Source organism: Paenibacillus oenotherae (genome assembly GCF_019443105.1).
GTDB lineage: Bacteria > Bacillota > Bacilli > Paenibacillales > Paenibacillaceae > Paenibacillus_Z > Paenibacillus_Z oenotherae.
Map to the genome: position 1 here is coordinate 632,723 of NZ_JAHZIJ010000001.1, position 368,759 is coordinate 1,001,481.

General features: G+C 51.4%; 242 protein-coding genes, 6 pseudogenes, 2 CRISPR repeat arrays and 1 other annotated feature (1 of these 251 cut by a window edge). Of the genes and pseudogenes, 55 read left to right on the plus strand and 193 right to left on the minus strand.

Features of this window, described 5'->3' with window-relative positions; translation table 11 throughout:
• A protein-coding gene (locus K0T92_RS03045) for an AraC family transcriptional regulator (RefSeq protein WP_219870926.1) crosses the window boundary here: on the plus strand, positions 1–773 show its 3' portion. The gene continues 106 nt to the left of window position 1, outside the view; only the last 773 of its 879 coding nucleotides appear in the window; the start codon falls outside the window, past its left edge; the stop codon is at positions 771–773.
• A 792-nt stretch (positions 774–1,565) separates the two neighbouring features.
• Here K0T92_RS03045 and K0T92_RS03050 read toward each other — a convergent pair.
• The 6 genes from K0T92_RS03050 to K0T92_RS03075 form a co-directional block, all read right to left on the minus strand.
• Entirely contained in the window at positions 1,566–2,183 is a 618-nt protein-coding gene (locus tag K0T92_RS03050; RefSeq protein WP_219870927.1) for a hypothetical protein, read from the minus strand.
• Between the two features lie 113 nt (positions 2,184–2,296).
• On the minus strand, positions 2,297–5,758 hold the full coding sequence (locus tag K0T92_RS03055) for an AAA family ATPase (protein ID WP_219870928.1): 3,462 nt from the start codon (positions 5,756–5,758) through the stop codon (positions 2,297–2,299).
• Positions 5,755–6,975 (minus strand): exonuclease SbcCD subunit D, encoded by a 1,221-nt coding sequence (locus K0T92_RS03060; protein ID WP_219870929.1) that lies wholly within the window; start codon positions 6,973–6,975, stop codon positions 5,755–5,757. The genes K0T92_RS03055 and K0T92_RS03060 overlap by 4 nt, the downstream gene beginning before the upstream one ends.
• 28 nt (positions 6,976–7,003) lie before the next feature.
• On the minus strand, positions 7,004–11,098 hold the full coding sequence (addA, locus tag K0T92_RS03065; protein WP_246627802.1) for a helicase-exonuclease AddAB subunit AddA: 4,095 nt from the start codon (positions 11,096–11,098) through the stop codon (positions 7,004–7,006).
• Complete coding sequence (gene addB, locus K0T92_RS03070; protein ID WP_219870930.1) at positions 11,091–14,669, minus strand: helicase-exonuclease AddAB subunit AddB; 3,579 nt, start codon at positions 14,667–14,669, stop codon at positions 11,091–11,093. The genes addA and addB overlap by 8 nt, the downstream gene beginning before the upstream one ends.
• A 355-nt stretch (positions 14,670–15,024) precedes the next feature.
• Positions 15,025–16,476: a class I SAM-dependent rRNA methyltransferase gene (locus tag K0T92_RS03075; protein WP_219870931.1), complete on the minus strand. Its 1,452-nt coding sequence runs from the start codon at positions 16,474–16,476 to the stop codon at positions 15,025–15,027.
• A gap of 510 nt (positions 16,477–16,986) precedes the next feature.
• On the opposite strand from K0T92_RS03075, the gene K0T92_RS03080 reads away from it, so the two are divergent.
• Positions 16,987–17,982, plus strand: coding sequence for a Na/Pi cotransporter family protein (locus K0T92_RS03080; protein ID WP_219870932.1), 996 nt, complete (start codon positions 16,987–16,989; stop codon positions 17,980–17,982).
• Here K0T92_RS03080 and deoC read toward each other — a convergent pair.
• The 13 genes from deoC to K0T92_RS03145 form a co-directional block, all read right to left on the minus strand.
• Positions 17,909–18,640, minus strand: a complete 732-nt coding sequence (gene deoC, locus K0T92_RS03085) for a deoxyribose-phosphate aldolase (RefSeq protein ID WP_219870933.1) — start codon at positions 18,638–18,640, stop codon at positions 17,909–17,911. The two genes, K0T92_RS03080 and deoC, sit on opposite strands and share 74 nt — an antisense overlap.
• A 1-nt stretch (position 18,641) precedes the next feature.
• Positions 18,642–19,070: an NUDIX hydrolase gene (locus K0T92_RS03090; protein ID WP_219870934.1), complete on the minus strand. Its 429-nt coding sequence runs from the start codon at positions 19,068–19,070 to the stop codon at positions 18,642–18,644.
• Between the two features lie 101 nt (positions 19,071–19,171).
• The gene (gene mtaB, locus K0T92_RS03095) at positions 19,172–20,563 is read right to left on the minus strand and encodes a tRNA (N(6)-L-threonylcarbamoyladenosine(37)-C(2))-methylthiotransferase MtaB (protein ID WP_219870935.1); all 1,392 of its coding nucleotides are present in this window, start codon (positions 20,561–20,563) and stop codon (positions 19,172–19,174) included.
• Positions 20,564–20,568: 5 nt separating this feature from the next.
• On the minus strand, positions 20,569–21,345 hold the full coding sequence (locus K0T92_RS03100; RefSeq protein ID WP_219870936.1) for an RsmE family RNA methyltransferase: 777 nt from the start codon (positions 21,343–21,345) through the stop codon (positions 20,569–20,571).
• Between the two features lie 129 nt (positions 21,346–21,474).
• Complete coding sequence (locus K0T92_RS03105; RefSeq protein WP_219870937.1) at positions 21,475–22,185, minus strand: site-2 protease family protein; 711 nt, start codon at positions 22,183–22,185, stop codon at positions 21,475–21,477.
• Positions 22,186–22,262: 77 nt separating this feature from the next.
• Positions 22,263–23,246 carry a 50S ribosomal protein L11 methyltransferase gene (gene prmA, locus K0T92_RS03110; protein WP_219870938.1) on the minus strand — a complete coding sequence of 328 codons (984 nt, stop codon included), beginning with the start codon at positions 23,244–23,246 and terminating at the stop codon, positions 22,263–22,265.
• 254 nt (positions 23,247–23,500) lie between these two features.
• Positions 23,501–23,695 carry a hypothetical protein gene (locus K0T92_RS03115; protein WP_219870939.1) on the minus strand — a complete coding sequence of 65 codons (195 nt, stop codon included), beginning with the start codon at positions 23,693–23,695 and terminating at the stop codon, positions 23,501–23,503.
• Between the two features lie 11 nt (positions 23,696–23,706).
• On the minus strand, positions 23,707–23,877 hold the full coding sequence (locus K0T92_RS03120) for a YfhD family protein (RefSeq protein WP_219870940.1): 171 nt from the start codon (positions 23,875–23,877) through the stop codon (positions 23,707–23,709).
• Positions 23,878–23,973: 96 nt separating this feature from the next.
• Complete coding sequence (dnaJ, locus tag K0T92_RS03125) at positions 23,974–25,092, minus strand: molecular chaperone DnaJ (RefSeq protein ID WP_219871187.1); 1,119 nt, start codon at positions 25,090–25,092, stop codon at positions 23,974–23,976.
• Positions 25,093–25,193: 101 nt separating this feature from the next.
• Complete coding sequence (dnaK, locus tag K0T92_RS03130; protein WP_219870941.1) at positions 25,194–27,026, minus strand: molecular chaperone DnaK; 1,833 nt, start codon at positions 27,024–27,026, stop codon at positions 25,194–25,196.
• 54 nt (positions 27,027–27,080) lie between these two features.
• On the minus strand, positions 27,081–27,659 hold the full coding sequence (gene grpE / locus K0T92_RS03135; RefSeq protein WP_219870942.1) for a nucleotide exchange factor GrpE: 579 nt from the start codon (positions 27,657–27,659) through the stop codon (positions 27,081–27,083).
• Positions 27,660–27,686: 27 nt separating this feature from the next.
• Positions 27,687–28,712, minus strand: a complete 1,026-nt coding sequence (gene hrcA, locus K0T92_RS03140; RefSeq protein ID WP_219870943.1) for a heat-inducible transcriptional repressor HrcA — start codon at positions 28,710–28,712, stop codon at positions 27,687–27,689.
• Positions 28,713–29,042: 330 nt separating this feature from the next.
• Complete coding sequence (locus K0T92_RS03145; RefSeq protein WP_219870944.1) at positions 29,043–29,504, minus strand: N-acetyltransferase; 462 nt, start codon at positions 29,502–29,504, stop codon at positions 29,043–29,045.
• 234 nt (positions 29,505–29,738) lie between these two features.
• Here K0T92_RS03145 and K0T92_RS03150 point away from each other — a divergent pair, with 234 nt between their 5' ends.
• A complete protein-coding gene (locus K0T92_RS03150) occupies positions 29,739–30,308 on the plus strand; it encodes a DUF1572 family protein (protein ID WP_219870945.1) in 570 nt (189 codons plus the stop codon).
• A gap of 33 nt (positions 30,309–30,341) precedes the next feature.
• Here the strand turns inward: K0T92_RS03150 and hemW are convergent, their stop codons facing one another.
• The 5 genes from hemW to gpr all read right to left on the minus strand — a co-directional run bounded on the left by hemW (position 30,342) and on the right by gpr (position 36,496).
• Positions 30,342–31,505, minus strand: coding sequence for a radical SAM family heme chaperone HemW (gene hemW, locus K0T92_RS03155; RefSeq protein ID WP_219870946.1), 1,164 nt, complete (start codon positions 31,503–31,505; stop codon positions 30,342–30,344).
• Between the two features lie 118 nt (positions 31,506–31,623).
• Positions 31,624–33,441: a translation elongation factor 4 gene (gene lepA, locus K0T92_RS03160; protein WP_219870947.1), complete on the minus strand. Its 1,818-nt coding sequence runs from the start codon at positions 33,439–33,441 to the stop codon at positions 31,624–31,626.
• 75 nt (positions 33,442–33,516) lie between these two features.
• A complete protein-coding gene (locus tag K0T92_RS03165; RefSeq protein ID WP_219870948.1) occupies positions 33,517–33,993 on the minus strand; it encodes a hypothetical protein in 477 nt (158 codons plus the stop codon).
• A gap of 24 nt (positions 33,994–34,017) precedes the next feature.
• Entirely contained in the window at positions 34,018–35,328 is a 1,311-nt protein-coding gene (gene spoIIP / locus K0T92_RS03170; RefSeq protein ID WP_219870949.1) for a stage II sporulation protein P, read from the minus strand.
• Positions 35,329–35,491: 163 nt separating this feature from the next.
• Positions 35,492–36,496 carry a GPR endopeptidase gene (gpr, locus tag K0T92_RS03175; RefSeq protein WP_219870950.1) on the minus strand — a complete coding sequence of 335 codons (1,005 nt, stop codon included), beginning with the start codon at positions 36,494–36,496 and terminating at the stop codon, positions 35,492–35,494.
• 189 nt (positions 36,497–36,685) lie between these two features.
• Here gpr and rpsT point away from each other — a divergent pair, with 189 nt between their 5' ends.
• A complete protein-coding gene (gene rpsT / locus K0T92_RS03180; protein ID WP_219870951.1) occupies positions 36,686–36,958 on the plus strand; it encodes a 30S ribosomal protein S20 in 273 nt (90 codons plus the stop codon).
• A 60-nt stretch (positions 36,959–37,018) separates the two neighbouring features.
• On the opposite strand, the gene holA is transcribed toward rpsT, so the two are convergent.
• From holA to K0T92_RS03205, 5 genes are all read right to left on the minus strand, one after another.
• Positions 37,019–38,044: a DNA polymerase III subunit delta gene (gene holA, locus K0T92_RS03185; RefSeq protein WP_219870952.1), complete on the minus strand. Its 1,026-nt coding sequence runs from the start codon at positions 38,042–38,044 to the stop codon at positions 37,019–37,021.
• A gap of 261 nt (positions 38,045–38,305) precedes the next feature.
• Entirely contained in the window at positions 38,306–39,478 is a 1,173-nt protein-coding gene (locus K0T92_RS03190; protein WP_219870953.1) for an anti-sigma factor family protein, read from the minus strand.
• On the minus strand, positions 39,475–40,023 hold the full coding sequence (locus K0T92_RS03195; protein WP_219870954.1) for an RNA polymerase sigma factor: 549 nt from the start codon (positions 40,021–40,023) through the stop codon (positions 39,475–39,477). Before K0T92_RS03195 ends, K0T92_RS03190 begins: the two co-directional genes overlap by 4 nt.
• Positions 40,024–40,047: 24 nt before the next feature.
• The gene (locus K0T92_RS03200; protein ID WP_219870955.1) at positions 40,048–40,266 is read right to left on the minus strand and encodes a hypothetical protein; all 219 of its coding nucleotides are present in this window, start codon (positions 40,264–40,266) and stop codon (positions 40,048–40,050) included.
• A 43-nt stretch (positions 40,267–40,309) separates the two neighbouring features.
• Entirely contained in the window at positions 40,310–41,263 is a 954-nt protein-coding gene (locus K0T92_RS03205) for a D-2-hydroxyacid dehydrogenase (RefSeq protein ID WP_219870956.1), read from the minus strand.
• 272 nt (positions 41,264–41,535) lie between these two features.
• On the opposite strand from K0T92_RS03205, the gene K0T92_RS03210 reads away from it, so the two are divergent.
• Positions 41,536–41,871: a hypothetical protein gene (locus K0T92_RS03210; RefSeq protein ID WP_219870957.1), complete on the plus strand. Its 336-nt coding sequence runs from the start codon at positions 41,536–41,538 to the stop codon at positions 41,869–41,871.
• A 130-nt stretch (positions 41,872–42,001) separates the two neighbouring features.
• On the opposite strand, the gene K0T92_RS03220 is transcribed toward K0T92_RS03210, so the two are convergent.
• From K0T92_RS03220 to K0T92_RS03240, 5 genes are all read right to left on the minus strand, one after another.
• Entirely contained in the window at positions 42,002–42,214 is a 213-nt protein-coding gene (locus tag K0T92_RS03220) for a hypothetical protein (RefSeq protein WP_219871189.1), read from the minus strand.
• Positions 42,215–42,430: 216 nt separating this feature from the next.
• Positions 42,431–45,235, minus strand: a complete 2,805-nt coding sequence (locus K0T92_RS03225) for a ComEC/Rec2 family competence protein (protein WP_219870958.1) — start codon at positions 45,233–45,235, stop codon at positions 42,431–42,433.
• A gap of 158 nt (positions 45,236–45,393) precedes the next feature.
• Positions 45,394–45,924: a deoxycytidylate deaminase gene (locus K0T92_RS03230; protein WP_219870959.1), complete on the minus strand. Its 531-nt coding sequence runs from the start codon at positions 45,922–45,924 to the stop codon at positions 45,394–45,396.
• Positions 45,925–45,957: 33 nt separating this feature from the next.
• On the minus strand, positions 45,958–47,250 hold the full coding sequence (locus K0T92_RS03235; protein WP_219870960.1) for a homocysteine synthase: 1,293 nt from the start codon (positions 47,248–47,250) through the stop codon (positions 45,958–45,960).
• A gap of 69 nt (positions 47,251–47,319) precedes the next feature.
• Positions 47,320–47,826 carry a ComEA family DNA-binding protein gene (locus K0T92_RS03240; protein ID WP_219870961.1) on the minus strand — a complete coding sequence of 169 codons (507 nt, stop codon included), beginning with the start codon at positions 47,824–47,826 and terminating at the stop codon, positions 47,320–47,322.
• A gap of 212 nt (positions 47,827–48,038) precedes the next feature.
• Here K0T92_RS03240 and comER point away from each other — a divergent pair, with 212 nt between their 5' ends.
• Positions 48,039–48,878 carry a late competence protein ComER gene (comER, locus tag K0T92_RS03245; protein ID WP_219870962.1) on the plus strand — a complete coding sequence of 280 codons (840 nt, stop codon included), beginning with the start codon at positions 48,039–48,041 and terminating at the stop codon, positions 48,876–48,878.
• 45 nt (positions 48,879–48,923) lie between these two features.
• Here comER and leuS read toward each other — a convergent pair whose 3' ends face one another.
• From leuS to spoVAC, 16 genes are all read right to left on the minus strand, one after another.
• Positions 48,924–51,365, minus strand: a complete 2,442-nt coding sequence (gene leuS / locus K0T92_RS03250) for a leucine--tRNA ligase (protein ID WP_219870963.1) — start codon at positions 51,363–51,365, stop codon at positions 48,924–48,926.
• 98 nt (positions 51,366–51,463) lie between these two features.
• Positions 51,464–51,721 (minus strand) — a binding site (T-box leader).
• An 87-nt stretch (positions 51,722–51,808) separates the two neighbouring features.
• The gene (locus tag K0T92_RS03255; protein WP_219870964.1) at positions 51,809–52,582 is read right to left on the minus strand and encodes a class I SAM-dependent DNA methyltransferase; all 774 of its coding nucleotides are present in this window, start codon (positions 52,580–52,582) and stop codon (positions 51,809–51,811) included.
• Positions 52,583–52,708: 126 nt separating this feature from the next.
• Positions 52,709–53,641: a CvfB family protein gene (locus K0T92_RS03260; protein ID WP_219870965.1), complete on the minus strand. Its 933-nt coding sequence runs from the start codon at positions 53,639–53,641 to the stop codon at positions 52,709–52,711.
• Complete coding sequence (rsfS, locus tag K0T92_RS03265) at positions 53,638–53,985, minus strand: ribosome silencing factor (RefSeq protein ID WP_219870966.1); 348 nt, start codon at positions 53,983–53,985, stop codon at positions 53,638–53,640. The genes K0T92_RS03260 and rsfS overlap by 4 nt, the downstream gene beginning before the upstream one ends.
• Positions 53,982–54,560 (minus strand): bis(5'-nucleosyl)-tetraphosphatase (symmetrical) YqeK, encoded by a 579-nt coding sequence (yqeK, locus tag K0T92_RS03270; RefSeq protein WP_425517610.1) that lies wholly within the window; start codon positions 54,558–54,560, stop codon positions 53,982–53,984. Before yqeK ends, rsfS begins: the two co-directional genes overlap by 4 nt.
• Positions 54,544–55,137, minus strand: a complete 594-nt coding sequence (locus tag K0T92_RS03275; protein WP_219871190.1) for a nicotinate-nucleotide adenylyltransferase — start codon at positions 55,135–55,137, stop codon at positions 54,544–54,546. The genes yqeK and K0T92_RS03275 overlap by 17 nt, the downstream gene beginning before the upstream one ends.
• Before the next feature lie 48 nt (positions 55,138–55,185).
• Positions 55,186–55,488, minus strand: a complete 303-nt coding sequence (gene yhbY, locus K0T92_RS03280; protein WP_219870968.1) for a ribosome assembly RNA-binding protein YhbY — start codon at positions 55,486–55,488, stop codon at positions 55,186–55,188.
• Between the two features lie 31 nt (positions 55,489–55,519).
• The gene (locus K0T92_RS03285; protein WP_343223622.1) at positions 55,520–56,410 is read right to left on the minus strand and encodes a shikimate dehydrogenase; all 891 of its coding nucleotides are present in this window, start codon (positions 56,408–56,410) and stop codon (positions 55,520–55,522) included.
• A gap of 82 nt (positions 56,411–56,492) precedes the next feature.
• Positions 56,493–57,614 carry a ribosome biogenesis GTPase YqeH gene (gene yqeH, locus K0T92_RS03290; protein ID WP_219870970.1) on the minus strand — a complete coding sequence of 374 codons (1,122 nt, stop codon included), beginning with the start codon at positions 57,612–57,614 and terminating at the stop codon, positions 56,493–56,495.
• Positions 57,611–58,192, minus strand: coding sequence for a YqeG family HAD IIIA-type phosphatase (locus tag K0T92_RS03295; RefSeq protein ID WP_425517617.1), 582 nt, complete (start codon positions 58,190–58,192; stop codon positions 57,611–57,613). The genes yqeH and K0T92_RS03295 overlap by 4 nt, the downstream gene beginning before the upstream one ends.
• Before the next feature lie 73 nt (positions 58,193–58,265).
• A complete protein-coding gene (locus K0T92_RS03300) occupies positions 58,266–60,488 on the minus strand; it encodes a transglutaminase-like domain-containing protein (protein ID WP_219870972.1) in 2,223 nt (740 codons plus the stop codon).
• Positions 60,485–61,744, minus strand: coding sequence for a DUF58 domain-containing protein (locus K0T92_RS03305; RefSeq protein WP_219870973.1), 1,260 nt, complete (start codon positions 61,742–61,744; stop codon positions 60,485–60,487). Before K0T92_RS03305 ends, K0T92_RS03300 begins: the two co-directional genes overlap by 4 nt.
• A 5-nt stretch (positions 61,745–61,749) precedes the next feature.
• Complete coding sequence (locus K0T92_RS03310) at positions 61,750–62,706, minus strand: AAA family ATPase (protein WP_219870974.1); 957 nt, start codon at positions 62,704–62,706, stop codon at positions 61,750–61,752.
• Between the two features lie 1,220 nt (positions 62,707–63,926).
• Positions 63,927–64,277: a stage V sporulation protein AE gene (gene spoVAE / locus K0T92_RS03315; protein ID WP_219870975.1), complete on the minus strand. Its 351-nt coding sequence runs from the start codon at positions 64,275–64,277 to the stop codon at positions 63,927–63,929.
• A gap of 20 nt (positions 64,278–64,297) precedes the next feature.
• Positions 64,298–65,311, minus strand: a complete 1,014-nt coding sequence (gene spoVAD / locus K0T92_RS03320; RefSeq protein WP_219870976.1) for a stage V sporulation protein AD — start codon at positions 65,309–65,311, stop codon at positions 64,298–64,300.
• Positions 65,312–65,317: 6 nt separating this feature from the next.
• Positions 65,318–65,809 (minus strand): stage V sporulation protein AC, encoded by a 492-nt coding sequence (gene spoVAC / locus K0T92_RS03325; protein WP_219870977.1) that lies wholly within the window; start codon positions 65,807–65,809, stop codon positions 65,318–65,320.
• 1,069 nt (positions 65,810–66,878) lie between these two features.
• On the opposite strand from spoVAC, the gene K0T92_RS03330 reads away from it, so the two are divergent.
• The 4 genes from K0T92_RS03330 to K0T92_RS03345 all read left to right on the plus strand — a co-directional run bounded on the left by K0T92_RS03330 (position 66,879) and on the right by K0T92_RS03345 (position 70,532).
• On the plus strand, positions 66,879–68,387 hold the full coding sequence (locus K0T92_RS03330) for a DHA2 family efflux MFS transporter permease subunit (RefSeq protein ID WP_219870978.1): 1,509 nt from the start codon (positions 66,879–66,881) through the stop codon (positions 68,385–68,387).
• Positions 68,388–68,517: 130 nt separating this feature from the next.
• A complete protein-coding gene (locus K0T92_RS03335) occupies positions 68,518–69,018 on the plus strand; it encodes a hypothetical protein (protein WP_219870979.1) in 501 nt (166 codons plus the stop codon).
• 3 nt (positions 69,019–69,021) lie between these two features.
• Complete coding sequence (locus K0T92_RS03340) at positions 69,022–69,711, plus strand: AIM24 family protein (RefSeq protein ID WP_219870980.1); 690 nt, start codon at positions 69,022–69,024, stop codon at positions 69,709–69,711.
• A gap of 23 nt (positions 69,712–69,734) precedes the next feature.
• Positions 69,735–70,532 carry a 3'-5' exonuclease gene (locus tag K0T92_RS03345; RefSeq protein WP_219870981.1) on the plus strand — a complete coding sequence of 266 codons (798 nt, stop codon included), beginning with the start codon at positions 69,735–69,737 and terminating at the stop codon, positions 70,530–70,532.
• 408 nt (positions 70,533–70,940) lie between these two features.
• Here the strand turns inward: K0T92_RS03345 and K0T92_RS03350 are convergent, their stop codons facing one another.
• The 3 genes from K0T92_RS03350 to K0T92_RS03365 form a co-directional block, all read right to left on the minus strand.
• Positions 70,941–71,585: an aminotransferase class IV gene (locus K0T92_RS03350; protein WP_219870982.1), complete on the minus strand. Its 645-nt coding sequence runs from the start codon at positions 71,583–71,585 to the stop codon at positions 70,941–70,943.
• A 7-nt stretch (positions 71,586–71,592) separates the two neighbouring features.
• On the minus strand, positions 71,593–73,830 hold the full coding sequence (pabB, locus tag K0T92_RS03355) for an aminodeoxychorismate synthase component I (protein WP_343223617.1): 2,238 nt from the start codon (positions 73,828–73,830) through the stop codon (positions 71,593–71,595).
• A gap of 677 nt (positions 73,831–74,507) precedes the next feature.
• On the minus strand, positions 74,508–75,224 hold the full coding sequence (locus K0T92_RS03365) for a hypothetical protein (protein ID WP_219870983.1): 717 nt from the start codon (positions 75,222–75,224) through the stop codon (positions 74,508–74,510).
• A 345-nt stretch (positions 75,225–75,569) separates the two neighbouring features.
• On the opposite strand from K0T92_RS03365, the gene K0T92_RS03370 reads away from it, so the two are divergent.
• Complete coding sequence (locus K0T92_RS03370) at positions 75,570–76,109, plus strand: DUF4352 domain-containing protein (protein WP_219870984.1); 540 nt, start codon at positions 75,570–75,572, stop codon at positions 76,107–76,109.
• Between the two features lie 181 nt (positions 76,110–76,290).
• Here the strand turns inward: K0T92_RS03370 and fsa are convergent, their stop codons facing one another.
• Positions 76,291–76,959, minus strand: a complete 669-nt coding sequence (fsa, locus tag K0T92_RS03375; protein WP_219870985.1) for a fructose-6-phosphate aldolase — start codon at positions 76,957–76,959, stop codon at positions 76,291–76,293.
• Positions 76,960–77,030: 71 nt separating this feature from the next.
• The gene (tkt, locus tag K0T92_RS03380) at positions 77,031–79,034 is read right to left on the minus strand and encodes a transketolase (protein WP_219871192.1); all 2,004 of its coding nucleotides are present in this window, start codon (positions 79,032–79,034) and stop codon (positions 77,031–77,033) included.
• Positions 79,035–79,160: 126 nt separating this feature from the next.
• Between tkt and K0T92_RS03385 the strand changes: the two genes are divergently transcribed.
• Positions 79,161–80,039 carry a LysR family transcriptional regulator gene (locus K0T92_RS03385; RefSeq protein ID WP_219870986.1) on the plus strand — a complete coding sequence of 293 codons (879 nt, stop codon included), beginning with the start codon at positions 79,161–79,163 and terminating at the stop codon, positions 80,037–80,039.
• A gap of 537 nt (positions 80,040–80,576) precedes the next feature.
• Here K0T92_RS03385 and K0T92_RS03390 read toward each other — a convergent pair.
• From K0T92_RS03390 to K0T92_RS03410, 5 genes are all read right to left on the minus strand, one after another.
• A complete protein-coding gene (locus K0T92_RS03390) occupies positions 80,577–81,536 on the minus strand; it encodes an acetylxylan esterase (RefSeq protein ID WP_219870987.1) in 960 nt (319 codons plus the stop codon).
• Between the two features lie 88 nt (positions 81,537–81,624).
• Positions 81,625–82,647: a glycoside hydrolase family 130 protein gene (locus tag K0T92_RS03395; protein ID WP_219870988.1), complete on the minus strand. Its 1,023-nt coding sequence runs from the start codon at positions 82,645–82,647 to the stop codon at positions 81,625–81,627.
• 31 nt (positions 82,648–82,678) lie between these two features.
• Positions 82,679–83,512: a carbohydrate ABC transporter permease gene (locus tag K0T92_RS03400; protein ID WP_219870989.1), complete on the minus strand. Its 834-nt coding sequence runs from the start codon at positions 83,510–83,512 to the stop codon at positions 82,679–82,681.
• A 3-nt stretch (positions 83,513–83,515) separates the two neighbouring features.
• Positions 83,516–84,391: a carbohydrate ABC transporter permease gene (locus K0T92_RS03405; RefSeq protein WP_219870990.1), complete on the minus strand. Its 876-nt coding sequence runs from the start codon at positions 84,389–84,391 to the stop codon at positions 83,516–83,518.
• 122 nt (positions 84,392–84,513) lie between these two features.
• Positions 84,514–85,845: an ABC transporter substrate-binding protein gene (locus K0T92_RS03410; protein WP_219870991.1), complete on the minus strand. Its 1,332-nt coding sequence runs from the start codon at positions 85,843–85,845 to the stop codon at positions 84,514–84,516.
• A 238-nt stretch (positions 85,846–86,083) separates the two neighbouring features.
• On the opposite strand from K0T92_RS03410, the gene K0T92_RS03415 reads away from it, so the two are divergent.
• From K0T92_RS03415 to K0T92_RS03430, 4 genes are all read left to right on the plus strand, one after another.
• Complete coding sequence (locus tag K0T92_RS03415; RefSeq protein WP_219870992.1) at positions 86,084–87,100, plus strand: substrate-binding domain-containing protein; 1,017 nt, start codon at positions 86,084–86,086, stop codon at positions 87,098–87,100.
• Between the two features lie 208 nt (positions 87,101–87,308).
• On the plus strand, positions 87,309–88,253 hold the full coding sequence (locus tag K0T92_RS03420) for a glycoside hydrolase family 113 (RefSeq protein ID WP_219870993.1): 945 nt from the start codon (positions 87,309–87,311) through the stop codon (positions 88,251–88,253).
• Positions 88,254–88,266: 13 nt separating this feature from the next.
• Entirely contained in the window at positions 88,267–89,475 is a 1,209-nt protein-coding gene (locus tag K0T92_RS03425) for an AGE family epimerase/isomerase (RefSeq protein ID WP_343223618.1), read from the plus strand.
• 20 nt (positions 89,476–89,495) lie between these two features.
• Complete coding sequence (locus K0T92_RS03430) at positions 89,496–90,668, plus strand: glycoside hydrolase family 130 protein (RefSeq protein WP_219870994.1); 1,173 nt, start codon at positions 89,496–89,498, stop codon at positions 90,666–90,668.
• A gap of 422 nt (positions 90,669–91,090) precedes the next feature.
• On the opposite strand, the gene K0T92_RS03435 is transcribed toward K0T92_RS03430, so the two are convergent.
• The 22 genes from K0T92_RS03435 to K0T92_RS03540 all read right to left on the minus strand — a co-directional run bounded on the left by K0T92_RS03435 (position 91,091) and on the right by K0T92_RS03540 (position 161,795).
• Positions 91,091–92,164 (minus strand): LacI family DNA-binding transcriptional regulator, encoded by a 1,074-nt coding sequence (locus K0T92_RS03435; RefSeq protein ID WP_246627805.1) that lies wholly within the window; start codon positions 92,162–92,164, stop codon positions 91,091–91,093.
• A 133-nt stretch (positions 92,165–92,297) separates the two neighbouring features.
• On the minus strand, positions 92,298–92,750 hold the full coding sequence (locus K0T92_RS03440; protein ID WP_246627806.1) for an aminoacyl-tRNA deacylase: 453 nt from the start codon (positions 92,748–92,750) through the stop codon (positions 92,298–92,300).
• 639 nt (positions 92,751–93,389) lie between these two features.
• The gene (gene sigK, locus K0T92_RS03445) at positions 93,390–94,091 is read right to left on the minus strand and encodes an RNA polymerase sporulation sigma factor SigK (protein WP_219870995.1); all 702 of its coding nucleotides are present in this window, start codon (positions 94,089–94,091) and stop codon (positions 93,390–93,392) included.
• Between the two features lie 126 nt (positions 94,092–94,217).
• Entirely contained in the window at positions 94,218–95,339 is a 1,122-nt protein-coding gene (locus tag K0T92_RS03450; protein WP_219870996.1) for a Fic family protein, read from the minus strand.
• Positions 95,340–95,514: 175 nt separating this feature from the next.
• Positions 95,515–95,892 carry a hypothetical protein gene (locus K0T92_RS03455; protein WP_246627807.1) on the minus strand — a complete coding sequence of 126 codons (378 nt, stop codon included), beginning with the start codon at positions 95,890–95,892 and terminating at the stop codon, positions 95,515–95,517.
• A 226-nt stretch (positions 95,893–96,118) separates the two neighbouring features.
• The gene (locus K0T92_RS03460; protein ID WP_219870997.1) at positions 96,119–97,549 is read right to left on the minus strand and encodes a glycoside hydrolase family 55 protein; all 1,431 of its coding nucleotides are present in this window, start codon (positions 97,547–97,549) and stop codon (positions 96,119–96,121) included.
• Between the two features lie 348 nt (positions 97,550–97,897).
• The gene (locus K0T92_RS03465) at positions 97,898–99,001 is read right to left on the minus strand and encodes a hypothetical protein (protein ID WP_219870998.1); all 1,104 of its coding nucleotides are present in this window, start codon (positions 98,999–99,001) and stop codon (positions 97,898–97,900) included.
• 271 nt (positions 99,002–99,272) lie between these two features.
• Positions 99,273–100,556, minus strand: a complete 1,284-nt coding sequence (ectB, locus tag K0T92_RS03470; protein WP_219871196.1) for a diaminobutyrate--2-oxoglutarate transaminase — start codon at positions 100,554–100,556, stop codon at positions 99,273–99,275.
• 36 nt (positions 100,557–100,592) lie between these two features.
• The gene (locus K0T92_RS03475; RefSeq protein ID WP_219870999.1) at positions 100,593–102,374 is read right to left on the minus strand and encodes an ABC transporter ATP-binding protein; all 1,782 of its coding nucleotides are present in this window, start codon (positions 102,372–102,374) and stop codon (positions 100,593–100,595) included.
• Positions 102,334–104,214: an ABC transporter ATP-binding protein gene (locus K0T92_RS03480; RefSeq protein WP_219871197.1), complete on the minus strand. Its 1,881-nt coding sequence runs from the start codon at positions 104,212–104,214 to the stop codon at positions 102,334–102,336. Before K0T92_RS03480 ends, K0T92_RS03475 begins: the two co-directional genes overlap by 41 nt.
• Positions 104,215–104,254: 40 nt before the next feature.
• The gene (locus K0T92_RS03485) at positions 104,255–117,010 is read right to left on the minus strand and encodes a non-ribosomal peptide synthetase (protein ID WP_219871000.1); all 12,756 of its coding nucleotides are present in this window, start codon (positions 117,008–117,010) and stop codon (positions 104,255–104,257) included.
• Between the two features lie 20 nt (positions 117,011–117,030).
• On the minus strand, positions 117,031–124,704 hold the full coding sequence (locus K0T92_RS03490) for a non-ribosomal peptide synthetase (protein WP_219871001.1): 7,674 nt from the start codon (positions 124,702–124,704) through the stop codon (positions 117,031–117,033).
• A gap of 37 nt (positions 124,705–124,741) precedes the next feature.
• Complete coding sequence (locus K0T92_RS03495; protein ID WP_219871002.1) at positions 124,742–132,460, minus strand: non-ribosomal peptide synthetase; 7,719 nt, start codon at positions 132,458–132,460, stop codon at positions 124,742–124,744.
• A gap of 139 nt (positions 132,461–132,599) precedes the next feature.
• The gene (locus K0T92_RS03500; protein ID WP_219871003.1) at positions 132,600–153,005 is read right to left on the minus strand and encodes a non-ribosomal peptide synthase/polyketide synthase; all 20,406 of its coding nucleotides are present in this window, start codon (positions 153,003–153,005) and stop codon (positions 132,600–132,602) included.
• A 61-nt stretch (positions 153,006–153,066) separates the two neighbouring features.
• A complete protein-coding gene (sbnB, locus tag K0T92_RS03505; RefSeq protein ID WP_219871004.1) occupies positions 153,067–154,038 on the minus strand; it encodes a 2,3-diaminopropionate biosynthesis protein SbnB in 972 nt (323 codons plus the stop codon).
• A 12-nt stretch (positions 154,039–154,050) separates the two neighbouring features.
• A complete protein-coding gene (gene sbnA, locus K0T92_RS03510; protein WP_219871005.1) occupies positions 154,051–155,022 on the minus strand; it encodes a 2,3-diaminopropionate biosynthesis protein SbnA in 972 nt (323 codons plus the stop codon).
• A gap of 80 nt (positions 155,023–155,102) precedes the next feature.
• Positions 155,103–157,277, minus strand: coding sequence for a non-ribosomal peptide synthetase (locus K0T92_RS03515; RefSeq protein ID WP_219871006.1), 2,175 nt, complete (start codon positions 157,275–157,277; stop codon positions 155,103–155,105).
• Positions 157,278–157,357: 80 nt separating this feature from the next.
• The gene (locus K0T92_RS03520; protein WP_219871007.1) at positions 157,358–158,128 is read right to left on the minus strand and encodes a thioesterase II family protein; all 771 of its coding nucleotides are present in this window, start codon (positions 158,126–158,128) and stop codon (positions 157,358–157,360) included.
• A gap of 107 nt (positions 158,129–158,235) precedes the next feature.
• Positions 158,236–158,814, minus strand: a complete 579-nt coding sequence (locus tag K0T92_RS03525; RefSeq protein WP_219871008.1) for an RNA polymerase sigma factor — start codon at positions 158,812–158,814, stop codon at positions 158,236–158,238.
• A 49-nt stretch (positions 158,815–158,863) separates the two neighbouring features.
• A complete protein-coding gene (locus K0T92_RS03530) occupies positions 158,864–160,057 on the minus strand; it encodes an ABC transporter permease (protein ID WP_219871009.1) in 1,194 nt (397 codons plus the stop codon).
• Complete coding sequence (locus K0T92_RS03535) at positions 160,054–160,743, minus strand: ABC transporter ATP-binding protein (protein ID WP_219871010.1); 690 nt, start codon at positions 160,741–160,743, stop codon at positions 160,054–160,056. Before K0T92_RS03535 ends, K0T92_RS03530 begins: the two co-directional genes overlap by 4 nt.
• A complete protein-coding gene (locus K0T92_RS03540; protein ID WP_219871011.1) occupies positions 160,740–161,795 on the minus strand; it encodes an efflux RND transporter periplasmic adaptor subunit in 1,056 nt (351 codons plus the stop codon). The genes K0T92_RS03535 and K0T92_RS03540 overlap by 4 nt, the downstream gene beginning before the upstream one ends.
• An 875-nt stretch (positions 161,796–162,670) precedes the next feature.
• Between K0T92_RS03540 and K0T92_RS03545 the strand changes: the two genes are divergently transcribed.
• Entirely contained in the window at positions 162,671–163,018 is a 348-nt protein-coding gene (locus K0T92_RS03545) for a LytTR family transcriptional regulator DNA-binding domain-containing protein (protein ID WP_219871012.1), read from the plus strand.
• Between the two features lie 999 nt (positions 163,019–164,017).
• Here the strand turns inward: K0T92_RS03545 and K0T92_RS03550 are convergent.
• The 8 genes and pseudogenes from K0T92_RS03550 to K0T92_RS03585 form a co-directional block, all read right to left on the minus strand.
• Positions 164,018–165,616, minus strand: coding sequence for an MDR family MFS transporter (locus K0T92_RS03550; RefSeq protein ID WP_219871013.1), 1,599 nt, complete (start codon positions 165,614–165,616; stop codon positions 164,018–164,020).
• Between the two features lie 3 nt (positions 165,617–165,619).
• Entirely contained in the window at positions 165,620–166,072 is a 453-nt protein-coding gene (locus tag K0T92_RS03555) for a MarR family winged helix-turn-helix transcriptional regulator (RefSeq protein ID WP_219871014.1), read from the minus strand.
• A 135-nt stretch (positions 166,073–166,207) separates the two neighbouring features.
• Positions 166,208–167,089: an urease accessory protein UreD gene (locus K0T92_RS03560; RefSeq protein WP_246627808.1), complete on the minus strand. Its 882-nt coding sequence runs from the start codon at positions 167,087–167,089 to the stop codon at positions 166,208–166,210.
• Between the two features lie 226 nt (positions 167,090–167,315).
• Positions 167,316–167,978: pseudogene (gene ureG / locus K0T92_RS03565) on the minus strand (urease accessory protein UreG); the annotation flags it as partial.
• A gap of 30 nt (positions 167,979–168,008) precedes the next feature.
• A complete protein-coding gene (locus tag K0T92_RS03570; protein WP_246627809.1) occupies positions 168,009–168,782 on the minus strand; it encodes an urease accessory protein UreF in 774 nt (257 codons plus the stop codon).
• 24 nt (positions 168,783–168,806) lie between these two features.
• On the minus strand, positions 168,807–170,522 hold the full coding sequence (gene ureC / locus K0T92_RS03575) for an urease subunit alpha (protein ID WP_219871016.1): 1,716 nt from the start codon (positions 170,520–170,522) through the stop codon (positions 168,807–168,809).
• Positions 170,519–170,887 carry an urease subunit beta gene (gene ureB / locus K0T92_RS03580; RefSeq protein WP_219871017.1) on the minus strand — a complete coding sequence of 123 codons (369 nt, stop codon included), beginning with the start codon at positions 170,885–170,887 and terminating at the stop codon, positions 170,519–170,521. The genes ureC and ureB overlap by 4 nt, the downstream gene beginning before the upstream one ends.
• 775 nt (positions 170,888–171,662) lie before the next feature.
• Positions 171,663–171,968 (minus strand): urease subunit gamma, encoded by a 306-nt coding sequence (locus K0T92_RS03585; protein WP_219871018.1) that lies wholly within the window; start codon positions 171,966–171,968, stop codon positions 171,663–171,665.
• A 259-nt stretch (positions 171,969–172,227) separates the two neighbouring features.
• Here K0T92_RS03585 and ilvD point away from each other — a divergent pair, with 259 nt between their 5' ends.
• Positions 172,228–173,913 (plus strand): dihydroxy-acid dehydratase, encoded by a 1,686-nt coding sequence (gene ilvD, locus K0T92_RS03590; RefSeq protein WP_219871019.1) that lies wholly within the window; start codon positions 172,228–172,230, stop codon positions 173,911–173,913.
• Between the two features lie 111 nt (positions 173,914–174,024).
• Here the strand turns inward: ilvD and K0T92_RS03595 are convergent, their stop codons facing one another.
• The 7 genes from K0T92_RS03595 to K0T92_RS03625 all read right to left on the minus strand — a co-directional run bounded on the left by K0T92_RS03595 (position 174,025) and on the right by K0T92_RS03625 (position 181,679).
• A complete protein-coding gene (locus K0T92_RS03595; protein WP_219871020.1) occupies positions 174,025–174,978 on the minus strand; it encodes a TauD/TfdA dioxygenase family protein in 954 nt (317 codons plus the stop codon).
• Between the two features lie 67 nt (positions 174,979–175,045).
• Entirely contained in the window at positions 175,046–175,849 is an 804-nt protein-coding gene (locus K0T92_RS03600) for an SDR family oxidoreductase (RefSeq protein ID WP_219871021.1), read from the minus strand.
• A 42-nt stretch (positions 175,850–175,891) separates the two neighbouring features.
• Entirely contained in the window at positions 175,892–177,460 is a 1,569-nt protein-coding gene (locus tag K0T92_RS03605; RefSeq protein WP_246627810.1) for an LLM class flavin-dependent oxidoreductase, read from the minus strand.
• 44 nt (positions 177,461–177,504) lie between these two features.
• Positions 177,505–178,860 (minus strand): LLM class flavin-dependent oxidoreductase, encoded by a 1,356-nt coding sequence (locus K0T92_RS03610; RefSeq protein ID WP_219871022.1) that lies wholly within the window; start codon positions 178,858–178,860, stop codon positions 177,505–177,507.
• 31 nt (positions 178,861–178,891) lie between these two features.
• Positions 178,892–179,737, minus strand: coding sequence for an ABC transporter permease (locus tag K0T92_RS03615; RefSeq protein WP_219871023.1), 846 nt, complete (start codon positions 179,735–179,737; stop codon positions 178,892–178,894).
• Positions 179,730–180,605 carry an ABC transporter ATP-binding protein gene (locus K0T92_RS03620; protein ID WP_219871024.1) on the minus strand — a complete coding sequence of 292 codons (876 nt, stop codon included), beginning with the start codon at positions 180,603–180,605 and terminating at the stop codon, positions 179,730–179,732. The genes K0T92_RS03615 and K0T92_RS03620 overlap by 8 nt, the downstream gene beginning before the upstream one ends.
• Before the next feature lie 30 nt (positions 180,606–180,635).
• A complete protein-coding gene (locus tag K0T92_RS03625) occupies positions 180,636–181,679 on the minus strand; it encodes an ABC transporter substrate-binding protein (RefSeq protein ID WP_219871025.1) in 1,044 nt (347 codons plus the stop codon).
• A gap of 389 nt (positions 181,680–182,068) precedes the next feature.
• On the opposite strand from K0T92_RS03625, the gene K0T92_RS03630 reads away from it, so the two are divergent.
• From K0T92_RS03630 to K0T92_RS03645, 4 genes are all read left to right on the plus strand, one after another.
• Positions 182,069–183,616: a DHA2 family efflux MFS transporter permease subunit gene (locus K0T92_RS03630; protein ID WP_246627811.1), complete on the plus strand. Its 1,548-nt coding sequence runs from the start codon at positions 182,069–182,071 to the stop codon at positions 183,614–183,616.
• Positions 183,617–184,329: 713 nt separating this feature from the next.
• Complete coding sequence (locus K0T92_RS03635; RefSeq protein WP_219871026.1) at positions 184,330–185,733, plus strand: NAD-dependent malic enzyme; 1,404 nt, start codon at positions 184,330–184,332, stop codon at positions 185,731–185,733.
• A 390-nt stretch (positions 185,734–186,123) separates the two neighbouring features.
• Positions 186,124–186,525 carry a type IV pilus modification PilV family protein gene (locus K0T92_RS03640; RefSeq protein WP_219871027.1) on the plus strand — a complete coding sequence of 134 codons (402 nt, stop codon included), beginning with the start codon at positions 186,124–186,126 and terminating at the stop codon, positions 186,523–186,525.
• A gap of 4 nt (positions 186,526–186,529) precedes the next feature.
• Entirely contained in the window at positions 186,530–187,156 is a 627-nt protein-coding gene (locus K0T92_RS03645) for a PilW family protein (RefSeq protein WP_219871028.1), read from the plus strand.
• A gap of 44 nt (positions 187,157–187,200) precedes the next feature.
• Here the strand turns inward: K0T92_RS03645 and K0T92_RS03650 are convergent, their stop codons facing one another.
• The 8 genes from K0T92_RS03650 to K0T92_RS03685 all read right to left on the minus strand — a co-directional run bounded on the left by K0T92_RS03650 (position 187,201) and on the right by K0T92_RS03685 (position 195,520).
• Positions 187,201–188,619, minus strand: a complete 1,419-nt coding sequence (locus tag K0T92_RS03650; RefSeq protein ID WP_219871029.1) for a hypothetical protein — start codon at positions 188,617–188,619, stop codon at positions 187,201–187,203.
• A gap of 101 nt (positions 188,620–188,720) precedes the next feature.
• On the minus strand, positions 188,721–189,410 hold the full coding sequence (locus K0T92_RS03655; protein ID WP_219871030.1) for a hypothetical protein: 690 nt from the start codon (positions 189,408–189,410) through the stop codon (positions 188,721–188,723).
• Between the two features lie 9 nt (positions 189,411–189,419).
• Positions 189,420–189,995, minus strand: a complete 576-nt coding sequence (locus tag K0T92_RS03660) for a hypothetical protein (RefSeq protein WP_219871031.1) — start codon at positions 189,993–189,995, stop codon at positions 189,420–189,422.
• Positions 189,992–191,119 carry a type IV pilus biogenesis protein PilM gene (gene pilM / locus K0T92_RS03665; protein WP_219871032.1) on the minus strand — a complete coding sequence of 376 codons (1,128 nt, stop codon included), beginning with the start codon at positions 191,117–191,119 and terminating at the stop codon, positions 189,992–189,994. Before pilM ends, K0T92_RS03660 begins: the two co-directional genes overlap by 4 nt.
• Before the next feature lie 30 nt (positions 191,120–191,149).
• A complete protein-coding gene (locus K0T92_RS03670) occupies positions 191,150–191,917 on the minus strand; it encodes a prepilin peptidase (protein ID WP_219871033.1) in 768 nt (255 codons plus the stop codon).
• Between the two features lie 82 nt (positions 191,918–191,999).
• On the minus strand, positions 192,000–192,401 hold the full coding sequence (locus K0T92_RS25240; RefSeq protein WP_219871034.1) for a prepilin-type N-terminal cleavage/methylation domain-containing protein: 402 nt from the start codon (positions 192,399–192,401) through the stop codon (positions 192,000–192,002).
• Positions 192,402–192,504: 103 nt separating this feature from the next.
• Positions 192,505–193,593, minus strand: a complete 1,089-nt coding sequence (locus K0T92_RS03680) for a type II secretion system F family protein (RefSeq protein WP_246627812.1) — start codon at positions 193,591–193,593, stop codon at positions 192,505–192,507.
• 268 nt (positions 193,594–193,861) lie between these two features.
• Complete coding sequence (locus tag K0T92_RS03685; protein WP_219871035.1) at positions 193,862–195,520, minus strand: GspE/PulE family protein; 1,659 nt, start codon at positions 195,518–195,520, stop codon at positions 193,862–193,864.
• Positions 195,521–196,579: 1,059 nt separating this feature from the next.
• Here K0T92_RS03685 and K0T92_RS03690 point away from each other — a divergent pair.
• A complete protein-coding gene (locus tag K0T92_RS03690; RefSeq protein ID WP_219871036.1) occupies positions 196,580–198,367 on the plus strand; it encodes an ABC transporter ATP-binding protein in 1,788 nt (595 codons plus the stop codon).
• Positions 198,351–200,015 carry an ABC transporter ATP-binding protein gene (locus tag K0T92_RS03695; RefSeq protein ID WP_219871037.1) on the plus strand — a complete coding sequence of 555 codons (1,665 nt, stop codon included), beginning with the start codon at positions 198,351–198,353 and terminating at the stop codon, positions 200,013–200,015. The genes K0T92_RS03690 and K0T92_RS03695 overlap by 17 nt, the downstream gene beginning before the upstream one ends.
• On the opposite strand, the gene K0T92_RS03700 is transcribed toward K0T92_RS03695, so the two are convergent.
• Positions 200,012–200,806 (minus strand): ABC transporter ATP-binding protein, encoded by a 795-nt coding sequence (locus tag K0T92_RS03700; protein WP_219871202.1) that lies wholly within the window; start codon positions 200,804–200,806, stop codon positions 200,012–200,014. The two genes, K0T92_RS03695 and K0T92_RS03700, sit on opposite strands and share 4 nt — an antisense overlap.
• An 89-nt stretch (positions 200,807–200,895) precedes the next feature.
• Positions 200,896–201,564, minus strand: a complete 669-nt coding sequence (locus tag K0T92_RS03705) for a L,D-transpeptidase family protein (protein WP_246627813.1) — start codon at positions 201,562–201,564, stop codon at positions 200,896–200,898.
• Between the two features lie 787 nt (positions 201,565–202,351).
• On the opposite strand from K0T92_RS03705, the gene K0T92_RS03710 reads away from it, so the two are divergent.
• The 5 genes from K0T92_RS03710 (at position 202,352) to K0T92_RS03730 (ending at position 209,114) form a co-directional block, all read left to right on the plus strand.
• The gene (locus K0T92_RS03710) at positions 202,352–203,659 is read left to right on the plus strand and encodes an ABC transporter substrate-binding protein (protein WP_219871038.1); all 1,308 of its coding nucleotides are present in this window, start codon (positions 202,352–202,354) and stop codon (positions 203,657–203,659) included.
• Between the two features lie 276 nt (positions 203,660–203,935).
• Positions 203,936–204,817, plus strand: a complete 882-nt coding sequence (locus K0T92_RS03715) for a carbohydrate ABC transporter permease (protein WP_219871039.1) — start codon at positions 203,936–203,938, stop codon at positions 204,815–204,817.
• Complete coding sequence (locus tag K0T92_RS03720; protein WP_219871040.1) at positions 204,814–205,629, plus strand: carbohydrate ABC transporter permease; 816 nt, start codon at positions 204,814–204,816, stop codon at positions 205,627–205,629. The genes K0T92_RS03715 and K0T92_RS03720 overlap by 4 nt, the downstream gene beginning before the upstream one ends.
• A 21-nt stretch (positions 205,630–205,650) precedes the next feature.
• Entirely contained in the window at positions 205,651–207,402 is a 1,752-nt protein-coding gene (locus K0T92_RS03725; protein WP_219871041.1) for a sensor histidine kinase, read from the plus strand.
• Positions 207,402–209,114: a response regulator transcription factor gene (locus tag K0T92_RS03730; protein ID WP_219871042.1), complete on the plus strand. Its 1,713-nt coding sequence runs from the start codon at positions 207,402–207,404 to the stop codon at positions 209,112–209,114. Before K0T92_RS03725 ends, K0T92_RS03730 begins: the two co-directional genes overlap by 1 nt.
• An 88-nt stretch (positions 209,115–209,202) precedes the next feature.
• Here K0T92_RS03730 and K0T92_RS03735 read toward each other — a convergent pair whose 3' ends face one another.
• From K0T92_RS03735 to K0T92_RS03745, 3 genes are all read right to left on the minus strand, one after another.
• Positions 209,203–209,646 (minus strand): OsmC family protein, encoded by a 444-nt coding sequence (locus K0T92_RS03735; protein WP_219871043.1) that lies wholly within the window; start codon positions 209,644–209,646, stop codon positions 209,203–209,205.
• Positions 209,647–210,343: 697 nt separating this feature from the next.
• Positions 210,344–211,348, minus strand: coding sequence for a hypothetical protein (locus K0T92_RS03740; protein WP_219871044.1), 1,005 nt, complete (start codon positions 211,346–211,348; stop codon positions 210,344–210,346).
• Entirely contained in the window at positions 211,335–213,302 is a 1,968-nt protein-coding gene (locus K0T92_RS03745) for an AAA family ATPase (RefSeq protein ID WP_219871045.1), read from the minus strand. Before K0T92_RS03745 ends, K0T92_RS03740 begins: the two co-directional genes overlap by 14 nt.
• Positions 213,303–213,639: 337 nt before the next feature.
• Between K0T92_RS03745 and K0T92_RS03750 the strand changes: the two genes are divergently transcribed.
• Entirely contained in the window at positions 213,640–213,807 is a 168-nt protein-coding gene (locus K0T92_RS03750; protein ID WP_219871046.1) for a hypothetical protein, read from the plus strand.
• Between the two features lie 342 nt (positions 213,808–214,149).
• Here K0T92_RS03750 and K0T92_RS25245 read toward each other — a convergent pair whose 3' ends face one another.
• The 7 genes from K0T92_RS25245 to K0T92_RS03795 form a co-directional block, all read right to left on the minus strand.
• Complete coding sequence (locus tag K0T92_RS25245) at positions 214,150–219,306, minus strand: carbohydrate binding domain-containing protein (RefSeq protein ID WP_281423091.1); 5,157 nt, start codon at positions 219,304–219,306, stop codon at positions 214,150–214,152.
• Positions 219,307–219,674: 368 nt separating this feature from the next.
• Entirely contained in the window at positions 219,675–219,989 is a 315-nt protein-coding gene (locus K0T92_RS03770) for a protease inhibitor I42 family protein (RefSeq protein WP_219871047.1), read from the minus strand.
• A gap of 18 nt (positions 219,990–220,007) precedes the next feature.
• Positions 220,008–220,886, minus strand: a complete 879-nt coding sequence (locus K0T92_RS03775) for a C1 family peptidase (RefSeq protein ID WP_219871048.1) — start codon at positions 220,884–220,886, stop codon at positions 220,008–220,010.
• Between the two features lie 254 nt (positions 220,887–221,140).
• Entirely contained in the window at positions 221,141–222,415 is a 1,275-nt protein-coding gene (locus K0T92_RS03780) for a stalk domain-containing protein (RefSeq protein ID WP_219871049.1), read from the minus strand.
• Positions 222,416–222,686: 271 nt separating this feature from the next.
• The gene (locus K0T92_RS03785; protein WP_219871050.1) at positions 222,687–223,100 is read right to left on the minus strand and encodes a VOC family protein; all 414 of its coding nucleotides are present in this window, start codon (positions 223,098–223,100) and stop codon (positions 222,687–222,689) included.
• Positions 223,101–223,311: 211 nt separating this feature from the next.
• Positions 223,312–225,003: a glycerol-3-phosphate dehydrogenase/oxidase gene (locus K0T92_RS03790; protein WP_219871051.1), complete on the minus strand. Its 1,692-nt coding sequence runs from the start codon at positions 225,001–225,003 to the stop codon at positions 223,312–223,314.
• Between the two features lie 148 nt (positions 225,004–225,151).
• Positions 225,152–226,402, minus strand: a complete 1,251-nt coding sequence (locus K0T92_RS03795; protein WP_219871052.1) for an adenylate/guanylate cyclase domain-containing protein — start codon at positions 226,400–226,402, stop codon at positions 225,152–225,154.
• Between the two features lie 261 nt (positions 226,403–226,663).
• Between K0T92_RS03795 and K0T92_RS03800 the strand changes: the two genes are divergently transcribed.
• On the plus strand, positions 226,664–227,587 hold the full coding sequence (locus K0T92_RS03800; RefSeq protein WP_219871053.1) for an ABC transporter ATP-binding protein: 924 nt from the start codon (positions 226,664–226,666) through the stop codon (positions 227,585–227,587).
• Positions 227,580–228,536, plus strand: coding sequence for an ABC transporter permease (locus tag K0T92_RS03805; protein WP_219871054.1), 957 nt, complete (start codon positions 227,580–227,582; stop codon positions 228,534–228,536). Before K0T92_RS03800 ends, K0T92_RS03805 begins: the two co-directional genes overlap by 8 nt.
• A 236-nt stretch (positions 228,537–228,772) precedes the next feature.
• On the opposite strand, the gene K0T92_RS03810 is transcribed toward K0T92_RS03805, so the two are convergent.
• From K0T92_RS03810 to K0T92_RS24835, 17 genes and pseudogenes are all read right to left on the minus strand, one after another.
• Positions 228,773–229,153 (minus strand): hypothetical protein, encoded by a 381-nt coding sequence (locus K0T92_RS03810; RefSeq protein ID WP_219871055.1) that lies wholly within the window; start codon positions 229,151–229,153, stop codon positions 228,773–228,775.
• 394 nt (positions 229,154–229,547) lie between these two features.
• Positions 229,548–229,922, minus strand: coding sequence for a hypothetical protein (locus K0T92_RS03815; RefSeq protein WP_219871056.1), 375 nt, complete (start codon positions 229,920–229,922; stop codon positions 229,548–229,550).
• A 13-nt stretch (positions 229,923–229,935) separates the two neighbouring features.
• Complete coding sequence (locus K0T92_RS03820) at positions 229,936–230,598, minus strand: hypothetical protein (protein ID WP_246627814.1); 663 nt, start codon at positions 230,596–230,598, stop codon at positions 229,936–229,938.
• 129 nt (positions 230,599–230,727) lie between these two features.
• Positions 230,728–230,814: pseudogene (locus tag K0T92_RS24815) on the minus strand (hypothetical protein); the annotation flags it as partial.
• A 222-nt stretch (positions 230,815–231,036) separates the two neighbouring features.
• Positions 231,037–231,399: a hypothetical protein gene (locus K0T92_RS03825; protein WP_219871057.1), complete on the minus strand. Its 363-nt coding sequence runs from the start codon at positions 231,397–231,399 to the stop codon at positions 231,037–231,039.
• A 21-nt stretch (positions 231,400–231,420) separates the two neighbouring features.
• On the minus strand, positions 231,421–237,294 hold the full coding sequence (locus K0T92_RS03830) for an RHS repeat domain-containing protein (RefSeq protein WP_219871058.1): 5,874 nt from the start codon (positions 237,292–237,294) through the stop codon (positions 231,421–231,423).
• A gap of 94 nt (positions 237,295–237,388) precedes the next feature.
• Complete coding sequence (locus K0T92_RS24825; protein WP_246627816.1) at positions 237,389–244,048, minus strand: RCC1 domain-containing protein; 6,660 nt, start codon at positions 244,046–244,048, stop codon at positions 237,389–237,391.
• A gap of 548 nt (positions 244,049–244,596) precedes the next feature.
• Positions 244,597–245,049, minus strand: coding sequence for a hypothetical protein (locus K0T92_RS03875; RefSeq protein WP_219871059.1), 453 nt, complete (start codon positions 245,047–245,049; stop codon positions 244,597–244,599).
• Between the two features lie 162 nt (positions 245,050–245,211).
• The gene (locus K0T92_RS03880) at positions 245,212–245,580 is read right to left on the minus strand and encodes a hypothetical protein (RefSeq protein ID WP_219871060.1); all 369 of its coding nucleotides are present in this window, start codon (positions 245,578–245,580) and stop codon (positions 245,212–245,214) included.
• A 783-nt stretch (positions 245,581–246,363) separates the two neighbouring features.
• Positions 246,364–246,693, minus strand: coding sequence for a hypothetical protein (locus K0T92_RS03885; RefSeq protein WP_219871061.1), 330 nt, complete (start codon positions 246,691–246,693; stop codon positions 246,364–246,366).
• A 10-nt stretch (positions 246,694–246,703) separates the two neighbouring features.
• On the minus strand, positions 246,704–252,820 hold the full coding sequence (locus K0T92_RS03890; RefSeq protein ID WP_219871062.1) for a polymorphic toxin-type HINT domain-containing protein: 6,117 nt from the start codon (positions 252,818–252,820) through the stop codon (positions 246,704–246,706).
• Positions 252,821–252,965: 145 nt separating this feature from the next.
• The gene (locus K0T92_RS03895; protein ID WP_219871063.1) at positions 252,966–259,505 is read right to left on the minus strand and encodes an RCC1 domain-containing protein; all 6,540 of its coding nucleotides are present in this window, start codon (positions 259,503–259,505) and stop codon (positions 252,966–252,968) included.
• Between the two features lie 345 nt (positions 259,506–259,850).
• The gene (locus K0T92_RS03900) at positions 259,851–260,552 is read right to left on the minus strand and encodes a CPCC family cysteine-rich protein (protein ID WP_219871064.1); all 702 of its coding nucleotides are present in this window, start codon (positions 260,550–260,552) and stop codon (positions 259,851–259,853) included.
• A gap of 1 nt (position 260,553) precedes the next feature.
• On the minus strand, positions 260,554–261,270 hold the full coding sequence (locus K0T92_RS03905; RefSeq protein WP_246627817.1) for a hypothetical protein: 717 nt from the start codon (positions 261,268–261,270) through the stop codon (positions 260,554–260,556).
• Positions 261,271–261,412: 142 nt separating this feature from the next.
• Complete coding sequence (locus tag K0T92_RS03910) at positions 261,413–261,811, minus strand: DoxX family protein (RefSeq protein WP_219871065.1); 399 nt, start codon at positions 261,809–261,811, stop codon at positions 261,413–261,415.
• Positions 261,812–261,893: 82 nt separating this feature from the next.
• The gene (locus K0T92_RS24830) at positions 261,894–262,508 is read right to left on the minus strand and encodes a vWA domain-containing protein (RefSeq protein WP_246627885.1); all 615 of its coding nucleotides are present in this window, start codon (positions 262,506–262,508) and stop codon (positions 261,894–261,896) included.
• A 129-nt stretch (positions 262,509–262,637) separates the two neighbouring features.
• Positions 262,638–263,153 (minus strand): annotated as a pseudogene (locus tag K0T92_RS24835) (TerD family protein); the annotation flags it as partial.
• A 178-nt stretch (positions 263,154–263,331) separates the two neighbouring features.
• Here K0T92_RS24835 and K0T92_RS03920 point away from each other — a divergent pair.
• The 7 genes from K0T92_RS03920 to K0T92_RS03950 all read left to right on the plus strand — a co-directional run bounded on the left by K0T92_RS03920 (position 263,332) and on the right by K0T92_RS03950 (position 270,585).
• A complete protein-coding gene (locus tag K0T92_RS03920; RefSeq protein WP_219871067.1) occupies positions 263,332–264,147 on the plus strand; it encodes a hypothetical protein in 816 nt (271 codons plus the stop codon).
• A gap of 252 nt (positions 264,148–264,399) precedes the next feature.
• Positions 264,400–265,104: a MerR family transcriptional regulator gene (locus tag K0T92_RS03925; RefSeq protein WP_219871068.1), complete on the plus strand. Its 705-nt coding sequence runs from the start codon at positions 264,400–264,402 to the stop codon at positions 265,102–265,104.
• 596 nt (positions 265,105–265,700) lie between these two features.
• The gene (locus tag K0T92_RS03930; protein WP_219871069.1) at positions 265,701–267,098 is read left to right on the plus strand and encodes a spore germination protein; all 1,398 of its coding nucleotides are present in this window, start codon (positions 265,701–265,703) and stop codon (positions 267,096–267,098) included.
• A gap of 30 nt (positions 267,099–267,128) precedes the next feature.
• Positions 267,129–268,295, plus strand: coding sequence for a Ger(x)C family spore germination protein (locus tag K0T92_RS03935; protein ID WP_219871070.1), 1,167 nt, complete (start codon positions 267,129–267,131; stop codon positions 268,293–268,295).
• A gap of 21 nt (positions 268,296–268,316) precedes the next feature.
• Positions 268,317–268,538, plus strand: a complete 222-nt coding sequence (locus K0T92_RS03940) for a hypothetical protein (RefSeq protein ID WP_219871071.1) — start codon at positions 268,317–268,319, stop codon at positions 268,536–268,538.
• A gap of 20 nt (positions 268,539–268,558) precedes the next feature.
• Entirely contained in the window at positions 268,559–269,659 is a 1,101-nt protein-coding gene (locus tag K0T92_RS03945; protein WP_219871072.1) for a GerAB/ArcD/ProY family transporter, read from the plus strand.
• A gap of 86 nt (positions 269,660–269,745) precedes the next feature.
• Positions 269,746–270,585, plus strand: a complete 840-nt coding sequence (locus K0T92_RS03950; RefSeq protein WP_219871073.1) for a DUF2935 domain-containing protein — start codon at positions 269,746–269,748, stop codon at positions 270,583–270,585.
• 73 nt (positions 270,586–270,658) lie between these two features.
• On the opposite strand, the gene K0T92_RS03955 is transcribed toward K0T92_RS03950, so the two are convergent.
• From K0T92_RS03955 to K0T92_RS03965, 3 genes are all read right to left on the minus strand, one after another.
• Positions 270,659–271,552 (minus strand): AraC family transcriptional regulator, encoded by an 894-nt coding sequence (locus K0T92_RS03955; RefSeq protein WP_219871074.1) that lies wholly within the window; start codon positions 271,550–271,552, stop codon positions 270,659–270,661.
• A 1,044-nt stretch (positions 271,553–272,596) separates the two neighbouring features.
• Entirely contained in the window at positions 272,597–273,043 is a 447-nt protein-coding gene (locus tag K0T92_RS03960) for a DUF1801 domain-containing protein (protein WP_343223619.1), read from the minus strand.
• A gap of 76 nt (positions 273,044–273,119) precedes the next feature.
• A complete protein-coding gene (locus K0T92_RS03965; protein WP_219871075.1) occupies positions 273,120–273,383 on the minus strand; it encodes a DUF2164 domain-containing protein in 264 nt (87 codons plus the stop codon).
• Between the two features lie 264 nt (positions 273,384–273,647).
• On the opposite strand from K0T92_RS03965, the gene K0T92_RS03970 reads away from it, so the two are divergent.
• A complete protein-coding gene (locus tag K0T92_RS03970; protein WP_219871208.1) occupies positions 273,648–274,316 on the plus strand; it encodes a DUF559 domain-containing protein in 669 nt (222 codons plus the stop codon).
• Between the two features lie 560 nt (positions 274,317–274,876).
• Here K0T92_RS03970 and K0T92_RS03975 read toward each other — a convergent pair.
• Positions 274,877–275,581 carry a glycosyltransferase family 2 protein gene (locus K0T92_RS03975; RefSeq protein ID WP_219871076.1) on the minus strand — a complete coding sequence of 235 codons (705 nt, stop codon included), beginning with the start codon at positions 275,579–275,581 and terminating at the stop codon, positions 274,877–274,879.
• Positions 275,582–275,643: 62 nt separating this feature from the next.
• Positions 275,644–276,105 (minus strand): MarR family winged helix-turn-helix transcriptional regulator, encoded by a 462-nt coding sequence (locus K0T92_RS03980; RefSeq protein WP_219871077.1) that lies wholly within the window; start codon positions 276,103–276,105, stop codon positions 275,644–275,646.
• Between the two features lie 322 nt (positions 276,106–276,427).
• Here K0T92_RS03980 and K0T92_RS03985 point away from each other — a divergent pair, with 322 nt between their 5' ends.
• Entirely contained in the window at positions 276,428–276,889 is a 462-nt protein-coding gene (locus K0T92_RS03985) for a CBS domain-containing protein (RefSeq protein ID WP_219871078.1), read from the plus strand.
• Positions 276,890–277,364: 475 nt separating this feature from the next.
• On the opposite strand, the gene K0T92_RS03990 is transcribed toward K0T92_RS03985, so the two are convergent.
• Both K0T92_RS03990 and K0T92_RS03995 read right to left on the minus strand, forming a co-directional pair.
• Positions 277,365–278,114, minus strand: coding sequence for a MerR family transcriptional regulator (locus K0T92_RS03990; RefSeq protein ID WP_219871079.1), 750 nt, complete (start codon positions 278,112–278,114; stop codon positions 277,365–277,367).
• Between the two features lie 162 nt (positions 278,115–278,276).
• Positions 278,277–278,732, minus strand: a complete 456-nt coding sequence (locus K0T92_RS03995; RefSeq protein WP_219871080.1) for an SRPBCC domain-containing protein — start codon at positions 278,730–278,732, stop codon at positions 278,277–278,279.
• Positions 278,733–279,068: 336 nt separating this feature from the next.
• Here K0T92_RS03995 and K0T92_RS04000 point away from each other — a divergent pair, with 336 nt between their 5' ends.
• A complete protein-coding gene (locus K0T92_RS04000; protein WP_219871081.1) occupies positions 279,069–279,722 on the plus strand; it encodes a transmembrane-type terpene cyclase in 654 nt (217 codons plus the stop codon).
• Between the two features lie 344 nt (positions 279,723–280,066).
• Here K0T92_RS04000 and K0T92_RS24840 read toward each other — a convergent pair whose 3' ends face one another.
• The 14 genes and pseudogenes from K0T92_RS24840 to K0T92_RS04070 form a co-directional block, all read right to left on the minus strand.
• Entirely contained in the window at positions 280,067–285,715 is a 5,649-nt protein-coding gene (locus tag K0T92_RS24840; RefSeq protein WP_246627818.1) for an S-layer homology domain-containing protein, read from the minus strand.
• 951 nt (positions 285,716–286,666) lie between these two features.
• Positions 286,667–287,038: pseudogene (locus K0T92_RS04010) on the minus strand (IS66 family transposase); the annotation flags it as partial.
• Positions 287,039–287,578: 540 nt separating this feature from the next.
• Complete coding sequence (locus K0T92_RS04015) at positions 287,579–288,517, minus strand: DMT family transporter (RefSeq protein WP_246627819.1); 939 nt, start codon at positions 288,515–288,517, stop codon at positions 287,579–287,581.
• 47 nt (positions 288,518–288,564) lie between these two features.
• Positions 288,565–288,705: a 2OG-Fe dioxygenase family protein gene (locus K0T92_RS24845; RefSeq protein WP_246627820.1), complete on the minus strand. Its 141-nt coding sequence runs from the start codon at positions 288,703–288,705 to the stop codon at positions 288,565–288,567.
• Between the two features lie 47 nt (positions 288,706–288,752).
• A pseudogene (locus tag K0T92_RS04025) lies at positions 288,753–289,181 on the minus strand (IS66 family transposase); the annotation flags it as partial.
• Positions 289,182–289,258: 77 nt separating this feature from the next.
• A complete protein-coding gene (gene tnpB / locus K0T92_RS04030; protein WP_219871083.1) occupies positions 289,259–289,612 on the minus strand; it encodes an IS66 family insertion sequence element accessory protein TnpB in 354 nt (117 codons plus the stop codon).
• A complete protein-coding gene (gene tnpA / locus K0T92_RS04035) occupies positions 289,606–289,938 on the minus strand; it encodes an IS66 family insertion sequence element accessory protein TnpA (protein WP_219871084.1) in 333 nt (110 codons plus the stop codon). Before tnpA ends, tnpB begins: the two co-directional genes overlap by 7 nt.
• A gap of 112 nt (positions 289,939–290,050) precedes the next feature.
• Positions 290,051–290,418: a CRISPR direct-repeat array (repeat unit 32 nt; unit sequence ATTTCAATCCACACTCCCGCGCAGGGAGTGAC).
• Between the two features lie 451 nt (positions 290,419–290,869).
• The gene (locus tag K0T92_RS04040; protein ID WP_219871085.1) at positions 290,870–291,868 is read right to left on the minus strand and encodes a LacI family DNA-binding transcriptional regulator; all 999 of its coding nucleotides are present in this window, start codon (positions 291,866–291,868) and stop codon (positions 290,870–290,872) included.
• Between the two features lie 3 nt (positions 291,869–291,871).
• Complete coding sequence (locus K0T92_RS04045) at positions 291,872–292,720, minus strand: sugar ABC transporter permease (RefSeq protein ID WP_219871086.1); 849 nt, start codon at positions 292,718–292,720, stop codon at positions 291,872–291,874.
• On the minus strand, positions 292,717–294,030 hold the full coding sequence (locus K0T92_RS04050) for a carbohydrate ABC transporter permease (RefSeq protein WP_219871087.1): 1,314 nt from the start codon (positions 294,028–294,030) through the stop codon (positions 292,717–292,719). The genes K0T92_RS04045 and K0T92_RS04050 overlap by 4 nt, the downstream gene beginning before the upstream one ends.
• Before the next feature lie 91 nt (positions 294,031–294,121).
• Positions 294,122–295,405: a sugar ABC transporter substrate-binding protein gene (locus K0T92_RS04055; RefSeq protein WP_219871088.1), complete on the minus strand. Its 1,284-nt coding sequence runs from the start codon at positions 295,403–295,405 to the stop codon at positions 294,122–294,124.
• A gap of 43 nt (positions 295,406–295,448) precedes the next feature.
• The gene (locus K0T92_RS04060) at positions 295,449–296,645 is read right to left on the minus strand and encodes an MFS transporter (protein WP_219871089.1); all 1,197 of its coding nucleotides are present in this window, start codon (positions 296,643–296,645) and stop codon (positions 295,449–295,451) included.
• On the minus strand, positions 296,642–298,006 hold the full coding sequence (locus tag K0T92_RS04065) for an alpha/beta hydrolase-fold protein (RefSeq protein WP_219871090.1): 1,365 nt from the start codon (positions 298,004–298,006) through the stop codon (positions 296,642–296,644). The genes K0T92_RS04060 and K0T92_RS04065 overlap by 4 nt, the downstream gene beginning before the upstream one ends.
• Positions 297,978–299,324 (minus strand): alpha/beta hydrolase, encoded by a 1,347-nt coding sequence (locus K0T92_RS04070; protein ID WP_219871091.1) that lies wholly within the window; start codon positions 299,322–299,324, stop codon positions 297,978–297,980. Before K0T92_RS04070 ends, K0T92_RS04065 begins: the two co-directional genes overlap by 29 nt.
• 354 nt (positions 299,325–299,678) lie before the next feature.
• Here K0T92_RS04070 and K0T92_RS04075 point away from each other — a divergent pair, with 354 nt between their 5' ends.
• Entirely contained in the window at positions 299,679–306,137 is a 6,459-nt protein-coding gene (locus K0T92_RS04075) for a bacterial Ig-like domain-containing protein (RefSeq protein WP_219871092.1), read from the plus strand.
• A gap of 976 nt (positions 306,138–307,113) precedes the next feature.
• Here K0T92_RS04075 and K0T92_RS04080 read toward each other — a convergent pair.
• The 3 genes from K0T92_RS04080 to K0T92_RS04090 all read right to left on the minus strand — a co-directional run bounded on the left by K0T92_RS04080 (position 307,114) and on the right by K0T92_RS04090 (position 309,657).
• Positions 307,114–307,521, minus strand: coding sequence for a hypothetical protein (locus tag K0T92_RS04080; RefSeq protein ID WP_219871093.1), 408 nt, complete (start codon positions 307,519–307,521; stop codon positions 307,114–307,116).
• A 297-nt stretch (positions 307,522–307,818) separates the two neighbouring features.
• Entirely contained in the window at positions 307,819–308,934 is a 1,116-nt protein-coding gene (locus K0T92_RS04085) for an NADH:flavin oxidoreductase (protein ID WP_219871094.1), read from the minus strand.
• 309 nt (positions 308,935–309,243) lie between these two features.
• On the minus strand, positions 309,244–309,657 hold the full coding sequence (locus tag K0T92_RS04090; protein WP_219871095.1) for an Lrp/AsnC family transcriptional regulator: 414 nt from the start codon (positions 309,655–309,657) through the stop codon (positions 309,244–309,246).
• 848 nt (positions 309,658–310,505) lie between these two features.
• On the opposite strand from K0T92_RS04090, the gene K0T92_RS25790 reads away from it, so the two are divergent.
• Positions 310,506–310,835, plus strand: coding sequence for a transmembrane-type terpene cyclase (locus K0T92_RS25790; RefSeq protein WP_485020572.1), 330 nt, complete (start codon positions 310,506–310,508; stop codon positions 310,833–310,835).
• Between the two features lie 39 nt (positions 310,836–310,874).
• Here K0T92_RS25790 and K0T92_RS04100 read toward each other — a convergent pair whose 3' ends face one another.
• From K0T92_RS04100 to K0T92_RS04115, 4 genes are read right to left on the minus strand one after another with little or no spacing between them, the layout of a single operon-like run.
• The gene (locus K0T92_RS04100) at positions 310,875–312,296 is read right to left on the minus strand and encodes an ABC transporter substrate-binding protein (protein ID WP_219871097.1); all 1,422 of its coding nucleotides are present in this window, start codon (positions 312,294–312,296) and stop codon (positions 310,875–310,877) included.
• A 31-nt stretch (positions 312,297–312,327) separates the two neighbouring features.
• On the minus strand, positions 312,328–313,422 hold the full coding sequence (locus K0T92_RS04105) for an efflux RND transporter periplasmic adaptor subunit (protein ID WP_219871098.1): 1,095 nt from the start codon (positions 313,420–313,422) through the stop codon (positions 312,328–312,330).
• Between the two features lie 28 nt (positions 313,423–313,450).
• Entirely contained in the window at positions 313,451–314,323 is an 873-nt protein-coding gene (locus K0T92_RS04110) for a carbohydrate ABC transporter permease (RefSeq protein ID WP_219871099.1), read from the minus strand.
• Positions 314,323–315,198, minus strand: a complete 876-nt coding sequence (locus K0T92_RS04115) for a carbohydrate ABC transporter permease (RefSeq protein ID WP_246627821.1) — start codon at positions 315,196–315,198, stop codon at positions 314,323–314,325. The genes K0T92_RS04110 and K0T92_RS04115 overlap by 1 nt, the downstream gene beginning before the upstream one ends.
• 167 nt (positions 315,199–315,365) lie before the next feature.
• Between K0T92_RS04115 and K0T92_RS04120 the strand changes: the two genes are divergently transcribed.
• Both K0T92_RS04120 and K0T92_RS04125 read left to right on the plus strand, forming a co-directional pair.
• Entirely contained in the window at positions 315,366–316,094 is a 729-nt protein-coding gene (locus K0T92_RS04120) for a response regulator transcription factor (RefSeq protein WP_219871100.1), read from the plus strand.
• Positions 316,091–317,674, plus strand: a complete 1,584-nt coding sequence (locus K0T92_RS04125) for a sensor histidine kinase (protein ID WP_219871101.1) — start codon at positions 316,091–316,093, stop codon at positions 317,672–317,674. Before K0T92_RS04120 ends, K0T92_RS04125 begins: the two co-directional genes overlap by 4 nt.
• A 751-nt stretch (positions 317,675–318,425) precedes the next feature.
• On the opposite strand, the gene K0T92_RS04130 is transcribed toward K0T92_RS04125, so the two are convergent.
• The 16 genes from K0T92_RS04130 to K0T92_RS04205 all read right to left on the minus strand — a co-directional run bounded on the left by K0T92_RS04130 (position 318,426) and on the right by K0T92_RS04205 (position 337,996).
• Positions 318,426–319,085: a response regulator transcription factor gene (locus K0T92_RS04130; protein WP_219871102.1), complete on the minus strand. Its 660-nt coding sequence runs from the start codon at positions 319,083–319,085 to the stop codon at positions 318,426–318,428.
• Positions 319,078–320,244 carry a sensor histidine kinase gene (locus K0T92_RS04135; RefSeq protein ID WP_219871103.1) on the minus strand — a complete coding sequence of 389 codons (1,167 nt, stop codon included), beginning with the start codon at positions 320,242–320,244 and terminating at the stop codon, positions 319,078–319,080. Before K0T92_RS04135 ends, K0T92_RS04130 begins: the two co-directional genes overlap by 8 nt.
• A 31-nt stretch (positions 320,245–320,275) precedes the next feature.
• On the minus strand, positions 320,276–321,052 hold the full coding sequence (locus tag K0T92_RS04140; protein WP_219871104.1) for a CPBP family intramembrane glutamic endopeptidase: 777 nt from the start codon (positions 321,050–321,052) through the stop codon (positions 320,276–320,278).
• Between the two features lie 299 nt (positions 321,053–321,351).
• The gene (locus tag K0T92_RS04145) at positions 321,352–321,726 is read right to left on the minus strand and encodes a VOC family protein (RefSeq protein ID WP_219871105.1); all 375 of its coding nucleotides are present in this window, start codon (positions 321,724–321,726) and stop codon (positions 321,352–321,354) included.
• Positions 321,727–321,955: 229 nt separating this feature from the next.
• A CRISPR array of direct repeats spans positions 321,956–322,976; the repeat unit is 32 nt; unit sequence ATTTCAATCCACACTCCCGCGTAGGGAGTGAC.
• Between the two features lie 457 nt (positions 322,977–323,433).
• A complete protein-coding gene (locus K0T92_RS04150) occupies positions 323,434–324,393 on the minus strand; it encodes a hypothetical protein (protein WP_219871106.1) in 960 nt (319 codons plus the stop codon).
• A gap of 396 nt (positions 324,394–324,789) precedes the next feature.
• Positions 324,790–325,161 carry a YmaF family protein gene (locus tag K0T92_RS04155; RefSeq protein ID WP_246627822.1) on the minus strand — a complete coding sequence of 124 codons (372 nt, stop codon included), beginning with the start codon at positions 325,159–325,161 and terminating at the stop codon, positions 324,790–324,792.
• Between the two features lie 206 nt (positions 325,162–325,367).
• Positions 325,368–326,363, minus strand: coding sequence for an NAD(P)-dependent alcohol dehydrogenase (locus K0T92_RS04160; RefSeq protein ID WP_219871107.1), 996 nt, complete (start codon positions 326,361–326,363; stop codon positions 325,368–325,370).
• Positions 326,364–326,399: 36 nt separating this feature from the next.
• Positions 326,400–326,648 carry a hypothetical protein gene (locus K0T92_RS04165; RefSeq protein ID WP_219871108.1) on the minus strand — a complete coding sequence of 83 codons (249 nt, stop codon included), beginning with the start codon at positions 326,646–326,648 and terminating at the stop codon, positions 326,400–326,402.
• Between the two features lie 141 nt (positions 326,649–326,789).
• Positions 326,790–329,432 carry a winged helix-turn-helix domain-containing protein gene (locus K0T92_RS04170; protein ID WP_485020571.1) on the minus strand — a complete coding sequence of 881 codons (2,643 nt, stop codon included), beginning with the start codon at positions 329,430–329,432 and terminating at the stop codon, positions 326,790–326,792.
• Positions 329,433–330,576: 1,144 nt separating this feature from the next.
• Positions 330,577–331,203, minus strand: a complete 627-nt coding sequence (locus K0T92_RS04175) for a hypothetical protein (protein WP_219871110.1) — start codon at positions 331,201–331,203, stop codon at positions 330,577–330,579.
• 206 nt (positions 331,204–331,409) lie between these two features.
• Positions 331,410–332,507 (minus strand): sensor histidine kinase, encoded by a 1,098-nt coding sequence (locus K0T92_RS04180; RefSeq protein WP_219871111.1) that lies wholly within the window; start codon positions 332,505–332,507, stop codon positions 331,410–331,412.
• Positions 332,504–333,178, minus strand: a complete 675-nt coding sequence (locus K0T92_RS04185) for a response regulator transcription factor (protein WP_219871112.1) — start codon at positions 333,176–333,178, stop codon at positions 332,504–332,506. The genes K0T92_RS04180 and K0T92_RS04185 overlap by 4 nt, the downstream gene beginning before the upstream one ends.
• 129 nt (positions 333,179–333,307) lie before the next feature.
• Positions 333,308–334,123 (minus strand): ABC transporter permease, encoded by an 816-nt coding sequence (locus tag K0T92_RS04190; RefSeq protein WP_219871113.1) that lies wholly within the window; start codon positions 334,121–334,123, stop codon positions 333,308–333,310.
• A 2-nt stretch (positions 334,124–334,125) separates the two neighbouring features.
• Complete coding sequence (locus K0T92_RS04195) at positions 334,126–335,148, minus strand: ATP-binding cassette domain-containing protein (protein ID WP_219871114.1); 1,023 nt, start codon at positions 335,146–335,148, stop codon at positions 334,126–334,128.
• A gap of 138 nt (positions 335,149–335,286) precedes the next feature.
• Complete coding sequence (locus K0T92_RS04200; RefSeq protein WP_246627823.1) at positions 335,287–335,904, minus strand: SRPBCC family protein; 618 nt, start codon at positions 335,902–335,904, stop codon at positions 335,287–335,289.
• Positions 335,905–336,703: 799 nt separating this feature from the next.
• Positions 336,704–337,996, minus strand: coding sequence for a phytoene desaturase family protein (locus tag K0T92_RS04205; protein WP_219871115.1), 1,293 nt, complete (start codon positions 337,994–337,996; stop codon positions 336,704–336,706).
• A 213-nt stretch (positions 337,997–338,209) separates the two neighbouring features.
• Between K0T92_RS04205 and K0T92_RS04210 the strand changes: the two genes are divergently transcribed.
• From K0T92_RS04210 to K0T92_RS04225, 4 genes are read left to right on the plus strand one after another with little or no spacing between them, the layout of a single operon-like run.
• A complete protein-coding gene (locus K0T92_RS04210) occupies positions 338,210–339,775 on the plus strand; it encodes a spore germination protein (protein WP_343223620.1) in 1,566 nt (521 codons plus the stop codon).
• Positions 339,772–340,935 carry a Ger(x)C family spore germination protein gene (locus K0T92_RS04215; protein ID WP_219871116.1) on the plus strand — a complete coding sequence of 388 codons (1,164 nt, stop codon included), beginning with the start codon at positions 339,772–339,774 and terminating at the stop codon, positions 340,933–340,935. Before K0T92_RS04210 ends, K0T92_RS04215 begins: the two co-directional genes overlap by 4 nt.
• A gap of 2 nt (positions 340,936–340,937) precedes the next feature.
• Positions 340,938–341,186 (plus strand): hypothetical protein, encoded by a 249-nt coding sequence (locus K0T92_RS04220; RefSeq protein ID WP_219871117.1) that lies wholly within the window; start codon positions 340,938–340,940, stop codon positions 341,184–341,186.
• 17 nt (positions 341,187–341,203) lie between these two features.
• Positions 341,204–342,301 carry a GerAB/ArcD/ProY family transporter gene (locus tag K0T92_RS04225; RefSeq protein WP_219871118.1) on the plus strand — a complete coding sequence of 366 codons (1,098 nt, stop codon included), beginning with the start codon at positions 341,204–341,206 and terminating at the stop codon, positions 342,299–342,301.
• Positions 342,302–342,311: 10 nt separating this feature from the next.
• Here K0T92_RS04225 and K0T92_RS04230 read toward each other — a convergent pair whose 3' ends face one another.
• The 3 genes from K0T92_RS04230 to K0T92_RS04240 form a co-directional block, all read right to left on the minus strand.
• Positions 342,312–343,022, minus strand: coding sequence for an SDR family oxidoreductase (locus K0T92_RS04230; protein WP_219871119.1), 711 nt, complete (start codon positions 343,020–343,022; stop codon positions 342,312–342,314).
• Between the two features lie 66 nt (positions 343,023–343,088).
• On the minus strand, positions 343,089–343,670 hold the full coding sequence (locus tag K0T92_RS04235) for a TetR/AcrR family transcriptional regulator (protein ID WP_219871120.1): 582 nt from the start codon (positions 343,668–343,670) through the stop codon (positions 343,089–343,091).
• Between the two features lie 97 nt (positions 343,671–343,767).
• Entirely contained in the window at positions 343,768–344,355 is a 588-nt protein-coding gene (locus K0T92_RS04240) for a TetR/AcrR family transcriptional regulator (protein WP_219871121.1), read from the minus strand.
• A gap of 251 nt (positions 344,356–344,606) precedes the next feature.
• On the opposite strand from K0T92_RS04240, the gene K0T92_RS04245 reads away from it, so the two are divergent.
• Both K0T92_RS04245 and K0T92_RS04250 read left to right on the plus strand, forming a co-directional pair.
• Complete coding sequence (locus K0T92_RS04245; RefSeq protein WP_246627890.1) at positions 344,607–345,785, plus strand: MFS transporter; 1,179 nt, start codon at positions 344,607–344,609, stop codon at positions 345,783–345,785.
• Positions 345,786–346,152: 367 nt separating this feature from the next.
• On the plus strand, positions 346,153–349,590 hold the full coding sequence (locus tag K0T92_RS04250) for an nSTAND3 domain-containing NTPase (protein WP_219871123.1): 3,438 nt from the start codon (positions 346,153–346,155) through the stop codon (positions 349,588–349,590).
• A gap of 240 nt (positions 349,591–349,830) precedes the next feature.
• On the opposite strand, the gene K0T92_RS04255 is transcribed toward K0T92_RS04250, so the two are convergent.
• From K0T92_RS04255 to K0T92_RS04285, 7 genes are all read right to left on the minus strand, one after another.
• Entirely contained in the window at positions 349,831–352,083 is a 2,253-nt protein-coding gene (locus K0T92_RS04255) for an FAD-dependent oxidoreductase (RefSeq protein WP_219871124.1), read from the minus strand.
• Between the two features lie 5 nt (positions 352,084–352,088).
• Positions 352,089–352,934 (minus strand): carbohydrate ABC transporter permease, encoded by an 846-nt coding sequence (locus tag K0T92_RS04260; RefSeq protein ID WP_219871125.1) that lies wholly within the window; start codon positions 352,932–352,934, stop codon positions 352,089–352,091.
• Positions 352,935–352,958: 24 nt separating this feature from the next.
• Positions 352,959–353,840, minus strand: a complete 882-nt coding sequence (locus K0T92_RS04265) for a carbohydrate ABC transporter permease (RefSeq protein ID WP_219871126.1) — start codon at positions 353,838–353,840, stop codon at positions 352,959–352,961.
• A 151-nt stretch (positions 353,841–353,991) separates the two neighbouring features.
• Positions 353,992–355,026 carry a GDSL-type esterase/lipase family protein gene (locus K0T92_RS04270; RefSeq protein WP_219871127.1) on the minus strand — a complete coding sequence of 345 codons (1,035 nt, stop codon included), beginning with the start codon at positions 355,024–355,026 and terminating at the stop codon, positions 353,992–353,994.
• 77 nt (positions 355,027–355,103) lie between these two features.
• Positions 355,104–356,432 (minus strand): ABC transporter substrate-binding protein, encoded by a 1,329-nt coding sequence (locus K0T92_RS04275; protein WP_219871128.1) that lies wholly within the window; start codon positions 356,430–356,432, stop codon positions 355,104–355,106.
• A 153-nt stretch (positions 356,433–356,585) separates the two neighbouring features.
• Positions 356,586–357,335 (minus strand): response regulator, encoded by a 750-nt coding sequence (locus K0T92_RS04280; RefSeq protein WP_219871129.1) that lies wholly within the window; start codon positions 357,333–357,335, stop codon positions 356,586–356,588.
• A 29-nt stretch (positions 357,336–357,364) separates the two neighbouring features.
• The gene (locus K0T92_RS04285) at positions 357,365–359,146 is read right to left on the minus strand and encodes a sensor histidine kinase (RefSeq protein ID WP_219871130.1); all 1,782 of its coding nucleotides are present in this window, start codon (positions 359,144–359,146) and stop codon (positions 357,365–357,367) included.
• A 381-nt stretch (positions 359,147–359,527) separates the two neighbouring features.
• On the opposite strand from K0T92_RS04285, the gene K0T92_RS04290 reads away from it, so the two are divergent.
• On the plus strand, positions 359,528–360,067 hold the full coding sequence (locus K0T92_RS04290; RefSeq protein ID WP_219871131.1) for a hypothetical protein: 540 nt from the start codon (positions 359,528–359,530) through the stop codon (positions 360,065–360,067).
• Positions 360,068–360,633: 566 nt separating this feature from the next.
• Here K0T92_RS04290 and K0T92_RS04295 read toward each other — a convergent pair.
• From K0T92_RS04295 to K0T92_RS04305, 3 genes are read right to left on the minus strand one after another with little or no spacing between them, the layout of a single operon-like run.
• Positions 360,634–362,700, minus strand: a complete 2,067-nt coding sequence (locus K0T92_RS04295) for a LuxR family transcriptional regulator (protein ID WP_219871132.1) — start codon at positions 362,698–362,700, stop codon at positions 360,634–360,636.
• Between the two features lie 56 nt (positions 362,701–362,756).
• Positions 362,757–364,094, minus strand: coding sequence for a sensor histidine kinase (locus K0T92_RS04300; protein ID WP_219871133.1), 1,338 nt, complete (start codon positions 364,092–364,094; stop codon positions 362,757–362,759).
• Between the two features lies 1 nt (position 364,095).
• Complete coding sequence (locus K0T92_RS04305) at positions 364,096–364,782, minus strand: response regulator transcription factor (protein ID WP_219871134.1); 687 nt, start codon at positions 364,780–364,782, stop codon at positions 364,096–364,098.
• A 255-nt stretch (positions 364,783–365,037) separates the two neighbouring features.
• Here K0T92_RS04305 and K0T92_RS04310 point away from each other — a divergent pair, with 255 nt between their 5' ends.
• Together K0T92_RS04310 and K0T92_RS04315 are read left to right on the plus strand one after the other, a co-directional pair.
• On the plus strand, positions 365,038–365,673 hold the full coding sequence (locus K0T92_RS04310; RefSeq protein WP_219871214.1) for a DUF2306 domain-containing protein: 636 nt from the start codon (positions 365,038–365,040) through the stop codon (positions 365,671–365,673).
• 104 nt (positions 365,674–365,777) lie between these two features.
• Positions 365,778–366,636: pseudogene (locus K0T92_RS04315) on the plus strand (Rpn family recombination-promoting nuclease/putative transposase).
• Positions 366,637–366,740: 104 nt separating this feature from the next.
• Here the strand turns inward: K0T92_RS04315 and K0T92_RS04320 are convergent.
• Positions 366,741–367,211 carry a hypothetical protein gene (locus K0T92_RS04320; RefSeq protein WP_219871135.1) on the minus strand — a complete coding sequence of 157 codons (471 nt, stop codon included), beginning with the start codon at positions 367,209–367,211 and terminating at the stop codon, positions 366,741–366,743.
• Positions 367,208–368,389 (minus strand): ArnT family glycosyltransferase, encoded by a 1,182-nt coding sequence (locus K0T92_RS04325; RefSeq protein ID WP_219871136.1) that lies wholly within the window; start codon positions 368,387–368,389, stop codon positions 367,208–367,210. The genes K0T92_RS04320 and K0T92_RS04325 overlap by 4 nt, the downstream gene beginning before the upstream one ends.
• Between the last annotated feature and the right edge of the window lie 370 nt (positions 368,390–368,759).

Genomic DNA, 368,759 nt, shown 5'->3' on the forward strand with positions numbered 1-368,759 from the left:
ACTGGCATGAGGAGCTGGAATTTCTGATGGTGACGGAAGGTAGAGCAGTATTCCGTGTTGATATGGCGGACTATGAGGTTCAGGCAGGCGAAGCCATCTTCGTTAATACAGGCGAGCTGCATTCCGGCTATATTGCCGGAGATCAGCCTTGCTCCTTCAAAGCGATTGTCTTTCATCCCGATTTGATCATTAGCGGCAGCTACGATGTGACGCAAGAGAAATATGTTGCCCCGCTAATCCAAAAAAGATTAAGCGTCCCCTCTCATCTGACAACCGGATCAGACATAGAGAACGAGCTGCTTGGCGATCTGAGGCGGATTATCGAGCTCAACGAGAGCAAGGAGCCTGCCTTCGAGCTGGCTACTAAGGGATTGCTCCTTATGGCGATCGCCAAGCTGACCGTATTGGGCGAGCCCCGGATGGGAGCATCATCTTCCCCGGCCGAATACCACCGGATCGCCCGGCTCAAAACGGTGCTGAATTATGTACAGGCGCACTACAGCGACCCTATTCGCCTGAAGGAGCTGGCCGCGCTTGTCTCGATGAGCGAGGCTCATTTCTGCCGGCTGTTCAAAGAAATAACAACCAAGACGCCCATTGCATACATCAATCAATATCGTGTTCAACAAGCAGCTCTCCTATTAACGACAACCGATAAAAAAATGATGGAAATCGCGCTTGACGTCGGCTTTAGCAACTCCAGCTATTTTATCGGCATCTTCAAACAATATTACGGCTGTACGCCCAGCTTCTACCGCAGCCGCGAAAGGTGATTGCTTGTCTCACGTCTCGCTATCTATTCGCCTGGTGCGCAATCGGACGGAAATAGGAAAGAGGCTATGCGAAAAGTCCAATATCGAATGAGTCAGTCCCCAATGATGTAAAAAGATGCTTCCAAACCACTGCAAGGTGGAACTGGAAGCATCTTTTTCACTGTATATGGTGGCTTAGCGGGACTCTGAAATCATGAAACCTCTTTCTGGACAAACTCTTCTCCAACTGGTTTGAAGCCAGCAGTGACGGAGTAAGAAGGCTGCAAATGTGCATGAATTTCGGTTACAAGACGCCATAATGGTAGAATGCCTGCGATGAAGCATGAATGTGAGCAAAAATCGGCCGTATAGGCGAAATGAAGGTGAAATACCTGCACTCTGGCAGGCATTTCACCTTCATAGGGCCTGAAATGAGAAAATCAATGCCGTTTCGCATGTTTCGCCTAGCTCGCAGCTCGTATCTCGCATCTCGCTTGTCCCGATGTTTGAATGACGGATCGTCTTCTGGCGAGGATTCGAATTCAGGATGGACGCTTAATTGTAAGCGGGTTTTTCCGCCTTTCAGCTAAGTTGCAGCTTTTTCGGGTGCTGTAAGCGGGTTTTTCCGTTTTAAGTCATGTTTGCGAGGAGGAGATTGAGATTTCTTGAAGCTGTAGCACGAAATTTCCTGCCTACAACTGGCTGCTGCTTGCCATTCCCGTGCTATAAAACGGAATTTCCCGCTTACAAGCCGGGATACCACCTCATGAAATGGCAAGGAGCCCTGGGAAGATGAAAATCAGATTGTCGCGCTTATGGCTGCTTGAACAGAACATTGTCCGGCTCGTTCATAATTTCCAGCAGCTTCTTGCCGATATCGACCCATCTGCCTCCTGCTTGGGCAGTGAGCGCCGTGCCTCTGGAAATGGTGCTTATGCTAAATTCCGCTATAGTACCCTGCATGCTTGCATATTGCTGTTCAATGGCGCTCAAATAAGCGCGTTCCGCATCAGTCAATGGCCCCTCATGATTCCCGAGCTCGATTAAAGATTGCTCGACTTGCGACAGATAGGCGTCTGCCTTCCTCTCGGCAAATGCGAAGGGCTCCTTGCTCGACACTTCCGCTTCCTCTATGAATCTTACAAGATCCTGCTCCTGCTTGAATGCAAGAGCGGCTGATCCTTTGGCCAACAGACGGGTTGCCATATCGTCATTGCCGAGCAACAATCTCACATTGTTCAATACCGAATCAATATGCTGCTTGGCCTGATTGCCTGACTCAATAATGTCAAATCCGCGCTGAACCCGCACGTCCTGCTTGCTGTGAAGAATCTGGCTGTACAAAAATACGTTGCCCATCAAGCTGAACGTGAGTAGCACGAGAACGATCGGGGCGAACCATGACCGTCTTGGCTGCTTCTGCTCCAACATAATCCCTCCATACCAATGAGCCTCTTCCATTGCAGACGCTCATCTCAAGTTACCTTATTATAACGCGCTCCCGCAAGTCAGTTTGTGACCGTTTCTTGTCCATTGGCGAAAAATTACATCGTCTCCAGCGCAACCTGGCTCCCTCTTCCCGCAGGCTGGGCTGCCGTCACAATTAGCCGGCGCGGCAATCTTGCCCGCAGCTCCGGCACGTGGCTGATGACGCCGACAGACAGTGTATCGCTCTGCAGCTTCTCCAGCGCTGATATTACGGTATCAAGAAGCTCGGGATCGAGCGTGCCGAAGCCTTCGTCGAGGAAAAAGAATTGCAGCGGATATTTGCCCCTGAGCTGAATTTGTCCGGACAGCGCCAAAGCGAGTGCAAGCGAAGCCAGGAAGGTCTCTCCCCCCGACAGAGATGAGACCGGGCGGCGAATGCCGCCGTTGGCGTCATCCCGTATGACGAACCCGCCGCCGGAATCAACCTCCAGCGCGTAGCGCCTCTTGGTCAGAAACCCGAGACGTTCCGAGGCTGTCCGGCACACTTGAACAAGCTGCTCCTCGGCCACATATTCAACAAAAGCATTGCCGCGAAAGACGGATTGGAGCGACTTGAGCCGGACACAGAGCTGCTCTGTCGCTAGACGCGCAGTCTCAAGCTGCTGCCATCGATCCTGCTTGGCTGCCAGCTCCTCCAGATCACGTTCTGCCTTCGCGGAAGCTTGCAGCGCCGACTCGTTGGATATGCGGGCCTGCTTCAGCTCGCCTACACATTGTTCCCAATCCTCATCGGTTACGGCCCTGCCTTGCAGCTGCTCGCGCAGGAGGGCGATTTGAGCCGAAAGCTGGCTCTCCGTTTCGCGGTAACCGTCGATTTCTCCCGCAATGTCAGCCTGTTTGGACAGCATAGGCTGCAGAGCCCTCACCTCATCCGCGGATTGAAAGGGCGATGGCGCAAGCGCGGCCTGCCATTGCCCGGCCGTCTCCAATTGGCGGCTCTCTGCGTTGCGAGCCGATTCCACAGCGGCGCTGCGCTGCTCCGCCGCTTCTTGCAGTGCCGCTTGAGCGGTCTCATGCACATCTTTGAGCCGGGTTAATTGGGAACGAATCCCGGCCAGCTCACGCTCGGCTTCGGCAAGCAATGCAGCTGACGGCTTGCCATTCGTCCATTCCTTCAGCCGCGCCTCTTTATCTAGCAGCTGCTGACGCTGATGCTCCAGTCTTGCTGTGAGCTCTACTGCTTCAAGCTGTGCAGCCTGGGCCAGCTTCTCATTGTCCCCTGCTTGCTGTTCAACCTCTTCAATGAAGGTGACGCTCCTCTCCAGCCGATTGTTCAGCTCATGAGCGGCATTCTCGCGCTGCTCGTACTGTACCAGCAATTGCCGAGCCTCCTCAGGATGAAGCTCCGGACCGAACTGCTCGCTCCATTCCTTTAATTCCCCATCCATTGCTGCGGCGAGCTCACTATATTTGGCAGCATATTCTGAATCCTGCAAGGCCTGGGAGCGAAGCTCGCTGGCGGCAAGCTCGCAGCTGCGCACAGCTTCGGCGCTGCGGGTATGGCTTGCGCGAAACTTTGCAGCAGCGGATGAGAGCCACTGCTCATGCGCAGCAGATGCATCCGACACAGCGGATAGCAGTGCCTGTATCGCATGCAGCGTCTCCTCGTCCGGCAAGTCCTGATTGGCTGCTGTTATATGGGATAATGCTGCGGCAGCTTCGTTCTCCCAAGCGAGTTCTGGAGACTCTGTATTGTCAGCGCGAAGCTTATCATCCTCGGCGGGCAATGCCTCGCGGAGCCGCTCATGCGCACTCTCCGCCTTGGAGTGAAGCGGCGTTATTCGGAGGAGCAGCGCGCTTGCTCCCTGTTGTGCCCTTTCCCATTGGGAGATGAGATGGGCGGAAGGGGCAGCATCCCCTTGCGTGCCCGGCTGTGGATGAGCGCATGAGCCGCAGACCGGACACGGCTCCCCTTGTCGAAGCTCTGCCGCTAATTGCGCGGCCAGCTGCGCGTGCTGCTGCTCACGCTGATTGTCGCGCATTCGCTCAAGCCATTGCGGCAGCGTCTCGCTCAGCTGCTGCAGCCGCTTCTCCAGCTGCATCAGCTCCGATTGGACCGGCTGCAATGCCGATAAATGCCCGTCAAGCTCCGCTGCAGTTGCATCGCGCTCCGCTTCTGCTGCTGCAGTGGCCTGGCGCAGCACGGCAAGCTTCTGCGCTTGCAATTCGCATTCGCGTCTCGCATTGTCCATCTGCACGCTCAGCGCTTCAACCTGCCGCAGCCGCTTGGCAACGATGCTGCGCTGCCCGCGCTCCTCGGTAGTAAGCTGAGCTGTCTTCAGCTCAGCCTTCAGCTCGTTCTGCTTCGCGAGGGCACGGCCGAGCGTCTCCTGCGCTTTGGCGGCCGCATCGCCGAAGCTGCGCTGCCGCATGGCGGCGTCGGCGCAGCGGCGCTCGTCGCCGGCGGCGGCTGCCGCAAGCGCAGCGGCTTCGCCTTCGAGCCGCTGCGCTTGCGCGAGCTGGTCGAGCCGCAGCGCCAGGCGCGGCTCGGCAGCGGCCGCTTCCGCGGACGCCGCGGACCACGCGGCGGCGGCGGCGGCGGCGGCCTCCAGCCGGGCGGCATGCGCCAGCCCGGCGGCTTCGCGGCGCGAAGCGGCGGCGGTGAGCGCCGCTTCGGCCGCTTCGGCAGCGGCGAGCGCGGGCGTCAGCCGCTCCGCCGCCGCGAGGCGCTGCAGCTCGCGCTCAAGCGCCGCAATGCGCGGCGCGTCCGCGTGCAGCTTCGCCTGCAGCGCTTCCTTCGCGCGCTGCGCCTCCTGCCGCTCGCGCACATGCAGCCGCTCCGCGTGCAGCCGCTCCGCGTCGGCCAGCGCCGCCCGCGCAATCGCTGCCGCGGCTGCCGCTTCGCGGTGCAAGGCCGCCGCCGCATCGACCGCGGCGGCGGAGGCATCGCCGAGCCCCTGCTGCTCGGCTGCCGCTTCGTTAAGCGCGGACTCCGCCGCTTTCATGCGCTGGCTAAGCTTCAGCGCCAGCCCATCGCCAAACCGCTCCAGCCGAAAGAGCCGCTGGAGCATTTGGCGGCGATCCTTGCCCGTCAGCGATAGAAACTCCGCGAATTTACCCTGCGGCAGCACAACCGCCCGTGTGAAGTCCTGCATATTGAGGCCAATCCGTTCCTCGACGCAGCGGGTTACATCGCCTGTTTTGTCAGCAAGCACAACATCGCCAGCCTCCGTTACCTCGATGAAGCGGCTCAGCGCGCTTGCAATCGCAACTTCGCCGCCGCGCTTGAATTGCCGCTCAACGCGATAACGGCGACGCCCGTCGCCACCTCCCATATCGAAGGTGAAAGAGACCGCGAGCTGCTTCTCCGCCTGATTCATAATTCCTTGTGTCCCGTTGGCGGCACGCTCCACTCTGCCGTACAAGGCCAAGGTCATCGCATCCAATATGCTGGATTTCCCGCTGCCCGTAGAACCGAAAATGCCAAAGACGCCCGCTTCGCACAAGCGCTCAAAATCTACCTCTTGCGCTTCGCGATAGCTTTGCAATCCGCTTAACCTCAGTAATATTGGCTTCATGCTCCTTCGACCTCTTCTCTTTGCCCATCCATGCTTGCTTGCTCAGACGCTGTATCATCCTCTTCCGCGATCAACTCCAGGAACAGCGACACTGTGTCACTGTCCGGCTCCGCGCCTCCGGTCTGCCGGGTGAAGAACCGTCTGAACAATTCCTCGGCAGGCAGCTGCTCGCGCGAGCGGCCGTCCGCCTCCATCGTCTCCGCTGTTTCCGGATAGACCGGGCGAATATGTACAAGCCCGTTATGCATTTTGCGCAGTCCTTGAATATGCTGAAGCGTCATCGCCTCTGTCATCCATACGTCCAGATCGATCCATGCCCGGGCATCCCGCCCCTCGTCAAGCCAGCTGTATACCTCAGCCAAGCCGCCCTTCGCCTTCCACTGAATGAGCGGGCGGCCGCAGCTGAGTAAAATTTCCCGCGGCTCTACCGCTGTCCCCGGCTCCGCCTCGAATACGATGACCGATTTGGACTGGCCTGATTCCGAGAAGCTATAGGCAAGAGGCGTACCGCTGTAGCGCATCCGTTCATCGCCATCCACCCGCTGCGGACGATGCAGATGGCCGAGCGCCACATATTGTGCGCCGATGCGCAGCGCGGACGGATCTACCGTGTACGCCCCGCCGATCTGAATCGGCCGCTCCGAATCCGTCTCCAGGCCGCCCAGAACATAAATATGGCTCATCGCCAGATTGACCGTATCCGGACGAAACGCCGAGCCGAGCCCCTTCATCAGCCGGCCGACACGCTCGGAATACGCCGTTCTGAGCATCGCTTCATCCGTCTCCTCGCGAAGCAGCTCGCGCAGCCTCGATTCCGATGGGTAGGGCAGCGCTGCTATAATGGCCTGCTCCCCTGTTCGCGCCACATCGATCATAAGCGGTTCCGCTGACGGCATTCCCAAGAGATGAATGCCGCTTCGCCTCGCCAGCGGAGCTGATGCCGCTATCCGTTCCGGATGATCATGATTGCCGGCGATAACCGCCACCGTTCGCTGCCCGCCGTCGGCAAGCCGGGAGAGCGCCTCATAGAACAGCTGCTCTGCTGCTGCCGGAGGATTGACCGAGTCATAAATATCGCCTGCCAGCATAACGAGATCGATCGACTCATCCTTTACGATATCGACCAGCTCGTCCACGAAAGCTTCCTGCTCTTCCATCCGGCTGCGTCCCTCAAGTGTGCGTCCGAAATGCCAATCCGCTGTGTGCAATATGCGCATCGCAGTTCACCTCCATTCCTTTATTTGATCAGAACAACCTTACTGCCTGGCCTCCGTCAAAGAAAAACAGGTAGCAAGCGTCCACCGGCCTCCCCAGAGTACGCTGAATCGCTTCCGCGTATAGCGTGAGCTGGAACCGGTGCCGTTCAGCCGCCGCCTCCCATTGCTTGCCCTGAATCCGATCTGTCTTGTAATCGAGCAGCACGAGCCCATCCCCGTCCTGGAACAGACAATCAATAACCCCTTGAATAAGGATCGGCTCCTCACCGATTCCTTGCCAGCTGCCAGCGCCTCTGTCGCTGCCTGCAACGTCAGCCTTTCCAGCGTAGACTCTGTCCGCAGGGAATGTGCAGCTGAATGGCGTTTCCCTTCTGACCCAATCCGATTGCAGCAGCCTTTGTCCAACCTCAGTGGCAAAAAAGGCCGCAACTGAGGAAATGTCCACCACCCCCGCCTGTCCTGCGGTAAGCATGCTGCGCTCCTGCAGTCCTTGAATCGTCTCGCGGACGACCTCGGCATCAACAGGCCCTTCAAGCGGAATATGCTGCATGACCAAGTGACTGACTGTACCGCGTTCAGCGGCAGTCAGGGAACGCTCCTCCATAAATTTAGGACGGCGGAGCCGGAAGGTATAGTCTCCACCCTGGGCTGCCGGGCCGCCGAATAGAACAGCCTGGCCATTCCCTTCTGCATGGATACCCTCCCGTTCGCCTGCCGCTGCCGAAATTTCATCCACAGCGCTGTCAAACACAGCGAGCACTGCCGCTTCTTCATCTGCCAGCAGCTCCGCATGCAGCCGCTTCATCTCCGTGACAGATGTTTTGGCTGCAATTGTAGTAGCCGCAAGATACGGATAGGACCACGACAAGCGGTCTTCGATTGCTGCTGCAGCATCTGCTGATGCCGGAATCGGGACAAGCGCTTGAACCGCCTGCAGCCGCTCCGCAAAAGCAGCCTCAGCCGCTTCATCCACAGCTGCAGCAGCAGCCGCTTGGAGGCCGAATATAGAGGCGGGAATGACGCCGGTTTTCCAATCCTGCTTGGAATGCTGCCGCTTCTGCTCCGTGATCACAGGTTCCTGCATCAAAGCCCCGGCGCTTGCGTTTGCATCCTCTGCCGCTTCCGTGTCCGCCCCTTGTCCCGTCTCAACAGCTTCTATTGTCAACTGTATGCCATCTCGCATTGCAAGCGGGCCGATCCAATCCAGAAACCGTTTCGCCTGCGCCAATCGAAAATCCGGTATTTCACCATTCCTGTCAAAAGCTTCGCTCCAACGCTGAAGCTGCTTCTTGGCATCGCCTACGGTTCCGACAAGGAACATTTTTTCCTTCGGTCTTGTGAGAGCAACATAAAGAATGCGCATCTCCTCGGCGAGCGTCTCCATCCGCATCTTGTGACGAACCGCCAAGTAAGGGAGCGTCGGATAACTGACTCTAAGCTCCTTATCAAGGAAGCGGGGACCGAAGCCAAGCTGCTTATGCATAAGAAAGGAGCCGTTCAAATCCTGCCGGTTGAACGCCTTCCCCAGTCCGGCGACGAAGACGACCGGAAACTCAAGTCCCTTGCTCTTATGAATGGACATGATGCGAACGACATCCTCCTGCTCCCCAAGCGCCCTTGCAGTTCCAAGATCGCCGCCGCTCTCCCGCATCCGGTCGATGAACCGCAAGAAGCGGAACAGCCCGCGGAATGAGGTAGCCTCATACTGCCGTGTGCGATCATGAAGAGCTCGCAGATTCGCCTGCCGCTGCATCCCGCCCGGCATGCCGCCGACCATATCGTAATAGCCCGTCTCCCGGTACATGTCCCACAGCAGATCAGCCAGCGAGCCTCTTCTTGCCTGCTCCCGCCACTGCTCCAGCAGCAGCAGAAAATGGGCAAGCTTCTCCCTCGTCTCCTCTGGCAGCGCTGAATCTTCCCCCGCAGACAGAACAGCATCGTAATAAGCCGTTCTGCCGCCGCGAATTCGTATCCACGCCAGCTCCTCCGCAGTTACGCCAAAGATCGGCGAGCGCAGCGCTCCCGCCAGGGGGATATCCTGATACGGATTATCAATCACGCGCAGCAGGGACAATACCGTCTCCACTTCCGTCGCTTCAAAATAACCGCTGCTCAGCTCGGCATAAGCCGGAATCCCTTGGGCCTGAAGCTCTTCAATAATGACAGGAGCCCACTGCTTGTCCGCCCGCAGCAGGATAACGATATCCCGCCAAGCCAGCGGGCGCCCCCGCCCCCGTTTGCCGTCATATACCTCGAATTGGCCGGAGCTGTCGCCCTCCGCCTCATCCAAACCCTTCATACGCCTGATTTGCGATGCGATATATCTTGCTTCAAGCTGCACGGTTTGCAGATCGGCCCCGGCTATTTCTGCTCGCGCCCCCGCGCTCTCTGTCCCCAATGCTTCGCCATCGCTTCCGTCTTCCTCCGAAGAGCTGGCCTCCTCATCATCCCGGCCTGTTCCCTTATCGATCAGTGCAAACTCAATCGAATACCGCGCAGCCGCACCGCCTTCATCAGCAGGCGGATAGGAGGCCCCACACACGAGCTCTGCCCGTTTATCGTAATCCATCTCTGCCGCTTTCTCCCGCATAATGGCCCGAAACACATGATTGACCCCGTCGACAACCTCTGTCCGGCTGCGGAAATTACGCGCCAGGTCGATGCGGATACCGGACTCTCCCTCATCCTTGGCTTCCTTCTCATCAGAATCGCGCCCTTCAACATCGCTTACATTCCGATAAGCCTTGTACTTGCGCAGAAACAAATTCGGCTCCGCCAGACGAAACCGGTATATGCTCTGCTTCACATCACCGACCATGAACCGATTGCCGCTGCCGGAACGGGCAAGCAGTGCTACAATCGCTTCCTGAACCATATTCGTATCCTGATACTCGTCGAGCAGAATCTCATCGAATTGACGCTGATATTCAAGCGCGGCAGCGGAAGGAATGGACTGCTCCGGCGTCGAGGCCGGATCACGCAAGATGCGAAGACAGTAATGCTCCATATCGCCAAAATCAAGCAGCCCCTTCTCCCGCTTGGCAGCCTCGAATCGGGCCCCAAAGGCAATAACCAGCTCCGCGAGCGTGCTCATAATCGGCGCTAATTCCCGGAGCTCCTTGGCGAAGTCATCCGCTGAACGGGTGAACAGCTCGTCGGTCATATCGGCAATGATCGATTTGGCCATATCTCTGAGCTCCTTGGCCTGCTCCTGAAGCGCCTTGTCCGCATCGCCGCCGCGCTGGCTTTTCAGCTTGCCGAAGCTTATTCCAGCGAACGCGTCACACCACGACTCCCACGGTTCATTCTCAATACGGCCTTCGAGCAAGCGAACGAGCGCCAAATCATCATCCAGTGTATCCGCATAATGCGCAGGTCCCGCCGGGAGTCTGGTTAGCTCAAGCGCCTGCTCCAATAAATTTCTCGCCCCCTGAAATCCTAATGCAACCGTCCCGACGAGACTCTCTACCCACTCCGAACGGCCAAGCGCAGCAGCATCCTCCACCTGAAAGGCCGCTGCCGTTTCCCTGAGCCACACCTCCGGCCACGGATGACTCTGTGCAAAGGCATACAGCTGCAGCACCAGCGAATAGAGCGGCCCATCGCCCCGCTCACCGCCGAAGCGCTCGATCAGCTCAATGAATCCGCTCTCCCCCTCCGCTTCAGAGTAGTACTCCTCGAACAAATCATCCAGTACATCCATCCTCAGCAGCTCTGTCTCCGTTCCATTGGCGATCCGAAATCCGGGATCAAGCCCAATAAGCGGATAATAGCGGCGAATCGCATCCAGACAAAAAGAATGCAGCGTTGTAATCGATGCCCGGCCCATTAACGCCAGTTGGCGGCGCAGATGCTCCGATTCCGGATTGCGTTCAAGCTCCTTCTCCAGCGCAATCCGGATTCTTTCCTTCATCTCAGCCGCCGCCGCTTTCGTGAAGGTAGCTACCAGAAGCCGATCCACATCGGTATCGCCTGAAATTTTGCGAATAATCCGTTCAACGAGCACCGCCGTCTTGCCTGATCCGGCTGCTGCCGCAACGAGAATATTGCTGCCGCCCGTGACGATGGCGTTCCATTGATCATCCGTCCATATGCTGTCCTCGGGCTTTATCGCACTAATCATCGCCGCCATCATCCTCCCGTCTCATCCTCATTCCGAATCTGCCTGCACCGTTCCGATCCCCGGGCACTATGCCCTCGTCTTCCTGCACCTGATCTGCAGCAAGCAGATTCCAGACCTCATCCTTGCCCGGCTTGCTAAGCTTGGTATAGGCATTGCCTTCAACGAGTGGATCAAACTGGCATACCGGCTTGTAGACGCAAAACTGGCAGGGCGACTTCACTCCCAGACGATAAGGAGCAATCGACACATCGCCGCCCGCGATCCGGTCGCCTATTCCTCGAAGCGTTCCGCGCACCGAGCGGCGGAGCGTATCCCACTGCTCGTCAGACGCTACTGAAGAGCTGCTGTAGAAGCCGCCGTCCCGCTTAAGCGCAAGCGGCAGCAGCTCTGAATAACCCGTCTCCAGGGAATGGTCCATCATTCGGGCTGTTTTCTCATCAGCGAGCACTAATCCCTTCAGCTTGAACCGTTTCAGCATTTCTGTTCTTGCCTTATCCCGCGACAGTGCATTGGAGGCGGACAGCAGCGGGTTATGCACATGAAAATAAAGGACCCCCGCAGGCCGCGCTTCTTGACCTAGCCACGTCGGAGCCGCGTTAAGCAGCACATCCAGATACGTAAGCATTTGCAGGGCGAGACCGTAGGCCACTTCCTCCAGCCTGAGCTGCGTTGCGCTGGATTTGAAATCGATCACCCGCAGCAGCAATCCTTCCTCTGTCTCCGCAGCGTCCACACGGTCGATCCTTCCGGACATTTCCATCGTCCGTCCATTCGCTAGCGGAATACGTACAGGGGGCAGCGGCCCTTCCGGTCCGAAGCCGATCTCGACTCCGACCGGCTGGAAATCGGCTCGCCTTGCATGCTCGCCGAGTATAACCGCCGCTTGGCCGACAATATCCTGCAGCTTGCGGGCCACATAACGATTGCGGCTGCTGCTGAACAGAATTTGCGATTGCAGCCGCTCCGCCAGCTCTTCGACGACGATCGCCGCTTCCTTGCGAATACCATCGGCATCCATCTCCCCCCATCGCTCGCCAAGCGTCTGGGCCAGCCTGCTAAGTGCCGCATGGAACAATTGCCCAATATCCGGAGCCGCAAGCTTGAATTGCGCGCGCTCCCGAAGCCGCAGGCCATGGATGGCAAAATGCTGGAACGGGCAGGAGACGAAGCGCTCCATCCGCGACACGCTTCCCCTAAGCATCGTGCCGTACAGCAAGTCAGCAGCAGCAGCGGACAGCTTCGACGCCTCGTTGGAATATTGGAGCGAGCCAACCAGCCGCTGCAGCTTGTCCTGCCACTGCGGACGGACGGCAAACCAATTGAAAGCCTCCCACCATAATGGAGCGATGACTCCCCCGTGACGCCACGTACGGAGTTGGCTAATTAAATAAGAGAGCGTCCGCTCGGGATGCGCAATAAAGGAAAGCTGCTCCCCTTCCTTCATCCCCGCCGCAGGCTCAGCGGCAATCATCCGCTCCGGAATTCCCGGGAACATTCCCTTCACATGACGAATAACCTCGGATGCGTGCAGACTTTTCCCCTCTTCATCCGCCATAACCCAGCTGATCCAGAGATGGCGGCTGGGCATCGTGAGCGCATTGTAAATCAGAAATCGTTCGTCCAGCAGCCTTCTGCGGACACTCGGCGCCATGGCAAGCCCGCCATTGCCCAGACTTTCGCGCTCCTGCTCTGTCAGCACGCCATCCTCCTGGAACCGCTGCGGCATCACCCCGTCGTTGACTCCAAGCAGATAACAGACCGATACATGGCCCGGCCTGGTACGATCAATGCTCCCAATGAGCACTTCATCGATTGAAGGCGGGACTGCCGCAAGCTTCATGCTTTCCAGGCCCGTTTCCACCATGCCTGCGAACAGCGGCAGCGATACCGGCTCCTCGCCCGTCATCTCCGTTAATTGATCCAGCAAATTCATGACGCCGTCCCACAGCTGCTTATGCTCTCTGGCTCGCTGCGTTTGTCCTCCCGCAATTGCGCTGCGGCTCCAGCTCTCCAATCTGTCCGGAGCCCCGATGCCAATAAGCAGCAGATAGAGCGCTTCACACATTTCCCTTACATTGGCAGACTTCTTGAGCGCCCGATTGAAGCTGTGCAGCGGCGGAACAACTGCTTCCCTTGCCCTCATGACGACTTCGAACACACGTTTTTCCCGCTCCCCTGCCTCAAGGGCTTCCCCTTCCAGCGTATCGCGTGTGAAAGGCTTCCACTGGCTGGCAGAGATCCACCTGTTGCCGTCAATACCGGCAGCTAGCGCATAATTTTCGAGCAGGTCAAAGTATTCTCTTGTCACACTGCCGTCCTCTGGAAGCAGCAGCTCCGTCTTGATGCAGCGGAATACCGCTTCATAACGCCAGCCATGCTGGGCGATCTCAAGTGCGGAACGTATAAATTCAACCAGCGGATGATGCAGTGCCGCGTTCTTCTGATCCAGAAAACAAGGAATATCGTAATCGGCAAAGACCGCCGTTATGTAATCATTGTAATCCGGCGCGTTTCGCACCATAACAGCCAGCTCGCGGTAGCGCAATCCGTCATCCTTCACTCTTCGCACAATATCGCGGGCAACCGCCTCAACCTCCGCTCTTCGGCTTGCTGCCGAATAGAGCGATACACTGCCATTCTCCAATTGCTCCGGCGCCAGCGTCATCGCAGCACGGTCGCGGAAATGGCGCTCGATATGGGCCAGCATCGGACGGTCACGGAAACGGTAGGGCGTCCCTCCTAATACGAGAGATTCCTCCACCGACACACCGCCTTGAACCGCCAGATCCCGCAGCGCAATGAACGTTTCAGCTGTCGGATGGAACAATTCAAGCTCATGCGGCAATTCTCCTTGGGCATAAGGCCGATCCAGACACAAGGTTACGGTCACATCATCCGCATGCTGAAGCAGAGCGGAGAGAGCTTCAAATTCCTTAGGGGTAAAACCATGAAAGCCATCGACCCAGATGCGGGCTCCCCGCATGGACGAGGCCAAGCCGAAACCTTTGGTCATCCAGCTCAAATAATCTTCCGAATCTATATATAAACCAGCAAGCTCATGATCCAGTTCCGAATGAATGAGCTGCAGATCATGAAGCTTGCGGTTAAGCAACGAATGGGTGGAGCCTTGCTGGCTCTCGGTGAACTGCTCTACGGCCTCTGCCGTGATGCCGTACCGCTTCCACTCCGTCAGCAGCTCGCCTAACCGTTCGATGAAACCATGCTGTGATTCACTGCCCTGGAATAGCTGCAGCCGGTCAGACAATCGATTGACAATTTTGTACAGCATCATGTTCTTGCCGTCCTCGTTAATGGGAACAAGCGCAGTTCCGCCCGTCTCCTGCATTACACGAAAAGCAAGCCTTCTGAAGCTGAGCGCTTGCGCTCTGATCGTCCCGTCCAGCTCAGAATCACGAAGCAGAGCATACTCAGTTTGAAAAGTCGCTTGCTCCGGCACCAGCATAATGAGCGGCGGGCCGTCAGGCTGCCGGAGCACCTCGTTGCGTATATGATCAAGGCAATAACGGGTTTTGCCTGAACCCGGCCGGCCAATTACAAAACGGAGCGCCATGCACCCACCTCTTCTCGTTTGCGATTCTATTATTCTACCATACCATAGTTCGTTCTTTCACCTCAAAACACGAACATGCATTCCATTTCCAAGCAGGGAAATAGTGTGTACAGAGCCAACTTCTCGATTTCTCTCCACAACTGCCCGTCAGATGCAAAAAAGACATGCATCACTTTATCAGTGAAAACATGTCCTTGGTTAACGCTTTTATGCAGCTTTTATGCAGCTTTTACGCAGCCTGTATACCGCCGTGCTGCTGCCCTGTATACCGCCCCGTGCTACTTCCTGTATACAGCCGTGCTACTGCGTATACCGCCGTGCTACTGCCTGTATACTCCTGTATGCTGTCGTCTTCTCAGCGATTGCGAACCTCGAAAATTCCGAATTTCAAATAATGTCCCTCGCTCACTCCAAGAATCTGCGGGTGATCCTTACCTGCGGCGCGCCATTCGATTAGGCGGAGCGTCTTGCCAGCATCGACTGCGGCTGCTTGTATCGTTTCCAGAAACAAATCCGGACGCATGTGATAGGAGCAGCTGGCCGTTACGAGATAGCCTCCTTCGTTGACCAGCTTCATGCCATGAAGATTAATATCCTTATAGCCTCTGACGGCACTCGGAACGGCCCCCTTAGACTTCGCGAATGCAGGAGGATCGAGAATGACGACATCCCAGGTGCGGCCTGTACCGCTAAGCGGCTTGGACGTATCTATCTTGCCGCTACCGGATTTTCCGCGTTCAGCCCGTTCATCCAGCCCCTTCGCCTGAGTACGCAAATAGTCAAAGGCATCGGCCACTACAAATTCAACACGGTCTTCGAACCCGTTGCGGGCCACATTGCGCCGTGCGGTCTCAATCGCATGTTCGGACACATCCAGACAGGTGACCTTCTTTGCCCCGTATTGACAGGCATGCAGAGTGAAGCTTCCTGTATGAGCAAAGCATTCCAGCACATTTGCTCCGTCCCAGTAGGGAAAAGTCACGATTTTGCCGTTAGCGTTAACCGGTACCCGAACCGTACTCTTCAACGCTTCAAGCGCTCCCGTATCATCTCCGGCATAAAGATCCGATTCCGTAGTGCCGCCCTTGCCTGCTTCCTCAGACATCTCGGCAGCAGAACGCTCCACCAATGAAATTCCGCTTCTGAAGCCCCAGCCGGTCATAAGCGGTGCGATTGATGCCCGGTTCTCGCGCTGGTCGTAGAAATAACCCGTCTTCTGCCCCTCTGCTATATCGACTTCCATCAGCAGTCCGTTCTCACGAATATCTACAATGGCCGGACATTCGCCGAACAGGACACCAGTGCGCTCCTCTAATCCTTCCAGCTCGCGCACGGACACATCGCTTCGCTCGTAAATTCCTGTCGGTGCGAACACATGGATCAATGCATTCACAATTGATTCACGATGGATATCCATTCCAAGCGTCAGCAGTTGCACGACAAGCACGCCGCCGAACCGGTCTACGATCAATCCAGGAAGAAAATCAGCCTCGCCATAAACAAGCCGGCAGTCATTCCCGGCTACAAAACGCTCGCGGTGCAGCTTGCATTGCTGGAATCGTTCGCGGAAATATGCTTCATCCATCGCTTGCAGCGGTTTATATGACACGATGCGCACAGTGAGCTGCGATTTCGGGTTCCAATATCCTGTTGCCAAATATCTCCCTTGATGATTCACTACATCTACCAGATCTCCGGGTGAGGACTCCCCATCCATTCTCGCAATCTCACTGGCATACACCCACGGATGTCCTTGCTCCAGCCTCTTTTTTCGTTCCTTTTGCAATACCGCTTTTGCCCGTTCCATCCTGCTTTCCATCCCTTCAAATTCCTTAACAGCCTGCATCGTGCTGTTTTCGTTAATATGCTTTTACCCGCTTACAGCGATAAAGAAGTGAGGCCCTATTCGTTGTAAGCCGGTTTTTCCGGTTTATGTCTCTGTCAGCGGCCTGCTTTCCTTCTCGCTCGGCGGCTATTGCACGTTTTTTCCCGCTTACAGCACCGAAAAAGCGGGGCTCCATTCGCTGTAAGCCGGCTTATCCGGCGTATCCGACCTATGCGGTTTATCCAGCTTATCCGGTTCTTCCGCTTATGCGGTTCAGCCCGCTTGCCAGCTTAGCTCGCTCAGCCGCTGAACACTAATTTCATCCGCATATGTTTGGCCGTTTGGCCAGCATATACTGCAACCTGTACGATCCGTCCTTGCTGCCAACCGTGCGTTTGTCATGCTTGTCTGCTCAAATTCATATACATGAGAAGAAAGGTTTCTCGAACTAGTCCGCTCGCAGCATTCAGCCTTCAGCAAAGGAGCAATCATATGCAATCGATTATTCACGTTCTCACAGGTTTCGCGGTCTTTCTGGCCGGTATGAAAATAATGGAGCTGGCGCTGCATCGGTCTGTCGGACAGCATCTGCACGGCATCCTGCACAAATCGACCGCAACGCCCTTACACGGTCTCGTTGTCGGAACAGCAACAACGGCCGTTCTGCAGAGCAGCACGGCCGTTACGGTCATGACAATCGGCCTCGTCAATGCCGGATTGCTCACTTTTCCCCGCACGCTCGGCATTATTCTCGGCACCAATATCGGAACTTGCTTAACGACCGAATTAATTGGTCTCAATCTGAATGGGCTCGCCTGGCCGCTCCTCCAAGTATCACTCGGCTTATGGCTGCTAACCGCGCTGCTCGGTGAGATCGGACTTATGCAGGGCGGCAGCAGCAAATGGCAGCATAGCGGAGCAGCAAGCGGCAAAAGCTGGCTTCAGCCCCTTCGCAATAGCTCCGTCATCGCAGGAGGCTTCTCCCTGCTGTTAATCGGGATCGGACTTATGCAATCGGTAGCCGCCGACGTTCAAGCCAGCGGCATCTTCCATACATTCCTTCACCGGGCAGAGAACAGTGTGCTATGGGGGCTCGCTGCCGGAGTCATACTGACAGCTGCCGTTCACAGCAGCGCTGCTGTCATTGGCATCGTCATGGGGCTTGCGTCTGTTGGTGCGATGCCCATTGAAGTTGGCATTGCCGTCGTGCTTGGCTCCAATGTAGGAACCTGCATCACTGCCATGCTCGCATCCATCGGCGGAACCAAGTCCGGCCGGTTCGTCGCCTGGTCGCATGTGCTGCTGAATATATGCGGCGCAGCACTCTTTGCCCCATTTGTCTCAGAGCTTCATACTGTTGCAGGCTGGATATCCTCATCCCCGGCTGCCCAGATCGCTCATGCCCAGACGATCTTTAATATGCTGAGCTCTCTTCTGGCCCTGCCCCTGTGCTACCTTCCCCGGATTCAGCGCCTATCGCCGAATTGACAATAATGACGCCAGAGCTTGTTCCTAATCGGTTCGCTCCCGCCCTCAGCATCTGGATGGCTGTCGCCGCATCACGAATACCGCCCGAGGCTTTAACGCCAATGCCAGCTGATACCGAAGCTCGCATCAGCCTAATGTCTGCCTCCGTGGCACCGCCTGGGCCGAAGCCGGTCGAGGTCTTCACATAATGCGCACCCGCCGCTTCCGCTACACGGCAAGCCTCTGACTTATGCTCGTCATCCAGCAGGCCGGTCTCAAGAATAACCTTAACAATTGCTTTGCCTTCCACCGCACGGACAATAGCCGATATATCATGGGCAACCGTACCGAAACGCTCTTCCATTACGGCTCCGACCGGAAGCACCATATCAATTTCCTTCGCCCCGTCTTCCACAGCATTGACAGCTTCGAACACTTTGGCTTTCGTTGCCATAGCACCCAGCGGAAAACCGCAAACAACACTAATATGGACACCAGAGCCAGCAAGCTGCTCGCGGCACAGGGGAACCCATGAACCATTGACGCACACGCTATAAAATCCATGCTGGACAGCTTCCTCACAAAGCCTGATGATGTCCCGCTCCGTCGCAGCCGGCTTCAATAGCGTATGATCGATAAAACGGGCGATTGGCTTGCCGGGCTCCCAGATCTCCACCATTTCACTGCACCTCCAAACCAAGCAGTTTGAGCGCTCCAGCCAAAATTCTATCGTTATTGTTATAACCGGATTGCCGTTGGCGTCGCCAAGCCTCAGACGGCTCGAACCATTCTACGCCGCGGATTTCTTCCACCTGTGCTTGCAGTTTGCCGCCCACAGCTTCCACTAGATAATAATGAACCTCTTTGTCCACACTGCCTTTGGACTCGTGGTTGTATTTATATTTAATCTGATCGATGGGTGCGATAATAACGCCTTCCATGCCCGTTTCCTCGACAATTTCGCGGAGTGCGGTCTGTTCAACCGTCTCGCCCGGCTCCATTTTGCCTTTGGGCAAGGAAATTTTCCCGTATCGATCCTGTATCAATTGAATTTGCGTTTGTCCATCAATCCGGCGGAATACAACACCGCCTGCTGATATCTCTTTCATGCTCGCTCCCCCTCTGCACACAGCCTATGTAGAGCAAGGATTCTTAGACGCAACCCGGCTTGGGTGGGCAAGAATCCTCGCTATAAGATTGCCTATACGCGTCAAGCCTGCATTGCCTGCGGCAGATCCGCCGATGTCACTGCAGTACCGGCCCGTGCTCCCGCTGCTTCATTATCCAGTACACGAACCAGTTGACCACGGCATTCGTTGACGCCTGCCTCAGTAATTTTGACCCGGCACAACTCTCCGACAAGCGATTCCGAGCCCTCAAATACGACCTGCAGATAGTTGCCGGAATAACCCATGATCAGGCCGCTGCCCGGAGCTCCTTTATACTCTCGTTCCGGAATAACATCGACCACTTCGCCAACATACTTCCTGGCATATTCAACCTGCAGACGCTCCGATAAATCGATAAGCTTATGAACGCGCTCGTTCTTCACTTCATCATCAACCTGATCTTCCATGCGCGCAGCAGGAGTGCCGGTCCGTTTGGAATAAGGGAACACATGCATCTCGGCAAACTTCAGCTCTTCCATATATCGGTACCCGGTCTCGAACATCTCCTCCGTCTCGCCAGGGAAGCCGACAATGACATCGGTCGTAATCGCAACACCCGGCATTGCGATGTGCAGCAGCCGGATTTTCTCAGCGAACTGCTCGATCGTATATTTGCGGCGCATGCGGGACAATACCGTATTGTCTCCCGCCTGCAGCGGAATGTGCAGATGGCGGCACATCTTGGGAGAGCGGTTCAGCACATCGATCATCGCATCATCAATCTGACTGGCCTCGATGGAGCTGATCCGGATCCGTTCCAATCCATCAACACCGTCCAGATCCCATAGAAGATCGGACAGACGGTAATTATCCAGATCATCGCCATAACCGCCTGTATGAATGCCTGTCAGGACGATTTCCTTATAACCTGACGCAACCAGCTGACGCGCCTGATTCAGAATGCTCTCCCGATCTCGGCTGCGCGAAAGCCCCCGGGACCACGGAATAATACAGAAGGTGCAGAAATTGTTGCAGCCTTCCTGGATCTTCAGAAACGCCCGTGTCCGATCGGCAAAATCCGGCACATCCAATTCCTCGAACTCACGGGTCTTCATAATATTGCGAACCGCGTTGACAGGCTTGCGGTCGTTTTGAATTTGCCCGATATAGTCCATCAGCTTGTCCCGATCCTGTGTGCCGATGACCAGATCAACACCTTCAATAGCCAAAATCTCCGCAGGTGAGGTCTGTGCATAGCACCCTGTCACCGCGATAACCGCATCAGGATTGCGGCGAATGGCTCTGCGGATGATCTGGCGGCTCTTCTTGTCTCCGGTATTCGTTACCGTACAAGTATTAATAAGATAGACATCAGCAGTCGTCGTCTCAAAATCAACCTGCTCATAGCCTTCCTTCTTGAACAGCTGCCAGACCGCTTCCGTATCGTAGAAGTTAACTTTACAACCTAATGTATAAAAAGCAACCGACGGCATAGTCGTTAAACGCCTCCCATTTCTCCGGATTCGTACATGAGGCAGGCAAGTCCCACCATTGCCGCCGTCTCGGTGCGCAGTATGCGCTTGCCAAGCCCGACAACAACCGCGCCCGCCTGCTCTGCCTCAGCCGCTTCGCGTTCCGTGAACCCGCCTTCAGGGCCAACAATGAGCAGAAGCCGAAGCTCCTCCGCTTTGTTGCCTTCCCGGGAACGATAACCGCGAACAGCGTCGCGCAAGCCAGCGCCGCCTGATCCGCCTTCCTTCTCGTAACAAAACATAACCAAATCATACTCTGCTATGACAGCAATCAGCTGACGCCATGTCTTCACAGGCTCCACCGCCGGTATTCGGCTGCGGTGCGCTTGCTCCGCAGCCTCCTTGGCGATCTTGCTCCAGCGCTCCAGACGCTTCGCTTCCTTCTTATTATCATACTGCACAATCATCCGTTCGGATTGGAAAGGAAGAAATGCTGCCGCTCCGATCTCCGTCCCCTTCTGAATGACCAGCTCCATCTTATCGCCCTTAGGCAGGCTCTGCGCTACTGTCACCGACCACCTTGGCTCGCCGTCCATCGGCAGCCATGCCGCGATGTCCGCTTCCACTCTGTCTGATGCTGCAGAACGTATAATTGCTTTAGCCGCCCGCGACCTGCCGTCGCTGACAATAATTTCATCCCCCGGCTCCATTCGCATGACTCTGACTGCATGATGAGCATCATCACCAGCCAGCACAACCCCATCATCGCGAAGCTGCGGAGGCGCTACAAAATATCGCTGCATGTCATTTGACCCTTCACAATTGAATATTTAAAAAAGCAAAGAAAGAGCTTAGAAAGCTCCAACTTTCATCTTACACGTTTTATTCCCGATGCGCTATAGATTTAAACATTTTCCACCGCAATCATGGAATCACTTCATCTTCAGGACATCGGCCCAAAGGTCGCCCCAGAATACCCTGTCGAACACGGTCTCGAACATCCCTGCGAAAAAGTTGAAAATAACCGACCAGAACGAAAACAACGGGGTTAGCGTTACTTCTCGAAGCTGCGGAATAAACACAATAAGCAGGAAGATAAAGATGCCCCAGTGCGCATTCTGATCCATCTTATGCCTTACGTGAAGCGGAACAATATCCTGTATAATTCTGTAGCCATCCAGCGGAGGGATTGGAAGCAGGTTGAACAAGAACAAAAGGATATTAAGGGTGATTAGATAATATGAGAAATGTGCGATTGCCTGATAAACGCCAGTTGAAGCCGATTCCAGTACGCCAAAGTGATTCAGCACATAGACAGCCAGCATACCGAGCGCAGCGACCAGCAGATTGCTCAACGGGCCAACTACAGACACAACAATCCCCATCAAGCGCGGATTCTTGAATCTCCCCCGATTAACCGGCACTGGCTTTGCCCAGCCGAAGCCGGCGATAAGAATAAGAATCGTCCCGAACACGTCAAGATGAACGCGCGGATTGAGCGTCACACGCCCCGCATCATAAGCGGTACGGTCTCCAAATTTATAAGCGCTGTAAGCATGCGCAAACTCATGTACAGTGAACGCGATGACAAGTGTTAGAAATATAAATGGCAAATCCTCAAACGGATACCAAAGAAAATTCACAGACCGGCCTCCTGATCTGCCCCTTGAACCGATATATTCAAATACGGCGAGCAGTTATTAAGTTGTAGGATGAATGACTACGCTGGCTTTACGGCTACGAATGCAATCCAGTCCTGATCCCGCTGACGGTCGACAATCGTGAAGCCCGATGCCTGGAGCCCTGCCTCCACATCCTCTTCCTTGTTCTTGTAAATCCCGGACGCAATATAGGTTCCACCCGGCTTCAAAGCCGCGAATACATCATCGACGAATAACAGAATAATCTCGGCGAGAATATTGGCAACAATGAGATCGACCGGCACAGACACATGGATTGGCAGCCCTGACGCCCCCTGGTCTTCGCTGCTCTGCAGAACGCCCAGCAGATCGCTAAGCCCAACCTGGATCTCTGCGTCCAGCCCGTTAAGACGGACATTCTCCGTTGCCGAAGATACCGCTACTGGATCGAGGTCAAGGGCCAGAACCCGGCGTGCGCCAAGACGAACAGCACCAATCGCCAGAATGCCGGAGCCTGTCCCCACATCGATAACCTCTTCATCGCCGCGAATAACAGACTCCAGTGTCCGCAGACAAAGCGCAGTTGTCGGATGAGTTCCCGTTCCGAAGGCCATGCCGGGATCAAGCTCGATAATTTGCTCCTGCGGCGAAGGCTCGTAATCCTCCCATGTCGGCTTGATCGTCAATCTTTCTGACACCCGAATCGGCTTGAAGTACTGTTTCCATGCGTTAGCCCAATCCTCTTCATCTACAACGATGCACGAGATGGCATAATCACCCGTATCAATATCGAATTCGCTAAGCTCGTCAATACGCGGACGCAGCTCTTGCTCCACAGCCGCAATATCCGTCTCCTCCGAGAAATAGCCTTTAATAATAGCTTGGCCCTCTGGAATATCGTTCAATGGCACCTCATACCATTGTCCCAGCGAGGTATCGCGCTGCTTGTTCAACGTTCCCGATTCTTCGATGGATACGCCCCCAGCGCCCAATTCATGCAAAAAGTTGGAGATCATCTCGATCGATTCTTCTGTTGTCGAGATTGTAAGCTCATGCCATTTCACTATCGTACAGCCTCCCAAAAATTTCTGCGTATTCTTCCCGCTCACATCTGCATAAGCAGAAAACTTCATCGCAGGGATACGCTCGATTTACTTATCGGATCTATTTTACACCAGATAAGGCCTGCGTACAAAAAAAGAGGGCATTCAACAGCCGCAATAACTGTTGAAGCCCTCTTGATTTCTTCTTGGAGCAGCAGTCAACAGAGGAGCCCCATGCCCCGTCCAGCAAAGACGAGAGCATGGGGCTCCTCTATCTACATATCCGCCGTTCCTCCGGTATCCCGGATTAGATGAAGTGCGCGATCGACCATCTCATCCCCTACTGTAGCAGTAAAGGAGATGCCATCGCCATTCTCCTCCAGCTCCAGGACTCTGAGCGCCTGAAGCTTGATACCCGCTTCCCGGGCACCGCTGCCATCGGGAAAGGTTGCATGGATACGAGCTGTCATCGGCGTACCCTCTATTCCTGCTCTTGCTGATTCTGATCCGCCTGAGCAGCACGCTTCTGCGCTTGTTGATCATCAGCGTCGGCAAGTGCTTCGGAGAACTCGACATCTTCATTTTGCCCTGCTGGCAAATTAGCGAAATTCTGATTCTGCAAGTTTTGTTTCTCCAGGTTTTGTTCGGTCATGTCTATTCCTCCTTCCCATTGGCAACTAAAGTGCGCTTGTCACAATGGATAGGATAAACCAACTTTGCCAGAACTATACACAAGAGAACAAATTCATTAATCGCCGCGGAATGCTTTTTTCATCCGGTCAAAGATAGATTCGTGATGCTCCTCTTGGGTTGAGACGCTGTCGCCGCCCGAGAATTGACGCAGCAGCTCCCGCTGTTCGTCCGTCAGCTTCGTTGGTGTAACAACGGTCACTTTAACATGCTGGTCGCCCTGTCCGTAGCCCCGCAAGCGTGGAACGCCCTTGCCCTTCAAGCGGAAGTAAGTACCTGTTTGTGTGCCTCCGGGAATCTTCAGTTTCACTTTCTCGGACAACGTCGGAATCTCAATCTCATCGCCCAGCGCCGCTTGAGCGAACGTCAGCGGAACCTCGCAGTAGATGTCATCGCCTTCCCGCTCGAAGAAATCATGCGCCTTGACACGAATTACGATATACAGATCGCCAGCCGGTCCGCCGCGCAATCCGCCTTCACCTTCGCCAGTAAGTCGGATTTGAGCGCCTTCATCGACGCCAGCCGGAATTTTGACGTTCAGCTTGCGCTGACGCTTCACTTTGCCTGCCCCATGACAAGTACCGCACTTCTCCTTAATAATGCGGCCATTGCCGCCGCAGTTCGTACATGCACGTCTGTTGACCATTCGGCCAAACGGTGTATTCTGCACCACTTCTTGCTGCCCTGTTCCACGGCAGACGGAGCAGGACTCCGGCTTCGTACCCGGCTTCGCTCCGGAGCCGACGCAAGTATCACAGGTCTCGGTGCGTGGAATGGTCACTTCCGTTTCCTTCCCGAACACCGCTTCCTTGAACTCGACCGTCATCGTATACTGCAGGTCATTGCCGCGCTGAGGCGCGTTAGGATCACGCCGGCCTCCACCGCCGCCGAAGAACATATCGAAGATATCGCCGAAGCCGCCGCCGCCAAAATCACCGCCGCCGCCGAACCCTTGATTAGGATCGACATGTCCGTGACGGTCATACGTATCCCGCTTGCCGTCATCGCTCAGAACATCGTACGCTTCCTTCATCTCTTTGAATTTATCTTCCGCATCCGCCGCTTTGTTCACATCCGGATGGTATTCACGCGCAAGCTTACGGTAAGCCTTCTTAATCTCATCCGCGGAGGCGTCTTTCCCAACGCCCAGCACCTCGTAATAGTCCCGCTTTGCCAAATCCGTCACCCCGTCTCCTTATTGCCAATCCTGTACCCAGACACACGAAAAACGGCTGCGCCGTCCAGCCCTCGGACGGCGCACCGTTTGGCGTTTCAAGCTTATTTCTTCTCGTCTACGACTTCATAATCCGCATCGACGACATTGTCTTTGCCTTTTGCTTCGCCTGCTTCTGCGCCTTCTGCTCCTGGCGCATCCTGAGCCGCCTGCTCATAGAGCTTCACAGACAGCTGCTGCACGATTTGCGTCAGCTCTTCCGTCGCTGCAGTGATCTCTTCAAGATTGTCGCCCTCAAGCGCCTTTTTCACTTTTTCTTTCGCTTCATTAGCTTTCTCGATCTCGCCCGGATCTACCTTCTCGCCAAGATCCTTGATCGTTTTATCAACGGAGTATACGAGCTGGTCCGCATTGTTCTTCGCTTCTACAAGCTCACGGCGTTTGCGGTCTTCCTCCGCATTCAGCTCCGCATCCTTCATCATACGCTCGATTTCCTCTTCGGACAAGCCGCTTGAAGAAGTGATCGTAATTTTCTGGCTCTTGCCTGTTCCTTTATCCAGTGCCGATACGTTAACAATACCGTTCGCATCGATATCGAAGGTAACTTCGATTTGCGGTACGCCGCGTGGTGCCGGCGGAATATCGTTCAGATTGAAGCGGCCCAAAGTTTTGTTGCCGGCAGCCATCTGGCGCTCGCCTTGAAGCACGTGAATCTCTACACCTGGCTGATTGTCCGCATAAGTAGAGAACACTTGCGATTTGCTGGTAGGGATCGTCGTATTGCGGTCGATCATCTTCGTGAATACGCCGCCTGCTGTCTCGATACCAAGAGACAATGGTGTTACATCAAGAAGAACAACGTCCTTCACATCACCAGTAAGAACACCCGCTTGGACGGCTGCACCAAGAGCTACAACCTCATCCGGGTTAACGCCTTTGTGGGATTCCTTGCCGATCAGCTTCTTGATCGCTTCCTGTACGGCAGGAATACGAGTCGAACCGCCGACAAGCACTACTTTATCGATATCGCCGGAGCTCATGCCAGCATCTTGCAGCGCTTGGCGGGTTGGCTTGAGCGTACGCTCAACAAGCTCAGCCGACAGCTCTTCGAATTTCGCGCGCGACAGGCTCATTTCAAGATGCTGAGGAACTCCATCAGCCATTGTAATGAACGGCAGGGAAATCGTTGTCGTCAGAACGCCGGAAAGCTCTTTTTTCGCCTTCTCAGCTGCATCTTTCAAACGTTGTACAGCCGCCTTGTCCTTGGACAAGTCAACGCCTTGCTCTTTCTTAAATTCGGACACAAGGTGATCGATAATGACTTGGTCGAAATCGTCGCCCCCAAGGTTGTTGTCACCGCTTGTTGCTTTAACTTCGAAGAAGCCATCACCCAGCTCAAGGATAGAAACATCAAACGTACCGCCGCCAAGGTCATAGACGAGGATCGTTTGATCTTCGGATTTCTCAAGGCCGTATGCAAGCGCCCCTGCGGTCGGCTCGTTAATAATACGCAGAACTTCAAGGCCGGCAATTTTACCAGCATCCTTCGTCGCTTGACGCTGGCTGTCGTTGAAATAAGCCGGAACCGTAATAACCGCTTGCGTAACCGTTTGACCGAGATACGCTTCAGCATCAGACTTCAGCTTCTGAAGAATAATCGCCGAAATTTCTTGCGGAGAATACTCTTTGCCATCGATCGTTTCTTTGTGGTTCGTTCCCATATGGCGTTTGATCGAGCTGATCGTACGATCCGGGTTCGTGATCGCTTGACGCTTCGCTGCCTCGCCAACGATACGCTCGCCATCCTTCTTGAAGCCGACAACAGACGGCGTAGTACGGTTGCCCTCCGGATTCGGGATAACGACAGCTTCGCCGCCCTCCATTACAGCCACACATGAATTTGTTGTTCCAAGATCAATACCAATTACTTTACTCATAACTAGAAATCCTCCTCATTATTAATCAAGTTAGTTGTATTCAGAACCCGGGATTTACCCGCTTACTTTAACCATCGCAGGACGCAAAATTTTATCCTTCAGCATATAGCCCTTCTGGACTTCTTCAACGACGACGCCTTCTTCATGCTCTTCAGATTCCACCTGCATAATCGCCTGATGATAATCCGGATTGAACGGCTGGCCTACCGTCTCCATCTGCTTGAGGCCCTCTTGCTCCAATACGCCCACCAGCTGGCGGAAAATCATATCGATGCCCTTGGAGAAGGAATCGCTCTCGCCGCCGCTGCTCTTCGCCGCTTCAATCGCACGGTCAAAGTTATCGACAACCGGCAGCAGCTGCCCAATCAGCTTCATGGAAGCATACTGGCCAAGCTCTTCCTTTTCCTTCATCGTACGGCGGCGGAAGTTGTCAAAGTCCGCTTGAGCACGCAAGTAGCGCTGTTGATTCTCCTCTGCCAGCTGAGCCAGCTGCGCGTAACGCGAATCATCGGAGCCCTCCATAACTTCCACTTCCTCGGCGCTCCCTGCTTCGGTTTCCTGCTCCTGCTCATTCGAAGCGTCAACTGCTTTATCTTTATATTCTTCGGCTGTTTGTTGTTCGTTAACACTCACGGAACGCTTCACCTCCTAGTTATATTCTCATTTGAACCGGCCGCTCAGCAAAGCTGCCATATCCGAGGATAACACCTCAAGCAAGCCGATAACCTTGCCGTAATCCATTCTTGTTGGACCAAGTATTCCTATTGTGCCAAACGATTGTCCTTCGACCGAGAAAGAAGCGGTAATCAAACTGCAGTTGTTGATGGCGACATGAGCGTTCTCTGTTCCGATGCGAACTCCGATGCCGCTTGGCAGTGCAGAGAATATCCGCATAAGCGCAGGCGTCTCATCGAACAAGTCAAGCAGAGTCTTGACCTTATCCACATCCTTGAATTCGGGCTGCATCAGCATATTCGTCGTCCCGCTCAGGAACATGCGGTTCTCATCCTCGCTCGTGAGCGCTTCATCCAGCACTCCGAGGAGCAGCTCGCATTTGTCAACATAGCGCCCCAGCTCTTCCCCAACCTCCGAGTACAGCTTTGATTTCAAGCGCACAAGCGGAACGCCGATCAGTCTCGTATTCAGAATGTTGACAGCTTGTTCAATATCCTGCATGCTCATATCGGCTGGTATCGAAACCGTTTTGTTCTCCACATGTCCGGTATTTGTTACCACAATCGCAACAGCCGTATCGGAGCTAATCGGTATTAGCTGAAAATGCTTGAGCGAATTCGAGAATGTTTCCGGGCCCAGCACAATCGAGGTGTAATTGGTCAGATTGGAAAGGATCATCGCAGCATGCTGGATGATTTGTTCGGTCTGATTCATTTTGTCTGCGAAGAAGGTCCGGATCGTTGATAAATCCTGTTCATTCACTTCGCCATGCCTCACCAGATGATCCACGTAGTAACGATAGCCTTTAATGGATGGAATTCGACCTGCCGAGGTATGAGGCTGCTCCAGAAAGCCCAGATCTTCAAGATCGGCCATCTCATTACGGATCGTCGCCGGACTGTAGCCGACGTCTCCACGCTTGGATATGCTTCGCGAGCCGACGGGCTCAGCGGAACGGATGTAGTCATCGATGATTGCATTCAAAATCATGCGCTGCCTTTCTGTTAACATCACAGCTCCTCCTCTTCATTCATCCTCTGGGTACTGCCGTTACCGTGTTCTATACTGCTCGTTAGCACTCATTGTCGTCGAGTGCTAATCATTACTACAAAAATACCAAACTGACTTGCCTATTGTCAAGTCAGTTCAGCGTTTTGGGCACAGCTTTTAATTACATTCAGGTCGGAATGAAATGAATCGCTTCATTTCATTCCATATCCGCCTAGGATAGGTCGGCGTTTGACGCCACCCCGGCCTATCCACGCAAAAAACCACTATACCATTAGTCACATTATGCCCTAATGTTATAGTGGCCCTGCTCATAATAATGCTGCACAACCATTAATTCAATGTTCGCAGAACAGCGATTTCATCGCAAGCATGCTGCTTGGGACAATTCACGCAATCCGTCCATACTTTCTCAGGGAAAATCTCTTTATCTACCACGGCAAAGCCGTTCTTTTCGAAGAAACGCACTTCATAAGTAAGAGCCATCACTTTCGGAATGTGCTGCTCCTTGGCTTCTTCCAGCAGAAAATCGATCAGCTTGCTGCCGATGCCAAGCCCCTTATAACCCTCCGAGATTCCTAGTGATCGAACCTCGACAAGCTCCGTTCCCAGCCTGCATAACGAACCGCAGCCAACTACTGTTCCCTCAACCTCAGCCACGACGAATGTATCAATCTGACGCTGAAGCACATCTCGCGAGCGCGGCAGCATGATGCCTTTGGCGGCATAGCCAGCTATTAATTCTACCAATGTTTCGACGTCATCCGCTGTAGCTTTTCTGCATACCGCTTCCACGTTATTCCCCCCGCTCAACTGCTCCCAATATAAATCGATACGAATAAATATACAACAGGCTGCATGAATTTACAATAGTATTTTATGAGGAACCTATTTATCACACCTATAAAAATGTTCATCTGCCAGAAGTTCGTCCCTGCAGTACAATGAAAACAGGAAAGATCGGTTCCGCCATCTCTCTCCGGCAGAGCCGATCCTGATTTCAAATTCCAGTTCAGGAGTGTGATTCCAATGACTGAGCTTGTTCAGCAACAATCCGATGCCAAGGACAATCAATTGGCAAAGCAAGTGCTCTTCCTGTCGATCCGCGACTTCCAGGGGTTAAAATCGCTTGGCGACAGGGCAATCTCCCAGCTCTCGGCCGATGAACTGCATTGGTCGCCTATGCCGGATTCCAACAGCATCGCGATTATTATCAATCATCTGTCCGGCAATATGATTTCCCGGTGGACGGATTTTCTCACCACTGACGGGGAGAAGGAGAACCGGAATCGGGACACGGAATTCGAGAACGATGATGCGAGCCAAGCCGAGCTGCTTCGGCGCTGGGAGCTTGGATGGCATACTCTGCTGTCCACGCTGCAAGATCTGCAGCCTGAAGATTTGCTTGCAACCGTCTATATCCGTGGTGAAGCTCACTCTGTCCTTCAGGCCATTCACCGCCAAATTGCCCACTATGGCTATCATGTCGGGCAAATTGTTTATATTGCCAAAGCGTGCCGTTCTGAACATTGGGAGACACTCAGCATCAAGAAAGGCGAATCGGCTGATTTCAATGCCCGGATGCGGACATCAACATAGAACCAGCCACTCTAAGTTCTACGTCAGGAGAGCTCATTCATCTCCGATAAAAGCGCCAAACACTTCATTCCCGAGCGGTACGCCTTTCTCCGACAGTCGATAACCGCCTCCCGGAAGGGTGTCAGTCTCTTCCAGCAATCCATTTGCCAGCATCCGGTTAAGCGGTGTTCCGAATATGTCCTTTATTGTGCGTCCGTTGAACTGTGTGCCGAAATCAGCTTCGCTCACCCCTCCGAGCAGGCGCAGTCCGACCATCATGAAATCCTCCATCGCCTCCTGCTCGGATACAGGGCTGGATTCAAGACGCGGCAGACGGCCCAGCGTAGCGTCTATATACGGCTGAACGCCCTTTATATTGACATGCCGCTCCCCTCGGGCATAGCCATGCGCTCCCGCTCCCAGTCCGTAATAGGGCTCATTCCGCCAATAGGTTATATTATGGCGGCTCTCGTAACCCGGCTTGGCGAAATTGCTAATCTCATAGTGTTCATAGCCCGCTGCCTTCAATTGCTGGATCAGCAGCATATACATCGACAGCTCGTCCTCCTCAGGAGGCAGCGGCAGTTCATTGCGCTCGTAAAGCGCATGGAACAGCGTATTCTCTTCGACTTTCAACCCATATAGAGAATAATGGGTAAGGCCAAGGTCAAGCGCACGGCTGACACTATCCGCCAGCAGCTCTACCGTCTGTCCCGGCAGTCCGAACATGAGGTCGATCGATAAATTGTGAAATCCGGCACCTCTGGCATTCTCAATGCTGCGGTATACATCATCCACATTGTGAATCCGTCCAATCCGCTCCAGCAGAACGTTATCAAATGATTGAACGCCGAAGCTGATCCGGTTCACGCCACCAGCCCGCATAGCGGCAAGCTTCTCCGGATCAGTCGTTCCGGGATTCGCCTCCATCGTAAACTCAGCCTCAGGATGAATCGGGAAATACCGCTTCACTGAAGCCAGAAACCGCTCCATCTGAGGCGGTGTCAGCACAGTTGGCGTTCCGCCGCCCACGAATACTGTCCGGATCTCATCCGGAGGCAATATGGCTACCGTTCTCTCCATCTCGCGTTCAAGGGCATCCAGATACTCGTCAACCGGCTGCCCCTTCAGCACATAAGAGGTAAAATCGCAATAATGGCATTTGTTCGTGCAGAACGGGATATGAATGTACAGTGCGCGAGGCGCGTGTTGAAGCATGGGTTAATCAGCTCCTTAAATGACTGAGGCCTATCCAATTGAAGAAAGGGAGCACGCGGCTCCCTTCGTCGCCGGCTGATTGCTGTACGGTTGAAATACCGCACCGCCAATCCGCCGTTTAATCTTCGTTTATTTTGAGCACCGCCATGAATGCCTCTTGCGGCACCTCGACGCTGCCGACCTGCTTCATCCGCTTCTTGCCTTCCTTCTGCTTGTCAAGCAGCTTCCGCTTACGGCTAATATCGCCTCCGTAACACTTGGCCAATACGTTCTTCCGCATTGCCTTAACCGTCTCACGGGCAATAACCTTCGTACCGATGGAAGCCTGTACAGGCACCTCGAACATTTGGCGCGGAATGAGTTCCTTCAGCTTCTCGCATATGCCGCGGCCGCGCTGGTAAGCGCGGTCACGGTGAACGATAACGGACAAGGCATCCACCTGCTCATTGTTCAGCATAATATCCATCTTCACGAGATTCGACTTGCGGTAGCCAGAAACCTCATAGTCAAAGGAAGCATAGCCCTTCGTGCTTGATTTCAGCTGGTCGAAGAAATCGTATACGATCTCGGACAACGGAATCTCATAGGTAATCGTTACACGGTTCGTATCCAGATATTCCATATTGATGAACTCGCCGCGCTTGTTCTGGCACAGCTCCATGATGGCTCCGACAAAATCGTTAGGAACGATAATTCCGGCCTTTACATAGGGCTCTTCCACGTAATCAATCTTGCCGGCCTCCGGGTAGTTGGACGGATTGTCGATGGACAGTACTTCGCCATTGGTCTGCGTAACCTGATAGATAACGCTTGGCGCGGTTGTAATCAATGGAATGTTGAATTCCCGTTCAATGCGCTCCTGGATAATCTCCATGTGCAGCAGTCCAAGGAAGCCGCAGCGGAATCCAAACCCAAGCGCCGATGACGACTCCGGCTCGTAACGAAGCGAAGCGTCGTTAAGCTCCAGCTTCTCCAGTGCATCCCGCAGATCGTTATAATCCTGCGTCTCGATCGGGTACAGCCCGCAGAATACCATCGGATTGATCTTGCGGTAGCCCGGCAGCGGCTCAGGAGCTTGATTCTTCGCCTCCGTCACCGTATCGCCGACACGCGTATCCTTCACGTTCTTGATGCCAGCTACGATAAAGCCGACATCACCGATCGACAGCTCGCCGACTATGCCCATGCGCGGCATGAACGCGCCGACTTCAATGACTTCGAACTCAGCGCCTGTCGCCATGAACCTGATCTTCTTGCCTGCCCGAATGCTGCCGTCAACGACCCGGACATAAACGATAACACCTTTGTAGGGATCGTAATGCGAGTCGAAAATAAGCGCTTTAAGCGGGCTGTCGGGATCTCCCGTAGGCGCGGGCACTTTAGCCACGACCTGCTCAAGAATCTCCTTGATGCCGATGCCGGCTTTCGCGGATGCGAGCACCGCATCGCTCGTGTCCAGGCCGATGACATCCTCGATCTCCTGCTTAACCCGCTCCGGCTCCGCGCTCGGAAGGTCGATCTTGTTGATGACCGGCACAATCTCCAGATTGTTGTCCAGCGCCAGGTAGACGTTCGCAAGCGTCTGCGCTTCAATTCCCTGCGCAGCGTCAACAACGAGCAGCGCACCCTCGCAAGCGGCAAGACTGCGTGATACCTCATACGTAAAATCTACGTGTCCCGGCGTATCAATCAGATTAAGAATATATTCCTCGCCATCGTCAGCCTTATACCCGAGACGCACAGCCTGCAGCTTGATGGTAATACCACGCTCACGCTCCAGATCCATCTGATCCAGCACCTGCTCCTGCATTTCACGCGAGGAGAGCGCTCCGGTAAACTCCAGAATGCGGTCTGCCAATGTCGATTTGCCATGATCGATATGAGCAATAATGGAAAAATTTCGTATTTTCTTTTGTCGGTCACGTACGTCCGCCATGCCTAACCCCCACTGAATCACAAATTACGTTATCGCTAACCATTCCACTTATTATATCAGTTCGGGGGAAGCCCTTCAATCAGTTACTGAATCAAAGAACGAAACAACGAAACGGATGCCCTGGCTGGACAGTGACTGCAATATTCCAGCCGTACTGTCTGCAAGCTTGTTGACCGTCGATTGCTCGCCTAATTCAGGCATCCCGGGCAGCCGTTCATTCGCAGCCTGCCCTTTCCCTGACGCCTCCTCCGCCTTGAGCCGGTCAATGACCTGCTGAGCCTCGCGAATCAGCCGCTCCCTCTCATTGTCATCCCTGCCTTCCGTCAGCATGGATCCGCTGCCGTTGCCCTGCATGGAAGACAAGGAGCCGGCCTCCCCGCTTCCCGCCATCCGCCCATCCTCCAGGGAAGACGGGTTAACAGATAGGACACCTTGGCCATTGATAGGGCCGTTAATCCGTTCAATCCCGCTTGTCGCCATATCGATGCCGAACAGCACCACGATCGCGATTGCTCCGCCGACGAGGGCCATCTTGAATGATTTGCGGCGCATCAGCAACTCCTCCTTATGATCAGCCTAGCTCTCTTTCGGAAGATCAACTTTCTTCGCATCCCAGTACAGCTCTGCGATCACCTTGGCCAGCGCATCAACTGTCCGGTAGGACTCTTCCAGCGTATTGTCGACGCCGCCGATCTCGATCAGCACACTGCCCGGCGACAGCGACTGGTTGTACTCCCCATTGCCGTTGGCCGTTGTCTTTCCCCATATTCCGTGGGAGATGCCGGGATACTGCTTCTCCAGCTTGTCCTGAATTTTGTTGGCGAACGCCTCGTTCTTGCGCCAATTGGCATTCTCCTGGCCGATGATGAACATGACCTGGGCATATGCCTTGCCGTTGATCGTAATCGTAGTCTGCTTCTTGCGCAGCGAATTCCGGTGGATATCGAAGAAAAAGGTCAAGTCTTTGTTGGAGGCCATAGCATCCTTTACCGTTTTTTTCGAATACTTATAGGATAGCGCCCAATTGTATTTTTTAATCGCGGTCACGTAATCGGTCGCAGATTGCAGGGCGCCGATTCCTTCCTTTTCAAGCTTTTGCTGCAGCCGTTTGCCGAGCAGCGTCACATTTTTGCTGGGCGACTCTGCATATTTGCTGTCGCCGAGCAGCGGAAACCACGACTCTCTATTATGGGAATGATAGATGAATACAACATCGCGCCCGGCAGTCGTAGGTTTCGATGGATTCGACGGATCAGGCTTGTCCGGATTGCTGCCACTCTGATCGGTATTCCGAACAGGCGGCACCTCCGAAGTGCCATTCCCGCCACCGTTGTCTCCGGCATCACCCGATCTGTCCTCGTCTGGCCCCGGATCCGGGCGTCCGGAACCATCAATCGTGCTCTCCCCTTCTAGAGTACCTGTATCCCCTGTCCCTGGCAGCGGATCATGATCCTCCGGCTCTATAGACATATCAGCGCTCGTGCCTGCCCGCAGCAGATAAGCTTCATTGCCGCCCATAACCGGATATTCTCTCGTTAATAGGCTTTTGGGATCCGACGGATTAATATCCGTCATTAACCGGACTAAAAAGGAGCCGATTTCCTTGCCGGACAACGGGATAGTGGCATCACCTTGCTCCCCCGCCCCCGGCATCTCCATCTCCAGCATATCCGTGAACAAGCCGCTTGAGACTGCCGCTGCGAACCCTTTCATAGACGACATAGGCGTCGTAGAGGCACTCTGATGCACGATGGAGCCAATTCCAATAACAATAACCATGATCATGGAGCCCAAAGACAGGAAGGCAAATGTCCTGCCTGTAACAAGCAGCTGGCGAAAGCGCTGGCTTTCTCTTCCCAGGTTCCAAGTAATCGCAACATGTTTCATCGTTTCGTCCCCCTAGCGATAGACTACTATCAACTTATGAGAGACCTGCTTTTAATAGAACTGAAAGTTTGCTAGTTTCACCATATGCGAACATTCTAAATACTCACGAAGCACATAAGGCTCCGTGAGTACAGGATGCGCCTTGCCCAGCTTGCAGGCAGACTCAGTGCGTATATGCGGCAACGTTGGAGGTGTCTACCGCTTCATGCAGAGCAGCGTTGAGACCGCTCGCTACTATATTGGCGATATCCTCGATAAACTGGTCGATTTCCTTAGGCGTGACAAGAAGATCATGGCCAAGCGGGCCAAGCGCTTCGCGCACTAGCTGAAGCCTTTCCTGCTCGTTGATGGAGTCCAGCAAGCCGAGAACTCCATCAGTCGTAGAGCCATGACGCTTGAGATGTTGTTTAACAAGTTCGATGCTGTTGCTGACAATTGTAGAGGCGTACACGACCGTCGGAACTCCGATAGCTATAACGGGAATACCCAATATCTCCTTGGTCAATCCCCTGCGCTTGTTGCCAATGCCGGAACCGGGATGAATGCCTGTATCAGCGATCTGTATCGTCGTATTCACCCGCTCCAATGCCTTGGAGGCCAGCGCGTCAATAGCAATAATAAGATCCGGCTTTGTCCGGTCTACAATTCCCTGCACAATCTCACTGGATTCAATGCCGGTTACGCCAAGCACGCCCGGGGCAACAGCGCTGATGCAGCGATACCCCGGCGCAACCTCATTTGGCATCAGCTCAAAGAAATGGCGCGTCACCATCACATTCTCCACAACGAGCGGCCCCAGCGCATCGGGTGTAACATTCCAGTTGCCGAGCCCGACAATAAGCACATTGGATTGCTTGCCCACTCCGATCCGCTGCAAGAATGATTCGAATTCCTGAGCCAGCTTCGTCGCTACCTTGTCCTGCAATCCTGTATCCTGCTTGCGCAGGTCGGGAACCTCGAAGGTCACATAATGCCCAATCATTTTGCCCAGCGCCTTAGAGCCTTCCTCGTTCGTAATTTGCAGGCGCGTAATGGTGATGCCATCATCCTCAGATACGTCCGAGACTACCCCTTGAATCGGGCCTTGGCCGCCGGATTCTGCAAATTCCTTCGCTTCAACCGCCAAATCTATGCCGACAGCAAATTGCTGCAAATCGAGATTATCCATATAAGCAGGGTGCTCCTTCCATACCGTTTGACGTTAGTTTGCGAATTTGGCGTTTAATTTATTCGGCGGGCCAGCCTTCAAACGAGAGTAAGTATAGCTAGCACTATTGCTTTTTAATCAGGCACATGATAGAATGTTTCAAGTTGTGTTGTTACAATGGGGTTTTTCCTTTTACAGGAGGTGAATGCAATGCCAAACATTAAATCCGCTGTTAAACGTGTTAAAACAAACGAGAAGCGCCGCGCTTTGAACGCTTCGCAAAAATCAGCACTTCGCACGGCCGTTAAAACTGCTGACCAAGCTGTCGTCGCTACTGATGTCGATGCTGCTAAAGCAGCTCTGATCGTCGCTACGAAGAAGCTGGACAAAGCTGTTACGAAAGGCCTGATTCATAAAAATGCGGCTTCCCGCAAAAAATCACGCCTTGCCAAAAAGCTTAACGCTCTTTCGGCTAAAGCCTAATTCAAACGAATAAAGTCCTGCTCACCGCATTAGCGGTGGCAGGACTTTTTTATTGTTATTTTATGCCGCAAGCGACAAGAGGAACAGCTCCAGTCCAAGCGTCTTATCAACCTTGCCTGTCTTCATTTTGTAATCAAGCTCGGCTAACTGGTTCAAATATCGGCCCAAATCAGTGACCGAGAATTTCTTTGCCTTCTCAGCGGCAAGCTTCACCGCATAGGGATGCAGACCGATATGTCCGGCCATCTGTTGAGGAGAATAGCGTTGTCCCTCAAGCTCCTTCACCTGCAGCATAATTCGAAACTGCCGGGCTATCAAGGCGGCAATCTTGATGGGCTCCTCACGCCGCAGCAGCAGCTCCCCGTACAGCTTGAGCGCCTTATCCACCTTCAGCGAAGCCATCGCATCAATTAAAGCAAACACATCCTCTTCAACCGTGGAGGCAATCAGCGCTTCGACAACATCGGCGGTTATCGCGCCTGACTCGCCGGCATGCAGGCAGAGCTTGTCCACCTCATGTGCCAGCTGCTGCATATTCGTGCCTGTGCGGGCAAGCAGCAGTTCGGCAGCTTCACCGTTCATCCGCCTGCCCTGCTCCTCCGCGCGTCTGATCGTCCATTGAACTAGCTCAGCCTCCTGCAGCTCCTGAAAGGAGAGAAGGGCATCCTGCTCCTTGAGCAGCTTGACTACCTTGCGGCGCTCATCCAGCTTCTCTGCAAGCACATGGAAGACGACAACACTGCTCTCGCAAGGATTGGACAGATAAGCCAGCAGCTTATCTGTCCCATGCTCGATCTTGCCGCCTTCCTTGCCTCCTGAAGCAGCCAGAACGGACTGATCGCGAATAATGACGACTTTGCGCGAAGCAAAGAAAGGCAGCGTCTCCGCCTCCAACACCGCCTCTTCAATCGCCGTCTCCGAAGTATCGAACCTGACAACACCCAGCTCACGCTCTTCCTTGGTCAGCAGCAGCTCGATCAGCGTGTTTGAGCATTCCCGCATGCGATAGCGATCCTTGCCGTACAACACATAAACAGGGCGGAACTTGCCTGCCTTCCATTCCTTTATTGCATTTCTGATGTCCATCTTCTATATGCCCCCTTGCACGCGCTGCATGCTATCATTCCCTTGCATTCATCCTGTTCTATGTAACCGCAACAAAGGGATGAAGCCCTCTGTGACTTCATCCCTTTGTCCCTGAACATCTATATAAACATCCGCGTGAAGACGGGCCATGGTACCGTCTGCGGATGGTCATACGACGTCAAGGTACCGTCCTATGACGTTTCCGTTCACTACACAGTATACGCAGATACCCTGCTATGTGTGCGGAATACGCTGCAATTATTATGGCTGCAACTGTTCCGTCCCGTTCTTGGGATCGATGACGAATTTGGCCAGCTTCCCGTCATCCGCCAACGTCTCATAGACCAGCTGCCTGCTGTCATCCGACCATTGCAGCCCGCCAAAGCCGCTTGCCCGCTTCACGCTCTCGAAGAGGAGCGTGCTGTCGGCAATCAGATACACCTTAAGCTGACTATCGAGAATAACCGCTCTGTAGATCCCGTCAGGTGATACCATCCGGTCAACCGAAAGATTCTCAGCAGCTATTGGAGCGCCGACTCCCTCATTGGCTTCGCTGTCTTTCGTTTCGCCACCGCCAGCAAATGAGTTGCCTGTAACCGGATTGTCAGGGATGCTGTTGTCCGCAATTGCATTCCCGCCATCGCTGCCATAGCTATTGGTATTGGCCGAGCTCTCATTATCCCGACTGTTGTCAGATTGAGCGGCGCCTAATTGATCATTCACTATGGTTGTCTCATAATTCGGCGACTGCACCTTGCCAATACGCTCCTGGGAAGAAGTCTCCTCTGCAGGCGCGAAGTTCCTGGCAGCATCCGAGCCGCTCTCAGCCTTGGACTTGTCACTCCGTTCGGCATCAGACTTCAGAGCGATATCTGAGGAAGGTGCAGATTCAATCTCCACATTCTTTTGGAGCTGCAAGGCAGAATCCGTTGCCTCTTCCGATAGCGACTTATCTGCAGCGCTATTGGCGCCCGCAGACATGCTGGATTCTGCAACCAGCTTCTGCCCAGCACTGTCGCTCAGATTATCCATCGCGCCAGGTCTGTAAGTAACGAGGAACAACCCGACTACAACTCCTGCAGCTATGACACCCCCAAGCGTCCGCATGGACAATGAATTCTTCCAGCGGCCGAATCGCCCTGTGCGCTCTGCTCGTCTGACAAGCGGAAGCGGCTCATCCGCTTCTGGCCTGCCAGGATCTGCAGCTTCTGGGTGAAGCTCCATCAAGCGAGGCATAATGGCATCAACCAGGCTGTAGCTGGGCGTTACCTTAGGCAGATTCTCCAGGCCGGCAGAAAGCAGCTCCAGACGATCGAGCATAGTGGCGCAGTCCTGGCATTGCCGCGTATGAGCCATCAAGATGTCGGCTTCCTGTTCGTCCAGATCGCCATCCAGCTGTCTCTGCATATATTCCATCACCTCTTGACAATTCATCCTCGGACACCACCTTTCTGATAATCATGGAGGTACGTTTGCAGCTGTTGCCTTGCCCGGAATAAATAAGATTTGACCGTGTTTAGAGGCAGATCAAGAGAATCAGCGATTTCATTGTATGAAAAATCCTGCAAATACCTCAGCACAACAACTGCTCGGTGATGCTCAGGCAGCTTGTCAATCGCCTTCCGAATATCCTGCACTGCATAAGAGGAAAGCACTTCCTCCTCCACAGATTGCGAATCTCGAAAATCCATCTCATGCTCGTCAATCGACACCGTTGGCTTGTTCCGTCTAAACTTGTCGATGCAAATATTCGTAACAATACGTTGAACCCATGTTTTGAACTGAGCTTTTTCTTCGTATGAGCCTATCTTCGTATAGATGCGGATCAATGCCTCTTGAGCGGCGTCCAGCGCATCCTGTTCATTGTTTAGTATATAATAAGCTGTCCGGTAAACATGGTTTTCAATCGTTCGCAATAGAGAAATCAGAGCATCGCCATCACCCGCTTGAGCGGCTTTAATCAGGCCGGGCTCTACCACGGAAGATCCCCCTCTCTTGCAACCTTACAGACGAAATGCCCTGTAATTATGTTGCACCCCATCATTCAAATTCTTTAATGAATTTTTAGGAAATAATAAAATAAGCACAGATACACCAACTTCAAGAATATCAGAAAAATAATGAACCGTATAGCCTCCTATCAGATGGAAAAAACGGCTGCTCAGACCCGCCAGCGAAGCCTGGACGCCCGCAGCAAAATAGAGCAGCAAACCTTGGGTCAATACGCCGCATGGTTCGCTGCTCTATCATTTTCGCTTGCTTGACTTAATATTCGCTGCGGGGATCGACAACATTAAGAACCGGCCCCTTGCCTTGAACGTAGCTTCCAAGGTTATCCAGAAATATATCGACGACCCGTTCCTCGTAGGCCGTCGTATCTCCTGCAATATGCGGCGTAATCAAGACGTTGTCCATCGACCAGAGCGGATGCTCAGGCGGCAGCGGCTCATTCTCGAACACATCAAGCCCGGCGCCGCTGATGGCACCGGTGCGCAGCGCCTCCAGAAGCGCATCGGTATCCGTTGTCTTGCCTCTTCCAATATTAATATAGTAGGCAGTCGGCTTCATCGCCTGAAACTGCTCCCTCCCGATAAGATGCTCTGTCTCCCGCGTATGAGGCAAGCAGTTAATAATATAATCACTTTTTTGCAGCACCTCTTGAAGACCGTCCAGTCCATACATCTCATCCACCTCTGGCTCCGGCTCTCCTGATCTGCGGACACCAAGCACTCGCATCTTGAATGCCTTGGCCAGCCTCGCCGTCTCCAATCCGGCAGCACCAACGCCCAATATGCCGATTGTACGTTCATGCGCCTCTCCAAGCGTGCCCGTTCCTTCCCAAACCCGCTTCGACTGATTGCGCAGTGACAAATGAAGATGGCGCGTAAAAGCAAGCAGCATGGCAAAGATCGTTTCGGAGATGGGATACGGATGAACGCCGCTGGCATTCGTTAGCGTAATACCAAGCTGATGAAGCTTCTGCAGCGGCAAACGATCGACACCGGCCCCCCAATACTGCAGCCAGCGCAGTGTGGACGAGCCGTTCACAATGGCCTCTCTAACAATTCTGTTCCAGCCAAAAACAACGTCCGCATCATGCAGATGCTCCTGCAGTACAGACTTATCACTTCCATCGACAACCATCCATCCCGGCGCAGTCTCCTTGATCCGCAATAGATGGCGTTCTTCCAGCTTATGTACAACTACGATTTTCCCCATATCGTCGTCTCTCCTGATTCAATTAAATTTCATTAAGCGGGACATCATAAAAAAAAAGACCAAGGCATCTCTTCGCACCGGGTCCCGTTCAGCCTTCTAAAACATATGCCATAAATAGTAATGGAATCGTATCACCCGCCGCTCAAACTGTCAAACCTGTCCGATAAGCAGGCATAAACTGATTTTTCAAAAAAAACCATTTCAGTACTTGCAATTCTGATAATTCCGAGTATAATACTTGGTAAATAGAGATAGAGAGAGGCGATCATACGATGATCTTAGATACGAAAGAAATTTCTAGACGTTGGGTTGACGATCATTTGGATCTCTACAATTTTGCCGGACAAATCGGAGATCGGGAATGGCAGCAGCAAATTGTTGAGACGATGCAGGGGCTCAATAAATATGTGAACGAGGAAGTTCGATATACGATTACACAGCAATTGTGGCAGCGGTTCGATTCCATTAACAATAGAATGCTGAATTTATTCTCACAGATGAAACAAAGCACGAATTCGGAGGAAGAGTCATCAATAAGGGAGTTAATTTGGAAGTTGAAGCTTCAGAGGATTGATTTGGCAAGGAAGATCAAGGCTTATTGCGGGTAATGGTAAGAGGATAAAAAATGTTGGCATACGGTTGACCGTTCTGCCGCTGTATATTGATAAAGGCATCAGAGGACTGGTCGCCTAATCAAACGCTGATGGTTGGCAATGAATTGTAGGGATTCATTGGCCATTACATTGTAGCTTGTTTCATTTCGCTCATCATGGACATCATCATCGTCATCATTTCATCACATTGTTGCATATTGGACATCATCATGTCAACATTCATGTCCATCATGTTCATGTCTTTCATGTTTTCCATCATCATTTTCATACATTTCATCTTGCACATCATGTCTTCCATACACATGTTCATCATCATTTGCATGCACATTTTCTCCATTTCTATCACTCCTTCCTCCTTCTATTTTCTTCCTTTTTCAAGATACTATATTCCCGGGACAATTACAATACTTTTTTATTGATTTTTTGAATTAATCCGTGTTATTATTAAATATTTAATCCTTAGTAAATTGATGAGATTTATCGTTAAACTCCCCTTATAGAGGCTGCTCCCGAGATCATTCAAGGGAGGCAGCCTTTTCGCGAGCTCGCCCCTTTATCTCTCCCGTTGCAGCTCTCCATCCGGGTTGATCTTGGTTCTGGCATGCAGCATCCCACTGGAACTTATACGAAACTGAACCTCTCCCCCCTGGTCTGTGCGCAGAATCTCAACCTGCTCCTGCTGAAGTCTGCGAAGCACATCCGGATAGGGATGGCCATACATATTGCTCCGTCCAACCGAAATAACAGCGGCCGCTGGCTGCCAGTAATCCAGCCATTGCCCTGTGGTCGAGGTTTTGCTGCCGTGATGCGCGACCTTCAGTACATCAACCGATTTTCTGTCAACTATGGATATCGGCCGCCCGATCAGCGTTCTCTCTTGAGCCGCATCAGCATCTCCTGTAAACAGGAAGGTCCGGTTATAGAGATAGAGGAGCATCACGATGCTCTGTCCGTTCTGTTCCGGAACAAGCGGAAGCGCCGATGGCCCCGCAGGCATCCCCTCGGCAAGCAGCTCTCCCGCCGGGCGGTAAGGCGATGCATCCCTCTCAGCTCTATCAGCCGCAGTGAAACCCTTACTGCCCCGCCGCGCGCCGGGATCTGCATGCGGTGCAGAAAGAACGGCTCGCTCCGATGAGCCTACAATTTCAATTCTGCTGTCCTTGTCAACTGTCCAGCTCTGCCTTGCAAATGCTCCATATACAGGAATACCGCGATCGATTGCTGCACGGAACAGCACTACAGCGTCGTCCGAAGGCTTCATTGTGCCGTTCCATAGTATACGCTTCACCGGAATGTCTCTGAGAACGGCTTGCAGCCCCTTGATATGGTCACTGTCCAGATGGGAAATGACAACCAGATCAAGGACATGAACCCCCCGCTTGCGCAGCAGCGGCACGACAACATGGCGGCCGACCTCAAACGGATCACGGCGATCCCGCCATTCCTCTCCCGGCTTCCGGAACATGACCATCCCCCCGCCGTCAATCAGGATATGCTTGCCAGACGGCGAGCGGATCAGAATGGAATCCCCCTGTCCGACATCGATAACACTGACGATGGCATTCGTATTCTGCCAATCTGGCTCGTATGCCCATAGTAACGGAAGAATGAGCGCAGCAGTCATCATTGCGGGCAGCCATCGTTTCCACATGTGAGATCCGCTCCTGGCAGAGCTCCCTCTGTGAGGAGCGAATCGCGTATTGGAAGGGACTCCTTGCCCCAGCGGCTCTGTCAGCTGCTCGGCTGCAAACAGTGAACGGCTGGCTTCGGGACATCCATAGTCCCAGGCATCATGTGCCGCTGCATCTTTCATTTCTCCGCTGCGGCCTCTTCCAAAGAGAATTGCCAGCATGGCATACATATAGACCGGCCACCACGCCGGAGGTGTCGCCCATATGAACTGCATGGACTGGAATTCACTGAGCTTCGTTACTAGTCCGAAAGTCAGCTCATTGAAGGCAGAGGTCACCCGCGCAAGCAGTCCCGCTGCCGGGAACCAGATGCCAGCCAGTATAAGCGATGCGCCGCCCAGCGGCATGACAATAAAGCTGATGAACGGCACAAGAATGAAATTGGCCGGCAGCGATAATGGATTAAACCCGTTGAAATAGGTGATGGTCAATGGGAATGAGACAGCTTGCGCCACCACCGTTACTGCGATCAAATCAAACAGCGGCTTCCACCGCCGCGACTGCGGCAGCCAGCTGCGAACTGGCGGCACACCGATGATGAGCCCCGCCGTAACGATAAATGACAGCTGGAAGCTGACATTGCCGAGCATATAAGGATCCCATGCAAGCATAATTAGCGCAGCGGCCGCCAGCAGATGCAGGCCGTCCTTGAGCTTGTTCATCCGTGCGGCGGCGAGGCCGAGCATCGCCATCATGCCTGCACGAATTATGGACGGCGAGCCGCCAGCAAGCAGGACATACAGCGGCACTGCCGCCAGCATGACCAGCAGCATGCGCTCGCGCGTCATGCTGACGAGCCGCAGCGCGCCGCCCAGCACATAGAGGAAGACGGCGACATGCAGTCCCGAGACCGCCAGTATATGCGTAAGCCCCAGCTGCGAGAATTGGCGGTAGCGCTCCGGGTCGAGGTCATCGCTCATGCCGAGGACGAGCCCCCTCATGTACCCGGATTGCCCGGCCGGGTACAGCTTGTCCAGCCGCGAGCCCAGCGAGGCGCGGATGGAATCGATGCGGCCCAGCAGCGATTCCATGCTCCAGCGCGGACCGGCGCTTGCCTCTACGGCGGCCGCGCCCTTGACCTTGAGCAGCCAGTGGATCCGCTGGCTGCGCAGGTGGCGGCGGTAATCGAAGCCGCCGAAGTTCGTCGCTTGGGCCGGGAGCTCCAGCGCCCCGGCCATGCGAACCCGGTCGCCGCGCTGCCATGCCGCGGCGACTGCCAGGTCCGGCTGCGCTGCGAGCCGGACCTGCACAATGATGCGTTCGCCGCCGAGACTTCGCGGCGAACGCTCGCCCTTGACGGTGACGCTGTGCGCCGTCACCTTGAACTGCACGCGGTCGCCGTCGATCTCGACCGCGGACGCAATGACCCCCGAGGCGTCCACCGCATACCCGGTGGACGCCTCGGGGGCAGCTGCCGCAGCGGCGAGCAGCTCCGGGAGCGCAGTGGCATTGTGGGCATCCGCCCACATGCGCTCCCCCGCGGCGACGCCGAAAGCGGCAATGCATGCTGCGGCAAGCGGCCACGATGCCCGCCGCAGCGCAGCCATTGCAAGCATGGCGGCAGCAAGCGCGCCGCCTGCCAACAAAATGCCGCTGCCCGCCAGCCCGGCAGCAGCTGCGCTGCCAAGCACCCAACAGACCGTAAAAATAACGAGCGGTCTTCTCAACTTACTCACTACCCCCTTCAACAACGAATCGGCAACGGCAAAAAACCTCCGCAGCGCCAAATACAATGGCGCAGACGGAGGTTCTTCCTCACGTGATGCTGTTTAATGACTGAAGCTATTGCTGTTCTTTCTCTCGTTCCACATATATACGGAAATCTCTAGGAGATAACGCTCATTCCTGCCTGAGCAGGCGGCTCATAATTGGTTAAACAGCGAAACAGGATGCCTCTCTGCTTCATGAGAGAGATAACCTTCTCGCTATCCTTGGGGTAACCGCGATGATAGACGATTTCCTTGACTCCGCTGTTGGCCAGCATATTGGCGCATGTCCAGCAGGGCTGATCGGTTACATAGACGGTTGATCCTTCGCGGTCAGTCCGATCTGTGAAAAGCAGCAAATTCTGCTCCGCATGTATCGTCCGGATACAGCGCTGCTTCTTGATCATCTGCTCCTCATCGCCAACGATATTAACCTCAAGCTCTTCAACAACCATGCAGCCAGCCTCCGAGCAATCCGCTACCCCCATCGGAGCGCCGTTATATGCGGTTCCGAGCAGCTTCTTGCCTTGGACAAGCACAGAGCCCACATGCCGCCTTGGGCAGCGGGAGCGCGTCGACACCATGTAGGCAATATCCATGAAGTAAGTGTCCCAATCCTTACGCTCATTATCTTGTAATATCGTTACCATCGTTCCTTCAATCTTCCTTTCGTCCTTGCCTTGCTAGTTCTGGCTTGCGTCCAGCGCTTGTGATAAATCATGCAAAATATCATCAATGCCTTCTGTTCCAATCGACAGGCGAATCATGCCCGGCGTTACGCCGGCTGCCGCCTGCTCCGCTTCACCCAACTGCTTATGCGTCGTGCTTGCCGGATGGATAATAAGCGACTTCGAATCTCCGACATTCGCGAGATGCGAGAATAGCTTGACGGCATCAATAACCTTTTTGCCTTCTTCTATGCCGCCCTTAATGCCGAATGTGATAATAGCTCCTTGACCTTTAGGCAAATATTTTTGTCCAAGCGCATAGGAGGTATGGCTCGGAAGTCCAGCGTAGTTGACCCATTCTACCGCATCATGGCTCTCCAGGAACTGCGCGACAGCAAGTGCATTGGAGCTGTGGCGTTCCATGCGCAGATGCAAAGTCTCAAGCCCCTGCAGCAGCAGGAATGAATTGAATGGCGATATAGCGGCTCCCATGTCGCGAAGAAGCTGTATGCGCATTTTAACAATATAAGCAATAGCCCCGATGGCTTCGGAATAAACAAGGCCATGATAGGTTGGATCCGGCTCTGTCAAGCCAGGGAACTTGCCGCTTGCCTTCCAATCGAACTTGCCGCTGTCTACAATGACACCGCCAATAGACGTACCGTGGCCGCCAATAAATTTGGTCGCGGAATGAACGACAATATCAGCGCCATGCTCGATCGGACGGCACAGATAAGGGCTTGGGAACGTATTATCCACTATGAATGGAATGCCGTGCTTGTGGGCAATTGCCGCAACCGCTTCAAGATCGACAACATCCCCGCGCGGATTGCCAATGGTTTCAGCATAAACAGCTTTGGTCTTATCTGTGATCGCTGCCTCAAAGTTCGCAGGATCTGAGGGATCAACAAACTTGACAGTAATGCCGAGTTTGGCAAACGTTGCGGAGAAAAGATTGTACGTCCCGCCGTACACGCTGGCTGCCGAGACGATCTCATCACCCGCTCCGGCAATGTTCAATATGGAATAGGTGATCGCCGCTTGCCCGGAAGCGACCATCAATGCTGCAGGCGCGCCTTCGAGTGCGGCAATCCGCTTCTCAAGAACATCGCTTGTAGGATTCATAATACGGGTATAAATATTACCGAATTCTTTAAGTTCAAATAAGTTCGCCGCGTGCTCGGTATCGCGGAATCCATAAGAAGTCGTTTGATAAATCGGAACCGCACGAGACATTGTTGTCGGATCAATATCCTGGCCTCCGTGGACGGATAGCGTTTCGAGTGAAAGCTCTCTTTCTTCAGACATGCAGTAATTCCTCCTCGCCAGAATTGGATAAAGACAATATTTGCCTTTATTATTTTCATTGTCGCATAATCAAGGCTTTACGACAATGGATGACTTTATTTTTTCAAGCATTTTCGGTCCTATCCCCTTCACTCTGAGCAAATCCTCCACTGTACGGAACCTGCCATTCTTCTCCCGTTCCTTTACAATCGCTGCTGCTTTAGCCGCTCCTATCCCCGGCAGTGCGTCCAGTTCCTCTGCGCTAGCCCGGTTAATATCTATTAACCCGGAATTCCCCGCCCCTTCCTGTTCCGAGCCCTGTGCTTGCCGCTGCTCCTGCCCTTTCGCTTGCCCGCTCTCCTGCTTCTGCGCTTGCCCGCTCTCCTGCTTCTGCGCTTGCTCAAGCTCCTTCTTTGCTCTCTCCTGTTCCAAAGGCACTATCGTTTGTTCTACTTGCTTACTGATCTCGATCCATCCCTCCGGCTCTATTTCCTTGGGCTGCCACAATGCAGCTGCAAGCAGAATCAGCCCCAGAAGCAGCAAGGCTGCAGCTGCCGCCTTCTCGCGACGCATGACCCTCATGCTGATTGGTTTCATCCATGAACCACTCCGTTCTTCATCAAATTTTCATTCAGGCACAATTTCCCGTCATCTTGGCCGAGCAACGTTGCATACGGTAGTAAGAGCAATGATGGCAAAAGGGCTCGGAGCTTTGCTAATGCCGGCAGCAGCCTAAGGCAGCAGATGCTAAGCCATTGCACAGGATACTCTGCGCTTTACGCTAGTAAAGTGCTTCAGGAGGGGTCAAGATGAATGTCGGGTTTATCGGGATCGGTAGTATGGGTAGCTTGCTGATTGATTCGTTCATCGACTCAGGCGCGCTTCAGCCGTCTCAAATTACAGCCAGCAACCGAACGATCGTCAAAGCTGAAATTATTGCCGAGCGGCATCCCGGCCTGTGCGTCGCCCCCAGCAACCGCGATGCCGCATTCGGAAGCGACATCGTCTTTCTCTGTGTCAAGCCGCTTGAATATAAGAGAGTCATTGAGGAGCTGCGCGGTACGATACAGCCGCATCAAATTGTCGTTTCCATCACCAGTCCCGTTATGCTCTCACAGCTCGAAGATTGGCTCCCTTGCAAGGTAGCAAAGGTAATTCCAAGTATTACAAATTATGTATTACGCGGGGCAACGCTGACCATGTTCGGCAAACGGATGACAGATGAGGACAAATATATCCTTAACAGTCTGCTGTCGCATATCAGCACACCGCTGGCCATTGAAGAGCAGCACACCCGCATCGTCTCCGACTTGTCCAGCTGCGGTCCCGCCTTTATGGCCTTCCTGCTGCAAAAGTTTATTGATGCCGCCGTCGAAGAAACCGGCATTCCCCGCGAAGAAGCGCTCGTCGTAGCAAGCGCCATGCTAAGCGGCACAGGCCAGCTGCTGACAGAAGGCGGCATGACGCCGGAGCAGCTTCAATCGCGCGTAGCCGTTCCAGGCGGTATAACCGCTCAAGCCCTCGCGCTGCTCAATCGCGAGCTGGACGGCGTATTTAATGCGGTCATCCGCACTACGCATGCGAAATACCACGAAGATCTGGAGCATGTTGCCGTCTCCTTATACGGCAAAGAGGTGAACGGCTCCTAGCGCATGCTTTGCGCTTGGAGGCCATCCACCTCTTTTTTCTATTCTCTAATTTGCAACGATGTTAACCAGCTTGCCTTTGACAGCAATCACTTTGCGAATGGTCTTGCCAGCGATCGCTTGAGCCACCTGCTCCGAATTTTTCGCGAGCTCCTCCATCTCTGCTTGCTCCGTATCAGCAGCAATCAGAATGCGGTCGAGAATCTTGCCATTGACCTGCACAACGATCTCAACCTCTTGATCAACTGTAAGAGCTTCATCATATGAAGGCCACTGCGCATAGGTTACAGACTCGTTATGTCCAAGCTTCAACCACAGCTCCTCCGCAATATGCGGGGAAAGCGGCGAGAGCATCTGGACAAAATGCTCCATTGCCTCTCTTGGCAGCGACTCCGCCTTGTAAGCCTCATTGACGAAGATCATCAGCTGGCTGATCGCTGTGTTGAACCGCAGGTTCTCATAATCTTCCGTAATCTTCTTGATCGTCCGGTGCCATGTCCGTTTGAACGCTTCCGACGCCTCTTTGCTGCTGATCTTCTCATTCAGCTCGCCGTTGTCCCCAACGAAGAGTCTCCATACGCGGCTGAGGAAACGATGCATCCCTTCCACACCGTTCGTATTCCATGGCTTGGTCGCTTCCAGCGGCCCCATAAACATCTCATACATACGCAGCGTGTCTGCGCCGTACTCATTGACAATATCGTCCGGATTAATAACATTGCCGCGTGACTTACTCATTTTCTCATTGTTGGTTCCAAGGATCATCCCTTGGTTGACCAGCTTATGGAATGGCTCCTTCGTCGCGACGACGCCCAGATCATAGAGCACTTTATGCCAGAATCTGGCGTACAGCAAGTGAAGCACCGCATGCTCGGCACCGCCGATATACAGATCGACCGGCAGCCACTCCGCCTGCTTCTCCCTGGAGCAAATCTCCTTGTCATTATGCGGATCGATAAACCGCAAGTAATACCAGCAGCTGCCAGCCCATTGCGGCATCGTATTCGTCTCCCGGCGCGCAGGCTTCCCGGTCTCCGGATCAACCGTATTCACCCAATCCGCCACATTCGCAAGCGGGGATTCACCCGTACCCGATGGCTTGATTTGGTCAACATCCGGCAGCAGCAGCGGCAGCTGATCATCCGGCACCGGCTTCATCGTGCCATCCTCCAGATGCAGAATCGGAATCGGCTCGCCCCAATAACGCTGACGGCTGAACAGCCAGTCGCGCAGACGGTACGTTATTTTGCCTTTGCCCGTGCCATCCTTCTCCAAGCGCTCAATCATTGCGGCTATCGCATCCGCATTATTCAGGCCGTTCAAGAAGTCAGAGTTTACATGCGGTCCGTCTCCGGCGTACGCTTCCTTGGAAACATCGCCGCCCTGCACCACTTCAACAATGTTCAGGCCAAACTGCTTCGCAAACTCCCAATCCCGCTCATCATGGCCCGGCACCGCCATAATTGCGCCAGTTCCGTAGCCAGCAAGCACGTAATCAGCAATCCAGATCGGAACCTTGACACCGCTGACCGGATTGATTGCATAAGCACCGGTAAATACGCCGGACTTGTCTTTGTTCAAATCTGTACGTTCCAGGTCCGACTTGTGCGCCGCCATCGCTTGATAGCCCTCTACCGCCGCTTTCTGCTCTGCCGTTGTAATCCGGGCAACAAGCTCATGCTCCGGCGCCAGTACGCAATAGGTTGCGCCGAACAAAGTATCCGGCCGCGTCGTGAATACAACCAATGATTGATCATGTCCATCGATCGGGAACGTAACTTCCGCGCCCTTCGACTTGCCGATCCAGTTGCGCTGCATATCCTTGATGCTCTCAGACCAGTCCAGCTCTTCAAGATCCTCCAGCAGGCGATCCGCATACTCCGTAATTTTGAGCACCCATTGACGCATTGGCTTGCGGACAACAGGATGGTTGCCGCGCTCGCTCAAACCATTGATAACCTCTTCATTCGCAAGGACTGTTCCAAGCGCAGGACACCAGTTAACCGGAATTTCATCCACATAGGCAAGCCCTTTATTGAAGAGCTGAATGAAAATCCACTGCGTCCATTTATAGTAATCGGGGTCAGTTGTGCTGAATTCACGATCCCAGTCGTAAGAGAAGCCAAGCGACTTAATCTGACGGCGGAAATTGTTAATGTTCATGACGGTAAACCCGCGCGGATGCTCGCCCGTATTGATGGCATGCTGCTCCGCCGGCAGACCGAATGCGTCCCAGCCCATCGGGTGAAGGACATTATAACCGCGCATCCGCTTGTAGCGGGATACGATATCGGTTGCCGTGTAGCCCTCAGGATGTCCTACGTGAAGACCTGCTCCAGAAGGATACGGGAACATATCGAGCGCATAAAATTTCGGTTTGCCCGGCTCCTCAGTCGTCTTGAAGGTTTTGTTCTCATCCCAAAAGGCCTGCCATTTCGGTTCAATGACTAACGGATTGTAGCCTTGCTGCTCTTGTCGATCCTGTGCCATGCTTTCTTTGCCTCCCTATTCATCTCGCACGAGGGGGATCCTATCCGGAGCCCCACTGCGCTCTGTCCATAAAAAAACCTCCCATCCCTAGCGCAAACGCTAGGGACGAGAGGATTAATTCCCGTGGTACCACCCTAGTTAGCAGGGGTATGCTTTACCCTTGCTCACTCCATTCCCTTAACGCGGGCGAGACGGCGCGCTTCCTACGAAGTGAACGGACATGAACACTGTTCTGCTTCGGGTTGGCACGCGGCTCCAAGGCGAGTTCGCTTCCACGCTGGTCCGGCTTGCACCACTTCTCCGGCTCTCTGATTCCTAGCGCTGCGGAAACTACTGCTCCTTATCGACGCCTAATGATGATGACATCTTATAAAAATAGTTAGTTCGATTATAAATAAGCAGCTCAACTGTGTCAAGCGGCCTGATTCGACATGTTCACCATGTTACTTAATCGCTGCAAAAAACAACCGCTCGGAGTCAGCTCCTGGTTCCTCCAGCTTGAAATCCGCGAACGACTCGATTCTGCTGAAGCCAGCGCGGGCAAGCGCTCCGCGAATCCATGCAGGGTCATAAGCCCGCTGCACATGAACCTCCTCGATCCGGCTGAAGCGCGCATCCCGCTCCTCGCCTTGACGGGCAAAGATCGTAAGGCGATGCTCGATTTCGCAACGTTCACGGTCGAGATCGCTCGTCCAAATATACGCGATGTCGCGCTCGTCCAGCACGAAAGGCTGTTCTTCCGCATATCGCTCCAGCTGGCCGGGGGCATGGACATCAAAGAGAAAGACACCTCCGGGCTTCAAGCCATTGCAGGTGGCCTTGAACGCTGCCTCCACATCGCCCTCTTCAGTCAAGTAGTTCACACAATCACAAAAGGAAATGACCGTATCAACCTCTTCCGGCAGCTCCCAAGCGCTCATGTCCTGCTGCAGCCAACGAATGGAGCCTTTGCTTGAGCGGATCGCCTGCTGCGGTGCGTCATCCCATTTGCTGCGCGCGATTGTCAGCATATCAGCTGACAAATCAATAGCGAATACGTGGAAGCCTGAGCGTGCCAATGGAATTGAAATGCTGCCTGTCCCACAGCCCAAATCTACTATCGTCTGAGGAATGCCGTACCGCTCCCAGCACTCGCGCGCGAATCGCATCCACTCGGAGTACGGCATATCTTCCATCAGCCGATCATAAACAGAAGCAAATTGCCGGTATGCCCGCATCTTATCGCATCCTTATTTTTTCTGTGCCTGCCATACTTGCATTAGCTACGGCTTCTCAACACTCTCAGCCTCAAAACTCAATTGGTCTGTGCTGTAAGCGGGTTTCATCGTGCTAACTGTCACTCTCTACTCGCCAGCTTCGGAATTGGAAGTGGAAGCTGAATCGGAGGCGGCAGCTTCGCCCTCCACCAGCTTGGTCCAACTGCCCTGCTGCGTAACCAGGCCTTCGCGCATCAGCTTGCCGATCGCGCGCTTGAACGCGGATTTGCTGATGCCGAATCTCTGCTTGATAATATCCGCTGAAGTCTCATCAGAGTATGGCATAGCTCCGCCCGGACGCTCCCGCAGGAAGGCGAGCAGCTTCTCGGAATCTTCCAGCCGGCCAACCTCCTTGCGCAGCGTCATCGACAAATTCACTCTGCCGTCCTCCCGCACATAGGTTACACGGGCGCTCACCCGTTCGCCTAGGCGAAGCTGGCGGGTACGGTCATCGGCAGGGATCAGTCCCATCACGCCAAAGCCGACTACACCGCCATCAATCAGGACGAACGAGCCCATTTTAAGCGGCTTCGTCACCCAGCCCTCTACCCACGTATTTCGCCATGATTCCGGAGCCCTGAACGCAAGCTCCGCGAGATCTTCCTCGAATGCGATCTTCGCCACAAGGCGTCCGATCTTATCATGAGCAAGCTTGACGAACACCTCATCACCCGGTATCGGCCGCAGCTCCTTCATCTCCGGCTGCTCCGACATAGGCAGCAGCAGCTGACGGCCAAGTCCCATCTCAAGAAACGCGCCGATGCGCGGATGAACGTCAGCAACTACAAGACGCGCGACCTCTCCCAGAGTGATCAGCGGCTTCTTCATCGTTGCCGCGATGCGATCCTCTGTGTCGTAGAACAGGAAAACCTCGATATCGTCCCCTGGCTGCGGGCGCTCGCCTACGATTTCCGTATAATGGAGCAGCACATCCGATTCGCCGTCATTCAAGAAATAACCATAGGGCGACACTTCGCGTGCCACCCTCACATTGACGTATGTTCCAGCAACGAGACTCATGCGAACTCCACAACTTTCGCATCAGACCACAGCCGCTCAATATTGTAATACTCCCGCTCATCGCGGTGGAATACATGGACCACGACATCGCCGATATCAATCAGCACCCATCTGCCCGAATCCATACCTTCAATCCCTTTGATGCGCGCCCCGCTCATTTCCGCCTGCTTGCGGATTTCAGTCGTAATCGCCTGCACCTGTGTATCTGAATTACCGTGACAGATAACAAAATAATCGGTAACAAGCGATATTCCCTGCAAATTAAGCGCTACTATTCCATGGGCTTTCTTTTCCTCTGCCGCAGCTACTACGAGCTGCATTAATTCATTCGCCTCTACTGTCATCGCCCAGACTCCCTTACGAATAAGATCAAATCATTGCGAGCCATCACCGTCAATGGATAGACTCTCCGGCCCTGCTCCAGCAAATACGCTATCGTCGAATCAAATCCGGCGATAAGAGCGTTCTCCACACTATACTCAGCTATTTCCCGAATTTTATTCACCGCTGGAAAATCTCGTCCCGGCTCCATGTAATCAGCAAGGCAGACGATCTTGTCCATCAGCGTCATGCCCTCCCGCCCAGAGGTATGATACCGGATTGCATCCAGAACTTCCGGGTCCGTAACACCATAATCACGCTCTGCTACAAAAGCGCCAACCGGTGCATGCCACAGCTCTTTATCATACTGCAGCAGATCGGCGGGCAGACCTTCCTCACGGATGATCGTCTCCATTCTGGATGTCGGCCAATACTTCGCCACATCATGCAGAATCGCCGCCCGCTCCGCCTTGACAGGATCAGCCCCGAACCGTTCGGCCAGCACGACTGCCGTCTCCATTACACCTACCGTATGCGTCCAGCGGCGCTCCGGCATTTCAGCGCGTACCGCTTCAATCATTTCATTCCGGCTTTTCATAGAGCGCATTCCTTTTTATAAAAGAGTAGACCTTCTCCGGTACCATGAAACGGATCGAGCGCTTATCCGCCTGCCGCTGCCTGATCTCCGTTGAGGAAATGTCAATAAGAGGCATTCCAATGATCGTCAACCGATCCTGAATATACACTGGCAGCGAGGAGACATCTATGGACTCCCCCGGACGCTCGACACCAATGAAGGCAACGATTCGCGCCAATTCTTCGATGCGGTGCCATTGCGGCAGATCGTTGACGCGGTCGGAGCCAATGATATAGCTGAACGTACGCCCCGGATAGTTCTCCTGAAGCGACTTCACCGTATCAATGGAATAGCTTGTTCCGCCCCGCTCCAGCTCGATATCCATCGCACGAAAGTGCGGCTGGAAGTCAATCGCGCGATAGACCATCTCAAGGCGGGCATTGGTATCTGCATTCGGTTCATTATCCTTCAGCGGCGGTTGAAAAGAAGGAATGAACCATACTTCATCAAGCCCGCACGCCTCTCTTGCCCTCTCCGCTGCAAGCAGATGACCGTAATGAATCGGGTCGAACGTTCCCCCCATTATGCCAACTTTAATCATATGATCACTCCTCATGTAGAACAGCGTTTATGTTTGAATTCAGAATCAGTTTTTTCCTTTTGGCAGCTCTATCGTTTTGTGATCCTTGGACTCCTTGTACAGCACAATGGTCTTGCCGATTACCTGCACAAGCTCCGCTCCTGCTTCTTCGGCGATCCATTGTCCAATTTCCCTGGGGTCGTCGAGGCAATTGTTCAGCACGGATACCTTTATGAGCTCCCTTGTCTCTATCGCTTCCACGACATGGCGGACGATGTGGTCGTTGGTTCCGCCTTTGCCAACCTGGAATATCGGTGTCAAATGATGCGCCAATGCGCGCAAATGTCTTTTCTGTTTGCCTGTCAGCATAATTCCTGTTCCTTCTCTCGTTAGATTAACGTTAATGTTCGTATCCCAGCGCTTCCAGCACGGCTGCGCGCATCGCTTGCACCGGAGCCGGAACGCCTGTCCAATATTCAAAGGCATAGGCCCCCTGGTAGACAAACATGCCGAGTCCCCCGTGAATACGGCAGCCGCGGCTCTTCGCTTCCTCCAGGAAACGTGTGGTCAACGGGTTATAAATAAGATCACTTGCGATACTCTCCGGCCGCAGCCAGGAGGTGTCGATCGGCGTCCCTTCAACATGCGGATACATGCCCAAGGAGGTTGTATTAATAATGATGTCGGCTTCCTTGCATGCATCCTTCAGCTTCTCGCTGCCCACAACACGGATATCCGTCTGCAAGCGAAAAGCGTCGACGAGCACCTGCGCCCGCTCGACTGTCCGGTTCGAGATGACAATGCTCCCGACACCTTCCTTCGCCAAGGCATAAATAATTCCTCTTGTCGCGCCGCCAGCGCCAATAATCAGAACCCGCTTGCCGCCAAGCTCCGGCTCCGCTTCCTCCCTGAGGGAACGGACATAACCAAGGCCATCGGTATTGTATCCGATCAGATTGCCATCCTCATTGACAATTGTATTCACTGCTCCGATTGCTTGGGCGCTCTCGTCAATCTCATCCAGCAGCGGTATAATATCCAGCTTATGAGGGATCGTTACATTGACGCCGCGGATGCCCATGGCACGCACGCCAGCAACAAAATCCGCCAAGCGTTCGCTTTTAATATGAAAAGCCGTATAAATGCCGTTAATGCCGCTCTCCCTGAAGGCGCGATTCATCATTGCAGGCGATTTGGACTGGCGGATCGGATCGCCTATGACGCTGTAAAGCAGAGTTCCGCTGTCTACTTTATTGCCAATAAGGGAAAGCCCAGCCGTTGAATTGTCAATTCCGCTCACTGCCCATTCACTCTCCTGATTACCAGTACGTTGTTCCCCTGGAATGTCTTGTGTTGCCATCCTGCCAGCTAGGCTAGATCAGCGCATCGCGCAGCAGTACCCGGATTCCTTTGGGTACATGGATGTCTATGAGCGCTCCGGCGCCGCTGTTGACATGAATCCAGCCCAGTCCGGAAATATAGATATCTGTATCCGCACCGCGCCGGATCGTCAGGCGATGGCGCGTCCATGCCGGAATATCATCCAATTGCTCTCTCTTCGGCGGTGCCAGCATAACGCCCTTGTGATCGGCATACAGCTCATCCGCGCGTTCCAGCTTCGTCCGGTGTACAGGCAGCGCATTGGACATGTAGAGCGAGAACGACTGGCGATCCCCTTCTATGAAATCAAATCGTGCCAGCGCGCCGATAAAAAGGGTCTGCTGCTCATTCAACTGATAGACCAGCTGCTTGATCGGCTTGTCCGGCAGAAGAGCCTGAAGCACATCCCGCGGAACGATCTCCGTCATCCGATGCGCGTAAACAATGCCCGGCGTGTCGATAATATCGTGACCGTCATCAAGCGGGATATGAACCGCATCCAGTGTTGTGCCCGGATAACGGGACGTCGTCAGCTCGCGTTCCAGATCGCTGAAATCGTGGATAAGCCGGTTGATCAGCGTGGACTTGCCAACATTGGTAGCGCCAACGACATACACATCGCGTTTGCCGCGATGCTTGCCAAGCGCTTCAATAACATGTTCGAAGCCTATATTGCGTTTCGCGCTGCACAGCACGACATCCAGAACACGGAGCCCCTGTGCCTTCGCCTGCTTCTGCACCCAGTTGCGCAGCCGGTTCAGATTGATCCCTTTCGGCAGAAGATCGATCTTATTAACGACCAGCAGCACCGGATTGTTGCCCACAAATCGCTGCAGACCCGAAATCAGGCTGCCCTCAAAATCAAAAATATCAACGATATGCACAACAAGGCTCTCCGTATTCGCTATACCGCCGAGCAGCTTGATGAAATCGTCCTGATCAATTGTGACCGTTGTTGCATCATTATAATTTTTAATACGGAAGCATCTCTGACAGATTACCGGCTCCCGCTGAAGCGCTGTCTCCGGAATATATCCGGGTTTGCTCGCTTCTGCCGTCTGCAGCTTCACACCGCAGCCTGCGCAGCCGCCCTGTTCCAATTGCTGTTTCGTCACTTCTTGCGTTCCTCCTCGGGCCAGAGCCCTTTTTTGCGTAGATTGGAGAGGGCAATTCTCTCGATCCTTCGGTTGATGCGTGTCATAACGCCTTCATCATTCGGCGCAATAGGACTGACGAGAATCGTGAATAGCCCCATCCGTCTTCCGCCAAGTACGTCTGTCAGCATCTGGTCGCCAATGACTGCTGTTTGCTCCACCGGCAGACTCAGCTCCTTAAGCGCTTTAAGAAACGCTTTGTTCGCGGGCTTGCGGGCCGCATGAACGAAAGGAATGTTAAGCGGACTTGAGAAGTTGGACACGCGTGTCTGATTATTATTGGAAACGATGACAACCTTAAAGCCAAGACTACGCACGTTATCCAGCCATTCTACCAGCTCTGGCGTGGCAAGCGGTACCTTGGCGCCGACAAGTGTATTGTCGAGATCCGTAATTATGCCTCTAATGCCTTGTTTCTTCAAAGCATTCAAATCAATATTGTAAATGGTATTGACGCGCATGTGCGGCAACAGCCGTTCAAACATAGTTTCGACTCCCCTGCTATCGCTATCATCGAAACTATACCATACAAAGGGAATTTGTTGCAAAGGCCGTATTGGGCATAAAAAACCGGCCGGGACGATGCAGCGCATCATTCCGGCCGGTCTCCACTTAGCTTATGCGCTCGCGAATAGACTTCATTGTTGTATCGAACACCTCAGCTTCTTCCTTGCTGATTGTATCCTTACTGTACATGGCCTTCTCGAATATCGTAATGATGAATGACAGCTCTTCCAGCAGCAGAGGCCTTCGCTCTGCCCAATGAGTCATAGTTTCACGTACCGTCTCATTCGCACTGGATGTCAGGCCTTTCCTCCGGCCATAGCGTATTAGCCGGTCCGTATCTTTGACAATACGCTCATTAACTGTGATCGCATTCATTCGATAACGCTGCCACAGCCCTATGATTTGGCGGCGCTGCCATACGATCAGCGCTGCAAGGAGCAGACCTGCGACAACAGCAAAGCCCCATGCCGGAACCTTGAATTCTGTCGAGCTTGCCCCATCCTTCTCGGTAGTTGCAGCATTATCCGTATCCATAGATTCCAGGCTTTGATTTTGCGCCATCGCATAAGGGAAAGAAAAACCCGCCGTTGGCTCGAATGGAAACCATCCATAGCCTTCGAAATATACCTCAACCCAGGAATGCGCATCCGCATTGCGTACGGTATACGTGCCTTTCCCCTCCGGATTGACATCGACACCTGTGCCTTCAAGGCGCAGCGTTTCCGGATCGATCGGCATACTTCCTGGCGCATAGCCTTTTACCCATCGGGCTGGAATACCGATCGAACGGGTCAATACAGCCATTGCAGTAGAATAGTAGTCGCAGTAGCCTTCTTTCATCTCGAATAAGAAAGCATCCACGAAATCTTTGCTTTCCTTCTTCGACAAGTCAGGCTCGTTCGTATACTTGAAATTCGATTGCAAATAGCTCTCAATTGCCCTGACTTTATCATACGGAGTAGCCCCATCCCTGGATATTTCCAAAGCCAGGTCACTCACCCGTGAAGGCAGTCCTGAGGGGAGCTGCAAATACATGTCGGAAACAGACGAGCTATCCCCTGATTCCGCCACGCTGCGCAGCTTCTTCTCATCCAGCACAGGCACATGTGAAATGATGGAGTACTTGTCAGGATAGGCGGACTTTCCGGCTGGCAGCCTTAATTCCCATGATTGCGGCAGCCATTCCAGGCTTGGCAGGTAGCTGTCAATTTCATTGACCGAAACAACCTCGGATACAGGGCTGGCACCGAACAATACGGGGTACTTGTCCTTGCCCAGCATATTGACTGACTGGTCGACTTGAATCGTCTCAACATCATCTCCAATGCTGCCAGCATCAAGAGACTGTCCGGGAGCGAGTGCTCTGACCGCTTGCTCGCCCTTCTCCTCCGGCGCTTCCTCCCAGCCGCTGCCTGTATACAGCGCCCTGGTCTCGCCCCGCCAGTAGCTCTTCCTCGTTGTCGTAATATCCATTATCGGTGAATAATCAAATTTGAAGCCATTGCCCAGATTCTCATCATTGCGGCTGTAGCCTGAGCTGGTATCACCCTCCCCCTTGCCGCCGTTCTCACCTTCACCCTTGTCCCCGATAAAAGTCGGAACTTCCTCCCCCCTAGCTTCTTTCCAGGCGGTATAGGGGTCAGTCAGAATCGGTTTGATGGATGGGACGAACAATCCTGCCCCCATAACAAGTGTGATAATTAGCAGCACCGGCAGAAACAGGCTCAGCGGATACTCAAGCAGGTGCTCCCAGCTCTCCGGGTGCTTCTGTTTGAAGTTCAGGAAGTGGTTGGCAACAAGCCAGCCAAGCCCGATAAATACCATCAAGGCAATTTCGCCCCACAGATAGACCGGTGTGAACAATGAATCCGCAACCGCCAGTGAAAGCAGACTAAAGCTGATGATGCCGATAATGCCCAAGCGGTGCTTGCTGCAAATCAGTATTGCCTGCAAGGCCGCCCATATGACAAGGCTTATCCAGAGAAAGGGCATAAGCTGCTCCACCTGGGCCCATAGCCAGCTTGTCCAATCCCCAATCTTGCCCTTTTGTCCTTCGAACGGGCCCCACTCGAATCCGGTCAGTGCCACATTGACGATGAAGAGCGCAATGAGCTGTATGACCGTTGAGAACCATTTTGAAGGAATGAGCATCACGGCGACCAGTGACGTCAGCAGCATGCAGTGCACGATTGTGTAGGTTTCCGCCCACCAATAGCCTTCAAAGCTGCGAATCCATGCAAAGACAACCAGTACGGAGAAAATAGCGGATAATTGGGCGTACCAGTTCAAGGAAAACCACTTGCTGAATGATTGGGTTTGAGATGTCATGAAGCGCTCCCTCCTTCCAGCGCAGCAGGCAGCTCATGAAGCGCATTGATCGAATGCACGATAAAACCGTTTCGCTGCAGCATTTGCAGACATTCCTTGCTCTTCCCGCCAGTACCTTCTCCGATTCGGAACTTATCATCCCCGATTTCCTTCAAATGGATCAGGACCGGAACGACGCCTTTGCGTTTCAGCCATTCCATGGCAAGGACGATATCCTCACCTGTCTGTGGGCTGACAATAACAGCAAACGATCCGGCAGGAATAAGGGAGGTTGACTGCCTTAGCGCCTTGTAGAGCGGAGTCTTGCCATCCGGCTGGACACGAACGAGATGGTTCATGATCGATTGCCGCTGGTTAAGAGTCGCATTAGGCGGGAACCCTTCACTTGTTTCTCCGACTGATATGAGACCGGTAGCCGTTGAACGCCGGGAGCCAAAGTCCAATATAGAGGCGACGACTGACACCGCCAATTCGAATTGATCCTGCCGTACATATGCGCCCGCATAACGATCCAGAACGAATACCGTCCGCGGCAATGACTCGCGCTCGAATTCTTTTGACTTCCACTCGCCTGTTCTGGCTGTCGCATTCCAATGGATTCGCGACAATCTGTCTCCGTAGATATATTCGCGCACACCGTTAATTTGTGTGGTCTCCTTGGCCGACAATCGCGAGGCGGAAGTCGAATACGGACCCTTGGCGCCGCGCTTCAGCTGCTGCCAGCTTCTTATATTGATCGTGCGCGGATAGACACTGACCGGCTCTGAGGAATCGAAAGTGCCGGAATGCTCGAACAATCCAAAAATATCGCAGGTCGAACATTCCGTCTGAGCGAACCGGTATACCCCTCTCTCCAAGGGCGGAGTCGTATAGGTTACATCTCCTTGCCTGCGGTAGCTCGGCACAAATGAAGCCTCGAACGGAATTGTACCGCCGTTCTGCCGGATCAAGACATCACGAACGAGCACATAAGGAATCGGCCACACACCGGGAATTTGCACGGAAACATTGACGTCCAGCTTGCTTCCGGCCATCAGATGATGCTCCGACCCGGAGCTGTTCGACAGCTTCCGGACACCCGCTACCTTGCCGATGCCGCTCCAACGTCCCAGCAGCAAGTAAAGCAGCAGCACATTCAAGATACAAAACAGCATGAAGGATGCTTTTCCGCCCTGAAACAGCAAATAAAGCAGAGAGCCAGCATATACGATGCCGATAATTTGCCATCTCATCTTCGTTGCTTTTGCCGTAAGCATGAGAATTATCGCTCCATTCGGACAGGGACATTCGTGCTATGAAGGACAGCCTGAATAACATCCTCGGCTGTCAAGCCGTTCATTCTTGATTCTGTATGCAGCAGAATCCGATGAGCCAGCACGGATGGAGCAAGCGATTTGATATCATCGGGGATCATGTAATCACGTTCATTCAGGAATGCCTTGGCTTTGGCAGCTGCAAGCAGCGATATCGCCGCACGCGGGCTGGCTCCCAGCTGGACGCCGTTGTGCTCCCGGGTTCCCCTCACAACGCGGATCAAATAATCGCCAACCGCTTCATCGACATGAACTTTCTTCACCTGCTCCATCAGGGCCGCAACATGCTCAATATCCGCGACCGGTGCAAGCTGATCCGCAGGTGCCGTAGAGAACGGCGACATGACCATCTGACGTTCGGTCGCAGCATCCGGATAGCCTAAGGTAAGCTTCATCATAAACCGGTCAAGCTGGGCCTCCGGCAGTGTATAGGTTCCTTCAAATTCAATCGGGTTTTGCGTGGCGATCAGGACAAAAGGATTAGGCAGCTGATACGTTTCGCCATCCACTGTGACGTTGCGCTCCTCCATCGCTTCCAGCAATGCCGATTGCGTCTTGGTCGTTGCGCGGTTAATCTCATCGACAAGCAGCAGATTCGCCATGACAGGGCCAGGCCTGAAGATGAATGCTTCGTCTTTCGGATGATATATAGCAACACCAGTAATATCCGTTGGCAGCAGATCCGGATTGCATTGGATTCTGCGGAAATGCCCGCCTATCGTTCTGGCAAGCGCTTTCACAAGCTGCGTCTTGCCAGTGCCCGGCACGTCTTCAAGCAAAATATGGCCGCCAGCGAGCAGTGCGATCATTAATTGTTCAATTTCATTGCTCTTCCCCAGGATACAGTTTTCTAAATTACGACGAATTAGTGCGCATAATGAATAATCTGTCTTACGGTTCTCCATGTCTTTGGACCCTCCCGGATGAAATAAAAAATGAAAAATGCCATCATTCTATTATTTTACAAAAAATACAACAAACCGTACAGTTATATATCCACCAAAAAAAATTGGAGATTCCCACAGGAGGAAAATTCCAATTCAACGAAGGAAGGGGGAGCTGCCTGGGGCTCAGTCTGCGCCAAGATCCGTTATTCGACGAATCAATGTTGTCTTGGCTGCCTTTCGCAGCGAGTGCCAGAAGCTGCGCGTGGTGTTTCGCCTCGTGACGGCAATCGGTCGAGCATCTGTAAGCGGGTTTTTCCGGCCTACAGCACACGAGTCGCTCGTTTAGTGTGCGGTAGGCGGATTTTGCCGTCTTAAAGTCGCGTTTCGCGCGGATGGGAATGGTTTCAGAACGCTGTAGCACGGCATTTCCTGCTTACAACACATAACATGTTGTCATTCTATGCTGTAGCACGGTATTTCCCACTTACAAGCGGAAACTCACGACTGAAGCACGGAGCCGGTGTGCGATTCCAGTACGGTACGAGCCAGTAAGGAGCCCAGTGCAGGTCAAATGCAGGTCAAATGCAGGTCAAATGCGAATCCAGCAGCTTCAATACGGAAGCTTGGAGTGAGGAGCGACGTAGCCGATTCACAGCTATTCTGAACATTCTGAACATCAAGACGGGGCTGTCCAGAAAGTCCTTTTTGGGAGTCTCCTCTTACTTAAGAAACTGCACGATGTGGAATGACTGCGATCATGGGACTGCCCACGTACTTCTCGCTAGAGCACGATTCGTCATTCAAACGCCGAGACATGCGAGCTGCGAGCGAGGCGAAACATGCGAAACGGCATTTATTTGCTCGTTTCTGGCCCCATGAAGGTGAAATGCCTGCCAGCGTGCAGGCATTTCACCTTCGTTCCCCCTTAACAGCCGATTTTTTCTCAAATTCATGCCTGATTGCAGGAATGTTATCATTTATGACGTCTTGTAACCGAAATTCATGCACATTCGCAGGCTTCTTACTCCGTCACTCTGCCTTCTAACCACACTTGCAGAAGCGGTGTCCAGAAAGTTATTTGATGATTTCAGACAGAGTCCCCACGAAGTGCCCCCATATAATGAAAAAGATGCTTCCAGCTCCACTTTTTAGTGGTTTGGAGGCATCTTTTCACATCATACGGGACTGACTCATTGGATATTTTCGGCCAGCCAGCCCCGTCTTATGCGGAGATCCGGCTATCCTTTGGGCTTAACGACAAGGGCCGCCAGGAAAGAGAAGATGATCGCGGCGGAAATGCCTGCGCTCGTTAGCTTGAAGATGCCTGTTATGACACCAACCCATCCGTCATTCTGCAGCTCCGTCAAGGCGCCATGAACAAGCGCATTGCCAAAGCTGGTGATCGGAACCGTTACCCCGGCCCCAGCGAATTCCATCATCGGCTCATACCAGCCTATACCGTCCACGATTGCTCCGGCCACGACCAGTATCGCCATCGTATGTGCAGGTGTCAGCTTGGCCACATCGAACATCAGCTGTCCCACGATACATATAGCGCCTCCAACTACAAATGCCCACAAATAAATCATTCTGCAGCTCTCTCCTTCCGTTATAGTTGCCGTGCAATCGAGACGGCATGCGCAATGCATGGAATGCTCTCGCCCTGCTGATAAGACAGCGGAGAGAGCAGAGCTCCTGTCGCAACAACGAGAATACGCTTGAGATCGCCATCCTTCTGCAACCGCTTCAGCAGATGGCCGTAGGTCACGACCGCCGAGCAGCCGCAGCCGCTTCCTCCCGCCTGAACCTTCTGCTTTTGCACATCGTAAATCATCAGACCACAATCCATAAATTCCGTCTGCTCCATCGGCACCCCGTCTCTTGCCAGCAAATCCTTGGCGATGGGATGACCGACACCTGCCAAGTCTCCTGTAACGATAAGATCGTAATCCTTGGGCTCCCGGCCCGTATCATTAAAATGGGCTTGTATTGTATCCACCGCGGCAGGTGCCATTGCTGCCCCCATATTGAAAGGATCTTTAATGCCCAGATCGACGATCTTCCCGATTGTTGCACACTCCACAACAGGACCTGTGCCGTCCGCGCCGATTACGGCTGCTCCGGAGCCCGTGACGGTATACTGTGCTGTCGGCGGTTTTTGCGAGCCGTATTCGGTAGGATAACGGAACTGCTTCTCAGCTGTACAGTTATGGCTGCAAGTGCCGGCCATCACATATTGCCCCGAACCGGAATTGATGATAAGTGAAGCAATCGCCAGAGACTCCATTGAGGTGGAACATGCCCCGAAGACGCCAATATAAGGAACGCCAAGCGTGCGTGCCGCAAAGCTGTTGCTTATAATTTGGTTCATCAGATCTCCGCCGACAAAATACTGCAGCTGCTGCTTATTCACCTTCGCATTTTTGAGCGCAAGATCGGTGGCCTGCTCAAGCAGCAGCCGCTCCGCCTTTTCCCAGCTTTTTTGCTGCATTTCCAGCTCTGGATGGATCAGATCAAAATCAGCCGCAAGCGGTCCCTCGCCCTCATCCGGCCCGACCACAGTCGCCGCTCCGATAATGACAGGACGCTTCTCGAACCACCATGTTTGTTTGCCTTTGAGCATATTATGTCAATGCCCCCTAATGCCGAAGATCATATAGATGATTCCGACGAAAAAAGCCGCTACTGTACCGAATACAATAACTCCGCCCGCCAGCTTGAACATATTAGCGCCAACGCCGAGCACCAATCCCTCGCTCCGGTGTTCTATAGCTGCGGAGCACATGGAATTGGCGAATCCGGTTACAGGAACGGCACTGCCGGCACCTGCCCATTGCGCGATCTTGTCATACACACCCATGCTCGTCAGTACGACAGAGATGAAAATAAGTACAGCAACCGTTGGATTGCTTGCATCCGTCTTGGACATGCCGAATACATGAACGAACATATCCTGTATCCCTTGTCCCAGCAGACAGATGCCTCCCCCTACAATAAAAGCCCGAATACAATTAGCGCCAACCGAACGGTTGGGCTCGCGTGTTTTGGCGAATGTCTGGTATTCCTGCGGCGACATCGTCATTTTTTTATACTTGCTTTTTCCTGCGCTCTTTGTGGCCATTTCTTGCGCCCCCTAAAAGTTTTTGCGTGCTATGCCCGACTGGTCGAGCAAAAACTGCTACGTAAGCATAAGCTTCGTTTTTGCGTGCTATGCCCGACTGGTCGAGCAAAAACTGCTCCGTAAGCATAAGCTTCGTTTTTGCGTGCCTACATAAAGTGTGAACAAAATCTTAATCAAGTATTTGTAATAATGGGCTCTGTTATGCTGACATGCCGCATCTATTTGCAATCAGCTCCAATAATGAAAAGGAGATTTCCAAAAAGTCCTTTTTGGAAATTTCAACTCTCCCTTTTAAGAAGCGGTACGATGTGGAATGCCTGCGATCATGCGACTCGACTGTTCACCTACTCCTCTCCAGGGGACCGTCCGTCGTTCAAACAGCCGAGACATGCGAGATGCAAGATACGAGCTAGGTAAAGCATGCGAAACGGCATGTATTTCCCCATTTTTGGCCCCATAAAGGTGAAATGCCTGCCAGCGTGCAGGTATTTCACCTTCATTTCCCCTTAACGGCCGACTTTTCCTCAAATTCATGCTTCATCGCAGGAATTGCACCAAATATGGCGCCTTGTAACCGAAATTCATGCACATTCGCAGGCTTCTTGCTCTGTCACGCTGCCTTCAAACCACTTGAAGAAGGAGGTGTCCTCTATAACAACGAAAAAGATGCTTCCAGTCCCACCTTTTAGTGGTTTGGAAGCATCCCTTCACATCATTTGGGACTAACGCATTGGATATTGGACTTTTTCGGCCAGCCAGCCCCATAGCAATATTTTCGATGTACAGTCTCGTCCCGCCCAGCAATCGCCCTAAATCAAAGCTATTATTAGAAGCATGACAAGCAGTACGTACAGCGCAAGTGCCAGCACAATGATGTTTCGCCTCATGCACGAGCAGCTCCTCTCAAGAGGTATTAGCCTTTGCTACAGTTTATGCGGGCAGGAGCGGATGCGGATGTTGTCCCAGAACTTCCTCTTATTAATCACAAGCCCCTTCTTTTGACAATTTGTAGAAAATTAATTAGGATATCTAATGAAGTGTATTTTGTAAGATGAATGAGAGGTGCGCAATGACAAAGATTGACCAGGCAGCTCGCCCTGCCGCCGAGTTTCGTATCAGCAGTATTATAGTCCCGCTTATTGCAATTATCGCCGGAGTTTTCATGGTCATTCTCGATTCTACTGCAATGAATGTGGCGCTTACCCATCTGTCCAAAGACTTCAACTCAACAATCAATACACTGCAGTGGACAATATCTGGCTACCTGCTGGCACAAGCAGCCGTCATTCCGCTCGCTGGCTGGCTGTCAGACCGTTACGGAGCCAAAAATATTTTCCTTCTGTCTGTTGCCCTCTTTACAATCGGCTCCGTCCTGTGCGCCCTGCCGAACACTGCAGAATGGCTCACTGTATTCCGCATCCTGCAAGGTCTTGGAGGAGGGGCTGTCCTGCCCGTCTCGATGGCTTACGTTTACCGGCTAAGTCCGCCTCATAAGGTGGGGACTGTCATGGGAATGATGGGCCTGCCGATCCTGTTCGCTCCTGCGATTGGCCCTACTCTCTCGGGCTGGCTGGTGGAATTTCATTCGTGGAGATGGATTTTCCTCATCAATTTGCCGATCGGTATTCTATGCGTGCTGCTGGGTGTCAAATATCTGCCTAAAATTGACCGGAATGCGGTAGCTGGCATGGACTGGCTTGGCATGATTCTGGGCCCGCTTGCGTTCGCCGCTTTATCCTATGGTGTCAGTGAAGGCGCCCATAGCTGGACCTCCGACAAAACGCTGGCCGGACTTATTATCGGCGGCCTGGCGCTGATCGCCTTTATTATTGTGGAGCTCAAAGTACGGACACCACTGCTGGAGCTTCGCGTATTCCGCTCTGTCGATTTCTCCCTCGCTATCGTGGTGCAATGGGTAGGACAGTTTGCCCTTTACGGCGCCATATTTCTATTGCCTCAATTCCTTCAGCAGGGGCGGGGCTTTGGCGCTTTCGATACGGGACTGATTCTGATGCCGCAGGCCATTGCCTCCGGATTGATGATGCCCGTAGGCGGCTTGCTTTATGACAGGATCGGCATTCGCTGGCTCGTCGTCGCAGGTCTCAGTCTCATCTCCGGCGCGATCTATCAATACTCGATGGTTGATGCGACAACGACAGGCAGTGATCTGCTGCTGCCGCTCATTATGGCCGGTGCGGGGATGGGGCTTATGATGATGCCTCTCAATACGCATCTGATGGGCAAAGCGCCGCGTGAGCTTGTTAGCCGCGTAACCTCGATTACTAACGGTTTGCAGACAGTGGTCAACTCGCTCGCTGTGGCCTCCATCGTTACGATACTCACTGCTAATATTACGAGCAGGCAAGCCGAGATGGCAGCAACCGCCAAGCAAGGCGAAGCCGCTGCGGAGCCAGCTCAAGCTGCTCTGCATGCAGCTATTCTGGGCTTTGACGATACATTCAGTGTCATGATACTGATTGCAGCATTCGGCGCGCTGATGGGCCTCGCACTGCGTCGCAATAAGAAGCTGCAAGATGATGCGGGCAACAATAAGCAGATCGAATTTATGCACGGGTAACGTATCCCGTCTTATTACGAACGACCCTGAGCCGCTTCCACAGGTTGTCTTGTGCGGGGCGGTTCATTTTTGTCCAAATAAGAGATACAATGTAGGCATATGCAGATGTTTCGGAAGGAGGCGTCCTCTTATGCCTAAATATTCATTTACTATTCTCCTGCGAGTCGGGCTTGTTCTTGTATTTGCTTTAGCCGCTCTACCCATTCAACATGCTGACGCCAGCTTTATTGACCGGATTACAGATATTTATAATGCTCCGGAGAAAGTCGAAGAGCTGACGGAGTCTTTCAAGCTGCAGCAGGAGAAGCTCGAACGCGAGCTTAATGAGCAGCAGGAACGGCTTCTTGAGGCCCAGCAAACTGCACAGCAGTATGCAGCGCAGCAGGAAGAGCTCATGAAGCAGAACGAACAGTATCGTCTCCAGAATGAGCAATTGTCCAAGCAGAACAACAGCCTGCTCCAAAGGATGGAAACGATGGAAGCTGACAAATCCAAGCGCAGCCAGTTCTATCGCAAGATCGTCACTTCTGTGCTTGTCATTGCCGGAATGGGACTGCTCTATTTGTTATCCATACGCATATGGCGCTATAATGTTTGGCGTAAACATAAGCATTCCGGCGGAGGTGTGTAGCATTTGGAAGTCAAGGCGCCCACACCGATTGGGCATGTTCGCGTCGCTCTCGCCGGAGAGGACTTGCTTCACGTTCTGCATCCCAAATCTATTCTTGCTTATCAGGGCGCACCGCAATCGCGGGAAGACCGGTTCATGGATCTCGCTGGCGCCTACCGGAAGAGAAAGTGGATCCGCTCGAAGCTGCAGGGGCCGAGTGAGTTTATTCTTGGCCTTCCTCCGGGCTGCCAGCTGGAAACGGTCGATATTGGGCCCAAGAGCGACTTGATGTTCGATTTTCGCCACGTTATGTTCTATACAGACGGACTTCATATGAAAAGCAAGGTACAAAAAATTAAAACCGCCTGGATCACGCAGGAATGGATCAGAATGAAATTTACCGGACCAGGCACGCTTGGCATTATTACGACTGGTGATTTGGTTGCGATGCAGCTTCACCCTTCTACTCCGCTGTTTGTGGAAGCCGGCTCTCTAATTGCTTATCCGGATGGCGCCAAGATCAAGCTCGCTGTATACGGCAATCAGTTGGCCAGCCAGCATATGAATGTCCAATGGGAGCTGACAGGCTCAGGCCCTGTCCTTATTCAATCCGGCTCACGGGATGCACAGCTGATCGAACAGCTTCAAGGAGGCGGCATTATTAAACGGATTCTTAGAGAGCTGCTTCCTTTCGGAAGTGTTTATATCAAATAGATATCGTACAATCGGAGGCAGTCATGTCGGACTATATTATTCTGGATATTGAGTTTAACGGCCGCAAGTTTGCCAGTGATAAACCGATGGAGGTCATTGAGATCGGGGCAGTCAGACTCGACTCGTCACTACAGCCCATCGATGAATTTGCCGCCTTTATTAAACCGATCTATTTCTCGAAGCTTAATGGCTTTATTAAGAAAAAGACGGGGATTCCTCAGGAGGAGATTGACCGCGCTCCCCGATTCCCCGCCGTCATTGCCGCTTTCATCCAATGGCTGAACCGCAGCGGGAATTTCACCTTGATCACCTGGGGCGGCGAGGATCTCAAGCGTATCGTGTTCGATACCCGGATGCACAAGCTGGATGACAGCTTCTGGCTGTCTGTCGATTATTTCGATCTGCTGAAAGGCTTCCTGAGGGCCAAAAATTTAACGAATGACGTCAGTGTTGAGGGAGCTCTGCTCGAGCTTGGAATTCCGATGACGGGCTCCGCACACCGGGCTTTGGATGATGCGCGAATGACAGCCGATGTGTTCAGGAATGTGATAGACGGACTGGATTTCAGCCACATCCAGCAGTTCAAGGATGTCTATTCCAATGCCAAAGAACGAAGAATGGTTAAGGTTGCCGTACGGAATATATATGCGCAGAAGAAAATCCCTGTTTGGGAAGCGGTGGTCGAGCATTATTTGAAGGATAAAATATCACTGGATGATCCAAGGAAGATCGCCGAGCTGCAGCATTACTTTGCCGATGAAGTGAATAGCCGGCATCAACAGCTTCAAGCGGAGAGGGATAATAATCCCGCCAGCAGCTAGTCAGTGGCTTCACCGTGTGAAGAGCATGAGGAAACAAACAAAGGGGCTGACCGAGAAGCAGTCCCAAATGATGTGAAGAGATGCCTCCTGACCACTAAAAAGTGGAACTGGAAGCATCTTTTTCATTGTACAGGGGACAACTCCTTCTCCAAGTGGCCTGAAGGCAGCGTGACGGAGTAATAAGCCTGCGAATGTGCATGAATTTCGGGTTCAAGACGCCATAATGATAACATTCCTGCAATCAGGCATGAATTTGGGAAAAAATCGGCCGTTAAGGGGAAATGAAGGTGAAATACCTGCACGCTGGCAGGCATTTCACCTTCATGGGGCCAGAAACGGGAAAATAACTGCCGTTTCGCATGTTTCGCCTGGCTCGTAGCTCCGTACAACCTTCAAACCCTCGCGGTTTCAGTCCCCACCACTCAAATAAACCGGAATCCAGCCTCTCAGGCTATTGATCAACCAGAGAGATTCTGCAGCTCTGATCTCATCCCGTCGTATCGTGCGCTCTTCGATCACTCCGCTGGCGAGCAGGCTGGCCCGCATTGTTCCAGGCAGCATTCCGCAATGAAGCGGCGGCGTTACCATACATCCGCCAATCTTTGCTACAAGGTTGCCTATCGTGAACTCGGTAATCTCATCGTCCTCATTCCACAACAGAACATCGAATACATCGCCCGCTCCTTGCTTGCAGTCTTCGTAAATGTGGCGGTTCGTCGTTTTATGGCGGAGAAACACATCCTCCTTGGAGATCGGGCGCTGGGCCAGAGCAACTGGAAATTCATTTCCTTCCAGCGGTATATAGGGCTGTGATTCAACCTGCACCCTGCCGTCCGCATCCAGCAGCAGACGCACTCTTCTCGGTTCAGAATAGGCCGCCGCATGGGCTGCCAATTCCCGCCGTATCTGTTCCTCATCCCCGTGGAACCCAAAGTAAGCAGCGGAGTCCATGAGCCGCAATATATGGTGCTCCAGCAAGCTGTATTCCCCATTCTCCAGCAACAGCGTTTCCAGCAATTGAAAAGCACTCTTGTATGAATGATTGGCCTGCATCCTCAATTCAACCTCCAACGCTCACCGAATGAACAGAACGGTCGCCCTGCAGACGGTAATAAGAGCGGTTATATTCGCTAAACTTCATCTCCGTAATCGTTCGAAGCAGCACATCCGCCTTCAGCAGAATCTCATCATATTCCGCCTCTGCTTCGGAGAGCATCACAACTGCGCCGCCTGCGCCAATCGATATCCGTCCTTCGCTGCAGACGATTGTCCGAATGACGATATTCAGATCCGCAGAGCCATTAGCAGCCAGGAAACCGATCGCCCCCGAATAAATCCCTCGTGGACGAGCCTCTAATTGGTCAATGATCGCCATGCTGCGGAGTTTGGGGGCTCCCGTCATAGATCCGCCGGGAAAAGCAGCCCGGATACAGGCCACAGCGGTTAAATCCTTGCGCAGTTTGCCGCGTACGGTGGATACCATCTGATGAACGGTCTCATACGATTCAATCGCCATCAGCTTAGGAACGTGGACGCTGCCTACCTCGCAGACAGCGCCAAGATCGTTGCGGAGCAAATCGACAATCATCAGATTCTCCGAACGGTCCTTCTCGCTCGCCAGCAGGCTGTTCCTGAGTTTCTCATCCTCTTCCTCTTGCCCTGCAGCTCCTCTGCGAATGGTTCCTTTGATCGGCTTCGCTTCTATACAGCCATCCTTGTCGATCTTGACGAATCGCTCGGGCGATGAACTTAGAATCTGATAATCCCCGAACTGCATGTAGGCCGAATAAGGCGCAGGATTGTTCTTGCGAATATTCAGGTACAGGGCAAATGGATCCTCGCTATATTCGCAGCTGATTTCGTTAGTCAGGTTAATCTCATAGGTTTCGCCTTCACGAAGAAATTGCTTCGTGCTGGCAATAGACCCCATGTACTCCGCATGTGATTGATGCAGCTTGAATACAAGCGGCATAGGCTGTCCCGCAGAAGTATTCATTGCCGCTGCATCTGAATCGGGACGATTATACGCCGGCTCTTCGTTCACAGCATCTGTCGCGGATTCGGCCTCCATAGCAAGCAAAAGCTCCTCTATCTCCGCAAACCATTGATAGGCAAGCTCCTCCTCTGCTGCAGGTGTCAGACTAAGCAGATACATCTGACGCTCCAAGTGATCGAAGACGATGATGCGATCCGCCAGTATGAATGCCGCATCCGGCAAATGGGACTTATGAGCGTGGTCGCCACCGCTCTCTGCCTTCATTTCGTAACCGAAATATCCGGCAAAGCCCGTATTGTAATCGAATGGCACATCCGAGTCGCAGCTAATATTGTGCAGCGTTCGCTCTATGTAATCGTAGATGCTCTCTTTGACCGTCGTTCTAATCCCCTGACCGGTTGCAATTGCAATGATGCCGCTCTGCACCTCGTAGGTCATCCGCTGGCTATAGGGACCTCCAAAGGCACCCATATACGAAAATCTCGCCAAGCCCTGGTCGGTCCTGCTGCTATCCAGCCAAAAGGAATACGGCTGATTCACATACATTCTAGCAAATACCTGCTCAGGCTGCATCAGCCCATTGAACTGCTTCACTGTCACGGTATAGCAATCTTCCGTATCGGCTATGCGCTTCCCTGCTCCCTTGGCATCAGGGACAGCATTCTTATGGTTCATCTTATCCAGCGGTACCCGCCCTGACCGGTCGAGCTGGGATTGACTCCAGTATGCCTCTGTCAATGCCTTGAAATTACGCAGCAGGCTGAGCCCGCATTTCGTCGCAATCGATTCAGGGTGGAACTGCACCCCCCAGACCGGACGCTGTCTATGCCTGAGCCCCATAATGACACCATCCCCGGTCCATGCAGTGGCCTCCAGATCATCGGAGAGAGGCGCTTCCACCACAAGAGAGTGGTAGCGCACAACCTGGCTTCCTTGTGGAATTCCCGCGAACAGCTCCGTGTCATTATGATACAGGCTGCTCAATCGTCCATGCATCGCTTCCGGCGCCTGGACGATCCGAGAACCGTACAGATGGCCAATCCCCTGATGCCCCAGGCAAACACCAAGCACGGGTACATCAGCATGCTGGATCGCTTGCGCACTAATTCCGAAGTCCTTCTCATTCCCGGGATTGCCGGGACCTGGGGAGATGACGATATTATCGAAGCGGCAGCCCGCTATCTCATGCCATTGCAAAGCGTCATTCCGGATGACAAATGGCTCCTCTCCGTTTATCTCTGCCAGCAGCTGGAATAAATTAAACGTATAGGAGTCATAATTATCGATCAGCAGCGTCTTCACGGATGCACCTCACTTGCAAATGATTTCTATTATTTATAAACCGCCGATGTGCGACCGAGCGCCGCGTGCCTCGATGGCACGAGGGTGGGCACAATAAGACCAGGCTGAGCGGTCATGCTGCACCGCAGCCAGCATCCCATTATTATAGCGTTCGTTTCTCAATGGCGAAAGATTAATTCGATCGACTCAAAAAAAGCCCCCTAACAGGGAGCGTTGGCTGTTGCAATGGCTGTACTGCACCGCGCGCAGCTCCCAGCGCGCGGTGGGACGGTACGGGTGTCACCTTGCAATAACCTTGCCGAGGGAAAAGGCTCCACGATCGGCGAACATTCCTGCTGGAAAGCAGGTTTACACTCGTTCCAGCCTGTTTGAGGATGAAATGCCTGCCAGACGGCAGGTATTTCGCTCTGTTCGCCCGAAATCGGCCCAGTCCGCCATATATTCCTGCACTATCGCAGGCATTCTGCCCTCAGAGCTTCTTTTACTCGAAATTGCTGCGCTTACGCAGGCATTCCTCTCCCCACCAACCGGATGTGTTGTAGCCAGTCACTTGTACATCTTTGGAGCACGCGCAGCTGCAAGCGCGGCGGAGGCGGTTCGGACGGCACCAGCGAGTTGGCGGAAAGCCCGCCGGACTTTCACAGGCAGTCTGAGTTCCCGAACAGAGAGCATGTTTGTCATTTGGGCTGTTCGACCATTTGTTCCGCCTGCTGGAGCTTCTCGAGTCCAGCATTCATTCCCGCTACAAACAACCGGTTATCTTTGAAGTCGGCCAAGTCGCTAATCTCTAAACTATCAAAATATTCCAACAGGGAGTTTAAGGCAGTTACTTGCATCGCGATCCCATCCATCATATTCCCTTTACTCTCTATAAGCAGCTTCCTGACATCCTCGCTTAAATCCTTCGGAATCTGCTGCTGTCCCAGGAAATCTCTGTAAGAAAGAATAACTTCCTTATAGCTTTCTACATACTGATACCCTTCCACAGTAGGCTGCGGATTACTCAAGAAATCCGTCTCGAACGTCACAAATAATGCGCTGCTCTCCAATGCCTTCTTGGAAAAATCCAGCATTTTCTTCTCGTAAGCTTTATACAATACCGCATCATTCTTTCTCTTTTCCGCTTGCTTTTTCAGCTCCTCTTTCTTCTTCTGCTCCTCTTTCTTCTTCTGCTCCTCTTTCTTCTTCTGCTCCTCTTTCTTCTTCTGCTCCTCTTTCTTCTTCTGCTCCTCTTTCTTCTTCTGCTCCTCTTTCTTCTTCTGCTCCTCGTCCTTGCTCTTGTCCGCAGCAGTTTCCGCCACAGTCGGCGCATCGTTGTCAGAACCCAACTGGTTGCTGCCGACGATTATCATCGCTGTAAAACATACGACGGCAAGAACAAAGCTGATATGCATGCCCCTTCTTCTCGCACGCCTCTCGTTCCTGTTTGCTGTGAGAAACAATAAAATTAAAAAGAAAATACATGTTATCGAGAAAAATATCCATGCGAAACCTAAAGCATAGAACATAAAAAGCCTCCCCGGCTGAAATGATATGTATATTTTACCAAACTTTTTCTGAAAGTAATATTAGTATTTTCAAAGAGGCACTCTCTTCTCAAAGCCACTTTAGCAGTTCTTTAGAATTATACATTCTTCCATATATCGCTAAAATGAGCCTTTTGAATTATAATATTAATAGGCTATAAGAACTAGTTACTCCTCCATCAAATGGAGAGAAACAATTAAAGGGGTATGAGAATGAGAAGAACTCCTCTATTGTCATTAGCATTAGTTGCCACTTTATTATTGTCTGCATGTTCGGAAGCTAAGATTAAAAAGGTTGAGCCGACTGCTGCCGATTCAACTGGCACGAATCAAAATGGCGGGGACACGGACGAAGAGACGAATCCGCCAGCAACATTCAAAATCGGAGACTCGGTTATTTTTGATGATTTGATCATTACCGTAAATTCGTTAAGCGGACATACTGGCGGAGATTATGAAAAACCGGAGGAAGGCAAAGTATTCATCGTGGTAGATGCAACCATAGAGAACACAGCTGAAGATACTGCCAATGTCTCTACGCTGCTGATGATGAAACTGGCTGATGCTGAGGGTTACTACTATAATCCAACTATCGCTACGTTTGTAGAAGGCCAATTAGATGGACAAATACCATCCGGACGCAAAAAAAGAGGACAAGTTGCCTTCCAGGTCCCGAAAGATGCTGCCGGCTTTGAATTTATTTTCGAGACCCCCCTTTCTTCAAGCGGTCAAGCAATCTGGAGCACGCAGTAATTGTGAATGCAACGTGATTCTTGATTCAATTACATAAGGAATGGACCAGCCTCTATTTAATAGCAGCTGGTCCATTCTGTTAAGGCATCCGGATCACGATTCACACTGATCACTCATGCACCTATTCTAAGCATTTATGCTGACGGGATTTCAAACGCAACGCGGCCTGCATCAGCTTGCTTTAAATCTGGGCCGTTTTTTTCCAATCGGCGGCGAATTTCTCCATTCCTTGATCTGTAAGAGGATGCTTGGAGATTTGCTCGATAACTGCAAACGGAATCGTTGCGATATGCGCGCCAGCCATCGCTACGCGGGTAACATGATCCGGATGGCGGACAGATGCGGCGATAATTTGAGCGCTCAGGTTATGCGTGCGGAACAATTCAGCGACCTTTACGATCAATTGAACACCGTCCTCCGAGATGTCATCCAAGCGGCCCAGGAACGGAGAGACATAGGTTGCGCCTGCACGCGCGGCTAAGAGCGCCTGATTGACGGTGAAGATCAGCGTTACGTTCGTTTTCACGCCTTTGTCAGCCAGATAACGGCAAGCCTCCAGTCCGGCCAGTGTCATCGGGAGCTTGATTGTAATGTTTTTATCGCCGCCATTGATTGTGATCAATTCATTCGCTTGTGCAATCATCTCTTCGGCTGTCAGCGCATCTGGGGTCACTTCCGCCGAAACGGATTCAACCCCCGGCACTGCCTGTAAAATCTCCGCGATCCGGTCTTCGAATTTCACGCCTTCCTTGGCTACAAGAGAAGGATTCGTCGTTACACCGGATAAGACGCCGATTTTATTCGCTTTTTTGATTTCCTCTACATTTGCGGTATCGATAAAAAATTTCATTTTTACTAACCTCCATTTTTTATTAGGTTCTATTATGGAATCAGTGCGGGGAGCCCGAACCTGCAGCGCCCTTAATCGCTGATTGTGGTTTTCAACAACTCTTGCGCCAGTTTTACTACATTCTGCGCAGAGAAACCAAAGTACTCCATAACCTCGCCACCTGGCCCGGAAACGCCGAATGTGTCGATCGACACTATACGACCGTCTTTCCCCGTGTAACGTTCCCAACCTAGCGAAATGCCAGCTTCAATGGCTATCCGATTCGTGACGGAATCAGGAAGAACGCTCTGCTTGTAAGCTTCGGGCGCACGATCGAACAATTCCCTGCTCGGCATGGCCACCACGCGAACGGAGATGTTGTCCCGCTCCAGCTCCTCCTTGGCGCTCACGGCAAGAGATACCTCGGATCCCGTCCCGATCAAGATGACATCCGGCTGAGCGTCGGTTTCCGTCAGAATATATGCGCCTCTTGCTACCGCATCGACATTGGACTTGGTCGCTTCATAGACCGGAAGGTTCTGTCTGCTCAGCACCAAGGCTACCGGACCATCGTTCTGCCCCAGGGCATACGCCCATGCGCTTGCCGTTTCGTTCGCATCCGTCGGCCTGATGACGGTAAGTCCCGGAATGGTGCGCAATGCGGCAAGATGCTCAACAGGCTCATGCGTTGGCCCATCTTCCCCGACGGCAATGGAGTCATGCGTAAAGACATAGATTAACGGCAGCTTCTGCAGGGCAGCCAGCCGGATCGCCGGACGCAAATAATCGCTGAATACGAAGAAGGTGCTCACGAACGGTTTGACGCCTCCATGCAGCGCCATGCCGTTCCCTGCTGCGCCCATCGCGTGCTCACGAACGCCAAAATAGATGTTGCGGCCCGAATAGCTATCGATGGCGAACATTTGCTCACCCTTCATATCCGTCATCGTCGAATGTGACAAATCCGCACTGCCGCCGAACAGGGCAGGAACGGTTTTCACATAATGATTGATGGCTTCACCGCTCGCCACACGGGTAGAAATCGTCTTGGAAGCGTCGAAGGCAAGAATATCTTCGGCGCCGAGCAGCACTGAACCGCCGATGGCTTGCTTGAGCTCCTTGCCAAGCTCAGGATATTGCGCAGCATAGGAGGCAAGCAGGTCGTTCCACTGTTCCTCTTTCGCCGCCCCCTCCCCCTTAAGCTGCTCGAAATGCGCTTTGACTTCTTCGGGGACAACAAACTCTTCTTCGTGCTGCCAGCCGTAAGCGGCCTTGGTCGCGATTGCCTCTTCTTTGCCAAGCGGATTGCCATGTGCTTTATTAGTGCCCGCTACCTTGCTGCCGTATCCGATAATCGTTCTGATTTCGATAAGCGTCGGTTGCGATTCATTGCGTTTCGCCGCTCCGATCGCTTCGGCAATCCCCGCCACATCATTGCCGTCCTCTACACGTATATATTCCCAATTCGCCGATTCCGCTCTTTTTTGCATATTTTCACCGAAGGAAAGATTGAGCGCTCCATCCAATGAAATGTCGTTGGAATCATACAAAACGATTAATTTGCCAAGCTTCATATGCCCGGCCATGGACATCGCTTCGTAAGAGATCCCTTCCATCAAGCAGCCGTCACCGACAAGCGCATACGTGTAATGATCAACAACAGGGAAGCCGTCCTGATTGAATTTCGAGGCCAGATGGGCTTCGGCCATCGCCATACCGACTGCCATCGCAATTCCTTGTCCCAAAGGTCCTGTTGTTGCATCTACGCCATCCGTATGACCGAATTCGGGATGCCCCGGTGTCCTGCTGTTCAGCTTGCGGAACTGCTTCAAATCATCCAGCGACACCCCATAGCCGGACAAATGCAGGAGGCTGTACAATAAAGCAGACCCGTGGCCCGCAGACAGAATGAAGCGGTCGCGGTTAAACCATTTTGCATGGCCGGGATTGTGTTGAAGCAGCTTCGCCCAGAGGGCGTACGCCATCGGCGCGGCTCCCATTGGCAGTCCCGGATGGCCGGAATTGGCGCGGTTAATCGCATCGATGGACAACGTTCGAATCGTATCGATAGCTAACTGGTCAATTGTCTTTGTCATTGGCATCTTGTTCATTTACTCCCTTTCTCTTCATGGCTGCTTTTTTCTCATTCCTAAATCCACTATAATACGAATAACATCCATATAAGTAATTGATAGATTTCAGAGGAGCTATAGACCATATCTATGAATAATAATTATGAATTGTACAAAGTATTTTATTGGGCTGCGAAGACAGGCAGCTTGACGAAGGCGGCCAATAATCTGTATCTGACCCAGCCAAGTGTCAGCCATGCGATCAAGCAGCTGGAGGAACGCTTCGGCATCGCCTTATTTTATCGCAATTCCAAGGGCGTTACACTGACGCAGGAGGGCGCCATGCTGTACTCCTATATTGAGCAATCCCAAATCTTAATAACGCTCGCTGAAGAAAAGATGGCCGCACTCAAAAACCTGGATAGCGGCGAGCTTCGGATCGGCGGTAGCGATTCGCTGTTCAAGCATTATTTGCTCCCTTATTTGGAGGACTTCCATCATAACCATCCGGGCATCCGGCTTCACCTGAACCACGGGACGACCCCGGAGATCATTACATTCTTGAAGGAAGGCCGCATCGATCTGGGCGTCGTGCGCATGCCTATCCATGATTCACAGCTTCAAGTGAGGGAAAGCATAAAGCTGCAGGATTGTTTCGTAACGGGGGCACGTTATGCCGAGCTTAAAGGTGCAATTCTTTCGCTGGATAAGCTGCTGCAGTATCCCGTCATCTTGTTCTCGCGCAACAGCCGGGCACGGATGGCGATAACGGAACTATTCCAAAACTATGGTTATACGCTCAAGCCTGAAATCGAGGTCGGAAGCGTGGAGCTGCTCATCGAGTTCGCGCGGAAAGGACTGGGCATATCATATGTAACAAGAGAATTTGTTGCGAAGGAACTGGAAGAAGGCTCGCTCTTCGAGATCCAGTTAGACGTTCAGCTGCCGCCTACACATGTGGGGATCATGACGATGCGGAACATGCCCCTCTCCCGCGCAGCCAGCAGCTTTATTGAACTCGTTCGATAGAAACGTTCTGCACTGAGGAAGAGTCCAGCGCCACATTGGAAAATCAATAGTTAAAGCCGCTTAACAAAAAATAAGGGCCGTCCCGAAAGTCCTATCTGGAAATTTCAGCTCCCACTTAGGGTTAAAAAAACCTTCAGCTCCACTTTTATAGTGGCTATGAAGGTTCATTTGTGCATCTTATGGATTGACTAACAGTGGTTTACTCTTATGGGTTAGCCCCTCTCGTCAAACGCCGAGACATGCGAGTTGCGAAATACGAGGTGTCAGCGGCAAAACATGCGAAACCGCAGGTTTTTTCTTGTTTATGACCCCATGAATGCGAAAGACCTGCCAGCGTGCAGGCATTTCACCTTCATTTTCCCTTATCGGCCGATTCTTTCTCAAATTCATGCATGATTGCAGGAATGTTGCCATTATGGCGTCTTGTAACCGAAATTCATGCACATTCGCAGGCTTTTTACTTCGCCACGCTGCCTTCTAACCAACCACACTTAGAGGAAAGGCAACGCCGAAGAAGAACTCCCCATCCGATGTGACTTATGACAGATTCAACAACTCCTGCAGCACGCGATCGCTCAAGAAAGGCAGGTATTCATGACCGTATTCATGATACACAACAAGCTCCTTGTCGGACGTAATCTTGTTGTACGTCGCAAATTGCGTATACGGCGGACAGACCGGGTCGGCTAGACCCGTTACAAAAATAACCTTTGCTTCTATCCGCTCAGCCAGATTCTGAATGTCGATATAGCCGAGCTTATGGAACAGCTCATCCTGCCGTGTATGCAGCGGATCCAAAAAGCGGAAGAAGTAAGCAATTTCTTCATAAGCCGAAGAGGTAGCATCCATCTCCCAAGCCTTCTTGTAATCGGTCAAGAACGGATACACTGGAATCGCCAGCTTGACGCTCGGTTCGAGCGCAGCGCAGGCAATGGCCAAGGCACCGCCCTGCGAGCAGCCATGGACGCCAATTTTATCCGGGTCTACACCATCCATAGACTTCAATATTCTCACGGTTTGAACCAGATCAAGGAAAACATGCCGGTAATAAAGCCGATCCGGATTCTCCTCCTCTATCCCTCGGATGATATGGCCCTTTAATGTATTTCCTTTTACAGCCAGGTTGTCCTCGGATAGCCCTCCCTGTCCTCGGCAGTCCAGGGCGATAACCGTGATGCCATGTGCCGCATAGGTCACCTTATCGAACCAGTCGCCGCTGCTGGAGTGATAACCGTGGAACAGAGCCAATCCAGGCCCCCTGCCGCTCGACGCTTTAGGCTTGACGTATTTGGCATGCACTCTTGCTCCGCCGACACCGGTAAAATAGAGATGATAGCATTCCGCCAGAGGTGTTTGGAATTTCGCCTCTACCAGTTCATAGGCAAGAGGTTGATCATCCAGCTCGTTCAGCGCACGCGCCCAATAAGCATCGAAATCATCCGGCTTCGGGCTGCTTCCTTTATATTTCAGCAAATCTTCCACTTTATCGTTAGCCAAGTCAGTTCCTCCTTGAAAAAGAAAACGGATAAACCATTAAAGCGATTATCCGTTTCCATTGGGTTATAAGGATAAGAATTGCGATGCTTTACATGATGCCGATTTCGGCATCGTCGCCAACTTCTTCATGCGTCGCTTTCACATAATCGATAATTTCCTGTACTGTCGTATAAGCTACACCGACGTAAGTGTCTGCGGCGCCGTAGTAAATCGCGATCCGGCCAGTCTCCGCATCCGTCAGCGTGGCGCAAGGGAATACGACGTTAGGCACGAAACCGCGCTCCTCGTACCACTCTTCCGGCGTAAGCACATAAGTGCTGGAACGGTACTTCACCTTGGACGGCTCGTCCTTGTCCAAAATAACAGCGCCCATGCTGTACACCAGACCGTTGCATGTACCGGTTACCCCATGATAGAACATCAGCCAGCCCTCGCTCGTCTCGATCGGAGCCGGTCCTCCGCCAATTTTAACCGACTGCCACCAGCCCTGGCCGCCTTTGCTCATCACATGGCGATGCTTGCCCCAATAGACGAAATCCGGGCTCTCGCTCAGGAAGACATCGCCAAACGGCGTATGGCCGCTGTCGCTTGGACGGGAAAGCATGACGAAATTGCCATTGATTTTGCGCGGGAACAAGACACCGTTGCGGTTGAACGGGAGAAACGGATTTTCCAGGCGCACGAAGGATTCGAAATCGGTCGTCCTCGCGACACCAATTGCGGCTCCGTAGAAATCCGTACACCATATGATGTAATAAACGTCCTCCACCTTTACTAGCCGCGGGTCGTAGGCGTAATTCGGCTGGAATGGCTCGCCTTGCTCGTTGACGAACGGAATTCTCTCCTCCTCGATCGTCCATTTCAAACCATCCTTGCTGCGGCCCATATGCAGATGCGAGCGGCCATTCGTCGACTCGGCACGGAAAATACCTACGTATTCGCCTTCGAACGGAACGACGGCACTGTTGAAAATGCGGGCTACGCCCTTGACCGGATTACGATGGATGACCGGGTTATCGGAATGTCTCCATACCGGGCCAACTGCCCCCTCCGGTTTCTCCTGCCAAGGCATGTTCGGAAGATTCTCTCCAATAATGCGTACTGTGCTCATATATAATCTCCTTTATTAACATGATAGAATTTTATTTAACCGATCCTTGCGCAAAGCCGTTATAAATGTATTTCTGCAGGGACAGGAAGATAATCAGAATCGGAATGATCGTAATCATGATGCCGGCGCAGATGACCTCCCACTGGGAGCCGTAAGGGCCTTTGAACTTGAAGAGCGCCGTAGACAGAACCTGCAGATTTTCACTCGGCATATAAAGGAATGGCGTGTAGAAATCGTTGTAAATGTTGACGCCTTTAACGATGATAACCGTCACAATCGCCGGTGCCAGAAGCGGCAAAATGATTCTCCAGAAGATCGTGAAATAAGAAGCGCCATCCAGCATCGCGGATTCATCCAGCGAGTCCGAAATCGAATCCAAAAACTGCATAAAAATGTACACGGCAATAATATCCGTACCGAGATAGAGCAGAATCGGAGCAAAACGGGTATCCATCAGATGCAGGGAATCGATAATCCGGAAGGTAGCTACCTGGGTCGTTACACTGGGGATCAGCGTAGCTAGCAAAAAGGCGACGATCAAAATGTTTCTGCCGCGGAATCGGAACCGGTTAAGCACATAGGCAATCATTGCGCCAATCAGCGTAGCGCCGATGATGGACATCACCACGATAAAAATCGTATTCCCGAAGCCCAGCAGCATCTTGCCGTTAATAAATGCTTTCGAATAGTTGGAAAAGTTAAACCAGTTCTCCGGGAGCGTGAGCGGACTTGTTGTGCTGTATTCCTTGTTCGTCTTGAAGGAAGCGAAGAGAACAACCGCGATCGGAACGAGTGCGGCAAACGCGCCAAGCAACAAGGTGGCATACTTGAAAACAGCCGCCGTCCCGTATTTCAATTTATACATAGGTTATTTCTCCTCCTTGATGAACAAGCGTTGCAGGAAGGTCACAATAACGACAATGAAGAGCAGAACGACCGCCATGGCGGAGGCAAGGCCAAGCTTGTTGTACTTGAACGCTGTCGTTACCGTCTGGATGACAAACGTATTACTGCCATTCGAACCGCCAGTCATGATATATGGAATATCGAACGCACTGATTGCGCCGCTAATCGCCAGAATCAAGTTCAACTGCACAATGCTCTTAATGCTCGGGAGAATGATGTGGCGGAATTGATGCCAACGATTCGCTCCGTCAATTTCAGCCGCTTCATAAACATCCTTGCCGATTGAGGAGATTGCCCCGAGGAAGATAATGAAGTTAAAGCCCATATATCTCCATAGGGATGCCCCGGCCAGCGAGATATTGATAATATGCGGATTGAGCAGCCAGCCTTGCGTATAAGCACCGAGACCCACGCTTTGCAGCAGCGTATCCAAAGTACCGTCAGGCCTGAAGAAGAATAGAAAGATAAAGCCGATCGCTACGCCGTTCAGAAGATAGGGGAAGAACATAACCCCTTTAAAGAAGTTCTTGAACCGGACACTCGTGCTTAGAATCGTCGCGAAGTATAACGCCAGCCCCATCTGGACGAATGAGCCGGCAAAATAGTACAAGCTGACTTTGAAGACGGAAAAATATTTGGAATCCGTAAAAATGGTTTTGTAATTCTCAAATCCGACATAGTCGTAGCTCTTGCTGTATCCGTTCCAGTCGGTAAAGCTGTATTTGAACATATTGAAAACCGGCAAGTACGCAAATGTGAATAATAACGTGACCGGGATCAGCGAAAAAGCGAATATAATGAGTCTTCGCTGCACTTTATAGCTCAGGTTCTTAAACATCACTCATACCTCCAAAGGTCCTGCTCTGCACTTCTCTCTACTTTGGCGAATATAAGGGAAACGCATGCTGCATGCGTCTCCCCTCTTCTATTGCCGCAGTTACACATCATCCTGGCGTTACACTATTTGCCGACAACCTTGGCGCGGGAATTCACCCAATCTTCGTTCAAATCCTTCATAATATCATCGAAAGACTCATCGAGGTTGCCGATGGCTGCTTCGATAATCCGCTTCTTGAATTCCGGCTGCCAGAGGCCAATCTCGGCATCCTTGTCGATTTTATCAACCCAGCCCTCTTGTCCCGGCTTTGCAGGGGACTGGAGCTCAAACTTCACATCCGTGCCTTCGAACTGCTTCAACGTCTCAGGAAGTGGAGCGCCGATAACCGGGCTCATGCCGCCCGCTTGCTCTACCGAGTAGCCGGACTCCTTAACGAACCAGTCAATCCATGCTCTTGCGGCTTCTTTGTTATCACTGTTTTTATTAATGCCGAGCGTGTAGTCGTCAGCCAATGGCATAATAATTTCACTTGCATTAGTCGGGAACGGCATGTAAGCAATGTCATCCTTGTTCGGCGCTAATGCACTCACTTGACCAATCGCCCAGGAACCGAGCACCATGGCGCCGATCTTGCCGTTAGCCATATCCGCTTTGGAAGCCTCCCAGTTCGTTGTCGTTGGATCTTTCTCGATCAAGCCTTGCTTTGCGGCGTCATACATCACTTTGTACAGCTCATAGTGAGGCTTGCCAGGCACGAAGTTCTCATCGGTATTCGGCTGTTCGACGTTCACGTAGTCTACATTGCCGGCAACCGTAGTCAATGCAGCTTCCCACTGCGTCAACGGCCAGCTATCCGCATAGTTCGTGTAAAGCGGTATCGCATTGCCTTTGTCTTTAATCGCTTTCAATGCTGCGAGGAATTCATCTGTCGTTCTTGGCGCCTTCGTTACGCCCGCATCATTAAACACTTTTTTGTTGTATAACACGCCCGAGAAGTTAACCGCAATTGGAATACCGTAAGCCTTGCCGTCAACCGCTCTTTCTTCCAGACCGATATATTCCTTGCTCATTTCGGCCAAATCCCCGAGAGGCTCAAAAAATTCAGGCGTATCCGCTAGTGGAATGCTTGTCGGCACAAGCAGAACATCACCATAATCGTCAGAGTTCATCCGAACCGTAATTTGACCTTCATAATCGGACAATGCTTGGAAGTTCACTTTAACATCCGGATATTTCTTATTAAATTCAGCTGCATAACCTTTGAACACCGTATCAACGATGTCTGTTCGTTGGGTAAGCACCGTAATTTCACCTGATGGGCCTTTGCCCGTTTGTTCCGTTCCCTCTGTGTTGGTAGTTGGGTTATTCTCTGCGTTGTTCTGTGAGCACCCCGCCAGCATCGAACCGACGAGAGCTACAGTTAGTAAACCGATCGTAGTTTTTCTTTTTATCATTTTTCGTAACCCCTTTCTAAACTAAAATTTAAGTTATCGATAAATCACTTCTTTATTCTATGTTGTATGCGCTTTCTTGTCAACAACTTAATTAAATCACCCCTTAATATTAGTTAATAAGTAAAGTAATTAAACTAGCTGCAACAAATTACTTTATATACTGAGGCTATAGATGTATACTGTTTTTAGCATAACAAGCTGCTTCCGTTTAAAATTTATAGGACGGTGAATGTAAGTAATGAAAAGCAACATTACGATGAAAGATATTGCAGATAAAGTTGGAGTCAGCAGCGTAACGGTCTCCAAAGCGCTTAACGATAAAGAAGGCGTCAGCGACAGTTTGAAGCTCAAAATAAAAAAAATTGCCGGCGAGATGGGCTATCGCTATAATTCAGCCGCCAAATCGATTAAGGAAGGACTGTCCTATAATATAGGCGTAATGATTCCGCAACGGTTTACAGGCCTGAATGATTCCTTCTATTTGCAGGTTTATCAGCAAATCTCCCTCCATCTTGAGCATTACGGTTATTATGGCATTCTAAATGTACTTAGCAATGAGGACGAAGAACAGCTCAGCTTTCCCAGAGTCTACAGTGAAAACAAAGTGGACGGGATCATTATTTTGGGCCAGGTCAGCAAGGAATACATCAATATTGTTCAAACTATGAACCTGCCCAAATTATTTTTGGACTTCTATGATGAACATGCAGAGATCGATTCCATCATCCAGGACAACTTCTACGGCGCTTATGAACTAACGAATTACTTAATCGCGATGGGCCACCGTGAAATCGCTTATGTCGGCAATATTTACTCCACCAGCAGCATTCAGGATCGTTTTCTCGGCTATTACAAGTCGCTTCTTGAACACGGGCTGGCTTTTCAGGAACGATTACTGCTGAATGATCGTGACGAGCGCGGCCGCTACATCGAGATCAAGCTGCCCGAGAAGATGCCCACAGCCTTCGTCTGCAACTGCGATCAGGTTGCGTACAATGTTTACGAACGGCTTACAGAATTAGGATTCCAAATTCCTTCCGATTGTTCCGTGGTAGGTTTTGACAATGACATCTATGCCACACTGGTCTCTCCGCACCTGACAACAGTTGAAGTGGATATCGATCAAATGGCAAGAACTGCGGTCAAATTTATCATGGAGAAGATCGCCAACCCAAGCCGCCGGAACGGCCGAGTGCTCGTACAAGGCAAAATTATTTATAGAGACTCGGTTCAGCGCTTGGAGGCAAGCAACTAAAAATAGGCTTTTCACTTTAAACCGTCTGCAGAGGCGGTTTTTTTGTTGTTGTTAAGTAAAAAATAAAGTAACAAAGTAATAAAATCGAATTTATAGGTTGAATCCAATAACAATTATCTTTATAGTATCTATTAAGTAGTTATTTTGTTAGTGTTTTTGATAACAAACGCTAACAAAAGATGCGAATCAAACTAACGAGGTGAACAGAATGCATGTATCCGAACCATTTATTGCCGGAATGACTTGGGGTTTCATGGGTGTCAGAGGCACATGGAATAATAAATCCGCTTCTCTGTCGATGGAACGTATGGCTGAATCCACGAATGCCAACTGGACTGCGATCGCATTCTCCGCGCTTCAGGCTACTGCCTTCTCTACAGAAATCCCGTACTGGGACGAGCCGACTGTCACTGACGATGAAGTGCGCTGGGCGATCCGCAAAGCCAAATCGTTAGGTCTTCAAGTGTGTCTGAAGCCGATTGTGAATTGCGCGGATGGCACATGGCGCGCTCACATTAACTTTTTCGATAAGGACGTACCCTGTGAACCCAAGTGGAGCCAGTGGTTCGCCTCCTATCGCGCTTACATGCTGCATTTCGCGAAGATTGCCGAAGAAACCGGCTGCGAAATGTTATGCATTGGCTGCGAGATGGTGCAAACTGACCGCCGGGAAACCGAATGGCGCCAATTGATCGCCGAAGTAAGGAAGGTGTACAGCGGCCTGATTACTTACAATTGCGACAAATATCAGGAAGATAATATAGCTTGGTGGGATGCGGTTGATATCATCAGCTCCAGCGGATACTATCCCATTCAGGATTGGGACCGTCAATTGAACCGCATTGAGGGCGTCGTAAAGCAGTTCGACAAACCGTTCTTCTTCATGGAGGCGGGCTGCCCAAGCCGCACTGGCTCTGCCGCCATCCCGAACGACTGGATGCTTCAAGGGGAGAATAATCAAACCGAGCAAGCGGATTTCTATCGCATGATGTTTGCTAAATGCGCCGAACGTGAATGGGTTCGCGGTTTTATGTTATGGGATTGGCCGGCTAACGTGTACGAGCGCGAACAAGCCGTCCATGATGATGGCTACTGTGTCTATGGCAAGGAAGCAGAGCCGGTAATTGCGAAGTTCTATGCATCGAAACGATAAGGAGGGCTGCACGGTGGATATAGCACAATGGAAAGAAGAGCTGCAAGCCGAGCTGCAAGGCAATATTTTAAAGTTCTGGATGGAGCAGACGGTGGATGACGAACATGGCGGATTTGTCGGCGAGATCGACGGACAGCTTCGGATCGATCCCCGTGCTGACAAAGGGCTTGTATTAAATGCCCGCATTCTGTGGTCCTTTGCTTCCGCATACCGGCTCTTCCCAAATTCCGAATATAAGAAGATGGCCGATCGAGCTTACGATTATTTGAAAAATCATTTCATCGACCGCGATAATGGCGGGTTATTCTGGAGCGTTGATTATACCGGACAGCCCGCACAAACCAAAAAACAGGTGTACGGACAAGCTTTTTATATCTACGCATTGGCGGAATATAACCGCGCCTTCGGCAGCCAGGAGGCCATTGATCTGGCCATCGGCATTTATCAGCTGTTAGAGCGGCATGCCTACGAACCCGTTCATAAAGGCTATATCGAGGCGCTGACACTAGATTGGAAGCAAACTGACGATCTTAGCTTGAGCAATAAGGATTTGAACGAGAAGAAATCAATGAATACGCATCTTCATGTCCTTGAAGCTTATACCAATCTCTATCGGGTATGGAAATCAGAAGAGCTGAAGCGCAGCCTGACCGAGCTCATTGAGGTGACACTGGATCATATTATTGATCCTGAGCATGCCAGATTCGAACTGTTCTTCGATGAGAGCTGGCAGGTCAAAGGCCATCACATTTCTTACGGCCACGATATTGAGGGCAGCTGGCTGCTGTACGAGGCCGCCGAAGTGCTTGGCACCCCTTCTCTGCTGGAGCGCGTCGAACGAATGGCACTTGCGATGGCGGAGGCGGTTCTTGCGGATGGCATCGACAAGGACGGCGGCATATGGAACGAAGCAGATCAGTCCGGCGTGACCGATTCCAACAAGGACTGGTGGCCGCAAGCCGAAGCGATGGTCGGATTTTACAATGCCTATCAGCTTTCAGGGGAAGATAAATTTCGGGCCGCCGCTTGGCATTCCTGGAACTTCATTAAAGCTTATATTGTGGATCCGGCTGGCGGGGAATGGTACTGGGGTGTCGATCAGGCAGGCAAACCGCTGGCCCATGAGCCTAAGGTCAGCCCGTGGAAGTGCCCTTACCACAATAGCCGCGCCTGCCTGGAAATGCTGGAGCGGCTGGAGCGGCAAGCTCTATCCCTACACTAAATTTAACGGAGGAACATACTATGCATCTATTCGAGGAACGAAAGAACCAATTAACCGAACGTTACGAAACGCTGCTTAACCGACGCAACGAAGCGGTGCCACTCGGCAATGGCGTTTATGACCGTTATAAATACCCTGTGCTCACTTCGCAGCACGCGCCGTTAATCTGGAAGTATGATTTTAACCCGGAAACGAATCCTTACTTCTCCGAAAGACTTGGGATCAACGCCGTCCTCAATCCGGGCGCGATCTACCTGAACGGCAAATACTATTTGGTCGCACGCGTGGAAGGCGTCGACCGCAAATCGTTCTTTGCCATCGCGGAAAGCGATAACGGCGTAGACGGCTTCCGTTTCTGGGACCGCCCTGTCGTGCTGCCGGAAACGGACGTACCGGATACAAACGTATACGATATGCGTCTCGTTCAGCACGAGGACGGCTGGATTTACGGTTTGTTCTGCACCGAGCGGAAAGATCCTGACGCTCCACGCGGAGATCTCTCCAGCGCAGTCGCACTGTGTGGCATCGCACGGACGAAAGACCTGGTCACTTGGGAACGCCTCGCCGATCTGAAGACCCCGTCCGCCCAACAGCGCAACGTCGTGCTTCATCCGGAATTCGTGGATGGCCAGTATGCATTCTATACACGTCCGCAGGACGGTTTCATCGATACGGGCTCCGGCGGCGGCATCGGCTGGGGATTGTCGGCGTCTATTGAGAACGCGGTCATCGACAACGAAATCATTATCGACGAACGTCATTATCATACGATTAAAGAAGTCAAGAACGGTCAAGGCCCTGCACCGATCAAGACGAAGCACGGATGGCTCCACATCGCCCACGGGGTACGCAATACAGCAGCCGGACTGCGCTATGTGCTCTATGCGTTTCTCACCGATCTTGACAAACCGTATAAAGCCACTCATCGTCCGGGCGGCCACCTCATTGCACCGGAAGGCGAGGAGCGCGTAGGCGATGTATCTAATGTGGTTTTCTGTAATGGTGTTATTGCAACCGAGAATGGCGACGTCTATATTTATTACGCTTCCTCCGATACACGTATCCATGTGGCTGCCACAACGGTAGACCGTTTGCTGGACTACGTGCTGAATACGCCCGAGGACGCTTTCCGCTCCTATGCCTGTGTGGCCCAGCGGATTGAACTGATTGACCGCAATCTGTCACTTCGCTAGTTTCTGCAGCCACCATAATGTCAAAAGGAGCTGTCCAGGCTAGGCGAAACATGCAAAACGGCAGTTTTTTGCCCGTTTCTGGCCCCATGAAGGTGAAATGCCTGCCAGCGTGCAGGTATTCCACCTTCGTTTCCCCTTAACGGCCGATTTCCCCTCAAATTCATGCCGGATTGCAGGAATGTTATCATTATGGCGTCTTGTAAGCGAAATTCATGCTCATTCGCAGGCTTCTTACTCCGTCACGCTGCCTTCAAACCACTTGGAGAAGGAGTGTCCAGAAAGTTGTTTGATTTCAGCGTCCCCACTATGTCCCCCAAAGAAAAAGATGCTTCCCGTCCCACTTTTTAGTTTTTAGTGGTGATGGAGGCATCTTTTTACATCATTTGGGACTGGCTCATTGGATATTGGATCGGGCAGCCCCTTTATTTCTGCGCGTCTGCCGCCAGCGGAGCTGCTGTAGAATCCCGATGAACCAACTCGGCGCACACTAATATTTTTTCATAGGGCTGTTCCGGATTGCTGATGCGTTCCAGAAGCTTCTTGACCGCTCTATGGCCCATCGCCTGCTTCGGCACATCAACAGTCGTAATCGGCGGATCGCTGCGATACGCGTCGTCGATATTGTCAAATCCCGTGATTGCCATTCCAGCAGGCACTTCTATATCCGCTTCCTTGAGCAGCTGCCGCACGTGCAGGGCAATGGAATCATTGGCGCAGACGAGTGCGGTAGGCATCGGCTTGCTGCTCTTCTGTACTGCAATCCATTCCTTAACATCCGGACCATATTCACCTGTCTCCACGCCACGCAGCCGCAGCATCGGATCTTGACGATCGGGCACTGTCAATCCGTTCAATTCCAGCACCTCCCGAAAGCCGATCCAGCGGTCATGGAAGCTGCTCGAGAACTGAATATCACCGAGAAAATGAAGTCTGGTATGGCCAAGACCGACCAAATGCGTGCATAGCCGCGACATGCTGTCCCGATTGTTGGCAAATACCGTATCCGTCGGAATGAGCGCATCCTCGTGGTCCACAAGAATAAGCGGCAGCCCTGATCGGTGAACCTCCAGCAGCAGCGATGATTCGATCTGTCCGACCCCGATCATCCCCAGAATTCCTTCCAGATTCAGTACATGCAAGAAATCTTCGGCTCTGGACTCCGACACAATAATCATACCAAGCTGGCGCAATTCCAGCTCTTCGGAGATACCCTCCAGTATTTTCCCCCAATAAAGCGATTCCTTATTTTGAAACCGAATATTAGGCATGAGCACAAGCACCGACCGCTTGCCATGGATGGATGCCTTTCTTTCCGCAGGGATTTGGTTTTTCATATATGCGGATTTTTGCCCGAAATAACCAAGCTCAGAGGCCGCTTGAATGACCCTTTTTTTAGTTGCTTCACTTACGCCGCCTTTGCCCGAGAGCGCCTTGGAAACGGCAAACTTGGACAGGCCGAGATGGTCGGCAATCTGCTGCATCGTAATTCTCTTCAACTGGATGCTACCTCCGCAAACCTAACTGTTTGTATAATTCACTCCTTTTATTATAACAAATTAAGAACAGAGATACATGCAATTATTTAGCATCGATGAAGGTTAGATTCCCGTTATCCTCTGCGATTGTCAGCTACCTTAAAAATCCCACGACATGATTTAATTTCTCTACAGCTTGGGGTTGTATTTTCAACGTCGTCTGCGGTACCCCTGTTCCACCATAAATATACGGGAATCGATGCAGCCCTCTGTCCATTATTGCAGGGAGGCCAGGATTTATTAACGATACATCTCCAATCTTACACCCTGTTACTTGTTCTGCCTCTTGCGGCTTGGCCAATCTGATCTCATCAAGCTTCAGAAGTTCTTTTAATACTTCAAAATCAACTCGTCCATAATCACCCGAAAGAATGAGAGAGTAATAGCCTTTGTCTGTCTTCAAAATTAAAGTTGGGGCTGTTTGTCCAATTTCAATGCCAAAGTAGTCTGCGCCTTCTTGAGCGCTATGAATTTTCTTGCTGTGCTTGAGGATTTCGTACTCAATCTGCTGATTGTTTAGAATTGATAATAACTGCTCCATGCTCATCCAACTTCCACTTGTAATTTACCTAACCTCGTTTAACCTTGTTAAAACTATTTTACATATATAATATTTTACCATTTTTTTGATAGATTAGGAAAGCAAGTTGTTGCATATCCCCCGCATTCTCGTTCAAAATAGTGGCTGAAACAATTAAAATCGAGGCTGTCCCATCAGATTTTCTATCTTCTAGCGCAGTAAATGACTTCATAATACGGTATCGCACTGTGTGAGCACCAAGCTCTGGCGTGGCGCTGCATGACAGTGGTCGGCCACTGCGAAGCAGGAAGCCTGCGAATGTGCATGAATTTCGGTTACAAGATGCCATAATGGCATCATTCCTGCGATAAGGCATGAATTTGAGCAAAAATCGGCCGTTAAGGGGAAGCGAAGGTGAAATACCTGCACACTGGCAGGCATTTCACCTTCATGGGGCCTGAAACAGGAAAAAAACTGCCGTTTCGCATGTTTCGCCTAACCTAACTCGCATATCTCGGTGTTTGAATGACGGATCTTCCTCTGGTGAGGAGTACGTCAAACAGTCTGATAATCGCAGGCATTCCACATCGTACCGCTTGCATTTCAGAATCGGTGGCTTCTACATAGGTTTTGAGGGTTGCCTTATTCGGCACGCCAGTCAACGTTTCACTTCTTTACCTTATAAAACTCATGATACAGCTTCATTAACGCCCGCTTCTCAATCCGTGATACGTAGCTGCGGCTGATGCCGAGTTCCTTCGCGATCTCCCGTTGTGTCCGTTCTTCCCCGCCATGCACTAAGCCAAAACGACCGACAACCACTTCCTTTTCCCGATCGTCCAAAATATCCAGATTTTTGTATATTTTTGATTTCTCGATTTTCAGCTGCACCTTGTCTGCAACATCATCGGCTTCTGTGCCGAGAATATCGATCAAGGTGATCTCGTTCCCTTCTTTGTCCGTTCCGATGGGGTCATGCAGTGATACGTCCTTGCGGGTTTTCTTCAAAGATCTGAGATGCATAAGTATTTCGTTCTCAATACAACGAGCGGCGAAAGTGGCAAGCTTCGTTCCTTTGTTCGGCTGGAAGCTCTCGATTGCCTTAATGAGACCGATCGTGCCGATGGAGATCAGATCCTCCAGATCCTCCCCTGTATTGTCGAATTTCTTGACGATATGCGCCACCAGCCGCAAATTATGCTCGATAAGCAGGTTGCGGGAATGCTGGTTGCCTTCGGCCATCAGCTGCAGATGCTTGATTTCATCTTCCTCGTGAAGCGGTTGCGGGAAGGCATTATTTTTAACGTAGGATACAAGAAGCGACAACTGCTTAATCATCAGTGCGATAGCAGCAAATAATCCAGGCATGATACCGTCCACCTCCATCATGTAATGCCAAGGAAACACGCCGGATTCCTCAACGAACACTAAAGACTGTTCTACATTCTATGTGGGCAGCGGCCTAGAAGTGCATGTACGGCATGCAAGGGGCATTCATTTTAGAAAGTGGGCGAACTTATCCGGCTCATGACGAATGTCTTGCGCAAGCTTCTCGTATTCCAATGTTAATTTGACTGAACGGACTCTCTGGGCATCTTGATCTCGCGGTTCGATGAATCCTTCATCTCTCCAATGACTTACCTTTTCCCTGATCGAGCGATCCGACAAACGCAGAAGCTCTCTCATTTCGCTTGTTGTCAGCGTGTCTTGCTTGAAAGTTAATTGAGCAAACACCATTCTCTGCTGTGGATCAAGCTTTCGAATCAGATCCGGTTCGATTCTCGTCATTTGAACAGATTTCTCTGTAACAATGTTAGCTGCTTCTTGAAAGACTTCCGCTAAGCCGTCGATAAAAAATTCCAGCCAAGGTGTCAATTCGGCATCATGACGACCAAAATAATAATTGTGATGGAGGCCGAGTTGAAGTCGTCGATAGTACTCTGCAAGATTGCGATCATAGAAATTTTCGAGTACAAATAATCCTTTCAGTCCATATCCCCCCCTGCGAAGAAGGTATGTCGTGATCATCCGGGCTGTTCGGCCATTTCCGTCCCAATAGGGATGGATGGTGAGAAACTGCCACATGAAAATCCCTGCTTTGATTGGAGCCGGAATCGAATACGTTTCCGGGGAATTGATCCAGGCAACCAAATCCTCCATTAACACAGGGACGTCCTGCCATTCGGGAGGCAGATAAAAGCCGGAATCATTACGGCTGCCAACTTGATTCTGCTCTTCACGATATTCACTGACACGCGGTCTTCGACCGTGCGAAATTTTGATTATGGCATGAAGCTTCTTCACAAACTCTTCTGTAACCGGCAATTGCCTCTTTTCAGCCTCATCAAGGTATTGCAAAGCTTTCATCAAGTTATACACTTCTTGTTCTTCATTGTCACTACTGGTTTGGTACAAAGCCTTTCGCTTCGTCGCCTCATCGAGCGTATTCCCCTCAATCTTAGTAGAGAGAATTACCGTTTTTTCCATCGATTCTTTCTTAAGCAAATCCAGAATGGATACGGGCAATGGAAGCAGATCCACGACCGCACTTGCACGTTGAATATCCATCAACCGCCTGGCAACGGAATCCGTTATTGAATATTTTGGTGTAAACATCAAATCACTCCTCCCAATAAAATTATAACATTGCCGCTATTTTGCCGCAAATAATAGCGATATTGTTTAATTCTACTGTAACTCAACTTCATGTCATAGTCCTCTTCACTCAGCTTGACAATGAATGGGTAGAAAAAAGACGACTACCACAAAGTAGTCGCCTGAAGACACTTTCTCAAAACAAATCTATCTGATCCATCCGTGAAGCAATCCGCTCCAACGTTTCCGGGGCATGATCCCGGAAATAAGCATGCTGTACCCACTGGGCTGATTCCATGAGTTGCTTGGAGGCATCCGTGGTGCTGCGAAGACGGCAGCTGTAAACGATCGGAAAATAGTCCTGCAGAAACTTTCCTTCCGCATGAGAGGTTAAGGCGATGATCTGGAATACCAACTGCTCAGCGATAAAATAACGGGGCTGAGCACATGATCGCTGGATGCCTTGCCGAACGAACGGGTTGTCCAAAATAACCGTCCGGTGCAGCTTCATATTGGCTTTAATATACTGACGGCGCTCGGTAACATAATTCAGAAGGCCGAGAAACAGCGTCATATTTTCACTCCATTTCTCCCCCGCCTGACCAACGGTTCGACTGCTCCCAGGAGTAGGCCGTTTTCGTGACCTGATGGTCATTTGTCACCTTTCAGCAGGTGACCTTCTTTTTCAACAGCCTGTTTCTTTACTCATCATTTTCCCTTCAGTAATGTCTATAGTATTAATTTAACATACATAATTAGCATTATATGTAAATTTAACTATGAATGATAAACCTCCAAATTCACGAAATAATAGCTCGATCAGCTACCCGTCGCCAATTCATGCCGTCTGAGTATGCAGGAGTAGGCCCGCCTACATCATCCGTAACAAAGATTTGCGACCCCGCAGGTGTTACACTCGGAAGAGACTCCTTCGCAAAGCTAGGGAGCACTGGCGGTCTGTTGAAGTTCAAGCGCTGGTTAGTAGGATCATACGTGAATATTTCATTTACTCCGTTTTCTCCATATAACACGAACTCGCCCGTACTTTTTGCAATTAAGTAATAGGAGTTTACTGGACTAGAGCCGCCCAATATCATTCGAAACCTAGATTCTCCTCCGACATCTGGGAATAGTTCTACAGTTTGATCTATTCCCATTTTTACGGTTGGTCGTCCACCTGTATCAATATAAATCGGATAATGTTGTCCGCGATTCGTTGCCACGGTTCCAATGCGATATTCGCCAAATGCCTTTGCGACAATAACAATCCTTTCCTCGCTACCACCACTCATTTTGTTTAACCCAATAGCAGCACAATCATACGACTCTGTTGAATCATGAATATAGGGCACACTATTTTGCACCCCTGCTGAACTGCCTAGCGTAATGGTTAACGCGTCCTCAGATACTGCTAAGACGGAATAGGAAATACCATTGATAAGTATTTCTGTCCACCAGTATGCGAATAACTCCCCGCTGACCCATGAAACAGTCACACCGTTTGTGTCAACAATGCCCTTTGAAGTTGTAGCGACCTTTTGATACAACACATCATTTTGCACCCCTGCGCTCCCTGTCAAGGTTAGGGTTGTTGTAGAATCTACGCTTAGTACGTTATATAGTGCATTATCAATGTAAATATTCGCCCCCAACCAATTCTCATCAAACAAACTACCGCTCACCCAAGTAACCGCAGTGCCGTTCGTATTCACAAAACCATTATAGGAATTGGGCTGGACGGTTATTTCTGTATTGGCTCCCCGCCTACTCGTTTGAATGGTTGCCCAAGATGGGTTTCCGTCTGTGCCGTAGAAGATGCCGTCGGGCTGCCCTGGAACGGTTCCACCTATTAATACGCCGCCATTACCACTTCCTAGCCCTCCTGCAATAACTGATGTTGCTTTGATCTCCTGAGCTAGTTGAGAATTCGTTACCCAATCTCCCATCTGATAAATTACACCTGTATATCCACCAACAAAAGAAGCATTATCACCGAAGAAAACTACTTGGTCTGCATTTGCAACAGAGGTTATATAATACTGTCCACCACTTGAAGTGTGTGGGAAGTAGATTGCTTTACTCCCTGCTGCAATAGCCATATTCACTAGCGCCTGTAGTTCTGCTGTGTCGTCTGTTACGCCATCTCCAACCAAGCCACATTCGAGGACGTTGTACATTATGTTTCCCCACGTTTCAAAGTTTTTAATTAAATCTCCGATATCCCTGCTCACTAAACTGCTAACCCTATGATCTAACCGCCTAATCAAGAGTCTGTATAACAAATTCCGTTTCCCTTTCCTGAATCAAAAACCATCAGCAAATAATCTAAGCATCATACGTCCAACCCCTATCATTTAATGCCAAGGAAAACTTATAACTTTATGAATAAGAGAATCTTTTAAGTGCAAATCATCGATGAAAAATGAAAAATTAAAGCTAATAGTGATATCTATCAACATGACCTCGTCATCAATTAAAACCGAATCGAAAGCCCCTTTCCCCGTAGCTGCTGCAAAGGGAAGGGGGCTCTTGGAACATTCCGATACCATTTACCATCCTAAAGAGGGGGCATATGCGATTTACAGTGCAGCAGGCGCTGACTCTGTCGCGCTGCCGTCCCACCAAAGCGATTTGCCATTAAAATTGTTCACGAAGGTAACCTCCTGCTTCTCCAGAAGGTTGTCTATGAAAAGTTGAACCGCTTCTTTCTCCGCGGAGACGATAGAATCCAGCTTGGAAATAATATAGTCCAGCAAGGAGCGGTCGCCTTTTATCGTCGCCTTGATAAACGTGTTCCGTATGACCAGAAATTCATCCAGAATCGCTTGATACAGCTTCAACAGCTGCTCACTCTCTCTCAAGAAACCATTGCTGTCCAGAAATTTGATTCGTTCGATCATCATCTCTTTATGATCCACGAGGACATGCAGCGGTCTGGAATCCATATGCTTCCCCTCTGTCTTCAAGCTCTCCAGGAATGCGGCCAGGCTCGCGTACACCTCTAATCCGAAGGCCAAGTCTCTGGGATTCTCGGAGGCCCTGTTCCGCTCCGTAGGGTTCTTCGAGTGCAAATATTCATGCAGCGATTCCTTCACCAATACGGCGTCCAGGCCATAAGAAGCGGCAGCATTGAAGGAAACGAGCTGAATGCCGCCCTTGCCTTCGTTTAACGTATCGTAGTCCGGGTCCATCTTCTCGTAAGCCTCGACGATTTCATGATAGGGAACCGTTTTTTGCGAATACTTGTAATCGAATATGAAATCATTCACATAGAACATTTCATTCTCCGCATCATACCCGCTAATAAAGAGATCATGAGGCGCGATCCGTTTGTTCCTCGCGTAATTCTCGCCCCGCTTAATATACTTGAGATCGAACATGCCGTAGACATAGCAGCCGTCATCGATGCTGCTGATGAGCAGTTCAAGGATGCCCGCCTTCATATTCTGCAACGTTTTTCTGGAGATCGTCTGCACATCCACCCATGGACATTTCTGCATTGGAAACATAGGGAGCACATCCACATAGGCATGTCCGGTCAAATCCTTCTCGCAAAACAAGTGAATATAATTGCTGAAAATCCAGCTCGACGTTTGCCCATAGCTCGACAAGATCGACAGCAGGTTGGCATGCCATTGCCAGGAGGTCATGAACGGCTCGGACATCGGTAATTTTTTACTCATAGGGCGTATTTTCCTCTCCAACATCATTATTTTTGGGAATAAGACAGGAAATTTGAGCAGAGACAGGTTGATGGAATACTGACCGTTCACTTCATGCGGCGAATGCCCCGGCAAAAGAATGATCATACACAACAATTTGACAAAACAAGTGTATGCGATTCCTTCTGTAGAAGTAAGGGGAAAGCTGTCGAACGGGCAATTTATTATCCATTCCTGCTGTCTCTGCCTCTGGAAAATAGCAGCCTTATGATGACATTAATCGGCGTATACGTTAAACGAGCGCATGCTCCACAGTCTGATGCTTCTCGAAGCATTCCTGCACGGCCTGCTTCAGAATCGTGCAGCCAGCCTCAAGCTCCTCCATCGACACCGTGAGCGGCGGCATCAGCTTGACGACATTATCGTGGCGGCCTACCCGCTCGATGACAAGCCCCAGCTCATAGCAGCGTGATGTAATCTCTTTGGAAATATTGGCATGCTTGCTGGCAGATACATCAACTCCCCACAGCAATCCCATGCCGCGGACAGAAATTTCGCCGCTGATCGGCGCAATTTCCCGATTCAGGAATTGTGCGACAAACTCCGCCTTTCTGCCCACTTCCGCTTCCAGGTTGACCAGCTCTCGATATTCCAGCGCTGCAGACGCGCCGACAAACGCAAGCTGATTGCCGCGGAACGTGCCGGTATGCTCAGCAGGCTTCCACACATCCAGCTCAGGCTTCAGCAGCACAATCGCCATCGGGAGTCCATAGCCGCTGATCGATTTGGAGAGCACGACCATATCAGGCACGATGCCTGCACGCTCGAACGAGAAGAACGGGCCCGTCCGGCCGCAGCCGACCTGAATCTCATCACAGATAAGCAGAATGTCGTGACGATCGCACAGAGCGCGCAGCCGCTGCATCCACTCCACCGGAGCCTCGTTCAGCCCGCCTTCGGCCTGTACCGTTTCGAAGATGATGGCCGCCGGCTTTTCGATACCGGAATGATCATCCGTCAGCACCTCTTCCATATATTGAATCGTATCGAAGGTGCTCATGAAGCCAGTCGGGAACGGCATGAAGGTAACGCCGCCCAGATCAACAGCCGCCGCTTCCCTGTGATACAGATTGCTCGTCGCGGACAAGCTGCCCAGCGACATGCCGTGAAATGCCCCCATGAAGGAGAAGATTCCGCTCCGTCCCTTCACCTTGCGCGCCAGCTTCAACGCTGCTTCTACCGCATTTGTGCCCGTAGGGCCGCAGAATTGGATTTTGTAAGCAAGATTCCTCGGCTTCAGAATCAGCTCCGAGAACGTGTTCAGGAACCCCTCTTTGGCGGAAGTATGCATGTCCAGTCCGTGCGACAGCCCGTCGGATTGCAAATATTCGATCAGCTTGCCCTTGATGTAGTCATTGTTATGGCCATAATTCAATGCGCCAGCCCCTGCGAAAAAGTCGATGTAGGTTTTGCCCGACTCCGCATGCAGCAGCGATCCCTTCGCTTTCCCGAATACATCGGGAAAGGACCTGCAGTAAGAACGCACGTTGGATTCCATTTGCTCAAAAACATTCATCATTTCCACTCCTCCATTATTGGTTGATTGCATGGATCATACCAAGGCATATTCCTTTTCCTTCTTGAATTGAAATTCATACAGGCCGGCATAAATCCCGTCCTGTCTCATCAATTCGTCATGGCTTCCCTGCTCCGCCACTTTGCCCTGCTCCATAACACAGATCGTACCGGCTTCCTGTATCGTACTCAGGCGATGCGCGATTACGAGCACCGTCCTGTCTTTCATCAGCCTGTTGAGCGCCTGCTGAACCCAGTATTCAGACTCATTGTCAAGCGCAGAGGTCGCCTCGTCCAGCAGCAGAATCGGCGCGTTCTTGAGCAGCGCCCGGGCAATCGCCACACGCTGCCGCTGTCCGCCGGACAGCTTGGCGCCGCGCTCGCCCACCATCGTCGCATACCCTTCGGGCAGCGCTTCGATGAATTCATGCGCATAAGCAGCTTGAGCGGCGGCGATCATTTCCTCTCTCGACGCGCCCTCCTTGCCCAGCAGAATGTTCTCTTCGATCGTCCCTTCGAACAGGTAGGCATCCTGCGGCACATAAGCAATCATGCCGCGAATCTCCTCCAGCGTGTAGGCGGAGATCGGCTTGCCCGCTATCCCCAGCGCCCCACTGTCAGGGGAATAGAAGCCCAGCAGCAGCTTGAACACCGTGCTTTTGCCGCTGCCGCTCGCTCCCACCAGGGCAGCTACCTCGCCTCGCTTCACTTTAAGCTGGAATCCATTCAGCACCTGTGATTCGGGCTCGTAGGAGAAGCCTACTCCCTGGAATTCCAGCATGGCATCTTTGGATAGCGATGACTCTTCAGTGCGGGACGGGAACCGCTCGGCCTCAGGCGCATGGTCAATGACTTCAAACACGCGCGCAGCACCGGCAAGCGAGCTCTGCATCAAGGACACGACGCTTCCTAGCTGCAGGAAGATCATCGTAACGCCCATTTCCAGCTGTACGATTGCCGCCATCTGGCCCAGCTCCAGATATCCACGGGCGAACATGAGAATGCCGACAACAAGAATGCCTCCGAAGCTGATGAAATTAATCAAATAATTGACCGATTCCAGTATCCCGTTGCGATTGCCCTGCTCCAGCGATGATGCCGTTACATGCTCATTCGCCTCGTTGAACTTGCCGGTAATAATCTTCTGAAGCCGGAACATCTTCGTCGTCTGAAGCCCTGCCAGCACATCGGTCAGCCGCTCTGTCATGCCGCCCATATGCAGCTGCAGCTTGTCCCCGATACGGCGCATCGGTCCGGCGAAGGCCAGATTGACGCCGATGCCCGCCCCGCCGAAGAGCGTCAAGGCAACCGCAAACCGCCAATCCAATATATACATGGAGACGATTGATCCGAGCAGGGTAAAGGCATCCGTCAGCATCGACTTCAGATGCTCCGTATAAATATTTTCCATCGTCTGAACATCGGTCGTGGAGCGGGAGATGAGATCTCCCGAATGCCGGGTTTCAAAGTAGCCCGGAGGCAGCATGCCGAAGTGCTCGTACAGCCGCGCCCGCAGCTCGGTCATCGTCCGCTTCACAACTCGCATATACATGTAGGAGAAGACGGGCGACAGCAGGGCAATAGCAAGGAATGCCGCGCTCACCAGAGCAATGGATTGGAATAGCTGCCGCTCCTCGCCCTGAACGGAAAAGTCGAGCAAATTTTTGAATACGAACGCCATCATGATCGTCAAGCTGCCATGCACCATGCTGTCTCCGATCAATCCGGCAAAATACAGCTTGCGCTGGGGGCCAAGCAGTGCCAGCATGCGGCGAAGCTCAGCCAAGCTGTGTTTCAAGTGCTGTCTCTCTCCGAACATGTTGCGGCCCCCTCTCTGCTGTCTCTTTATCATCTGCGGCGCCAGGCGCGAATTGCTTCAAGTACAGCTTCTTATACAAGCCGTTGCGCTCCAGCAGCCCGTCATGCGTTCCCCGCTCCACAATCTCCCCATCCTGCAGCACCAGCACAAGATCGGCATCTTTAATGGTTGAAAGCCGGTGCGCGACCACGAGCACCGTGCTGTCCTGCATGATCCGCTCCAGCGCTTCCTGAACGAGCGCCTCGGACTGCGTATCCAGCGCCGATGTCGCTTCGTCCAGCAGCAGGATCGGCGCACGCTTGAGCATGGCGCGGGCGATTGCGATGCGCTGCCGCTGTCCGCCGGACAGCCTCGCGCCGCGTTCGCCGAGCAGCGTCTCATAGCCATCCGGCAGCTCCATAATAAATTCATGCGCACCCGCGGCCCGTGCTGCTTCAAGCACCTGCTCCCGGCTTGCGCCCGGACGTCCGTACCCGATATTGTCCGCGACACTTACCGGGAACAGATAGGTATCCTGTGAGACAAGCGACAGCCTGTCTCGCAGGGAAAGCGGGTCCCACTCGGCTAGCGGGTGGCCAAGCACCCGAATGGTGCCGGATAGACGGGGGCGCGCTTCTCCCGCATTGCCTTCATCAGCGGCTGCAGAAGCGTCCGCTTGTCCGCTCCCGTCACTCGCCGCATTCGGCATAACGGCGGTCCCATCCGCATTCACTTCCATTCCGTAAAAGCCGCAAATCAGCTTCAGTATCGTGCTTTTGCCGCTGCCGCTCGGCCCTACCAACGCAACCGTTTGACGATGGGGCAGCTCAAAGCTGATATCCGAGAGCACATTGGACGTGCCCCCGTAGGAGAAGGAGACGCCATCAAGCACAAGCGGCGGCCCCTCATTGCGGAGAGCAAGCTCCCCACGGCCCGAAGGCTCCAGCGGCAGCTCAAGAATCTCGAACAACCGCTTCGCGGCACCCTTCACCTCCTGAACCTGCGCGGACAGAATCGGCGCCATGGAGAGCGGCTGCATCAGGAAGTTAAGCAGATAGAGGAAGAGAATCATCCCTCCCGCAGTCAGCTCCCCTTCTCTGATCAGATAGCCGCCATACGTTACGCTGAAAATAATCGGGCTCGACAGCAGCAGCAGGCTGACGGGTGCGATGAGCGCACGCCTTTTCTCCACCTGCAGGCTTGTCTTGAGCACAAGCCCCATCGCGGCGCGATATTTGCCCGACATCGCTCTGAACATGTTGAACGCCTTCAGCATAGGGATGCCGCCAAGCGTATCCTGAGCGATAGCATTTGCGGAGCCCAGATGCTTCTGCAGCTGCTCCGACATTTTGTTCATCGGGAAGATGAGCACAGACGTAATCAGAATCGCTACCGGGAGCAGCAGCAGGCTGAACACCACCAGCTTCCAGTTGGTCAGCAGCAGCACCGTCAACGCGCTGACGAATACGACCGGCATGTAGAACAGATTGGCGAAATGCATCTTGAAGAAATTCTGGATGACCATCGCATCATTCGTCAGACGTGACACCAGATCGCCGGAATGGCGGCTCTCAAGCGCGGATACCTCCGCTCGCTCCAAGTGGCTCACCAGATCCCGCCGGATGTCGCGCAGAGCGGAGGCGCTGAACCGGGTCAGAGCATATTTGGTCGCATAGCTGGCCGCAGCGCCGGCAACGGTAAGCACAGCAAGCAGAGAGAACGTATCTTCCATGCTGATGGCAAGCCCTCCGGTTGCGTCCTCGACAAGCTCTTCGATGAACAAGCCGAGCCAGATGTCGATGGCCGCGACGACCAGAGATGCCACAATGCTGAGCAGTATCCACAGGGCGTAAGGTTTCATATATTTTGCCAGCTTAATCAAGATGTTTCTCCTTTCCCGGTCAACACAGCAGTCCCCGGATCAATTCTGCGTTCGCCTTCAGATGCGCTGGCTCCAGCATATCCTCATGCGGTCCGGCGCCCTTGTATTTGATTTGCTTTCCGGTCGTATGCTTGCTCCAGCTCAACTGCCGCTGAAGCAGATTCAAGCCTTTGCCTTCCGATTCAATGAAATGGATATCGGCCCCGACCTTGCCCTTGTTGTCGAGCTCGTTCAGGAAAGCAACATAACCGATCATATGGTTGGCGATCGTATTGCGCACCGTTTCATTCTGCAGGTAGACGCCATATTGCGCTCCGGCGCCTTCCTCCTCAATCATCTTGCCGACCTCGTCCTGCATCTGCTGCGCAGTCTGATTGGTCGTCTTCTTCTTGGGCTCCGCATCCAGCATAATCAGATCGGATACATGGCAGCCCGCCGCTTCGAGCTCCCGGGCAATGCCGAAGGCGAGATTGCCCCCTGCCGAGTACCCCAGAAGCCGATAAGGCCCTTCCGGCTGAAGCGTCCGGATATGATCAACATACTTCTGGATGCGGTCATCGTCTTGAATAAAGTCAAAGCCGTACACTGCAACGCCCGCTTCCTCCAGCAATACAGCCAGCTCCTGATAAACGAAGCCATAGCCTGCTACAGGCGGGAAACAGAAGATCGTCCGCTTCACTGAAGCCGGGCGGTTAAGCAGCGTTACAGGGCGATCCCCGCTCCGCTCGATGCGATGACGGGCAATGAAGCTTGTCAGCTCCGCGATTGTCGGATGCTGGAATATCGTAATGAACGGTATCTCGACACTGAGCTTCTCGAAAATTTGCGCTGTCAGTATTGTCGCCTTCAGCGAGTTGCCGCCGATCTCGAAGAAGTTGTCGTGGATGCCGACAGGTATCACCCCAAGCAGCTCCTCCCAAATGGCAACGAGCCGGGTCTCCTCATCATTGCGCGGCGCTGCATATTCCGCGCGGACCACATTCATATCCGGCATCGGCAGCGCTCTCGTATCGATCTTGCCGTTCGGCGTGACCGGCAGCTTGGGCAATGCCACGAAATGCGCCGGCAGCATGTAGGCAGGCAGCTCATCTGCTGCGCTTGCCTTGACCGCTCTGATCGCTTCTTCGTTATCTGCTGCGACATAAGCGCACAAGAACTTATGCCCTTGCGCATCATCCAGGGCCTGTACAGTCGCCTCGCGAATGCCCGGTGCCCGGAGCAGCACAGCCTCGATCTCGGACAGCTCGATCCGGTAGCCGCGCACCTTCACCTGCTGGTCGATCCGTCCGGCGTATTCAATCATGCCGCCAGGCAGCCAGCGTGCAGCATCGCCAGTGCGATACATGCGCTCGCCCGGCAGGAACGGACACGGCACGAACTTCTCCGCCGTCAGCTCCGGCTGGTTCCAATACCCTCGCGCCAGACCGGCGCCCGCAATACAGAGCTCGCCTCTCACTCCGACAGGCTGCAATTGAAGCCGTTCGTTCACGATGAATACCTGCATATTGGCGATCGGACCGCCGATCGTAATGCTGCTCTCCGGTTCAATGCCGCGCATAAAGGTAGAGGTGACACTGCCCTCCGTCGGTCCGTACTCGTTCACCAGCTCAACCGCCGCATTCTTGCTCTTCGCCGCCGCGGCCAGGCCGCTTGGGAGCGGCTCACCGCCGAGGATGACGCTCCTGAGGGACGCCGCCTCGTGAGGCTCCAGCAGATGGATAATCGTGCTGAACAAATTCGGCACGCTCGTCAGATGCGTGATTCCGTAATCAGCGACAATCCGCCTCAACGCAACCGGATCCTTCGCTTCCTCCAATGGCGCTATATAGCTGGCGGCACCGGAGGCCAGCGGCGTGAACAGACTCAGTACAGAGGCGTCGAATGCAAACGAGATCACCTGAAGTGCTCTGTCATGAGGGCCGAATGCGAACTCGTCCCGCCGCCACTTCACCGTATTGCTGATGCTGCCGTGCTCGACCACAACACCCTTGGGCTTGCCCGTCGTTCCGGAGGTGTAGATGATATAAGCGGGATCGCCAGGCTCGACGTTCCAATCCGGCTTGGAGTCATCGGCCGCGTAGCTGCTGCCGTCCTCCAGATTCAGCACCCTCCCGCCAAATGCACGGAGCGGCTCCGGCAGCCCGCTCCCTCTTGCGACCAAGAGCGATGTGCTGCTGTCCTCCAGCAAATAATGAATCCGTTCGCCCGGATAATCCGGATCGATAGGCAGGTAAGCGGCTCCGGCCTTCATAATGCCGATCATGCCGATCACCATTTCCGGTGTCCGGTCGGCCACGACAGCAACGATATCGCCACTGCCGACACCGAGGCTGCGAATCTTGCGCGCCAACTGATTCGTCTTCGCGTTCAGCTGCCCGTAAGTGAGCGTTGCTTTGCCCTGTACGATTGCCGGCTGCTCCGGCAGCCGCTCTGCCTGCTCCTGGAACAGCCCGTGCAGCAGGCTGGAGCCGGCAAGCTCGCGTCCCGTGTCGTTAAACCTCGTCAGCTCCGCCTGCTCCGTCTCCGTCATCAGCGCAATCAGACCGATCGCTCTCTCCGGCGCTTGTACGGCCTCCTCCAGAATGCGAAGGAAATGCTGCGACATACGGCGGATGGTTTCCTCCCGGAACAAGTCCGTGCAGTATTCCAGGCTGAGACGGAGGCTTCCTTCGCCGCTTGGCGCAGCAATCAAGGAAATATCGAACTTCGCGATGCTGTGCTCCTGTCCGAACGGCATGACATTCAGGTCATTCTCATTAGCGGCGGAGCTCAGGCTCGCAGCATTCGCGCCAGCGGTATCGGCACTGTCCGGTGAATCCCCGTTTTGCCAAACGAGCACAGTATCGAACACAGGATTGCGGCTCAAATCGCGAGTCAGCTGGAGCTTCTCGACAAGCAGCTCGAATGGGTAATCCCCTTTCTCCATCGCAGCGAGTGCATTGCTCTTCACTTCCGACACAGTTTCCTTGAAGGAGCGGTCCGCGTCAAGCGAGCTGCGGATTGCCAGCGAATTGACGAACATGCCCAGCATCCCCGCAGTATCGGCATGCGAGCGGCCGGCAATCGGCGAGCCGACGATGACGTCCTCCTGTCCGCTGTATTTGTGCAGCAGCACCTTGTAGGCGGCCAGCAGCACCATGTACAGAGTAGCTCCGGCATCTCTCGCCAATGCTTCCAGCCCAGCAGCCAGCCCTGGATCGGCCTCGAAGTCAACTACCGCACCTGCGAAGCTCTTCACTGCCGGACGCTGATAATCTGCTGGCAGCTCAAGCACCGGAAGGTCTCCATCGCCCAGCTTGCCCAGCCAAAACTGCTCTTGCCGGAGGAAGGCTTCGCCAGCCATCCACTCGTTCTGCCATAATGCAAAATCCTTGTAGTGCAGCGTTCTCTCCGGAAGCGGCTCCCCTTCATACAGGGCGATCAGCTCCTCCATGAAGATAGAACCTGACACCCCGTCAGAAATGATATGGTGCGTATCATGCGCGAACAGATGTCTGTGATCCGCAATACGGATCAACACAGCCCGCAGCAGCGGCGCTGATGCCAGATCGAACGGCTGGAACCATTCTTCGAGCAATTGTCCCGCATGATCCTCTGAGTCCGCCTCAAGCTGCTCCAAGGTGAATGCCGCCGTTTCATGCACGCGCTGCATCGGTTCGCCGTTCACACGGTGGAACGAGGTTCGCAGCACCTCATGACGGGCAACAAGCGCTTGCAGCGCCTTCTCGAACCTTCCCGCATCCATGCGGCCTTCCAGAATAACGGCCGACGGCATGTTGTAGGCGAGTCCCTTGCCTTCTCCTTCGAACAAATCCAGAAGATACATCCGTTTCTGAGCGGAGGATACGGCATACAGCTCCTGCTCTGCCGCAGGGACAATGGACTGATACACGCCCCGTCCCTGCTCATCGATATATCGGGCAGCCGCTTCAATCGTCGGCGTCTCGAACAGCAGCCGCAGCGGCAACTCTACCCCGCAGCTCTTGTGCATCGCGGCAATGAGCGTCATCGCCTTGAGCGAGTGCCCGCCGAGCGTGAAGAAGCTGTCCAGCATGCCGATCTCTCCGGCACCCAGCGTTTCCTGCCAGATCGCGGCGAGGCGCTCCTCTGTAGGCGTGCGCGGCGCGACATACGGTGTGCCCGTTGCCAGCATGCCATCCGGCTTGGGCAGCGCCTTCCGGTTGATTTTGCCATTCGGCGACAGCGGCATGCCCTCCAGTTGAACGAACTGCGACGGAATCATATAAGACGGCAGATCGCCCCCGAGATGCTCGCGAAGCGCTGTCACATGAAGCGATGCGTCAGCTGTAAAGTATGCACACAGGAAGTGCCCGCCCGCCTCGTCCGGAAGAGCGACGACGACTGTTTCACGAATGGCCTCATGCTTCAGCAGCACCGTTTCGATCTCGCCCAGCTCGATCCGGTAGCCGCGGATTTTGACTTGAAAGTCCAGCCGTCCGAGATATTCAATATTACCGTCCGGCAGCCAGCGGGCGAGGTCGCCGGTGCGGTACATTTTCGTCCCGGCCGTGTACGGATTATCTACAAATTTCTCTGCGGTCAGTTCGGGCTTATTGACATAGCCGCGAGCCAGACCCGTGCCTGCTATGCATAGCTCTCCCGGTACGCCGATCGGCTGCAGACGGAAAGCCTCATCCAGCACATACAGCTGAATATTGTCAATCGGCTTCCCGATCGGCACGCTGCCAGCAGCCTCATTCGCTGAGCAATCATAGAACGAGACGTCTACCGCAGCCTCGGTCGGTCCATACAGATTAATCAGCTTCGCCCCGCAGCGGCTGTAGATCTCGGCATTGAACCGCTTCACCTGGGCAAGCTGCAGCGCCTCTCCGCTGGCGAACACATGCCGCAGGCTGGTAATTCGCTCCCTCTGCGGAGAGCCTTCTATATAATCGAGGAATATGCTCAGCATAGAAGGAACGAAGTGCATCGTCGTTACGCCGCTGCGCTGAATTTCCTCCACGATTTCCTCCGGATTCTTCTCGCCGCCCGGCTTCAGGAAGCACATCTTCGCTCCCGCAAAGCCGAACCAGAACAGCTCCCAGACCGAAACATCGAACGTATAAGGCGTCTTCTGCAAAATAACGTCAGACGCTCCCAGCGGATACGCCCGATCCATCCAATGAATCCGGTTGACCGCTGCACGATGCTCGATCATGACACCTTTGGGCTGTCCCGTAGAGCCCGAAGTGTAGATCACATAAGCCAGATTGCGGGGCCCGGCGATAGGGGGCAGATTGGCGCCGTTACCATCCGCATACACGGCTGGATCGTCCAGATCGATCAGATCCCCGCCGAACAGTCCGCGCGCCTTCGCCACAAACTTCGTTTGCGTCAGCAGCCAGTTAGCCTCCGAATCCTCCAGCATGTACGCAATCCGATCCTCCGGGAACTCGGGGTCAATCGGCAGATAAGCACCGCCCGCCTTCTGAATCGCCAGAATGCCGATGATCATCTCGGACGCGCGCTCCAGCATGAGCGGCACAATTCGGTCAGGTCCCACGCCTCTGGCGCGAAGCCTTGCCGCAAGCCGGTTCGCCCCTGTATTGAGCTCGCCGTACGTCAGCCTGCGGCTGCCGTCAATGACTGCCACCGCCTCTGGCGTCCTTGCCGCTTGTGCTTCAATCATGCCATGCAGCGTCGCATCTGCCGGGTAATCAGCAGCCGTAGCATTGAAACTCTCTGCAACACGCGTCTTCTCTTCCGGTGTCAGCAGCTCGATCTCGGAGAGCAGTGTATCGGGATTGTCGGCAATCTCGCGCAAAATATTCAAGTAATGCTGCGCCATCCGGCTTACTGTATCGTGGTGGAACAGTGCCGTGCCGTACTCGAAGCTGATGACCAGCTCCTCTTCCGTTTCCGTCGCTTCCAGCGACAGGTCGAATTTGGCCGCGCCGCCTTCGAACTGGAACGGCTCGATATTAAGTCCTGTCATCTCTCCGGCATCCATATCGATATTTTGCAGGCTGAACATTGTATCGAACAGCGGATTGCGGCTCAGGTCACGCGGCAGATTCAGCTTCTCCACCAGCGAATCGAACGGATAGCTCTGATTGTCGAACGCACCCAGCGTCGTTGTTTTCACTTCGTCCAACAGCTGCCGGAACGTCTTCGTCCGCTCTGGCCGTCCTCTCAGTGCAAGGGTGTTCACGAACATCCCGATGACGGGTGTTACCTCCGAATGCGTCCGTCCGGCAACCGGCGTACCCACGACGATATCATCCTGTCCGCTGTATTTATGAAGCAGCACGTTGTAAGCGGCCAGCAGCACCATGAACAGGGTAGCACCGCTCGCTGCCGCGGCTTCATTCAAGGCCGCCTTCAGCCCGCTGCCCGATCCTACCGCAAAGGTCGCTCCCTTGAAGCTCTGAACTGCCGGACGCGGGTAATCGGTCGGGAGCGCCAGCAGCGGCACTTCCTCGGCGAAGGCATCCAGCCAGAAGGCTTCCTTGCGGCCCATCGCGGCCAGTCCGGCTTCACTGTTCAGCCATACCGCGTAATCCTTGTATTGAATGCGCAGCGGCGTCAGCTCAGCGCCCTCGTACAGCTCCACGAATTCCTTCATGAAAATGCTCATCGATACGCCATCTGCGATAATGTGGTGCATATCGCACAGCAGCACATGCCTCTCAGCCGACAGCTGGATCAACTCCACCCTGAGCAGCGGCGCTTGCTCCAGCTGGAAGGGGCGAATAAAAGCGTCCACCATGTCCGCCACTTCCTCTTCAGCCGCTTTGCGCAGATCAATCGCAAATGCGATGTCCTCTAGCGGCACAATACGCTGAACAGGCTCGCTGTCAACGAGGCTGAAGGAGGTGCGCAGCGCTTCATGACGAGCTATCAGCCCAAGGAAGGCTTGCTGAAGGCGCTCCTTGTCGAGCGCTCCCTCAATTGTCATGATGCGAGGCAGATTATAGCTGATGCCAGCTCCCTCGAACCGGCTAAGAACGAACAGCCGTTTCTGCGCAGGCGACAGCGGATAATACTCCTGCTCCGGGGCAGGCTCAATCGTCTCCGCTCCAGCTTCCTCCGCAACCTCGATATAGGCGGCAAGCGCCTCCACCGTCGGCGACTCGAACAGCTTGCGCAGCGGCACATCCACACTGAACTGCCCCTTCATCCGGGCAATCAGCGTCATAGCCTTCAACGAATGGCCCCCAAGCGCAAAGAAATCGTCGTACACGCCGACAGCTTCCACGCCCAGCACATCGGCCCATATCGCTGCGAGTTCCTTTTCCGTGTCTGTACGGGGAGCTGTATACTCCGCCCCTTGGGACATTGCCGTCCAATCCGGCTCCGGCAGCGCACGGCGGTCTATTTTGCCATTGGTCGTCAGTGGGAGCCGGTCCATCCCGGTAAAATATTGCGGAATCATGTAGGAGGGCAGCTCGCGCGCCAGAGCGTGACGCAGTCCCGTCTCCTCCTGCGCAGCATCACAGACATAGTAAGCGCACAGCGTCTTTTGCCCGCTGCGGTCCTCTTTGGCAAGAACACAGACTTCCTTGATGCCTGGCTGCTGCAGAATCGCCGCTTCGATCTCTCCAAGCTCGATCCGGTAGCCGCGAATTTTGACCTGCTGGTCGATCCGGCCCAAATATTCGATGGTGCCGTCATGACGCCAGCGGCCGAGATCGCCGGTTTTGTACATTCTCTCCCCCGGAGCGAAAGGATTCTCCACGAATTTCTCCGCCGTCATTTCCGGCAGATTCGCATATCCTCTGCTGACGCCATCCCCGCCGACAACAAGCTCGCCCGGTACGCCGATTGGCTGCAAGTATCCCGCTTCATCGACCACATATACAGTAGAATTGCTGACAGGACGTCCGATTGGAATCGGCGCGTCATAATCGCAAACAACCGGATAGGTAAGCGAGAACGTCGTATTCTCGGTAGGACCGTAGCCATTAATAATGATGTCGCCACAGCTGCGGCGCACCCGGTTAACATGGCTCGGCGAAAGAGCCTCCCCGCCGACAATGAGCTGCCTTATGCCAGCGAACATCTCCGGTCGATACTCCGACAGCCCGTTGAACAGCGAAGTAGTCAGCCACAGCTGCGTAATCTTATGGTCGCGGATATAATCGGCAAGCATGTCCGCGTTCAGCAGAACGTCCTTGTCCACGACATGGAGGGTCAATCCGTTCAACAGCACGCCGAATATTTCATAGATGATAGCATCGAAGCTGACAGAGCCCGTGAGCAACAAGCGGTCGTCCGCATCGAAGCTGACGTAATTCGTCTCCTTCACAAGGCGGATGACGTTGCGCTGCTCCACCATGACCCCCTTCGGCTTGCCGGTCGAGCCGGATGTGTACATATAATAAGCGAGATCATTCGGCGCAATATCGAGTCCCGGGTCAGCAGCTTCTCCGGCTGCAAGCGACTCATCGCCCAGATCAAGCCAGGAAACTCCCAGGCCAGCAGGCGGCTCTGCCTCGAACTTCAGGCAAACTGTAGCCGCGCTATCCTCCAGCATATGCCGCAACCGCTCCTCGGGGAAGGAAGGGTCGATGGTCACAAATGCAGCGCCCGCCTTCAGAATCCCCATAATGCCGACTACGAGTTCAAGCGACCGTTCCGCATAGATGCCTACAGCATCGCCGATGCGGATTCCCCGCTCCTGCAGCGCATGCGCCAAAGCATTAGCGCGGGAATCAAGCTCGCGATAGGTCAGCGTCCGTCCGCGGTGCGTAAGAGCGGGATGATTCGGCGCAAGCTCCGCCTGCTGCCGGAACAGTGCGGCAATAGAGGCATCCCGCGGATAATCCGTTCGCGTGTCATTGAAGAGAGCCACGATCTGCTCCTGCTCGTCTTCCGTAATCATCGCGATATCCCGGATCTGAACAGCCGGTTCATCCGCAATTACATGCAAGATTTGAATATAATGGCCGATCAGCCGCTCAATCGTATCCTCACGATACAGAGCCGAGCTGTATTCCACGCTAAGCAGCAGTCCTTCCTCCGCTTCCATCGCCTGAAACGATAGATCGAACTTGGACACGCGGGATTCCGATGCCACTGGAGCGAAGCTCAGCCCAGGCAGCTCCGGCGAATCCAGATTCATATTCTGGAGAATAAACATCGTATCAAACAGCGGATTGCGGCTGATGTCCCGCTGCAGCTTCAGCTTCTCGATCAGCGATTCGAACGGATATCCGCCATTCTCGAACGCCTCAAGCGTAGTTTCCTTCACTTCCTGCAGGAAATCGGTGAACATTCTGCCGCCCTCCGGCCGATTGCGCAGCGCCAGCGTTCCAACGAACATGCCGATCATCGGTTCGGTATCGGCATGCTGGCGGCCTGCTGTCGGAGAACCGACAACGACATCTTCCTTGCCCGAATATTTGGCCAGCATGACGTTATAGGCTGCAAGCAGCACCATGTAGAGCGTTGTGCCTGTTCCCTTCGCGAGCGTTTGAAGCCGGTCCAGCAGCAAGCGGCTTGCTTGCCGCGACATGACGCCGCCCTCGAAGCTTTGCACCGTCGGGCGCGGAAAGTCAGACGGCAAATCCAGCACCGGCAGCGATCCGGAGAACCGGTTCAGCCAATACTGCTCCTGCCGCTGCATCACCTCGGAGCCGAGGCGCTCCTGCTGCCATACCGCATAATCCTTGTATTGCACGCGCAGCGGCGCCAGCTCGTCGCCTTGATAGAGCGCCACTAATTCCCGTACGAGTATGCCTGCGGACACCCCGTCAGAAATGATGTGGTGCATATCATAGAGAAGCAAATGCCTGCCTGCGCCAAGCTTCACCATTTCCGCCCGGAACAGCGGCGCCTGCTGTAGATCGAACGGACGGACGAACGCGTCCGCCAGCGCATCCACTTCCGATTCCGATGCACCAAGCGATTCCGAATAGGGAACATCGAATGCGATGTCCTTCTCCACGAACTGAACAGGCTCTCCCTCCACCGATGCGAAGGAGGTGCGCAGCGTCTCGTGCCGCGCGACTAATTGGCGGAAAGCTTCCCGCAGCCGCGCAACGTCCAGCTCTCCCTCGACCATCATGACACCCGGCAAATTATAGCTTGTACCGGAGCCTTCCAGAGAGCTGACGACGAACATCCGTTTCTGTGCGGATGAAACCGGATAGTAGGGTCTTGCGGGTACCGGCTCCATCGCCGCGAATGCGCTGCCTTGCCCATCGCCTTGCTCCCTGATATAGGACGCGATATCCGCTACAGTCGGTGATTCGAATACGACGCGAAGCGGAACCTCGACGCCGAATGCTTTATGTATTTGCGATAGCAGCATCATTGCTGTTAGTGAATGGCCGCCCCGATTGAAAAAATGATCCCTGATGCCGATTCGCTGAGCACCCAGCAGCTCCTGCCAGATCGCACACAGCCGCTCCTCCGTTTCATCCGAAGGCGCTTCGTATGCTGCTTCTTGAGCTCCAAGCGTCGTTTCATCCGGCTCCGGCAGCGCCTTGCGGTCCAGCTTGCCATTGGGCAGACGCGGCATGCGCTCCAGCTGAATGATATGCCTCGGCACCATATAGGCAGGAAGCTCGGATACGAGCCGCTCCCTGACATCGATAAGCGCCGTTTCGTCATCGGCGGTAATATACGCGCACAGCATCTTCCCTCCGTGGGCATCGTCGCCTGCGATGACGACTGCTTCCTTGACGGTCTGCAGCCGCAGAATAGCGGCCTCAATCTCGCCAAGCTCGATGCGGTAGCCGCGGATTTTGACCTGATGGTCGATCCGGTCCATATAATCGATCGTGCCATCCGGCAGCCAGCGGGCCATGTCGCCTGTGCGGTACATCCTCTGTCCCGGCTCGAACGGACAGGCAACGAATTTGTCCGCCGTCAGCTCCGGCCTCATCCAATAGCCCCTTGCCAGTCCGGCTCCGGCTACACACAGCTCGCCGGGAACACCTGCGGGCATGAGCTGCATATGTTCATTGACAATGTAGATGCGCGTGTTCGCAATCGGACCGCCGATGGTTACTGGCTCCTCACTGCGCAAATTGCGGCAAAAGGTAGCCACGACACTCGTTTCTGTAGGGCCGTATTCGTTGACCAGCTCCGCTTGCGGTGCAAGCGTCTTGCTTCGGGCGATCAGCGAATCCGTTATCCTCTCGCCCGCCACTGTCACGATTCGGAGCGACCGCGCCTCTTGCGGCGGCATCCCTTCGATTACAGCGCCGTACAGACTCGGCACACAAATAAAATGCGTCACGCCGCAAGCGGCAATATGCCTTCTGATCGCCAGCGGATCCTTGGACTCGTCCTCGGTCAGCAGCTGGACGGTCGCCCCGCAGACGATAGGGGTGAAGAAGCTGGTCACAAAGCCGTCGAAGGAGAAGGAGAACAGCTGCAGCACAACATCCTGCTCTGTCAGCGCATATTCCGCAGCGCGCCATTGAATGGAGTTGACGGCCCCGCGGTGCTCCACCATAACGCCTTTGGGCAATCCGGTCGTGCCGGAGGTATAAATGATATATGCCAAATGATGCGAACCCGCAACGAAATCCGGATCGGAATCGTCCTCATCATAAGAGGCTTCATCATCCAGATCGATATAAGCTTTTCCTGCTTGGACAGCTGCCTGAATAGCTGTCTCGGTGGCTGTCTGGGCAGCTGTCTGATGGCCCCCCTGCGCCAGCACCAGGCCTGCGCGGCTGTCCTCCAGCAGATACGCGATCCGTTCCTCGGGATAGGCCGGATCGACAGGCAGATAGGCAGCCCCCGCCTTCATAACGGCGAGCAGCGCCACAATCATAGCCGTCGAGCGTTCAGCAACGACTGCAACGACTGTATCGGGCGCTGCCCCGCGAGCGCGAAGCGTGCGTGCCAGCCGATTGGCGCGCGCGTTCAGCTCGCGATACGTCAGCATCTCCGCTCCCAGCCGTACAGCCGGCTGCTCCGGCGATCTGCGAACCTGCGCCTCGAACAGCCCGTGAAGCGTCTCTCCCTGCGGCAGGCTGCGGGCTGTGTTGTTGAACGTTTCCAGCAGAAGGGTACGTTCCTCTGGAGCCAGCAGGCCGAGAGAGGCGAGCGGTTCATCCGGACATTCGATAGCGCGCAATACGCTCTCCAGATGATAGGCTAGCGAAGCGATCGAGGCATCGCTGTACCGGTTGGCATCATAGCGGATGGCGACATCGACACGATCGCCGTCCAGGGTGAACACAAAGGACAGGCTGGAGCGGATATGGGCCACATAGCTCGCATCATGAACGCCTTCCAGCATTACCATCGTCGGCACCTCTGCCGTCCCATCCTCAGCTATGGCAATTTGCGCGTACTGAGCCAGTGCCAGGAAGGGCACATTCTGATTTTCGTTCGCCTCTGTTACAGCTTGCCGGACAACGCCTGCCCACTGGCGAAAGCCATGGCTCGCCGCATATTCAGTCCGAATGACCAGCAGCGTATTGATCAGCTCCGAGGCGTCCTTGCTTTGCTTGAACACCGGAACTCCGATCCGGGCATCGTCCCCCGAAGTGTAGCGGTGCATCAAATAGCTGACACCGGAGAGCAGCAGCATAAACATGGCATGGCCCGATCTCGCGGCGTTCATCAGCTTGCCGGTTACGGCAGCGTCCAACGTGCCGGTATATACCTCATAGTCTGGATTCAAGTTGTTCCCGCTCGGCTTATCGGCTGAGGCCGAGCCTCCGCGCGCGATAACGCGCGGAAACTCGCTCATGCCGGAGCCGTCATGCAGCTTTTGCGCCCAGTATTGCTTTTCTTTCTCGTAGCGGCCACTGGACAGCAGCATTTGTTGCGAGTATTTATCAATCATTGCGGTCTCTCCTAACCAAATCAGAAATGGAACTGCATATCTTCGTCCAGCACATTGTCGAGATGCCCGGCCTCGATCATTGCAATATCAGCGATACAGACGGAATGATCCTTCGCAGCCGCTTCCAGCACCTTCAGAAAATCCTGCGCCAGCCGGTCAACCGTCTCTCTCTTGAACAGCGACGTTGCATATTCGAAGCAGAATCTGAAGCCCTCATCCTCCTCGACCGCCGACAGGGTCAAATCGAACTTCGCGATGGAGCTGCCCGATTCATAAGGCATGAACTGCAGGCCGTCGATTTCCTCTGCATCATTTTGAATATTTTGCAGACTGAAGACGGTATCGAACAGTGGATTGCGGCTCAAGTCGCGCTGCAGGCCAAGCTTCGCCGTCAGCTGCTCAAGCGGATAATCCTGATATTGGAAAGCTCCGAGCGTCCGCTCCTTTACATCTGCCAGAAATGCCGAGAAAGTCATCTCTCCCTGCGGGAAATTGCGGAGCGCCAGCGTATTGACGAACATGCCCATCACATGCTCAAGGTCGGCATGAGGCCGTCCGGCGACAGGAGCTCCGATGACGATATCCTCTTGTCCGGCATATTTCGAGAGCAGTACATTATAGGCGGCCAGCAGCACCATGAACAGCGTAGTACCCGTGTCCTCGGCCAGCTTGTACAGCGCCTGCTTCAATGCTGAATCCCCGGCAAAAGTAATCGAATCCCCCTCGAAGCTGCGCTTCTCAGGCCGCGGATAATCCGTCGGCAGCGTCAATTGCGGAACACCGTCCGCGAATTGTCCGCACCAGTAGGCTTCCATCCGTCCATACTCCCCGGAAGCAAACAGCCCGTTCTGCCAAGCTGCAAAATCTTTATACTGCACGGTCAGCTCTGGAAGCTCGCGCCCCCCGTACAGCTCGGCAAACTCGCCGATCATAATCCCCATCGATACACCGTCACTAATGATGTGATGCATATCGAACATCAGCACATAGCGGTTCCGCTCCAGCATGGCCAGACCAATGCGCAGCAGTGGAGCAGATTCCAGATCGAATGGTCTTACAAACTCACGAAGGATATTGTCGATGTCCGCTTCCTCCGCGACCCGGTAGGATATCTCAAAGGGGACCTCCTCGTGAATGATCTGCACAGGCTCGCCGCCAACAGAAGCAAATGTTGTGCGGAACGCCTCATGCCGCCGGACAATGGTACGGAATGCATTCTGCAGCCGTTCCGAATCCAGCTCACCCTCAATGATCATCGCGCCCGGCATATTATAGCCAGTTCCGCTTCCTTCGAATTGATGCATGATGTACATGCGCCGCTGCGCTGCCGATACCGCATAATGCGGCTGCTCGGGAAGCGGTACAATGGCTGCTGCCGACTCGCGTTCCGCAAGGTCAATCGCCGAAGCAAGCGCACCGAGAGTCGGGCGCTGGAACAGCTCTCCCAGCTCCAGCTTGACATCGAATGCCTGAGCGATTCTCGCAATCAAGCTCATCGCTTTCAGCGAATGTCCGCCCAGCCGGAAGAAATCGTCGTGGATGCCGACACGCTCCGCCCCCAGCAGCTCTCCCCATATTGCTGCAAGCTTCTGCTCCGTTGCGCTGCGCGGCGGCACATATGCCGAGCCCTCTCCCTGATCCGGATCGGCCAGCTCAAGCAGAGCGCGGCGGTCGATCTTGCCGTTCGAGGTGAGCGGCATGCTGCCTACCCGAATGAGCTGCGCCGGAATCATAAAGCCCGGCAGCAGAGCGGCCAAATGCTGGCGCATCAGGGAAGGCTCGATATCTCCCTCCGCCGTATAGTAAGCAGACAGGTAGGCCTCGCCCTGCCCGTTGTGCTGCGCCAAAGCAATGGCTTCCACCACAGCCTCATGCTTCAGCATCGAGGCTTCGATCTCGCCAAGCTCAATGCGATAGCCGCGAATTTTGACCTGGTGGTCGATGCGGCCCATATATTCAATGCTGCCGTCAGGCAGCCAGCGCGCCAAGTCGCCTGTGCGGTACATCCGCTCGCCGTCAGCGAACGGACAAGGCACGAACTTCTCCGCCGTCAGCTCCGGACGGTTCAAGTACCCGCGCGCCAGTCCGGCGCCTCCAACGCATAGCTCGCCGGGTACGCCGATCGGCTGAAGCCCGTTATCCCGTCCCACAATATAGATCGCCGTATTGGGCAGCGGCCTGCCGATCGGCACTGAGCCGGAACCATTCAGCATCGACTCCTCTACCTCGCAGGCCGTTGCGCAAATCGTCGTTTCCGTCGGACCGTAAGCATTCACATACACGACGCGTCCCAGCCAGCGCTGCACAAGCTCACGCGTTGTCGCCGAACCGGCTGTAATGAGGCGGCGCAGATGAGGCAGCCGCTCGGGTTCAAGATGGACAACAAAGGTCGGCGGCAGCGTAATGACCGTAATCCGTTCCTCGTTCATGAACGCTTCGAAGCTGCCATAGTCGTTCAGAGCAGCCTTTGGAACAAGATGAAGGCTGGCTCCCGTCAGCAGCGCCATGAAGGTCTCCCAGATGGAAGCATCGAAGGAGCTGCTGGCGAATTGAGCGATCCGGTCGCCCTCGGTTATCCCGTAGCTGTCGCGGAAATAGACCTGCAGATTGGCAAGACCCCGATGCTCCAGCATCGTCCCTTTAGGCAGCCCGGTCGTTCCTGAGGTATAGATTACATAGGCAAGGTCAGCAGAGCTTGCGCTCGCGCGGTCATGTGTGACAGTCCCCTCAACGACGCCCTCAGCTGCTCCATCCTCATAAACGAACAGTGCCATCGCAGGTCCCAGCAGACTGCGAACCTTCTCGCGCTCCCGCCGTCCCGTTACAATAAGCCGTGTACCGCTGTCCTCCGCAATATAGCGAATCCGGTCAGCGGGGTAGTCGATATCGATGGGCAGATAGGCGCCGCCTGCCTTCAGAATGGCTAGCATGGAGACAATCATCTCCACGGAACGCTCCATCATGACGCCGACAATCGATTCGGCTCCTACATTAGCGCGGCGCAGTTCCTCAGCCATACGCTCGGCTTCTGCATTCAGCTCCGCATAGGTCAGCAGCTCTTCGCCCAGCTTGACTGCCGTCGCATCCGGCACGCGCGCCGCCTGCTCCGCAAACAGCTCGGGAATCGTGCGTTCAGCAGGAAACGCTGCTGCTGTATCATTGAACTGCTCCAGCAGCAGTGCACGATCCTCTGCCGGCAGCAGCCCAATATCAGCCAGTGCAAGATCAGGACGGGCCGCGATATTCCGCAGCAGCTCCGTGTAATAACGCAGCAGCCGCTCCATCGTGTCCTTCTTGAATAGTGCCGTGCAATATTCAACCCCGAGCGTCAGGCCTTCGTCAGATGGCTCCGCCATAAGAGTAAGATCGAACTTGGACACATTGTTCTCGAACTCGCAAGGCGCCAGCTCCAGCCCCTGCGGATCCTTGGCGCCTCCGGCCATATTCTGGACCATGAACAGCACGTCGAACAGCGGATTGCGGCCAAGATCGCGGGCAGCGTTCAGCTTCGCGGGCAGTTCCTCGAACGGGTAATCCTGATGCTCGAACGCTTGCAGCGTCAAAGCTTTTACTTCCTGCAGCAGAGTACGGAACGTTTTGCCCCCATCAGGCTTTCCGCGCAGTGCCACCGTATTGATGAACATCCCGACCATAGACTCCATATCGGAATGCGTGCGGCCCGCTACCGGAGTGCCGACGATGATGTCGGTTTGTCCGGTATATTTGTACAGCAGCCCGTAATAAGCGGCGAGCATGACCATGTATAATGTTGCGCCTTCCCTTGCCGCAAGCCGCTCAAGCTCCCTGGCCAGCTCCGGCTCCACCTTCATCGACAGATGATGGCCCGCGAAGCTGCGCACCGCTGGCCTCGGGTAATCGGTCGGCATGTCCAGCAGCGGCAAATCGCCGGAAAGCTGATCCAGCCAGTAGGCTTCCTTCTTGCGGAATGTCTCCGAAGCCATTAAGCCATTCTGCCAGACGGCAAAATCTTTGTACTGCACACGCAGCGGAGCCAGCACCTCGCCCCTGTACAGGGCGGCGAATTCGTCCATCACAATGCTGAGCGAGACACCGTCTGCAATAATATGATGCATATCCAGCATCAGCAGATGCCGGTTCGGAGCCAGCTTGATCAATCCGGCGCGCAGCAGCGGAGCCTCATCCAGGCGAAACGGCTGAATGAAGCTCTCCGCCAGCTTCTCGGGTACAAGATCCTCTTCCGGTAACCCGCTTGCATCGCTGACTTTCACGCTGAACCTGACAGATTCATGCACACGCTGCACCGGCTCGCCATCATCCCCCAAGTGGAACGAGGTGCGGAACGACTCATGACGATTCACCAGCTCGTGGAGCGCCCGCTCCAGGCGGGAGATATGGGGATCTCCTTCCAGCATGAAGATGCCGGGAATATTGTAGCCCGTCCCGGCAGCGCTCAGACCGCTCAGGACATACATCCGCTTCTGGGCGGATGAAACTGGATAGACTTCGCTGGGGACCGCCTGCGGTATGCTCTCATGCTCCGTTCCTTGGCCGTCTCCTCCGGCAATATACCGGGCTAACGCCGCAATGGTCGGCTCCTGGAACAATACTTTGAGCGGCACTTCAGCATTGCACTGCTTGTTCATCCGCGAGATGAGCGTCATCGCCTTGAGCGAATGTCCGCCGAGCGTGAAGAAATTATCGGCCATGCCGACTCGCGCCACGCCGAGAATCTCTTCCCATATCGCAGCGAGCGTCTCCTCCAGCTCATTCGTCGGCGCGACATAATCCGCACCCGCTTGAAGGCTGGCGTCCGGCTCCGGCAGCGCCCGCCGATCCGTCTTGCCATTAGGCGTAAGCGGCAGCCCCGGCAGCTGAATGAAATAGGACGGCACCATATACTCCGGCAGCGCGCCAAGCATATAGGCCCGAAGTTCAGGCGCAGCCAGCGCGTTCCCTGCCGCGTAATAGGCACACAGATATTTGCCGCCTTTGCCGTCATCGAAGGGCAGTACGGCCGCTTCCGTTACGGCGGCGTGGTTAAGCAGCCTTGATTCGATTTCGCCAAGCTCGATGCGATGTCCGCGGATTTTGACCTGATGATCGATCCGGCCCAGAAATTGCACCTCGCCATCCGGCAGCCAGCGGGCGAGATCGCCTGTACGGTACATCCGCTCGCCAGAGCGGTACGGATTGGAGATGAACTTCTCCGCCGTCAAGACATCATTGCCCATATAGCCGCGCCCGACATTGTCCCCGGCAATGAACAGCTCGCCCACGATGCCGACTGGCTGAAGCTGCAGACCGCTGTTCATAATATAAATACCGGTATTCGCGATAGGACGTCCGATATTCGGAAGCTCCGCGATCTCATCCTGAGGCCCCATCGCCAGTGTTGTCACAACATGTGTCTCCGAAGGACCATAGTGATTGTGAAGCGTTACTCCCCGTTCGCGCAAATACGTTCTCAGCAGCTCCGGTACGACAAGCTGTTCGCCAGCAGTAATGATATGCTCGACGCATGGCGGGAAGAGCGCCACATAATCCGCCTCGTTGAAGATGAATTTGAGGAATGAGACGGGCAGGAACAGCACCGGAATCGAATGCTCGCGGATCAGAGCCGCCAGCTTCTCCACGCTGCGCTTTGTCTCGTTATCGATAAGATAGAGCGTGCCTCCGGCAAGCAGCGCGGAGAACATCTCCTGATAGCAGACATCGAAGCTGATCGTTGTATATTGCAGCACCCCTGCGCTGTATGGAACAGCTGTATCTGCAAAAACACAGGAGAGCAGGTTGACCATATTCCGATGCTCCAGCATAACCCCTTTGGGCTGGCCGGTCGTACCGGAGGTATAGATGACATACAGCAGGTCGCCCGAACCGGCAGACGAGGCCAAATTATGCGATGGCTCCCCGGCGTACAGCTCCCGATGAAGCGGCAGCAGCTCGCAATTGCCCGCGCTAAGCGCCGGGACGGCGGCTCCCGCTAATTCCGTGCCTGCCAGAAGCAGCTCTGCCCCGCTGTTATCCAGCATGTAGGCTACACGATCTGCCGGATATTCCGGATCGATCGGCACGAATGCGCCGCCTGCTTTCAGTACGGCGAGCACAGCGGTCACATATTCCGGCGAGCGGCCGCTCATAATGCCGACTGTCTTGCCGGGAGCGACGCCGCGTCCCCGCAGCATATGAGCCATCCGGTTTGCTTCCCCATTCAATTCGTCATACGTCAGGCGCTGAGAACCAAACACAACGGCTGCAGCATGAGGCGTGCGGGCCGCCTGCTCTTCGAACAGAGCATGTATCGTTTGCCCGGACGGATAAGGACAGGCGGTATCGTTGAACGACTGAAGCTGCCCTTCTTCCTCTTCCGTCACCAGACGCATTTCTCTCACTGGAAGGGCAGAATCAGCAGCCACCTGCTCCGCCAGAGTGCGAAGATGCCCCTCCAGCGCTCCAAGCCGATCCGTATCGTACACCAAAGCGTTATAGTTCAGCTTGACGGTCAAGTCCTCTCCCGGCAGCACCATAACGTTGAGATCGTAGCTTGTCTGCTCATACATGCTCACATCGCCCACATCGAAGCCAAGCGTATCCTCATCGCTCCCGCCGGATACTTCCTTCTCCACGGGGTAATTCTCGAACACGACAATGTGGTTGATCAGATCCTGCTTCAAGGCGGTCAAGCCCTGAATCTCATAGAGCGGCATATAATCATATCGCTCGGATTGCACGGCGCGGCGCTGTACCTCAGCGGCCAGCTCCGCGAACGTCTCGCTTCCCGATGCCTGTATGCGCACCGGAATCGTGTTGATGAACAGTCCCACCATCGTTTCAATGCCGGGAACCTCGGAAGGGCGGCCGGATACGACCGAGCCGAACACAATATCCTCTGTATGGTTGTAGCGTTGCAGCAGCACACCCCATAGGGTCTGGAACAGCGTGTTCAATGTAATCTGGCAGCTGCTCGCCAGCTCCTGCAGCTTGCGGGACAGCTCCACTCCGAAGCTGAACCGCAGCTCCGTCCCTTCGTAGTGGCCGTCACCGCCTGCCGGAACGGATTCGCGCCGCGGCAGTGCTGCCTCCTGCTCATAATCGCCCAGCAGCCCGCCCCAATAGCGCAGCGCTTCTTCCTTGTTCTGTCCTTCCAGCCACTTGATGTAATCGCTGTATGGATATACCGAGCCGAGTACCGGGGATTCTCCCTTCTTGAGTGAGGCATACACCCCGAACAGCTCGTTGATAATGATGCCGAGACACCATCCATCCATCAGGATGTGGTGGTGGCTCCATATCATTTCATATTCACGGGCTGCCAGACGGAACACGATCATTCGCGTCGGGATGTCGCGGGACAGGTCGAAGCCTGCCTCGCGATCCTGACGCCGGAACGCCTCCAATTGTCTCTCCTGCTCTTCCTTCGCAATGCCGGACAGATCCTCCACACGAATGGTGAACGGGCGCTGCTTGAGCACCACCTGAACAGGACGCTTCACCTTCTCATGAAGGAAGGTTGTCCGAAACACGTCATACCGGTCAACAATCCGGTTCATGCTCTGCTCGAACAGTGCAATGTCCAGCTCGCCATGAATACGAACCGTCAATTGTTCAAAATATGTTGCCCCCTCATTCAGCAAGGTATGGAACAGCATCCCTTCCTGCATCGGCGACAAGTAATACATGTCCTTTACTTGATCCTTCTTAAACGTTGACATCTCACACCTCTTTGACCCTTGTCGGGCATTGGCTTTCTCAGTTCAGCTTTTCTCCCAGCAGCTCGAATATATCGTCCATCTCATCCATCGTGATTCCCTTCGAGCTAACATCGCTCGGCGTCAGCTCCGAATCGCCATGCCCGACGCAATGAGCAATCAAGGCCGTCAGCTGCGACCGGAAAATATTCATAAAGCGTTCCATCGTCGTTTCCTTGAATGCCAGACTGTTGTAGTGGCATTTCATCGAAAGGCGTCCGTCCTCGACGATGCCCCCGAAATTCCATGCAAAGCTGTTCTCGGCGCTTGCGCTTACCGGAGAGCCGTTATCATAGTGGGAGCTGCGGAACGTCTCGTTCGCCACATCCCCGTCAATCTGACCCAAGTAGTTGAAGCAAATATCAGACTCCAGCTCGAAGCGGAGATCATGCATATCCTTAGGCGTCATATATTTCAAAATGTCGTAGCCGATCCCTTTGTTCGGCACGGCGCGCAGCTGTTCTTTGGTCAGCTTGATCTGCCGTGACAGATCGCCGGCAGCAGCACCCATATCCAGCACAATCGGATACTGCGATGTAAACCAGCCCACCGTGCGGGAGATGTCGAGCGCCTCTGCAATCTGCTCCCGTCCATGCGATTCCAGATTGACGCATACACGCTCCATGCCGGACCATTCCTTGACAGCAAGGCCGAGCGCGGTCAGCAGCAAATCATTGATCTCGGTATTATAGGCGCGGCCCGCTTCCTTCAGCATATGATCGGTCTCCTCCGGGGACAGCTCGAACCCGGCTGTGCGCAGATCAGAGAACCGTCCTCTTCCCGCCTCCATGTCGCGCGGCAGCGACCCTGCGCCCGCAGACTGGAGTCCCCGCCAATAGTCAGCTTCCCGCAGCAGAAGCGGGCTTGCTGCATATTGGCGCAGCTGCTCTGACCAGTACAGGAAGGAGTCCGTTTTGAGCGGCAGCACGATTGGCTCGCCGCCCAGCGCTTGTCCATAGGCCTGCTCCAAATCCTCGAACAGAATCCGCCACGATACGCCGTCGATCACGAGGTGATGGGCGATCAGCAGCAGATGGTCTCCCTCGCGCGTCCGATAGTGCGCGGTCTGGAGCAGCGGTCCCTGGGACAGCACAATAGAGCTTTGAAGCTGCTCCGCATGACGGGCAAGCGCCGATTGATCATCCGTCTCCCCGGTCAAGTCAACATAATGGAACCCGTAGGGGTGTCCGTCTTCCGGTCCGCGATTGTAAGCCTCCATGCTTCCGTCCTCTCTGGAGCGGAATACGAAGCGCAGCGCGTCATGATGCCGGACGATAGCGTCCAATGCCTGGCGCAGGGCGTTCCCATCGAATCTCTCAGGGCTATACAGCATAACCGACTGGTTCCAGTGATGCGCATCCGTATACCCCTGCTGGAAGAACCAATGCTGAATCGGCGTAAGCGCGGCTTCACCTTCCACAGCCCCTTGATCGATAGGGCGGACAGCGGATTTCAGACGCGCCGCCAGCTCTCCGACAGTCGGATATTGGAACAGATCCTTCATCTCCAGCTTTAACCCGTGCGCGCCCAATCGCGCCGCCACCTGGATCGCTTTGATGGAATCCCCGCCAAGCGCAAAGAAATTATCGTCGATGCCGACACGCGGGGCACCCAGCACACCCTGCCATATGTCCGCAAGCAGCTCCTCGCGGATGGATTGCGGTGCGCTGTATGCCGTCCCCGAAGCCATGCTTCTGTCAGGCTCCGGCAGCGCGCGCCGGTCAATCTTGCCGTTGGAGGTGAGCGGCATTCCCTGAAGCTGGATAAAATGCGCCGGAACCATATAATCCGGCAGCGATGCTTTCGTGAATTCGCGAAGCTCCATCACGGTAAGCTCGACATCGGCCACCACATAGGCGCACAGGGCATTGCCGCCCCCGTTCTCGTCATCACGGGCGATCACGATGGTCTCTCTTACACTGTCATGCCGCAAAAGAACGGTCTCGATCTCACCCAGCTCAATGCGGTGGCCGCGAATTTTGACTTGATGGTCGATTCGTCCCAAATACTCCATCTCGCCGCTGGCCATTCTGCGGGCCAAATCACCCGTGCGGTACAATCGCTCCGCCGGCTTGTACGGATTCGGGACGAAGCGCTCCGCCGTCAGCTCCTCGCGGTTCAAGTATCCACGGGCTACACCGTCTCCGCCTACATACAGCTCGCCAGCAACACCGATTGGCACAAGCCTTCCATGCGGATCGAAAATATAGCAGGTCAGCGTCGGAATCGGCTTGCCGATGTTGCTCACATTAGAAGCGATCTCCTGCTCCGTTATTTCTTTATAGGTAACATGAACGGTCGTTTCTGTAATGCCGTACATGTTGATCAATTTCGTGCCCGGATATTTGCTGTAATAAGGTCGCAGCATGGCAGGGTTAAGCGCCTCGCCGCCGAAGATGACGTAGCGCAGTGCCAAGCCGCTGTCCTGCCGTCCCGTTTCCTCGTGAATGAGCGCGTAGAAGGCAGTTGGCGTCTGGTTCAGCACCGTAACTCCCTCGCGGCGCAGCAGGCCGGCGAAATCCTGCGGATTTTGCGCTGTAAGGCGCGGTACGACAACAACATGGCCGCCGTACAGCAGCGCGCCGTACATTTCCCATACCGAGAAATCAAAGCAGTACGAATGGAACATCGTCCAGACGTCCTTCTCGTCGAAGCGGAACGCCAATCGGTCGTTAATGAGCAAGCGGACTACATTCCGGTGCGAGATCATAACGCCCTTGGGACGGCCGGTCGTTCCCGATGTGTAGATAATGTACGCGAGATCATGCGGCTCATTGACCGTCTCAAGATTGCCGGTATCGCCCTGGAAGGTCGAGCCTTCATCAAGATTGAGAACAGTGCCTGCCCCGGTTCCGGCTAATGCCAGATACGCCTCTGCGGTCAGAACCGCCTTCGTGCGGCTGTCTTCCATAATGAAGCGGATCCGATCCTCCGGATAGGCCGGATCAATCGGCACGTAAGCGCCGCCCGCCTTCAGAACAGCCAGCATGGCAACGACCATGTCGGCGGAACGATCCAGCAGAATGGCCACCAGATCATCGCGGCAGACTCCAGCCTCATCCCGCAGCTTTCTTGCCAGTACATTGGCCCGCGCATTCAGCTCGCCGTACGTAAGACGAATATCATCGTATGAAACGGCAATGCTCTGCGGCCTAAGCACCGCCTGCTGCTGGAACAGCGATACAAGCGTCGCATCCTGCGGATAGGCCGCTTCCGTGTCGTTGAACCCGGTCAGCAGCTGCTCCTTCTCTTGCGCATTGAGCATATCCAGCTCTGCCAGCGTCGCCGCTGGATCGGCCGTGACCGCCTCCAGCAGCTGGACGTAGTGCCGGGCCAACCGTTCGGCGGTTGCCGGACTGTAAAGCGCAGTTGCATATTCGATGCTCAGCAACAGCGTCTCGTCTTCTTGCTCGATTGCGCCGAAGGTCAGATCGAACTTGGCGATATCGTTGGACTGCGGATAAGCGCTCAGCTTCAAGTCCTCCAGATAAAGATCCGCCTTGTCCATGTTCTGCATCAGGAACATCGTGTCGAACAGCGGATTGCGGCTCATATCGCGCGTCAGCCCAAGCTTCCCGACCAGCTCCTCGAACGGATACTCGCCATGTCCGAACGCATCCAGACAATGCTCCTTCACCTCAGCCACAAACTGGCGGAACGCAAGCTCCGGACGCGGGCGGGAACGAAGCGCGAGCGTATTGACGAACAATCCCGCCATCTCGCGCACATCGTCATGCCCTCTGCCCGCTGACGGCGTGCCTACGACAAAGTCCTCCTGCCCCGAATATTTGGCCAGCAGCACATTGTAGGCGGCCAGCAGCACCATAAACAAGGTGGCTCCCTCGGTTGCGGACAGCTCGCGCAGCGCGCGCGTCAGCTCCGCTCCGGCAGTGAATTCATAGCGTGCGCCGGCAAAATCGCGAACGAGCGGACGGCTGTAATCGGTCGGCAGATCCACAGCCGGCACACCGTCCGCGAACTGCTTCAGCCAGAAGGCCTCGTCCTTCTTCACCTGTTCCGCATATTCGCCACCGGATTGCCATACAGCGTAATCCTTGTACTGAATGGCCAGCTCCGGTAGCGGCTCGCCGCGATACAGAGCAGCCATATCCCGAATCAACAGCCCGATGGATACGCCATCGGCGATAATATGATGAAGATCCAGCAGCAGCAGATGCTGCTCTTCCTCCAGACGAACGAGTCCGACCCGCATGAGGGGAGCACTGTCCAGCTGGAACGGGCGAATGAATGCCTCTACCAGCCGGTCTGCCTCCTCCCTGCCGGCAGCTTCCATATATTCAATATGAAGCTCGGCGGAAGCGTGAATGCGCTGCACCGGCTCCTCCCCTGCCATTTCGAAGGAGGTTCGCAGCGGCTCATGCCGCGCGATGAGCGCCTGAAATGCGCTTGCGAGCCGATCCCGCTGGATCGGACCCTCCAGCAGCAGCGCGTCCGGCATATTGTATGCCGTGCCGACATTCTCGAATTGACCCATAACGTACATACGGCGCTGTCCCGATGAGACGGGGTATGTATCGCTTGGCTCCGCAGGGGAGATCTCGACAAAGTCGCTGTACTCCCCGTCATCCCCTTCTATATAGCGGGCAATGGCGCGAATGGTCGGCCGCTGGAACAGCGTCTTGAGCGGCACCTCGGCCTGGAGCTCCTTCTTGAGCCGGGTGACCAGCGTCATCGCTTTCAGAGAATGGCCTCCCAGCTCGAAGAAATCATCCTTAACCCCAACACGCTCCACCTGCAAAATCTCCTGCCAGATCGGCGCAAGCTTCGCTTCCAGCAAAGTTCCCGGCGCCGTGTAGGCCCGCTTCGCCCCGCTGCCGGACTCCGGCGACGGGAGCGCTTTGCGGTCTATTTTGCCGTTCGTCGTGAGCGGCAGCTCATCCATCCGGATGATAAACGCTGGAGACATGTAAGCAGGAAGCTCAGCGCGCAGCGCTGCTCTTAGCGCCGCCTCATGCCATGCGCCGCCCTCTGCAACGGTCACATAAGCGCATAGCTGCTTGGTGCCGGAGCCGTCCTGAACCGCCAGTACGACCGCTTCCTCAATGGCGTCCTGCTTGCGCAGCAGCGCCTCGATCTCGCCCAGCTCGATCCGGTAGCCGCGAATTTTCACCTGATGATCGGCACGCTCGACGAATTCCAGCTCGCCATCCGCCGTCCACCTGGCCAAATCGCCTGTCCGGTACAATCTTTCACCCTCTGCATAAGGATGCGGCACAAAGGCCTCCGCCGTCAGCTCGGGCCGATTCCAATAGCCGCGGGCAAGTCCGGTGCCGGAAATGCACAGCTCGCCGACTGCGCCGAGCGGCTGCAGGCGCAGGTCTGCTCCCAATATCCAAACCCGCGTATTGGCGATCGGGCTGCCGATGGTGATAGGACGGCCGTCTTCAATATGGCGCAGACAGGTCGTAATGACACTGTTCTCTGTCGGGCCGTATTCATTGACCAGTTCAAGACCGGGATGAATGCCGGCTGCACGCGCCGCAATACGCTCGGACAGCTTTTCCCCTCCCAGTGTGACCGCCTTGAGCGTCCCGGCCTCCTCTGGGGTAATGGCATCCAGAATGGCCTGAAACATAGCGGGAACGGTGCTGAAATGCGTAATCCGCTCCCCGGCGATCAGCGCCTTCAGCGCCTGCGGGTCTTTCGCCTCTTCATCCTTGGCGAATACAACAGCAGAGCCCGAGATCAGCGGTGCGAAGAATGTGCTGACAAAGGCGTCGAAAGCGAACGACAGGAACAGCAGCGTCCGGTCCCCGGGGCCAAAGCCGTATTCGCTCTTGCGCCAGAGGAGTGTATTGGCAATGCTGCGATGCTCGATCATAACGCCTTTCGGCTTGCCGGTCGTACCCGATGTATAGATGATATAAGCAAGATCATCCGATCCTGTCTGAAGCGGAAGATTCCCGTCATTCCCTGCATATGCGCTTCTGTCGCCCAAATCGATAGCCAGCACGCCCTTGCCCTCTGTTAGGGAAAGGAATGATGTTCCCGCCAGTACGATGCAGGCGCCGCTATCCTCCAGCAAATAAGCGATCCGCTCCTCCGGATATTCCGGATCAATCGGCACGTAAGCCGCGCCAGCCTTGAGCGCAGCAAGCAGCGCTACGGCCATGTCCAATGACCGCTCTGCCAGCACTGCCACGACGCGGCCAGCCGCGCCCTTCTCGCGCAGTGTCCATGCGAGCCGGTTCGCTTCCCGGTTCAGCTCGCTGTAAGTCAGCTCTCCTCCCGCGCCAATAACGGCAGTTCCGGACGGTGTCGACGCCGCCTGCTTCTCGAACAGCTCATGGATAAGCGGCGATTCCGCGTAATCCTTGTTGGTGGCGTTGAAACCTTCTGTCAGCAGATGCTTCTCTTCTGCCGCAACGACTTCCAGCTGGGGCAGCTCAATCGCCGGATTGTCCAGAATCTGTGCGAACAGTTCGCGAAGATGTCCCTCCACACGATTGACAAAGGAGGCATCGAAGCGATTGCTGTTATAGCTGAATTTGATGGACAGCTCGTCACCGGGAGATACGACCACGTTAAGGTCATAGTTCGTTTGCTCGAATACGCGGTCTACATGCGCCTGAAAGCCGATTGCCTCCTCCGCGCTCTGCCCCTCGGCGTCCTTGCCCAGCGGATAGTTCTCGAAAATAATAATATGGTCCAGCAGCGCCTGCTTCAGCTCCGACTGGTTCTGCACCTCGTACAGCGGCAAATAGCTGTGCGCCTCCATCTCGACTGCGCTCGCATGAATTTGCGACAGCAGCTGTGCAAAGGTCTCCACACCCTCCATCTTCACGCGGACAGGAACGGCATTGATGAACAGTCCCACCATGCTTTCAATATCCGGCACCTCGGACGGACGTCCGGAGACAACCGAACCGAATACGACATCAGCGGCCATATTGTATTTGCCCAGGAGAACTGCCCAGACTGCCTGGAACAGGCTGTTCAGCGTCGTTCCGCAGCCCCGCGCCATCCGGCTCAGCTGCTCCGTAGTTTGCTGGTCGATGATGAATTCGCACTGCTCTTGGCGGTACTCCTTCTCCTCTGCGCCCTTCAGCCGCCCCGGCAGCGATGCTTGTGCCTCGTAGCCGTCCAGTATGCTCCTCCAATAGGCCAGCGAATCTTCCTTGCTTCTCTTCTCCAGCCATTTGACATATTCGCTATAGGGATAGACCGTATTTGGCGGAATCGCCTCATTGTTCCTAAGAGCGGCGTACAGCTGGAACAAGCGGCTGATGACAACACCAAAGCCCCAACCATCCAGCAGGATGTGATGATGGCTCCACACCAGCCGGTACGTCCGTTCCTCTACGCGGAACAGAGCGACTCTAACCAGCACATCCTTGGACAGCTGGAAGCCGCGGCGGCGGTTCTCTTCATTGAAATCCTCCACATGCTTGCGCTGCTCTTCCTCCGCCATTGTGCGCAAATCCTCGTAATGCAGCCGCGTCTTCCGTTCATGAAAGACAACCTGACGGGGACGCTGCAAATTTTGATGCACAAATACGGTGCGCAGGATGTCGTATTCTCCGATAATATGATTCAGACTTTGCTCGAACAGCTCCGGGTCCACATTTCCGGCCAGCGTTGCTTCCATCTGCGTGAAGTAGGCGCTGGACGTTTGATCCATGAGGGAGTGGAACAGCATTCCTTCCTGCATGGGCGTAAGAGGGTAAACCTTTTGAATCGCATCCGCCTTAGTCATCATTCACCTCCAAAAAGTTTTCGCATGACCCTGCGGGTAATCTTAGACTTGACAGGTCTTGCATGCTGGTTATGTAAAATGTCTCTATGTGGAGCAGTCGTCTCCCGGCAGCCGCGAAGGGCTGCCGGAGACTGCTGCCCCATTAAAATTCAATCGATTCCAGAAGGCTGTCGAGCTCCTCCAGTGTTAATTCATCATCACCCAGATCGCTTGGCGTCAGCTCCGTTGTTTCTTTGAGCGTGCAGTGCGCGATAATAGCAAGCAAGCGCTCCTGCAGACGGTCGATCAATCGTTCTGCCGTCGATGCCTCATATTCCTGCGCATTATAATGCAGCGCCAGCTTCAGCTTGCCTTCCGTTACCAGACCGCTGACATCAAGCGCAGCAGGCCGCTGCGAATCGGCGCTGAATGGCAGTCCGGCATCATAGGACGAAGGCTCCATCCCGTTGCCACTTTCCGCATCACCGTCGAATTGTCCCAAATAGTTAAAGGAGATTTCCGGTTGAAGCGTCAAGTCGCGCAGCCGGTCGGTCATATATTTCAAAATGCCGTAGCCGATGCCCTTGTTCGGAATTTTCCGGAGCGTTTCCTTCGTCGATTTGATGATGTAGGCCAAATCCTCCGATTGCTCCATATCCAGAACGACAGGGAACTGGGACGTAAACCAGCCTACTGTACGTGTAATGTCCAGCCCTTCCACGAACGCTTCGCGGCCATGCCCCTCCAGATTGACCGCAATGGTGTTTCCTTTGCTCCAATCCTTGAGCGCCAATGCCAGTGCCGCCATCAGCAGATCGTTCATCTCCGTGCGGTAAGCCTCATGGGCTCCCTTGAGCAGCTGCTCCGTCGCCTCGGCGGCCAGCTCTCTCTCCACGCTGCGCATATGCTTCACGAGATTGTCCGCACCAGCTTTGTCCTTAGGCAGCGGAGCAAAGTCCAGACCGCCAAGCTTATGCCAATACGCGGCTTCCTTCAGCAGCTCATCGCTGCTTGCATAAGCGGCCATCTGCTGTGACCAGTAGCGGTAGGAGTCTGTTTTGGCTGGCAGCGTGATGGCTTCCCCCTGCTCCGCCTGACGATAAGCCTCCGCCAGATCCTCGAACAGGATGCGCCAGGATACTCCGTCTACAGCCAAATGATGGATCGCAATCAGCAGATGGTCGCCCTCATTCGTGCGGAACAGGCCGAGCTTCACAAGCGGTCCATGGGCCAGATCCATACCGCTTTGAATCGCGGTACCCTCGGCAAGAATGGACCCCTTGATCTCGTCGCCCGTCCGGCCGCGAAGGTCGATAACGGCCAGGGAGTAATGCTCCCCTTCGATGTCCTCGTTATAACCCTTGATGACATCATCATCACCTGCCGCATACCGGAGACGCAGCGCATCATGATGCTCCGTCAGCTTGCGGAATACAGTATGAAGCAGCTCCACGTCGAAGCCTTGCGGGCGGTAAATAAGCTCGGACTGATTCCAGTAATGCATATCCCTGAATCGGCTCTCGAAGAACCAGCTCTGAATCGGCGTCAGCGGCACCTCTCCGGTTACCGCTCCTTGCTCGATAATCCGGTCCGTTGCCTTGAGGCGCGGAACCAGCTCCGAGATGGTGGGGTAGCGGAACAGGTCGCGGATTTCAAGACGCAGGCCGAACTTGTTCAATCTCGCCGCTACCTGAATCGCCTTGATGGAATCTCCGCCAAGATGGAAGAAATGATCCCCGGTGCCGATGCGCTCCGCTCCCAGCACCTCTGCCCATATATCGGCCATAATTTGTTCGCGTTCACCGGCTGGGGCTACATAAGCCGAAGCGTTCCAGAGGCCATTGCGATCCGGTTCAGGCAGCGCCCTCCGGTCTACCTTGCCGTTCGGCGTCACCGGCATGCCAGCGAGCTGGATAATAAACGGCGGTACCATGTATTCCGGCAGCACTTTCGCCAGCTCATCCTTCAGCACAGCGGTATTCAATTCCCGCTCTGCCGTTACATAAGCGCATAAGTATTTCCCACTGCCGTCGTCATCACGAGCCAGCACGACAGTTTCCTTCACGCCCGGCTGGCGCAGCAGCGCGCCTTCGATCTCGCCAAGCTCGATCCGGTAACCGCGCACCTTGACCTGATGATCGATCCGGCCGATATACTCGATCCGGCCGTCAGGCAGCCAGCGCGCGGCATCACCGGTGCGGTACATCCGCTCTCCAGGCTGGAGAGGATCGGCGGTGAATCGTTCTGCCGTCATCTCCGGCAAGCCGACATATCCGCGAGCCAAGCCTGCGCCTGCGATGCACAGCTCTCCAGCCGCGCCGATTGGAGCCAGCCCGCCGTCCCCACCAAGGATGCGGATGGCAGTTCCAGCGATCGGCCGTCCAATCGTAATTGGGGCTCCCGGCTGCAGATCGCGTTCGATCGTCGCGACAACACTGCTCTCCGTCGGGCCGTATTCATTAATCAGCTCAATACCGTCATTGACGGATTTGCTGAGTGCGATTGTTTTATCCGTTACTTTCTCGCCTGCCAGTGTAACCATGCGAAGCGAGGCAGCGTCCTCCCGGCTCATACATTCAAGCACACCGGCGTACAGACTCGGCACACTGATGAAATGCGTAACGCCGTGGCGCTTGATAGCATCCTTGATCGCTACCGGATCCTTCGCCTCATCCTCAAGAAGCAGAACGACGGCGGAGCCCGAGACAATCGGTGTGTAGAAGCTGGTGACAAATCCGTCGAAGGCGAACGAGAACAGCTGAAGCACAGCGTCCCGGTCCGTCAAGCCGTAAGCTTCCTTGCGCCACCATATATTGCCGGATATGCTCCGGTGCTGGATCATAACCCCCTTAGGCTTGCCGGTCGTACCCGATGTATAGATGATATAAGCCAGATCATCGGGACTTCCCGCAGCCGGGAGATTGCTTCCATCCTGCGCATACAGCGCTTCATCGGCAAGATCCAGCCAGGCTGCAGATGTTCCCGCTGCGAAATCCGCTATGCAATGCGCTTGCGCCAGCACGATATCCGCGCCGCTGTCTCCCAGCATGTAAGTGACCCGATCGGCCGGATAGGCCGGATCGATCGGCATGTATGCACCGCCTGCTTTCATGACAGCCAGCATGCCGGTGATCATCTCGAAGGAGCGGTGAGCCATAACGCCGACCACCGTCTCCGCGCCTACGCCGCGTTCCCGCAGCTTACGGGCAAGGCGATTGGCCCGCGCATTCAACTCCCCGTAGGTCAACTCCTCCGAGCCCATTGCCAGCGCGACATTCTCAGGTGCTGACGCTGCTTGCCGCTCGAACAGGCCGTGAAGCGTTGAAGCTGGATCCTGAATCGTTCCGGATGCGTTGAATGTATGAACCAGCAGCTCCCGCTCGTCTGCTGCAAGCATATCGAGCTCTGCCAGCATACGCTCCGGATGCTGCGCAATAGCGCGGAGCATGCCGACATAATGCTTCGCCATCCGCTCCATCGTCTCGCCGCAGAACAGCGCCGTGCAATATTCCCAGCTCAAGGCGAGCCGGTCATTCTCCTCCTCCGCCATCAGCGTCAGATCGAACTTCGAGATTTTGTTCTCGTACTCGTAAGGCTCGAATGAGACCCCGTCAATCTCCATCGTCTCACGGCTCATATTTTGCAGAATGAATACCGTGTCGAACAGCGGATTCCGGCTCAGGTCGCGATACGGCTGCAGCTTCTCCACCATCGTCTCGAATGGGTAGTCCCCGTTCTCATAAGCCTCATATGCGTTCCGCTTCACCTCATCCAGGAATTCGAGGAACGTCTTGCTGCCCTGTGGACGGTTGCGCATCGGCAGCGTACTGATGAACATACCGATCAAATCCTCGGTATCCGCATGCGAGCGGCCAGCAATCGGCGTGCCGACAACAATGTCGTGCTGATTGGCATACTTCGCCAGCAGCACATTGTAAGCCGCCAGCAGCACCATGAACAGCGTGGTGCCTGTATGAGCGGCAAGATCTTTCAGCCCCCGCAGCAATTCCGCATCGGCCTCGAACTCGTAATAATCGCCTTCCAGACTGCGCACGGCAGGCCTTGGGAAATCAGTGGACAAGTCCAGCACCGGAATTTCATCGCCGAAGCGCTCCATCCAGTATGCCTCCTGCTTGCCATAGGCCTTGGACTGGAACAATTCATGCTGCCATACCGCATAATCCTTGTACTGCACCTTCAGCGGCGGCAGCGAGTCTCCACGGTAGAGCGCAACAAATTCGCGGATGAGCACGCTCATCGAGATGCCGTCTGAGACGATATGATGCATATCGAACAGCAGCAGATGCTCGTTCTCCTGCAGCCCGACCAATCCAACCCGCAGCAGCGGCGCCATATCCAGCCGGAACGGCTGTACGAAGGCCTCTATTAATTGCTCCGTCTCCGCAGCCGAATCCGCAGCTTCCAGCCATTCAACATGCAGCTCCGCATGTTCATGCACCTTTTGTTTCGGTTCAGTCTCAATCGTATGGAAGGATGTCCGCAGAGATTCATGACGGTCTACCAGCGCCTGGAATGCACCTTCGAACCGGGCACGATCCAGCGCGCCCTTCATGCGCAGAACACCCGGCATGTTGTAGCCTGTACCCGGGCCTTCAAGCTGGTCCAGCACATACAGACGCATCTGAGCCGATGACAGCGGGTAATAATCCCTCGCCATGACAGGCCGCAGTGACAGATCCTCCGCTCGTTCTGCGGACAGAATGAACCGGGCCAAGTCCCGGATCGTCGCCGTCTCGAATATGGCTCGCAGCGGCACCTCGACCATAAACTCCCGATACAGCTGGGATACAAGCATCATCGCCTTCAACGAATGACCGCCCAGATCAAAGAAATTATCCGCCATGCCAATCCGCTCTACCCGCAGCGTATCCTGCAGCAGCTCTTGCAGCATAAGCGCGAGCTTCGACTCCACTTCATTCGCCGGCGCAACATACTCACGCACCCGCAGCAGATCCGTATCGGGGGCAGGCAGCGCCCGCGTATCGATCTTCCCGTTCGGTGTGAGCGGCATGGACGGCAGCTGAATGAAATAGGACGGAACCATGTAACCCGGCAGCTCTGCCGCCAGCCTTGCGCGAAGGTCAAGAACCGCCAGCTCATCGTCGGATACGATATAAGCGCATAGATATTTTTGCCCGCCCTCGTCATCGCGTGCGATCACGACAGCTTCTTTAACAGATGCAAGCTTCCGAAGGCTTGCCTCAATCTCGCCAAGCTCGATCCGGTAGCCGCGGATTTTGACCTGATGGTCGATCCGGCCGACGAAGTCGATTGTGCCGTCCGCCAGCCACCTGGCCCGGTCACCGGTACGGTACATCCGCTCACCCGGAGCGAATGGACATGGCACGAACTTCTCCGCCGTCAGCTCCGGCTCATTGAGGTAGCCCCGCGCCAGCCCAGCGCCGCTGATGCACAGCTCGCCATGGATACCTGCAGGCTGCAATTGCAAGTGGCTGTCTACAATATAAATACGGGTGTTGTCGATCGGACGGCCGATTGTAACTGGCCTATCCGCTTGAAGCCCGCTCAGAATTGTTGCTGTAACACTGCTCTCGGTCGGCCCGTATTCGTTATGCAGCACAAGCTGCGGATTCAGTGCCGCGCTCTTCTCGATGAAGCTGGCAGGCACCCGTTCTCCGCCAAGCGTGACCGCCTTCAGTGAAGCGGCTTCCGCGCTGCTCAGCATCTCCAGCACGGCGCCGTACAGGCTAGGTACTGCGCTGAAATGCGTAATGCCATGGTTCGCAATATAGCCTTTCAACGCAAGCGGATCCTTCGCTTCGTCATCCAATGCGATAATGGAGGATCCTCCCGCTGCCATCGGGGCAAAGAAGCTGCCGACGAAAGCATCAAACGCATAGGAGAGGAGCTGCAGCACGCGGTCGCCCGGAGCAAAGCCATACGCCTCTCTCCGCCAGATGATTGTATTGACGATGCTGCTGTGCTGGATCATAACCCCTTTCGGACGGCCGGTCGTGCCCGATGTATAGATCACATACGCCAGATCAGCCGGCCCGTTAAGCGGCTGAAGCGGTGAAGCGTCCCCGCTGTACGCGTCGGCAGCGCTCAAATTCAGCGTCTCCCCGGCAAAATCGCCGGAATAAGGGGAATCTCCCTGGCCTTGCGTCAGCAAGAGCAGCGCTCCGCTGTCCTCCAGCATGTAGCGGATACGGTCCTGCGGATATTCAGGATCAATCGGCATGTACGCCGCTCCTGATTTCAGCACAGCTAGTATCGCCACCGCCATCTCCACAGAGCGGTCAGCCAGTATGGCAACGATCCGCTCCGGTCCGGCTCCCTTGGCACGCAGCGTCCGCGCCAATTGGTTGGCCCTCTCGTTCCACTCGCGGTAAGTCAGCGTCCGGGAGCCGGCAATGATCGCTGGAAGCCGGGGCGTCTTGCCCGCCTGCTCCTCAACAAGTCCGTGCAGCAGCTCCGTTCCCCCATGCTGTACTGCTGTCGCATTGAATGTCTCCTGCAGCAGTGTCTTCTCTTCCGCCGACAGCAGGGACAGCTCGCTCAATGAGGCATCCGGCCTTAATGTCACTTCAGACAGCAATGCTTCCAGGTGTGCTGCCATCCGCTCGATTGTAGGCTTGCTGAACAATCTGGAGGCGTATTCCAGCACGAATTCCATCCTGTCTTCCAGCTCTGTCGCTTCCAGCGTCAGATCGAATTTGGTCATCGTTTGCTCTGTTGCAAGGGACTCAAGCTTGACATCCCCGAGCTGAAGCGGACCGTCATCGGTATTTTGCAAAATAAACATCGTATCGAACACCGGATTCCGGCTCAGCTCACGGGACAGGTTCAACCCTTCAACAAGCTGCTCGAACGGATAATCGCCATGCTCGTAAGCACCGAGCAAGCGCTGCTTCACATCCACAAGCAATTCGCGGAAGGTGCGGCTGTCATCCACCGCTGTACGGATGGCCAGCGTATTGACGAACATGCCCACAACGCCGCCAAGATCCGCATGCGAGCGTCCGGCAGCGGCTGTGCCCACGATGAGGTCGGATTGCCCGCTGTATTTGGCAAGCAGCACATTGTAGGCTGCCAGCAGCACCATATACAGAGTCGTTCCCGTCTCTGAAGCGAGGCGGTTCAGCTCATCTTTAAGCTTCGCATCGGTGCGGAATGACAGCTGTGCCCCATCAAAGCTCTGCAGCGATGGACGCGGGTAATCTGTCGGCAGCTCCAGTACCGGCAGTTCGCCGGACAGCGCCTCCAGCCAGTATGCCTCCTGCTTCTGCAGGAAGCCGGACGCGAACAGCCCATTCTGCCAGGCGGCGAAGTCCTTGTACTGAAGTCCCAGCTCCGGCAGTAATTCTCCGCCATAGAGGGCTGCAAATTCGCTCATAATAATGCCCATCGACAAGCCGTCCGAAACGATATGATGCATATCGAACAGGAACAGATGCCGCTCGTCTTCCAGCTTCACCAGCCCTACGCGCATGAGCGGCGCCTTGCTCAGGTCGAACGGCTTCACGAATGAGGCCGCTGCCGCCTCCAGCTCCTCCTGGGATGCATGGAGCAGCTCCGTATAGGAGAGAGCAAAATCAACCTCCGCATGCACACGCTGCACAGGCTCGCCATTCACCATCAGGAACGAGGTGCGCAGCGATTCATGGCGGCTGATAAGCTCGCGGAATGCCGATTCCACCCGTGCAGAGTCAATCCGGCCCTCCATCAGCATGGCATCCGGCATGTTGTAGCTGGTGCCCGTTCCCTCCATGCCGTTCAGAATGAATAATCGCTTCTGGGCAGAAGAAAGCTCGTAATAATCTTGCGGCTCTACCCGCTGAATCGCCGCGAAGCCTGTATCTGAAGCTCCTTCTTCACCTTCAATGAACCTTGCCATTCCCGCTACTGTCGGCGTCTCGAAGACTTGACGAAGCGGCATTGCAGTGCCGAACGCTTTATGAATATGCGATACGAGCACCATCGCCTTGAGAGAATGGCCCCCTAGACTGAAGAAGTCATCGTTCACGCCAACCGCTGTCATGCCAAGCACACGCTCCATGATCTCTGCGAGTTGAATCTCCGCAGCTGTCGATGGCGCGGCATACTCGCTCGATTTGAGTCCTAAGCCGGCAGGCTCTGGCAGTGCTTTGCGGTCGATCTTGCCGTTAGGCGTAAGCGGCATGGCTTCCAGCACCACCACATGAGACGGCACCATATAGGACGGCAGATCCACTGTCAGATGCGCTTGCAATTCGCCCAGTGTCAGCTCCTTGGCCCCTACGATATAGGCGCACAAATATTTCTGCGCCATATCGTCCTCGCGGGCAATAACGATAGCCTCGCGTATGCCGGAATGCTTCAGCAGGCAGGCTTCGATCTCGCCAAGCTCGATCCGGTAGCCCCGCACCTTGACTTGATGGTCATTGCGTCCGAGAAACATCAGATTGCCATCCGGCATCCATTTGGCCAGATCGCCCGTGCGATAAAGCCTGCTGCCGGAGTCGTACGGATTGGACACGAATTTCTCGTTTGTCAGCTCCTCGCGGCCGAGATAGCCGCGTGCTACCCCGGCACCGCCGATGTACAGCTCTCCTGCTACGCCGATCGGCAGCAGACGGCGTCTCTCATCCAGCACGTAGTAGGACATATTCGGCAACGGCTTGCCGATTGGAACACTTCCCGCCGCCGGGAGCACTTCGAGCGCTTCCTCATAGTAGCTGGAATCGATCGCCGCTTCCGTCACGCCATAGCTGTTAATAATGCGCATTTCTGCACCGAAGCGCGACAGCAGCTTGCGGAACTCCTCCACCGGACAGCTGTCGGCTCCGAGAATAAGCAGTCTCAAGAAGCTGGCATCCAGGCCATTCTCGTAGATATGCTCCATCAATGGCGCAATGAGGGACGGCGTAGATTCGAATATATTGACTTCATGCTCCCGCATCAATGTGTACAAGGATGCAGGATCAAGCTTGATATCATTCGGACATATGATGAGCCTTCCGCCGTTCAGCAGCGCGCGGGCCATATCGCCTGCGAAGACGTCGAACGAGAAGCTTGCCATCCCCAGCAGCCGGACAGGGAACTGCTCCAGCTCGTATTGTTCCTTCCAGGCGTAAGCCACGTTCATATATTGGCGGTGCTCAATCATGACTCCCTTAGGATTGCCTGTCGTGCCCGACGTATAGATGATGTAGGCCAAATGATGCGGCTCCGCCCTATTGTCAGGCTCATGGAGCTCTTCAGCAGAAGCTCCTGCTGCATCGGTCCCGCACTGCTCCAGCACTGCGATCTCGCCTGAGAAAGGCACGTCTTCCAGCAGCTCCGCTTCCGTGATGACCAATGCCGCTCCGCTGTCCTGCAGCAGATAGGCGATCCGGTCCGCCGGATAATCGGGGTCGATCGGGAGATAAGCGCCGCCGGCCTTCATAACCGCCAGCGCAGCAACGAGCATTTGCTCCGAGCGGCCTACCATAATGCCGACGATGCTCTCCGGCATAACTCCCTTGTCCCGGAGGACGTGGGCCAGTACGTTGGAGCGTTCATTCAGCTCGCGGTACGTCATGCTGCGCCCGCCGGACACAACGGCGATATGCTCCGGCGTCTTCTTCGCTTGTGCGACGAAGGCTTCATGGAATGTCAAGCTCTGCGGATAAGAACGCTCTGTAGCATTGAAGGCAACGAGCAGCTGCTCCCTCTCCGCAGCCGTCAACAGCTCGATATCGGAGAGCGCTCCATGCGGATTAGCGGCCACAGCACGAATGATTTGCAAATAATGCTGTGCTGCACGCTCAACTGTATCCCGCTTAAACAGCTTCGTGCTGTATTCCAATTCAAAGGCAATGCCACTGGCTGATTCGACGGCATCCAGCGACAGATCGAACTTGGAGGTTCTGTTCTCCAGCTCGAAAGGCGTGAAGGTCAGTCCTTGAACCGCTAATGCCTCCATATCGCTCATCTGATGGCTGAACATCGTATCGAACAACGGGTTGCGGCTGAAGTCACGGGCAAGATTCAGCTTGTCTACCAACTCCTCGAACGGATATTCTCCATTCTCGAATGCGCCCAGACTTGCCGTCTTCACGACTTCCAGCAGCTCCTTGAACGTCATATCCGGCGTCATGCGGCAGCGAACCGCCAGCGTATTGACGAACATTCCCGCCAAATCCAGCACATCGGCATGCGGCCTTCCGGCAACCGGCGTACCGATAACCCCATCATGCTGCCCGGTATATTTGCTCAATAAGACGTTATAAGCAGCCAGCAGAACCATGTACATCGTGGCTCCTGATTCGCCAGCCAGCCGCTGCAATTGTCCATGCAGCTCTGTTCCTGCGGAGAATGCAAGGCGATCGCCCTCGAAGCTTTGCATGGATGGCCTTGCATAATCAGTTGGAAGCTGCAGCACCGGAATATCTCCGTCCGCAAATTGATTCAGCCAGTAGGCCTCCTGCCGCTTCATAGCCTCGGATGCGAAACGCTCGTTCTGCCAAGCGGCAAAATCCTTGTACTGCACCGTCAGCGCAGGAAGCTCCTCCCCGCCGTACAGAGCAATGAACTCATCCACCAGCAGCCGGATCGTCTCCCCGTCGGATACGATATGATGCATGTCAAGCAGCACGATATGCCGTTCCGCAGACAGCTTCAATACCTCGGCGCGCATCAATGGCGCTTCATCAAGGCGGAATGGACGGACGAAGCTGCGGGCGATGCCCTCCGCCTCATGCTCCTCCACTTCCTTGACCACCCAGTTCAGCTCCGCTTCCTCATGAACCTTCTGATACGGCTCGCCATCGATGGAATGGAAGGAGGTTCGCAATATTTCGTGCCTGCGCACCATCTCGCGGAATGCTTCCGTCAGCCGTTCAAGCTGAAGCGGTCCGTCGATACGCAGCGCATCGGACATATTGTAGCTTGTGCTCTCGCCTTCCTCGAATTGATCCAGAATATAGATTCGCTTCTGAGCCGACGACACCGGGTAGTATTCCTGCTCGGGAATGGCCGGAATGACCGCCGCAGCGATTCCTTCCGTCGCTCCATCACGCTGCAGCTCCACGGCTCGGGCCAGCCCTTCCAGCGTCGGCGCATTAAACAATTCCCGCAGCGGCACCTCTGCACCGAGCGCTTTGGCGGCATGCGACAGCATGACCATCGCCTTCAGGGAATGTCCTCCCAGCTCGAAGAAGTGATCGCGCGCGCCTACTCGTTCGACGCCAAGCACTCCCTGCCAGATGTCGGCAAGCTTCCGCTCCGTATCATTGCGCGGAGCGACATATTCCGCTGACGAAAGATCGCCTTCGGGCTCCGGAAGCGCTTTGCGGTCGATTTTGCCGTTAGGCGTAAGCGGGAATTTGTCCAACTGCACGAAGAATGAAGGCACCATGTACGCTGGCAGCTCCGCCAGCACAAATTCCTTCAGCACTGCGGCATCAAGCTCTTCCATTGCGGTAAAATAAGCGCATAAATATTTATTGTTATGGGCATCCGCGCGATCCAGCACGATGACTTCCTTCATGCCCTCATATCCAAGCAGCCTTGCCTCGATCTCGCCGCATTCGATCCGGTGGCCGCGAATTTTGACCTGATGGTCCATACGGCCCCTGTATTCCAGACTGCCATCCGGCAGCCATCTGGCATAATCGCCCGTTCGATAGAGACGAACACCCTTCTCTGTGCGGAACGGATCCTCCATGAACACCTTTGCCGTCTTCTCAGGATCATTCAAATATCCGCGCCCTACGCCAATGCCGGAGACACACAGCTCGCCGACAACACCAATTGGCAGCAGATTCATTCCCCCGTCAACAACGTACACCTTCAAATTGCGCACCGGCTTGCCGATCGGCATCACATCCGATTCCGGAGCCCGGTCCAGAATGTGCAGCGTAATATCGTCACAGGCTTCCGTCGGCCCATATGCGTTAATGAGCTTGATGTGCGGGTACCGTTGGAACCATTGTCTTGCCAATTGAGCCTTCGCATTCTCACCCGTAACGAGCAAATATTCCAGTGCAGGCAGCTCCGTATCAATCTCCATCTCCAGCATCGCCGACATGAAGGAAACGACCACCTCAAGCACAGTCACGCCATCCCTTGCGACAGCTGCAATGAATGCGTTGGGATTCGTAATCAGCTCGTTCGGATAAATGACCGTTGTACCGCCAATCGTCAGCGCCGTCACGAACTGCCAGACCGAGATATCAAAGCAGTGCGGCGCGTTCTGCGCCATCACACAGCTGTCCTTCATGTGCAGCTCTTCGATCATGGCCTCTATATGATTCAGCATGCCGGCATGCTCCAGCATGGCGCCCTTAGGCTTGCCCGTTGAGCCGGAGGTGTAGATCAGATAAGCCAGCTGTTCCGGCACAAGCTCGATCTCCGGATTGCTCTGCTCCAGCGTTGCGAGTACGCCGCCGAGCGTGTCCAGCGCGACGAATTCCGCACCCGGCAGCGCCTCTTGAAGCTCGCCGCTCACGAACTGGCTCTCAGTCAGTACGCATTTCGCCTCGGAATCTCCAATCATGTCCACAATGCGTCCCGTCGGGTAAAGCGGATCGACAGGCACGTATGCCCCGCCCGACTTCCAGATCGCCAGAATACACTCCACCATGCTCGGCTTGCGATCCATGAAGATCGCGACGCGGTCATCCCGGCCTACACCCTTCTCCAGCAGGAGACGGGCCAGCCGGTTCGCCCGGCGGTTCAATTCCGCGTAAGTAACCGTCTCCTCGCCGAAGCGTACCGCAATCCGCTCCGGATAACGTGCCGCTTGCTCCTCGAACAGAGAAACAGTTGTCGCCCCTTGACGGATCGGAGCATCGGTATGATTGAAGACATCGATAATTTGATGTTTCTCCGCTTCGGTCAGAACCGGAAGCTCTCCGAGCTTCGTCCGGGGAGCCTTCACAATTGCGCCGAGCAGCTCCACATAATGGCTGGCAAACCTTCTGGCCGTCTCTTCACGGAACAGCCGTGTGCAGTATTCCAGAACGAACCCGATCGTTCCGTTCTCTTCGCGGGCCTCCAGGGAAATATCGAACTTGGATATCCCCTCGTGGATATCGATCTGGCGGAGCGGCAGTCCAGCCAGCTCCAGCTTGGCCGTATCGACATTGTTCACGCTGAACATCGTGTCGAAGAGCGGGTTGCGGCTGAGGTCACGGCGGATGCCGAGCTTGTCGACCAGCTCCTCGAATGGATATTCCTGATGGTCAAAGGCTTCCAGCGCACGCTCCTTCACTTGGCCCAAATAACCCGTAAACGTCTGCTCCGCATCAGGATAAGTACGGATTGCGAGCGTATTGACGAACATGCCGATCATATCGTTCAGGTCGGCATGGCCGCGATTGGCGATCGGCGTTCCTACGATGAAGTCGTTCGCACCGCTGTACTTGAACAGAAGCACTTTGTAGGCGGCCAGCAGCACCATGTACAGTGTCGTGCCGGTTTCTGCGGTCAGAGCATTCAACCGGTACGCCAAATCGGCATCCAGCTCGAACTTGAAGTCATGCCCGTCAAAGCTTTGCACTGGCGGGCGCTGATAATCATAAGGCAGCTCCAATACCGGCAGCTCGCCAGCCATTGCTCCCAGCCAGTAGGACTCCTGCTTCCGGTAGTCCTCAGCAGCGATCCAATTCTGCTGCCATACGGCATAATCCTTATACTGCAGGCGAAGCGCTGGCAGCGATTCATTGCCATAGAGCGCGATCAATTCTTTTATGATGACTGCGACTGAAATTCCATCCGAAACGATATGATGCATATCAAACAGCATCAGCTGTCTTCCCTCAGCAAGTCTCGTCAGGCCGATGCGCAGCAGCGGCGGGCTGGCAAGGTCGAAGGGACGAACGAAGCGCTTCACCGCTTGCGGAATATCAGCTTCCAGCGTATCGCTGTAATGAACCGTGAAATCAACATTCTCAAGCACCCGCTGCACCGGCTCGCCATTCTCCAGCTTGAACGAGGTGCGCAGTGCTTCATGTCTGCGAATGATCTCCCCGAATGCACGCTGCAGCCGGTCGCGGTCAACCTCTCCCTCCACGATCAGGGCGGCAGGCAGATTATAGGCTGTACCGGCATTCTCGCCCTCCAGTCTGTCCAGTACGAACAGGCGCTTCTGCGCTGAGGAGAGCGGATAGTACGGCTGAATCGGTGCCGGAGCAATCGTCAGATCCATATCAGCCGCCGACACCTCTGCACCTTCCGCATGGCTGGCGTTCGCTGCATTCGCTGCTTTCGCTGCATCTGCATTGCCCGGCTCCGTTCCTTTCGCTGCAGCGGCTTTTGCCGGGGCTCCTCCGGTTTTCTCGTCAATGCTCGCAGCCAGCTCAGCAATCGTAGGATGCTTGAAAATGGTGCGAAGCGGCATTTTCGTCTTGAATTCCTTCAATATGCGGGCAGCCAGCATCGCTGCACTGAGGGAATGGCCGCCCTTTTGGAAGAAGTCATCCTGGGGCTCCAGTCCGTCCACGCCCAGAAGCTCCTTCCATATGGCGATCATCCGCTCTTCCGTTTCCGTATGCGGCTCCGCTTGCACCGTTTCGGCTGCTGCCGTCATACCCGGCGCTGGCAGTGCTTCCGCATCCAGCCTGCCATCCTCTGTGAGCGGCATGCTCTCCAGCCTTACGAAGCACGATGGAATCATATAAGGGGGCAGCTGCTCGGACAACAGAGCGCGCAGCTCGGTGTCGCTTGCTGCGCCGTTCTCGATGTAGTAAGCCGTCAGCACAGACTCATTGTCCGCAGCAGACCTCATCCATACAGCAGCTTCGCGGATTTGCGGCGATTGAAGCAGGACGGCTTCAATATCGCTCCATGCCATCCGGTTGCCGCGGATAGATTGCTGCTGCTCCCGGTCTCCGAAATATTCCAGCTCGCCGCCGGACGTTATTCGTGCCAATGCACCCGTACGGAACAGCACCTCCTCCGGCTTGTACGGATTGGCGATAAACCGCTCGGCTGTCAGCGCCGGACGATTCCAATAGCCTTGTGCTGCTCCAGCGCCTCCGACATAGAGCTCGCTGATGACTCCTGCTGGCGCCAGTCCCATGCTCTCGTCGAAAATATAAGCTGCAACGTTAGGCAGCAGCGCGCCGGTGTGGATGCTGCTCCTCGAAGCAAGCTCCCCGTCGCCGATTTCTTTGTAAGCCGCATGCACCGTCACTTCTGTGAAGCCGTACATGTGCAGCAGTCTCGTATGCGGATATTTCTCCCGCCATGGACGAAGCATCGCCGGGTTCAGCGTCTCCCCGCTGAAGAACAGGCAGCGGAGGGCAAGCTCATGATCTGCCCGACGCGCTTCTTCATGCATAAGCGCATAGAGCAGCCTCGGCGCACCGTTCAAAACAGTGACGCGTTCTATGCGCAGCAGCTCGGCAAGCTCCGCCGGATTGTGAGCGGCAGCCTGAGGCACTGCCACAAGCTGGCCTCCGTTAAGAAGCGCGCCATACATTTCCCAGACCGACACGCCGTCGCCATGGGAATGAATCATTGCCCATACATCTGACGATCCGAATTGGAATGGCAGATGATCATTCGAGAGCAAGCTGGCCACATTGCGGTGGGTTAGCATGACCCCTGCAGCTGTTCCATCCGGATTGCCTGCGGCCCGGTAAAGAATGGCCAAACCGTCATCCGGCTCATTCACAGACGGCAGGTCGCTGCCGTCCCCGGTGAAGACGGCCTCGTCCATCATATCGATGACGATTCCCTCATAGCCGGACGCCAAGCTGACATGCTCCGTGCCTGTAAGCAGCACAGCAGCTTCGCAATCCTGCAGCACGAACGGAATGTCCAGGCCGCTGCGTGCCGGATCAAGCGCCACATACGCGCCGCCAGCTTTCACGACAGCTAGCATAGCGGCAATCATTTCGATGGAACGCGATGCCAGTACCGCTACCGGACTATTCCTCGTTACGCCGCACTCGCGCAGCGTGCGCGCCAGACAATTGGCACGCTCGTTCAGCTCGCGGTATGTCCACGAACGCCCCTCATAAGTAACCGCCAGCTTGCCTGGCACAGCAGCTGCTTGTTTCTCGAACAAGCCTGCAATCGTCGCCGCTTCGGGATAGGCAGACTGCGCTTCCCCGAAGCCTGACAGCAGCTCCGTCTTCTCCTCCGGGGTCAATAGATCAATCTGTCCAAGCCGCACTTCAGGCTGGGCGGTTACCGCTTGCAGCAAATTCATATAATGGACGGCAAGCCTGTCCATCGTGTCCTTGCGGAATAGCGCCGTACAATATTGCAGCTTGAAGCGAATTTCATGGGCTCTCTCCGAGGCCTCCAATAGCAGATCGAACTTGGATACCCCTTCATCCAGCTCATGCACCTTGAATGTCAGGCCATCAAGTTCCATCTCCACAATATCGTTGCTCAGATGGACGAACATCGTATCGAATAACGGATTTCGGCTCGTATCGCGCTCCAGATCAAGCTTCTCCACCAGAAGGTCAAGCGGATAATCCTGATGCTCATACGCCTGGAACAGCGTATCCTTCACTTCCTGAACAAGCTGAGTGAATGTCTTGTCTGCCGAAGCATAGGTACGGATGCCCAGCGTGTTGACGAACATGCCGAATACGCCGCTCACATCAGCATGCGCCCGGCCCGCGATTGGTGTGCCTACAATATGGTCATTCTGCCCTGTATATTTGAACAGCAGCGCCTGATAAGCAGCCAGCAGCACCATATAAGGCGTCGTGCCCGTGGCCGTGGCTGTCTCTCTTACAGCAGCCGTCAGCTCGCTTCCAGCATGGAACCAGAACCGGTCTCCATCGAAGCTCTGCACCGATGGCCGCGGATAATCGGCAGGAAGCGCAAGCACTGGCAGTTCCCCTGCGAACTGTTCCAGCCAATAAGCCTCCTGCTCCCGCATCGTCTCGCTCTCCAGCAGGCGATTCTGCCAGGCAGAGAAATCCTTATACTGCACCCGCAGCTCCGGCAAATGCGCACCGCGGTACAGGGCTCCGAATTGCTCCAGAAACAGCTGGATGGAGACACCATCGGAAATAATATGGTGCATGTCCAGAAACAGCGCATATCTCTCTTCGCCCAGCTCCACCAGCATCATCCGCAGCAGCGGCGCCTGGGTCAGATCGAATGTCCGGATGAATTCCTGCTCCAGGCGGGACAGTTCCTGCTCGGAAGCCTTTATAACCGGCACTTCCAATTGAATCTCCGCATGTACCTTCTGGAACGGCACACCGTCTATCATCGCAAACGAGGTGCGCAGCGACTCATGCCGCTCTACGAGCGCCTGCAGCGCTTCCCGCACACGCGCCACATTCAACTTGCCCTCAATGGCGATCCTGCCCGGCATATTGTAGGCCGTGCTCTCATCCTCCATCATGTGCAGCAGATACATCCGCTTCTGTGCGGAAGATACCGCATAGAGCTCCTGCTCCGGTACAGGCGAGATCGCTTCATAGCGCTTGGCGCCTGCTCCTCCCATAGAGCGTCCGAGAACAAGGGCAAGCCCCTCAACGGTAGGCGTCTCGAACAGCTCCCGCAGAGGCAGTTCAACCCCATACTGCTTGTATATATTGGCCATGATAAGCATAGCCTTCAGCGAATCTCCGCCCAGCTCGAAGTAATTGTCGCGCACGCCAACCTGTCCGAAACCAAGCACAGTGCCCCAAATATTCGCAAGCTGCTGCTCCGCATCACTGCGGGGAGCGACATACTGTGCTCCAGCGTCGCCGGATGAGCCCTCCGGTTCAGGAAGAGCCTTCCGGTCAATCTTGCCATTGGGTGTCAGCGGGAAGCTCTCCAGTCCAACGAAATGGGACGGAACCATATAGTTCGGCAGCTCTGCTCCGACGAAAGCCCGCAGCTCAGCTGAACTAACCTCACTCGTTCCCGTATAATAGGCGCACAAATATTTATTGCCGCTTGCATCACTGCGGTCCAGCACCAGCACTTCCTTGAGCGCTTCATGCCGCTGCAGCCGTGCTTCGATATCGCCGCATTCGATCCGGTGACCGCGAATCTTCACTTGATGATCGATCCGCCCCATGTACTCCAGGCTTCCATCCGGCAGCCAGCGGGCCAAGTCGCCCGTCCGGTATAGCCTGATTCCCCGCTCCTCCCGGAACGGATCCTCCATGAACGCTTTCGCGGTACGCTCCGGATCATTCATATAGCCCCGGCCAACACCGATTCCCGACACACACAGCTCGCCGATTACACCTACAGGCAGCAAATTCATATGCTTGTCGACGACATAGACCTTCAGATTGCGCACTGGCTTGCCGATTGGCATCACGTCCGATTCCGGCGCACAATCCATGATATGCAGTGTAATATCATCACAGGCTTCTGTCGGTCCGTATGCATTGATCACTTTAATATGGTCAAACCGGTCGAACCAGAGGCGCACCAGATGAGGCTTCGCTGCTTCGCCAGTCACGAGCAGACACTCCAGCGCTGCCAGCTTTACATCCAGCTCCATCTCCAGCAGGGCGGCCATAAACGAAACGACCACTTCCAGCACAGTGACGCCATCGCGCTCAACCTCGGCAATAAAGGCTCTCGGATTCAGAATCAGCTCATTGGGATAAATAACAGTCGTGCCGCCCAGCGTCAGCGCCGTCACGAACTGCCATACCGAAATATCAAAGCAATGCGGCGCATTCTGTGCCATGACGCAATGCTCGTTCATGCCGAGCTCCTCCACCATCGCCTCGATGTGGTTCAGCATGCCGGCATGCTCCAGCATTGCGCCCTTAGGCTTGCCAGTGGAGCCTGATGTATAGATCATGTAGGCCAACTGCCCGGGAACGATCTCGACAGAGCAGTTGGCGCCATCCAGCACTGCCAGCTCTTCCACCGCTTCATCGAGCAGGAAGAACCCGCTTTCCGGAAGCGCCTTGACCAGCTCGTCATGGATATAACCGGATTCCGTCAGCACGCAGCGCGCGCCGGAGTCGGCGATCATATCGACGATCCGCTGCCCCGGATACGCGGGATCGACCGGCACATAAGCTCCGCCGGCCTTCCATATCGCGAGAATGCACTCCACCATGAGCGGCTTGCGTTCCAGCAGTATTGCCACGCGGTCGTCGCGTCCTACTCCTCTGGCTGCCAGTGCGCGCGCCAGACGATTGGCCCGCTCGTTCAGCTCGCGGTAGGTCACTTCGATATCCCCGCATTTGACAGCGATCCGATCCGGTACACGCAGCACCTGCTCCTCGAACAGGGCAATCGTCGTCAGACCGGGGATAGCGGCAGCATCCGTGTTGTTAAACTCCTCTACAATGCGCCTTTTCTCCTCGGGGGAGCACAGCTCCAGCTCAGAGAGCGATTTGCCCGGATTGTAGACCGCATCCTCAACCAGCACCAGCAGATGGCGGCACATCTCGTGAATCTCATCCCGTGCAAACAGCTCTGTACGGTAATCGAACACGATCTGGAGCTCATTTTTGTCCCATTGGTCCTTGACGGAAATAAACAGATCGTTCAGCTCTTGGCCGCAGAACAGCTGATCCACCACATAGCTGATGCCTTCCTTTTCCTTCCAGCCCATGACGATGTATTCCAGCGACAATCCGAACAACGAGCTGATATCCGGCTTTAGCACCTTAATATCGTTCAGAATCGTGTTGTAGGGATACTTCTGATGGCGAAGCACGCCCATCTGCTCCTTCAGCACGCTGCGGGCGAACGAGAGAAAATCCGTCTCCGGCGCAAGCTGCATGCGAACCGGCGTCGTGCTGACGAACATGCCCGGCATTGCCTTCTCCTTCGCATTCGTCCGGTTGGCAAGAAATGTGCCTACAACAAGATCCTCATGACCGGTTATCCGATAGCAGTATGTATACAAAGCAGCAAGAAAGAGCGTCAAGACGCCCAAATTATGCTCCCCGCAAAATTGGCGGATTTGCTCCTCCAGCGCTGGCGGGATTACGAATACCTCCCGGTCCGCTTCGGTGCGAATGCTGTAGCTGTCGGTCGGTTTTAGCGATGTAAACTCCGGCAGCGTCTTGAATTTGTCATTCCAGAAGCCCTTATCCTTCTGATAGCGGTCCGATCCTTTGTATTCCTGCTCAGCGGGAAGGTAATCCAGATAGGAAGACTGCTGCTCCTCAGCCACTTCCTTGCCTCCCGCCAGAGCGAGGTACGTATCGATAATATCGTTGATCGTCAGGATCATCCCGTTGCCATCCGATAGAATATGATTGACCTTAATCAGAAGGCAGCCCCTGGATTCTCCCGTCCGGGCAATCGCAAAGGCAAAAAGATCCGCTTCGTAGAAAGGGATCGGCTCCCGGATGAATGCATCCGCCCAGCTATCCAGAGCAGCATCATCGTTCTCCTCCGAGAAGTCTCTCACTTCAACCTCAAACGGCTGATAACCGGCGACAATCTGCTTCGGCTCACTGCCCGGTTCATTCAGCATACGAAGCCTTATCGTATCGTTAAGGCGCACATAATGATTGATCGCCTGCTTCAACAGCCCGGCATCAAACGGCTCCGTTGTATTGAAACGCACTGCTCCGCCGATGTTTGAAATGCCCGTACCCGGATAAAACATCTCCGTGTACCAAATCCGTTTCTGCGCATCGGTTAACGGATACGTCAATTGAGTGTCCATCCATTTCCCTCCAAAATAATCTGGAATCCAAACGCTTGCTTGCCTTTATTCTCTAATGCCGCTATTCAAGCTCCTGGCCGACACCGTTACGCTTGGCGAGCCTGGAGTAGAATTGCCCGATGGCAATATCGAACGAGGCCATGCCCATTGGATTGAACATAACAGCAGCCTGCGGGTCAAATTGAGCGATGCAGTCGTTCTGGATCACATCGACGATTGACCTGGTTCCTTCTTCTTGCAAACCCATTTGCAGATGCATCATCTCTACATCTGTCTTCTCCCTGCAGACCTCTTCCCAGTTGTCCACAATAATCGCATCCTTGACATGCGGATAGATCGCATCAGCGACGAAATCCCGCAGTGAAACGTTGAGCAGGAGCGCTCCCGGCTTCGGCGCCTCGTTAATGTAAGGCTTGGAAGAAACGGTACATGTTATAAAAATATCAGCATCCACATACGCTTGCTGCCAGCTCTCTGCAATTGTGATCCGCTCGTCCCCTTGCAGGCCATGCGCTTCGAGATCAATCGGCCTCAGATCATACAGCGTGATGCTCGCGATCCGGTCGCCCAGCAGCTGCTGGCACATTCTGAGATGATACTGTCCAATCGGCCCGAAGCCGATAATACCCAATTTATAGGATGGCTTAGGTCTTGCCGCCATGAAATGCTTCATAATCATCCCCGTCACCGACGCTGTGCGGATAACGCTCAGAAGAGAGGTGTTGATGACAGCGGTCGGCTGTCCGGTATCCACATCATTCAGAATCATAACGCTGCTTGCACGGGGCAAATTGCGCTCGATGTTCCCGGGGAAGCTGGCAATCCATTTGATGCCCGCCGAATTGGTATCGCCGCCCACGAATGCAGGCATTGCAATGATGCGATTCTTCAGATCGCGAAAACGCAGATAGGGCTTCACTGGCTGCGCATAATCGCCGTTATCCAGACAGCGAACCGCTCCCTCAATCGCTTCAATCGTTTCATGCCAGTCTACACCTAGTTGCTTCACATGTTTTTCGTTAAGATACAGCATCTTTTCTCTCCTTTAGATAAGCTCCAATGTTTTCTTCGGTTCCAGAAAAGGCGTGTACCAGGACGGATTATAAATTGTATTGCCATACCGTTCGCCTCGATCAGCAAAAATCATAACGACATTGGGATTTCCAGTTATCGTTTTTCCTGCGAAATACTGCTTGACTGCACTATAGACGGAACCGGACGATCCGCCGGCATAAATCATCTCTTTATCCAACAGCTCATGGCAGCTTCTGATCGTGGATGCTTCATCCACCATCATGACCTCATCGATTACAGCCGTCTTGAGAATATCGGGTGTCATGCTTGAGCCGATACCGGGAATATGCCGCTTCTGGGGCGCCCCGCCGAAGATGACGGAGCCGACCATATCAACAGCAATCACCTTGCAGTTCGGGAACATCTCCTTCACCTTCCTCGATGTGCCGGAGATCGTCCCGCCGGAGCTGACGCCCATGAACAGATAGTCAATTTGATCAAATTGTCCGCATAATTCCGTGGCCAGTGTATGGTAGTAAGCACTGGCGTTCAGCGGATTCCCGTACTGATTGATCCAGTAGGAGTTGGCAATTTCCCGCTTCAATTCCTTGACCTTCTCGATCCGGGTCAATAAGTACCCTCCGCTTGAATCCGGTGTCGTTACCTTGATCATCTTCGTGCTGAGCCGCTGGATCAGCATCTCATTCTCCGAGGCGATATTAGGGTCAACGATGCAATAGAACGGCAGTCCGAAATAGCGGCAGTACGAGGACAGCGCCACGCCGAAATTGCCTGAGGAGGATTCCATAATGACCGTTTCCTTGTTGATCTCGCCGCTGTTCAGCAAGGTCTGTATGATGTAGGAGGCCGCTCTGTCCTTGACGCTTCCTGTTGGGTTGAAGGATTCCATTTTGGCGTAAAGATGAATATGGTTCAGTTCGGAGGGACTTAGTTGGACGACAGGAGTGTTTCCGACCTTATCCAGAATAACTTGATTTACCATATCTACTTCCCTCTATTCTCTCTCTTATTTTTTCGCCGAAATCTTGTTATCTATCTTGGGGTCGTCATGCAATAGGTAAGTTAAACAAGCGCCATAGCGTTAGGCCGTGGCAGCGCTTTGCGATCCACCTTGCCATTGGGGGTAACCGGCATCTGATCCAGCTGGATCAAATAGGACGGAACCATGTAGTACGGGAGCAATTGCGAGATATAAGTCTTGACCGCCGCAGTATCCATGCCGGATCTTCCGACCAGATAAGCGCACAGATATTTGGTTCCGATCTCATCCTCCAGATCAACTACGACCGCTTCATTGACGTCAGGGTGATTGACCAGCTTGTTCTCAATCTCGCCCAGCTCGATCCTGAAGCCTCTGATCTTGACCTGATGATCCTTTCTTCCGAAAAACTCGATAATTCCGCCCGGCAGCCACCTGCCAAGATCGCCTGTCTTATAGAGACGGCGGCCTGCTTCATCCGTGAACGGGTCAGACATAAATACCGCTTCCGTACGGACTTTATCGTTTAAGTATCCTCTTCCGACACCGATGCCGGAGACGCAAATCTCTCCCTTCACCCCCATAGGGCAAAGCCGCATTCCTTTGTCGACAATGTAGATTTGAAAATTATGCACGGGCTTGCCCACCGGAATCGTATCCAGCTCGGGCACTTCGTTCATAATGTGATGGGTAATATCATCGGAGGCCTCAGTCGGGCCGTAGGCATTGACCATCGGAATAGCGGGATACAGCTCAAGCCAACGCTTCACCACGTTGCCCTTTAATGTTTCTCCGGTGACGACAAGCGCCTTCAATTGCGGGAATTCACGGAAATCCGACTCCAGAAATTCCAGCATGACGGAGAGATACGAAGGGACAACCTCAAGGATAGTCGCCTCATCGGCAATGACACAGTCGATAAGCGAATCCGGGTCTGCCGCCAGATCGTTCGGATAAATCAGCGTTGTGCCTCCGGCGACCAGCGCCACAAAATATTGCCATACCGAGATATCAAAGCAATGGGATGCATTCTGCACGACAATGCTGTCACCGGTAATCTGAAGATCATTCGTCTTGGCATATAAGTGATTCATCATCCCCAGATGCTCGACCATTGCGCCCTTAGGCTTGCCTGTCGAGCCGGATGTATAGATGACATAAGCTAGCTGGTGAATATCAACATGGACATTGGGATTGTCGGCCGGACAGCGTTCCAGCTCGCTCTGCAGGCTGTCCAGATAGGCAGCCGGGCAGGACACTTCCTGCTGCAGCAGCGGGGGAGCCGCTTCCGTATCCGTCAGAACGAGGCAGCAGCCGGAATCGCTCAGAATGCCTTTAATTCGTTCGAGCGGGTATGCTGGATCAAGCGGTATGTAGGCTGCTCCCGCTTTCCAGACGGCCAGAATGCTCTCCGCCATGCGCGGCCCGCGATTCATCAGAATAGCTACCAGCTGCTCCTTGCCTACACCTTGCCCGATGATCCAATGTGCCAGCCTGTTCGCGTTCTCGTTAACTTCCCTGTAAGTGAACCTCTCGTCTTCATAAATGAGCGCAATGCCGTCCGGCTTTGCTGCAGCTTGATCCTCGAAGGAGTGGTGGATGGATTTATCTCTTGAGAAAGAAAATGCTGCTCCGCCGAACGCTGTCAGAAGCAGGTCTCTCTCCTCGTTCGTCAAGATGTCGATGTCCTTCAGGGCAATGTCCGGGTTGCCTGCGACGGCTTGGACAATACATTGAAAATGCTGAGCTGCTTGTACGGCAAGCTGGCGATCGTACACCGCTTCGTTATAAATAAATGTGACCACGCACTGCTCTCCTGCAGCTGCTGCATACACATGAAAATCAGCCTTCGCCACCTCATTGCCCGGCGATACTGCGCTGCCGCCAGCCGCCTCCACTGTCGCTTGCTGAAGGCCCCGCACCCATTCGCCAAATCCCGCTTGCTCGTCCAGCACGGTCTCGATGGAGAAGAGGCTTGGAAGTCCGTCCTTCATAACGGCGAAGTTCAAGGCTAGCTCGTACTCATCGGTATACCTGGACAGCAGCACTCCCCAGATTCCAAGCACGAGGCTGTCTAATGTCAGCTGCCAGCGACCGGCAAGCTCATTCATCATCCGGCTGGCCGCCTCGCCAAGCTCCAGCTCATATTGTTTGAAGGACTGCTCCGCAAGCAGCCGCTTCAAGTAGAGCTCCAGTTGCTCTGGAGCCGTTTCCTTATTCAAGAATGCTGCATGCAGCATCGGGTTCTGTATGATCATTTCTATTCTTCACTCCTGATCGTTTGCTTTAGATACTCGTATGTTCACGGATACACTTGGATGCAATCCGTCGAATTCGTCTAGTACGCATGATGAATAACAGGGGTCTTGCTCAGGCTGCCATTGATCTTCTCCGCGATTCTCTCCTGCTCCTCATGCAGGAAGAAGTGATCCCCTTCGAGCATAAGCAGGTCGGACTCATTCCGCGTAAGTTCCTTCCATGCAGCAAGAGCCTCCACGCTGACTTCATCGTCAGCCATTCCGCCGAATACGGTAATTGGACAAGAGATAGGTTCATCCAGGGAGAAGGAATAGGTCTCGCACACTTCGAAGTCAGCTCTAAATCTTGGCAGCAGCACATCCATCAATTCATCATTTTGCAAAATGGCTTCCGGCGTTCCTTTCAGAACCCGCAATTGCTGGATAAGTTCGTCGTCTGGGAGCAGATAGATCTTGCTATTGGAGCGCGTGAGCTGGGGAGCAGATCGTCCTGAAACGAATAGGTGAGTGGGGATTTTATTGTATTTTTTGCCAAGATAGCGGGCTGTTTCATAAGCAAGCAGCGCCCCCATGCTGTGACCGAAAAAAGCAAACGGAACATTGAGCAGCGGTTGAATCTCATCAACAACAGCTTGTACAATTCCAGTCAAGGAACTAATCGGCGCTTCCATTCCCCTGTTCTCTCTGCCGGGAAGCTGGACTGCACAAACCTCCATATCCTTAGGGAAAAGCTGGGGCCAGTCGCGATAAATGCTAGCCCCCCCGCCTGCATAAGGGAAGCAGAACAATCGCATGTTCGCTTGAGAATGGACGTTGGCGTTCATAAACCATGAATGAAGCTTGGCTGCCATTTCTCTACCTCTTTTCATGACAAGTATTTGATTTTACAGCACATTCGCGGCTGTTTCTATAATGTGTTTCGGACCTCCCGACGCTTTGTTGGACTTTGCAATTCTGCCTAAACAAATTGCATGATGCGACCTGGCTCGTCGTTCATGATCGCCTTCGTCCAATATTCGACTGAATATTCTGACATTCGTTTACCTGCGGGCCGGTTGCGCCGCGCATCGCGAGTAATACGAAGTGTTCGTTTGGATCGGTGAAGCACCATTCTGACAGTAGCAACCGTACATTGGAGCTCATCGGCAATATTCTGGTAGGAGTAGCTGAATACCTCCGATAGCAGGAGCATATAGGCCTCGCGCTCGGACAGATGTTCAGCCAGCCATTCCACCAGCCCTCTTGCCGCTGCATAATTCGCATCCGAGTAGGGAAGATCAGCTTCGGCATGTACCGATACCACCGTTCTTCGGTGTCTCCGCAGCCCATCAATCCATATATTGCGGGTCATCTTGTACAGAAGTGTTGAAGGATGCCGGATTGCTCCGGCCTTTAGATAATATTGATAAGCCTTGATCAACACTTCCTGCACAAGATCTTCCGCATCCCACTCGGAAGGGGTCAAATAAAGGCAATGATGGTGAAGCGTCTGCAAATGCGGTTCGATAAAATGCTCAAACTCTTCCGCATGCCTCATCTGGAGCATCCCCCCGCAGCCTGTCTTCATTAGGGCGGTGCCAGCATGGCTATTCATATCGCAACGCTTCAATCGGCTGCAGCTTGGCTGCTTTATTCGCGGGGTAGTAACCGAAGAAAATACCGACAGTAGCGGAAAAGCCAAATGCCAGAACAATGGCCCAGATCGATACCACGTTAGGCAGGCTCAGTACTAGAGAAGCTAGCGCTCCTACGAGTAATCCCAGCACCGCGCCTACCGTCCCTCCCAGGAAGGACAGGATGACGGATTCAATCAAGAACTGCTGCTTGATCGCGCGCGGAGTCGCCCCGATCGCTTTGCGTATCCCGATCTCGCGCGTCCGCTCCGTTACGGATACCAGCATGATGTTCATAATGCCAATGCCGCCGACAAGCAGCGATATACCGGCAATCGAGCCGATAACAAGCTGGAGCATGCTGAAGATACTGGACACTTGCTCCTGTACCTCTTTGCCTGTCTGGGATTTGAAGTCATCCGTCTCGGCATTATGCCGGACTGCGAGCCATTCCTTCAATTCCTGAATCGTTTCATCCATGCCTTCCGGCGTCTCCGCCAGAAACTCCAATGTGCTCAAATAGCGTCCTGTGCCGGTGCCTGTATCAGGCATCGAATCCATCGGTGTATAAGCCTTGTACTGTGTTCCGCCTACCCCGCCGAAAATACTTTTCTGCGGCGCGTACACGCCGATGATCCGAAAGCTGCCGCCAGAGAGCTTCACCTTCCGGTTGATCGCCCGTTCGGCAGTTCCATATACCTTCTCGGCATAAGCCGCTTCGACCACGATAACCTTCTGTCTGGCCCGCTGCTCCTGCGCATTGAAGAATCGGCCGGCTACAAAATCAACCTTCTGCATCTTCACCATATCGGAGGTCGTAGCAGAGATGATAAACTGCAGCTTTTCTTTGCCGCGCATCTCCGACATCTGGTAGCTGTTGGTTGAGGATACGTATTTGACTCCCTCCAGCTTGCGGGCTTCGCTCAAGTCTCTCATTCTAATTTCCGCTTTGGCGTTGCCGTCTCCGACGCTCTTGTACAGGATGAAGAATCCGTCCTTGTAATTGGACAGCTCCGAGAGCACGGAAGCCTGGCCCGCCTGGCCGATCGAGACGACCGTTACGACAGCCATAACACCAAACACAATTCCAATCATGGTCAGAAAGGAGCGCAGCTTGTTCACTCTCAAATTATCAAGCGCGACCATGATGCTCTCAAACATACTCATGTTGCAGCACTTCCTCTGCGTGTTTCCCTGAGCAGCTTGCCGTCTCCGAACCAGAGCACCCGCTCCGCATATTCCGCAATATCCGGCTCATGCGTAACCAGAATAATTGTCGTGCCTTCTTCATGGATGCCCTTGAACAACGCCATAATATCTTCAGAAGATTTGGAATCCAAATTTCCTGTCGGTTCATCCGCCAGCAGAATAGGAGCATCCATCGTTAATGCTCTAGCTATAGCTACCCGCTGTTTTTGGCCTCCGGAAAGCTCGGTGGGCTTGTGCTTGACCCGTCCGCCCAGACCAACCTTATCCAGCAGCTCCAGCGCCCGCTGTGTGCGCTTGGCGCCGCTGACCCCGCCGTACATGAGCGGCAGCTCGACATTATGGAGAACAGTCTGTCTGCCCAGCAGATTGAAGCTTTGAAAGACGAAGCCGATCTTGCGGTTGCGCACAGAGGACAGCTTTCCTTCGTCCAGTGCCTGTACTTCCTCGCCGTCCAAAATATACTTTCCTGATGTTGGCACATCAAGACAGCCGATAATATTCATTAAAGTTGATTTGCCTGAGCCTGATGAGCCCATTATGGCTACAAATTCGCCGCGCTCAATGGTCAAATTAATCGAGCTGAGCGCCTCAACCTCAAGCGGACCGTTGCGATAGACTTTGCGGATATTCTGAAGTGTGATCATCGGGCCGCCACCTTGGCGCCGTCTTCCAGCAATTCGGTGCCTTCAACGACAATCTGATCGCCTACTTCAACTCCGGATGTAATCTCCAAATATTCATCGTTCTCTTTGCCTGTCTGTACCTCAACCTTCACCGCCCTGTCTCCATCAAGTTTGTATGCATATGATTTCCCTTCGCTCTGAACGATGGCCGTTAACGGAGCGACGATTCTAAGTTGGTCTGGCACCTCCAGTTCTATGTTGACGTTGTATCCGGAACGAAGCTCTGGGCTTGTTTTGTCCAATGCGACTGTCGTCGCAACGAATGCATCCTTGTAGGCAGGATCTGTAACAACTGCGATTGGCGCCATCTTGGCCACCTTGCCTTGATAAACCTCCTGGAACGACTCGCCAGTAATGTCTACCTCCATGCCGAGCGCCACTTTGCCGGCATCGATCTCATTAATATTGGCAACCACCTGGTAGGCGGAGAGGTCTGAAACCTTCACGATCTGCATGCCTTCGCTTATCATCTGTCCGCTGTTCACGGACAGCTCAGTCACAGTACCGTCAGCGTTGGCGGTAATCTCGTCTTTCGCCAATTTCTTCTCCAAGCCTCGGATCGTCACATAATGATTCTTGATCCTCAGATCGTACTGCTCCAGATTTAAGGGCTCGATCTTCGCATCTGCCTGCTCCGCCCGCTGCTTCTTCGTTTGGTTGAAATGATCCCGCTTGGCAGCCAGCCGTTCTGCTTGCGTAAGCTCCAGATTAATCCGCTCAGTCTCCAGCTGTTGATTAAGAGAATCCACATTCAGCGTAAGGAGCACCTGCCCCTTCTTCACCTGATCTCCTACCTTGACCTTCACCTGCTTCACCAATGCGTTCACATCGGAGTACAACGCTGTCGTTTCCTTTGCTTCGAGCTTGCCGCTTACGTATATTTTCTCTGCCATCGATTGCTGGCTGACTTTCCCCAGTGCGACCTCCACAGGCTGATTCATGCTCATGAAGAGAAAGCCAACGATCCCTCCGCCCACCAAAACGATGACGATCATCCAAATCCATTTTTTCATTGCATCCACCTTTTCTAAATATAAGTCCTGAATCCGTTCATGTGTCTGACGGGATATGTATGCCTCTATTATAGTATAGTATTCATACCAATTTAATAGGTTTTGAACTCACGGAAAATCTTTTTTAAAACCGTTCGGGCCAATTCAGTTAAGACATTTCGACTTTAACTTACGGATTCAGGTAATTGTTTTCTTACACTAGGTAAAATACCGTATATTTCATTATTTGATCAATAGTACAAAGTGCTTAATGTTTAGCAGGTAGTTTACAAGACCATAGAAAAAAATGGGTATATTTTACCGTTTTTTGGCTCAAAAGGTCGAAAAACGACCCGTCTTTGCTAAAACTTTAAACTCTGTTCCCCCTTCAGCGGCTTACTGAAGTAAACCATATTTGGAGTCATTAAACCAACAACCCCAAATACTTACAACCTACATCCCTTGTAATATCGCCTAATATCGCGCTGACTTTACAAAAAGCACATGAAGAATAACGCCCGCTGGAAATGATCTTACAAATGTCATACTATGCAAGTCGCATGAAAGTATGATTGCAAATATCGTAAAATGACGATAAAGCGCTAACAATTGTGGCTAAATAGCAAACAATTAATGCGGCCGATCAAGCCCCTGAACCTATCGTTCAGATCTGCCACTATTACTATAGAAGAAACATATCTTCGGACAAGCTGATAATGACTCCAGAAAAAGGTTTCAAAATTACGGATTGGAGTTAATAACTATAACACTGTCATGAGAAACAACATGAGAATTACGATGGCCTAATTGCCTTTTCTTACCGTTTGAAATTTCAATCAACTATGTTATCATCATCATGAAAGCGCTAACAATTTCATCTTAGAGGGGGATTGCACATGATGAAAGTTGGAATGGAAGGAAAGAGCCTGTACGAAAGCTTCGAGGTTCAGAAAGATATTTACTACTTCAAAGTTGGCAGGCTCGGCACAGTCAGTTTCCACGGCAGGAACTATAATATTAGAAGAAACATTTCCGCAGACCAGTTGAAGAGCTACCTCGCAGACGGCCACTTCGTCAAAATAAGCTCCCGATGCTACATTAATCTCAACAAGGTTCTGTCGCTCACAGACGGCATGCTCCACTTCGCCCAGGACGGCACCTATCCGAAACAATTGCCTATATCCAAATGGAAGCAGCAGCACATCAGAAACTTATTATCCGCGCGCAAATCAATCGCCATGTAAATGTAATGCAGCAAGACGAAAACGATTGAAGACCTGCCAATAGCAGTGCTGCGTCACTTTGGACTGTTGCGTTATCTTGGACTGTTGCGTTCCTTTGGACTGTTGCGTTGCATCCCGTTGCCAAGGGCACGATTCCACAAACATTGAACATGCCTGCGAAAGAGCAGGTTTTTTCTCTTTTCGGCCTGCTAAAGACGAAATGCCTGCCAAAGCGCAGGCATTTCGCCGTATTTGCCCTTTTCGAGCGCTACCAGCCTCCAATTCCTGCATAATCGCAGGCATTCCACCTTCAACGGCTTCTCTTGGGCAAAAATCATGCACTTACGCAGGCTTTCCTCTTCGTTTCTTGCTCTTCACTCCTCGCTCTTCACTCTTCACTCTTCACCTTCACTCCTCGCTCCTCGCTCCTCACTCCTCACTCCTCACTCCTCACTCCTCACTCCTCACTCCTCACTCTTCACCTTCACTCCTCGCTCTTCACTCTTCGCCCTTCCCTCTTATCTCTCCCGTTCCCTCTTTCCTGTTCCCTCTTCACTCTTCACTCAGATCCACCTCATGTAAAACCCAGTATTACCCAGTCCGCGCAGTGGGGCGGTACGAGTGTCACCATCCGGATGTGATGAAGTCATACACTGGTGCACGTCCCGCCATTCACAGACTAATATTTCCCACCTTATCATTGTTTTAACCGCTGCGCCGAAACGCACAATAAACTCCATAACACGAGAGGAGGTGTTCACTTATGGCCAAGCAGCAGGGACATGCCCGGAAAAATACAACGACGAAAACTTCCGATAAAAAAGGAAACGGCGGCTAACCGCCTCCAAGCACCTCCATGCCACGTGCCTCTAGCTGCGCACGATGCGCTGATACGTGGTCGACCTGCCGCTGTCATGCAGCAACAACACCGCGCGGCCGGGAGTTGCGCACGGTGCAAAAAAGCCTCGTCCGTCAAATATGCTATGCATACTGACGGACAAGGCTTAATGCAGCGACAAGCTATGCCTCGGCTTTTTCCTGGCGCTTGTTCTTATGCGAGCCGCTGCGAAGCGGAACTTCCTTCACGAAGAAGGTGAGCACGATCGATAAGGCAATAACGATCGCTCCCGCAAGAAATACGCCGGACAGTGCATAGCTAAGCGCTTCTCTCAGCATATCGACCGTATGCTGGAATACCTGCTGCAGTTCAAGGGGCAGCTGCCCTTGCGCTTGCTCAAGCTTCTCCGGATCGAGCAGAATTTGCGGATCATGCAGCAGCCCGAATATAGGCTTCACTTCCTCCGGCAGTGCTGCGGCATCTTGCTGCGCAGCCCCGGCTCCCGCCATCATCTTGTCCGTTAGCCGATGCGACAGCACCGTTGACATAATGGCAACTCCGATTGTACCGCCCAGCGAGCGGAACAGCTGCGATGATGCTGTCGCAACGCCAAGCTGGCTGGAGTCAACTGAATTTTGCACCGTTAGAGAGAAGACCGGCATTGCCAGCCCCAGACCAAGACCTGTAACAATCATGAACAGGATAACATCCCATGTCGTCGTTGAAAGATCCATAAAGGCGAGCAGAAGCATTCCCGCTGCCATAATTACTGTCCCGCATAGAGCCAGCAGCTTGTATTTGCCCGTTCGGGTAACCAGCTGTCCGCCGACTGCGCTGCCAAGAACGAGACTGAGCATCATCGGCATCGTTACATAACCCGACAATGTTGCAGAGGTACCCATAACACCTTGAATGAACCATGGCATGTACATAACGGCTCCGAACATCCCGGCTCCCAGAATAAAGCTGATCAGATTCGATAGCGAGTACGTGCTGTTCCTGAACAAGTTCATAGGCAGCACAGGACTTTTGACACGCTGCTCAATGAAGATGAAGCCCATCAAAGCTACCAGTGTTACAACAAGAAGGCCGATAATTTGCGCCGATCCCCAGTCATACTTTGAGCCCGCCCAGGTGAAAGCAAGCAGCATAGGAACCATCGTTAAGGTCAGCAACGTAGAACCCCAATAATCGACCGATTCCCCCTCTTTGCGCGCAACCTTGGGAAACATCATCATAATAAGCACGAATGCAATAATACCTACAGGAAGAAAAACCCAGAAAACCCAATTCCATTCCAAGTGGTCCACAATATAACCGCCGAGTGTAGGGCCAAGCACACTGGCAAGCCCGAAAGCACCAGTCATAATTCCCTGCCACCGCCCCCGATCCCGTGGAGCGAACAGATCGCCAACTACTGCAAATGAGGTGGACATAATCATGCCTGCGCCCAGCCCCTGAATACCGCGATAAATAATCAACTGAATGATGTCGCCTGACGTTCCGCACAGGAAAGCGCCGATAAGAAAGATGCCAATCCCTACAAGAATAAAGGGGCGGCGCCCATAAATATCAGACAGCTTGCCGACAAGTATCGTCGTTATGCTTGAAGTAAGCATATAGACAGTAAACACCCAGCTGTAATATTCCATGCCGCCCAGACGTTCCACAATACGCGGAAGTGCGGTACTGACAATCGTTTGGTTCAATGCTGCGAACAACAGGGCCGCGAGCACCGCTACCATAATCGTCGTCTTTTTCCTTTGATCTAAATGCTCCATATCTTACTTTTTCTCCTCTACATTCGCTTCATCCATATTCGTAATGATTTGATTGAATATACGGGTCAATTCGCTGACATCCTCGGTTGATAATCCCGCGAACATCATATCCATAATAGCGGCTCGTTTCGCACGAAGCTTCTCGACAAGCTCGCGTCCCTGCTCCACCAGAACAAGATAGACGACACGGCGGTCATCCATATCGCGCTCCCGCTCAATAAGTCCCATATCAAGCAGCTTATCCGCGATGCCTGTTACGGCTCCGGCAGTAATATACAGCTTCTCTGCGAGCACAGAAGCCTTCTGCGGCCCGTCTTCAAAAAGCCGAATCAGTATCCGTCCCTGAATAGCCGTAAGCCCGATATTTTCCTTGTTCCACTCACAATCCATCCGGCGCTTAACTTGAATAAACACGCGCTCCAGCGCGAATATTTCCTGCTGACGCTCATTTGTCATTGCTAACCGCTCCCTTCTAAACGTTTGTGATAGTATTTTAGTTCAATATATTTTAGTTGTAAAGTATTTAGTAGTAAACTATTTAACGGTAAAATAAAACGGCTCTGCCATCAGGATGGCAAAGCCGCCGCTCATTTATTTATGAAATTGCAGTGGAGCTTGATGGAGCAATACACGGCGAAGCGTCTGCCATGCCTCAGCCAGCACCTCTTGCAGCGGCCATGCGGCCATGCCTGCTGTCATTACTGCGATGCCGAACTTATGTGTCGCAGTGACCCCTGCAAGGACAGGCTGCCCTTCCCGCTGGGGCAAGGCAGCTATCGCATTCCGTACAGCCTCTACATGCCGGGAGGTTATCGCATCGGAGAATGCGTAGAGCACCCCCGTATGGGTCATTCCCCCCAGACAGCCCGGAGCGGTCAAAAGCTGCTTGCCCGGCTCAATTAATCCGTTCTGCGCATAGATTAATTCCCCTTCGTGCCGAACACGGAGCCGGTTGCGATAGGAGCGGTATTGGAACCGTTCGCCGCGAAGCGTCCGTCCCGGGCATACAATTTCGGCCTGCATCCATACCGAGCCTGACGAGAGCTGCACTTCCGTCTCATTCACGAAGGCAGCATCCTTGTACAGCATGATCGGCTCTGGCATCGATTCCACGACAGCACCCTGCTGGAGCTGGAATTTCTGCACGATAGACGATCCTCCGCGAACAGGATCCCCACAAGGATGCACCTTGGTGAATGACTGGTTCGTCATGTAGACATGAGCATTCGGACCGATCTTCCATTCCAGCTCATAGCGGTCGCCGGCGAGCAGTCCCGGTGATACATCCATTACGATGACACCTGCCGGGCCGCCAAGCGGAAAAACTTTGGCGATCTTGATCGGGGCTGTATGATATTTGGAGACCAGATGCGTCACCCCGCTGCTGCACTGGAATTCGGCACGCAGCTCCGATACCCGGGCTTGCATCGAACTAATGGGAATGGTCAGCGGCATGAACCTGTTGGTGTCCATGAGGAACATCCGTGCCTTTATGATCGCGGGCATGCGCATCGGTATGCTCGTGAGTATGTTCGTGTGTATGTGCATGGGTATGTTCGTGAGTATGTTCGTGAGTATGTTCGTGTGTATGTGCACGGGTATGCTCGTGAGTATGTTCGTGTGTATGTGCATGGGTATGCTCGTGAGTTTGTGCATGGTTATGCTCATGCTCATGTCCGTGATTATGCTGGAGTCCATGGGCATGGGCAAGCTCGTGCTCCAGCCAGCCAACGATGTCATCTACGCCTTGGCCGCCGAACAGATTGGAGAATACGTAAGGACGTCCGCTGCGCATCCGTATCGTATCCTCTTCCATAACCTGCAGACTTGCTCCCACATAAGGGGCGAGATCGATCTTGTTCACGACGAGCAGGTCGGAGCGCATAATGCCAGGCCCGCCTTTGCGCGGGATTTTTTCCCCTTGAGCCACATCTATAATGTAGATAAAACGATCGACCAGCTCCGGACTGAAGGCCGCTGCCAGATTATCGCCGCCGCTCTCGATGAAAATAATATCAAGCGGCTGGAACCGATTCGTCAGCTCTTCCACAGCCTCGAAGTTCATGGATGCATCCTCGCGGATCGCCGTATGCGGACAGCCGCCTGTCTCCACCCCTATAATCCGCTCTTCCGGCAGCACACCTGTCGCAGCCAGAATACGGGCATCTTCCTTTGTATAAATATCATTCGTAATAACAGCCAGACTATACTTGCCGCTCAGCGCTCCGGCCAACCGCTCCACAAGCGCCGTCTTGCCTGAGCCTACAGGGCCCCCGATTCCAATGCGGATAGGCCGCGAGCGATCCAGTGCTGGCTGCTCCCACCCATGGTGATGATGTCCCTGACCTTGTCCCTGACACATAATGTGTTCCTCCTTATGAATGAATAGCAACTAAGACATAAACAATCTTGAATACAACGTTTCATGACGGATCATCGCGATCTCGGCCAGCGGCATATTGGAGTATGCATCCTCCGGCTCATTGGAAGCCACGTCCGTCCAGGCAGGGGCTATCTTCGCTGTCAGCCGGGCGATAATCGCCTGGCCTTCCGTCTGTCCGATGGACATAAGCCGCAGCGCGCTGTTCACGCATGTGACGATGCAGGTGTACAGATAGCCCTGTACCGCAGTATCAAGCGCGATGCCAAGCCTGTAGCATGCAAATCCGTGCGCAAGCGGGTGCGAAGCGAAGCAGCGGCCACTGCTGTGCGCGTTAGTAAGGGGGCTCCAGTCCATCTGTGGATAGATGCTGCTCATTAATTGCAGCATCCTTCTGCCCATCTTCTCCACTCCGATGCGGGATTCCGAAGCCGTTCGCGCTGTGTGCACCAGCCGTTCAACGGCCCATAGCGAATCCCAATCGCCAACCGGAGCGTCACGATAGACGGCTTTAATAATCATCGCATCTGCGGATGCCCAGCTTTGGCGCAGCATGACCTCCCCGTACAGCTCCATATCAGCACTCGTCCTCACCGCACCTTCCTGTACTAATGTTTCAAGACCGAATGAATGGGAGAACCCGCCGATCGGAAGCGCTGAATCGAGCAATTGCTGGAGCGCCAGCCACGGGAGCGGATGATGACCGCCGATTCCCGTATTCTGAGCGGAAGTGATCGGCTGGTTTGTCTGCATATGTGTCTGTATATGTGTCTTTGCTGCATCCATGGACGTTTACGCCACCTCCACCTGTTAGAACAGGAAATACCGCTGCGCCATCGGCAGCACCTCTGCCGGTTCGCAGACAGCTGGAACACCGTCCACTTTCACCTCATAGGTCTCGGGATCAACCTCGATCTTAGGCGTTGCTCCGTTATGGATCATATCTTTCTTCGTAATGCTGCGGCAGCCCTTAACAGGCTCGATCCGCTTGTTTAACCCTAGCTCAGCTGCAATTCCGCTGTCATAAGCGGCCTGGGAGACGAAGGTGATGGAGCCACTTCCAACTGCTTTCCCGAAGCCGCCGAACATCATTCTGCCGAATACAGGCTGCGGCGTCGGGATCGATGCGTTGGGATCGCCCATTTGCGCATAAGCAATCGTACCGCCCTTCAGGATCATATCCGGCTTGACGCCGAAGAACATCGGGCTCCATACGACAAGATCGGCGAATTTGCCAGGTTCAAGGGAACCGACGAGATGAGAAACTCCATGCGTGATGGCCGGATTAATCGTATATTTGGCAATATATCGTTTAATTCGCTCATTGTCCGCACCTTCAGCATCCCCCTCCAGCGGGCCGCGTTGACGCTTCATTTTATCCGCTGTCTGCCATGTTCGAATAATGACCTCGCCCACACGCCCCATCGCCTGCGAATCCGAGCTGATCATGCTGAACACGCCCATATCGTGCAAAATATCTTCCGCCGCAATCGTTTCCGGACGTATGCGGGAATCTGCAAAAGCCACATCCTCCGGGATGCTGCTGTCCAAATGATGACAGACCATCAGCATGTCCAGATGCTCTTCAATCGTATTAATGGTAAAAGGCCGCGTCGGATTCGTGGAAGACGGCAGAACATTGAGCTCGCTCGCCGCCCGAATGATGTCAGGCGCATGGCCTCCGCCCGCCCCTTCCGTATGGTAGGTGTGGATCGTCCTGCCCTTGAACGCAGCCAGTGTATCCTCCAGAAACCCGGCTTCATTCAGCGTATCAGTGTGAATCGCAACCTGAACGTCATACCGGTCTGCCACGTCCAGACAAGTATCAATCGCCGCTGGTGTCGTTCCCCAGTCTTCATGAAGCTTCAACCCGATGGCGCCCGCCTCGATTTGCTCGATTAACGGGCCTGCTGACGAAGCATTGCCCTTGCCGGTAAAGCCCATATTCATCGGAAAAGCTTCCGCCGCCTCCAGCATCCGCCGCATATGCCAAGCTCCCGGAGTACAGGTCGTTGCATTCGTACCGGTGGCAGGCCCCGTTCCACCGCCAATCATCGTCGTCACACCTGACGAGAGTGCCGTCTCGATCTGCTGCGGGCATATGTAATGAATATGCGAATCTATGCCGCCTGCGGTAATGATTTTGCCTTCTCCTGCGATCACCTCAGTGCTGGCTCCAACAACCATATTCGGCATAACGCCATCCATAATGTCGGGATTGCCTCCTTTGCCGATCGCAACGATCAGTCCGTCCCTTATGCCGATATCGGCCTTCACGATGCCCCAATGATCGATAATGACGGCATTCGTAATGAGCGTATCCAGCACGCCGTCGCTGCGCTGCGCACCGCTGGATTGTCCCATGCCATCGCGGATTACCTTGCCTCCGCCGAACTTGCATTCATCACCGTAAACAGTGTAATCATGCTCGACTTGCGCCCATAGCTCTGTATCGGCCAAGCGAACCGCATCGCCTGTGGTCGGACCGAACATTTGCGCATAGCTGCTTCGGCTCATACGGCTCATTGCTGCACCCCCTTCCATTCGTTCAGCCTTGAACGAACGTCTTCCGGCATCGCGCCGTGCTGGGCAGGTCCGTTCGTAATGCCGTTCAAGCCATAGGAACGCTTGCGTCCGCCCAGCTCGACGAGCAGCACAGGCTTCTCCTCGCCCGGCTCGAACCGTACAGCCGTACCTGCCGCAATATGCAGCCTCATGCCAAAAGCAGCCTCACGGTCAAATGAGAGCGCTCGATTCACCTCGAAAAAATGAAAATGCGAACCAACCTGAACCGGCCGATCGCCCGTATTCACCACAATAACCTCCACAGTCGCCCGCCCCGCATTCAACATAATCTCGCCTGGAGCAGTACGATATTGTCCGGGAATCATTCAATCACCTTCTTCATCTGACTAGATACGTTATTGGAACTAACAAGCTGCTGATGAGCTCAGCTTGCCGATCATAAGAATCCAAAGCTCGCTTTCGCATAAATAACAAGCTAATAACGAATGCTTATAAAGATCATCTCGCCATACGCCGAATTGTGTGCACCGCACTGTGGCGATGCACCATGCTGTGGCGATGCGCCCAGCTATTGTGAACTGTAAGGCGGGATATCCCGCTTTCAGCAATTGAAAGAGGTCCGTTTACTCCCCATAGCACGGTATTTCCTGCTTACAGATCATGGCTCAAGCTCAAATCCTGCCATCTGCCCAACTGTAAGGCGAACAAATCCGCTTTCAGTTATTGATGAGCATCCGCTTACTCGCCATAGCACGGTATTTCCTGCTTACAGATCATGGCTCAAGCTCAATCCTGCCATCTGCCCAACTGTAAGGCGAACAAATCCGCTTTCAGTTATTGATGAGCATTTGTTTACTCGCCATAGCACGGTATTTTCTGCTTACAGATCACAGCCTCATACCAATCCCATCATCTGCGAACGGTGATTAAGCTGCTACTACTGTATGGCGGAAAACCCCTTATAAGCTGTATAGCGGGAAGGTTTCGGGGATGACAAGGAAAGCGGTATCCCTTTCAGCCCAACTCCACCCCTGTGCCGCCACGATTACATCCATAATAGGTCGCACATGAACTAAGTTAGGCACTGAACCAATCTATTCAACCAAACCAATCTAATCCTGATTCATTAGCTTCTATATATTAATGCGCAATGGGATGATGAATCGTGACGAGCTTCGTTCCGTCTGGAAAGGTTGCTTCAACCTGAACCTCGTCGATCATATCAGCAACACCGCTCATCAGCTGGCTTCGGTTCAAAATCCGCGTCCCATGCTCCATCAGTTGTGCAACCGTCATGCCATCACGCGCGCCTTCCATTATTTCCGAGGTAATAAGCGCTATACTTTCAGGATAGTTCAGCTTAACGCCACGATCCAATCGTCTTCGAGCCAAATCAGCGGCAATTGTGATGAGCAATTTTTCCTTTTCGCGTTCCGTCAACTGCATGTATCCACCTCTTCCTAATGTTTGTTAGCTTCATTATAACGGCGGCTGACCCCCAAGTAAATCTTTTGTGTCATATTTATTAACATCACTGTGGCACATTCCAAAAAAACGGCACATCAACAAAATTAATCCGCTCGCAGCAAAGCTATGAAAAGCATTTTCCAATACAAATCGCTCCCCGCACAGCCATAGATTCCTAGCCAATCCACGTCCATTGTGGTAGACTAATAGCTATTGAACTTACTTGGGAGGGACAGGAATGGCGCCAAAAAAAATGCGTTCAGATATGATTAAAAAAGGTTTCGACCGGGCTCCGCACCGCAGCTTGCTGCGTGCTGCAGGCGTTAAGGAAGAAGACTTCAACAAGCCGTTCATCGCGGTTTGCAACTCGTACATTGATATTGTACCGGGTCATGTTCACCTTCAGGAATTCGGCAAAATCGTTAAGGAAGCCATCCGCGAAGCAGGCGGCGTACCTTTTGAATTCAATACGATCGGCGTTGATGACGGCATCGCGATGGGCCACATCGGCATGCGTTATTCGCTTGCCAGCCGCGAGATTATTGCAGACTCCGTAGAGACAGTCGTTAATGCGCACTGGTTCGACGGCATGATCTGTATCCCTAACTGTGACAAAATCACGCCCGGCATGATTATGGGCGCGCTTCGCGTCAACATTCCGGCACTGCTCGTGAGCGGCGGACCGATGAAAGCGGGCCGCACATCAGACGGACGCGCAATCTCGCTCTCCAGCGTATTCGAAGGCGTCGGCGCATTCCAGGCCGGCAAGATCGACGAGAAGAGCTTGACTGAGCTTGAGCAATACGGATGCCCGACTTGCGGCTCCTGCTCCGGCATGTTCACCGCCAATTCCATGAACTGTCTCGCAGAAGGCCTTGGCCTTGCGCTGCCGGGCAACGGAACGATTCTTGCCGTAGCGCCTGAGCGCCGCGATTTCGTTAGGCAGTCCGCTCGCCAGCTTATGAAGCTGATTGAGCAGGACATTAAGCCGCGCGATATCGTTACGATTGAGTCCATCGATAACGCGTTCGCCCTCGATATGGCGATGGGCGGTTCGACCAACACTGTTCTTCATACACTGGCTATCGCGCACGAAGCAGGCATTGAATATCCAATCGAGCGCATCAACGAAGTTGCTGCTCGCGTGCCTCATCTGGCGAAGATCGCTCCAGCGTCTGATTACCACATCGAAGATGTGCATAATGCTGGCGGCGTCAGCGCAATCATCAACGAGCTGTTCAAGAAGGAAGGCGCGCTTAACGGCGACCGTCTCACCGTTACCGGCAACACGCTACGCGAGAATGTAGCAGGCTGTGAGATTAAAGATACCGATGTTATTCATACACTGGACAACCCGCACAGCGAGCGCGGCGGCCTTGCCGTCCTGTTCGGCAACCTCGCGCCGGGCGGTGCTATTATTAAGGTAGGAGCTGTAGACAAATCTGTCGGCGGCTACCATAAAGGACCTGCAATCTGCTTCGACTCCCAGGACGAAGCGCTTGCTGGCATCGCAGGCGGCAAGATCAAAGAAGGCCATGTCGTCGTTATCCGCTACGAAGGCCCTAAAGGCGGACCAGGCATGCCAGAGATGCTTGCTCCTACGTCGCAAATCGTCGGTATGGGACTTGGAGCGAAGGTCGGTCTTGTCACAGACGGACGTTTCTCCGGCGCATCCCGCGGGATCAGCATCGGCCACGTTTCTCCGGAAGCAGCCGAGGGCGGACCAATCGCTTTCGTTGAAGATGGCGATATTATCGAGCTTGATCTGGAAGGCCGCGCAATGAACCTGCTCATCAGCGATGAGGAGTTCGATCGCCGCCGCGCTAACTGGAAAGGCTTCGAGCCTAAGATCAAACGCGGCTACCTTGCCCGTTACTCCCATCTTGTTACATCCGCCAGCACTGGCGGCGTCATGAAAATCTAGTTCCGCGCAAGCTAAAAAACGTTCTGTCCTTGAATCAATATTCAAGGTGCAGAACGTTTTTTATTTCAGTTCGTCAGCTCATCCGTTCTTCTGTCCGGCCCTGCTGCGCTTCTATGAAGCCGCTTCTATATGATTCGCTGCCGATTGAGAGGGATGAGAGGGAGCGCCTGCTCTCGTTACGCTCTTCCGTCCATCAATGCTTACCGGAACATCGCCATCCACCGTTACACGGCGGACGATCCGCTGCTGATCACCATAATCATTCACGGCATAATGCTGGGTAGCGCGATTATCCCAGATGACGACATCACCGGCCGACCAGCGCCAGCGCACCGTGTTCTCCGGCCGGATAATATGATTTTGCAGCAGCGTGATCAGATTGGCCGAATCCGCGGAGGACAACCCGATGATTTTCTTCGCAAAATGTCCCAGCAGCAGTGTGCGCTCTCCCGTCTCCGGATGAACGCGGACAAGCGGATGCTCCGTCTCGTATTTGGTTGAGGTGAACACCTCTCTATAGTGGCGGGCGGATTCCTCCGGGATATCCGATTTTTGCGCCGCATAATCATACTCATTGGAATGAACGGCCCATAGTCCATCGACAAAATGACGCAAATGCTCGGGCAGATGCTCGTAAGCCGCAGCCGTATTCGCCCATACCGTATCCCCGCCGGATTCCGGCACGACAATCGAACGAAGGATGGACGCCTGCGGGTACGCATCCACAAAGGATACATCCGTATGCCAGGAGTCTGCCCTTCCTCCATGTGCGGAATTCAGCTCCAGCAGGTAATCCGTTCCTTGCTTGATCGGCACGGTAGGATGAGCTACAGGTGCGCCGAACAGACCGGCAAGAGACTCTTGCCCCGCATCATCAAGATGGTTCTGTCCACGGAAGAAGATGACCTTGTACTTGAGCAAAGCTTCGCGAATTGCCGCCGCCTGCCCTGGATCAAGATCTGCAGACAGCTTGACGCCTCTGATCTCCGCACCAATCCGTCCGGCAACCGGAAGGATCTCAATACCTGTTTCCTCAACAACATTGTTCTGTTCAACTGTACTCATACCTATTACCTCCTCAGAGCTTTCCGCAGTCAGGCTTCAGCCTTGACTTTCGGAAGCATTTTATCATCTACACACCCGGCTGCTGTCCACCGTCAACCAAAATTTCCGCTCCTGTAATTGAGGCTGCCTTGTCAGATGCAAGGAACAGCACCAAATCTGCGATCTCCTGCGGGTCTACAATTCGTCCGAGCGGAATGTCAGCCGCCCGTTCTGCAAGCTGCTGCTCGATCGTAATTCCTTTGGCTGCCGCCTGTTGCTCCGCAAGCACTCCTGCCCGCTCCGTATCGGTCAAGCCCGGAGAGACAGAATTGATCCGCACCCCATGCTTCGCCAGCTCCCTGGAAATCCCCTTGGCAAAATTCAGCAATGCGGCATTAGTCGTCCCGCCAGGCAGGAACGTTGGCGAAGGCGTCCGTCCTGCGCCTCCGACAATATTGACGATACTCCCCCTCTTCTTCTCAATAAAGTGAGGCAAAACTGCTCTAATGGTGCGTATATAACCAAGCAGCTTCAGATTCCACGTATCGGTGAAATCCTCATCTGTCAGGTCCAGGAATGAACCCGCGCGCGCAGATCCGGCGTTATTGATCAGAATATCAATGCCTCCAAAATGGCTGATTGCCGTTTCCGCTGCCCGCTGTACGGTCTCCGCTTGTCTCAAATCCCCATCAACGACAACAACCTTAGGTGAACCGCCCTTCACCCCGTCCTGGGCTTCGATTGCCGCTTTGGCCTCATTGAGCTTGGCGAGATTGCGGGATACGATCACAACATGAACGCCTTCCTTAAATAGCGACTTGGCAATGGCCAGCCCGATTCCCGCGCTGCCGCCAGTCACAATTGCCGCTTTCCCTGCCAGGTGCAGTCCCATTCTGCATCTCTCCTTCCTGCCTTCAGTTATTGCTGCGCTATGCTATGTCAGAGCGGCGGATGCAGCCGCTGCTGTTGATCCAGCAGTGGTTGAGGCCGCTGCTTCTGCTGTTGATGCAACTGCGGCTGAGGCCGCTGCTTCTGCTGTTGATGCAACTGCGGCCGAGGCTGCTGCTTCTGCTGTTGATGCAACTGCGGCCGAGACTGCTGCTTCTGCTGTTGATGCAACAGCGACCGAGACTGCTGCTTCTGCAGAAGCAGCACCGGTTGACGCAACAGCGGAGGCTGCATGCACTGGCCGCTTCAGGCCCAGATTGTCCCTTAATGTTGCTCCGGTGTATTCAGTGCGGAATAGTCCCCGGCGCTGAAGCTCCGGAACGACAAGATCAACAAAGTCCTCCAGTCCGCCCGGCAGATAAGGAGGCATAATATTGAACCCGTCCGCAGCGCCATTGACGAACCATTCCTCCAGCTGATCCGCGATCTGGACAGGTGTTCCGACAATTTCACGGTGGCCGCGAGCACCTGCTATCCGCTGATAGAGCTTGCGGATCGTCAGTCCTTCCCGCTCCGCGAGATCCTTCAGCAGTGTGAAGCGGCTCTTGCCGCCATTAATCTGCTCCAGCTCGGGCAGATCCGGCAGCGGTCCGTCCACCGGATACGGCGAGAGATCGAAGCTGATCAAGCTGGACAGCAGGCTGACACCTGCCTCCAGAGGAATCAGCTCCTCGAGCTTAGCTTTCTTCTCAAGCGCCTCGGCTTCCGTCCTGCCGATAATAGGGAAGACGCCGGGCATAATCTTCAGCTCGTCAGGCGAGCGGCCGTATTGGGCCAAGCGCCCCTTCACATCGCTGTAGAACTGCTGCGCTTCCTCCAGCGTCTGCCATGCGGTGAAGATCACCTCGGCAGTTCTCGCCGCCAGCTCCTTGCCCGGCTCCGATGAACCGGCTTGAATGACTACGGGATGGCCTTGTACGGGACGCGCCACATTAAGCGGTCCGCGAACGGTGAACCATTCTCCCTTGTGATTCAACGTATGCAGCTTGCTCCTGTCAGCAAATACCGCGTTCTCCTTGTCATATAGGAAGGCATCATCCTCCCAGCTGTCCCACAGTCCAGTCACGACATTGAGGAATTCCTCCGCCCGCTCATAACGAAGGGAATGCAGCAGATGATGATCCTTATTGAAATTAAGCGCTTCGGCCGGATTGGCTGAGGTGACCACATTCCAGGCAGCGCGCCCGCCGCTCAAATGATCCAGCGAAGCGAATTTTCTCGCCACATGAAAGGGCTCATTGTACGTAGTGGATACTGTCGCGGCAAGCCCGACATGCTCTGTCACAGCAGACAATGCGGAGAGCAGCGTAATCGGCTCAGGGCGCACGGTGACGGTCTGCGATATCGCTTCCGGATAGTTTTCCGAGACCGCATAACCATCGGCAAGAAACAGCATATCGAATTTGCCGCGCTCGGCGGTCTGCGCTAATCTTTTGTAGAAGCCGAGGCTGAGCACCTGCGATGCTTCTGTATCGGGATAACGCCAAGCAGCTACATGATGACCCGGTGTCATCAGGAAGGCGCCCAACCTTAATTGTCTTTTCTCGTTACTCATCTTGATCGCTCCTCTGCGCTTCTTGGCTATCTATCACTTTCCCGTCACACGCCCGATACACGGGACAATGGAACGTTAACGAACTTGTTGACCGGTCTGTTCAGGCCGTAATGCTCACGCAGCGTGCTGCCCGTATATTGGGTGCGGAACAAGCCTCTGCGCTGCAGCTCGGGAATAACCTCTTCGGCAAAAGCCTCCAATCCCTCCGGCAAATATGGCGGCATCACATTAAAGCCATCACTGCCCCCTTGCGTGAACCATTCCTCCAGCTCATCGGCGATTTGTACCGCTGTACCGGCAAAGGTTCGATGTCCCCGCCCACCGGCCAAACGCTGGATCAGCTGTCGAATCGTCAGGTTATCCCGCCGTGCCAGATCAGCCACCAATTGAAACCGGCTCTTATTCCCGTTAATCTCCTCCACATTAGGCAGCTCAGGGAGCGGACCATCCAGCGGATAGGTGAACAGATCCACCTTCAGCATATTGGACAGCTGGTTGAGCCCATACTCCGGTATGATCAGCTCATGCAGCTCCTGCTCCTTTTCCTTCGCTTCCGCCTCTGTCTTCCCGATGATCGCGGATATGCCCGGCAATATTTTGAGCTCGTCGGGATGGCGTCCGTATTTGCCCAATCTTCCTTTGACATCGGCGTAGAACCGCTGCGCTTCACCGAGCGTCTGCTGGGCTGTGAAGATCGCCTCCGCATAGCGGGCGGCGAATTCTTTTCCATCCTCGGAAGAACCTGCCTGCACCAGTACGGGATAGCCCTGCGGCGATCTCGGAACGTTCAGCGGGCCGCGCACCTGGAAGAAATGACCGTCATGATTGATTTCATGCACCTTGGCCCCCTCCGAGAACGTACCGGATTCCCGGTCGATCACGATAGCGTCATCCTCCCAGCTGTCCCACAGTCCTGTCGTCACATCCAGAAACTCAGCGGCGCGGTCATAGCGTTTGCTGTGCTCGGGATGCGCGTCCTGATTAAAGTTGTTCGCCTCAATATCACTGCCGGAGGTGACGATATTCCAGCCCGCGCGACCCTTGCTGATATGATCCAGCGAAGCGAACTTGCGCGCGACATGGAAGGGCTCGTTGTAGGTCGTGGACACCGTTCCGATCAGTCCAATCCGCTCGGTAACTGCCGCCAGAGCAGACAATAAGGTGAAGGGCTCAAGTCCGGCCAAAGCCGCGCCATGCTTGACGTTCTTGCCCACGGCCAGAATGTCGGCGAGGAAGAGCGAGTCGAACTTCGCTTGCTCCGCAAGCCGCGCCAGCCGGGTGAAATAGCCAAGGTCGGTTATATGCTGGGGCTCTGTCCCCGGATGACGCCAAGCCGCTTCATGATGGCCGACGTTCATCAGAAATACATTCAAATTCATTTGCCGTTTATGTTTACTCATCGCCATGACACGCCCTCTCGCCAAATTGAATCTACTCGCTATAGGTTTGCTTCCATGCAGTAAGCTTCTTCTCAACCAGGACCAACAGATAGTTAATGATCAAGCCAATGACAGAGATCGAGATAATGCCCGCGTACATCTCCGGAATTTGAAAGCTGAACTGCGTATATTGGATCAAATAACCAAGACCCGACTTCGCCCCCACCATCTCAGCTGCTACCAGCACAAGAATGGAGCTCGCCCCTGCCTGCCGGATACCGACGAATATCGTGGGCACCGAAGCAGGCAGGATCACCTTGCGAAACAGGCTAAGCGAGGATAAGCCCATCGAACGCGCCGATTTGATCAAGAGCGGATCGACATTCCTCACCCCGCTAATCGTATTGAGCAGGAGCGGAAAGGCGCAGGCATAGAAGACGATGGCAATCTTCGACGTCTCGCCAAGTCCCAGCAGAAGGATAAAGACGGGGAGAATAGCCAGCGCTGCGGTGTTGCGGAACAATTCCAGCAGCGGGTTCAAATATTGCGCCACCGGCTTCCACCAGCCAATCGCCAGCCCGATGGGGATACTGACTGCAATAGCGAGAAGGAAGCCTCCGACCGATCGCGTCAAGCTCGCTATGGTATGATCAGCCAAGTCTCCTGACAGCAGCAGACGCCACCAAGCCTGAAGCACCTCTGTCAGCGGGGGCAGGAAGGTCGTATTGACCAGACCCAGTCGCGGTGCCGCCTCCCAGAGAAATAGAAAGCCGATAATCGCGATCGATATTCTGAAGCCTTTATTTAATTGGAATAAAGACCATCTGAGCGCCTCATTCGCCCGCTTGCCGTTCTCAAAACGAACCAGCACTTCCCCTGTACTTGTTGAGTTAGCCATCGGAAGCCACCCCTTTAACATTGGATTTTGCACTATTTGCCTTCAACGTCTTATCCTTCTCCTGCTCCTGTGCGCGATGCACCTCATCCTTGAGCAAATCCCATATCTGATGCCGTATCTTCACAAACTCCGGATTAGATCTCAGATCCTCCTCGGACGTTCGCGCTTCGAATGGAACATCGATCACTTCTTTGATGCGTCCCGGACGGGAGGTCATAACCGCCACCCGCTGTCCCAGATAGACCGCTTCTTCAATGCCATGCGTGATGAAAATAATCGTCTTCTTCGTCGTTTCCCATATGCGGAGCAGCTCGCTCTGCAGCGTCTCCCGTGTCTGCGCATCCAGCGCAGCGAACGGCTCATCCATCAGCAGCACTTCCGGATCGTAGGCGAGGCTGCGGGCGATGGCTACCCGCTGCTTCATTCCGCCTGACAGCTCATGTGGATACCGGTGCTCGAAGCCTGCTAATCCTACGAGGTTGATATATTCCTGCGCAATCTGCTTGCGCTCCTTCCGTCCCACACCCTTCGTCTCCAGGCCGAATTCCACATTGGCAAGCGCCGTCTTCCACGGGAATAGAGCATATTGCTGGAATACGATTCCCCTGTCCAGATTCGGCCCCGTAATCGCCTTGCCATCGAGCAGAATCTGTCCGCTGTTCGGCTTGGTCAAGCCCGCGAGCAGATCAAGCAATGTTGATTTGCCGCAGCCGCTCGGGCCGACGATAACCATAAATTCGCCCTGCTTCACATCAAGATTAATATCCTGAAGAGCGGATATCGGCTGGAGCACCTCCTTGAGATGGCCCAAATTCCGTTTGATCCGAAACGCCTTCTGTACGTTTTGAATGCTGATTTTCGCTGTCATTCTCAACCACCACGCTCTCCGGCATATTTGTTATTTCTCATTCAGAAATGGATTGAAGTCATTCGTATAGAGGTTCTTGCCCTCCAGCTCGCCCTCTTCAATCGTGCCTTCCTTGACAAGCCAATTCACCCATGTATCAAACTCTTTATCACTGATGAGCCCGCCCTTGCCGGCAATTCCCGTGCTCTTCCAATACTTGATATTGCCCGCATCCTCCTTGCGTCCGCGCTCTGCAATGATCTTCTCGAACCGGGCCACAACCTCATCCCGGGGAGTCGTCCGCGCCCACTCAATCGCCTTGGCTGTCGCTTCAACAAATTTGCGTGTCGTATTCGGATTCTCCTTAATAAAATCACTCTTGAGCACATAGCTGCCTGCGCTGAATACCCCGAACAAATCCTTATCCGTGAACAGCGGTGTAATGCCGCCGCGTTCCAGCGCCTTATCTCTAAGCACGCCGCCTAGGGTCGCCACATCGACCTGATTGGCGCGAAGCGTCTGTTCACCTGTAATCGGCGGCACAACGACCAATGTGACCTGCTTGATCTCATCCGCCGTTAATCCGGCACGGTGCAGATATTCCTTAATGACAAACTCATGATGCGCGCCCAGTGTGTTCACAGCAATTTTTTTGCCGATCAGATCCTTGGCCGACTTGATAGGGCTGCCGTCCAGCACGTAGTAGCCGTTCCATGTGTTGTCATCCACCCCGTAGTAAGCAATAACCGGTGTAATCGGCGCTTTCGCTGCCAGCAGCTTGACGATCGCCCCGTTGAATGCACCTCCGAAGTCGGTATCCCCGGTTACGACAGATTGAATGTCCTGCGGTCCGCTGATCGTATTCCCGATATAATTGAGCTTCAATGGAGCCAAATAACCGAGATCCTCCGCCAATTCAGGAAAAGTCACCGAACCTGCGCCGCCCTGATAACGAAGCTCTGTCACCTCCAGCCCGCCGTTGTTTGAGCCGTTTGCTGCTGATGTTTCTTTATTACCGCATCCTGTCAACAGGATTGATGTTGTAAGAATAAGTGCTGCTGCGATGCTTAGGAGCCTTTGAGCTGATTTCTTCATAATGACGACCTCCAAAAGTTAATTTGTTGTTCCACAGCGAGATAATGTCAGTCAAAGAGCCGATGAGGGTATAAAAAAAGACGCATTCATCTCCACGATGAGCGTCTCTCCGGAAGTCCGGTCGATTTTATTTATATAATTCCTATCAACTTACTCTGATTTAAAAACATACTACTCTCACGAATGGATCGTGTCAACAGTTTTTTTGCTAAAAATCGGAACAGAAGCCGCCGCGCAGGCAGAATGATCTTCCGATCGCTGTTATTCCCGGATTTGCTGATGATAGGGGCAAAAACACGCATTATTGAAGAAAGAGGTTAGGGTTGACACTCAAATAAAAGTGCTGCTATGATAAAACGCACAGTTATCCAATTGAATCAATCGGAATTATGATGGATCGACCGGATTACCGGAGACATGCAGCAGCCTGGGACGAGGCAGCCATGTCTCTTTTTTTGATATCATCCATCAGGGGAGTGATCGCGCTGACTACAGCTGCAGTACACAAGGACGATCTCACACTGACGCATTACTGGCCTGTATTGTGCATTCTTATTGCCGGATCCTTCATCTCGATCTACAACATCTGCTCCATGAACGTCAGCCTTCCGTCATTCATTCGTATCTTTCATTCCGATCTGGCGACCGTGCAATGGCTAATGACCGGATTCACGCTGACGACCGGCGTCATTACACCGCTCAGCGGCTATCTCGGCGACCGGTTCAGCAACAAGCATCTGTTCTTGTTCTCCATCGCCGGCCTGCTGATCAGCTCCATCCTATGCGCAATCTCGTGGAATATCTATAGCTTAGTCTGCTTCCGGATGCTGCAGGGCTTATTCTGCGGCTTAATCCAGCCGGTCACGTTGACGATCATATTCCAGGTCGTTCCCCAGCACAAAAGAACGATGGCTGTCAGCTTGTGGTCCGCTTCCACCATATTGGGACCAGCACTTGCGCCTACGATCAGCGGCTGGCTGATGGAGCACAACTGGCATTGGATGTTTCTCGTGCTTGTTCCCTTATGTCTGCTCACATTGTTCATGGGCTGGCGGGTCATTCCCTTTTACCGCACCCGTATTCCGGGCGCAATGGACGGATTAGGGCTGGCATATGCCGTAGTCGGCAGCTTGTCCCTCTTATTCTTCCTTGGCAAGGTTCATGAGTGGGGATGGGCCTCTTGGCGCTCGCTCGGATTCCTTGCAGTCGGCATCGTGTCGCTGCTGCTGTTCATTCGGCAGGAGCTGCGCACGAAGGAGCCGCTGCTGCAGCTGCGGCTGTTTCGCAATCGCATCTTTACCGCGAGCATCTCCGTATCTGCCGTGCTGCTCATCGTCGGGCTTTACTCCGGCATTTATTTCATCCCGCTCTATTTGCAGGAAATTCATCAAATGTCGCCTTTTCACGTCGGCCTGCTGCTGCTTTTGCCTTCGCTGACACTCGGCGTTGCGACCATCGCCTCCGGCTATTGGTATGAGCGGATCGGCCCGCTTCGTCTTGTGCTCGCCGGTGCTGTTCTGGTCGTGCTGGCCTCGTGGAAATTCAGCTTCCTGGAGCTGGATACAAGCTACTCCTATGTCGCGCTGTGGATGGCTGTCCGCTATATCGGGGTCGGCCTGTCGATGACGCCTGCCATGAATGCGGGCATGCGGGCGGTGCCCGCAGAGTTCTACAGCCACGCATCGGCGTTAATTAACTGGCTCAGGCAAATATTCGGAGCACTTGCGCTAGGGCTGTTCACCTCCATCTTCTACACACGCATGGATACGCACACAACCGCCCTGCAGCAATCAACTCCATCCGAGAGCGTGCAGTGGATTCAATCGACCGCTTATACACTCAGCATCGACGATGCTTTTATGTTCGCAGCCATCTTCGCGGTGGCAGGGCTGCCTCTAGCCCTGCTTCTCAGAAGGAGTCTGACTTCGCCTTCTTGATGCTGGCCTCAACTGTTATGCTACGGTAGGGACGGTGCTGTCCAGAAAGTCCAATATCCAGTAAGTCCGTCCATGTGAGAAGATGCTTCCAAAACACTGAAAGGTGGGACTGGAAGTATCTTTTTTCATGATATAGGGGGACTCATAGCGGAGACTCTGGAATCATCAAACCACTTTCTGAGCCCCCCTTCTCCAAGTGTTTTGAAGGTAGGGTGACGTCAGAAGCCTGCGAATAGGCATGAATTTCGGTAACAAGACGCCTAAATGGTAAAATTCCTGCGATCAGGCATGTATTTGAGGAGAAATCAGCCGTTAAGGGGAAATGAAGGTACAATACCTGCACTCTGGCAGGCATTGTACCTTCATGGGGTCAGAAAGGAGAAAAAAACTGCGGTTTCGCATGTTTTGCCTGCTCATCCTCGCTTGTCTCGGCGTTTGAATGACGGATCGACCTTTGGAGAGGAGTACGTCGTCATCAGTCTGATATCGCAGGCGCTCCACATCGTACAGCTTCTTAAAAGTAGGAACTGAGATTTCCGAAAAAGACTTTCTGGACAGCCCCATCCCTTGTTTTGGGATTAGTCGAGCCTGGCATACAAGCCCGTGAAAAGCAGACAGAACCAGGGGGCTAGGTCCTCGGCTATAATTTCCAATCAATGAGAGCTATAATAGGAGTTAGGCTGACTAACCAATAACAAGGGAGAGTACCGAATATGGCTAATTCCAGTATTATCGTACGACTTGAGCTTGATCATCAGCTAATTACCTTCGGTGATGTCGCTGCTGCTATAAGCAAGGCGGGAGGCGATATTACCTCCATCGATGTCATTCGACCAGGCAAAGACACCTCTATCCGCGATATTACCATTGATGTTGCAGACACCGTAGAGAGTGAACTGGTCGCTACACTAAAGCAGCAAGACGGCATTAAGCTTATCAACGTCTCCGACCGAACCTTCCTGCTCCATCTGGGCGGGAAAATAACGACCCAACCGAAGATCCCCATCCAGAATCGGGATGATCTCTCCAAGGTGTACACGCCAGGGGTCGCTAAAGTATGCACCTCCATTGCCGAAGATACGAACAAAGCCTACTCATTGACCATTAAGCGCAACACAGTCGCTGTCGTATCGGACGGCACCGCTGTGCTTGGCCTCGGCGATATCGGCCCACATGCCGCAGCGCCCGTTATGGAAGGAAAAGCGATGCTGTTCAAGCAGCTTGCCGGGGTTGATGCCTTCCCCATCTGTCTGGACACGAAGGATACCGAAGAGATTATACGTACAATCAAAGCGATCAGCCCCATATTCGGGGGCATTAATCTGGAAGACATCAGCTCCCCGCGCTGCTTCGAGATTGAGAAGCGGCTTGAGCAGGAGCTGGACATCCCTGTCTTCCATGATGACCAGCACGGAACTGCTATCGTCGTTATCGCGGGATTGCTGAATGCTCTCAAGGTCGTCAACAAGCGGATCGACCAGATCCGTGTCGTCGTGAACGGCATTGGCGCGGCAGGCGTATCCATCTGCAAAATGCTGCTGGCTGCCGGAGTGAAGCAGCTCGTCCCTGTGGATCGCGACGGCGCTATTGTATTCGGCGGCAAGTACGAATACCCGATGTGGCAATGGCTGGCGGAGCAGCCACAGGTTGAAGCGGCCTCCGGCTTGCTTGGCGACGTCATCCATGATGCCGATGTATTCATCGGCGTATCGCGCGGCGGCGTACTTTCTGTCGAAGCCGTGCAATCCATGGGCCCGGATCGGATCGTGTTCGCGATGGCCAATCCAACGCCCGAGATCGATCCCGAGCTGGCGCAGCCCCATGTCCGGGTGCTGGCAACGGGGAGAAGCGACTATCCCAACCAGATCAATAACGTCCTCGTATTCCCCGGCTTGTTCCGCGGCTGCCTGGACTGCCGTGCACAACTGATCAACGAGCCGATGAAGCTCGCAACCGCACGCGCAATTGCATCCGTCGTCTCCGAGAGCGAGCTGAACGAGCATTACATTATTCCCAGCCTGTTCAACGAGAATGTCGTCAACAAGGTGCGGCACGCTGTTATCGAGACCGCTATACTTACGGGCGTAGCGCGGCGTATTCCGCGTGATTTTAGGTAGTGTTGAGCAAGCGGGTTAGCGGCTTGACCTTTTAGCTATAGATGAGCCTGACGGGATGTGTTGTAATCCGTCAGGCTTATTTTGCGCTGCGCGCTTTTGGATAATAGTGCCGGGTTCAAATTGATTTGTAGTTTGGAAGATGCTGACGGGGAGCATGGCGTTCGTTGCGTTATCAAATGTGAAGAGTTTCCTGCATGCAGTCCGCATGCGACTATCACTTGACAGCCTCATCTGCTACTAACGGTTCTTTGCACATTATTCAGGAATAAAATGTTAATTCACAGCTGAAAAACAGCTGTTTTTTTGAATCTCTTCATTTAAAATCAACCTATTTCCGGCTAGATGCGGTATAATCAAGATATGTATTATTTTACATTGGAGGCGCATACAATGGCTCAAAATCTGCTACGGAATGAAAGAGGAACAACCCTGATCCAGGCACTCGGAGCAGTTGTTATTTTAACAGCTATTGTTTTGTCTTTCGTTGGTATCGCCCAATTCACAGCGGCATCCAACAAAGATACCGATAATCGTAATAAGGCCTTGTTTATAGCTGAGGAAATGATCAATAACTATAGATCCGGTACAACATACGTGATAGGAACAGAAACACCAACGTCAGAGGCCGGGTTTAATTATATCATTAATAGAGTGGCTCTCCCTGCAGCTAATACTTCTATCACCCTTCCAGCCATTGCATCGCGATATCAAGTATCACTGCAGGCATTAATAAGAAGTGGGACATCAACGAGCCCAAATCTAGTTTCGGTGACAGTATCATGGGGAGGATAATCAGATGCCAATACATATGAATAATGACCGTGGATTAACATTAATCGAAGTATTGGGAAGTATAGCCATTACCGTTATTGTCCTCAGTACAGCAATTGCCCTATTTATGGGAATAACTGATCTTTCTTATTCAAGAGGGGATGGGCGCAATGCTCAGAAAGATGCTACATATGCGCTATCCCAGATATCAGCACGTCTCCAAGACAGCAACAGTGTATATAAGCCAAATAATAATAATGAACTACGTTTTTCAACGTTTGCGAATGGTCTTAAATCTTATAAAGCAATTTATTATTCAGCAGCCACACAAGAACTGTGGTTGTATGATTTCAATGCGGGATCTTCAACAGAATCATTTTGTAACACTACAGCTGGAGCCGATATTAGTTTTTTATCGAACTCGGGTTTTTATATTAATGGGTTTAAATTAGCCGATAACGTCGTGGTTGCCCCTTCCTATACCTACACAGCAAGCGGAGTAACGCAACCTATTATAGGTTCCTATGGTTCCAACCAACGAATTAATATTACCATTACATCCCAACCTAGTACAAAAACAACAACTAGTGGCGGCAAGCATACCCCCGGAAGTTTCCAGGTCAGGACTAGTGTTAAACTCTATAAGTACTAAGAAAGGAACCGCGATAGGCGGTTCCTTTCTTATATGTTGAGATACTACTTCCTTCCATAATCATACTTGATCCCCCCGTTACAACCCGAAAATATATTTACCCCTCCGTTACCGCACTGAAGAGCAGTTGATGTCCCCGCCGGGCTGAAGGAGTTGCTTGGTGGGTCATTATTGAAATCAATCTTATCCGCAGCTACAATTAAGCCGGATACATTTAGTTTGAAAGCTCCAGCACCAGATGCTTTAATATCATGTTTGATAAAGAGATCGCGCGCAGTAATATCCGTCGACTTATCATTTATCATATCCATTCTGCTAGCGGTAATGAATTTACTCACTGTTAATTTTGAATATCCTTTTACTTCAAAAGCATTAGCAACAAATATTGACTCTGCTTTTATTTCCGATTCAATACCGTGTAATGCATCGCTAACTACAAAAACATCACCGACGTATAATCTTTTACCAACTATCAATTTATCGCCATCTTTGTGTACATTTAAATGACCTGCCGCGTACATATTACCATCTACTTCAATATAACCTGGCCCATCATTATTTGTTCTAACAATCCCTTCTACATATAGATCCCCAGTAACATGGAGCTTTGCCCTCTTTTTGTTAAATTCAAGTGGACCCGCTACATATAAATTTCCATTTATTGTTAACGTTATGTCATCTGCATCGAAATTGATACTGTTAGCTTTAACAAACCCCGCACCTGATGGATAACTCACAGTTGAAACTATAGTCCCATTATTAATAAAATGCGTCTCAGACTTAGCCTTAAAATTCGTTATTTCTTGATTAATCTTTGCACGTTCTGCGGCTCTAAAAACTTCAATTGCACCTGAAGCACCACCGATACCCACGTGATCAAAGTTTTTCAAGCTGGGAGCATCCAGCAATTCTTTTGTTAATATATAGGATTTATTGGGATCAGTATCCAGAGACACATTGACTGGCGCATCTGGATTGATAACAAGACTTGATTTGGTCCCCTTAATTAAATAACGATATTCTTTTACCACTGACTTACCACTACTCGCCCTTATGACCACTGTGACCCCAGGAGCGGGTGACACAAAATCAACTTCGGTTAAACTTGAGACATTCGTTACAAGTACATTATTTATGTAAGCCTGTTGCTCCAATCTCGCTACTTTACCATTAGGCAGAGTAATAGATTTTGTCCCCCAACCTTTATAATTATGAATCGATGCCTGTATCGTTCCACCGCTGTCGATATGCGTAAGAAACTCCTCCATTGCACTCGAAGCCAACGTATGGACTAGAATATTATCTTCATTTCTTGTACTGGATAACTTCTCAGTAGATACGTTCATCAATATCAGTGGAGTAACAACCATTAGCACAATGAGAATTAACAAGCAGTATAGTAGAACACTGCCCTCTTCATTCGCCACTAGCCCTCGGAAGAATTTCTTTCTATTATCTAGCATTAAATTTCACTTCCTTAATACAAGGATCGAACACCTTGGAAAGACAGCATTCTATCTCAGTTTACTGTCAAATCTCACTAATCTTAGTATTCATCATCGATTTAATTCTCTTTTGATTGAGTATTTGGTGCAAGCACTTCGGCGTATCCAGGCGCCCAATAATGATTCATGTTTATAGACATTTCCGATGGTTCGTCTGTATTAACCTTTATTGAAACCTCATTAATAATTGTTAAACGTTCTAGATCCAACAAGGATTCCAAATAACTTTTAAGTTGCTCCGGTTCGCCTTGAATGGTAAGTTGCAAGTCTTGACTCATTACTTTTGGTGTTGGGTTTGCTGGAATAACGTCAGTACTGCTTGCATCCGTTTGTGTTGATGTTTCTGAAGACGAGGCATTTGGTTCAGATTGCGTTGCAGCAGGCTCGCTTAATTTAATTTCAGATGGTTCATCTACATTTATATTTAAAATCGTTGCTCCACTCTTTTTTTCCGCCTCTGTCAAATTAGTTAAATAATGAGTTGCCTCAGCATGTACCGGCACTCGAGTGAGCAATTTGTCAATATCAGCTTGTTTTATTACACGAGCTTCCTTTTGTTGTTCCAACGTATTAATCCTTCTTTCAAGACGCGCCCGCTCCAACTCATATTCTTCGACGACCTTAGCCTTTGAGTTATAGACGAAATAAATAACAACGTTCAAACCAATGCCACCAATAAGAGAGAAAATCAAAAGAATGATAGGCAGCTTTAACGTATTCCGTCCTAATACTACGTTTGATGAGTTCATTGGCGCTCCCTACTTTTCATTTGAGTGAAATACAATACTAATATTGACAGTATGTTTAATACTAAGCTCAAAACCTCTGTCATAAGCAGACGAATTTAATTGTTCACCCTTTCTTGATATCGAAGTTAGCTTGACATCATCAATCATCGGCTCCTGTTCCAACTGATCCATATAATGAATAACTTCGCTCATTCGGTTGAATTGGTAGCTAACCTCTAATAAATTATTGTTCTTTCCAGAGATATCGATATACTTTGCCTCTGCGGGCAAATAAAATTCAACACGGTCAATAATAAGCTTCCAATCCGTTTGTAAAGCTTCTAACTCATCAACTGACTTACTAAGCTCTTCATAACTAGCAGTCACAGGATTGACCTGCAGCCTCTTAGACATTACTTGCACGCGATTATCCATATCTGCTATTTCTGCCTTTAAAGAAGATTCATTAATCGAATCCGTTATATAACCTATAAGCATAACCGCAAAAGGAATTAAGATTGCCATAATCAATACCGTAAATAGCTGCCTAAAATATTGCTTCAGAAATGGCTTTCGGGGCAACAGATTGAGATTAAGATTATTCATGCCTCTTTCCCCCTTAATGCCAAACCTAGAGGAACAGCAAAGGTGGGATACTCTGAATCGAAATCAAGATACTGTGATTCAAAATCTGGATTCATCATAATCGATACTTCTTGTGGCATCTGATTGTTTAAATATTCACTAATATCATACAATCCATTTATATCACCACACAGATACACATTAGTAACCTGATGATCACGATGATCCAAAGTATACAAATAAAATTTAATAAGACGATCCATTTCATCGGCAAGCTCTGCACATAAGTCGTCAATTGAATTATCCTCATCCTTATAGAAGAGACCTTGGTTTGTTGGGAAGCGCAGTGGTATATTCCGTGAAATTTTCAAGACACCTCGATGAAGGATGACAAGTTCCATGTAGTTTTTACCGATATCTGCAATTAGTATACTCTGTTCTTTGCTGGCTGGATAAGCAACGGTCATTAACCTATAAAGTGATAGTGGCTTAATTTCAAAGCTAAGCAGTTGCAATCCTGCCGCTTCAAGTACTTCGACAAATTCAATTATACGCTCGCTGGGAGCTGCAGCTAGCATGACGTCACACATAGCAGCTTGGTGAGAATTTTCAGATCCCTCTGAAGGAAGTACAGATACAGGTGATCTGCCAGTTGACTTCTTTTGTTTAAAAAGTTTATTTAATGAAACTTCCTTCTGAAGAATGTCAGATCGCTTGGATTTTTTCAAATCCCCATTTAATTTAACAAAATCATGACGAGGATTTTCAAATGGAAGCTGCAAATTATGTTCGATTTCAAACTGAATCATTTTTCTCAGATCCTGTTCAGCAATGTCTGGAAGCTTCAGGAAGCGAATAAGAACGAGTTGAGTAGGGATCACAAAATGAACCAATCTACTCTTTAATTTATGATTGGAAAGTAAATGCTTGAGTGAACGGACGATTGATCCGGAATCTGCAATAATTCCATTCGAAATAGTGCCATCAGCCAAGGGTTCAATAATACAATTTTTTACAATAGGAAGACCAACAAGCTGAGGCTCAATCTCAACAAGCTTAATGCAAAAATCTGTAATTTCTATTCCAAGATAATTGCGCTGCAAACGTTGACGGAGGCCTGATATATTGAGTAACTGTTGTTTCATAGAATCGTCAATCCTTTCACAGTCGCAGTATTAAGTGAACAGACCCCAGTACCAATCAAATAACGGCTCGCCCCATAAATAGGCAAACGTTCCCACTAAGGCGATATATGGACCGAAGGGTATCGCTGTGATATGCTTTCGTTCCTGTTGAAGCCTGCCAAGCATTCCAAATAGAAAACCAATAAGGCTAGCCGCAAACAAGGTTAACAAAGTTGCTTTCATACCCATAAAAAGAGCAATCAAAGCGAAGAGTTTGATATCCCCTCCTCCAATACCACCTTTACTTACAGCTGCAAGTGTATATAAGAGAACTCCCACAATCAGACTCGCTAAAGTATAATTCCATAATGGCAAGGGATGAAAAATGAACAGCCTGAATAATACAATAACTATTAAACCGTATAGTAGCACTCGATCAGGGATTATTCTCTTCTTAATATCCGTTTGTACAATAATCACCATAATAGAAATAAATATCAAACCAGGTATAAGCTCTAGCTGAAAGCCTAGCTTCCATGCGAACAACATGAACAACATCGAGGTCACAAGTTCGCCTATCGGATATACTGGAGAAATTTGGATCTTACAAGATCTGCATTTTCCTCTTAACAAAACATAGCTTAAAATAGGAACTAATTCATAAGGTTTCAGTGCTGTATGACATGCCATACAATGGGAGGAAGGGAAGGCTACTGATTCCCCTGTTAGTGTCCGTATAGCAACGACATTCAGAAAACTTCCTATCAATAGGCCAAATATGCCCACCATCAGGATTAAAAATATTTCCATAGTAAACATTTCATGCTCCTGCCTTATATTTTCGAAAAAAGGTAACTCTTTCGAGTTACCCTTCTGATATAAATTTATATATTATAATTGCTTAGTTAATTGCAGTCCTTCTCCAGTTTTCGGTGGTTGCGGTCCTAGTCACTACAACACTTACATATTCATCACCAGCATTAGCTCCTGACTGTCTAACCGGTTCTGCTTGAATGTAGTTATTAGTTACTAGAGCTTCAACAGTTATTGTTTGATCACCAACCAGTGGGCTGTAAGTATCTTCTCGATCAATAATAAACCTGAAAGCTGCATCTGTTAAAGCTTGTTCTGTAGCTTCATCTGTATTTACTCTTGAATTGTTGATCGCACCCATTATCAAAGGAATAGCAATAGCCGCGATAATCCCTATAATAACTACTACTGCCAGTAACTCAATAAGTGTTAACCCTTTCTCATTTTTGACCCATTTCAACCTTGCTGAACGTACTGCTGCTTGTAACATTGTAACTCCTCCTAGAATAAGTTTAATAATATTTGGAAATTCGAATCCACGTACGAGTCCGAATTTGTCCACAAACTGAATACTTAACAAACTTCTTATAAAATCATTTCATGTTCCCCATCAATGAAAAACTAGGTAAAATAATTGCTAAAACAATAGTCCCTACAGCTACCGTCATTAGCACAATGAGTAAAGGTTCGATTAATGCCTTAAGACGATCAGCCATAATATCTACATCTGACTCGTAAAAATCCGCTAGTTTTCCCATCATGACATCAATTGTTCCTGTCCGTTCACCAGCTGATATCATTTCCACTACCATAGGCGGGAATAGCGGGCTTTTTTGTAAAGGTTCAATTAAAGAATGTCCTGCTCTCACATTCTCACGTGTTTCTATTAGAACTTTACCAAGAGCCTCATTGCCAGCCACTTTAGAGACAATTGTGAGTATTTGTAGCATTGGTACAGAAGCACGGTTCAAAGAAGAAAACGTCCGGCTGAAACGCGCGACCGCCTGTTTATGCCACAACTTACCAAAAATAGGGAGCTTCAACTTATATAAATCTATTGAATATGCCCCTCTTTCGGATTTGCGATAATATATTATCACTAATGATAATATGATAATTCCAAGCATTAAAAAATACCAGTATCCAATTAAAAAATCGCTGAGAGCCACAACCATTCGTGTTGGCAATGGAAGTTCGACACCCATTGCTAAGAAATTCTGCATATACGTCGGTACAACGAATATCATCATAAATACTACTACGAGCGTAATTGCAATTAGCATTACAATCGGATAAATCATGGCCGATTTTACTTTTTCCTTTGTCGTATGCTCCTTTTCAAACATCGTCGATACACGCTGAAGCATTTCATCCAAATTACCGCTCGCCTCACCGGCTTCGATCATATGTACGAAGACCGTATTGAATACCTTTGGATGCTGTGCAGCCGCTGCCGAGAAGGACGAGCCGCTCTTCATCTCCTGGATGATCTCGCTCAGCACGGCCTTGAGAGGCTTACTGCTGCTCTGCCTTGCTACGATCTCGATTGCTTCAACCAGGTTAACCCCTGCCGAGTACATCGTTGCCAGCTGGCGGCAGAACAGGGTGAACTGGTCCTTCTTGACCTTAGCCGACAGAAATCCGATATCGCGGCTCCAGATGCTCTGCTGCGGATCTGCCAATTCAACAATCCATAATCTCCGTGCCCGAAGCTGCTCATTGGCCAGTTGAATATTCTCCGATTCGATGGTGCCTTTCTTGTAAACGCCACTGTGATCGACAACTGTGTATTTAAACGTGGGCAGCTGCTCTCACCTCCTTGCAGTAAACGAATGAAAGCGTTTCCAGCTGGTGTAAAAATCATAACATTTTTCTTCAATTTTTGTAAACATGTTTTTGGGCCTTTATACTCAATTCCGAATATAAAAATCCTCTCATATTTACACCGTTTTACACGGTCACTCGAAGCACTTCCTGAAGCGTCGTCTGGCCCTGCGCCACCTTATGAAGACCGTCCACCATGATCGGAACAAGACCCTTCGTAGCTGCGTATTCCCGGTAATCGGTATCCGCCCGCCGCTGCAGAATCATCGACCGCAGCGTATCGTCCAGCACCAGCACTTCGTGAATCGCCATCCTGCCCTTATAGCCAGTCTGGGAGCATCGAATGCAGCCCGTTCCACGCCTCAGCTTCTCAACGGGAATTCCGTTGTCCTGGAACCATTGACGCTCCTCCGGTGTCGGATCATGATCCTGTCCGCATTCCCTGCATACCCGGCGAACCAGCCGCTGGGCTACAACGCAGACAAGTGACGATGCGACCAAGAACGGCTCAACCCCCATATCGATCAATCGGGTAATCGCATTGATGGAGTTATTGGCATGGAGTGTGCTCAGTACAAGATGCCCTGTCATAGCAGCCCGCACGGAGATCTCCGCCGTCTCCACATCCCGCATCTCCCCTACCATCGCGATGTCAGGATCCTGCCGGAGCAATGAACGCAATCCCTTTGCGAAGGTCAGTCCCGGTCCCGGATTCACCTGTACCTGATTGATGCCAAGCAGCTGATACTCAACAGGATCCTCAATCGTTACAATATTGACTTCCTCCGAGTTCAGATGTGTCAGCGCGGAATACAATGTCGTCGTCTTGCCGCTTCCTGTTGGGCCGACAATAACGACCATGCCGTAAGCGCTGTCAATGCTCTGCTTGAACCGACTCAGGTTATGATCCGTAAACCCGAGATTGGCGATCTTGTTGTTCTTATTGCTGGAATCGAGAATCCGCATAACGATCTTCTCGCCATACATAGTCGGCAATGTCGAGATCCGGATGTCGATCTTGCGGTTGAGCACTGTCAGCTCAACCCTGCCGTCATGCGGCAGTCTCCGCTCAGCTATGTCCAGTTGAGCCATAATCTTCACCCGCGCGGAGATAACCTTCTGCATGTGGGACGGCAGCTTCTTCTCCGTACGCAGCACCCCGTCCACACGATAACGGATGCGCAGGCTGTCTTCCTGCGGGTCGAAGTGAATATCACTCGCTCCGATCGATACCGCTTGCTCGATAATCTGGTTCACCGTCTTAACAACCGGTGAGTATACTTCATCCTGAAGCATCGCGGGGTCATCAAGCTCCCGCTCCTCCAGACGCTTGACGATCTGGTCTACCGACTCCTGAAAGCCGTAGTATCTGGCAATCGCCCGCTCCAGTTCATCCTTCGAGGTGATCACAGGCGTAATGTTCATGCCCGTTGTCATCCGCAATTCATCAATGGCAAAGTAATCCAATGGATCATTCATCGCAACGATCAGCTTATTGCCTTCTATTCTTATAGGAAGCACTTTTTGCCGCTCTGCTAGCTTCTGAGGGATAAGCGCAATGATTTTTGGGTCCATTTCCAAGTGATTGATTTGAACGTAGGAGACGCCAAGCTGAATCTCCAGTGTTTCGATAATCTGCTGTTCTGTAACGTAGTTCTTCAATACAAGCAAGTCGCCTAGCCGTTTCTTTAATGTCTTCTGTTCCTCAAGAGCGGTATTCAGCTGCTCCTGAGTGAGCAGTCCGGCTTCAATCAGCAAATCGCCAATTCTTTTTCTCTGTATCATTTCCCATCACCCCGACGTTCAGCTTTACTTTGTCGATCTGCCAGAGGGCCCTTTCCCTATCAACATCATTAACATCTTTCCCTTAAATCCTGCGACAAAATCCCATTCCGTTGAGATCATCGCAATCCTGATTGAGGGCCATGTTAACTATATCGGCATCAGATCGCCTTCAGATAAAGCTTTTCCCCGTTATTACCAATAATTCTTCAATAAATTTAAAAATTTAATCTTTGCGTGCTCACACGCCCGCCCAACCGCCATTATGGATAATTCCTGTATCAACCCTATAAATTATACCAAAAAAAGAAGGCTTTTGGATACGTTATGTATCGCACACAAAAAAACAAACAGTACTCCCTCATAGATGCACTGTCAATTACTTATCTGATCAAGGGATACTATTCATTATTAATAACCCACACCAAATACTAGAAATATTACTCTATTTTCTTGCGTTGCGCAATAGTTTTTTTAAGATATTGTAAATCTCCGCCATGCACAACTCATATATTCTAAAAACATTCCCCTAACAGCTGCATTATATTGAATAAAAATAATAGTTAGCGATAGGATTTATGCTTTTATATCATTCTATTACATGTATCGTCCGTTCGTGAATCCGACTGATTGCGCATTTCTTCCTGTCGGTTCTTGCTGAAACTATTGTACTAGATCGCTCTGACCAATTTCTGACCATATAATAGAAGCCCAAGAGAGTCCATCGGACTCTCCCAGGCTGCGCTCAGCTCTTAAAATCCTCTGCTAAGATCCCGGACCCTGCGCTTCCCGCAAAAAGGGGATTGCCCAAGGCTTTTCATAATATCACAGCTGCCAATCACTCGGCTCAAATAACAAAAATAAGCATTTCTGTGAAATTCGGAGCATAAAAGCGATAGAATGAGCTGCTGCTGATGCAGCATTCTTCAGAATATGATGGCAGCGCCTATTCCGGGCATCACGAAAAAATACGAACATGTGTTTTTGGCGTTTGACCGTATTTGCCGCTCCACATTAATATTATGACGTGTTAATGCTGATCGGCGGGGTGCGTTTCTAATCGTGAAATTTCCGGCATGGTATCGCTTCTTTTTAGGACAAATTATGCGCAATCAAGGAGCCTTCTGGCTTATCGTTCTTCTGACCGTTATGGTTACCGTTTGCAGTGGTATCGCTCCTATTCTGGCTGGCGCATTAATAGACAGCATTGTCCAGGGAGATTCTACTAATCTATGGCCGCCCGCACTTCTGCTCTTGGGCATTGTGCTGACAGCGGAGCTGTTCGCGCTTCTGCGCAGCTATGTTTCCAAGGGAGTCATGCTCCGATTGACGTATGAACTGACCGCAGATGCAATGGCCGCCCTCTTTCGCACAAAGGTCAGTTATTTTATTCAAGCATCAAGAGGCGAGCTGCTGCAGCGCTGCATTCAGGATACACGCTCCATCCAGCAACTTGGCTTGTTTGCCATTCCCGGCTTTCTGCAGGATCTTGTTCTCGCTTGTACGGCAATTGTCGTCATCAGCCACATTTATGCGCCTGTGGCGGTGATGATCGGCCTTCTCTATCTCGTTCTGTCCATTCCCTTGTTCATGATCGGCAGGAAGCGCGGAGCCGCAAGAGAGCTGCTGACACAACAGGATGCCAGACTGAGGCACAGCTTATTGGAGAAGCTGGAATCGATCAAACAGATCAAAATATTCGCAGCGGAGCAGCAGGAATACGAGGATTACCGCAAAGCGCAGGAGAAGGGCTCCGAACTCGCGTTCCAGCATGGAATTCTAACCGACTTATACATGGGCTTCCCACGATTACCCGACTCTCTGGCGCCTGCCCTGGCCTTGCTGTTTATCGGCTGGCAAGCTGTCCACGGCAGGGCCACGGTCGGGGAGCTTGTGACCGTACTGGCATTCATTCCTGCCATTAACGCGCCTGTGCGCTCGTTCTTCGCTCTCTATGTTGCATTGGCGGAGATTCGGGTTCGGCTTGCTGGCGTGCTGGAATATTTAAGACTCCCCATCGAACCCGGAAAAGCTGAAGGGCTGCTGAAGCCGTCCCATTTTCGCGGTATGGCCATTTCTTTGACCCATGTGTCTGTTGAAGGGGAGAACCGTTCAGGCGAGCTGCTGAGCCGGATCACCTGCCGCATTGAGCCCGGTCAGCATGTGGCGATCGTCGGGCCAAGCGGTGCAGGCAAGAGCACACTGTTAAACGTGCTGACAAGACAACTGGAGCCAGCTGCTGGGGCCATCCTTTTCGGCGATTATTCGCTTGCCCAATTGGACGCCCCCCATCTGCGCAGCCGAATCGGCTATATGACCCAGGAAGGGTTTCTGTTTCAGGAGACGCTCCTGTATAACCTGACCTGCTTCAAGACGGCTGACCGCGCTGTTCTGGATCATTGGATGTCCGTGCTAGGGGCCGAGGATATTGTAAACCAGCTGCCGCAAGGCTATGACACCATTATCGGAGGCAAGGGCAGCCAGCTCTCCGGCGGGCAGCGGCAAATTGTGGAGCTGATCCGCACACTCGTCAAAGAACCGGACGTGCTGCTGCTGGATGAAGCGACTTCCGCCCTTGATCAAGCGAGCGAAGCGCTCGTCTATGAGGCGCTCCGGCAATACGCCGGCCATATGACCAGAATAACGGTGAATCATCGTCTTCACAGTGTCATGCGCGCAGATCATATTATCGTGCTGGATCAGGGCGAGCTTGTTGAACAAGGGACACATGAAGAGCTGTTGTCGAATCCTGCAAGCTTGTACGCCGCGCTTTGGAGGAATCAGCTTACTGATAGACAGATTGGGGAGAGCTTCACTATGGGGGAGGCTTGCAATGTCAAAAGTAAATAGAAGAATCGCTCTGTCCTACACGGCTAAGCTGCTCCATCCGCATAAAGGCACCTTGCTCCGCATGATTGGCAATGCGGGAATACGCAGCCTGCTCTTCATGGTGCCGCCAGTCATGATGAAATATATTCTGGAATGGGCACTGCCCCGCAGTGATTGGAATCTTCTGCTGATTGTTTGCTGCTGTATTATTGTTGCTCCATTAGTGGGAAGCGCCATGATTGCTGTTGGAACATACAGGAGCAAATTCCTGTATCGTTTATACGGACAGGGACGCTCCGACCTCTATCAGCGTGTCCAATCCCGCCCACTGGCCTGGTTTCAGCGCAGAAGAACCGGTGATTTGATGACACGGATGCTGGATGATACGCAAGCGGTTTATCCATTTGTCGACGGTACGGTTGTCTTCCTGATCGTCCTTGTCTTCACAATCGGAATCGGCTCGGTCGTGCTGGTGACGCTTCAACCTGTATTAGGGGCTTTTATTATCATCCTTTGGGCAACACATTCGCTTCTCATCGCCAAGCTTGGCGATTCTGTCAAGAATAAAACAGCTGAGATTCAGAGGCAGACGTCTACTGTAACGGAGACAGCCAGAGAGCTGTTCTCCGGCACCCGTTGGATAACGATGTCCGGCCAAGAGAAGCGGGCAATGAAACTGCTGAAGAATTGTCTTCATGAGGAATGGAAGCTTGCAAGGGGAGGACTGCTTGCCGAGAACAAGCTGAGGCTTATAGATGCATTTCTCCATGCCAGCTCTCTTGTGCTGATGTATTACTTAGGCGGTCGGCTGGTCATTAATGGCGACATGTCGCTTGGTTCACTGGTTTCTTTTATCGCTGTTTATAATTGGCTGCGGCCCCTCGGTGTTTCTGCGTACAATATATTAATCTCAGTCAAACAAACAGAACCTTCTATCGATCGGATTCTGGACATTGCAGATCCGCTTCCGAGCCATAAGGGACTTATTCCCGAGGATGTGCTGCACACGATACAATTGGAGGATGTGAGCTTTCATTATGAAGGAAAGTCCGTTCTGCACGGAATTAACCTGCATATAAGCGCCCCCTCTGTTATTGCGATTATCGGTCAGCGCGGCAGCGGCAAATCAACCTTGGCAGAGCTGCTGCTGAGACTCCAAACATCTTCCTCAGGGACGATAAAAGTGAACGGAATCCCGCTCGACAAGCTTGATGAAGCTTGGATAAGACGGCATCTGCTATGTGTCACGCAGGACAACTACATTCGCAGCGGTACGTTGATGGACAACCTTACATTCGGCTGTCAGGATGTTGATCCTGTTTCCCTCCACCAGGCCATAGCGACGGCAGAGCTGGGGGAATGGATTGCCCGCCTTCCTGACGGTCTTCAGACAGAGGTGGGAGAGCAGGGGATGGCTCTCTCCGGCGGCGAAAGGCAGCGGATCAGTATTGCCCGGGCAATTGTCCGTCAGCCATCCTTGCTTATTCTGGATGAATCCACCTCTGCGCTTGATGCGTGCACAGAGCAAAGACTGCTCGCCAATATAACGCAATCTCTGCCCCATACGACAATAATCTTCATCACGCATCGAATGGCTGCGGTGCAGTTCTCTCAACATATTTACAGGTTGAGCAATGGGACTATAGGGAATGACGACCATAGATGCTAATGGTGGCGGCCGCCTGGAATTCGTACATACGAGCGTCCGGAATGCTTCTCTACAACTACCGGGGCCTCAAAGAAATGACTCAGCGTGACGCCGTCCATTATCTTTTCCGTTCTGCCCTGCTCCACTGCCTCTCCCTTGCGCAGCAACAGGGTGTGGCTGAATACGGGAAGTATTTCTTCCGTATGATGCGTAACATATATCAATGTCGGCGTCCGCTCCTGCAAGGTCAGCTCTTCTATACTGTCCAGCAATTTCTCACGGGAAAAGAGGTCAAGTCCGTTGCAGGGCTCGTCCAGAATAAGAATTCGCGGCTGGGCCATCAGTGCCCGCGCTATGAGCAGCTTTTGCTTTTCTCCCTGAGAGCATGTCCGAAACTCACGATCCCATAGATGCCCGCAGCCCAAAGTCTTCATCAAGCCCTCAGCTTGGCCCAAATCCTCCTCGCTAAGCCGTTCATACAGACCGATTGTCGCATATTTGCCGCTAATGACAACATGCTGTGCCTTGTCCGTACCATACAGCTGCTCCTGCAAGGATGAGCTGACCCAGCCGATCAGCTTGCGCAGATCACGCAAATCGACCTCACCGAACCGGTGTCCCAGTACAGATACCGTTCCTTCCGACGGCCAAATATAGCCATTGATCATTTTGAGCAGCGTTGTTTTGCCCGATCCGTTCAGTCCAAGCAGCGCCCAATGCTCCCCTGGCTTCACCTGCCAGCTAACATCACGAAGCAAATGACTGGAACCGTTTCTCCAGTGCACATTCTGCAATTGAATTACATTTCCCATCATCTCAACCTCTTTCATCCGGTATCATGTTGTTTGGTGTATATTCGCCGCTTATATGTTGTGGGTCTATTGGTGGCAGGCATTGCTACTTATTGGATCGCGATCACGGGTGACTTATCCGGATGGAGCATGCGCAGCAGCGTGAGCAGATTTTGCTCTGACATCGCGACACAACCGCCGGTTGGCTTGTCGGGCCCCTTCCATATATGCATAAAGATAGCGCTCCCTTTGTTCTTCTGGATAGGATCCGTATTGTAGCGGATAATCACCGCATATTTGTATAACGGAATATGGAGCTGCTCATATGATTTCCACTTTTTTGACGGATTGCCGGTATATCGGACCCATCGATTGTAGTCTGGCGAGGCGGGGTCATCAATCCAATAATCATCCTTGGTCGATTGGACATAGAACTGCTTGATCCCCTCAGGCCTCTGCACAGTACCGAAGGACTTGCCGAGCTTGTATACGCCTAGCGGTGTCTTCCGATCCCCTTCCCTTGCTTTGCCAATACCTTTGCTCCCTAGTACGACAGGGATATCGGACAGGAGCGTCTGCCATTCTCCGTCAATCTTTTCAACCAGCGAAAGCGTTCCTCTGAAAGATTGCTTATGCTCAGCGGTCACAATAACAACCTGTGTGGCGTTTAAAGCGTCGATTTTCTTGAAATAGTGGGGCGGTAATGCATCCGCAGATACACTACCTGACAATAGAAGAATTGATAATGCAACCATCAACATAACGAATCTGGTCCTCATCCTGCTCTCCTCCTCTTGACTGCCGCTGCCAAACACTCTCATTTATTAAAAGTATAGCTTGGCAATCGGGAAAAGGGAATTTCATTTTACAAAATAAGGATAACAATAGTGGTAAATCTTCTACTATTGTGCCGTGCTCAACTTCTAGCGCGCAGTGTATCGCTCGCTGCATGACTGCATTCGGTCGGCCACAAGTTCGCGACAGAACTGCGAGCGAGGCAATTTCATGTGATAGTGGTGGGGCTTTCATGCGGTCGGCAGTTCTGTAAGCGGGTTTTTCCCGCTCTCGGTTGAAATTAGTTAGTCTGGCGGGCGCTGTAAGTTGGTTTTATCCGTTTAACGGGGCTCAGTGGCGGGACTCTCGTGCGGTCGGCCGTTCTGTAAGCGGATTTCACCTGCTTTCGGTCGCAATTAGTTCGTCTAGCGAGGACTGTAAGATGGTTTCATCCGTTTAACGGGACTCAGTGGAGGGGCTTTCATCCAGCCGTGGGACTCTCCCGTGCGGTCGGCTGTTCTGTAAGCGGATTTCTCCCGCTTTCGCCCACAAATTTGTTAGTCTGGCGGGCGCTGCGCTGTGAGTTGGTTTCATCCGTTTAACAGAGCTCGACAGCGACGATACTACGATATAGGTTCCAGAGAAGCGTCAGCGATCGGAAAACATTCCCCTGCTTCAGGGCTGATTAAATTTTGATATATAATGCTTGAATGTTTGCTATGGGTTTGACGGCTGCAGCACCTTACAATGAAAGCGTAACCAATAATGTTGGCTGAAAGGGGTTATTACAGAATGAAACGGACAAAAAGCAGTATTGTTGGGTTAACGCTTGCGCTCACTATGGGTTTGACAGCATGCGGCGGCAATCAGAATTCGGAGAACGCTCCATCAGCGGACAAGCCTTTCGCCGGACAAAAGCTGACTGTATTCGCACTGAGCCACCCATGGACAGATGGGCTCAAATCTTCTCTCGGAGAATTCGAGAACGCAACCGGCATCGATGTCGATTTGCAGGTCTTCCCGGAGGAGCAGCTGCAGCAGAAGCTGGCCGTTCAATTCACTTCCCAGGCTGGAACGCCTGATGTGTTCACATACCGTCCTTTCATGGAGAAGCTTCTGTATGACAAGAATGGCTGGACGGAACCACTGGACAGCTATGTTGGCAAAAATGCGGCATACGACTTCGGTGATTTCTCCAAGGCTTCTGTTGACGGCAGCATGGTGAACGGCAAGCTGATGTCGATTCCGCTCTGGACAGATCAATTCGTCATGTATTACCGCAAAGATATTTTGGAGAAAAACAATATTCCCGTACCTAAGACGCTCGCCGAACTGGAAGCAGCCGCCAAGCAGCTCAATGATCCCGCCAATGATTTCTACGGCTTCGTGTCCCGCGGCCAGCGCAATGCGCTCGTATCGGCAGCCGCCTCCTTCGTCTACTCCGAGGGCGGGGACTTCATCGTAGACGGCAAAGCGGCGGTCAATACGCCGGAAGCGATCCGTGGCTTCGAAATCTACGCGAATCTGTTGAAGAACTATGGACCGAAGGGCTCGCTGAACATGGGCTGGCCGCAAGCAGCCGCATTGTTCGCGCAAGGCAAAGCTGCTTTCTACGTTGATGCGTCCGCACTCTTCAATAACACGACGGATCCGGAAAAATCGCTTGTCGCCAAAGATGTCGCATTCGCTCCATTCCCTGCTGGCACAGCGGGACAAAAGCCTTACGCGATTGCCGCTTGGGCGCTGGCTATGAACCCGAAATCAGAGAAGAAGGATGCCGCGTGGGCATTCATGGAATGGTCCAGCAGCAAGGAGAATGTGCTGCGCATTCAACAAAGCGGCGTACCGGGTGCGCGTGATTCCGTCTGGGCATCCCCGGAAGGCATTGAGAAATTCCCTGCTGATCTCGCCGACGCTATTAAGACAACAATGAGCATTGGCGTTGATCACAGTGTGCCGCAAGTGATGAGTGTAACTGAAGCACGTGATGTCGTAGGCAGTATCGTTGTGAAGGCAATGCTGGGAGAAGACATTCACAAGGCAGCCGAAACAGCGAACAAAGAGCTTCAGGCCATTATAGAAAGCGACAGCAAAAAATAATTCATCGGGTCGCTGCCATCGGCCTATCAGCCGCCAAACAGCACTCAGTGCAAATGCAGCAATGCGGGCACTGCCCTCAGGAGGCGCGCATTGCTGCTTTCTATGCGGACACCGCCCGCAAGAGGCGCGCATTGCTGCTTTCTATGCAGGCACCGCCCTCAGGAGGCGCGCATTGCTGCTTTCTACGCGGGCAAACGGCGCATACTGGGTCACCGAAAGCCGGAAGCGGTTCGGCAGCTCTATTTTCAGACGTTTCAATGCAAAGGAGTCGGTAATATGATCATCAACTGGATAGACCGTCATCTTAAGTGGGTTTTTACATTGCCAGCCGTGCTCTTCATCATTCTGATGGTTGCCTATCCGCTTGTGTATACAGGAAGACTCAGCTTCTACGAATGGAGTATGTCCGCAGTTACACCGCCCAAATGGGTGGGACTGGATAATTATATCGCCCTGTTCAAGGATACGCGGTTCTGGAACGCGCTGAAGGTGACGTTCTATCATACTTCCGTCAGCATCGTGCTTCAAACGATACTAGGCGTTGGTATCGCTGTCCTGTTCTCCCGCAAATTCAAGGGCGTTCGTCTTGTCAAAACTGTCATGATGCTGCCCATGGTTGCCACACCTGTCTCCATCGCACTCGTATGGCTGCTTATCTATGAGCCTTCTATCGGCTTTGCCAACCAGGTGTTCAAATGGCTCGGCTTCGAAACGCAGGAATGGCTGGGCTCGGTGACACAGGTTATTCCGTCCCTTATCCTCATCGATGTGTGGGAATGGACGCCGTTCATCGCCCTGATCGTCATCGCCGGTATCGCTACACTGCCGACCGATCCTTATGAATCGGCTGACGTGGACGGCGCAAGCTCCTGGCAGAAGCTCGTTCATATTACACTGCCGCTGCTGACACCAACGATCATTACTGCGGTCACGCTGCGTATTATCGATCTGCTGAAGACATTCGACACCATCTATGCGACGACGCAAGGCGGACCGAATTTTGCATCCCAGTCGCTTAATATTCTGGTGTACGATCTGGCATTCCAGAACTTCAAGCTTGGCTCGGCGTCCGCGCTGCTCGTCATATTCTTCATCCTTATTCTTTCCGTTATTCTCGTATTGACATCTATCCGCAAAAGGCAGGAGGGCCGCATATGAGAACATCCAGACTTGCCAAAACCAACTACACCATCTTAAATGCCATCATATTGCTGCTGTTCCTCTTCCCTTTTCTATGGATGCTGATTGCCTCCTTCAAGACACAGGTACAGGTATTATCGCCGGATTATATGTTTATTTTCTCACCCACCTTCAAAAACTATATGGCAGTATTCCTGGAATACGATTATTTGAAGTTCATCTGGAACACGCTCGTCATTGCGCTCGTCTCAACCTTAGGCTCTCTCCTGCTGGGACTGCCTGCCGCATACGGTATTGCGAAATACAAAATGCCTTATTTTGCCCTAACCATTCTCGTTGCCAAAATCATTCCGGGGATTACGTACCTTGTTCCTTGGTATATCCTGTTCAACAAAGCGCATCTGATCGACTCCTACGGCGGCATGATTCTGGCCCATATGGTCATCGGCCTGCCGTTCATTATGTGGGTTATGATCCCTTTCTTCGAGCAATTCCCTAAGGAGGTCGAGGAATCGTCATGGATTGACGGCTGTTCGAAGGTCCGCACCTTCGCCCAGATGGTACTGCCTGTCTCCATGCCCGGCATTATTACCTCTTCCCTGCTCGCGTTCATTTTCTCCTGGAACAATTTCATGTTCTCGCTCGTGCTGTCCGGTGAAAAGACGAAAACACTTCCGCTCGCCATCTATAATTTCATGTCCAACACGTCCATCAACTGGGGCGCCTTAATGGCAGCGGCCTGCGTCATTACTTTGCCGGTTATCGTCATTGCCATGCTGGCGCAGAAATATATCGTAAGCGGATTGTCTGCCGGAGCTGTCAAGGGATAAGAAAAAAGGAGCTAATGGCCCATGCTCTACGGTTGGAATACGTTCAGCAAGACCGTCCTGTTGATCATAATCGTGCTGCTGCCGATCGCCTTCATCTTCGGCTACACGAATCAAATATCGGTTGACGTCATAGAGGAGGAGCTTCAAGAGAAAGCGTTGAAGCGCCTTTCCTTTTTTGGCGCCCAAATTGACAATAACGTTAATCAGCTGTCCGTCATCTCCATTGTGCTGAGCCGTGATCCCGGCATGAAGAAGCTCGGCAATCCCGGCACAGGCCCCGGCGCTTATGACCGGCTTCAGACGCAGGAGGATTTCATCCAGAAGATGAGCCTGCTTAGCGCAACGAGCAGCTGGACGAATCGGCTCTCCATCTATTACCCCCGTATTCAGCAGGCGCTATCCAGCGACTACTACGCAATCTACAACAAGTCCTACCTGGAGGAGATGAGCAGGCAGCCCGCAGGCTCCTGGATTTATCGGGGCGGAGGGAAGGACGAGGCTTATTTTGCCAAGCTGGTCTGGAGCCCGCTTCTCGTTAACCGCAGCATCGAGGCTGCGGAGACTGTCGTGGAGGTCCGCTTCTCGGAGAGCAACCTGATTACGATGCTTCGCAATTATACGCATGATGAGAGCGGCAATTCTTTCTTCTATAAGAAGGGCTTCAAGCCGATCTATGATCGCGAGGCCGATTCCGTGCTGACCGCTTCGATCAATGCAGCGCTGGAGAAGGAGCCGCCGCTTGGCAGCGGATACCGCATTATGGACTTGAAGGATGAATCATATATGGTCAATTATGTCCATGCCGACAGCTTGAACTGGTACGCGGTGAACTATACGCCGCTCAAGGAGGTTCTCTCGCCTATAACGAAGAGCCGCAATCTGTTCTATGCCTCCCTCCTGCTTATGCTGGCCATCGGGCTGATGGCAGCTGTATTTCTGTACAAGCAGGTTCAACTGCCCATTAGAATGCTGCTGCGCGGTATTCAGAGAATCCAGACGGGCGAGTTTGTCTACAGGATCAGGTACAAGCCCAAGAATGAATTCGATTATCTGTTCCTGAAATTCAATCAGATGTCCGGTGAGATTCAGCGTCTCGTAGAGAAGGTGTATGAGGAGAACATTCGCTACCGCGAAGCGCAGCTCAAGCATTTGCAGGCGCAGATTAATCCGCATTTCTTATCGAACAGTATGTTTTTTATCAAAAATATGATTGCGGTCGATGATAAAGAAGCCGCCACGCGGATGATCATTAATTTGGCCTCCTATTACCGCTATGTGACCAAGCTTGAGCATACGATGACCTCGCTGCAGGAGGAGCTTGAGCTGATCGAGCATTATTTGGTCATTCAGAATTTGCGGCTGGAGCGGTTTCATTATGAGATCCATGTTCCTGACAGCATGCGCAATCTGCAAATTCCGCGCCTGCTTATACAGCCCATTGTGGAGAATACGGTCATCCATAGCATTGAGAAGACGGGCCGCTACGGCATTATTGATATTACATGTGAACAGCAGGGCGAGGACTACCTCATCAGGGTCGATGACAACGGAACGGAAATAACGGATGACACCATTCGCAGACTGCAACTGAAGGTGGAGCGGCCTGTTGAGAAGAGCGAAGGCTTCGGACTGTGGAATGTGCACCAGCGGCTTCATTACAAATACGGACAGGGCTCCGGCCTCGCATTCGCCCGTTCCCCGCTGGGAGGGCTAAGAGTCATCATACGGTGGAAGACATCCACACAGGACATGACGGAAGGGGAGCTATCATAATGCAGCTGCTGCTGGTTGACGATGAGATGAATGTGGCGGATACGCTGGCAGAGACGATTCCATGGCATACGATAGGCATTGAGAACGTTCACAAGGCCTATTCGGCTTCGGATGCGCTCAATCTTCTGAATATGCACGAGATCGATATTGTTATCACAGATGTGCGAATGCCGGAGATGGACGGGCTGGAGCTGGCGCGCAGTATTTATCAGCACTGGACGCATATCAAATGCCTGCTCTTAACCGCGCATGCGGACTTCGAATATGCCCAGGCAGCGATCAAGAACAATATTCAAGGCTACATGCTGAAGCCGATAGAAGATCAAGAGCTGATCGACCAAATAAGCGCCGTCGTCGGGGCGATTCAAGCAGAACGCGCCAACGAATCCAACTACAACCGGGCGATAGCAGCGATGCGCCATCATCTGCCGCGAATCCAGGCGGAGCTGCTGCACAGTCTGCTGCAAGGGACACGAATGCCCCCGCATAAGCTGGAGGAGCAGCTTAGACTGCTTGAAGTCGCTGCGCGGCCCGGGCAGGATGTATTCATGATGCTGGTCCGTTTCAAGGATCAGCTGTCCGACTATAATTCATTTGAAATTTCTTTGATGGAATATGCGATTGTCAATCTTGCCAAAGAGACGTTTCAGGATTATTTTGAAGCGTGGTACTGCCGTGACGTCCACGATTATTTGGTCTTCGTCCTTATCCCCAACCGCCGGATGGATTGCGAGGGGGAGGCAAGACATTCAGGAGAGGAGATCCAACCTCAAGTGCGCGGGCAAGCCGGGGAGCGTGGACTATCTGGAGAGCGCCAGCAGTCTGAAGAGGAGCTGCTTCAGTATCATCTGAAGCGGCTTGCCAATCAATTTCAGATTAATGTGCAGCGCTATCTGAGCAAGCCGATCTCGGTGTTGTCCGGCCATTCCGGCCGCTTCCCCGATGATATGATGCAGATTTACAATAACCTGCTGCTGCTGTTCGGCAAGCGGTTCGGGGATGACAAGGAGCTGCCCGTCTATATTGCCGGACAAGGCGAAATGGCGACCATTGGTACATTGGTATCGTTGTATGAGCCCCCGCTGTTCGTTCATCTCATGGAAGCGGGACATTGGGAAGCCGTGTCCGCGAAGCTGGACGCCGTTATGAACGAGCTTGAGAGGGATTGGAGCGAATCGTCGGAGCTATTGACCGAAGCCTTCTTCGCCATCTTCTCGGCGTTCTCCTATATCGCCCATAAGAGCGGACGCAGCCTTGCCGATCTTATCGGCAAAGAGTACGTCCTTGGCAAGGAGCTGAGGCCAGCCAGAACGGTTAAGGATCTGAAGGAATGGTCCTCGAACGTATTGGACACCTTCCGGAGGAAGGCCCAGAACGAGACAAGGACAGCACGTACGGCAGCCGTAAAGGAGGCGCAGCGGTTCATCATCTCCCATCTGTCCGGCGATCTCTCCGTTCAGATGATCTCCGATGTGCTGAACATGCACCCGGCTTACTTGTCCCGGCTGTATAAGCTGGAGACCGGCGAGAACATCAGCGAATATATCAGCAGGCTGAAGATGGAGAAGGCCTGCCAGCTGCTCAGAACGAGCACGAAGAAGATCTACGAAATCTCTATCGAGATCGGCTATCAGAACCCGCATTACTTTATTAAGCTGTTCAAGAAGCACTTTGGCTTCACGCCGCAGGAATACCGCAATATGAATCAGTGAGCCGGAGCTGACCAGAGGCCGTTGGTCGTTACGTTGGTCGTTACGCTGCCAGTCATAATGACCACGGCCCGGTGTGCTTGTCTGCTCATTACGATTCAATAACGATCCCGGTTAATTGAAGATTAACCTTGTTCTCGATCGTATCACCCACAGGGCATGTCTGCTCCAGGAACGCAATGAATTCCTCCACCCGCTCTTTGGGCGCATCCGTCTTAATATGGAAGGTATAACGAATGTCGGAGTATCCGGGGCGTACATCCGATTTCTTGAAGAATCCATCCAGATCAAGATCACCCTCCACCTCCACGCGAAAATCGTCAAGCCGTATATTAAACCTGTCGGCATACACTCTCGCCACGATGGACTGGCAGGCGCCAAGTGCCCCGAGTAATGCTTCTACAGGGTTCGGCCCCGTATCTGTTCCACCGAGGCTCTTAGGCTCGTCAATAATGGTCTCAAAATGTCTGGAGCGCACTTTAACGGCTACACCCTCCTGCAGATGTGCTGTCGCTTTGAACGTCGTTATAGCCATACAACTTCTCTCCCTTTTGCTCATATGTTGTTCATGTGGACTATCATATCATATAATTCCGATTGTTTTAATATGATTTTTGAAAAAATTTGTGAGATGTTCCCATGCCCAAAAAACGGCTGTCCAATAAGTAGTCCAATATCAATGAGTCAGTCCCGAATAATGTGAAAAGATGCCTCCAAACCACTAAAAAGTGGAGCTGGAAGCATCTTTTTCATTCTATAGGGGGACTTAGCGAGACTGTGTCTGAGATCATCCAACAACTTTCTGGACAACCCCTTCTCCAACTGTTTTGAAGGCAGCACGACGGAGTAAAAGCCTGCGAATGTGCATGAATTTCGGTTACAAGACGCCATATTGGTAACATTCCTGCGAACAGGCATGAATTTTTGGGATAATCGGCTGTTAAAGGAGAAATGAAGGTAAAAAAACCTGCACGCTGGCAGGCATTTCACCTTCGTGGGGCCAGTAACGAGCAAATAACTGCCGTTTCGCAGGTTTCGCATTTTCGCAGGTTTCGCCCAGCTCCGCATCTCGCAGCATGCTTGTCTCTTTTTTCCGTATCGCGTGCATCTCCCGGCGGCATTTGAATGACGGATCGTCCACTGGCGGGAGTACGTCAGCAGTCCCGTGATCGCAGTCATGCCACATCGTACAGCCTCTTAAAGCGGGAGTTGAGAATAGACTCTCAATCTCATCATACGAGATTCAAATTTAATTCCTCACTGATATCCTTGGTCAGCTTGGACAATACGCGCTTGTCCAAATTCTGATCGGTTACATAATTGGAAACAATCGTCGCGATGACATCTTCGCGGCTTGCGAACAGCTTGCCTCCATACTTTTTGAAGAGCTCATCGATCTGCGTATCGGAATAGATGACCCGTTTTTTGATCAGATCCACGACGTAGTCCTTGTGCATGTTATACAATTCCCTGATTTTAAATACACTCAGATTGTTCTCCACCCTCTGCTTTAAATCCAGGTCCATACAGCTGTCTTTGATAACGATATCGAACTCATCGCCAACGCCGAGCAAATAGTCGATCTGGCTCGTGTCCCCAGGCCTGAGATCATCTCCGTTCTTCATGGCCACGCTAAACTTGAACAATCCGCCGAAGTCTTCCATATACGGATTCAGATGAGTATCGACAGTAAAAGGGTCCGAGCCCCTCAAATCCGAATTGCAAATGCCGCAGCACGGGATCAGGTTGTACATGGACAACGCCAGATAAGGATAAGTAGCCTTGTCATAGAAATGATCGAGCTTGCCCCTCGTCTTGCCCTTCGTCTCACAGATCATGAATATATACTGGCGGTTGCAGTACGGGCATACTTTGACGTTCAGCCTGGAGACGAATTGATAGGCCCCCCACTTGCTCGGCGGATACCTGTCTACAAAATTGCTGTAATTGAATATCTTCACCAGAATCTTATAGAGCGCGTGCTTCCTCGTATTCTCATCGAATTCGATCATAAGCACCGTTATCATATGCTCGATGATTCCCTTCAGCACACGCGGTTTCCCAATCAGAATTTCTTCGATATGATCCTTCAAATAACGGTAAACCTTCTTGTGATGCAGCCCTTTTTTGCTTATTAACGTATCAAGCTTGCGCACTAACTTCTTCTTATAGTAGGTTAAATGCTCCTGTTCGACATCAGCGAGGTTGACCTTGCGATCCGCATTAATGATGATCATTGTTCCGGATTCCTTTTTTCAGCTCTTTAATTTCGTGCTGCATCTTCAGAATGATCTCAATTAGCTGCTGATTACTGTGCTCTCGCTCCAGGTAAGGCCCGATCCGATCCTTGAGCATACTGCTCAGCTTGCTTCGCAGGACGGGCTCGCCAATCTGTCCGATCAGAATTTCCATTTCTGAGCTTTGTGCATATAGTGCCTCCGAGGGCAGCGAATTGATTTGATTGATCAGCGCAAGTATCTTCTGGTGGGCGAACTCGCCGATCAGTCCTGTGTCCATGAAGAACGCGTCAGAGAACAGGGTGTGGATATTGGCGGCGAACGTCTGTTTATTTTCCAGCAGACCATCGATTACCTTGCAGCCTTTGTCCGTCTTATCGATAAAGATGAGATGCGACTTGGGCAGATCAGAGATAATGACCGGAGAATTCGACGTCATAATGATCTGTATATTCCGGTTCGTATAGATTTGAGGCAAATATTCAATCAAGCTGTTCAAATACCGCTTCTGCCATTCCGGGTGAAGATACAGCTCCCCTTCATCGATCAGAATAAGAACATTATCCTCCAGATGCAAGTTGCTGAACCTTTCCTGCTCATCAGCAATGGAATGGAACCTGGCGTAGGTGCTCAGCAGCGCTTTCTGCCCGGAGCTCAAATCACGCCAATCGAAATCGAGAAAGGAAGTGATGACGGACGCTCTCAGATGGGCATCCATGATGTCCATGATGGCGATCTCGTTCTTGTCATCGGTAAACAGCGGCAGATGAAAGGTGTAATCCACAGTGTTCTCCGGTGTAATGCAGCGATCCAGCATCCGCACAAGCTCCATTGCGCCATCAATCCAGTTCAGCATATCCTTATTTTTGTATTCTTGAATGACCATACTTGAGCCTATCGAATTCATGAGCTCCAATATTTTGAGGTACAGCTCCTCATTGCCTTGATAGAGCTTGTCGAAGTCGACGGGTACTCGTTCTTCCGGTATCCAGTCCAAAAAATAACTCATCATCTCATTTAGGAACGTATATACAACCGCCGAGAAAAACCGGTGCTTCACGCTTTCCGCTCTTCCTTTGGCCTGAACTTCCATTGCTTTCAACCAATCTCTTGTGTGGCGATGCAAATCATTAAAAGACTTATATCTATCCTTGGTGTGGCTGAGGGACGCATGCAGCAGAGCTTCTACCGGCCTTGCGATAACCGTTGCCCGCTCCGGTATAGGAAAGGGCAGCTCAAAGCCGCTCGCATCATAGCTGCGGATAAAGTTAAGCTGTCTCTTAATTTCATCTCTGCGATATAGCTCCGTCTCACTGGCTCCGGCATCTACATGCCCCATCTCCGCCTGCTTCCGCTTCGCATCCTTCACCAGATAATTGGTGGAGATGTTGCGCATCCCGCTCCATTCGCGCTCCTGCTTGGCATCGAATATTGTCGAGAAAAAGACAACCGCTGTATTCTCCATCGGGTTGCTCTGCGGCATAGAATGAATATTGCCTAATTCGGTATAATAGATCGGATCATGGAACCGAAAGCTTTTGTCATTCCAGTTCCCCTTCTCTATCTTCAGATCTCTATGGCAATGGATGTAGCCCTGTCCCCGCTCATCTCTGGTCACGACAATGGCACACTCGATCAGTCCCCCCGCACCTTCAACAAAGTTATCCTTAATAAAATCCAGTATAGTTGTCTTTCCTGCCCCATTCTTCCCGATAATCCCCGTAATGTTCTTGATCCTGCCCTCATTGCTGCCCCCTTCCCTCGAATGCTGAAAAAAGTTAGGGATATGCATCTCATTGCGCTCAATTCGGAATTCATGTGCTGCTTTATTATATTTGAATCGTAGTTCACTGCTGAAATTAAACTCCTGCTCCTTAAAGGTGTTCCTGTACCGATCAATAAAGACATACATAAGCTCCACTGCGTCCCACTCCCGGCTGCCGATTAATTGCATACATCAGACTCTGGTTAGAGCCGTGAGATTCTATTCGACAAAAAGCTTGGTAAATCCTTCTAAAGACCCTGTTCTATTGGCCCATACGCATGATGCCCAAGATACATATCCTGCCCCCGCATACCTGCAAACGTACAGGATTTTCGGGTTAAAAGACGCGAAATGGTGAACGTCCTGCGATGATCAGGCCGCCGTGAAAGGCTGGCGTGTTCCCGTTATTCAGGCCGGAACGTATGCCTGTGACTGTCTTCTACATACCCGGATGGCAAAGTGCGGGAGGGCAGAGTGAGGAATGGCGGAGTGCGCGATGGCAGAGTGCGGGATGGCGGAGTGAGAGATGGCGGAGGGCGGGAATCCTGCGAAAGCGCAGGCTTTTCGGCTAAAAGAAGCCGTTGCGGACAGAATGCCTGCGATGATGCAGGAATATATGGCGGATCGGGCTGCTATCGGGAAAACACGGCGAAATGCCTGCGCTTTGGCAGGCATTCGGCCGTCAGCAGCTTAAAGCGAGTGAAAAACCTGCGCTACTGCAGGCATATTCGCCATTCCAGCGAAGCAGCTTCACGGGAGGATGGATCACGCCTCCATTACCTTTCCACTTCCATTATTGCGGACATGTTCGCGGTTTATGGAGTGCCCAGCCGCGCAACAATACGAAAAAGAAGCATCCCGCCCACAGAAAATGGTGCGGAATGCTTCTCTTTGTCTTCTCGGGGATCGTCTAATCTCGTTCCCCTTATCGGACATCGTCCAAATGAATCAAGTGGAGTCGATTCATTAAAGTCCATTCGACTCGATTCAAATCAAACTCAATCCGATTCAAGTCTCTTCGCATGTATTGCTCTGACTACTTCAAGAACTCTCCATCCACACCGATCTTGCCTGGTGCAGGGTTGCCTGGAAGATCAAGCACATACACGCGCATATTCCCTTTGCCGGATACAGAAGCCGTCAACGTGCCGTTCGTAACGTTCTTCACGTCGCCGGTAATGGCATCCTTGTAAACGCCGCTAGGAATGTTGTTGAATGTAGCTGAACCGCTGATCGTCACGAGTGCGAAGCTGTCAATGCCTTTCGCTGCATCCGTGTAACGACGCTTGAACGACATGTTGCCGCTGATGTTCTCCGTCGAATATTGACCCTTCTGCAGCGCCGGAATTTTGCGGCGGATCTGGTTCAGACGTTGAACATGCTTAACGAGCGGGTTGTTCAATGTTGTAGCTACTGCTCCCGAAGCGGAATCAGCCTTGCCGAATTCACTAGCAGTGACATTACCTTCGATTTTGCCACCGAAGTAAGCGCGTCCTGTCGTTTCGAGCGGACAAGTTGGTCCACAGTCGATCTCAGCGCCAGCCTTGAACTCGATCTCGGAGCCGTAGTACAGCGTTGGAATACCACGGAAGGTCCACATCAAGCTCATGTTCTCTGCCCAAGCCGCAGTACCGCCAGCAAAGCGGTTCTTGGACTTGTTCGGGCCGTAGTCATGGCTGTCAACGTAAACGACGTTGTAGGTCGCATCGTTGTAGCTGTCATCTGAATCTTTACCATTGTGGAACGCATTGTTCGCTTCACCGAAGTTCATGTGCATGCGCATATCGATAACGCTCATGCCTGAGAACTTGCTGTGATCCGGCGCGTGATAGTTATTGCCATTCAAGAAGGCATTCGTCGATGTCGGTTGGTTGCTAATACCCATGTTGTTCTCATAATTGTACTGCTCAAGTGCTGCTACTTCATCATTCGCGCTGTATTCTTTACGCTCTTTCCATGTGAAGAATTGAGCCGAGTGGTTAACCGATCCACGGTTCCACTTGTCATGCACGAATGCGCCTACTTCACCAAACATGAAGAAGTTCTTGCCCTTCTCACCGAACTTCTCAACCGAATAGTTCATCGCATCCGGAAGGAAGTGACGGTTCCAGGTTACACGCGGAACGTGTACGGCGGTATCGATACGGAAGGAGTCAACACCCATATCGATGAATCTGCGATACGCTTCCTTCAGGTAATCCTGTACCACTTTGGATTCCGTATTGAAGTCGGCCAGATCCTCATGTATCCAGCAGCTGCGGGAATCTTCACCTTCCCAGTTGCCAATCCAGCACGGGTGATAGAATTGGGTTGGGAACATGCCGGAAGTAGCGTTTGGCCACTGGCAGTTGTATACTTTCTTGCCTTCAGGGTTCGTTCCCTGCTGAATGCCCCAGTTACGGCACGTATTGCCCGCTGGCTCTTCTGTTGACCACAAATCGCCGTTATAAGGCTTGCCGGCAGCATTCTCCGTAAGACCATCATACTCTAAGCCTGGAATCGGCTCATCGTAGGTAGTGCTCCACTGGCTGTCGCGAATGCCGAATACTTTAGGCGTGAACAGGCCTTTGGCACCCCAACGGCTGGAGTGATTGTACACAACGTCTTGAATGATCTTAATGCCCTTGTTGTGAGCAGCATTGATCAGGTCCTGATAAGTTGCGCCAGGAGACTCAAGACGCGGATCTACACGGAAGAAGTCATAGCCATGGTATCCATGGAAATCATAATCCGAGCGGTTCAGAACAACTGGCGTAATCCAGATGGCTGAGAAGCCCAGTGCTTTAATATAATCCAGTTTCTCAATAAGTCCTTTGAAATCGCCTCGGAACATCGGATCGTTGTTCGCCGCATTGCCGCTGGTAACATGCTTCACGCCACCGCGGTTGTTCGAGGAATCGCCGTCATAGAAACGGGCAGTCATGACGAAATAGATGGAATCTTCACGCATATCTGTACCAAGCGGCGTACCGCCCACTGGCTGTTGCGGCGCATCGCCGGTCTTAGCCGACACTGGCGCACTGCTTGCCGATGTATTCACTGGTACTGCTTTGTCGTATGCCTTCACGGTATACGTATACGTCGTTTGCGCATCCAATCTGGAATCACTGTAGAAATTATTCGTCGTTGTGAAAACTTTCGTACCTTGCGAGCCACCAGTACGTGTAACCTCGTAGCCGGCAACGCCGCGACCGCCTGCATTGTCAGTCGATGCCGTCCAAGTGACCGTAATGCTTACATTCGTTGCAGTCGCTTGAAGGTTCTGTGGTACGGATGGTGCTGTAAGATCTTCAGGCAATGGAACACAAGGACTCACAGCATTATTCGTTACAACGCCATCCTTGACTGTAACAATGCCAAAGCCAAGATTGTAGTCAGCTCCGTTGTTGTTATCCCAGCTAGAGCCATTGTTGAAGTCAGCGTTCATGCCTGTAGCTGTGCCCAGGTTGATCGTTTTCTTCGTCCAATCCGTACAGCCTGTTTCATTCATAGGTACGCCTGGAGCAGTCGTCCACGTACCGCCCGTAGGTCTGTAATGGATATTAACAGCACTCCAATTGCGTGTCTTCGTGTAGTAATAAACCTCTGCAACATTGCCGCTTCCGCCTTCTGTCGTCACTTGCAATGCCGCGGATGGAGCGGATTTGTTGCCTGCAGCGTCTTTGGCCAATACGGTGTAGCTGTATGCTGTAGCTGCCGTCAATCCTGTATCGGTGTAGGATGTCGTTGCCGTTGTTCCTACAACCGTGTTGTTGCGCAATACTTCATAGCCGGTAACACCGACATTATCCGTGGAAGCTGTCCAGGACAAGCTTACCGTTGTCGCTGTTTTGCCAGTCGATGCAAGACCTGCAGGCACGGTTGGCGCTTGCGTATCCGTTCCAGGTGAAGTAACTACCGTTACTTCATTGCTCGCTGCCGAACGGTTGCCTTCGCCGTCGTAAGCTTTTACCGTATATTTGTACGATGTTTCTGCCGTAAGGCCTGTATCCGTATAGCTAGTCGTCGTGGAAGTACCCACTTTAACTCCGTTGCGAAGGATATCATAGCCGGTTACGCCAACATTATCGGTAGAAGCTGTCCAGGACAGGCTTACCGTTGTGGCTGTTTTGCCAGTCGATGCCAGGCCAGTCGGCGCCGTTGGCGGATTCAGATCAGGACCCGCAGAAGTAACAACCGTTACTTCATTGCTCGCTGCCGAAACATTGCTCGCTGCATCAAAAGCTTTAACTGTGTACTTATAAGATGTCTCTGCTGTCAAGCCTGTATCGGTGTAGCTTGTCGTTGTAGAGGTGCCTACTTTAGTTCCATTGCGGAAAACATCATAGCCGGTTACGCCAACATTATCCGTTGAAGCCGTCCAGGACAGGCTTACCGTTGTGTTGGTCTTGCCGGTAGATGCAAGATTCGCAGGTGCGCTTGGCGCTTGCGTGTCGCCGCCAGAACCGTTCTCGCTCAGGAATTTCATATCGTCTACGATGAAGCTTCCCCCGCCGCCTGCTGCGGAACCGCGAAGAATGGCATAGACTTTTGCTCTGGTCGTACCTGCTGGCGTTGTGCCAGTCAGCTGCAGCGGGATGTAGCCGCTAGTCACTTGCGTCTGATCCAGCTTCTTGTAGCTGATCAACGTGTTGCTTGCATTGTAGAAGTCAATATAGAGCTGAACTCTTGCATTCGTCAGGCTCGTTACTTTAAATTGACCGCTTGCAGTATACGCTGTGTTCTCTGCAATAGGTACGTATTGATAGATCATAGCGGTGTTGCTGCTAGCCATGTTGGAGGCCGTAATCTGCTGTGCCTTGCTTCCTTCAGCGACTGGTGTTGTCACCACTTCGAAGGTGGAAGTTATGCCTGATGTTACGGACTTCGTCCAGCTATTCGCTATGCCGGTAGTTCCCGTGTAAGTTTCGAAGCCAGGGTTGACAATCAAGTTGCTGCTCGCAACGTTAAGTGTCGTCGCACTGACTGCTTGGCTCGGGTCAGACGTGTTGCCCGCCGCATCCTTTGCCTTCACTGTAAAGCTGTACGCCGTATTAGGCGTCAAGCCTGTAACGTTGTAGCTGGTAGCTGTTCCAGCAACGCTTCCTGCGAGCGTGCTGCCATTGTAGATGTCGTAGCCCGTTACGCCTACGTTATCCGTGGATGCCGTCCAGGAAATCGCTACGGACGTCGTTGTTACCGTTCCCTTCGTTACGCCTGCCGGAACAGACGGTTTAACCGTATCCACGCCAGCGGAGGTCGTTGCCGGCAGCGCTGCGGACTGCGCCGATTTGTTGCCGGCAGCATCCTTCGCCAGTACTGTGTAGCTGTAAGCGGTGGACTCTGCCAGACCTGTGTCTGTATAAGAGGTTGCCGTTGCATCCGCTTTGATCAGAGTACCGTTGCGGTAGATCTCATAAGCCGTTACGCCGACGTTATCAGTCGAAGCCGTCCAGGAGAAAGCTGCGGACGTGCTCGTTACCGTTCCCAATGTCAGGCCAGCCGGAACAGTTGGCGGGGTCGTATCGCCGCAAGGGCTGCCCGCAGATACAGTACCGTTCTCAATCTTGACATCGCCGGTGCCTATCGTATAGTTCTTATTGCCGTTATTGTCCCATGTTGAGCCGTTGTTGAAGGCTGCGGTAAGGCCAGTAGCCGTACCGATATCAACCGTCTTCACCTTCCAGCCTACACAAGCCTGCTCCATTGCAACTCCCGGAGGCGTCGTCCATGCGCCGCCATTCGGTTGAAAGTGAATATTCACATTCGTCCAGCTTGCATTTGCTTTGTAGTATACATTTGCTTTGTTGCCATCAGGCAGTGGCGTGCCGCAGGGATTTCCTGCACCAGCTACTAACTGCCCGTTCTTCACCTGATGGATGCCAGGACCAGCGGAATAGTTGTTGCCGCCGTTATTATCCCAAGCATTGGAGCCATTATTGAACACCATCTGAAAAGTAGTGTTGCTGCCCAAGCTTATCGTCTTGCTTGTCCAATTGGTACAAGCCGCTTCCATTGCTACGCCCGGAACCGCAGTCCAGTTGCCGCCGCCGCTGTGATGAATATTGACTGAGCTCCAGTTCTTGAACGGGGTGTAGTAATACACCGTTGCTGTGCCTGCCCCGTCAGCGCTGGTCAGCACAGGTGTGATTGTCAATAGCATTGATAAGCACAGAATACAGCTCAATAGCGCGCTAATCGACTTTTTAGCCATGAATAATTTTCCTCCTAAAATTCATTAAATCTTGCCTTCTCATAAACTACTGCTACTCCAATCTACAGCTATCATCTGTCTATGAATAAATTCCCCATGTTCCTCCCCTCAAAATGCAAACGTTTTCACAGTCAATTTATATACTACCAAGCGAAGTTAAAGTTTTCTTTAAGTTTTCAAGAGAATTATTAAAATTTATTTATTTTAACCCATTTTTTTATATTCAAATGATCCCGTTCGGTAGGAAAATAAAAAAAACCGCGATTATTGTAATTTAATCGCGGTTGCTGTATATTGACGCCAAAAAAGATGGAATAAATTATATAGGCAACCCATAATCAGGGTATTGCTCACTGGTTAATACGACATTATGACAGGACTTGAACTGTTATCTCAAAGCTTCTGGAAGCTGTATGAAGCCAAGGTCTTTGATAATGAAATCTTATCGTTCTTTGACCTGCTGCACTCGCAGTGTACGTCCATGCCCGAGCGCCCGAAGCGCCAGGACTGCCAGGATCACCGGCATGCTCCTCATGCCCGAGAAGAATCATATTCTGCTCGGGAGCGACCTCTTCGAGCCATGTATATCCTGTAGAGGCATTCTCGTACAGTACGATTTGCAGCTGTTCGCCTTCCTTCATCTGAACCGTTCTGCCATTATCTTGCTCCCCGATCGATATCACCTTTAAATCCCCTTGCTCCTAATGGTATTGAATCTTCTGTTCTCCACCCCAATTATTAATCTTAACCTCTTCAGTAAAGCTTTCATTCATCTGTGTCAGCACCTTCTCCTTCGCCTTGACCAGTGCATCGACATTATCAATTAAATCTGTACCGCTGTATGCTTCGAAGTTCTCATCCATATCGATATAGGAGTAAGGCAGGTAGCCAAAACCTCCGTCTCCCCAGCTCGTACTCCATGAGTTTTTGAACTTCAGCATCCCGGTATGATCATTGTAACCCACCACACATAATGCATGCCCGCCAACAATTCGGCCGCTCGGCATCGGAATCTTCCCTGTTGCTCCCACTTCAGGATTCCGCCAATTCTCATATACAGTAACACCGATGACAAAAGGACCATTGACAAGCAAGCTTCTCTTCATTGTATCCAGGGAATCCAGTCTGGCATAGGCCTTGATCCTGTATTTCCCGGCATTCTCGTCAGCTCCGGCTCCAGGACTGCTTGTCTCACAGGCTTTGTAAGGCCAGAAACTCTCCTCGCAGACACCATTATGCTGAAGCACCCTCATCGCTACACTTATGGAAGTTCCGTCACCACCAGGCGAGCAGCGTGGATTGCCATCCGGGAATTGATCTGCCGCTTTCGTTTTTTCGTAGAGATAACGGGGGGAAAGCGCTATATAGCTGCCCTGCTCCTTTTGCTCCTGCCATTCCTTCATCCCGATCGTACAGGCAAAACCAACACAGGTGCCTTCCGTATCCTGATCCTTTACAGGCGTAATATTCTCCACCTCAAATTGCGGAGGAATTGCGAAAGCCGGCAGTACAGCGGACATGAGTATATCCCTTTTATCCACCGGAGATGGAATTAACCCTAATCCTTTAACTTCTGACACTTTTACTCCTCCTTCATTATCCTTGTACCCCCTTAGCTTTACTTTGCAGCCGCCTTTATATCACTCGTCCCCCCATGAATATAATGGTAACCTGAGCCTTCAGCAGGACAGAAAGAATGGCTGCTCCAGCAGTTCGATATCGACCTAGAAGCAACCGTTCCCGACTGTCCGCACCCAACCGACAACCAGCGATTGACTTCTGGTTCAACAACTGAACCACGCCCCAGTAGGACGTGGTTCTTCGAAAGGTACCTTTAATTGATTGCGTTCAAATTCGTAATATGCAAATTGTTTTCTTGAATAATCAACTCACCGATAGCTTTTTTCATATCCAAATGATGTTCATTTAACGCATTTATTTGCACACATGCTGATTTCTCTTCGTTTAGCTGATTATATTCCCCTTGCAATACAAGCAACTCATCATTTAACTTCTGCTTCTTGCTACGGGCCGAGAACGAGTCATCCAACATCAAGACGTTGAGCTTGTGCTGAATCTCTAATTTCTTATTTGAATTTTCCGCTAATTTCTCGTCATATTCAGCCAAAGAATATCTTCCCGCTAATGGAGTTGCCGCCTTAATTGTACGAATTCGAGCAGTAACATAGTCATCTTGTTTGCTGTACTCCTTGTTCAATTCGGCAATAGCATCATTATGACGTTTCTTCTCTGCGTCAATTAATGCTTGTTTGTTTGAACTGGTGCTGGTGCTCGGACTAGTAGTGCCTGAATTAGTGTTGATATTGGAGCTTGGATTAGTAGTCGTTGCAGTGCCAGTAGTATTGCTGCCGCCCGAATTCTGGTTCATACTGCCAGTTGGGGAAGTCCCGGAAGAATGATCCGTAACAGCATTCGTGTTTTCTTGTTGAATCTTGGGATCAGAATAAATAGTGACCGTCCCTGTTTTCTCATCAAATTGATAGCTCATATTCAAAATTCGGGTAAAAGCTTCAATCGGGATATAATGGAAACTGCCAATCTCAACAGGGGCCATTTCAAGGACATGTCTCATGCTGTTTACAACCAATTCCTTCGATCCAATCGCAAAACTCAGCTTTAAGTGTTTTGACTCCAATGATGTCTCTTTCGCTGCAAGATCATATGAAATTCTGCCAGTAGCCACTAGCCTCTGTATAACACTACTCTCTATCAAAATAGTTTTATTCATATTAATCATTCCAAAATCCTTTATCACTGCACCGTTAAGGTTCAACGTATAGTTCAATATTTTATAGGACGGATCTGTCCATCCGGTTAGCTTAAGTTTACTAATTTGCAGGTGAATCACTTTGTTTTGAGCTGTAAACGTATAGCCTAGCGAGGATGATAAGAAATCTACCGGAGCATAGACCTTACCATTGATATTATACAATGGCTTCAAAGGATCTGCTTTCACCTCTTGATTTCTGACGAACAGTCTATAATCCGTTACTTTGGCAAGGATATCCCCGGTCGCCGCATACGAAATTCCCGAGAAAAATATAGCCCCACATAGAAATGCAATCCCTAGCTTTAATTTCTGCTTCATTAAATTGCCCCCTCTTCTTCATTTCAATTCTTCTTTCAACTTTGCTGCAGTTGGACCATAATTTAGTGTAATAACTCATTATTCCATATATCGGTTAATTCACCCAAAACATGAGCGTCATAAAGACTATGAGCATGCAAGAAGCGAAATGCCAGCCCCATGCCATTGCCACTTGCACAGCAAAAAGCCTCCGGAACCACGATCAAACGATCAACGTGGAGCCCGAGGCCTCTACATGCTTATATCCTTATTTTACTTTTATCCAATCCTATTACTGGTTGAGCGCACTCTCGTCCATATATACGAACTCCCAGAGATGGCCGTCAATATCTTGAAAGCCCCATTCGTACATAAAGCCATGATCAATAGGGTCTTTGGATTCGGCGGCACCGGCTGCCAATGCCTTGTTGACGATCTCATTCACCTGCTCCTTGCTGTTGGCAGACAGGGCGACAATCACCTCTGTGCTGGTGCTCGCATCCGAAATTTCTTTCCTGATAAAGGATTTGAACTTGTCTTCAACTAGCAGCATAGCGAAAATATTGTCGCTTATAATCATACAAGTAGCTGTCTCGTCGGTAAATTGAGCGTTGAATTCGAAACCGATCTCCGTAAAAAACGCGATCGATTTATTCAGATCCTTAACCGGTAAATTAACGAATATTTTTTCTGCTCTTAATCCCATTACAGATCACCTCGAATGAATTTTTTATACAAACGCTGAACCTTCAACACTCCCTTATTATAACATCAACTCGGCAGCCCCGTTTCTCTTGGATTGCTATTGTGCATATTTGGTGCTTCGAAACAGCTCCTCTCGAACAGTGTTCGAGTACTGTTCGAGTACTGTTCGAGTACTGTTCGAGTACTGTTCGAACATTCCAACAGTGCCCTCGTTAGTTCCGCAGCGGCCCTGCCGCTTCCTTGAGCCTTTGCTCCAAGCCGGATGTGTATGCCGCACGCTGCACCCCGCTCCAGCCCAGCAGCTCCGCCATCGCTGCGATAACCTGCTCTTTCCACCGCTGCACTTCGGCAATGCGGAAAAACAAATCTCCGGTGCGCCGAATGAAGAAGTCCTCCGGCGTTACCGCCATCTCCGCTTCAACCGCATATGAGAGCTGCACCGCCAGCAGGAGCGGCAGCCCGAAGCATGCAGCCCGCTCAGCGATTCCTCCGGCCAACGCAAAAACCTGATCGACGTTGGAGCCGTATCTCCGGGCCAGCCACGCCGACTCTTCCGCCGTGAAGCCATAGCGGAGGCCATCGGCCGTTTTACGCTGGACGAAGGCGGCAAAATGGCGGGAACCGCCCACATCCCCTCCGGAAATCGGCAGTATCCGGGTATGGCCTCCGGCATAGGACGCCGCATGGAGAGCGCCTTTCTTGTCCAGCAGCTCGACGGCTTTATCGACGACAGCTTCGGCCATTTTGCGGTAGCCGGTCAGCTTGCCTCCTGCAATTGAGATCAGACCAGAGGGCGATACGAATATTTCATCCCTGCGCGAAATTTCCGAGGGCGATTTGCCCTCCTGATGGATCAGCGGACGCAGTCCTGCCCAGCTGGATTCCACATCTCCCTCAGCAAGGAGCAGCTCCGGGAACATGAAGTTAGCCGCTGCCAGCAAGTAAGTGCAATCCTCCACCGTCATAACGGGATTGGCCTTATCGCCGTCATCATTCGTGTCCGTCGTTCCGAAGTAGGTTTTGCCCTCCCGTGGAATAGCAAATACCATGCGCCCATCCGGCGTATCATAGTATACCGCTTGGCGCAAGGGGAATCGGCTCCTGTCAAAAACAAGATGCACGCCCTTCGTCAGCCGCAGCGTCTTCCCCTGCCTGGAGCCGTCCATTTCGCGCAGCTCATCGACCCATGGCCCGGCAGCGTTAACGGTGACGGCGGCTTTTATTTCATAGACGCCCCCATGGATCCCATCCCGGACGAAAGCTCCGGTAATACCGCCTTTCCCATCGTACAGCAGTTTCTCCGCCTTCGTATAATTAACAGCGAGTGCTCCAGACTCCACGGCCTTCTTCAATACCTCAATCGTAAGCCGCGCATCGTCCGTCCGGTATTCAACATAGCAGCCGCCCCCCTTCAGCCCATCGCGCTTCAGCAGCGGTTCCTTGGCTAGCGTATCTGCTGCGCTCAGCATGAAGCGCCGCTCGTCCTTCTTCACCCCTGCCAGAAAATCATAGATCCGCAAGCCGATGGAGGTGGATAATCGGCCGAAAGAGCCTCCCTTGTACAGCGGCAGCAGCATCCATTCCGGTGTCGTTACATGCGGCCCGTTCTCGTATACAATCGCCCGCTCCTTGCCCACCTCTGCAACAACGCCGATCTCCAGCTGCTTCAAATACCGCAAGCCGCCGTGCACAAGCTTCGTCGAACGGCTTGATGTTCCCGCCGCATAGTCCTGCATCTCCACCAGCGCAACTCTCAGCCCCCGGGCCGCCGCATCCAGCGCAATACCAGCTCCTGTAATTCCGCCCCCGATGACCAATACATCGATAGGCGACCGCTGCATCTCCTCCAGCACGCGCCCCCGATTAAACGCAGCAAAAGCTCCTTTTTCCACTCCTTCGGTCATTGCGCCAGCCTCCCCGTATCGGCATCTCACTGCTCCAGTATATGAAAAGAAACCACCAAGCCGCCTCCCACCCCAGCGGGCTTGGATACAGTCATCGTGGTTTCGCCTGAAGGACGAGCATGAAATTATGGCTAGTATACTACATATACTACGTTAGAACATTTATTTCTAACCATTCTCTCCAGAATTTCGGTTCATTTAAGCTGCAATCATATTCCTCAAAATCCTCATCCCCAGGCTGCTCTTCAGACCACTTCTGTAATAAACCTTCTAACTCATCCATTGCCTCAAGCGCGAGTCTATTCAATTTATTATTTTCGTTCAGAATGTAGTAATTATTATTATCTTGCAGGTTTGTGACAAGGTTACTTTCTATAGATGAATCGAAAGTTTTCCCTTCATATGCGTTATATTTCTGACCGTCGTTAGACTTAAAATAAAGAAATAAAAAGCGTCCATATTCTGATTTAGATACACCTGACTTTTTTATTATCCGTTGTAATTCAGAGATAGCAGGTTGAATGTCATTATTCCAGTCTAGTCCGTAGTCTGAAACCTCAGAAGGTAAGAGATTTTCGGAGGAAGGCTCGATACCTGCGGTCTTTAACTCAGATTGTAAATTTTGATTCATTAGAAGTAATTCAGAGTTCTCAGCATGAATGGCATCAAGCTCTTTACAAAGTTTATCGTAATCATTTCTTGATACTTCGATTTTTTCTTCAATACTGATCGACTGTTCAAACAGCTGGTAAAGTGATGTTTGTCCTAAACCCTTTAAGTTAGCATCACCCAATTCAAAAGTTACCGCTCTCTTACCAATAAATTTTTGATATTCAAAAGAAGTAATAACTGTACCAGGAAGAGCATATTTAGATATACGCGCACACCGATCCACTGCTGTACCTTGCGGGTCTAATTCCTTATGTCCGGAGTATTCAACTAAATACACGGGACCTTTATCAATCGAAATTTTCACCTTTGTATCGTGTCCCGTTATTTCTGTAAGTGCTTCTTGTATTTCATCGATACGAATGACTAGATTTAACGCATCATTTACTTTCGAAGGGTGATCGAAGATTGCCATTACCTCATCACCAATATATTTGACCACTTTACCGTTCAAACTTTCAATTAATTGAGACAAGAAATTTGAAAACTGCATCAACCGTAATATCCATTGTTCAGGCTCATCTCGAAATTGCACTTTAAATCTCGTAGAATCAACGAGATCGATGAATACAATCACTACATCCTGAAAGCCGGAACGAATTTCCTGTACTACTTTATCAGCATCCTCTTCAACCTTCTGAATTAACTGCTTGTATTCTTCAAGTTGGCTCACCTTCGTATTGATTGCAGGGGATTTAACTACCTTAGAGATTCCTTTTTTTACAACCATGCGAGTAGTTCTCCTTCGTAAAAATAAAATTATTTATTAGGTATATTTTACCACGAACGAGGATTTGTTGCTAAGTCGCCATGAATGACTACGTTTACATGCAGTCAGTATCGGCAAGCATAGGATTGATACCTCAGACGACCGTACATGCTGCATCCTCGACCTAAGCAGGGGAAAAAACCTGATCGAAGGTCTATTTTGCGCTATGCGCACTTCCGGTATAGTTCTGTTGTAGAACAAATTCCAGGAGGTTTAATTAGCATGACAACAGAAGCCGTGTTGCAGCTTCGCAACCTTACCAAAAAAATAGGCACTCGCACGATCGTCAATGATCTTACCTTCGATATTCCCGCAGGGGAAGTATTCGGATTTCTAGGGCCGAATGGCGCAGGCAAAACAACGACCATTCGCATGATCGTCGGTTTGATCTCCATGACGAAGGGTGAAGCGATCATTAAGGGCGTTTCCGTCCGCAATCATTTTGAACTGGCAATGACCCACGTCGGGGCTATTGTCGAGAATCCGGAAATGTATAAATTTCTGACCGGATACCAGAACTTGATTCATTTCGCACGTCGTCACAGCGGCATTACAAAGGAGCGGATCAATGAAGTCATCAACATGCTTGGGCTTCAGAACCGCATCCATGAGAAGGTCAAGCGTTACTCCCTTGGCATGAGGCAGCGCCTTGGGGTTGCGCAGGCGATTCTGCATCGCCCATCTCTGCTCATTCTAGATGAGCCGACCAACGGCCTTGATCCAGCGGGCATTCGCGAGCTGCGTGATTACTTGCGCAGGCTGACCCGCGAAGAAGGCATTTCGGTCATCGTCTCCTCCCATCTCTTGTCCGAGATGGAGCTCATGTGCGATCGAGTCGCCATCATCCAGGGGGGCAAGCTCGTCGATATTCGTTCCTTGCAGGAAACCCGAGATACTGCGCAGACGAAAATCATCATCGAAGCCGATGACATTCCTGCCGCCCAGACCCTGCTCGTCTCCATGTTCGATTCGTCAAGGGTATCCGTATCCGGAAACCAACTCGAGCTTATGGCGGATAAAACAGCCATCCCGAGCATCGCCAAGCTTCTCGTAACCGCCGAAATCGAAATATACGGCATTCATGCCGTGCAGAAATCGTTGGAAGAACAATTCCTCGAAATTACAGGAGGTGAGATGGTTGTCTAGTCTATCAATGCTTATTCGCAATGAAAACATGAAAATTTATCGCCGTCCCCGGACGTGGGTCATGATTGCTTTTCTTATCCTAACCGTTGCGCTGCTTAGCGGAATGATGAAATGGGATGAGCGTGAGGATAATCAGCCCAATTGGGAGCAAAACTTAACACAGGAAAACGCCCACATACAAAAACAACTAGTGGAAATTAAAGATCTCAATCCGGATCACAAAGCATACTTAACTGAACAGATCAAGCTCAACGAATATTATTTGGAGCATGACATCAATCCGAACGATCTTCAACTGTGGGACTATGTGAACAACTCGGCTTCCTTGACCATACTCGTCACACTATTGACAGTCATTATCGCTGCGGACATGATCGCCGCCGAATTCTCTTGGGGCACGATTAAGCTGCTTCTTGTCGGACCTGCATCGCGAACCAAAATCTTGGTGAGCAAATATGTAGCCACAATGGGCTTCGCGCTGCTGCTGCTGCTGATATGCTTTGCGGCCGCCTTTGCCGCTGGAGGCATATTGGAAGGCTTTAGCGGTGTGAACCAGCCGTATCTGTCCATTGATGCGGACAATGTTGTCCAGGAGAGCTCCATGATTGTGCATGCTTTGCAAAAATACGGCTTCGCAATCGTGTCGCTGATCCTGTATGTAATGATGGCCTTTATGATCTCTGCCGCGTTTCGCAGCTCTTCGATGGCTATCGCCTTCTCGCTCCTGTTCATGCTCGTTGGCACTACGCTGACAGCACTACTGAGCGAATACAGCTGGGTGAAGTACTTGCTCTTCGCCAACATCGATCTGACTCAGTATCTCGCAGGCGCCTCGCCGATCCGACCAGACATGACGCTGTCATTCTCCATTATGATGCTCATTGGTTATTATCTGGTGTTCCAATTTGTTGCATGGCTGCTGTTCACTAAGCGTGACGTTGCCGCTTAGGGATAGGGCGGTTCGGACCGTTTAAAATTCTGTCCTTATTGCTGGCATAAAAAAATACACCCCCTAGAATTTCATCGATTAAACCAACGGTTTAGCCCATGTCCATTCTAAGGGGTGTATATTCTTCTCCGGAGTGTTTAGTCTAGAAAAGATCTCTTCTCGGAACAAAGCTATGGGTAGGGCACAAGAAAGACCTTGAGGCTTTACCGCCCCCAAGGCCAAGTTAAACATCACCACTAATTATAAACTTTATATCCTTTAGCGATTACCCACCCATTAAGACCATACGAAGCTGAAATCACATAATAGTTGTACTTTTCATTTTGTAAATGTTCAAGCAAATCCTCTGCTTTTTCATAATGCATTGGCCACCCGTAGTTCTTCTGTTTCTCCAACAGTTCCTTGTTACTTTTGAGAAATCGGCTTACTTCAAATGTGCTGATATCAAAAATAATACTTCCCTGTAATTGTGTTTCAAACATATGAGCCAGGACATCAGTAAACTCGATATTGGTGGTAACTGAATCCTCGTTACCATCTAATGTTAGAATTGTAATTCTAGATTCACGAAAATCAACTTCATAGGAAACAATTTCATTGTCATGAATATTTAGCATTTTTCCTCAACCCCCTATCATAAATGAGATACATTATTTGCTTCTTTTTGGAGAACCACTAGTCCAATCCCAAGTATGTCTATGAGGGAATTCATGGCTATTGTCTCCATTTGAGTGTTCATAATCAATGTCTTCTATAGCTCGCCCGTTTTCGTCGTAATATCTTCTCTACGTCAGTGTACCTTTCTAATCGTAAAAGTCTATTGAGGAATTCGGTTTACCAGTCGTTGGAAAGGGTAATCTTTATTTTGTAGATAACGAGAGGTTTGTTCGGCACTAGGTCCCCCCCTCACGTGTCTATTTACCATCAATAGTTTTAATTTAAATTTGCAGTACAAACAGCTATAATAAATGCCCAAGCGAACCATCTCTACACCTCGCTTGGGCTGACTCATTATGCTTTTAAAAAGTTATATGATATTTCTTTCGCTGCAATTAAGCAACCAAAATCACTTGGATAATCTTCAGGGGTAAATTTAAAAATATAATGCAAATACTCAACCTGAAACTTTTCACTAGTTTCTTTTTCATCCTCTCCCTCAAGCACATTTAAGATTGTTTCTTTCGTGTCTGTTTTCCATATCATTGGAAGAGATATGAAAAATATATCCTTAAATTTTATTTCAATATCTGGATGACTTAAACTTAATCCGCCATATAAAGAAAGTTCGCCATCAAAATATTTTTTTATTTCAAAATCAAACCATAAACCACTACTAATAAAATCATTAATTTCTTGGACAACTAGTTTTACTTCTTCTATATTCATTTTATCCCTCATTTTAATTGTATATGAGTTGTTTTGCAGCGGTATCATTACCAGACTTCAAAACACTTGTATGATACCATTTCCCATCACTACCTAAATATTCCCATCCATAACCCTGATTAGAGCCTGGCTTCATGCCCTGCTGTCTCCTAGATACCCTATAAATACTCCCTGTTTTATCATAACTTAGGTCTGCAGCGTGTATCCTTACTTCATAGTCAAAACCATCTTGAGACCATTTTTCTTTAAAATTATTTGGTGCTTTATTTAAATTTTGTCTTTTTAAAGCAGCATTTAGATAATCATTCGGATTATTTGAATTTACTAGTTTACTCGTACCCGTAGTTGCTTTATTCTTTTTTCCAAATGAAGTTAGAGTGATCCCCCACAAAACTCCATCCCAAAAATCAGGAAACCCCGCACTGATCTGCTCATTCATATAGCCTGAAAGTAGACGTTGCCGAAGTCTTAATTGAGTATCTCTATCAAGACCGTAGTAATAATCGTTATCCCCTGCAAGCCACCTGATATACGAATAGTCATTCGGGTGTAAATTCCAATAATTACCTTTGTCATAAGTCGATGACCAAGCTACCTTACCAGTAGCTAATATTCCCCCCACTACAATACCATTTTGGATGAATGGTCTGCCTGCGTACACAGAATCTGCTCCCATATAAATCGAGCCTTCTGACCCGCATTCACCCGCGTGCGCCCAATTCCCATTATTAGAAACGCAATAGTTTCCTGTGGGGTCCACGATAATCAACGGATTATTATGCACATACGTATATAAATTCTGGCTCAGTGGGTTATTCACTCGCCCCTTATACGTATCCTCATTAATAAACCGCCCTATCGAAGGGTCATAGTACCACGCACGCAGATAGATGTACCTCGGTTACATTGCCCCAGATGTCATAAGCATAGCGGTTGATCTCGGTCCCGCTGGCATCCGTGATCTGTACCATATCGCCATGTTCATTATACCAGTAATAACCAGCCTTGTTCGACCTGCCCGATTAATGGGTGGTGCGCGGCAGGTGGACATAATCTTAGGTCGAAAAAGAAACCTTGAAAGGCAGCAAGCCAATCAAGGTAACTTTGGTGTTAGTCATTCAATATTCTTCAGTTCTTGCTTCGCTAAATCAAGAGCAACCGCTAACTTAATTTGATTCTGTTTACTGAGGCCATGTAAGTATTGGGGAACATTTTCAAATTCAACAATAGGCTCAACTTCATCGCTATTACGATCTAACTCAATCCCTGCAATAATAGCATCATTAATTAATACCTTATAAATATCCTCACCCTGTTCGGGTATCCAGTTAACAATGTACGCTGTTTTCATTTCTGAAAATGAATTTCTTATCACTTCCAGTAGTCTTCTTTTTTCCTCACTCTTAAATAATGATTGATTGGATTTAATAAGTTGTTCCCTTAGTTCTTGTTCCAACTTACTCCCAATTAGTTTCACGGTTCTCCCTCCCTTTTTAGGTTATTTTATTATTCCGGGTGTTGCTGTAATTAAATTCCCATGCTTATCAGTCAGGATTGTCATTGTGGAAGTCGGTTTGAAATCATTGAATTTATCAAGTCCGATAGACTTATTTAAAGTAACCTCTCTTACATATCGAATTCCATCGGCACTATCCATACTCCTGATGACTGGTGAGTTTACTATATCTTTACTGGAAAGCATTGAACGAAGCTCCTTCTGAGATATGGTGAATTGAGAAGCATTCTTATTAGAAAAATGTCTATCAACAACATGCTTCCACCCAGCATTACTGATATTTATCCGGGATTGAACAATAGGAGGCATGCCTGGGACTTTACCCGTCCCCTTAGTTTCTTTATTCTTTTTTCCAAGTGAAGTTAGAGTGATCCCCCACAAAACTCCATCCCAAAAATCAGGAAACCCCGCACTGATCTGCTCATTCATATAGCCTGAAAGTAGACGTTGCCGAAGTCTTAATTGAGTATCTCTATCAAGACCGTAGTAATAATCGTTATCCCCTGCAAGCCACCTGATATACGAATAGTCATCCGGGTATAGATTCCAATAATTACCACTGTCATGAGTCGATGACCAAGCTACCTTACCAGTAGCTAATATATCCCCCATTACAATACCATTTTGGATGTGTGGTCTACCTGCGTACACAGAATCTGCTCCCATATAAATCGAGTCTTCTGATCCGCATTCACCCGCGTGCGCCCAATTCCCATTATTAGAAACGCAATAGTTTCCTGTGGGGTCCACGTTAATCAACGGATTATTATGCACATACGTATATAAATTCTGGCTCAGTGGGTTATTCACTCGCCCCTTATACGTATCCTCATTAATAAACCGCCCCATCGAAGGGTCATAATACCGCGCCCGCAGATAAATGTACCCCGACTCATCATCCTGGATTTCCCCGGTGTAGCGGAACGGATTGCTCATCCCTTCGCTCTTCTCGGTTACATTGCCCCAGATGTCATAAGCGTAGCGGTTGATCTCGGTCCCACTGGCATCCTTGATCTGCACCACATCGCCATGTCCATTATACCAGTAATAGCCAGCCTTATTCGACGCCTTGTCCTGCCGCCACAGCAGCTCGTTGCCCCAGATGTTCCTCGCCTTTACATTACCGCTGCTATCGAGTTCCTCGATTACACGGCCGTTCACATACACATAACGCGTCAGCGTCCCGTTCACCGTCTTCGTCGCCCGAAGTCCGTCGCCGTAATACGTATACGAAGCTTGGGCCGTCCCCGTCGGGATGCCCGTCTGCTCAAAGTTGCTTAGCATATCCATCGCATTGTACGTCAGCTTCCGCTCGCCCATTGGCAGACGCGAAGGCTGCGTCGTTGCATTCGTCACCCGATTGCCTTTCCCGTCATAGCCGTACTCGCTTGTCCCCTCCGACGTCACTTCCTTCTGAATCCGGTTCAGCAGATCGTAACGGAAGCTGGAGGACTTCGATGCCGTTCCGATCGTCTCCGTCAGCGAGGTGATGTTGGAAAATCCGTCATGGGTATATGTCTCCACCCTGCCGGACGCGCTAGCGTTCTCATGCTCGGTACGCTTCATTTCCCCAAACGCATTGCGGGTAAAGGTTTGCTGCAAGCTGCTGCTATAGGCCACGGTATAGCCATTGTTATCCGCGCCTCTTGTATACGTATAGTTCACCGTATTCATGCCGGGGTATTGCACCGACGCGATCCTGCTTAGCGCATCATACGTATACACCTGCTCCTGCTGATCCGGGAACTGGATCCCTTGCAGCCGATCATAGGCGTCATAGCGGAACGTGTACGTTCGTCCAGCTACTTGTTGCGTGCGAGGACGTTTCCATTCATCGTACCCGTACGTTAATGTTTCATTCTCGCTGGTGCGCGTCTGCGTGAGCAACCGCGTTGTCGGCGCATAGTCATTTTCCTGCCAGTAGATTTCACTGCTTCCATCGGATACCGATAACCGGCTCGGTTCCATATAGGGCGTATAAGTATAGGTCTTCGTCCGCCCGTTCCTATCTGTCATGGCGGTCAATAATCCACTGCTGTTATACGTGAACGTTTCCGTTTTGCCGTCCCCATCCAGACCGGTCAACTGCCAGCCCAGTTCATTGTAGCTTTTCTGGCTCTGCAGCTTGCCGTTTACCAAGGTCATGATGACTTGACCCTGATGGTTGTATACATACTGGGTTTTGTGGCCTGCCGCATCCTGCACCAAGGTCAAGTTTCCGCGCGCGTCATAGCGGTACTGCGTCGCCTCCGTCTGCTCGCTGCCGCTGCTCCCCAGCGCCTTGACCTCCTTGCGTGCCAGCTCACCTGCCGGTGAATAGGTAAACGTGGTCGTGCGCGTCTGCGAAGCGCTGCTCTCCAGCAAACGTTCGAGCTGTCCGACACGGTTATAAAAGCTCGTTTCGGTTTTGCCATCGGGATAGCTGACCTCCACCGTCTCTTTCATTTCGAAGGCGCTGCCCGTCTGCAACCCGTTCGAATACGCGTAGCTGGTCACTTGACCGATGCTGTCTGTAGCTGTTTTCGGCCTGCCGCTGGAATCATAGGTGTACGCGGTCTGCAAGGCGCTTTCCCCATAAGGCAAGCTCGCCCGCACCTGCTGGCCGTCACTGCTTTCGTTCTTCGTCGTCACCCGGGTCGTGCCGTTCACGGTCCGCTGCTGTTTCAGCGCCAGACCAAAAGGCGAATAGAAGGATTCCAGCAGCTCCCCGTCCGGCGTCGTAACTGCGACTTTCCGGCTGGCATCGTCATACTGGATCGTATACGCCTGCGCCGCGCTTTCGCCGTCTCCCGGGATAAAGGTGCTGGAGCGGACGCGGTCCAGATGATCGTACGTATACTGCGCTTCGCCCCCATCCGGGTAGCTCTCCTGCTGCAAGCGCCCGGCTGCGTCGTACTGGTACGATACCGTCACCGGCGACGGCGGCTCATTTTCCTGCAAACGAACCCCGATCGTCTCCTGTTTCAGCTGCCCTTTGGGTGTATAGGCAAAGATGCTTTTCATCGTGCTGCTATCCGTATTCACGCTGCCTTCTGCCCGCTCTTCCACAGCAGCCACCTGATGATCCGTCGTATAGGCGGTAAAAGCTTTCGTAACCCTCTCACGCTGCTGTTCGGCGGGATTGGCCGGGTTCGGATACTGCTGATCCTGCGTGACGGTGTTCGGCAGAAACTCGTACGCATGTCCGGCAGCGTAATACGCCGTCTCCGTCGTCACAGTCGTCTTCTGATCAGTGCTGCGTGTCGTTTGACGACTAACTTGGTGGAAAGGTCCCCCATATTCCATCGTCGTCGTGGTGCCCAGCGCATCCTTGACGGTCAGCGGCTGCCCCCAGTCATCATAGCTCGTCTGCTGTATCAGGTCCGTCGTCTTGTAAAGGGGCGGATTCTGGTTGTCCGTCACATTGCCTGCATAGCTGTACACTTTGCTTGGCTGTGAGAGCCGGAGTTCAATCGCAGGATTGGCGGCCATCGGGTATTCATAGGCGGTCAGCACATGGTCTTTGTTCGTATAGGTGCCGCCTGATACAGTCCCTGCCCACTGCAAATAGTTCCACGGCTGCTTCCAACTGTAGGTTAACAAGTAGCCCGCTGCCTGCGGCTCGATGCGGTACTGCACATAGGCGGTTTCGGTTGACTCTCCCTGCTGACGATCTTGTCGCAGCGTCTGCTTGTCTCCAAACCGGGAGCTGATCTTCAGGCGCGGCAGCTCCTGCTTGGGCACTTTCCAATATTCGTTGAACTGCCAGCCATGATCGGGATGCTCGTTCGTGTAGTAATCGGACAGCAGCCTTGTCGCACCATCCTGCTGGTACAGGTAATCGACCCGTTCCACCGCATGATAGCCGAAATATTGCAGGGCATGCTTATCCTGATAGAGCCTTGTCGTGCCCCGGTATTGCTCGCGCTGGGTCAGATTCGTATTCATCCCCCAGCCAGCGTTGTAGTTCTGGTAGTTGAATTTCACGGTCAGTCCGTTATAGGTATTCACTTTGTTCAGCAGTAGGTAGGCGATTTCTCCGTAGCGCTCTCCGTTCTGCTGCACGACATCGCCCATTTCCGCCAGTTGGCCGTCTCCCCAGCTCCAGGCTTGTCCAAAGCAGGTTTTGAGCGGATCGCCGCAGGTACCCGTGACCGGCGCGCCCTGTGCGTCGGAGCGGTAGGTGACGCCGTCGGGCTTGAAGTTGAAGTCAGCCATTTTCGTGCTGTCGACCGGGTAATAGGTATACGATTCCAGCGTATGATTGCCTGCCGTCACATCCCGCACCCGGTCCAACTGCCAATAGCCGACATGCTTATCGATGACGCCGACGGCGCCGTTATTTTCGGTCCAGGTCCGGATGATCAGATCCGCTGCGGCGCGCGTCACATCGTAGTGGATTTTTTTCGTGACGACGCCGCCCTCGCGCACTTCAAAACCCGTGACAACCCACTTGTCAGCGGTGCTTGACAGAGAGGTATCCCGTGTACGGAACAGCGTAATGGTCCGACCGTAGGAGTCGGTGATGATAATATTGGCGCTTCCTTCGGGATAGGCATAGGCGACCGATTCGCCGAAGGCATTCGTTTTTTTCAAAATACGTCCGTCAGGCGAGAAGGTATAGGTCAGCCAGCCACCTTGCACGGCCAGCACATAGTTACCCTCCGCATCGATGGTATAGGAGGCATCCTTGTACGGGTAGCGGTAAGGCTCCCAGTTGCGGAATTCGATCGTGCTGCCGTCATCCAAAGTAAAGGCGACTTTCAGGTAAAAGCTCTCCAGCAGACCCTTCGCATAGGTCGTTTGATAGCCGCTCGTCTGCACATTGACAGTATCCCCCGTTTGGCACGGATTGTTGGTCGACGAGCAGGCGACGGTTGTCGCTTTCACTTCTTCGGTGATCGGCTCGGCATGAGCATAAGGCAGGTTCAAATGCCAGCCGGTCGCGATAAAGCCGGTCCGGTACGGCTGATCCGGCTTCTCGCCGAAGTTGCCACGATTGCCCTCGCCTCCGTTTTCCCCGCCGAACAGGTTTTTGCTAATGTATTGCGGCTCCAAAATGTTGCTGTCCAGCGAGTTATACGAGCGGACGAGGTGTATTTCCAGTCCCGTCTTCCCGGATAAGGACAGATCGGTGATCGCCTGATTCGCCGTCCGGTACAGCGGATCGACCAGTTGATCGGTGTTGACCCGGTAGCTGTACTCATTCGTAAACGGGCTGTACACATATTTATCGTTGGCCTGAGCGGAGAGAGTAGTGACGCTGCTTTTGTTTGTCCGCTTTTTCGATGCTGCCGCTTGGTTGGATTTGCCGTTCTCCTCCTCTTCGGTTGGCTCGTACAGGGGTGCATGTTTAGCTTTGTAGGTCGGCTTGTTCTGGTGAAAATCCCGATGCTCGGTCGCAATGGGCGCAACCGCTTCGAGCTGCTTGAGCTGGGCGGCAGTTAGGGAGCTGATCGCTTCGTTCACTTGCTTCGTTTCCCAGCCCAGGATGGTCAGCTTCTCGCTGTCTTGCAACTCGCTCAGCCACTCGGGATAGAAGTAGGCCACGATTTGTTTCATCTTGACCGGCAGCTTCCCGATGGCAGCCGCGCGCTCGGAAGGCAGCAGCTCTTCTTTTTTCAGCAGATCCTTCCTGCCTACGCTGGCTTCGAACGCTTGCAGGGTATCCCCCTTTTTCATCCGGGATTCCGGCTGGGGAGCGGCCTCTTTTTTCGGCTTGGCCGTTCGTTTCTTCGTCGTATCCTCCACGGGCTGGATCGGCTTTCCAGGCATCTGCTGCTGTTCCGCCGCCTTCCCTTGGGCGTCAGCCGTTTCGGCAAAGGAAGGAACGAGCAGCGTGACGGCGAGTATGAGAAGTGTAATTCTTCTGAACATAATAAGCCTCCATTGAGGAGAAAGCAGCTTCATCGTCCTGCTTCCTCCGATTCGATAGGGTTGGATGTATTCATCAATTCAAACGAAATCGATCTCAAGTATGGGTAGATCCAAGCAACCAGCCTGCGAAGGGGGTTGAAACCCCGTTATCGCCAAAAGCGGCGGGCATCCGCCAGAAAGGACGGAAGATAACATAGGATGCAGCCGCCCCGTGAGGAGCGTTGAACGCCTGAGGGTCAGCGGGGCTTTGCGTAAAGCTCATCGCATCTACCTCGAAGCTGCCCGTGCCGCCTGCGCCGGTTCCCCGGAGGATGGCATAGACTTTGGCTTTGGCCGCCGCTATCGGAGTAACACCGGACTTCTCCAAAGTGATATAGCCGGTTGTCGGGCTTAACTGCTCCGCGCGGGCGGTTCCGACGATGGCGTTGCTTGCATCCAGAAAATCGACATAGAGCTGAACTTTGGCCGCCGTCAAGCTATCCACGTTGAACTGGCCGCTGACGGTGTACGGTACGTTCGGTTCGATGGCCGTGATCTGATGGATTTTAACGTTGTCACCGCTTGCCAGGCCGGAGCCGGATAGCTTCTGTGCCTGAACGCCTTCGAATACCGGGTTGTTAACGGTCTGGAAAGCTTGCGTGACCCCGGCCGTAAAGGATTTGATCCAGTTGTCGGCCACGCCGCCGCTTCCGGTATAGGTTTCAAATCCGCCGTTGAGCAGCAGATTAGGACTGCTTGGCGCTATCGTTGTCGTGACGCTCAGCGGCGTGTTCGCCGCTGAGCTATTCCCCGCCGCATCCTTCGCTTTGACGGTGAAGGTGTATGACGTGCCTGCCGTCAGGTTCGTGACGGTAAAGGTCGTTGTCGTGCCATTCACACTGCCGACCACCGTACTGCCGTTGTAAATGTCATAGCCGGTTACTCCGGTGTTGTCGGTCGAGACTGTCCATGACAGGTCCACGGTCGTTTCGGTGACGGCCACTGCGGTCAGGCCCGCCGGAGCGCTTGGCGCCTCGGTGTCGCCTGACGGCATCGCTTGGATGAAACGCATATCATCCACAATAAAGCTGCCCGCGCCACCGGCTCCGGTTCCCCGAAGGATCGCATAAACTTTCGTTTTGACCGCCGCTGACGGGGTGACGCCGGATTTCTCCAAGGTGATATAGCCGCTTGTCGGGCTCAGTTGCTCCACGCGCGCTGTTCCAACGATGGCGTTGCTTACATCCAGAAAATCGACATAGAGCTGCACCTTGGACGCCGTCAAGCTGTCCACGTTGAACTGGCCGCTGACGGTGTACGGTGCGTTTGGCTCGATGGCGGCGATCTGGTGAATTTTGACGTTGTCCCCGTTTGCCAGGCCAGAACCGGATAGCTGCTGCGCCTGAGCGCCTTCGAATACCGGGCTGCCCACGGTCTGGAAGGCTTGCGTAACGCCGGCGGTAAAGGATTTGACCCAGTTATCGGCCACGCCGCCGCTTCCGGTGTAAGCTTCAAAGCCGCCGTTAAGCAGCAGATTCGGGTTGCTTGGCGCCGTTGTTGTCGTAACGTGGAGCGAATCACTCTCCGCCGAGCTATTGCCCGCTGCATCCTTCGCTTTGACGGTGAAGGTATATGGCATGCCTGCCGTCAGGTTCGTGACGGTAAAGGTCGTAGTCGTACCATTTACGCTGCCCGCCACCGTGCTACCGTTGTAAATGTCATAGCCAGTGACGCCGATGTTATCCGTTGAGGCGGTCCATGACAGCTCCACGCTTGTGTCGGTGATCGCCGCTGCAGTCAGGTCCGCCGGGGAGCTTGGCGCTTCGGTATCTGCCGCCTCGCCCCCAATATGCAGCGCCGAGCTGGATGCCGACCAGTTGCCCGCCGCATCCTGCGCGCGGACAGTGAAGGCATAGGCCGTGTTGGCGTCGATCGGGCTGACGGTAAAGCGGTTCGTTGCGCTCGTCCCAAGCAGTGTCGTCCCATCGTAAATTTCATAACCGGTTACACCGATATTGTCGGTCGAAGGCAGCCAGACGAGGTCAAGGCTGGTCTCCGTCCGGTTTTCTACCGCCAAGCTTTGCGGGATAGACGGCGCTTCCTGATCGGGTGCACCTGCTCCGCGTGTGGTGACGGTGACAGCCGAGCTAACCGGGGACAGGTTGCCTGCCATATCCTGTGCCTGCACAGTATAGGTGTAGGCCGTTCCCGGCTGCAAGTTGATATCGGTGAAGGTTTCGACGCTCGTTGTGCCTACTTCTTCGTTGTTGCGAAGGATCGTGTAGGACACCACACCGACATTGTCCGTAGACGGCTGCCAGCGCAACGTCACTTCCCGTTCGCCGCGCACGTCGGCTTCCAGCCCGCTGGGGATGGACGGCGCTTCGGCATCCGGGATGATGCGGGCCGTGAACGGCTCGCTGAAGGCCGAGTGATGGCCTGCGGCATCTTTGGCCCTGATCGTAAAGGCATAGGTGACGTTTGGCTGCAAGCCGACGACGACATAGGTCGGCAGCAGGCTGGATCCTGCCAGCACGCCATCCCGATAGATATCATAGCCCGCAACTGCGGTATTATCTGTCGAAGCCTCCCAAGTGAGGCTGATGCTGTCCGTGGTGTAGCTATTCATTTGAATACCCGTCGGTACGCTTGGCGCGGTATTGTCGGCTAACGTTGTTACCTGTATAGTTCCTGCCACAGAACGGTTACCCGATCCGTCAAGGGCGGTGACAGCGAAGGTGTAGACGGTATTCGGTTTCAAGTCCGTCACGACCAAGCTGGTTTCGGGCCGTGTTGCGACTACGGTTTGATTTTGTTTGATTTCGTAGGCGACGACATCTACGTTGTCTGTCGCTGGCTGCCAGTGCAAGGTTACGCCGCTTTCGGTAATCTGCTCGGCCTGCACGACAGGGGTCGTCGGAGCTTCGGTATCCGGCAGCAGGGTGACGGTGATCGGCGCACTCTCCATCGAACGGTTACCAGCCGCATCATAGGCGCGGACAGTGATGGTATAGGCACGGCTGGCTTCCAGACCGGTGATGATGCCACTTGGTTCGGTGAAGGTGCCTTTGACGGTACTGTCGATCAGAACCTCATAGCCGATGATGCCCACTTGATCGGTACTGGCGTTCCAGGCCAGGTCGGCATAGGTGCCCATCGTGTTGAGCAACTGCAAACCGGTTGGCGCTGTTGGTGCAGTAATGTCAGCCATAGTGCGAACGCTGACCATGTTGCTTTTGCCTACTACACGTCCCTCCGCATCTACTGCTTTGACTGTGAATACATATTTAGTAGAAGGCTGAAGACCGGTGATTTCGAACTGCTTGGTTGTCGTTTCTCCGATAGGTTCTAGTCCTTTGTAGATATGATAGCGGACGACCCCACCTTCCTCCGCTTTGTCCATCAGCCAACTAAGAGAGATGCTGGTATCGGTTTGAGCGGCGGTAACATGAATCCGTGGTTGGTTGTCGTAACTGCCTTCGACCAGACTAACTTCGGCAATTGGTGCCTTAATGTTAAGCTGACCCCATTCATTATCCCCCCAGCTATGAACCGTTCCATCGTTATTTAGCGCAAGAGTATGAGAATCCCCGGCCACTACAGCAGTAACTTTGTCCAGATTTTTGACACGAACAGGTTGATTTCTGTTCGTTGTTGTGCCGTCTCCTAATTGACCAGACCCATTATATCCCCATGACCAAACCGTGCCGTCACTTTTGACAGCCACACTATGGCCACTTCCAGCCGCTATAGCGATAACGGAGTTTAATCCTATCACCTGAACGGGATTAATCTTGTTTTCCCATGTACCATCTCCCAATTGACCCCTTGAATTTTCTCCCCATGTCCAAACCGTGCCATCATTTTTAAGTGCAATACTGTGTCTAGATCCAACTGCAACAGTACGCACGCCATCAAGTTCTGTTACTTGAACGGGCAGACTTCTAAAGCTATCCGGGAAATAACCAGTATAATAATATCCCCACGTCCATACTGTGCCATCGTTTTTAACTGCTATGCTTTGAGGCCCTGCCGCAATGGCTACGGCATCAGTAATCCCGAGAGCTTGCACGGGGGAGGAACTGTCGATTGTCGTTCCGTTACCCAGTTGTCCCCCCTCGTTAGCTCCCCATGTCCAGACCGTTCCGTCATCTTTCAGCACCATGCCATAGTCATACCTTGCCGCGACTGCCCTTCCACCGCTTAAACCTACAACCACACCAGGAAGGTGACTTCCCCAACGATATCCCCGACCTAATTGACCCTTTGAATTTTCTCCCCATGACCAGACCTTACCGTCACTAGTAACAGCCAGACTGTGATACCTTCCTGATGCTATATCGACCACTTCGTTTATATCTGGAATGACAAAATCTACCTTATTGTCAGTTGTTCCATCTCCCAGTTGACCACTACCATTCCACCCCCATGTCACCAGCGTACGGTCATTTTTCAATGCCATACTATGATAATTTCCAGTTGCTATATCCGTCACTTCGCTTAAACCTGATATAGAAGCTGGGATCGTTATCAGTTCGGGAGTCGTTCCTTGTCCGGGAGTCGTTCCCCATGGGGTATTCTCAAAGCCATTATAGCCCCATGACCATAAAGTCCCATCACTTTTGACCGCCATACTTTTGTAATTCCCTGCTTCAATAGCGATAACCGAATTCAAATTCAGAACTTGAACAGGGATGCTGCTGGTTGTTGTTGCTCCGTCACCTAATTCACTATAAAAATTACTGCCCCATGCCCACAAACTGCCGTCGCCCCTTAGCGCCATACTGTGGCTGTAGCCAGCTGATATATCTACAACATCATTCATGCCAACGACTTGTACCGGTTCTGGTTTGTCCGTGAACGTACCGTCTCCTAGTTGACCCTCCCTATTCCAACCCCACGTCCAAACAGTACCGTCATTTCTGATCACCATTCTGTGACCATTCCCGGCAGATACCTTCACTACATGGTTTAAACCAGACACTTGCACCGGTGTTGTTGAATTACCTCCCCACGACCAGACCGTACCGTCACTTTTCACGGCAAGATTATAGTTACTTCCGGCCGCGATATCAACTACGTCGGTTAGTCCAGCAACCTGGATGGGAGCACTCCGATCTCTTGTCGTCCCATCTCCTAGCTGACCATACTCATTATCTCCCCATGTCCATACTGTACCGTCGTTTTTGAGTGCCATCCTATGCTCGTCTCCAGATGATATAGCAATAATCCTACTTAAACCAGCAATCTGAATCGGTGTAGTGCGCCAATTCCAGAACCAGACCGTGCCATCACTTTTCAAAGCCATATTACTATCTCTACTCCCAGCGGATACTGCCACGATTTCAGTTAACCCTGGAATTATATCCAGCGAATTGGAACCAACCTTCCAGACCGTTCCATTGCTTTGCAAAGCAAATGATTCTCCATAGATGAATGACGGCATCGATACGGCAACGATATCATTGAACTTCCGGGGAGTTGCAGGAAGAGATTTGCTTCTAGTGCTGCCGTCACCCAATTGACCAAATTCGTTTGTTCCCCATGACCAGACACTTCCGTCGCTTGTCACTACACTGCTGTGCCCATCTCCAGCTCCAGCCGCAACAGCTTTTTCGATTCCGCTGGCTACAACAGGGGTCCTGCTGCCTGTCGTTGAAGCGTTACCCAATTGACCGTTGTTGTTCTTCCCCCATGTCCGGACGGTGCCATCACTCATAAGGGCCAGGCTGTGCGCCTCCCCGGCCTCTATCTCTCTAACTGCTGCCAGACCGATGATCTGAACAGGCGCTCCTGTACTGGCCGTTGTTCCATTTCCCAATTGACCTGAGTTATTTTCTCCCCATGACCACACAGTTCCATCACGAAGAACCGCCAGATTATGGTGGCTCCCTGCCGCTATCGAATTTGCTTGGCCTAGTCCCGTTACCTGAACCGGAACGCTTGCATCGGTGGTCGTGCCATTACCCAACTGGCCCGAGCTATTGTCCCCCCACGCCCAGACGGTTCCATCCTCTTTAAGTGCCAGACTGTGATTTCCACCTGCCGCTACCGCCACAACCCCACTTAGTCCTCCCACTTGAACCGGAGTTTTTCTATCAATTGTGGTGCCATCGCCTAGCTGGCCGTCTGAGTTATCTCCCCATGACCAAACCGTTCCATCGCTCTTTACAGCAAGATTATGATAATCTCCAGCGGCAACCGCAATGATAGCCTCGATATTTGTCAGTTGGGTTGGCGCACCAGATAACTCCGTCCTACCATTACCTAATTGACCGAAATCGTTGATCCCCCATGACCAGACCGCTCCGTCTTCTGTGAGAGCAATGGTATGCTCCTTCCCACCGGATACATCCTGGACATCCGTAATCCCTCCCACCAATATAGGGATTGTCCTCTTTAACAAATTAATCTTATTCTCCCCAAGCCCTAGTTGCCCGAATCTGTTGTCACCCCATGCCCATAACGAACCATCAGTCTGAATGCCAAAAGATGAAGTAGCCCCGCTGCCTACTTTGACAAAAGACTTCTCCAGCGGTTCGTTTGTACGCTCTGTGATCTCCTTCGTCAGTTGATTCACCATATTCCCGCTATGATCATATGTATAGCTTGTCCGGTACTGCTTCCCATCCTTCTCGAACTCGATTTGCGTCAGTCTATTGTTCTCATCGTAGACATAGAGATCAGGCTGCGCATAAGCGAGCGTTTGAAACGATAAAACAAGAATTATAAGCAAGAGCAACATCCGCTTGATTTTCAACTTCATACCCTCCATTTTCTTATTCTCCAATAATAACTAACAATAAATCCAATTTATTATACATGAAAATAAAACAAATGTAGTATATAATTATAAGTTTTAGAAACTTTTATAATACCTAAATCCGTGATGCTCTAAGCTTCTCTTCTGCCAGACGGACCGTATTATGAAAGATAGGAATGGTACAGTAGGATTTACGGCATTCTTCACTACAGATTCTAATAAGGACGGCTTTTCGAGAGAAGCAAGGCATGTGAAATAAACCTACCTTTTTCAGAGTGGCTTCGTCTGTGATACGTAATAAAATATTTTATCCATTTTCAAAAATCAGCTCCATTACACCGTGATCTTCTAGGTTTAGGAATATACATGCCACCTTCAGTAGGAGAATGGACCGATATAATTCCCCCGCTTTGAATTGTGCCAACCTTATTCCCGTTGAGTCGCGCCACACGATTTACTCGGCACTGGCTCGGGCAAAAAAAAGACCTTAAAGTAGAAAGTCCACTTTAAGGTTTGGAAATTATTGAATTTTCTTACCTATGCATCACTATTCAAGTTACTTAATTATATCTTTTTTTGTACTCCTGATGATTCTCGAGCCATACTGATGCTGTTCCTGTGGCAATCAAGCATTGTGAATGGTTGTATCCTAGTAAATAGTCAGCACATGGATTTGTAACATAGAACTCCACATTGAAGAGTTCTCCAATTATTGAAACCAAATTCTCTCCATTATTCAGTCTATAGTACTCTCTTTCATCATCTGGCTTAAAAAATAAAACTTCAGTATTTTCATTAATAAAATCAGAAATCCACATCCATGAGTCAGCAATTTCTACTCCTACGTAGTCTTTTATTTTATCAAATAACGGAAATTTACGAAGTTGATTGTCTTCAAGAAATTTGAACATAATACTGTTTTTTATTTCTTCTCTTTCTTCAAGAGTTAAAATATTAACTTCAATCTCCAACTTGCTTGAAGCTGTAAGAATTTGATCTTGGATATTCCACATAGCCCCACACCTCATCAATATTTATATGATGGCCTGCCTACCTGAACTGAGTCCAAAATAATATATCCAACTGAATTTTTCCTAGAGCTTTCCAAGAAGCATTGCAATCGGCGGGGTATAAAGAAGACCTCGAGAATTGACGCCTCCCAAGGTCAAGTATTATCAAAGAAACTCCACACTAATCCGATCTACATATAGTTCAATGTACTCTCCATCAAGATGTGAGTATTCAAAAAGAAAATCCTCTTCAAACAATACACCAGCGTTCAATTTATTCCCCGTTAGCTTTCCTCTAATCAAATAAGCAAGCCCATCACTAATTTGATATAACTCTTCTATTGGCTTCTCTAGCTTCTTTATTTTAATTTCATCCAAGATTGTTAACCCTAATTCTACCTTGTAGTGTTTGCCCACCTCAATTGGATATGGGCATACAGATGAAAATCCAGTTAAAGTGATATCATTAGTATAAATAGTAACCTCTTCCTCAATAAAAGGATTGAGCTTTTCTAACAGAACCAGATATTTCATGTTCAAACACCACCCTCCAGCCCCTTAACTCCCTACCGTGTTTATGTATGTAGTTTTTGCTTCAAAGTTCACTTTTGTCTTAGTCGCCCGATTCATTCGGCACTGGATCGGATCGAAGCCAATATATCCACCTGGACCGTTAATTGCCTCTCCTAAAGCACAAAAGAAAGAAGTTAAATCCGTTACATAAGTTGCATCTAGAAGAATGGATGGTTGTCGGTTGTCTCGATGCTTTGCTCCCGTTAGGAGTTATAAACTTGATTCAGGGAAGAAAGAAGGCGGCAACTATATCAGCTACCGCCAGTATATCTCAAATAAATGCCTGTAGCTGTAAGAATGATATTGCAACATGTTACCAGACCTAATTCCCCAAAACTAATTAAATCTGCTCCAAGATACGGTGGTATCTGATAATATTGGGGCTTTTGCGAAGTTAGAGGATTGTGGTAAAAGGTTATATTTTGCAAGCATTGAATGTGCGTACAGGCATATTAGAGGAATATTAGAGGAATATTATACATGGGCAATGAGGGTTAAGTTCTTTCGGGTCGTGCCGCCCGATTCATTCGGCACTGGGTAGGGTAAAAGAAAGACCTTGAGGATTAACGCCCCCAAGGTCAATGAAGTCATTAGATTACTTATAATTCAATAATCGTTGATATTATTTGAATTCTTCCGATTGATTATATCTCCATAATTCTTCTACACCAGAACCTCCAATGTTTATAGGGTGGGGGTAAAAAGAAAGACCTTGAAGGGGTTTCTCCCCTCAAGGTCTTAATGCTAAAAATCATGTGGGTCTGACCATACAAAGTCATCTTCTGATAGGCTAACTTCTTCCATACCTTCAATAGTTTCAAAAAAAGACTTTATCGTATCTTCTAATGATTCAGATATTGTATTACCAAAACCCGTAATCCAATCCGGTTCATTATCTAATAGACCTTTAACTGCAACGTTAGTTGAACCAGAGAATCCTCCTGTACTAATCTCCCTTATTTTCACTTTGAATTTGGGAAATGGTAGCTTTTGAATAGCCCAAACATTAAACTCAGCAACAACTCTTTCTATTTTTGTCACACCAACAACTTTAATACTTTTCCAATCGTCCATTGAATTTCACCTATTTCCCAAATGAAATAATTGTTCCGTCAGGGGCAATATCTATATATTTGCCGTTCTTCTTGTACCTTATCACACCATCAACTGCTCCATCTACATAACTCTTCGTTGCACCCCTTAGATTCTGTGCAAAGCCCTCAGCTTTCCTTATATACTGTGCCAAATCTTCAGCACCAACCTGAGAACCATGTTTTTTGAAGTGCTTTATCAATGAATCCCCTGCGGTATCAAAACTACCTTTATTCCACATTCCGTATAATCTATCGTCAAGCGTATCTAGTTGGTTAGCTAATGGGTCAGTTGCGTATTTAACTGCTCTACCACAGCTGTCAATATTATGAACCCAAATGCCTAAGTCACTTACAAAGTAGGTATGGAAGTCAGCAACAGTAAAGTTGTAAACCTTGACCTTTTCTTCGTGCTTAACAATCTTGATGTTGTCAATCCTCAAGGTATTCCCGTTACTCTGCTGTAATTTGTCCCCCACCTGCAAGTCAACCGCTAGTATCCAACCTTTACCTTCCACCCAAAACGGATGATTGTCGGTTGTTTCAATGACTTGGTCACCTACAGTTAGTTCATAGGTGATCTCCTTATCATTTCGATACAGATGCGTGACTTCCTTGTAAGCAAACTCGCCAGTCTCTTCATCCTTAGCGAGAACCATATCTCCGACCTCAATGTCTTCAATATTCTTCTCCCCTTCGTCTGTCAACACCTTCGTCCCCGCTGTAAAGCAGTTGCAAAAATTGACACTCCCGCTTGCATATTTCCACTTTCCGTTACTTTTAATAAACTTAAAGGTGATTTTTCCGAATTTAACAACCTTACCAATAGGAATCAGTGATAGTATCGCAATTCCTTTTTGCGTAAATGTCGTCTTAGATGAAAATATGGCCCTTAAATCATCAAAGAACAAGAAATTCAAGGCCTTTTTGGTATCATTGTATACCACTTTAGGGGTCTTTACTTTACAGAAACTCATCCCCGGGAGACACGGCAAATTCCCTGTAGGATCCGTGTACTTCAGCGGATTATTATTTACGTACGTATATAAATTTTGCGATAACGGATCGTCATTCTCGCCTTCGTACGTATCCTCGTTCGTAAATCGTCCGACAGTAGGATCATAATATCTGGCCCGAAGATAGATGTATCCTGACTCATCATCCTGAATTTCTCCGGTGTAGCGGAACGGGTTGCTCATCCCCTCCACTTTCTCGGTCACATTGCCCCAGATGTCGTAGGCATAGCGGTTAATCTCCGTGCCGCTCGCATCCGTTATACGGATAACATCCCCATGTCCGTTATACCAATAGTAGCCCGATTTGTTAGCAAGCTTGTCCTGACGCCACAGCAGCTCATTGCCCCATATGTTTCGAGCTTTGACGTTTCCGCTGCCATCGAGCTCTTCAATGGCTTGCCCCTCGACATACACATATCGGGTAAGTGTGCCATTCACATTCTTCGTCGCGCGAAGACCGTCCCCGTAATACGTGTACGATGCATCCGTTCCTGTATCCGTCTGCTCGAAGCGGCTCAGCATATCCATTGCGTTATAAGTGAGATTGCGTTCCCCCATCGACAAGCGGGGTGGCTGCGTGGTTTTGTTGATTACCCGGCTGCCCTTGCCGTCGTATTGATATTCGCTCGTTCCTTCCGGTGTTTCTTCCCACTGAATCCGGTTAAGCAGATCGTACGTGAAGCTGGATTGCTCCGATTCGCTCCCATCCAGCTTCGTTATTCCCGTCATATTCGAGAATCCGTCATGTGTGAATGTCTCTGAATAGCTGGTTACATTATTTTTGGAATGCAGGGTCTCTATCAACTCATCAAACGCGTTGCGGGTCACCGACTGCCGGGACGACCCATTGAAAGACCTCTTGTATTCATACTCGTTGTCCGCCGTCGTATACGTGTAGTTCACGGTCTCCATACCCGGATATTGAACGGTCTGAATCCGGTTTAAGGAATCATAAGTGTATACTTGCTTCTTCTGATCCGGGAACAGAATCCCTTCTAAACGATCATAGGCGTCATAGCTAAAGGTATAGGTTCTGCCGACTACTTGCTGCGTACGCATCCTTTGCCACTTGTCGTAACTAAAATCTAAGGTTTCATTCTCACTCGTCCGGGTCTGTGTAAGCAGACGTGTGGACGGATCATATTGATTTTCCTGCCAGTACACTTCGCTGGTCCCATCCGAGACCGCTGACCGGCTGAGCTCCATATAAGGTGTATAAGCAAACGTTCTTGTCAGCCCGTTTCTGTCTTTCGTTGCCGCCGGTAAACCGGTGTTGAAGTATTTGTAGCTTTCTTTGCGGCCTTCGCCATCCAGATCGGTGAGCTTCCATCCTATTTCATTGTACCCTGTCTGTTTGCGAAGCTTGCCGTCCACCATAGTCATGATAACTTGACCCTGGTGATTATAGACATATTGATTCTTGTGTCCGGCTGCATCAAGCACATACGTCAGATTACCCGCCGCATCATAGCTATATCGTGTTGTCTCTGTCACTTCAGAGCCGCTGCTTCCCGCTGCCTTGACATCCTGCCGAGAAACTTGACCGAATGGCGTATAGGTTAATAACGTTGTTCTCGTATCTTCTGGACTCGATTCTACCAATCGTTCCAACTGTCCGAAGCGATTATAGTAGCTTGTCTCTTTCTTACCGTCCGGGTAGATCACCTGAACGGTTTCTTTCTGTTCATTCCCTGCGCTTGTCTGCGCCATATTCGAATAGTAGAATTGCGTTTCCTGACCGATACTGTTAGTTTCCGTTCTAGGTCTTCCGCTGGAGTCATATGTGTATGACGTTTGTAGCGTACTTTCCCCATACGGCAATGCTGCGCTTATTTGCTGCCCGTCATTCGTTTTGTTTACCAGGGTAACGCGGGTTTCACCATCTACCGTCCGCTGTTCCTTCAGAACAAGACCGAAAGGGGTGTATGCGGTCTCTACCTTCTCTTGCTCCGGGGTATGGACAGCGACCACACGATTGGCATCATCATACTGAATCGTATAGGATCGGGATCCGCTCGTACCATCGCCCGGGATAAACACACTGGAACGAATCCGATCCAGATCGTCATAAGCATAAGTCGTCTGGCTGGAGTCCGGAAGTATCTCCTTCGTCAAACGGCCAGCCGCATCATATTCATAGCTAAGTGTGATCGGTGACGGCTGTGCATCCGCCTCAAGACGGGCCCAAACCGTTTCTGTTTGCAGTTGACCGCTCGGCGTATAAGTAAATGCAGTTCGCGTCTGCTGTCCCTCTCCGCCTACTTCCCTCTCTTTTACTTCAAGCACTTGATGATCGGAGGAATACGCGCTGTAATCCGTAATGGTAACATCCTCTTGTGTCTGTACGGTGTTCATTGGGTTTGGATACTTCTGTGATTGCGTACGCACTGCCGGCAAGAAACGATAGGCATGACCGGATGGATAATAGACCGTCTCTGTCTTCGCGCTTGTCTTCTGATCTGCACTTTGCATCGTTTGACGGCTCACCTGATGGAACGGCCCCTCATATTCCACACTCGTTTTATTGCCGATGGCATCTGTGATCGTTAGCGGCTGTCCCCAGTCATCATACTGCGTTTGCTCAATCAAATGCTTGGCTTGATAAAGCGGCGGGTTCTGATGATCGGTAACCTGACCTGCGTACTGATAGATTTTGCTTGGCTTTGGCAGCAGAAGCTCCATCGACTGGTCTGCCACCGGCGGGTATTCGTAGGCGCTTACGAGATGATCCGCATTGGTATACGTCACATTCGACTCTGTTTGCTGCAGCACCATGTAGTTCCAAGGTTGATTCCAGCTAAATTTTAAAAGATAGCCCGACGCTTTCGGCTCGATCCGATACTGCCGGTAGGACGTTTCGGTGGATTCCCCGCGCTGGACGTCTTCACGAATTGTCTGCTTGTCCCCGAACCGGGAGCTTGCCTGCAGCCGTGGAACGCTCTGCTTCGGTGTTTTCCAATACTCGTTGTATGTCCATCCATGGTCTTGATGCTCATTGGCATAATAATTGGATAATAGCTTGGCTGCACCTTCTTGCTGGTACAGGTAGTCAATGCGTTCAATGGCATGGTAGCCAAAATATTGCAGCACATTCTTATCCTGATAAAGGCGTGTCGTGCCGCGATACTGCTCTTGCTGGGTAACATGCGTATTTTGATCCCAGTTCGCATTATAGCTCTGATAGTTGTATTTGATAGTTAAACCTTGCAACGTCTTGACTTTATTAAGCAGCAGGTAAGCGATCTCGCCATAACGCTGATTGTTCTTCTTGAGCACATGGTCCATCTCTGCCAATTGACCGTCTTCCCAGCTCCACGCTGCTCCGAAGCATGTTTTGGCGACATCCGCACAAGAACCCGTGACCGGCAGACCCTGGCTATCCGAGCGATAGGTAACCCCATCCGGTTTAAGGTTAAAATCCGCCATCCTGGTATTGTCGATGGGATAGTATTCGTAGGATTCCAAGGTGTGATTGCCTGCTGTCAGATCCCTAACGCGATCGAGCTGCCAATACCCGATATGTTTGTCAGCTAGGCCAATTTCCCCGTTATTCTCCGTCCATGTCCGAGTGACCAAATCAGCAGCAGCCCTAGTCACGTCGTACTGAATCTTGCGAGTCAGGACGTTGTTCTCTCTCACGTCAAAGCCCGTAATAACCCACTTATCATCCTCGGCTGAAATGGATAAGTCCTGTGTCCGATATAATGTGATCGTGCGGCCATAGGAATCCGTAATAATCGTTCGGCTCTGTGTCGGATAGGTGAATGTCAGCTGATCGCCGAGTGCATTTTTCTTGCTCAGAATCTCTCCTGTAGGGGAAAAGGTATACGTGATCCATCCTCCCTGCAGACTGAGAATGTGCTGATCTTGCTCATTCACACTATAGGCGGCATCCTTGTACGGATAACGATAAGGGACTCGGTCGCGAAATTCGATGGAGCTGCCATCCTCTAACGTAAAAATGATTTTCTCATAAGGAGTATCCAGCAGAACTTCCTTATAGTTGGTCTGATAACCACTCGTCTGAACGTTGACATTGCTCCCCTGCTGACAAGGATTATCTGTCGTTGCACAGGCAACGGTCTCCGCTTGTACGCCTTTCAATATAAACTGGGCTTCCATTTGTGGCAGATTCAACTGCCAGCCGGTCGCTATAAACCCGGTTTGGTACGAGCTATCCGGCTTTTCGCCAAAGTTGCCGAAATCCCCCTCTTCCCCTGGACCTTCCTGGAAGACGTTTCTGCTAATATAATGGGGTTCCAGAACCTGACTACCCAACGAATTATAGGTACGTATCAAATTGAGATCCAATCCCGGTTTGCCTGCAAGCGAGAGATCGGTGACCGTTCGGTTGGCTGTACGGAAAATAGGGTCTACCAGATCATCTGTATTGACCTTGTAGTTGTATTCATTTGTAAACGGACGATACACATATTTGCCATTGCCGGGAGCCGATAGTACAGAGACATTTTGGGCAGCTTTCGGCTTTTTCGGTGACTTTGCAGGTTCCGCTTCGTGATCCGGCTCCGATTTATCGTACAAAGGAGCGTGTTTGACTTTGTAGGTCTTCTTGTCCTGGTGGAAATCCCGATGCTCGATGGCGACCGGCGCCAGTGCTTCCAACTGCTTGAGCTGGGCAGCGGAAAGCGAGGCAATCGCTTGGTTGACCTCTTTGCTCCCCCAGCTCAGCACGGCGAGCTTCTCGCTTTCCTGCAAACTGTCAAACTGAGCCGGATAAAAATAAGCCATAATCTGCTTCATGAAGGCCGGCAGCTTGTCCATCGCTTTGGAACGCTCGGAAGGGAGCAAATCTTGTTTTCTCAGCAGCTCCTTCCGATCGGCCTGAGCCTCAACCGCTTGAAGGGCCGTCCCGTTTTTCATCCGGGACTCCTTGGGCGCAGCTGTTTCCTTCCGCTGCTTGATAGTCGATTTCTTCGCTGGTTTGGCTGGTTTTGCATTCTCCGCTTGTCCATTCTGGAGCGGTTGAGCAGGCGACTCCGGGGTCTTACCCGCTGTCTGCGCCTCTGCTGCTCCATTCAGAGAAGGGATCAGAAACGTTATCGCAAGGATGATGATAACAATCCGCTTGAACATGATTGACCTCCAATTGTCCAGAGACGACCGGGTTTACCAGCGTCTCTGGGTATCATATATGTGGGTGTACAATGATTTGTGGTTCGTATAGTCGTTGGCTGCTTACCGTATATATTGCTTGCCGCAGTATCAATGCGACCGCTTATTATGAGATGTCGTGCAGCGGCTTGCCTGTCCTAAGGCTGATGAGGCGCATGTCATCCACGATGAAGCTGCCCGCGCCGCCTGCGGCGGTTCCCCGCAGGATGGCGTACACTTTCGCTTTGGCCGCTGTAGTTGGTGTTACGCCGGATTTCGATAAGGTGATATAGCCGCTTGTGGCATCCAGTTGCTCCACTTTGGCCGTTCCTACGATGACATTGCTCGCATCCAGGAAGTCGACATAAAGCTGAATTCTCGCGCCTGTCAGGCTTGCGGCATGAACCTGCCCGCTAACGGTGTACGCCGTATTGGGGGCAACATTGACCAACTGCTGAATTTTTGCCGTATCTCCATTGGCTAGGCCCGAGCCGGTAATTTGCTGCGCCTGAGCCCCTTCAGCGACCGGAGTATTCACGGTCTGGAAGGACACCGTGATGCCCGCACTCGATGATTTGATCCAGTTATCCGCCACGCCGCTGCTGCCCGTATACGTTTCAAATCCGCCGTTCAGCAGCAGATTGAGCGGACTGCTCACGGTCGTGACGTTAAGCGCGTTGCTCGCGGCCGAGACGTTCCCTGCCGCATCCTTCGCTTTTGCCGTGAAGGTATAAGCTGTGCCCGCTGTCAGGCCTGTTGCAGTAAATGCCGTTGTCGTGCCGCTCACGCTGCCGATCAGTGAGCTGCCGTTGTAGAGATCATAGCCGCTGACACCCACATTGTCCGTCGATGCCGTCCAGGACAGTGCGACGGTTGTTTCTGTTGTACCAGTCTGAAGCAGAGATCCCGGCGCGCTTGGCGCCTCGGTATCCCCCGGCGGCGGCGCTTGCGTGACGCGCAGATCATCGACCGTGAAGTTGCCTGCTCCGCCTGCAGCAGTTCCCCGCAAGATGGCGTATACTTTCGCTTTGGCCGCTGTAGCCGGTGTTACGCCGGACTTCGTCAGGGTGATATAGCCGCTCGTGGCATCGAGCTGCTCCACTTTGGCCGTTCCGACGATGGCGTTGCTCGCATCCAGGAAGTCAACATAGAGCTGAACCTTCGCCCCGGTCAGGCTGGCCACGTTAAACTGGCCGCTGACGGTGTACGCCGTGCTCGGCGTCATGGTGACGAGCTGCTGAATCTTGGCACTATCCCCATTAGCCATACCAGAAGCGGTCATTTGCTGTGCTTGAATCCCTTCGGCAACAGGATTGCTTACGGTCTGGAAGACCGCTGAGGCGCCTGCGCTCGATGATTTGATCCAATTATCCGCGACGCCACTGCTGCCCGTGTAGGTTTCAAAACCGCCGTTCAGCAGCAGATTGGCACCGGTTGTCGTTACGCTGAACACTTGGCTGGCTGCCGACACGTTAGCCGCTGCATCCTTCGCATGAACGGTGAAGAGATAGGTCGTATTCGCCGTCAAGCCTGCTGCGGTAAAGGCTGTCGTCGTGCCGTTCACGCTGCCGATCAGTGTGCTGCCGTTATAAATGTCATAGCCGCTGACACCGATATTGTCCGTCGATGCTGTCCAGGACAGCTGGACGGTCGTATCGGTTGTCGCATCCGCGCTCAGATTCGTCGGCGCGCTTGGCGCTTCGGTATCTGCGCCATCGCCCGCAAGGTGCAGCGCAGCGCTCCGTTCAGAACGGTTGCCCGCCGCATCCAGCGCCCGGACGGTGAACGCATAGGAGGTTGCCGTATCGACCGGGTCTACGGTGAAGCGGTTGGTTACGCTTGTGCCGAGCAACGTCTCACCGGCATAGATTTCGTAGCCGCTGACACCAACATTATCCGTCGATGGGAGCCAGACAAGGTCGAGACTCGTCCCGGTCCGATTGTCCACTGCCAGACTTTGCGGGGTGGACGGCGCCTCGCCATCGGCGAGGGCGTCTCCGCGTGTTACGATTGTAATAGCTGGGCTTGCCGGGGAGAGATTCCCCGCTCCATCCCGGGCTTTGACGGTGTACATATAGGTCGTGCCCGGCTGAAGCCCTGTATCTGTAAAGGTTGGCGTGCTGCTATGACCGATCACGGTATTGTCGCGGAAGATGGCATAGCTCACCACGCCGACATTGTCGGTGGCGGGCTGCCAGCGCAGCGTCGCTTCCCGTTCGCTCCATGCTTCGGCTTCCAGTCCCAGCGGGGCAGCAGGCGCTTCGTCATCCGGGATGATCGTGGCGGCAAGCGGCTGGCTGAAGCCGGATACGTTGCCGGAGCCGTCTTTTGCCTTGACGGTGAAGGTGTACGGCACATTGGGCTGCAAGCCCACGACGACATAGGTCGGCAGCAGGCTGGATCCTGCCAGAACGCCATCCCGGTAAATGTCATAGCCGGTCACTGCGGCATTGTCCGTGGATGCCTCCCAGGTCAAGCTGATGCTATCTGAGGTGTAGCTGTTCATCTGAACACCGACCGGTACGCTTGGCGCTGTCTGATCCGCTAACGTTGTCACGTTCACAGTGCCCTCCGCCGAGCGGTTGCCTGAACCGTCAAGGGCGGTGACGGCAAAGGTGTGCGCCGTGTTCGGTTTCAATCCCGTCACCAGGTAGGTTGTCGCGCTGCCGGGTTCTATGCGGATCACGGCTTGGTTCTGTTGAATCTCATAGGACACGACAGCCACATTGTCTGTCGCGGGCTGCCACGTTAACGTCACGCCGCTTTCGGTGACGGCTTCTGCCTGCACGACCGGTGTGGTTGGCGCTGCGGTGTCAGGTAGCAGTGTTGCTGTGAGAGCAGCGCTTGCGGCGGAGCGATTTCCAGCAGCATCATAGGCCCTTACGGTTATCGCATACGCATGGCCTGCTTCAAGGCCAGTGATGATTCCGCTAGTGTCCGTGAAGGTCCCCTTTACCACCCCATCGACTAGCACTTCATAGCCCGTAACACCCACGTTATCTGTACTCGCATTCCATGCCAGATCCGCATAGGTGCCCATGGTATTTAGGAGCTGCAAGCCGCTTGGCGCGGTTGGAGCGGTGGTGTCGGCCATCGTACTGATCGCTACGAGTCCGCTTTCAGCCACCACTTGCCCTGCTGCATTTATCCCCTTGATCTGGAAGAGGTAACGTGTGGAAGGACGAAGATTTGTTACCTCGAACTGTCTGGTCGTTGTTTCTCCCACACGTTCAACACCTTGGTAGATTTCATAGTTCGCAATTCCAGCTTCTTCTGCATCATTCACTAGCCATTTCAGAGCGATGCTAGTGTCTGTTTTCGTATGCGAGACAGGAATGTTTTGCTCGGTAGGGTATGAGCCCCATACTTCGCGAACTGGTGCTTCTATACCAAGCTGGCGGTAATAATTGTAACCCCAACCTAACGCCTTCCCATCGCTTTGAACCGCAACACTATGACGTTCACCGGCAGAAACAGCAATAACCGAGCTATTATTTTTTATGAGGACCGGCAATGTTCGATTGTTTGTTCCGATACCGCCGCTTAACTGGCTATATTGGTTATCTCCCCATCCCCACATACTTCCATCATTCTGGACTGCTAGACTAAAAACTGCTCCAGCTGCAACAGCTTTAACTGAGCCAAGGCCCGATACTCGAACGGGAGATAAACGATTCGTAGTCGTCGTTCCATCTCCTAGTTGGCCCCATCCATTATTTCCCCAGGCCCAAACGCTGCCATCGCTCTTGACTGCCAGATTATGCGCTTGGCCAGCAGCTATAGCAACAATGGAGTCTAGCTCCGGCACTTGAATAGGAAACGCTTGAGATGTTGTCGTTCCGTCACCAAGTTGACCAAATTGATTACTTCCCCATGTCCACACAGTCCCATCACTTTTAAGCGCTATACAGTGGAAACTACCTGTCGCTAAAGCAATAATTGAGCTTAATCCGGGTACTTGAACAGGAGAGGCAGTGTGTAAGCCCCATCTCCATACACTTCCGTCATTTTTCACGGCGAAACTATGATTCCAGCCAGCCTCCGCGAATTTGACATCATTCAGGTTGAGCACTCTTACAGGCGCCGATCTAGTAATATTCGTGCCGTCTCCTAGTTCTTGATATGCGTTAGTTCCCCATGCCCAAACGCTCCCATCACTTTTGACCGCTAGATTATGTGAATAACCAGCAGATATAGACACAATCGAATCTATCCCTGGAACTAATATTGGATTACTTCCACCGATAGTATCGCCTACTTGTCCATCGAGATTATAACCGTACGCCAATACTGTTCCGTCAGATTTTAGCGCTAAGGTATGCAGACGATCCGTATCTATCTCAACTATCGAGCTCAAGCTTTGCGATTCAACCGGGCTATGAACAGTTAGAAGCGTACCGTCTCCCCAGCCATCAATTCCTATTGATCCCCACATCACCAATGAACCGTCACTTTTAACGCCAACACTATGATATTCGCCTACCGAGACATTAACGATCCCTTCCAACTCTGGCATTTGAGTCGGCGTATTCTCATAGTTTTTATTCGCTGCTCCTCCTAGTTGCCCCTCTTGATTTCGTCCCCAAACCCAAACGGTTCCATCACTTCTAACTGCTGTTCTATGAAAACGGCCATCCTCTATTGCAACAACATCAGTTAACCCAGGCACTTGTACCGGAGACACCGTAGAATACGTTGTATTACCTTCTTGCTTTGTAACCCCCCACATCCAAACACTTCCATCACTTTTAAGCGCTGTACTGTGGAAGTCGCCTGCCGATACCGCAACGACAGAATTTAAACCAGATAATTGAACAGGAGTATTATTACTCGCTCCAGAACCGTTTGTAAGTCCCCAACCCCATACTGTCCCGTCGCTTTTGACCGCTAGACTATGATTGCTGCCAACCGCTACAGCAACAACGGAGTCCAATCCGATTACTTGAACAGGCGAGAGTCGGTTTGTATTCGAGCCGTCTCCCAGTTGACCATAGGAATTATCTCCCCATGCCCATACCGTACCGTCCCGCTTGATCGCTAAACTGTAATTGCCTCCTGCTACTACAGAGATAACGGAGCTTAAACCGGAGAGCTGCACAGGTTCATATCTGTTTACCTCTGTACCGTCACCCAGTTGACCGTAATTATTACGTCCCCATGTCCAGACCGTACCATCGCTTATAACCGCAATACTATGTTGGTTTCCGGCCGCTATTGATACTACTGAAGTTAGAGATGGAACAAGAATTGGAGAATACCTTGGTAATCCACTTAGACCATCACCCAATTGCCCATATGAATTCTGCCCCCATGCCCACAAACTCCCATCATATTGAACTACTAGATGGTGCCCATACCCTGATGCTGTTGCAATAATGGAATTAATATTCTTTGTAGGGGCTGGTGTGTTTCTATTATTAAAACTTCCATTGCCTAATTGCCAAAAGTTATTACTTCCCCATGTCATCACAGTTCCATCTGTTTGAAGAGCAATACTATGATTTGCGCCTATTGCAATTTCAGTTATACTTAATTCGGACAAATGAACAGGTGAGCTTCTATTAACAAAAGTTCCATCCCCCAATTGGCCGTAATTATTATTCCCCCATCTCCAGACAGATCCATCGCCGCTTACCGCAATATTGTGGTTACTTCCGGACTTTATTTCAACAATACCGTCCAAACCAGATACTTTAACAGGATAGAAATAATTCAAAGTTCCATTGCCTAATTGACCGCTGCCATTATTACCCCAGGTCCAGACTGTCCCATCGGTTTTCAGAGCCACACTATGATAATATCCGGCTGCTACAGCTACGACCCCGCTCAGGTTCGTTACTTGGACAGGGACGCTTTTATTAGCATATGTCCAATCGCCGAGCTTCTGATAAGAATTTTCTCCCCACGTCCAAACAGTTCCATCACTTTTCACTGCCATACTATGATTGTTCCCAGCCGCTACAGCTACAACATCACTTAAACCAGTAACTTGGACAGGACTGCTCCTATTTGTAGTCGTGCCGTCCCCTAACTGTCCATAGGTATTATCTCCCCAAGACCACACCGTCCCGTCATTTTTTAAAACTAAGTTGTATTCGCTTCCGGCCGCTACAGCTTCAATCTCGCTTAATCCTACCACTTGTTCAGGTACTGGCTTTAGAACGACTACACCTTGCCCCAATTGCCCCTTGTAATTCCTTCCCCACGACCATACCGTTCCATCTTTTTTTAGGGCTAGTGTATGATCAGTTCCGCCAGACAACGTTTCCACATCTGCAATCCCTTCAACTAGAACAGGGGTATTCCCGATCGAGCTTACTTTCTCTGCGCCTGTACCAAGTTGACCATAGGAATTATTCCCCCATGCCCATAAGGAGCCATCCGCTTTAATTGCAAAAGAGAAATCATACCCCGCGCTTACTTTCACAAAACCATTTGAAACAGGCGGCTCTGCTCCGCCTTCAATCTCTGCTGTAATCTGATTGATCATATTGCCATTGTGATCGTACGTGTAGCTTGTCCGATATTGCTTGCCATCCTTCTCAAATTCAATTTGGGACAGTCTATTATTGTCATCATAAATATAGATCATTGGCCCCGCATAGGCTGTAGTCTGCACTAACATGATTACAACGAATACGAGCAAAATAACTTTCTTGAAGTTCAATGATAACCCTTCCCCTCAACAGTTCTTGATAAATACCCTATCTTCCATTTCTAACAAACAATAATTTCTATAAAAAATTATCACCTAAAAATTGCTTAACGTCTGATATATTATCCTAAAAACAAAGGAAATGATAGGTCGTTTTATTAAAGAATGACTTAAAATATTAAGGAATCCCAATTACATAATCACAAACAAAAATAAGCCGCCCCCCAGATCCTCACAGATCCTACGAGACGACCCTTCGCCTATCTTTTCATCTACCGACTTTTCACCAACAACTCTATTGCTTCTTGCACAATCTCTTCCTGCCGGTTGTTCCTCGAAATTGCATTGCTTCAAATGTTACTTACAAAACATATTTATATCATCTAAAGCTGAATGTGCGTGCCCTCTAACAAACGAACTCTCATCTTTTAATGCATCATTGATAAGTGGAATAATCAGTTCCTTATTAACTGTTGCATGTATTCTTGCGATATGACCAAAGCAAAGAATTGCTATCCCTCTTATATTTTCGTTTTTATGCTGAGTATAATGAACCATCAGTTCCTGTACAAACTCCCCATCGTCCGCATTAAAAGTCAGGGAAAGCAAGCCGTTTACGATTGTACCAGGATTATCGGAATTAATCAGGTTCATGATCTCTTGATTTTCTTCTATGTTGGTGCTGTATCGTTCCACTCGCTCGTGAACAATATCATCTAGTACCTTTTCGAAGGATTCGATTTCCTGCCTTATTTGTTGAGCAGATTCATTATTTGCAGTTCTAAGTTTTTCAAATGCATGAATTAAACGTTTCTTTGTTTGAATTTCTTTATCCGTTTGTTTTAGGATACTTCGTCTATCTCTATACATGATGTAGTGTTTTTTGAAGTTCTGCCGGGCCTCTGCAAGTGAATAATCTTGATTGGGACCACCCCAAACTTTATCTGCGGGGGGATCATCTTGGCCATCATCTTCCCAATTACATAAGCAACAAATCTCCCAACCTCGTCTTTCCTCCAGTGTGGGATAACCACAGCAAGGACAATTATATCTGTTCATATTAGTTGCCCCTTTTCATCTCACCTACCCAAACATGCCCGACTTTCACATTAAAAACTGTATCGAAAGTACCACTCAAATTTATAGGGTCAATCCTATATGCTTTTTCCTTAATATACTCAATATCCTTTTGTGTTCTATATCCTAAATTTACATCTTCCTGAAGTTCGGAAAGCAAATAATGATCTGCATCAATATGAAGCGCCCAATCAAAATGCGATAAAGACACTGTGCCCTCATAGAGAGCAGTAGGGAATGATCTATGTTCATTACTCTTATCAAAAGTATTGTTGTAAAAGTCTAAACACTCACGAAAAGCAACAACAATTTGTGAATTTATAAAATGGGGATGATATAACCAAATTTTTAGATAAAATGGCTCATTTAGTTGTTTTAACCGTTGGTACCAAGATAAATAAACCTGTATCATTGCCCTAAATATTAATCGAGAATACCACATCGGAGGATTACGTCTAGTCAACCTGTAAAATGGGTCAATCCATAACTTTACATAGTCTCTATTGTTACGAAATAATTGTTCAATGTCCAAATCAATATGACGTTGTTTCCATTGTTCAATCTGCTTAATTCTACGCTTCCAACCACGGACTTTCTTTTTGTTTGCAAATGGATTTGCCATAATCCCTTCATGCCCTCCACATAAACCGCCACCCATGTGTATCACTCCTAGCTCATTAACATTACTATAATTATCCATAAAAACAAAGAACCCCCCGCTATGTTGGATGGGTTCTGACACCGTCACATCTTGTTTAATCTTTTCTCGCCAGGAGTGAACAACAACTAAAAGGATGTAGAAGTGTTCACTAAAAATACTTCCTTATCTTATAATTGCCCACTTAACCCTTCCTCACAAAAGGCATCAGCTTCCGCACTCTTTCATCGACCAGCCACAGTCCTCCCCAGGCTAGCGCGGCAAAGATGACAGGAGACAGCGTGTGGGAGAAGAGCGGAGAATCCATTCGAACATGAATAGCAATTGCGCCGCCAAAATACCCCGTAAGCAGCACGACACCCAGGAAGGAGGTACGCGGAACCGCATACAGCAGGATAGATAGAAGCCCCAGCGAGGCAATGACCGCAATATGATGTTCTGCAAATCCAAGCTCGACTGTTCCTTCTACCACAACAGCAGGCTTGAAAAATTTAGATATACTGTCAAACAGCATAAACAGAATAACAAGCCCTCTCATAATTCGCGCCGTCCACAGACGGCCTTTGGAAATGTTGCTGTTCATAAACAATCCCCTCTCTCACAATGATGGTATGAACACATCGTAGCACATCATTGAACCTCGGATTTCTTATGGATTGCTCACATTACGGCCGAATAATTCTTTTGTTCTTCGCCTCTTTCAGCCACAGCGGAAACTCATTCAGCAGCTGGCTGTACAGCGTTTCATCCGATACTGCCGCAATATCCTTCACATGGAAAAAGTTAGCGTTATCCACGATCCGCCCTTCCATCGAGTCCAACCGCTTTAACACTTCAAAGTCGGAATTGCCAATCCCTACGAACTGCCAGAAGATCGGCTGTACAGCAGACTCCGTTATAACCTTCTTGATCTGCTTTACGACCCCGCCATCATTGATAAATATGATGAACACCGGCAATGCGGAATCCTCTTCCACTGTATATTTGCGTATGACATCCTCCATCACCGGCGGCTCGTTGTTGCGGCCAAACTTGTGGATATGCCTGTTATTCATAATGTGGTTCAACACATAGTTCTCAAAGTCTTTCTCCGTCGCGGAAGGCAGGCGGCTGTACTCGTTATCGTAAACCCATACATCCAGCACCGCATCATCATCAAACTTGCAAGCGACTGCGAGAATCCGCTCCACCACTTCCTGCACGGTACCATTCTTGTACAGATTCAGCATGGATCCCGAAATGTCGAGCACAAGCCCCACTCTGGCTGCTACTTGGGTCATGTTTTTCTTTTCCAATGTAATGCCCACGATCCGCTTGCGCAAATCAATCGTCGAAACGACCGTTTCTTCCACAGCTGCGGCAGCCTCTTGCGTCCCTTCATCTTCGATCTCCAGGCCGAAGTTCGTGCATAATGCCGCCAGCCCGCCATAGAACCCGCTGCCAATCGCATTAAACTTCCATTCTCCATTATGCCTGTACAGCTCCCCGACTACGATAGCCGTCTCCCTGGACAGATCCGAGCCATATTCATAACGGAACAGCTCCTCGCCATTGTCGTCATTCATAAGCCGCACATACATATTCGAGACATCCTTCATCCCATACCCATGCTTCTCGCCCTCATAGATGGTAACGGTGAACGCAACTTTGGCAGTACTCGCCGGAAGCTTGGAGAGGGCGATCCTGATGCCTTCCTTATCCGGTCCATTCAATTGAGCATGAGTCAAGGCGCCGCTCCCTGCAGACGGATTCCCGTAGAAAATAAAATCCCCTTCCCGCTCACACCGGTTCCGCTCCGATAATACGAAGCAAGCGGCATCTATGCTGAATGCATCACTGGCCGTTGACCATCCAAATTGCAGACTCAAATTAGCGAGATTTCTTCCCTTTGTAATATCAGCCTTTTGTCCCTTCAGCAGCAGCATTCGCTCATCTCCTCTTCATAGTCGTGCTTGGATGTAAACGACGAGTTCTGAACCGTTCGTCTGCTCCTATTCTATCAATATTTTTAACCCAGCCAAGGGAAATTGTGGTACAATCTCCCTATATGATCCTAAGTACCTACTTCCCCATACACAAAACTACAACTTTAGGAGGATAATTATGTACAGACAGGCACTATTCACATTGATCGCACTCATACTAGCAATCGGGCTGATAAGCGGATGCAGCAGCAATAGCAATACGGACAAGAAGGTAATAGAAGATTTGCAAAATCAGCTCAGTGATCGAGATAGCGAAATTGAATCATTGAATGCAAAAATTAGCGGCCTCCAGTCCGAAATGACTGCAATGACGAATGAATTGGATGAAGTCAAGAACGGCCCGCAAAATGATCTTATTGCAATCAGAAACAGCTATGAAAAGAAGCAGTACCTGGAAGTCATTGCAAAAGCAAAAAAGATCCACGAAAAGTACAATGGTACTCCAGAGGACAAGGAAGCGCAGAAGCTCGCTGCGTCCAGCACGCAAATTCTGAGCAAGCTCGATGCCGAAAGAAAAGCTGAAGCTGATCGCAAGAAAGCCGAAGCAGCCAAGAGCGCACGCGAGAAGGCTCGGGGAATCCTCCGAGTATCTAAAGTTTATCCCGGTGAGCCAAATTCTGCAGATGGTGTTAACTTATATGTGCATTGGACGAATAAATCCGATAAAACGATTAAATATATCTATTTTGAAGTTGTTCCCTACAATGCGGTTGGCGATATTGTGAGCAGTGATATAGGCGGAGGCAGTACCTTTAGAGGCATGCACACTGGTCCGACGAAACCAGGCGTGTCCTTCGGCTCGCAATACTATTGGGAGAATGCCTGGTATAACAATACGATCACACAGGTGCAATTGCGGAAAGTTGATATTACCTATATGGATGAAAGCACGATTACTCTATCAGGAGACGATATTACCCATATCCAATATTAATAACACGGCTCTCCTATCACTGCCAAGCTGACTGTCCGTCCATCTGAGAAGCTATAAAAGTTGCTTTTAGCAGACGTTTTACAGCATTCATGCAATCGAGTGAAAAAGTGCCGTTGCATGAATGTGGTCATCCATTTGCTAAGTTTCGATAATGCCGACTTTTATAGCTTTAATCTTTTTCTCTACTCTTTGCCTGGCGGTTAAGGTTCTGCTATAGTGATAATCTACTACTACCGCCCGGAGGGATGGGAGATGCGCTACTACAAGCCGATTGAGATAGCCAGAGAGCTTGGGATAAGCACTAGTGCATTGCGGCATTATGAATCCTGGGGAGTTATTCCGCCTCCTGACCGCGCAGCCAATGGTTACCGCCTTTATACGGGGGTGCATCTGGCTTATTTTCGCTGTCTGCGCGCTATGGTCGCCGGATTCGGCTTCCCTGTCACTTGCGGGGTGCTCCGCCACATTCAGGACGGGAATATGGACACCGCCTTCTGGCTCGTCAACAAGGAACAAGCCGATCTGCAGCAAGAGAAAGTCATTGCTGACCAGACGCTTGCGCTGCTGCATCATCCGGAGCTCACGCCAAGCACCAACAAAGGCCTCAAGCCCCTCATGACCATTGGCGAAGCCGCCGCTTTCACCGATGTACAAGCTTCAGCCATCCGCCACTGGGAATCGGAAGGACTCCTTACCCCGGAACGTGATCCTGAGAATGGATACCGGGTGTTCTCCCCTATGCACATCCGGCAAATTTTGCTCATACGCACATTGCGAAGAACCGTCTACTTCCTGGAGAATATGAAAGAAATCGTACAAGCTGTGGAGCAGCATTCAATTGAAAAAGCGAAAAAGGTTACGGAGGAGGCACTGCTGAGCATCCACAACCGCAACCGCCAGCAATTGTACGGTGTATATCAGTTAGTCGAGCTGTGCAAGGAGCTCGGGCTGACATAGAGCGATTCCACAAATGTTGAACATATCTGCGAAATTCCTCCTCTTGTTCCTGCATCCGCATGCTCCAAGCTGCTGAAAGTCCATCGCGTTCGACCTTTAACACAAACCAGACTCCAAACGTGCACCAGTCACTGACCCGCTTACTCGTAGACTTCACGACTTTCTTTTTCGCATCGCGCGCTCCTCACAGCGCGCGGTGACATCGCAACAAGCTGTGCTCGGTCACACGTCGGCGGTCAACCCTGGACCCAGCCGATAGAGAAGGAAGCCTGCGCAAGTGCAGGAATTCCGGTTAAAAAAGCCGTATGCGGCAGAATACCTGCGATAAAGCAGGAATATGAGGCAAAATGGGCCGACTGAGAGGAAATGCAGCGAAATTCCTGCACTTTAGCAGGCATTCCATCTTCAGTTGGTCGGAACGCGAAAAAGCCTGCCTTTTCGCAGGAATGTCCAACGTTTACGGAATGGCGGCACCACGCTCAGACCCAGGCACGCGGCGGGGCGATACGTGCTTACCGTTTCGAGCCTGCAAGTCCCTCGCATGAATATTTCTCCCCCCAATCGATAAAGATACTACCAAAAAAGGAAATTACAACATGGAACTGACAACATGGTTGAATGATCGGCTCCAAATGCGCGGGGACGTCGTCTCCCAGACGCTCGAACAGGGTGCATTCATATGCACGGTCTATTATTTGTCCGACGGCATCGATCTTGAGATGCTCCAGACCCATGTACTGAAGCCACTGCTGCTGCCGTACCCCGGAGAGAATGAAGACCGTCTATCCGATATACTCGAACGCAGATCCTTTTTTCCAACGACATACGCGGTTACGCAATCTCCCGAGATGGCCTTGAACGGCCTGTTGAACGGGCAGGCGCTGTTGTGCATAGCTGGGCAGGAGAAGGGAATTCTGTTCCCATTCCAGAAACAATCGCAGCGGGCGGTCAGCCAAGCCGAGAACGAGAAGAGCATCCGCGGACCAAAAGAATCGTTCGTGGAGAATATATGGACGAACCTCTCGCTCATTCGCCAGCGGATGAAAAGCGAGAAGCTTGCGGTGGAGCATTTCACAATCGGCAGCGAATCACGCACGCTTGTGATGATGCTCTACATGAACGGACGTTGCAGCTCCGAGCTGATCAGCACGATCAAGGGCAAGCTGCAAGCGATTCGGACGGAGCGCGTAACGGGCAGCAGCTTCCTGGAAGAAGCGCTGGATTCCCGGTTGTCCTCCCCTTTCCCGAGGATGCTCAACACGGAAAGACCTGATCTCGTCGCCTCCTCCTTGTTCGAGGGACGAGTTGCCATTCTCGTAGAAGGCACGCCCAATAATCTGATCGCTCCGGCGACACTGCTGTCCTTCATGCAATCCTCCGAGGATTATTACCAGCGCTATTTCTTCAGCAGCTGGGTGCGGTTTCTTCGTTATTTATTTTTCGCTGTCAGTCTCGTTCTGCCCTCCGCTTATGTAGCGATAACGACATTCCATCCGGAGATGCTGCCCTACAATTTGCTCATTTCCATCGCATCCAGCCGGGACATCGTTCCATTCCCCGCGATTGTGGAGGCTTATATTATGGAGGTCTCATTCGAGCTTATGCGGGAGGCAGGCCAGCGCATCCCTACGGTGATCGGCCAGACGATCTCCATCGTTGGAGCGATTGTTATCGGAGATGCTGCTGTGCAGGCGGGAATCGTAAGCGCTCCGATGCTTATTATCGTTGCGCTCACAGGAATTTCCTCCTTCGTCGTACCGCATTTCTCCATGACGCTGACCGTGCGGTTTCTGCGCTTTGTCCTGCTATGTGTCTCCGCCATGTTTGGTCTGCTCGGCCTGCTGATCGGCATCATCCTTATCGTGATTCATCTGGTGTCGCTGGATTCCTTCGGCACACCGTACTTATCGCCGTTCGTCCCTTTCAAAGCTGAGCAGATGAGAGATGCCGCCGGCCGTTTTCCTTGGACCCGATGGATGCGGAGAAGCGAATAACGGTTCACCAAGAAAGAAGGTGAAGATGAGGTGCATATCGTCAAACGGGCAGCCCGCATGCTGCTGGCCCTGGGCCTGGCTTGCATGCTGCTGTCAGGCTGCTGGTCGAAGCAGGAGCTGAACGACAGATCTTTCATCTCCACGCTGATCATCGATCTGAATGAAGAAGGGGCGACTGAGGTTTCCGCATTGTTTCTGCTGCCTAACCGGATTTCCACTGGACTGCAGTCCAACACTGCGGGTCAAAAGCCATACGTGCTCGTCACCGGCACAGGCCGGAACATCCCGGAGGCCTTTCATGATTTTCAACGGGACCTGCCGCGAAACGTCACCTGGGGACAATTGTCAGTTATTATTATCGGGGATCGTTACGCACGGGCCGGGCTCGCTCCCCTGTTCGACTTTCTGGTTCGTTCAACGGAATTCAGGCTGCGGGTCAATGTATTCTATTACAAAGGCGTCGCTCGAAATCTTTCTAAACTAGCCCCCATATTCGAACGGTTTCCGACCGAAATTTGGCGCGAGACCGCCCATACGAGGCGAACCCCGCCAGTACGGATAAGGGATATGCTGTATTCTTATTGGAACAATCTAGGGGATGGCTATCTTCCAGAGCTCAACCTCAAAATGAATAATCTTCTGACCGAGAACAAGAAGGTGCCGTGGTCAGGAATCGGCGGAGCGGCAATATTAAAGAACGGCAAAGTAATAGACCGGTTTACGGAGGAAGAGACCGAGGGCGTTCTTCTTCTGACGACGGATGTCAATGAGCTGCTCGTTACGGGACAGATGCCTGACGACGGCGGATTAGTCAGCGCGCGATTGATCGATGTCAAGCATAAGGTAAAGGCGGTGAGGCGGGGCGATGAGGTTGATATCCGCGTCGCTGTCACGGCTGATGCAGACCTGATGTCCATCCAATCGAACCTTGATCTGGGCCGCCCATCGAATTTGAGGATCATAGAGCAAGCGCTGCAGGAGCAGCTTCTGAAGAAGGCCCAGGCTGCCATCGATCGGGCGCGGAAGCGCCGTGTGGATGCGTTTCAATGGAGCGAGTATGTTAAATATAAATATCCGTCTCTCTGGCAGCAATGGTCGAAGCATCCCCGCAGTAATTTGACCGAAAAAATGAAGCCTGAGATTGACGTTCGCATACGGTTGCGCAATACCGGTGTAAGCCGGTCAACCAAATCTTAAACAGAGAGGAGGCACCGGATCATGCTAATTCTGATCGCCAGCTTCGCGGTCATCGGATATTACCAGGCAGCCTTGCACCGCCGTCTGAAGACGGGCAGACGAGAGAAAGTCTTGGCATACGGAGTTACCGGACTGGCATTCGTCTACGGCACGCTCTGCCATTATTCACCCATGTGGGTTAATCCCAATAACGCGATTCGTCTTGTATTCAGCCCCCTTCAAAGCTGGCTGCTGCAAATCTGAGAGGGAAGGGGGAATCCATAGTGAAGCAAAAGGGATCTGTAACCGGCCTTCAGCTAGGAGCGATGACCTTCATTTTTGTTTTCTCCACCACACTCGCCTTCTTGATCGGACCGCTGGTGAAAACAGCTTCCTTTGACGGCTGGCTGTGTATCCTGATAGGCGGAGTAGCCGGAACCGCTGCTGCGGTGCTATCGCTGCGTTTCGCCTTACGGCGGCCTGACTCCAATCTTGGCCAATATGGCAGCCAGATTGTCGGCGGCCCAGTGCATATGTGCATCATGCTGTTGACGGCGTTTTTTCACCTCCACCTGTCTGCTTATATATTGCGGGAATTTACCGATTTCTTCGTGCCCTCTTTTTTGCGCCAGACGCCGCCGCTCGCTGTAGCGGTTCTGGTCATGTCAGCGGTCGTGGCGTTAACCCAGTCGGGCATATCGGCCCTGTTCAGGTTTGCTCAGGGCTGCTTCATATTCATCGGGCTGTTCTTCCTGCTGAAGCCGCTTTTCTTTGTGTCGGCACTTGATTCGCCGATGTGGCATGAGTTTGCGCGCGTCCATGACTGGAGGGCACTGTGGGCACAATCCTTTTCGATCATTCCCTGGTATGGGGAACTGACCATGCTCGCCTTCATCGTCCCGCACTTCGCCGCCAAACTAAAAACATCAAAGGTCATATGGATTAGCTCTATGCTGGGGACTTACATTCTAATCGTCGAATTTTTCCTCATTGTCCTGTTCTTCGGACCGAAGCTGGCAGGCACGCTCATCTATCCGGCGCTTGAGCTGACCGGTTTTGTGCATTTCGGAGATTTTCTGTACAATTTGGACGCCTTGATCGTCTCGATATGGTTTATGGGATTCTTCGTGAAGCTGTGCGCAGTCTTCGCCGTTGGCACACTGATCTTCTCCGAAGCGATGTCCATGCCATATTATCAGCCGATTACCGCTCCGCTTGCAGCGATTGTCGTTGCGTTCTCGCTTGTCATGTCGAGGAATCCGGAGGATCTGGCGAGCTTCTTCAGCAGCAGCTGGCCGACCTTCGCGTTAACGGTTGAATGTCTGACCCTGCTTTACCCCCTGGTCGCATGGGCGAGAGGAATCAAGGCATCTTCCTTATCCTGAATCCTCGCGCCCCAAGCCGTCTATTGGGTTGCCGGCAATCATACACTAGGTGAAACGATTCTTTCCTGCAAGGAGGGTATTCATCTATGAAGCAAGCCGCTGACGGATGTATAACGGTTCGGGAGGAGCATCTGTTCTGGCTGGAAGTGCTGGAAGACCATGCGCATTTTCTGCGGGATTATCTATCGCCGGTGGAGACGAGATGGTGGCATGAAGCGGAGAAATTCATCGGCTGGTTCCGCGAGGCAATCAGGCAAGCTTCCTCTCTGCCGCCGGACGATACAGCGAATTCAGAGAGGATGACAGCGTTCGCCCGAAACGTCTACCCGCTAGCCGATGCCTACTGCAGGCTTGAGGGACATATGCAGCATCTGCGGCTGTGGAATCGTGTCAACCTTAATCTGACCCCGTCCTATTTTAACGGTACGATCAGCGAGAATCGGGAATATTTGCGCCAGCTGGCATTCCTGATGAAGGGCGTTCCGGCCAAGCCGCTGACGCTGACGCAATTGCTTGATTTGTGGCTGGAGGATCAGCTCGGGCATGCCGTTCTGCTGCAAGGCCTGCTTGACCCTGTAGAGCGGACGCTAGGCGCAGAGGCGGACAAATACGCCGCTCAATTCTCGTCATACCTGGTCAAAAACCGCGCCATGCAGGGCTATCTGCGATTCACACCTCCCGGCTTCCCCTCAGAAATCAAGTTCGCCTCCGAAGTGCTCGGAACGGTGAAGGCTTTCTATGAGTTCGTGCAGCGGATCGTTGCGCAATACCGCCATGCCCAATTGCTGTCCAAATCGACTCTGCGTTTTCTGGAGCATCATTTTCCGGAATCATGCTACTTCATGCGCAAGCTAGCCGTATTCGTCCCCGGCTCTCCTTCATTCGCAGACTGCCCGTTAACCCGTCCCTCATTCGGGGGAGCATGATACGGATCTGGGCGCGGCGCAGGTGCAGGTGCAGATCACCATCGCCGTTATGCAGCGAACGCAGCGGCATGGCTTACGGTAGGGCGGATTCCTTCTTCAGCACCGGAATCCAGATCTCGCTTCTGAAGGTTGGCGATGCCATATCCTTATTCGCGTTCCACAATATTTCCGGTCCTTCTACCAGCTCATAGCTTGAGGATGGGAACCATTCCGAATAAATGCGGCCCCAAATATTTTGCAGCGTCTCGGGAAAAGGGCCGACCGATTCGAATACAGCCCATGTCAAGGCGGGCACTTCCAGCGCTGTGAACTGGTCAGGGCATGGCTCCGTTGTTGCCGCGCCGATGTAGTGATCAAGCTCTCCTTTCCCATCCCCATCCATGCGGTTATCCGAGAAATTGACCGATGCACTGATCAAGCCAGACGGCTCGACATTCGAAAGCCCCTTCAGATTGGTGATGATTTCTTGATTCAAGCTTTGCCACATCGCCGTAATTTCCGGATTAACACCGTGGTAGATCAGAGTGACCCGTTTCTTAAAGCCGACAATACGAAACGCTTCCTTTTCTTCAATACGATAGTTCATTTCGCTTCCTCCTTTAATGGTCAATTGAAAGGTCATGCGCGGATAAGCTTTCAGTGATTGGCCATTATGCCTCGCTTCCGATGGTGTCAGGCCGTGCAAAAGCTGGAAGGCTCTCGCAAACGAGTCCGGCGAGCTATAGCCGTATTTAATAGCGATGTCGATAATTCTGCTGCTGCCGCTTGTCAGCTCGAAGGCCGCCAGAGTAAGCCGCCTGCGCCGGATATACTCCGACAGAGGGATGCCGGAGAGGCTGGAGAACATCCGTTTGAAATGGTATTCCGAGCAGTAAGCCCGCCTCGCCACTTCCTTCACGTCGATCTCATGTGCAAGATTCTCCTCCACGTAGCTTAATGCTTCATTCAATCTTTCGAGCAAATCCATTGTCATGACCTCCCTCTCATCAAAAGAATAACAGGTACTGCTCCCGCCCACCCGACATTTCCGCGTTCAATTGTGCAGGACACCCACTGTCCCAAGGGCCTGTCTCCAATATAGAAAAGCACCTGTATGCCCCCTCCAGATCAACATCGGGAACAACAAGTGCTAAGCTATTCCAGCCATGGACGACAGAATGATGGGATGGTGCTGGGTATGTTTTTGAGTGCTACTATTGGGTAGCTATGTGCTACGGTTGGATAGCTATGTGTTACGGCTGGGTAGCTATGTGCTACGGTTGGATGCTGGGTGGTGCTGAATGGTGAATGCTACGCTTGCTGTGGCGCTTCATGGGTCTCGGCAAAATGGATGCCAATGCGCATCTTTTTCAACCCCAACTAACCAATTTGTGCTGAATTGATGCGAAGGCGCATCTTTTTCCTCACTTCAGTCGAGGATTGGCCGTCTCCGGGCTCTATTGATGCACTTTCGCAGGCTTTTGCCTTAAAACGGCGCTTTCTCGGCCAAATTGATGCTCTTTCGCATCAATTGCCTTCATTTCAGCGATTCCGGGTACCGCAGCTTGAGGAGTACCCGATATGAAGCTGTGGCGCTTCATGCGGCGGTCTCGGCAAAATGGATGCCAATGCGCATCTTTTTCAACCCCAACTAACTAATTTGTGCTGAATTGATGCGAAGGCGCATCTTTTTCCTCACTTCAGTCGAGGATTGGCCGTCTCCGGGCTCTATTGATGCACTTTCGCAGGCTTTTGCCTTAAAACGGCGCTTTCTCGGCCAAATTGATGCTCTTTGGCATCAATTGCCTTCAAGCAGCTTGAGTAGCAGGTCGGCTACAGAAGTACTGCTGCTTGAGAAGTACCGCACAGAATGCAGAATCCATAATGCAGGAGCAGCACGTGCTGCCCGGGCCGCCAACATGCAGCGCTCAAAGCACACCGAACTGCATGCGATTCAAGTATACGAGCAAGCCAATTTCGTACCACCACTTGCCGAGCAAGCCATCCTCCTATATTCCGTCGATACACCCTATTACACTTCGGCGTGGACCGTACCTGCCTGGAAGTCTGTCGCTTCTATCCACATCCTGATTACTTCCTTCAGCTTGTCTTTCTTGGCTGTCACATCGTTCAGATCAGTGAATTTCACTATCGCTCTATCCCCTGATGCCCAGTCCAACAATCCCGTCGGATCTTCGAACAGCTGCCCTGCTCCCGTGTTATCTCTTACCTTGGCACCACAATGAAAAATCAGCCGAAAAAAGCCTTTTCCCGGCAAATTGAGCGTAAACCTGTCCTCATAATTCACACAGAAGCTTGGAGCATTCCATTTGATCTGCTCCGTTATACGGCCGTCAGCGCTTCGTATAATTTGTAGAACTTCTTCAATCGCTTGCTTCAGCGGGTGTTCGAGATTAGTCATGAAATCAGCTACTTGTTGAGGACCGGACTGTTGCTTGAGGTTCTTTGCCGTTTTCACTGATTTTCTCTTGTCAGTTGCCATATTCATCTCCCCATCCTCAGTAATAGAATTCCCTCACAATCCATCCCCGCACTTACCTCCGCCTGCCTCGCACAACAGGTTGTTCAAGTGAGTATAATTCGTCTTCGATTTGCGCCGTTTTCTCCGTTATGAGCTGCCTGCTGTCTGCTATCGCCTTGTTATACACATACGGCCCGAGCTCCTGTATCATAAAATCAATCAATTGCTCTGCTGCCAATGCGCCGATAGTCTCTGACCGCTCTTCTTCAAAATAGGCTTGCACGCTATTGATGATAGCGTCCTTTTCTTCTTTTGGCAGTTTAATGGAAATAACCATCTTGCTTGCTCCTCCTCTTCTTCGATTCCATGTGTTTAGTTCATCACTCGATTATAATGAAGTTTTCTCTGAGTCCTCATCATATAGAACAGCTATTCATATTTTACCATTTTCTAATGCTATTGGAGAATGGGGTTTGAAAAACCAGACTGGATTAATGGCCGAGCACGCATTATAATGATGCTAGACGAAGAACGTCCTTATTCATTCCTGAGCGAATGGATGCGGGGCGTTCTTTTTTGTCATTTGGAGGGAGGGTTTACGATGGATTTCGAAGAGGCTCATAACGCCTATATTCAGCACCATATGCTGAGGAGGAAGGGGGAAAGGAGGGGGCGTCTGGAACGTGGGCACCGGGAAGCCGAGAAGCTGTTTTGCCGCAATATATGGTGGCCTCTGCGTGGGAACTTTGATGATTTGCATCCGGAATTCGAAGTTCCCGACTGGCGGGGTCAATCATATTTTTGCGATTTTGTCTGGCTTACACAGCTAGTCAAACTGATCGTCGAAATTAAAGGCTTTGGCCCGCATGTACGGGATATGGATAGGCAAAAATATTGCAATGAACTCAACCGGGAAACTTTTTTGACCGCTATGGGTTTCCAAGTCATTTCATTCGCTTATGATGATGTCGCCCATCGTCCTGAGTTATGCACAACAATGCTGCGCATGGTGCTTAGCCGCTTTCAGCCAGAGTCCTCTCCTGTCCACCCGCACCGTATTACCGAACGGGAAATCATCCGCCTTGCTTGCAGTCTCGCTCAATCGCTGCGCCCCATCGATGTGCAGACACACCTGGGCATTGGTCATCGCGCTGCTGTTCGCACACTGCAATCACTCTGTTCGAAGGGTCTGTTCTCCCCACTGACAGGCGCGTCAGGCAAACATGTCGTGCGGTATGAGCTTCAACGAGGAGCAACGATAGGAATTTAGCCAAGAGCCTCCAACGCACACCGCCCCCCACCCTCGCGCTCTGCGGGAGTTGGGAGGCGGTGCTAGGTTTGGAGAATGGATGCTGAATGGATGCTCGAACGAATGGTGAACGACAGAAGGGTGAGCATTCCTGCATAAATGCATGCTTTTTCTTGCAATAGTCTACTGTGAGGGAAATGCCTGCCAAAGTGCATGTTTTTCCGAGCTATAGCCCGCTGTGGGGGAAATGCCTGCAAATGCGCATGTTTTCCGCTGTATTTTCACCCATTGGGACGAGAACGCCTGATATTCCTGCTCTTGCGCAGGCATTTCGCCTTCCTACGCATTATTAAGCCGAAATTCCTGCACTTATGCAGGATTGCTTAGCTGCTGTTTTCGCACCGGGCACCACCCGGTACTCCGCACGTTGCGCCTCAGGGCTTACTCGCCGCTTGTCCGCTGGCCGGGCACCCGGTACTCCGCACGTTGCGCCTCAGGGCTTACTCGCCGCTTGTCCGCTGGCCCGGGCACCCGGAACTGCGCGCGTTGCGCCTACTGCCGAGGCACCCCGCGGCCCCCATCTACTCGTGTATCTGATACCGGACGACCCTTCGTTTAAGCCACTCGATGACAATCGCATCCATAAGCCACACCAGGGCACGGTTCATTACACCGAGCTTGATCATGCCAAGTTTTCTTTCCCGGCGCGACACTACGACCTCCATAACACGATATCCGTTCATACTAGCCAGCGTCGGAAGATACCGGTGCATGCCATTGTACAAATGGTAGCTGTCGGCCACTTCCCGCTTCATCAGCTTCAGCGGACTTCCCGTATCATTCCGGTTATCTCCTGTGAGCCAATTGAGAAGCGTATGACCCATCCGTGAAGAAGACAGCCTTCGGAGCAGCGTACCCTCACGTTCAACACGAGTCCCATTAACGAAATCCACTTTGCCGATATAAGGCATCAACTTGAAAATATCACGGGGATCTGTCCCCGAATCGGCATCCATAAGCGCAATTAATTTCCCCTCGGACTTCCGCATACCCGCCCAGACGGCAGCCGTCAGGCCATAGCTCATTTTGAATTGAATAACCTTTACCGACTTATCAACCGCCGCCAGCTCAGACAAAATGCCTGCAGTCCGATCCTTGCTGCCATCATTGACGAGTATGATCTCGTAGCTCCCGATCTTGTGCCGTACCGCCTCCGTTATGCTGCGGTGGAGCTCGATCAGATTATCCTCCTTATTAATCGGTATGATCACGGATAAATCAACCACTGCCATTCACCCCTGTACCCAAGTTCCCAAGTTCCCGGTAAGCCCGTTCCCTTCAATCTATCCTATTCCTCATCCAAAGGCTTAATTTCACTAAAATAAAGCATCACTTGCCTAAGCAAAGCAATAAATGCCTCGCTCTGCTCCTCGCCCAATCGGTCAACCAGACCGCCCATGTGCAGCAAATGTTGTTCCAAAGCTTGTTTGACAACCGCTTCCCCGCTGCTCGTCAGGCGGAGTAAAGTCATGCGTTTATCATTCGCGTCATCGTAGCTTTGGACATATCCGGCCTTAATTAACTGCTTGATCAATTGCGTGACTGTCGGCGAGGTTACACATAATCGTTTGCTAATATCGGAAATGCTAACCTCATGACGGCCTTGATTGCATAAAGACTGGATGCAAAACAGAACACGAAGCTCGCTTGGCCTGGTGCCGCACGCTCTTCTCTTCCGCCAATCCATCTTGAAAAACATCTCCATAGCTTCAGCCATTTCCTTTGCTATGGAGGAGGTTTCATTGACCATAGCTGCTATCACCTCAGTTTAGGATTCCGGTTAGAATGTAATCGAAAGGGCGTGACCGAATAGTTCGGTACGCCCTCCCAGCAATCGAATAAACTTAAGCTCCCGCCTCATCCGGCAGGAGGCTGAAAGAACCAATGAATCGCAATAATCAGGCCAAAATGTCGCAGACATCAGAGATCCGGCCCCTACTTCCGATTTAATCACTATATAAATAGGTTGTCAACCTATTTATATCAATAGTGCACATATAGTTAGGTTTACAACCTAATTATAATATGTTTTAATAGATCTAGATCGACTTCAAGCTGAGGAGAGTGATCGTATGCAAGCATTGGATATTATGATTGATCATGTGATTCATGTTCATGAGAAGGATACAATCCGTACTGTTCTGGACAAATTTATCGATCACGGCATCAGCGGCCTGCCCGTTGTGAATAATAGTAATGAAATTGTCGGCTATATTAGCGACGGAGATATCATGCAGTTTATCGGCAAGCACAAGGATATTGTTCTGGATGTCATCTTGCTGGTCAGCGTCATCAAGGGGGATCAGGATCAGTTTGAAGAAAGAGCCCGTAATATTCTCGCATTGAACGTCATGGAATTAGCGAATAAAAAGGTCATTAAAGTGAAGTGGAATGAGGAAATAGAGAATGTCGCTGCTGTTCTTGGGGAGAAGCGGATTAAAAAGCTTCCCGTTGAACGCGATGGCAAATTGGTTGGCATCATTAGCCGCGGGGATGTCATCCGAAACGCCTTCAAAGACCTGCTCCACAAATAACGGTGAAAAACGATGCCTCTTGTTAATAGCCATCATAATTTAGCTGCTTATAGGCAGAGGGCGTACCAGATTTTTGCGATGGTACGTCCTCTTACTTGGGAGTGATGCAGCGCTCCTTCTACTCCTCCGACTAAACGGCGGATATGCCTGCTAAAAGGCAGGTTTTTCCCCGTTCTGGCCTGCTGAAGACGAAATGCCTGCTGAAGCGCAGGCATTTCGTCTTATTAGCTCGAATTAGCCAAATTCCTCTGCATATTCCTGCACTTTCGCAGGCATTCTCCCATCTAAAGCTTCTTTTGGCCGAAATTCCTGCGCTTACGCAGGCTTCCCTCGCTTACTGACGAAGCTTCCTTCCTTCGCTTACCGATGAAGCTCCCCTCGTTTACTAACGAAGCCTCCTTCGTTTACTAACGAAATTCCTTCGCCCACTGGCGAGGATCATGCACAAACTCTAGTTCGAGCCCGCCCTCTTTCGTTAATTATCCGATACAAAAGCATCCGCGGCGGCTGCAACATAATAGGCCAGGCCCGTTTGCTGGTCTTCGAGCATCCGAAGATGAAAGTCATCCTGGAGAAAAAAACGAGTCTGAGCTGCGAAATCCGCAGCAGATATCCCATGCCCGTACCCATTAAGAAAGCTGATATGGCTGCTGATCAGTTCTTTTATTTGCGCATCATTATGTTTTATCCCTGTACTCAACGCATTTGCCATATCCTTCATGAAGGCGCCCGCTTCTACTGCCTGTTCATTCATCGCTCCAACATCAATCGAGGCCTCATCAAGCAAATCCACCTCATACGTCTGCTTCAAATACTCATTCTGACCGCTCATCGCTTCTTTCCATGCCGCTTCGCTCTCCAGTCCTTTAAACATGTCCTGATTCTCCATTGCTACACCTCTCTCCGAATAATGAATAGATGTCCTCAACGTTTGAAGGATCGTTTCCAGCCTTTGCTGACGATTCAGCAGAAGCTTCTCTTGCTGCAGTAGAATAGATTTTCGTTCCGGTTGCCCCTCCAGCAGCTCTTTAATTGTCTCTAGCGGGAAATCCAATTCTCTGTAGAACAGAATCTGCTGCAGCCGCTCAAGTTCTTTCGTCCCATACAACCGGTACCCGGATTCGCTGATCTCACAGGGCAGTAGAAGACCGATCCTGTGATAATGATGAAGCGTTTTGATCGTGACATTGGAAATGGACGATACCTCTTTCACCGTGTGCAGCATGGGGATTCACCTCCTTCTCCATCCAATCTAAAGCCTCCCCCAAGAGGAGAGTCAAGTCTTCAGCCTGTAAATTGTGCGTATAAAAAAAGTATTCCACACCCGAAGCAGTGACGGAATACTTTATGAATGCATCGTATATGCTCAGGATGACCTCAGCAAAGCTCAGCAAAGCTCAGCAAAGCTCTTGATAGCATCTACATAGGACGAAGCAGGATATTCTGCCTTCGCATGCTCATAACCGGGGTTGCCCGGGGACCAGGCACAGGTCAATACCAAACGAGTGGCATCGCCATCAGGGATCAGCTTGAAGGTCATATTGCAGCGTACGGTTTCGTGATTCTCATTGTAAGCCGGGGCAGGATGCTGCTCATAGGAAAATTCAACATACGGCTCATAATGCCGCACAAATCCATAGACATGCAAGGTGTTGTCTCCATCCGGGCCCTGACCGCGAAATTCAATCCGAGCACCCGGCTCGAAGGTTGACTCCATGCTGCACCCGAACAAAGTCGCCTTGGACCCTTCCGAGGTAGCTACTGCAGCCCATACCCGCTCCGGCTTCGCAGTAATCCGTATCTCATACGTTAAACTGTTGCCACCATGTTCATTCGTACTCACTGTTCCACATCCTGACTATGATTTGATGATCATGAATGATTAATGCAGGCGGCGATGTAATTGTTAGCCAATTATTCTGCTTGTTCCAAAGTAACACGAACAGAATAAGTATTTCAATCCTTAGTTCTACATGAGCCTTAATGTAGAAGAGATCCTGACCTTATCCCTGCCATCGAGGCGTGCTCCCGAAGTGACTGACAGCGCCCCGGCGAGCCTCGCAACCAGAAGGTTGACTCCGTATGGTCTACATGGATGGCTTGTTTCATATACATAGACAGGCTTCAATATATGTTTTTGAAGGGTGACCATTTTCTGAAAGGATGCGATTGCCGCCATATGGAGCATCTTCTGCCGCTAAAAGTACAGTATCTACTGCTATTTGGGGTAGCCTTGTTCTGGACTATCGTCTATATTCTCATCATTTATAAAGGGTTCCGGGATCGTGTTTGTGGAATGCCCCTGGCGGCCATATGCGCCAACATTACATGGGAGTTTCTGTTCACCTTTTGCCTGCCCTTTCATCCTCTTCAGCAGCTCGTAACCTTGATATGGTTTTTGCTGGACTGCATCATACTGCTCCAATTCCTCGCCTATTCCAAAGGCCTCTATCCGAAGCGCACACTTTATGCTGCCGTCTCGACCTTGCTGCTCATCGCTTTACTGCTGCATTATGGAATGAGCGTTGAGTTTAACGATACAATGGGTGTTTACTCCGCCTTCGGCATCAATTTGATGATGTCCCTGCTCTTCATACGAATGCTGCTGATCAAAGAGCTGCAAGGCCAATCACTAGCTATCGCTTATTTCAAAATGATAGGCACACTTTGTGCCTCCATCCTCTGCTATTCGTTCTATCCGCAATCCATTCTACTAATGATTATGTATGTTCTCATATTTGCGCTTGATATGCTGTATATCCTGCTCATCTATAGCAAATCCATTACAGTTGTTCATAAGCGAGCAGCACTGCCTCCTCTGACCAAGTCATAACTATTATTTGTTTGAGCCCCTTTGCCTAGGGCATTCGCGCGGGGCACAATTCTGAATCCGGTACGGGACTGGAAACCTTGAGCATTCCTGCGAAACTGCAGGTTTTGTCTCGTTCCGGGTAGTGTCCAGACCGAATGCCTGCCAAAGTGCAGGAATCTCGCCGTATTTGCTCCTATCCAACTCTTTCCGCCTCATATTCCTGCATTTACGCAGGCATTCCGCCTTCAACGGCCTTTTTTGACTAGAATTCCTGCTCTTACGCAGGCTTCCCTCTCTATCAACCGCGAGTAATAAAGGGGCTGCCCCGAAAAATCGGAACAACCCCTTTATGTTTTGAACTGCTTTTATATCAGCTCGGATTTTTGGAGCAATCGCTCGATAATTGCAGCGACCTCGGCTCTTGTGATATACGCTTTCGGGGCAAGCACGGATTCGCTTCTTCCCGTTATGATGCCTGCTGTAACACTATCGACAAGACTGCTTACGGCCCAGACAGACACTTCCGCACGATCCGCATACGAACGCAGCAGTTGCTCCGCCGCTTGCTCTGGAAGCTTGTCTTTCAAGCCGGTGAGCTTCATCGCTCTGTCGATAATGACCATCGCCTGCTCCCGTGTAATTTTGTCGCTTGGACGGAACGTCCCGTCCTCGAAGCCGCTAATCAGATCGTAGGCATACGCTGTTTGAACTGCGCTGCTGTACCAATCTGTTGATTGCACGTCCGAATAAGGCGCTGCCGCCTCTTCCGGTTTAAGTCCCAATCCTCGAACGACGATTGCAGTGAATTCAGCGCGGGTAATATCACGATTCGGGCTAAATACGCCATTGCCAGTACCCTCTATTACCATTCGCGATCCCATATTGTTGACTGCTTTTTTCGCCCAATGGTTGGCTACATCACTGAATTCCAGCGGATGCCAGACAACGGAATACAGGCTGTTTGTCAAACTGCTGATTTTTGCGTAATGCTTGCCATCTATGATGATGACTTTGGTCGGTACATGGCGTACGGTGCCGTCCTGATCTACGACAATACCTGTTGTGATTTTGTCCGCATCCACTCCGTCCGGTATTGCAATCAATCGCTCTACATAAAGATTGAATTTGGACACTTCAATAACATTGTCCTTGTAAACGCCTCTTACTGTAAAATCAACCGAAGGCGCAACAATGGCAAATTGGCCTTTTGCCGCCGAGCTCTCGATCACTTTTACCTGCTCTTCATTCGGAGCAGCTATTTCAATCTGAATCTTAATATCTTCAAGCGCAACAGATTCTCCAAGCTGAGAAGAGATCGTCTTGATATCAATCTGCTGTGCAGGCAGCATATAGGTCGCTTGTTCTGTCTTGATTTCTACGACTGCCTGTTTTTGTTCCATGTTGCTGATTATTTGACCGTTCAACTCACCGATTGTGATATCGGTTTTGGTATTCAACGGGATCGTAATGACCGCTTTCGGCCCTTCGGCTTCGAGCTTCGAATCCAGCTTCTTCTGATCGACCGCAACGGTTGTTACTGAACGATTGTTACTCGTGCTTGTTGTGGCCGTGCCTGCATTTTCTTTTTTGCCATTGACCAGCACATCCACTCCATTGGACTGCGGCGGTGTACTTACATCTGGTGTCGACGGCTGTGTCGGTGGTGTGTAGGTTGTTGCATTTACGGTCACTTTTGACACGCTGCTCGTTACTGTTGCTGTCTTGCTGCCTGTTGCGTTATTGTCCGTGTTCGTGATGACAACGTAATAGTATGTCGTGCCTGCCGTTGAGGTTGGCGGTGCATACGTAGCGCTCGTCGCTCCGTTAATCAACGTGCCGCCCGTGTTACTGTTCGTTGTGTTGCTATACCATTGGTAGCTCAGCGTACCGCTGCCGCTTGCTGCTGCCGTTACGCTTAGCGTAACAGTATCTCCTGTATTCGCTGTCCGATCCGTCAATCCCGTGCTAATGCTCGGCGTGGAAGCATGAGTCAGCGCATTAACCGTTACTTTTGCCGCACTGCTCGTTGCTGTTGCTGTCTTGCTGCCTGTTGCGTTGTTGTTCGTGTTCGTGATGACAACATAATAGTAAGTTGTTCCAACCGCTGAGCTTGATGGCTCATACGTGGCGCTCGTCGCTCCGTTAATCGAATCGCCGCCAGTGTTGCTGTTCGTCGAATTGCTGTACCACTGGTAGCTCAGCGTGCCGCTGCCGCTTGCTGTTGCCGTTACACTTAGCGTAACAGTATCTCCTGTATTCGCTGTCCGATCCGTCAATCCCGTGCTAATGCTCGGCGTGGAAGCATGAGTCAGCGCATTAACCGTTACTTTTGCCGCACTGCTCGTTACTGTTGCTGTCTTGCTGCCTGTTGCGTTGTTGTCCGTGTTTGTGATGACAACGTAATAGTACGTTGTTCCAACCGCTGACGTTGACGGCTCATACGTGGCGCTCGTCGCTCCGTTAATCGAATCGCCGCCCGTGTTGCTGTTCGTCGAATTGCTGTACCACTGGTAGCTCAGCGTGCCGCTGCCGCTTGCTGTTGCCGTTACACTTAGCGTAACGCCGCTCTCTCCTTGATTAGCGGTCACATCGGCTGGTTCTCCGCTGATGCTTGGCGTGGTAGCATGAGTCAACGCATTCACCGTTACTTTTGCCGCGCTGCTCGTTGCTGTTGCTGTTTTGTTACCCGTCATGCTGTTGTCGGTATTCGTGATGACAACATAATAGTATGTCGTGCCTACCGCTGACGTTGACGGCTCATACGTGGCGCTCGTCGCTCCGTTAATCGAATCGCCGCCCGTGTTGCTGTTCGTCGAATTGCTATACCATTGGTAGCTCAGCGTGCCGCTGCCGCTTGCTGCTGCCGTTACGCTCAGCGTAACGCCGCTCTCTCCGTGATTAGCGGTCACATCGGCTGGTTCTCCGCTGATGCTTGGCGTGGTAGCATGAGTCAGCGCATTAACCGTTACTTTTGCCGCGCTGCTTGTTGATGTTGCTGTCTTGTTGCCTGTCGCGTTGTTGTCCGTGTTCGTGATGACAACATAATAGTATGTCGTGCCAACCGCTGACGTTGACGGCTCATATGTTGCGCTCGTCGCTCCGTTGATCGAATCGCCGCCAGTGTTGCTGTTCGTCGAATTGCTATACCATTGGTAGCTCAGCGTGCCGCTGCCGCTTGCTGCTGCCGTTACGCTCAGCGTAACGCCGCTCTCTCCTTGATCAGCAGTAACATCGACTGGTTCTCCGCTGATGCTTGGCGTGGTAGCATGAGTCAACGCATTAACCGTTACTTTTGCCGCACTGCTCGTTGCTGTTGCTGTTTTGTTACCCGTCATGCTGTTGTCGGTATTCGTGATGACAACATAATAGTATGTTGTACCAACCGCTGACGTTGACGGCTCATATGTTGCGCTCGTCGCTCCGTTAATCGAATCGCCGCCCGTGTTGCTGTTCGTCGAATTGCTATACCATTGGTAGCTCAGCGTACCGCTTCCGCTTGCTGCTGCCGTTACGCTCAGCGTAACGCCGCTCTCTCCGTGATTAGCGGTCACATCCGCTGGTTCTCCGCTGATGCTTGGCGTAGTAGCATGAGTCAGCGCATTAACCGTTACTTTTGCCGCGCTGCTCGTTGCTGTTGCTGTTTTGTTACCCGTCATGCTGTTGTCCGTGTTCGTGATGACAACATAATAGTATGTTGTACCAACCGCTGACGTTGACGGCTCATACGTAGCGCTCGTCGCTCCGTTAATCGAATCGCCGCCCGTGTTGCTGTTCGTCGAATTGCTATACCACTGGTAGCTCAGCGTTCCGCTGCCGCTTGCTGTTGCCGTTACGCTTAGCGTAACGCCGCTCTCTCCTTGATTAGCGGTAGCATCGACTGGCTCTCCGCTGATGCTTGGCGTGGTAGCATGAGTCAGCGCATTAACCGTTACTTTTGCCGCGCTGCTCGTTGCTGTTGCTGTTTTGTTACCCGTCATGCTGTTGTCGGTATTCGTGATGACAACATAATAGTAAGTTGTTCCAACCGCTGACGTTGACGGCTCATATGTTGCGCTCATCGCTCCGTTAATCGAATCGCCGCCCGTGTTGCTGTTCGTCGAATTGCTATACCACTGGTAGCTCAGTGTTCCGCTGCCGCTTGCTGCTGCCGTTACGCTCAGCGTAACACCGCTCTCTCCTTGATTAGCGGTAACATCGGCTGGTTCTCCGCTGATGCTTGGCGTGGAAGCGTGAGTCAGCGCGTTGACCGTCAAGGCTGCGCCATTTGATGCGGCCGCAGGTGATGTACTGCCAGTTGCAACCGCCCGATACATGTAGCCGTTCATAGCTGCTGTAGCGCCTGTAATCGTTAATGTCGCCGTGGTAGCCCCGCTGTACACCGAATCATTGCTAATATTCATATAACCCATACCCGTATCAACTTGCCATTGATAGGATGAAGCATTGGATGCGCTAATCGAAAAGGTTGTGTTGCCTCCCTCTACAATAGACGTGTTGCTTGGATGCGCTTGAATAGCCGGAGCCGGCAGCGCATTTGTAGTAAAAGTCTGGTCGCTGCCATAGCTTGTCCCTGCGCTATTAACAGCTACCACCCTGAAATGATAGATCGTGCCCGGCGATAAATTGGCAAGCTCTGCCGAGGAAGCTGTGCTCCCTGAGCCCGCAGTGATCGTTGCGCCAACAGTTGCTGCAATCGTGCTTCCGTAGCTCGCTGATGTTCCATATTCGAAGCTGACCGTTGTATCCGCCCCGTTATCGTTGACAGTTCCGTTCAACTGAGCAGCGGTTGCGGTTACGCCGGTTGCGGCCCCCGAAACGGCTGCAGGAGCCACAGGGCCTGGCACTCCTCCGGACATACCGGTCAAATACAGTTTGTTCGTCGCGTCATTATACAAGCCGAAGCCAGAATTATACCCGGAGAAGAGGAAATAAGAATAAGTCACAAATTCCGTAAAAGGATCAGAATCAAGCAGCGTCCAATCTTGTACCAACGAGCCGTCATTGCCGATAATCTGGCCCGATAACCTGTAATCGTCCGACACTTTGTAAAGGATGAAGCCGCCTTCCATCATGGGAACCATTCCCATCAGGTAGTCGCTGCCCACACCGTTGATCGAGAAGTCGCTTCCTGCGGCCGCTCCATCGTCTGCAATAATTCTGAGCTTCAGTTCGCCTGCCGCATCTTTAAACATGACAGCGTAATTGCCATTGGACAGAGAGATATTGGAAGAATAAGCCGAATTGGTATATTTGGGTGCAAAAATGAAGTGGTTGTAGCCGTTGATCGTTTTTTGCGTGCCATCATTGTTGTAGATAACGGCGTAATAGTTGTTGCTGTTGTAGGCATGATACGTAATCAAAAAGGTTCCGTTGTTGTTCGCCGCAACCGAGTGTGAATATGAAGAACCGTAACCGGACAAGCCTTCTCTTGTTCCTGTTTTATCAATGGACACCGGAGAGGTTACCGCATTACCTTGCGCATCGAATATACGCATTAAATAATCGTCGCCCGCATGCTGCCAAATAAAAGCGATGTTGCCGTCCGAAAGCTTCGCGCCTCCGGTGTAGCAGTTGTAAGAAGCCGTTTGGGTGCTGATATTCGTCGGACCTTTGACAAGACTTCCATCCGAATCGAGAATCATAAACTGAAACAAGTTGCCCGTGTTATTGTCGCAGCCGTTGCTGGTTCCTTCCCACGTAATAGCCGCCTTCCCGTTATCCAAGGCATAAACGTTGAAAAGACTGACATTATACGCCCGCGCTCCCAGGATCGTGCTAAGGTTCGTATCGGAGAGAACAGTGCCGGAATAGTCCAATACTTTGTAAAAGTACGTCGTATTCGCGCTGGTTGCCCAATTGTCGGTAGAAACAGAGTAGAGAACCCCCGTCTTGCCGTCCGGCAGTCCTACATTCGTCATCACATAGCTGTCGCTTGTAGAGGCCAGCACATTATTGATGACATGGGCTGAATTACGGTCAATCGTTGCCGCGAAGGCGGCGTTTGATAAAGACAAACAGAGCATAACCAAAATCAGGAAACAACTTAAATTTCGTTTTACGTTTTTCATAGATGTAGTTCTCCTTCTCATGTTGGACTCAACGGCGGGTTCTGTGGAGATAAAACGGGCACATTCTCATAACAAGACATAGCAAATAATTGCTAGCAACTTATTATATATCGGCTAAATAAGAGTATATTATTAGTTTTTAAGACCTATTGAAAAAAATAAAAATAGAATATTACCGATTCCCAACCCTACCGTCCTGCTCATCTATAGCAAATCCATTACAGTTGTTCACAAGCCAGCAGCACTGCCACCTCTGACCAAAAAATAACTATCATTCAGCGGCGAGCATGACGGGAGTAAAATTTAGTTTGAGCCCCTTGCCTACGGCATTCGTGCGGGGCACGATTCTGAATCCGGCACCGGACTGGAAGCCTTGAACATTCCTGCGAGAATACAGTTTTTGTCTCCTTTCAGCCTGCTCAAGACAGAATGCCTGCCAAAGTGCAGGAATTTCGCCGCATTTGCTCCTATCCAGCACTTTCCGCCTCATATTCCTGCATTTACGCAGGCATTTCACCTTCAACGGCCTTTTTTGACTAGAATTCCTGCTCTTACGCAGGCTTCCCTCTTTATCAACCGTGAGTGATGAAGTCGGTAACCGGTGCATGCTTGAAGTCTAGCTTATATTAACGTGGGAGTACTGCCATTTTATACATTGAAATTGCCGGAAAACCCGCAGGATTTTCTCACAGCATGTTTGGATGTACCTTAGCCACTTAATTCAATCCACCGCTCCGCGTGGGAGCGACAAATGCAGAAAACGAGAAAAGAAAGGCATCGAGAGATTTCAATCCACGCTCCCGCATGGGGAGCGACCAGGCCCTTCATTTCACTTTCAACGTAAGCGTCAAATAGCCCCCACCTTGTAACGAATATGAGGGCTCAGATAAGCTGTTATTAAGATTTGAATACTCGGCAGGTCAATGGAATCGTTGACGACCATGGAAGCAGATTGTCCAGTGCTTCTAGATCTTTCGGATCGGGAAGCTGCGGGAGTTGCTCGAACAGGTGCATCAAGTACTTAAACGGGTTTAGTCCGTTCTCCTTTGCCGTTTCGATCACGCTGTAGATGATTACGCTGGCCTTCGCTCCGCGAGGTGTGTTGGCGAACAGCCAGTTCTTTCGCCCGATGACAAACGGCTTGATCGCCCGTTCGCTGCGAATGTTGTCGATCTCCAGTCGTCCGTCTTGTAAGAAGGCGATCAGCTTGTCCCATTGATTCAAGCTGTAGGTAATTGCTTGTCCAAGTAAACTTTTGGGCAATGTACGAGATCGCTCGCTGCTGACGTAGCCATACCAAATAAGAATCCAGAACGGTCCTCCCGCTTACTTCATGTTCGATTGGCAGGATGCATGGAATTCCGTCAAGAAGCTAGAAGCACTTAAGCCACAAGCTGCCATAACCGGGCACGGTGTACCCATGTTTGGGAATCAGCTGCTGCAAGGACTTGCCCGCCTGGCACAGAATTTCGATCGAATCGCCATACCGAAGGACAACAGTTACGTTACCTAGAGCTCTCCACTCCCTACATTAACGAGACAATGCGTGTACATCATGTAAGTATATGCCTAACCAAAAGGTGTCTTTATGGCGGTATCCCCTTCGCTCAGTTGAAGAATAAATTGAACAAGTCGGTCCTGAGTCGAAGGGATATCGTCATTAAGGCTCGGATTATGCGTGATCACAGCTTTAAGAAAAACGGCTTCGCCGTCCTTGGGACGGTTGCAGACGTTTGTATCGTGCTGTCAGATATTACGTTTAGATGATCCCCTTTGCTAATATTCAGCAATATTTTCAAAGTCGTTCTTTCAGGGTGTTGAGTATTTAAGTCTACGGTCTAGCAAATAACGTCCCCAGAACGTTGCTCCTACTATGCATATTCCGCCAAGCCAGTTTATCGACGTGAGAATTTCGCCTCCTATTAATGTTGCAAAGAATGCACCAAACACAGGCTCCATTCCCATCAGCAAACCAACTCGTGTAGGCGACGTTCTTCGAATGAACACCATCTGGGCAAAGAAAGCAAAAATCGTACAAAACAAAGCTAAATACAACGTAAGCAACCAAAATTCCAAGGATTGGTGGATGTGAAATAAGGATGTCCCTTCAGCGGAAAGACTGAATACTCCAGATAATACAGCAACTACACCCAATTGAATAACCGTTAATGCGCTGCTGTCCAGAACTTTCCCCTCTGTCATTTTTTTGGTGAAGGTCATCTGTGTGGCTCTTAGAAGTGCAGCTCCAAGAATTAGAGAATCTCCTATATTAAATAAAATGGTGTCCTTGAAGGTTAAGAGCCCCGTTCCAATAATAGACAAACCAACCGCCATAAAGAAAGTGAAACCCGTAAACTTCTTGTTCACAATCCAATCCAATATAGGTGTTAATATAAGAGTCAGACTTATAATAAAAGCTGAATTTGAGGCTGAGGTGTAATGAATTCCCCATGTTTCAAAAGAAAAAATGGAAAACAAAAATAAGCCGAATATCACACCGGTTATCCATGTTTCCGAGGAAGCCTTCTTTAAATTCCTCCATGTAAAAGGCAGCATAATGAGAACAGTCAGTAAGAAACGGTAAAATAAAAACATAAATGGCTCGTAATTATTCAAAACCGTTTTGGCGGTGATATAACTTGATCCCCAGGCTAAAGCCACTAGTAGTAAAATAATATCTGCTGCCCAAGGAAAGTTGTTTATATGAAAACGACTTTTGGGCTTACGTATAACTTCGCTGTTTGGCAATTGTTTTTCTCCCCTCAAACTAGCACATTACCCTTTACACTTATAGGTCATTGCTCTTTTGTAAATGCAACAACAAGAACATCGCGATACCCTTGCTCGCCATTTTTATCTACTTGCACAGGAGTTACACCATGCATCGTTTTATTATCATCTGCAATTAATATATCTAGCGGATTCGTAAGCGTCAAATAGCCCCCACCCTTGTAACGAATATGAGGGCTCAGATAAGCTGTTATTAAGATTTGAATACTCGGCAGGTCAATGGAATCGTTGACGACCATGGAAGCAGATTGTCCAGTGCTTCTGGATCTTTCGGATCGGGAAGCTGCGGGAGTTGCTCCAACAGGTGCATCAAGTACTTAAACGGGTTTAGTCCGTTCTCCTTTGCCGTTTCGATCACGCTGTAGATGATTGCGCTGGCCTTCGCTCCGCGAGGTGTGTTGGCGAACAGCCAGTTCTTTCGCCCGATGACAAACGGCTTGATCGCCCGTTCGCTGCGATTGTTGTCGATCTCCAGTCGTCCGTCTTGTAAGAAGGCGATCAGCTTGTCCCATTGATTCAAGCTGTAGGTAATTGCTTGTCCAAGTAAACTTTTGGGCAATGTACGAGATCGCTGCTGACGTTTCTGTTCCAGATCTTCTATTGTAAGTGGGGAATTCGATTGAGTATCCATACCTTAGATTTTCGCTGAAAAGCCTCCTATTCCTGCCGTTAGGTATGGCGAAATGGCAAACGATTGCGTTAGATCACCGTGCTAGCCGTGACTTGAGAGTGAGCTTGCCGTTGGCTTAGCGCAAGTCCGTCTAGCAGCCAGCGAAGCTCGCGGTTAGAGACTGCCACCGGATCACCGCTGCCGATTGGCCACTGGAACGTCCCGCGTTCAAGGCGACGATAGAACAGCCAGAAGCCGTTGTGCTCCCAGTACAAAATTTTGAGTTTGTTGCGCTCGCGGTTACAGAACACGAATAAGCAGGTGGAGAATGGGTCAAGTCCAAAGCCTTCTTGAACGATTGCGGCCAACCCATCGATAGACTTGCGCAAATCCGTCGATCCACAAGCGAGATAAACACGCTGAGTGTTAGATAGCGTTAGCATAGCGCTTCCAATGCCTGCACGATTTCACGAAGGAGTCGAGCGTCGAAGCCTGTTCGAAGCTCAATACTGGCTTGTCCGACGCAAACAACAAGTGAAGGTGCTGAGTTTGGAGATTCGGTTTGATCAGCAACCGCAAGCGGTACCCAGTGAGTAGGCGGAGTTAGTGCGGCTGTGGAAGAAGCTGCTTTCGTTTTACGGAGCCAATATCTCAGTTTTTCTTTGGTGAAGTGATTGGATGTACACCATGCCGACATCGTAAGGCCACTGTTCCTATAATCCGCGATGCGCGCAATCCATTCGTGAAGACGTTGTTCTTTGGTAGTCATGAGGCAGCCTCCTGTATTGGGGTGCCCTCATTTTCTCATGTGGGGATTGGACTTTGAAGGTGGGGTAGGTTTGACGCTTACCTATCAACGGCGCGATCGTATCTACTGCGAGATTTCAATCCACACTCCCGTTCAGGGAGTGACCGAAGAGACCTCTAGATCCCTTTCTTCCTGCAACCAATTTCAATCCACACTCCCGTGCAGGGAGTGACTGCTGTAATCGAGAACAACTTTAGCTACCATGCACCATTTCAATCCACACTCCCGCGCAGGGAGTGACGTCCATGAGCTTCTGCCAGCCGAATTGATCATTCCGATTTCAATCCACACTCCCGCGCAGGGAGTGACTTTAAAAATGGAACAAGTCTTTTGACTATAGGAATTTCAATCCACACTCCCGCACAGGGAGTGACCCAACCCCTACGTCGAGCACAAAGGTAGAAAAATGATTTCAATCCACACTCCCGCACAGGGAGTGACAGTGGGCGTTTTGAGCCCATGTCTGGCAAGGTTTTGAAAGCATTTTAGTGCGAATCTCATTTTCAAGCGTTTAAAATGGAAATATTTATGCACAAAATCCCCCAAAACCCGCGCCGGGCACAAGGTGCGAAACCCCCAGGGATTTCATGTGAGCTTCACATTCGCACCAGCAGAATGAATCAGCCATCCAAAGCCATCGATTCCACAATTGCTACATATCAACCTCGGTCATATAGTAAATAATTGTAAGACCACTACCAATCCAGAGTAGTCCTCGACGACTATTTTGTCAATCATCCGCATGGATCCCACCCGCAAAGTAGTTACAATCACAATTTTGAAGAGCCAGGAGACGACCTCCTCTGACCCAACTCCTTCTCAGCAACACCTCAGCAACCACCCCAGCTTAGTCGATTAAATTGGCAATATAAAAAAGCCGACATTTGTCGGCTCACAGCAGCGGAATATGGATATAATGATCAAATTCCGCTTTGGTATATTCGTGTTTTCTGTTATTGGAATGCGAATCGATATAAAATTGCATGATCTGAAAGGCAACATCAACCTGATTCCTGTCCATTTCCATTCTCAGCGCGCTTATGTCCGGCGGCAATAGCTCCGGGCAGCCGCTCGTGCAAAAAACGGTCAACGGAAGCTCCATCCCCTGTGAAGCATTCGCAACATGCATACCGACAAATTCATTGATTATTGCGCCGCTCTTCCCACGCTGCTTCGCCAAAAAACCGGGCAAGCCATCCGCGCTGTCTGCGCTCAGGATGAAGATGGAATCCGAATCCATATTCGCAGCTTCAATAATTTGATTCATCAGGCTATCGTTATTGAATGACTCCATAACAAGGAAATATTGTCCTGAGCCTCTTCCCGTCCGCTCCTTCCAAAGCGCAAATGCCTTTCGGTAATCAAATACGACCTTGTGAAAAAGCGGGTCCTCGATATAGCTGTCAAGCAGCACAACTGGCACTCCGAGATTGAAGTGAACGGATATATCCCGGAACACCTCCTTCTTCACATCAACAAGAAGGACCCCGTCCACCTCCCGTTGCTGCACAATAGCGAGGTTCGGCTGTTCCGCGTCCATCCCCAATACAAGCAGGTGATAGCCTTCCCGATTGCAGACGGCTTCCATGCGTTCAGCCAGCATCCCGTAATAGAGCTGCTTCCAATAGCCGTCCCTTTTGCTGCGGTTAAAGAGCAGCACCAGCATGCCCGATTTCCCTTTGACCAGTGAACGCGCCGTCAAACTCGGAACATAGTTCAGTCTCTTGGCCGTATCAAGCACTCTGCAGCGCGTTTCATCCGTTATCGTCTGATTATCTACTTTGTTAAGAATATAACTGACCGTTGCCACTGAAACGCTAGCTTCACGGGCGATATCCTTCATCGTCGCTTTTTTCACAATCGGCACCTCATTGATTTTCTTCTCTATCATTAATTAACCCTTGGACGCCCCTGAAGTCAATCCCCCAACCAGATAGCGTTGCAAATACATAAACAGCACGGTGATCGGAATCGCTACTAGAACCGCACCTGCCGAAAACATTGTAAAATTACTGTTCTGGTAGGATGATACCATATCCCATAATCCGACCGCTACTGTCCACTGTTCCTTGGAACGAAGAATCAGCCTCGCAAAGATGAAATCAACCCATGCGCCAACGAAATTCGTAAGAGCAAGATAAGTCAGCATAGGTCTGGCCAACGGCAAAATGATGGATACAAACACTCGCAAATGACTGGCCCCGTCCATGCGGGCAGATTCATCAATGCTCCTCGGAATTGTATCTAGTATGCCTTTTGATACAAACGCACCGAAGACCGGAGCTCCCGCGGCGTAGACGAGGATGACCGCGATATGCGTATCCAGCAGCTTCATCTGAAGCAGCAGGACGTAAATGGCAATCATGCTCATAAATCCGGGAAACATGCTAAGCGACAGCAGAATCGACATCGATGTGCGCCTGCCGTAGAAGCGGAACCGTGAAAAGGCGTACGCCACGAGGGTCGTAAGCAAGGTACCGAGAACCATGCTTATAACGGATATTTTCACCGTGTTCCAATACCATCTCTTGAAGAGCAGCGTTCGGGATTCGAACAGCTCCCTATAATGCTCCAACGTGCTCGCCCTGGGGATCAGGTCTGGGCTGTACAACGAGCTTCCCTCCCGCAAAGAGGAGAGGACCACCCACAAAGCCGGATATAAAGTGCATAGCGATATAAGGATCAGAATGGCATAACCGAGGAGGTTGGACAACGTGCTTTTCCGCTTGCGTCTTCCATTCATTGGAACATATCCTCCTCTCTGAACGATCTTGATCTGCGGTAGCTCCCGATCGACAAGCTGGCGATGATAAGGAAGATAATGATTCCAATCGCCGATGCTGTGCTGAACTTGCTGCTTTCGAGCGTCAGTTTATACAGCCAGGTGACAAGCAAATCCGTGCTTCCCGCATATTGATAATCGGGCTGAACCGGGTTCCCGTTCGTCATGAGATAAATGACATTGAAGTTGTTGAAGTTGCCGGCAAACTGAATAATCAGAATCGGCGCCGTCGAGAACAGGATCATCGGCAGCGTTATAAATCGGAACCTCTGCAGCCCTGTTGCTCCATCCACTTCAGCCGCTTCATAAAATTCCTTCGGTATCGTCGATAATACGCCCATCATCAGCACCATTGTCAGAGGCATGCCGATCCACATGTTCACTGCAATGACCGTTGCTTTCGCCCATACCGGATCAGATAGCCAAGGCAGCTTGCCTAATCCGAAATAGGATAAATATTGGTTGATGGGTCCAAATTGCCCATTGAATAGATTCCGCATGACCAACAGGGAAATAATTTGCGGGATCGCGTAGGGCAAGATCAAGATGGTGCGCCACATCGTTTTGAATCGGATTCCTTTTCTTTGAATAAGAAGCGCAATGAGGATGCCGCTGAAATAAGTCGTAATTGTAGATAATACCGCCCAAATGATCGTCCAGATCAAGACACCATAGAAAGTCTTGCTCCATGTCTTTAACTGAAGAAGATCGATGAAGGATTGAAATCCTGTCCAGTCCACAAGCTTGGCAGGGGGAATATGATCGGGAGCAGAGTAATTCGTAAACGCCAGTAAAATCATGAAAATAATCGGCATAACAGTAAAGATCAAAATACCTGCAGCCGGGAGAGCCAACAGAAGATAAGCGAATTTCCGGTCGAGCAGCGCGTACATATCCTGACGGAACGTATGGATAGATTTGCCGGACTCTCTTATCCGCCCTGCATCATGCGCATCCTTTATATTCAACAGATAAATTCCGAGATAGATGACCGCCAAAGCAAGGATAATAAGTCCTTCTATCATCAGATAGATGGAGTGGTCTCCCGCAAGATGCTGATAAATCTTCCCGACAAGCTCCATACGTGCAGCATGGTCCCCCAAGGTGAGCAGTCCTCTAACTGCTCCCGGCACATACAGGATAGAGTAGTATAACCCGACCATATGGATTGCCAGAAACACGATCCCTTTCATGAACTGACGATTGTACAATTGACCAAGACCCATACAGAGCAGAGAGAGTATAACGGCGGTTTTCGAATAACGTTTCATTAGCCACTTTTCCTTTCATCATCGATGCGGAAACGCCCCGCCCGCATGGGGATGCGAGCGGCCGCCCCCTCTATAGTGCAGAACGAAACCGTTACAGTCCGCCTCCGGAAGAACCGCCGGATATCGAATCTTTAATTTGGCCTACAGCCTGATCCAGCGCTTGCTTGACATCCGCGCCGTTGTTCCAAACATCGGACATGGCGGCTGCCATCGGTATCCAAACCGCGCTCATTTCCTGAATAGAAGGCATTGGATAAGAATTCTCGAACTGCTTCGCTATCGCGGATACGAACTCATCCTTTTGCACGCCCTCATCTAGCATCACTTCTGAATTGGAAGGAGCTGCACCGGTCAATTGAAAATTAAGCAGCTGTGCGTCCTTGCTTGATGCGAAATGAGCAAAGCTCTTGGCGGCGTTCGGATAGCTTGTATAGGAATTGACATACCACGACTTAACCCCTGAGGACGATACGGATGGCTTGCCATTGATCGACGGAATCGGAACGGCGCCATACATGTCTCCTTTCTTTTTCAGTTCGCCGACGAGCCATGGACCGTCAATATTCATGGCAAGCTGGCCGCTTAGAAACTGTCCTTTCTTAACATCGTAAGTAACGTCGCCTGTACGCACTGGCAGAAGCTCGTCCTTCAAGGAGCCGTAATAAGCGACACCCTCCGCAGCGCCTTCATTATTGAGGCCGATATCGTTGAAATTGACGCCATTATTGCCGAATACATAGCCGCCGTTGGTAGCAATGAACATATAATTGAAATAGAAATTCTCAATTTCCCACATGAGGGCAAACTTGGCTTTATCGGGATCGTTGTATCCTTTGGCAAATTCCACTACCTCCTCGAAGGTGACCGGAGGATCAGGCACAAGCTGCTTGTTGTAGAACATGATTGGCGCTTCAATAGACAGCGGATAACCGTACATAATATTGCCATAGCTGACCGCCCGGATAATGTTGTCCTTGTTTGCGCTCTTTGTATCCTCTTGCCAAACATCATTCGGCAGCACAAGCCCTGCGGCAACCGCTTTGCCCAAATGATCATGCGTGAATATAACCACATCAGCGCCGATTTGGGCCGGACCATCCGTCGTCAGCTTGTTCAGCGTATCGCCCGCTCCTACTTCCTGAATCGTTATCGGGACGCCGTGTTTCTCTGTATATTGTTTTGAAACCGCATTCATAAATGGAAGGTCTTCTTTGCTGGCCCATATCAACAGCTCGGCTCCCGGCTCAAGCTGCAGCCCGTCTTCGGCGTTATCTCCCTTTGGGCTTGCCGTGTTGTTCAGCTCATTAGCATTACTGCAAGCAACAACTGCAAGCAACATCGATAATACCAGGATCAGACTCGTCATTTTCCTCATCGTGCATACCCCTCTTACAATAAATTTTCACTGCTTGAATCAGTCAGTGGCGGCGGCCAAAATGTTCACCTCCTCTCAAGCCGTTGCTAGCCAGCCACACCGCCAAGAACAGAAGCACACTTGCGCTGATTAAATAAAAAGTACCGGAAACGCCCAAATAGTGAAGCAAAATGCCGGCCAGCATGTTCCCGAGCGGAACAAAGCCGTTGAGCAGCATATTGTAAACGCTTGCTAATCTTGCTCTATCGCCCCCTTCTCCAGCGCGCAGCACCGCCGAATTCGAGACCGTAATAAATCCCGTCAGACAGAATCCGTACAAGCCGAGAAGAAGAACGACCGGCAGCCCGCGGGACATTGATGGCAGCGCCGCATAAATAACAGCGATGAGTGCAGGCAATAGCGGAATCAACCAGACCCGTTGAAACCAGCCGCTTCTTATCACTATAAGCACGGCTGCAAGCAGAGAGCCTCCTCCCATTGCTGCCAATAGCCGGCTGTAGCCAATGTCCGAATTCCCCGCTTGCTCTCCGGCGAACACAGGGAGCAGCGTATTATAATTCATTAGCAGCATGCCGAACACGAACACGATCAGCAGCACCCGCATCACTTGGGGCCGGGAATGGAGCGCTGCGGGCGCCTTAGGTTCATGACGGATAATCGTTGCAGGCCTGATATGATCTGAAGGCAGTGAAACCGACAGCAGCCCCACTAAGCCAATTACGAACAACAATGCGTTGACGGCAAAGCCCCATGACAACTCGGCAAGGACCATAAACAGGCTGGCAAGCAGCGGCCCCGCAATTCTCGCGCTATTGAAAACGATGGAATTAAGCGCAATCGCCTGCATCAAACGCTCATCCCCGAACAACCGGGTGAGAATGATTTGCTTGCAGGGCAAGTCAATCGCATAGATCGTACCCGTCAAAAAAGCCAATATAAGCAGAGGCTCCAGAGCCATCAGATCCAGTGCCAGCAGCAGGGCATAAGCCAGCATCATGATTGCATTGGCGGCCTGTGTCCATATTAAGACTGTCTTTGCAGGCAATCTGGCCAGCATTGCACCAATAAACCAGGAGAAGAGCAGCGTCGGCAAGCTGTATGCCGCCAATGTAACCCCCAGCCACAGAGGCGATTCCGAGATGCGCAGCGCCAACGTGGAAAGCATCGTCAGGTGCATCCACACGCCGACTACTGCAAAGGCCTGACCGACAATATAGAAAACAATCGCACGCCGATTCATAGTGAACCGTTCTGCTTCTCCCATGCCTCCACGCGGTATTCCAGTTTCATATCCTCATTCCACCGAATGATGCGATACGGAATAACTTCTCCATTCGCCCCTGCTTCATGTACCCCGCTGTCAGTCACAATTTTGTAGCGGACAGCCATATCACGCGGCAGTTGGAAAACGCCTCCGTATAGCTGCTCGGAAATTCGTGGAACAGCCAGTTTCCCGATCAGGATCGCTTCGTTCGCCGGTGTATTCGCTGGCACAAGAATGCAGATGGTCACATTAACAACATCAGGCAAATACTCGACGACCGAAGCCTCAACCTGTGCGCTCACCGCCGCCTTGCCTCTGTAAGTAATTTGCGCGTTTCCCTTTTTGAACGGCCTCACGGCGCCATTCTTCTGCACTTCAAGAATTGACGGATCGCTCGTCTCGAAGACGCCGTTCAAATCGGTCATTTCAAAGCCGCTGTCGAAGGTAACGACCGGGTTCAACCAAGAGACCATGCCCTCCAGCCCGAATTCGGTTCTTCCATACAGCCTGGCAGCAATCGGTTGTCCCGGATTTCCGAAAAAGTACAACAGCGGCAGATGGACCCGATCCGCCCAATCCTTCTCCGTATGCGCTGCACCCGGCACCTCATGAAACATCAGATTGTCGCCCGGGGCATATCCTTGCTCAATCAGCTCCTCTACGACTCCTCTTACATGCCGGACCAGAATATTCGCTTCAACCTCCCCGATATCAATCCACAAGCTCAAATTCGCTGTACCGGAATAACGGTTATAGAAACGGCTTTCTTCAAGCGTGTTCGGATTCAGTCGAATGAAGTAAGGGGACAGGATGCCTAATTTCGAGAAAATATGCGGATTGCGTAAGCCGATATGATAGGTGGCAAGTCCGCCCATCGACGAGCCCATCAGCGCCGTATGCTCCCGATCCGTTATTGTGCGAAACGACTGATCCATATAGGGCTTGAGCTCTTCGATCAGAAACCGCTCATACAACTCCCCTTTGCACATAATATCCGGGGCGCCAGGAATACCTCCGTCCTCAACAGCGAAAGCGTACTCATTCAGCCGTTCCTCGCCGCGGTTGTCGATGCCGATAATAATGATTTCTTCCATAAGTCCTTCCGCAATTAACCGGTCTGCTGTCAGATGCACATTCCAGGAGCTGTTGGAAAATGGATTCGGATTGAAAATTCCCTGACCGTCGTGCATATAAAGTACCGGATACCGCCGGCTTGACTCTTCAAAATAACTTGGCGGCAGGTAGATGTGCACTCCCCGTTCTTGCTCCATCACTGCGGAGGCGAAGGCGGGAATTCGCAGCAAGCGCTCATCCCAAGTATTCGGGTTCATCATCATGTTCCCACTCCTCTACAATGAAATGAAAGCTGGCAGATTCCGAAGTGCTGAACCTCCTGCTTGCTTCCCTTTTCTCATGAAATCCGAATCCCCGGGATACTTTAATATCAAAGGCCAAGTCCCGCGGCAAAAGAAAATGCCCTTGATAAAATCCATCCCGCTTCTTAGGTATTTCAAACCCGGCATGTATCTGGGCATCGGCAGGAGTGAGCGCAGGAACGGATACGCAGATTCCAATCTCCACCATATCCGACAATTCCGGTACAACCTCGATTACGGCTGAGCCCGTTACACCTTCATAGCGGACGAATACTTCCACCGTTCCTACAGTGAGAGGAACGATAGCGCCGTCCTCTTCTATCCGCAACACTTTAGGATGATCGACTGCATATTCGGCTGCAAGCAGGCTCATCTGGAAGCCTGTATTATACGTTACCTTTGGATAAAGATGAGTCCGCAGTCCCTTTAGGCCGATCTTCCTTCTGCCTTCAATATCCACGCTTTGAGGACGACCGATATAACCGAACAGATACAGCAGCGGGTTAGCCAGCCGTTTCGCCCAATCTGCCTGGGAATGCCCTGCTTCTGCATCCAGCATAAACATCAGATCGTCCCCGGGCTTGAAGCCCTGCCCAATAAGCTCATCGGCAAATTCCCGGACATGCCGCGGCATAATGATGCCTTCCACCCCGCCGATATCCAGCCACACCCGAACAGACGGCTTATCCGAACATGGACGGTAAATTTTCATCTCGCTTATGGGGTCTTGATCACCGCTCCCCTCCCCTTGCTCGTTTACAACCGCGTGCACGAAGAAAGGAGACAATATCGCAACCTGACCGAATATGTCCGGTCTTCGGAAAGCCATATGATAGGAGACGAGGCCTCCCGCAGACGAGCCGATCAATGCCGTATTTGCCCGGTCCGGCAAAGTGCGGAATAGGCGGTCGATCATCGGCTTTAGCTCCTCGATTATGAACTGCTCGTATACCTCCCCCTTGCATTTCGCATGGAATGCTTCCTCAACCCCTGGATTCTCGTGAAAATATTCAGATACACGTTGATCGGATATAGAGGATATAGCGACAATAATAATTTCCTTCATATGGCCTTCGCGGCTTAAGCGGTCTGCTGTATGGTGCATCTCCCACGAATCGCCCTTCTCGTCCGCATTGAACATATGCTGTCCATCATGCGCGTACAGGACAGGATAACGCTGCGGGACCTCCTCGTCATAGGAAGGAGGCAAATAAATATAAATTTCTCGAGAATTGTCCAAGTACTTTGAATAAACATTAGAAATTGTGATGATATTCATTTCCACAACCAACCGCCTCTTCAATAATCTAAAATCACTTAAACGATTAATGTATACCACTTATACGTTTAAGTGATTTGTTAAATGGATTCTACTCCTTACCTGTTATTTTTGTCAACTAGGAAAATAATGTAATACTAATGTTAAAAAAGTAGACATCGAGCTTTAAAAACTTCATTCAGCAGGAGAAAAGAGAGTGATATGGTGTTATGTAGGGTTGAAAGCGCTTTATATTCTTAAATCTTCATCACTTTGCGTAGGAAAGGAGACGGTAGACGAATTTCAACGGATTCCACGCATTCGACCTCAATTCTTGCAAGGCTATCAAACCCGAAGTAAAGGAGATCGTAAAACATGGGGAAGCTTTTAAAAAGGGCAGGAGTCTATGTTTTAGCATTGCTTGTTCTTATGCAAGCAATGGCATTAGATGGTTTCAATACAGCATGGGCTAATTCGGATACGCCTGATGAACCTTATGTATCCACAATTCCCACGCCGCAGAACAGCCATCTGATCAATCCCGAATACAACAGGGATTATGACGACATGAGCGTACAATCAAGCGCCGGTATTGTTCATCCGGGTTATTTTATCAGTCGTGAAGACTTGAACGTTATGCGCGACATGATCTGGCAAGGGAATTCGCCGTGGAAAGAATCATTTGAAACCTTTAGAAAAAGTGCCTACTCCAATTTGACTTATATCAACAGTGGACCCTTTACTACGCTGACCAGCGACAGGGAAACCTATGCGCTGATTCGCGACGCGAACGCGGCCTACTACTTATCCTTAATGTGGTACATTACAGGCAATAACGATTATGTCGATAAGGCCAAGAAAATTCTGAACGACTGGTCGAGCACGCTGGTGACCGATTCGAAGCGGGATATTATTCGCAGCGGAATAGCCGTTCCCATGCTGGTAATGGCAGCCGAAATTCTCAGATATACACCGAGCTCCGGCTGGGGGAGCGATGAGGAGCTTGAGAAATTCGAGAGTATGCTGAGGCTTCTCCTTCCCGGCGTCGACCGGAAGGACGGCTACTTCAATCAAGGAAATTTCGGCGCGCAAGCCTATATGGCCATAGCGATCTATCTGGACGATCTGGACATGTATAAGGACGCCGTCGAGCGTATTGTGCGCAATCAAGCTCGGGTTGGCTTATCCGGGATATCACATAATTTCTCGATTGATTCGATGATTCTGGACTCCGGCCAACAGGTTGAGATGGGACGCGATATTCCGCATGCCCAGGAGAGCATGCTGCCGATGTCTGCGATGGCGCGCACAACCTATATTCAAGGCACATTGGTAGATGAGACGGGAGCGTTCAAAACCGCCGAAGAAGGCGGTGTCAATCTGTTCGAGTTATATGGACAAAAGCTTTTGAAATATGCCGCCTACTTCTCCAAATATAATCTTGGCGGCGAAGTCTTCTGGCAGCCTAGCATCAACGGAACCGGGGATCAATCCCCTTTCGGTAAAATTACGACGGATGGCAGAGGACGGATTTTCAATACCTTTGGCACTCTGCTGAATTATTATAAGCATGAAAAGGGATATGCCGATGAGGATGTCAGAACCGATCCGTACATGAGCAATGAGGACGGCATCTATATGAATTTGTACGGAGACAGCACCTACGGGAGTCTGTATAAATATATCGATGCCGCATATGAAAGCGCTGACACTCTTGGCGTAGAAGAGATGGTAACTACACCATGGACGGTAAGCATAGGGCAGACAGGAGCTGGTCTCCCCGCAGATCCTGAACCGGTAGATGACTCTTATGAGGTATATAACCGACTGCCAGGCTATCAGTACACAGCCACCGGCGGTACGGAAGGCGGCGTTATCACCGAACCGTTCCCGGATGAGGATGGCATCATGCGATTTGCTACCAGCAATGTGAAGAACGGCGCCTGGACAGCCTATAGCGTGGATTTTGACCAATTCGGATCCACTCCAGGCAACATTGCGGACATGCTGATGATCAGCTTCGGCATGAATTCGAATATTGGCGGCAGTATAGATGTGCGAATTGGCGATCATGTAGCGAATCCTACAGTGAACAATTTCAACAATTCGACGCTTGCCGGCACTATACAAGTTGAGAATACGAGCTGGTACAACATTTTCAAGACCAATTCGCAAAAGCTCAAGGCCAGACCTGACCTTCTAACCGGTCAAAAAACAGTTTATTTCTACTTCTATGGCTCAGGCAACGGCTATAATTTTCATGGAAATACGCAATGGTTCAAATTTACGAAATCAACGCTGGCAACGAATACGAAAGCGGCGGATGCCGATCTGTTCAGTTCTGCGGCCGCCGTCAAAAACCCGGATCAAACCGTTACGTTGTCGGACGGCGGATATATAGGGTTTAAAAATATGGATTTCGATAAAGGAATCCACACGTTTAATCTCACTGGCAAAACAACCGGCGGAACATTAAAGCTCGTATTGGGCTCGCCGGGCAGCGCACCCTTCAAAGAATACGCGCTGACAAGCACAGGCGAATTGATGCGGACGCTCACATTCGAGCATGGCGACAATGAGCAATTGTACGGCCGCAATGGCGGCAATAATGATGTCTATCTCGTGTATGAGGGCGCCGGCAGCATTACAATTGACAGCATGGTTGCAAAGCCGGCTGTTAACGCATCAACCTTTCAACCTGTCAGCGGCGGAAGTTATGCTTTCCAGATTGAAGGAGAGGCAACAAGAGCGGAAGGAAAACAAGGATCTGTCAAGCTTGCTGTAGCACCGGGAGCAAAAACTTCCGTGTCTTACACAGATGTTGATTTTCTAACAGGAAGCCCTACTCTGCGGATTAAAGTAAAAAGCGATACAGACGCCGTCTTGCATTTCGACATGCTGGGCGATCCGGTCGGCAGAGTGGCGCAATTCAAAGTACCCAGAACGGATGGACTTAGCGCCGATGGCTGGATCACGCTGAATTTCAATCTCGCGGCCACCGGGTACGAGTCCCAGATCGGCACAACAAACTTTTTGCGAGTCACAGCTTCCAGCGAGAGCTCCGGGACCGTGGAATTGAAAGATTTTCTGTTCAATGAGAAGAGAGATTACTCTGCGCTGTCGATTGCTTCCAATGTCAATGAAATTCTGTTGTACCCGGGAGGCAGTTATACAAACAATGTGCTGGCGCATGACGTAAACGGCAATCAGGCTGCCGTTGTCGCGACATCCAAGCCCGAATCCGCTACTTATGATGCGCAAAGCGGCAATTTGGTCTGGCAGGTGCCAGTGGATGAGCCCGAAGGAAAAGGATACATCACATTGGCCTCAACTAGCGGCGATGGCGTCAGCACATCCGTATTTATGGTGCAATACAACGTTCTCCAGAACGAGAACTATATCGCCAAGCTGATCGCCGATACGATCAACTTGTATCCGATCACCGAAGCACTAGCAGAAGACGACTATACGCCGGAGAATTGGCAGATTATTGTTTCCGCACTGAGCAATGCCAAGGCCATTACGGCTCAGGTCTCTCCATCCAGAGAGGATGCGGAGACGGCCTATTATGGTCTGAAGAATGCGCTGGATACGGCTCTCCCGATACAGGAGGCCGATATTTTCGGCAAGAGCTTTAACATCACACTTAACAATGGGAATACGGGCGGAACAGCTCGAAACATCGTATCGATCTGGTTTGACGGCAAGCCCAACACTTTTACGGAATGGCAAGGAAGCAACCAATGGGCAATGTTTGATTTCGGGCCGGCTACGACCTTCACACTGGACCGGGCGAAAATTTTGGGTAGAGCGCAATGGGGATCCAGAATTTCCGGCGTTCGTATTGAAGGATCCAACAATGGCACGAACTGGACACAGTTAACGGATCCCGCCGCGAATACAGATGCCCTGCAGAAGTTTTTCAGCAAAGACGCCAATACGGCCTTCCGTTATATCAGAGTGCTTAACAACGGAAGCTGGTATGCTAATTTGGCGGAGCTTAAATTGTACGGTACATTTACGGATCTGAACTTGCTTGAAGAAATTAGCGAGGTATCGCTTGCATCGAGCAACGAGAATCCAACGGTTGCTAATGTCGGAGATACGGTGTCACTCTCATTTAAGGCGGACAATGTTATTGAAGACGTAAATGTTGTCCTTTATGGCAAACCTGTAGTGCCGGTATCCGAGGATGGTTTGAACTGGAAGGCGGAAGTCGTTGTCAGCGAGCTTGATACGCCGGGAGACATCAAGTTTGTTATTAATTATAAGGATGGATGGCCTGTGGAACAGACAACGGACGGCTCATCCGTTAAGGTGCTTGAGGAGCCAGGATACATTCATAATGTAATGGATATCGCCAGCTTCATTGACTCAACGCCTAACCGCGCGGCAGAGACTACTCTGGCACAGGTAGCCAATCTGTTCGACAGAGATATAAGAACGAATTCGGATTTCCGCGGTCCCGGCAACAACGGGGCAGGCTGGTTCATTATGGATTTCAAGGATCGGATGATCAAGCTGAGCAAGGTTAAATTGATCGCGAGACAGGATCAGCTTGCACGGGCGGCAGGAACAGTAATACAAGGCTCCAATGACAATGTGAGCTGGACGAATCTGGTTACTGGCGTGGAAGGCGTACAGCCTTGGCAAGCGTTCGACGTAACAGATCAAACGGCATACAGATATTTGAAGGTGACGAACCCTGGCAATTGGTATGGCAACTTGGCCGAGGTCAAGCTTTACGGCGAATTTGCAGAGCCGGAACTGGAAGTCGAGAGCATTACCGTTAACTCAACGACACATCAGACACAATATCTGGTAGAAGAAGAGCTTAGCGTTGCAGATCTGACGCTGGAAGTAAGCTGGAGCAATGGAACCAAAACAACGGTGCCTGTCACAGCCGAAATGGTAGAGGGCTTTAGCAGCAGCGCTGCTGTGGAAAGCCAAACGCTGACGATTACTTACCAAGGAGCGACCACTACGTACAATGTCGCCATTTTGGAAGCGCCGACAGTCGCAGGAATCGCGATCAAATCGTCAGGGCACAAAACGCAATACCGGATCGGCGATGTTCTCGACGTATCGGGCTTGACGCTTGAAGTCCGTTGGAGCGACGCTACAACGACCGAAGTGGCAGTAACGCCGGATATGGTTAGCGGGTTCGATACCAGCGTGCCAGTGGACAGCCAGCAACTGACGATCACCTATCAAGGCCAGTCAACAACCTTTGCGATCACGATTGTGGATGCGGCTGTCCCCGTGGTAGACAGCATCGCGATCAAGTCGACGGAGCACAAGATACAGTACCAGGTCGGCGATACGCTCGATGTATCGGGCTTGACGCTTGAGGTCCGTTGGAGCGACGATACAACGACCGAAGTGGCGGTAACGCCGGATATGGTTAGCGGGTTCGATAGCAGCCGTGCGGTGTCGAGCCAGACATTGACCGTTACTTATGAAGGCCGCACGGCAACCTTTACGATCACGATTGTGGGTGCGTCTGTCCCGTTGATAGACAGCATGGCGATCAAATCGACGGAGCACAAGACACAGTACCAGGTCGGCGATACGCTCGATGTATCGGGCTTGACGCTTGAGGTCCGTTGGAGCGACGATACAACGACCGAAGTGGCGGTAACGCCGGATATGGTTAGCGGGTTCGATACCAGCGTGCCAGTGGACAGCCAGCAACTGACGATCACCTATCAAGGCCAGTCAACAACCTTTGCGATCACGATTGTGGGTGCGGCTGTCCCGTTGATAGACAGCATCGCGATCAAATCGACGGAGCACAAGACACAGTACCAGGTCGGCGATACGCTCGATGTATCGGGCTTGACGCTTGAAGTCCGTTGGAGCGACGATACAACGACCGAAGTGGCGGTAACGCCGGATATGGTTAGCGGGTTCGATAGCAGCCGTGCGGTGTCGAGCCAGACATTGACCGTTACTTATGAAGGCCTCACGGCAACCTTTACGATCAAGATTGCTGCCAGACCGGTCGTAATCATCCCGCCGACCACTTATGTCGTCAGCTTTGACGCCAACGGCGGAACGCCAGTGTCGAGCCTGACGGTAAATGCCGGTTCGGCAGTAGGTACTTTGCCTGGGACTGCACGAGAAGGCTATATATTCGAAGGATGGCACAATGCGGACGGAACTCCGTTCTCCTCTTCAACGGCTATCTATTCCAGCCGAACACTAACCGCGAAGTGGAGCAAGCAGCCGAATGCGGCGGAGCCGGAAACACCAGAAAAGCCGGTAGAGCCGGAGCAACCGGAACGTCCGATGATTAAGTTTACGGATGTGCTGGAGACGAACTGGGCCAGCAAGGAAATTGGACGCTTGGTCGAGCTGGGAGCCATCTCGGGATACGGGGACGGAACCTTCAAGCCTCAAGCAACTGTAACAAGGGCGGAGTTTCTGAAGATGATTGTGCTTTCGCTGGGGCTGCAAGCGGAAGGAAGCAAGGCATTTGCCGATACGGAAGGTCATTGGGCGCAGCAATATGTTTCCATTGCAGGAGCGCTTGGGATCGTAAGAGGCAAAAGCGACAATACGTTTGAACCGAATGCCGTTATTACGAGAGAGGAAATGGCCGTCATTCTGGCCCGAGTCGCCAATATGGCAACCGTTTCAAGCAAAAGTCCGTTTAAAGACGGCGGCAGCATCTCGGGATGGGCTAGCGACGCGATTGCCGCGATTGCGGAAGCGGGCATCATGAGCGGATATCCGGACGGAAGCTTCCAGCCTCAGAACAATGCATCCAGGGCTCAAGCGGCGGCTGTAATTGTCAGAATGATGGATTACCTGCTTGAAGTCCGAGAGTAGCCCGGACTAGTTTGTTGAGACACAAGGGTAGTCCCCCCTGCCCCATCATAACAGTTTTCAGAACTGCTCGTTTCACAAGCAACTCTATTAAGCATATTATTTTCAAAGCTTGAAATTGATATGAAGATCGCCGAATTGACGGCGATCTTCATATCATTTTGGTGACAGGCGGCCATTCTCTGGATCTGCTAGATCTGCTGCTCATCTATAGCAAATCCATTACAGTTGTTCATAAGCATAAGCCATATTAGGTCTCTCCTTTTCTGTTGACGCAACTGATCGAACTGCAGCAACCCACCATTCCCTTAGTAACACCTCAAAAACCAAACCGTTTACAGTTGTTGTAGTAGTAAAAAGTTTTAGAGTTACTCAGTGGGCGGCTTACTGGTTGAAGTTCCTTGGTCAGTATCAAAAGGCAGTTTATTCGAATATAAGATCGTATCGTTAAAACAGAATCGATGACGCATTCAGCAAAGATAAAAAAATCGCCCCACTTCTTTGAAAGCAAGGCGATTTTCTATCTGAGATTGCGATCCACAAACATGCTGACCAGGCAATACTAGTATTCAGCATTTCAATTCACACATAGGCTTCGCCCATTATGATGGCAAGCAATTAACGATATTTAGTTGAAAATGTTTGCAAACGGCGAGGAGATTCTTGATAAAGCTACTCTGAAATCATCAAACATACTTTCTGGGCAGCCCCTTCTCCAAGTGTTTGAAGTCAGAGTGACGAAGAAGCCTGCGAATGTGCATGAATTTCGGTTACAAGACGCCATAATGGTACAATTCCTGCGATCGTGCATGAATTTGAGGAAAAATCGGCCGTTAAGGGAAAACCAAGGTGAAATACCTGCACTCTGGCAGGCATTTCACCTTCATGGGGTCAGAAATGCGAAAAAAACTGCCGTTCCGCATGTTTTGTCTAGCCCACATCTCAGGAGAGAAAACTCCAATTACATTATGACATTATCTTACCCACGCTCTCGATACCACTTTTTCTCCTTATTAGCAACCTTCCCTCCTACATATGGAGCTGCTAACATGCTGAGATCAATCAAGAAGTTCACAAAAAAAGGATCGCTTTCGGGATCACCTATCAAAATTATGGATTCTGAAAAGCTCCATGTAAACATAATTAGACCCATTATTAAAGCTTGATTCCATATGATACCTTCTCTTGTATGCCTTTGTGCATAGTAACCACCAATGATCAGAGATAACACAGAAAGAGTTATCAAAATAGGATACTCGTAATCATTAAACCAGTCTTTCAATCCTATAGCTACTAGCAGCGCTAATGAGGATAAACCTAGAGCAATAGATGAAAAAAACAATCCAATAAAACCAATTGCCAATGCTTTTAGATCAAATCTCTTCATAACTTACCCCTTTTTATATGTATAATTATATATTTTACCATACCATACTCCCAAAATAATTATAAATATAATCGAGGTTCAAATACGTGATCCCCAAGGCATAATCGGTACTAACCTAATATCAAAATAATCCAGCGAAGCATACACGTTGATTTCAAATGCCACCATTAATGCCAGAAACCTTACAGCATGGGAAAAATCGCAGTAGCACCCGTTGCACGTATTCATTCACAAATACAAGAAAAAAGAGGCCCCCAAAGGCACCTCTTCTTACGGATTATATAAGACTCAGCTTCATTAAAATAATGTCTGGGTGGCGCTTGGTTCGAAGCTCAAAAGCTCTTCTGTCCGATTACCGCGTATTTTGGCTGACCATGCCGGATCAGCGAGCAAGGCACGGCCTACTGCCACCAAATCGAATTCCCCGTTCTCCAGCCTTTCAATCAAGCTGTTGAGAACTGCTGGCTGCGCATTATACCCTTTGCTGCTTCCAAACTCATTATCCAGCCCAACTGAGCCTACTGTTATCGTCGGTTTTCCTGCCAGCTTCTTCGTCCAGCCTGCCAGATTCAGATTAGAATCTTGAAACTCCGGCTCCCAATACCGACGTGTCGAGCAATGGAAGACATCCACACCCGCATCTGCAAGCGGCCTCAGAAATTGCTCAAGCTGCTGAGGCGACTCGGCCAGCTTGGCCTCATAATAGCCGGCTTTCCATTGGGAAAATCTCAACACAATTGGAAAATCCGGTCCAACAGCTCGGCGGCAGGACTGTATAACCTCAACCGCGAACCGCGTCCGGGCTGCCAGATCCCCGCCGAAGCGATCCGTGCGTTGGTTTGTTTTGCCCCAGAAAAACTGATCGATCAAATAACCATGCGCGCCGTGAAGCTCAATTCCGTCAAAGCCGATTCGAGCTGCATCTGCTGCTGCCTGTCCATATGCTGCGATGACATCCCCAATCTCATTCTCCGTTAAAGGCTCCGTTATTTTCTCTCCTGAGAGATTCAGTCCGGATGGGCCGATTGGCAATGCCTCAGGGTTTGGAAGATCGCCTGGCTTGCGCGTCAATCCTACATGCCACAGTTGCGGGATGATTTTGCCTCCTGCTTCATGAACCTCTTTTACCACATTGGACCAACCGCCCAGCGCCGCCTCGCCATGAAAATGAGGGCAATTCGGACCTGCCGAAGCAGCCGGATGATTGATCACCGTTCCTTCGGTCACGATTAGGCCGACCCCATTCTCCGCCCTTCGGCGGTAATAAGCCGCCACATCCTCCCCCGGCACACCATTCGGAGAGAATCCTCTAGTCATCGGCGCCATCACAATGCGATTGGCCACCTGCAAACTTCCGGTTGTAAAAGGCTTGAACAATGCTTTAACCGAAGTTGCGTTGCTGGCATCAGACATTTGCCTACCTCCTTGTATATTTAATGTTCGTCTGCAATACTTGTGCACCCTTTCATACTATCACGAATACCCATGTAACCCTAGTATTTTACTCATGGTATGATCTGAACACCAAATTTTTAAATAACATCGACTCGATAAAAGATTATAAAAATTGATTGACTTAAATTCAACCCAGTCAATCATTTTTCCATCTTTAATTTGTAAGTCGAATGCTGATTCCCCGAATGTTATACTCGCCGCAGACTATTTCACACAGTAATGACGATGTTGCTTTTCGTGCCCTTATCGACATAACGGTAGGCTCGCTTATTTGACTTGATCAATAGAAATATTGATTTTATAGTGTCCGTACGTTAATATCTCGTCCAGCAGATTGGCCAATAGATCCGGGTCCGCAAGCTGCACCTTCAGAATAAAACAAGGCTCGCCGCTTACCCGGTGGGCTTCTTTAATTTCATCCCTCGTCTTTATAAACTCCGTGAATTTGGTGTGCCTGTAGTCCTTCATCATCACAACAATAAATATGCATTGATTATTGCCGAGGAGCCTTTCATTGAGCTTAACCGTATACCCTTCAATAATCCCAGCCTTCTCCAATTTGTTAATTCGATTGGTGACAGCGGGAGCACTCATATGAACCAATTCACCGATTTCCTTCCATTGAATTCTTGAGTTCTGGAGGAGCATTTTAATCATCATCATGTCGGTGGAGTCAATCATTGTGAATTTTCCTTTCACGGGCAAAGTAAATCGTGAACATTACTTACGTCATGATATGTAACGTTCACCATAATCTCGATACTATTATACCAGTAGACAATAAATAACAAGCAATATGAAGGAGGAAGTTTCTCTCCTATATGAAGGAGATCGTCAATGAGATTCAAACCATGAACGTTGCTGTCGTGGAGCTGCCCCCCTGAACGGGAGGTTCACTTAGAGATGTTCCTTCACGAGGGTGAGCTATACATAACGTTTGCCAATCGGGGCGTTCATCTGTCGAATGAAATGATCGGACAAATCTTCCAACCCGGCTATACGACCAAGGAAGACCGGCCTAATGGATGTCTAAAGAAAATAAAGTGTTAGCTCGAACACAACTATGCGATATATAAATTTGATAAATCTTAGAACTGAAGCGAGGTCGCAGATGAAACGGTTTGTATCGAAACGAAGGGCAATAGTTATCATTGCTTTGCTTGCTTTTATATTAGCAACTTACCACTTTTCTCTGGGAGACGATGAAGATTATCTGAATTACGTATTGTGGAGAACTATTCAAAGGCAAAATTATATGCTGAAACAGAGCTTGTACTTGCGTGTATCGTTCCCGAGAAGCGCTCAAGTCCAATATTAATTGGTATTAAACACAAGGGACATGATAGCCATAACTGGTGTCTGTGGTTGTTTCATATGCATAGACTAGCCCTCATAACAAGCTGTAAATGGTCAAAAGTTTTCCGAAAGGATGCGATTGCTTTCATATGGAGTCCCTTTTGCCGCTAAAAGTACAGTACCTTTTTCTATTGTGAGTAGCTCTATTTTGGATCATCGTCTATATTCTCGTCATCTATAAAGGGTTCAAGCATCATGTCTGCGAGATGCCCCTCGCCGCCATATGCGCCAACATTACTTGGGAGTTTCTTTTTACCTTCTGCATGCCGTTTCATCTGCTTCAGCAAATCATAACCTTCATATGGTTTCTATTAGATTGCATCATTCTACTCCAGTTTCTCACCTATTCCAAAGGGCAGGTTTCAAAACGTACACTTCGTGCGGCCGTCTTCACTTTGCTTGTCGTCGCACCAAATTTTGGATGCTACCTGATTTCACAGCCCCGCTTGTTGCGGAACATCAACTTAATAAAGAACCTCCGATCCTACATTACTCATAACTAGTAGTTTCAGAGGTTCAACATGCCATACTTGAACTATCCGCTACTCGTTCAAATACGTATTAATCCGGTTGGCAGCCGATTGGGCTACTGCTTCGGCCGATTTGTTGCCGCTGAAATACGCAGCTGATTCCTCGGTAATCATGCTCAGTACTTTCGAATCCTGATTGGTGTATTTGCCGACGGATGGCATCAGGTCAGATACTTTCTTAATATCTTCGTCACTTACGGTCGGGTGGATTTCTTCTCCATCCTTGCCCCTCAACATAATTTTGGCTGACTTGCCGCCTCTTTTACTGCCTCCCCCTTCTAGTATTTGCTTCGTATCAGCCAGCTTGTCATTAAGCGCTGCCTGGTTCACGGGAAAATTCATCATGGCCATGGAAGTCTGCATCTCTTCGGAAAGCAGAAACTTGACGAACGACCATGCGGCATCCTTCACCTTCGAATTGGCATTCAGCCCAAGCACCTGGCTTGATTTGAACGGTATGCCCTCATCCTGTCCGATTCCCGGGGGACGAAGCATGGTCTGCAATTTACTTTCCATCTGCGGGATCAGAAGGGCGCTCATCGGGGAGTCCATGTTCATGAGACTGAAATTGGAATTGCCCGGTCCCATCATCTCTGAAGTTGCCAGACCTCCATCATAGAGCTTCTTGATGTTCTCCATATAGCCCTGAAAGGCTTCCGCATCAAATAAGATGGAGTTCCCGTCCTGCTTCACCAGCTGCCCGTATACTGATTCGGCCACATATTTGAGCAGCATTTCGGGTGTGAGCATGGCAATGCCATATTTGCCCTCGGTCTTCATTCCGGCTAGCAGGTCGACGAATTGCTCCCATGTCCATGTTCGGTCATCCAGATCATGCTGCTGGAGCAGAGAAGCGTCCCCGAGCAAGACATCCAGCGAAAAGGAGGTAGGGATACCGTACCAGCCGCCGCCTTTCGAAACACCGTCAAAGATGTTCTCGTAATAATCGGATTTGTTGAAGCTGCTGTCTTCTCCGGCCACTTCGCTCCAATCAGCCAGAAGTCCCTTTCCGGCATATTTGTCGACAGGAAGATTTTCTACAGAAATAATATCTGACGCATTGCCTGACATGAGCGCAGTATTGACGCTGCTTACGTATTTCTCCACCTCCTCCGGTTTCGGTCCATTATCCGTGCCTCGTATCATAACGGCTTTGTCACCGCTGCTCGTGTCCGCAGGAACAATTTCATTGATTTGAATGTCGATATCGGGGAACATCTCTTCGAATTTCTGCTCTGCTTCTATAAGGAAACGATCCCTCGTCAGGATGCTCATCGTTACGACTGTTTGGCCCTCTGATGCTGCAGGCGTACTGCCAGTGGGCACCGTTGACCCATTCACTCCGTTGTTACTATTACCTCCCCAGCATGCCGTCAAGGCAGCGCACAGCAGAATCAGCACACCCATTTTCCAAAATCCTGTCTGAATCCTCATTGTATTTCCTCCTTCGTTTGATTCGATCATTTTAGTAACGGACGCGGTCGCCATCGCTGATCGGTTCGCTAGAGTCCGTAATGAACAGCTCGTCAGGCATCAGCCCGTCCACAACTGCCGTATCTCCGTTCTCGTCTTTGATGGTTACATAGGTTTTGGCGGCGTAATAGGCGGTGCCGAGCGGCCCGTTTTTGTCCGTCAGGGTGAATATGTAATAGCCGTTATTGTCTTGTTGGAGCACAGCTTTCGGAATTTGCATCCCGAAGGAACGGCTCTGATTCGAGATGCTTATGTAGGCCTTCAAGCCCGGCTTCAGCTTAGCATCCGCCACTTCGAACGTTATTTGTTTGTTGCTTCCTTCCGAATTACCATCATTGCCGCTCGCCTCTGCATCCTCAATATCAGAGATCAACCCCTCTATGCTCCTCCTCGGCTCTTCATCGAGCGCTATGCTGACTTTGTCGCCAATGCGAAGCAGGGAAGCATCGTTGCTGTCCGCCATAATGGAGAACTGATAGCCGGCAGCGTCGTCAGCGATTTCAATAACTGGCTGTCCTCTGCTGGCTGCAGCTCCTTCAGATGCGTTAAGAGCTGTAACGATGCCGTCAACGGGGGCTCTTAGCGTGCCGCCTTCGGCGATTTGCTTCTGCAAATCTGCGAGTTTGCGCTCCTGCATCTCCATATCCAGCTTATGACTCTCGATGCTGCGCTTCTGATCTTCAATGCCGGACGTATCGCCGCTCCGCAGCACGGCTTTCATCTGATCTATCATCCTTGCCAATTGCAGCTCCTGCTGCTGATAGCGGGTCTTCTCATCCTGCAATGTTCTTTTGGTCGAAGCGGTATTGAAAGTAATAAGAGGATCACCCCGCTTCACCCGGTCGTTCTTCCGTTTGAGTATCTTCTCAACCTTCCAGTCCGCTTCTGCATGAAGCTGTGCAGTGTGCGCAGGCTGGAGAAAGCCATCCCCCGATACGTTCAGGTCAAGTCCGCCCATGCCGGGCTTATCGACAGCTACTTTAGGAAGTGACAGGCCCTGAATGGTATTGGACAGAAATGTAAGTACAAGAAGAAGCGCACAAAAAATTCCGATCATCCAGCTCAGCATCCCTTTTCGCCGTTGCATATTCGCAAATATACCTCCTCTCTCCGCGCTACCCTTTAATGCCCGACATTTGAATGCCTTCCACCAGATGCTCTTCGCCATAGAGGAAAATGAGCACCATCGGGGCCATGTACAGCACGGAAGCGGTGAATGCAACCCCGCGGGCCCCTTCGGCGATATCCGCCAAATACACGGACAGCGGCTGGCGAATCGGCTCGGTCAGGAACAGAATCGGCTGCTCTACCATGTTCCAGTTGTCAACGAAGGACAACAGTATGAGCGCGGCAATGCCCGGTCTCGCGAGCGGAAGAGCAATATGGATAAACGCCCGCACATGGCCTGCGCCATCGATTCTCACTGCCTCCAGATAAGCATCCGGAATGCCCGCCATGAACTGCCTCATCAGGAACACGCCGAACGTTGCGAATATGCCCGGGAGCACAATTGCTCCGTAGCTGTCCAGGAAGCCAAGCTTATCCGCCACCAAGTAATTCGGCACGAGCGTAACCTGGAACGGCATAAGCATCGTAAGCAGGTAGATGAAGAAGAGCCTGTCCCTTCCGGGGAAAGCCAATTTGGCGAACGCGAATCCGGCTAAGGTGCCGACAATGGCCTGACCTATGATGATAGGGAGTGTCAGCTTGACGGAATTCCAGAAATGCAGCAGAAATTTCGGGCGTTTCAGCAGCACCTCTTCGTACTGAGCTAATGTGACCCACTCCGGGATTAGACGAATGCTCATGTTTTTGCTGGCAGCGGCGGATTCTCCTCCGTTCAAGGCATCGTAATGGCGGCTGATCTCCTCCTCGGACATGAATGAATTGCTGACCGTCAGCACGACAGGAAACAGCATCGCCAGCACAATCAGAATGAGAAATGTCAATTTCAAGGTGGTCAGTGTATGGTGCAGAGCAATACTCATTATTGCAGCGCCTCCCTTGAACGTCTCTCCATTCGGAATAGTACATAGACAACGGCCCCGATGACGATCGACAGCAGGACGGCAGCCGCCGTCAGCTTCGGGTAGTCCAGCGACTTGAACATGTTGTTCATGAAATGCTGCAGCGTATAGATAGAATCGTTCGGATAGGCGCCGGCTACCAGGTACGTCTCCCGAAACACCTTGAACGACTGTACGATGCTCATCACGATGACAAAGAAGGAGGTCGGTGACAGCCCCGGCCACGTGATATGCAGGAATTGGCGGAACGCTCCGGCCCCGTCTATAGAGGCCGATTCATACTGCTCCGCAGGAATGTTGGACAGCCCCGCGAGAAAAATAATCAGATTGTAGCCAGCGTTCTTCCACACGAATACGACCAGCATGACGGCAAATGCCCATCTTGTGTTCATCCAGTCGACGGGATCGAGCCCCCATTCCATCAAGTAATGATTGATCGCTCCATGCCAATGAAACAGCGTCTGCCATACGAGGATCACAGAAGCGACAGGTACAACGAGCGGGAGCAGGAACATCGTCCGCAGCGATTGGCGGAATGGAAGTTTTCCCTTCAGAAGCAGCGACAATCCAAGCGATATGGCAAAAAGCAAGGGTACGCTGACGCCGGCGAACAACAGCGAGTTGACGAATGCTTTGCGGAATGAGCCGCTGGCCTGCAATGCTGCGTAATTATCGAAGCCGACGATTTTGCCGCTTACGGGATTGTCGATAAACGAGTAGTAGACAACCGCTCCGAACGGGATGATGAAAAACAGGAGAAATCCGGCCAGGCTCGGGGCCAGGAACAGCAGCACAAGCGGCGCATCCCTCCGGTATTGCTGTCTAATCCGGTTCAAGTGATCACTCCTCTCTTGGGCGGGTTGTTTCGCTTTTGGTCGTCGTCATGCCCTCCATCATAATCCAGTTATGTGACAGCTGTGTGACAGGCCCTATGGTGACAAAGCGGTATGGCTCGCTTACAATAAACCTGTGAAATGGACGCGGCAAGAAGGGACTGAACAGCGTGAAACCGAAAGTGCTTATTGTCGAGGACGAACGGCGAATCCGCGAATTAATCGCTGATTATTTGGACGAGGATGGCCTGGACTGGTGCGAATGCGCGCGGGGCGACATGGCCTTGGAGAGGTTCCGGGAGCACAACCCCCAGCTCGTTATTCTTGATATTCTAATGCCGGGACTGGACGGGTACGACGTATGCGAGGCGATCCGCGCCATATCGAATGTGCCCATCATCTTCCTCACGGCCAAATCCGAAGAAGACGACAAACTGCTCGGATACGACCTCGGCGCCGACGATTACATAACCAAACCGTTCAGCCCGAAGGTGCTGACAGCCAAAATAAAAGCATTGCTGAAACGGGCGGAGACGGTGAAAAGAGCGATGTCTATCGAGACGGCGAATAAAATGGTGTTAACCGAAGCCGCGAACGAATGGGTGAAAGCGGAAGGGTTAACGCTGGATCTGGCGGCTAGGGAAGCGGAGCTTGACGGCGCACCTCTTGCGCTATCGGCCAAAGAATTTGATCTGCTGCTCCACTTCGTCCGCAACCGCAACCGGGTGCTTAGCCGCGAGATGCTGCTGGACGCTGTGTGGGGATATGATTACGAAGGCTATGTCCGCACCGTGGATACGCATGTGAAACGATTGCGGCAGAAGCTCGGGGCGCGGGCAGATTGGATCGTTACATTAAGAGGTGCCGGGTACCGGATGAAGATGAAGGTGACATCATGACCCGTTGGAGACATTCTGTCGCATTCCGGCTGTTCGCCATCACCTTTGTTGTCATCATGCTGTTTCTCGGTGTACTGCTCACGGTTCTTGCAGGAAGCTTCTCTTCGTTCTATGAGCGTCGGCAGATCAAGGATATTGAGCAGGAACTGAATCTCCTACGTGACCAATATAAGAGCTCAAGCTCATCTTTAGCTACGGACGGGTTCCCTCCATACTTCTTCCAGTTCGAAAATGATTATTACGCGACAATTTCACTGGTGACGATGGCGAACAATAAAGTTTTGGTCCAGCGAGCAAAGCAGGATGTGCCCGAAGATTCGCAGGAGAATGGATGGCCTCCTATGCTGCCCTATGGTCCTGATGAGCAGACCCGCAAATTTATGTCGGCGCTTCAGGAATGGCAGAAGGATTCGCATGCAGTCGACCAGGTCATGAACCAGTCCATGACGCTCGTGTACCGTTCTCATGGGAATAGCTCGCTCAATTCCGCTAGCGATCAGCTGCTTGCGGTCGCTCCGATTGAAACCGACGGGCACGGCGGCGGTACCTTGCTCTTCGCCACATCCTCGCTGCAGCCGGTTATCGGTGCCGCGAAAGTTATCCGCGATTTCTCCTGGTATGCCTTTGGCGTTGCGTTCGTCTTCGTACCGGTGCTGGCCTTCCTGTACGCTGGCATTCTTACCCGACCGCTCCGCTCTCTGAACGAGCTTGCCGGCAGGCTGGCGTCGCTTGATTTCTCCGTTCGCATCCAGTGGCGCCGCAAGGATGAGATCGGCGAACTTGCGCGGACGTTTGATTTCCTGGCAGACAACTTGCAGGGGGCGCTTGCGGAGCTTCATGAAGCCAACGACAAGCTGCGGGAGGATATTGAGCGGGAGAAAGCGCTGGAGCGGATTCGCCGCGATTTTATTGCCGGAGTATCTCATGAGCTCAAGACGCCGCTCAGCTTGATCGGAGGGTATGCGGAAGGTTTGCAGGACAACATCGGAACGGGGGCCAAGCGGGAGAGATACGTGGAAGTCATTCTGGACGAGACGCGGCGCATGTCCGCCATTGTTGGTGACATGCTGGACTTGTCCCAGCTGGAATCCGGCCAATACCGGCTGAACCTGGAGCCGTTCGATGCTGCGGAGCTGCTCAAGGAATCTGCCGCACGCGCGGATGCGCTCGGAGCAGAGAGACATGTCCTTGTGAAGGTGTCCGTGCCGCCTGCAGATGAGGACGGAATCGTCGAGGTTCTGGCCGACCGGTTCCGGATCGGGCAGGTGCTGACCAATCTGGTGACTAACGCGGTGCGGCATACGCCGGACAAAGGAACGGTCACGCTTGCGGCTGCACGGGACGGTGCCGAATGGCGCTTCACCGTCCATAATGAGGGGGATCCCATAGCGGAGGAAGAACTCCCGCGCATATGGAGCCAATTTTACCGCGTTGACAAAGCACGCGCCCGCGAAAGCGGCGGAACCGGGATCGGCCTCGCCATCGTGAAGCAAATTCTCGACCTGCACGGCAGCCGATACGATGTGCGCAACGAGCAGGGAGGCGTGATGTTTGCCTTCACGCTTCAGGTGAATCGTTGAGCGGAGCTGCTGGAACAACGATAGGCTGGTGCAGATTAGTTGTTGATAAACCCCGCCCAAGGTAGCGATCCCAGACACGTCGAATATGCCTGCAACAGTGGCGAAAGCGCAGGCTTTCTGCCGTGCTGGCCTGATGAAGAGCTAATGCCTGCCGAAGCGCAGGCTTTCTTCCGTTCTAGGCTGATGAAGAGCTAATGCCTGCCAAAACGCAGGCTTTCTTCCGTTCTAGGCTGATGAAGAGCTAATACCTGCCGAAGCGCAGGCTTTCTTCCGTTCTAGGCTGATGAAGAGCTAATACCTGCCGAAGCGCAGGCTTTCTTCCGTTCTAGGCTGATGAAGAGCTAATACCTGCCAAAACGCAGGCTTTCTCACCATATTTGCTCATATCGGCGAATTTGGCCTCGTATTCCTGCGTAATTGCAGGCATTATTCCACTTCAAGCTACTTTTGGCCGGAATTCCTGCGCTTACGCAGGAATTCTTGGCCTCCTCCCCTCCCCGAGAAGGAGTCAACCGCTGATTTCGTTCGGAGCCTATTATTATGTATCCCGCATTAGAGCGGCAACGGGCGTGTTGAGCCCATGTCTGGCAAGGCTATGGGAGCAGAGCAGCAAATTCGTAAATATTTCAGCTTCAATGCTTCAATGCTTCAATGCTTCAATGCTTCAATGCTTAAATGCTTAAATGCTTCAATGCTTCAATGCTTCAATGCTTCAATGCCAATATAACAAGCATCCAACCAACAAATATCATCAATGATCGAACAAGTATCCTTTTAATAACAGCGCCGCCTTAGCCCGGTCATTGGTTCCGATCTTGGTATAGATGCCGCTTAAATAGTTCTTCACCGTTCCTTGAGTCAGAAATAATTTGTCGGCGATTTCCTTGGAGTTGTACCCCTCTACAAGCAGTCTTGCAAGATCCAGCTCTCTTGGCGTCAGTTCAAGCTCCTCGCCCGCCTGCTCGAATCGGCTGTTCTTGCTGCGGATATTGAGGGCAAGCTTATGCGCCACCTTGCCGGTCAGCAGCAAATTGCCGGATAACGCTTCATGTATGGATTGTACAAGCTTCTCGCCGTCGATGTCCTTGAGCAAATAACCGGAAGCTCCATTGCTTAAAGCCTCAATAATATACGCATCATCGTCGAAGGTCGTCAAGATGAGAATGGTCACCTGCGGATAGAGCTCCTTAATGGCTTCGGTTGCCTTTACGCCTCCCATGCCCGGCATGCGGATATCCATCAGAATAACATCCGGAACAACCGAGCGGAGCCGTTCAAGCGCTTCCTCACCTGTTAGAGCCGTCCCAACGACCTCTACATCCGTGCGGATCGAAAGCAGCGTTTCCAGACCTTCCAGCATAATTTTCTGGTCATCCACAAGCATGACACTGATTTTGTGATCGCTATCCATGAACCATCCCCCTCGCAACAGGCATGCGGATATGGAGTGCAAACCCGTTCATCGGCTCGCTTTCCACACTGAATTGGCCTCCGATGGCCACTATTCTTTCCTCCATCGTATTCAGGCCAAAGCCGTATACCACCGAATCGCTGCCTCTTCCATCATCCTTTACCGCAATATGTATCGTATCTTGCTGCTCCAGCACTGCGATCTCAATCACATCTGCCTTGCCATGCTTCAGCGCATTCGTAATCGATTCCTTGATCGCGCTCAGCACCACATACTCCTGAAGGGAGATAAGAGGGGCGGCCACCTCATAATGAAAAATAAACCGGACACCCGTCTGCTTCGCCGTATCGCTTATGATCTTGCTTATCCCCTCCTTCAGCCCCAGGCCGCCCGTTGTCCCGTCCGCAGCTTTCAACGTCTTGACGACCTGACGGATATTGCCGAGTCCTTCCTTCATCTGCTCGCGTGCAACGAGAATCTTCCGGTAAGCTTCCTCCGGTCTCTTCTCGAAGAGCAGCTGCGCCCCTTCAAGGGCGACGATCGCTGTCGTTAGCGTATGACCCACCGTATCATGAACTTCTTCCGCAATCCGGGTCCTCTCCTTTAATGCCGCCATCTCTTCCCTCGTCCTGGATTCCTGGATCAAAGCATCGTTTAAGCGGAGGCTCAGCTCCCTTTGATTGAGCAGCAGCTTCGTGCTCCAGATCGGAATAACCAGACACGAATAGCTCAAAATACCGATCACATTGCTCCATATATCCTCGCCCTCTCCCGGCCACAACAATATATAAGCCAGAAACCCGCCATAGGCAAACGGGAGCGCGTACCACGACTTGTAGTGCAGAAGAAGATCCGCAGCAAAGAGCACAAATACGATACTCTCAATTTCTGTGCCGCTTCGCAGGAACAAGAGAAAGAGCAGAATGATTTCCACAAGCGGAGATACGGCTGCAACAGGGTGATACCTGGGATGATTCAATACTCGCTCCGAGTGCCTGATGAAATAGAGCCCGATGAGGATCGCAACAACGATGAAGCCCTTATACTGAGATAGAACAACGAAAAGCAATAGCAGAGCCACATAGACACATGCCAGTCCGTAGAAAAAAATTCTCGAAACTTTCGTATTGCTGAGTGTCTGAATCGTTGACATATTCATAAGACCGCACTTCCCTTAATAATGGATCACATTATAAGAATCCCAGAACGACGGCAGCAACACCTAGCAGCAGAGGAATGGCTTCCACTCCGTGAATGATGATGGCTGGCCAGAAGCTCCGATATTTGACATTCAAAAAGCCGTAAAAAAGCGATCCGATAATAAACAGAGGGATTTCCGATATTTTATGAAGGTGGTAGGCAGCGAACAGGACGCCGTTCATGGCCCAATCCCATTTGCCAAAAGCTCCCCTCATCTTGGGCAGCAGAACCCCCCGGAAGAACAGCTCTTCCCCCAATAAATAATTAAACAAACAACTGACAAGCGCAATGCCAAGCAGATACCAGGCGCCGACGAATTCGGGGGTCGCCAGATTTTCAATTAGCGTATACTCCTCTGGAGCCATTGCCGGGAAAAACCGATTGATCGCCTCTTCCATAAACCCGAACAAGCCTGAGCTTTCAAAGAAAAAAGCGTACAGAATAATTGGAATCGTGAATGAATAAGCGAGCTTGTAGATTCGATGCGTCCTCGGATGAATCGGATGATTCAACCATAATCTCTGCTTCAGCTTCTCCCAGCTCAAGCGGCCCAGTTCTCTTCTCAGAATGATGACAGACAGCACGAACTGCCAGATCATGCCAGCAATCATGAGCATCCAATAGAGAATACCCGGGTGAAAACTGACGATTGGCACCAGAACAGGCATCAATACGAATCGCATAAGGAGCATCGGCAAAGCAACCAATGCCCATAGCCCCAATATTTTCCGAACACTGTATTGTTTTACTTCCATTTCGTCATACAACCTTCCCACTCCTTCTTAGGACGAATTTATTTCCTTGAAGCAACTATAGGAGAAGGGAGCATCATATGATAAGTGACGATCGTCATAAAGCGACAAGCAAGGCGGATGGACATCCTGCTTATGGAGGTATTGCAACGAAAAATGCAGCCTTTATCAGGCTGCATTGGGCTAAATCATGGCACGAGCATTCAAACGTTCTGGGCGTCCAGGTAAACAAAGAAAGAGCAGCTGCCGTTGGCAAACTGCCCCATGATCCGTTTGAACAATCGTACTCGATAGTTGAACAAACCTGCGTCTTTTTACGATTGGCCGTTCGTGTTTCCATGTTCATGAGCAAGAATGTTGATAAGCTTGCCGAACGGATCGCGGACATAGAATCGTCGAACTCCCCAAGGCTCATCAACTGGCCCATATTCTATCGGAAATCCAGCTTTCTTCATGCCTTCTAATGCAGTATCGACATCATCGACTTCAATCGATAGATCAGGCGTAGGCGTTTCTGAGCCACCCTGTGAGGCGAAACTAATTTGAATGCCCATCTCCTCGTTTAAACCATAAGTTCTAATCCAGCCATGATCCATCATTAAATCAAGGCCAAGCACATCCTGGTAGAAGCATTTTGCTGCCATGAGATCATTCGTATTTATATTGGCGACGATTCGTTTGACCTTCATTTTCATACCTCCCAGGTATAAGCAGATTGTCCTTCAAAAATCCCCATTTACGCCGTTATTCTGCCCGTAACGAGGCCGCCAGGAAGAAGCAAGGGTAACAAGCACTCCAGGTTCCCGTGTAGGGAGTGACCCTATCAAATCCCACGCCTCTATCCAGTCCAGAATTTCAATCCAGCACTCCCGCGTAGGGAGTGACCGTGTTGCGTATGCGGCGCTGTAATCCTGCAGAATTTCAATCCACACTCCCGCGTAGGGAGTGACAGGCATGACTATTTTATAAAACAACGGTTCAAGATTTCAATCCACACTCCCGCGTAGGGAGTGACGCGATTATCTGCTTGCATTCGAAGTCACGATGGAATTTCAATCCACACTCCCGCGTAGGGAGTGACTGCTGGCCGTGGCCGCTATCGTGCTGGTGATCGTATTTCAATCCACACTCCCGCGTAGGGAGTGACAGCGCCTAGAGGACTTACAATCCCTCTACGGACAATTTCAATCCACACTCCCGCGTAGGGAGTGACTTCATCTCGTTCCCGTTCGGACTCTACCAACCGCATTTCAATCCACACTCCCGCGTAGGGAGTGACGATCGTATATTGCGTATCGATTTTGATAGTAATAATTTCAATCCACACTCCCGCGTAGGGAGTGACCGTGATCGTCCATTGATAATTCACGTATCACTCCCATTTCAATCCACACTCCCGCGTAGGGAGTGACATAAAGTGGAAATGATTACATACATCGCTTTAGATTTCAATCCACACTCCCGCGTAGGGAGTGACATTTTCATTTGGTAAGCAATACTCTTCCTGTTTCGATTTCAATCCACACTCCCGCGTAGGGAGTGACGGGCTAACCAAACCCGTGTGCTTAACGAGCAGTGATTTCAATCCACACTCCCGCGTAGGGAGTGACGGCAAGCAGCAGACGTTCCGGCGGGTGTTTAAGGAATTTCAATCCACACTCCCGCGTAGGGAGTGACACCCCTACATGACAATAAATTGCGAATAGTGGAATTTCAATCCACACTCCCGCGTAGGGAGTGACCATTTTAAAATCTCCTTCTCAGATTGTTTTTGAGAATTTCAATCCACACTCCCGCGTAGGGAGTGACGACTTTGCGTATATCCAGTACAGGTCTTGGAGAATTTCAATCCACACTCCCGCGTAGGGAGTGACCTGTCGCTATGAGTAGACAAGCGATAATAAATGATTTCAATCCACACTCCCGCGTAGGGAGTGACAGCGGGCGTTTTGAGCCCTTGTCTGGCAAGGCTTTGAAAGCGCTTTAGTGCGAATCACATTTTTGAACACTTAAAATTGATAAAATATGTTTACAAAATCCCCGAAACCCGCGCCAGCAGCGAGGTGCGAAACCCCCAGGGATTTCATGTGAGCTTCACATTCGCACCAGCAGAATGAGCCATTCAAACGATCCATGCCACTACAGCAAGTTCAACTTATACATATGGGGATAAATGTAAAAACCGTTGCCCATTCAGAATATTCCTCGCCGACAATTTTGTCAATGATCCACAGAGTCAGCTATCGAAGAATGCAGGGAGCTTTCATAGTGTTTTCACAAAAAATGAACCGCTCTTTTGTAAAATAGAGGCACCACCGCCATGAGATAGTTTTTGCCACTACCATTCCAGAGAGTTCCTCTCTCATGCCGCCAGAGCCCCGTAAGCATAGGCAGTGTCACTCCACATCTACCCTTTTCAACTCACCATCATTATATCTATAGCTAGCCGTGACATTGTACTCATGTTCGACGTTCATAACAGCAGTAATGTTTATTCGAGCCTGATCATCTAACATTGCTGTACTATATGATGCATTTGGTACTCCAAGCGCGCTCTTAAGGGGCGGGCTTTTTTCAAGGCTGCGATTCGTCCATCGATAAACAGTAACATCAGGCCAAGACATATGTAATCCCTGGAATTGATTCACAAGCTCAGCAGTTCCATCGCCATCCAAATCAACCACTCGGGGAAAGCCCCAATCTTCAAAACCATACCATCGGCCTTGCCCCACATCGAAATAAAAATAAACCATCCTGCCCGGACCGTTGGCACTCAGTTCAACGGCCCCATGAACGATACGAGTTGAATCCCGATTCTCCTCATGCTTGTAGCCCAATAAGAACAGCGCAGCATGCTGTTCAGGATGCTCCTCCTCAAGACTTCCCATGAAGCAATCCTGGTAGCGATACTTTTCTTTTTTGTATTCGACCAATACGACTCGCTCATAGCTCAATCCACAAAGTGCTTCTTCATCGTGAGTTTTGTACACTTCCAACAACACGGGCTCACCATCGATCTCACCGAAGGGGATTGTTTGCGTATGCTCCCATGTCCCACCTGCCTGCTCCTTAGAAAGTTCGCTAATCTCTACCGGCTGAAATTGGAGTTTAACAGACTTCGGGAACGTGTACTCCTGATGGCTTTCTCCCAAATTTGAGTCGGCATCCCCATCCGGAGCTCCACTTAATTTTGAATCCATATTTGAATCCGCAGCCATGCTTCCAGTGGAGGCATCAGGACCCTTAATATGCGCTCTGCCCGGATCGTTAACTCCACACGAAGCCAATGCCATTCCCAATATTACACAGGCCACTATCAATGTATACCGCCATTTAGCTATTGCTTTAACAATCACTGTTCTTCACCCCAAAGTATACTTACCAATTAGACGGCCGCTCCAGGAAAAAGTTACCCGCTCCCCCGTCCACTACCCCGCAGACAGAGAAGAAATCCGGCGTAAGTGCAGGAATTCCGGATAAAAGAAGCCGCGAACACTACAATGCCTGCACAAGTGCAGGCATTGTGAGCAGAATGAGCCGATTAGAGGAATATAGGGTGAATTTCCTGCGCTTTGGCAGGCATTTCGTCTATAGCAGGCCGAAACGAGAAAAAACCTGCGTTTGCGCAGGAATGCTCGCTATTTAGAATCGCGCCCTCCCATCAGGGCTGGCATGAGGACGGCTGTCAAGTTGCGCGCCACTAGCTCTGCTTCGGCCCGATAGACTTTCATTGAAGCTTATCGGGCCTTCGTTCACTTCGTAAGAGGGGATTGAATTAAAGTGGCGAAATTAAATGGATGTAAATGTTCATCATTCAAGGTCGTTTTGCCTGTAACAAAATGGACGTGTTTGCCGTTTCCGACCGGAATAGCTGGCCCCGTTCTTATTTTCTTCAAATTATGAAAATGATCCAAGAAATCGGTATGGGTAAAATCTATTTCATGCACATGGCTGTTCCCTATTCGAATCGCTTGCCCCGTTACACCTGCGAAGCGATGATTATGCCGATCCTCGCCTTCCTCAGCCAATCTGGTACTGCCTTCAAATTCATGGACATGCCGCTGCTTCTTTCGTTTAGCACAAGCATACCCTGCTTTCGTCTTGATGATAGCTTTCTTCTTCAACTTATTACACGCCTCCTTCGGATTGTTTTACAACAACATCCTATTGAGGCGGGCACGGATGGGTGCTGGGCAGGAGCCCCTATTTCCCGCAGCAAATCTCTCCAGGCGTTCGCCCTCGAGCAAGCTGGAACGAGAACATCTCTGCATATTCGCAGGCATCCAGGTTCAACGTTTACGAAAATCATGCCCCAGGCAAGCGCCTCTAATTATTCTCCACCTGCTGGATCGCCGCTCACTGTGAGGATTACATTGCCCTTCTTATGTCCCTTATCGACATATTCATGTGCCTTCGCGACCTGCTCCAACGGATAGCGCCTGTCGATGACCGACTGCAGCTTTCCCGCCTCGATCAGCTCTTTGAGGTAGTTCAGGTGCTCCGCCTTATCGCTCGCTACCCCGGATATGACCCTCTTGCCACCGATTATAGAAGTCCACAATATTTGTGCAGCCTCCACATAATCCATGACAGCCAGCACATAGGATCCTTTCTGCTTGAGCGAGCCCTTGCAGCGTGAGAATGATGTCTTGCCCACCGTGTCGAAAATAATATCGTAGGCCACATCTCTCTCCGTAAAATCCTCTTTCGTATAATCGATGACCTCATCTGCGCCGAGCGACTTCACCCATCCCACATTCGCGGTGCTGCATACTCCGGTTACCTCGGCCCCAAAATATTTGGCAAGCTGTATCGCATAAGTTCCCACCGCCCCGGAAGCGCCATAGATCAGAACCTTTTGTCCGCTCTGAATATTTCCTTTCCTCAGAAAATACAACGCGGTGGATGCCCCGACCGTAACGGCAGCGGCTTCTTCGTAGCTCATATTGACCGGCTTCAATGCCACCGCCCCGTCCTCAGGCATTGCCAAATACTCGGCATACGCCCCAAAGCCAAAGCCGCTTGACGCAAATACTTGATCCCCCGGCTTGAATCGTGTGACATCCCGGCCCACGGCTTCAACTTCCCCAGCCAGTTCAACGCCCAATATCGCTTTTCTTGGTTTTGTTAGACCAATCGCTAATTTGGAGAGCGGCCAGAGGGGCAATGATTTTCTGCTGCCATTTCGAAGCCTTGCGTCTCCTGCTGTTACGGTGGCCGCCACGATTTTGATCAGTATTTCATTGTTCTTGGGAACAGGCTTTTCTACCTCTCTGAGCTGAAGAACATCCGGCGATCCGTATTTTGTACATATGATAGCTTTCATGTGGAGCTCCTTCCTTTAGGTACAGCCCTAATGGTATTAACGACCGGGGTCGGCGTAAATGACCGAGAGCAGCGGCATTCCTAAATCACGCACTCTTCTTAGCAAACCATACAATGCAGCCTGATCGGCTACGGGACCGGCAAGAAGCGTATCGCCGTTGTCTTCCAGCGTGATGGCGAAGCCCTCGAACCAGTCTTTCCACTCGGGACCCAGATGTCCCTTGATTCTGATTTCATAGACCATGGATTCGCTTGGATTCGTATTGGGGGTGAGTTTGTTTGACATTGCCCTGTACCTGTAGTGGCCAGCCATCACCATCGTCCTGACGACTGTGCCACTTGTTCAATTTATAAGTAGTATATATGCAGCAGGTATTGGCATGTAGATACTTAAGTATGGTTTTTGAGGGATTGTTGCGGGGCGGCGCTACAGCAAACCCAGCTCGCGGGCGCGTGCTACAGCTTCGGTTCTCCTTAGCACCTGCAGCTTGCCATAGATATTCCGGTTGTGTCCTTTAACTGTACTCAGGGCAAGGAACAGACGACTGCTGATCTCGTCATTCGAGAGTCCTTGGGCAATAAGCTGCAAAATCTCCAATTCGCGTCCGCTCAGTGGCTCGATTAGAGATCCGGCTGGGGCAGGACGCAGACTAGCCTGGCCTTCATTCTTCCCCTCCCCGGCTTTACATGCAGCCAGCAGCCTCCCTGTATAATCGGGCATAATTCCCTGTGCGGCCGCTGCATGCAACAGCTCCGCCATCGGATCGCCTTCATCGACAAAAATACGGATGAAGCCGCCCGGCTCCGCCAGTGCCAGCACATCGCCCAGCAACCGGGCGGCCTTGCCCGTTTCGCCATGCGCATGCAGGGCAACTGCCTGCAGTACCATAGCTTTGAGCCGTTCGTTCTCCCAGCCCTTCGCCTCTGCCTGCCGGAGCAGCGGCTCCAGCACCGCAAGCGCCGCCATTGCATCGCCCCTGGCCAGATGCACCCGAGCTTGGCTGAGAGGGAGTCCATACGTTCCAGCGAGACGATCGGCTTCCTCCAGATTGCCGAGGCGAAGCAGTGCCATCACTTGTGCCGCTGCAATCTCCGGCATCTGATGCATAAAGTTATGCTGGCGCGCAAGCTGACTTGTCTTGGCTAACGTTGCGGCAGCGCCGCTCGTATCTCCCCCGGCAAGCTTCATAGTCGACAGAAACACCTCGCCAGCAATGAATCTATCCGTGCTTTCGATCTGCTGGGCCAATTGGTCGCTCTGCTGCCAGTGCTGCTCGGCAGATTCCAGGTCATTCCACTGGTACCCTATTCGGGCCAGGCCAAGATGCGCTTCGCAGGCAACCGGCAGCGGCGGATCGCCTGCCAGCTGCAGAACTTGCCGATAGGTGGCAGAGGCCAGCTGAAGCTGGTTCTCTGCTTCCTGGAGATTGCCCAGACCAGTTGCAGCCATGATAGTAATGATGAAATGCCCAATCGCCTGGCTGGTCGATATCGCTTCGGTAAAGGCCCGGGTGGCGGCAGCGCGATCCCCTTGGAGCTGATAAGCATATCCCAGCGTCCAGGTTGTAGCCGTGCGGACAGGCAGATTGTCTGGGTGCAAATACTCCAGAGCACGCTGTGACTGGACAATGATGGCTTCTAGCTGGTGTTGGCTGACAGCCAGCGTAGCCCGTATGGCGGCAATATGTCCGACAAGGTCACGGTTCTTATCGTCCAGCTCGGCGCCCTGCAGAGCTGCTTCTGCGGATTGCAGCTTCTGTTCGACGCCGTTTATTTGGCTGGCGAACAATAGCACGGAGGCATACGCCACCAACAGCGACGGCTCGGCATTCAGCACCGATGGCCGCAGCGATTCCAGCCAGCTCAGCACAGGGCCCGCAGCACCGCGAAAGAACAGGGGCATCCCCCCTCCTTCCATGAGCCGCGCAGCGCGGTCAACATCATTTGCAGCAGCAGCATGTTTAAAAGCTTCAATCTCCAGCCCATCCTCCTCATACCACACACTGGCTCGCAAATGCAGCCCGGCTGCTTCTTCTTCAGCCGAGGCGGCGCTCTGCTGCAACCGCTGCCGCAGCAAATCAGCAAAGAGGTGATGATAACGATACCAGCGCCGCTCGTTGTCCAGAGGCACGATGAACAGATTGGCGGTTTCGAGATACTCCAACACCTCTTGTCCGGAGGCAAAAGGGCCGAGCGGCTGTGAGCCGGAGCTCAGAGGGGACAAGGATACAGGGGAGAAATCCTCTGCGCTGCCCGGCTCGGCTGCTTCGGCTTCGCTTCGCAGAACGGCATCACAAAGAGGACCGCATAGGCGATCGAGGATAGAGGTGCGCAGCAAAAAAGTCTGAACTTGCTCCGACTGCCGCTGCAGTACCTCTTCAACCAGATAATCGAGCACGAAGCGGTGGCTGCCCGTGAAGGAGTGAATGAAGCTCGCAGCATCTGTATGTCCCTGCATCGAAATCGCAGCCAATTGCAAGCCCGCAATCCAACCCTCAGTACGAGTTTCAAGCCGGGCGATATCTTCCGCTGAGAGATTCAGATTCATCACCCCGTTAAGAAATCCGGCTGCCTCGGAAGGACTGAACCTGAGGTCTGTCACACGCAGTTCGTTCAATTGGCCGCGGGCACGCAAACGGGCCAGAGGAATACGCGGGTCCTCACGAGTAGCGATGACCAGATGCATCTGGTCTGGCATGCGCTCAAGCACAAAGGCGAGGGCATCGTCAACGGGCTTGGCATCAATAACGTGATAATCGTCCAGGACAAGGACAAAGTGATGCGGGAGCGCGGTAATTTCATTGAGCAGTACCGTCAGAATCGATTTCATAGACGGCGAGCCCGGAGATTGGAGCGCAGCAAAAACGCCTTCCCCAATATTGACCCCAGCGGTCTGCAGAGCAGCGCAGAGGTAAGTCAGAAAGCGTGCGGGATCGTTATCCCCATCGTCAAGCGACAGCCAGGCGGCTCTTCGGCCGCAGCCGGAGAGCCATTCGCTGACCAGCGTTGTTTTGCCAAATCCGGCTGAGGCCGAGATAAGCGACAGCTTGCCATGCAGCCCCTCGTTCAACCGCTCCGTCAGTCGAGGACGGAGGACAGCTTTCGGCCGCGGCGGAGGGATATATATTTTAGTGGATACAATTGGCATAATCATAAATTAATTATAATAATCACAAGTTTCCGCCGTCAACCGCCGCGCCGGGTGCTCTCTTGAATGATCTGAGCGATCTTGTGGGATCGTTGAGCCGTCCGGGGTAAGCGGGCTTATGCACCTATGTGATATATGCATGATGCATGGATGCACGGATGCATGGATGCACGTATGTGATGTAAGCACGCGAAGCAATGCGCCGATGTCATCACCTGCTTGACGCATGTAATGCACGCATATAACGCACACATGTAGCGCACACATATAATGCACACATATAATGCACACATATAACACACACATATAACACACACATATAACACACACATATAACACACACATGTAGCGCACACATATAACACACACATATAATGCACACATGTAACACACACATATAACACACACATATAACACACACATATAACACACACATATAACACACACATATAACACACACATATAACACACACATATAACACACACATATAACACACACATATAACACACACATATAACACACACATATAACACACACATATAACACACACATATAACACACACATATAACGCACACATATAACGCACGCAATGATGCACGTATGTAACGCTGCAGTCGCTACCTTTGTTGAAATAATATTCCTGCTAAAGCGCAGGTTTTTCAAGGAGAAATTATCATTTTTAGTCTAAAGCCTGCAAAAGTGCATGTATCTTAGCCCGACAAGCGCTAAGTGCTCTTCTGCCGCGAAAAAAGATGCCGTTCTGCAACAATTCGATATTATGGTGTTGTTTTTCATCCAAAAGATGCGTTTTTGCAACAATTGTGCTGTTTGACACCTGTTCAACACCTTAAGCCGTAGTAGCTGAATTGCTTTCGTTGAAGCTCCTTCTGTTGAAGCTCCTTCTATTGAAGCTCCTTCTATTGAAGCTCCTTCTGTTGAAGCTGCGTCTGCTTCACCTGTTGCCGCACCTGCGGGGGCCGACTAATTGATCAAGCTCAATTAGAAAAAGAAGCCTTCAGTTCCACTTAAGAAGTGGTCCTGAAGGCTTCTTCATAAACCTTGCGTTAATGTATGCCGTGCTCTTCACGGATTTTGTACAAGCCTTGAATGACCAGATCCGCAGGATCACGATTCAACAGCAATTGCGTAAACAATACGTGAAGAGGGAAAGCGCACACGTTGTTGCCTTCCTTTATCTCTGGAAATCCGGCTTCAAAGACGATACCACTGTGCTCCTTGTTCCAATCCAGATCCGCATGAACTTGCTGCGGGGCGAATTCTTCGCGAATTGACGTGATAACCTGTGGAACCAGCACCTTATCGATAAACACCTTTGCTTCATCCTCGCTTGCGGGAGGCGTAGGAAGCAACTTGCCCCCTTCGGTCCTCATCAGCTCGACGAAGAAAGAAGCCATCCATTCTGACGGATCACCGTCCGACTGGAACTTCGCGACCAGTTCGCGAAGAAAAAAGCCGCATTCATATCCGTTATTCGAATCATCCATCACCCGATAAACAAAAACAGGACCGTAAATTTCCTTGTTTATCACCTGGCCCTCGACTTCGTCGAAGTGCTGTTTCAAAGCAACGAGGCCGTTATGGTAAACAGCCTTGATCAGTTCAACATATTTCTCTTCAGAAATGGTTTCTTGATTGCTGTTGACTTCTTCGTTTGTCTTCTCATTATTCATCGTCTGCTTCACCCGTTATCCATCATATCATTCGGCTGTTAGGCGCGTCTAGTGGGCCGTGGACAACCTTCTGCCACTCCTGTGCGTTCAGCCAGCCAAAACCAAGCCAAAGCCATCATGCTTTATTTTGCAATTCGGATTTATTGTGTCCATCTTTCCATCCCATTCACTCACTCCATTGCAATTGCGCATGGCCTCCTTTAACTTTAATTCCCACTGTGCTTCACACTGATCCTGCTGAGAGGTAGCAGAACTGTAAATTCAGTTCCTTCCCCCGGCTTGCTGCACACGGAGATCGAGCCGCCATGCAGCTCGGTAATCTTATGCGCGATGGAAAGTCCGAGGCCGCTGCCTCCTGCCGTGCGGGTACGTGATTGGTCCGCTTTATAGAATCGTTCGAAGATGCGCGGCTGATCCTGCTCAGCGATCCCCGGCCCTGTGTCAGCAATGCGGACGGCCGCCTGATCTCCGTTGCAAGCAAGATGGATGCTTATTTTTCCGCCATGTGGTGTAAACTTGATCGCGTTATGAATGAGATTGAGCCAGACCTGGCTCATCTGATCCTCATCTGCGGTGATTTCAATCTCTTCCGCCTCTACGCTCATGTCGATCTTTCGGGCTTCCCATTGCGGCTCGCAGGCAAGAAGCAGCGATACCAGCTGCTTATCCAGTCGATAAGGTTCCGGATGGAACGTCTGCTGAGCCGAATCGAGGACCGCCAGCTTCATTAGATTATCGCTTAGCTTCGATAAGCGAACACATTCCGTCTCGATAATCGTTAAATACTGATGCCGCTGCTCTAGGTCCAGCTTCTCATCCTTGAGCGCCTTGGCGAACCCGCTGATCGATGTAAGTGGTGATCCAATCTCATGCGATACGTTCGAGATAAACTCCTGCCGGAGCTCCTCCATCGCCTTTAAATTCGCCGCCATAGCGTTGATGCTGTCTATAAGCTGCACATGGGGATGCTTCTGCCGCTGTCTTCCTTTCCTATAGCCGACCGCTATCTCGATATTAACGCGAAAGTCGCCTCGCGATATGCGCTTCAACGCTTCATTCATCTCAGTAAAAAAATGATGCTCTCTTGGCCGGAGGAAAGGCCCCACAATCGCGATTGCTGTACCGAAGAGAACGAAACCGAGCGTAGCGTTAATGAGCAAGGCGAACAAACCATGAGGCTCCCATCCAATTCGCGAGTAGAGGGCCCCCGTTATATAGAATGCCGCTGTCCAGCTGAGAAACAGCGCCAATAATACCATCCCCACGCTCGCAACGAAATGGATGTATCCCGGTTCCCGCTTCATTGCTGCACCTCCAACCGGTAACCCAATCCCCGTATGGTGCTGATTCGGAAAGCGTGGCGCTCCTCCGGAAATCGTTCCCGAAGGCGCTTAATATGCACATCGACCGTTCTTTCGTCGCCCTCGTAATCGTAACCCCAGATCTGCTCGATCAACTGGTCGCGCGTGAACGTCTTGCCCGGATAACTGGCGAGCTTGAACAGCAGCTCGAACTCCTTGAGCGGCAGTGTAATCTCTGCTTCGCCCGCCCGGCACTCGAACGTATCACGGCGCAGCGCAACATCTCCGATCTGCACCGATTGCGACGCTATAATTCGATAGCGCTTCAATAAAGCCTTCACCCGTGCGACAAGCACCATAGGGTCGAACGGCTTCACCAGATAGTCGTCCGTTCCAAGCGCGAAGCCTTTGACGATTTGCGACGTTTCGCCCTTCGCCGTGAGCATGAGCAGAGGCAGATCGGTCTGACTGCGCAGCTCGCGGCACAGCTCCCACCCGTCCATGCCAGGCATCATAATATCAAGGATAACCAGATCAACCTTCATGCCGGCAAGGAGACGCAGCGCGTCCAGGCCATCCACCGCCTCCAGTACCTCCAACCCTTCCTGGCGCATGAAATGCCCCACCAATTCACGAATATGCGGGTCGTCATCAACGACTAGAATCCGAGTCATTACCGTCACCTCTTTTGCAAGCTTGCCCTAACCATCTCACCCTTGTCAAGAAACCGCGGCCTCTTCGCGGGAACGATGCGTTCCTCCCGGGTTGCGTCATTGGCTATATCTTCATCGGGTCCAGTCTATCTAGGTCCGGCGCATATACGCACGCACTGTGAGCGGTGCGAAGATCGCTACAATAACTGCAGCGCCAATGAGGGAGATGGCAAGATCCTGGCCAAACGTTCCAGCATTGGCAAGATCCCGGACAGCAGTGACAAGATGCGAGATCGGGTTGATGTTCACGAACCATTGCAGCCAGTCAGGCATCGTATTAACCGGAACGAAAGCGTTAGAGAGAAAGGTCAGCGGGAACAGCACAATCATCGAGATCCCCTGAACACTTGAAACCGTGCGTGCTATCACGCCGAAAAAGGCGAAGATCCAGCTGATTGCCCAGGAACAAACAATAACAAGCAGCGCGGCGATGGCAACATTGCCCAACCCTCCGTCTGGTTGATAGCCCATTATATAGCCCATCGTGAAGGTGAGTACCGTCGCAATGGTGTAGCGAATCGTATCTGCCATCAGTGCTCCTGCCAAAGGCGCAATGCGTGCGATTGGCAGTGACTTGAATCGGTCGAACACGCCCTTGTCCATATCTTCACGCAGCTGGACGCCTGTGGCAATCGAGGTTGTGATCACGGTCTGCACGAGAATACCGGGAATGATAACTGGCAAATAATTAGCTACATCTCCTGAGATAGCGCCGCCAAAGATATAAGTAAACATAAGAGTAAAGATAATTGGCTGGAGCGTAACGTCGAATAATTGCTCCGGTGTGCGCCGAATCTTCAGCAGGCCTCTATAGGCCATGGTCAAGGAGTTGCGCACCGTTTGACCGAAGCTTGTATATTTTTTCAATTGGCGGCCAGCGCCCGGCTTAATAGATGTACTTTGCATACTTACTTCCTCCCCATATTCGAATCTGCGGACGCCAGTGACGTATTATCCTTTACACCTTGACCCGTGGTGGCCAGAAACACCTCATCGAGAGTCGGCTTCTGCACACTAATCTCGGCCAGATGAACCCCTGCAGCACGGAGAGCGACAAGCACATCAGTGACCTTGTCCGTATTCGCCAGCGGCGCAGTAATTCTGGCGGCTTCCGCTGATATATTCGACTGGGCCGCAAGCACCTGTTCGACGATCTGACGGGCGCGCTCGATAACTTGCGGATCTTGGACCTTCAACTGCAGCGACGAAGTGCCGACAGATGCTTTTAGCTCATCAACCGTGCCTTCAGCTACCACCCGGCCATGATCGATCACCGCGATTCGGTCAGCCAGTTGATCCGCCTCATCAAGATATTGCGTTGTTAACAGCACGGTCGAGCCTGTCTTCACCAACCTGCGTATCGTATCCCACATCTGGGCGCGCGTGCGCGGATCCAGCCCGGTAGTCGGTTCGTCCAGGAAGATGAGCGGCGGCTGCGCAATGAGGCTTGCCGCCAAATCCAGCCTGCGGCGCATACCGCCGGAGAATTGCTTCAGCGGACGCCTTGCGGCCTCTGTCAAACCGAATTCCTCCAGCAACTCTGCTGCCTTGCGCCGCGACTCTGCATGCCCCAGACCGAGCAGCCGGGAGAAAATAACCAGATTCTCAACAGCGCTGAGTGACTCGTCAACCGACGCATACTGCCCTGTCACCCCGATCAATTGACGCACGATATGCGGCTCTTTGACCACATCATGCCCAAAGATGCGTGCTGACCCTCCATCCGGCCGCAATAGCGTTGCGAGCATTCGAATTGTAGTCGTCTTGCCCGCTCCATTCGGACCGAGCACGCCATAGATCGTACCGGCCCGCACCTTCATATCTACACCATCAACCGCAGACTTGCCGCCGAACGTCTTGACGAGCCCTTGCGCTTCAACCGCCCATTCGCCACTGTCTGTCCCCGCTATCCTTCTATGTTTATCACTCATCGCAATTCCTCCATATCAATGTTATATGGGGATAATAACGTAAGTTTATGAACTGAATATGAATGGAAGGAGCCGGCAATTGAACATCCTATAATGAACGAAAAAAGCTGACCCAGGCAACCCGGATCAGCGTCTTCTTTATGGAGCCTGCAGCTCCTCATCATTATTGAGTTTATGCAGCATCTCTTCCCAGTGGCGCCTCATTACTTCTCTCATATAGACGTCTTCCAGCATTTCCTGATGAATAGCGATCGTTGTTTTACCCGTATTCGTTGACAAAAAATAAATTTGGAGCCGGGACGGGTTGTCCCACTCCGGGCGTTTCCAGGTCATCCGCAGCTTATGGTAGGGCACGACGACTGTAATTTTGCCGGACACGCCTTCCTTGGACTCATATTCATGTCCCGCCTGCAACGTTAAAGAGGGCAATTCCCCGATCCATAACGGCAACCCCTTTGACGAAGTAAGGAAATCCCAGACACGCTCCTTAGTCAGGGCCATTGTCTTTCTGACACCAATTTGCACACCGGCATCTTTGGTTGTTCCAACAGGCACTCGGCCCATCATTTGCTCGTACATGAGGGCGATCCATTCGCTCCACTCCTCTGACACTCCATGCTGCTCGCCGACATAGTGCTTGATTTGCTCATGAGACCATAGCTGATCCACTTCCTGCCCAAGCTTCATGATCCATTCTTCCCATGCTAATCCCGTCGCTTCCTTCACTGCCTGCTTAAAAATAGTGCCTGCCACCATGCTCTCCTCCTGACGCATCTCTTTGCTTCATTATATAGCACAATCACTGACAAAGAAGGTCAGTGTTTGTGAAACAAAGTTTCCTGCATTAATTAACATGCTGGCCCCCTAGCGAGCATCAGCGACTGGCTTCATGCCAGCGGCAAGGGTCTCTGCAAGGGTCGGGCCGTCCGCCGTCATGCAGTGGAACACCACATGCTGGGCCGGGAGCTAGGCGCGGTGCGAGCTAGGCGCGTTGCGCAACATGCTGCGAAACGCCACGCGCTGCGAGCCGCACGGTGCGCAACATTCAGCGAAACACTACGCGCTGCGAGCCGCACGGTGCGCAACATACTGCGAAACGCCACGCGCTACGGGCCGCGCGGTGCGCAACATTCATGCAGATGTGCAGGTTTATCGCTTGAATGAAGCCGGAATCGGACGAATGCCTGCAATAATGCATCAATATGCGGCGGAATGGGCCAATAGAGACCTATACGGCGAAAAAGCCTGCACTTGGGACGGTATTTTCATCTTCAGCAGGCCGGAACGAAAGAAAGCCTGCTCTTTCGCAGGCTTGTTCTATATGTTGAAAGAACGCCCGACTATTGCGTGACCGCCAGCCAACCGTCACTCGCGGCGACTAATGCGTGACAGCAAATCATCACTCGCGCGTCACGATTCTGTGATCGTACCCGCACCTTATGTGCACTCGCTCGCGCTAAGGATACATGTGGTTGACTGCCAACACGAATCGCTTCACCTTGCTCGCCTTATGTGCACTCGCTCGCGCTAAGTGTACATGTGGTTGGACTCGCCCCTATATGCACTCGCTCGCGCTAAGGATACATAGCGCGGCGCTTTTGGCGCTAGCCAGCGAGGCGTTGAGCAGCATGCCCTCATCACCCACCCAGTCTCCTGCAACGTAGAGTCCTGCCCGTCCTTTCACGACGGGACCGGGTCTTCCCGAGTACCCGCCTCTTACCGCTGCGACGACATCATGCGCTACGAGCATATGCGGCAGAAAGCGACGCTTGATGACATGCTCACGCCATCCCGATTGAATCAGGTCGAGGAACCCTTCCAGCTCGCGTTCGTCCTGCGATGCGTTCGAGGCATCACCCGGACGCAAATATTTCATGACGTGCACGACGGAGTGATCAGGATGCTCGGTAAATTTCGCAACAGCCGAATGGTTGGAGAAATACCAGGGATAATCGGCGCCGATTGCAAAAGTCGTTTTGGGCCTTGGCATGTTGTCCATAACCAAATCCAGACATGCCGCCTGAGTAGGAACGGTCCTCTCGAACATCGCGGCTTCCTCCGGCTGAAGCGCCGGATTGAGCAGCGCCAACGTTTCTTTCGGTCCGATGGTGGACAAGACATTGTGCGTATTCAGCATTGTCCCGTCCTTTAGAGCGACCTTCATTTCCGGCTGGCTCCCTGTGACATCCCGCACAGCGGAGTGGTATCGGATCGTTACCCCCGTAGCGAGTGCTTGTTTCTGCAATTGATCCACAAGCGTCCCCCAGCCTCCATCCAGGTACAGCACTTGTCCGCGCTGAAGCTGCCCGAGCGCTGCGCCTGCACTAAGAATATCAGGAGCGTTGCAGTATGTCGCTGTGCGCACAAGAGCAAGCACGGCATTGCGGACGCGCGGGCTGGGAATATGATTGTCCAAATATTGCTGCAGGCTGACGCTCTGCAAGGCTCCGGTATCCGCTTTGCGCATCCGGCTGTAAAATCGAAGCAGCTGGATTTTCTCAGACCAGTTGAGAAACGAGCCGAGCAGAAGCTGAAGCACAGGAAGAGCGACATCTTCGCCCTTTTTGTTCCTGTATACAAGCAGGCTGCTCAGCTTGGGCATCGCACCCTTGGGAGTGACGCCAACCTCCTCCAGAATTCCGCATGCACTTTTATAAAGGGCATGCGGACCAAGATTAACCCGCGCGCCCGCCATATCCGTAGTTGCAGCTCTGCCGCCGGGCTCGGCCGACCTTTCAAGCAGCAGCACCTTCCGTCCCGCCCTCGCTGTATAGATGGAAGCCGTTAATCCCGCAATTCCAGCTCCAATGATAACAACATCCCATTTTGTTGCATCTCCATTCATCATCACACACACCTTCCTTGTCGTCTGGATACTAACAGGACGATTGAAGGAGCGGATTCGTGACAATGATTACAATCGCATCGTAGCCTGTGACCCGGCAGGGACACGACTGGTTTGTTTGGCCGCACCGGATTCTGGCCTGTATACACGAATTTGATTGGGGAATATTAACATCATATATGTTGTGCCAATGCCTAAGGAGGAATTGAGATCACTGTGCCGGGCAACTGTTCGAATCCACTAGCGCCTATTTCCACTGGCCATGATGCTGCGCAGCAAAATATGATATTGGAACGCAAGCCGGTATCAGAATGCCTGGATGATAACGAGAAGCTTATTGGAGAGGTTTTCTCAGGCTGTGGCGATCTCGTCCTCCTTCCTTGGCACTATGGTTCTGAGCTGCAACAGAGGGCCTTCTCCGTTTATTTTGACACACTGGTGCAGGAAAAGCAGATGAACTATATGAAAGCCACCTTGCAGGATTTGGTAGCTCATGAAGTGGGACAAGCTTCGTCGGTTACACCCGACGATGTGATTCGATTCTTCGGCAGCAACGGTGTATCCTTCAAATCGGCGAGCTTGCTGGCTGACTTTCGTAAGGTTGTCGACCATCTTGTGCGGGGCCATCTTCTTATTTTCTTCGAGGGCTGGGACCGGGCGATCAGCTACGATGCCTCCGGCGTCCTCCATCGCCAGCTTAGCGAGCCGATTACTGAGCCGGTCGTGCAGGGCCCGCATATAAGCACGATTGAAAATATAAAGGTGAACATCGGATTAATCCGGAACTTGCTGAAATCGCCCAGACTTAAATTCGAGAACCGGACAACAGGAGCAGAAAGCAGAAGGAGCATCGCTTTCGGTTATCTGGACGGCGCAGTCGATCCGGCGACACTCGACGAGTTCAAGCGGCGGATGGCCGATATTGACAAGGAAGAGATCATGGAAACCTCATATCTGGAAGAATGGCTGAGGGAGTCCGCATATACGCCGTTCCCGCAGGTGCGCTATACCGAGCGCCCGGATACCGCGGCTGCAGCTCTGCTTGACGGCAAGATTATCGCAATGGTAGAAGGTACGCCAACGATCATGATTTGTCCGGGACTCTATGTGGAATTTTTTATGACAAGCGAGGATTATTATAACCAGACGCTCTATTCCTCGTTAATTCGGTTGCTGCGAGTCGGCGCCTTCTTCATCGCGCTTTTGCTGCCAAGTGTTTATATTGCTCTATCAACGTTCCATTCGGAGCTTCTGCCGACCGTTCTACTGCTGACTATTCTGGATGCGCGCGAAGGAATCCCGTTTCCGGCATTAGTGGAGGCGCTCATAATGGAGTTTTTCTTTGAGCTGCTTCGAGAAGCCGGTATCCGGTTGCCTCGTCCTATCGGTTCCGCCGTCAGCATCGTCGGAGCGCTAGTTATCGGACAAGCCGCTATTCAGGCGAAGATTGCTTCTCCGGTCATGGTCATCGTCGTCGCGCTGACAGGAATCGCTTCGTTCGCTATACCCCAATACAGCATGGCGATCGCGCTTAGAATATTAAGATTTCCGCTGATGATTCTTGCTGGTACAATGGGGGGTCTCGGCGTGATGTTCGGACTGATGATGATCTTCTTGCATTTGGTTGCGCTGCGGTCATTAGACCAGCCCTACTTGGCCCCGTTGGCGCCACTTCGAATCCGTCAATTGAGAGATGTGTTTGTAGTTATTCCCAGAAAAATTCTTCTCCACCATCCGAGAAATCATCATCTGCACAAATCGAAAGGCAAGACAGAGCCATGAGATGGACGATGCTCATCCTGATCCCGGCGATGCTCTTGTTGAGCGGTTGCTGGGACAAATCAGAGCTCGTGGAATTCGGGTATGTCCAGGCTGTCGCGATTGATCTGAGCCCGCAAGGCAAATTCGAGCTGACCACCCAATTTTACAAGTCTGGAGGGGCGCCGGATACGAACGGACAGTCGCAGCAAGCGAGCAAGACGTTGAATATTCGGACTCGGGGCGGAACGATCTACGAGGCAATAAGGAGTATTCCTAACCAACTCGGCAGAGAGGCCAAATGGGACCATATGCGAGTCATCCTGGTCGGGGAACGAATGGCGAGGCAGGAGAGCATAGATAAGGTGCTTGATTTTTTCTCAAGGGATCTTGAGCCCCGGGGTACCATCTATTGCATGATTGCCGCAGGCAAGGCCAGCGCCTACTTGAATGTGAAGCCCTTCGTCGAGAATACGATCGGCCAACAGCTGCGCAAAATGGAGGAAACGGGCGCGCAATATTCGTCGAGAACTTCCCGGGTGCCGCTGCTGGATCTAATGATTCAGCTCAAGGACGGGGCGCGTGTTGCCACCATCCCATATGTGCATAGGGACAAGGCGTCAGATCAGGTATCGGTATCCGGAATTGCCTTGCTTAAAGAAGGGAAGTTGATCGGCAGCAGAATTGCTCCTGACCAAACCCCGGCGCTAATCATGCTGCTGAACAAGTATAAGTCCGGAATTGTGAAACTGCGCTGTCCGGGGACGGAGGATGACAAAGCGGCACAGGAATCGTTCGAGGTTATCACGCTATCGACACGTGTAACGCCACATATTCGTGAAGACAAGGTGAACGTTCATATCGGGATTGTCATTACGGGATCGGTCGGCGAGCTTCAATGCTCTTCTTTGATGACCAGGGAGGAAGGAAGCCGCTTTGAACAAAAGGTCCAAAAGCAGGTCGCGCGCAACGTAAATTCCGTACTTGCATTGCTGCAAAAGAAGCAACTCGATGCGTTAGGAATTGGCAATCAAATTTATCGCAGACACCCGTCTCTGTGGAAGAAGTGGAAGCCGTCATGGGACCGGCGATTTGGGGAAATTGCATTCAAGGTTGATGTCAAGGTCAATGTGCTGCATACAGGGATGAACCTTGGCAAGCCATTCCAGAAAGAGGTTGAATAAATATGCTCGCCAAGCTTGCTATCCTGGCACTGGTCTGTGCGGCAATGTTGAAATTCGATAGCGCGTGCTGGAAGCAGGCTGATCGCAGAGCTCGTATCGTGTACGGCATATTGATGGTGCCTGTTGCGTACCTTGGTTTCTTGTATGTCGCAAACCTGTATAGTCCGAATCTTGACGAGCTTATTGATCTGGTCTTTCTTGAGCCGGCCAAGCGTCTGGTCGGGATAATCCAAATTTCCTCATCATCGTAGAGCCAACCGGAGGTTATATGAATAAAAAGGAAAGCATCAGCTCTATCCAGACGGCGCTGCTGTTTCTTGTTGGAATAACAGGCTCGTCCATCATTCTGATTCCTGCCTCGGTCACCGGCGCCGCCCGTAACGGCGCTTGGATATCCTTTCTTATGGCGTGGTTGGCAGGTTTTCTGCTTCTGCTGAGCATTCTTTATCTGCAAAAACAACATCCGGGGCTGACGTTCATGGAATACAGCCGCCGGATGGTGGGCAAGCCGGTGGCAACCATAATGGCGATCCTGTTTTTGCTTGCACTGTTCTGGCAGGAAGCCGCTATAATCATCGAGGTTAGCGGTTTTTTCAAAAGTACGATGATGAAAAATACGCCCTCCCCTGTCATTAACGCTATGTTTTTTACGATGGCTGCCTTGACTGCGCGGGCTGGCATCGAGGTCATGGCTCGGATGTTCAGCATTCTGGCCTTGATTATGTTCGGGTGCGTTACCGCTGTATTGTTGCTTGTTTCAGTCAATTTTCACCTGGAATTCTTGCTTCCGGTCATGCCAGACGGGATCAAGCCGATTCTGCACGGCGCCTACATCGCATACGGATTTCCGTATGCCGAGGTGGTGATATTCTCCTGGATTCTACAATTTGTCCGTAAGGATGAGGCGCAGCGGCTCGGGAGAGATATGTGTTCCGCTTTTGTGATTAATGGAACTACCCTGCTGTTCTCGATTGTTAGCAGCATTATCGTGCTGGGCCCGCTGGCGGGCGATTTGAAGTACTCCCTATACCAGCTCGCGCGACTGGTCTTCGTGCAGGAGATTATCGAGCGGATCGAATCGGTGATCGGGCTTTCGCTCATTATTGGCTCCTACATGAAATCGACCATCGTGCTGTTTATAATAACGAGGCTGCTGTCCCAGCTAAGCGGTCTGAGCAATTATCGTATCGTTATTTTTCCGACCACACTGATATGCTTGCTGCTGTCGGTTACAATGTACGCCAATGAGGCGTCATTCGTCGAAGACGGCTACGTGATGTGGCCCTTGTTCAACACGATCGCCTATGTTGTGCCCATGCTCATCGTGTTGGCCGCGACATGGGTAAATGGACGAATGAGGAAGTAGCCAATAGTTATTACCAGGGCAGATTCGCCGATTTATGAAAAAATCCACCCGTAGGCCCGTCACCAGGAAGTGTCGCTAAAGAAACAGCTGTTGCGGCCCCTTCATCAATTTCCATGACGGCATTCTCTCCGCCCATATCGGTCTTGACCCAGCCAGGATGGCAAGCATTCACCTTCACGTTCGTCCCCTTGAGCTGAATGGATAGCTGGGCTGTCCATGCATTTAGCGCAGCCTTCGATGCCGTGTATGCCGGAACAGCAGCACTTGCATACATTTCATCCTCAAGTATCGTCGCTATTGAGCCCAGTATGCTCGATTGATTCACAATCCGCCCTGCCGGACTTGCGCTCAATAGATGGAGAACTGCTCCTGTCAGCGCGTGTGCACCGAACAAATTAACTTCAAAGCTCCTTCGCATCACATCCGTGTTATTGCCCTCATGATCCAGATAGGTCCCCGCATTGTTAACGAGAATATCCAGCTTCCCATATTCCGCTTCGATCTTTGCGGCTGCCGACCGGATATGCTCACTATTGGTCACATCCAGCTCAATCGGGTATGCTTGAATATCCTCTGCCTGCAACTGAGCTGCTGCAGCCTCCGCCTTCGCCAAGCTGCGGGCTCCAAGAAGCACAATGATGCCCTGCCGTCCCAGCTGCCGTCCAATCTCCAGGCCAATTCCCTTGTTTGCTCCTGTGATCAATGCGATTGTCTTCTCCATATCGATGATTCCCCCTCTAATTATTATATTACATACCAATCAGTACGAAATGATCAAAAAAAAAGCTCATTCGAGCAAAGTCAGTATTTCCGTTACCGCATTCTCAACCAATGAACGGTCGGGCCTGGCCTTCATCGTTACCGAGAGCCCTATAGCCGAAATGATCAATGCACGCGCGACCGCAGCGGGATTCAACGCACTTGATAGCTCTCCTGTACGAATACCATCCTCAATCGTCCCCTGCAACAATTCGGTAAGCTTCAGCTGGTAGTCTCTGGTGAATTGGGCAAAGATCACATCATGCGGCGCCAGTTCAACCATCGTGTTCACACACAAGCAACCCAGATCAGGATTGCTCCCGCCCGCCCCTTCAATAATCCCTTGAAAATAAACGCGCATCGCTTCTCTAACCGAAGCCGCACTGCGAATTCTTCTCTCAATAAAGGCAAGGCTCATCCCCGCATAGGAGCCCAGTACTGCTTCAAACAGCTCCTTCTTTCCCCCGAATGCCGCATATAGACTCGGACGTTGAATGCCCATTCGTGAGGTGAGGTCGCTAATGGAGCTGGCTTCATAGCCCTTCTCCCAGAATACTTGCATGGCTGCAGCCAATGCTTGTTGTTCATCAAATTCCCGCGGTCTTGCCATAGCTATGCTCTCTCTTTCTGTACCAATCGGTATGTAATGATCTTATAGCATTTTATGTTAATTCGTCAAGTTGTTTTCTGCGGAGAGCTGAACCTGCTTAGGGAGCGGGATTGAAGCGAATCCCTTCCATTGCGTTCCTTACCAGCTGCTGAACATAGGCATCGTCCAATACTTCGCCGGTTATAAGCAGCCGATAGAAGATCGGACCATAAATAAGATCAATGCTTAATTCGACATCGAGATCATTCTTCAATTCCCCGCGCTGAATGCCACGTTCCATAAGAAGCCTGGCCTCCAGCCGTCGCGGATGAAAATATCGGGTACGATACGCCTCCGCCAATCCCGAATCAAACTGGCCTTCGCCGATTAACTCCGTAATAATGACACCCTCGCGGCTTGTCAGGAACCGGGCTAAATTCGTCGCATGAATCAGAATATCATCTATTGCTGAGCCCGTTTCAGGCACAGGCAATCTTTCCAAAGTGGCAGACATGAAGCTATCCATCACCACGGCAGCCTTGTTCGGCCACCACTTATAAATCGTAGCTTTGCTGACCTTGGCACGATCAGCGATTTTTTCTACTGTGACCGCTCCAAAGCCTTGCTCCAGCAATAAGTCATAGGAAGCGGAAAGGATAGCCTTTTGCGTCTCCATATTGCGCGGTCTCCCTCTTTTGCCCTGCATACTGGTCCTCCCCTTCGAATCCATATCACCCGTAAAATATAAACGATACGTTCAGTATACTCAATCCTTCATAAAAAGAAAATGAAAACGACTATTTACAAAACCATACGTTCAGTATATGATTTGATTATTATTTAGTAAACTGTACGTTCAGTATTTAATTGTGTGCGGCCGCACACTCAGAAACAATTAGGAGGAGGATTATTATGCAAAGGGAACAAAACATGACAGCGGTGGCTGACCAAGGCCATATGCAGCCAAGCACCGCGTACCGCGCTTCAAGCTGGATGATCGTTCTGCTCGCAGCGGCATGCGGCCTTATCGTTGCCAATCTTTATTATGCGCAAACTTTGGTGGGGCCGATCAGTGCCGCTATAGGCCTTTCGTCGACAGCAGCAGGATTAATTGTCACGTTAACCCAAGTCGGTTATGTTGTGGGACTGCTGTTTATCGTGCCGCTCAGCGACATGATGGAGAATCGGCGGCTCACGGTCTTATCGCTGTTCGTTGCCGTCGTGGCCTTGCTTGCAGCTGCATTCGCTCCCAATCCAGTGTGGTTCCTGACCGCTTCTCTGTTTATTGGCATTGGATCGGTAGTAGCCCAAATATTGGTGCCTTATGCGACCTATCTGGCGTCTGAAGAGCAGCGCGGCGCGGTCGTCGGAAAAGTAATGAGCGGACTGCTGCTCGGCATTATGTTCGCGCGGCCAGTGGCGAGCCTTATAACCAGCATCTGGGGCTGGCAAGCCGTATTTATTTTGTCGGCGATTATGATCGCACTATTGACGGTGCTGCTCTCCCGGCTTCTTCCCGAGCGCAGGCCTGTCCCAGCTGCAACCTATAGCAAGTTAATTGTCTCCCTAGGCACTCTATTGAAGCAAACGCCTGCACTGCGCCGCCGCGCCCTGTACCAGGCCTGTTTATTTGGAGCCTTCAGCCTCTTCTGGACTGTCGTTCCTTTGCGATTAGCGGAGGATTTTGGAATGTCGCAGCAGGGCATCGCATGGTTTGCGCTAGTTGGTGTGGGCGGCGCCGCAGCAGCGCCGATAGCCGGCAGACTGGCGGACAAAGGCTGGAGCAGATTGCTAACAGGGCTGGCCATGATCGTTGCCGCCTTATCCTTTTTGCTGATCTTCTTTGTTCAGAGCCATTCAACTATCGCTCTCATCCTCCTCTTTATTTCCGCGATAACACTTGATATGGCCGTATCAGGCAATCTTGTGCTTGGGCAGCGTGCTATTTATGCATTGGGAAGTGAGGCAAGAGGCCGTTTGAACGGGCTTTTCATGTCTATTTTTTTCATTGGCGGAGCCATTGGCTCATCTCTGGGAAGCTGGTCTTACACCCATGGGGGCTGGAGTTTCACCGCTCTTATTGGAGCGGCTCTGCCTCTCTTGGCTTACCTTTACTTTTTGACCGAGAAAAAATGAATGAAACGGCTGTGGATTCACTTCCTCTCCTCGTTCATGGCACGCTGTTCTTGCTCGGTATCACGAGAATTTCACCGTGAAGCGGTGTATGTCTGACAACGTTATCCCATAAATTATTCATTGAGGCAGTCCGATCATTGCGATTATGCGGAGTGCCTCTTTTCTGTCATGAGTAGTAGCGTTACTTGTTTGTATATCACATTATCCAATTTAGTCGATGCATTTTCTGCTGCAAAATTAATCTATACTTACTTTTTAGAGTAGGAAATCTTAATTATGGAAGGATATGATAAAAAAACTTATACTATTGAAATAAGTTATTCGTGCGCTACATGCGCCGCTACACTGTATTTCAGGAGGATATAACATGCCCAATTATGATTTTCATACATTGCTAGAACCGCTAGAATTTGAAGGATTGGTTTGCGATGTTGTCCAACAAAGAGAAGGTATTTTTCTAGAAACTTACAGAGAAGGTCCTGATTCAGGTATAGACGGCTTGTATAGGGATAGAAATAATAAAAAAACGATAGTTCAAGCAAAACGCTATAAAGATTTCAATAGGCTTTATCGTGACTTGAAACATTTTGAATTACCCAAGGTGCGTAAATTAAATCCTTACCGATATATCTTGGGTGTTTCTATTGACTTTAGGCCAGGTCAGAAAGAGAAAATTAAGGAATTGTTCAGTGAGTACATTTCAAGCGAAAGCGATATTTTAAGTAATACAAATATGAACCGCCTACTGAAAGAGCCGAAATACGAATGGATAATTCAGGCGTATCCTAAACTTTGGATGCCTAACATTAATATATTCAAGAAAATATTAAATGAATCTATACACCGGGCAGCCTATAAAGAGTCGGCAGAGGAACTTAAAGAAGCGCTCAAAACGTCTAAAGTTTTTGTCCCAACCAGAATTTATCGCGAGGCGTTACATAAGTGGTCACAAAACCATGTGATTATTCTTTCCGGAGAACCTGGTGTAGGTAAAACATCAATGGCTTATCTTTTAGCCTTAGCATATCTGCAACCCAATAGTTTGGATGGATTTGTATGGGCTAATTCAATTAATGATGTGTTTGACATGATTGATGATGAAAAGAAACAAGTTATCATTTTGGATGATTTTTGGGGTAGCATCTTTCATGAGGAATATATGCGTAGAAATAACGAGAATCGATTGAATAAAATTATTAGACGTATTATTGAGTCCGATGGGAAGAAGCGCTTAATATTGACAACACGAGAGTACGTTTTGCAACAAGGTTTACAAAAACATCCTGAACTACGAGACACGTTAGACCAATACTCAATAATCTGTACAATGGAAGAGTATGGATACGACGAAAAGGCCAGCATTCTGTTTCGTCATCTCTACGCATCCAAGCTTAAATATGAATTTGTAAACCACTTATTTATGGAATACAAGAAAATTATATATAACGAGAATTATAATCCCCGCGTGCTGGCGATCTTTCTGAATAAAGAACCAGACAGTGATTGTTCACCTGAAGATTATTACGAAGAATTATGTGACTATTTCGATAACCCTGGTGCATTTTGGGAGTATATCTTTAAAGAACTCTCTCCAGAGGCAAAGATGGTCGCTCTGCTTCTTTTAATCTCATCAACTCCTATGCGTTTGACGGATATGAAATCTTGCTATATAAAATATATTCAAAATTCCACCAATCAAACAAAGGTAATGAATTTAGGTGAGTGCATTGCCGAACTTGAGAAAACGATGATCAAGTCGTTCTATAGCGATGAAGAGGAAGAAATCCTTTTAAAGTTCAATATGCCGGCAGTACAGGATTTTCTTTATTCGTATATAACAAAAAACAGCGAACAGTGTATTCCCTCGATTTTACAATGTTGTGCTTTCTATAATCAGCTTCAATTTCTACTTGAGTATCAATCAAAGAACTGTAGTGAAAAAATCCTAAAATTAATAGAGCAGGAATGTATCTTGCATTATCACGATTACAACTATTGCTATGTGGAATACGACGGAAGTTGGAATTGGGATATGGATTTGGATTTAGATCTTTTCAATCAAAATGAAGAACTACATAGGTTCTTTCACCTACTCCGTTGCTGTAAACCCGAAAAGCATATTGAGCTTTATCATTTCTTAGAAAGTGAAATAAACGACTATTGCTTAACTATGGGAAGTGGGGATTTAGAGGCACAATACGCAGATCTGCATAATTTACCGGGAATAATAGTCAATTGCATAGAAAAAGGGATGACTTTCAATGGTAAAGACATCATAGATAAATATTGTGAAGCGGCATTCAGTGTACATCACTATTCAGCAATAAAAGAATTTCAAAAAGTGTTTCCGAAAGAGTACAGTATATCTTATTCCGCTTATTTTCACAAAATTAAAAAAAGGCTGAAGAGCAGTATACTTTCTGAACTAGAGCTGCTTGATGAATTGTGCATGGATGTTGAGCTAGACGTATTGATTGATAGCATTCCAGATATTCTCAAGGAATTCGATTTGCGGTATACCAAACAGTTTGGGCAGAAAATAATTTCATTGTGCGGAAGAGAACCGATTGCTATGACTGGAAATAAGGATTCGTTGAAAAAACCATCTCATGAGTATATTGATCGGGAACAGCAAGCTCACGAGGTCGTAAAAGAAGATGCTGAAAATTGGCTTTTGGGGCCTACAGAGGAATATTTAGATGAAGACCAGATTATTGAATTTATTTCGAAAAGCACCCTGAATCCAGCATTGAAAACAAAAATGAATCAAGTGCTCAATACTGGAGCACCCCAACATATTTTCAATCTCTTACAAACGAAAAAATCCATTGAGCTATTTTTTGCCGCGTTATCTCCTTCCATGCATATTTATCATGAACAAGAGAGCTCACTAAGTATGATCATGCTATCACATATTGGTCAGGATAATCGAGAGCTGATGAAAAAACTTATTAATTTTTGTGCAGAAACATTCAATATAATTATGTATCAGCAAGAACCCATTCTACGTGTAAACGAATTTTTATCTAGTGATATTTACAACCATTATTTAAAAAATGATGCTCCGCTTCATGTAGTTGTCTTTGAACACTTAATCATACGAGATGAACAATGGGTACGTTTTCTTCATTTACCACTGTTTATTTTTTGTTATGTTTTTGTTTGGTCTATTACAAATAATGATGATGAGTTGGAAGGGGGAGAAGAAAACTACCATAGCCTCTGGGGTAATAATTCTTTTAAATATAAACGAATAACGATATTTGATTCCAGACCTGAGGTTAACATATATTATGCGGAATATGGTTCTTACCATTTTACGTGCTATGAATGGGAGAGATGTATTTATAAAATGTTTGAAGAACTTACTCCCTTTCATTTTAATAAATCTTACGTAGAACCTATGTTAAAAACCTACTTAGACAAATTAGGGAATGGAGACGATGATAGCAAAGTCTTAAATCATTTATCGCTCTGCAGAATTGAAATTAAATACAGTAAATCCGGGGCTAATCATTCATCTAGTTGTCTTATTAGTGATGAGCTAAGTTTGATTGAGCATTTGGAAATTGCAGAAGTTCTAGATGCATACCCAAGACTAATAACGAAAAGCAAATTAAAGCAGCTTCAAAAAGACGAAATAATCTGCGAAAAAGACAGTGATACATGGAACATACTAATATATAAAATAGAGGATATCGAGTTGCTAAAGGAACTCGGTATTTACGATGAATTATTAGAATTCGTAAAGAAAGTAGAACGTATATACACAAGGTTTATGAATGGTGATTATTCACAAATATAAAGAGAGATTGTCGATTCCTGATAACCGATGGATTTCAGGGACTGCCAATAAAATTGTATAACTTCGAATAGACGGAATCACTGTGAGAGGGGAAGCGCGCCGTTCATAGAGGAACGGCAAAAGTATCTGCATGATGAGGCCTCCATGATCGAATTGGCTGCGAAAATTCTTGCTCCTTCGTCAAAGCAGTAAAAGCGCCGCAGGGGCGCTTTTACTGCTTTGTCATGGTCCCTTCCAAGCCTATTCCCCGTAGACTCGCACTTCCACCAGCTCCGCGCAGGCCGAGCCGTTTGTCGCTTCGACCGTGATGCGCAGCGCGTCGGTTGCGACAGGCCGCTCCAGCCTGATCCGGTTCGTCCGGCGCCGATTGTCGCGGATCGCAACCACCGTCTTCCACTCCCCGCTTATTCTTGCTTCCAATCGATAATGCTTCGCCAGCTCGGGAATGATCTCGAATGAGGTGCGATGATGGTGAAGATTGATCAAATCCTCGTTGACGTCGTCATTCCAGGTAATGATGATCTCTTCCGCAGCGATGGCATGCTCCCAGCTCAGCTCCAGCCACTGCTCGCCTCCCGCTTCAAGCTCGTCCGACACCCACACATTCGGGCCGCCGTAAGGCCGCTTATACCCGTCAACAGCCTTTCGCGGCGAATAGGCTTCCGTAGCGGATAATGACCGGAAGCAGAACGGGCGACGGACAAGCTTCTTCATGCTCCAGTCTACGATCGGCTGGGTCGGATCGTGATCCTCCAGCTCCGCTGTCGCATGGGGAGCCGCTCCGCGTTCAAACGCCAGCACGCCAGTGAACGGCTCGGCAGATTGATGCAGCGCGATCTTCCCGTTGCTCCGAATAACGACAAAGGCGTTCTGCGGGTGGTCTGGCTCCCACTCCAACTGAAATGGAATCCACTGGCTCTGCCCTATAGCAACAATAGCTGAAGCTGTTGAAATGAGCCGATGCGGCACATAGTTCTCGGGAAGGCCCGTATCCCACAGCTCCACGGTCAGCGTCGTATCCTCCGCAGCGTCCGCAAGCAGCTCCAATCCGTGCAGCTTCGGATCAACCGGGAGCAGAATACCAACGTCATGCAGGAGCGTGTATCGCCCCTCGCCCGTTTCTACAGCGATTCTCCTCCTCGCAGACGATGCGCGAACCTTCGCCCGGCGCGCCAGATCGGCGGCGTCGCGATTCGCAAGGCCGATTACGGAAGCGTCCTGCTTCAGCAGTGTTTGCTGGAACACTTCCAGCTCCCTTGCATACAGACCGCGCGGCGAAACGCCCAGCTCCAGACATAAAGCGGCCGCTGTACCTGCCGCTTCGCCCATCACGGCGCAGGTCGCCATGACTCGTGTCGTCCCGAACGCAACATGGGACGCGCTGACGTTGCGCCCGGCGAACAGCAGATTGCTCACGTTCACGGAATAGAGCGAGCGGTAAGGGATATGGTAGATGCCGTCCGCGTGCATATGCTTCGAGCCGCTCTCGGCGGCATACATGCCCTGCGGCGGATGAAGATCAATCGACCAGCCGCCGAAGGCGATCCGGTCCTCGAACTGGCGCTGACCGATGATGTCGTTCTGGTTCAGCACATAGTCGCCGATGAAGCGCCGATATTCCCGCTTGCCCGGAATAGAGCCGACCCACTCCAGCGTCATATTGCCTGCATCGAACTGCCCGGAATTTTTGATGTAATCCCAAATGCCGTAAATTACCGACCACAGCTCGTCGCGGATGCGCTCATTGTCATGCACCGTATCGAGCTCTCCGCCCCACTCGATCCACCAATAATGGCAGCCGGAGTCGCCGCTGCGGATAACCCGCTTCAGCGGAATCGGCGTCTGCGCAATATCCTTGGCGAAGCTGGGAGGGACAAATTTGACCGGATGGCCTGCGTCCTTCGTATAGAAAAGCAGCGTGCTGCCGAGCGTAATGTCGTCCGCCGTCTCCGGCGCCCATGCCTCGCCGTATTCATCCTTCGCTTCCCGGCCAAGCCGGTACCGCGCTCCTGCGAGAAAGCCAATCAATCCGTCGCCCGTACAATCGAGGAAATACGGGCTTTTATAGCGAATTTGCCGCTCCGAGCCCATCATCCAGCCCGTAACCGAGCTGATGATCCGTTGTTCCTCGTCTCCGTCGGCCTCCACCTCATGCACATCGGTATTCAGAAACAGCCGAATATTCGATTCCGCCCGCACCGTCTCCAGAATGACCAAATCCCACAGGTACGGATTGCCCTCCGGATTGCGGTATTGGTTTTCCACAAACAGCTCGCCTATAATCCCCGTCTCCCGGGCATACCGGTTCGTCCCGTGAGCGGTCGCCCCGCATACCCACACCCTTACTTCGCTGCTGGAGTTTCCCCCAAGCACAGGCCGATTATGGACAAGCGAGACTGTTTTCCCCAGCCTCGCAGCCGCTACCGCTGCGCAAACACCAGCCAACCCGCCCCCGACGATTGTGATGTCCGACTGAATGGTTTCTTGACGCATATTTATCACCCTTTGACCGCTGAATTGGTTAAGCCTTGAATAATGTAACGCTGACCGATCGCGAAGACGATAATCATCGGCAATATGCCTGCGGATGCAGCCGCCATCATTCCGTTGTAGTCAACCGTGTTCTCAAGAATAAAATTTTGCAGCCCGAGCGGTACCGTATACAAATGCTCGTCGATCAGAAACACAAGCGCGTTCTCGTAATCGTTCCACTGCCAGGAGAAGTCAATAATGGCAAGCGTCGCAAGAGCGGGCTTCGCAAGCGGCAGGATGAGCTGGAAAAAAATCCGGAAATGCCCCGCGCCGTCGATAAACGCCGATTCAGTAATATCCTTAGGAATGGACAGGAAGAACTGACGAAGCATAAACACCCCGAATATCGTGAACAGCCCCGGCAAAATAAGCGCCAAATGCGTGTTGTAGATGCCCGCCCAATCAAACATCAGAAACTTCGGAACAAACAGCACCTGCGGCGGGATCATCATCATCGACAAGTACAGCATAAACAGAGCATTCCGTCCCTTAAACTGGATACGGGCGAAGCCATATGCGGCGAAGGCTGACAGAAACGTTGCTCCGACCATCCCGATAAGCGAAATTTTGAGCGAGTTCCAGTAGTAGGTCGCGAAGTTTTTCGGGCCTGTCCATATCTTGATGTGATGCTCCCAGGTGAGATTCTCCGGAATCCAGCGAATTGGATATTCGAACACTTGTGCCGGCGTTTTCAGGGACGTGCTGATCATCCACAAGAAAGGGATAACCATCACGACCGCCAGCAGCAGCATGACGACTGTAATGATGAACCTCTTCAATACGTCAGCCGATTGGGCTCGTTTCGTATTCATCGTTGATGTCATCCTCTCTTCGTCTTAGTAGTGAACCCACCGTTTCTGACCGATCCATTGCACCAAAGTAATGAGCAATATAACGATAAACAGCGCCCAGGAAATCGTCGATGCATAGCCCATGTCATAATATCGGAACGCATTCTGGTAGACGTAGAGCGACAGAATCGTGGTGCTGTTGCCCGGTCCGCCTTGCGTAATGGCTTGGATGATACCGAAGGTTTTGATCGTCATGATCAGACCTGTAATGAGCAGCAGGAAGGTCGTCGGGCTGACGAGCGGCCAAATGATCCGCCGCAGAATCTGTCCCCGCTTCGCCCCGTCCATCTTCGCCGCTTCCAGCAGCTCGGGCGACACCTCCTGCAGTGCAGCCATATAGATGATCATGTTGTAGCCGAGCAGGAACCAGATCCAGATGATGTCGATGGCAAACATTGAGGATGTTGTGGTCGAGAGCCAGCCGGGCGGATTATCGAAGCCGATGCTGCGGAGCAAGCCGTTGATCGGCCCCTGCTTCGGATGGAACAGCAGCATCCAGACGAAAGCCACGGCGACACCGCTCGTAATATAAGGCATAAAATAAAGCCCGCGAAGCAGCTTCTTCAAATAAATCCGCTGGTTCAGCACGACCGCGACCACAAAACCGAGTCCGATGGAAAACGGAACCGCCAGCAGAAAAAGGACCGTGTTTTTCAGCGAGAGGTAGAACATCGGGTCATGCAGCAGCCGGACGATATTGTCCAGACCGACAAATTCGACGTTCGGATTCATGAACTTGTAATTCGTGAACATCAATCCGAACGAATACACGGCCGGAATCAGGAAAAATAGCAATACGCCGAGCATGCTGGGCCCGATAAAGATGTAGCCGAGCAGCTGCTGTCTTCTCATCCAGTTGTTATTCATGCGTCTGATCCTCGTTTCTTCATGGAATACATCCAGTTTATCAACCGGCTCCACGATCGGTAATGAACAAAATTACCGGATTCATCTCACGATTTCACGCAAAAAAACCGCCCCATAGGGCGGTTTCCCACATCGCTCGCATGAAATCGTTCTATCCTTGCGCGCCTGGCAGCAGAGGCCGCATCCGCTGGGCAAGCCGCTCCCCGATACGGATCATGCCGCTGTTGCCGGGATGCAGCAAATCATGGGACAAGCCGCGCCAATCATCCAGCAGCTCCCGTCCGTCCACATAGCTGACATTCCCAAGACCCGTCCCCTCCGCTATTCCCTTCAGCGCTTCCCTGTACTCCGAGCTGGAAGCTTGGACATTGCGCCCCGGCCACGTCCACCCAAAGTCCGCAAAGCTTGGGAACAAGCCGATGCATACAAGCGGCTTCGCCGGATGGACGAAGGCGATCCTTCGTACCATCATTCCCGCCTTCTCCTCAAACTCCTCCACACTTACGCCTCCATTCAGCATATTGACGGACACGCATAGGGACGCAATATCCCAATCGTTCCTGCCTGCAATATGCTCTGTTATTGCGGGCTCGCAATAAGCGGAGCCCGGCATGCCGAGATTGACTGCATCGAGTCCCAGCCGCCAGGCCGCTTGTCCGACATAGGACAGATCGGGCGTCGCAGCCGAAAGGCCAAAGGTGATCGACGTGCCATAGGCCAAATAAGTCAGCGCGGGCTTCTCATACGCTTCGGGCGGCCGCAAGCCAGCGCCTGTGATGTCCAGCAGATGGACCTCGAAGCCATGCACCACAAGCCGCCAGATCGCGCCGAACGACGGCCTTGGAACTTGCCCTTGCCACGGCGGGTCGAACTGAAAGCCCGGCACCGGCTGCTTGATCACAATCGTTGTCGGCTCCGCTCCCACCTCGCTCTCCTCTATCCAATAATCGCCGTAATACAGCTGCACCCTGCTGCTGCCGCCGTAGCTGGCAATCGTGACAGCCGCCTCCCCCGACTCCGCCGCGAACCGGATCTCGATAGAGGCCGCCCTGCGAATTTGCTCGCTCCCGAGCTCAAGCAGGCCCGAACGCACCGATTCGGGCACGCGCTGCATCAGCTTGCCGGGCCGCCCCCCCACCTCCACCAATTCCTCCACGTTATGGAGCTCGACTTGACCATATAACATGACAACATCCCTCCTGTTCCCAGAAAAAAGGGAATTACCGCTGTTGACGGCAATTCCCTCCTTAGCGGGCCATCGCCCTATTTGTTTTGCTTCAAATACTCGTTATGCCTTGTCACCATGGCGGCAATCGTGTCATCTGCAGACTGCGAGCCAAGAAAATACTTTTCATATTCCTGAGCGCGGACGTCCATAACCTCTTGCGCCAAGCTCCTGACGTAGGTCGGCGTCTTGTTTTCGAACATGACGTACATCAGAGAATCGAGATCGTACGTGCTGCTTTTATCGCCAAGCAGGCTATCCAGCGCCGTTTTCTGATCGGCGTCTTTGGATGCCGGGAGCCTTCCGCCCGCAGCCATCGGGGCCATGCCTCCATCTGCATACCATTTCAGAAACTCCCATGCCGCCGCCTGATTTTTGGACTTGGCGTTAATCGAGATATAATCGCCAAGACCGCCGCGCGTCACGTAATCGTCTGCGCTGTCCACCAGTCTAGGCACTGGCGCAAACGCAATTTTGAAATCGCGCGGGAAGTCCGTAAAGTTATTCGAGCTGCGAAGCAGCCATGCGCCGATATTGAGCATCGGTACTTTCCCGCTCAAAAACTCTTGCTCGACCGGCATCTTCGACGTCAGCTGCTCACCGAGCGGAGGCGTCGTTTGGTCTTCTTTCATCATCGTATTCAACGTTTCCAGCCATTTCTTCACGAGCGGATGATTCAGATTAGAGTTGCCGTCCGCTTTTGTATAGCCCTCCTGCGACAGCACTGAATCGATCGGATCAACAAACGGCTCGGTGTGCTGGATGAAGCCGTAGCCGTCACCGGATTTCAGCTTTTTCGCATATTCGCGCAGCTCGTCCCAGGTCCAGTCCGTCGGCACCTTCAAACCCGCTGCGTCAAGCGCATCCTTGTTAAGCGCTACGAAAAACGGGCTCTTGGTCGTTGGAATTCCGTAATATTTGCCGTCAATCTGCCAGCTCTTGGCGTCGGCGCCCATTTTCTCATCGATATTATAGTCAGTGAATGTGCTCAAATCTGCTGCCAGGCCGGATTCCATCCGCTTCCCCGCTTGCGAAATCGTATAGTTGACGAAGAGGTCGACATTCTGTCCCGTCATCATCGCCGTATCCAGCTTCAGATTGCCTTCATCATCATTGACGAAACGCACGTATTCCACTTGGATTTCGGGATGCTCCTTGTTCCAGGCATCGATGACTCCCTGCGGCCCCGATTCAGGCGGCACGCCTCCCCACATTTTCAGCTTGATCGGGTCCCCTGTGCCGGCGGACGGAGTCTGCTCTCCCGGCTTCGATGCATTGCCGTTGTTGCCGTTGCCCGTACACCCTGCCAATATCCCCATAAGAAGAACGAGCGAAACCATGCTGGTGAATAATCTTTTTCTTCTCACAATCGACGACCTCCTTGAATGTCTTGAATTCGTGCTGCACCTCAAGGATAACAAGACAGCGGCGGGCTGTAGAAGTAACAAAATTACGTTTTGCATGGAACATAAATATGCAATTTGCAAGCGCTTTCCCGTTTCATTCTGGACCAAATCGTTCTATTTGGCATTGCGGTATTGGCTCGGCGTCGTTCCCGTTATCCGCTTGAATATTTTGATGAAATAGTTGTCATTCATAAACCCGACGTTTTGGCCGATCTGATTAACGGGCAAATCGCTCGTCAGCAGCAGCTCAATCGCCTTCTCGATGCGAATGCGGTGCAAATAATGGATCAGCGTCTCCCCGGTTTTCTTCTTGAACAAAGCGCTGACGTAATTTTCACCCATCATGACATGCCGCGATAAGGACGCAAGCGTGATTTCTTCATCGTAATGTTCATCGATATATAGGATGATCTTCTTCACTTCGGGATGCGTGATTCGCTCTGCGGTCTCTTCGGCCGCTGACATGGCCGCAGGCTTGGAAGTGGACGAGGACAGCTCTGCGCTAATCTTGGCCAGCGTCTCCCGCAGATCCTTGACGCTCATCGACAGCTTCAAAATATAGTTGGATGCGCCAAACTCCATCGCCTTCCTCATCGATTCGAAGTCGCCCATGCAGGTCAGCATAACAAACTTGGAGGCGATTCCGGCCCGCCTCGTTTCCTTCAGAAGCTCAAGCCCGTCCATCTTAGGCATGACAATATCGCATAATACGAGGTCGGGCTGTTGCTTGCGGATCATCTCCAGCGCCTCTTCCCCGTTGCTCGCTTCGCCAGTCAGCGTGAAGCCCATGTCCTCCCATTGAATAATTTCCTTCACCGATTCGCGGACAAAAGTTTCGTCTTCGACAAGCAGGACCTTCCACATGAAACATCCCCCTCTTCTGTAACTGGATGTTATCGGTCGTTATTGGCGTATGGCTCGGACAACAGAAATGGCAAGGTCATGCGGCATAACGTCCCCTGTTCGAGCGGTATCGTTTCCAGAGCCGCGTTATCCTTAAACAACAGGTGCAGCCTTTCGCGCACATTGGCAAGCCCGATGCCCGGACGCTTGCGGCCCGCCTCCTGGTTCAGCCTTGACTGCTCCAGGCCGATGCCGTTATCCTCAACCTCCAGCACAAGCTGCGCTGAGTTCTTGTCGGCAAGCCCCATCCGGATATAAATCCGCCCCCCGCTGTCCAGATGCGAAATGCCATGGCGGATGGCGTTGTCCACAAGCGGCTGCAGGCTCAGCTTCGGTACCAGCGCATACTGAATATCCTCCTCGTAGCTGAACTCCACCTCGAAGCTATTGCTGTATCTGACCTGCTGGATATAAATAAACGCTTTCGTCAGCTCGATTTCATCCTTCAGATGAATGAGATCGACGTCGGAATTGAGGCTTGTCTCCAGCAGTTTGCCGAGCGACAGACATATTTCCACAATATCCTCGTTTTTGCTGCGCATTCCAATCCACTTCATCGTGTTCAGCGTATTAAGCAGAAAATGCGGATTGACTTGAGCGAGCAGCATCTGGAAGTGAACGGCATCCCTCTGCCTTTCTTCTGCTTTGAGCCGGTGAACGAGTCCGTTCATATCGACCATCATCGCATTAAAGGTTCTCGTCAGCTCCAGAACTTCACCCTTGTAATTTTTCTCCGGCAAGCGGATTCTGAGATCCTTGCGCACCGCGTCCTTCATCTTGGCCTGCATATGGGAGAGCGGTCTGGTGAACGTATATGCAATCATAAATGCGACAGCAATAAAAGCGGCCGTAATGACGTAAAATGTTACAAAATATTGCTGCTTCAAGCTCTCGATTTCCTTAAACAGGACATCCAGCGGAATTTGATTCACGATGTACCAGTCCAATGACGGCAAATAGCTGTAGTTGACGAGCGTGTTATTGCCGTTATCGGTCCAGTAACCGTTAGCCGGAGAAGTCTTCACCTCGCCGATGACCTCCTGTGACAAACTCGCTTCCAGAGCGGATTTGGCAATGACTTCTCCTTTTCTCGACAGAATAAAATAGGTCTGATCGCTTGCCGGCTTCTGCAGGACGGATTGGAACCAGAAAGAAAAGTCGATGCTGACTCTCGCCCAGCCATAGGTCCGGGTCCGGTTATCTTTAAGTTCCGAATAGAGGGACAATAGCGTCGGACTTTTGGAAATATCGCTCGACACATAATTGTTGTCATCGGTGACCCAGAAATAAGAAGCGCCGCTTTCTCTCATCTCGGCGAACGACGGAGTCGATGATATTTGATCATAATCGAGTGTGTACCTGGGCTGGTAAGAGGCATAGACATGCCCTTGATCGTCGAGCAGCGTAAAATACACGGAAGGGTTATATAGGAAAAAGCTGTTGTTCAGCCCTTTGAACTTGTTTTCCATCTCTGCTTTATTATCCAGCACGGATCGCTTGTCCGGATTCCGGAGAATATCGCGTACGTCAGCGTCCTGCTCCAGAAAAATAAGCGTTTTAAACGCGATGCTGAGCTGATCCTCCAGCGTGCGATGCAAATTGTCGAGCTGCTCATGGCTTTGCTCGCTAATTTTATTTTGCACAAGTGTCTCGATTCTCTGGTAGTTGTAAATGTTCAATATGCTGAAAGGCAGTAAAATGACGAGGACAAACACAGCAAACAGCCGGTATTTGAGTTTATGGGGAACGAAGAAAGCTAGCCAGCCCCGCATCAGCATTCTCCCCTTTGCGTATGGTGCCCTCATTATATCATCATTTCCAATAGGGAACGGAATCGAGGGCAAAATGCATCATTTTGTGATGTTTGGGCGGGAGCGGTTCATCAAATCGTTCTATTGACGGCGCGCTTTACCGGACACCGAAGAAGCATTGGCATGAGGCCATCCATATACCCGATACTATCCTTTATGTATACCTTCGTATAATATTCATTCCCTTTATCCTGTTATATATTTACTAATGTGTTCAGCAACTTTAAGAAAGCAGGAGGTCATTTCGCATGAATTAACGTGATGTCGTGATGTCTGTCGATACGCGCTGTTTGTAAACTGCAAGGTCAATAAAATGAAGAAAACATATCTAGGAGGATTATAATGATTACAACTAAATTCAAATCTTTAATGGCAATGATAACTTTATCCTGCATGGCACTGCTCGTTCTATTCCCGGTCTCGACAATCAACGCATTTACAGGTGAAGGGCCGCTGGTGCAGCAATCATCGTGGCAAAGCTCTGACGGCGGACGCAACATGTATACGAATGTAACGCTGCAGCGCTCAGGACCGCTTGCTGGACAGATGGATGTGATGACCCGCACGAAAAACAACGTACTGATGACTGGCTTTACGGGCGGTGTATTCATCCTGCTGCATAATCAGCACGGCGCCGTAATCGGCGTAACCAACATGCAGAAGTTCGGCGTTGACGGCAAGTGGATCGGCCGTTATGACCGTACGGACTACTGGAACTGGTCATTCAACCCGACCGTTGCTGCAGCTACAGCATCGATGAGCATCGTCCAACAGCATGCAGCCAAAGATTTCAGCGATCAATTGGCCTACTGGCAGCGCGTTGTGTGCAGCAATCTGGATCGGTTAGGCTTGCCTAAACCACCATACGGCTGCCCGGGCTAACCCCATCGTTACCCGCTGCTTGTTAACTCATAAAAGGGGCTGTCCGAAAAGTCCAATAGCATGCACTGAGTTAGTCTAAAATGATGTAAAAAGATGCCTCCAAAACCACTAAAAAAGCTAAAAAGTGGGACTGGAAGCATCTTTTTATTGTATATCTCTTTAGTGTATTTGGGGGACTGCCCCTTCCCCAACTGTTATGAAGGCAGTGTGACGAAGAGGAAGCCTGCGAATGTGCATGAATTTCGGTTACAAGTCGCCTTTATGGTAAAATTCCTGCGATCGTGCATGAATTTGAGGAAAAATCGGCCGTTAAGGGGAAGCGAGGGCGAAATTCCTGCGCTCTGGCAGGCATTTCACCTTCATGGGGTCAGAAATGCGAAAAAAACTGCCGTTTCGCATGTTTCGTCTAGCCCACATCTCGCTTGTCTCGGTGTTCGAATGATGGAATCGTCCTCTGGCGAGGAGTACGCGGGCAGTCCCATGATCGCAGGCATTCCACATCGTTCAACTTCTTAAAGCAGGAGCTGAGCTTTCCAAAAAGGACTTTCCGGACAGCCCCTTCAGGTTTATAGCGAGGGCTCCAGCAGTTTCTTCAGCAATTGGGTCCGATTGCTTGCGTTCAGCTTGCCTAGCATCGAGGTCATATGCTTCTTCACTGTAATTTCGCTCACATACAAAGCAGCAGCGATCTCGGCATTGGTGAGCCCTTTCTCCAGAAGCTTGGCCACATCCTTCTCCCGGGGCGTCAGCTCGGGATGCGCAAGAATCGGATCGACATTCGGCATAACAGCATGACGGGCAGGCTCTTCTGCTTCTTTAGCCGACAGAAGCTTGCGTCCAAGCTCCGTCTGGTTAAGTATGTGATGAATATAATGAATGAATTGCTCGCCTTTCCAATTGAATACGAACGTCGGAGTCGGCGTGACGCCGTCATAGCCGTAATGAACAGCGTTCTGAACCCGTTCGAAGCCCAGGCTTTCATGCGCCATGATGAAGTATGGAAGCGGGGCAGGCGACTCTACAATCAGTTCACCCGTCAGCATCATCGCATACAGCAAATGGCCGGTTGCCGCCTGCTGCATCGGATTGCCGAAGTCAAGCGTATCGATCGTTTCGATAAACCAGCCTGAACGCATCGTCTCCGGCACCGCCATCGCTTTCGTTTGTTCGGGTGCAAGGCCGTTGAAAAAAGGCGCCGAGCGCATGCTTTGCTGCAAATAAGGCAGCGTTCTCCGATTAATCGGGATAATGACCGCCAGGCCGATCATAGCGCCTGATGGATCCTTCATTGTCCAGAAGACGTCGCTGTCGAGCGCCATTAAGGCGTCCAGATTCAAGTTCCGCAGCGTATAGCCGCTCTCCTCCGCCGTGATGCTAATGTCGAAGCATCGGTTCGTATGCGGATCGTTCAACTCCACCTTGATATCTTTTGCCTCGCTGTGCCGTCTCTGCATGTAGGCCTCAATCTCGCTCTTATCGGCTGTGCCCACGTGATTGAAGCGGCTAGGGGACATGTCAAACCAATGGATGAACGCGCGAAGGGCAGCATCTCCGATCACATACAGCAATTCGGTCGCTTCTTGCTCTACCGCAAGCGGATTTGTAGCATGATGGAGCTTGTCATAGTAATAATGCAGCACGCGAGTTCGCCTGTCCTCGAACAGATCAGGGGATCTCGACAACAGCTCCCGGTTGATCAACTCCCGCATCAGAGCGTGAACCGTCCACCCATTGTCCACCTTCCGTATGAATGAACAACGGATCAGCTGGTGAAACTCGGACAAGGCAATATCGCGATCCATAACGAAAGAGAGACTTTCCTGATTGAAGAATCGGAGAAGAGCCGCCGTCTCAACCAGCGCACGCTGACTGTCATCAGGAACCTCGCGCAGCCATTGATTGACGATGTACGGTAAACTTCCATAGTCCTCAAGCGGCGTATCCGTTTCATTCATATCCAATTGTTGGCTAATATAAGTAACCAGCGACATCGTCAGGGGATGGCCCTTAGAGTGCCGCCATATTTGCTGTATCCGCTCGTTATCGTTAATAGAGCTGCAGCCTGCATATCGTTCCACCGATTGATAGTCAAGCTCAGCTAGCGGCATCCGATGAATAAACTGTCTCCAGACGGGAGAGACGAACCATGGCTCAGACAAAGGATGCCTGCCCGCAATAACAATAAGAATGCTCCGATGGAGCTGCTTTAGAAAATAGTCGCGGAGCCAGTGGTCCATAGCTGCCAGCTGTTCGTACACATCGATAAAAAGGACGGTTCGCTCCGGCATAGCCCCATTAAGCGTTCGAATGCACTGTTCCGCGATGTCAGCAGAAGCGGAACTTGCATTCGCGGCGGATCGATCAAGCACTTGCAGAATAGCTCTGCACAATGCTTCAGGAGTTTTAACCAAATGCTCGCAATCGATTGCGATGGGGCACGCACCGGCCATTCGCGCCTGCCGCTGAAACTCATCGAGCAGAAAGCTTTTGCCGATGCCTGCCGTACCGTATACATTAATGATTTTGTGGGAGAAGGATTCATCACCCAGTATTGCGGCAAAGGATTGAAGCTCATGGCCCCGCCCAACAAGCATCAGGCTCTCCAGTTGCTCCAATCTCTCGCTTTCCTTCATAAATTCAACTCCTTGAATTTGACTGTCTTCCTAATCATACTACATAAATTGTGGGTTCAACAGATAGCCAAAGGGAGCCACCCCGACAGCAGCGCTCCTTGCTCCGAATGGTTGGCTGCGATAAGCTCGCCTCCATGCCGCCTAATAATTCTCCGGGAAATGGTCAGGCCGAGGCCCGCTCCGCCTGTTGATCGATTTCTCGACACTTCTCCCCGATATAACGGTTCAAATACGCGTTGAAGCTCCTTTACGGTGAAACCCGGCCCCGTATCCATGACGGTGAAAACCGCTTTATGATCTTCCCTGCAGCATTGAACCTCTATCCTGCCATTGGGTGGTGTATGTCTCACGGCGTTATCCAACAAATTGTTCATAGCGCGCTCCAATAAGTGCGCATCGCCGGCAATTTCGAAATCTTCTGCAGCATGATTCATGATCAATGAAATCTGCTTTTTCCCGGCTAATGGTTTCAGGCTGTCAATCGCCTTCTGCAATATCGTTCTAAGGTTTATCGCGCTTGCGCTAAGCTCTGCTTCCAAATATTCAATCTTTGTAAAAGTGAACAGCTCCTCTACCAGAAGGTCCAGCTGCGCAGATTTTTCCTTGCAAACCGCCACATACTTGGCCAATTTCTCCGGTGATTGCGCTATTCCTTGCTCTATGCCGTCCAAATAACCTCGCAATGAAAATAATGGAGTCCTTAAATCATGCGCGACAGCAGCAATGACGAAGCGGCGTTCTTCCTCAAGCTCCGCTTGTTTCTGATGTGACAGTCGAAGTCCCTGCACCATCATGTTGAAACCGTCGCGCACTTCGGCAATCTCTGTAATTCTTGCCGAGGGCAGCTGGACATTCCAATCGCCCGCAGCAATTTGCCGAGCGGCAATGCTCATTGTGTCGAGCGGTTTAAGCATGTACCTTCGCATTCCGGCACCTGCAATAAATAAAGCGAGCAATAGTCCGGCAAACGCCGCAATCAATGAAACTGCATTTGAATTCGAATTCGGCATGTAAAGGACAACTCTTCCAAGCAGCCTGCCGTCCTCAATAATGGAGAACTGTTCTGACTTCGACCATGCTCGGCTGCGCTCTGGCTTGAATCGATATATCTCCTCATTCGAGGCGTCCATAATAGCCGCAGCCATGTTCGCTTCCCGCAATTGAATTTGCAATTGGTTCTGCCAATTCGGATCGGTCCAGCTGCCTGCGCCTGATTCAATCCGTTGAATCATCCCGGTCAGTTGCTGCTTCAGCTTTGTATCTTGCGGCTGATCCTCGCCAAGACTTAACGTATTAGTTTGCATAAAATGTGCGGCAACAAAAAATATCCACGGCAGCGAAAAGATGAACAATAAACCAAGCACCGTAAAGCGGCGAATGCGAAGCGTCCTCATATTATCCTCCCTCGAACCGATATCCGACGCCCCATACGTTAATCAACAATTTGGGGGCATTCGGGTCAGATTCGATTTTTTCGCGCAGCCGGCTAAGATGAACCCGGATCGTATGCTTATCGCCCACGCCGTCCCAAAACTTGTCTAGCAATTGATCGTAAGAAAAAACATGTCCCGGATGCTCGGCGAACAGCCGCAGCAGTTCAAATTCCTTTGGTGTGAGCGAGATCCGTTGTCCTTCTGCAAACACTTCGCGCGCAGATAAGTTTATTTGCAAGCCTCCATAATTCAGCATGTCTCTGCCCGTCTCCTGCTGAGAGCCGGTACGTCGCAATACAGCCTTCACTCTGGCGACAATCTCTCCAGGCGAAGCCGTCTTGACGATATAATCATCGCCGCCGAGCGTCAGTCCCCGAATCTTGTCTACATCGTCGCTTCGCGCACTCAGGAATAGAATAGGAACGCTGCTCTCCGCGCGAATTCGCCGACATAATTCAAAGCCGTTTATTCCCGGCATCATAATGTCAACAACCATGCAATGAATGGCACGCTGCTGGAAGACAGCAAGCGCTTCTGCGGCATCACGCGCGATTTCCACCTGGAAATTATCATTTTCCAGAAAATCCCTCAACAGTTCAACGATACTCTGGTCATCATCCACGACCAAAATCGTTTTTAATTCGTTCATGATTACCGCCACCTTTAAGCCTATCATTGTTCCTGCATGAATGATTCCAATATGATTACAGATTAAGCTTATCATTTTTCCTGAATAGAAAACGGAACTTTTCATTTTGTGATGAATTGTTTATTGTTTTGTGACTTTTTTACAGCCTCGTTCGAGATTTTTCATTGGTATGCTTTCATTGCAGTACCGAAGGGGTACCGTCATCTAACTGAACAGGAATGCGGGTTTCCTGACTATATGGAGGATTTGGATATGATGAAGAAACGCAATATTCCATACGGCGTTTTAGCCTGTATTTCGATTGTTTTTATCCTTTACGCCTTGGTCAACAATTATATTATTGATCCCGGAGCCGAGAAATTTCTAAGTCAAAAAACCGGACTGAGCCGTCAGTTGAAGCTGCCAATATGGTTAAACGTTATGTACATACATGTTGCATTTGCCTGCATCGCCATGGCGGCGGGGCTGCTCAACTTTTCTAAAGTTCTGTTTGAGAAAAGCCGCAAGTTCCATCGTATAAACGGCTATATTTATCTAATATCCGTCCTTGCTGTAGTGCTGACTTCCGGGTACATGGCCCCTTACGCAACAGGAGGGAAGATCAGCAGTATGGGGTTCAATGCGCTTAATATGATTTGGCTGTTTATAACCGTTACAGCGCTTGTCCAAATTAAAAAGAAGCGGGTATCCCGGCACCGGAGCTGGATGATGCGAAGTTACGCCTTTTGCTTCACGAACATGCTGATTCATCTCACAGCCTTTCTTTGTCATAACGGCTTCGGCTACGAATATGCAGTCAGCTACACAATCGGCATATACAGCTCCATTGCGCTGCTGCTCGTTATTCCCGAGGTCATTATTAGAATCAGGGAGCGTTGGAACATAAAGTGACATAGCACAACAATATAGGAATAAGCTTTTTCGGCTGAAGCTGCTGACCTACAAAGACGCACCCCATGCATGGTATAATAAGAAGAAATGGAGTTGATTGTCAGATGCCGGAATTGCTCGACCCTCGGAATGATTTCGTATTCAAACGAATCTTTGGGAGTGAGGAAAATAAAGATGTGCTGCTTGCTTTCCTGAATCGCACTTTGCCGAATCTGGCGAGCCGCCATTGACAGAAATTGTGCTGCTCAATCCGTACACTGAAAAAGATGCCCCTCTCGATAAACAGTCCATTTTTGACATATGGGCGAAGACATCCGAAGGCAAATTGATCAATATCGAGATGCAGCTTTTCAACAAATACGATATCGAGAAGCGTACGCTTTACTACTGGAGCAAACGATACTCCAGCCAGTTGCAGGAAGGGCAGACTTACAAAGAGCTTAAAAAATGCGTTACTATTAATATTTTGAATTACTCATTTATTCCGAATGAGCGTTATCACAACGTATTCCACCTAAGAGAAGACCATACGGGTATTGAACTGAGCGATGATATCGAAGTTCATTTTATCGAACTCTCCAAGCTGGATGATCAGTCTGTTCCGGTAGAAGGTGGTTTGATTAATTGGTTGCTGTTCCTGAAGGGGCCGACAAATCGAATTGGGAGGTGCTGAAGATGAATGAACCGACTTTGAAGAAAGCAATGGATACGCTGGAGTTTCTCAGCCAGGATCGGGAAGCCCGACGTTTATATGAGGAGCGGCAAAAGTATTTGCATGACGAAGCTTCAATGATTGAATGGGCTACGGAAAAAGGGCTGAAGAAGGGCCGGGCTGAAGGAGAACATGCAAAAGCTATAGCTATCGCCAAAAACATGCTCTCGATGGGAATTGAAGCTTCCGTTATCGCCAAAGCAAGTGGTCTGTCCGAATCCGAAGTCGAATCACTCAAGCCTATCCAATAACATTCAGCCGAACTACTGAACGCCGCGCCTGAACAAAAAAGCCGCCAACCCAATTAAAGCCCTTGTGTTTGGCGGCTTCCTCATACGCATCCATTTTAAGCTCCCTACTCGTATTTCTTCACATCGACCTGATGAACGGTAAAGCTGACGCCCGGCTGTTCAGCCGGATCGATACGGATCTGTTCGACATCTCCATCAATCATTACTTCCAAGGCAGAGTCGCTGTTAAACACTTTGCTTCGTTCTTCTGCAAAGCCCTCATTCTGCCCTCTCCAGAACACTTGAACCCGGTCGCTGCCGGTGACCATCTCCATATGAAGGTAGGTTTGCTTCGCATCCGCTAACGCAAAGAGGGGACTAAGCAGAATCGGATCATTGCTTGTTGATATCCATTCTCCATTCTTCTCAATGCCGGATGCCGCCCACTCATTCAAATTGGTATACACGTCATGTGTCAGTTCTACACTTCCGCTCTGCTTCCAGCGAAGCTCTTCCTTGTCCCGGTTTAACAGAAGACCTCCCATTACCATCAGCACGCATATCGTTGCAAGGACTAAACCAATTTTACGCATCATCGGGCGAACCTCTTCCTGACCAGATCATTAACAGAGGATAACATATAGACAAACATAACAATGACATAAGGCATGACCGGGAAAGCATATCTGGGTATGGACAGCATAACTTGATGCAGAATCGTATATGAAATCACCACAACTGCGATCCATTGCAGCGGGCTTCTGCGAATGACGCTAAGCCAAATGCCAATCCAACCGCCAATAACCAGAACGAGATGCAGCGGATTCCTAAGCTTCTCCAATAGATGGGCAATCTCGCCATTCTCAACCCACGGCAGCTTCCAGAATAAATTCATCTTTCCAAACACAAACCATTTGATAAATAGTACGTTGTCTATTTGCGCCGCAAACATCTCCCTGGCCTTGGCCGACCACAGCCGATTGCGTGCAAGCTCGTCCGCGTTCAACTTATAGATAGCATCAAATGTATCCAACACACCGATCAGGTAGGGATGCACGCCCCACAGAAGCGGGTTGCCTCCGGATGTCGTGAATAGAACAATTTCGCCATACAGCAAAAAGTTTCTGATCCACCATGGCAATACGATGACGAATGAGCTCAGACCTACATAGACAATCGCCTGATAGATTCGCTTCCTGGAGGGAATTATCAGGATAAAGTACACGATGATCGGAATGATAAGCGTAGCCAGCGTTGGTCTGAACATGACGCTCAATCCTAAACAAACTCCGCTTAATACATAATGATACCTGCGGCCGCTCTCAATACCCAGTAATAAAGTCCAGAAGAACAAGGCGGTCAGAAGCGTAAAGCTGACCTCCGTCAACAAGAGTCCATTGGCGTAGATAAAGCTTGGATATATCGCCATAATTGCCGCACACAACAAACAATAGCTTTCCTTCATAAATTTTCGAGAGATTTTATATACAACACCGATCGTGATCACACTAAATATGACTTGCAAGAGTTGAAACCAGATCAGATTCGTTCCGAATACAAGGTACACCAACGATAGCAGCACAGGAAACCCAGGCATAACAAAAGCATTCGGTGTCGTCTTCAAATATCCGAGCACACCGGTCTCCAGAAACTGCCTGGCCATCTTGTCATAGCCAAAGGCATCTCCCTCCAGCGGCGGAAATGTATTGGTAACGATATAGTAGACACGTAATGCCAGCGCTGCAGCAAGCACGATGTACATCCATTTATTCAATTCTCTAGTTTGCTGGGCATGTTCTTGCCTTGGGATTAGTTCGTTCATAACATCATTATAGCGTTAAGCCTATCCGTTAGAAAGCCTCTACTGAACCAAGCATTTCAAACGCCGAGAAATGCGTAATGCGAGTGGGAAGCATGCGAAACGGCCGTTTTTTTCTCATTTCTGACCCCATGAAGACGAAATGCCTGCCAGAGCGCAGGTATTTCATCTTCGTTTCCCCTTAACGGCCGATTTCCCCAGAAATTTTGCAAAGAGTTAGCTTACCTATAGAGAGCGGCAATTCGCTGTACACGGATTCTCGTAGAAGCAGTGGGCCACGACTTTTTATGAACAAAAGCGGGGTTTCTGAACGAGCGTTGTATGT

Coding starts and splice junctions, on each gene's coding strand:
- K0T92_RS03050 (WP_219870927.1), bottom strand. CDS start 2,183: ATGTTGGAGCAGAAGCAGCCAAGACGGTCATGGTTCGCCCCGATCGTT.
- K0T92_RS03055 (WP_219870928.1), bottom strand. CDS start 5,758: ATGAAGCCAATATTACTGAGGTTAAGCGGATTGCAAAGCTATCGCGAA.
- K0T92_RS03060 (WP_219870929.1), bottom strand. CDS start 6,975: ATGCGCATATTGCACACAGCGGATTGGCATTTCGGACGCACACTTGAG.
- addA (WP_246627802.1), bottom strand. CDS start 11,098: ATGATTAGTGCGATAAAGCCCGAGGACAGCATATGGACGGATGATCAA.
- addB (WP_219870930.1), bottom strand. CDS start 14,669: ATGGCGCTCCGTTTTGTAATTGGCCGGCCGGGTTCAGGCAAAACCCGT.
- K0T92_RS03075 (WP_219870931.1), bottom strand. CDS start 16,476: ATGGAACGGGCAAAAGCGGTATTGCAAAAGGAACGAAAAAAGAGGCTG.
- K0T92_RS03080 (WP_219870932.1), top strand. CDS start 16,987: ATGCAATCGATTATTCACGTTCTCACAGGTTTCGCGGTCTTTCTGGCC.
- deoC (WP_219870933.1), bottom strand. CDS start 18,640: ATGGTGGAGATCTGGGAGCCCGGCAAGCCAATCGCCCGTTTTATCGAT.
- K0T92_RS03090 (WP_219870934.1), bottom strand. CDS start 19,070: ATGAAAGAGATATCAGCAGGCGGTGTTGTATTCCGCCGGATTGATGGA.
- mtaB (WP_219870935.1), bottom strand. CDS start 20,563: ATGCCGTCGGTTGCTTTTTATACATTAGGTTGTAAAGTTAACTTCTAC.
- K0T92_RS03100 (WP_219870936.1), bottom strand. CDS start 21,345: ATGCAGCGATATTTTGTAGCGCCTCCGCAGCTTCGCGATGATGGGGTT.
- K0T92_RS03115 (WP_219870939.1), bottom strand. CDS start 23,695: ATGACAGCTCGTATCCATGCAACCTTTCCCGATGGCAGCGGTGCCCGG.
- K0T92_RS03120 (WP_219870940.1), bottom strand. CDS start 23,877: ATGACCGAACAAAACCTGGAGAAACAAAACTTGCAGAATCAGAATTTC.
- dnaK (WP_219870941.1), bottom strand. CDS start 27,026: ATGAGTAAAGTAATTGGTATTGATCTTGGAACAACAAATTCATGTGTG.
- hrcA (WP_219870943.1), bottom strand. CDS start 28,712: ATGTTAACAGAAAGGCAGCGCATGATTTTGAATGCAATCATCGATGAC.
- K0T92_RS03150 (WP_219870945.1), top strand. CDS start 29,739: ATGACTGAGCTTGTTCAGCAACAATCCGATGCCAAGGACAATCAATTG.
- hemW (WP_219870946.1), bottom strand. CDS start 31,505: ATGCTTCAACACGCGCCTCGCGCACTGTACATTCATATCCCGTTCTGC.
- lepA (WP_219870947.1), bottom strand. CDS start 33,441: ATGGCGGACGTACGTGACCGACAAAAGAAAATACGAAATTTTTCCATT.
- K0T92_RS03165 (WP_219870948.1), bottom strand. CDS start 33,993: ATGCGCCGCAAATCATTCAAGATGGCCCTCGTCGGCGGAGCAATCGCG.
- spoIIP (WP_219870949.1), bottom strand. CDS start 35,328: ATGAAACATGTTGCGATTACTTGGAACCTGGGAAGAGAAAGCCAGCGC.
- gpr (WP_219870950.1), bottom strand. CDS start 36,496: ATGGATAATCTCGATTTGCAGCAATTTGCTGTCGGCATAGATTTGGCG.
- rpsT (WP_219870951.1), top strand. CDS start 36,686: ATGCCAAACATTAAATCCGCTGTTAAACGTGTTAAAACAAACGAGAAG.
- holA (WP_219870952.1), bottom strand. CDS start 38,044: ATGGACATCAGAAATGCAATAAAGGAATGGAAGGCAGGCAAGTTCCGC.
- K0T92_RS03190 (WP_219870953.1), bottom strand. CDS start 39,478: ATGAATTGTCAAGAGGTGATGGAATATATGCAGAGACAGCTGGATGGC.
- K0T92_RS03205 (WP_219870956.1), bottom strand. CDS start 41,263: ATGGGGAAAATCGTAGTTGTACATAAGCTGGAAGAACGCCATCTATTG.
- K0T92_RS03210 (WP_219870957.1), top strand. CDS start 41,536: ATGATCTTAGATACGAAAGAAATTTCTAGACGTTGGGTTGACGATCAT.
- K0T92_RS03220 (WP_219871189.1), bottom strand. CDS start 42,214: ATGGAGAAAATGTGCATGCAAATGATGATGAACATGTGTATGGAAGAC.
- K0T92_RS03230 (WP_219870959.1), bottom strand. CDS start 45,924: ATGGTAACGATATTACAAGATAATGAGCGTAAGGATTGGGACACTTAC.
- K0T92_RS03235 (WP_219870960.1), bottom strand. CDS start 47,250: ATGTCTGAAGAAAGAGAGCTTTCACTCGAAACGCTATCCGTCCACGGA.
- K0T92_RS03240 (WP_219870961.1), bottom strand. CDS start 47,826: ATGAAACCAATCAGCATGAGGGTCATGCGTCGCGAGAAGGCGGCAGCT.
- comER (WP_219870962.1), top strand. CDS start 48,039: ATGAATGTCGGGTTTATCGGGATCGGTAGTATGGGTAGCTTGCTGATT.
- leuS (WP_219870963.1), bottom strand. CDS start 51,365: ATGGCACAGGATCGACAAGAGCAGCAAGGCTACAATCCGTTAGTCATT.
- K0T92_RS03255 (WP_219870964.1), bottom strand. CDS start 52,582: ATGCGGGCATACCGGCAATTTGCTTCTGTTTATGATCGGCTGATGGAA.
- K0T92_RS03260 (WP_219870965.1), bottom strand. CDS start 53,641: ATGAGTCTCGTTGCTGGAACATACGTCAATGTGAGGGTGGCACGCGAA.
- rsfS (WP_219870966.1), bottom strand. CDS start 53,985: ATGACAGTAGAGGCGAATGAATTAATGCAGCTCGTAGTAGCTGCGGCA.
- yqeK (WP_425517610.1), bottom strand. CDS start 54,560: ATGAAAAGCCGGAATGAAATGATTGAAGCGGTACGCGCTGAAATGCCG.
- yhbY (WP_219870968.1), bottom strand. CDS start 55,488: ATGCTGACAGGCAAACAGAAAAGACATTTGCGCGCATTGGCGCATCAT.
- K0T92_RS03300 (WP_219870972.1), bottom strand. CDS start 60,488: ATGACATCTCAAACCCAATCATTCAGCAAGTGGTTTTCCTTGAACTGG.
- K0T92_RS03305 (WP_219870973.1), bottom strand. CDS start 61,744: ATGCTTACGGCAAAAGCAACGAAGATGAGATGGCAAATTATCGGCATC.
- K0T92_RS03310 (WP_219870974.1), bottom strand. CDS start 62,706: ATGGAGAACCGTAAGACAGATTATTCATTATGCGCACTAATTCGTCGT.
- spoVAE (WP_219870975.1), bottom strand. CDS start 64,277: ATGATTTATTTGTGGGCATTTGTAGTTGGAGGCGCTATATGTATCGTG.
- spoVAD (WP_219870976.1), bottom strand. CDS start 65,311: ATGCTCAAAGGCAAACAAACATGGTGGTTCGAGAAGCGTCCTGTCATT.
- spoVAC (WP_219870977.1), bottom strand. CDS start 65,809: ATGGCCACAAAGAGCGCAGGAAAAAGCAAGTATAAAAAAATGACGATG.
- K0T92_RS03330 (WP_219870978.1), top strand. CDS start 66,879: ATGACAAAGATTGACCAGGCAGCTCGCCCTGCCGCCGAGTTTCGTATC.
- K0T92_RS03335 (WP_219870979.1), top strand. CDS start 68,518: ATGCCTAAATATTCATTTACTATTCTCCTGCGAGTCGGGCTTGTTCTT.
- K0T92_RS03345 (WP_219870981.1), top strand. CDS start 69,735: ATGTCGGACTATATTATTCTGGATATTGAGTTTAACGGCCGCAAGTTT.
- K0T92_RS03350 (WP_219870982.1), bottom strand. CDS start 71,585: ATGCAGGCCAATCATTCATACAAGAGTGCTTTTCAATTGCTGGAAACG.
- K0T92_RS03365 (WP_219870983.1), bottom strand. CDS start 75,224: ATGCATATCAGCTTTGTTCTTGCCGTCGTATGTTTTACAGCGATGATA.
- K0T92_RS03370 (WP_219870984.1), top strand. CDS start 75,570: ATGAGAAGAACTCCTCTATTGTCATTAGCATTAGTTGCCACTTTATTA.
- fsa (WP_219870985.1), bottom strand. CDS start 76,959: ATGAAATTTTTTATCGATACCGCAAATGTAGAGGAAATCAAAAAAGCG.
- tkt (WP_219871192.1), bottom strand. CDS start 79,034: ATGACAAAGACAATTGACCAGTTAGCTATCGATACGATTCGAACGTTG.
- K0T92_RS03385 (WP_219870986.1), top strand. CDS start 79,161: ATGAATAATAATTATGAATTGTACAAAGTATTTTATTGGGCTGCGAAG.
- K0T92_RS03395 (WP_219870988.1), bottom strand. CDS start 82,647: ATGAGCACAGTACGCATTATTGGAGAGAATCTTCCGAACATGCCTTGG.
- K0T92_RS03400 (WP_219870989.1), bottom strand. CDS start 83,512: ATGTATAAATTGAAATACGGGACGGCGGCTGTTTTCAAGTATGCCACC.
- K0T92_RS03405 (WP_219870990.1), bottom strand. CDS start 84,391: ATGTTTAAGAACCTGAGCTATAAAGTGCAGCGAAGACTCATTATATTC.
- K0T92_RS03410 (WP_219870991.1), bottom strand. CDS start 85,845: ATGATAAAAAGAAAAACTACGATCGGTTTACTAACTGTAGCTCTCGTC.
- K0T92_RS03415 (WP_219870992.1), top strand. CDS start 86,084: ATGAAAAGCAACATTACGATGAAAGATATTGCAGATAAAGTTGGAGTC.
- K0T92_RS03420 (WP_219870993.1), top strand. CDS start 87,309: ATGCATGTATCCGAACCATTTATTGCCGGAATGACTTGGGGTTTCATG.
- K0T92_RS03430 (WP_219870994.1), top strand. CDS start 89,496: ATGCATCTATTCGAGGAACGAAAGAACCAATTAACCGAACGTTACGAA.
- K0T92_RS03440 (WP_246627806.1), bottom strand. CDS start 92,750: ATGAGCATGGAGCAGTTATTATCAATTCTAAACAATCAGCAGATTGAG.
- sigK (WP_219870995.1), bottom strand. CDS start 94,091: ATGCCTGGATTATTTGCTGCTATCGCACTGATGATTAAGCAGTTGTCG.
- K0T92_RS03450 (WP_219870996.1), bottom strand. CDS start 95,339: ATGTTTACACCAAAATATTCAATAACGGATTCCGTTGCCAGGCGGTTG.
- K0T92_RS03455 (WP_246627807.1), bottom strand. CDS start 95,892: ATGACGCTGTTTCTCGGCCTTCTGAATTATGTTACCGAGCGCCGTCAG.
- K0T92_RS03465 (WP_219870998.1), bottom strand. CDS start 99,001: ATGAGTAAAAAATTACCGATGTCCGAGCCGTTCATGACCTCCTGGCAA.
- ectB (WP_219871196.1), bottom strand. CDS start 100,556: ATGAATGTTTTTGAGCAAATGGAATCCAACGTGCGTTCTTACTGCAGG.
- K0T92_RS03475 (WP_219870999.1), bottom strand. CDS start 102,374: ATGTTCGGAGAGAGACAGCACTTGAAACACAGCTTGGCTGAGCTTCGC.
- K0T92_RS03480 (WP_219871197.1), bottom strand. CDS start 104,214: ATGAAACCTTACGCCCTGTGGATACTGCTCAGCATTGTGGCATCTCTG.
- K0T92_RS03485 (WP_219871000.1), bottom strand. CDS start 117,010: ATGATTGATAAATACTCGCAACAAATGCTGCTGTCCAGTGGCCGCTAC.
- K0T92_RS03490 (WP_219871001.1), bottom strand. CDS start 124,704: ATGTCAACGTTTAAGAAGGATCAAGTAAAGGACATGTATTACTTGTCG.
- K0T92_RS03495 (WP_219871002.1), bottom strand. CDS start 132,460: ATGATGACTAAGGCGGATGCGATTCAAAAGGTTTACCCTCTTACGCCC.
- K0T92_RS03500 (WP_219871003.1), bottom strand. CDS start 153,005: ATGGACACTCAATTGACGTATCCGTTAACCGATGCGCAGAAACGGATT.
- sbnB (WP_219871004.1), bottom strand. CDS start 154,038: ATGCTGTATCTTAACGAAAAACATGTGAAGCAACTAGGTGTAGACTGG.
- sbnA (WP_219871005.1), bottom strand. CDS start 155,022: ATGGTAAATCAAGTTATTCTGGATAAGGTCGGAAACACTCCTGTCGTC.
- K0T92_RS03515 (WP_219871006.1), bottom strand. CDS start 157,277: ATGATCATACAGAACCCGATGCTGCATGCAGCATTCTTGAATAAGGAA.
- K0T92_RS03520 (WP_219871007.1), bottom strand. CDS start 158,128: ATGGCAGCCAAGCTTCATTCATGGTTTATGAACGCCAACGTCCATTCT.
- K0T92_RS03525 (WP_219871008.1), bottom strand. CDS start 158,814: ATGAGGCATGCGGAAGAGTTTGAGCATTTTATCGAACCGCATTTGCAG.
- K0T92_RS03530 (WP_219871009.1), bottom strand. CDS start 160,057: ATGAGTATGTTTGAGAGCATCATGGTCGCGCTTGATAATTTGAGAGTG.
- K0T92_RS03535 (WP_219871010.1), bottom strand. CDS start 160,743: ATGATCACACTTCAGAATATCCGCAAAGTCTATCGCAACGGTCCGCTT.
- K0T92_RS03540 (WP_219871011.1), bottom strand. CDS start 161,795: ATGAAAAAATGGATTTGGATGATCGTCATCGTTTTGGTGGGCGGAGGG.
- K0T92_RS03545 (WP_219871012.1), top strand. CDS start 162,671: ATGATGAAAGTTGGAATGGAAGGAAAGAGCCTGTACGAAAGCTTCGAG.
- K0T92_RS03550 (WP_219871013.1), bottom strand. CDS start 165,616: ATGGAGCATTTAGATCAAAGGAAAAAGACGACGATTATGGTAGCGGTG.
- K0T92_RS03555 (WP_219871014.1), bottom strand. CDS start 166,072: ATGACAAATGAGCGTCAGCAGGAAATATTCGCGCTGGAGCGCGTGTTT.
- K0T92_RS03560 (WP_246627808.1), bottom strand. CDS start 167,089: ATGGACACCAACAGGTTCATGCCGCTGACCATTCCCATTAGTTCGATG.
- K0T92_RS03570 (WP_246627809.1), bottom strand. CDS start 168,782: ATGGATGCAGCAAAGACACATATACAGACACATATGCAGACAAACCAG.
- ureC (WP_219871016.1), bottom strand. CDS start 170,522: ATGAGCCGTATGAGCCGAAGCAGCTATGCGCAAATGTTCGGTCCGACC.
- ureB (WP_219871017.1), bottom strand. CDS start 170,887: ATGATTCCCGGACAATATCGTACTGCTCCAGGCGAGATTATGTTGAAT.
- K0T92_RS03585 (WP_219871018.1), bottom strand. CDS start 171,968: ATGCAGTTGACGGAACGCGAAAAGGAAAAATTGCTCATCACAATTGCC.
- ilvD (WP_219871019.1), top strand. CDS start 172,228: ATGGCGCCAAAAAAAATGCGTTCAGATATGATTAAAAAAGGTTTCGAC.
- K0T92_RS03595 (WP_219871020.1), bottom strand. CDS start 174,978: ATGAGTACAGTTGAACAGAACAATGTTGTTGAGGAAACAGGTATTGAG.
- K0T92_RS03600 (WP_219871021.1), bottom strand. CDS start 175,849: ATGGGACTGCACCTGGCAGGGAAAGCGGCAATTGTGACTGGCGGCAGC.
- K0T92_RS03605 (WP_246627810.1), bottom strand. CDS start 177,460: ATGAGTAACGAGAAAAGACAATTAAGGTTGGGCGCCTTCCTGATGACA.
- K0T92_RS03610 (WP_219871022.1), bottom strand. CDS start 178,860: ATGAGTAAACATAAACGGCAAATGAATTTGAATGTATTTCTGATGAAC.
- K0T92_RS03615 (WP_219871023.1), bottom strand. CDS start 179,737: ATGGCTAACTCAACAAGTACAGGGGAAGTGCTGGTTCGTTTTGAGAAC.
- K0T92_RS03620 (WP_219871024.1), bottom strand. CDS start 180,605: ATGACAGCGAAAATCAGCATTCAAAACGTACAGAAGGCGTTTCGGATC.
- K0T92_RS03625 (WP_219871025.1), bottom strand. CDS start 181,679: ATGAAGAAATCAGCTCAAAGGCTCCTAAGCATCGCAGCAGCACTTATT.
- K0T92_RS03630 (WP_246627811.1), top strand. CDS start 182,069: ATGATGGATCGACCGGATTACCGGAGACATGCAGCAGCCTGGGACGAG.
- K0T92_RS03635 (WP_219871026.1), top strand. CDS start 184,330: ATGGCTAATTCCAGTATTATCGTACGACTTGAGCTTGATCATCAGCTA.
- K0T92_RS03640 (WP_219871027.1), top strand. CDS start 186,124: ATGGCTCAAAATCTGCTACGGAATGAAAGAGGAACAACCCTGATCCAG.
- K0T92_RS03645 (WP_219871028.1), top strand. CDS start 186,530: ATGCCAATACATATGAATAATGACCGTGGATTAACATTAATCGAAGTA.
- K0T92_RS03650 (WP_219871029.1), bottom strand. CDS start 188,619: ATGCTAGATAATAGAAAGAAATTCTTCCGAGGGCTAGTGGCGAATGAA.
- K0T92_RS03655 (WP_219871030.1), bottom strand. CDS start 189,410: ATGAACTCATCAAACGTAGTATTAGGACGGAATACGTTAAAGCTGCCT.
- K0T92_RS03660 (WP_219871031.1), bottom strand. CDS start 189,995: ATGAATAATCTTAATCTCAATCTGTTGCCCCGAAAGCCATTTCTGAAG.
- pilM (WP_219871032.1), bottom strand. CDS start 191,119: ATGAAACAACAGTTACTCAATATATCAGGCCTCCGTCAACGTTTGCAG.
- K0T92_RS03670 (WP_219871033.1), bottom strand. CDS start 191,917: ATGTTTACTATGGAAATATTTTTAATCCTGATGGTGGGCATATTTGGC.
- K0T92_RS25240 (WP_219871034.1), bottom strand. CDS start 192,401: ATGTTACAAGCAGCAGTACGTTCAGCAAGGTTGAAATGGGTCAAAAAT.
- K0T92_RS03685 (WP_219871035.1), bottom strand. CDS start 195,520: ATGATACAGAGAAAAAGAATTGGCGATTTGCTGATTGAAGCCGGACTG.
- K0T92_RS03695 (WP_219871037.1), top strand. CDS start 198,351: ATGTCAAAAGTAAATAGAAGAATCGCTCTGTCCTACACGGCTAAGCTG.
- K0T92_RS03700 (WP_219871202.1), bottom strand. CDS start 200,806: ATGGGAAATGTAATTCAATTGCAGAATGTGCACTGGAGAAACGGTTCC.
- K0T92_RS03705 (WP_246627813.1), bottom strand. CDS start 201,564: ATGAGGACCAGATTCGTTATGTTGATGGTTGCATTATCAATTCTTCTA.
- K0T92_RS03710 (WP_219871038.1), top strand. CDS start 202,352: ATGAAACGGACAAAAAGCAGTATTGTTGGGTTAACGCTTGCGCTCACT.
- K0T92_RS03715 (WP_219871039.1), top strand. CDS start 203,936: ATGATCATCAACTGGATAGACCGTCATCTTAAGTGGGTTTTTACATTG.
- K0T92_RS03720 (WP_219871040.1), top strand. CDS start 204,814: ATGAGAACATCCAGACTTGCCAAAACCAACTACACCATCTTAAATGCC.
- K0T92_RS03725 (WP_219871041.1), top strand. CDS start 205,651: ATGCTCTACGGTTGGAATACGTTCAGCAAGACCGTCCTGTTGATCATA.
- K0T92_RS03730 (WP_219871042.1), top strand. CDS start 207,402: ATGCAGCTGCTGCTGGTTGACGATGAGATGAATGTGGCGGATACGCTG.
- K0T92_RS03735 (WP_219871043.1), bottom strand. CDS start 209,646: ATGGCTATAACGACGTTCAAAGCGACAGCACATCTGCAGGAGGGTGTA.
- K0T92_RS03740 (WP_219871044.1), bottom strand. CDS start 211,348: ATGATCATCATTAATGCGGATCGCAAGGTCAACCTCGCTGATGTCGAA.
- K0T92_RS03745 (WP_219871045.1), bottom strand. CDS start 213,302: ATGCAATTAATCGGCAGCCGGGAGTGGGACGCAGTGGAGCTTATGTAT.
- K0T92_RS03750 (WP_219871046.1), top strand. CDS start 213,640: ATGGCGGAGGGCGGGAATCCTGCGAAAGCGCAGGCTTTTCGGCTAAAA.
- K0T92_RS25245 (WP_281423091.1), bottom strand. CDS start 219,306: ATGGCTAAAAAGTCGATTAGCGCGCTATTGAGCTGTATTCTGTGCTTA.
- K0T92_RS03780 (WP_219871049.1), bottom strand. CDS start 222,415: ATGAAGCAGAAATTAAAGCTAGGGATTGCATTTCTATGTGGGGCTATA.
- K0T92_RS03785 (WP_219871050.1), bottom strand. CDS start 223,100: ATGGGATTAAGAGCAGAAAAAATATTCGTTAATTTACCGGTTAAGGAT.
- K0T92_RS03790 (WP_219871051.1), bottom strand. CDS start 225,003: ATGACCGAAGGAGTGGAAAAAGGAGCTTTTGCTGCGTTTAATCGGGGG.
- K0T92_RS03795 (WP_219871052.1), bottom strand. CDS start 226,402: ATGGTTGTAAAAAAAGGAATCTCTAAGGTAGTTAAATCCCCTGCAATC.
- K0T92_RS03800 (WP_219871053.1), top strand. CDS start 226,664: ATGACAACAGAAGCCGTGTTGCAGCTTCGCAACCTTACCAAAAAAATA.
- K0T92_RS03810 (WP_219871055.1), bottom strand. CDS start 229,153: ATGCTAAATATTCATGACAATGAAATTGTTTCCTATGAAGTTGATTTT.
- K0T92_RS03815 (WP_219871056.1), bottom strand. CDS start 229,922: ATGAATATAGAAGAAGTAAAACTAGTTGTCCAAGAAATTAATGATTTT.
- K0T92_RS03820 (WP_246627814.1), bottom strand. CDS start 230,598: ATGGGAGCAGATTCTGTGTACGCAGGCAGACCATTCATCCAAAATGGT.
- K0T92_RS03830 (WP_219871058.1), bottom strand. CDS start 237,294: ATGTTCAGAAGAATTACACTTCTCATACTCGCCGTCACGCTGCTCGTT.
- K0T92_RS24825 (WP_246627816.1), bottom strand. CDS start 244,048: ATGGAGGGTATGAAGTTGAAAATCAAGCGGATGTTGCTCTTGCTTATA.
- K0T92_RS03875 (WP_219871059.1), bottom strand. CDS start 245,049: ATGTGGAATATCCAAGATCAAATTCTTACAGCTTCAAGCAAGTTGGAG.
- K0T92_RS03880 (WP_219871060.1), bottom strand. CDS start 245,580: ATGAAATATCTGGTTCTGTTAGAAAAGCTCAATCCTTTTATTGAGGAA.
- K0T92_RS03885 (WP_219871061.1), bottom strand. CDS start 246,693: ATGGACGATTGGAAAAGTATTAAAGTTGTTGGTGTGACAAAAATAGAA.
- K0T92_RS03890 (WP_219871062.1), bottom strand. CDS start 252,820: ATGTTCAAGCGGATTGTTATCATCATCCTTGCGATAACGTTTCTGATC.
- K0T92_RS03900 (WP_219871064.1), bottom strand. CDS start 260,552: ATGAACAGATATAATTGTCCTTGCTGTGGTTATCCCACACTGGAGGAA.
- K0T92_RS03905 (WP_246627817.1), bottom strand. CDS start 261,270: ATGGATAATTATAGTAATGTTAATGAGCTAGGAGTGATACACATGGGT.
- K0T92_RS03910 (WP_219871065.1), bottom strand. CDS start 261,811: ATGAACAGCAACATTTCCAAAGGCCGTCTGTGGACGGCGCGAATTATG.
- K0T92_RS24830 (WP_246627885.1), bottom strand. CDS start 262,508: ATGACCCAAGTAGCAGCCAGAGTGGGGCTTGTGCTCGACATTTCGGGA.
- K0T92_RS03920 (WP_219871067.1), top strand. CDS start 263,332: ATGTACAGACAGGCACTATTCACATTGATCGCACTCATACTAGCAATC.
- K0T92_RS03925 (WP_219871068.1), top strand. CDS start 264,400: ATGCGCTACTACAAGCCGATTGAGATAGCCAGAGAGCTTGGGATAAGC.
- K0T92_RS03930 (WP_219871069.1), top strand. CDS start 265,701: ATGGAACTGACAACATGGTTGAATGATCGGCTCCAAATGCGCGGGGAC.
- K0T92_RS03940 (WP_219871071.1), top strand. CDS start 268,317: ATGCTAATTCTGATCGCCAGCTTCGCGGTCATCGGATATTACCAGGCA.
- K0T92_RS03950 (WP_219871073.1), top strand. CDS start 269,746: ATGAAGCAAGCCGCTGACGGATGTATAACGGTTCGGGAGGAGCATCTG.
- K0T92_RS03955 (WP_219871074.1), bottom strand. CDS start 271,552: ATGGATTTGCTCGAAAGATTGAATGAAGCATTAAGCTACGTGGAGGAG.
- K0T92_RS03965 (WP_219871075.1), bottom strand. CDS start 273,383: ATGGTTATTTCCATTAAACTGCCAAAAGAAGAAAAGGACGCTATCATC.
- K0T92_RS03970 (WP_219871208.1), top strand. CDS start 273,648: ATGGATTTCGAAGAGGCTCATAACGCCTATATTCAGCACCATATGCTG.
- K0T92_RS03980 (WP_219871077.1), bottom strand. CDS start 276,105: ATGGTCAATGAAACCTCCTCCATAGCAAAGGAAATGGCTGAAGCTATG.
- K0T92_RS03985 (WP_219871078.1), top strand. CDS start 276,428: ATGCAAGCATTGGATATTATGATTGATCATGTGATTCATGTTCATGAG.
- K0T92_RS03990 (WP_219871079.1), bottom strand. CDS start 278,114: ATGCTGCACACGGTGAAAGAGGTATCGTCCATTTCCAATGTCACGATC.
- K0T92_RS04000 (WP_219871081.1), top strand. CDS start 279,069: ATGGAGCATCTTCTGCCGCTAAAAGTACAGTATCTACTGCTATTTGGG.
- tnpB (WP_219871083.1), bottom strand. CDS start 289,612: ATGCTAACGCTATCTAACACTCAGCGTGTTTATCTCGCTTGTGGATCG.
- tnpA (WP_219871084.1), bottom strand. CDS start 289,938: ATGACTACCAAAGAACAACGTCTTCACGAATGGATTGCGCGCATCGCG.
- K0T92_RS04040 (WP_219871085.1), bottom strand. CDS start 291,868: ATGATAGAGAAGAAAATCAATGAGGTGCCGATTGTGAAAAAAGCGACG.
- K0T92_RS04045 (WP_219871086.1), bottom strand. CDS start 292,720: ATGAATGGAAGACGCAAGCGGAAAAGCACGTTGTCCAACCTCCTCGGT.
- K0T92_RS04050 (WP_219871087.1), bottom strand. CDS start 294,030: ATGAAACGTTATTCGAAAACCGCCGTTATACTCTCTCTGCTCTGTATG.
- K0T92_RS04055 (WP_219871088.1), bottom strand. CDS start 295,405: ATGAGGAAAATGACGAGTCTGATCCTGGTATTATCGATGTTGCTTGCA.
- K0T92_RS04060 (WP_219871089.1), bottom strand. CDS start 296,645: ATGAATCGGCGTGCGATTGTTTTCTATATTGTCGGTCAGGCCTTTGCA.
- K0T92_RS04065 (WP_219871090.1), bottom strand. CDS start 298,006: ATGATGATGAACCCGAATACTTGGGATGAGCGCTTGCTGCGAATTCCC.
- K0T92_RS04070 (WP_219871091.1), bottom strand. CDS start 299,324: ATGAATATCATCACAATTTCTAATGTTTATTCAAAGTACTTGGACAAT.
- K0T92_RS04075 (WP_219871092.1), top strand. CDS start 299,679: ATGGGGAAGCTTTTAAAAAGGGCAGGAGTCTATGTTTTAGCATTGCTT.
- K0T92_RS04080 (WP_219871093.1), bottom strand. CDS start 307,521: ATGAAGAGATTTGATCTAAAAGCATTGGCAATTGGTTTTATTGGATTG.
- K0T92_RS04085 (WP_219871094.1), bottom strand. CDS start 308,934: ATGTCTGATGCCAGCAACGCAACTTCGGTTAAAGCATTGTTCAAGCCT.
- K0T92_RS04090 (WP_219871095.1), bottom strand. CDS start 309,657: ATGATTGACTCCACCGACATGATGATGATTAAAATGCTCCTCCAGAAC.
- K0T92_RS04100 (WP_219871097.1), bottom strand. CDS start 312,296: ATGAGGATTCAGACAGGATTTTGGAAAATGGGTGTGCTGATTCTGCTG.
- K0T92_RS04105 (WP_219871098.1), bottom strand. CDS start 313,422: ATGCAACGGCGAAAAGGGATGCTGAGCTGGATGATCGGAATTTTTTGT.
- K0T92_RS04110 (WP_219871099.1), bottom strand. CDS start 314,323: ATGAGTATTGCTCTGCACCATACACTGACCACCTTGAAATTGACATTT.
- K0T92_RS04125 (WP_219871101.1), top strand. CDS start 316,091: ATGACCCGTTGGAGACATTCTGTCGCATTCCGGCTGTTCGCCATCACC.
- K0T92_RS04130 (WP_219871102.1), bottom strand. CDS start 319,085: ATGGATAGCGATCACAAAATCAGTGTCATGCTTGTGGATGACCAGAAA.
- K0T92_RS04135 (WP_219871103.1), bottom strand. CDS start 320,244: ATGAATATGTCAACGATTCAGACACTCAGCAATACGAAAGTTTCGAGA.
- K0T92_RS04145 (WP_219871105.1), bottom strand. CDS start 321,726: ATGAAGGTCAAACGAATCGTCGCCAATATAAATACGAATGATCTCATG.
- K0T92_RS04160 (WP_219871107.1), bottom strand. CDS start 326,363: ATGAAAGCTATCATATGTACAAAATACGGATCGCCGGATGTTCTTCAG.
- K0T92_RS04165 (WP_219871108.1), bottom strand. CDS start 326,648: ATGTCAAACAAACTCACCCCCAATACGAATCCAAGCGAATCCATGGTC.
- K0T92_RS04175 (WP_219871110.1), bottom strand. CDS start 331,203: ATGAATAATGAGAAGACAAACGAAGAAGTCAACAGCAATCAAGAAACC.
- K0T92_RS04180 (WP_219871111.1), bottom strand. CDS start 332,507: ATGAAGCGGGAACCGGGATACATCCATTTCGTTGCGAGCGTGGGGATG.
- K0T92_RS04185 (WP_219871112.1), bottom strand. CDS start 333,178: ATGACTCGGATTCTAGTCGTTGATGACGACCCGCATATTCGTGAATTG.
- K0T92_RS04190 (WP_219871113.1), bottom strand. CDS start 334,123: ATGCAAAGTACATCTATTAAGCCGGGCGCTGGCCGCCAATTGAAAAAA.
- K0T92_RS04195 (WP_219871114.1), bottom strand. CDS start 335,148: ATGAGTGATAAACATAGAAGGATAGCGGGGACAGACAGTGGCGAATGG.
- K0T92_RS04200 (WP_246627823.1), bottom strand. CDS start 335,904: ATGGTGGCAGGCACTATTTTTAAGCAGGCAGTGAAGGAAGCGACGGGA.
- K0T92_RS04205 (WP_219871115.1), bottom strand. CDS start 337,996: ATGATGAATGGAGATGCAACAAAATGGGATGTTGTTATCATTGGAGCT.
- K0T92_RS04215 (WP_219871116.1), top strand. CDS start 339,772: ATGAGATGGACGATGCTCATCCTGATCCCGGCGATGCTCTTGTTGAGC.
- K0T92_RS04220 (WP_219871117.1), top strand. CDS start 340,938: ATGCTCGCCAAGCTTGCTATCCTGGCACTGGTCTGTGCGGCAATGTTG.
- K0T92_RS04225 (WP_219871118.1), top strand. CDS start 341,204: ATGAATAAAAAGGAAAGCATCAGCTCTATCCAGACGGCGCTGCTGTTT.
- K0T92_RS04230 (WP_219871119.1), bottom strand. CDS start 343,022: ATGGAGAAGACAATCGCATTGATCACAGGAGCAAACAAGGGAATTGGC.
- K0T92_RS04235 (WP_219871120.1), bottom strand. CDS start 343,670: ATGGCAAGACCGCGGGAATTTGATGAACAACAAGCATTGGCTGCAGCC.
- K0T92_RS04240 (WP_219871121.1), bottom strand. CDS start 344,355: ATGCAGGGCAAAAGAGGGAGACCGCGCAATATGGAGACGCAAAAGGCT.
- K0T92_RS04245 (WP_246627890.1), top strand. CDS start 344,607: ATGCAGCCAAGCACCGCGTACCGCGCTTCAAGCTGGATGATCGTTCTG.
- K0T92_RS04250 (WP_219871123.1), top strand. CDS start 346,153: ATGCCCAATTATGATTTTCATACATTGCTAGAACCGCTAGAATTTGAA.
- K0T92_RS04255 (WP_219871124.1), bottom strand. CDS start 352,083: ATGCGTCAAGAAACCATTCAGTCGGACATCACAATCGTCGGGGGCGGG.
- K0T92_RS04260 (WP_219871125.1), bottom strand. CDS start 352,934: ATGAATACGAAACGAGCCCAATCGGCTGACGTATTGAAGAGGTTCATC.
- K0T92_RS04265 (WP_219871126.1), bottom strand. CDS start 353,840: ATGAATAACAACTGGATGAGAAGACAGCAGCTGCTCGGCTACATCTTT.
- K0T92_RS04270 (WP_219871127.1), bottom strand. CDS start 355,026: ATGTTATATGGTCAAGTCGAGCTCCATAACGTGGAGGAATTGGTGGAG.
- K0T92_RS04280 (WP_219871129.1), bottom strand. CDS start 357,335: ATGTGGAAGGTCCTGCTTGTCGAAGACGAAACTTTTGTCCGCGAATCG.
- K0T92_RS04285 (WP_219871130.1), bottom strand. CDS start 359,146: ATGCGGGGCTGGCTAGCTTTCTTCGTTCCCCATAAACTCAAATACCGG.
- K0T92_RS04290 (WP_219871131.1), top strand. CDS start 359,528: ATGATTACAACTAAATTCAAATCTTTAATGGCAATGATAACTTTATCC.
- K0T92_RS04295 (WP_219871132.1), bottom strand. CDS start 362,700: ATGAAGGAAAGCGAGAGATTGGAGCAACTGGAGAGCCTGATGCTTGTT.
- K0T92_RS04300 (WP_219871133.1), bottom strand. CDS start 364,094: ATGAGGACGCTTCGCATTCGCCGCTTTACGGTGCTTGGTTTATTGTTC.
- K0T92_RS04305 (WP_219871134.1), bottom strand. CDS start 364,782: ATGAACGAATTAAAAACGATTTTGGTCGTGGATGATGACCAGAGTATC.
- K0T92_RS04310 (WP_219871214.1), top strand. CDS start 365,038: ATGAAGAAACGCAATATTCCATACGGCGTTTTAGCCTGTATTTCGATT.
- K0T92_RS04320 (WP_219871135.1), bottom strand. CDS start 367,211: ATGATGCGTAAAATTGGTTTAGTCCTTGCAACGATATGCGTGCTGATG.